We start from the raw sequence: 455,633 nt of genomic DNA, 5'->3' as shown, positions 1-455,633 counted from the left end.
TGGGGCTGGAGCTGCTGTCGCTGTCGTCGTACGCGCTGGTCGCGTTGAACCGCGATGCGAAACTGCCGCCGGAGGCGGCGATCAAGTACTTCGTGCTGGGTGCGCTGGCCTCGGGTATGCTGCTGTACGGCATGTCGATGGTCTACGGCGCTTCCGGCATGGGCGGCACGCCGAGCCTGGATCTGGCACAGCTGCACAACGTGATGAGCTACACCACGGCGCCGACCCTGCTGCTGTTCGGCCTGATCTTCATGATCGTCGGCATCGGCTTCAAGCTGGGCGCCGCGCCGTTCCACATGTGGATCCCCGACGTCTACCAGGGTGCGCCGACCCCGGTCACCACCTTCATCGCGTCGGGTTCGAAGTTGGCTGCGTTCGGCATGGCCTATCGCCTGCTCGACTCCGGCATGGGCGACCTGTCGCAGCACTGGCAGCTGATGCTGGCCGTGCTGGCGGTGGCTTCGCTGGCGATCGGCAACCTGGTCGCGATCGTGCAGACCAACCTCAAGCGCATGCTGGCGTATTCGACCATCTCGCACATGGGCTACCTGCTGCTCGGCCTTTCCGCCGCTGGTCCGGAAGGCTATGCCGCCGCGATGTTCTACGCGATCTGCTACGCGCTAATGGGCGTGGCCGCGTTCGGCGTGATGCTGGCGCTGACCCGGGCGGGCTTCGAGTGCGAGGAAATCGCCGACCTGAAGGGGCTGAACCAGAAGTCGCCGTGGATGGCGTTCCTGATGCTGCTGGCGATGTTCTCGCTGGCCGGCGTGCCGCCGCTGTTCGGTTTCTGGGCCAAGGTGCTGGTGCTGGAGGCGGCGATCCACGCGGACATGCTGTGGCTGGCCATCGTCGGCATCGTGTTTGCGATCATCGGTCTGTACTACTACCTGTACGTGGTCAAGGTGATGTATTTCGACAAGCCGGTCGAGGGCAGCGTGCTGCAGGTGCAGTCGGACCGGCCGCTGCGCGTGGTGCTGTCGCTGAATGCGTTGTCGCTGCTGGTGCTGGGTTTGTACTGGGGGCCGCTGCTGGGCTGGTGCCGGCGCGCGTTCGGGCTGTGAGTCACTGCCCGGCGCCGAATGCCTTCGATCGAGACTTGCAAGAAACCGGCCACCTAGGTAAACTCTTCGGACTCTGATGCGGGGTGGAGCAGTCTGGCAGCTCGTCGGGCTCATAACCCGAAGGTCGCAGGTTCGAATCCTGCCCCCGCTACCAGATCTTTCTTGATGCAAGAAAGCCTCCTCGTGAGGCTTTTTTGTTGGGCGCACGGATGCGTCGTGCCTGGCTGCCGTTGGCGGCCACGGGCGCCGGAAAGAGCTGCACGAGGAGGAACATCGGCGAGATAGGGAAATGGGCCGTTGGAGCCCATTTTTTGTTTCTGCCGTTCTGAAAGAGTGATCTGGGAAGGTTACCCATGGATACACAGGCACTGGCACAACGCTTCAGCGAGGTACTGGCCGATCTGGGTCTGGAATGCCTTGGCGTGGAGTTCACCCCGTCGCACGGGCAGAGTACCCTGCGCGTCTACCTGGACCTGCTGGACAAGGAAACCGGCGACGGCGAGCGTCGCGAGGTCGGCATCGAGGATTGCGAAACCGCCAGTCGCGAGCTGTCCGCCTTGCTGGACGTGGAGGATCCGATCCCCGGCCATTACGTGCTGGAAGTTTCCTCGCCGGGACTGGATCGACCGCTGTTCACCGCCGCACAGTTTGCGCGGGCCAGCGGGCAGGAAGTGAAATTGCTGCTGAAGGCGCCGCTGGAAGGTCGCCGTCGTCTGCGCGGCAAGCTGGTTTCGGCGGAAAGCGGGCACATCGTGCTGGAAGCCGAAGGCAAGACATTCGAATTCGATCACGCGCTGGTGGAAAGTGCGCGTGTGGTGCCGGACTGGGTGGCGCTTGGTTATGCGCCGCAGCCCAAGCGCGGTAGCAAGACGCCCGGCAAGAAGTAATCAGTGCGGCCATTATGGTCGCGTTCCAAATTTTGTGTTCAGGGATGAACGCAACAATTTAACCATCGGTATCCGGACGGGATACTTACGGAGTTGCTGCAATGAGCAAAGAACTTTTGCTGGTCGTCGATGCGGTTGCCAATGAAAAAGGTGTCCCGCTGGAAGTGATTTTCGAAGCGATGGAGGCCGCGCTGGCCTCGGCCGCGAAGAAGCGCTATCCGGACGAGGAACCCGACATCCGCGTGTCGATCGACCACAACACCGGCGAATACGAGACATTCCGTCGCTGGGAGATCATCGCCGATGACGGCGAGATGGAATCGCCGTCCTACCAGCTGCGCCTGATGGACGCGCTGGACGAGCGCGCCGACGCCGAGGTGGGCGAGTACATTGAGCAGCAGGTCGAGAATGCCGAGTTCGGCCGCATCGCCGCGCAGGCCGCCAAGCAGGTGATCGTGCAGCGCGTACGCGAAGCCGAACGCCAGCAGGTGGTCGACGCGTTCGCCGATCGCGTGGGCGAGCTGGTCACCGGTATCGTCAAGCGCGTCGAGCGCGGCAACATCTATCTGGACCTGGGCAGCAACGCCGAGGCGTTCATCCCGCGCGACAAGACGATTCCGCGCGAATCGGCCCGCGTCGGCGACCGCGTGCGCGGCTACCTGTACGAAGTGCGTTCCGAGGCCCGCGGCCCGCAGCTGTTCGTGTCGCGCGCTGCGCCGGAATTCATGATCGAGCTGTTCAAGCTGGAAGTGCCGGAAGTCGGCCAGGGCCTGGTCGAGATCAAGGGCTGCGCCCGCGACCCGGGCGACCGCGCCAAGATCGCCGTGCTGGCCCACGACAGCCGCACCGATCCGATCGGCGCTTGCATCGGCATGCGCGGTTCGCGCGTGCAGGCGGTCTCCAACGACCTCAACGGCGAGCGCGTCGACATCATCCTGTGGCACGAGAACCAGGCGCAGTTCGTCATCAATGCGATGGCGCCGGCCGAAGTGCAGTCCATCATCATGGACGAGGAAAAGCACTCGATGGACATTGCGGTGGCCGAGGACAAGCTGTCCCAGGCGATCGGGCGCGGTGGCCAGAACGTGCGCCTGGCCAGCAAGCTCACCGGCTGGCAGCTCAACGTGATGACCCAGGACCAGGTCACCGCGAAGAGCGAATCCGAACAGGAAGCCGCGCGCCAGCTGTTCATGGACAGGCTGGAAGTGGATCAGGAGATCGCAGTCATCCTGGTGCAGGAAGGCTTCTCCAGTGTCGAGGAAATCGCCTACGTGCCCAGCGCCGAGCTGCTGGCGGTGGAGGGCTTCGACGAAGACATCGTCGAGGAGCTGCGCGCCCGCGCCCGCGATGCGCTGCTGACCGAGGCACTGGCGGTGGAGGAAGGCGTCGACGAACATCAGCCTTCCGAAGAGCTGATGGCGCTGGACGGCATGGACGAGGCGACGGCCTATGCACTGGCCGCTCGTGCGGTGACTACGGTCGATGACCTGGCCGACCTGGCGGTGGACGAACTGATCGATATCGAAGGCATGGACGAAGAGCGTGCCGCTGCACTGATCATGGCCGCACGTGCGCCGATGATCGCGCGGCTGGAGAAAGGCGGCTAACCGCGGACGGCGGCACCCTGGAAGGGTGTGCCGAGAAAGGCTTCCGGGAAGCCTTTCACCACGGATGGAGGTGGCGGCGTGAATGACGCCGCACAAGATGATAAGCGCGGGAACGGCGGAGCAAAGAACACGATGTCGGACGTCACGATCAAACAACTCGCCCAGGTACTGGGCATGCCGGTCGACAAGCTGCTGACGCAGCTTGGCGAGGCGGGCATGAAATTCTCCGACCAGGAGCAGGCCATCAGCAGCACCGAGAAGGTGAAGCTGCTTGGCTTCCTGCGCCGTACGCACGGCAAGAGCGAGACCACTGCCGAGGTCGAGGACAGTGCGCCACGCCAGATCACCTTGAAGCGCCGCACGGTCGGCGAACTGAAGGTGGCCGCGCCGGGTGGCCGCGGCGCCACGGGCACGGCCAAGACGGTCAATGTCGAGGTGCGCGCCAAGCGCACCTACGTCAAGCGCAGTGTGATCGCCGAGGAAGCCAGCGCCGAGCCCGAGCGCGAGGACGCCGTGCGCAAGCTGCAGGAATCGCAGCAGCAGCGCGAGCAGGAAGAGCGCGAGCGGGTCGAGGCCGAGCAGCGCCGCCAGACGGAAGCGCAGCAGCGCGCCCTGGACGAACAGCAGCGCAAGCTCGAGAAGGCGCAGCGCGAGGTCGAAGCGACCAGCGCAGCCGAGCCGGTTGCGGCAGCGCATGTCGAGACGGCGCCGGAACCGGCCGCCGAAGCGGCGCCCGTGGCTGCCGCCGACGATGCGGGGGCCGTCCAGCGCATGGATCAGCGCGACCTTGGCATGATCCTGCCGCGCATTCATGAGCCGCGCAAACGCGAAAAACTGGTCAAGCCGGCAGCGGCCCCCGCTCCGGTGGTGGCCGCCCCGGCGGCCCGTGCCGCGGTGGCCGGCAGCACGGCCGCTCCAGCCGCCGCTGGCGACGCCAGCCGCGGCAAGCCCAAGCATCCCCGTGAACGCAACGAGAGTGCCGGTGGCAAGGAAGACCGCGACAGCGCCGCCAGCAAACGTTTCGCCGGTGGCCAGATGCACCTGAGCGAGGCCGATCGGGCCCGCCGTTCTTCCAGCAGCAAGCGTGGCAAGCCGAGCCGCAGTGGCGGGCGCGAATTGTCGCGTGGTGGCAGCAGCGCGCCGACCGGCCCGCATGGCTTCTCGCGGCCTACTGCGCCGGTCGTGCGCGAAGTGGTGGTGGGCGATACCAACGTCGTCGCCGAGCTGGCGCAGAAGATGGCGGTCAAGGGTTCCGAGGTGGTCAAGGCGCTGTTCAAGATGGGCGTGATGGCGACCATCAACCAGACCGTCGACCACGACACCGCGGTGCTGGTGGTCGAGGAACTCGGCCACACCCCGGTGGCGGACAACCAGAACAACGCCGAGGAGACGCTGGCGGCGCACACCCAGAACATCGAACTGGAGGGCGAGAAGGTCACGCGTCCGCCGGTGGTGACGATCATGGGCCACGTCGACCACGGCAAGACCTCGCTGCTCGACTACATCCGGCGTACCAAGGTCGCCTCCGGCGAAGCCGGCGGCATCACCCAGCATATCGGCGCGTACCACGTGGAAACCTCCAAGGGCGTGGTCACGTTCCTGGATACGCCTGGCCACGCGGCGTTCACCTCGATGCGTGCCCGTGGCGCGCAGTCGACCGATATCGTGATCCTGGTGGTGGCCGCCGATGACGGCGTGATGCCGCAGACGGTGGAAGCGGTGAAGCATGCGCGCGCCGCCAAGGTGCCGCTGATCGTTGCGGTCAACAAGATGGACAAGGACGGCGCCAACCCGGACAACGTCAAGCAGGGTCTGGTGCAGTACGAAGTGGTACCGGAAGATTGGGGCGGCGACGTCCAGTTCATCCCGGTATCGGCCAAGACCGGCGCGGGCATCGAGGATCTGCTCGATGCGATCTCGGTGCAGGCCGAAGTGATGGAACTCAAGGCCGTCGTCGACGGTCGCGCTTCCGGCGTGGTGATCGAATCCAGCCTGGACCGCGGCCGTGGCCCGGTGGCCACTGTGCTGGTGCAGCAGGGCACGCTGCGCAAGGGCGACTTCGTGGTCTGCGGCGTCGAGTACGGTCGCATGCGCGCATTGATCGACGAAACCGGCAAGCAGGTGACCGAAGCCGGTCCGTCGATTCCGGTGCAGGTGCTCGGCCTGTCCGGCGTGCCGGAAACCGGCGACGATTTCGTCTGCGTCGAGGACGAGCGTCTGGCTCGCGAGGTGGCCCAGGAGCGTGAGCTCAAGCGGCGCGAAACGCGCATGGTCAGCAAGAGTAACCGGCTCGAGGACATCATTGCCAAGATGGGTCAGGGCGTGGAGCAGCAGACGCTCAACATCCTGGTCAAGGGCGATGTGCAGGGTTCGGTGGAGGCACTGCGCGAGTCGCTGACCCAGATCGGCAACGAGCGGGTCCGCGTCAATGTGGTCTCGTCCGGCGTCGGCGGCATCAACGAATCCGACGCCACCCTGGCGGCGGCCTCGAAGGCGCTGGTGATCGGCTTCAACGTGCGTGCCGATGCCTCGGCGCGCAAGGTGATCGAGACCAACGGCCTGGACGTGCGCTACTTCTCGATCATCTACGACGTGATCGACCAGGTGACCCAGGCGGCCACCGGCCTGCTCGGCATGGAAGTGCGCGAGGACATCATCGGCACCGCCGAGGTCCGCGACGTGTTCCGCAGCTCGAAGTTCGGCGCCGTGGCCGGTTGCATGGTCACCGAAGGCGTGGTCAAGCGCAGCAAGCCGATCCGCGTGCTGCGCGACCACGTGGTGATCTTCGAAGGCGAGCTGGAATCGCTGCGCCGCTTCAAGGACCTCGTCGACGAAGTGCGCAACGGCATGGAATGCGGCATCGCCGTGAAGCAGTACAACGACGTCAAGCCGGGCGACCAGATCGAGTGCTTCGAACGCACCGAAGTGGCGCGGACGTTGTAACGCTTTGCGTACAACGCCCGGGAATCGGGAGTGGGGAGTCGGGAATCGCAAAGCCTTTCCCGCTCCGCCCGGTTCTCGCGGCATTTCGATCGTTCGCGGCTTTGTGCTTTTACCATTCCCCATTCTCCATTTCCGATTCCCGGCTTCATCTATGCCTTCCCGTGATTTCAAACGTACTGACCGCATCGGTGCCGAGCTGCGCCGCGAGCTTGGCTTGCTGGTGCATGCGGCGGTGCGCGATCACGGTCTGCCGTCTGTCAGCGTGTCGGACGTGGAGATCACCCGTGACCTGGATTGGGCTACGGTGTGGGTTACTGCGTTGATGCCCGAGCAGGGGCTTCCCGCAGTGAAGGCGTTGAACGAGATGGGCCACGAGATCCGCCATGCGCTGGCGCACAGCGGCATGCGCATGCGCCGGGTGCCGGAGTTGAAGTTCAAGTACGACGACTCGGTCGACAAGGGCGAGCGCATCGAATCGTTGCTGCGCCAGCAGGCGCGCGACCTGACGCCGCCGGACGGCGACAAGCAGGATTGAACCGCAAGCCTTGGGCGCCACCGAGCCGATGAATCGCCTGCCGCGCATCCAGTTCCGTGATCTGCACGGCATCGTGTTGCTCGACAAGCCACCGGGCCTGAGTTCCAACCAGGCACTGCAGGCCGTGCGCCAGTTGCTGCGCGCGTCCAAGGGCGGCCATACCGGGGCGCTCGATCCGCTGGCCACCGGCCTGCTGCCGCTGTGTTTCGGCGAGGCGACCAAGCTGGCCGGCAGCCTGCTGGGCGCGCGCAAGGCTTACCTGGCCGAATGCCGGCTCGGCATCAGCACCGATACCGCCGACAGCGAGGGCGTAGTCGTTCAGCAACGCCCGGTGCCGAAGCTCGACGATGCAGCGATCGAGGCGGCGCTGGCCAAATTGCGCGGCCGCATCCTGCAGGTGCCGCCGATGTATTCCGCGCTGAAGCAGGGCGGCGAACGGCTGTATGCCAAGGCGCGCCGTGGCGAGACCGTGGCGGTGCCGCCGCGCGAGGTGGAGGTGTACCGGCTCGAACTGCTGGCGCGCGACGGCGACACGCTGCAGTTGCTGGTGGAATGCGGCTCCGGCACCTATGTCCGCTCGCTGGCGGTGGATCTGGGCGAGGATCTCGGTTGCGGCGCCCACCTGACCGCGCTGCGCCGGATCTGGGTGGAGCCGTTCCGCGAGCCGCAGATGGTGACTCTGGAACAGCTGCAGCAAGCGGCGGAGCAGGGTGACGAAGCCCTGCTGGCGTGGTTGCTGCCGGTATCGGCCGGGTTGTCCGATCTTCCGGTATTGCGGCTCGATGAGACGCAAAGCATGGCCATTTCACGCGGCCAGCAGATTGACTTGCCGGGCTTGCGGGAGGCAGGGCGCTGCGCGGCGTATGCCAGCGATGGCGCGTTGCTGGCGCTGCTGGAACCGGATGCCGAAGGGCGCGCGCGCATCCTGCGCGGCTTCAACCTGCCGCCGGACTGACCGATTTGCCCGGAACGCCGTTCCGCTCTTGTTGAAACACCGCTCCCATCAGTAGAATAGACAAGTTATTTCAAAGCTTTCATTCAACTAGGCGAAGCTTGCGCTTGCGTCATCACGATGATGCAAGCGCAAGCTTCGCATCGCCTTTCAAGGAAACGTATACCTCATGTCTCTTACCGCAGAACAAACCGGCAAGATCATCGCTGATTTCGGTCGCGTGCCGAACGACACCGGTTCGACCGAAGTCCAGGTGGCGCTGCTGTCCGCCCGCATCGACCATCTCACCGGCCACTTCAAGGAACACAAGCAGGATCACCATTCCCGCCGTGGCCTGCTGAAGCTGGTCAACCAGCGCAAGCGCCTGCTCAGCTATCTGAAGGATCGCGATCTTGCGCGTTACCAGACCCTGATCGAACGCCTCGGCCTGCGTCGGTAATTCGCGTGCGTTCATCCGTGAACGCAAAGATCAAGAGGCGCCCATCCGTGGGCGCACTTCTCAATCAGAGCAGGAATTAAGCACGTGGCAAAAGTAACCAAGTCATTCCAGTACGGTAACCACGAAGTCACACTGGAGACGGGCGAAATTGCCCGCCAGGCGTCCGGTGCGGTCATGGCCAGCATGGGCGGCACCGTGGTGCTGGTCACCGCGGTGGCTGCGACCAAGCAGAAGGAAGGTCAGGATTTCTTCCCGCTCACCGTCGATTACGTCGAGAAGTTCTACTCCGCCGGCCGCATCCCGGGCGGCTTCTTCAAGCGCGAAGGCCGTCCGACCGAGAAAGAGACGCTGACCTCGCGCCTGATCGATCGCCCGGTGCGCCCGCTGTTCCCGGACGACTTCAAGAACGAAGTGCAGGTCATCGCCCAGGTCGTCTCGCTGAACCCCGAGGTTGACGGCGACATCGTCGCGTTGCTTGGCGCCTCTGCCGCGCTGAGCCTGGCCGGTATCCCGTTCAAGGGTCCGATCGGCGCTGCCCGCGTCGGTTATGCCAACGGCAAGTACCTGCTGAACCCGACGGCCACCGAGCTGAAGACCTCCCAGCTGGACCTGGTCGTCGCCGGTACCGCCGGTGCCGTGCTGATGGTGGAATCCGAAGCGCAGCTGCTGTCCGAGGACGTGATGCTCGGCGCGGTGATGTTCGGTCACCAGCAGATGCAGACCGCGATCCGCGCGATCGCCGAGCTGGCTGCCGAAGCCGCCAAGCCGTCGTGGGACTGGCAGGCGCCGGCCCACAACGAGTCGCTGGTCGCTGCACTCAAGGGCGCCGTCGGCAACAAGCTGGCCGAAGCTTTCTCGGTGCGCGACAAGCTGCAGCGCCGCGACGCGATCGCCGCGATCAAGGCCGACGTGATCGACTCGCTCAAGGCGCAGGCCGAAGCCAACGGCTGGTCGTCCGGCGAGCTGTCCAAGGAATTCGGCGAGCTCGAATACCACACCATGCGCGACAGCGTGCTGAAGACCAAGGTGCGCATCGACGGCCGCCAGCTGGACGACGTGCGCGCGATCACCGCCCGTGTCGGCGTGCTGCCGCGTACGCATGGCTCCGCGCTGTTCACCCGCGGCGAGACGCAGGCGCTGGTCGTCGTCACGCTGGGCACCACGCGCGACGCGCAGATCATCGACGCGCCCGGTGGCGAGTCGAAGGATCCGTTCCTGTTTCACTACAACTTCCCGCCGTTCTCGGTGGGCGAGGCCGGCCGTTTCGGCGCGCCGAAGCGTCGCGAGATCGGCCACGGCCGCCTCGCCAAGCGCGGCGTGCAGGCGGTGAAGCCGACGATCGAGGAATTCCCGTACGTGCTGCGCGTGGTCTCGGAGATCACCGAGTCCAACGGCTCCTCGTCGATGGCTTCGGTGTGCGGCTCCTCGCTGGCGATGATGGATGCCGGTGTGCCGCTGAAGGCGCCGGTGGCCGGTATCGCGATGGGCTTGGTCAAGGAAGGCAACGACTTTGTGGTGCTGTCCGACATCCTGGGCGACGAGGATCACCTCGGCGACATGGATTTCAAGGTGGCCGGTAGCGCCGACGGCATCTCCGCGCTGCAGATGGACATCAAGATCGACGGCATCACCGAGGAGATCATGAAGGTGGCGCTGGCGCAGGCCAAGCGCGGCCGCCTGCACATCCTCGGCGAAATGAACAAGGCGCTGTCCACGGCCCGCTCGGAAATGAGCGAGTACGCCCCGCGCCTGATCACCATCAAGATCCACCCGGACAAGATCCGCGAAGTGATCGGCAAGGGCGGCGCCACGATCCGCTCGATCACCGAAGAGACCGGCACCACGATCGACATCAATGACGACGGCACCATCATCATCGGTTCGGTCAATCGCGAGGCGGGCGAAGCGGCGAAGAAGCGCATCGAGCAGATCACTTCTGACGTCGAGCCGGGCCGCATCTACGAGGGCAAGGTCGCCAAGCTGATGGACTTCGGCGCGTTCGTCACGATCATGCCGGGCAAGGATGGTCTGGTGCACGTGTCGCAGATCTCCGACGAGCGCGTCGAGAAGGTTTCCGACAAGCTGAAGGAAGGCGATATCGTCAAGGTCAAGGTGCTGGAAGTCGACAAGCAGGGCCGCATCCGCCTGTCGATGAAGGCCGTGACCGAAGAAGAGCGCGCCAGCGTCTGAGTTTTGGGACAAGGCGATTCCACAAGGCCCGGCCCATGCCGGGCCTTGTGCGTTCCGGCGCCGGTGATTTTGTGCAACGTGCTTTTGCTAGGATGGATGAACCTTGCACGAGGATGCACCGATGGCCGACCCGGCGAATGATTTCATCAGGGATTACCAGGCGCTGGCACAGCAGTCGTGGGATGCCTGGACGCGCCAGTTCCAGCAGCAACCCGCGGCGAATCCGTTCGCGCCGCCACCGGCGCCAGCCGCGGGCAACGACACGCTGGAACGCACGCTGGCCGGCCTGAAGGGATATTTCGACTGGATGCAGGCGGCCGCCGCTGGCGGCGCAGCCCAGCAGCCGACCGCCGACTGGCGCCAGCAGTTGCAGCAGATGTTCGGCGGCGCCAACCAGCCGTTTGCGCAGGCGTTCGGCGGGATCGACAGTGCCGGTGCGGAAGGCTTCGCGCGGCAATGGCAGTCCTGGTTGCAGGCGACCCAGCACAGCGGTTTCGGCGACCTGCCGGGCACGCACGGGCCGACGCCGGCGTTCGGCCTGAACCGCGAGCAGCAGATGCAGCAGCAGGCCCTGGCCACGGCGTTGCTGGAGTCGATGCAGGCATCCGCGCGCTATCAGGAACTGATCCAGCGCGCCAACACGCAGGGCATGCAGCGCCTGCAGGACAAGCTGGCCCAGCATGCCGAACCGGGCCGCCAGATCGATTCGCTGAAGGGGTTGTACGACCTGTGGGTGGACGCCTCGGAGGAAGCGTATGCCGAGATCGCGCTGTCCGACGAGTTCCGCGAGGTCTACGGCGAGATGGTCAACACGCAGATGCGCGTGCGCCAGTTGCAGCAACAGCAGACCGAACAGCTTTGCCAGCAGCTGGGCGTGCCGACGCGCGGCGAAGTGTCGAGCCTCGGCGAACGGCTGCAGGCCCTGCGCCGCGAATTCCGCGCCAGCCGGGCCGGTGCACCCGCCGATCGTGCCGACGAGATCATGGCGTTGCGCCGCGAGCTGACGGCCCTGAAACGCCAGATCAGCAGTGGTGCGGCAGCGACACCTGCGGCGAAGAAAGCCACCCCGGCGAAGCCACCGACTTCGGCGGTAAAGAAGTCCGTTTCGAAAGCCCCGGCAAAAGTGGCCCGCACGGCGGTGGCCAGCAAGACCAAGCTTGTGGCCGCATCCAAATCCCGCCCCAGTCCGCGCAAGCGCAAGTAAGGAGACTCCGCCATGTACACGCCATTGCGCATCGATCCGACCAAGGCCCTGGGCGACATCGCCACGTTCCAGCGCAAGCTCGCTGCGGGCATGGGCCATCTGCGCAGCATGCGCGAGCCCGAGTATGCGAATACTCCACGCGAACTGGTCTACAGCGAAGACAAGTTGAAGGTGTGGCATTTCACCGGCCACGGCAAGACCACCGCGAAAACCCCGCTACTGATTGTCTACGCGCTGGTCAACACGGTATGGATGACCGACCTGCAGGCCGACCGCTCGATGGTGCGCAACCTGCTGGAGCAGGGCGAGGACGTCTATCTGATCGACTGGGGCTACCCCGACGGTGCCGATCGCTGGTTGACGCTGGACGATTACATCAACGGTTATCTCGACCGTTGCGTCGATGCCGTGCGCGCGCGTCACGAACTCGATGCGATCAACCTGCTTGGCATCTGCCAGGGCGGCGCGTTCTCGCTGTGCTACACCGCGCTGCACGCGGACAAGGTCAAGAACCTGATCACCATGGTCACGCCGGTGGATTTCCACACGCCGGACAACATGCTGTCGAGCTGGTGTCGCAACATGGACGTGGACCTGTTCGTCGACACCATGGGCAATATCCCCGCCGGGCTGATGAACTACGTCTACCTCACGTTGAAGCCGGTGCGGCTGAACCAGCAGAAGTACATCGGCATGGTCGACATCCTCGACAACCCGACCGAGCTGGAGAACTTCCTGCGCATGGAGCGCTGGATCTTCGATTCGCCGGATCAGGCCGGCGAAGCGTTCCGCCAGTTCATCAAGGATTTCTACCAGGGCAACAAGCTGGTCAAGGGCACGCTCGAAATCGGTGGCCGGCCGGTGGACCTGGGCATGATCACCCAGCCGGTGTTGAACATCTTCGCCGAGCAGGATCACCTGGTGCCGCCGGATGCGTCGCGCGCCCTGGGCAAGCATGTCGGCACCACCGACTACACCCAGCTCGCGTTCAAGGGCGGCCACATCGGCATCTACGTATCCGGCCGCGCCCAGCGTGAGGTGCCGCCGGCGATCCATCAGTGGCTGCGCCAGCGCGGGTGAATCGCGTGCCAGCGGGCGATCGCCTGTCGTGCGAAATGCACGCACGACAGGCGATAATGAACGAATGACCGCATCCGCCGAAACCCACGATTCCATCCGCGCCGTGCAGTGGCAGGGCGATCACCTGCGCCTGCTCGATCAGCGCCTGCTGCCTGGCGAAGAACGCTGGATCGATTGCCGCGACGCGGCCCAGGTGACCCAGGCGATCCGTGATCTGGCCGTGCGCGGCGCGCCGGCAATCGGTATTGCCGCGGCATGGGGCGTGGCGATGGCTGCGCAGCAAGGCGCACCACTGGAGCCGGTGCTGGCGATGCTACGCGCAGCGCGGCCCACCGCGGTGAACCTGATGTGGGCGCTGGACCGGATGAAGAAGCGCATCGCCGCCGGCGCCGACGCCGATGCGCTGTTGCGTGAAGCGCAGGCGATCCAGGACGAAGACCTGGCCGCGAACCGCCGCATGGGCGAGCTGGGCGCCGCGTTGATCGCCCCCGGCTCGGGCGTGCTGACTCACTGCAACACCGGCTCGCTGGCCACCGCCGGCTATGGCACCGCGCTGGGCGTGATCCGCGCCGGTGTGGCGGCGGAACGCATCGCGCGGGTCTACGCCGGCGAGACCCGGCCATGGCAGCAAGGCGCCCGGTTGACCATGTGGGAACTGGTGCGCGACGGCATTCCGGCCCAGCTGATCGCCGACTCCGCCGCGGCGCACCTGATGAAATCCGGTGCCGTGCAATGGGTGATCGTGGGCGCCGACCGCATCGCCGCGAACGGCGACACCGCAAACAAGATCGGCACCTACCAGCTGGCGATCGCGGCGAAGTATCACGGCGTGAAGTTCATGGTGGTGGCGCCGTCCTCCACCGTCGACATGGCCACCGGCAGCGGCGAGGAAATCGAGATCGAGTTGCGCGACCCGGCCGAGCTGCTCAGCACCGCCGGCCACCGCACCGTGGTCGAAGGCGCACAGGCATGGAACCCGGTGTTCGACGTGGCGCCGGCGGAATTGATCGACGCGATCGTTACCGAGCGCGGCGTGATCGAGCGGCCGAACAGCATCGCGATGCAGGTGATGTTCGGATGCTGAAGTTGTCGCGCGAGGTCGCGTTGTTGCGGCCGATGGCGCGTTTGGCCTGCTGGTCGACGCCATCGTCGTGTGGGTTCTGGTGAACTTTCCGAGCCTGCACCGGTGGCCTTCGCTGGCCGCGGCGACCGGTTCGGCGATCGCCGCGCTGGTCAATTTTTCGACAGCCCGCGGAATGCTTTTCAAGCGTTCCGGGACGGCGGTGTAAGTTATTGATTTTCAATAGTTAAATCCTGTCTTTTTGATACCGTTCGTGATACACTCCTCGGGTTGATTTCGGGTCGCTTGCGTACGCGCTTGAGGCGCGGCGCCAGCGCCCTTTTTTCGTTATCAGGGAAGCCGATCAATGGCAGAACTCGCCAAAGAAATCATTCGCGTCAACATCGAAGACGAGATGCGCCAGAGCTATCTCGATTACGCCATGAGCGTGATCGTGGGCCGGGCCCTCCCGGATGTCCGCGATGGCCTGAAACCCGTGCATCGCCGCGTATTGTTCGCGATGAACGAACTCGGCAACGTGTGGAACAAGCCGTACAAGAAATCGGCCCGCGTGGTCGGTGACGTGATCGGTAAGTACCATCCGCACGGCGACCAGTCGGTGTACGACGCGATCGTGCGCATGGCGCAACCGTTTTCGCTGCGCTACATGCTGGTCGACGGCCAGGGCAACTTCGGCTCGGTCGATGGCGACAGCGCCGCCGCGATGCGATACACCGAGGTGCGCATGTCGCGCCTCACCCACGAGATGCTGGCCGATATCGACAAGGAAACCGTCGACTTCGGTTTCAACTACGACGAAAGCGAGCGCGAACCGCTGGTGCTTCCCGCCCGCGTGCCGAGTCTGCTGATCAACGGCTCCGCCGGCATCGCGGTGGGCATGGCCACCAACATCCCGCCGCACAATCTCAACGAGGTGGTTGCGGCGACGATGGCGTTGATCGACGAGCCGTCGCTGTCGATCGACGACCTGATGCACTACATCCCGGGGCCGGATTTTCCGACCTACGGCATCATCAACGGCTCGTCCGGCATCATCGAGGCGTACCGCACCGGCCGCGGCCGCATCCTGGTGCGCGCGAAGGCCGAGGTCGAGACCGAGAAGAACGGTCGCGAGACGATCATCGTCCACGAGTTGCCGTACCAGGTGAACAAGGCGCGGTTGATCGAGAAGATCGCCGAGCTCGTCAAGGAAAAGAAGCTCGAAGGCATCAGTGAACTGCGCGACGAGTCCGACAAGGACGGCATGCGCATCGTCATCGAGATCCGCAAGGATGCGATGGGCGACGTGGTGCTGAACAACCTGTTCCAGCAGACCCAGATGCAGGTGACCTTCGGCATCAACATGGTCGCCTTGCTGGACGGCCAGCCGCGCCTGCTGAACCTAAAGGACATTCTCGAAGCGTTCATCCGCCATCGGCGCGAGGTGGTTACCCGTCGCACCATTTTCGAGCTGCGCAAGGCACGTGCCCGCGCGCATATCCTCGAAGGCCTGACCGTGGCGCTGGCCAACATCGACGAGATGATCGAGCTGATCAAGACCTCGGCGTCGCCGGCCGAGGCGCGCGAGCGCATGACGGCGCGGCGCTGGGAAGCCGGTCTGGTGCGTGCCTTGCTTTCGGCCACCGGCGCGGCGGCGTCGCGGCCGGAGGAGATGGATCCGCGCGACGGCCTGAAAGACGACGGCTACCAGCTGTCCGAAGCGCAGGCGCTGGAAATTCTGGCGATGCGCCTGCATCGCCTGACCGGACTGGAGCAGGAAAAGCTTTCCGACGAATACAAGCTGATCCTGGAAACCATCCGCGGTCTGATCGAGATCCTGGAAAACCCCGATCGCCTGCTCGAAGTGATTCGTGGCGAGCTGGAAGCGGTCAAGGCCGAATTCGGCGATGCCCGTCGCACCGAAATCCAGCATTCGCAGGAGGACCTCAACGTCCTCGACCTGATCGCGCCGGAAGACATGGTGGTGACCCTGTCGCACACCGGCTACGTCAAGCGCCAGCCGGCCAGCACCTACCGTTCGCAGAAACGCGGAGGCAAGGGCCGCTCGGCGTCTGCGTTGAAGGACGAAGACGTCGTCGAGCAGCTGTGGGTGGTCAACACGCACGACACCCTGCTCACCTTCACCAGCACCGGTCGCGTCTACTGGCTCAAGGTTTACCAGATCCCGGAATCCGGTCCGGGCGCGCGCGGCAAGCCGATCATCAACCTGTTGCCGCTGGGCGAGGGTGAGAAGGTGCAGGCGGTGCTGCCGGTGCGCGAATACACCGATGATCGCTTCGTGTTCTTCGCGACGAGGCAAGGCACGGTCAAGAAGACCCCGCTGACCGAGTTCGCGTTCCAGCTGCAGAAGGGCAAGCTGGCGATCAAGCTGCATGACGGCGACGCGCTGGTCAACGTCGAAATGACCGACGGCAACAGCGATATCCTGATGTTCGCCTCCAACGGCAAGGTCAATCGTTTCGACGAGAACACCGTGCGCTCGATGGGCCGTACCGCCGCCGGTGTGCGCGGCATGAAGCTGGCCAAGGACGCCCATGTGGTATCGCTGATCGTGGCTGCCGAGGGCGACATCCTCACCGCGACCGAGCGTGGCTACGGCAAGCGCACCCAGCTGGTCGAGTTCACCAAGAAGGGCCGCGGTACCCAGGGCGTGATCGGCATCCAGTGCTCCGAGCGCAATGGCGCACTGGTCGGCGCCGTGCAGGTCACCGAGGCGCACGAGCTGATGCTGATCTCCGACCAGGGCACCCTGGTGCGTACCCGCGTGGCGGAAGTCTCGCAGCTCGGCCGCAACACCCAGGGCGTCACCCTGATCCGCCTGCCCGCCGACGAAACGCTGGTCAGCGTGATGCGGCTGGATGCGGAAGAGGACAATGGCGAGGGTGCCGAAGTCGTCGACGCCGATGCTCCGGCCGGTGACACTGGTTCCAGTGACGTCGAGCCGACAGTTACCGACGAATGAGCTTGGTGCAGTCCTGAATCGAAAAACCCAGGCGATGCCGGGGTTTTTTGTTGCCGGATCCAGGCCCGCCTCAGTGGGCGATTGCCGCCAGCATTGCCTCCGCGCTGGAAACCCGCAGCTCGCCGGGTGCCTCCACCTGCAGCAGGCGAACCACGCCATCTTCCGCATACAGCGCGAAACGGCGGGTGCGCAGGCCCATGCCGAAGGCGGTGCCGTCCAGTTCCAGTCCCAGTGCGCGGGTGAAGCTGGCGTTGCCGTCGGCGAGCATCAGCAGGCCCGCGGGGACCTGCTGCGAAGCAGCCCAGGCCTGCATCACGTAACCGTCGTTGACGGCCAGGCACATCACGCTGATGCCACGTTGCTGGAACTCGGCGAAGTGCGCCGAGTAGCCGGGCAGGTGCTTGTTCGAGCAAGTCGGGGTGAACGCGCCGGGCACGCCGAACAGCAGCGCCTTTCGTCCGGCGAACAAGACGGCGGACTGGGCCGGGCGGATGTCGCCGTCGATGACCTGGATGGTGGTATCGGGAATCGTGTCGCCAGGCTGGATGCTCATGCGGGTCTCGGGGAGAGGGAGAACCCCATCATGCTAATCGCGCGGCGGCGGACTGTCGCCTTGAATCGTTCGCCGCAGCACCTATTTTCTGGATCGGGCGGTGAGCGAGGCAACGGTTCGAGCCGGCAGCGGGTCAAGAAGACACCGGCGACGCCGCGACGCATTACCATCGATACCTGTTGCCGAGTCGGGTGCAGTTGCTGCCCGCGGCGGAGTCGATTTGCCGCGGGTTCTGTGTGAGCCGGGGAGTGTTCGTGGAATTCAAAGACTATTACGAGATATTGGGTGTGAAGCCCGATGCGAGCGAGGCCGAGATCAAGACGGCGTATCGCAAGCTGGCGCGCAAATATCACCCGGACAAGAACAAGGAAGCCGGCGCCGAGGAGAAGTTCAAGGCGGTCAACGAGGCCAACGAAGTGCTCAAGGACGCCGAGAAGCGGCGTTCGTATGATCAGTTGCGCGCCGGTGGCTACCGGCAGGGCGAGCAGTTCCGCCCGCCGCCGGGCTGGCAGGGGCAGCAGGGTTTCGGCGGCGGCGACGATGGCGACTTCAGCGATTTCTTCGAGAGTCTGTTCGGCCGCGGTGCCGCCGGCGGCCATCGGGGGCAGCCGCGGCCGCGTCGCGGTCACGACGTGCAGGCCTCGGTGCAGATTGACCTGCAGACCGCGTTCGACGGCGGCCGCACGCGGCTGTCGATGCACGACCCGGCCGGCAGCGAGCGCGTGCTGGAAGTGAAGATCCCGGCAGGGATCCAGCCGGGACAGGTGATCCGCCTGTCCGGCCAGGGTCGGAGCGGCATGGCCGGCGGGCCGAACGGCGACCTGCTGCTGGAAGTGGGTATCCGCGACGATGCGCGTTTCCGTCTGGACGGCCGCAACGTGGTGCACGTGCTGCCGATCGCCCCGTGGGAGGCTGCGCTGGGAGCCACCGTGCCGGTGCCGACCCTGGCTGGCACGGTCGATCTGCGCATTCCGGCCGGTTCGCAGTCGGGCCGCAAGCTGCGCCTGAAGGGGCGGGGCATGCCCGGCGCGAATCCGGGCGACCAATTGGTGGAACTGTCGATCCGCGCGCCGGCGGCCGACAACGACGAACAGCGTGCCGCCTACGAGGCGCTGCGCGAGGAGTTCGCGGACTTTGATCCGCGTCGCTGAGTCGCGCGGTCGGTGCAAATGAAAACGGCGCCTGCGGGCGCCGTTTTTCGCGAAGCTGGATCGTCAACGATCAGCCCGGCAGGAATTCCTGCAGCGCCTTGAGCAGTTCCTCTTCCTTGATCGGCTTCGTCACGTAGGCCTTGGCGCCCTGGCGCATGCCCCAGACTTTGTCGGTCTCCTGATCCTTGGTGGTCACCAGGATGATCGGGATATGCGCGGTCTCGGCGTTCTTGCTGATCGTGCGGGTAGCCTGGAAGCCGTTGAGGTTGGGCATGACCACGTCCATCAGGATCAGGTCGGGCTTTTCCGCCTTGGCCACTTCCACGCCAGCGGCGCCGTCTTCGGCGGAAAGGGTTTCATGCCCGAGTTTTTCGACGATCCGCTTGATGCCAAGCAGTTGTGACGGGGAGTCGTCGACGATCAGGATGCGTGCCATAAGCTAAAAGTCCCCTGCGAGTTTCGTTGATTCTAAGCCGTGGTGATGGTACTTCCAAGCGCGGTTTCGTCAAACCGCGCCCGCGATGCGCACCAGGGTGCGCCCGAACGAGTCGCCAGCGAGCATACGCGCAAATACGCCGGGCAGTTCATCGAGACCCGCTTCGCGGGTGACGATGCGATCCAGATGCTGCGGTTTCCAGTCGCTGGCGAGGTGCTGCCAGATCCTGTCGCGGAGGTCGCGGGCGGTGCCGGCCGAGGCGACCCCGAGCAGGCTCACGCCGCGGATGATGAACGGCATCACCGTACTGTCGAAGGCGATGCCGCCGGCATTGCCGCAGATCGCCACGTTGCCGTACGGACTGGTCAGCGGCAGCAGGCCGCTGAGCATGCTGCCGCCGACGCTGTCCAGCGCGCCGCCGAAGCGGGCCGAATCCATCGGCTTGCCGCTGAAGGCGAGCTGGTGGCGGTCGATGCATTCGCCGGCGCCAAGCTCGCGCAGAAAATCGAAATGCCCGGCCTTGCCGCTGATCGCATGCACTTCGTAGCCGGCGCGGCTGAAGATGTCGATCGCCAGCATGCCGACGCCGCCGCTGGCGCCGGTCACCGCAATCGGCCCCAGTGCCGGCGTCTGCCGGTTGTCTTGCATGCGCAGCAGCGCCAGCGCAGCGGTGAAGCCGGCGGTGCCGATGATCATGCTCTCGCGCAGGCTCAAGCCGGGCGGTAGCGGAATCGCCCAGCGCGCATCGAGGCGCGCGTATTCGCCGTAGCCGCCGTCGCGCGTCTCGGAGAGGCCGCTGCCGGTGCACAGCACCGCGTCGCCTTCCTTGAATGCGGGATCGGTCGAGGCGACCACGTGGCCGGCCACGTCGATGCCGCCGTTGAGCGGGTAGGTGCGCAGGATCCGGCCCTTGCCGGTGCCGGCCAGCGCGTCCTTGTAGTTGACCGAGGAGTACGCAACCTTGACCAGCACCTCGCCGGGCGACAGCGCGCCGGTGTCCATGCTCTCGACGCCGGCGCGGTGGCCGGTGTCGTCGTGGTGGATGCGGAAAGCGCGAAAGGCGGTCATGTCGATGTCCCGTGGCGGTTGTTCAGGCGCTGACGCTGCTGGTGTCGATCCACTTGGGGATGTAACTGCCCTGGTAGACCTGCATCCAGTCGAACAGCGCGGTCATGTCGTCGCCGAACCAGATGCTGTCGCGTTGCTCGGCGCGCACGAAGTTCTCGTCGACCATGTGCTCCATCATCGTGCGCAGGTCGCGGTAGTAGCCGCGCACGTCGAGGAAGGCGCAGGGATAGCGGTGCAGGCCCAGTTGTGCCCAGGTCAGCATCTCGAACATCTCGTCCATCGTGCCGAAGCCGCCGGGCAGGGCGACGAACGCGTCGGACAGCTCGTACATGCGCGTCTTGCGCTGGTGCATGGTCTCGACGACCACCAGTTCGCTCAGGCCGGGATGGGCCACTTCAAGTTCCACCAGCTGGCGAGGAATCACCCCGATGACCCTGCCGCCGCCGGCGAGCACCGCGTCGGCCACCACGCCCATCAGGCCGACCTTGCCGCCGCCGTAGACCAGCGCGATGCCGCGTCGGGCCATTTCCGTACCGAAGGCGCGTGCCTGCTCGGCGTACTCGGGATGTCGGCCGCTGCTGGAGCCGCAGTAGACACAGATGGCAGTGGGTTGGGGCATGAGGGCTGCCTTGGTGACTACGCGGAAACGTCAATGGTCGTCATTCCCGCGAAAGCGGGAATCCATCTTGACCTTGTCGTGCGGGCACAGTGGATTCCCGCTTTCGCGGGAATGACGGCTGAGTGGCAACACAAGTGGGCTGCTGTCGAGCGAAGCCCCTGGATCCCGGAACCAACATGCATCAATAGTGTTGTCCGGGATGAGTGCATCCTGCGCTCAATTGCCCTTGTGGATGGCGCGCTTGTCGACCGACAACGCGGCCTCGTGCACGGCTTCGGAGAGGGTCGGGTGGGCGTGGACGATGCGCGCCAGATCCTCGGACGAGCCCTTGAACTCCATCGCCACCACGCACTCGGCGATCAGCTCGGAGACGCCCGGGCCGACCATGTGCACGCCGAGAATGCGATCGGTTTCCGCGTGGGCGAGCATCTTCACCTGGCCGACCGCCTCGTTCATCGCGACGGCGCGACCGATCGCGGCGAACGGGAAGCTGCCGACCTTGTACGGGATGCCGGCGTCCTTCAATTCCTTTTCGGTCTTGCCGGCCCAGGCGATTTCCGGCTCGGTGTAGATCACCCACGGGATGGTGTCGTAGTTGACGTGGCCGGCCTTGCCGGCGATCCACTCGGCCACTGCGACGCCTTCCTCGGAACCCTTGTGCGCCAGCATCGGGCCGCGCACGGCGTCGCCGATCGCCCACACGCCGTCGACGCCGGTGTGGTTGTGCTCGTCCACCGCGATGCGGCCGCGCTCGTCCAGCTTCACGCCGGTGTCGTCGGCCAGCAGGCCGGCGGTATAGGCACGGCGGCCCACGGCGACCAGCAGCTTGTCGACGACGAGCTTCTGCTCGCCGTCCTTGTCGGTGTAGGTGAGGTGCACGCCGTCCTTCTTCACCTCGGCCTTGTTGAGCTTGGCGTTGAGCTTGATGGTCAGGCCCTGCTTGGCGAATTCCCTGGCGGCGACCTTGGCCACGTCGGCATCGGCGACCGAGAGGAACTCCGGCAGCGCCTCGATGATGGTGACGTCGGCGCCGAGGCGCTTCCACACGCTGCCCAGCTCCAGACCGATCACGCCGGCGCCGATCACGCCGAGGCGCTTCGGCACTTCGGTGAAGTCCAGCGCGCCGGCGTTGTCGACGATCGCCTTGCCGTCGAACTTGGCGAACGGCAACTCGATCGGCACCGAGCCGGAGGCGAGGATCACGTTGGTGGCGCTGATCGTCTGCTTGGCGCCGTCTGCCCCGGTGATCTCGACGTTGTTTTCTTTGAGCAATTTGCCGGTACCGAAGTACGGCGTGACCTTGTTCGCCTTGAACAGCTGCGCCACGCCGCCGGTGAACTGCTTGACGATCTTGTCCTTGCGGCCGACGAAGGTGGACACGTCGATCTTCGCGTTGTCGGCGGTGATGCCATGCACGCCGAAGTTGTGCGTGAGGTTGTGGAATTGGCGCGAGGAGTCGAGCAGCGCCTTGGACGGGATGCAGCCCACGTTGAGGCAGGTGCCGCCGAGCGCCTGCTTGCCGTCCTTGCCGGCGAACGCGTCGACGCAGGCGGTCTTCAAGCCCAGCTGTGCGGCGCGGATCGCAGCCACATAGCCGGCCGGGCCGGCGCCGATGACGATGACATCGAATTTTGATTGTTCGCTCATTGCATTCACTCACGGGATTCGGGATTGGGGATTCGGGATTCGTAAGAGCTAAAGGCGATCGGCGCCGAGGCGAGTCCCGAATGTCGCGCGGGACCCGGGCGGGGTGGGGATTCGAAAGGGCGCCAGGTGCGCGCTTTTCCGAATCCCGAATCCCAAATCCCGAATCCCGGATGTTGCTCGGCCTTACAGGCCGAGCAACATCCTCTGCGGATTCTCCAGCTGGTTCTTGATATCCACCAGGAACAGCACTGCGTCCTTGCCGTCGATGATGCGGTGGTCGTAGCTGATCGCGATGTACATCATCGGCGCGGCGATGATCTGGCCGTTCTCGACGATGGCGCGTTCCTTGATCGTGTGCATGCCCAGGATGGCGCTCTGCGGCGGATTGACGATCGGGGTGGACAGCAACGAACCGAAGGTGCCGCCGTTGGTGATGGTGAACGTGCCGCCCTGCAGGTCGTCCAGCGACAGCTTGTTCGCGCGCGCCTTGGTGGCGTAGTCGGCGATGCCCTTCTCGACATCGGCGAAGCTCATGTCCTGCACGTCGCGCAGCACCGGCGTGACCAGGCCCTTGTCGGTGGACACGGCGATCGAGATGTCCTGGTAGCCGTGGTAGATCACGTCGTTGCCGTCGACCGACGCGTTGACGAACGGGTAGCGCTTCAGCGCTTCGGCGGCGGCCTTGACGAAGAAGCTCATGAAGCCGAGCTTGACGCCGTGTTCCTTCTGGAACGCGTCGCCGAGTGCCTTGCGCATCTTCACCACTTCGCTCAGGTTCACTTCGTTGAACGAGGTGAGCATGGCGATCGAGTTCTTCGACTGCATCAGGCGCTCGGCGATGCGTGCGCGCATGCGGGTCATCGGCACGCGCTCTTCCGGACGCGAGCCCGGGGTCGGCTTCGCCGCCGGTGCGGCGGCGGCAGGGGCCGCCGTGCCACCCTTGCCGTAGTTGACCAGGTCTTCCTTGGTCACGCGGCCGTCGCGACCGGTGCCGGCGACCTTGGACGGGTCGATCTTCTCTTCGGTGGCCACGCGCAGGCCGGCCGGGGAAAGACCCTCGGCGCCCTTGGCGGCAGCCGTCGGCGCGGCCGGCGCGGGAGCGGCAGCCGCCGGTGCCGGCGCGGCAGCTGCGGGAGCCGGCGCGGCGGCAACAGCGCCTTCCTCGATGATCGCGATGATCTGCTCGCTGTTCACCGTGTCGCCGACCTGGTGGCGGATTTCCTTCAGCACGCCGTCGACCGGCGAGGGCACTTCCAGCACCACCTTGTCGGTTTCGAGGTCGACCAGGTTCTCGTCGCGCTTCACCGCGTCGCCGGCCTGCTTGTGCCAGCTGGCGATGGTGGCGTCGGAGACGGACTCGGGCAGGACGGGGACTTTGAGTTCGATGGACATGCGTGATCCTTGGGTCTTTATTCTGCGGAGTGGTCGGTGCCGACCGGCGTGCTGAGCGCCTGTTCGACGAGTGCTGCCTGTTCGGCGACGTGGGTGTTGTGGTGACCGGCGGCCGGTGCCGGCGAGCGTGCGCGCCCTGCGTACGAGAGACTGTGCTTGGCTCCGATGCAGGCCTGCAGGTGGTGGCGGATCTGGAACCAGGCGCCCTGGTTCATCGGTTCTTCCTGGCACCAGATCACTTCCTTGGCGGAAGGATACTTGTCCAGTTCGGCGCTGACTTCGGTGCGCGGGAACGGATACAGCTGCTCGACGCGCACGATCGCCACGTCGGCCAGCCCGCGCTTGTCGGCTTCCTCCAGCAGGTCGTAGTAGACCTTGCCGGAGCACAGCACGACGCGCTTGACCTTCTTCGCGGCCAGCTCGCGATGCTCGCCGATCACCAGCTGGAAGCTGCCGTTGGCCAGTTCGTCCAGCGTGGACACCGCCAGCTTGTGGCGCAGCAGCGACTTCGGCGTCATCACGATCAGCGGCTTGCGCGCGGCACGCAGCATCTGCCGCCGGATCATGTGGAAATCCTGCGCCGGCGTGGTCGGCACGCAGACCTGCATGTTGTCCATCGCGCACAGCTGCAGGAAGCGTTCGAGGCGCGCGGAGGAATGCTCCGGGCCCTGGCCTTCGTAGCCGTGCGGCAACAACAGCACCAGGCCGCACAGGCGGTTCCACTTCGCTTCACCGGAGCTGATGAACTGGTCGATCACCACCTGCGCGCCGTTGGCGAAGTCGCCGAACTGGGCTTCCCAGATGTTGAGCGTGTCGGGGTCGGTAGTGGAGTGGCCGTACTCGAACGCCATCACCGCTTCTTCGCTGAGCAGCGAGTCGATCACTTCGACGTCGGCACCATCACGAATGTTTGCCAGCGGCAGGTAGGTGTGGCCGTCCTTCTGGTCATGTAGTACCGCATGGCGGTGGAAGAACGTGCCGCGGCCGGAATCCTGGCCGACCAGGCGCATGTCGAAACCGCCCTCGACCAGGGTGGCGTAGGCGAGGTTTTCGGCGAAGCCCCAGTCGGCCGGCAGTTCGCCCGCGGCCATCTTGCGGCGGTCGTCGTAGATCTTCGCCACGCGCGCCTGCAGGGTGATGTCGGCCGGCAGGGCGAGGATCTGGCTGGAGAGTTTCTGCAGCTTCTGCTTCGGCACCGTGGTGTCGGTCGGCATGGACAGCTTGCCGCCGAGGAAACGGGCCCAGTCGACGTGGCCGTCGCGAACCGGCGCGGCGTCCAGCTCGGTCATCGGCGCGCCGGCTTCCAGGCGGTCGCGGTAGGCCTCGAACTGCTTCTGCGCATCGCCGTCGGCCAGCACGCCTTCCTTCACCAGCTGCTGCTGGTACAGGTCGCGCGCGGTCGGGCGCTTGCGGATGATCTGGTACATCACCGGTTGCGTGGCGGCCGGCTCGTCGGCCTCGTTGTGGCCGTGGCGGCGGTAGCAGACCAGGTCGATCACCACGTCCTTGCGGAACGTCTTGCGGAATTCGTAGGCAAGCCGGGTCACCAGGATCACCGCTTCCGGGTCGTCGCCGTTCACGTGCAGCACCGGCGCGTTGACCATCTTGGCCAGGTCGGTGCAGTACATGGTGGAACGGGCGTCCTGCGGATTGGAGGTGGTGAAGCCGACCTGGTTGTTGATCACGATGTGCAGGCTGCCGCCGATCTTGAAGCCGCGCGCCTGCGACATGTTGAACAGTTCCATGTTCACGCCCTGGCCGGCCAGCGCCGCGTCGCCGTGGATCAGCACGGCCATCGACTGCGTGTGCATGGTGTCGCGGCGGCGGGTCTGGCGCGCATGCACCGAACCGGTCACCACCGGGTTGACGATCTCCAGGTGCGACGGGTTGAACGCCAGCGCCACGTGCACGCCGCCCTTGGGCGTCTTGACGTCGGCGGAAAAGCCCATGTGGTACTTCACGTCGCCGGAGTGGGCCGGGTCGTCGGGGTGCTCGAACTTGCCCTCGAACTCGTCGAACAAAGTCTTCGGCGGCTTGCCCAGGATGTTGACCAGCACGTTGAGGCGGCCGCGATGGGCCATGCCGATCACCAGTTCCTTGATGCCATTGTCGCCGGCGGCGCGCACCACGTCGTCGAGCATCGGGATCAGGCTGTCGCCGCCTTCCAGCGAGAAGCGCTTCTGGCCGACGTATTTCGTGTGCAGGTAGCGCTCCAGGCCCTCGGCGGCGGTGAGGCCGTCCAGCACGCGTTGCTTGCCGGCCTTGTCCAGGCCGCTCTGGCCGCTGGCCTGCTCGAGTCGGCTGTAGATCCAGTTGCGCTGCTCGTGGTTGCTGATGTGCATGAACTCGGCGCCGATCGTGCTGGCGTAGGTCTTCTGCAGGCGGGCCAGCAGGTCGCGCAGTTTCAAGCGCTGGCCGCTGCCGGCGTAGTTGCCGGTGTCGAATTCGGTGTCGAGGTCGGCGTCGGAAAGGCCGTGGAAGGCGAGGCCGAGATCCGGTGCCGGCATCTTCTCGGCCAGGCCGAGCGGATCGAGCTCGGCGGCAAGGTGGCCGCGCGAGCGGTAGGCGGTGAGCAGGCGCAGCACGCCGGCCTGCTTGCGCGCGTGCTCGTCGCTCATCGGCACGCTGGCGACGCCGTTGTGGCGCTGCTTTTGTGCGGCCTCGATGCGCGCAATGGCCGCGGTATGGGAGACGTCTCCCGACTCGCGGCCCTTGAAGGATGCAAAGTAGTTGGCCCATTCGGCGGGCACCGCCGAGGCATCGGCTAGCCAGGCGTCGTAGAGCGATTCGACGTAATCGGCGTTGTCGCCAGCGAGTTGGGAGGAGTCGAAGAACTCGCGGATCAGGTTTGTAGTCACGTCACCACCGGCAGGGAAAGGATGCTTGCAGCCATCCGTGTGACCTTTGAAGTCGCGGTTCCCGGTCGGTTTTCAAGCCCGACAGGCCGCTTGTACGGATGACTGGGGAGAATCCCGACGATTATAGCCTTTGCCTGCTGCGACGCGGCAACCTGCGAGCCGTCTGGAATGGTCTGTCGGTGGGCATTTCAGACGATGGTCTAACGAGCATTTCGTCGCAGGCAACGGTTTCATGCGCTTTGTCGCGGGCATGGGCAGCCAGGCAGGCGAAAACTCCGGGCCAGCTGCGGTTCAGTCGGCTCAGATGCCCAGCGCCTGCAGCTCGCTGGCCGGTTCGGCGCGTTCCCATACTTCGTCGAAGTGCTGCTGCAGCGGTGCCTGGCTGGCGCGGTCGTGGCGGGCGGCGCGGCCTTGCGCGCGATCGGCCTCGGGCAGGAACAGGTAACCGCCGGCGTCGTTGAGCAGGTAGGCCGAGATGTAGGCCAGGTCGGCTTCCTCCACCGGTGTGCGGATCTGGATCGCACTGGACAGGCGCTGCGCCAGCGCGACCAGCCGATGGTCGCTGCGCAGCGCGGCGGCCGGGTCGTGCAGCAGGATGCGGATCTGCGCGCCGCGGCCGGAGATCGCGATGCGCCGCAGTTCGGCCAGTTCTTCCGCGCTGGCGTAGACATCGTTGCCCAGCAACGGCAGGTAGATGGACAGCCGGTGCCGCGCGTCGCGCAGCAGTTGCAGACGCGCTTCGGCAGTCTCGCCGCGCGTGCCGGCGGGCAGTGCGCCGATGTCGCGCAGCGGTTCTGCTTCGTCGGTATCCGCGGGCAGGGCCAGGCGCATCGCCCGGTGCGGCAGGCCGGCGTCCTCGAACTCCTCGCCGTACGCGACGAAATCCTCGCGCTCGTAGAAACCGATGGCGCTGACCTGGGCGTCCAGCGCCACTTCCGGCCAGCCTTGCGCGCGGGCGCGGGCGACCAGTTCGCGCAGCAACGCCACGCCGACGCCGCGACCGCGCCACTCCTGCAGCACGGCCATGCGGCCGATCTTGTGTGCGGGCGTGAGCCGGCCGCAACCGATCGGCCGGCCGGCGTCGTCGCGTGCCAGCACGTGCCAGCAATCCCCATCGAGCCCGTCGCGCTCGCGCTGCTCGGGCACGCCTTGTTCCTGGATGAACACGCTGCCGCGCAGGTCGAGCAGGGCGCTGCGCTGGTTCTCGCGTGACCAGTCGGCGATCTCGATGTGGAAGTCCTGCAGCTTCATCGGCGTCGGCGCGATTTGCGTGGCAGCAGATGGCCGTCGTTGACCAAGGCCAACAACAGATGGCGTTCGACCGCGTCGAGCATGCCGTCGACGGTGAGCGCACGCTGCTCGCACAACTGCTGCGCCAGCGCGGGCGTGGCGGGGTAGGCGTGGCCGCTGACGTACAGCGTGCAGGCGGACTTGCCGCGGCTCCAGGCCAACCGCGACCAGGGGTGGCGCAGCAACTGCGCGCCGGCGTCGAGCTGCTTGGCCAGCGCGGCCTCGTCCAGCGGCTTTTCCAGCGGCGCCGGTGCCTGCGCGTTGCGGTAGCGCGTGATGAAGCGGCCGAACCAGTCGCGCAGCATGTCGTCGCGCAGGGCGGCGGCGAATGGCAGCGCATCCTTCAGGCGTTCGATCGCGGCGCGGTCGATCTCGCCGGTGGCGGTGGCCGGCTTGAGGTCCGGATCGGCGTAGCGCAATTCTTCCGGCAGGTGCTCGGCGATGAAGTCGGCCAGGTCGCCGGTCAGCTCGGCCTGCGACGGTGCGCGCATGCCGATCGAGAACGTCATGCACGGCCCACCGAACGCCACGCCGTCGTGCGGCACGCCCGGCGGCAGGTACAGCATGTCGCCCGGTTCGAGCAGCCATTCGTGGGTCGATTCGAAGTGCACCAGCTGCTTGAGTTCCACGTCGTGGCGGAACGCCTTCGGCGCCAGCGGGTCGTCGCTGATCGCCCAGTGGCGCGACCCCAAGCCCTGCAGCAGGAACACGTCGTACTGGTCGACGTGGGCGCCGACACCGCCGCCGGGCTCGGCGTAGGAGACCATCACGTCGTCCACGCGCCAGCTCGGCAGGAAGCCGAAATGCTGCAGCAGGCCGGCGACGTCCGCGTCCCACTTGTCGACATCCTGCACCAGCAGGGTCCAGTTGCTGTCCGGGGTCTTGGCGAAGTCGGCCTCGCTCAGCGGGCCGGAGTTGACGTGCCAACGGTCGCGCTTCTCGTCGTGCACGATCAGCCGAGCCAGCGCGGCCGGTTCGCAGGCCAGGCCGGCCAGGTCGTCCGGCTGCAGCGGCGGCTGGAAGTCGGGGAAGGCGTTGCGGATCAGCAGTGGGCGCTTCTGCCAGTAGTCGCGCAGGAAACGGGCGGGCGACATGCCCAGCGGCTGCTTCGCGGAGCCACGGACTTCGATCGGAAAGGGGGCTGGCTTGGTCATTCGCGCATTGTAGCGGCGACCGGCATGGCTTCTGACGGAAATCTTCACCTGGGCGGGAGCATGATCGCGCGACGGTTTTTTCCCCAGCCTGCCGGAGCACTCCCATGATCTACGACAGCATCCTCGACACCATTGGCAACACGCCGATCATCCGGCTCCACCGCCTCGCCCCGAAGCACGTCGAACTCTACGTGAAGGTGGAGGCGTTCAACCCGGCCGGCTCGGTGAAGGACCGGCTCGCCCTGGCGATCATCCTGGACGCCGAGCAGCGCGGTACGTTGAAGCCCGGTCAGACCGTGATCGAAGCCACCTCGGGCAACACCGGCGTGGCGCTGGCTGCGATCTGCGCGGCGCGCGGCTATCCGTTCGTGGCGGTGATGGCCGATACCTTCTCGATCGAGCGGCGCAAGCTGATCCGCGCCTACGGCGGCAAGGTCGTGCTCACGCCCGGCGCCGCGCGCGGCAGCGGCATGGTGGCGAAGGCGGTGGAGCTGGCGCAGAAACACGGCTGGTTCTTCACCAACCAGTTCGAGAACCCCGCCAACCCGGCGTATCACCGGCAGACCACCGCGCCGGAAATCCTGCGCGACTTCGCCGGCCGCCGGCTGGATTATTTCGTTACCGGCTGGGGCACCGGCGGCACGCTGACCGGCGTGGGCGAGGTGCTGAAAGTGGCGCGTCCGAACGTGCAGATCATCGCCACCGAACCGACCGGTGCGGCGCTGCTCTCCGGCAAGGAATGGCAGCCGCACAAGATCCAGGGCTGGACCCCGGACTTCGTGCCGGCCGTGCTCAACCGCAAGGTGGTCGACCGGATCGTGCTGGTCGACGACGTACTGGCCCGCGACACCTCGCGCGAACTGGCGCAGCAGGAAGGCATCTTCACCGGCATCTCCTCCGGCGCCACCCTGGCCGCCGCCGTGCAGGTGGCAGCCGATGCGCCGCCGGGCTCGGTGCTGCTGGCGATGCTGCCGGACACGGGAGAACGTTACTTGTCGACGTTCCTGTTCGAGGGCGTCAACGAGGGCTCGGACGAAGTCTGAGCGCGGTCACGGGCCGGTCGCCCGAGGTTGCCGGCGGCCGCCGGCGATCGTTCCGCGTGTGGCGGCGGGCGCGCGCTTCGACGCGCCTGCTTTCCATTCCGCGATCAGCTTGCAGCCCACGCTGGCCAGCGCCTGGATCGCCGGCAGCAGCTCGCGGCCGAGCGGCGTGAGCGCGTACTCGGCCGACGGCGGCGAAGTATCCAGCACGCGCCGCGTCACCAGCCCGCGCGATTCCAGCTCGCGCAGCCGCGCGCTCAACACGCGCGCGGAGATGCGCGGGATGTCGTGGCGCAGTTCACCGAAGCGGCGCGGTTCGGCGCTCAGGTACCAGACCACGTTCGGCGCCCACGCGCCGCGCAGCAGCGCCAGGCTTTCGGTGAGCGGGCAGGCCGGCGGTGCGGCGACCTTGCTCTTGCGTACGGGCAGGCCCATCGGAGTTCCTTCGGGGGAGTTCGGTAACCGAGCGGATACTACATTTTTCCGCTAACCGATGGTTAGGTGGTATCCATGAGTAACCATGATGGCTAGCATGCCGTCATCGTCCCGGTACGCAGGCTTGCGCCGCCGCGACGGTGATTCTTCCCCACGTCCCCATCACGGAGAAAACGCATGAAGCTTTATTACTCGCCGGGCGCCTGCTCGCTGTCGCCGCACATCGTGGCGCTGGAAGCCGGCATCGCGCTGCCGCTGGAAAAAGTCGACGGCAAGGCCAAGCGCACCGAAGGCGGCGCGGATTTCTGGCAGATCAACCCGAAAGGCTACGTGCCGGTGCTGGCGCTGGACAACGGCGAACTGCTGACCGAAGGCCCGGCGATCGTGCAGTACCTGGCCGACCTCAAGCCCGAGAGCGGCCTGGCCCCCGCCAACGGCACGCTGGCGCGCTACCGCCTGCAGGAGATGCTGGGCTACATCAACTCCGAGATCCACAAGACCTACAGCCCGCTGTTCAAACCGGATACCCCGGAGCCCACCCGCGCCGAGCGCAAGGCATACCTGCTCAAGCGCTACCAATTGATCGAAGACGTGCTGGCGAAGCAGCCGTGGCTGCTCGGCGACCATTTCACCGCAGCCGACGCCTACCTGTTCACCGTCACCAACTGGGCGAAGCACGTCGATCTGAACCTGTCCGGCTTCCCGGCGTTGCTGGCTTTCCAGAAGCGCGTGGCCGAGCGGCCGGCGGTGCAGAAGGCGATGCAGGCAGAAGGGCTGATCAAAGCGGCCGCTTGACCGGTCGCCGCTCAAACGCAAACGGCCGGCATCGCGAGATGCCGGCCGTTCGCGTTTGGTGGGATGTGCAGGAGGGGCTTCGCGAAGAGAGTTGGCTTCACTTTCGGCGCAAGCCTTTCATCATGGAGTAAGTGAACCTGCCCCCGTTTTTGCTCGACTAAATCGATTATACGCCCTCCGCCATACAGAGACTTTCGTAACTTTTCCTTGCATCAACATTCTTCTCGAATACGTACCCAAGGTATTCTTCCACATAATCGTCGGAGGTGGCGTGCTTTTCCGCATCGAGCTGGATGGCGTACCGAAAGGATGAGTAGTACGGGTGGAGTGTGAGTAGGCCGACACCGAACCGGCTGCATACAGAAATTATCTCTTCTAGACCTACAACTTCTTCGCCTTTGGCCCATTCAAGGACGACATATGCCTCATGAGCGAATCGGCGCTGCGATGCTGCTTCAAAGACGGATTCAACGTTCCATCGCTTCCATTGCTTGAGTTCGTACGTGGTAAGGATCACACGGTGCGTCTTAAGGATCGGAAATTTTCTCACCGATATTTTGGTGACATCCGGGTTTGACCACTTGCCACTCTTCCGCAATCCGCTCGTGTCAATGACAAGCGCTGCTTCTTCGTTTTCGGCTGCCTCGGCATCCAAGATAGCGACAAACGGCGTGTAGAGGGCTTTCTCGTTTTCGACGGACGACACGGCGTCTGGAAGCGTCTTCTCCTTCATGCCGCGAGCAGTGATTTGGACGCCGCCGCCCTGGCCTCTCACCTTTTCGATCAGCTTCTCATCCAGCAACTCCTGCTTAATCTTGGCGTACCGGTCGTCGGAAAGCTTGAGCGTCGAGCGGACGTTTCGATTCGATGAGCGGCTTTGTTCTTGCAATAGCCAAATGAGACGATCTTTATCGGCTGGACGGGTCAAGGTGCCTCCTGTTGAGCTGCCGTGTAACGCTTGAATTAAGCCGTGCCGCGAAACGGCTTTGGCTAGGATGAATTGTTTTTTCCCTATGCGAGATCAGCGAGTCGTCTCGCCAAGCGCTCTCTTAGTTCTTGCAAACCCTCGCCATTGTTCAAGTAGGAGATATAGCGCAAGTGTCTCAGATCAAATGGCACGTCATGCTCTGACTGAGTTAGCAGTAAGACCTCTCGGCCCAAGGCGTGTGCTATCCCGATCTCGTAGAAGACATTTGGATTTCGCCCCGTACAGTCGCATATGACAACCTTGGCACGATCTATTAGGTTAACTATGTCTTGGATGATTGCCGGATTTTCCCAAATTTCATCGGCGCGTCGGCAGCGCATTCCCGAGTCCTCTGCCGCACCTTGGATTGACGCATAGACACCTGAGAACAAGGTATCAAAGGGCATCATCACAGAAACGAGGACATCTTCGGTTACTTCCGGATCATTGATTGTAAATACGCGTGGCCTAGAGCGAGTGGGTTGCGCGTGTCTGAGTAGAGTCCTAAAAAGGTCAGCCTCCTTCACCGCCCAATGTGTGCGGGAAAGCTCGCCGTTACTGATGCCGAGCTCTAGGCCGATCTCTTGAAGCTTCATGTTAGAGATTGGTGGAACCAGAGGATCCACCGAGAACTGGAATTCGTAACTACGCCCGGAAAGACGAATGTGCGATATGAGGCCAACTCGCGCAAATTGTTGCTGATTCGGGTGAGTCTCCTCGGCGAATAGAACTGGTAGTTTAATAGCGCGCTGGAGATCGATGCGACCATCAGTACCACGCAGCTCTTCATCGACAGCGGCATCCGCAAACTCAAATACTCGGCTCGCGAGCATTTCGCCACGAGGCTCCAGCCAACCGCCTATGTTTACGAGGAAATTAAACATTTAGAGGGCTCTCAGAGAGGTATGGCGCTTATTAGATCCCAGATTGAAGCATATATACATTGGGGGTCGATGTCCCCGTTTTTTGCGTCGAAAAGAAAAACTCAGTACAGACAGTGGCTTTGCGCGTGGATGAGCGGTCGAGAAAAGAGTAAAAAGCCTTGTGTGTATTGCGAGGATAGGGATAATAAGCCTTATCCCCCCCCACAGACGGGGTCAGGTTCACTTACTGCTGCCGGGAGCCTCGAAAAATCCTAGAACGTCCGTCATTCCAGTTTTTGCTGGGATGACGAGGCTGAAGTGTGGTTATTCGAGGCGACCCACGAGGTGGCTGGGTGTCCGACAGACAATCGCGCTCAGATGCCCTTCGCGAGCCCCTCGGCCAGGCCGATATAGCCGCCTGGCGTCAGTTCCAGCAAGCGCTGCTTCGCATCCGCTGGCAGGTCAAGCCCGCCGATGAACTCGCGCATCGAGTCCTTCGTGATGCCGTGCCCGCGAGTTAGCGCCTTGAGCTGTTCGTATGGCTCGGGCAGGCCGTAGCGGCGCATGACGGTCTGCACGGCTTCGGCCAGCACTTCCCAACTGGCGTCGAGATCGGCGGCGATGCGGTCGGCGTTGACGGTGAGTTTGCCCAGGCCTTTCTTCAGCGATTCCAGCGCGACCAGGGTGTGGCCGAAGGCGGTGCCCAGTGCGCGCAGCACGGTGGAGTCGGTGAGGTCGCGCTGCCAGCGGCTGATCGGCAGCTTCTCGGCGAAGTGGCCGAGCAGGGCGTTGGCGAGGCCGAAGTTGCCTTCGGCATTCTCGAAGTCGATCGGGTTGACCTTGTGCGGCATGGTCGAGGAACCGACTTCGCCGGCCTTCAGCGTCTGCTTGAAGTAGCCCAGCGAGATGTAGCCCCAGATGTCGCGGGCCAGGTCGATCAGGATGATGTTGGCGCGGCGCACGGCGTCGCAGTATTCGGCCACGCCGTCGTGCGGCTCGATCTGGGTGGTATAGGCGTTGAAGTCGAGGCCGAGGCTTTCCACGAAGCGCTGCGAGAACGCGCGCCAGTCGATTTCCGGATAGGTGATGGCGTGGGCGTTGTAGTTGCCCACCGCGCCGTTGATCTTGCCGGAGATTTCCACGGCGGCGAGCTGCCGGCGCTGGCGTTCCAGCCGCGCCACCACGTTGGCGATTTCCTTGCCCAGCGTGCTGGGTGAGGCGGTCTGGCCATGCGTGCGCGAGAGCAGCGGCAGCGCGGCGTTGGTGTGTGCGATCTCGCGCAGTTTGGCGATCACCGCGTCCAGCTGCGGCAGCAGCACCTGGCTGCGCGCGTCGCGCAGCATCAGCGCGTAGGACAGGTTGTTGATGTCCTCGCTGGTGCAGGCGAAGTGCACGAATTCCTTGGCCTGGGCCAGGCTGGCGTCGGCGCCGATCTTCTCCTTGATGAAGTACTCGACCGCTTTCACGTCGTGATTGGTGGTGGCCTCGATTGCCTTGATCCGCTCGCCGTCGGCGACACTGAAACTGTCCGCGATGGCTTTCAGGGTGGCGACCTGGCCCGCGCCGAACGCCGGCAGTTCGGCGATCTGCGGGTCGGCGGCCAGCGCCAGCAGCCATGCGATCTCCACCTGCACGCGGCGATGCATCAGGCCGAACTCGCTGAAGATCGGGCGCAGCGCTTCGACCTTGCTGGCGTAGCGGCCGTCCAGCGGCGACAGGGCGGTGAGGGCGTGGGAGGACATCGAGGTTTCCGGCAGGGCAGGGAAACGCGCATTCTACAACGGGTGCGCTGACTGTCGGCCCGGTCTTGGTGGGCACGAACCCTTGATATGGCGCGAATCGCGCCTATCGTGGTGGAGATATTTCCTCCGACTCCAAGGATCGAGCATGACCACGTTCCGCATCGAACACGACAGCATGGGCGAGTTGAAAGTCCCCGCTGACGCGCTGTATGGCGCGCAGACCCAGCGCGCGATCGACAACTTCCCGATTTCCGGCCTGCACCTGCCGCGCCCGTTCATCCGCGCGCTGGGACTGATCAAGGCCGCCGCGGCCGAGGTCAATCTGGCGATGGGGCACCTGAAGAAGAACCAGGCTGCGGCGATCCGCAAGGCGGCGCTGGCGGTGGCGGACGGCCAGTACGACGCGCAGTTCCCGATCGACATCTTCCAGACCGGTTCGGGCACCAGCACCAACATGAATGCGAATGAGGTGATCGCGCACCTGGCGGTGGCGGCCGGTGCGAAGGTGCATCCGAACGACCACGTCAATTACGGGCAGAGTTCGAACGACGTGATTCCCACGGCGATCCATGTCAGCGCCACGCTCACCACCAGCGAGCAGCTGCTGCCGGCGTTGAAGCATTTGAAGAAAGCCATCGACAAGCGCGCGCGTGAGTTGAAGAACACGCCGAAGACCGGCCGCACCCACTTGATGGACGCGATGCCGATCACCTTCGGGCAGGAACTGTCCGGCTGGTCGGCGCAGATCGGTTCCGCCATCGAGCGCATCGAGGATGCCTTGAAGCGCATGCGCCGGCTGCCGCAAGGCGGCACCGCGGTGGGCACCGGCATCAACGCCGATCCGAAATTCGGCCCGGCGATGGCGGCGCAGTTGAAGAAGCTGACCGGGGTGAAGTTCGAGTCGGCGCAAAACTATTTCGAGGGCATGGCCGCGCAGGATGCGGCGGTGGAGCTGTCCGGCCAGTTGAAGACGCTGGCGGTGGGGTTGATGAAGATCGCCAACGATCTGCGCTGGATGAATTCCGGCCCGCTGGCCGGCCTGGGCGAGATCGAACTGCCCGCCCTGCAACCGGGCTCGTCGATCATGCCGGGCAAGGTCAATCCGGTGATTCCCGAAGCCGTGGCGATGGTCGCCGCGCAGGTGATCGGCAACGACGCCTCGATCACCATCGCCGGCCAGTCCGGCAACTTCCAGCTCAACGTGATGCTGCCACTGATCGCGCACAACCTGCTGCAGTCGATCGGTATTCTCGCCAATGTCAGCGTGCTGCTGGCCGACAAGTCCATCGCCGGCTTCAAGGTCAACAAGGCGCGGGTAAACCAGGCGCTGGCGATGAACCCGATCCTGGTCACCGCACTGAACCCGGTGATCGGCTACGAGAAGGGCGCGGCCACCGCCAAGCTGGCATACAAGCAGCATCGGCCGATCATGGAGGTGGCGCTGGAGACCACCGGACTGTCGAAGGACGAACTGAAGAAGCTGCTCGACCCGATGGCGCTGACCAGGGGCGGTATTCACGGCTGACCCCGAACGACGTCCCGTAGGAGCCCGCTCGCGGGCGATGCTGTTGTTGCTTTGATGTCTGGGAGAACTAGAGCAACAGCGTCGTCCGCGAGCGGGCTCCTACATCGGGATCAATCGGAGAACACGGCGAAGCCTTTCTTGCCGTCCTTGTCCTTCATGTCCTTGCCGCAGTCGTCGACGTCCTTCTGCTCCATCGTTGCGTAGGGCCTGAACTCGGGCATTGCCGCGGCCAGTTTCTGCTGTGAGGACAACAGACCGGGCATCCGCAGGCACAGCTTGGCGGCAGCGGCCTGGATCTTGTCGGTTTGCGGCTTGATGGCTGCTTCGATGTCCTTGTCGCTTTTGCCGGTGAGCGCACCCCATACCCCCGCCTTGGCCGCGCTGAGGCCCAGATCGGCGCCTTGTGCGCCGATATCCATGCCGGCTTCGGCGATACCGAGGATCTGCTGGCGGTAGTCCAGCAGCAGGGTCTGTTGCGCCGGTGTGGCCGCCACCTTCTTGCCCGCGATCAGCAAGTCGCCCTGCGGGGTGATCTCGGCCTTGGGGCGCGAGTCTTTGTCGTCGCGTTGGCTATCGTTGATGTGAACGCTGTTCACGTCGATGTTCTTGGTGGCCAGCTCCTGCTTGGCCTCCTGCATCGCCTTGCGGATTTCTCCGGAAATTGCCGACGAGGAGGTTTTCTCGCCGGCGTCCTTTATCGCCTGTGCCGTGTTGTCGGCGACACCCGGCTGGGAGTCGGTCTGTCCGGACTGGCCGCAAGCGGCCAGCGACAGCAGCAGGACCAGGGCGAGCGCGCTGAAAGTGATGGGCTTCATGGGTGTGCTCCTTTCTCGAATTCGACCGGAAGTCAGCTGTCGTCGCGCCAGCGGCGGAACCAGATGGCGCCGGCGAGCAGGCCCAGGCCGATCACCACGCCGATCCACAGGTTGGCGGATGCCAGCAACTGGTAGGTGTTGCCCAGGTCCATGAAATCCATGCCCGGGTTGCCGGCGACGCTGTGCGCGATATTGCCGTTGTGACCGAACACGCTGCCGGTGCCGGGGAACACGCTGAGCAGGCCGCGCTGCACGATGTTCTTCCAGAACCAGGTGGTCGGCAGGTCGAACAATCCCATGATGCCGAACCAGCTGACCAGCAGGCCGGTGGCCACCGGCAACGCCACGGCCCACAGGAAGGGCTTGTTGCGTGCCCAGGCCGAGCAGAGCAGCAGCCAGCCCACCGAGGGCAGCGCCCACAGCACATACAGCGGGATGTAGCCGATCAGGTTGAACATGACGCGGAACGGGTGGGCCAGCACCAGCAACTGCCATACGTTCACGCCGTGGAAGGACAGCGTGAGCGCCAGGATCAGCAACTGCAGCATGCCTACAATGATGCCCGTGGCCACAGCGACGATCGGCGCGAGTACGGTGGCACTGACGACCTTGGACAGCACGGTGCTGGTGTCGGAGATCGGCAGGGATTTCCAGAACAGGATGCTGCGGTCGCGGCGATCGTCGTACAGCGCGCCAAGACAATAGAAGAACACCACGAAGCCCAGTACGGCGATCAACAGACCCATTGCCGAGTACATCGCCACGTCCAGGGCAAACCCGACCTGGCTCAGATCGCCGGCGTCCATGTCGGCGATGACGCGCCGCAGGCCGCCGCTGGCGCCGAAGTTGATGCCGTGGCGGGCGCCGACGACTTCGGCGGCGATGATGCCCATGATGTTCAGCAGCAGGAACACGCCGCCGGTGATGATCGGCGCCCAGAAAAAGCCGCCCCGGTGCTCCCAGAATTCGCGCTTCACCAGCCAGTACATGGTTTTCCAAGCGGGGGTTTTCATGCGTAGGTTCCCTTCATGGTGGCGACGAACAGGTCGCTGATGGAGGGTCGGCGGGTTTCGCCCAGCTGCTCCAGCGTCGCGCGGTTCGCGCCGTCAAACAGAAAAATGCTCTTGCCGAAGACCTGGCGTTCGTCGAGTGGTTTCAGTGCCCGGGCCGCGTCGGCCTTGTCGGCACCCACCATCACCTCGATGAAGCGTTCGCCGACCGCGTCCATGTCGGCATCCAGCACGATCCTGCCGTCGCGGATGAACATCAGGTCGGTGAGGATGTGCTCGACTTCCTCCACCTGGTGCGTGGTGACGATGATCGTCTTGTTCTCGTCGAAGTAGTCTTCCAGCAGGTGCTGGTAGAACTGCTTGCGGTAGAGGATGTCCAGGCCCAGGGTGGGTTCGTCCAGGATCAGCAGCTTGGCGTCGATCGCCATCACCAGCGCCAGGTGCAACTGCACGATCATGCCCTTGGACATTTGCCGCACGCGCTGGTCGGGTTGCAGCTTGGTGCGCGCCAGGAACGCCTCGCACTTGGCGCGATCGAAGCGCGGGTGCACGTTGGCGACGAAATCCACCGCCTGGCGCACCTTGATCCAGCGCGGCAGCACGGCCACGTCGGCGATGAAGCACACCTCGCCCATCAGCTTGTCGCGCTGCTTGCGCGGGTCGAAGCCCAGCACGTTCAGCTCGCCGGTGAAGTCGGTGAGGCCCAGGATCGCCTTCAGCGCGGTGGTCTTGCCGGCACCGTTGGGGCCGATCAGGCCGACGATGCGGCCGGGTTCGATCCGGAAACTGGCGTTGTCCAGTGCCAGCGCCGACTTGTATCGCTTGGTCAGGCCACTGGCCGTGATCACCGCGCTCATGATTTCTCCTCCTTGTCGGTGCCGGTTTCGCGCATCAGCGTCTTGATATCCAGTCCCAGCCGCTGCAGTCGTGCGAACAGCACCGGCCACTCTTCGCGCAGGAACCGCTCGCGTTCGGATTTCAGCAGCGCTTCGCGAGCGCCTTCGATGACGAACATGCCCAGACCCCTCCGTTTCTCCACCAGTTGTTCGTCGACCAGTTCCTGGTACGCCTTCGACACGGTCAGCGGATTGATTTGGTAGTCCGCAGCCACCTGGCGTACCGACGGCAGCGGGTCGCCCTCGTTCAAGGCGCCGTCCAGGATCATCGCCACCACGCGTTGCTGCAGCTGGCGATAGATCGGGACGCTGTCGTTCCAGGTAATGGTCATGTTTTATTCCTTGCTGATGCGACCGAACTTGTTGCCAAACGAATAGTAGGGCATGGCCAGCTGCGACCCGAGCAGGCTGAACTGCTCCGTGTTGCTGGCGCCGTCCAGGTGCCCGATGGCCGGGATCGTGGCGATGCCCACGGTGCCGATGTCGTTCAGCAGGGCAGCGGTGCGCATTTCGGCAGCGCTGGGACGAACCTGGACCGGGGCCAGGTCGATGACACGGATGGTGCTGGTCTTGCTGGCCGGGGCCGGCTGGCTGACGACGTTGTAGTTGACGGCGCTCAGGCTGGCGAAGGTAAACAGGACGGCGGCGACGCTGGCGATCAGGTTCTGCGCTTTCATGACGGGCCTCCTTAGTGACCTCGTTGAGTGGTGTTGTAGTGAACTATAACACTAAACTTCGAGTCGTCAATAGGCGAAACGCGATTTCGCAACATGACTGATGGCCTATATGGCCAGGCGGCTGCCTGGTAGCCGCTGTTGCATGCTGCCTCCGGGTCAGCGGTGGCTCGGCCACGCCGCTGACCGGCGGCCTCCCGCGGCCTTCGACGAACATGGTTCAATGCGCCGATATCAGTTACGCGGAGGCATGCATGGATCTCGAATTGCTCGACCGGGTCGTGGTGGTCACCGGCGCCAGCAAGGGCATCGGCCTGGCCTGTGCGATCGCGTTTGCACGCGAAGGGGCGAAGGTGATCGGTGTTTCGCGCGACCCGGCGAACCTGCATGCCGCGCAGCAGCAGCTCGAGTCGCTTGGCTTGGCGATGGCCGTGCAGCCGGCCGATCTGAAAGACAGCGTGGCGGCACAACAGGTGATGCAGCGCATCGAACGCGATCACGGCCCGGTCGACGTGCTGGTCAACTGCGCCGGGGCCGCGCGCCGTGCGCCGCCGGACGAACTCGATGCGGCGGCCGTGCTGGCGGCGATCCAGGCGAAGTACCTCAGCTACATGCACGCGATCGACCCGGTGATCCGCCGCATGGGCGCGCGCGGCCGCGGCAGCATCGTCAACGTGATCGGGCAGGGCGGACGCCAGGCCAACCCGCAGCACATCGGCGGCGGCGCCGCGAACGCCGCGTTGATGCTGGCCACCGTGGGTTATGCGAATGCCTATGCCGGCAAGGGCGTGCGGGTGAATGCGATCAACCCCGGCATCACCCGCACCGGTCGGGTCGACGAGGGTCTGGATGCCGCAGTCCGCGCCAGCGGGCGACCGCGTGAGGAACTGCTGGCCGCACAACTCGGCGGCATCCCGCTGGGCCGCATGGCCGAACCGGCGGAGATCGCCGACGTGGCGGTATTCCTGGCTTCGGCCCGCGCCAGCTATGTCACCGGCGCGATCATCCCGATGGACGGCGGCAAGACCTCGACGATCTGATCAGCAGCACAAAGGCCGGCTTCGCAGCCGGCCTTTGCGGTCTCCAAATATTGCGCGGTCAATCCTTGGCGGTATACACCTGCTTCCCGCCAACCCAGGTCTGCAGCACCTTGGTGTCCCAGATCTTGCTGGGCGGGTCCTTGAAGATATCGTGGTCGACCAGGATGAAGTCGGCCCACTTGCCCGGCTCCAGCGTGCCCAGGGTCTTTTCCGCATGCTCGGCGTAAGCCGCGTCGAGGGTGAACGCGCGCAGCGCCTCGGCCGGCGTCATGTCCTGGTCCGGGTACCAGCCGCCCGGCGGCTGGCCGGCGTGATCCTCGCGGGTGATCGCCGAGTACAAGCCGTAGAACGGGTTCGGCGATTCCACCGGGAAATCCGAGCCGCCGGCGACGATCGTGCCCTGCTTGAGGAAGCGCTGCCAGGCGTAGGCACCCTTGATCCGCTCATGGCCGATGCGGTCTTCCGCCATGTTCATGTCGGAGGTGGCGTGGGTCGGCTGCATCGAGGCGATCAGTTGCAGCGGCACGAAGCGCGGGATGTCCTTGAGCGAGACGATCTGCGCATGCTCGACGCGGTTGCGCAACGCGATGCCGTTGGGGTGGGCCTTGTAGGCCGCCGCGTAGCTGTCCAGCACCTCGCGGTTGGCGTGGTCGCCGATCGCATGGACGCCTACCTGGTAGCCCTTGCCCAGCGCCTTGCCGATGTCCGCAGTCAGTTCGGCAGGCTTCAGGAACAGCAGGCCACGGTTGTGCGGGTCGTCGGAGTAGGGCGCGAGCATCGCCGCGCCACGGCTGCCCAGCGCGCCGTCGGCGAACAGCTTGACCGCGCGCACCGTGAGAAAGTCGTTGCCGTAGCCGATCAGCGGGCCGTTCTTGCTGATCGTGTCGAAGTCGTCGCCGGTGCCCAGGATCATCGCGTAGATGCGCGCAGTCAGCTTGTGCTGGTCGGCGTACTGCCGATACAGCTCGTAGTTGGCCAGATCGATGCCGGCATCGCCGACGCCGGTGAGGCCGACGCTGGCCATCTCGGCCAGCGCGGTATCCAGCGCGGCGACCTTTTGCTGCGGGGTCGGCGGCGGCACCTTCGCGTTGATCAGCGCGGTGGCACCGTCGACGAAGACGCCGGCAGGGTTGCCGTTGCCGTCGCGTTCGATGCGCCCGCCGCTGGGATCCTTGCTGGCCTTGCTGACCCCGGCCAGCTTGATCGCGGTGCTGTTGGCCCAGCCGGCGTGGCCGTCGACGCGGCTCAGCCAGACCGGGCGGTCGGCGACCGCGCTATCGAGTTCCTTCGCGGTGGGAAAGCGGCCGAGCTTCCAGATTTCCTGGTTCCAGCCGCTGCCAAGGATCCACTTCGCCTCGGGGTGCGCCGCGGCATACACCTTCACCTTTGCCAGCGCCTCGTCCAGCGACTGTGTGCCGGCAAGGTCGACGCTGTTGCGTGCGTAGCCGAGTTCCAGCACGTGGCCGTGGGCGTCGATCAGGCCGGGCAGCAGGGTGTGGCCGTGGCCGTCGATCACCTTGGCGTCGCCGGCGCGGCTGGTCAGTTCGGCACGGCTGCCGGTGGCGACCACCTTGCCCTGGTCGACCAGCAGCGCCTGGAAATGCTGCAGCTTACCGTGGCTGTCCAGCGTGTAGCCGTTGACGTTGTCGACCAGCAGGTCGGCGGCCTGCACGGCCGGCGCCAGCGCCAGCAGGGCGAGCAGGGACAGACGTAGCGAGCATTTCATGCGCGGATTCCTGTAACGGATGAATCCGCAGTGTGTCGGCATGCGCGCGGTTTTTCCACCGTGGCGGTCACGGCTCGCCTGTAGCACGAGAAAAACGCCCTCTTCAGCAGGAAGAGGGCGTTCGCCTGGCGGCAGGGTGGATCAGGCGGCCTTGGCGACCAGCGTCCCGATCGTGCTGCGCGCGGACTTCAGCGCCGCCGCTTTCTGCTCGTCGCCGATCGCGATGCCTTCGGCGCGCACGAACTCGACGTTGTCGATGCCGATGAAGGCAAATGCCGTGCGCAGGTAGGGCTCCTGGAAGTCCATCGCCGCGGCCGCCGAGTCCTTGCCGTAGAAGCCGCCGCGGCTGGAGGCGACGATCACCCGCTTGCCGCCGGCCAGGCCTTCGGGGCCGTTCGCCGTATAGCGGAAGGTCTTGCCGGCAACCAGGATGCGGTCGAGCCACGCCTTGAGCTGGCTGGAGATGGCGAAGTTGTACATCGGCGCGCCGATCACCACCACGTCGGCGGCAAGGAACTCTTCCAGCATCTCGGTACCCAGCACGGCGGCGGGGTCGCTGGCGTCGGCTACCGGGGTCCAGTGCGGCAGCGGTTGTGCGGCCAGGTCGTGATAGTGGATGGCGAGGTTGGGCGTAGCGCGCTTCAGCTCGGCTACGATGTCGGCGGTCAGCTGGCGCGAGACCGAATAACCACCCAGCGCGCTGGAATCGATATGCAAGAGTTTCATGGAAAGTTTCCTGGTCAGGCCATTGATTGGCGATGGAATCAGGATATATTTGGAACAATGCGTCGATAAGATGGCAGTTGTCGAACTTATCGTTCTTTAATGGAAACGATCATGACAGTATTGGGCGGTGCCCTGCAGGACCTCAACGACCTGTACTTCTTTGCCGCCGTGGTCGAACACGGCGGTTTTTCTGCAGCTGGACGCGCGTTGGGCGTACCGAAGTCGCGCCTGAGCAAGCGCGTGGCCCAGCTGGAGGAACGCCTCGGCGTGCGGCTGCTGCAGCGGACTACAAGACGCTTCGTGGTGACCGAGGTCGGCGAGCGCTTTTACGCGCATTGCCGCGCCGTGCTGGAAGAGGCGCAGGCAGCGCAGGACGCGGTGGACGAATTGCGCGCCGAGCCGCGCGGCGTGGTGCGGCTGAGCTGCCCGGTGTCGCTGACGCAGACGGTGCTGGCGTACGTGCTGCCGGATTTCCTCGCGCTGTACCCGAAGATGCAGGTGCGCGTGCTGTCCAGCGACCGCCGGGTCGACGTGATCGGCGAGGGTTACGATCTGGCGATCCGCGTGCGCAGCAAGCTGGATACGGATGCGAACCTGGTGATCCGCACGTTCGGCCAGTCGCGTACCAAGCTGGTGGCCAGCCCCGCCTTGCTGAAAGCCCAGGGCCGTCCGGCCACGCCGGAGGAACTGGCCAAACTGCCGGCGCTGTCGATGCGCGAGCACGAAGGCGCGCAAGTGTGGGAACTGATCGGTGCGAACGGCGAGCAGACCAGTGTGGAAGTGCATGCGCGCCTGATCACCGGCGACTTCGCGGTACTGCTGGAGGCGGCCCGCCGCGGCATGGGCGTGGCGTTGCTGCCGGAATTCGTCTGCGCGCCGGCGATCACCCGCGGCGAGCTTGAGGTGGTGCTGCCGGAGTGGAGCGTGCCCGAGGGCACCATGCACTTCGTCTATCCCAGCCGGCGCGGCATGCTGCCGGGCGTACGCGCGCTGGTCGACTTCCTGGCCGAGCGGCTGCCGGCAACGACCTTGCTGAAGCATGAGCAGTGCAAGCAGCGCCCGCTGGACGAACTTCCGCCGACGTGATGCACACGATGGCCCCGATGCAGTACGCTGCCGGGTTTACGGACATTTATACGGCCAAACGATGATCGCTACCAAACTTCCCAAGGTCGGTACCACCATCTTCAGCGTGATGAGCCAGCTGGCGCTGGAGCACAAGGCGGTGAATCTGGGTCAGGGCTTCCCCGATTTCGAACCGCCGCAGGGGCTGCGCGATGCGCTGAACCGCGCCATGAACGAAGGCCGCAACCAGTACGCGCCGATGCACGGCATCGCCACCCTGCGCGAGCAGATCGCGCTGAAGACCGAGCGGCTGTACGGCCGCAAGCTCAACGTCGATACCGACATCACGCTCACCTCCGGCGCTACCGAGGCGATCTTCGCGGCGATTGCCGCGACGGTGCGCGCGGGCGAGGAGGTGATCGTGTTCGACCCGGCCTACGACTGCTACGAGCCGGCGATCGAGCTGCAGGGTGCGCGCGCAGTGCATATCTCGCTGACCGTGCCGGCGTTCGCGATCGACTGGCAGCGTGTGCGCGACGCGGTGACGCCGAAGACGCGCATGATCATGATCAACACCCCGCACAATCCGTCCGGCGCCGTGCTGTCCGCGGCCGACCTGGAAGAGCTGGCGACGATCGTGCGCGACACCGGCATCGTGGTGCTGTCCGACGAAGTGTACGAACACATCGTCTATGACGGCGCGCAGCACGAGAGCGTGCTGCGCCACCCGGAACTGGCCGAGCGCAGCATCGTGATCTCCTCGTTCGGCAAGACTTACCACTGCACCGGCTGGAAGGTCGGTTACGCGGTGGCGCCGGCCGCATTGAGCGCGGAGTTCCGCAAGGTGCACCAGTACCTCACGTTCTGCACCTTCCATCCGGCGCAGGTGGCGTTTGCCGAATTCATGGCCAGCACGCCGCAGCACTACCTGGAGCTGCCGGCGTTCTACCAGGCCAAGCGCGACCGCTTCCGCGCGCTGCTGGCACCGTCGCGCTTCAAGCTGCTCGACGTGCCGGGCGGTTACTTCCAACTGGTGGACTATTCGGCCATCCGCGACGAGGACGACCTGGCCTTCAGCAAGTGGCTGGTCGAGCACGGCGGCGTGGCAGCGATTCCGCTGACGCCGTTCTACGAAGGCGCACCGGGCACGCGTCTGTTGCGACTGTGCTTTGCCAAGAGCGACGCCACGATGGAATCGGCGGCGGAGCGGTTATGCCAGCTGTGATCATGCAACCACTGAAGGTTTCGCTGGTGCAGGGCGCCACCCGCTGGCACGACGCGCCGGCGAACTGCGACTACTACGGCGCGCTGGTGCGCCAGGCGCTCGGCAGCGATCTGATCGTGCTGCCGGAGACCTTCCTGTCCGGCTTCAGCAACGACACCCACGCCAGCGCCGAGACCATGGATGGCGAAGGCGTGGCCTGGCTGCGCGCGCTGGCGGTCGAGGTGGGCGCGGTGATCTGCGGCAGCCTGGCGATCCGCGAGAACGGCGTCGTCTACAACCGTCTGCTGTGGGTACGGCCGGACGGCAGTTTCGAGCAGTACGACAAGCGCCACCTGTTCCGCATGGCCGGCGAACACACCCGCTACGGTGGCGGCAGCGCACGCCTGGTAGTGGAGCTGAAGGGTTGGCGCATCCTGCCGCAGGTCTGCTACGACCTGCGCTTCCCGGTGTGGCTGCGCAATCGTCGCATGGCTTCGGCGAACGGCGGCATGGATTACGACCTGGCGCTGTTCGTGGCGAACTGGCCGGCGCCACGCCGGCAACCCTGGCGCACGCTGCTGCGCGCGCGGGCGATCGAGAACCTCGGCTACGTGGTCGGGGTGAACCGGGTCGGTGTGGACGGCAACGAGATTCCCTATGCCGGCGACAGCGCGGTGATCGATCCGGTCGGCGAGTCGCTGGTGGAACTCGGCACGCAGGAGCAGGTGGTAACGGTCACGCTGGATCCGGCACCGCTGCTGGCGCATCGCGAACGTTTCCCGGCATGGATGGATGCCGACGCGTTCTCGCTCGACCCGGGCTGATCCACGCTTCATCGTGGGCAACAAAAAGCCGCCTCATGGGCGGCTTTTTGTCGGGGAACCCACGCCGGCTCAGAGGATCGCCAGCACCGCTTCCGGCGGACGGCCGAGCGCGGCCTTGCCGTTGGCCACGACGATCGGACGTTCGATCAGCTTCGGATGCGCCACCATCGCGGCGATCAATGCCGCGCCGTCGAGTGCAGGGTCATCCAGACCGAGTGCCTGGTATTCCGCTTCGCCGGTGCGCAGCAACTCCCGTGGCGTCATGCCCAGCTGCTTCAGCAGCACGGCCAGTTCGGCCGCGCTCGGCGGGTTGTCGAGATAGTTGATCACCTCGACTTCGCCGCCGTGTTCCTCCAGCAGCGCCAGCGTGGCGCGCGACTTGGAGCAGCGATTGTTGTGGTAGATGCGCACCATCGGTCAGTTGCCTCGATCCGTCGTGCCGAGCGAGGCTCAGCGATTGCCCGAACGATTGCCACCGCGACCCGGCGGACGTCCGCCGGCAGGACCGCCGTGACCTTGTGGCCGTGCACCGCTGTGCGAGCGGTTGCCGCCCTGGCCCTGCGGTCGGCCGGCACCTTGCGGACGATTGCCGCCCTGGCCTTGCGGTCGCGCACCGCCCGTGCCCTGGGGTCGGGCGTTGCCGTGTGCGGGATTTCCCTGCGCACGATTGCCCTGGCCCTGGCCTTGCGGACGACCGCCATGTGCCGGACGAGCGCCCTGCGCACGGTTGCCGGTACCGCCGGCAGCGCCGCGTGATTCGCTGCCGAAGCTGCTGTACGGATTGCCACCAGCCGAACGACCCTCACCACCGGTGCGGGCACCGAACGGCTTGCCGCCGGCCGGCCGGCGATTGCCTGCGGCACCGCCGCGCGGCGCGCCGGGACGAGCGCTGCCGTCGCGGTTTTCACCGGCGAACCAGGTGCGCACCGACGGCAGCTCCTGGCCCGGGGCGACACGACGACCTCTACCGCCACTTGCGCCGCGTTCGGGGCGGGCCAGGTTGCCATTGACTTCCTTGCCGTCGCGACGCGGCGGCTTGCGGCCGCGGGTGGGTTCTTCGCGGATGCGGTCGTAGGCGCGTATTTCACGCGCCTCGTCCTGGCCGCCGGTCCAGGCGGTGCTGCTGCCGCGCTCGGGGCGGTATTCGGTGACGCTGCGGTTGGCGCGACGCTGGTGCAGCACCGGGCTCAGCGTCAGCACCGGTTGCGGCACGCCGAGGCCGGTGGTCTGGCGCAGCTGCTTGACGCTTTCCGCATCGAGCGCTTCGCACTCGCCGCGGCGCAGGTTGCGCGGCAGCTCGATCTTGCCGTAGCGGATGCGCTTGAGGCGGCTGACCAGGAAACCCTGCGAGTCCCACAGGCGGCGCACTTCGCGGTTGCGGCCTTCGCGGATGACCACGCGGAACCAGCTGTGGCTGCCGCCGCGGCTGATCACGGCGATCTCGTCGAAGCGGGCGGGGCCGTCGTCCAGCTCCACGCCGGCCTTCAGCTTTTCGATGATCTCGTCCGGCACTTCGCCGTGCACGCGGCACAGGTATTCGCGCTCGAGGCCGCTCTTCGGGTGCATCAGCGCGTTGGCCAGTTCGCCGTCGGTGGTCAGCAGCAGCAGGCCGGTGGTGTTGATGTCGAGCCGGCCCACGGCGACCCAGCGCGCACCCTTCAGGCGCGGCAGCTGTTCGAACACGGTGGGGCGGCCTTCCGGGTCGTCGCGGGTGGTCAGCACGCCTTCGGGCTTGTGATAGACCAGCACTTCGGTGTCGTCGCGGCTGTCGGTGGCGACGACGAACTGCTTGCCGTCCATCACCACGCGGTCGCCGGCCTTCACGCTCATGCCGATTTCGGCGGGCGCGCCGTTCAGTTCGACTTCGCCGGACTGGATGCGTTGTTCGAGCATGCGGCGCGAGCCGAGACCGGCGTTGGCCAGCACCTTGTGCAGGCGCTCTTCCAGCGCAGGTGCGTCGGTGTCGATGCGCGGTTCGCGCTTCAGGGATAAAACGGATTTTTGCGGCGCAGTCATGCGCGGTACTCCTCGGGATCTTGCTCGGCGGTGTCGGGTTCGACGTCCGCGGCGGGGTTCGCTGCCTCGTCGGCAGTGGTTGTCAGGGTCTCGACGGGCAGGCTCGGATCAGAGTCTGCATCGTCGGATTCGGATGTGATGACCGGCGCGTCGGCGACGGTCGCGATGTGGCTGTCGTCGGCATCGGCGGATGCCTGGTGTTCGATGTCGCTGCGGTCGGTTTCCGCGTCGACTGGGCCGTTCTCCTCCGGTATTTCCTCGTCCGGATCGATCGGCAGGTCGCGCACGATGCGGGCGGGCAGGGGATCCGGTTCGAAGCGCAGTTGCGGGTCTTCCATGTCGCGGATTTCCGATAGCGGCGGCAACTGGTCCAGCGATTTCAGGTTGAAGTAGTCGAGGAAGGCGCGGGTGGTGCCGAACAGCGCCGGCTTGCCGGGCATGTCGCGGTAGCCGACCACGCGGATCCACTCGCGCTCCTCCATCGTCTTGATGATGTTGGAGGACACCACCACGCCGCGGATCTGCTCGATCTCGGGGCGGGTGATCGGCTGGCGGTAGGCAATCAACGCCAGCGTCTCCAGCAGTGCGCGCGAATAGCGGCTGGGCCGCTCGGTCCACATCCGCGAGATCCACGGGTGCACGTCCTGGCGCACCTGATAGCGGAAGCCGGAGGCCACTTCCTTCAGCTCGATGCCGCGGCCGTCGCAGTCCCCGGCCAGCGCCTCGAGCGCCTTGGCGATCTGCTCGCGGTTGACGTCGTCGGCCTCGTTGAACAGGTCGCCCAGCTGCTGCACGGTCATCGGCTGGGTGGAGGCCAGCAGGGCGGCCTCGATGATGGGTTTGAGTTGCTCGATCTGCATAACCTTGGGTTCGGATGCCGGTTTGATCGGTACCGCTCAGTGGATGTCGTTCATTCGCCGGACGATTCGATCAGTGCCGATTCGCCCGCTTGTGCGTCGTCCGCCGGTGCGTCGACGAGTTCTTCGGCGTGGCTCACCTTCGCCTTTACGTATATCGGCGCCAGTGGCTCTTCCTGGACGATCTCGACCAGCATTTCCTTGGCCAGCTCCAGCATTGCCAGGAATGTCACCACGATGCCGAGGCGACCTTCCGTGGGATCGAACAGGCTCTCGAAGCGGTGGAAGCTGCTGTCGTCGAGCCGGCTCAGCAGTTCGCCCATGCGCTGGCGCACGCTGAGCGCCTCGCGCTTGATCGCGTGATGCCCGAACAGTTCGGCCCGGTGCATCACGTCCTTCAGCGCCAGCAGCAGTTCGGTCAGCTCCAGCGGCGGCGGCAACTTGATCACGTTGCGTTCGCCCACGTCGGCATGCACCACCACGCTGTCGCGTTCCTGCCGCGGCAGGGCCTCGATATCCTCGGCCGCCCGCTTGAACCGCTCGTATTCCTGCAAGCGCCGTACCAGTTCGGCACGGGGATCCTCTTCCAGCCCTTCCTCGACCGGCGGCCGCGGCAGCAGCAACCGCGACTTGATCTCGGCCAGGATCGCGGCCATCAGCAGGTATTCGGCGGCCAGCTCCAGCCGCATCACGTCCCGCATCAACTCGATGTAGGTCATGTACTGCCGGGTGATCTCGGCGACCGGGATATCCAGGATGTCCAGGTTCTGCCGGCGGATCAGGTACAGCAGCAGGTCCAGCGGACCCTCGAACGATTCCAGGATGACCTCGAGCGCGTCCGGCGGGATGTACAGATCCTGCGGCATCTGCAGCATCGGCTGGCCGCGCACGATGGCCAGCGGCATTTCCTGCTGTTGAGGTACCGACGCAAACGCGTCCTGCGGTGCGGTGACCGGGCTCTGTGGCTCGACGGGCTCAGTGCTCATCAATGCATGTCATGGGGCCGTCTTCAGCGGCTGGCAGTGCGTTCAACATGATCGGAATCATTCACATGCCGATACGGCATGGGATGTCCGTGCTCGGAATACGGCGGTGAGGCGGTATTCCCGGGGGTACTGCGTTCTTCACACTTGTTCGGTCGAGGCGCGGCGGACGCCATCGTCACGACGGGCATGACGAAGCCACTCGATGGTGGTTCGGTCAGGCGGGTCGCCAGCAACCATCGCGCGCCAACTGCGGGTTGTCAGCCACGGCAGGGACGCCAAGCAGAGAGGGCGGGAAGCGGCGCCATCGGCTGTTCACTGGTCGGTTCGAGAGCGATCGAATGGATGCCAAGGGGTGCCGGAAGTGCTCGGCAAACATCTCCATGGCGCCACGCGTTGACCAAGAGTAGCGGTTAGCCGGTGCCAAGTCCAGCACGTGGCGCCCCTCGTTGTCGCCGTTTGCGGGACGCCGGCCACGTGCGTTTGTCGGTTTCGCAGCGGTATCTCCGACAGGCACAATACGCGGATTGCGCCCGGAGAAACGGATGCGTCGGGATGCGGCAAGGGCGGCATGTGACCTAATGCGTCGGAATGGGTCAAGCCCGCGTCAGCGTCGCGTTCATCGACAGCGAACGAGGCGCCGGGCGCTGGCGTCCACCCGGCGTGGTGACGGCGCGGCCTTGCGGGTCCGGACCGAGTGGACGATGACGTGGTTTGCGAGGATCAGGATCGGCGCTCGGTGGAGTATAAAGCCCTGGCTGGCACGGTGGTTGCTTGAGATGCCGTTGACAATCCCGACCGGCCGCCGCGCAGCGGTGTTGTCGGCGAAGGATGCGGCGAAGGCTTTCAGGATGATGTCGGATACAGCGCCCTTGCCGACGGCAGGCGCAAGCGCAAACGGATGGTGGAACTGATGGCGATCGACAAAAGCGGACAGGATGACGGTGCACCGGAGCAGTTGCGTCCGGCGCGCATGCAGATCGAGACGACGGTGCTGATGAGCGGCAACGGCGAGTCGCATCCGACCGAGCTGGTCGATATCTCGGCTACCGGTGCGTTGCTGCGCCGCCCGTTGGGTTGGTCGGGCAGTGTCGGGCAGAGTTGGGTGCTCGACATGATCTTCGGGAACAACCTGCATATCCACCTCGAAGCTGTGGTGGCGCGCATCTCCGATCACCACATCGGTTTTTCGTACAGCCGCATTCCCGAGGACAAGCAGGTGCCGCTGTGGAACCTGCTGGGCGGCTACGCCGATATCCTGGAGTACTGGAAGGACGGCTGAGTGAAACGCCGCTGCCGCACATGAAAACGCCCGCGTCATGCGGGCGTTTTCCGTTTCGACGGGAATATCGGGCGCAGGCTCAGACAGACGGTTTCTTCTCGTCGCGCAATTCGCGGCGCAGGATCTTGCCCACGTTGCTCTTCGGCAGGCTGTCGCGGAACTCGATCAGCTTGGGTCGCTTGTAGCCGGTGAGGTTCTCGCGGCAGAACTGCTTGAGTGCTTCCTCGGTAAGGTTCGGGTCCTTGCGCACCACGAACAGCTTCACCACTTCGCCGGAATGCTCGTCGGGCACACCTACCGCGGCCACTTCGAGCACGCCCGGGTGTTCCATCACCGCGTCCTCGACCTCGTTCGGATAGACGTTGAAACCGGACACCAGGATCATGTCCTTCTTGCGGTCGACGATGTAGAAGTAGCCTTTCTCGTCCATCTTCGCGATGTCGCCGGTGTGCAGCCAGCCATCGGCGCCAAGCACCTTGGCGGTCTCGTCCGGGCGGTTCCAGTAGCCCTTCATCACCTGCGGGCCATGCACCATCAGTTCGCCGACTTCGCCGACCGGCAGCGGCTGGCCATCCTCCGACCAGATCGCCACGTTGGTGGACGGTACCGGCAAGCCGATCGAGCCGTTGTATTCCTTCAGGTCGAGCGGATTGATGCAGACCGCCGGCGAGGTTTCGGTGAGGCCGTAGGCCTCGGCCAGGGTGCAGCCGGTGACCTTCTTCCAGCGTTCGGCTACGGCACGCTGCACCGCCATGCCACCGCCCAGGCTCAGATGCAGCCGTGAGAAATCAAGCTCGGCAAAGCCGGGTGTGTTGAGCAGGCCGTTGAACAGTGTGTTGACGCCGGTGAATGCAGTGAATCCGGATTTTTTCAGCTCCTTGACGAAGCCGGGCATGTCGCGTGGATTGGTGATCAGCCAGTTGAGGCCGCCCAGGCGCATGAACACCAGGCCGTTCGCGGTCAGCGAGAAGATGTGATACAGCGGCAGCGCGGTGATGATCACCTCTTCGCCGGGCTTGACCAGGTCGGTGCCGATCCAGGCGGCGGCCTGCAGCATGTTCGCCACCATGTTGCCGTGGGTCAGCATCGCGCCCTTGGCCACGCCGGTGGTGCCGCCGGTGTATTGCAGGAACGCGATGTCGTCGTGGGTCAGCGTCACCGGCTGCAGCGGATGCGCCGCGCCGCGCGCCAGCGCGTCGCGGAAGCGCACGGCCTGCGGCAGGTCGTACGCGGGCACCATCTTCTTCACGTGCTTCAGCACGAAGTTGATCAGCGCGCCCTTGGGGAAGCCAAGCAGGTCACCGATGCCGGTGGTGATGACGTGCTGCACCTCGGTCTCGGCGACCACGTGCTGCAGGGTGCCGGCGAAGTTGTCCAGCACCACGATCGCCTTGGCGCCCGAGTCTTCCAGCTGATGCTTGAGTTCGCGCGCGGTGTACATCGGGTTGGTGTTGACCACCACCAGGCCGGCCCGCAGCGCGCCGAACAGGGCGATCGGGTACTGCAATACGTTCGGCATCATGATCGCGATGCGATCGCCCTTGCCGAGCTTGAGCACGCCGGTGAGGTAGCCAGCGAACTGGCGGCTCATCTCGTCGATCTGGCCGTAGCTGAGCTGACGGCCGAAACTGGCAAACGCCGGGCGGTCGCGGAAGCTGGCGAACGCTTCCTCCAGCACCGCCGGCACCGAGGCATACTGACTGACGTCGACCTGCTCCGGCACGCCGGCTGGATAGTTCTCCAGCCACGGACGTTCATTGCTCATGCTTTGGGTTCCCTGTTTGTCGATGACCACGAGTCGGATGGTGGAATCAGGATGGCGGTAGCATCCATCATGGACCATGCGCCAGTGGATTGGAGCATACGCCCGCGTATAGCGGCAAGCCGCACTGCAGCGAGTTCCGTCGATGATTGCACCGAGAAAAATCACCTGCGCGTTGGTCGCTCTCACGCTGTTCGCACTGGCGCTATCGGCCTGCCGGCGCACGCCGGACGAAGAGCAGGTGCGCGCAGCCATCGCGTCGGTCGCGCAGGCCGCCGAAGCGGGTTCGGCCGGCGATGTGGGTGCCCCGCTGAGCGAGGACTTCGACGGCAATGCCGGCCAGCTGGATCGACGCGGATTGACCGGCATGGTCAGGCTGCTGTCGCTGCGCAGCGAGCACGTCGGCGTGACCATGGGACCGGTGTCGATCGAGCCTCGCGGCGAACGGATGGTGGCGACCTTCACGGTCACGCTGACCAGCGGCGGCCGCCTGTTGCCCGATCAGCTGGGCCTGTACCAGGTCGAATCGGCGTGGCGCAAGGAAGATGGCGAATGGCGCTGCTATACGGCCAGCTGGAAGCATTCGCTGTAGCGATCCGCTGAGTGAGGCGCCCATGCAAAACCGCCCCGGAATCCGGGGCGGTTTTTACTGCTATGGAGTCACGCCGAAATTCAGGCGGCCTTTTTGCCGGCCAGCTGACGCAGCACGTACTGCAGGATGCCGCCGTGACGGAAGAACTCGCGTTCCTTCGGCGTCAGCAGCATCACGTTCACGCTGAACTGCTTCTTGCTGCCGTCGGCAGCGGTGGCGGTGACGGTGGCGCTCCTCGAATTGCCGTTGTCGAGGCCGGTGATGTCGAACGTCTCGTTGCCGGTCAGGCCCAGCGACTTTGCATTCTCGCCATCCTTGAAGGTGCACGGCAGCACGCCCATGCCGACCAGGTTGGAGCGGTGGATGCGCTCGAAGCTTTCGGCGATCACCGCCTTGATGCCCAGCAGCAGGGTGCCCTTGGCAGCCCAGTCACGCGAGGAACCGGTGCCGTATTCCTTGCCGGCGAGAACCACCAGCGGGGTCTTCTCTTCCTTGTACTTCATCGCCGCGTCGTAGATCGACATCTGTTCGCCGCTGGGGATGTGGCGGGTGAAGCCGCCTTCCACGCCGTCCAGCAGCTGGTTCTTGATGCGGATGTTGGCGAACGTGCCGCGCACCATCACGTCGTCGTTGCCGCGGCGCGAGCCGTAGGAGTTGAAGTCGATCGGCTGCACGCCGCGCGAGATCAGGAAACGCCCGGCCGGGGAATCCTTCTTGATCGCGCCGGCCGGCGAGATGTGGTCGGTGGTGATCGAGTCGCCGAACAGGCCCAGGCAACGCGCGGCGTGGATGTCCTCGACCGCGGTCAGCGCCATGGTCATGCCGTCGAAGTAGGGCGGGTTCTTGATGTAGGTGGAGGCTTCGTCCCACGCGTACAGATCGCCGTCGGGCGAGGCGATCGAGCTCCAGCGCTCGTCGCCCTTGAACACGTCGGCATAGTTCTTGCGGAACATGTCCGAGGTGACCGCGCCCGCCATCAGGTCGCTGATTTCCCGGTTGGTCGGCCAGATGTCCTTGAGGAAGACGTCCTTGCCGTCGGCGCCCTTGCCCAGTGGGTCGGTGCTCAGGTTCACGTCGAGCGAGCCGGCCAGTGCATAAGCGACCACCAGCGGCGGCGAGGCCAGGTAGTTCATCTTCACTTCGGCGTGCACGCGGCCCTCGAAGTTGCGGTTGCCGGAGATCACCGCGCCGACGGTGAGGTCGCCGTCGCTGATCGCCTTGCTGATTTCCTGCGGCAGCGGGCCGGAGTTGCCGATGCAGGTGGTGCAGCCGTAGCCGACCAGGAAGAAGCCGAGCTTGTCCAGTTCGGTGAGCAGGCCGGTCTTTTCCAGATAGTCGGTGACCACCTTGGAGCCTGGTGCCAGCGAGGTCTTCACCCACGGCTTGGACTTCAGGCCCTTGGCGGCGGCCTTCTTCGCCAGCAGGCCGGCGGCCAGCATCACTGCCGGGTTCGAGGTGTTGGTGCACGAGGTGATCGCGGCGATGACCACGGAACCGTCATGGACATCGAACTCCTCGCCGTTGCGCAGCACGTGCTGGCCGGGCGATTTCGCACTCTTCTCGCGGCCGACGGCGGTGCCGCCGCCCTCGTTGGCGAAACGCGCCTCGGCACCGTTGCGGTTGACCGTGGTGGCGCCGAGATTCTCGTGGAAATTCTGCTGCACGTCGGTGAGCAGCACGCGATCCTGCGGGCGCTTCGGGCCGGCCATCGACGGCTTCACGTCGGCCAGGTCCAGCGCCAGCGTGGCGGTGAATTCGGCGTGCACGCTGTTTTCGTCGTGCCACAGGCCCTGCGCCTTGGCGTACGCCTCGACCAGTGCGACCTGGTCGTCGCTGCGGCCGGACAGGCGCAGATAGCGCAGCGATTCCGCATCGATCGGGAAGATGCCACAGGTGGCGCCGTATTCCGGTGCCATGTTGCCGATGGTGGCGCGGTCGGCCAGCGGCAGATGCTGCAGGCCTGGGCCGAAGAACTCGACGAACTTGCCGACCACGCCCTGCTTGCGCAGCATCTGGGTGACGGTGAGCACGAGGTCGGTGGCGGTGGCGCCTTCCGGCAGGCGGCCGGACAGCTTGAAGCCGACCACCTGCGGAATCAGCATGGAGGAGGGCTGGCCGAGCATGGCCGCCTCGGCCTCGATGCCGCCCACGCCCCAGCCCAGCACGCCCAGGCCGTTGATCATGGTGGTGTGCGAGTCGGTGCCGAACACGGTATCCGGGTAGGCCCACAGCTGACCGTCGACTTCGCTGCCCATGACCACGCGGGCCAGGTGCTCCAGGTTCACCTGGTGCACGATGCCGGTGCGCGGCGGCACCACCTTGAAGTCGGCCAGGGCTTTCTGGCCCCAGCGCAGGAAGCTGTAGCGGGCCTGATTGCGCCGGAACTCGATCTCGACGTTCTTTTCCAGTGCATCCTCGCTGCCGAACACGTCCACCTGGACCGAGTGGTCGATGACCAGCTCCGCCGGCGAAAGCGGGTTGATCAAGGTGGGGTCGCCGCCCAGGGCCTTCATCGCGTCGCGCATCGCGGCCAGGTCGACCACGCAGGGCACACCGGTGAAGTCCTGCAGCAGCACGCGCGCCGGCATGAAGGCGATTTCGGTATCCGGCTCCTTCTTCGCGTCCCAGGTGGCGACCGCTTCGATTTCCTTCGCGGTGACGTCGATGCCGTCTTCGTGGCGCAGCAGGTTTTCCAGCAGGATCTTCATCGAGTACGGCAGCCGCTTCAGGTCGAAGCGCTGGCCCAGCTTGGTCAGGCTGGCAAAGGCGTATTTCTTGCCGTTGACCTCGAGGGTGTCGCGTACGGAAAAGGTGTCTTTCATGGTGCTGCTCCTGGCTGATCCTGCGGCTGGGATGATCGAACGATGGCGATGGGGAGGTCGCCGGCCCGGCAAAAACGCAATTATCGCCCAAACCCTGCGCGGTCGCGAACCGGTTTGCCGTCGGGAGGGCGGTGTGCACGGCTTGCGGGCGTCTGTCGGGTTGCGCGCCGGCGGGTACACTGCGCCAACGCTCGCGGCCGACAACACCGCACAGGATGGGCCCGATGACCACCGCACGCAAACGCCTTTGATGACATGCAGCATTCGATGATTTCGATGGGCCTGGCCGCCGTTTCGCTGCGCGATCTCGCGCTGGTGCAGGCGGTGCATCGCCACGGCAGTTTCAACAGCGCGGCGCGGGCGATGCACATCAGCCCGTCCGGGTTGTCGCACCAGGTGCAGAAGGTCGAGCAGGCACTGGGCGCGCCGCTGTTCGAACGTGGCGGCCGGAAGATCGTGCCGACCGCCGGCGGCCAGCGGTTGCTGCAGCAGATCGACGCGGTGCTGGCTTCGGCCGAACACTTGCAACAAGTCGCCCGCGCCGGCGAAGTCGCCTTCGGCGGCGAGCTGCGGCTGGGCGTGCCGGCTTCGCTGGGGCCGTACCTGTTGCCGCACCTGATCGCGCCGTTTCCGCAGCATTTTCCGGGCGCGCGGCTGGGCATTTCCGAGGGCAAACCGCGCGGCCTGTTGCGCCGCTTGAGCGAAGGCGAACTGGATGCGGTGCTGGCGCCGCCGGCCGCGGCGGTCAGCGGTATCGCCTTGCGCCCGCTGTTCTTCGAGCCGTGGGAACTGATGCTGCGCGCCGATCATCCGCTGGCCGGCCGAGACAGCATCGCGCTGGACCAGCTTGATCCGGCCGAGGCCACGCTGATGGCCGAGAGCCATGCCGACGGCCTGCAGGGCGAAGGCAACGAGCACGGCCACGTGCAGGACGTCAGCCTGGAAAGCCTGGCCGCCCTGGTCAGCCTGCGCGGCGGCTACGCGCTGGTGCCGGCGCTGGCGCATGAGCGGCTGGCCTCGATGCCGAACGTTGCGCTGGCCAGGCTGAAAGGACCGGCGTCGGGCCGCGAGATCGCGCTGTACTGGCGCGACGCCTCGCCCTGGCACGACGACCTGCAGGCGTTCGCCGAACTGCTGCGCAAGCTGGTGCGGCAGCGGCCGGGATTGCGCGTGATGGGCGCGAAAGCGAAGGCCGCGTCGGCCTGACAACAGAAAGCCGCCTTGCGGCGGCCTTCCGGTCAATCACGTGGAACGACGACTCAACCGCGCGAGGCGCGCTTGCGGTCGTTCTCGGTGAGGTGCTTCTTGCGCAGGCGGATTTCCTTCGGGGTGATCTCGACCAGCTCGTCGTCGTCGATGAAGTCCAGTGCCTGTTCCAGGGTGAACTTGATTGCCGGAGTCAGCTGGATCGCATCGTCCTTGCCCGAGGCGCGCATGTTGGTCAGCGGCTTGGGCTTGATCACGTTGACGGTGAGGTCGTTGTCCTTGGCGTGGATGCCGACCAGCTGGCCTTCATACACGTTGTCGCCTTCGGCGGCGAACAGCTTGCCGCGATCCTGCAGCGGCCCGAGCGAGTAGGCCGGGGTGGTGCCACCAGCATTCGCGATCATCACGCCGTTGAGGCGCTTGGCGATCTGGCCTTCTTCCTTCGGACCGTAGTGGTCGAATACGTGGAACAGCAGGCCCGAGCCCTGGGTCAGGGTCTTGAACTGGTTCTGGAAGCCGATCAGGCCACGCGCCGGGATCTCGTAGTCCAGCCGCACGCGTCCCTTGCCGTCGGACTCCATGTTCTTCAGCTGGCCCTTGCGCACGCCGAGCCTTTCCATCACGGCGCCCTGGTGGACTTCCTCCACGTCGACCACCAGTTGCTCGATCGGCTCCATCTTCTGGCCGTCGATCTCCTTGATGATCACTTCCGCACGCGACACGGCCAGCTCGTAGCCTTCGCGACGCATGTTCTCGATCAGCACCGACAGATGCAGCTCGCCGCGGCCGGAGACCAGGAACTTGTCGGCGTCGGAACCTTCCTCGACCTTCAGTGCCACGTTGTGCACCTGCTCGCGATCCAGTCGCTCACGCAGCTGACGGCTGGTCAGGAACTTGCCGCCGGAAAGATCCTTGTTGCCGGCGAACGGCGAGTTGTTGACCTGGAAGGTCATCGAGATGGTTGGTTCGTCCACGGTCAGCGCGGGCAACGCCTCAGGCGTATCCAGCGCGCAGACGGTGTCGGAGATGGTCAGGTCGGCGATACCCGAGATCGCGACGATGTCGCCGGCCTCGGCGCTGTCCTCCTCGATCCGCTCCAGGCCCAGGAAGCCCAGCACCTGCAGCACCTTGCCCTGGCGCTTCTTGCCTTCGCGATCGATGATCGCGACCGGCATGTTCTTCCGCAAGACGCCGCGCTGGATGCGGCCGATGCCGATCACGCCGACGAAGTTGTTGTAGTCGAGCTGGCTGATGCGCATCTGGAACGGGCCGTCCGGATCGACATCAGGCTTGCTGACGTGCTGCATGATCGCTTCGTACAACGGGGTCATGTCGCCATCGCGCACATCGTCGTTGAGGCCGGCGTAGCCGTTCAGCGCCGAGGCGTAGACGATCGGGAAATCCATCTGCTCCGGGGTGGCGCCCAGGCGATCGAACAGATCCCACACCTGCTCGACGACCCACTCGGGACGGGCGCCGGGGCGGTCGACCTTGTTGATCACCACGATCGGCTTGAAGCCCATCGCGAACGCCTTCTGGGTCACGAAGCGGGTCTGCGGCATCGGGCCGTCCATCGCGTCGACCAGGATCAGCACCGAGTCGACCATCGACAGCACGCGCTCCACCTCGCCGCCGAAGTCGGCGTGTCCCGGGGTGTCGACGATGTTGATGCGGTTGCCGCGCCAGGTGATCGCGGTGTTCTTGGCCAGGATGGTGATGCCGCGTTCCTTTTCCTGGTCGTTCGAGTCCATCACGCGCTCGGCCAGCACGGTGCGCTCGTTGAGCGTGCCGGACTGCTTGAGCAGGCAATCGACGAGGGTGGTCTTGCCGTGATCGACGTGGGCGACGATGGCGATGTTGCGCAATTTTTCGATGGACATGGGATCGACTCGGGCGGCTCGATGGCCGTCACGCAGGTTTTTGAAGGACGAATTGACCGATTATACGGACTTGCGTGACAACTTGCCCGTCATTTCGATCACCCGTTCATCCGGCCTCACGGCCGCGGTCTGCGGGATGCCGTCGGCGCGGCTACACCACGCCGAGGAAATAGTACGCCGCGATCACCACCAGCACCGCCAGGGTCTTGATCACGGTGATCGCGAAGATGTCCCTGTAGGACTGCCGGTGGGTCAGTCCGGTCACCGCCAGCAGGGTGATCACCGCGCCGTTGTGCGGCAGCGTGTCCATGCCGCCGGAGGCCATCGCGGCGACCCGGTGCAGCACTTCCATCGGGATGCCGGCGGCGTTCGCGTTGGCGATGAAGGTCTCGGCCATCGCGCCCAGGGCGATGCTCATGCCGCCGGAGGCCGAGCCGGTGATGCCGGCCAGCGCGGTGACGGTGACCGCCTCGTTGAGCAGCGGATTCGGAATCGTGTGCAGCGCATCGGCGACCAGCTTGAAGCCGGGCAGGGCGGCGATCACCGCGCCGAAACCGTATTCCGAAGCGGTATTCATCGAGGCCAGCAGCGCACCGCCGACCGCGGCCTGGCTGCCGGCGGCCAGCTGCCGGGTCACCGCACGCCAGGCGAACACCAGCACGCACAGGATGCCGACCAGCAGCGCGCCCTCGACCGCCCAGATCGCCGCGACCTTGGATACTTCCTGCACCACCGGCTTGGCGTTGCCGACCACGCTGGGCAGGAACGACTGGGTTTCGCCGTACACACGCGGGATCAGGTCGGTGAACAGCTTGTTGCACGCGCCGACCAGCACCAGCGGCAGCAGCGCGATCAATGGATGCGGCAAGCTCGCGGCTTCGAACGGTGCCGGTTCGTTGAGCAGGTTGTCGCCATAGCCTTCGCCGGCCGCGGCGGCCTTGCGCCGTCGATGGTCGAGGTAGGCCAGTCCGGCGATCAGGATGAACACGCCGCCGATCGTGCCCAGCCAGGGCGCAGCCCAGGTGTCGGTGCCGAAGAACGACGTGGGGATGATGTTCTGGATCTGCGGCGTGCCCGGCAGCGAATCCATGGTGAAGGTGAACGCGCCCAGCGCGATGGTGCCGGGGATCAGCCGCTTCGGGATGTCGGACTGGCGGAACAGTTCGGCGGCGAACGGGTACACCGCGAACACCACCACGAACAGCGACACGCCGCCGTAGGTCAGCAGCGCGCACACCAGCACGATCGACAGGATCGCCCGGCTGCGCCCGACCAGGCCGATGGTGGCCGCCACGATGGATTTGGAAAACCCGGACAGCTCGATCAGCTTGCCGAACACCGCGCCCAGCATGAACACCGGGAAGTACAGCTTGAGGAAGCCGACCATCTTGTCCATGAACAGGCCGGTGAACATCGGCGCCACCAGCGACGGCTCGGTCAGCAGCACCGCGCCCAGCGCGGCGATCGGCGCGAACAGGATCACGCTGTAGCCGCGATAGGCCGCGAACATCAGGAAGCACAGTGCAGCCAGCACGATCAGAAACGCCATCCGTGAATCTCCCCGCCACGACTTGGCGTCGAGTATCCCGGACGCGCCATGCCGGCGGCACTGTACGAAGGTACAAGTGCCGCCGGCGCACGGCGCCGCCTACTCTCCCCTCATCAGCATTCGCGCGAGCGATGCATTCACTGCAAGGGGACGTCATGAAACGCACGCATCTGAGTTCGGCGATCGGTCTGGTTCTGGGGCTGGCCTTCATCGTGCCGCTGCACGCACAGCAGGCGAACGAGAACGCCGGCGCCAAGCCGACGGCAGCGAAACAGGCCGAGGCCAAGCAGCTGGAGGAAGTGACGGTCAGTGCGCGGCGTCGCGACGAATCGCTGGAGAAGGTGCCGGTCGCGATCACCGCGTTCAGCGGCGAGGACATGAAGGACTTGCAGGCGAACAGCGTCGACGGCCTGCAGGGCGCAGTGCCGAACATGAACATCGTGCAGGGCCGCGGCTCGTCCTCGGCGGTGAACATCTTCATCCGCGGCATCGGCCAGCCGGATGCGCTGCAGACCTTCGACCCGGGCGTGGGCATGTACGTCGACGACGTCTATTACTCGCGCATCCAGGGCGGATTGATCAGCCTGTTCGACGTCGAGCGCGTCGAGGTGCTGCGCGGCCCGCAAGGTACGCTGTACGGCAAGAACTCCACCGGCGGTGCGGTCAAGGTGGTGACGAAGAACCCGGGCGAGAGCACCGAGGGTTCGGTCGAGGCCGGTTTCGGCAACTACGGCCGGCGCGAGGGCAAGTTCTATCTCGGCGGTCCGCTGGGCGGCGCGTGGTCGGCCTCGATCGCCGGCGGGGTGACCAAGACCGACGGCTACGTCACCGATCCGTCCACCGGCCACAAGTACAACGACGGGGACAGCAAGTCCGTGCGCGGCAAGCTGCGCTACCACCCGTCGGAGAACTTCGACGCGGTGCTCAGCCTCGACTACACCAAGCAGGACACCGGCTTGACCCTGGGCCAGCCGGTCTCCGTGCTGAAACGCACCGACCTGGTGTTCGGTTCGGTGCCGCTGTACACCCCCGATCCGGACCAGAAGTACGACTTCAAGACGCGCACCTCGTTCGATCCGGACAAGGGCCAGCGGCTCGAGCACAAGGGCGCCGCGCTGAACCTCGGCTGGAAGCTGTCCGACCAGTGGAGCCTCAAGAGCATCAGCGCGTTCCGCAAGCTCGACAGCCATTCCTATATCGACATCGACGCCTCGCAGTTCGAACTGGGCGACGTGCTGGTCGATTTCCACCAGAAGCAGGCGAGCCAGGAACTGCAGCTGCAGTACGACAACGGCAGCAACCTGCAGGCGGTCTACGGCCTGTACTGGCTGCGCGAGACCGTGCCGTCGCATCAGGAGGCCTATGCCAGCGACCTGTTCGCCCTCGCCGGCACGCCGATCACCTTCCTGCGCACCATCGACGACGACCTCACCACCACCACCTACGCCGGCTTCGCGCACGTGAACTGGGAGTTCGTGCCGAGCTGGACGCTGGCCGCCGGCGTGCGCTACAGCAGCGACCACAAGGACTACGACCGCACCACCAGCACGTTCTGGGGCGCGCCGTTCAGTGCGATCAACGAGACCGTGGCGTTCAGCGCGAACAAGCGCTGGAATGCGTGGACACCCACGCTCAGCCTGCAGAAGCAGCTCGATCCGCAGACCATGCTCTACGCCTCGGCCAGCCGCGGCTTCAAGTCCGGCGGCTTCAACGGCCGCGCCAACACTGCCGCCGAAACGAAGAGCGCCGAATACAACCCCGAGTACGTGTGGACCTACGAGCTGGGCATGAAGTGGCGCTCGGCCGACAACAAGCTGCAGGCGAACCTGGCCGCGTTCCACAGCGACTACACCGACTTCCAGGCACGCGTGTCGGAAGTGCAGAACCCTGGCGCGATCACCCCGACCTTCGCGTTCCCGGTGATCAACGCCGCCAAGCTGAAGATGGACGGCATCGAGTTCGAGGGCGCCGCCGTGCTCGGGCAGGGCACCCGATTGTCGGCCCAGGTCGGCTACATGGACGCGCGCTACGCCAAGTTCGTCGACCACCGGCTCGATCCCAGCGATCCGCTGTACAACCCCGAGTTGCACAAGCACGTGCCGTTCTCGCCGACCTGGACGTCGCGGGTTGCGGCCACGCAGGCCTTCAACCTGGGCGACGGCAGCGCGATCACCATCGGCGCGGACTGGTCGTACCGCAGCGAGACCTGGCTCAGCGTGGACAACTACGACGCGCTGAGCCAGAAGGCCTACTCGGTGACCGGCCTGTTCGGCATCTACGACTCCGCCGACGGCCACTGGCAGTTCCGCACCGGCGTGCGCAACCTCGGCGACAAGGTCTACAAGACCGACGGCCAGGAATTCTCCAGCGTAGGCAACATCCGCACGGCGTATTACGGCATGCCGCGCAACTGGTACGCCAACGTGCGCTACAACTTCTGACGCACGGCTTCTGCCGGGTGGATAGTGCCCACCCGGCATGACGCCTGGACTGGAATGACCAAACGGAGCGGACCGATGAACACCCGATGGGTAACCCGCCTGCTGTGGCTGGCCCTGCTGGCCAGCGCCGGCAGCGCCTGCGCGAAAGACGCCGGTTCGAACCTGCCCGGCTTGAAAATCGATCCGGCGCGTACCGCCGTGGTCGGCCTCTCGTCCGGCGCATACATGGCTGCGCAGATGCAATTGGCGTATCCGGAACTGTTCCCGAATGCGGCCCTGGTCGCCGGCGGCCCGTACGGCTGCGCCGGCGGCAAGCTGCCGGTTGCCCTGGGCAGTTGCATGAAGGGCACGCCCGCGCCGGATGTCGGCGCGCTGGTGGCCAGCGCCACGAAGCGTTCCGCAGCCGGCGAAATCGGCGCGTTGAAGGACCTGGCACACGCCCGCGTCTATCTGCTGCATGGCAAGGACGATGCATTGGTCGCGCCAGCGGTGGCTGAGGCCGGCGCGCATTTTTATGAGCAACTGCGCGATGGCACGCCGGGCCTGAAGAACATGCAGGTGCATGACGACGGCCAGCGCGCATTCGCGCACAACCTGCCGGTGGCCGGCAGCGGCGACGACTGCGACAAGTCGGTGGCGCCGTATCTCGGTCACTGCGGCTTCGACGCCGCCGGCGAGATCTTCGCGCAGATGTTCGGCAAGCCGGCGCGTGCGGCGACCCAGGCACGCGGCGAGCTGCGCACGTTCGACCAGAACGCATTGCGCCCCGGTGGCGCCGATGCCTTCATGGCCGACACCGGCTACGTCTACCTGCCGCCGGACTGCCTTGCGGGCAAGTCGTGCGGCGTGGTGGTCGCGTTCCACGGCTGCAAGCAGAACGTCGACGCGGTAGGCAAGGCCTTCGTCGAAGACGCCGGCTTCAATCGCTGGGCCGACGTCTACGACGTGGCGGTGCTATATCCTCAGACCCGCGCAAGTTTCGCGCCCTTGAATCCGCAAGCATGCTGGGACTGGTGGGGATATTCCGGAGCCGACTACGACAGCCGCCACGGCGTGCAGTTGCGCTGGGTGGTGAACGCGGTTCGTGCGCTGGGGTTGCCAGTAGGGCATTGATGGCTGCTTCTGCTGCTCCCCCTGCGTGCAGGGGGAGATCGGGAGGGGGTTGTCCGAGCTTGCGCAAAGATCAAAAGCACCCCACCGCAACCCTCCCCTGCGAGCAGGGGAGGGAGTACAGCTGCCCATGGAGCCCGGCGTGCTGAGTGCCAGCGTCATCGCGTTTGCTGCCTTGTGCTGGCTCGCCCTGCTGTTCGGCGTGGCCCTGCTCGGCGAGCGTCGCCCGCAGCTGTTCGAAAAGCGCTGGGCGATCGTGTATGCGCTGTCGCTGGCGATCCACTGCACTTCGTGGACGTTCTACGGCACGGTGACCCAGGCCAGCCGTTCGGGCTGGTGGCTGCCGCCGACGTTTGTCGGGGCGATCCTGATGTACCTGTTCGCGCTGAAGTTTCTCGGCCGGTTGGTGCAGCTGGTGCGCGAGTACAACGCCGGTTCGCTGGCCGACCTGATCGCGGTGCGGCTGGGGCGGCATTCCGGGCTGGCGGCGCTGGTCACCGCGGTGGTGGTGATCGGCATCGTGCCGTACATCGCGCTGCAGCTGAAGGCGGTGGCGATGAGCTACGGCATCCTCAGCCACGGCCAATTGGCCGAGTCCAACCCGTGGCAGGACAGCGCGCTGTACGTGGCGTTGCTGATGGCGCTGTTCGCGATGCTGTTCGGCACGCGGCGCGCGTCGACGATGGCGCACAACCGCGGGCTGGTGCTGGCGATGGCGTTCGAGTCGCTGTTCAAGCTCGGCGCGATGCTGGCGCTGGGCACGCTGCTGTTCACTGCCTTGCCGACAGGCTTGCCGAGCCACGTTCCGCCGCCGCCGGACAGCGGCGGTTTCCCCGCGCTGATCCTGCTCGGCGCGCTGGCGATGTTCACCATGCCGCACCAGTTCTACGCGGGCATCGTGGAGTGCCGCGACGACGGACAGCTGCGCACCGCGCGCTGGCTGTTCCCGTTGTACCTGCTGCTGATCTCGCTGCCGATCCTGCCGCTGGCGCGGTTGGGCGATGCATGGCTGGGGTCGAGCGGGGTGTCGTCGGACATGTACGTGCTGGCGTTGCCGCTGGCGCGCGGCGAGCATGGCCTGGCGCTGATCGCGTTTCTCGGTGGCCTGAGCGCGGCCACCAGCATGGTGGTGATCGCTACGCTGGCGTTGAGCCTGATGGTGGTCAACCACTTCATCGCGCCGTTGCGCGTGCGCGCCGGCTGGGGGCGCGACGAGCACGGCGACCTGCGCGGTGAACTGCTGAACCACCGGCGCGTGGCGATCCTGGTGCTGATCCTGCTGGCGTGGGCGTACAGCCGCGTGCTGGCGCGCAACGAGGTGCTGGCCGATATCGGTGCGATCTCGTTCTCCGCGCTGGCCGGGCTCACGCCGGCGCTGCTGGCGGCGGTGTACCGGCCGCAGCTGGGTTCGCGTGCGGTGATGGCCGGGCTCGCCGCCGGCACCCTGGTGTGGATCTACGCGGTGCTGCCGACCCTGTTGCCGGTTGCACCGGCATGGCTGCACGGCGGTCCGTTCGGTCTGCATTGGCTGGCACCGGATGGCCTGCTCGGGCTGGGCAACTGGAACCGGCTGGGCCGTGCCGTGGTGGTGAGCCTGCTGGTGAATATCGTGGTGATGCTCGCGGTGGCTGGTTCCCGTTTCGGCAGGGCGGTACGCGCGGTCAGCGTGGGTGATGTCGGCCTGGTCGAGCTGCGCGCGCTGGCGATGCGCTTCCTGCCGTCGGAACGGGTCGAGCACCTGTTTGCCAGCGCACCTGCTGCGGGGCTCGCCGGCAGTGCGCGCGTGGCCGAGGTCGAACACGAACTGGCTGCGGTGATCGGCGCCGCCTCGGCGCGACTGCTGCTGGAAGTGGTGCATCGGCAGGGCCGCGACGATCTGGACACCGTGGTGGCGATCGTCGGCGAGGCGGCGCAGGACCTGCGCTTCAACCAGCGCGTGCTGGAGGCGGCGCTGGAGAACATGAGCCAGGGCATCTGCGTGGTCGACGCCGAACTGCACCTGGTCGCCTGGAATACGCCGTACGCACAGCTGTTCGACTACCCGCCCGAGCTGCTGCAGGTAGGCCGCCCGGTCGCCGAGCTGACCCGCCACAACATCGACGCCGGCATGCTCGGTCCCGGCGAAGCAGAGCAACGCGTACAGCGCCGGCTGGCGCACATGCGCGCCGGCACGCGGCATCTGTCCGAACGGCGCTTCCCCGACGGCACCATCGTCGAGATTCGCGGCAACCCCATGCCCGGCGGCGGCTTCGTGGCCACCTTCACTGACGTCACTGCGTTCCGTCAGGCCGAGGCGGCGCTGAAGCGTGTCAACGAGACGCTGGAACTTCGCGTGGAAGAACGCACCCGCGAACTCGCCGCGGCCTCGGCCGAAGCGCAGGCCGCGAACGAGGCTAAGAGCCGTTTCCTCGCTGCGGTCACCCACGACCTGATGCAGCCGCTGCACGCGGCGCAGCTGTTCGCCCATGCGCTCACCGAACGTGGCGGCGAAGTCACCACTGTGCAGCATCTCAACGGCGCGCTGGCCGCCACCGAAGGCCTGCTCACCGGCCTGCTCGACGTGGCCCGGCTCGAAGGCGGCCGTCTGCATCCGCAGCCGCGCGCGTTTGCGCTAGCCGAGGTACTCGATCCGCTGGCCGCCGAATTCCGCGCGATCGCGCTCGACCGCGGCGTGCGGCTGGACGTGGTTGGCACGCGTGCCTGGGTGCACTCCGATCCGCAGCTGCTGCGCCGCGTGCTGCAGAACTTTCTGTCCAACGCGTTGCGCTACGCCGAACATGGCCGCGTGCTGCTGGGCGTGCGCCGGCATGGCGATCGTTTGCGCGTGGAAGTGTGGGACAGCGGTCCCGGCATCGCGCCGGAGGAACAGCAACTGATCTTCCAGGAATTTCGCCGCGGCAGCGCCGCGGGCGGGCAGGGGCTCGGACTGGGCTTGTCCATCGCGCAGCGCATGGCTGACCTGCTCGGACATCCGCTCGGGCTGCGCTCGTGGCCGGGTCACGGCAGCGTGTTCGACCTCAGCGTGCCGATGGCGCGCGCTGCGATACGGCTGCCACCCGTCGCCGATGCGCAGCAGTCGCTATCGGCAGGTCGTGCACTCGTACTGGACAACGAACCGGCCGCACTCGCCGCGCTCAGCAACCTGCTGACCAGCTGGGGCTGGCACGTGCATGCCGCGCGCAATGCCGAACAGGCGCTGGCGGCACCATGGCGGCCGGATCTGCATATCCTCGATTTTCACTTGGACGGTGGCGACACCGGTTTTGATGTCTGGCAGCAGCTGCGCGAACTGCATGCCGATGTGCCGACCGTAATGCTTACGGCGGACCGCGATGGGGAGTTGCGGCAGCGGTTGCTCGATGCGGGTGTGGGAGTGCTGTACAAGCCGTTGAAACCGTTGGCGTTGAGGCAGGTGTTGCAGCGGGTGACGGCGGGCGCGATAAAAGCGTGATGCGAATTATCTAAGCCATGTGTGCCAAATTTCTCACCACATCTCCAATTAGGTTGGAGCTCTGCATAATCCGTTTTTTTCAGAAACAGCGGATCCGGCTTACAACTACCTGCTGATTTGTCGCCATGCGCTAAAGGGGGAAGGTCAATGGATGCAGAGTCTCTGCGAATGATCTTAGAGCGTTGCCATTTGTCGCGAAGACACAATGATCGAATGAAATCCCTTATGCCAACGGGCGAGGCTCCCTCTTTGCGCGCAACCTTTGCAAGGTGTGCGATAGACTTGGCGCTTGAGCACCACTCAGCTCTTGTTCGCCTGGTGGAGGCTGGGGAATACGGAACTGGCGGAGCACTGTTGCGGCCAGTGCTCGAGGCGTCCACAGCAGGTTACTGGTTCGTCTACGTCGCCACCTGCAGTGAAATTCAAGCACTCCCGACGACGTCAGTCGATAGCCCTGAGGCAGACATCCCGGGACTTGGGGATATGCTCAAATCACTCATTCCCACCTTCCCAGATATTCAGAAGATGTCTGACGGTCTGAAGACAGGGGGAACAGCCAAGTGGCTCCACAAATACACGCATGGCGGCACACCTCAGCTAACTCGACGAGTGAATGGGGGTTGGACGGAAAGCGAAGTCATATTGACTCTGATCCGGGGCGACATGTTTTCGAACTTGGTTGCGTGTCTGGAAACTGTGATAGCTCCCAATGCTCCCCTTGCGAAGTACGGATTTAGCTATCGGGACGAACTCGCGTTCGAGCTGCAGACGACGTTTGGGACAGACCCTATTCCGCAACAGCCGCACAGCCTTCCCGTCGCGCCGCTACTTGAGGAAGGTTGTGGCTCCTCGTTTGCGTGAATACGACTGGACCAGTCGCGGAAGCTGCCCTCTAAACGTCCGTCTTCGTGGCGTCTGATCCGCTCAACCAACCCGCGCCGGCTCCCCTAGATCCAACGACCGCAACAACATCCCCGCCTGCGTCCGATTCCGCACCCTGAGCTTCTCGAAGATCGCCGTGACATGCGCCTTCACTGTGCGCTCCTGGATCGACAGGCGATCGGCGATTTGTTTGTTCAATAGACCTTCGGCGAGCAAGGCGAGCACTCGGGATTGCTGTTCGGTGAGGCGGGCCAGGCGGCTGGCGAGATCGGTATCGGCGGGGTCGGCGGGCAGGGCAGCGACGGCGTCGGCGAGGCCGGGCGGCAGCCAGCTGCCGCAGTCGAGCACGCTGCAGATCGCTGCGCCGATCTCGGCTGGACTGGCGCTCTTGGGGATGAAGCCGGCGGCGCCGTGATCGAGCACGCGGCGCACGATGCGCGGTTCGTCGTGGGCCGACACCACCAGCACGGCCACGCCGGGATGCTGGCCGCGCAACGCGGCGAGGCCGGACAGGCCTTGGCTGCCGGGCATGTGCAGGTCGAGCAGGACCAGGTCGGTATCCGGCTCGGCGGCCAGCGCGTCGAGTACGCCGGGCAGATTCGCGGCTTCGCGCACCACGCAGCCGGGCAGGCTTTCGCTGGCCGCCAGGCGCAGCGCGGCGCGGAACAGCGGGTGGTCGTCGGCGATCAGCAGGCTCGTCATTCTGTTGAAGTTAGCGGGCCACGGCGGCTACGTCGAGTTCGGCACATGGACTTTCGTACGATGGCGGCCGGCGATGCGCTTGTTATGGTGACCCGATGAAGAAATCCGCCCGCATTTCGCTACCGCTGTTCTTGTCCGCGCTGGTATCCGTCATGCTGTCGGCCTGTGTCGGCAACATGACGAGGAAGGACTCTGCCATGCATGAAGTCGATTACGGCGAAGTGCGAGTGACCGGGCATCGCGGTCACGATGATTTGTTGAGCGCGGGTCTTGGCCTGATGGGCCTGGCCGGTTTGCCGTCGCCGTTCGCCCATCCACTGGATCCCGGTGCGGAGGAGCTGCGCCGGCGCGCGATCCAGACCAGTTGGAAGGGCATCGCCGACCTCGGTCCGCTCGGCGGCTACGGCACGGTGTACGGCGGCGTGCCGAACGTGCCGGGCCGCGAATATCAGGCCTTTGCGCGCATTCCCGGCGCCCGTTCGCCGCATCGTGTGCTGCTGCAACTGCCCGACAACTTCGACAGGCAGAGACGTTGCCTGGTGGTGACGGCCTCGTCCGGCTCGCGCGGCATCTATGGCGCGATCGCGCTTGCGGGCGCCTGGGGTTTGCCGCATGGCTGCGCGGTGGCGTACACCGACAAGGGCACCGGTGCCGGTTATTTCGACTACGCCGACGACAGCGGCGCGGCATTGGACGGCCGCCGCGCGAGACGCGGCGGGGCGGAACTGGAATTCCAGCCGCCGCCGGCTTCGCCTGCCGCGGGCATCGCGATCAAGCATGTGCATTCGGGCGACAACCCGGAAGCCGACTGGGGCCGGCACGTGATCCAGGCGGCGCAGTTCGGGCTGGCCATGCTCGATCGCGCGTTCCCCGCCGAGGCGCCGTTCACGCCACAGAACACGAAGGTCATCGCTGTCGGCATCTCCAATGGCGGCGGCGCCGTACTGCAGGCGGTGGGACTGGATCAGGAACATTTCTTCGCCGGCGTGGTGGCGCTGGAACCGAACGTGCACGTGCAGGATCGTGGCCGCGCGCTGTACGACTACGCCACCGAGGCGGCGATCTGGTTGCCATGCGCGCTGAGCGCCGACTATTTCGCCACGGTTCCGCTGGCGCGCGGACCGCGCAACGTGCCGCTGCCGACATGGCCGATCCGCTGTGCCAGCCTGCGCGCACAGGGCAAGCTCGGCGGCAACACCGTGGCCGTGCAGGCGGAGCAGGCACGACAATACCTGCACGCGCGGGGCTGGACCGACGAGGCGATGAGTACGGCCGCCAGCACGACCGCGTTCGACCTGTGGCGGGTGATCGCCGCGGGCTACGCCTCGGCCTACCTGCGCCGCGGCGCCACCGACATGCCGTGCAGCTTTCACTACGCGGCGGTCGGCGTGGGCGGATTGCCGGGCGTGGCCGATCCCGTCACACGGGCGGCCTGGTGGGCGGATGGTTCGGGCATTCCGCCCGGCAACGGCATCGGCCTGTTCGGCGGCATGAATGTCTCGGTCGACCCCACCCTGCTCGGCAGCGAATGCCTGCGCGCACTGTGGACCGGCGACGACCACGAAGCGCAAGCCTTGCATGCTTCGGTGGCCGCCACCGCGGCGCGGCTGCCGCGCAAGGACCTGCCGCTGTGGGTGTTGCACGGCGCCGGCGACGGCCTGCTGCCTACGGCGTTCAGTTCCGAGCCGTACGTGGCGTGGCTGCGCGACGAAGGGCGCCGGCCGATCTACTGGAAGGTGCCGCGTGCGCAGCACTTCGATGCGTTCCTTGCGCTGCCCGGTTTCGGCGAGCATCACGTGCCGCTGCTGCCGTATGGCTACGCGGCGCTGGACCGGTTGTGGGCGCATCTGTATGAAGGCGCTGCATGGCCGGTCGAGATGCCGACGCCAGCGACGCAGCCACGCGGTGCGGGGGCACTGGATCGCAGCATGCTGGGCCTGCCATAGAATCTAGCCTCACCGTTCGCCCTGAGCGTAGGCCCAGCGGGCCGAAGTCGAAGGGCCGCCCTTCGACTTCCTCGTTCCTCAAAGCTGCGGCCATCCATGGCCGCTCCCCACGTACGCTGCGCTACGCTCAGGGCGAACGGTAGTTGAAGACGCGGCTCGGCGCGAAAACCATGGTCGCTGCTTCATCAAGCTCGCTGGGTTATTCTTGACAGCCTTCGTGCCCGTGTCGTGGCGCGGAGCAGCTTTCAAACCCAAGGATTTGCGATGACCATCAACGTCACCTTCACCACCAACCGCGGCCCGATCCACCTGCGCCTGCATGAAGACAAGGCACCGGTGACGGTCGCCAGCTTCGTCAATCTGGCCCGGCGCGGCTACTACGATGGGCTGTCGTTCCATCGCGTGATCGCCGACTTCATGGTCCAGGGCGGCTGCCCCGAGGGCAGCGGTCGCGGCGGCCCGGGCTACAAGTTCGAGGACGAGTTCAATCCGTCGCTGCGCCACGACAAGCCGGGTGTGCTGTCGATGGCGAATGCGGGTCCGCGCACGAATGGCAGCCAGTTCTTCATCACCCACGGCCCTACGCCGTGGCTGGACGGCAAGCACAGCGTGTTCGGCGAAGTGGTCGATGCGGCCGACATGGACGTGGTCAACGCGATCCAGCAGGGCGACACGATCGAGAAGGTCAGCGTGGACGGCGACGTCGATGCGCTGCTGGCGGCGCAATCCGACCGTGTGGCGGAATGGAACGCGGTGCTCGACCAGCGCGGCTGAGTCTGGCGCCTTCGGATCACAGGAAACCGCCGGTCGGCAGCCGGCGGTTTTTTTGTGGCATTTCCCGGCTGGTCTTCACGAAGCGTTGTCATGGCGAATTTCGAGGCGGCTTATGATCGGCGGGCTGCACATTCGATCCATCACCTTCCAGGGAGAACGACGATGTCATTCCTCAACGATTTGCTCGGTGGCCAGGGACAACAGGGAGCGCAGGCGGGTACCGGTTCGCTGATTGCCGTCGCGGGGCAGCTGATCGAGAAAGCGGGTGGGGTGCAGGGTCTGGTCAGCATGCTGCAGCAGCATGGGCTGGGCGGCGCGGTGCAGTCGTGGGTCGGCACGGGCGCGAACCAGCCGGTGTCGGGCGACCAGTTGGGCCAGGCGCTGCAGGGCGGCGGCCTGGGTTCGCTGGTGCAGGAAGCCGCAGGCAAGCTGGGTGTGGACCCGAATGTCCTGCTGGGCGGGCTGTCGAAGGTGCTGCCGCGTGCGGTCGACCATGTGACGCCGGATGGACAGGTGCCGGCGCAGGGGCAGGGTGGTGGTTTTGACCTGGGCATGCTCGAAGGGCTGGCCGGCAAGCTGCTCGGTTGAAGACTGTCCCGGTGGAGCGGGGCTCCACCGGGACGGCGGTCAGGCCGACTTGCGCTTGACCAGGTGATACAGCAGCAACAACACGACCGCGCCGATCACCGATGCGATGAAACCGGCGGATTGCCCTTCCTGGTACCAGCCGAATACGTTCTGGCCGACCCAGGTCGCCAGCAGCGAACCGGCGATGCCGATGATGGCAGTGATGATGAAGCCACCCGGGTCCTTGCCCGGCATCAGCAGCTTGGCCACCAGGCCGACGACCAGTCCGATCACGAATACCCAAAGCCAGTGCATGCGGATCTCCTTCGCAGGTGAGGTCTCACGGTACCCGTCGCGCGGGCGCGCCCATCATGCCCGGATCGTGTCGCTGTGGCGTGTAGAGCCGGCAGCCAGCGCCGGGTCCGGGCGGCGTGATAAAATGGGCGCCTTTGCTTCCTCCCCCGCGTGAGATACCCATGCCCCAGCTCGCCCAGCGTGTCGGCCGCGCCAAACCCAGCGCGATCATGGTAATTGCCGAGAAGGCGAAGCAGCTCAAGGCTGCCGGCCGCGACATCATCAGCTTCTCCATCGGTGTACCGAACTTCCTGCCCGGCGAGCATGTGTATGCCGCCGCGCGCGAGTCGCTGTCGCACGACTCCGGCCAGTACGGCAGCAACCGCGGCGCCGAGGTGTTGCTGGATGCGTTCCTCAAGCACATCGAGGCGCTGGGCTTCTCCGGCTACGGCCGGATGAACCTGTCGATCGGCATCGGCGCCAAGCACGTGTTGTACAACCTGGCCGAAGCGCTGCTGGACGAGGGCGACGAGATCTGTTTCGCCGCGCCGTACTGGACCACCTACCGCGACATCGCCGACATCATGGGCGCGAAGGTCAACGTGATGCATTGCGGGCCGGAGCAGAACTACAAGCTCACCCCGACCCAGCTCGATGCGGCGCTGGCGCGCAAGCCGAGGGTGTTCCTGTTCAACAACCCGTCCAATCCCACCGGCATGGTCTACACCGCCGGGGAGATCGCCGCACTGGCCGACGTGCTGGTGAGGCATCCGGATACCTGGGTGATCACCGACGACATCTACAACTCGATGGTGTTCGACGGCATCGGCTACCACAACTTCGTGTTCGCCAGGCCCGAGCTGCGCGATCGGGTGGTCTTCGTCGACTCGGTGTCCAAGACCTACGGCATGCCGGGCTGGCGCGTGGGCCTGATTGCCGGCCCCGAGCTGGTGGCCAAGGCGGTGACCACGCTCAACTCCAACCACATCAGCAGCCTGCCGGAAGTGATCACCGCGGCGGCGGTGGCGGCGTTCAGCGGCCCGCAGGACGTCCCGCGCGCCAGGTGCGCGGAGTTCGCCGGCAAGCGCGACATCGTGGTTGCCGCGCTCGGCGCGATTCCCGGCGTGGCCTGTCCGCGGCCGCAGGGCGCGTTCTATGCGTTCCCCGACATTTCCGTGGCGTTCGGCAAGAGCCATCACGGCACGAAGATCAACAACGATGTGGAGTTCTGCGCCGCGCTGCTGGAAGCCAAGGGCGTGGCCTGCGTGCCCGGTTCCGCATTCGGCGAGCCGCGCGCGATGCGCATTTCCTACACCTGCCCGATCGCCCAACTGCAGCCGGGCCTGGCGCGCATCGCCGAGTTCTTCGCCGAGCTGAGCTGACTATTTTCCCTGCGGAGCGCCCCGTGCGCGCCGCATAAATGAACACCCAAGAAGGAGTCATCGTCCATGAAAGCCCCCGTTCGAGTTGCCGTCACCGGCGCCGCCGGCCAGATCGGTTATGCCTTGCTGTTCCGCATCGCCGCCGGCGACATGCTGGGCCCGGATCAGCCGGTGATCCTTCACCTGCTGGAAATCACCCCGGCACTGCCGTCGCTGCAGGGTGTGGTGATGGAGCTGAACGACTGCGCGTTCCCGACCCTGGCCGGCGTGGTCGCCACCGACGACGCGAACGTCGCGTTCAAGGACGTCGACTACGCGCTGCTGGTCGGTGCCCGCCCGCGCGGTCCGGGCATGGAGCGCAAGGACCTGCTGGAGGCGAACGGCGCGATCTTCGGCCCGCAGGGCAAGGCGCTGAACGCGCATGCCAAGCGTGACGTGAAGGTGCTGGTGGTTGGCAACCCGGCCAACACCAATGCCCTGATCGCCCAGCAGAACGCGCCGGACCTGGACCCGAAGTGCTTCACCGCGATGGTCCGCCTCGACCACAACCGCGCGCTGTCGCAGCTGGCCGAGAAGACCGGCAGCCACACCACCGACATCAAGAAGATGACGATCTGGGGCAACCACAGTTCGACCCAGTACCCGGACATCCATCACGCCACCGTCAACGGCAAGGCGGCGATGTCGCTGATCGACCAGGCCTGGTACGAGAGCGACTTCATCCCGACCGTGCAGCAGCGCGGCGCAGCGATCATCAAGGCGCGCGGCGCCTCGTCGGCGGCTTCGGCGGCCTCGGCCGCGATCGACCACATGCGCTACTGGGCGCGGGGCACCGCTGAAGGTGACTGGGTCTCGATGGGCATCCCGTCCGACGGTTCGTATGGCATCAAGCCGGGCGTGATCTACGGTTACCCGGTCACCGTGAAGAACGGCAAGTACGAGATCGTGCAGGGCCTGGCGGTCAGTGACTTTTCGCGCGCCCGCATGGACGCCACCGACAAGGAATTGCGCGAAGAGCGCGCCGGCGTCGAGCACCTGTTCGCCAAGTGACGCCAGGAAGGCGTCATCCCGTGCAGTACGGGGGTGCACGTTGATACGGGATCCAGCGACTCGAAACAGGCCGGCCTTGCCGGCCTGTTTTCATTCGGACGTACGCCGAAAGTCGAGTGCCCGCTGCACCGTGTCTGGTCTAGGCTTGATCCGTCTCCAAGCCTGATGGAATACGTATGCGCTACGAGGAGTTCTACCGGCAGTCGATCGACGAGCCGGAGCAGTTCTGGGCCGAGCAGGCGCGGCTGATCCACTGGCATACGCCGCCGCAGCAGGTCCTCGACCAGTCGAATCCGCCGTTCCGGCGCTGGTTCGTCGGCGGCACCACCAACCTTTGCTACAACGCGGTTGATCGCCATCTCGCCGAGCGCGCGGAGCAACTGGCGCTGGTGGCGATTTCCAGCGAGACCGGCATCACCCGCGAGTTCACCTACCGTCAGCTGCACCGCGAGGTGAACGCGTTCGCCGCGGTATTGCAGTCGCTGGGCGTGGGCAAGGGCGACCGCGTGGTGATCTACCTGCCGAACATCGCCGAGGCGGTGTTCGCCATGCTGGCCTGCGCACGCATCGGCGCGATCCACTCGGTGGTGTTCGGCGGTTTTGCCTCGCACAACCTGGCGTTGCGCATTGACGATGCGCAGCCGAAGCTGCTGATCGCCGCCGATGCCGGCATGCGCGGCGGCAAGGTGATTCCGTACAAGCCGCTGGTCGACGCGGCGCTGGACGAGGCCTCGGCGCCGCCGCCGCACGTGCTGATCGTCGATCGCAAACTCGATCCGCAGATGACCTGCATGGCCGGCCGCGACCTCGACTACGCCGAACTGCGCGTGCAGTACGAGGGCGCCGAGGTACCGGTGACCTGGCTGGAGTCGAATGAGCCGAGCTATCTGCTGTACACCTCCGGCACGACCGGCAAGCCGAAGGGGGTGCAGCGCGACGTGGGCGGTTACGCGGTGGCGATGGCGCTGTCGATCCGCTACGTGTTCGACATCGCGCCGGGGCAGGTGATGTTCGCCACCTCGGACGTGGGTTGGGCGGTGGGGCATTCCTACAATGTCTACGGCCCGCTGATCGGCGGCGCCACTTCCTTGCTGTACGAAGGGCTGCCGACGCGGCCGGATGCGGGCATCTGGTGGCGGCTGTGCGAGCAGTACGGCGTGCGCGCGATGTTCTCCTCGCCCACGGCGATCCGCGTGCTGAAGAAGCAGGACGAGAGCTGGCTGAAGAAGTACGACCTGTCGAAACTGAAGTGGCTGTTCCTCGCCGGCGAGCCGCTGGACGAGCCGACCGCGCAGTGGATCACCGACGCGCTCGGCGTGCCGGTGATCGACAACTACTGGCAGACCGAGACCGGCTGGCCGGCGATCACCCTGATGCCGGGGCTGGAGCTGAAGCCGGTGAAATTCGGCTCGCCCGGCCTGCCGGCGCCGGGTTACCGGATGAAGGTGATCGACGAGAACACCGGCAAGGAAGTCGCGGCCGGGACCAAGGGCGTGCTGGTATTCCAGCCGCCGCTGCCGCCGGGCTGCCTGACCACCGTGTGGCGCGACGACGACCGCTACGTGCACAGCTACTTCAGCCACTTCACGGAGCTGTTGTACAGCTCGCTGGACTGGGCGGTTCGCGACGAGGACGGCTACACGTTCGTGCTTGGCCGCACCGACGACGTGATCAACGTGTCCGGTCACCGCCTGGGCACGCGCGAGATCGAGGAGTCGGTGGCCAGCCACCCGGCGGTGGCCGAGGTGGCGGTGATCGGCGTGAAGGACGAGCTGAGGGGGCAGGTGCCGATCGTGTTCGCCACGCTGAAGCAGGACGCCGGTGACGGTGTCGGCGCGGTGGCGCGGGCGATGCAGCAGTGCGTGGTCGATCAGCTTGGCGGCGTGGCGAAACCGTCACGTGTCTACGTGGTGAGTGCCTTGCCGAAGACCCGTTCCGGCAAGCTGCTGCGCCGCTCGCTGCAGGCGCTGGCGGAGCAGCGCGATCCGGGGGACTTGTCCACGCTGGACGACCCGGGTGCGCTGGACGATATCCGCCGTGCGCTGGAGCGCGGGCCCGATCAGGGCAGTTGAAGGGAGCCATCAGGCAAACGGGGCGGCCGAAGCCGTCCCGTTTGTTTTCTGCCCGGATGATCTCCGGCGGTCAGGCAGCCACGGCTTCCTTTGCCGTCTTCGCGGCCACCACCGGGCTGCGGATCAGGTGGTCGAACGCGCTCAGCGCGGCGGTGGAACCGGCCCCCATCGCGATCACGATCTGCTTGTACGGCACCGTGGTGGCGTCGCCGGCGGCGAATACGCCGGGCAGCGAGGTCTGGCCGCGTTCGTCGATCACGATTTCGCCGCGTGGCGACAGTTCCAGCGTGCCCTTCAGCCACTCAGTGTTCGGCAGCAGGCCGATCTGCACGAAGATGCCTTCCAGTTCGAGGCTGTGCATCACGCCGTCGACGCGGTCCTTGTAGACCAGGCCGGTGACCTTCTGGCCGTCGCCCAGCACTTCGGTACTCTGCGCACTGACGATGATGTCGACGTTGGGCAGGCTGCGCAGCTTGCGTTGCAGGACGTCGTCCGCACGCAGCTTGCCGTCGAACTCGACCAGGGTGACGTGGCTGACGATGCCGGCCAGGTCGATCGCCGCTTCGACGCCGGAGTTGCCGCCGCCGATCACTACCACACGCTTGCCCTTGAACAGCGGGCCGTCGCAGTGCGGGCAATAGGCCACGCCCTTGTTGCGGTACGCGTCTTCGCCGGGCACGCCCATCTGCCGCCAGCGTGCGCCGGTGGAAAGGATCACGGTCTTCGACTTCAGCGTGGCGCCGTTCGCCAGTTCGATTTCGATCAAGCCGCCCGGCTCGCTGGCTGGCACCAGTTTCTCGGCGCGCTGCAGGTTCATGATGTCGACGTCGTATTCCTTGACGTGCTGCTCCAGCGCCGCGCCCATCTTCGGGCCGTCGGTGGCGCTGACCGAGATGAAGTTCTCGATCGACATGGTGTCCAGCACCTGGCCGCCGAAACGCTCGGCCGCCACGCCGGTACGGATGCCCTTGCGTGCGGCGTAGATCGCCGCGGCTGCGCCGGCCGGGCCGCCACCGACCACGAGCACGTCGAACGCGCCCTTGGCCTGGATCTTTTCCGCTACGCGGGCGCTGGCGCCGGTGTCGATCTTCGCCAGGATCTGCTCCAGGCTCATGCGGCCCTGGTCGAACACTTCACCGTTGAGGTAGACGGTGGGCACCGACATCACCTGGCGTGCCTCGACCTCGTCCTGGTACAGCGCGCCGTCGATGGCGACGTGCTGGATCTTCGGGTTCAGCACGCTCATCAGGTTCAGCGCCTGCACCACGTCGGGGCAGTTCTGGCAGGACAGCGAGAAATAGGTCTCGAAACGGAACACGCCGTCTGGAGCGGGACCATCGAGGTTCTTCACTTGCTCGATCACGTCCGCCGCGGTCTTGGACGGATGTCCACCGACCTGCAGCAGGGCGAGCACGAGCGAGGTGAATTCATGGCCCAGCGGAATGCCGGCGAAGTGCACGCCGATGTCGCTGCCGACGCGATTGATCGCGAACGAGGGCTTGCGCGCATCGTCGTCGCGGCGCACCAGGGCGATCTGGCCGGACAGCGCGGCGATTTCCTCGAGCAGTTCGTTCAGTTCGGCGGACTTGGCGCTGTCGTCCAGGGACGCAACGATCTCGATCGGCTGCGTGACCTTTTCCAGATAGGCCTTCAACTGGGTTTTGAGATGGGCATCCAACATGACGGACTCCGTGGGTTTCTTCGGGGCGTGCGTGGCGAGCACCCGGGCGGACCCGGGCGTCGACGTTGCACTGATACTTTGGTAGAGCGGACCCGGAAGAACTCCGGGTCCGTGGCGCTTTCGCGCGGGGCTGATCAGATCGAAACGATCAGATCTTGCCGACCAGGTCCAGCGACGGCGCCAGGGTCTTCTCGCCTTCCTTCCACTTGGCCGGGCAGACTTCGCCCGGATGGGCGGCGACGTACTGCGCGGCCTTCACCTTGCGCAACAGTTCCTTGGCGTCACGACCAATGCCGCCGGCCGTGATCTCGACGATCTGGATCTTGCCCGCCGGATCGATCACGAAGGTGCCGCGATCGGCGATGCCGGCGTCTTCGATCAACACGTCGAAGTTGCGCGAGATCGCATGGGTCGGATCGCCGACCATCGTGTAGTTGATCTTCTTCACCGCATCGGAGGTGTCGTGCCAAGCCTTGTGCGCGAAATGGGTGTCGGTGGAGACCGAGTAGATCTCGACGCCCAGCTTCTGGAATTCGGCGTAATTGTCAGCCAGGTCCTCCAGCTCCGTCGGGCAGACGAAGGTGAAGTCGGCGGGGTAGAAGAACACGACGGACCACTTGCCCTTCAGGTCGGCGTCGGTGACTTCGATGAACTGGCCGGCCTTGAGGGCCTGGGCCTTGAACGGTTTCACTTCGGTATTGATCAGGGACATCTTGGCTTGCTTCCCGTGGTGGTTGAAGGATGAAACAGATGTTACGGCTCCCGATGTGATAAATCTAATTGATTGTCGACATCGGTTCGATTGGTTGTAGCTATCACCTAATTATTCACATGTAAGGTCAGGCGGGGCAGCTTCAAGCCCCACCGGTCGGCACATCGTGTGCGAGGAGTTACGGCGCCGCGAGGCGGTCGCGCAACTGGTGGTCGACCACTGTGGCGGTGACGATGTCGCTGCCCACGTTCACCGTGGTGCGCATCATGTCGAGGATGCGGTCGACGCCGATGACGATGCCGATGCCCTCCGGCGGAATGCCGAACGTCGCCAGCAGGCCGGCAATCATCGGCAGCGAGCCGCCCGGGATGCCGGCCACGGCGACCGCGCTGAGCACCGACAGCAACATCAGGATGGCCTGGTGGCTCAGGGTCAGTTCCACGCCGAACGCCTGCGCCACGAACAGCACCACGCAGCCTTCGAACAACGCGGTGCCGCTCATGTTCATGGTCGCGCCGAGCGGAAGCACGAAGCCGGCCGTACTGGGCGAGAGTTTCAGCTCGTCGTGCGCCACCGCCAGCGAGGCGGGCAGGCAGGCATTGCTGGAACTGGTCGAGAACGCGGTGATCAGCAGCGGCCGGATCTGCCGGAAATAGGGTAGCGGCGAGCGTCCGGCCAGAAAGCGCAGCCACAACGACATCGTGCCGAACAGGTGCAGCGCCAGCGCCACAGTGCAGCCGACCACGAACACCGATAGTGCCAGCAGCACGTCCACGCCGACCTTGACGATCACGCTGTAGATCATCGCCGGTACCGCATAGGGAGCCAGCTCCAGCGCGAAGCCGACGATCTTCGTCATCAGGTCGGTGATCGTGTCCAGCGCGGCCTGCACCCGCTTGCGTTCCTTCTCCCTGAGCTGGGTGGCGGCCGCACCGACCAGGATCGCGAACAGGATCAGCGGCAGCACGTCGCCCAGCGTGTCGCGGCTGGGACCGGCCACGGCGCCGACCAGGTTGCGCGGCATGAACATCTCCACCAGCGTGCCGAAGCTCATGCTGGGCTGGGCCGCCTTCTTGTCGATCGACTGCTGCGCACGGCTGCCGTATTCCTGCATCAACTGGATGCGCGCCTGTTCGTCCAGGTGGTGGCCCGGCTGCACCGTGTTCATCATCACCAGGCCGATCGCCACCGCGATGCCCATGTTGAGGAAGAACAGCAGGAAGGTCCGCCCGGCCAACGGACCGAGCCGATCCAGTCGGCCGAGCTGGGCCACGCCGGAGGCCAGCGAGGTGAACACCAGCGGGATCACCACGAAGAACAGCATGCGCAGGAAGATCTGCCCGAGCGGGTCGAACACCGCACCGGAGATTTTCTGCATCAGCGCCAGCGTGGGTGGGTGCAGTTGGCCGATGCCCAGCGTGGCCACGGCCGCGACCACGCCGATCACCAGGCCCCAGAGGATGCGTTTTGCGAGAGGAGTCGATGTGCTCATGGGGGTTGAATGTACGGGGCTGCGGCGGATTCGTCACGCAAGAGTTTTCGGACCGCCATGGAGCCCGTCGGGATGCGCTTTTGCGGCCGCGGCACGGGTGCCAAAAGGTCCAATCCCGGCAGCGGGCCGACGTAGGCTAAAATAGACGTTTTGACGGAGGCGACATGACACAGCCAGCATCCCCGGGCGCACGTTTCCGCGCGGAACTTGCCGCCGAGCAGCCGTTGCAGATCATGGGCGCAATCACCGCCTACGCCGGCCTGATGGCCAAACGCGTCGGCTACAAGGCGCTGTACCTGTCCGGCGGCGGCGTGGCCGCCAACTCACTGGGGATACCGGACCTCGGCATCAGCACGATGGAGGATGTGCTTACCGACGCACGCCGCATCGTCGACGCCACCGGGCTGCCGCTACTGGTCGATATCGACACCGGCTGGGGTGGGGCGTTCAACATCGCGCGCACGATCCGCTCGTTCGAGCGTGTCGGCGTGGCCGCGGTGCACATGGAGGACCAGGTCGGCCAGAAGCGCTGTGGTCACCGCCCCGGCAAGGAAGTGGTGCCGAAGGAGGAGATGGTCGACCGCGTCAAGGCAGCGGTGGATGCGCGGACCGACCCGGGCTTCGTGATCATGGCGCGCACCGATGCGGCCGCCGTGGAAGGCATCGACGCGGCGATCGAGCGCGCCTGCGCCTATGTCGAGGCCGGTGCCGACATGATCTTCCCCGAGGCGATGAAGACGCTGGCGGATTACCGCAAATTCAAGGCAGCGGTGAAGGTGCCGATCCTCGCCAACCTCACCGAGTTCGGCTCCACGCCGTTCTTCACCACCGACGAATTGCGCGAGGCCGGTGTGGACATCGCGCTGTACTGCTGCGGCGCCTATCGTGCGATGAACAAGGCCGCGCTCAATTTCTACGAAATCGTGCGCCGCGAAGGCACGCAGAAGAACATCATCGACACCTTGCAGACGCGCGAGGAGTTGTACGACTTCCTCGGTTACCACGCCTACGAGGACAAGCTCGACACGCTGTTCTCGAAGCAAAACTGACCACCCACCTTGTCATCGTGCAGGAGCCTGCTTGCGGACTCCTGCCAAGAAAAAAACCTGCACCCTGGAGATTTCCGATGAGCGAGCAAGTCCTTCCCAAGGCCAAGAAGTCCGTCGCCTTGTCCGGCGTGGCCGCGGGCAATACCGCGCTGTGCACGGTCGGCCGCAGTGGCAACGACCTGCACTACCGCGGCTATGACATCCACGACCTGGCCGCCAAGGGCTGCTTCGAGGAGGTGGCCTACCTGCTGGTGCACGGTGTGCTGCCGACCTGGACCGAGCTGAACAACTACCGCTCGCGGCTGAAGCGCCTGCGCGGCCTGCCGGCACCGGTGAAGGCTGCGATGGAACTGCTGCCGGCCGCCACCCACCCGATGGACGTGTTGCGCACCGGCTGCTCGGTGCTGGGCACCGTGCTGCCGGAGAAGGACGACCACAACGTCACCGGTGCGCGCGACATCGCCGACCGGCTGATGGCCAGCTTCGGCTCGATGCTGCTGTACTGGTACCATTTCAGCCACAACGGCAAGCGCATCGAGACGCAGACCGACGACGACTCGATCGCCGCGCACTTCCTGCACCTGCTGCACGGCAAAAAGCCGAGCGACCTGCACGCGCAGGCGCTGGACAAGTCGCTGGTGCTGTACGCCGAGCACGAGTTCAACGCCTCGACCTTCGCCGCCCGCGTCATCGCCGGCACCGGTTCGGACATCTACTCGGCGATCACCGGCGCGATCGGTGCGTTGCGTGGCCCGAAGCACGGCGGCGCGAACGAGGTGGCGATGGAGATCATCGCGCGTTACCGCAACGCCAATGATGCGGAAGCCGATATCCGTGCCCGCGTCGAGCGCAAGGAAATCATCATCGGCTTCGGCCACCCGGTTTATACCGTGTCCGACCCGCGCAACGAGATCATCAAGGAAGTCTCGCGCAAGCTGTGCACCGACGGCGGCAACCCGACTCTGTTCGACGTCTCCGAGCGGATCGAGAAGGTGATGGGCGAGGTCAAGAAGATGTTCCCGAACCTCGACTGGTTCTCCGCCAGCGCGTACCACATGATGGGCGTGCCCACCGCGATGTTCACGCCACTGTTCGTGATCGCGCGGACCTCCGGCTGGAGCGCGCACGTGATCGAGCAACGCGAGGACGGCAAGATCATCCGCCCCAGCGCGAACTACACCGGTCCGGAAGACCAGGCCTACGTGCCGATCGACAAGCGCTAGGCAGACGTTTTCCGATACGAAAAGGGAGCCGCGCGGCCCCCTTTTCGTATCGGCGAGGTGAAAATTGCTTGAACCGGAACTGACTCGCCGACCGGTCGCTTTCGGCCCCGATATGCGGGAGGCTCTCCCGCCGTATCACTTCTGTTACAGGGTGTAAGCATCTTGTTTCCGTCCGGGTTCGTGTCGCCGGCCGAGCTGCCATGCGGTTTGCCGGACTGACAGCGACGAGACGTGTTGCAGGGGCGAATCGGTTGCCGGCTTCATATGCATGAACCGACCTGCAGTTCACCGGCAGGCTTGTTCGCCAGAGGGCTGATTTTTCGCGGGATCGCGCCGGCCCGCATGACGCTACCCCGATGGCTTGGAAATTGCCTTGAGGGGTTTGCTACAAAGCAGGCAAAAACAGGGGGTCACCGCATTGTTCGGGAGAACACACATGCGAAAGACTCTTCTAATGACAGCGATATGCATTGGCTTGGGATTCACGCTTCCCGCTTTGGCCGACGACACCCAGACCGGCGCAGCCGGAGCGACGGCCCAACGACATTCCGTTGCGGTGCAGATTCAAGCCACTGACAGTTCGACCGACAGCTCCACCCATTCGCGTCAGCGCAACAACAACGGCGATGCCTACGCCAATGGACAGGGCAGCTCGGCCGCCAACAACGGCGGCACGGCGAGTTCGTCGATAGCGTCCTCGTTCAACACCAACAAGGCGATCGCGATCAGTCGCCTCGATGGTGTGGTGACCGACATCCGCGCGCATGACATCGGCAACGTCGCGCGGAATACCGGCAACGCCAATGGCGGCGAGGGCGGTTACGGCGGCGACGGCTACGGCGGCCGCGGCTATGGCGGTCGGGGCGGCTCGGGCGGTGACGGCGGAAATGCCCGTTCGCGCAGCGGTTACGCCGGTGGATCGGGCGCCGACAGCGGTTATGTCGGTGCGCTCAGCGGCGCGGAAGGCGGCGATTCGAACGGCGACAACTATGCCGATGCGCGGGCCCGCTCGCGCGGGGCGGCCAGCACCGGAGGAACGGCGACTGGCGGCAATGGCACCTGGGCCGGTGGAGCGGGCACCAGTGGTGCAGCGACCGCAGGCAGCGGCGCGGCGACCTCGACCGGCGGCGCCAGCGGCGCGGCCGACAGCGCGGGCGGCACGGGCGGAGCCGGTGGCAGCGGCGCGTCCGGGACTGGTGGTGATGGCCTCGCCGGTGCCGGCGGCACCGGTGGCGCGGGCGGGTCGAATACGGTGGATGCCGGCACGTTCGACATGTCCAACCACATGGAAGGCGCGGCCGCGGCTGCGGCAGGCGTCACGGTCATGGCGCAGAACAGCGGCGTCGGCTCGCTGATCCAGCAGAGCGTGAACGTCCAGGCCAACCTCAACGTTGGTCCATGACTGAAGCCTCGCACGGTGGGGCGCCGGGCGCTCCGCCGTGCTTCCCAAGCAGAGTGTCCCGGATGCCGATGCGATCGGCATCCGCGGATGCCCCGTCGTACGCGGTCGTCACGGAGACAGGAGACAGCATCATGCGAACAGTCAATCTCATGTCGTGGTCCGCGATGCTGTTGCTTGGCGCGGTGACGTGGAATGCGGCGGCGACGCAGCCGGCGCCGCAGTCCCCGGCAACCGCCGTGGCGACGGCTTCCGCTCAGCCTGGGTGGCTTGACGGATGGGGCCACAGCGCGGACAGCAGGACCCTGGCGATGTCCAGTGGCGGCAACGAAGTCAGCGAGACCATCGTCTTGAACGGCACGGTGGCGAACAACACCGTCGACCATGTGGTGACCGGAGCGAACGTGATCGGCAACGGCGCCTTCAACGGCGCCGCCGGGGTGCCGATGGTGATCCAGAACACCGGCAACGGCGTGCTGATCCAGAACGCCACCATCCTCAACGTGCAGTTCCAGCCATGACGAGCCGGTTGCGCCATGTGTGCTGGCTGGCCCCGGCGTTCGTCGCCGGGCTGCTGGCTTCGGCGCCGCTGGCGGCATCGTCGGTCGCGCTGCCTGGCGTGCAGGGCGGCAGTTACGGCCTGCATCTCACCAGCCTGAAAGAAATCCGCTACCGCAACACGATCCGCCAGAAATACGATTTCAGCTGCGGCTCGGCAGCCGTGGCAACCCTGCTCACCTACCAGTACGGTTACCCGGTGGACGAGCAGCAGGCGTTTGCGCAGATGTACGCGCACGGCAACCAGCCGAAGATCAACCGGGAAGGTTTCTCGTTGCTCGACATCAAGCGTTTCCTGCAGGCCAACGGTTTCGAAGCCGACGGTTTCCAGGTGTCGCTGGACAAGCTGCAGGAGGAAGGGCTGCCTGCCATCGTGCTGATCGACGAAAAGGGTTATCACCATTTCGTGGTGATCAAGGGCATGCGTGCGGGCCGCGTCCTGCTTGGCGACCCAGCCCGCGGCACGCGTTCGATTCCGCGCGCGCAGTTCGAGGCGGCGTGGAAGAACCGCCTGGTGTTCGTGGTCCACAACCGGCGTGCCCTGGCGATATTCAACAGCCGCGACGACTGGCGCGCGGCGCCGATGGCACCCATCCATTCCGTCATCGACCGTACCGGCCTGGGCAACATCACGCTGCCCAAGCGTGGTCCGGGGGACATCTGAGTGCCGCCATGAATTCTGTCCGGATCAAGTTTCCCTGCTTCCACGCGCTGGCCGGCCTGGCGCTGATGCTCGGCGCTGCCCATGCGCAGGAGTCGCCGACAGCGCCGACGCACTGGCCGGCTGCCGTGAGCGGGCAGCGCCTCGATGCGATCCGCGGCGGGTTCGACTTCGGCAACGGGTTGCTGGCGTCCTTCGGCATCGAGCGCGCGGTCTACATCAACGGCAACCTGGTCGCCAGCAGCAGCGTGCAGGTGCCGGACATCGGCCGGATGACGCCCGACCAAGCCATCGCCCTGGCTGCCGCCACGGGCACGCTCAACGTGATCCAGAACGGCGCGGGCAACAGCGTCGATACATCTGCGTTCAACCGGGTGACGGCTGCGACGGTGATCCAGAACAGCCTCGACAACCAGGACATCCGCAGCCTGACCACGATCGATGCCGCGGTGAACAGTCAGCTCGCTTTCCGCGATCTGAACCTGCAGCAAAGCCTGCAGGCCGGCCTGATCGGATCGCTAGGGCATTGACCCGGACATGACGGAACCCGGCCTGCGCCGCCGTCGAGCACTCTTCGACCAGCGAGGAAACATGATGTCCCGCAAATCGTGGCGAAACAGGTGCTCGACCGGTTGCGCGGGATTGCTGCTGCTCGGCGGAGTGGCCAGCGCGCAGGATCCGTCGTCACCCGCGGTGCCACCGTCGACCGGCTCGGGCGAACTGTCGGCGGTGCTCCGGCAGAGCATGCACGAGCAGAATGCGCGCATCGCCGAAATGCGCAGCCAACTCGCCGCCCAGAACGCGCAGATCGAAGCCATGAAGCGCGAGCTTGCCTCGCAGCAGGCGGATTACCGCGCCTTGCGGCGAGCGGTCGGGCTGGACACGCTCGATCAACAGCGGGCCGGCAACATCCGCGCGGGCGGTCCGGGCGCCAGTGCGCTGCCGATGCCGGCTGGCGACGCGACCACCGATGCCGCCGGACAGACGCCGGATCGCCCGGTGGGGCAGGCGCCCGAGCGTGATGAGCGGCCGCCGGCGGTGGCGCCGATCTTCAACCAGCCGGGCGTGCTGACTCCGCGTGGCAAGCTGGTGGTGGAGCCTTCCTATCAATTCGGCTACTCGTCGGCGGACCGGGTTGCGCTGATCGGCTACACGGTGATCCCGGCGATCCTGATCGGCCTGATCGACGCGCGCCAGGTCAAGACGACCACGCAAACCGGCGCGGTCGCGCTGCGCTACGGACTCAGCAACCGGCTGGAGATGGAGCTGCGAATACCGTATGTCTACGGCCACACCGACACGATCAGCCGGGAGATCTTCACCGGCAGCGCCACCGACAAGGTGTTCACTTCCAGTGGCCACGGCATCGGCGACATCGAGGCCACCGCCCGTTACCAGCTCAACGACGGCGGCGCGGACCGGCCGTATTACGTGGGCTGGTTGCGCTTCAAGTCGCGCACCGGCAGGGATCCGTTCGAAGTCACCACCGATTGCGTCAACCGCTGCGTGCAGAACGCGACCGGCACCGGGCTGCCGCTGCAGCTGCCGACCGGTTCGGGTTTCTATTCGCTGCAGCCTGGCGTGACCTGGTTGTACCCGTCCGACCCGGTGGTGTTCTTCGGCAATCTCAGTTACCTGCACAACTTCCCGCGCCACAACGTCAGCCGCACCGTGCTGCTCGGCGGCAAGGAGCCGCTGGGCACGGTGCGGGTGGGCGACATTGCCGATGTCAGCATCGGCATGGGGCTGGCCTTGAACGACAAGGCGTCGATCAGCATCGGCTACGACCAGAGTTTCGTCGGCATCACCAAGCAGAACGGCAAGACCGTACCCGGATCGGCCAAGAGCGTGCTGGGCACCTTGCTGATCGGCGGCTCCTATCGCTTCAGCGACAAGCGCAGCATGAACTTCACGCTCGGCGTGGGGGTGACCCGCGACACGCCCGACGCCACCGTGACGGTCAGGATGCCGATGACGTACTGAGAGCGGTGCCCGCGCCGTGGTGTCAGTGCGACCGGCAGCGTCTCAGCTGGCGGACAGCTTCAGGCGCTGCCGTCGCCGCTGCACCAGCCAGCCGCCGCCGCAGATGCCGATCACCGCCATCACGTCCAGACCGTACTTCGCCCAGCTGTGCGCATCGAACCAGCCGCTCAGCAGGTGGTCGTGGGCGATCATGCGCCCGGCCGTGATCGCGATCGCAGCGGCGCCGATGTACATGATGATGGGGAAACGGTCGATCAGTTTCAGGATCAGGGTCGAGCCCCAGACCACCAGCGGCACGCTGATCAGCAGGCCCAGGATGACCAGAAGCAGGTGCCCCTTCGACGCGCCGGCGATGGCCAGCACGTTGTCCAGGCCCATCAGCGCGTCGGCGGCGATGATCGTGCGCAGCGCGCTCCAGAACGTGTTGCCGGCCTTGATGTTGGGGCCTTCGTCGTCGCCGTGGTTCAGCAGTTTCCAGGCGATCGGCAGCAGCAACACGCCACCGGCCAGCATCAACCCGGGCAGCTTGAGCAAGTAGACGACGACGGCGGTGAGCGCAAAGCGAACCGCGACGGCACCGAACGTGCCCCAGAACACTGCCTTCTTCTGCAGTTCCTTGGGCAGGCGGCTGGCGGCCATGGCGATGACGATGGCGTTGTCGCCAGCCAGTACGAGATCGAGCAGGATGATGGCCAGCAGGCCGGAGAGAAAGTCGGGACCAAATTCCATGCAGGTTTCCATGCGCGTCTGAGAATGCAGTGGGCACGGACGCGCGCGGCCCGTGGCCACCGCAAAAGTCTCGTTCGCAAGGCAACTGCCGGATGACCGGAGCGAGGACTCGCTCGTGTTGACGATCACCGCACCGGGGCAGGCGAACCTGCCGCGGGAACTACTCCCTTTTGGGTGAGCGGGGATTGTCGGCGGGCGGCATGGTCGCGGTCAAGCGACGCACACGGCATCCTTGCCGTCGCAGTCGGCTAAAATGGCGGTTTCCCCTGCCGCGAGATTCCGTCATGAGTGCGCACGACATCCGTTCCGCCGTCCGTCCCGATCCCGACCAGCCGCTGCTCGACATCGCCGACTACGTCGTCGACTACCAGATCGATTCGAAGGAGGCCTACGACACCGCGCGCTACATGCTGCTGGATTCGCTCGGCACCGCCATGCTGGCGATGAAGTTTCCCGAGTGCGTGAAACATCTCGGCCCGCTGGTGCCAGGCGCCACGCTGCCAGGCGGCGCGCGCGTGCCGGGTACCAGTCATGAACTGGATCCGGTGCAGGCCGCGTTCGCCATCGGCACGCAGATCCGCTGGCTCGATTTCAACGACACCTGGCTGGCGGCCGAGTGGGGCCACCCGTCGGACAACCTCGGCAGCATCCTGGCGGTGGGCGATTACCTCAGCCGCAAGGCGGAGCGCGAAGGTGGCCAGCCGCTGACCGTGCGCGACGTGCTGGGCCATGCGATCAAGGCGCACGAGATCCAGGGTTGCTATGCGCTGCTGAACAGTTTCAACCGGGTCGGCCAGGACCACGTGATTCTGGTGCGGCTGGCGTCCACCGCCGTGGCCACCGCGATGCTCGGCGGCAGCAAGGAGCAGATCACCACTGCCGTGTCGCACAGCTGGATCGACAACGGCGCGTTGCGCACCTATCGCCACGCGCCGAACACCGGCCCGCGCAAGAGCTGGGCCGCCGGCGATGCCTGCCGCCGCGCGGTGACTCATGCGATCAATGCGGTGTATCGCGGTGTGGTCGGCTATCCGTCGGCGTTGTCGGCGAAGACCTGGGGTTTCTACGACGTGGCGTTCAAGGGCAAGCCGTTCGAGTTCGAACGTCCGTTCGGCAGCTACGTGATGGAAAACGTCCTCTTCAAGATCAGCTACCCGGCCGAATTCCACGCGCAGACCGCGGTGGAGTGCGCGATGAAGCTGCATGGCGAAGTTGCAGGCAAGCTCGACCAGGTCGAGAAGATCGTCATCGAGACGCAGGAAGCCGGCTGCCGCATCATCGACAAGACCGGCCCGCTGGCGAACTACGCCGACCGCGATCACTGCATCCAGTACATGGTGGCGGTGCCGCTGATCTTCGGTCGGCTGGTGGCCAGCGACTACAACGACGACATCGCCGCCGATCCCCGCATCGACGCGCTGCGCGACAAGATGACGGTTGTCGAGAATCCGCAGTTCACGCGCGATTACTTCGACCCCGCCAAGCGCTATATCGGCAATTCGGTGCAGGTGTTCTTCAAGGACGGCAGCAGCAGCGAAAAGGTTTCGATCGATTATCCGATCGGCCATCGCAAACGTCGCGCCGAAGGTATTCCGGTGCTGTTGCAGAAGTTCGAAGCAGCCATGCGCGGCCATCTGCCGGCGCATCAGGTCAGGGCGATCATGGCTGCGACGAAGGATCCGGCGCAGTTGGACGCGATGCCTCTGCATCACTTCCTGGGGCTCTTCACATTGTAAAGACGATGTGAGTAGGAAATTAAGGCAGGGACGGAAGCCGCTGTGGAGGCTGCGGCCCTGCCAACCGCTTGTCGTTCAACCAATGGACAAACGTGAGGGCCGCATGTACCAGGTCAGCACGAATCCGGAGGATTCCATTGTGCGCAAAGCTAATGAACTTTCCTGAACGAAGCCTCACCAGCAAATGGTTTCATTGTTGTTGAAGCGCCTCCTGCTTAACGATTTTGCTACAATCCCCGCCGCTTGTCGCATAAACGCCAAGCAGGGGCTGTAAAAGCTCTGAATGACGTAGTTCAGTTCTGCCGCGCGATTTTCCGGTTGGGGTTGAACGGACGCGAAACCTAATAAATGAGGAGACACCTGATGAAACGTAAGGGCTTGTATTTTCTGATAGCGCTGGCCCTGGGCGGCGTAGGTGCCGTTCATGCGCAGGACACCACCACTGCTCCCGCCGATACCGCAACCTCGGATATGGCCACCCCGTCCTATGACGGTCGCTGGTATATCGCGCCGACCGTGGGTGGTTATTACAACGACACCGACCGCAATACCAATAGCCGTCAGTTCTATTACGGCTTGGGCGTGGGTCGCTTCATTTCGTCGAATGCGTCGCTTGATTTGTTCATCGATCGCACCAAGCGCGATACCGACGCTGGTGGTAGCTGGGCCAACAATAATGTCGGTGCGGCGGTGCGTTTCTATGCGGGTGACTGGAACGCCTGGCGTCCGTACCTGCTGGCTGGCGTGATGGGCAGCAACCATCACAGCCGTGGCGACAGCGGCTGGTCCCCGGCGGCCGAGCTGGGCGGCGGCGTCTCCAAGACGATCACCGACAGCTCCGACGTGCGTATCGAAGCCGGTTACCGTTACGACTGGGACAACAAGACCCAGCCGGAAGTGGACGGCTATGGCGACTGGTTCCTGGGCTTCAGCATCGTGTCGCGCTTCGGCGCTCCGGCGGCTGCTCCGGCCCCGGTTGCGGCGACTCCGCCGCCGGCTGATTGCTCGACGATGGACAGCGACGGCGACAGCGTCAACGATTGCGACGACAAGTGCCCGGGCACGGCTGCCGGCACGATCGTCGGTCCGGACGGCTGCCCGCAGAAGGTCGTGATCGACCTGCGCGGCGTGAACTTCAAGTACGATCGCCCGAAAAAGGGCGAGACCGACATCTCGAAGTCACTGGCCGAGCCGAGTGCCGATTCGATCGCGGTGCTGAACCAGGCCATCGACACCTTGCAGCGTTACCCGCAGGTGCACGTGACGGTTGCCGGTTTCACCGACTCGAAGGGTACCGACGAGTACAACCAGAGCCTGTCCGAGCGTCGCGCTTCGATCGTCTACAACTACCTGACCAGCCATGGCATCGATGCCAGCCGTCTGGAAGGCCCGATCGGTCACGGCGAGAGCAACCCGATCGGCGACAACGAGACCGACGCCGGTCGCGCGCAGAACCGTCGTACGGAACTGCAGGTTCAGCAGTAATCGAACCGCGACAACGCAGTAATGAAAAAACCCGGCTTCGGCCGGGTTTTTTTTGCTCGTCGACGACCGATGCCGTGATGAGTCTTCTTGTAGCACGGCGGCTTCGGCCTATACGCTAGCGTGATGCCCCGCCCGCCTTCTTCTCGCCCCGCCCATTCCGCTGCATCCGCGCAACCACCACGGCATGGGCTGGCGCGCGTGCTGTCCAAGCTTGGAGCCTGCTCGCGCAGCCAGGCCGAGCAGTGGATTCGCGCTGGTCGCGTCAGCCTGGATGGACGCGTGGTCCGCGATCCGTATCACCCGGTCTTGATCGACCGGCAGCAGATCGCCGTCGATGGCCATCCGGTGAAGCCGGCCGAATGCGTCTATGTCGCCTTCAACAAGCCGCGGGGGCTCGTGGTCAGCGCGTCCGACGAGCACGGCCGCGCGACGGTCTACACCGCGCTGGCGGCTGCCGGCCTGCCGTGGCTGGGTCCGGTCGGTCGGCTGGACAAGGCCAGCGAAGGCCTGTTGCTGTTAAGCAATGACACTACCTGGGCGGCTGGCATCACCGACCCGGCTACGCACCTGGACAAGACTTACCACGTACAGGTATCCGGCCAGCCGGATGTTGCAGTGCTGGCCGCGATGCGGACGGGTATCGACGATGCCGGCGACCTGCTGAGGGCGCGCCGGGCCACGCTGCTGCGTGCGGGCGAGAAGAATGCCTGGCTTGAGGTAGTGCTGGACGAAGGCCGCAACCGGCATATCCGCCGGCTGCTGGCTGCTCTGGGTTTCGACGTGCTGCGGCTGATCCGGGTATCTGTCGGATCGCTTGCGCTGGGCGAACTGGCGAAAGGGCAGTGGCGACAGCTGAGTGCGGACGAAGTGGATGCGCTCGATACCCGCAAAGGCTGAGTGCCGTCAGCCGCCGATCACGCCCAGCTTCCGACCCACCTTGGTGAACGCGGCGATCGCCCGGTCGAGGTGCTCGCGGGTATGCGCCGCGCTCATCTGTGTGCGGATGCGCGCCTGGCCCTGCGGCACCACGGGGTAGAAGAAACCGGTGACGTAGATGCCTTCCTCCAGCAGGGCGGTGGCCATCGCCTGCGCCTTCGGCGCGTCGTAGATCATCACCGGCACGATCGGGTGCACGCCCGGCTTGATGTCGAAGCCGGCAGCGGTCATCCGCTCGCGGAAGTAGTGGGTGTTTTCCTTGAGCCTGTCGCGCAGGTCGCCGGCGCTGGCCAGCATGTCGAACACCTTGATCGCGGCGGCGACCACGTGCGGCGGCAGCGAGTTGGAGAACAGGTAGGGGCGCGAGCGCTGGCGCAGCAGCTCGATCACTTCCTTGCGGCCGGTGGTGAAGCCGCCCAGCGCGCCGCCAAGCGCCTTGCCCAGCGTGCCGGTGAAGATGTCGATCTTGTCCATCACGCCGTTGACCTCGGCCGAACCGCGGCCGCTGTCGCCGAGGAAGCCGGTGCAGTGGCACTCGTCGATGTGCACCATCGCGTTGTATTTCGCGGCCAGTGCGGTGATCTGGTCGAGCTTGGCGATGAAGCCGTCCATCGAGAACGCGCCATCGCTGCTGATCAGCTTGGTGCGCGCGCCGGCGGCGTCGGCCGCCTGCAGCTGCTTCTCCAGGTCGGCCATGTCGCTGTTGGCGTAGCGGAAACGCTTGGCCTTGCACAGGCGGATGCCGTCGATGATCGAGGCGTGGTTCAACGCGTCGGAGATCACCGCGTCTTCCTCGCCCAGCAGCGGTTCGAACAGGCCGCCGTTGGCGTCGAAACAGGCGGCGTAGAGGATGGTGTCTTCGGTGCCGAAGAACGCGGCGATCTTCGCTTCCAGTTGCTTGTGCAGATCCTGCGTGCCGCAGATGAAGCGCACGCTGGCCATGCCGAAGCCGTGCGTATCCAGCGCGTCCTTGGCGGCCTGGATCACCTCGGGATGATCGGCCAGGCCCAGGTAGTTGTTGGCGCAGAAGTTCAGCACCCTGCGGCCGCCTTCCAGCTCGATCTCGGCGGACTGCGGCGAGGTGATGATGCGCTCGGCCTTGAACAGGCCTTGTTCGCGGATGGCGTCGAGTTCGCTGGCGTAGCGCGCCTTGGCTGAGTAGCTCATGGGGAGATTCCGGCGGTGGGCAAAGCGCCATTGTAGGACGCCAGCCGATCGCTGCGCATGCGCACGCGTTATGCAGCGATCAGTGCAGGCCGAAATCCGCGCGCGTGCTCTTGCCCTTGTCGTTGATGCCCGAGGCGTCGAGCTTGGGCGGCTTGATCGCGATTCGCTTGTCGTCCAGCTTGCCGTGCAGCCAATCCTGTACGGCGGCAGCGCGGCGCTCGGCCAGTGCACGCATCGCGGCGGCGTCCGCGTTCACGTGGGTTTCCAGCAGGCTGCGCATTTCGTCCGGTTCCAGCGACTTGCTGAGGCCGAGGGCGTTCTTCGGTTTTTCGAAGTCGGCGTGCCGGTACGCGCGTCGCAGATAGCGCTCGTGTTCATCCGGCGTCACGGTTACTTCAGCCAGCGTCGTCGCCGAGGCGTCCGCGGCGATCTTGTCGCCCGATTCCTTGGTCAGCTTTTCGCGGCGGATCTGGTCGTCCACCGTCACCTTGCGCAGGCCCGCTTCGTCCAGCGACGGGTCCACCCGGCCGCTGATGTCCAGGGTGAGCGCGGGCTTGCGGCCCAGCATCTGCACGATCTGGCCGAGGCGGTCCTTGGCGGGTCCATCCAGCACGGCCGAGCCCGGCGCGAATTCGACGTAGCCGAGATCCTCGTGGCCGCCGCCAAACGCGGAAGCGAGCAGACGGAACGGCGCAGTGGCCGCCTTGGCGATGAGGTTGCCGAACGCGCGCATGATCATGCCGCCGAGGCTGAACTGCGGATCGTCCAGCGAGCCGGACACCGGCACGTTCACGTCGATATTGCCCTCGGTATCCTTCAGCAGGGCCACCGCCAGCTTCACCGGCAGGTGCGACACGCCAGGGCCGTCCATGCGCTCGCCGAAGGTGAGCTGGGTGATGAAGATGTGGTTGTCGGCGTTGAGCTTGCCCTGGTCCAGCAAGTAGTGCACGTCGGCGGTCAGCTTGCCCTTGGTGATGGGGTAGCCGGTGTACTTGCCGGAGTAAGTGCTGAGCCGGGTCAGCTCGACGTCGGTCGCCTTGCCCTTGATGTCGAGGAAGGCCACCGGCAGCAGCGGGTTGATGCTGCCGCTGATGTCCACCGGCGAGGCATCGTCCAGCTTGGCCTGCGCCACCAGTTCGGCAGGCGGTTCGCCGGCGGTGGTGCCGAACGCGCCGATCCTGCCGGTGAGGCTGGTGAGGTTGGCGGTGTAGTTGGGCTTGATGAAGTTGTCGGTGTAGTTGAGCTGGCCATTGGCCAGGGTGACCTCGCCGATATGGATGTCCGCGGCGGGTGCCGTGGGTGCGCTGGACACCGGCTGCGGCGCCGCCGGTGCGTTGTTCGCGGCGCGGGTCACCGATACCGGCGCCTGCTCGCCGTTGGCGATCACATCGGACAGGTTCAGACGTCCGTTGCTGTTGACGATGACGCGCGCGTAGAACGCATCCAGCACCAAGCCGCCCAGATGCACGCGCGGCGTGCCGTTGCCGTAGCGCAGGTCGATGCGCGAGCCGCTCAGCGAGCGCCAGCGCATGAAGTCGTCGCCGGTGAGCTTGTCCTGCATGCGCACGCGCTCGAACGCGGCGTTGCCCGCGTAGTCGAAGCGGGGTTCGGACCGGCGGCCGTCGTAGTGCAGCTTGCCGTCGCTGCTGAGGCGGGCGCTGGTGACATCCACGTTCAGCGGCACGCTGGCGTAGGGTACGAAGCCGGCGATGTCCAGCCGTTTGGTGGTCAGCTGCAGGTCGGCCACCGTGGGCAGCGGCTGCAGCGTGCCGGCGGTGGCGAAGCTGCCTTTGCCGATACGGCCTTCCAGCTTGACCCGACTCGACCGATCGAGCTTGTCGCTGAGCTCGTCGATGCTGCCGTTGAGTGCGTCGATGAGCAGAGATGTCGGCTTGGCGCTCTCGATGCTGCGATCGGTGAGGCGCAGCGAACCCTGTTCGAGGCCGAGGTGGGCGATGCTCCAACGCCAGGCCGGGCCTTCGTCATGGCTGGCAGGCGCGGCGTGCTTGCCGGCGAACAGGCTGGTCAGGTTGATCCGGTCGTCGCGCTCCCGCACGGCGTCGACCTGCAGACCGTGCGCAGTGACCTTGTCCAGTTGCGCGTTGCGGGTAGCCAGGTCGAGGCGGGTGATGCCGGCATCCAGCTTGCGCCAGGCCACCGGTGCGGGCAGCCCCTTGGCCTGCGGTTCCAGCGCGAAGTCGCTGATGCCGAGTTGGGCCGGCTCGATGTGCAGGTTGAATGCCTTGCCCCAGTCCAGGCGCAGCTGGCCGCTGGCATCGAGCTTGCCTTTGGCGATGCGTGTTGCGGTGGCGGAGGCGGCCAGTGCCTGCAGCGGCACGAGTGCCACCTGTTTCAGTTCGAGTGCACCGGCATAGTGGCTGGCGGCGAGATCGACCGCGCCGCGCACGTTGAGGTTGCCACCGGCGAGCTGGCTGGCCAGATCGAGTTTGGCGGGCGGCCCGGCGAGTGTGCCCAAGCCGAGCAGGCTGCCGTGCAGCTGGGTCAACTGCAGCTTGGCCTGATTGGCGTCGGTGTAGCTGAGTGTGCTGTTCTGCAGCGTGAGCACGGCGATACGCAGATCGGTCGGCGGCGTCTTGTCATCGGCCTTGGTCGGAGGCGGCATGAGCGAATCGAAGTTGCTGTGGCCGCCGGCATGCTGTGTGTAGAACAGCGCGGCACGTTCCAGCTTCATCGCGCCGAGGTGGTAGCGCGAGGCCAGCGGCTGCACGTCGGTCAGTTCGATGTCGCCGTGTCCCAGCCTGGCGATGGTCTCGCCACGGTTGCTGTCGAGCGCGAAGTCGTCCAGTTGCAGGTTGCCGGTGAGCTGCAGCTGCGGCGTCGGCTGCGTCTGCACGAAGTGCAGGGACAGCTTGCCGCTGAGCAGGCCCTTGGGAATCGCCACCGGCATCGCCGTCGGCACGTAGGCGAGGTAACGCGGCAGGTCGAGCCGGTCGAGCTGGAAGCCGATGGTCGATTCGCGATTGCTGGCGAATGGTTTGGTCTGGCCGTCGATGCGCAACGGGCTGCCGTCGACCGTCATGGCCAGCAGCGGCTGCACGAAGATGTCGGTGGAGCTGGGCAGGTTGGCCAGGAACGGGATGCCCAGTTCGAGCTTCTCGACGTGGTGCTGCGCGCCCAGCAGGCGGTCGTCGAAGCGGATGTCGCCGCCGTGGACGCTGATGTTGGAGAGCGAGAAACGCGCCGGCTGATTGTCCGCCGGCGAGGGCTTCGCGGTGAAGCGCTCGATCAGGTCGGTGAAGTTGAACCGCTGGTCCTTGCCCCGCGTGATGGCAATCCGCGGCTGATCGAGCCGCAGTTCGTCCAGCACCGGCGCCAGGCGGAACAGCGAGCCCCACGACGCGTTGAGCGTGAGCTGGTCGATGTCGACGAACGGGGTCTTGCCGTCCGTATCGGGCAGGTGCAGTTGGCGAATCCGCAGGTTCAGCGTGAACGGATTGAAGCGCACCTGGCCGAGGCTCAGCGGCCGTCCCAGCATTTCCGCGGAGTGGTTCTGCAGGTAGTTGCGCAGCAGCGGCGGGGCAGCAAGGAAGCCGAGCAGGGCGTAGATCAGCAACACGGCGGCGGCGATCGCGGCGAAGCGGCGGGCGCGGGGCGAATGGCTCAGCGTCTGCGCATGCGTGCGTGCGGAACCCCAGGCTGCACGCAAGGACACGCGCAGCCGCGACAAGCTCGACCCGGACATACCGACTCCCTGGAAATGCTGAATGGCTTGGTTTGGCCCGCTTCACCCAGGCCGTTAACGGAATCTACCGCGACTGGGCTTAACGCGGGAACACCGCCCGCGACCTTCAGGCAGGCTGCGAGCGATCAGGGTCAGTGGTTCGGGTTCGTGCAGCGACTGGCCGCTGTCCCGTGGCTCAATGCCAGGAACAGACGACCTTGCCGCAGGTGCCGGCGTCCATCAGGTCGAAGCCCTTCTGGAAGTCGTCGATGTGGATCTGGTGGGTCAGCACCTTCTGCAGCGGGAAGCCGGTCAGCACCATCTGGGTCATCTTGTACCAGGTCTCGTACATGCGCCGGCCGTAGATGCCCTGCAGGGTGAGGCCCTTGAAGATCACCCGGTCCCAGTCGATGCCGGCGCCCTTGGGCTGGATGCCGAGCAGGGCGATCTTGCCGCCGTGGTACATGCAGTCGAGCATGTCGTTGAACGCGCGCGGGTTGCCGCTCATTTCCAGGCCCACGTCGAAGCCCTCCATGTGCAGGTCCTTCATCACGTCCTTGAGCGACTGGTTGGTGACGTTGACCACGCGGGTGGCGCCCATGTCGGCGGCCAGTTTCAGGCGATAGTCGTTGACGTCGGTGACCACCACGTTGCGCGCACCCACGTGCTTGGCGATGCCGGCGGCGATGATGCCGATCGGGCCGGCGCCGGTGATCAGCACGTCTTCGCCGATCATGTCGAATTCCAGCGCGCAGTGCGCGGCGTTGCCGTACGGGTCGAAGAACGCGGCCAGCTCGGACGGGATCTGGTCCGGGATCGGCCACAGGTTCGAGGCCGGCATGGTCATGTACTCGGCGAACGCGCCGTTGCGGTTCACGCCGATGCCGATCGTGTTCGGGCACAGGTGTTGGCGGCCGGCACGGCAGTTGCGGCAATGGCCGCAGACGATGTGCCCTTCGGCCGAGACGCGGTCGCCGATCTTGTAGCCGGTCACGCCCGGGCCGATCTCGGCGATGCGGCCGACGAACTCGTGGCCGATGGTGAGGCCCGGCTTGATCGTGCGCTGGCTCCACTCGTCCCACTTGTAGATGTGCAGGTCGGTGCCGCAGATCGCGGTCTTCTCGATCTTGATCAGCACCTCGTTCGGGCCGACCTGCGGCAGCGGCACTTCTTCCATCCAGATGCCCTGTTCGGGCTTGCGCTTGACCAGGGCTTTCATCGTCTGCGGCATGGGGAATCCATCAGTTGGCCCGCGAAGCGGGCGGGGAAACGGCAATTATAGAGCGTGGTCGCGGGTGGCGGCTTTCAGGCCGGCATCTTGCCGGGGGCGCCTCGGCAAACTATGGTCGCAAGTTTATGCGATTGCTCACGAGGGCGGTTTCGATGCGATTGAAAAGGATGCTGTGGTCCACCGCGGTGGCGATGTCGCTGAGCCCCTTGGCACAGGCGGACGAGGGCATGTGGATGCCGTCGCAACTGCCGTCGATCGGCCAGCCGTTGAAGGCCGCCGGCTATCAGGGCGATCCTGCCGCGCTGGCCGACCTGACCCGGCCGCCGCTCAGCGCGGTGGTCAAGGTCGGTGGCGCCACCGGAGCCTTCGTCAGCGACCAGGGTCTGGTGCTGACCAACCACCACGTCGCCTTCGGTGTGATCCAGTACAACAGCAACGCCCAGCGCAACCTGATCGAGCAGGGCTACGTGGCGGCCAATCGCGGCGAGGAGTTGCCGGCCAATCCGGACTTCCGCCTGCGCGTCACGGTCGGCTTCGACCAGGTTACCGACCAGGTGCTGGCCCACGCCCGCGGCAAGACCGGCCGCGCCTACTATGACGCGGTGGATGCGGCGAGCAAGGCGCTGGTCGCCGCCTGCGAACGCGAAGCCGGTATGCGTTGCAGCGTCGCCAACATGTTCTACGGCCGCGATTTCTACCTGGTGAAGCAGCTGGAGCTGCGCGACGTGCGGCTGGTCTACGCGCCGCCGCGCGCGATCGGCAACTACGGCGACGAAGTGGACAACTTCATGTGGCCGCGCCACAGCGGCGACTTCACCGTGCTGCGCGCCTACGTCGGGCCGGACGGCAAGCCGGCGGACTATGCGAAGGACAACAAACCCTACACGCCGCCCGCGCACCTGCAGATCGCCCGCGAAGGCGTCAACGCCGGCGACTTCGTGATGCTGGCCGGCTATCCCGGTACCACCTACCGCCATCGCAGCGCCGCCGAGTTCGCCGACCAGGTGCAGTGGCGCCTGCCTGCGGCGGTGGCGGCGATGAAGCAGCTGCAGGACGTGATCGAGGACGCCGGCACGGCGGATGCGCAGGCGAAGATCCGCTACGCGTCGCAGTTGCAGTCGCTGAAGAACGGCATCAAACGCTACAGCGGCGAGCTGGAAGGCCTGCAGCGCAGCGATGCAGTCGCCGTGCGGCAAAAGGACGAAGCGGCGATGCTGGCCTGGCTGGACAAACAGGGCACGGCGAAGGCACTGCGCCCGCAGATCGACGCGGCGATGGCGTCGATCGCCGACGGCAACGCCACCCGCGAGCGCGATCTCCTGCTCGGCCTGATCCAGTCGCAGACCCAGCTGATGCGCTCGGCACTGCGCCTGCAGCGGCTGGCGCACGAGCGCGCGAAGCCCGACGCCGAGCGCGAGAACGGCTACCAGCAGCGTGACGAGGAATTGATCGCCGGCGGCCTGCGCCAGGTCCAGCGCCGCTACGATCCGGCCGTCGAGAAGCGCCTGCTGACGGCGCTGCTGATCCGCTATCAGCAACTGCCCGCCGCGCAGCACGTGGCGGAGTTCGATGCCGCGTTCGGCCGCACCCCGGCCGAGCTGGCGGCCACGCTGGATCGCGTCTACACCGCCACGAAGTTGGGCGACGAGGCGCAGCGTCTGCGCTGGATGGATGCCGACGCGGCGGCGCTGGCCGCGGCCGACGACAGCCTGCTGCAGCTGGCCGCGAAGCTGCAGCCCGCGCTGCTGCGCATCGACGACGAACGCAAGGCGCGCGACGGCGAGCTGCTGCGGCTGCGTCCGGCCTACATGCAGGCGCTGATCGCCTATCGCGAACAGCAGGGCCGCGCGGTGTATCCGGACGCGAACTCCACCCTGCGCGTGAGCTACGGCAAGGTCACCCCGCTGAAGGCACGCGACGCGGTGGGCTACGAGCCGCTGACCAGCACCGCCGGCATCGTCGAAAAGAACACCGGCATCGCGCCGTTCGATGCGCCGAAGCCGCTGCTGGACGCGATCGCCAAAGCCGACTACGCCGGCTACCTGGACCCAAAGTCCGGCAGCATGCCGGTGAACTTCCTCAGCAACCTCGACACCACCGGCGGCAACTCCGGCTCGCCGGTGCTGAATGCGAAGGGCGAGCTGGTCGGCCTCAACTTCGACAGCAACTGGGAAGCGGTCAGCGCCAGCTGGATGTTCGACCCGCGCTACAAGCGCGCGATCCACGTCGACATGCGCTACATGCGCTGGTTGATGGACAAGGTCTATCCGGCGCCGCAGTTGCTGAAGGAATTGGGCGTGCCGGCGCGCTGAATGTCGCAGGCATGACTTGCGGCATATGCCGCGGCCGTCCGGGTCGGGCATAAGTCGCAAGTTATTGCGTCATCCTTTTGCCCGCTTTCGCGGGCAGATTTTTCATCAGGAGATTCCCGTGCGTCGTCTATTGCTCGCTGCCGCCGTATCCATCGGCCTCATCTCGTCCGCCCATGCCGTCGAAGGCATGTGGCAGCCCGCCCAGTTGCCGGGCATCGCTGCCACGCTGCAGCAGCACGGCCTGAAGCTCGACCCGAAGACGCTGACCGACCTCACCGCCTATCCGATGGGCGCGATCGTCAGCCTGGGCGGTTGCACCGCCTCGTTCGTTTCGCCGGAAGGCCTGGTGGTGAGCAACCACCACTGCGTCTACGGCGCGCTGCAGCTGAACTCCACGCCGGAAAACAACCTGATCGAGAAGGGCTTCCTGGCGAAGACCCAGGCGGATGAGCTCTCTGCCGGCCCGTCCTCGCGCATCTTCGTCACCGAGGAAATCCGCGACGTCACCAAGGCGATCACCGCCAAGCTCAATGACGGCATGAGCGGCGCCGAGCGCTACAAGGCGATCGAGCTGGCGATCAAGGAGCAGGTCAAGGCCTGCGAGAGCGAAGGCTACCGCTGCGACGTCTACACCTTTCACGGTGGCTACAGCTACCAGCTGATCAGGCAACTGGAGATCAAGGACGTGCGCCTGGTCTACGCGCCGCCGGGGTCGATCGGCAAGTTCGGCGGCGACGTCGACAACTGGATGTGGCCGCGCCACACCGGCGACTTCGGCTACCTGCGTGCCTACGTCTCGAAGGACGGCAAGTCGGCCGCCTTCTCGAAGGACAACGTGCCGTATCAGCCCAAGCACGTGCTCAAGGTGAACCCGCAGGGCGTGGAGGCGGGCGACTACGTGATGGTGGTCGGCTACCCGGGCCGCACCAACCGCTACCGCCTCGCCGACGAAGTGCAGAGTTCGATCGACTGGGTTTACCCGACCCAGATCAAGGTGTACGAAGACACGCTGAACATCATCAACACCGCCGGCAAGGCCGATCCCAAGGTGGCGGTGAAGTACGCCAGCATGGTCGCCGGCCTGAACAACTACCTGAAGAACTTCGGCGGCCAGCTTGAAGGCCTGCATCGCGCCGATGCGGTGAACGTGAAGCGGGCGCAGGAAGCCCAGCTGGAGGCTTGGCTGAAGCAGCAGGGCGGCGCCGAGAACACCGCGCTGGCGGCCGACGTCGGCAAGCTGCGCCAGCAGATCGCCGCCAACCAGGCCACGCGCGAACGCGACCTGGCCATCGGCCTGGTAACGCGCGCGTCGCTGTTCAGCACGGCGGTGCGCCTGACCCATCTGGCAAAGGAGCGGCCGAAGGCCGATCTCGCGCGCGATGCCGGCTACCAGCAGCGCGACTGGGTGCGCATCGAGGGTGGCTTGAAGCAGATGGACCGCCGCTTTGATCCGGGCGTCGACCAGCAGTTCATGGTCTACGGCCTCAAGCGTTACGTGGCGTTGCCGCAGGCGCAGCGTCTGTCCGCGCTGGACGCCTGGCTCGGTGGCGCGAAGACCGAGGCCCAGTTGAAGCAAAAGGTCGCCGCGCTGTACGCCGGCAGCAAGCTCGGCAACGCTGACGAGCGCCTGAAGTGGTTCAACGCCGACAGCAAGGCGATCGACGCCAGCAGCGACAGCATGCTCAAGCTCGCCCGCGCGGTGCAGCCGCAGCTGAAGACGCTGGAAGACGCATCCGATGCCCGCGACGGCGAGATGAGCAAGCTGCGCCCGCGCTACATGCAGGCGATGATTGCGTGGAAGGATTCGCAGAAGCTGCCGGTCTACCCGGACGCGAACAGCTCGCTGCGCGTCACCTTCGGCAACGTGCAGGGCGTGGCGCCGCGGGACGGCGTCAGCTACGCACCGTTCACCACCGCGCAGGGCATTGTCGAGAAGGACACCGGCGTCGAGCCGTTCAATTCGCCGAAGGCCGAACTGGCCGCGATCAAGGCGAAGGCGTTCGACGGCTATGCCTCACCGAAGCTGGGCACGCTGCCGGTCAACTTCCTGGCCGACCTGGACATCACCGGCGGCAACTCCGGCTCGCCGGCGATGGACGCGAACGGCCAGCTGGTCGGGCTGGCGTTCGACGGCAACTGGGAGTCGGTCAGCGGCGACTGGCTGTTCAACCCGCAGCTCAACCGCTCGATCCAGGTCGACGTGCGCTACATGCTGTGGGTGATGCACCACCTCGACCACGCCGACAACCTGCTGAAGGAAATGGGCGTGCCGGCGAAGTAAGCCGCTCGTTCGCGCAAGCACCAGGGCCCGCGTCATCGACGCGGGCTCTGGTGCATCTGCCGTTCAGAACATCCGCTCGCGCAGCGAACGGTAGACCAGCGCGAAGACGACGCTGATCACGATGCAGACGACATACCAGAACTCGTGGTTGTCCTTGTGCCAGAGCGGTGCGTACACGGCGATTCTCCCTCGGCCATTCCCCATGCCCTGGCTGAAGCAACGGCAATGCCAAAGACGCGGGCATCGTGACGAGTGGCTGCCGGCTTCATCCATGGCGGCAGAACCGGTGCGCCGCGCGGCGCAACCTGTAGCAGCTGTGATACAGCGTGTATCGAGGTGAAACGGCATCGCTCTGCTTACAATGTGCGCATGCCCGTCGACTGCCGCCCCCTCGCCATCTTCCTGATGGGCCCCACCGCCTCCGGCAAGACCGCGCTGGCATGCGAGCTGAGCGAGCGGTTTCCACTGGATCTGGTCAGCGTCGATTCGGCGCTGGTCTACCGCGGCATGGACATCGGCACGGCGAAACCCGACCCGGCGACGCTGGCGCGCTACCCACATGCGCTGGTCGACATCCGCGATCCCGGCCAGCCGTATTCGGCGGCGGATTTCTGCGCCGATGCGCTACCGGTGATGCAGCGGATCGGCGCGTGGGGCAGGGTGCCGCTGCTGGTCGGCGGCACCGGGTTGTACTTTCGCGCGTTGCAGCAGGGGCTGTCCGATCTGCCGGAAGCCGACCCGGCCACCCGCGTGCGACTGGCCGCCGAAGCGCAGCAACTGGGCTGGCCGGCCATGCATGCGCGACTGGCGAGCCTCGATCCGGCCGCTGCCAGCCGGATCGGCTGCAACGACGTGCAACGCCTGCAGCGCGCACTGGAGGTGATCGAACTGACCGGCCGGCCGCTGTCCGAATTGCAGCGCGGCAGGACAGCGGCGCATTTTCCGTGGCGGGTGCTCAAGCTGGCGCTGCTGCCGACCGATCGGCGCGTGCTGCACGAGCGCATCGCCCGACGTTTCGACGCGATGCTGGCGGAGGGTTTTCTGGACGAGGTGCGCGCGCTGCGGACACGCGGCGACCTGCACGCCGACCTGCCGGCGATTCGTGCGGTCGGCTACCGGCAGGCGTGGGAACACCTGGACGGCCTGACCGATCCGGCCGAGTTCCGCGACCGCGCCATCTACGCCACCCGCCAGCTGGCCAAGCGGCAGATCACCTGGCTGCGCAGCGACTACGGCACCCGTCTGTTCGATCCGGATCAGCCCGATCTGGCCACCCGTGCCGCGGCGGCGGTACAGCTGTTTCTGGACGGCCCGGGCGGGCCAGCGTTGCCAGCGTGACCCAGTGCACTTGCACGGCGCAAAAATCTTCTTTCATCAAGTATTTGAAAGCAGCTAACATCCCAGCATGTTGGACCGGGGCGCCGTCGGCGTTTTTTCTCCGGTCTGTCCGTGGCAAGGGGAGAACAAGAAATGTCCAAGGGGCAGTCGTTGCAGGATCCGTTTCTGAATGCATTGCGGCGCGAACGCGTGCCGGTAGCCATCTATCTGGTCAACGGCATCAAATTGCAGGGGACGGTCGAGTCGTTCGACCAGTTTGTGGTGTTGCTGCGCAACCAGGTGAGCCAGATGGTCTACAAGCACGCCATCTCCACTGTGGTGCCGAGCCGCAACGTACGTATCGGCAATGGCCACGACGGCCATGAAGGCCACGACCATCCATCCGACGCGCCGGCCACATCCGCCGACGCGGACGCTTGATAGCGGAGCGGTCCGCCCGCATGAAGTGGGTCTGCTCCTGAGGATCACACCCACTAGTGTTCGATAGACAAAAGAAAGGCGACCGCGCCGTCCTGGTTCTGCCGCACTCCCGCGGCGAAGGCGATACCGCGCGTCGCGCCGAGGAATTCGCCGAGCTGGTGAAGTCCGCCGGGGCCGAGGTGCTTGGCGTGATCAGCGCCCGCGTCGAAGATCCCAACCCGCGCTACTACATCGGCACCGGCAAGGCGAACGAGGTGGCCGAAGCGGCGCGTGCGCTGGAGGCCGACCTGGTGCTGGTCGACCACGTGCTGACCCCGGTGCAGGAACGCAACCTTGAGAAACACCTGGGCATCCGCGTGGTCGACCGCGCCGGCCTGATCCTGGACATCTTCGCCCAGCGCGCCCGTTCGCATGAAGGCAAACTGGAAGTGGAGCTGGCCCAGTTGAAGCACTTGGCCACCCGGCTGGTGCGCGGCTGGACCCATCTGGACGCCCAGCGTGGCGGCGCCATCGGCAACCGCGGTCCCGGCGAAACCCAGCTGGAAACCGACCGTCGCCTGCTCGGCGAGCGGGTCAAGATGCTCACCAAGCGGCTGGAAAAGGTACAGACCCAGCGTGGCCAGCAACGCCGCGCGCGGCTGCGCAACACGGTGCCGCGCGTGGCCCTGGTCGGCTACACCAACGCCGGCAAGTCGACCTTGTTCAATGCGCTGACCACCGGCGACGTCTACGCCGCCGACCTGCTGTTCGCCACGCTGGATCCCACCGTACGCAAGCTGGACGATCTCAGCTGCGGCCCGGCCGTGCTGGCCGATACCGTCGGCTTCATCCGCGAGCTGCCGCATGACCTGGTCGCCGCGTTCCGCGCCACCCTGGCCGAGGCGCGTGATGCCGACCTCTTGCTGCATATCAGCGACGCTGCCGACGAGGAGCGCGATCGCCTGCATCGCGTGGTCGACAAGGTGCTGGAGGAAATCGAAGCCGGCGACGTGCCGCAGCTGCACGTGATGAACAAGATCGACCTGGCCGGCGCCGAGCCGCGGATCGAACGCGACGGCGCCGGCAAACCGGTGCGGGTGTGGCTGTCCGCCGCCACCGGTGCCGGGCTGGGCCTGCTGCGCCAGGCGCTGGGCGAGCTGCTCGGCGGCGAGCGGGTGCAGTCGGAGCTGCAGTTGCCGTTGTCGGCTGGGCGCCTGCATGCGCGGTTGAAGGCGGCCGGTGCGATCACCGGCGAGACGGTGGACGAACACGGCTGGCAGCTGCGCATCGACGCGCCGCGCAGCGTGATCGCCCCGATCAGCGGCGGCGACCCGACCGAGACCCAGTTGCTGCGTCAACTGCTGGCTGTGGCGGAATGACGCCAGCACACCACGCGCGGCGCCAGCCGCGCTCTGCTAGAATCCCCGGTGTTTGCGCGGCCCCGAAAGACGGCTGGCGCGGCACTCCGACAGCTTTGGCTGAATCTCATGTGTAACCCGGTGCAACGCGTGTTCCGGCCGTGGTTGCCGGCCTCCCGACGGCCCCTAGGAGACTGACTCGTGGCATGGAATGAACCCGGCAACAACGGGCAACGTGATCCGTGGAACAGGAATCGCCAGGGCGGCAAGTCGCCGCTGGACGATCTGCTCAACAACGCCAGGAAGCGCCTGGGCAAGATGGGGCAGGGCCCCGGCAGCATTCTCACCGGCGTGGCGGTGGTGCTGGCGGTCGGCCTGCTGTTCAGCAGCTACACCATCATCGGCGCGCGCCAGGCCGGCGTGGTGCTGCGCTTCGGCGAGTTCTCGCGTACCTTGCCGTCGGGCTTCCACCTGAAGCTGCCGCAGCCGATCGAGTCGGTCACCAAGGTCGAGGCCACGCGGATCCGCTCGGTCACCGACAAGGTGGCGATGCTGACCAAGGACGAGAACATCATCACGATCGACTTCACCGTGCAGTACCAGGTGGACGATTCGCGCAAGTACCTGTTCTCGCTGAACGACCCGGACGGCACCATCGGCGCCGCCGCCGAAGCCGCCGTGCGCTCGGTGATCGGCAGCAGCGACATGGACCAGATCCTGTCCGCCGCCGGTGCCAGCCTGGTCGCCCAGGCGCAGGAAACCCTGCAGAAAACGCTGGACACCTATGACTCCGGCCTGCGCGTCACCGAGGTCAGCTTCCAGAACGTGGCGCCGCCGAACGAGGTGAAGGACGCGTTCGACGACGTCAACAACGCCCGCGAAGACAAGCAGAGCATCGAAAACGCCGCCCTGGCCTACGCCAGCAAGGTGGTGCCGGTGGCACGCGGCGATGCCGCGCGCATCGCCGCCGAGGCAGCCGGCTACAAGGCCGAGCGCGTCGCCCGGGCCACCGGTGACGCCGCCCGCTTCGAACTGCTGCTGAAGCAGTACAAGGCCGCGCCGGAAGTGACCCGCAAGCGGCTGTGGCTGGAAACGATGGAACAGGTGATGGCGAAGAACCCCAAGGTGATCGACGGCTCCAACGGCCGTAACATCATCAACCTGCCGGCACTGCAGGGCTCGCCGACCGCGGTGCAGCCTGACGCGGGCACGACCGGCGCGGTGGTGTCGCCGCCGACCGGCAATGCGGCCGACAAGGGGGCGCAGCCATGATGAAGATCGGTTCCATCGTCGTCGCAATCCTGGCGGTCCTGCTTGGCCTCAACAGCATGTTCGTGGTCAGCGAAGGGCACAGCGCGCTGCTGCTGCAGTTCGGCCGCATCGTGCGCACCGACTACCAGCCGGGCCTGCACTTCAAGCTGCCGGTGATGCAGCAGGTGATGCACTTCGACAAGCGCATCCTGTCGCTGGACGCGCCGCCGGAGCGCTATTTCACCTCCGAGAAGAAGAGCGTCAACGTCGACTTCTACGTGAAGTGGCGCGTCGCCGACAACGCCGCGTACTACCGCGCCACCGGCGGCGACCAGCTGCAGGCGGCACAGCGGCTGACCCCGATCGTGAAGGACGCGCTGCGCTTCGAGTTCAATGCGCGCACCTTGCCCGACCTGATCTCCGGCGGGCGCAAGGACATCACCGAACGCGTGCGTGCGCAGACCGACGCCTCGGCGCGCAAGAACCTCGGCATCGCCGTGGTCGACGTGCGCATCAAGCGCATCGACCTGCCGAACGAGGTCAGCGAATCGGTGTACAAGCGCATGCGCGCCGAGCGCCTGCAACTGGCCAACGAACTGCGCTTCACCGGCCAGGAATCGGCCGAGACGATCCAGGCCGACGCCGACCGCCAGGGCCAGGTGCTGCGCGCCGATGCCCAGCGCGACGCGGCCAAGGTGAAGGGTGAGGGCGACGCGGAAGCCGCCGCCATCTACGCGCAGGCGTACACCCAGGACCCTGAGTTCTTCACGTTCTATCGCAGCCTGGCCGCGTACCGTACTTCGTTCGAGGATGGCAAGGGCGTGCTGATCATGAAGCCCGACGACGAGTTCCTGCGCTACTTCGAACAGCCCGCGCAGAAACGCTGAGTCGAACCTCGATGCACCAGCTGGCTGCCGCGTTATGCCTGATGCTGGTGATCGAGGGCCTGCTGTTGTTCGCGGCGCCGCGAGGCTGGCAGGCGATGGTGCGCGAGGCGCTGAAGCTGCCGCCGCGCAGCTTGCGGCTGTTCGGCGCCGGTGCGATGGCGGTCGGTCTGGTGCTGTTGCAGTTTTTTCATTGATACGTGTGGTCCCGCCGACGGGACGCCACAAACCTGAGCGAGAACATCTCGGAGTAATGCAGCATGGGCAAGTCAGTAGTCATTCTGGGTGCGCAGTGGGGCGACGAGGGCAAGGGCAAGATCGTCGACTTGCTGACCGAGCGGGTCAGCGCCGTGGCGCGCTTCCAGGGCGGCCACAACGCCGGCCACACCCTGGTGATCAAGGGCAAGAAGACCGTGCTGCACCTGATTCCCTCGGGCATCCTGCGCGAAGACGCGCTGTGCCTGATCGGCAACGGCGTGGTGCTGTCGCCGGCCGCGCTGATGACCGAAATCGCCGAGCTCGAAGCGAACGGCGTCGAGGTGCGTTCGCGCGTCAAGATCAGCCCGGCCACGCCGCTGATCATGCCGTATCACATCGCGGTGGATAAGGCGCGCGAGATCGCCGCCGGCGGCAAGGCGATCGGCACCACCGGCCGCGGCATCGGCCCGGCCTACGAAGACAAGGTCGCCCGCCGCAGCGTGCGCGTGGCCGACCTGATGTACCCGCACGAGCTGCCGGCGCTGCTGAAGACCGCCGTCGAGTACCACAACTTCATCCTCACCCAGTGGCTGAAGGCCGAACCGGTCGACTACGACGCCGTGCTGAAGGACGCGCTGGCCTGGGGCGAGTACATCCGTCCGCTGGTCGACGACGTCGCCACCATCCTGCACGACGTGCGCCGCGACGGTGGCAACATCCTGTACGAAGGCGCGCAGGGCGCGCTGCTCGACATCGACCACGGCACCTATCCGTACGTCACCTCATCCAACACCACGATCGGCGGCGCGCTCGCCGGCACCGGCGTGGGCGTGGGCGACATCGACTACGTGCTGGGCATCTGCAAGGCCTACGCCACCCGCGTCGGCAGCGGTCCGTTCCCGACCGAGCTTCACGACGACATGGGCGAGCTGCTGCGCAAGAAGGGCAACGAGTTCGGCGCCAGCACCGGCCGCCCGCGCCGTTGCGGCTGGATCGACCTGGTTGCGCTCAAGCGTGCCACCCAGATCAACGGCATCAACGGCCTGGCCATCACCAAGCTCGACGTGCTCGACGGCCTGGACACGGTCAAGGTCTGCATCGCCTACGAATACCGGGGCAAGCGCCGCGAACTGGCGCCGCTCGACGCGGACGGCTGGGACGAGTGCAAGCCGGTCTACCTGGAGTTCCCCGGCTGGCAGGAATCCACCGCCGGCATCCGCGACTGGAACCAGCTGCCGCCCGCCGCGCGTGCCTACCTGCGTGCGGTCGAGGAACTCTCCGGCTGCCGCCTGGCCCTGGTCGCCACCGGCGCGGACCGCGACGACACCATCGTGCTGGACGATCCGTTCGCCTGATCGCTGTCACACCGTTGCGTCGCGCCGACAGACCCCGCCATGCGGGGTCTGTCCGTTTCGGGCGATGGGTCGGTTTCCCGCTACCCCGCGGCGTCGGCTTCGCTGCGCCCGCCGCGCTCGCCCACCGGCAGGCTGAGCGTTTCCTTGACCTCTTCCATCACGATGTAGCTTTTCGAATCGCGCACGTTCGGCAAGGTCAACAAGGTGTTGCCGAGCAGCTTGCGGTACGAGGCCATGCCCGAGATGCGCGCCTTGATCAGGTAGTCGAACGCGCCCGAGACGAGGTGGCACTCCAGCACGTTGGGCAGGCGCAGCGCGGCGTTGCGGAATTCCTCGAAGATGTTGCCCGACTTGTACGCCAGGCTGATCTCCACGAACACCAGCAGGCCGGCGCCGACCATGTGCGGGTCGAGTCGCGCGTGGTAGCCGGTGATCACGCCGTCGCGTTCCAGCCGGCGCACGCGCTCGGTGCACGGCGTGGTGGACAGGCCAACCCGCTCGCCCAGCTCGGTGAACGAGATCCGCCCCTCGTCCTGCAACACCCGGAGAATTTTCCGGTCGATTTTGTCGAATTCCCGCTTCTTTACCGCCATGGGCTCACCAGCGATTGCCAATCTTGCAGTGATTTTACCCGTCAATATGGCAAAAGACAGAAAATAAGATTGGTCGACCGTTCCTATACTTGTCGGGATCATTCCTGCGGCTGGCCCGCAGGCCAACCGGCGGAAGGGGAGCGAGATGCGGGTATTGATATTGGGCAGCGGCGTGATCGGAACGTGCAGCGCGTGGTATCTGGCGCGCGCCGGTTTCGAAGTGACCGTGGTGGATCGCGAAAGCGCGCCGGCACGTGAAACCAGCTACGCCAACGCCGGCCAGATCTCGCCCGGCTACGCCTCGCCATGGGCCGCCCCCGGCGTGCCGCTGAAGGCGCTGAAGTGGTTGTTCATGCGCCACGCACCGCTGGCGATCCGCCCCGGCCTCGACCCGCAGCAATACCTGTGGCTGCTGCAGATGCTGCGCAACTGCACCGCCAACCGTTATGCGATCAACAAGGCGCGCATGGTGCGCCTGTCCGAATACAGCCGCGACTGCATGGACGAATTGCGCGCCGAAACCGGGCTGGATTACGAAGGCCGCCAGCTCGGCACCGTGCAGCTGTTCCGCACCCAGGCACAGCTGGACGACGCGGCCAAGGACATCGCCGTGCTCAAGCAGTACGGCGTGCCGTACGAGCTGCTCGACCGCGCCGGCATCGTGCGGGTGGAGCCGGCGCTGGCCGGAGTGGTCGACCAGCTCAGCGGCGCGCTGCGCCTGCCGAACGACCAGACCGGCGACTGCGAACTGTTCACCCGCCGGCTCGCCGCGCGGGCACAGGAGGCCGGCGTCGAGTTCCGCTTCGGCGCCACCGTGGAAAAACTCGAACACGACGGCAGCCGCCTCACCGGCGTGCGCATCGATGGCCGGGTCGAACGCGCCGACCGCTACGTGCTGGCGCTGGGCAGCTATTCCCCGCAGCTGCTGGCGCCGCTGGGCATGCGCCTGCCGGTGTACCCGCTGAAGGGTTATTCGCTGACCCTGCCGATCACCGATCCGGCGATGGCGCCCACCTCGACCATCCTCGACGAAACCTACAAGGTGGCGGTGACCCGCTTCGACCAGCGCATCCGCGTCGGCGGCATGGCCGAGGTATCCGGCTTCGACCTGTCGCTGTCGCCGCGCCGCCGCGCCACCCTGGAAAAAGTGGTCAGCGACTTGTACCCGCATGGCGGCGACCTGAGCCGTTCCACCTTCTGGACCGGCCTGCGCCCGGCCACTCCGGACGGCACGCCGGTGGTCGGCGCCACCCGGCTGGACAACCTCTACCTCAACACCGGCCACGGCACCCTGGGCTGGACCATGGCCTGCGGTTCCGGCCGCTACCTGGCCGACCTGATCGCGGGGCGCAAACCGCAGATCAGCAGCGAGGGCCTGGACATCTCGCGCTACAGTACGCGCCCCACCGCGGGAGTCCATGCCTGATGCGCCCGGCACGTGCCTTGATCGACCTGGCCGCACTGCGCCACAACTACCGCCTGGCTCGCGAGCTGGGCGGACGCAAGGCACTGGCCGTGGTCAAGGCCGACGCCTACGGTCACGGTGCCGTGCGCTGCGCGCAGGCACTGGAAAGCGAAGCTGATGGTTTCGCGGTGGCCTGCATCGAGGAAGCATTGGAACTGCGCGAGGCCGGCATCCGCGCCCCGATCCTGCTGCTGGAAGGCTTCTTCGAAGCCGACGAACTGGCACTGATCGACGCCCACGACCTGTGGTGCGTAGTGCAAGCCGAGTGGCAGATCGACGCGATCGAACGCGCACGCCCATCCAAGCCGTTTACCCTCTGGCTGAAGCTCGATTCGGGCATGCACCGGCTCGGCCTGGCTGCGGCGGACTACCGCGCCAGCCTGCAACGCTTGCAGGCCATGCCGCACGTGTGCGAGGTGGTGGCGATGACCCACTTCGCCCGCGCCGACGAACTCGACTGCACCCGCACCGACGAGCAGCGCGCGCTGTTCCACCAGGTGTGCGATGAGCTGCACTTGCCCACCAGCCTCGGCAATTCCCCCGCGCTGCTCGGTTGGCCCAGCGCGCAAGGCGAGTGGGCGCGGCCGGGCCTGATGCTGTACGGCGCTACGCCATTCAATGGCCCACATCCGGTCGCCGACCGCCTGCGCCCGGTGATGACGGTGGAGTCGAAGGTGATTGGCGTGCGCGAGCTGGCAGCAGGCGAACCGATCGGTTACGGCGCCCGCTTCATCACCCAACGCCCCAGCCGCATCGGCGTCGTCGCGATGGGCTACGCCGACGGCTACCCGCAATTCGCCCCCAACGGTACCCCGGTCGCCATCGACGGCCGGCCCGGCGAACTGGTCGGCCGCGTGTCGATGGACATGCTCACCGTCGACCTCACCGACCACCCCGCCGCCGGCCTCGGCAGCCGCGTCGAACTGTGGGGCGGGCAGGTACCGATCAGCGAACTGGCGACGCACTGCGACAGCAGCGCGTACCAGCTGCTGTGCGGACTGAAGCGCGTGCCGCGTAGCTACGTTGGCGAGTGAGTTACTTCCCCCCGTAAGCGGGGGCGTGAGTAGAGCTTCTGATCTTCAGAACGGAAGGAGCCCCCACTTGCGGGGGCTCCTGGTTTCTACGGTGCTGCTGGCTTAGTGCTGCTGCGCGTTCGCGCTGGCGCCGGCATCGCCGTCGGCTTGCGCGGAGGTGGAGATGCCGTTGCGGGCCGAGCCGTGGGCACCGGCCTGGCCATTGGCCTGGCCCCCGGCGTTGGCAGCGCCGCGGGTGCCGGAGGTCGAGTTGGCGTTGGCGTTGGTGTTGCCGTTGGCTGCGCCGGAACCCGACACATCGATCGTCTTGTCTCCTGCGCCGCGCACAGCATGGGACGTCGACGGCAGCAGGCCGCCAGGTTGCGGGCTCGCGGTGTTGCCCGACGGCTGGCTTGCGCCGCTTGCGCCGCTGGCGCCGGCCGAGGTTGCCTGCGACGCGCTGCCGGTGGCGTCCGAGCCGAGCGAGCCGGCGGTTTGCGCCGACTGCGTGCCGCTGGCGGTGGCTTGGCGGGCTGCGCTCAGGCCGGCCGTGGCCGAGCCGTCGGCCGCACCTTCCGCGTTCGCGGATGCATTGCCGGCCGCGCCCTGCGCGCGGTTCAGTGCGCCCTGGGCGCCGCGTTTGGCCGTCGAGACGGCTGAACGCGACTGGTCGGCGACCTGGCCTGCGGCGCCGGTCACGGCATGGCGCGTGCCGGAGGTATCGGCTGCGCCGGCGGCGGACGAGCCCAGTTGCCCCGCGCCGTCCAGCGCAGCGTTGTTGTTGCCGGCGCTGGCGCCGGCCGCACCGGTGAGGCCGGCGGCGGCGTCAGCGGCGGCCTGGCCGTTCACCTGACGGGTGGCTCGCGCGGCGGTGTCCGTCGCCGAAGCGGCGGTCGCGGCGGCGCGCTGGCGCAGGCGCTCCGCGCGTCGCGCGGCCGTCCGCTGGTTGATGTCGGGTGCATGCAGGTTGCCCATGCCGCGTGCGGAGCCGCCGATCTGGCCGCCCACCTGGCCCATCGTGGAATGGATCGGGCCGTTCATCCCGCCGGTGAGGCCGCCGGTGAGGCCGCCGCCACCCAGGATCTGGGCGTGCGCCGGGACCATCGCGGCCAGCGCCAGGGCGCCGGCGAACAGGACGATGTTGAGGGACTTGTTGTTGAGGGTCGTGTTTCGCATGGGGGGACCTCCTGCCGGCGGCGGATCCGCGGCTTCCAAGGTCCTGTACGTCCGCGCCGGGAAGATCCTTCCATGCCGGCAGGCGGTGGTCGGGTTTTGTTCAGATTCAGGGCGACAGCAAGCCGTCGCCGTAGCGCGGGTCGCGGCCCGGGCGGCCGAGGTCGCGCGCTTCGCCGGCCAGATGCTGCTGTACCTGGGCCGCGGCGCCTTCGCGCGGCGCGTCCAGCAAGCCGGCGGCTTTGCGCGCCACGATCGGCGCCGCGAACGAGGTGCCGCGCAGCGCGTCGCTGCCGCTGCCGCTGCCGACCACGCCGGACGCGCAGAAGTCCACCTGGTCGCCACTGCCGGCTTCGGGCAGCACGCGATCATGCGCGTCGACGCCGCTGACGCCGATCACGTCCGGGTACGCCGCCGGGAACAGCGGTGGCGCCGCGGGCCCGTCGTTGCCGACGGCGCTGAGCAGCACGTGGCCGCGCGCGATCATCGCCTGCACCGCGCGCGCGAGCACCGGGTTGTCGGGCCCGACCAGGCTGATGTTGATCACCGCCACGCGCTCGCGCGCCATCCACGCGAGCGCATCCACGAGATTCGATGTGGCGCCGCCAACCGCGTCGCCGCACCACAGGTCGGCGGCGTACAGCGTGTCCGGATCGCCATCGACGAGGCGCGCGGCGACCGCGGTGCCGTGCCGCGAAGGATTCGGCGTGCTGCAGCCGTGACGTTCGATGTGCGTGCGTGCCAGCGCGGGATCGGTCGGGTCGACGCCGCCATCGACCAGTCCCACGCGTCGCGCTGCTGCGCCGGACGATGGAGTCGCCGAGCTTGCTGTGCGGGCCAGGTCGCCATGGCCTGCCGGCAGGTAGAGGTGCTGGTAGGTGAAAGTCGCGTCCGGTGCGGCACGCTGCAACGCGCGCATGGCTCGGGCCGTGCTGCGATGGCGGCTGTCGTGCAGCACCACGAAATCCAGCCCCAGCGTCGCGTCTGCCGGCGTCGCGCGATCCACGCTGAAACCCAGCGCCCGCACCGCATCGCGTTGCGCATCCGACAGGCCCATGGCGAGAAATTCGCCGCGCAGGATCGGCGCGCCATGGGGATCGACATCGACGCGGCGGGGTTCGCTGCGTCGCAGCGCGTCGATCTGCAATTTTCGGGTGAGAGCCAGCGATCCGCGCAACAGGTCGTCCACGCTGCGCAAGGGCGTGGCGGGAATCACGCGTGGCAGGCCCACGCCGGGTACCTGCACGTTCGGCAGGCCCTGCACCGGCCCCAGTACCTGCGCCCGCGCCGGCGTCGCGCCGACCACGGCCAGCGCGATGGCCAGCAACGGAACGAGCAGGGCGGACGGGCGGCGCAGGGACATGATCGACGACCTCGGGAGCAACGGAGCCGGATGCTAGCATTGGTCCGCTTTACGCCCTCGAACTGCGTCGATGCGCACGAGGGAAGGAATCCTCCCCTCCGGACGTAATGGAAGGTGATGCGTGAATTCGAGCGACGCCGTACGCGAAGGACTGATCCCGCTGTTGCCGCGCCTGCGCCGTCTGGCGCGGGCGCTGGCAGGGCAGGTCGCCGACGCCGACGACCTGGTGCAGATCGTGCTGGAACGCGCGTTGGCCCGGGCCGCGCAGTGGCGGCCGGACGCCGCGCTGGACAAGTGGGTGTTCGCGATTGCGCGCAACGCCTGGCGTGACGAATTGCGCGCGCGCGGCCGGTCGCAACACCTGTTCGCGCCCGAGGAAGCCGGCGAGATGACCGCCGACCGCGCCAGCGCACAGCCCGCGCAGCAGCTGGAACTGGCGATGGCGCTGGCGGCGTTGCCGCCGGACCATCGCGAAGTGGTGGCCCTGGTGCTGGTCGAGGGCATGTCATACGGCGAGGCCGCCGAGCTGCTGGAGGTACCGGTGGGAACCGTCACCAGCCGCCTGGCCCGCGCCCGCGCCACCTTGCAGGCCCATCTTGGGAAAGACGCATGAACCTGATCGACGACGACACCTTGCAGGCTTACGTGGACGGCGAACTCGACGCGCCGAGTGCGGCGCGGGTCGACGCCGCGCTGGCGCACGACGCCGTGCTCGCCCGCCGCGTGCAGCAGGCGCGCGACGTGCGCGCGCAGCTACGCGCCGTGTTCGATCCGGTGCTCGATGAACCGGTGCCGGCGCGTTTGTCCGCCTTGCTGCAGCCGCAATCCGCGCAGGCAGCGACACCGGCCGCGCCGCGCGTGCTACCTGTGGATGGGGGTGGCATCGGCACGACTCGACGTCGCGCGACCCGTCGCTGGTTTGTGCCGGGCGCCGCGCTGGCCGCATCGGTGGCGCTGCTCGCCGTGGCTTTGTGGTGGTGGCAGCCCGGCGGCGATCTGGTACGCATGCAGGGCGGCCAATCATTCGCCGCGGGCGCCTTGACCCACGCGCTCGACGAGACGCTGGCGAGCGAACCGAAGGTGAATGCCCCGGTCGCCATCGGCCTGAGTTTCCGCAGTACCGACGGGCGCATCTGCCGCACTTTCGTGCTGCGCTCGCCGCCGGCGCGAGCCGGCCTTGCCTGCCACGAGAGTGCGGGCTGGGCGCTGCCCGTGCTCAGTGCAGTGACCCCGTCGGAAGGTGGCGGCGAACTGCGCCAGGCGGCGAGTGCCTTGCCGCCCGCGGTGCAGGCCGCGGTCGACGCGCGTCTGCGCGGCAATGTGTTCGATGCGCAACAGGAGCGCGCGGCGCGCGACGCCGGCTGGCGCTAGGCGCGCGACGTGTCGTCACGCGTCGTCCCTGCGGTCGTGACGGACAACGAGTCCTGAGCAGGACGTTGACTCGCACTTCGCATCGGCGCCGCTACCGTCAGGGCAAACGGCCCGATACGCCGGGGTTGCCAGGAGGAACCGTCCCATGTCCGATGAAAATGCGAAGACGCCGGCCGACTACATTGTCGATACGGTGGCGCAGCTGAAGGAGATGCGGCATTACTCGAAGAACAATGTGGAAGCGCTGACGGCGGCGTGGCTGCTGTTCGACGGCGAATTGTCCAAGCTCAAGCAGGCGGACAAGCTCGCCGACCTGATGGACCGCCAGGGACAACTGCACGAGGCGCTGGAGACGGTGATCGCCGATCTGGAAGAGGTGCTGGCGAAGATGCAGCCGGAACCGGAAGCGTAATTCGCCGCACGGCATCCGGTGGCGCAGCACGTGGAAACCGTGGAGCAGGCCAGCCAGGCGTTCGACGCGATCGCCTGTGGCAGGGGTGAGGCGGATTTCAGCATGCATGAGGCGTGCTTGCCCGCTTCGGCGGCGAGGAGTTCGTGCTGGTGCTGCCGGAAACCGACGAGGCCGCCGCAGGCAAACTGGCCGAACGCTGCCGCGACCTGATCCTGGCCGAACGGATCCCGCACGAACCCTCCCCGATCGGCCCCGTGCTGACGATCAGCCTCGGTGTGTGCACCGTCACCCCAAGCCACGGCGACGAGCTGCTGCCATTCATCGATGCGGCGGACAAGCGGCTGTACCAGGCCAAGCAGCAAGGCCGCGTCTATATGCCGCCACTTTGTCGCCACTTCGTTCCAGAGCCGAGACAGCTGTTCTTGTTGATCGAGCGTGTACGGCATCCGGCCGGAGCGTATGCTGCGCCCGTGTTTCGTAGCCTTCACAACGGACGAGGGAGATACGGTCATGGCGACACTGCTGCTGGTCAAGGGGACTTCCGGGAAAGATGTGGCGGCGCTGCGCAAGCGCCTGGCTGCGGCGCTTGGTGGCGACGCCAGCGATTTCCCGGGGTTGGCGACGGGGGATGGCTTCGATGCGCTGGTCGATGCGGCGGCACGCTGCTGGCAGGCCGGCATCGGCATGGTGGCGGATGGGGTGATCGGGCCCTGTTGCCAGGGCCTGCTCGATATGGCGTCGCCGCAGGCGATGGAGGTGCCGCTCACGGTGGATGCAGTGCAGCGTCTGTTCCCGGCGACCAAGAAGTCCAACATCGTGCGCTACCTGCCGTATGTCGCGGCGGCACTCGGCGCGGCGGGCCTGCATGATCGTACGATGATCTGCGCTGCGCTGGGCACGATCCGCGCAGAGAGCGAGGGCTTCGTGCCGATCGCCGAGTTTCCCTCGCACTTCAACACCACGCCGGGACTGCCGGCGTTCAGCGCGTATGACGGACGCAAGTCGTTGGGCAATACGCAGCCCGGCGATGGCATGCGTTATCGCGGGCGCGGTTTCGTGCAGCTGACTGGGCGGGCGAATTACCACACGTATGCGGCACTCATCGGTGTCGACATCGAAGACTTTCCGGACCTGGCCAATGCCCCCGAAGTGGCGGCGGTGCTGCTGGCGCTGTTCCTGTCCCACGCTGCCGAGCGGATGCGTACGGCACTGGCAGTGAACAATTACGCGGCCGCGCGCAAGCTGGTCAACGGCGGCAGCTACGGGCTGGACAGTTTCCGCAGCGTGTTCACGCTTGCCGCGTCGGTATGGCCGGCGGCCGCTCGCGGCATCCGTGCTGGGGCGACCCGCAGGGGCGCGGCGGTCGCGCCGCCGGCCACGGCGACGAAGCTCGATGCCAGCAAGGATCCGGCCGACCTGCGTGACCGCGCCTATCAGCCGCCGCCGGTCAGTCTGCCGGACCGTTACCCGACCGATGAGCAGATCGGCGAGTTTCTTCCCGCTTACACCAGGGCCGGACTGATCCTCGACCAGGGACAGGAGGGCGCGTGCACGGGCTTCGGCCTGGCCTGTGTAGTCAACTATCTGCGCTGGCGCAAGGGCATGATGCCGGCCGGTCTGGCTTCGATCAGTCCGCGCATGCTCTACAACTTCGCGCGCCGCTACGACGAATACGCGGGCGAGAACTACGAGGGTTCGAGCTGCCGCGGTGCGCTGAAGGGCTGGTACCACCATGGCGTGTGCATGGAGGCCGACTGGCCGTATCGCGGGGAGGACTCGCGGCCGCCGAAGTTCGGTTACGCCACCCGCGCCAGCGCCAATACGCTAGGTGTGTACTACCGCATCGATCTCAAGGCGATCAGCGATCTGCAGGCGGCCATTCACGAGGTCGGGGCGATCTATGTGTCGGCGAACACGCACCAGGGTTGGCAGGATGTGCCGCGCGTACGCAGGAAACTGGTCGGGCACGACGCCTTGCCGGTGATCGCCTTCGACGGCAAGCCCTCGCTGGATGACGGCCATGCGTTTGCACTGGTCGGCTTCAATACCGAAGGCTTCGTGGTGCAAAATTCCTGGGGCAAGGATTGGGGCTGCGGCGGCTTCGCCGTGCTGACCTACGCCGACTGGCTGGCCAACGGCATGGACGCATGGGTGGCGGCGATGGGCGTATCGGGCGTGGTGCTCGGCCAACTCGCGGCAGGCAGCAGGAGCGGCAGCGGTCGTGCCGGCGCCAATCGCAGCCTGTGGTGGGACGAGGCCACCGCCTACGAGCACAGCGTGGTGCTCGGCAACGATGGTCGGGTGACGCGTTACCTCACCCAGGACGAGATGAGTCGCTCGCTGCTGTTCCAAGCCTGCACGCTGCCGGACCAGTGGTTCCGCGAGCAGAAGGCGGCGACCAAGCGACTGGTGATCTATGCCCACGGCGGACTCAACAGCGAGGCATCGGCGATTGAACGCGCACGGGCGATGGGGCGGTATTTCATCGGCAACGGCTGCTACCCGCTGTTCATGGTCTGGAAGACCGGCATGCTCGAATCGATCGGCGATATCTTCGCCGACAGGTTCCGGCGCGAGCCGCCACGTGCCGGCGGCATCCGCGAGAAGATCAGCGATGCGACCGACATGCTGGTCGAACGGACCATCGGCCGTCCGCTGGCGCGCCCGATCTGGAGCGAAATGAAGGAAAACGCCGAGGCCGCGAGCCTGCCCACGCGAGGCGGCGACCTGCTGGTGACGGCACTGCAGAACCTTGCTAAGACCTGGGGCGACCAGCTGGAGATCCACCTGATCGGCCATTCGGCCGGTTCGATTTTCCACGGCTATCTGGTCGACCTGCTGGCCGCGCGCGGGCTGGCCGCGCAAACCGCATCCGTGCACCTGTATGCACCGGCGTGTACGGTGCAGTTCGCCAACCGTCATTACGCCCCGCATGAGGCGCTGATGCAGAGGCTCTACCTGGGCATCCTGTCCGACCGCAACGAGCGCGACGACAACACCGCGGCGGTCTATCGCAAGTCGCTGCTGTACCTGGTGTCCAACGCACTGGAACTGGACGTGCGCACGCCGATCCTGGGACTGGCCAACGTGATGGATCCTGCCTACAAGGGCTGGGATGGCTCGTCGAGCACCGGCGAAGCGCTGGGCAACTGGCGCCAGATCGCGAAGCAGGCCGGGCTGGACAAACGCACCGAGGTCATCGAGGCCGGCAAGGTCTTCACCTGTCGGCCGGATATCACGATCGATGCCGGGCACGGCAGTTTCGACAACAACGTTGACGTGCTGGGCCGTACCCTGGAGCGCATCACCGGGGGCAAGCTGGCGTTGCCGGTGGACGACCTGCGCGGGTTCTAGTCAGCGGGACGCAACGGCTCGTCACGACGCACACGAAAAGGCCCCGCAGCGCGGGGCCTTTTCGCACAGGACAACCGGACGGTCGCGGCTTATGCCTCGGCTTCCTCCTTGTACGCATCCACCGGGATGCAGGCGCACATGATGTGCTTGTCGCCGTAGACGTTGTCGACGCGGGCGACCGGCGGCCAGTACTTCTGCAGCTTCAGGCTGGCCAGCGGGAAGGCGGCCAGTTCGCGCGGGTAGGCGTGGGTCCACTCGCTGGCGCTGACCATGGTGGCGGTGTGCGGGGCGTTCTTCAGCGGGTTGTCCTCGCGGTCCAGCTTGCCTTCCTCGATCGCGCGGATCTCGTCGCGGATCTGGATCATGGCGTCGATGAAGCGGTCCAGCTCGGCCTGCGATTCGCTCTCGGTCGGTTCGACCATCAAGGTGCCGGACACCGGGAAGCTCAGCGTCGGCGCGTGGAAGCCGAAGTCGATCAACCGCTTCGCCACGTCCTCGGCGCCGATGCCGGTGGTGTCCTTGAGCGGGCGCAGGTCGAGGATGCACTCGTGCGCCACCAGCCCGTTGCGGCCGGTGTACAGGGTGGGGTAGTGCGCTTCGAGCCGTTTGGCGATGTAGTTGGCGTTGAGCAAGGCCACTTGCGTTGCCTTGCGCAGACCCTGCTGGCCCATCATGGTGATGTACATCCACGAGATCGGCAGGATGCTGGCGCTGCCGAAGCTGGCCGCCGAAACCATGCCGACCGGGCTTTCCTCGCCGAGCCTGCGCGGCAGGAACGGGGCCAAGTGCGACTTCACCGCGCACGGGCCGACGCCCGGGCCGCCGCCGCCGTGCGGAATGCAGAAGGTCTTGTGCAGGTTCAGGTGCGACACGTCCGAGCCCCACTTGCCGGGCTTGGCCACGCCGACCAGCGCGTTCATGTTGGCGCCGTCGGTATACACCTGGCCGCCGTGCTGGTGGACGATGTCGCAGATCGCCACGATGTCTTCCTCGAACACGCCATGCGTGGACGGGTAGGTGATCATCAGCGCGGCGAGGCGGTCGGAATGTTTCTCCGCAGCGCGGCGGATGTCGTCCACATCGACGTTGCCGTTGCCGTCGCACTTGGTCACCACCACGGTCATGCCGCACAGGTGCGCGGAGGCCGGGTTGGTGCCGTGGGCGGATTCGGGAATCAGGCAGATGTCGCGGTGGTCTTCGCCGCGCGAGCGGTGATAGGCGCGGATCGCCAGCAGGCCGGCGTACTCGCCCTGCGCGCCGGAGTTCGGCTGCAGGCTCACCGCGTCGTAGCCGGTGCATTCGACCAGCATCGCTTCCAGGCCGTCGATCAATTCCTTGTAGCCCTGCGCCTGCGTGGCCGGGGCCAGCGGGTGGATGTTGGCGAACTCCGGCCAGGTGACCGGGATCATCTCGGCGGTGGCATTGAGCTTCATGGTGCAGCTGCCCAGCGGGATCATCGTGCGATCCATCGCCAGGTCCTTGTCGGCCAGCGCGCGCATGTAGCGCAGCAGTTCGTGCTCGCTGTGGTGGGTGTTGAACACCGGGTGAGAGAGGAAGGTGCTCTGGCGCAGCAACGTGCGTGGCAGCGCGTCGTGGACTTCGGCATCGAGCGCGTCGATGTTGACCTCGGCACCGAACAAGCCCGCCAGTGCGACGACATCGGCGCGGGTGGTGGTCTCGTCCAGGCTGATGCCGAGGCTGCTGGCGTCCAGTTCGCGCAGGTTGATGCCGGCAGCGCGAGCCTTGGCATGGACCGCGGCGGCGTCGATACCGGTGATGTGCAACGTATCGAAGAAATCGCCGCCCACCTTCACGCCGGCCCGACGCAGCGCGACGGTCAGGATCACGGCGAGGCGATGCGTGCGGCGCGCGATGCGGGTGAGGCCTTCCGGACCGTGGTAGACGGCGTACATGCTCGCCATCACCGCCAGCAGCACCTGCGCGGTGCAGATGTTGGAGGTGGCCTTCTCGCGGCGGATGTGTTGTTCGCGCGTCTGCAGGGTGAGGCGGTAGGCGGCCTTGCCTTCGGTGTCGATCGACACGCCGATCAGGCGGCCCGGCATCGAACGCTTGTACGTGTCGCGGCAGGCCATGAACGCGGCGTGCGGGCCGCCGAAGCCGAACGGCACGCCGAAGCGCTGCGAGTTGCCCACCACGATGTCGGCGCCCCATTCGCCGGGTGCGGCGATCAGGGTCAGCGCGAGCAGGTCGGTGGCGACCGCAACTAGGCCGCCGCGCGCGTGCACGGCGTCGGCGATCGCCTGGTAATCGTTGATGCTGCCGAAGGTGTCCGGGTACTGCAGCAGCACGCCGAACGCCTCGGTGCCGGCCGCATCGCTGTCGGCACCGACCACCAGCTCGATGCCCAGCGGTTCGGCGCGCGTGCGCACCACTTCCAGCGTCTGCGGGTGCACGCCGTTCGACACGAAGAACACGTTCGACTTCGACTTGCACGAGCGCTTGGCCAGGGTCATCGCCTCGGCCGCGGCGGTGGCTTCGTCCAGTAGCGAGGCGTTGGCGATCTCCATCCCGGTGAGGTCGGCGCACATCGTCTGGAAGTTGATCAGCGCCTCCATGCGGCCTTGCGAAATTTCCGCCTGGTACGGCGTGTACGCGGTGTACCAGGCCGGGTTCTCCAGGATGTTGCGCAGGATGACGTTCGGCGTGAGGGTGCCGTAGTAGCCCTGGCCGATGAAGCTGCGGAACACCTGGTTGCGGTCGGCGATCGTGCGGATCTTGGCCAGCGCTTCCTCTTCGGTGATCGCCTCCGGCAACGCCAGCGGGGCGGCGGACTTGATCGAGCCGGGGACGATGGCGTCGGTCATCGACTCCAGCGAATCGTGGCCGATCACGCGCAGCATCTGCGCGATCTCGGCGTCGTCCGGACCGATGTGGCGTTCGATGAACGCGCCGTGGTGTTCGAGGTCGCGCAGGGAAGCAGTGGGGTTGTGGCTCATGAGTGGGCATCCGAAGACTCGCGTGCCGTGCCGCACGCGGGGCGCCCCTCTGTCCTTTTGCCTGAGAGTTTGGAAGCGCGATGGCTGCGCTTCGTGCCCCTTCGGCGCCGGATTCAACCGGTCTCTCCAGAGTGTTCGCACATGATGGTATGGGAGCCTGAGCGATTACGGGCGTTGCGTCTTCGGCAGCGGCACATGCCCGGTCAAGGGCCGCCCGCTTCTCCCACCATGCGTTTACCGCGGCGATTATACAGGGCGCGCGGCGCGTGTTGCGGCCCGCCGGGGTGCGGTTCAGAAACCTCCCGCGCTATGCTCGGACGCCCCATCCCCCGACCCGCCGGAGCTCCCATGATCCGTATCGGCGAAATCGACCACGTGGTGTTGCGCGCCATCGACATCGCGGCCATGCGACGCTTCTACTGCGAGGTGCTCGGCTGCCGCGAGGAACGCCGGCAGGACGAGATCGGCCTGGTGCAACTGCGTGCCGGCGCCTCGCTGATCGACCTGGTATCCATCGACGGCAAGCTGGGCCGCCACGGCGGCGCCGCGCCGGGCAGGGAAGGCCACAACATGGATCACCTGTGCCTGCGCGTGGAGGGTTACGACGAGGCGGCGATCCTGGCGCACCTGAAGGCGCATGGCGTGCGCATCGGCGAGCTGGGCGTGCGCTACGGTGCGCAGGGCGAAGGCCCGTCGATCTATCTGTACGACCCGCAGGGCAACATGATCGAGCTGAAGGGGCCGGCAGCCGCCTGAAAAGCCGACGGGCACTGCCCACCGGCCTTCCTGACTTCAATCAAACCCGGAAAAGACGAAGGCCGCCTTTGAGAGGCGGCCTTCGTTTACAATTGGTGCCCAGGAGAGGACTCGAACCTCCACGGAGTTGCCCCCGCTAGCACCTGAAGCTAGTGCGTCTACCAATTCCGCCACCTGGGCAGGTGTCACGTCGCTCGGTGAGCTGCGTGAGCCGCGTAATTTAGGCATCTGCCGGCGGCTTGTCAACACTTTTCACATCCATTCGCTGCGACGTGGCATTCTCCGCGGCGCAAACATCACAAGGACCTTGAGTGACCAGAAAAACTCCCCCTCGTTCCGGCAATCCCCAGGACTCGCATTCCGCAAAGAAGCCCGCCAAGCGGGCGCCGCGGGCTGCCGCCACACCGGACAAGCGCAACAAGGCTGCCGCAGGCGCCGTGCGCGACCCTTATGCCAATCGCGAGGCGCAGCGTTATGCGCGCCCGATTCCCAGCCGCGAAGCGATCCTCGGCCTGCTTGAGCAGCGCGGCGAATTGCTGACCGAGGCGCGTATCGCCGAGGCGCTGGATATCCACGATGAAACCGACCTCGAGGCGCTGCGCAAGCGGCTCGCCGCGATGGTGCGCGACGGCCAGCTGCTGCTGGGCCGGCGCGGCGGCTACGCGCCGACGCAGAAACTCGACCTGATCGCCGGCGTGGTGCTGGCCAACGCCGAGGGCTACGGTTTCCTGCGTCCGGACGAGGGCGGCGACGACCTGTACCTGTCGCCGCAGCAGATGCGCGCGGTGATGCACGGCGACCGCGTGCTGGCCAGCGTGGTCGGCATCGACCGGCGCGGCCGCCGGCAGGGTGCGATCGCCGAAGTGTTGCAGCGGCGTTCGCCGCGGCTGGTCGGCCGGGTAGTGATCGACAACGGCGTGACCCTGGTGACGCCGGACGACCGCCGCCTGAACCAGGACGTGATGATCAAGCCCGGCCAGGAGCAGGGCGCGCGCTCCGGCCAGATCGTGGTGGCCGAGATCACCGACCCGCCGACCTCGCAGCGCGGTCCGATCGGCGAGATCCGCGCGGTGCTGGGCGAACGCCTGCAGCCGTCGCTGGTGGTGGAGATGGCGATCGCCAGCCACGACCTGCCGCACGAATGGCCGGCCGAGGTGCTGCGCGATGCGGCGCAGGTGGAATCGGTGGTGACCGCCGCCGAGCGCGAGGGCCGTACCGATATCCGCCAGTTGCCGCTGGTGACCATCGACGGCGCCGACGCGCGCGACTTCGACGACGCGGTGTATGCCGAGCCGAAGCGTGGCGGCGGCTGGCGCCTGATCGTGGCGATCGCCGACGTCTCGCACTACGTGCAGACCGGCAACGCGCTGGATCGCGAGGCGCACGAGCGCAGCACTTCGACCTACTTCCCGGGCTTCGTGGTGCCGATGCTGCCGGAGACCTTGTCCAACGGCATCTGCTCGCTGAACCCGAACGTCGAGCGGCTGTGCATGGTGTGCGACATGCTGGTCGACGCCGAAGGCAACGTGGCCAAGTCGAAGTTCTACGACGCGGTGATGCTGTCGCACGCGCGGCTCACCTACGACAAGGTGTGGCAGGCGGTCGGCCTGCGCGAGAAGGATGCGCGCCACGAGGTGGCCGACGTGCTGCCGCAGCTGGAGAACCTGCACGCGCTGTACAAGGCGATGGCGGCGCAGCGCAAGCGCCGCGGCGCGATCGACTTCGAGACGCCGGAGGTGAAATTCCGCCTCGACCAGACCGGCGGCGTCGAGTCGATGGGCGCCACCGAGCGCAACGACGCGCACAAGCTGATCGAGGAATGCATGATCGCCGCCAACGTGCAGGCGGCGCTGTTCCTGGAGAAGAAGAAAATCCCCGCGCTGTTCCGTGCGCACGAGCCGCCGCCGGCGGAGAAGTACGAGGACCTGCAGCAGTTCCTGCGCGAGTTCAAGCTGCGCATGCCGCCGGTCGAGGAAGTGACGCCGGCGGATTTCGCCGAAATCCTGCGCATGGTGCACGACCGCCCCGAGCGCGAGCTGATCCAGAACGTGCTGCTGCGCTCGCAGAGCATGGCCGCCTACCAGCCCGACAACCGCGGCCACTTCGGCCTGTCGCTGCAGGCGTATGCACACTTCACCTCGCCGATCCGCCGTTATCCGGACCTGCTGGTGCATCGCGCGATCCGTTTTGCGCTGACCGGCCGCAAGCCGACCGACTACACCTACACGCCCGCCGAAATGGCGGCGATGGCGATCCACTGCTCGCAGCGCGAGCGCCGTGCCGAGGAAGCCGAGCGCGACGTGGACGAGCGCTTCAAGTGCGCGTGGATGGAAAAGCACATCGGCAGCGAGTTCGACGGCGTGGTCACCGGGGTCACCTCGTTCGGCCTGTTCGTGGAACTGGACGAGTCGAAGGTGTCCGGCCTGGTGCACATCAGCCAGCTGGTCAACGACTACTACCACTTCGACGCGATCCGCAAACTGCTGAAGGGCGAGCGCACCGGCGCGCAGTTCCGCCTCGGCGACCACGTGCGCATCCAGGTGCTGCGCGCCAGCCTGGAGGATCGCAAGATCGACTTCCGCCTGGTTTCCCCGCGAACATCGGCCCCGGCGCCGGCGGGCAGCGGCAAGGCGTATGACTATGCCGCCGCGGGCGAGCGCTATTCGCTGCCGAAGAAGGCCGCCGCCACGACCAAGGCACCGGGCATGTTCGGCCGCGCCGCCAAGGCGATCGGCCGTGCCTTCGGCCGCAAGGAGGCCGAGGTCGCCGTGCCGGCACCGGCCCCGCGCAAGGCCGCGGTGAGCGATAATCCGCCGCCGCGTGCACAGCAGCCGGCGGCAACGCGCCAGCATGCCGGCGGGCAGCAGCAGGGCCGCAGGGTCGAGCCGTCGTCCGGCCGTGGCCCGCGCAAGGACGGTTCCGCCAAACGCGGGCCGGCCCCGGCTGCCGCTCCGCAAGCACCGAAGAAGCACGGCGGTCGCAAACCGAAACCGAAAGGCAAGCCATGAGTGAGAGCTGGATCGTCGGGATCAACCCGGTCGAAGGTGCGCTGAGCAACGACGCCGAGCGCGTGCGCGAAGTGCTGGTCGAGAACGGCCAGCGCAATGCCCGCGTGCTGGATCTGGCCGAGCGCGCGAAGAAGCTGAATATCCCGGTGCAGCATCGCCCGCGCGACGAGCTGGACAAGCTGGCCGGCGAGGCGCGCCACCAGGGCGTGGCGGCGCGTTACGAAGCCGCACCGGCGGCGCATGAGAGCGACCTGGCCGCTCTGCTGGAGCGCGACGGCAGCGACACCCTGGTGCTGGTGCTCGATGGCGTCACCGATCCGCACAATCTCGGCGCCTGCCTGCGCAGCGCGGCGGCGGCGAAAGTCACCGCGGTGATCGTGCCGAAGGACCGCGCGGTCGGGCTGACCCCGGTGGTGCGCCGCGCTTCGGCCGGCGGCGCCGACCGGGTGCCGCTGATCGCGGTGACCAACCTGGCGCGCACGCTGCGCGAATTGAAAGACGCTGGCGTGTGGATCACCGGCCTGGCCGGCGACACCGACACCACCGTCTACGGCGTCGACTTCAGGGGCCCGGTGGCGCTGGTGCTGGGCAGCGAAGGCGAGGGCCTGCGCCGGCTTACCCGCGAGCTGTGCGATTTCGTGGCGAAGATCCCGATGCCGGGCACGATGGAAAGCCTCAACGTCTCCGTCGCCACCGGCGTGGTGCTGTTCGAGGCGCTGCGCCAGCGGAGCGCGAAACGATGAGCTTCTTCTGGTACGACTGGGCCGGTTACCTCGGCGTGGCGCTGGTGCTGCTGGCGTTTTTCCTGCTGCAGGAGCGCAAGCTGCAAGGCAGTGGGCTGGTCTACCAGCTGATGAACATCCTGGGTGCGATCGGCGTGATGCTGTCGCTGGGTTTCGGCAGCTTCAACCTGTCGGCGTTCATCATGCAGGTGGCTTGGCTGCTGATCGGCAGCTACGGCATCGTGCGCGGCATCAAGCGCCGCCGCGAGACACGCGAGCTGCCGTAATTGTTCGCTGGTGCGGGGACGACCCTGCGCGCACTTTCCCATCGCGGGGACGGCCCTGCAGCAAACCGAGGAACGTCGTCATGGCGTGGATCTATCTGCTGCTGGCCGGCCTGTTCGAAGTGGTCTGGGCGATCGGCCTCAAGTACACCGATGGCTTCAGCCGACTCTGGCCCAGCGTCGGCACGCTGGCGGCGATGGCGGTCAGCATCGTGTTGCTGGCGATGGCGGTGAAAACGCTGCCGATCGGTACCGCGTATGCGATCTGGACCGGCATCGGCGCGATCGGCGCGGTGGCACTGGGCATCGTGCTGTTCGGCGACCCGGCCACATTGCCGCGGCTGCTGTGCGTTGCGCTGATCCTGGTGGGGATCGTCGGCCTCAAGCTCACCGCAAGCTAGCAACGCCTACTCGCCGAGCTTGGTGATTTCCGGGCTCGAGGTGAGATCGCGTTTGCTGCGCTGCTTGTCCAACTGCTCGCCGGTGACCTGGAACCACACGTTCTCGGCGATGTTGGTGGCATGGTCGCCGATGCGCTCGATGTTCTTGGCCATGAACAGCAGGTGGGTGCACGGGGTGATGTTGCGTGGGTCTTCCATCATGTAGGTGAGCAGCTGGCGGAAGTAGCCGGTATAGGCCTCGTCCAGCACCACGTCGTCCTTCCACACCTGGTAGGCACGTTCGGCATCGCGGTCGCGGTAGGCCGCCAGCACTCCGCGCACTTCGCCGGCGGCGAGCGCGGCCAGCTGGTGCAGGCCGCCGACCGGCGCCACCGGCGCCACCATCGACAGCGGGATCGAGCGCTTCGCCACGTTGGCGGCGTAGTCGCCGATGCGTTCGATGTCCGAGGCGATGCGCAGTGCGGCATACACATTGCGCAGGTCGCCGGCCATCGGCGCGCGCAGCGCCAGCAGGCGCACCACGTCGTGGCCGATTTCCTGCTCCAGCTGGTCGATCGCGTCGTCGTTGCCGACCACGCGCTGGGCGGCGCGCTCGTCGCGGCGTTCGAGCACGTCGATGGCCGCTTCCAGCTGGGTCACCGACAGCTCGCCCATGCGCACGATTTCGCCGGTGAGCCGGGTCAGTTCGCTGTCGTAACTCTTGATGATGTGGTCGGTGCCGGTGTTCATGTGCTGCCTCGATGTGTTCTTTAAGCTTTCGATGTCGTCATTCCCGCGAAAGCGGGAATCCATTCTGACTTTGACCTTTGCATGCGGCGTTCACAGTAAGAGCAAGATGGATTCCCGCTTGACCAGCTTCGCTGTTGAGAAGCGCCTCGCGGGAATGACGGCGTAAGGGTCTGCAGCTTTTCCCGAGTCCCGAGTCTGGCCCTATCCAAACCTTCCGGTGATGTAATCCTCGGTCTGCTTCTTGCCCGGCTTGGTGAAGATCTTCTCGGTCTGGTCGAACTCGATCATCTCGCCCAGGTACATGAAGGCGGTGAGGTCGGAGACGCGCGCCGCCTGCTGCATGTTGTGGGTGACGATGACGATGGTGAACTGGCTTTTCAACTCTTCCACCAATTGCTCGATGCGGCCGGTGGCGATCGGGTCGAGCGCCGAGGTCGGTTCGTCCAGCAACAGCACGTCGGGCTTCAGCGCGATCGCGCGGGCGATGCACAGGCGCTGCTGCTGGCCGCCGGAAAGGCCGAGCGCGTTCTGCTTGAGCTTGTCCTTCACCTCGTCCCACAGCGCGGCGCTGCGCAGCGCCTGCTCCACGCGGCCTTCCATGTCCGTCTTCGACAGTTTCTCGTGGTGGCGGATGCCGTAGGCAACGTTCTCGAAGATCGTCATCGGGAACGGCACCGGCTTCTGGAACACCATGCCGACCTTGCTGCGCAAGCGGTTCATCGAATAGCCGGGGTCGAGAATGTTCTCGCCGTCCAGTTCGATCGAGCCCTTCGCCTCGAGTTTCGGGTAGATCGCGTAGATGCGGTTGAAGATGCGCAGCAGGGTCGACTTGCCGCAGCCGGACGGGCCGATGATCGCGGTGACCTGCTTCTCCGGGATGTCCATGCTGATGCCTTTCAGCGCCTGGAAACCGTTGTAGTAGAAGTGCAGGTCGCGTACGACGAGCTTGGGGGCGACAGCCGCCGCTGCCGCCACCGGTGTCGGGTTCGTGGCGAGGGCGGAATCAGTCATGGGACACCTTGGTGCGGGAAAGGATCAGGCGGGAGGCCAGGCTCAGCAGCAGCACGAACATGGTAATCACGAACGCGCCGGCCCAGGCCAGGGCGTGCATCGCGTCGCCCGGATCGTTGGCGTACTGGTAGATGATCTGCGGCAGGCTGGACATCTTGTCCATCGGGTTGATCGCCATGTAGTTGTTGCCGAACGCGGTGAACAGCAGCGGTGCGGTCTCGCCGCTGATCCGCGCCAGCGCCAGCAGCACGCCGGTGATGATGCCCGAGCGCGCGGCGCGAATCAGGATCTGCAGGGTCAGCTTCCACTGCGGCACGCCGAGCGACAGCGCCGCCTCGCGCAGCGTGGACGGCACCAGCCGCAGCATCTCGTCGGTGGTGCGCACGATCACCGGCAGCGCGATCAGCGCCAGCGCCACGCCGCCGGCGAAACCGGAGAACGTGGTGGAGCCGTGGGTGAGTGCGGTGCTCGGCAGCACGATGATGGTGTACACGAACAGGCCCATCACGATCGACGGCGCCGACAGCAGGATGTCGTTGAGGAAGCGGATCGATTCGCCCAGCCGGGTGCGGTTCGCGTACTCGGCCAGCCAGGTGCCGGCCAGCACGCCGATCGGCGTGGCGATGCCGATGCCGATGAAGTTGATCACCAGGCTGCCGACCATGGAGTTGAGCAGGCCGCCATCCTCGCCGTAGGCGGTGACCTTGGTGAACAGCTTCAGGTCCAGCGCACTGATGCCCTGGCGCAGGGTTTCCCACAGGATCCAGGCCAGGAACGCCAGGCCGATCAGGGTGGCCAGCGTGCTCAGCACCATCGCCAGCGCGTTGGTGATGCGGCGGCGCAGGTAGGGCGAGTTCATCAGCGGCCCTCCTTGCTGGCCAGCCGGCGCAACATCAATCGCGCGATCAGCAGCACGATGAAGGTGACCACGAACAGCAGGAACGCCAGCGCCATCAGCGCGGATTTCTGCAGGCCGGCCGCCTCGCTGAACTGGTTCGCGATGGTCGAGGCGATCGAGGTGCCGGGATCGAGCAGCGAGGCCGACAGGTGCATCGCGTTGCCCAGCACGAAGGTCACCGCCATGGTCTCGCCCAGCGCGCGGCCGAGGCCGAGGAAGATGCCGCCGATCACCGCCGAGCGGGTGTACGGCAGCACGATGTCCCACGACACTTCCCAGGTGCTGGAGCCCAGCGCATAGGCCGACTCCTTCAGCCGGGTCGGCACGGTCTGGAACACCTCGCGCATCACCGAGGAGATGAACGGGATCACCATGATCGCCAGCACGATGCCGGCGACCAGGATGCTGGCGCCGAACGGATAGTCGCTGCCGAACAGCTTGCCCACGAACGGCACGTGTTCGGCTACCCACGACAGCTTGCCGTCGTCGGGCTTGTTGCCGAGGTTGCTGGTCAACCACGGCTTGATGTGATCGGCAAAGAACGGGGCGAAGATGAACAAGCCCCACATGCCGTAGATGATCGAAGGGATGCCGGCCAGCAGCTCGATCGCCGAGGCGACCGGCGTGCGCAGCCAGGCGGGTGCCACTTCGGAAAGATAGACCGCGATGCCGAAACTGATCGGCACCGCGATCAGCAGCGCGATGAACGAGGTGATCACCGTGCCGTAGACCGGCACCAGGGCACCGTAGACATCATTGCCCGGGTCCCATTCCGAGCTGACCAGGAAGTGCCAGCCGAACGTGCCGAAGGCGTCGCGGCCGCCCCACAGCGTGGCACCGGCGGCACCGAGCAGGGACGCCAGTACGATCAGCGCGCAGCCCTTCAACAGCCAGCGGAACAGCCGCTCGTGGCGTGCATCGCGACGGCTGCGCTGTTCCAGGATGTCGGTGGTTGAAATGGCCGTGTCGATCGCTGGCATGGTGGTCCAGTGGTGCGGGATGGAAACTCGCGCTCCCCCGCCGACCGGGCCGGCGGGGGAGTGCGCTTTACTGCATCAGTGCTTGAACTCGGACGCCCAGTACGCCTCGATCTGGCTGACCAGCGTCGCCGGCAGCGGCACGTAATCCAGCTCGCTGGCGGCCTGCTGGCCCTGCTCCAGGGCGGACTTGAAGAAGTCGAACGCGACCTTGCTGTTGCCGGCATTCTTCGGCGTCTTGTACATGATCACCCAGGTGGTGGCGGTGATCGGCCACGCCTGGTCGCCCGGTGCATTGGTCATGATCAGGTTGAAGTCCTTGGCGCTGGCCCAGTCGGCCGTCGCGGCGGCGGCGGCGAAGCTGGCGGCGGTCGGCGAGACGACGTTGCCGGCGGCGTTCTTCAGGTCGACCCAGCTGATCTTGTTCTTCACCGCGTAGGCGTATTCGACGTAACCGATCGAGCCCTTGATCTGGCGCACGTACTGCGACACGCCTTCGTTGCCCTTGCCGCCCACGCCGGTCGGCCATTCCACGGCGGTGCCGAACTTCACCTTGGTCGCCCACTCGTTGCTGACCTTGGACAGGTAGTTGGTGAAGTTGAACGAGGTGCCCGAACCGTCCGAGCGATGCACCACGGTGATCTTGCCGGCCGGCAGGGTCAGGCCGGCGTTCAGCGCGGCGATCTTCGGGTCGTTCCAGTGGGTGATCTTGCCCAGGAAGATGTCGGCGAGGGTGGTGCCGTCCAGCTTGATCTGGCCCGCCTGCACGCCGGCGATGTTGACCACCGGCACGATGCCGCCGACCACGATCGGGAACTGGCCCAGGCCGTACTTCTGCAGGTCCTCGACCTTCATCGGCGCGTCGGAGGCGCCGAAGTCGATGGTGCCTTCCTTGATCTGCGCGATACCCGCGCCGGAACCGACCGACTGGTAGTTGAGGTGGTGGCCGGTCTTCTCCGCGTACGCGGCCGACCACTTGGACATGACCGGGTAGACGAAGCTGGAGCCGGCGCCGGTGATGTCGGTGGCGTGCGCGGCCACACCGAAGGTCGAGGCCACGGCAAGCGTGGCGACGGCGGCGAAGCGAAGCGGGAGTTTGTTGATGGTCAACACGGTAGCTCCTTGGAGGAAAGTCGGATGCGACCCCGCCATTTCAGGCTTTTCGTGTTGCCATTGGATGAAATGAATGTTGCAACCGTATGACAGGCTGTCATATGGCCGCTTCGCGGCAGTGCCTGCGCCCTGCTGCGTCGCGGGATCAGGCCGCGTCGAGCCCGCTGTGGGCCTGCTCGAACAGCTCCAGCTGGCGCCAGCGGTTGACCACGCTGCAGAACAGTTCGGCGGTGCGCTCGGCGTCATACACCGCCGAATGCGCCTCGCGGCTGTCGAACGTATGGCCGGCGGCCAGCACCGCCTTGCTCAGCACGGTCTGGCCGTAGGCGAGGCCGCCGAAGCTGACCGTATCGAAACAGCTGAACGGGTGGAAGGGGTTGCGCTTGTGGCCGCAGCGGCGCACCGCCTGGTTCAGAAAGCCAAGGTCAAACGCGGCGTTGTGGCCGACCAGGATCGCCCGCTGGCAGCCGGCCTCGTGCACCGCCTCGCGCACTGCCTGGAAGATATGGTCCAGCGCCTGCCGCTCGGCCAGCGCGCCGCGCAGCGGGTTGGTCGGGTCGATGCCGGTGATCTCCAGCGAGCGCGGGTCCAGGTTCGCGCCGGGGAACGGTTCCACATGCGTGGACACGGTGGGCTGCAACTTCAGGTAGCCGCCTTCGTCCATCGTCAGCGGCACCGCGGCGATTTCCAGCAGGGCGTCATGTTCGGCATCGAAGCCGCCGGTTTCCACGTCGACCACCACGGGCAGGAAGCCGCGAAACCGCTCGGCCATGCGCGGCGCGGCGCTGTTGCTGAGAATATCCATCGGCGAAGCATATCAGCCGCTCCGCGCGGCGAGAGGTGCGACACTTTCCGCGGCTTCGCGGCGCTGTCTTGAATATGTCATCAAAGCTGCACCCAACCGTAAAAATCCCCCGGCAGAATTGTTAACCAATCGCTAGCCAGCCATCGGATCGACGGGGCGATCGAGATGCTTTCCATCCACTTGCGGAGAATCACATGCGTTCCAAATTGATTGCGGTGGCGATTGCCGCCGGCCTTGGCCTGACCAGTTTCGCCGCCTCCGCGGCGCCGGCACAGAACAGGACAGCCGCCGCCAGCAGCAGCGAAGTCGAGCAGCTGAAGGCACAACTGGCCGCGCTGCAGGCCAAGGTGGAGGAACTGGAGCAGCGTACCGACGCACAGTCCGACATCAACGTCAGCACCGGCCAGGCGGTGGAGAAGGCCACCAACGTGACCACGGCCAGCGACAAGAAGCTCGCCGCGCTGGAGAAGGCGGTCAACAACACCACGCTGTCGGGCAAGATGTTCTTCGACTTCACCAGCATCGACGACAAGAACAGCGACAAGGGCAAGAGCGACAAATCCGGCTTCGGCCTGGACGTGAAGCGCTTCTACCTCGGCGTCGACCACAAGTTCAACGACATCTGGTCGGCCAACCTCACCACCGACTTCAACTACTCCAGCAGCGACGGCCAGACCAGCCTGTTCGTCAAGAAGGCGTACGTGCAGGGCAAGTTCGACGACGCCGCGGTGTTCCGCGTCGGTTCGTCCGACATGCCGTGGATTCCGTTCGCCGAGAAGTACTACGGCTTCCGCTACGTCGAGAACACCATCACCGACCGCCTGAAGTACGGCAACTCGGCCGACTGGGGCCTGCATCTGGCCGGCGACATCGGCGCCGGCAAGTCGCTCAACTATGCGGTGTCGGTGGTCAACGGCAACGGTTACAAGAACCCGGGCCGCAGCAAGGGCGTGGACTTCGAGGGCCGCGTGGGCTTCGTGCCGTTCGAGAACATGGTGGTGGCGGTCGGCGGCTACAGCGGCCATCGCGGTCAGGAGACCGAGAACATCGACGCGGCGCACACCGCCGAGCGCGGCGACTTCATGCTCGCCTACGCCAGCAAGGCCTTCCGCCTCGGTGCCGAGTACTTCACCGCGAAAAACTGGAACAACGTGCTCAGCCCGCTCGCCGACAAGGCCGACGGTTATTCGCTGTGGGGCAGTGTGGCGGTGGCCGACAACGTGAATCTGTTCGCCCGCTACGACAGCGCCAAGCTCAGCAAGAGCCTGGATCGCGATGCCAAGGACACCTATTACAACGCCGGCGTCGAGTACCAGGTGACCAAGGGCTTCAAGCTGGCCGGCGTGTGGAAGCACGGCAAGGTCGACAAGTCGGTCGCCACGCCGGTACCGCCGCACGTACAGAACAACAAGACGAACGAGATCGGCGTGTTCGGCGAAGTGTCATTCTGATGCAATCTGCAGGCGGCAACATGCTGCCTGTACGGAACGGGTGACAGACGGTCTATCGCAACGGAGTTCCACCCATGGATGGAAAACGGCGGGCATGAAGCCCGCCGTTTGCTTTTCCGCGAACCGGAAAGACCGCCGTCAGCGATTGTCCAGCGTGGCTCCGGTCAGCAGGCCGCGGGCCAGCATGCTGCACTGGCGCCGGTACAGCAGCAGCTGCCACTGGCGCCCGCCGATCTGCCGCCACAGCACCGCCGAGCGCACGGCGGCGAGCAGGTTGCTGCGCACTTTTTCCACCACGGCGGTCTGCTGCAGCTGCTGCGGGTTGCCGCTGACCATCACGCGCGGCTTGAGGATCGACAAGGTGGACGCGTAGACCTCGGCCAGCCGGCTGTTGACCTGGCTGGAATCCTGGCCGAAATGCTCGACCTGCCGCTGCGCGGCAACGATGCCCTGCTGCAGTTTTTCCAGCAGGTCCGTGCGCGCCGACAGGCTTCGTTCCAGCCGCATCACGGTCACCGTCATGCGCGTCACCGACATGTCGGGGGTACTTTCGTCCAACTGTGCGATCAGCGTGCGCAGGCCGAGCCGCACGTTCGAGATGTTGCCGTACACGCCGACCACCGAAGGCGCATCGATGCGGAACACGCTGGCCACGCTGGCTTCCATCGCGGCCTCGTCGCAGCGCCCTTCGTTGGCCAGCTGCTGCGCCAGCGCACAAGCCTGGAACAGGCCGGCGAGGGCGAGCACGCGTTCTTCGGTCATGGAAAAAGTTTCAAACACGGGATGCCGATTCTCTTGCTGGGGATGTGGATGATGGGGCGAGTGCCGGCAGCAGGCCGCCGTACGGTGCATCGGTGGCGGCGATCACCGCGCCGCCGAGGCAGACTTCGCCATCGTAGAGGACCACCGACTGCCCGGGGGTAACCGCACGTTGGGGTTCGTCGAAGCGTACCTCAAGGCCGGTATCGGTCACGCCGACCTCACAGGCCTGGTCGGTCTGGCGATAGCGGGTACGCGCGGTACAGCGGAAGTGGGCGGAGGGCGCGGCGCCATCGACCCAGGTAGGTGTTTCCGACTGCAGTCGCTGCGAGTACAGCCAGTGGTTCTCGCCGCCCTGGGCGACGTACAGCACGTTCGCCGCCACGTCCTTGCCGACCACGTACCAGGCCTCGCCGCTGGCGCCGTGGCGGCCGCCGATGCCCAGCCCGTTGCGCTGGCCCAGGGTGTAGTACATCGCGCCCTGGTGTTCGCCGATCAGTTCGCCGTCCGGCGTGCGTATCTCGCCGGGGCGAGCCGGAATGTATTGCGACAGGAAGCCGCGGAAATCGCGTTCGCCGATGAAGCAGATGCCGGTGGAGTCCTTTTTCGCATGGGTCGGTAGGGCCGCCGCGCGGGCCATCTCGCGCACGCGCGGCTTCTCGATTCCGCCCAGCGGGAACAGCGTGGCGGCCAGTTGCTGCTGGCCCAACGCGTGCAGAAAGTAGCTCTGGTCTTTGGCTGTGTCCACCGCGCGCAGCAGCCGATGGCGGCCGTCCACACAGTCGACGCGGGCATAGTGGCCGGTGGCGATCCTGTCGGCGCCCAGGGCGTGGGCCTCGTCGAGGAAGGTCTTGAACTTGATCTCGCGATTGCACAACACGTCGGGGTTCGGCGTGCGCCCGGCGCGGTATTCGGCGAGGAAGTGCTCGAACACGCCGTCCCAGTATTCGGCGGCGAAGTTGCGCGCGTGGAACGGGATGCCGAGCCGGCCGCACACGGCCACGGCGTCCTTGCGGTCGGCGTCGGTGGTGCAGGGACCGCTGCGGTCGTCCTCTTCCCAGTTCTGCATGAACAGGCCTTCGACCTCGTAGCCGGCCTGTTGCAGCAGCAGCGCGGCGACCGAGGAGTCGACGCCACCGGAAATGCCGAGCATCACCTTCACGAGGCGCCGCCTTCGGGCAGACGACTCAGGGTCTCCAGCGGCAGCCGCTGGCCGCCCAGCCACAGGTCGATGCTCTGCAGGATCATCGGGCTGCGCAGGCGATCGCCCAGCGCGGCGATCTCGGCCCGGGTCAGCCACAAGGCGCGGCGGATGTCGGTGTCCAGCGGTCGGTCCGGATCGTGGCTGAGCGCACGGGCGGCGAAGCTGAAACGGATCACCGCGTCGCCGTGCTCGGTACTGCGCCACTGGTGCACGCCGATCAGGTGCTGCAGTTCCACCGTCCAGCCGGTTTCCTCCAGCGTTTCGCGCAAGGCCGCCGCGGTGAGGCTTTCACCGTCGTCCAGGTGACCGGCCGGCTGGTTGTAGGCAAGCCGGCCGTTGACTTCTTCCTCGACCATCAGATACCGCTCGCCATCGGCCACCACGCAGGCGACGGTGACGTGCGGGCGCCAGATCTCGGCGGGGGTGATGGAAGCGGTCATGGCGGTGCGGGCGGGGACTGGAAAAGCAGCCATTGTGCCATCACCTCCCTTGTCACACCGCTGCGGGGTGGAAGCGGCACCGCGGCGTATACTTCGAACCAGAGATCACACCCCAAGAAACCATGGCCCACGAACCCGAACATGAGCAAGACAGCGGCCGCGGCCTGGCGCTGGAAACCGCGAAGCCCGAGGTGGCGCGACCACCGCTGTTCCAGGTGCTGCTGTTGAACGATGATTTCACCCCGATGGACTTCGTGGTCGAAGTGTTGCGCACTTTCTTCAACCTGGACCAGGAGCAGGCGGTACAGGTGATGCTGCACGTACACACCCGCGGGCGCGGCGTGTGCGGCGTTTTTACCCGCGAAGTGGCCGAAACCAAGGTAACCCACGTCAACGAATATTCACGTTCCCATCAGCACCCGTTGTTGTGCACTATGGAAAAGCTCTGAGCGACCCCATTTTGTGCCCATTGCGGCGTTGAAGGCCGCTCACAATGCAAAGCGGAGACGATCCGAATGTTCAGCAAGGATCTGGAAGTCACCATCGGCCATTGCTACAAGCAGGCCCGCGAACAACGCCATGAATTCATGACGGTGGAGCACCTGCTGCTGGCGCTGACCGAAAACCAGTCGGCGCTGGGCGCCTTGCGCGCCTGCGGCGTGGACCTGCCGCGGCTGTCGGCCGACCTGGAACGCATCATCAACGAGACCGTGCCGGTGCTGCCGCCCGGCGACGAGCGCGACACGCAGCCCACGCTGGGCTTCCAGCGCGTGCTGCAGCGCGCGGTGTATCACGTGCAATCCTCCGGCCGGAAGGAGGTCACCGGCGCGAACGTGCTGGTGGCGATCTTCGGCGAGAAGGATTCGCACGCGGTGTACTTCATGCACCAGCAGGAAATCACTCGGCTCGACGTGGTCAACTACATCTCGCACGGCATCGCCAAGATCGGCGACGAGCCGGCCGCCGGCGTATCCGGCGGCGAGCGCGAAGGCGAAGAGGGCGGCGAGCCGAAGGGCAACCCGCTGCACGAGTTCGCCAGCAACCTCAACGAGCTGGCGCTGGAAGGCAAGATCGATCCGCTGATCGGCCGCGCCGACGAGATCGAGCGCACCATCCAGGTGCTGTGCCGCCGGCGCAAGAACAATCCGCTGTACGTGGGCGAGGCGGGCGTGGGCAAGACCGCGCTGGCCGAAGGCCTGGCCAAGCGCATCGTCGATGGCGAGGTGCCCGAGGTGCTGGAAGACGCCACGATCTGGTCGCTGGACCTGGGTGCGCTGGTGGCGGGCACCAAGTACCGCGGCGATTTCGAGAAGCGCCTGAAGGGCGTGATCGCCCAACTGAAGAAGCAGCCCGGCGCGATCCTGTTCATCGACGAGATCCACACCATCATCGGCGCCGGCTCGGCCTCGGGCGGCACCATGGACGCGTCGAACCTGATCAAGCCGATGCTCGCTTCCGGCGAACTGCGCTGCATCGGTTCGACCACGTTCCAGGAATACCGAGGCGTGTTCGAGAAGGACCGCGCGCTGGCCCGCCGTTTCCAGAAGATCGACGTGGTCGAGCCGACCGTGGCCGACAGCATCGAGATCCTCAAGGGCCTGCGCTCGCGCTTCGAGGAACACCACCACGTGGCGTATACCAACGAGGCGCTGAAGGCGGCGGTGGACCTGTCGGTGAAACACATCCCCGACCGGCTGCTGCCGGACAAGGCGATCGACGTGATCGACGAGGCGGGCGCGCGCCAGCGGCTGCTGCCGCTGGATCAGCGCACCGGCAAGGTCGATGTGAGCGAAGTCGAGTACATCGTGGCCAAGATGGCGCGGATCCCGGCCAAGCAGGTCTCCGCGTCGGATCGCGACGTGCTGCGCAATCTCGAACGCAATCTCAAGATGGTGGTGTTCGGCCAGGACCCCGCGATCGAGGCGCTGGCCGCGTCGATCAAGATGGCCCGCTCGGGCCTGGCTGATCCGTCCAAGCCGATCGGCTGCTTCCTGCTCGCCGGTCCGACCGGCGTGGGCAAGACCGAGGTGACCAAGCAGCTGGCGATGCAGCTCGGCATCGAGATGATCCGCTTCGACATGTCCGAGTACATGGAAAGCCACTCGGTGTCGCGGCTGGTCGGCGCCCCCCCGGGCTACGTCGGTTTCGACCAGGGCGGCCTGCTGACCGAGGCGGTCACCAAGCATCCGCACGCGGTGCTGCTGCTGGACGAGATCGAGAAGGCGCATCCGGACGTGTTCAACATCCTGCTGCAGGTGATGGACCGCGGCGTGCTGACCGACACCAACGGCCGCGAGGCGAACTTCAAGAACGTGGTGGTGGTGATGACCACCAATGCGGGCGCGGCGATTGCCGCACGGCGCAGCATGGGCTTCGTCGAGCAGAAGCACGAATCGGACGCGATGGAAGTGATCCGCCGCATCTTCACGCCGGAGTTCCGCAACCGGCTGGACGCGATCATCCAGTTCGCCGCGCTCGACTTCGAGCACATCCTGCGCGTGGTCGACAAGTTCCTGATCGAGCTGGAAAGCCAGCTGACCGAGAAGCGGGTGAGCCTGGACGTGGACGCCGATGCCCGCCGCTGGCTGGCCGAGCACGGCTTCGACCCGCAGATGGGCGCACGGCCGATGGCGCGGGTGATCCAGGAGAAGGTGAAGCGCGCGCTGGCCGACGAGCTGCTGTTCGGCAAGCTGGCCGATGGTGGCGTGGTCCACCTGAGCGTGCTGGATGGCGAGCTGAAGGTCGACTGCAAGGCGGCCGAGAAGCTGCCGGCCGTGGTCGAATAAGCCGAACACCGGGCAAAGCAAAGGCGGCGCATTGCGCCGCCTTTGTCATGTCTGGCACCACCATCCCGTGTGTGGAGCGCTGCGCGCAGGCGCAACAGCCTCCAACGCCGCCGCACTTACTTCATGCGGTACGTGATGCGTCCCTTGCTCAGGTCGTACGGGGTCATTTCGATCTTGACCTTGTCGCCGGTAAGGATGCGGATGTAGTGCTTGCGCATGCGGCCGGAGATGTGGGCGATGATCACGTGCCCGTTCTCCAGTTGCACACGAAACATGGTGTTCGGCAAGGTCTCCTGGACCGTGCCTTCCATTTCGATGACGTCGTCTTTGGCCATGTGTTCCGGGGTTCACGCGCAGCCGTCATGGCTGCGTAAGCCGACGATTATGCCACGGATGGGCGTTTGGTTAAAGAATCATCAACGCGGGTCCGGCCAGCTTGCGGTCAGGCGAAATGCTCGTCCAGCTTGCGCCGGATTTCCTGCTCGACGATGCCTTTCAGCGGCGTCAGCATCAGGCCCAGCTCGGCCTTGACCTGGATCGCGTCGCTGCCGACGGCGATCGAGCCACTGACGCCGGGACGGGAAAACAGCAAGGTGTCGTCCTGCCAGCGCCCGTTCATGCCGAATTTTTCGTGCATGCGTGCGGCCACCTGGTCGACCACGGCGCGGGCTTCGGCGATCGACAACTGGTGCGGGCGGCGGATATCGATCTTGGGCATGGCGGGTTCCGGGCTGAAAGCCTCATCTTAATGCCATGTGGCTGCATGCTAGAGTTTCGTGGTCCATCGACCGGTTCATTCATGCGTATCGAATTTCCCAATGCGGCCCGTGAGGATTTCCATTGGACGCAGGCGCAGTTGCGTATCGGCAGCGCGCCCGACAACGACCTGGTGCTGGCCGCCAGCCAGGCGGCGCCACAGCATCTGCGGATCCAGCAGGATCGCCGCGGTTGGGTGCTGCAGGTGCTGCCATCGGCCGACCGCATCCACGTCAATGCGCGGCCGGTGCGCGAACGCGCTTTGCTGCGCGCCGGCGACGTGGTCAGCGTGGGCGACTGTCGCCTGCTGCTGCGCGCCGATGAGGACCCGGCCCAACGCCCGCCGCTGAACGTGCCCGAACAGGGCCGCTGCACGGTGGCTTTGCGCGCCGTGGCCGGCCCGTTGTCCGGGCGGGTACTGCCGCTGCAGGACAGCCTGACGTTCGGTCCGCACGGCGACTGCCCGCTGGAACTGCCGCAGGGCGGCATCGTGGCGCTGCGAATCTTCTGGGAGGACGGCCAGCTGCGGCTGGAAACCACCGAGTCGTGCGAACGCCACCCGCTGCGGGTCAACGGCGTGGCGGTGCAGAAACTGGCCTTGCAACCCGGCGACCAGCTTGGCGTGGCGATGCACCGCTTCGTGGTCGACGGGCCGGGCATGGAGCCGGAGCCGGAGATCGTGATGGCCGAACCGTTGCCGCAACAGCTGCCGGAAGACACCGCCGGTCCGAGCGGCGAAGTGTGGTGGCTGATCGTCACTGCCGCCGTGCTGGCTCTGGGCATCGCACTGGTGCTGCTGATCCGGTTCTGAGGACACGCGCTGAGGACGCGCGTTGAGGGTTGACCGCGCCATGCTGCGCCGCGCCATAATGCGCGGAATACCTTCGACAGGACGCAGGCGCACGTGAGCAGAGTCTGGAATTTCAGCGCCGGCCCGGCGGCGCTGCCGCAGGCGGTACTCGAACGCGCCCAGCGCGAGATGCTGGACTGGAACGGCAGCGGCGCCTCGGTGATGGAGCAGTCCCACCGCGGCAAACGCTTCATCGCGATGGCTGCCCAGGCCGAAGCCGACCTGCGCGAACTGATGCAGATCCCGGCCGACTACGCCGTGCTGTTCCTGCAGGGCGGCGCCACCCAGCACTTCGCGCAGATTCCGATGAACCTGGCCGGCGAGGGCGACAGCGCCGACTACATCGTCAGTGGGCACTGGAGCGCGAAGGCAGCCAGCGAAGCCAAACCCTATGTGCGGGTGAACGTGGCGGCCAGCAGCGAGGCGGCCGATTACCTGAAGCTGCCGCCACACGACAGCTGGCAGCTCGATCCGAACGCCGCCTACGTGCATTACACGCCGAACGAGACGATCCACGGCGTGGAGTTTCACGGGGTGCCCGAAGCCGGCGCGGCGCCGCTGGTGGCGGACATGTCCTCGAACATCCTGTCCGAGCCGCTGGACGTCGGCCGCTTCGGGCTGATCTACGCGGGTGCGCAGAAGAACATCGGTCCGTCCGGCCTGGTGCTGATGATCATTCGCCGCGACCTGCTGCAGCGGGCCGGTCGGCCGATGGCGCGGATCTTCCGCTACGCCGAGCACGCCGCCGCCGACTCGATGCTCAACACGCCGAACACCTGGGGCTGGTACGTGGCCGGGCTGACCTTCCAGTGGCTCAAGGCGCAGGGCGGGCTGGGCGCGATGGCCGAGCGCAACCGGGCCAAGGCCGAGCTGCTGTATCGGGCCATCGACGGCTCCGGCGGCTATTACCGCAATCCGATCGAACCGTCCGCGCGCTCGCGCATGAATGTGCGCTTCACCCTGCACGACGCTGCGCTGGACGCCGCGTTCCTGCAGGAGTCCGAGGCGACCGGCCTGCTTGCGCTGAAGGGCCACAAGGCGCTCGGCGGCATGCGTGCCTCGCTGTACAACGCGGTGCCGCCGGAAGCCGTCGAGGCGCTGGTGGCGTTCATGCGGGATTTCGCGCAGCGGCACGGCTAACCGGGCCATGCTGGAATTTTTCAGGCAAGATGCCGCTTCATCATTTGGACTTCTATCCATCCAGGCGGCTAACGCATGACCGATCCGAAAACACCGTTGAGCGAGATGCGCGAACGCATCGACAGCATCGACCGGCAGATCCAGCAGCTGATTTCCGAACGCGCGAACCACGCGCGGACGGTGGCGAAGGTGAAGGGGGAGGGGCTTTCCGCGATCGACTATTACCGTCCCGAGCGCGAGGCCCACGTGCTGCGCATGGTGGTGGATCGCAACGAGGGCCCGCTATCCGACGCCGAGATGGTGCGGCTGTTCCGCGAGATCATGTCGTCCTGCCTGGCCCAGGAGGATCCGCTGAAGATCGGCTTCCTTGGGCCGGAAGGCACCTTCAGCGAACAGGCCGTGCGCAAGCATTTCGGCCACGCCGCCTACGGCCTGCCGCTGGGCAGCATCGAGGAAGTGTTCCAGGAGGTCGCCGCCGGTCATGCCGACTTCGGCGTGGTGCCGGTGGAGAACTCCGGCCAGGGCATGATTCAGGTCACCCTGGACATGTTCCTCACTTCCGAGGCCACCATCTGCGGTGAGGTGGAGTTGCGCGTGCACCAGTGCCTGCATTCGCTGACCGGCCAGCTGGAGGACGTGCGCCGCGTCTACGCGCACGCGCAGTCGCTGCAGCAGTGCAAGACCTGGCTGCGCATCAACCTGCCCGAGGTGGAATGCATCGCGGTAGGCAGCAATGCCGAAGCCGCCCGGCTGGCCCGACACGCCGATGACGCAGCGGCGATCGCCGGCGAGACGGCGGGCAAGGTCTACGGCCTGAAGACCGTGGCCAAGGGCATCGAGGATCGCGCCGACAACACCACGCGTTTCCTGGTGATCGGCCGTTCGCTGTTCCCGCCCTCGGGCAACGACCGCACCTCGCTGCTGATCACCGTGAACGACAAGCCGGGTGCGCTGTACGACGTGCTCAGCCCGTTCGCGAAGCACGGCATAAGCCTGAACCGCATCGAATCGCGGCCGGCGCATACCGGCAAGTGGCAGTACGCGTTCTTCATCGACGTCTCCGGCCATATCGACGGCGATGCGTTGCAGGCCGCGGTGCACGATATCGGCGCATCGGCCGCCACCATCCGCGTGCTGGGCTCTTACCCGGTGGCCTTGCCTTGAACGTTCGCCTGGACTGGAGCAGCCGGCCGGGTCGGCCGCTGCACGGCAGTGTGCGCGTGCCCGGCGACAAGTCGGTCTCGCATCGCGCGCTGATGCTGGCCGCGATCGCCGAGGGAGCGTCGCGCATTCGCGGCTTCCTTGAAGGCGAGGACACCCGCGCCACCGCCGCCGTGCTGGCGCAGCTCGGCGTGCGCATCGACACGCCGTCGGCCGGCGAGCGCGTGGTGCATGGCGTGGGCCTGCACGGCCTGCGCGGCGCGGCGCAATCGCTGGATTGCGGCAACGCCGGCACCGGCATGCGCCTGCTGACCGGCTTGCTGGCCGGGCAGGCGTTCGACAGTACCCTGGTCGGCGACGCCTCGCTGTCGAAGCGGCCGATGCGCCGGGTGACCGATCCACTGGCCCTGATGGGCGCGCGCATCGGCACGCACGACGGCCTGCCGCCGCTGCACGTGCATGGCGGCCAGCCGTTGCAAGGCATCCGCTACGAACTGCCGGTGGCCAGCGCGCAGGTGAAGTCCGCGTTGCTGCTGGCCGGCCTGTACGCCGCCGGTGAAACCGAGGTCATCGAACCGCATCCGACCCGCGACTACACCGAGCGCATGCTGGCCGCGTTCGGCTGGCCGATCGCGTTCGCGCCGGGCCGCGCGAAACTTGCCGGCGGCCATGCGCTGCGCGCCACCGACGTCGAGGTGCCAGCGGACTTTTCTTCCGCCGCGTTCTTCCTGGTCGCCGCCAGCATCGTGCCGGGCTCCGAATTGCACCTGCCGGCAGTGGGCCTCAACCCGCGCCGTACCGGCCTGCTGCAGGCGCTGCGCCTGATGGGGGCGGACATCACGGTCGAGCACGAGCGCGAGGCCGGTGGCGAGCCGGTCGGCGATCTCGTGGTGCGCCACGCGCCGCTGCGCGGCGTCGAGCTGCCCGAGGCGCTGGTGCCGGACATGATCGACGAGTTCCCGGCGCTGTTCATCGCCGCCGCGGTGGCCAGCGGCACGACGGTGATTCGCGGTGCGGCCGAATTGCGGGTGAAGGAATCCGACCGCATCGCCACGATGGCCAGCGGCTTGCGCACGCTCGGCGCGGCGATCGAGGAAACGCCGGATGGCGCGGTCATCCACGGCGGCCGGCTCGGCGGCGGCACGGTGGAGAGCCACCTCGACCATCGCATCGCGATGAGTTTCGCGGTGGCCGGGCTGGTCGCCACCGGGCCGGTACGGATCAATGACTGCGGCCATGTCGCCACGTCGTTTCCCGGTTTTCTGGAACTGGCCAACGGCTGCGGCTTCGCGCTGCGCGGCGCGGGCTGAACTGTCCGCGCCGTACATGTATCGTTGCGGCAAGGCTTGCCTCCCGGTTGAAGATCGTCCTCATGTCCAACGTCGTACCGCCATTCATCGTCGCCATTCCCGCCCGTTACGGCTCGACCCGCCTGCCGGCCAAGCCGCTGCGCGAGATCGACGGCGTGCCGATGGTGGTGCGGGTGGCGCAGCGCGCCCTGCAGGCCGGCGCCAGCCAGGTGGTGGTGGCGGTGGACGACCGGCGCATCGCCGACGCACTGGCCGGGCAGGATGGCGTGGACGTCTGCATGACCCGCAGCGATCACGCCTCGGGCAGCGACCGCCTGGCCGAGTGCGCGCAGCACTACGGCTGGGCCGACGACAGCATCGTGGTGAATCTGCAGGGCGACGAACCGTTTGCGCCCGCCGCCGGCATCCGCGCAGTGGCGCAGGCGCTGGAAGGCGACGACGCGCCGATGGCGACCCTGGCCACGCCGATCATCGACGCCGAGGAATTGTTCGACCCGAACGTGGTGAAGCTGGTGCGTGCCGCCGACGGCCGCGCGCTGTACTTCAGCCGGGCGCCGTTGCCGTGGGCGCGCGATGCGTTCGCCGTCGACCATAACGCGCTGCCATCCGGCTCGCCGTTTCTGCGGCATATCGGCATTTATGCGTACCGGGCCGGTTTTCTGGACCGCTACAGCCGCCTGCCGCGCACGCCGCTGGAACAGACCGAATCGCTGGAGCAGTTGCGCGTACTGGAGCACGGCCACGCGATCGCGGTGCGGCTGACCCCGGAGCCGTTTCCGCCAGGCATCGACACCGAGGCCGACCTGGAACGCGCGGAGCTGTGGTTGCGCACGCGGCATTGAGCCACCATCTGCATGGGACATCGCCACTAGAATGATCCCATGCAGTCCGCACAACCGCCCCCCTTCGACGGCAAGGCCTTCGTCCGTACGCTGACTTCCTCGCCCGGCGTCTATCGTCATTTCGACGCGGCTGGCGAGTTGCTCTACGTGGGCAAGGCCGGCAATCTCAAGAAGCGTGTCGGCAGCTATTTCCTGAAGCCGCGGATGGAGCCGCGCATTGCGGCGATGGTGGCGCAGATCGCCCGCGTCGAGATCACCGTGACGCGCACCGAGGGCGAGGCGCTGCTGCTGGAATCGCAGCTGATCAAGTCGCTCAAGCCGCGCTACAACATCCTGCTGCGCGACGACAAGAGCTATCCGTACATCTACCTGTCCGGCGGCGAGGACTACCCGCGACTGGCCTTCCATCGAGGCGCGAAGAACCTGCCGGGACGCTATTTCGGACCGTACCCGAGCACCTACGCGGTACGCGAAAGCCTCAGCCTGATGCAGAAGCTGTTCAAGGTGCGCCAGTGCGAGGACAGCTACTTCCGCAACCGCACGCGGCCCTGCCTGCAGTACCAGATCGGCCGCTGCAGCGCGCCCTGCGTGGGACTGATCAGCGTGGAGGATTACCGCAGCGACGTGCGCCACGCCGAGATGTTCCTGGAAGGGCGCAGCAACGCGGTGATCGACGAGCTGGCCGAGGCGATGGAACAGGCCAGCAAGGCGCTGCAGTTCGAGCGCGCGGCGAAGCTGCGCGACCAGGTGGCTGCGCTGCGCCAACTGCAGGCGCAGCACCACGTGCAGGGCGCCAGCGCAGACATGGACGTGATCGCCTGCCGCATCGAGGCGGGCATGGCCTGCGTCAGCGTGCTGTTCTTCCGCAACGGCATCAGCCTCGGCACGCGCGATTTCTTCCCGCGCCTGCCGCTGGATGCCGAGCCGGCCGACGTGCTGACCCAGTTCATCGCGCAGTACTACCTGGACCGGCCGGTGCCGCGCGAGTTGATCCTCGGCGAGGCGCTGGCCGATCGGGACATCCTGGCCGAATTGCTGAGCCAGCACGCCGGTCATGCGATCGAACTGAAATCCAGTGTGCGCGGCGAACGCGCGCAGTTCCTGCAGATGGCCGAGCGCAACGCGCAGGCCTCGCTGACCGCGCGGCTGGCCAGCCGGCAGACCCTGGGCACGCGTTTCGACGACCTGCAGAAGGTGCTCGATCTGGCGGCGCCGCCGCGGCGCATCGAGTGCTTCGACATCAGCCACACGATGGGCGAGCTGACCGTCGCCTCGTGCGTGGTGTTCGGGCCGGAGGGTCCGGAGAAATCGCACTACCGCCGCTTCAACATCACCGGGATCACTCCCGGCGACGACTACGCGGCGATGCATCAGGCGCTGACCCGGCGTTTCCGCAAGGTGGCCGAAGGCGAGGGCGCGCGCCCCGACATCCTGTTGATCGACGGCGGCAGCGGCCAGGTGGCGCAGGCGCTGGACGTGCTGAAGGAGCTCGGCGTCGGCGGCATCGAGGTGGTCGGCGTGGCGAAGGGTCCGGGCCGGCGTGCCGGCGAGGAGACCCTGGTGCTGGCGCGGCTTGAATCAGGGAACCCTGGGCGCGAACTGCATCCGGGCTCGTCGTCGCCGGCCTTGCACCTGGTCGCGGCGGTACGCGACGAGGCGCATCGCTTCGCGATCAGCGGCCATCGCAAACGGCGCGAGAAGGCGCGCGAGCGCAGCGTGCTGGAAGACGTGCCGGGCATCGGTGCGCGCCGTCGTTCGGCGCTGCTGAAGGCGTTCGGCGGCCTGCAGGGCGTGGAAGGCGCGGGCGTCGAGGAACTGATGCAGGTGAAGGGCATCGACCGCGGCCTGGCCGAGCGCATCTACGCCAGCCTGCATGGTTGAACGTCGGCGAACATCTTCACTCGGCAGTGGCGTGCCGGCATGCGAAACTGCAGCAAACCATCGAGACGAATCATGCACATCAACCTGCCGACCTGGCTGACCCTCTTTCGCGTTGCCCTGCTGCCGGTCATGGTGGTGGCGTTCTACCTGCCGTTCCCGGGCCACAACATCACCGCGGCGATCGTCTTTCTGCTGGCGGCGTTCACCGACTGGCTGGACGGCTACCTGGCCCGACGCATGAACCTCACCTCGGCGTTCGGCGCGTTCCTCGATCCGGTGGCCGACAAGCTGATGGTCGCGGTGACCTTGTTCCTGCTGGTCGAGTCGCATCGCGGTGGCTGGCCCGGCATCCTGATGGCGGTGACCGCGGCGGTGATCGTGGGGCGCGAGATCAGCGTGTCGGCGCTGCGCGAGTGGATGGCCGAGATCGGCATGCGCGCCACCGTCAAGGTCGCCTTCATCGGCAAGCTGAAGACGGTGATGCAGATGGTCGCGCTGGTGGTGCTGATCGTGCAGCACGAGAAGGCTGCCGAAGCGCTGCGGCTGTACCACATCGGCGAGGCCCTGCTGGTGATCGCCGGCGTGCTCACGATCTGGTCCGGCCTGTACTACCTGCGCGCGGCCTGGCCGATCCTGAGCGGCGACATGCCGGGGCAGTCATCTGCCGATGCCGACGATGGCGATATCTGAGCGTCGGGGCACCGGTTGATCGATGTGGGCTTGACGATCCGCATCCACGTATTAGAATGCGCGGCTCCGATGCGGGAATAGCTCAGTTGGTAGAGCACGACCTTGCCAAGGTCGGGGTCGCGAGTTCGAGTCTCGTTTCCCGCTCCAGTTTGCAGACAAGGCCCCGATTCGTTCGGGGCCTTGTTGTTTTCAGCGGTCTGCAGGGCCGGGGCAGGGCGCTGGAATCCGGATCGAAAAGCGCTGTCGCAGCTATTCACAAATGACTCCGTTCTGCTATGATTCGCGGCTCCGATGCGGGAATAGCTCAGTTGGTAGAGCACGACCTTGCCAAGGTCGGGGTCGCGAGTTCGAGTCTCGTTTCCCGCTCCAGTTTTCAAGCAGAACCTCGGCCTACCGGGGTTTTGTTTTTTAGAGTCAACCTGCGATCATCATGGTCGCGCTTCACGAAGCAATGGCCTGGTGGCAGAGTGGTCATGCAGCGGACTGCAAATCCGCGTACGCCGGTTCGATTCCGACCTAGGCCTCCATTGCGCAACCGGCTGCCAGCCAGCCCCGAAAACCCGCCGACGGCGGGTTTTTTGTGTATCTAGAAATCGGAGATGGCGGCGGTATCGGCGACAGGCTTGGCCGTTGCCTGCCGAGTCAGCCAGCGCTGGAAATCGGCGGCGGTCAGCGGCAGGCAGATGAAGTAGCCCTGCACGATGTCGCAGCCGAGCGTCTCCAGCATGATTCTCTGTTGCCGGGTCTCGACGCCTTCGGCGATCGTGGTCATGCCAAGGCGTCGGCCGATATCGACGATGAAACCTGCCAGCGGATCGGCGATGGCCGGCTGCAGCGCATTGATGAAGGTGCGGTCGATCTTCAGCTCGTCCAGCGGCAATTGCTGCAGGTAGGCCAGCGACGAGTAGCCGGTGCCGAAATCGTCCAGCGCCAGCCGGAAGCCGATGGCGGAAAGCTGGCGCAGCGTGTGCAGCGCCGTATCGAAGTCGTTGAGCAGGGCGCTCTCGGTCAACTCGAGGGTCAGCGCGGATGGCTCGATGCCGGCAGCCTTCACCTGTGCTTCGATGTTCGGCACGAACTGCGGGTGGGCGATCTGCCAGGGGCTGACGTTGACCGCGATGCGTCCACCGAAGTCCACGCCGAGCCGGCGCCACTCACGGACGTGGTTGCAGACCTCGGCGATCACCCACGCGCCCAGGGCATGGATCAGGCCGGTTTCCTCGGCCACCGGGATGAAGGTGGCCGGCGACACTTCGCCCAGCCTGGGGTGCTTCCAGCGCAGCAAGGCCTCGGCGCCCATCGGTTTTCCGCGCATGTCGACCTGCGGCTGGAAGCGTAACGAGAATTCCTGCCGCTCCAGTGCCGTGCGCAGGCCGCGTTCCAGTTCCAGGCGGGCGTCCGCGTCGCGCTGCATATGCGGCAGGAACAGCCGTGCCGCGTTGCGCCCGGCGGATTTGGCGCGGTACAGCGCGATGTCGGCGCAGCGGATGATGTCGGCTGCCCCCGCATCCAGGTTCGGGAATACCGTCACGCCGATGCTCGCCCCGATGCCCAGCACCCGGCTGTCGATCGCCAGCGGTGTCGCCAGCCGTTCAAGCATGCGCTCGGCGACCTGCATGGCCCGCGCGGCCGCGGTGTCGGCATCGTCGTCGAGGGTGCCGAGCAGCACCACGAATTCGTCGCCGCCGAGCCGGGCCACGGTGGATGCGCTGGGTGCCGCGGCGAGCAGGTTGTCGGCGATGGTTTCCAGCACCCGGTCGCCGGCGTGATGGCCGAGCGAATCGTTGATGGTCTTGAAGTTGTCCAGGTCGATCATCAGCACGGCGCCATACTGGCCGGACTGCACCGCATCGGCGAGCAGGTCGGCCAGGATGTACAGCGCGCGCAGGCGATTGGGCAAGCCGGTCAGGGCATCGTGGTAGGCGGCATGGCGCAGGTCGAGTTCGGCTTCGCGGCGGATCTCGGCCTCGGCGCGGAGCTCGCTGGCGGTGCGCTCGAGTTGCAGTGCGTGCGAGTGCATCTGGCCGGCCAGCAGCAGGCTCATCAGCAGCACGAATGACAGGAACGCGAAGGCGTCGATCGACGGGTAGGGCTTGTCCAGCGTGTTGACCACGATGGCGCCCCACAGCAAGGCCAGGGACTGGATCAGCAGGCAGATGCCGAGCATGGCGCCGCGCAGGCGCTGCCCGTCGCGATACTGCCGCGCCGCGCGATACAGCGCCCACAGGAAGACGGCATAGCTGAGCCCGCGGAATACATGGCCCCATGCCGAGCGCGTGCCTTCGAGGGTGTACAGCGCTTCCCCCCACGGCAACATCGTCGGAGCGGCTTCGTGCAGGGTGGTATCGAGCATGCTGTACGGCGACTGCAGGTTGATCCAGAACAGCCACAGCGACAGCACGCACACGGCCCCGAGCAGGTAGCGGTTGACCGGTCTGCCGGTGTAGCCGCCGACAAACAGCATCAGCGCGGGGAGTGCGAGCACGGCCGCTGCGCACAGGATGCGCAACGCGAGAATCGCCAGGGCCGGGCTGTCGGCAGCGTCCATCACGGCGTTCGAGAAGGCCAGCGTGGCGATGCACAGACACAGCACGGCAAAGGCCAGATGCGTGGGGTCGCGCCGCTGGCGCACACCGATCACCAGGAACTGGATGCCTGCCCCGAATGCCACGGCTGCCGTCGCCAGCAGGGCCGCGGTGAAGTAGCCGAAGTTGAGGTGGTTTGCCACATCCTGCATCCGCCATCCTCTCCCACGGCATCCCGAGCTGTGCGCCACGTGGCCGATAGCGTACGCCAAGCCTCGCGAAATAGCGGGTGCCGCCGGTTGTCTTGCTGAAGATTCTGCGACCGGAAAACAATTTTTGTTGCCCGACCCGTTGGCGGCACCGCTGAATTCCCCTACATTCAGCGTGCCGTGAGGCAATACATACAATCCATCACCACGTAGACGAGGGGGAAATTCATGGCAAAGACGCAGAAAGCAACGGCCAAGAGCAAGCCGGCACCCAAGGCCAAGGCCGCATCGGCTGCACCCAAGCCGATCAAGGAAGTCCTGAACAAGTCCAGCCTGGTAGCGCACATCGTGGAAGCCAGCGGCGTGGTCGCCAAAGACGTTCGCGCCGTGCTCGCCGCGCTGGAAGGCGCGGTCGCCGGTTCCGTGCACAAGAAAGGCGCCGGTTCGTTCCAGTTACCCGGCCTGTTGAAGATCACCGCGGTGAGCGTGCCGGCCAAGCCGAAGCGCAAGGGCATCAACCCGTTCACCAAGGAAGAGCAGTGGTTCGCGGCCAAGCCGGCATCGGTCAAGGTCAAGATCCGTCCGCTGAAGAAGCTGAAGGACGCGGCGGCCTGATCCAGGCCAAGCGTCATCGTGGAGTGCGGCGACACTCGCCGCACTCCATCGTTTGATCGAGCATCAAGCGGTTATTGGTGCCCGGGGCGGGGATCGAACCCGCATGGCCGCGAGGCCGAGGGATTTTAAGTCCCTTGCGTATACCAGTTTCGCCACCCGGGCCGGGTATCGAAGCGCGTTTGCAGGGAGCCTGCAGGCGGCGCGCATCGTAGCATGCGCCTTGCGGCCGCTCGGCACGCAGCCGTGGTCAGAACAGACTCTTGAAGATGTGGATGCCGGCGCTGTACTCGCCGATGATCGTGCCCACGCTCACGAGAAAGAAATTCAGCAAGGTGCGCGCGACGCGGTTCTTCCACCAGCCGCTCCAGTGCACGATGTCGTCGCGCAAGGTGTCGAAGTCGATCACCCGCGGGCGGCGCACCCAGGCTTCGGCCATCGCGCTGATGCCGCCGGCCGGGATACCAGGACGGAACGGCTTGATCGGTGCGGCGATGAAGGCGGCGAGGATGCTGAGCGGATGGGCTCCGGCGGCCAGGGCGCCGAGCGCGGCGAAACCGCCGGTGAACAGTACCCAGTCGCGCAACGCCTGCGTGCCCAGCGCGGTGTTCTGGTGGAACGCCCAGGCGATCGCGGCGAATACCAGCAGCACCAGGGCGGCGGCCAACCATTTCGGCCAGCGGGCCTTGGGCGGTGTGGCAGCCAGTTCGGCGATCTTGCCGGCGGGGTCGTCCTGCTGTTCGCGTAGCAGCGTGCACAACCCCTTGAGGTGGCCGGCGCCGATCACCACCAGCACGCGGCGATTTTCCACCGTGGTCGGACGGGCGGCTTCCTCGCGCAGGCGCGCGGCCATGAACGCATCGCGTTCGCCGATCAGGCTTTCGTAAAGCGGCTTCGAGCCGCTGGCGAATTCGCTGAACGCGCTTTCCAGCAGGTCGCCCTGTTTCAGTTTCTCGATTTCGCCCTGGTCGATGTCCTCGCGGTCGAACACGCTGGCCAGCAGGCCGCCGAGCAGACCGAAGCGCTGCCAGAAACCCACGCTGCGCCAGGCGCGCTTGAGCGTCGTGCCAACTTCGCGATCGATCAGCCACAGCGGCAGGCCGCGTTGCTCGGCGCCGTCCATCGCCGCCTTCATCTCGGCGCCGGGCTGGATGCCGGACTGGTCGGCCAGGCGCTTCTGGAACGTCGACAGCACCAGGCTGGCGGCGACCATGCCGGCCTTGCCCTGGCGGATTACCTTGAACAGGTCCAACTGCTTGAACGCTTCCGGATCGCGCATGCTCTGCGCGCGGCTGTCGCACAGTTCCACCGCCACGGCGTCGAAGTGTTCGCTTGCCAGCAGGGCATCGACCGCTTCCATGCTGCTGCGCGAGACGTGCGCGGTACCCAGCACCACGTATTCCACGCCGTCGCGCTGCACGCGCTCGATCGGCTGGCCCTGCAGGGCGGCAGGCAACGCGGTGATTTCGGTTTCGGGAACACTCATGCGATCAGCAGGCCGGTCGAGGGAGAAATCCAAGCATGGGGACGACGGCCATGCGGAACAAGCAAAGGGGCGAGGCTTCAGTCACGGAAGCGCTTGAGCAGGTCGGCGTACGCGTCGATGCGGCGGTCGCGCAGGAACGGCCAGATCCGCCGCACGTGCTCGCTGCGTGCCAGGTCGACCTCGGCCAGCAGCAATTCGCGTGCATCGGTGCCGGCCTGGGCCAGGAATTCGCCTTGCGGACCGGCGACGAAACTCGAACCCCAGAACTGGATGCCGGCGCCGACGCCGCTCGGATCGGCTTCGAAACCGGTGCGGTTGCACGAGAGCAGCGGCAAGCCATTGGCCACGGCGTGGCCGCGCTGCACGGTGATCCACGCGTCGCGCTGGCGATCCTTCTCGGCCTGCTCGTCGTTCGGGTCCCAGCCGATCGCGGTGGGGTAGAGCAGCAGTTCGGCGCCGGCCAGCGCCATCAGGCGCGCCGCTTCCGGATACCACTGATCCCAGCACACCAGCACGCCAAGCCTGCCGACCGAGGTGTCGATCGGCTCGAAGCCGAGGTCGCCCGGGGTGAAGTAGAACTTTTCGTAGAACGCCGGATCGTCCGGGATGTGCATCTTGCGGTAGGTGCCGGCGATGGCCGCCGAGCGGTCGAACACCACCGCGGTGTTGTGGTACAGGCCGGCGGCGCGGCGCTCGAACAGCGAGGCGACCACGACCAGCTTCAACTCCTCGGCCAGCCTGCCGATGCGCACAGTGCCCGGACCGGGAATGCTCTCGGCCTGGTCGAAAATCTCCACCGATTCGTGCTGGCAGAAGTATGGGCCGTTGTGCAATTCCTGCAGCAGCACCAGTTCGGCACCGGCGGCCGCGGCTTCGCGCAGGCCGGCTTCGATCGCGTCGAGGTTGGCGTCGCGACTGCCGCGGTCGGTTTCCTGCAGCAGCGCGACCTTGAGGGTCTTGCGGGTCATCGGCGTGAATCCTCGGCGTGTCGCCAGGCGTAGACCGTACAGTTTAGCCGATGCGGCTCAGGCCAGCCCGGCGGGCAACTGCATGGTGATGCAGTGCAGGCTGCCGTTCTGCCAGATCAGCGGGCGACACGGCACCTGCACCACATCGCGGCCCGGGTGCGCACTGCCGATGATGCGCGCGGCTTCGTCGTCAGCCTTGTCGCCGTAGGCGGGTACCAGCACGGCGCCGTTGACGATCAGGTAGTTCGCATAGGACGCGGCAAGCCGGCGGCCTTCGTCGAGAATGGGTTTGGCCCATGGCAGCGGGTGCAACTGATAGGGGTTGCCATCGACCGTGCGCAGCGCGGCCAGCTCGGCAGCCATCCGCTGCAGTTCGTCGTAGTGCGGGTCGCCGGGAGCGTCGCAAGCCTGGAACACGATGCGCTCACCCGGGGCGAAGCGGGCGAGGGTGTCGATGTGCGCGTCGGTGTCGTCGCCTTCGAGGTAGCCGTAGTCCAGCCACAGCACGCGCTCGGCGTGCAGGCTGTCGCGCAGGATCGCGCTCATCTCCTCGCGCGACTGTTCCGGATGCCGCTGCACCAGGCAGCGCCAGGTGGTAAGCACGCTGCCTTCGCCGTCGCTTTCGATGCCGCCGCCTTCCAGAGCCCAGTCGATGCGCTTGTGCGCGGCCTGGCCGAACACGCCGGCGTCGACCAGACCGGCGACCAGCGCATCGTCCTGCTCGGCACCGAACTTGCCACCCCAGCCGGTGAAGCGGAAGTCAGTGAGCTGGAAGCCTTTTGCGCCGCCCATCAGGGTGATCGGGCCGGAGTCGCGCAGCCAGGTGTCGTCGTACGGCAGTTCGACGAAGCGGATCTTCGCGAGATCCACGCCGGCGTCACGCAGTTGCGATTGCGCATGGGCGTTCAGCGCGGCATCGGCCACCACGATGATCAGCCGCTGGAACCGTGTCACCGCCGTGGCCAGTGCCACGTAGGTGGTTTCCACCGCGGCCAGGCGTTCGGCCCAGTCGGTACCGGCATGCGGCCAGGCGATCAGCACGGCGGCCTGCGGTTCCCATTCCGCCGGCAGGCGCAAGGAGTGGTCGGTCATGCTGGCTGTCTCGTCGGGGTGAGGGCCGTAAATTGTACGACGCGAAGGCTGCGCACACGAAGACGCGGCCCGTGTCGCCACGGGCCGCGTCGGTGGGAAGTCAGCTCAGTTGACGGCCGCCGGATCGGTGTTGTTGCCGGCCGGCGTGTTCAGCACCGCGTGGATCACGTGGCTGTGCTCGAAATACACGATGAACTCCGGGTACTCCCAGCGGTTGATCTGCGGGTGCTTCTTGGTATCGCCGCCGCGCGGCGAGAGCTTGCGCTGCGGCGCGCCCCAGGTCTTTTCGACCTGGGTCATGCTCAGCCCGCGCTGGGGCAGGTTCATGCCCTTTTCCTGCTGCACACGGTGGATCAGCAGGCTGTCGCCGTGCTCCGTCCGCGCTTGCGCCGCGTTGGCCAGCTGAGGCGCGGCCAGGCCGGCGGCAGCGGCCAGCATGATGACGATCGGCAAACTGCTCGTGAACTTGACCATGGCTCCCCTCTCCATATAAGGCTGTATGCGGCGTCGTTGTAGCAGAACCGCTTGTGCTGCGCCATGCCGATGGCCGCCGATTGCGATGGGTTCGGCATTCGTCATGGCACGGCAGCATCGGCCGGTTCGTCGAGAATAGCGCCATCGCCGCTATCATGGGCGGCTGCGGGCGATTGCCTGCCCAGTTCCGACCCAGGTTTTGCATGATTTCCTTTCGACATTTCGCCTTGCGCCGCGGTAGCCGGCTGCTGCTTTCCGACATCGACCTGGTGATTCAGAGCGGTTGGCGGCTGGGCGTGATCGGTCGCAACGGCTGCGGTAAATCCAGCCTGTTCGCGGCTTTGCAGGGCAGCCTGGAGAGCGATGCTGGCGATCTCGATATGCCGGCCAAGCTGCGGCTGGCCTCGGTATCACAGGAAACCCCGGCGCTGCCGGACGCGGCGATCGACTACGTGCTGGGCGGTGACGAGGAACTGGCCGCCGCCATGCGCGACGAGGCCGACGCCGGCGATCGCGGCGACATGGAGGCGATGGCGAAAGCGCATCACCGCATCGAGGAACTGAACGGCTACGACGGCCGCGCCCGCGCCGGACGGTTGCTGCACGGCCTGGGTTTCCCGCCGGAAACGCACGAGCGCGCGGTGAAGGAATTCTCCGGCGGCTGGCGCGGACGGCTGAACCTGGCGCGTGCGCTGATGTGTCCGTCCGACCTGCTGCTGCTGGATGAACCGACCAACCATCTCGACCTCGACGCCGTGCTGTGGCTGGAAGAGTGGCTGCGCCGCTACCAGGGCACCTTGCTGATCATCTCGCACGACCGCGAATTCCTCGACGGCGTGATCACCCACACGCTGCACCTCAACGACGGCAAGGCCAAGCTCTATACCGGCAACTACAGTGCGTTCGAACGCCTGCGCGCCGAGCAGTTGCGCCAGCAGCAGATTTCGCACGAACGCGAACAGGCCGAGCGGGCGCACCTGCAGTCTTTCGTCGATCGCTTCAAGGCCAAGGCTAGCAAGGCCAAGCAGGCGCAGTCGCGGATGAAGCGGCTGGAGAAGCTGGCCGGCACCGAGGCGGTGCGCGCCGAGCGGCCCTTCAGCTTCCAGTTCCCCGTGCCCGGGCGACTGCCCGATTCGATGTTGCAACTGGAGGACATCACCGCCGGTTACCTGGCCGATCCGTCCACGCATGCGGACGAAGTGGCGAACATCGTGCTCGCCGACGTGCGCTTCAGCATCGAGGCCGGCGAACGGATCGGCCTGCTCGGCCCGAACGGCGCTGGCAAATCCACCTTGGTCAAGACCCTGGTTGGCGAACTCGAACCGTTCAGCGGCGAGCGCAAAGGTCACAAAGACCTGAAGATCGGCTACTTCGCCCAGCACACGGTGGAAAGCCTGCGCGAAGGCGCCAGCCCGCTCGACCATCTGCAGGACAAGGCGCCCGGCGTGGCCAACCAGGTGATGCGCGATTTCCTGGGCACCTGGAATTTCGCCGGCGACCGCGCGTTCGAGTCGGTCGATGGTTTCTCCGGCGGCGAGCGTGCGCGTCTGGCGCTGGCGCTGATCGCGTGGGACAAGCCGAACCTGCTGCTGCTCGACGAGCCGACCAACCATCTCGACCTGGACATGCGCGAGGCGCTGGCCGATGCGCTGGCCGACTTCGACGGCGCGCTGGTGCTGGTCTCGCACGACCGCCACTTGCTCGGCATGGTCTGCGACAGCTTCTGGCGCGTCGCCGACGGCGTGGTGGAAAGCTTCGACGGCGACCTGGACGACTACGCGCGCTGGCTGAAAACGCGCGGCGCCGCCAGCAAGAAGGCGGCGAAGACCGGCGCGGCGGCCAAGCCGGTGGTGGTCAAGGTAGTGCCGGAAACCACGCCCGAGGAACGTCGCCGCCAGGCGGCCGCCCAGCGCGAGAACGAGAAGTCCGCGCGCCAGCGGGTGAAGAAGGTCGAGACCCGCACCGCCATGATCGACACCGAACTGGCCACGCTGGAGACGCAGCTGGCCGACCCCGCCACCTACAACGGCCCGACCAGCGAGATGATGCGGCTAAGCCAGCGCCAGACCGAACTGCGCCGCGAGAAGGAAGCGCTGGAAACCGAGTGGCTGGCCCTGGTCGAACAACTGGAGGCCTAGACATGCCGACGCCGGAGCAATCGTTGCAACTGTGGCTGCCCGCGCTGGCGCATTTCGAGCCAACCCATCCGCTGCGCGAATGGCTGCCCCGTGCCGATCGTTTGCCGGATGGCGGCGTCGGCTACCTGGGCGGCCTCGGCGATCACTTCCCCGGCGTCGACGCGGGCGTACCCGCGGCGGCGATCACCCGCGAGTTTATCGCCGGCGATGCGGCGGATGGCACCTGGCTGTCGGCCGATCCGGCCTGGGTGCAGCCCGACATGAACGGCGTGCGCCTGCTCGCCTGTGGCCAGATGCAGCTGGGCATGGACGAGGCGCAGGCATTGGCCGAACCACTGCGACCCGTGTTCGACGAGGCCGGCATGCAACTGGAGATTTCCACCCCGGATCACTGGCACCTGCGCCTGCCGGGCGACACATCGTTGCCCGGTTTCGCCGCGCCCGAGCAGGCACTGGGCGAGGACCTGGCGCAGCATCTGCCGCAGGGCCCGGAAGGGCGCCGCTGGCGGGTCTTGCTCAACGACGTCCAGGTGCTGCTGCACCAGCATCCGCTGAATGCCCGGCGGCAGGCGCGTGGGCAGTCACCGGTCAACAGCCTGTGGCTGTGGGGTGGCGGTCGCCTGCCGGATGCGTTGCCCGGCAACGTGCCGGGCGTAGTCAGCGACGATCTGCTGCTGCGCGCGCTGGCCGCACGCGCTGGTGTCGCCCAACAGTCGCGCACGGCCGATGCCATCGTCGCCAGCGCGGCGGGCTGGCTGATCGACCTGCAGGATCTGCCGGCGCACGAGGTCGCCTCGCGCTGGTGGCCGACGTTGTTGCCGCTGCTTGGCCGCCAATCCGTCGTGCTGCACTTCGCCAGCGGCGAACGCTGGCGGCACCAGCCGTGGCACCGCTGGCGCTTCTGGCGCGGGGCGGGGCGTTGAGCGTGCTGCAACTGCGCCGGCGCGAAAGCAAGGGCGTGCCGCACGGCTGGCCGGACTCGGTGCATCCGGTGCTGCAACAGATTTACGCTGCGCGCGGCGTGCTGGAACCGGGCCAGGTCGAACACCGGCTGGCGCGGATGCTGTCGCCGCAGTTGCTGGGCGGCATGGCGCAGGCGGTCGAGCTGCTGGTCGAGGCGATTCGCGACGATTGGTCGATCCTGATCGCCGGCGACTACGACTGCGACGGCGCCACCGGCACCGCCGTGGCCGTGCGCGGGCTGCGCCTGCTTGGTGCGAAGCGGGTCGGCTACGCCATCCCGAACCGCTTCGCGCACGGCTACGGCCTGAGTCCGGCTTTTGTCGCGTCGCTGCAGCCGACGCCGCAGCTGATCGTCACCGTCGACAACGGCGTGGCCAGCATCGCCGGCGTGGCCGCGGCGAAGGCGCGCGGCATCCGGGTGATCGTCACCGACCACCACCTGCCCGGCGAGCAGTTGCCGGCCTGCGATGCGATGGTCAATCCGAACCTGGCCGGCGACCCGTTCCCGAGCAAGATGCTGGCCGGCGTGGGCGTGATGTTCTACCTGCTGCTGGCCTTGCGTGCGCGGATGTACGAAGAGGGTGCATTTGGCGAAACGAAGCCGGATCTGTCGTCGTTGCTCGACCTGGTCGCTTTGGGCACGGTGGCCGACCTGGTGCCGCTGGATTTCAACAATCGCGTGCTGGTCGAGGCTGGCCTGCAGCGCATGCGCAGCGGCCGTGCCTGCGCCGGCATCACGGCGCTGGTCGAGGTCGGCAAACGCAGTGTGGCGACGCTGTGTTCCAGCGACCTCGGTTTCGCCGTCGGGCCGCGGCTGAATGCGGCGGGGCGGCTGGAAGACATGCGCTTGGGCGTGGAATGCCTGCTTAGCGACGACGTGGCGCAGGCGCGCCGCTACGCCGAGCAACTCGACGCGATCAACCGCGAGCGCCGCGACCTGCAGGCGTCGATGGTGGCCGAGGCCGAAGTGATGGCCGCCGGCCTGGGCCACATCGACGCGGTCGGCGTGGCGTTGTATGAGCCGTCGTGGCACGCCGGCGTGGTCGGCCTGGTCGCCTCGAAACTGAAGGAGCGGCTGCACCGCCCGGTGATCGCGTTTGCCCCCGCCGGCGAAGACGACACCGAACATCTGCGCGGCTCGGCGCGCTCGATTCCCGGCTTCCACATCCGCGATGCGCTGGCCGCGATCGACGCGCGCCAGCCCGGCCTGATCGAGCGTTTCGGCGGCCACGCGATGGCTGCGGGGCTGAGCTTGAAGACCAGCGACTATGCGCGCTTCGCCACCGCCTTCGACGCGGTCGCGCGCGAGCTGATCGACGCCGAACGCCTGCAGGCCGTGCTGTACACCGATGGCGAGTTGCCGCCCGGCGCCGCCACGCTGGCGCTGGCCCGCCAGCTGCGCGGGGCCGGACCGTGGGGACAGGCGTTCCCCGAGCCGCTGTTCGACAACCTTTTCGAGTGCGCCGGCTGGAAGCTGATGGGCGAGCGCCATCTGCGCCTGCAACTGCGCGACCCGCGCGATGGTGCGCTGCATGACGCGGTGATGTTCAACGCCTATCACGGCCAGCCGCCGCCGGCGCGGCTGCGCGCGGCCTACGAGCTGGCCATCAACGACTGGCAGGGTCGCGAGGCGCCACGCTTGCTATTGCGGCATATCGAACCGGGCTGATTCCACTTGCGTGTTTTTCACGTGACCTGATCCAGACTGGCGTCCACCTCGCTCATGGAGAACGCCCGTGATCGCACTGATCGAAGGACTGCCGCCCGGTACGCTGGGTTTCCGTGCCCATGGCCACGTGACGGCGGAAGATTACAAGAACATCATCGTGCCGGATGTCGAGGCGGCGTTCGCGCTCAACCGCAAGTTGCGCCTGCTGTACGTCACGGCCGACGACTTCACCGGCTTCGACCCCGGCGCGGTGTGGGACGACGCCAAGCTGGGCATGCGCCATCTCAGCGGTTGGGATCGTGTCGCGCTGGTCACCGACGTGCACTGGCTGCGCGGCACGGCGGTCGCCTTCAGTTTCGCCATCCCGGCCCAGTTCCGCCTGTTCCACGGCGCGGAAATCGAGGAAGCCACCCGCTGGATCACGGCCCCGGACGACAGCTGATGCGCCCGACGGGGTGTTCGCGGCACTTGCCAAGGCCAGGTCGATCTGTTCAAGTCGGCTCATGCATCCCGTCGCCGCCAGCTGCCTGAACCTCACCGCGCTTTCCGCGCGGGGCTTCGTGCTGGCCGGCAACAACAATAATCGCGCGAACAATAACGCCAACCGTTGGCGGGCCCGCGCGTAGCAGCAAGTTTCCATTGAATACGCGAAAGAGGCCCGCCTAGTGCGGGCCTCTTTCGTTTTGGGTCTCAACCGAGGAACTTTCAACATGTGTTCGATTTTCGGAATATTCGACCTGCAGCCGGGTGACGACCTGGCGGCGCTGCGCCGGCAGGCGCTGGAACTGTCGCAGCGCCAGCGCCACCGCGGGCCGGACTGGAGCGGGGTGTTCGTCGACGCCGGGGTGATCCTGGTGCACGAGCGCCTGGCCATCGTCGACCCGGCCTCGGGCGCGCAGCCGCTGCGTTCGCGCGACGGCGCATTGGCGCTGGCGGTGAACGGCGAGATCTACAACCACCGCGAACTGCGTGTGGCCAGCGACTACGACTTCACCACCGGCTCGGATTGCGAGGTGATCAACGCGCTGTACCGCGAGCACGGCGGCGATTTCGTGGACAAGCTCAACGGCATCTTCGCGTTCGCATTGTGGGACGGCGAGGCGCAGCGTTACCTGATCGCGCGCGACCCGATCGGCGTCTGCCCGCTGTACTGGGGCCACGATGCGCAAGGCCGCCTGTGCGTGGCGTCGGAGATGAAGGCGCTGGTCGGCGTGTGCGCCGACGTGGCGGCGTTCCCGCCGGGCCATGTCTACGACAGCGCCAGCGGCGAGCTGCGCAGCTACTACGCCAGACCATGGCGCGACTACGCCGCCACGCGCGGCCATGACGTGGCTGCACCGGCCTTGCGCAAGGCGTTCGAGCAGGCCGTGCATCGCCAGCTGATGACCGACGTGCCGTATGGCGTATTGCTTTCCGGTGGGCTGGATTCGTCGCTGGTCGCCGCCTGCGCCGCGCAGTTCGCGCGCGAGCGGGTCGAGGACGACGACCGCAGCGAGGCGTGGTGGCCGCGGCTGCATTCGTTCGCGATCGGGCTGGACGGCTCGCCCGACCTGGCCGCGGCGCAGGTCGCCGCCGACGCGCTGGGCACCGTGCATCACGGCTTCGTCTACACGTTCTGGGAGGGCCTGGACGCGCTGCCCGAGGTGATCCGGCATATCGAAACCTACGACGTCACCACCATCCGTGCCGCCACGCCGATGTACCTGCTGGCGCGGCGGATCAAGGCGATGGGCGTGAAGATGGTGCTGTCGGGCGAGGGTTCGGACGAGATCTTCGGCGGCTACCTGTACTTCCACAAGGCACCGTCGGCCGAGGCCTTCCACGAGGAGACCGTGCGCAAGCTCGACGCGCTGCACAGCTACGACTGCCTGCGCGCGAACAAGGCGATGATGGCGTGGGGCGTGGAGGCGCGTGTGCCGTTCCTCGACCTGGAGTTCATCGACGTGGCGATGGGCCTGGATGCGAAGTACAAGATGGCGGGGCAGGGGCGCATCGAGAAGGCGGTGCTGCGCGAGGCGTTCGACGGCGCGCTGCCGGATGCGATCCTGTGGCGGCAGAAGGAGCAGTTCAGCGACGGCGTCGGCTACGGCTGGATCGACGGGCTGAAGGCGCACGCGGAGCAGGCGGTCAGCGACCGCGAGTTCGCTGCGGCCGCGGCGCGCTACCCGTTCAACACGCCGGCAACCAAGGAGGCGTACTTCTACCGGCGCATCTTCGAACGGCACTTCCCGGGCGAGGCCTGCGCGGCGACGGTGCCCGGCGGCAAGTCGATCGCCTGTTCATCGCCGGCGGCGCTGGCGTGGGATCCGGCGTTTGCGAACGCGGCCGATCCGTCCGGGCGGGCGGTCAAGGGGGTGCATCAGCAGGCGCTGGCCTGAACGGCGGCGCGACCATTCGCACCCCGTAGAGCGGGCCCTGCCCGCCGCCGCACGTACCAGAAGCTGGCGGGCAGTGCCCGCCCCACGATCCCGAAGTTCCCTTGCAACGGTCAGCGTCCGTGCGGGAGCGTCTGTTATTCTAGGCAGCTTGCATCCAGCGCTGACATCACCATGATCGAGACCAATCCCATCCTTGCGCAGATCGCCGACATCCGTGGGCGCGTCGAGTCGCTTAGGGGGTACCTTTGACTACGCTACAAAAAGCGAACGTCTGGAAGAAGTAACCCGCGAACTGGAAAGCCCCACCGTGTGGGACGATCCGGCCCGTGCGCAGGAACTGGGCCGCGAACGCGCCCGCCTGCATACCATCGTCCACGGCATCGACACGCTGACCGCCGGCCTCACCGATGCCGGCGACCTGCTGGAGATGGCGATCGCCGATGGCGACGACGAGACCGCCCATTCGGTGGTCGACGACCTGGCCAAGCTCGATGCGCAGGTGAGCAAGCTGGAATTCCAGCGCATGTTCTCCGGCAAGATGGACGCGATGAACGCGTTCGTCGACATCCAGGCCGGTGCCGGCGGCACCGAGGCGCAGGACTGGGCCGAAATGCTGTTGCGCATGTACCTGCACTGGTGCGAATCGCGCGGCTGGAAGACCGAGTTGATGGAAGTCAGCGGCGGCGACGTGGCCGGCATCAAGTCAGCCACGTTCCGCGTCGAGGGCGATTACGCCTACGGCTGGCTGAAGACCGAGATCGGCGTGCACCGGTTGGTGCGCAAGTCGCCATTCGATTCGGACAACCGCCGGCATACCAGCTTCACCTCGGTGTTCGTGTCACCGGAAGTTGATGACGACATCGACATCGACATCAACCCGGCCGACCTGCGTACCGACGTCTACCGTTCCTCCGGCGCGGGCGGCCAGCACGTCAACAAGACCGAATCGGCAGTGCGCATCACCCACATCCCAACCAACACCGTGGTGGCCTGCCAGACCGGTCGCAGCCAGCACGCCAACCGCGCCACCGCGATGAAGATGCTGGCGGCGAAGTTGTACGAGCTGGAAGTGCAGAAGCGCAACGTCGAGCGCGACGCGCTGGAAGCGACCAAGTCGGATATCGGCTGGGGCAGCCAGATCCGCAACTACGTGCTGGACCAGAGCCGCATCAAGGATCTGCGCACCGGCATCGAGCGTTCGGACACCCAGAAGGTGCTGGACGGAGATCTCGACGAGTTCATCGAGGCGAGCCTGAAATCCGGCCTCGAGGCCGGTTCCAAACGCGTCGATGCGTGACGCCCGATTCCTTTCGCTCCGCTCACTGACGAGGTGGCCCGCATGAACAGCAAGAAGATCTGTGCAATCCTGATCGCCTCTGCCGCGCTGGCTGCGTTCGGCGCGGCAGCACAGTCGCAGCAAGGCAGCGCCGGCCAGGGCATCAAGCAGGATGCCAAGGCCGTCGGCCACGGCGTTGCCGACGGCGCCCGTGATGTCGGCCACGCGACCAAGCACGTCGCCAAGAAGGTCGGCCACGGTGCCAAGGAGGCCGGCACCGGCATCGGCCACGGCGCGAAGAAAGCCGGCGTCGCCGTCGGCCACGGTGCGCGCGAAGGCTGGGATGCGACGAAGCATGCGGTCAAGCAGGTGTTCGGCAAGGACGATTGACGCGCGATGCCGTCGCGGCGAGACACTGGTACACATCAGTCTGGCAATCAGATGACAGACAAAGAGGCGCCCGCCGACCGGCGCGAGCGCAGGCAGCAATGGAATCCCCATGAGTGAAACGACCGACACCCTCCCCATCGACGAGAACAAGCCCGACGACAATCGGCTGATCGCCGAGCGCCGCGAGAAACTGAAGGCGCTGCGAGGGCAGGGCATCGCGTTTCCGAACGACTTCAAGGTCGACAGCTTCGCCGGCGATTTGCAGGCCGAGTTTGCCGACAAGGACGTGCACACGGCCGAAGTCGTCGAGGTCGCGGCGCGCCGGGTGAAGATGGCCGGGCGCATCGTGCTGAAGCGCGTGCAGGGCAAGGTCAGCTTCGTGCAGCTGCAGGATTTCAGCGGGCGCATCCAGCTGTTCATCCACCAGGGCACCGTCGGCGAGACCTACGAGGCGTTCAAGGGCTGGGACGTGGGCGACATCGTGGGCGCCGAAGGCGTGCTGATGCGCACCAAGACCGGCGAGCTTTCCGTCCGGGTCGACAACCTACGTCTGCTGACCAAGAGCCTGCGCCCGCTGCCGGACAAGTTCCACGGCCTGGCCGACGTGGAGCAGCGTTATCGCCAGCGCTACGTCGACCTGATCGTCACCGAGGAAGCGCGGCGCACCTTCATGCTGCGCTCGAAGATCATCGGCACCATGCGCCAGTGGCTGGAAGCGCCCACGCGCCGCTTCATGGAAGTGGAGACGCCGATGATGCACATCATCCCCGGCGGCGCCACGGCCAAGCCGTTCATCACCCATCACAACGCGCTGGATCTGGACCTGTACCTGCGCGTGGCGCCAGAGCTTTACCTCAAACGTCTGGTCGTCGGCGGCTTCGACCGCGTCTACGAGATCAACCGCAACTTCCGCAACGAGGGCGTGTCGACCCGGCACAACCCCGAGTTCACCATGCTGGAGTTGTACCAGGCCTACGCCACCTATCACGAGATCATGGATCTCACCGAGGCGGTGATCCGCGATACCGCGCAGGCCGTGCTGGGCACCACGCAGCTGGAATGGGACGGCGCCGCGATCGACGTCGGCCCGGCGTTCCGCCGCTGGCGCATGGAAGACGCGGTGCTGGAACACAACCCGGGGATCAAACGCGAGGAACTGCGCGATCGCGAGGCGATGGCCGCGCACGCGAAGCGTCTCGGCGCACAGGTCAAGCCCGGCTACGGTTGGGGCAAGCTGCTGCTGGAAATTTTCGAGCACACCGTCGAACACACCCTGATCCAGCCCACCTTCATCACCGACCACCCGGTCGAGGTGTCGCCGCTGGCGCGCGAGAGCGATACCGACAAGGGCATCACCGACCGCTTCGAGCTGTTCGTCAACGGCAAGGAACTGGCGAATGGTTTTTCCGAGTTGAACGACCCGGAAGACCAGGCCGCGCGCTTCCAGGCCCAGGTCGACGCCAAGGATGCCGGCGATGACGAGGCGATGCACTTCGACGCCGATTACATCCGCGCGCTGGAAGTGGGCTTGCCGCCCACCGGCGGCCTCGGCATCGGCATCGACCGGCTGGTGATGCTGCTGACCGGTTCGGCCTCGATTCGCGACGTGCTGCTGTTCCCCTATATGCGTCCCGAAGCCTGAATCCGGCAGATGTGGAAACAAAGGCCTGTATATGATGCAGGCCTTTGTGCTTTCAGGATGGCATGCGACGGATACGTCGCCGTAGCAACAGGATCTGCAACAGGTTCACGCTGGTCGAGCCGGCCCAATACAGGCCGAGCCCTGCAGCAAGGTGCCACACCAAGACGAACGAGATCACTACCGGCAGAAGCTGTAGCAGGGTTCGTGTCTGTTCCGGCATCGCCGGATTGAGCAACATCGCCGCAAGGCTCAGTGCAGCGACAATCACGGCCAGCCACAGGTCCGGTCGGGCCAGCTTGGGTATCCACAGGAACGCCCCGGCACCTGCCACACTTTGCCGGATCGCTGCATATATACCGGCACCGATGGGTGCCTGCACGACGGCGACGCGCAAGCTGCTGCCTAAACCAGCAGTCACGCCATGCTCGCGGTATAGCGCCTGTGTTGCGCTGGCATAGGCTGCTGGATCCTTGGCATGACGTTCACGCAGGCGTTCCAGTTTTGGTTTCAGTGCGGCCATCTGCCGTTGTCGATGCCACCCCTGTTCGGCGACCTTCAGCGTCATCGGCAACAACATGAGACGTACGAACATCGCCAACGCGATAATGGCCAACCCGAAGCTGCCATCAAGCATTTGTGCCAGTTGCGCCAGCAAAGCGGAAATCCCCTCGACAAACATCGACCAGATAGCCATTACTCTCCCCTCGGATCATCGGTGATGAACCATACAAATGGGAATGTCCATGAGCATTTCAAGCAGAATGATCACATGACCGATGACACAGTCGGTTAAAATCACGGATTGCCTCGCAGGGAATTTCTATGTGGTACGCGATCATCGGCACCGATAACCCCGACTCGCTGGAAGCGCGCAAGTCCGCGCGCCCGGCCCATCTGGCCCGCCTGCAGCAGTTGCAGAACGAAGGCCGCATGTTGCTGGCCGGTCCGTTCCCTGCGATCGACGCGGAAGATCCGGGCCCGGCCGGTTTCAGCGGCAGCCTGATCGTGGCGGAGTTCCCCTCGCTGGCCGAGGCGGAAAGTTGGGCCAAGGCCGACCCGTATGTCGCCGCCGGCGTCTACCGCGAGACCACGGTCAAGCCGTTCCGCAAAGTGCTGCCGTGACCGCGGGGCAGCCCGTCATTGCGCAGATCCGCGAACGCCTGCAAGCCGCATTCGCGCCGGCCGAACTGGACGTGCTGGACGAAGGCCACAAGCACGCCGGTCATGCGGGGGAGGGCAAAGGGCACTACCACGTGCGCATCGTCAGCGCCGCTTTCGCCGGTCAGTTGCCGATCAAGCGCCATCGGATGATCTATGCGGCGCTGGACGGATTGATGGATCGTGGCATCCATGCCTTGTCGATTGATGCAAAAGATAAATAATAACAATTAGATAGTTACTATTATTGAAGTGCTACCTCATGTCGACGCGCATTGCAGCTCCGCCCCGCGTTTGGCACAGTGACCCGTCGCCCGGCTCTGTGGGCGTTACCCGATGACCCATTGATGACCGCATGCGCCTGACCACGATCAAACTCGCCGGTTTCAAGTCCTTCGTGGACCCGACCACCCTGCACCTGCCGAGCAACATGATCGGCGTCGTCGGCCCGAACGGTTGCGGCAAATCCAACATCATCGACGCGATCCGCTGGGTGATGGGCGAGAGCGCGGCCAGCCGCCTGCGCGGCGATTCGCTGACCGACGTGATCTTCTCCGGTTCCAACACGCGCAAGCCGGTGGGGCAGGCCACGGTCGAGCTGATCTTCGACAACGCTGACGGTTCCATCCAGGGCGAGTACGGCCAGTACGCGGAGATCTCGGTGAAGCGTCAGGTCACCCGCGACGGCCAGTCCGCCTACTTCCTCAACGGCGCACGCTGCCGCCGGCGCGACATCACCGACCTGTTTCTCGGCACCGGCCTGGGGCCGCGCAGCTACTCGATCATCGAGCAGGGCATGATCAGCCAGATCATCGAGGCGCACCCGGAAGAACTGCGCACGCACCTGGAGGAGGCTGCCGGCATCTCCAAGTACAAGGAGCGCCGCAAGGAAACCGAGAGCCGCATCAAGGCCACCCGCGAAAACCTCGACCGCGTGCGCGACGTGCGCGACGAGGTCGACAAACAGCTCGAACACCTGAACCGCCAGGCCCGCGCGGCCGAGCGCTGGAAAGCGCTGAAGGAAGAGCAGACGCGCAAGGAAGCCGAGTTGCGCGCGCTCGAATACCGTGGCCTGAAAAGCCAGCACGATGGCGAAGGTGCCGGCCTGTCCGCTGCCGAAATCGAGATCGAGAAACAGCTCGCCGACCAGCGCCAGATCGAGGCACAGCTGGAAAGCGTGCGCGAACACCACACCGACGCCAGCGAACACCTGAATGCCGTGCAGGCCGAGGTGTACAAGGTCGGCGCCGAGATCGCCCGGGTCGAGCAGCAGGTTCGCTACAACAAGGAAACCGCCGATCGCCTGCAGCGCGCCCACGGCGACGCCGAGCGCGAGCATGCCGAACTGGCCGAGCACATCGCCACCGACCGCGAACAGGGCGAGGCGCTGCGCCTGGCCTTGGCCGAGGGCGAACCGAAACTCGAAGCCCTGCAGCAGTTGCAGGACGACACCGGCGAAGCCCAGCGCAGCACCGAGGCGAAGCTGGCCGACTGGCAACAACGTTGGGACAGCCACACCCGCAATGCCGGCGAATCCAACCGCGCGGCCGAGGTGGAACGCACCAAGCTCAATTATCTCGACCGCCAGGCGATCGACCTGTCGCGCCGGCGCGAGGCGCTGGAAACCGAGCAGAAGGCCACCGACGTGGCCGCGCTGGATGCCACCGGCCAGCAGTTGATCGACGAACATGACACCCAGCGCGAACGCGTGGAAACCCTGGGCGGCCTGCTCGACCAGCACAAGTCCAGTCACGCGAAGGTGCTGGAAGAAGAACGTCAGGTGCAGTCGACGCTGAACGAGGCACGCCAGCAGCTGCAGGCGGCGCGCGGCCGGCACGCCTCGCTGGAAGCACTGCAGCACGCCGCGCTGGGTCAGGAAGAAAGCGCCGCCAGCAGCTGGCTGGCCCGGCTGGGGCTGGACCGCTCGCGCCGTCTCGGTGAATCGCTGCAGGTCGAAGCCGGCTGGGAAACCGCGGTGGAAACCGCGCTGAGTGGCTTCCTCGACAGCGTGCTGGTGGATGGTTCGCATGCACTCGCCGCCGAATTCAACGCACTCGAAAACGCCGACGTGGCGCTGCTCGATGCCGCCGACGGCGGCGCCAACACCGCCGGCACGCTGGCTGCCCATGTGCGCGGGCCGGCCGCGGCGCTGGCGATCCTCGGTCATGTGCTCACCGCCGAGTCGCTGGACGAAGCGCATCAACGCGTGGCCGCGCTGTCGGCACTGGCGCCGTACCAGTCGGTGATCACCCGCAGCGGCGAATGGCTGGGGCCGGGCTGGGCGCGCGTGCGCCGCGCGCAGGGCAGCCAGGTCGGCGTGCTGGCGCGCGAGCGCGAGCTGCGCCTGCTGATCGAGCAGATCGCCATGCTGGAGGCGCAGCTGGAGGACGCCAGCGAGCGGCTCGACGCGCTGCGTACCAGCAAGTTCGAGGCCGAGCGCGCGCGCGACGACGCGCAGCGCGAGCTGTACAACGCGCATCGCCGCCAATCCGAACTGGCCGGCCAGCTGCAAAGCCATCGCGGCAAGCTGGAAACCGCCCGCGCCCGCGCCGAGAAGGTCACCGGCGAGCTGGCCGATCTGGCCACGCAGATCGACGAACTGCAGAACCAGACCCGCGAGGCGCGTGCCCGTTTGGACGAGTCGGTCGGCCTGATGGGCGACCAGGAAGATCAGCGCCGCGAGCTGGAGAACGAGCGCCGCACGCTGCTCGAAGCGCGCGAAGAGGCGCGCATGAATGCGCGCGAGGCCGCCGAGCAATCGCATTCGCTGGCCTTGGCGCTGGAGTCGAAGCGCTCTTCGCTGAGCTCGCTGGAACAGGCGCTCGGTCGCATGGACGCCCAGCTGCGCCAGATCGAGGCGCGTCGCAACGAAATCACCGAACAGCTCGCCGCCGGCTCCGACCCGATCGCCGAACTCGAAGCCGAGCGTCAGGCGTACCTGGATCAGCGCCTGCTGGTCGACAAGCAACTGGTCGAGGCACGCCGCGCACTGGAAGATTGCGACGTCGAATTTCGCAAGCTCGAACAGCAGCGGCATCTGGCGGAGCAGGGGCTGGCCAGCTTGCGCGAGGGCCTGTCCGAGAAGCGTCTCGCCGCCCAGGCGCTGCAGCTGCGCGCCGAACAGCTGGCCGAGGCGATCGCCGCCTCCGGCCTCGAACTGGAAACTCTGCTGGCCGAACTGGCCGACGACATCGACGCCAACCAGTGGCGTCAGCAGCTCAGCGACATTGGCCAGAAGATCGCACGGATCGAGCCAGTGAACCTGGCCGCGATCCAGGAACATGCCGAGCAGAGCGAGCGCAAGACCTACCTGGACAACCAGTTGGCCGACCTGGTCAGTGCGATGGAAACATTGGAAGGCGCGATCAAGAAGATCGACCGCGAGACCCGCCAGCGCTTCAAGGAAACCTTCGACAAGGTCAACGCCGGCGTGCAGGAACTGTTCCCGCGCCTGTTCGGCGGTGGTCATGCCTATCTGGAACTGACCGGCGACGACCTGCTCAACACCGGCGTGTCGATCATGGCGCGGCCGCCGGGCAAGCGCGTGTCCAACATCACCTTGCTGTCCGGCGGCGAGAAGGCGCTGACCGCAGTGGCACTGGTGTTCGCGATCTTCAGCCTCAATCCTGCGCCGTTCTGCCTGCTCGACGAGGTGGACGCGCCGCTGGACGAAGCGAACGTGGGACGTTTCTCCAGCATGGTGCGCGAGATGAGCGAAAAGGTGCAGTTCATCTTCATCAGCCACAACAAGGCCACCATGGAAGCGGCCACCCAGCTGTGCGGCGTGACCATGCGCGAGCCGGGCGTGTCGCGGCTGGTGCAGGTGGATCTGGCCGAAGCGGCTAAACTGGCAGGAGCTGCCTGAGGACCCCATGATGACGCTGCAACCCGTGCTTGCCCTTGCCTGGAATCCTGCCGTCGGCATTCCGCTGCTGATCGTCGGCGTGATCGTATTGGCGCTGATCTGGCTGTTCGGTCAGCCCAAGAAGGAGCAGGGCAGGCGCCGGGTCGTGTCGGACCAGCACGCGGGCGAGCGTCGCGAACCGACCCTGGGCGAGCCGGGTGACGAACCGGTCGCGGGTGATCCGTTCATGGGGGGCGCGCAGCCGCAGCAGGGCGAACTCGAGATCGGCCTGCGCGAGGAGCTCGAACGGCTGGGTGCCACGTTGTCCGGCGAACGCGCCAAGACTTCCATGCCGATCGCGCCCAAGGCCAAGCCCAGGCAGCAGCCCAAGCTGGCCGATCATGTCGCCTCGATCATCGATGCCTTGCGCGCACCCAGCTCCAGCGAGCCAGCGCCGCAAGACGTCTCACCTGTCGCGGAGGAAACTCCTGCGCCAGCGGCCGCAACGGCAGCCAGTGCGCCGCAGCGTTCCGATCTAGGCCGGCGTCCGCCCCAGTTGCCGGTGGAGCGCATCGTCACGTTGTTCGTGGTGGCCCGCGACGGAGGGCGTTTCCATGGCCCGGACCTGGTCGTGGCTACCGAGAAGGCCGGTCTGGAATTCGGCGACATGGGCATCTACCACCGCCTGGTCGACGGCAAGCGCGAGCTGGGGCCGATCTTCAGCGTCGCCAACATGCTCAAACCCGGCAATTTCGACCTGGCCCGGCTGGACGCCTTGCGCACGCCCGGCGTGAGTTTCTTCATGACCCTGCCGGCGCCGTTGCCCGCGCTGGACGCCTGGGACGCCATGCTGCCCACGGCGCAGCGTCTGGCCGAATTGCTGGACGGTCAGGTGCTCGATGAAGAGCGCAACGCGCTCGGGCGCCAGCGCATCGCCCACATCCGCGACCAGTTGCGCGGCTGGGATCGCGACCACGAAGGCAAGGAAATCATCTTCGGCCGCTGAGCCTTCCTGCGCTGGCTTGCTGCCATCAGCCTGCGGTGTGGCGACGGGGCAATTTCCAGTCAGGCCGGATGAAGTGGCAGGTGTAACCGTCGGGGTAGTGTTCGAGGTAATCCTGGTGCTCGGGCTCGGCCTCCCAGAAATCGCCGGCAGGCGCCATCTCGGTCACCACCTTGCCCGGCCACAGGCCCGAGGCGTCCACGTCGGCGAGGGTGTCCTCCGCGATTCGCTTCTGCTCCTCCGACGCGTAGAAGATTGCCGAACGATACGAACTGCCGCGGTCGTTGCCCTGGCGATTCAACGTGGACGGGTCGTGGATCTGGAAGAAGAATTCCAGCAGCGTGCGGTAGCTGATCCGCGCAGGATCGAACACGATCTCGATCGCCTCGGCATGGCTGCCGTGGTTGCGATAAGTTGCATTCGGCACGTCGCCGCCGCTGTAGCCGACCCGGGTCGAGACAACGCCGTCCTGGCGGCGGATCAGGTCCTGCATGCCCCAGAAGCAGCCGCCAGCCAGGACGGCGCGTTCGGTCGTCATCGCACGTTCTCCACCTGGTCCAGATAGGCGCCGTAGCCCTCGGCTTCCATGTCGTTGCGATGGACGAAGCGCAACGAGGCCGAGTTGATGCAGTAGCGCAATCCGCCGCGATCGGCCGGGCCATCGGGAAAAACGTGGCCGAGGTGGCTGTCGCCGTGCACCGAGCGTACTTCGGTGCGAATCATGCCGTGCGTGGCGTCGCGCCGTTCGTTGACGTGGGCTGGCTCGATCGGCTTGGTGAAGCTCGGCCAGCCGCAGCCCGATTCGAATTTGTCGGACGAGGCGAACAGCGGCTCACCCGACACGACGTCGACATAGATGCCCGGCTGCTTGTTGTGCAAGTATTCGCCGGTTCCGGGGCGTTCCGTGCCGCTCTGCTGGGTTACCCGATACTGCTCAGGGCTGAGGCGCGACAACACATCGGGGTTCCTGGTGTAGCGGGACATGTCGGGCCTCCTTCGGTTCGTTTCAGTCTGGATGAAGATGGCTGTCGCCGCGCCCAAATCAAGCCCGGCATACGATGAGCAGCGCAAGGGGAAAGAAGCGGGCGGTTCAAAGCGTTTTGCGGTCGTACGCCTCGCGGAACAGGCGGGCCTGCTCGCAGGTTTGCCACCAGACCCGCATGTCACGTTCGCGGTAGGTCCGCCCGGCGGGTGCATGCAGACCAAGGCGATTGATCGTCCAGCCGGCCCATTCATCGGACAATGCACCTAGGTCGCCACAACACAACAGGCGCAGCAGCCGTACGGCGGACCATGGCACGCGGTGGCGGCCGGTTTCCCAATGCCGCACTGTATGCGGCGAAACTCCGAGGTACGCAGCGCAGGCCTTGCGGCTCAAGGCGCAACTGTGGCGCAATTCAAGAAAGTCCGCGGGGGAGACGTACCAGCGGCGTACGGGGTGGTGTTTGGTTTTGTTCATGAGCTTCTATAATTTCGCATAATGTATATTATGTAAAATTACCAAACCCATCGGTATTTTTACTACAGAATCAGTGACTTACCGGCTTGTTGTGGGTCCTCAATTGGACCCGATGTGTGATAACGCGTCGTTATGGTCAAATAAAGCGCCAGGTCGGTGAAGGCGTAGCGCCCCGTAGATTTGCATTCAACGTCCCGCTGTGCGGCCCACCCTCTGCACCTGCTTGATCTGCCGCAGCCAGTCGTAGCCGTCTTGCGGCTGCAGGCTGGCACTGGCGGCCATGTTGCGAGGCGCCGTGGCCCGATGTGCGGCGCGGGTGCCTTTGAACCGGCTACGCGAGTGTTGCAGCAAGCTGTGGAGATGGCGTTTCATTCTGGTAGCCCTCGACGGCGGATGGTGAATGGGATTGACCGGACCGACCAGCCTGGGTCACGCAACGCATGCCGGTCTGTTTGCGTGATAACAGGATCGGGGCTGTGAAGCCGCAGATAAACAGCATTCGGGCGATCGCTCCGTTTCCGTATGGGAACAGTGCCGGCCGTGGCTGATTGTTCACCCATGGAAACTTACTGGCCATCAGTCAGGGGTTTTGCCGGGGATGGCCGATGCCCATGTAGCCGCTCATCGCCTATTCGAGCGGGTGCCGGACCATGGGCAAATCACTATTCGCGCTGCTGCTTTTCGCTTTCAACCTGGCCGCGATCGCGCCATCGAGCGCTCGCGCGGCCACGCTGTACGGTGGCGGCTACGTCAGTGTCGGTGTGCCGGACCTGGAACAGGCTGTGGCGTTTTTCCAGGATGTTCTGGATTGCCGTCTGATTGGTCCGGAATCCGCGGTGGCCGAGGCCTCATCGGACGACGTACCGGCGTCTCGCCTGCTGTCCTGCGATGCTGGCTCGGTCATCGAGCTGTTTGACAACCGCGGCATCTCCCCTTCCCCCGCATCGGGTCGGGCCGAGCGGCCGCTGCAGTTCGTTTCGGACGATGTGCAGCACGCCAGCGAATGGCTGCGGCATATGGGCGTCAACGTCAGCGGATCGCCGCACCGGCTGACGTCCGGTCCGCTGGCCGGACGCATGGTGCTTGATTTCGTGTCGCCGTGGGGGCTGCGGTTGCAACTGCTCGGCAGCGATGCCAGTGCGCCTGCCGGCGGATCCCTGGCCACGGTCGACGGCGGCTGACCGCTCAGCGTCGGGCGCGGAAGAACTCGCGCAACATGCCGGCAGACTCCTCGGCGAGCAGGCCGCCGACCACGTCGATGCGGTGGTTGTGGCGGGCATCGACCAGGGTGTCGAACACGCTGCCGGCGGCGCCGGTCTTGGGGTCGGCGGCGGCGTAGACCACGCGGCCAAGGCGGGCATGGATCATCGCCATCGCGCACATCGAACACGGCTCTAGCGTGACGTACAGCGTGCCGCCGGACAGGCGGTGGTTGGCCAGTTTCTCGCCAGCCGCGCGCATGGCCATGATTTCGGCATGGGCGGTTGGATCATGCAGGGTGATGTTGCGGTTCCAGCCCAGTCCGACGATCTCGCCGTCCTGCACCAGCACGGCCCCCACTGGCACCTCGCCCTCGGCGTCGCGGGCGTGCGCCGCCAGCTGCAGCGCACGCTGCATGTACTGCACGTCGGCAGTTGAGAATGTACTTGAAGTTCCGGTTATTTCGTCAGTCATTTCAATATATTGTCGCTTGAATGTGAGAAAGCCGGCAAATTGCCGGCCTTCCCTTTCGCGCGCAAGTCACTGATTTCCTTATTCCCACTCGATCGTGGCGGGTGGCTTGCCACTGATGTCATAGACAACGCGAGAAACACCGCGTAACTCATTGATAATTCTGTTTGAAACCTTGCCAAGGAACTCGTACGGCAAGCGTGCCCACTGTGCGGTCATGAAGTCGATGGTCTCCACCGCGCGCAATGCGATCACCCATTCGTAGGCGCGTGCGTCGCCGACCACGCCGACCGACTTCACCGGCAGGAACACCGCGAACGCCTGGCTGGTCTTGTCGTACAGGTCGGCCTTGCGCAGTTCGTCGATGAAGATCGCGTCGGCTTGGGCCAGCAGTTCGGCGTATTCGCGCTTCACCTCGCCCAGGATGCGCACGCCCAGGCCGGGGCCGGGGAACGGATGGCGGTAGACCATCGCCCGCGGCAGGCCGAGTTCCACGCCGATCCGGCGCACCTCGTCCTTGAACAGCTCGCGCAGTGGCTCGACCAGCTTCAGTTTCATGTGCGCCGGCAGGCCGCCGACGTTGTGATGGCTCTTGATGACGTGGGCCTTGCCGGTCTTGCTGCCGGCGGACTCGATCACGTCGGGGTAGATCGTGCCCTGTGCCAGCCACTTCACCTTGCTGCCGTCGGCGGTGATCTTGCCTGACTCCTCGTCGAAGATCTCCACGAACAGGCCACCGATGATCTTGCGCTTGGCTTCCGGATCGGCCACGCCTTCAAGCGCCTTGAAGTAACGATCGGCCGCGTTGACGCGGATCACCTTGACGCCCATGCCATGCTCATCGGAAGCGGCGGCCATGGTGGCCATCACCTGGTCGCCTTCCTGCCAGCGCAGCAGGCCGGTGTCGACAAACACGCAGGTCAGCCGATCGCCGATCGCCTTGTGCAGCAACGCGGCAACCACCGACGAATCGACGCCGCCGGACAGGCCCAGCAGCACGTGGTCGTCGCCGACCTGGGCGCGCACGCGGGCGATCTGGTCGTCGATGATGTTCGCCGCTGTCCACAGCGTCTTGCAGCCGCAGATCTCGGTGATGAAACGCTTCAACAGCGCCCCGCCCTGCTTCGTGTGCGTCACTTCCGGGTGGAACTGCACGCCGTACCAGCGCCTGGCCTCGTTCTCCATCACCGCGACCGGGATGCGATCGGTCGCGCCGGTGACCACGAAGCCCGGCGGCGCTTTCGACACGTGGTCGCCGTGGCTCATCCATACATCCAGCTTGCGCTCGCCCGGATGATCGCTGAGGCCGTCGAACAGGCGGCTCGGCGCCACGATGTCCACGCTGGCATGGCCGAACTCGCGTGCGTCCGCCGCTTCCGTGGCACCACCGAGCTGGGCGGCCAGGGTCTGCATGCCATAACAGATGCCGAGGATCGGCAGGCCGGAGTCGAACACCTGCTGCGGGGCCTTCGGCGCGCCTGAAAGCGTGGTGGATTCCGGGCCGCCGGAGAGAATGAAACCCTTCGCGCCGAAGGCGGCGATCTCGGCCGGGTCGTGATCCCACGCCCATATTTCGCAGTACACGCCAAGCTCGCGCACGCGCCGCGCGATCAGCTGGGTGTATTGCGCACCGAAGTCGAGGATCAGGATCTTGTCGTCGTGAAGCCGGGATTGGGGATTCGTGATTCGTGATTCGGTCATGGCTGCGCTGCGCGTAGGGAATGGTGAATCAGGAATCGGGTGGGGCTCGGCATGCGGCTTTTCCGAATCCCGAATCCCCAATCCCGAATCCCGTACTCAGGAATTCAGCCGGTAATTCGGCGCTTCCTTGGTGATCTGGATGTCGTGCGGGTGCGCTTCGGTGACACCGGCGGAAGTTACCCTCACGAATTGCGCCTTGTGCCGCACGTCCTCGATGGTGGCCGCGCCCAGGTAACCCATCGACGCGCGCAGGCCACCGATCAGCTGGTGGATGATGTTGCGCAGCGGGCCGCGGTACGGCACGCGGCCCTCGATGCCCTCGGGCACCAGCTTGTCGGCGTCCGCCTCGTCCTGGAAGTAGCGATCCTTGGAGCCGAGCTGCATGGCGCCGATCGAGCCCATGCCGCGGTAGCTCTTGTAGGAGCGGCCCTGGAACAGTTCGACTTCACCGGGAGATTCTTCGGTGCCGGCGAACATCGAGCCGAGCATCACGGTGGACGCACCAGCAGCCAGTGCTTTCGGGATGTCGCCGGAGTAGCGGATGCCGCCATCGGCGATCAGTGGAATCTCGTCCTTCAGCGCGGTGGCGACCAGGTCGATCGCGGTGATCTGCGGCACGCCGACGCCGGCCACCACGCGGGTGGTGCAGATCGAGCCGGGGCCCACACCGACCTTGACCGCGTCCACGCCCACGTCGAGCAGCGCACGCGCCGCTTCGCCGGTGACGATGTTGCCGGCGATCACCTGCACCTGCGGGTAGTGTTTCTTGACCCAGCCGGCGCGTTCGATCACGCCCTGCGAATGGCCGTGCGCGGTATCCACCACCAGCACGTCGACGCCGGCATCGACCAGCGCGGCCACGCGCTGCTCGGTATCGCCGCCGACACCGACGGCAGCACCGACCAGCAAGGCCTCGTGGTGATCCTTCGCGGCATGCGGGTTGTCGCGCGCCTTCTGGATGTCCTTGACGGTGATCAGCCCGCGCAACTGGAAGGCCTCGTTGACCACCAGTACTTTTTCGATGCGGTACTTGTGCAGCAGCTGCAGCACCTCGTCTTGGCTGGCGCCTTCCTGCACCGTCACCAGCTTGTCCTGGCGGGTCATGATGTTGCGCACCGGGTCGTCGTGCTTGCGCTCGAAGCGCAGGTCGCGGCTGGTGACGATGCCGACCAGCTTGCTGCCGTCGACTACCGGTACGCCGGAGATGTTGTGCGCGTGGGTCAGCCGCAGCACTTCACGGATCGAGGTGTCCGGACCCACGGTGATCGGGCTGCGGATCACGCCGGCCTCGAACTTTTTCACCAGGCGCACTTCGGCTGCCTGCTGCTCGGCCGTCATGTTCTTGTGGATGATGCCGATGCCGCCGTTCTGCGCCATGGTGATGGCGAGTCGGGCTTCGGTCACGGTGTCCATCGCGGCGGACACGATCGGGATGTTCAGGCGCAGGTCGCGGGTGAACCGCGTTGACGTGTTCACATCGCGCGGCAACACGATGGAATGGCCCGGAACAAGGTAGACGTCGTCGTAGGTCAGGGCCTCGGCGAGGATGCGCATGCGAAAAGTCCCGCTGCAAAGAGGAGATTATACGCGCCTCGCCGGGATGCTCGCCAGCTGTGCGGCTGAACACCGCGGCTCTCCACGATGGGTCAGGCGACCCGGTGCGGCGTGGTGTGCGCCTCGGCCGCTTCCAGCGTGTTCTCCATCAGCGTGGCCACCGTCATCGGGCCGACGCCGCCGGGCACCGGAGTGATCCAGCTGGCGCGTTCGGCGGCCGGTGCGAATTCCACGTCGCCGACCAGGCGGCCGTCGTCGAGCCGGTTGATGCCCACGTCGATCACCACGGCGCCGGGCTTGATCCACTCGCCTTTCACCAGCCCGGCCTTGCCCACGGCGACGATCACGATGTCGGCCTGGCGCACGAAGGCTTCCAGGTCGTGGGTGAAGCGATGGCAGCTGGTGGTGGTGCAGCCGGCGATCATCAGCTCCAGCACCAGCGGACGGCCTACATGGTTGGACACGCCGACCACCACCGCGTGCTGGCCGCGCACCGGGCGATCGGTATGCCCGAGCAGGGTCATCACGCCCTTGGGCGTGCACGGGCGCAGGCCGAAACGGCGCAAGGCCAGGCGCCCCACGTTGATCGCCTGGAAACCGTCGACGTCCTTGTTCGGGTCGATGCGATCGACAAGGGCGTCCTCGTCGATATGTTCCGGCAGCGGCGACTGCACCAGGATGCCATGCACGTCCGGGTCGGCGTTGAGCCGGTCGATCAGGGCGAACAGTTCTTCCTGGGTGGTGTCGGGCGGCAGGTCATAACCGAACGAGCGGAAACCCACCTGCTGGCAGGCCTTGCGCTTGTTGCGCACGTAGACCGTCGAGGCCGCATCGCTGCCTACCAGCACCACCGCCAGTCCCGGCACGGGCAGCCCTTGCGCCACCCTCGCGGCGACGCGCAGGCCGACACGCTCCAGCAGTTCCTGTGCGATGCGTTTGCCGTCGAGGATGCGTGCGCTCATGTTGATGCCTGACTGTAGAGTCGATCATTATCGGGGCTCGGCCTGATGCGCACAAACGGCAGACCCCATGAGCGCGGACTCGACAATCCCGACCACGCTGGAACTGGCTGATGGCCGGCTGCACCTGCGGCCTTGGCAGGATGGTGATACCACTGCCCTGCTCGGCGCTGTACGCGAATCGACAGGCAGCGTGGGTCGCTGGCTGCCATGGTGTCACGCCGGTTACGGCCTGGACGACGCCAGAGCCTGGGTGATGTATTGCCAGGCAGGATGGCGCTCGGGCGAGCACTTTGCATTCCCGGTTTTCGACGCGGTCTCGGGCGAACTGCTCGGCAGTGTGGGTCTTTCCCGGCGCAACCGGCTCCGCCGCAGCGCCAACATGGGTTACTGGGTGCGCCAGTCACGTCACGGGCAAGGTGTGGCGGCAGCGGCTGCCACCCTGGTGGCGCGCTTCGGTTTCGAGCGGCTGGGACTGACTCGGATCGAGATCGTCGTTCTGCCCGACAACCAGCCGAGTCGGCGCACGGCCGAAAAGATCGGTGCACGGTTCGAGGCGATCGAACGTCAACGCCTGTGGGTGGGCGAACAGCCACGCGATGCAGCGGTGTACGCCCTGATTCAGCAGGATCCGGATTGACCGGGAATCACCTTGCTGCAGCCGGCGGTGTGTCGCCAGAAGCCCGCAGGCGCAGTCAGCGCGTGCGCTTGATCAGGTCGCTGACCCGGCGCCTGGCCTTGTGCTGCTGTTCCTTGGTCAGCACCTTTTTACGCCCGGCGTACGGGTTCTCGCCCTCGCGGAAGGTAATCCGGACCGGCGTGCCTTCCAGCTTGTAGCGCTTGCGGAAGAAATTCTCCAGATAGCGCTGGTACGCCGGTGCGATGTGCTTGGTGCGGGTGCCGTGGATCACGATGGTCGGCGGGTTGGTGCCGCCCGGATGCGCGAAGCGCAGCTTCGGCGCGTGACCGTTCACCAGTGGCGGCTGGTAGCTCTCGTACGCCTTCTCCAGCGTCTTGGTGAGGTCGGAAGACACCAGCACCTTGGTCGCCGACGCATGCGCGCGCACCACTGCGCGCATCAGCTCGCGCAGGCCCGAGCCGTGCAGTGCAGAGATCTGCACCTGCTTCGCCCAATCGACGAACACCAGCCGGCGATCCAGCGCGCGGCGGCATTCGTCGCGCTGGTACGAGTCCATGTCGTCCCACTTGTTGATCGCGATCACCAGCGCCCTGCCCTCGTCCATCGCATAACCGATCAGGGTGAGGTCCTGGTCGGCCAGGTTTTCGCGGGCGTCGATCATCACCACCACGACTTGGGCGGCGGCGATCGACTGCAGCGTCTTGATGACGCTGAATTTCTCGACGGCTTCCTCGACCCGCGCCTTGCGCCGGATGCCGGCGGTGTCGATCAGCGTGTAGCGCTTGCCGTCGCGTTCCAGCGGCACCCGGATCGGGTCGCGGGTGGTGCCGGCGACGTCGGAGACGATCAGCCGTTCCTCGCCCAGCAGACGATTGATCAGGGTCGACTTGCCGGCGTTCGGACGGCCGACGATGGCCACCCGGATGCTGCCGTCCTCGCCTTCCGCCTCGGTGGTGCTTTCCTCGTCGGTCGGCAACAGGGGCAGGATCAGCTGGATCAGATCGCCCGTGCCGCGATTGTGCGCGGCAGACAACGGCAGGATCTTGCCGACGCCGAAGGCGGAAAATTCTGCCAGCACGGCTTCCTCTTCCAGCCCGTCGGTCTTGTTGACCGCGGCAATGATGGTCTTGCCGCTGCGGCGCAGCTCGCCCAGGATCACGTAGTCCTGCGGCAACAGACCTTCGCGTGCATCGACCACGAACACCAATACGTTCGCTTCCTCGATCGCCAGGCGCACCTGCTTCGCGGTCAGCACGTCCATGGCTTCCTCGACCCCGGACAAACCACCGGTGTCGACCACCACGAACGGCCGCTCGCCCGTGCGGCAGACGCCATAGTGGCGATCGCGGGTAACGCCCGGCATATCAGCCACCAGGGCGTCGCGGCTGCGCGTCAGCACATTGAAAAGGGTCGATTTACCGACATTCGGACGACCAACCAGTGCGACGACGGGCAGCATGATGAGTACTTCGTTCCAGCGATCAGTGCGAAGACAGACGGTAGGCGCCGATACGGCCCTCGACGTCCTCGACGTAAACGATGTCGCCCACCACCAGTGGCTGGGCGCGGATCGCCTTCTTCGACAGCCGCTCGCGGGCGGCCAGCGCGCCGTCACCGGTCTGCAGCCAGTGCACGTAACCTTCCAGGTCGCCGACCACGACGTAGTCGCCCTGCACGGCCGGACCGCTGAGCCAACGGTACTTCAGCGCGTCGTTCTTCCACATGTCGGCGCCGCCATTCTTGTCGAATGCCCACACCACCGATTCGTCGCTGACGCCAAAGACCGCATTGGCGCTGACCGCCAGCGATTCGAAGCTGGAGAATGGATGCGTCCACAGCGGACGGCCGCTGGGGCCGTCGACCGCCGCCAGGTTGCCGTGGTAAGCGGTGCCGTAGAGCGTGCTGCCGTCCAGCAGGATCGCGCCGTCGGCGTCGTTCAGGCGATCGATTTCGGTGCGGCCTTCGCCGCCGGCCAGTTTCTGTTCCCACAACTTCGTGCCGTTGTCCTGGCGCAATGCGACGAGCTTGCCGTCGTCGCTGCCGAAGAACAGTACGCCGTTGGCGGCCAGCATCGGGCCATTGCCGCGCAGGCTGAGCAGCGGCACGCTGCCCTGGTCGTAGACCCAGCGACGCTGGCCGGTTGCTGCGTCCAGTGCGTAGACGCGACCGTCGCCGGTACGTACCACGACCAGGTCGCCGACGATCACCGGCGACGCCAGCACTTCGCCGCTTACCTCGACATCCCAGCGCGGGCTGCCGTCTTTCGCATTCACGGCATAGACGTGGCCATCCAGCGTGCCGACGGCGAGTAGGTCGCCACTGACCGCCGGGCCGCCGGCGTACTGGGCGTCCTTGCGCTTCTTGTCGCCCCAGCCGAACCAGCCATGGGTGCGCGAACTCTTCGACCACAGGCTCTTGCCGCTGCCGGCATCGATCGCGACCAGCTTGCCGTCCGTGCTGGCGGCATAGAGCACGCCGTCGACCACGGCCGGGCGCAGACGCGCGCCGCTGGTGCCGGCACCCTCACCTACGCTGGTGCGCCACAGACGGGTGACCTGCGCGGTAGGCTTGAAATCCTTGACCAGCGGGGTCGGCGGCTGGACGTTTTCCTTCTTGAACGAATGGCAACCGGCAAGGGTCACCAGTGAAGCCAGCGTGATCAGTAAAAATCTTTTCATGCACCCTGCTTCCCGGCCACGGCCAAATCATCGAGTTTCATCTGCAAGGCGCCGCGTTGCGGCGCTTCCTTGCCCAGCGTCGACAAGGCCGCCTGATAGGCCTTGCGTGCTTCGTCCGGGCGTCCAAGCTTGACCAGCACATCACCGCGGAGTTCCTGCGCCAGCCCCTGATAGCTGTCGGCCGGGATGCGATCGAGCGTGGCCAGCGCCTCCTTGCCGTTGTCGCGGGCCAGTTCCACCTGCGCGATGCGCAGCAGCGTCAACGACTTCAACGCCGGGGCGGTGGCATGGCTCTCGGCCCACTTCAGCGATGCCTCGGCCTTGTCCAGCTGTTTGGCCTGCACCTGCTGCCTGGCGCGGTCACTGACGGCGAACACGGTGAACGGCGACTTCGCGTAATCCTTCATCAACTGGTCGGTCAGCTGCGTGGCGGTATCCGGCTTGCCGGACGCCTGCGCGATCTGCATCTGCTGGTAGAGCTGGGAGGCCTGGCCTTCATTGCGGGCCTGATGGTTGCGCCATTGCTGCCAACCGAAAATGCCGACCAGGCCAATCACGATGCCGGCGATGATCGACACGCCGTTGTCGCGCAGCCATTTCTGGACCAGCTCGCTCTGTTCGTACTTGTCGTATTCTTCAAATGCCATGCAATCACCATTCAAAAGGCCGCGCGCCCGCAGACGCGTGCACAGGCCGGTGCGGTAAATAAAGGGAAAAGCCGGTCACGCCCGCTCGTTGCCGGGCGGACCAAGTGGGCAAGCATAACCGAAATGGGCCGCTCGCAGCGGCCCCAAATGGCGATCAGAAGCTGGTTGCGGAGGCCGTGCCGTCCTGCATCTGCATGCGGAAACGCGCCACGTTGGCGCGCCGGAAATCGTCCATGCCGATCGACTTGCCATCGATGCTGACCTGCGCGCCGCTGGCGTTGCCGATGCGCACATCCAGCGGCTGATCGCTGTGATAGGTCTTGTTGCTGCCGGCTGAAAGCAGGCCGTATTCCAGACGCGTGCCATCGGCCTGGATGACTTCGACCCAACTGGCTGCGGAGAGGCTGAGGCTCAGGCTGTGATCGCCGGTACCGGTATCCGCGACCGGTGCGAGCGGCTTGGCCGGCGACAGGTTGGCGCTTTCCAGGTTCGGGAATGGCGCCATCGAGGCCAGCAGCGGCTGGTCCTGTTCCTGCGGCGGCGTTGCCTTCGGCGGGGCCAGCGGGATCAGTTCGCCGGCGTGGCTGTCGGCAGCGACGGCGTGGGTAGCGGGCGCTTCCAGCTGGGCCACCGGGGCGGCGTCCAGCGGGGCGAGATGGCTGAGGTCGCGATCCAGCGTGCCGCGCACGCCCAGCCAGATCATCGGCACCACGATCACCGCGGTCAGCACGACGTAGGTGGCAGCGGTGGCGTAACGGTCCAGCAGGAAGCGCGAATGCGAGATGCCACCGGTGGCTACCAGCGGCGCTTCGATCTGCCTGATGCGATCGAGCTCGACCTGGATCGATGCCTCGTTGATGCCCAGGTGGCGGGCGTACTTGTTGATGTAGCTGCCCAGGTAGATCTTGGAGTCGATGCCGTCGTACTGGTCGCGTTCGAGTTGGCGCAGCACCCGGGCAGGCAATTTCAGCGTATGCGCGCAGGCTTCCAGATCCAGGCCCTGGGCTTCACGCGCTGCATGCAGACGACTGCCGAAACTTACCGTGTGAGGGTTTGTCGACGACACATCCATGTTGGGCAAATTGATACCGAACAACCCGGGCTCGCTTGAATCCTGTCCGGTCGGCTGAGGCTGCATGGAGGTCATGGGCTGGCAGTTGTGTCTAGGGCGTGCGCCTGCTCCGAGTCCGGGAACTGGCTGAGCAATCGCTTGCTGTAAGTGAGGGCACCTTCCGGGTTGCCCAGACGGGTTTCGATATCGTGGCCTAGCTTGAGCGACGCGGCAGTCGACTGGCCCAGCGCATCGAACCGCTGGATGAAAGCCCTGGCGCGAAATGCATCCTTATTCAGATAAAGCGTATTCGCAAGCTGGAAGAGTGCCTCCGCATTCTTGGGATTTCTTGCGATGGCGTCACGAAAACTCGCTTCGGCCCCGGTAACATCGTTGGCGCGCAGCTGGCAGACGCCGGCATTGGTCAGCGCCACGTCGGGGCTCTGGTAGAACGGGTCGGCGACGGCTTTCTGGAAATACTGGTTCGCCTCGGCGATCTTCCCGGTGTGGCACAGGAAGACGCCGAGATTGTTGTTCGGCGCGCCCTTGGCCGGTTCCAGCGCCACCGCCTTGCGGTAATGCTGCTCGGCTTCGGGCAGCTTGTTGATGCGCTCGTACAGCACCGCGATCACGGTGTGCGCCGGTGCGTAGCTGGGGTCGAACTGCAGCGCCTTGGTCAGTTTTTCCAGCGCCGTCTGCAGGTCGCCGGAAGCCATGTAGTGCTGGCCCAGTTCGGTATGGACCCGGGCGGCATCCTCGGCCAGGTCCGCCTTGCTGGACTGCGGCATGCTCTTGCCCAGCGAACTGCTGTCGGTGCGCGTGGTGATGCAGCCGGCCAGCGGCAACAGCAGGCAGAAGATCAATACCCGGTCAAATCGCATGCAATGTCCCCTCGTCCTGCCGCTTGCGTATGTCGGCGCTGCGCCGGGTGCGATCGGTGACCTGTCCGGCCAGCTGGCCGCAGGCGGCATCGATGTCGTCGCCGCGGGTACGCCGCAACATGGTCAGCACCCCGGCATTCAGCAGCTGTGTCTGGAATGCGTGGATGTCGTCGGCGTCGGAGCGCTTGAACTGAGTGCCCGGGAAAGGGTTGAACGGGATCAGGTTGACCTTGCACGTCGGCAGCTTGCGCATCAGCTTGATCAGCTGGCGGGCGTGCTCGGGCTGGTCGTTGATCCCCTTCATCAAGGTGTATTCGAAGGTAATCGAGGTACGCGGCTTGCGTGCGATCCAGCGCTGGCAGGCGGCCAGCAGCTCGGCGATCGGGTAGCGCTTGTTGATCGGCATCAGCTCGGTGCGCAGATCGTCGTTGGCCGCATGCAGCGAGACCGCCAGCGACACGTCGATGGCGTCCGACAGCTGGTCGATCAACGGCACCATGCCGGCAGTGGACAGGGTGACGCGCTTGGCCGCCAGGCCGAAGCCCAGGTCGTCGCGCATCAGGCGCATCGCCTTCAGCACGTTGTCGAAATTCGCCAGCGGCTCGCCCATGCCCATCATCACCACGTTGGTGATGCGGCGGTTCTGGTGGGTGACGTTGCCCAGGTACTTCGCCGCCACCCACACCTGGCCGATGATCTCGGCGGTGGACAGGTTGCGGTTGAAGCCCTGTGCGCCGGTCGAGCAGAAACTGCAGTTCAGCGCGCAACCGATCTGCGAGGACACGCACAAAGTGCCGCGGGTCGGTTCGGGGATGTACACCGTCTCGATCGCGTTGCCGCTGTCCATGCCGAGTAGCCACTTGTGCGTGCCATCGGTGGCCACCTTGTCCAGCAGCGTCTTCGGCGCGCCGATGTAACAGGCCTCGGTGAGCTTGGCGCGCAGCGCCTTGCCCACGTCGGTCATGTTCTCGAAGTTGTCTTCCAGGTCGTGGTAGATCCACTTCATCACCTGCTCGGCGCGATACGGCTTCTCGCCGATCTGCGTGAAGAAATCACGCAGACCCTGACGATCGAAATCGAGCAGGTTGACCTTGGCGGAACTGGCGACAACTGGGTTCACGAATAATTACCTGGACAAAACTTCTGTCGCAGCGAAGAAATAGGCAATCTCCACCTTGGCGGTTTCGACCGCATCGGAACCGTGCACGGCATTGGCATCGATGGAGTCGGCGAAGTCGGCGCGGATCGTGCCCGGCGCGGCTTCCTTCGGATTGGTGGCGCCCATCAGGTCGCGATGGGCCAGCACGGCGTTCTCGCCTTCCAGCGCGCTGATCATCACTGGGCCGGAGATCATGAACTCGACCAGCGCCTTGAAGAACGGGCGCTCGCGATGCACGGCATAGAAGCCTTCGGCTTCCTGGCGCGACAGCTGCTTCATGCGCGCGGCCACGATCTTCAGGCCGGCCTTCTCGAAACGTGCATAGATTTCACCGATGACGTTCTTGGCAACGGCGTCGGGCTTGATGATGGAAAGAGTGCGCTCCAGCGCCATACGGGTCTGCTCCGGAAAAAACGGATGGATAGGGAAAGGGGTCATGGCCGGCCCCCAGGCCGGCGGAATCGGCTAATTCCGACAAGGATTGCGGATTTAGCCCACGAAAGTTTGACAGATTCTAACTCATACGCAAGTAACCGGACATTTGCAACAAACGATCGTTTGACGGCCCCGGAGCTGTCCGCGTATGCTCAAACGATCGTTTGAACCGGCCTGCGGCCGATGGATGGTTCCGCCCGTGAACAGCTCCGGCTCGACCAAGGAACGGATACTCGGTGCCGCCGAGCTCCTGTTCGCGCAACGTGGCTTCGATGGCGCCTCGTTGCGCCAGCTGACGACCGCCGCCGGGGTGAACCTGGCCGCCGTCAACTACCACTTCGGCTCCAAGGACAAACTGGTCGAGGAAGTGTTCCGGCGCCGGCTGGACGCGTTGAATGAACGCCGACTAGCGGCGCTCGCCAAGATCGCCGGCGCCCCGGAAACCACCCTCGAGAACCTGCTGGAAGCATTCATCCGCCCCGCCCTGGACCTGTCGCACGACGACAGCGGCGCCTTGTTCATGCGCGTGCTGGCGCGGGCGTTCGCCGAGCACGACGACACCCTGCGCCAGTTCCTGTCCGCGAACTACGGCCACGTGATGCGCCAGTTCACCGCCGAATTCGCCCGCCTGCTGCCGCAGCTGAGCAAGGAAGAGCTGTACTGGCGTATCGACCTGGTCACCGGCGCGCTGACCCATGCGATGTCCGGCTTCGGCATGATCCAGCGCAAAAGCGACGTCAGCGAGCACACCCATCGCGAACAGACCGCCCAGCATCTGATCCGCTTCGCCGTCGCCGGGCTCAGCCATCCCTGACCTACCTGTCCCACCTTTTTTGCATCCTCGGAGAAGCCAATGACCGCTGCATCCTCACCCACATCAGCGCTGCGCATCCGCAAGGCCGCCGTGCTGGGCGCCGGTGTCATGGGCGCGCAGATCGCCGCGCACCTGACCAATGCCGGCGTCGAAACCGTACTGTTCGACCTGCCCGCCAAGGAAGGCCCGAAGAGCAGCATCGCGCTGAAAGCCATCGCCAACCTGGCCAAGCTGTCGCCTGCCCCGCTGGCCGACAAGAATCTCGCCGCCGCGATCATCCCGGCCAACTATGACGACGACCTCGACCACCTGAAGGACGTCGACCTGGTGATCGAGGCGATCGCCGAGCGGATGGACTGGAAGCTCGACCTGTACAAGAAGATCGCCGGCCACCTGTCGAAGACGGCAATCATTGCCTCCAACACTTCGGGCCTGTCGATCAACGGCCTCGCCGAGGCGCTGCCGGAAGACATGCGCCATCGCTTCTCGGGCGTGCACTTCTTCAACCCGCCGCGCTACATGCACCTGGTCGAACTGATCCCGACCCGACTCACCGACAGGAACGTGCTGGATGGCCTCGAAGCTTTCCTCACCACCACCGTCGGCAAGGGCGTGGTGATCGCCAAGGACACCCCGAACTTCATCGGCAATCGCATCGGCGTGTTCTCGATGCTGGCCACCATGCACCACACCGAGCAGTTCAAGCTCGGCTTCGACACCGTCGACGCGCTGACCGGCCCGGCCGTGGGCCGCCCGAAAAGCGCCACCTACCGGACCGCCGACGTGGTTGGCCTGGACACCATGGCGCACGTCATCAAGACCATGGCCGATACGCTGCCCGACGACCCGTGGCATGAGTATTTCAAGGCGCCGGTGTGGCTCGCCGGCCTGATCGAAAAGGGCGCGCTGGGCCAGAAGAACGGCAACGGCTTCTACAAGAAGGCCGGCAAGGACATCGTGGTGCTTGATCCGGCGGCAAAGGATTACCGTGCCTCCGAGCAGAAGCCATCCGACGAAGTCGCGGCGATCCTCGCGATCAAGGACCCGGCCGAGAAGTTCGGCAAGCTGCGCGCGTCGAGCGATCTACAGGCCCAGTTCCTGTGGGCGACCTTCCGCGACCTGTTCCACTACACCGCCTACCACCTGGCCGACATCGCCGACACTGCGCGCGACGTCGACTTCGCGATCCGTTGGGGCTACGGCTGGAAGCTCGGTCCGTTCGAGACCTGGCAGGCCGCGGGCTGGCAACAGGTGGCCGGCTGGATCAACGAAGACATCGCCGCCGGCAAGGCGATGAGCAAGGCGCCGCTGCCGGCATGGGTCACCGATGGCCGTAAAGGCGTCCATGGCAAGGACGGTTCGTACTCGGCCAGCGCCAACGCCGACAAGCCGCGTTCGCAGCACCCTGTCTATAAGCGTCAGCTGTTCCCCGATCCGTTGATCGGCGAGAAATTCGACCAGGGCACCACGGTGTGGGAGAACGATGGCGTGCGCCTGTGGACGCTGGGCGACGACGGCATTGGCATCCTCTCGTTCAAGACCAAGATGAACACGGTCAACGACTTCGTGCTCGACGGCGTGCAGCACGCGATCAGGCTGGCCGAAGAGAAGCTGAAGGCCGTGGTGATCTGGCAGACCGGCGAGCCGTTCTCCGCCGGTGCGGATCTCAAGGGTGCACTGGGCTTGCTGCAGGCCGGCAAGTTCGACGACTTCGAGAAGATGGTGGCCAACTTCCAGCGCACCAGCATGGCGATCAAGCACTCGCTGGTGCCGGTGGTGGCCGCGGTACGCGGCATGGCGTTCGGCGGCGGCTGCGAGTTCCAGATGCATTCGGCGCGCACCGTGGCGGCACTGGAAAGCTATATCGGCTTGGTCGAGGCCGGCGTCGGCCTGTTGCCGGCCGGTGGTGGCCTGCACGAGCTGGTAGTGCGCGCGGCGAAAGCGAACCCGACCGACCCGTTCGAGGAATTGAAGAAGGTGTTCGAAACCGTGGCGATGGCCAAGGTCTCGCCCAGCGCGATCGAAGCGAAGAACATGGGCCTGCTGCGCGACAGCGACGTGGTCGTGTTCAACGCCTACGAGCTGCTCTACGTGGCCAAGCAAGTTGCCAACGGTCTGGCCGAAAGCGGCTACCGCCCGCCGCTGCCGGCGCGTGCGATCCCGGTCGCCGGCGACGTCGGTACCGCCACCTTCCGCGCCTCGCTGGCCAACCTGCAAGCCGGCTACTTCGCTTCCGAGCACGACGTGGACATCGCCTCGCGCATCGCCGACACCTTGTGCGGCGGTGTGATCGAACGCGGTTCGACGGTCGATGAGGAATGGTTGCTGGCGCTGGAACGCAAGCACTTCGTGGAACTGGCGAAGACCGAAAAAACCCAGGCCCGCATCGCCCACACCATGAGCACCGGCAAACCGCTGAGGAACTGAAGGGTCGTCACCCCAGCGCAAGCTGGGGTCCAGCGACTTCGATCCACGACAACGACACTGGATCCCAGCTTGCGCTGGGATGACGATCAAAAAACTGAAGACGCGTCGCTGCTTCACGCGCGACGCCACGGAGCAAATCCCATGACCAAGCAAGTGCAAGACGCCTACATCGTCGCCGCCACCCGCACCCCGGTCGGCAAGGCGCCGCGCGGCGTGTTCCGCCACACCCGGCCGGACGACATGCTCGCCCACGTGATCCGCGCTGTGATGGCGCAGGCGCCGGGCGTCGACCCGCGGCAGATCGGCGACGTCATCATCGGCTGCGCCATGCCCGAGGCCGAACAAGGCATGAACGTGGCGCGCATCGGCCTGTTGCTGGCCGGCCTGCCCGACACCGTGCCCGGCGTCACTGTCAACCGCTTCTGCTCGTCCGGCCTGCAGTCGGTGGCGATGGCGGCCGACCGCATCCGCCTCGGCGAGGAAGACCTGATGCTCGCCGGCGGCACCGAGAGCATGAGCATGGTGCCGATGATGGGCCACAAGGTCGCGATGAACCCGGCGATCTTCAACGACGAGAACATCGGCATCGCCTACGGCATGGGCATCACCGCCGAGAACGTGGCGAAGCGGTGGAAGGTCAGCCGCGAGCAGCAGGATGCGTTCTCGGTGGAAAGCCATCGCCGCGCGCTCGCCGCCCAGGCCGCCGGCGAGTTCAAGGACGAGATCACCCCGTTCCAGCTCGACGACCACTACCCCGACCTGGCCAGCCGCGGCATCAAGACCGACAGCCGCAGCATCGACATGGATGAAGGCCCGCGCGCCGGTACCACCGCCGAAGTGCTGGCCAAGCTGAAAACCGTGTTCCGCAACGGCCAGTTCGGCGGCAGCGTCACCGCCGGCAACTCCTCGCAGATGTCCGACGGCGCCGGCGCCGTGCTGCTGGCCAGCGAGAAGGCGATCAAGCAGTACAACCTGCAGCCGCTGGCCCGCTTCGTCGGCTTCTCCGTCGCCGGCGTGCCGCCGGAAGTGATGGGCATCGGCCCGAAGGAAGCGATCCCGAAAGCGCTGCGCCAGACCGGCATCAGCCAGGACCAGTTGGACTGGATCGAGCTCAACGAAGCGTTCGCCGCCCAGGCGCTGGCCGTCATCGGCGACCTCGGCCTCGACCCGGGCAAGGTCAACCCGCTCGGCGGTGCCATCGCGCTGGGCCATCCGCTCGGCGCCACCGGCGCCGTGCGCATCGCCACGCTCGTGCACGGCATGCGCCGGCGCAAGCAGAAGTACGGCATGGTGACCATGTGCATCGGCACCGGCATGGGCGCGGCGGGTATCTTCGAGGCGCTCTGATTCTTCGCTCGTCATGTCGGCGAAAGCTGGCATCCAGCGTCTTTCGCCGAAACAACAACGGCGCCGTATCGCTACGGCGCCGTTGTTGTTTCCACTGAAGCGAGGCTACGCAGGTTGCGGTGAGCAACGTGAGCCCCATAACCCGCCCAGCGCGGTGCCTCGTTGGGGTTCGCTTCGCTCACCCTGACCTGGCGATCGCGTTACGGCTTGCTCGCAAGCTGTGCGCACTGGCCCTGGACGCAATTGAAGTCGACCTTGATGCCGCGGCCCACGACGACCGGCACGTTCAGATGCTTGACGACGGAATGACCGTCCTCTTCCAGCGTCACCGTGTAAACACCAACCGGCAGCGGGCCGATGCTGTAACGACCTTTGGCATCTGCCTGAGCCTCGCGCTGGAGTCCGGTCGTCGTGCTGTGCGCGGTAATGGTGTCGCCCGCCGGGGCTTTTCCGAAGACATTGCCCGCGGTGGCCTGTGCGTAGACCGCGGCGGATCCCGCCGCGCCACACACGCCGATGACAGCCGCCATCGCCAGGCTTCGCATGAAGAAGCCGCGGCGGTGCCGGGGGCGGTTGCTTGAGAGGGAGTTGTTGTTCATGGGATCTCCTGATTCCGTTTGATAACGACTGTGGGGACATGAGCCCGCCAAACCGTTTGGCAGTCCGCATGGGGAGTTCTGGACGGTTTTGCCTGCCTGCCGGGCCTGGGGATGGCCACCTGGAGCAGGCATCGTTTCGCTCTCCGTCCTCGGCCATCGGGTGAGTCACCGGATGGTCGGGCGCAGGCTACGTCGGCGTCAGGTATCCCTCGAAGGGTCAGAGGTCATTGGAGGTCGGAAGTCATGGGCCAACGTATTCGTTGGCGACCACCGCACACGCGCTTCTTCCCGCGGCAACCAAGCCGCGCGTGAACAGGCTCAGCCCTTCTTCGGTGACGGTTTGACCGGCCAGGGCGCAGCGCGCCAGCAGGCGTTGTAGAAATCCTTGATGGCGTGCCGGGCGGGATAGAGCATGAAGGTGGCGCCGTAGCGGAACGCGCTGCGCCTGCCGCCGACCCAGGCACCGATGGATCGCGACGAAAGCAGGCTTCCCAACTCGGTGGGCGGATAAGGCCGGGTTATCACGACAGCGCTATCGACGACGCGGGCCGCACCGCGCGGCTCGACCAGCACTTCCTGGCGGTCGACTTCGAAATACGATCGCGTTTCGTGCGCCACGATCTGCCTGGCACGGGTTGCGCCCACCAGATCGTACGCGGTCAGCGTCACGCTGCCCGGCTTGCATTGCAGGACGAGCCGATGGCTGCCGTCGCGATCGTCCTGCTGAAGTTCCAGGAAAGGCGCGGGCGGCAGAAGCCAGCTTTTCGTCTTGAGAGGGAGTCGGCCATTGTTGGCCAGGCCGGCGACGGTCATCTGATCCGCGGTCAGCCAGATCGGCGAATCGACTGGCGACGTCGGCACCGGTGCGAGCGCTTCGAGATCGATGCCCATGTTCTTCAGATACGCATCCGCCTCACCGCTCGTCAACTGGATCGGCGTGTTGCCCGCAGCCTGCTGACGACTCAGGCCGATGCGATCACTGCCCGTGGGAGCCCACCGGTAGAGGCCGCCGAAGTAGGCATAGGCACAGGCTCCGCTGCAGACGGCCGCCTTGATGCCCCGATACCCGGCACGGCCTTTGCGTCGCGGCGTTCCAAGGTGCGTCGTCATCGAGCCGGCGCGGAACAGCCGCCCCAGCGCCATGCCGGCAGCCAGGTCGCCCTGCGCGGAATTCAGATAGATATCGGACCCGGGCGGGATCTTCCCCGACTTCACCAGCGCCTCGAAGCGCGTCGGCGCGTCGGCGTCGATCACGCCATACAGATAAACCTGCGGCGCGCCGGCCATCGTTACCGTCATGCGGTCGTCGTTGACCTGGATGGCCATCCGCTGCGGGATTGCTTTCCCGCCGCTACGTACCGTGCTGCCGTGGGCAGGCACCGTGCCTGCCAAACCTGCGCAGATGAGCAGCAACAAACCCCAACATGCAGTGTGGGAACGCGATCTGCTCCAGCAGGCAGTGTTTTCGGATTTGCCGTATCGCACTACTACTCCCACGGTTCAAACGGTGAAGTTTTAGGGTCTCAAGATGTCCTGCAGGTGAACACGGGTCGTGGCTTGGCGAAACCCCGCACTCCTCGTCATTCCCGCGAGGCAGCGCTCAGGCAAGCGCCATCCGTGTCAGGTTCATGGGTTCGCCCCTGCTTTCGCAGCATCGGCCTCCTCCAACAACCTGCCCAGCGCTGCGCCCAGCGCAAGATCGTCCAGCGCTCCGAAGTGCTGTTCGCGCAGCCGCCCCTGCGCATCGATCAGCATGAGCGTGGGCGTGCCTTGCATAGCGTAGGCGCGCATCGTCAGCGGCAGCGGGTCGCCATCGGCGTGCGCGTCCACGCCGACGGGGAACGCATAGCGGTATTCGTACAGAAACGCTTCCAGCGCCAGTGGCCCTTGCGCCTCGTGGTGCTCGAACACCGTATGCAGCCCGATCACCGCCACACGATCGGCAGGGAAAGTCTGCCGCACGCGCTGCATCTGCGGCAGCGCTTGCATCGCGCAACCCGGACACAGCATCTGAAAAGCATGCGCAACGACCACGCGTCCACGCAGGTCGGCCAGGGTCAGCGGCGCACTGTTGAACCAGCGCGACATCTGCCACGGTGGCGCAAGCTGCCCTGTTGTCATGGTCTGCCTCCCGGAATGGAATGGTCCGAAGTTTGTGCGTTCTGCGGGCGGTTCACAAACGCGGGCGGTATGCGTGGCGCAGAACGACGCGATCAGAACTCCGTCCTCCGCGCCTTGGATGCGGCTCGGGAAAACAGGAACGGCGCCGTAGCGATACGGCGCCGCTCTTTAATCTTGGTCGAGCGAAATCGCGGCGTAAGCTAGATGCCGTCTGCAGCAGGCAGCGTCAGCTCGGCCCGCTGTTCGGCATCGGCCGTGTTCCAGCGGCGCATGTAGTCGAGCTTCTTCTCGCGGATGTCCGCGGCGTGCTCGCGGTACCATGCTTCGGCGGCTGGCGTGACGTTGACCCAGGCGGTCTTGTCCATCCACTCGCGGAAATCGGACGACTGCACGCTGTACTTCGCACCGGCCTGGTTGTGGATCGGCAACAGCGAGAAGCGCGCCTTCCACACGCCCATGCGCGGACTGACCAGTGCGTAGTAGGTCTTGCCCGCGTCCAGATGCGCGACCATGAAGTCCGCGTTCTCGGCGATCACCATGAACAAGTGCTCCCCCGGTTCGGCCTGGTAGGCGATCTTGGTCTTGCTCGACACGATGCCGATGAACTTGTCTTCCTTGTCACTGGTGTCATACACCGACGACTGGATCGCCCCGCCGAGCGACGACGGCCGCATGAACACCACCAATGCCTTGCCCGGCTCAGGCATCGGCGCCGAGCCGCCCGACTTCACCATCAACGACGACTGGCAGCCGGTCAGACCGGCCAGCAGCAGGATTGCCAAACTCCATTGGATCAAACGCATAGTTTCTCTCCTTGTGATTTGCACGACTAAGACAAAATGTTTCTATAAGTGACTCTGAGATGGCCCGAGTTTGACGGACACCTTTGATTCCTAAGATCCGACAGACCCTGCAACGCATCGCTGTTCGCGTGGGGTCTGGTCGATGGGCAATGCCGGAAAGGATCGCCGCATGAGCCTCTCAGATTTTCGGCGGTGGTTGCGATTCGAATCGCTCTGGAAGGCGATTGGCCATGTTCGCCATCTGCAGCGGCAGGAGGTGTTTTTCTGCATACGACATCGCTGCGCGAAATTCAATGCTGCAGCTGTGCGTGTAGTCCAAGGCGGCCACAATGTGTGCGTCAAACGTTTCCTGCTCGCGCTGCCTCTTGGTTTCGTATTCGGCATCAAGGTGGGTAACGGCATCCGTGGGACGTGGCCCATCCACACCGATCATCCGAGTTCTTGTCTGCACGGCGAATGCCGCAACGGCGCGAAGCGAGTGAATTACCGTCGGCAGGTTGTAACCGAACATCTCGGGCAAGTCGCAAAAGTCGGCCGGCGAGTATTTCGTCAACGGCGTTTCGAACGCCGGCGCCAAACTGGCAAGCGCCAATCCGTGGTGTCGCAGCTTTTCCGGATTTTCTTGAATCCCTCGGTAGTGACCTTCAACGAGATCAAAAAGCGCCACCAATCTGGCGATCTCTGGCAGCAGCATGCTGAGGGCAACTCGCCCGCGAATCGTCCGTTCTCGACGTCGGCGAAAGGTCTCGTTCAGGCCAAACCAAAGGGCCACGAGTGTGGCAACGGCCGTTGCCACGGCTCCCACCGCGTTCCAGTCAATCGAGTTACATGCCATGCGTGAAATCCCTGTCCTGTTTAGTGCACCGATGGTGCGCGGGTCTCTATCTCTCGTCGTAAAGCTCTTGGGCCCGCGACATACCTATCTCGTGGCTCACCTTCTGTGCTTCCACTTGATCACTGTAAATCTCTTGCGTCTCGCCATCGGCGACCAAAAGCAGGCCGCCATTCGTTGCGGCCAACTCACGGTCAGGTCGGTGAATAGTCCATTTACCACGCCATTCGCCGTCTTCCGAAACTCCATCGGAAAACACAACCAAGTGACCAACGGTTCCTGTCGTGACTGAGCGCCCCATTTTTATTCAGTGGGAAAATAGAAAAATAAGAGGCTAGGTTCATTTACCCGCTTCCTGCTGCACCCGAAACACCCGCCTCACCTCCGGATCCAGCACATCCACCTGCCGCTTCTGCTGAAACATCGCCCGCTCCCCTGCCCCGAGCTGGCAATTTCGCGACAACGTATCCGCGTCTTCTGACGTCGCCGCCATCACGTCCTGCACGTTGACGACAACGCTCAGCGTGTCGCCCAGCGGTTCCAGGGCGAGGCAGACGTTGTCGATCATTGCCATGCTGCGGTATTGGCCGCCGCCGACCATCACCAGCAGGTTGGCGTTGTCGATCCAGACGGCGGACTGCACGCCTTGCAGCGGGCGCACGGCGGCGCGGGCGGCTTCGTGGTCGATGCGGCGGGACGGGTCGACCAGACGCATGTCGCGCATCATGTTTTTGTGCATCGCGTTGACGTGCGCCTGCATGGCGTGCTGGTCGCCGCTCAGGCCCGCAACCTCGACGCCGGCGAGATGGCCGGCGGTGATTAGCGGGTTCGTGCCCTGGCCGGCCTGTTGCGGTCGGCGTGTGGTGGTTGTCGCTTCACCGTCTGCCTTGCTACAGCCTGTAGCGGCGACGCAGGTGATGGCGGCGGCGATCAGCCAGCGCTGCATGGTCATCCATTCCCCCCGAAATACCGGCCGAGCATAGCGCAGCGAAAACGTGATGGCACACGCGCTTTGCCGGCCACACCCGATGCTTTCCGCTGCGCAGTCGGTACGCGGGATCGCATCGGCGGTTCCCACGGCCTCTTGCGCGGGGCGCGGAACGCCATCGTCGTGTGTTTTTGCCCGGGCGTCGGACGAAAGAACTTCGGCGTTGCCCTTCCCTGCTCCGGCGTCGGGGCTTTTTGCTCCGGCGTCGAGCAAAAAAGCCTCAGCGCTGCAGTTCCGCAGCTCCATCGACGGACAAAAAAACCTCGCGTGTCGAATCCGGAGCTTCGGTGCCGGAGCAAAACGCTCCGTGACTGGAGCTCGCCGGTCGGTGCGTGAAGCAGAAAGCCTCGCCCGCGAGATTCTGTCAGTGATCGCGCACCTTCTTTTCGCGCTGCACTCGCTGCGCGTTGTGGTTCGGCAGGCCGTGGTGGCGGTGGTGCTCGCGGCGCTCTCTCGTGGAGCGTGCGGCGTTGGCGGCTTCGCGTCTGGCCCGCCGCGTGACGTTCACCACGATCCGGGTTTCGACGCTGCTGATGCGCTGCTTCGATGACAACGCTCGCGTTGCCGTTCCTGTCGATACGAAGGCCGTTCGCCCTGAACCTGTCGAAGGATGGACGGCCGACACCGATACCGTCCATGGTTCGACAGGCTCACCACGAACGGTATCCGGGAAAGCGTTCGCATCCTTGTAGTGATCCTTGAACTGTTTCGGCGGCCGCGTGCAGTGTGCGACGGCGTTGCGTGCCGAAGACAAACGATGGTGCGATGTTGCCCATGCACGCCCGCATCACGCCGTCTCGTGCGTACTGCCCTCCGTTGCACCCACATCCCTCCCCACATGATCGCGATGAATGCACCAGGGCAGACCCTGGCGTTCTTCGCATCATGCTTCGCCCGACACCAGGCCTTCACGCTCGCACGAGTCACCGAAACACGCGTGCGACGGCATCCGTCGGACATGCCATTCCATCCGGTCATGCAGAAAACCATCTGCACGGGAACATCGCCGATTCGGCGGTGAGAGATATCGAGTGCATGGTTCCACACGTTTACCTCCGGGGTGATACGCCAAACGGGGACTGACGAGCGTTTCGAGCACCTGCTGACCCAGTGGGCCAGGCACCGCCGCAAGCTTTGTTCGTCCACCCTCTAGGACATTCCCCGTGAAAAAAAACCTACTGATTCCCCTCCTTGGCACGACCATGCTGGCCTGGCTGCCGATGACCGTGGCCCGTGAAGTCGTCGTGCTGCCCGGCGTGGTCAGCCCGGTCGGCGTGGCCAGCGGCGTCGATACGCAAGGCCCCGGTCTGCTGACTGTCGGCAACCAGGACATCAACACCGGCAATGACCCCGGCGGCGCGATCACCACTGACGCGGCCAATACGGCGAGCATCCTGTTCACCGGCAGCTCCACGGTAACCGGCTTCGTCGGCGCGACCGGCAACACCTTCCTCAATATTTCCGCCGGCACCAACGCCAATACGGTCAGCTTCAACGGCCCGGTCTACGCGACCACGTTCTCGTTGGCCGGCACCGGCACGGTCAATTTCAACGGCGGCTTTACCAGCAACACGGGCTCGACGATGGATTTTGCCGGCGACGGCTTCATCAATGTCGCCGCGGGCCAGACCGTCAAGGCCGCCATCACCAATACGGCGGGCGCCGGTACCGGCACGTTGACGCTGCAGGCCGACAGCATTCTGGATGGTGCCGTGGGTGCCGCCAGCGGGCTCAAGCAGATCAACGTGGTCGGCGGCAATGCACTGATCACCGGCCAAGCGAATGCCGCGGCCTACACGCTCGATACCAACACGCTCAATGTGGCAGGCGCCTTCAAGATTCCGGTGGCCGGCACCATCAACACCACGATCTTCAGCCCATCGCTATACGGCAAGATCGTGCCGGTCGGCGCGGCCACCATCGGCAACGCGCTGCAGGTCAACGTGACCGTCACCGGGCCGATCCCGGTGGGCAGCATTTTCAACATCGTCGATGCCACCAGCGGCACCAATGGCAGCACGGTGACCGCGACCAGCAACACCACGCGCTACCTGTTCTCGGCGGCGCCGACCACGAACGGCCAGGTGCAGATCATTGCGACGCAGATTCCGTTGGCGGAGGTGGTGGCCCCGGTAAGCAATCCCACGGCCCCGGTGATTGCGCCGATCGTCGACGCGCTGCCGTTGACGCCAGCCACCGTGCCGCTGCTGACGGCGATCACGCTGCTGCCGGATGCCGCCAGCGTAGCCGACGCGTTGGCGCAGCTCCAGCCAGGTGCCGTCAGCCTGGCCTCGCCGCAGGCGAGCTACCGCGTCACCCAGCAGTTCCAGGGGCTGTGGGCCGAGCATATGGACGCCATCCAGCCGGCGTGCGACCAGCGCGACCCAACCGATGAGCGGAACCGGTCGCGCCGGGATGACGCCGCGGCATGCCAGTCCGACAAGCGCCGTCCACAAGTGTGGGGCGCGGCGTTCGGCTATGCAGGCACGCAGCGCGGCAGGCAGGGCTACGAGGGCTATACCGACAACAGCCAGGGCGCGATGCTCGGTGTGGATTTCCCGCTGAGCCAGGCGACCACGGCCGGTGTCGGCGTCAGGTACGCCCGCTCCACGCTCGACGGCCTCGACTCGGCCAGCCGCGGCCATATCCGTTCCTACCAGGCCACCGCCTATCTGGGTTATGCGCCGGGACCGTGGTTCGCCCATGCGGCGCTGGTCTATGGACTGGATGATTATTCCAGCTCGCGCCGGGTCGCGTTCCCGGGGATCGACGAGACGGCGCGCGCCGACTACAGCGGTCATCAGTACACCGCGTTCGGTGCTACCGGGTATCACTTCTACGTGGGCGATGGACGCAGCGTGATCACGCCGACCGCCACCGTGCAGTACACGCGCATGAACATGCCCGGCTACCGCGAGTTCGGCGGCAACTCGGTCAATCTGGCGGTCGATGCGCAGACGTACCATTTCCTGCAGTCCGGCGTGGGCATGAAATTCTCCCGCGACCTGGCCACCTCCGGCGACCTGACCGTGCGCCCCGAGGTGCATGCCAACTGGCTGCATTCGTTCAGCGGCCGCAGCGTGAGCGAGACCGCGCAGTTCGCCAGCGGCGGGCCGTCGTTCACCGCCACCGGGGTCAAGCCGGGCCGCGATCTGGCCGAGCTGGGCGCGGGCCTGCTGATCGCCGGTGGCAACCGTTGGTCGCTGGCCGGCACCTACGACTACCAGTTCAATCGCAGCTACAAGGCAGGCCAGGTCATGGTGAAGTTCGCCGTGGCGCTGTGAGGGCAACGCCTGCCCGGAGTGGCAGGCGTTGACGGGTTGACGCGGCGCACGCACGGGTCCGGTCCGGCGTGCGCCGGCTGGGTTCGGCGAACGACATTTCCTTCCGTTCGTCCTGAGCTTGTCGAAGAAAGATGGATGGAAGGAGCGTGGGGTGTTGGGCCGGCATCTCGGCAGTGCCTTTCGACAGGCTCAGGGTGAACGCGGTTTGTGGCTCAGGGCGAACGAGTTCGGGCCGGTCGCGTCGCGTTCACGACAGTCTGCGCAGAGTAATGGTCAATCCACCGGCGTCGCGGTCAGGCCGGAGTGGCTCGCGGGTTACAGCAGACAGGCGGTGTGGACATGCGGCGCTTCATGACGACGGTTGCACTGGCGGCACTGGGTCTGGCGCTGGGTGCCTGCTCGCCGCCGGCGGCGGTGATCAAGCCGTCGTCGAAGGCATTGCCACCGACCATGGCCACGGCAGGCGCGCGCTACGTGCACGCCGAAGTGAAGCAGCACCAGGACAAGTCCGGCTTCCGTCTGCTCACGCGCAGCACCAACGCACTGATGAGCCGGGTGGCGCTGGCCGACCACGCGCAGCACGCGCTCGACCTGCAGTACTACATCTTCGACAACGACGCGACCGGGCGGCTGGTGGCGCAGCGGCTGCTGGCGGCGGCGGATCGCGGCGTGCGCGTGCGCCTGCTGGTGGACGACATCAATGCGGGCGAGGCGATCGACATGTTCGACGCGCTGGATACCCACCCGAACATCGAGGTGCGGCTGTTCAATCCGTTTGCCACGAAAAAACCATCCCTCTTCTCCAGAGCCACCCAGTTCCTGCTGGATGCGCACCGGCTCAACCGCCGCATGCACAACAAGTCGTTCATCGTGGACGGCAACGTCGCCATTGTCGGCGGCCGCAATATCGGCGACGCCTATTTCGATGCCGGCGACAGCACCAATTTCCGCGACCTCGACCTGATCGCGATCGGGCCGGTGGTGAAGCAGGCGTCGCAAGCGTTCGACGACTACTGGAATTGCGACGCCGCTTATCCGGTGAAAGCCTTCAGCGGCAAGCATGCCGACCACTACGACCTGGCCAAGCTGCGGGTGGACCTGGCGCACGACGCGCGCGTGTTCGCGCAGTCGGACTATGCGCAGGCGACGCTGGACGAGCTGCCCCACGGTGCTTCCGCCGACCGCCCGGGCAAGTGGTTCTGGGGGCCGGCCAGCCTGGTCGCCGACCAGCCGGAAAAAATCGACGCCGGACACGACCAGCCGCAGCTGCGCATCGGTCCGGACATCAAGGCGCTGACCGACGGCGCGCAGCACGAACTGCTGCTGATTTCGCCGTACTTCATTCCGGGCGACCGAGGCACGCAATATCTCACCACACTCGCGGCGCGCGGCGTCACGGTGAAAGTGCTGACCAACTCGCTCGCCTCCAACGACGAGCCGGCGGTGTACTCGGGCTATTCGCGCTACCGCCGTGCGCTGCTCGAAGGTGGCGTGCAGCTGTACGAACTGCGTCCCGCTGCCGGCGTGGCCCAACCCGCCACCGCGGGTGGCACCTCGTCCGGAGTGAGCCTGCATGCGAAGGCGATCGTGGTGGACCGACAGCAGGTGTTCATCGGCTCGATGAACATGGATGCCCGTTCGAAACTGCTGAACACCGAGATGGGCCTCATTGTCGATTGCCCGCCGCTGGCTGCGGCGGTGACCCAGTTCTTCGACACAGCCACGATGCCCGCCAGTGCCTACCACGTGACGCTGAAGACGGACGGCGGCGCCATGCAATGGCAGGCCAGCGACAACGGCAAACCGGTGAGCTACGACCGCGACCCCGACGCCACCACCCAGCGTCGCATCGAAGTGCAGATGCTCAAGCTGCTGCCGCTGGAAAGCCTGCTCTAGGGCCGCCGAATGAAAGGACCCTGCCCCATGCTTCCCGCAACACGCCACCCTCTCGACCGACCCGTCCCCGCGTGCCTGCTCAGGGTGCTGCTGGCATGGCTGCTGTTCGCCCTGCTGCTGACGCCCGCACTCGCCCAGCAACCCGTGTCGTCGCCACCGACCGAACAACAGAAAATCGACTACCTGATCACCACGGTCGCCATGCTGCACGGCGCCAGTTTCATCCGCAACGGCAGTGCTTACGACGCGGAGCACGCGGCCGCGCACATGCGCCTGAAGCTGCGCTTCGCCGGCAGCCGGGTGAAAACCGTGGACGACTTCATCGTCTATTGCGCCACCGGCTCGTCGGTATCCGGAACCCGCTACACCATCCGCTTCGCCGATGGCCACAACATCGACGCCGCCACGTTCCTGCGCGGCAAGCTGGCCGTCTTTCGCACTCCGTGAACCCGGACCCTTCCGTTCGTCCTGAGCTTGTCGAAGGATGATCGGAAAGAGCGCGCGGTGTCTGTAGTTGCCGGGCGGATCAAGCCGCCGGGGATGCGAGCACGGGTTCAGGGAGCGAATACGCAGTTGTGCATCCGGTAGTTGCATCGGCAACCGGATGGATCAGGGATGGAGCGACTGCACGTTCAGCCGAACGTGGCGTAGACCGGTTCGGCCGGGACCAGACGGGCACCGGGACGCCGGCCGTCCACGAAGGTGTGCAGGCGGCCGCCGACCACGGCAACTACCGGGCGTCCCAACAGGCGCATCGCGGGGGATGCGGTCGGCGACATCGACAGGCCGATCTGGTGTTCGGCGCGCATCCGGGCCGTCTTGGCGGCGAACCAGGCCTTGGGGCCGGCCAGCAAGGTGCACGAGGCGGATTCCGCCTGGCGCGAGCTCTCGATGGTCTGGCGCAGATGGGCCAGGTGGTGCTCGTTGAAGGCTTCGCTCAAGGCGGCGGATTCGAACGGCGACGCGACGTATTCGTCCAGCAGGCTGCCCAGCGCGGCAGCCACGCGCAGCGCGATCCGGCGGTTCGCGCCTTCCATGTGCGAGGCACCGGCCGACAATTGCCAGACGCCATCGAGGGCGCCGACCAGGGCGCGGTACTCCGCCTGGTTGAGCGGACGCCGTTCCAGCGGGGTGTGGCGGCGGTCGACCAGCCACGTCTGGTCGAGCGTCGACAAGGCATGCGAGCGCTGCGCGACGCGGGCGCGCGCTTCCTTCATCGGCAGGTCGTCGGTGGCGGCCAGCCGCAGTGAAAGCGCTTCCTGGGTCAGCGGCTGCGCGCGCGCCGTGCCGTCGGCGCGGTACCAGCGTCGATATTCCAGCGTGGCCGGATGGAACATGGCCTGCGGCGGCCGTACCGTGGCGCGAGCCTCGGCGGCGTAGTCGAGCGAGGGAGCCATCGGCCGCAGGCCGGCGGCGCGGGCAGCGAATACGCGGCTGAGCAGGACCTCGGCGGCGATCAGGTGCTGGTGGCAGGTCGCCCAGCGGTCGTTGTCGTCGACCACCGGAAAATAGACGAAGCGGATGCGGATCTTGCAGCCGGCCGGGTTGAATCGGGTGGTGGTTTTCGCGCCATGGCAACCCTGCCCGGCGATCCGGCGTCCGATCGGCAAGGCGCGGTGCGCGGTAGGCAGGTCGCCCAGCAGGGCGTCGATGGATGGAACGGAGACAGCGAAAGGCTTAGCCGTTACGGCTTCTTGCACACGCACGCTTGCGGTTATCGACACACTCACAAAACAACCTTCGTCGCTGTGGGCGGTCACGACGCTCAACTCTGCCAGCGCCTCGCCCTGCCCGGGTCCTCATGCCATCCCGCCTGGATGGCCACGCTGTCACTTTTGCATCACCCGTGCCATGAAAGTGTGCGCCGGCGCCCAATAATTGAACTTCGAGTCTGCTTGGAGCGGGCCGCACGATCAGGGCAGCTGGCCCCCGTTTCCCGAAATCCGGCCAGAAAGCAGGCAAAATAGGCGGCTGGCGGTGCGCATGGTGGTGCCCTGCCCCTTACTTGAACAACGGAAGACCCTCTTGACGATCACGCCCGCACCCACGCCCCTGCCCGACAACGCGGATACCGCGCTGCTGGAGCGCCTGCGCACCGCGGCGGCACTGCTGGAATCGGTGGCGGCCGACCGCCAGTTGCTGGACCAGCTGCCGGCAGACGACCGCCAGCGCCTGCATCAGGCGGTGGCGCAGGTCTACCACCCCGACCCGGTGGCACGCCGGGTCAAGCTGAAGGCGGCCGAGAAAGCGCGCCATGCGAACAAGATCGAGACCGAGGAAACCGTGCTGAACCAGACCGGCATCCGCGCGCTGCGGCGTAAGCCGGTGTTCACCACGCCGAACGTGTTCGCGCCCGAAGGTTTCCTGCCGCACGACGTCCCGCCGGAGGTCGACGCCGCGCAGCCGCGCGAGTCGATCGAACCGAAGCACTGCTACGTGTGCAAGCAGAAGTACACGGCCATCCATTTCTTCTACGACCAGCTGTGCCCCGGTTGTGCCGCGTTCAACTACGCCAAGCGTGGCGAACTGGCCGACCTGTGCGGCCGCGTGGCGCTGCTCACCGGCGGCCGTGTGAAGATCGGCTACCAGGCCGGGCTGAAGCTGCTGCGCGCCGGTGCCGAACTGATCGTTACCACGCGTTTCCCGCGCGACTCGGCGGCGCGCTACGCGGCCGAACCGGACTTCGCCGAATGGGGCCACCGCCTGCAAGTCTACGGCCTCGACCTGCGCCACACGCCCAGCGTCGAGGCGTTCTGCCAGGAACTGGTGGCCACCCGGCCGCGGCTGGACTTCATCATCAACAACGCCTGCCAGACCGTGCGCCGCCCGCCGGATTTCTACGCGCACATGATGGAAGGCGAGACCGCTGCGCTGCACGACCTGCCCGAGCACGTGCGCCAACTGGTCGGCCATTACGAAGGCCTGCGTGGCGCGAACCTCCTGCCCGAGACTGGTGCGACGGCGCTGGCCGGCCGCGCTTCCGACCTGCCCGGGCTGAGCCGCGCCGCCGAGCTGTCGCAATTGCCGCTGCTGCCGGAAGAGCTGCTGGCGCAGAGCCACCTGTTTCCCGAAGGCCGGCTGGACCAGGACCTGCAGCAGATCGACCTGCGCCAGCGCAATTCGTGGCGGTTGCTGATGGCCGAAGTGCCGTCGGTGGAGTTGCTGGAGGTGCAATTGGTGAATGCGATCGCGCCGTTCATCATCAACGCGCGGCTGAAGCCGCTGATGCTGCGCACGCCCGAACGCGACAAGCACATCGTCAACGTGTCGGCGATGGAGGGTCAGTTCTACCGCAACTTCAAGACCACCCGCCACCCGCACACCAACATGGCCAAGGCCGCGCTGAACATGATGACGCGCACCTCGGCCACCGATTACCACAACGACGGCATCCACATGAACAGCGTCGACACCGGCTGGGTGACCGACGAAGACCCCGCCGAGCTGGCCGCGAAGAAGGTGCTGGCAGAACGCTTCCACCCGCCGCTGGACATCGTCGACGGCGCCGCGCGCATCGTCGATCCGATCATCCACGGCATCAACACCGGCGAGCACGTGTGGGGCCAGTTCCTGAAGGATTACCGGCCCACCGACTGGTGAGTCGGCCACTGGCGCGGAAACGACGACAATCCGTTTCCTTCGCGCCCGTTTCAGACGGCGCTGCGTAGCCTTATGTTGTACCCAGGCGCCAGCCTGGCGCGATGAACATGAGGAGCACCACCGTGATTGAACGCAGACCCTTCGACAGCCTGGGCGGAGCCGATCACGGCTGGCTCAAGGCCAAGCATCATTTCTCGTTCGCCGGCTACAACGACCCCGGCCGCATGGGCTGGGGCGCGCTGCGCGTGTGGAACGACGACACCATTGCTCCGCAAACGGGCTTTCCGCCGCATCCGCACGCGGACATGGAAATCATCACCTACGTGCGCGAAGGTGCGATCAGCCACAAGGACAGCCTCGGCAATGCGGGCCGCACCGAGGCCGGCGACGTGCAGGTGATGAGCGCAGGCAGCGGCATCACCCACGCCGAGTACAACTTGGAGAACGAGAGCACGCGCATCTTCCAGATCTGGATCATCCCCGACGGTCACGGCGAACCGCCAGCGTGGGGCGCCCGTCCGTTTCCGAAAGGCGAGCGCTCGGGTCGCTTCGTAGCCCTGGCCAGCGGCTTCAAGGAAGACACCGAGGCACTGCCGCTGCGCACCGACGCGCGCGTGCTGGGCGCGACGCTCAAGGCCGGCGAAAGCACCGAGTACCCGTTGGCCCCCGGCCGCTACGCCTACCTGGTGCCGGCCACCGGCGCGGTGGAACTGAACGGCGTGAAGCTGGACGCCCGCGACGGCGCGGCGATCCGTGACGAGGCGACGCTGAAAGTGATCGCGCTGGAAGATGCGGAACTGGTGCTGGTGGACGTCAGGAGCGCCCATGGGCGCTCCTGCCGGTGAACCAGTTCGAATTCGACCGCAAGACCCGGGGTGCCGCGGCGGTTGCTGATCCGTAGATTGAGCCTTGCGCGATAATCTGACGGAAGGAACAACCATGAAGACCCTCGATAAACATGCCGAGCTTGCCGCCATCACCCTGGCCGACCCGCGCTGGGCCGCGCTGCAGGCGCGCGACGCGCGTGCCGACGGCAGCTTCTTCTATTCGGTGAAAACCACCGGCGTGTACTGCCGCCCGTCCTGCGCGGCGCGCCCGGCGCGGCCCGAGAACGTGGCGTTCCACGCCACCGCGGCCGACGCGGAACGCGCCGGTTTTCGCCCGTGCAAGCGTTGCAAGCCCAATCAGCCGTCGCTGGCGGAACAGCACGCGGCGATGGTCACCGCCGCCTGCCGGCTGATCGAGCAGGCCGAGACGGCGCCCACGCTTGAACAACTGGCGCAGCCGACCGGGCTCAGCCCGTTCCACTTCCACCGCGTGTTCAAGGCCGTCACCGGCGTGACCCCGAAGCAGTACGCCACGGCGCACCGCAGCCGGCGCGTGCGCAACGAGCTGGAGCGCGGCGCTTCGGTGACCGAGGCGATCTTCGACGCCGGCTACAACGCCAGCAGCCGTTTCTACGAAACCGCCAACCAGGTGCTGGGCATGACGCCTTCCAGCTATCGCGCCGGCGGCGCCGACAGCGAGATCCGCTTTGCCATCGGCGAGTGCTCGCTGGGTGCGATCCTGGTGGCGCAGAGCGAACGCGGCGTGTGCGCAATCCTGCTCGGCGACGATCCGGACGCGCTGGCGCGCGACCTGCAGGATCGCTTCCCCAAGGCCAGGCTGCTCGGCGGCGACCGCGACTACGAGCGACTGGTGGCGCAGGTGGTCGGCTTCATCGAGGCGCCGGCGATCGGCCTGGACCTGCCGCTGGACGTGCGCGGCACCGCGTTCCAGCAGCGCGTGTGGCGGGCGTTGCGCGAGATCCCGGCCGGCAGCACCGCCAGCTACAGCGAGATCGCGCGGCGCATCGGTTCGCCCAAGGCCACGCGGGCGGTGGCGCAGGCTTGTGCCACCAACATGCTGGCGGTCGCGATTCCGTGCCACCGCGTGGTGCGCAACGACGGCGGCCTGTCCGGCTATCGCTGGGGCGTGCAGCGCAAGCGCGCGCTGCTGGAGCGCGAGGCAAAGGCATGAATGCGCGCTTGCACCCTGCCCCCGAAACCGACCCGCGGCTGCAGGTGTACAACTGGGCCGGTATCGCCGACGAACTCGACGCGCACGGCTGCGCGATGCTGGAAGCCCTGCTGTCGCCGCAGGAGTGCGCGGCGCTGGCCAGCCTGTACGCGGACGATGGACGGTTTCGCAGCCGCGTGGTGATGGGCCGCCACGGTTTTGGCCGTGGCGAATACCGCTACTTCAACTATCCGCTGCCCGAGCTGGTGGCCGAGCTGCGCGGCGCGATCTACCCGCAACTGGTGCCGATCGCGAACCGCTGGAACGCGTCGATAGGACTGGCCGTGCGCTACCCCGCCACGCATGCCGAATTCATCGCCAGCTGCCACGCCGCCGGCCAGCGGCGTCCCACCCCGTTGCTGCTGCAGTACGGTGCGGGCGACTACAACTGCCTGCACCAGGATCTGTACGGCGAACACGTATTCCCGCTGCAGCTGGCGATCCTGTTGTCCGAGCCGGGACGCGATTTCAGCGGCGGCGAGTTCGTGCTGACCGAGCAGCGCCCGCGCATGCAGTCGCGCGCCGACGTGGTGCCGCTGCGCCAGGGCGATGCGGTGGTGTTCGCGGTACACCAGCGTCCGGTGCAAGGTACGCGCGGCAGCTACCGGGTGAATATGCGCCACGGCGTCAGCCGCGTGCGCAGCGGCCATCGCCACACGCTCGGCATCATCTTTCACGACGCCACATGATCACCACCGACCTGTTCGCTGCCGCTCCTGCTCCTGTCCGTCGGGACGAGCCATTGTGCGAGGGCGCGATGGTGCTGCGCGGGTTTGCGCTGGCGGATGAGGCGGCGTTGCTGCAGGCGCTCGACGCGATCGTGGCGCGGGCGCCGTTCCGCCATCTGGTCACGCCCGGCGGTTTCCGCATGTCGGTGGCCATGACCAATGCGGGACCGCTGGGCTGGGTCAGCGATCGCCGCGGTTACCGCTACGATCCGATCGACCCGGACAGCGGCAAGCCATGGCCGCCGATGCCAGCGGCCTTCCTGCACCTGGCGGCTACCACCGCAGCGCACGCCGGTTTCGCCGGCTTCGTGCCGGATGCCTGCCTGGTCAACCGCTACGAGGCGGGTACCCGGCTGAGCCTGCATCAGGACCGCGATGAGCACGACCTGGGTCAGCCGATCGTGTCGGTCTCGCTGGGCATTCCGGTGGTGTTCCTGTTCGGCGGCTTGCAGCGCTCGGACTACCCGCAACGCGTGCCGCTGGCACATGGCGACGTGGTCGTGTGGGGCGGCCCGGCGCGGCTGCGCTATCACGGCGTGCTGCCGCTGAAGCCGAACCATCACGCTGCGTTGGGCGATTGCCGCATCAACCTCACGTTCCGGCGGGCTGGCTAACGCCAGCCGGATGGAACTTCGATATCTGTCCGCGTCCGCGGACGAAGTGTCCGCGGACAGTGCTTTGGCGATCGCGCAAGGCGGTGCATCAGGCATCATCCGTTGGCATGACTCGTGCTGACGTCATTCGGGATAGTCATCCGGGACATCCGGCTTGGCCACGAAAAAATCCGCTGTCGCGGACTTCGGACATCAGGCAGCACTTCGGGGGAAAGGCGATGCCATGGTGACCTATTATCTTCGGCTGGCCCTGGTCAGCTTCCGTCGCAACCCCATGCTCACTGCCTTGATGGTGGTCGCCATCGGGCTGGGCGTGGCGATGACCATGACCGCCTACACCATCCTGTATGTGATGGCCCGCGACCCGATTCCGCAGAAATCGAGTCAGCTCTACGCCGTGCAACTCGACAACGGCGGTCCGCGCAGCCGCAAGGCGGGCGACGACGAGCCGCCCACCCAGCTCACCTATCGGGACGCGATGGCGCTGCTGGCCGCGCATGAGGCACGCCATCAGGTGGCCATGTATCAGGTGTCGGCGACGGTGATTCCGGCGGATCGCAGCCTGAAGCCTTTCTCCATCGCCGCACGGGCGACGTCGCCGGACTTTTTCAGGATGTTCGACGTGCCGATGCGCTACGGGCATGCCTGGGATGCGTCCGACGGCGCCAGGGGCGCTGCACTGGTCGTCTTGAGCAAGTCGCTCAACGAGCGCCTCTTCGGCGGCGCCGACAGCGTGGGGAAATCGGTGTATCTGAACGATGCCAGCTACCGGGTGGTCGGCGTTATCGACACGTGGGACCCGAAGCCGCGCTACTACGACGTCATCAACGGACAGGACTTCGAGGAAGGCGAAGATGCGTTTCTTCCGCTCACGCTGACCATCGGCAAGCAGATGTCCACTTCCGAATATGAGTTCTGCGACGCCGGCCCCCGCGGCGAAACCTTTGATGACCTGATCCGCTCGGAGTGCGTGTGGCTGCAGTTCTGGGCCGAACTGCCCACGTCGGCAGAGGCTGAGGCGTATCGGCGCTTCCTGACGAATTACGCACGCGACCAAACACAGGCCGGCCGGTTTGCCTGGAAGCCGAACGTGCGCCTGCGCAACGTGCGCGACTGGCTGGTGGCGCAGAAAGTCGTGCCCAACGATGCCAGGCTCTCGGTGCTCGTCGCCTTCAGCTTTTTCGTCGTCTGCCTCGTCGGCGCGCTGGGGCTGATGCTCGCCAAGTCGCTCGAGCGCGCGGGCGAGTTCGGCCTGCGCCGCGCGCTGGGCGCCAGCGGCCGCAACATCTTCGCGCAGGCCATCATCGAGTCCGGCGTCATCGGGTTGCTCGGCGGCGTGTTCGGGTTGTCCCTCACCGTACTGGCGCTGTGGGCACTGCGCACCCTGTTCCCGGTCGGCATGGGGCGGATCGCCAGCATGGATGCCTCGCTGTTGGCGATCACGCTGGCGCTGGCGACAGGCGCGACCCTTGTCGCCGGGTTCTATCCGGCATGGCGGGCCATGCGGATCGCGCCGGCGCTGCAATTGAAGGTCGGTTAGCACTTGCGAATCTTGCGTAGCTGTAGCGCACCCCACCATCCGGACACCGAGAGATGAGCATGGAAGTAGCACCGATCCTGGCGGCACTGAGGCGAAGCAAGATCGGCGCCTTGCTGGTGGTGATACAGGTCGCCCTGACCTTGGCGATCATCAGCAACGTGATCTCCATCGTCGGTGAGCGCACGGCCTTGCTGAGCCGTCCCACCGGGACGGACGAGCACAACCTGTTCGCGATCGGTTTCCGGCTCACCAGCGGCAGCGGGAGCAAGGCGGCACTGGACACGGACCTGAGCCGCGTGCGCGCCGTTCCCGGCGTGGTCGATGCGGTGGCAACCAACACCTACCCCTTGCGGGGCAGCGGCTGGAGCGAAGGCGTCAGCCTGCTTCCCGATGCCAGCAACCAGCGGGACCAGAGCGCCCAGACCGCCGTTTACGCGATGGATCAGCACGGCATCGGCACGCTGGGCCTGCACCTGCTGGCGGGACGCAATTTCACGGCCGAAGACGTGCTGCAGGGCAATTTCAATGCGGGGCCCATGCCGGGTGTGGCCATCGTCAGCCGGACGCTGGCCCGGCAACTGTTTCCCCGGGAGGAAGCCCTGGGCAAGTCGATCTATCTGTCATCGGATGCGGGCAAGCCGGTCGCCATCATCGGCGTGGTGGAACGTCTGCAGTCGCCGGCTGCGGCCGGCACCATCGACAAGGCGGTGAGCGAAAACTCGATCATCGTCCCGATTGCCAGTGCCGGCCCGGGCGGCCTGCTCATGGTGCGCGTCACGCCCGGTTCGCTCGACGCCACGATGCCGGAGGTGAAGAAGGCGCTGATCGCGTCGAATCCGCAGCGGATCTTCGGGCGACTGCGGCCGCTCGACGAAATCCGCAGCACCGCCTATGAGAAAGATCGCTCCATGGCCATCGCGCTGGGTATCGTGTGCTGCGTCCTGGTGCTGGTCACCGCCCTGGGCATCGTGGGCCTGACCAGCTTCTGGGTGGCGCGGCGAAAGCGGCAGATCGGCATTCGCCGTGCTCTCGGTGCGACACGCGCGGCCATCGTGCGCTACTTCCTGATCGAGAACGCGCTGCTCTGTCTGGCCGGCGTCCTGTTCGGCATGGTTGTCGCGCGCGGCTTGAACATCTGGCTGTGGAGTCATTACGGGGTGGGACGATTGCCGGCGTGGGAGCTGCTTCTGTGCGCGCTCATCGTGATCCTGCTCGGACAGGGCGCCGCCGTGTTCCCTTCCCTGCGCGCTGTGAAGGTCGAGCCGACGCAGGCGTTGCGCTCGGTGTAGTTCATGCAAACCACTGGAACATCAATGCCTGAGTGCCGATGTGCAGTCCGCGACCCACGGGAGCGATGCCGCCGATGAAAAACCGTGAGCCATCCCGGGCAGCGTATGCCGGAGCATCGGCGTTCCTGACCTCGATCGATGCCGACTGGGCGCGTCTGGTTGCGCAGATTGGCCCCTGTGGCCACGAACCGAAACCGGCGCGCGAGCCGTACGAGGCACTGGTGCGCGCGGTGGCCTACCAGCAGCTGCACGTGAAGGCTGGTGACGCGATCCTGGCGCGGCTGCTGGCTTTGCATCCGCGGCAGGCGTTTCCGTCGCCGGCGCAATTGCTCGATGCCGACTTCGACAGCATGCGTGCCTGTGGTTTTTCGGCGCGCAAGATCGAGACGATCCGCGGCATCGCCGCGGCCACGCTGGATGGTGTGGTGCCGGATCTGGTTACGGCCTTGGCGTTGCCGGACGAGGTACTGATCGCCCGGCTCAGCGCGCTGAAAGGGATCGGCCGCTGGACCGTGGAGATGTTCCTGATCTACAGCCTGGATCGGCCCGACATCCTGCCGGCAGACGACTTCGGCGTACGCGAGGGCCACCGCCTGCTGAAGTCGCTGGAAACCGCGCCGTCAGCGAAGACGATGGCGGCGATCGGCGAAGCATGGAGCCCGCATCGCACCGCTGCCGCCTGGTACCTGTGGCGCGTGCCGCGGCCGGCGAAAGTGGCTAGGCGGACGGCGGACTGACGCCGAGTCGATGCCCGTACACCAGCTTCCCGCCGAGCCAGCCGGCTACGCCCAGGCACAGGAAGCCCAGCACGCTCAGCCCGATTGCCAGCAGCCCGGGTTCGATCAATTCGGTGCCGTGCAGGCGCAGGAACAGGCTGACCACATAGCAGGTCAGCGCGCTCATCACCATGATCATGTGCCGATTGACGTCCTTGATCGCCGGATTGTCCTCGGCGACCTTGGCCAGCTCGAGAAAGCCGGCCAGCATGGCGGGGATCGAGAAGCCGACCCCCGCCATCAGCAATACGCCGGCAAGGCGCCACGCCGGTTCACCCCATACCGGGCTGGCAAGATCCGCCGCCGTGGCCAGCGACCAGCAGGCAATCGGGAAGTGGACCAGCGCGGGATGGAGTGGATGGCGCATGGCGATACCTCAGCCCAGCAGCAGGCTCAGCAGGGTGAGGAAACCGGCCACCGCGACACCGGCGTGCACGAACACCACAGCCTTCGGCGCGATCTGCTTGCGCAGGTGGAACGAGGCGAGGAAGAAGCCGCCCAGCGCCGCAACCACCAGCAGACCCAGCGCCGCGGTGAGCCGCCCCGGCGCCGCACCCTGCAGCACCACGAGGATCAGCAGCACCAGACCACTGGCACCAAGCAGCGCGTGCAGCACCGAGATCGCCCACGGCGCCAGCTTGCCGCGCAACACGCTGGAAGCCAGCACCAGTCCGCCAATGGCGGCAATCGCAAAAACCAGAATCGCATAGAGCAGCATATCGTTCCCCCTGAGTCACGCGTTGATGAAGTGAGTAACAACTGATCGGATGCGGCAGCGCGCCCCAAGGTTCCCCAGCGCTGCGACGACCCATGCAGGATGCACCTTTCAGGCAGCCATTGCGACCATGGTCCGGGTGTCCGTCCCGCAGTGACTTGCTACCCTCGCCGGATCGTCCGGTTCGCGAGGCAGGCATGGCAAGCACCCACGGCATCCACACCATCGACACCGGCTTCGTGCGGCCGCAGTTCGACGCGGCCTACCTGGTCGTGGAGAACGACCGCGGCGCCTTCATCGACTGCGGCACGAACTTCGCCGTGCCGCGCATGCTGGCGGCGCTGGACGAGGCGGGAATCGCCGCTGCCGCGGTGGACTGGCTGATCCTCACCCACGTGCACCTGGACCATGCCGGCGGCGCCGGCGAATTGATCGCGCGGCTGCCGAACGCGCAGCTGGTAGTGCATCCGCGCGGCGCGCGCCACATGATCGATCCCTCGGTGCTGTGGGCCGGCGCCAGCGCGGTGTATGGCGAGGCGGTGATGGAGCAGACCTACGGCCGGCTGCGCCCGATTCCTGCCGAGCGCGTCATCGAGGCGCCGGACGGGCACGTGGTGGAACTGGCTGGCAGGCCGCTGCTGTGCATCGACACGCCCGGCCACGCGAAGCACCACCTTACTGTGTACGACGAGCGCGCCAACGTGTGCTTCACCGGCGACGTGTTCGGCTTGTCGTATCGCGATTTCGACACCGCGAACGGCCCGTTCATCCTGCCTACCACCTCGCCGGTGCAGTTCGATCCGCCAGCGCTGCATGCGTCGATCGAGCGGCTGGTCGCCCTGAAACCCGACGCGATGTACCTCACCCACTACGGCCGGGTGGAGAGCGTCGAACGATTGGCCGCCGACCTGCATGCGCAGATCGACGCGATGGTGGATCTCGCCCGCGCCGCGCACGGCAAGCCCGACCGGCATGCCGTGCTGATGGAGTCGCTGACCGATCTCTACGCGACCCGTGCCGCGGCCCACGGCTGGCGCCACGGACGCGACGCCTTGCGCCAGCTGCTGGGCATGGATATCGAGTTGAATGCGCAGGGGCTGGAGGTCTGGCTGGATCGCTGATCGACCGGCATCGGCTCACTTGCCCGTTGCGCGCGCCTCCTGCTGCTCCTTCGCCAGGCGTTCCTCGAAGCGCGGCTGCGCCGCCGCGGCATAGGCGCGACAGGCGCCGGTGTCGACCAGGGCATCGGGCGAATGCTTGCGATCGCGCGCGGCGATCTTCTGCATGAAGCCGCTGACCTCGGGGTGCGGAGTGATCAGGATGTCGCACGGCAAGCCGGCGACCGTTGCGAAGGACCGGCGGAAACTCGCGACCCGTGCCGGGTCGTCGCTGTAGCGGAAGCCATCGTGGCCGAGTGCGGTGAGGCTGTCGACGTAAGCCAGCGACAGGCAGCGTTTCTTTTCGCAGGAGCGCCAGGTCCATGACGTGCTGCCTGGCGTGTGGCCGGGCGTGTAGTGCGCCGTGATGGCGATCGACCCCACCTGCACGGCAGCGCCATCGGCGACCACCTCGACCGGCGCGACCGCCGGATAGCGTGGCGCCATGCCGAATTGCGGGTCGTCCGGATCATGGCCGCCCGAATGCAGCTCCTTCGCGCCGGCCGCGCTTGCCGCTACCGTGGCGCCGCTGTCGTGCGCCAGCCTGGCGATCGCCCCGGCGTGGTCGGAGTGGGCGTGCGAGTTGAGGATCAGCTTGATGTCGCGCAGGCGGAAACCGAGCGCGCGGATGTTCGCCTCGATCTGCGCCGCATTGCCTTCCAGCGTGCCGTCGATCAGCACGTGGCCCTGCGGCGAAGTGATCAGGATCGCGCTCAGTCCCTGCGTGCCCACGTACCAGCTGTTGCCGTAGATGCGGAACGGCTGCTGCGGCTGGCTCCAGGCGGCATTGTTCGCGTGCGCCATACCTGCCGCGAACAGGGCGGCGCCAATCCACAGCGTGCGGATGAAGGGGTTCATGCGGGGCTCCATGGCGGAAACGAAGTCGTCATGGTGGCCGGCGCTGGCGAACATATGCTGGCGCGTTGCTGGCAAATCGCGGGCAACGCGCGGCCGGCTCAGGCCAACCGGGTGCCGTTCGGTACCGGGCGCTCGATCGCGGTGACCACCACGCCATCGTCGGTGGGAAAGCCGGTCAGCAGGAACTGCGAGCGGAACGGGCCGATCTGCTTTTCCGGAAAGTTGATCACGCCCACGATCTGTCGGCCGAGCAAGTCCTCTGCCCGGTATAGCGCGGCGATCTGCGCGCTGGTCTTCTTCTCGCCGTAGGGTCCGAAATCCGCCCACACTTTCCATGCCGGCTTGCGTGCCTCAGGGAATGGCTCGACCCTGGTCACCGTGCCGGCGACGATCAGGACTTTCTCGAAATCGGCCCAGCTGATTTCCGGGTGATTCGTTGCACTCATCCTTCCAACCTCGTTTTCAGACAGTCGCGGCTTTGCTGCCACCAGTAGCTGGCCTGCGCCGCAAGATAACCGAATGGGCGGTGGGTGCTGCCCAAGCCGTAGTCGGCGAACTGCTTCCAGCGGTCGTCGCCCTCGGCGATCGCCGCCGCCAGCAACTCGCCGGCGGCGCAGGTCGGCGCCAAGCCGTGGCCGCCGAAGGCCTGGGCCCACCACAGGCCGTCGCCGTCGCCGCCGATCTGCGGCATCTGATGCCGCGCGTAGCTCATCAGGCCCGACCAGGCATGCTCGATGCGCACGCCTTTCAGTTGCGGGAATACCCGCAGCAGGTCCCTCGTCAGCAGGCGCTGCACTCCGCGTGGCGAGCGGTTGAGCACCGAGATGCGCCCGCCCCACAGCAGCCGCGTATCCGGCAGCGCGCGGTAGTAGTCGAACGCGAAGCGGCTGTCGTAGATCGCTGCGCGGGTGTGCAGGCACTCGTCCAGGCGAGCGCCGAGCGGCTCGGTCACCATCACGTAGGTGGCGATCGGCAGGATCGCCCGATCGATCGGCTTCTGCAGGCCAGCCAGGTAACCGCCGCAGGCCAGCACTACCTGATCGGCCAGCAGTTCGCCTTGCGCGGTGCGCAGGCGCCATTGCAGACCCTCGCGCGCGAGGCTGCGCACGCCGCTGTTCTCGTGGATGCGCACGCCCTGCCCGGCTGCCGCCGCGGCCAGGCCAATCGCATAGTTGAGCGGGTGCAGGTGCAACGCGTCGCGCTCGTACAGGCCATCGTGATAGCGCTCGCTGCGGATGCGCGCGCGCAGTTCGGTTTCGGGCAGCCACTGCCACTGCACGCCGTAATGTTCGGCCAGCAGTTGCTGGCGCTGGCGCAGCACGGCGGGGTCGCGGAACCAGTTGGCCCAGATCACGCCTTCGTCGACCGCATCGCAGGTGATTGCGTGGTCGGCGATGCGCCGGCGGATCCGCCCGACCGCTTCGGTGGTGAGCTTGAACAGCGCCTGCGCGCGTGCCTCGCCCAGTTGGTCGAGCAGTGATTGCTCGCCCAGCGAGTAGCCGGCAAAGACGAAGCCGCCGTTGCGGCCGGACGCGCCGAAACCGACCTGCTCGCGTTCCAGCAGCACCACGTCGCGCACGCCGCGCTCGGCCAGCCCGAGCGCCGTGTTCAAGCCGGCAAAGCCGCCACCGATGACGGCAACACGCGCGTGCGCGCTGCCCTGAAGTGGCGTCCAGGCCGCGTACGGCGTGGCCGTGGCGCGGTAGTAGGAGGTGGGCGAGGATGGATTCATGCTGCAGCGATGGCCGACGCCGATGTCCGTAACCGGGCAAGCATATCGCTCAAACCCGGACGTTGACGCGAACGTGGTTCAAAGCTGGCCGAGGAAGGCACGCACGGTGGGCGCGAGCTTCGGGTCCTGCATGGCCATGTGCATGGTGGCGCGCACCAGGCCGGCCTTGTTGCCGCAATCGAAACGGATGCCTTCGAAACGATAGGCCAGCACCTTGCCCTGCTCTTTCAGCAGCGCCTCGATCGCATCGGTGAGCTGGATCTCGCCGCCGGCGCCCGGCGTGGTCTGTTCCAGCAGCTGGAAGATACGGCCGGGCAGCACGTAACGCCCGACCACGGCCAGGTTCGACGGCGCATCGGCCGGCTTGGGCTTCTCGACCATGTAGCGGATCAGGGCACTGCGGTCGTCGACCGGCGTGGCGTCGACGATGCCGTATTTGTCGGTGTCGCTGTGCGGCACTTCCTCCACCGCGATCACGCCGGCCTGCTGCGCATCGGCGAGCTCGGCCATCTGCCGCAGCGCACCCTTGCCGGCGCCTGCTCCCATCTGGCCGTTCCAGATCAGGTCATCCGGCAGGATCACGCCGAACGGCTCGTCGCCGACCACCGGCTTCGCGCACAGCACCGCATGCCCCAGGCCGAGTGCCTCGGGCTGGGTCACGAAGATCGCCCGCACGTGCCGCGGCAAGGTGCCCTGCACCAGCGCCAGCAGTTCGGCCTTGCCCTTTTCCTGCAGCTTCGACTCCAGCTCGTAGGCCTTGTCGAAGTAGTCGGCGATCGCGTGCTTGTAGCGGTTGGTGACGAAGATCAGCGTGTCGGCACCTGCGTCCACCGCCTCGTCGACGGCGTACTGGATCAGCGGCTTGTCGAGAACCGGCAGCATTTCCTTGGCGACCACCTTGGTCGCCGGCAGGAAGCGCGTGCCGAGTCCGGCCACGGGAAACACCACTTTGCGCAGGGGCTTGCTCACTCATTGATCTCCGGGTTGGCGCGACGGATCGACACCACGTTGTCCGGCTGTGCCGATTCGCTCCAGCGGAACGAGGGCAGCAGGCTGGACACGCAGCGTCGAAGTTCTTCTTCATTGAAAACGTCGGCCGCCTCGGCAGCCTTGTGCAGCAACGCTTGCAACAGTTCCCACGACACTTCGCGATGTTGTGCCAGGAAGATCTTGGCGTGCGCGGTGGCGCTGTAGTTCTCCAGCGGATGGAACAGCTCCTCGAACAGCTTTTCACCCGCACGCAGGCCGGTGTACACGATCGGGATTTCGCTGCCGGGCTTCTTTCCGGCGAGACGGATCATCTGCTCGGCCAGGTCGCGGATCTTCACCGGCTCGCCCATGTCGAGCGCGAAGATCTCGCCGCCCTTGCCGATGCTCGCGGTCTGCAGGATCAGCTGGCAGGCCTCGGGGATCGTCATGAAGTAGCGCGATATTTCCGGGTGCGTCACGGTAACCGGACCACCTTCGCGGATCTGCCGGCGGAACAGCGGCACCACCGAGCCGGCCGAATCCAGCACGTTGCCGAAGCGTACCGTCATGAAACGGGTATCGGCGTGCGCGTTGAGGTTCTGGCAGTAGATCTCGGCGACGCGCTTGCAGGCGCCCATCACGCTGGTCGGATTGACCGCCTTGTCGGTGGAGATCAGCACGAAGCACTCGACCCCGACTTCGCGGGCCGCATCGGCCACCGTGCGCGTGCCCAGCACGTTGTTGCGGAACGCCGCGCGCAATTGCCCCTGCAGCATCGGCACGTGCTTGTAGGCCGCCGCATGGAACACTACCTGCGGCTGCGCATCCGCGAATGCTTTCTGCATCGCGGTATGGTCGCCGCAATTGGCGAGGATGCCGTCAAGGATCAATTCGGGAAACTGCGCACGCAGTTCCTGGCTGATCCGGTACAGGTTGAATTCGCTCTGTTCGACCACGGTGAGCGACTGCGCGCCCAGCCGGGCGACCTGCCGGCACAGTTCCGAACCGATCGAACCGCCGCCGCCGGTGATCAGCACTCGGCGCCCGCTGAGGGTTTCGCGGATCGCGGTCCAGTCCAGTTCCACCGCGTCACGGCCGAGCAGGTCCTCGATCGCCACTTCCTTGATCTGGTTGAACTGGGCGCGGCCGGCCACCACGTCCTCCAGCCGCGGCACCGTCCGGTACGGCAGGTCGGTGGCGTCGCACAGCGATACCACCCGCCGCATTTCGGCCGTCGATGCGCCCGGCAGCGCGATCAGCAGCATGTCGACCGCCACTTCGCGGGCCACCTCGGGTAATTCGTCGAAGCGTCCCAGTACCGGGTGACCGTTGATGCTGGCGCCGCGCAGGCTGGGCTTGTCGTCGACGAAGCCGACCACGGCGTAGCGGTTGTCGCGACGCAGGTCGCGCGCGAGTACTTCGCCGGCACGATCCGCGCCCACGATCAGGACCCGCTTCGCGGTCTGGTTCTGCAGCAGGTCGCTGCGGCTGTCCTTCCAGTAACGGTAGGCCAGCCGCGGGCCGCCGAGCAGCGTGGCGAGCAGCAGCGGATAGAGCACCAGCACCGCACGCGGCACACCCTCGAGCCGGTCGTACAGGAACAGCGATACGCCGATGAGCAACGAGCCGATCACCACGGCACGCACGATGTTCCACAGGTCCGGCAGGCTGGCGAAACGCCAGACACTCTTGTACAGCCCGGTCCAGCGGAAGATCAGCCCCTGCACCAGCAGCACGATCGGGAACTCCAGCGACTGGAAGCTGACCAGCTCGTCCGGCCTCAGCGTGTAACGCAACAGTTTGGCGATCCACCAGGCGAACACGGCCATGGCCAGATCGTGCAGCACGACGGCAATACGCGGATGGATGAAGCCGACAAGCTTACGCAGCGACATGGGGTGTCCTGGGCAGAGGGCGTCGCAGGCAGCGACGTTTCAGCGCCAGCCATGCGACTGCCGCTCCAAGATAGACGGTTATGGTAATCGGCAGCGCCATTCGCAGATGACTCCAGGCCAACCAGGCCAACGGCGCCGCGATCAGCAGATTCCAGCCCAGATAGGCGGCACCTGTCCGTGCGTGCGTTCCCCCGCGGCGCACCAGCCACTGATACAGGTGTTCGCGGTGTGCAGTGTACCAGCGCCGTCCGCGCCACATGCGGGTCAGCAGGGTCAGGCTGGCATCGACCACGAACGTCGACGACAGGATCAGTGCAGGCCATAGCAGGGCATGCTCGACGCGCCACAACATCGCGCTGAACGCAAAGATCAGCAGGCCGATGCTGCCACTGCCGACGTCGCCCATGAAGATCCGTGCCGGTGGCCGGTTGAACCACCAGAAGCCCAGCGCCGATGCGGCAAGGACCGCCGCCGCCATGGCCAGCGTGGGCTGCGCCGCCGCCCATGCCAGCAAGGCCAGACCTGCGCCGACGAAAATCGCCTGCTGTGCCAGCAAGCCGTCGATGCCGTCCATGAAATTGTGCAGGTTGATGCTCCAGGCGCCGCCGATCAGCAACAGCGGCAACCACCACCATGACAAGCCGGTAGCCAGCAGGCTCAGCGAAAACAGGCCGACCGCCAGCAACTGGACAGCCAGCCGCGGCAGTACCGGCAACGAGCGGTGATCGTCCCACCAGCCAGCCAGCGCCACCAGCAGGAGCGCGGCGAACAGACCGGCAATCACGCTTGTCGGCCATGCCGCCGGCAAACCCGACAGCACGCCAGGCAGGCAGACCAGCATCGCCACGACGATGCCGATGCCGCCGCCGCGCGGGGTCGGCAGGCGGTGCGAACGGCGTTGTCCGGGCTGGTCCAGCATGCCGCGCCGGTGCGCATAGCCGATCGCGCCGCGCGCCAGCAGCAAGGTGATCGACAAGCTGGCCAGCAACCATCCCATGGTCAGATACATGCTCCGCTCACTCGCTGGCGACACCGTGGATCGGTCGGATCGTACTCCAGCTCTTGCAGCTGGGGCATTGCCAGTGATGCGCCTTGGCGCCGAAGCCGCAACGGCTGCAGCGATACATCGCCTGGCCCTCCAGCAACTTGCGGGTCAGGTCGCGCAGGATCAGGAAATTCTCGCGCGCCTCGCCCTCGATCTTGTCCATGGTGGCGTCGATCAGCGCCATCAGCCCGCGCACCGACGGACGCTGGCGCAACTGCGCCGTCAGGAAATCGATCGCCGCCCGCTCGCCGTCGCGCTGCCGGTACAGATGAGTCAACGCCAGCACCGGCGAGATGCCGTGGTAGCGCCCCAGCATGTCGTGCAGGAAACCTTCGGCGCGTTCCATCTGCTGCGAACGGGCGTAGCTGTTGAGCAGCGGCGGCAGGATATCCGGGGTAAACGCGATATCGGCCTTGATCGCCGCCTCGTAGGCCGTCACCGCTTCGACGTGCTGGCCGTCTTCGGATTGCAGGCGGCCGGTCAGCATGAAGGCGCGTACGCAATCGGGCTGGCATTCGAACGCCTGGCGCAGGTAGTCGCGCGCTTCGGCGCGGGCGCCATGCTGGCGCGAGCGGTCGGCCAGTTCGCAATAGAACTGGGCGATCATCGGCGCTTCGTCCTCGCCGGTCATCACCTCCAGCCGGCGCGCATGCTCGATCGCCTTGTGCCAGTCGCGTTCGTGCTGATAGATCGCGATCAGGTGGCGCAGCGCCGATGGCGCGTGCGCGTCCATCGCCACCAGGTCGGAGAACAGCGCCTCGGCGCGATCCAGCAGGCCGGCGCGCATGTAGTCCTCGCCCAGTTCCAGCAGGGCCACCGTCTTCATCGCGTCGGTCAGGCCCGGCCGCGAGACCAGGTGCTGGTGCAGCCGGATCGCCCGGTCCACCTCGCCGCGGCGACGGAACAGGTTGCCCAGCGCCAGGTGCGTCTCGACCGTGTCGCGGTTGTATTCGGCCAGCTTGAGGAAGACCTCGATCGCCTTGTCCTGCTCCTCGTTGAGCAGGTAGTTCAGGCCGCGGAAGTAGTCCGAGGACAGCTCGCTGACTTCGGCCCCGGACCGGCGCGCGCCGATCTGGCGGGAGGCCCACCAGCCCAGGACGAACGCGACTGGTACCAGCGGAGCCAGCACATACAGGAGATTCATGGCTTGGCCGGCAGCTTCTTGTCCGCACGCAGTTGTCGGCGGCGCTGGCGCATGCTCACGCCCAGCCAGGCGGTAAGCCCGCCCAGCAACCAGCCGATCACCAGGGCGACCAGCAAGGCAGCGCCCTTGGGCAATCGTACCTGGGCGAACGCAAGGTCGTAGCCGACCAGATCGGCATTGAGCGCGCCCAGCACGGTGCCGGCGGCGATGAAGATCACGAGGACGATGATGGCGAGCAGTCGCATGGCCAAGACTTTACCCGATTGCTCGTGACAGGCACAGGCAGTGCGGGCGATCCATGCGGCAACGATTCATGACGGCCTTGCGGCCATCGCGGATGGCGCGCAATAAAAAGGCAGGACCGACTTGCGTCGCCTGCCTTCGATCGGCTTTTCTGCATATCAACCGACTTGTCAGGCGGTTTTCTGTTCCAGGTCCTGGTTGACGCGTTCGCGCAGTTCCTTGCCCGGTTTGAAGTGCGGGACGTGCTTGCCGGGCAGTGCCACGGCTTCACCCGTCTTGGGGTTGCGCCCCATGCGCGGCGGTCGATAGTGCAGCGCGAAGCTGCCGAAACCGCGCACTTCGATGCGTTCGCCATGAGCCAGGGCATGGCTCATCTGCTCGATGACGCTCTTCACGGCCATCTCGACGTCGGCAAACGCAAGGTGGGTCTGGCGCCTGGCCAGCGCCTCGATCAATTCGGATTTAGTCATGGGCCCCAATGTCCGTGACATGAAACAGCGGGGCGGCGATATGCCGCCCCGCGTCAGGCTGATGCAGGTGATCAGTCGGCCTTGTTGAACTGCTCCTTGAGCAGCGCACCAAGCTTGGTCGTGCCGCTGGCAGCGGACGAGTAATCCACCGACGTGTCGGGCACATCTTCCTCGTCCTTCGCGCGGATCGAGAGCGCCAGCTGGCGACCCTTGCGATCCATGCCGGTGAACTTGGCTTCGACCTTGTCGCCCACCTTCAGGTGCAAGGTGGCATCGTCGATACGCTCCTTGGCGATGTCGTTGGCACGCAGGTAGCCCTCGACGCCTTCGCCCAGATCGATCACGGCGCCCTTCGCATCGACTTCCTTGACCGTGCCGTTGACGATGCTGCCGCGCGGATTCGCCGCCATGAACTGGCCGAACGGATCCTGCTCCATCTGCTTGATGCCGAGCGAGATGCGTTCGCGCTCCGGGTCCACCGCCAGCACCACGGCCTCGATCTCGTCGCCCTTCTTGAAGTTGCGCACCAGGTCTTCACCGGACATCTGCCAGGAGATGTCGGACAGGTGCACCAGGCCGTCGATGCCGCCGTCCAGGCCGATGAACACGCCGAAATCGGTGATCGACTTGATCTGGCCGGAGACCTTGTCGCCCTTCTTGTGCATCGCGGCGAACGCTTCCCACGGATTGGAGCGCGTCTGCTTGATGCCCAGCGAGATGCGGCGACGCTCCTCGTCCACGTCCAGCACGGTCACTTCGGTCTCGTCACCGACCTGCACCACCTTGGCCGGGTTGACGTTCTTGTTGGTCCAGTCCATCTCGGACACGTGCACCAGGCCTTCCACGCCCGGCTCGATCTCGACGAAGCAGCCGTAATCGGTGACGTTGGAGACCTTGCCGAACAGGCGGCTGCCGACCGGGTAGCGGCGGGCGATGGCGACCCACGGGTCGTCGCCCAGCTGCTTCAGGCCCAGCGAAACGCGGTTGCGCTCCTTGTCGTACTTCAGCACGCGCACGTCCAGTTCGTCGCCGACGTTGACGACTTCGGACGGATGACGCACGCGCTTCCACGCCATGTCGGTGATGTGCAGCAGGCCGTCGATACCGCCCAGGTCCACGAACGCGCCGTAGTCGGTGAGATTCTTGACCGTACCCTTGACCACCGCACCTTCGGTCAGGCGCTCAAGCAGCTTCTCGCGCTCCTCGGAGAACTCGGTCTCGACGACGGCGCGGCGGCTGACCACCACGTTGTTGCGCTTGCGGTCCAGCTTGATGATCTTGAACTCGAGTTCCTTGCCCTCGAGGTAGACCGGGTCGCGCACCGGGCGCACATCGACCAGCGAGCCCGGCAGGAATGCGCGGACATCCTTGATGTCGACGGTGAAACCGCCCTTGACCTTGCCGGAAATCATGCCGACGATGGTCTCTTCCTTGTCGAACGCCTGCTCCAGGTCGTCCCACACCATCGAGCGCTTGGCCTTCTCGCGCGACAGCTTGGTTTCACCGAAACCGTCTTCCAAAGCTTCGAGGGCTACCTTCACCTCGTCGCCTACCTGCACCTCCAGCACGCCGTCCTCGCTCTTGAACTGCTCGATCGGGACGATGCCTTCGCTCTTCAGGCCGGCATTGATCACGACGACGTCATTGCGGATTTCCACAACGATGCCGGTGACGATGGCGCCGGGCTTCAGCTTGGAGATAGCCTGTTGGCTCTGTTCAAACAGTTCGGCAAAACTTTCAGTCATGTTGATTCCATAGTGGGAAAAGACCGTGATCCGTTGCGCCTGGTTGGGTGTTGCGCACGAACTTTCCGGTCCACCGGTTGAGGGTGTCTTCGGGTGGTTCCACGGAACCGACCGTCGTCACCGTTGGCCAAAACCCCCTGCCGCGGCAGGGGCACAGAAACCGTCGCGCAATCCGGTCAGGGCTGCACGACGGCAAGTACTTTCGCGACGACCTCGTCGATGCCCATCCCGGTGGTATCCACCAGCACGGCATCCTCGGCAGGCTTGAGCGGCGCAACCGCCCGCGATGCATCGCGGCTGTCACGCGCCTCAATTTCTCGCTGAAGGCCGGCAAGTGTAACGCTGAGCCCCTTTTCCTTCAACTGCTTATAGCGCCTTTTCGCCCGCTCGGCGGCGCTCGCGGTGAGGAAAACCTTGTGCGCCGCGTCCGGGAAGATCACCGTGCCCATGTCGCGCCCGTCGGCGACCAGGCCGGGCGCCTTGCGGAAGCCCAACTGCAGCGCCACCAGGGCCTCGCGCACCGAGGGCATCGAGGCGATCGCCGAAGCCGCGGCACCGGCGGTTTCGGTGCGCAATTCGTCGGTGGCGTCGTGCCCGTTGACGATCACCCGGGTCTCGCCGCCGTCGCTGGCCGCGCGGAAATGGATCTTCGTGCCCTGCGCGCAGCGGGTCACCGCCTCGACGTCCGACAGGTCCAGTCCGGCCATGCCCGCGGCGTAGCCCACGGCGCGGTACAGCGCACCGGAATCCAGCAACCGCCACCCCAGCCGTTCGGCCACCAGTGCGCTGATGGTGCCCTTGCCCGATCCCGATGGCCCGTCGATGGTGAGTACGGGAACGGCGGGAGCATGGCTCATGACAGGATCCTGGCTGAATGGCGAAAGCGGAGGAGTTTACCGCGTTGACCCCATCGGGGACGCGTGCTATCTAGCCGGTCTCCTTGTCCGCAAGCCATGTCCGATCCGCCTTATGACCGACCTTCGCCGCGAGTTCGACCAGGCTGCCAAGGACATCCAGCGATTGGCCAAGCGCCCCGACAACGACACCTTGCTGAAGCTCTACGCGCTCTACAAGCAGGGCTCGGAAGGCGACCTGAAACGCGCCCAGCCCGGCTTCTTCGACTTCGTCGGCACCGCCAAGCACGAGGCCTGGGCGCAGTTGAACGGCGTCCCCGAAGAGGAAGCCATGCGCCGCTACATCGTGCTGGTGCACCAGTTGCTGACCTGACCCCGGCCGCCGTATCGCATACGGCGCTTGCTTTCAGGTACCGAACACCGGCACATTCATACGATCGTTTGAGTCTCGTGTGGATCGCATGGATTACCCGAACCTGTTCGCCCCGCTCGATCTGGGCCACGTCACCCTGCCCAATCGCATCCTGATGGGCTCGATGCACACCGGGCTGGAGGACAAGGCCAGCGACTACGACAAGCTGGCCGCGTATTTCGCCGAACGCGCCCGCGGCGGCGTCGGGTTGATGGTCACCGGAGGCATCTCGCCCAGCATCCAGGGCTGGCTGAAGCCGTTCGGCGGACGGCTCACCCTGCCCTGGCACAAGCCGCGCCATCGCAAGCTCACCCGCGCCGTGCATGCCGAGGGCGGGCGCATCTGCATGCAGATCCTGCACGCCGGTCGCTACGGCTATCACCCGCTGTCGGTGGCGCCGTCGAAGATCAAGTCGCCGATCACCCCGTTCACCCCGCGAGCGCTGTCCGCACGCGGCGTGGAGCGCACCATCGGCGATTTCGTGCATTGCGCAAGGTTGGCGCAGGACGCCGGCTACGACGGCGTCGAGGTGATGGGCTCGGAAGGCTATCTGATCAACGAATTCATCGCTGCCCGCACCAACCGGCGCAACGACGCCTGGGGCGGCGACGCGGCCCGGCGCATGCGCTTTCCGGTCGAGATCGTGCGCCGCACGCGCGAGGCCGTGGGTCGCGACTTCATCATCATCTACCGGCTGTCGATGCTCGACCTGGTCGAGGGCGGCCAGGATTGGAGCGAGATCGCGACCCTGGCCAAGGCGGTCGAGGCAGCTGGCGCCAGCATCATCAACACCGGCATCGGCTGGCATGAAGCGCGCATTCCGACCATCGTCACCAGTGTGCCGCGTGGCGGCTTCGCCTGGGTCACGCAAAAGCTCAAGGGCGAGGTGGCGATCCCGTTGGTCGCCACCAACCGGATCAACATGCCGGATGTGGCCGAACGCATCCTGGCCGGCGGCGAGGCCGACATGGTCTCGATGGCACGTCCGCTGCTGGCCGATCCTGCCTGGGCGAACAAGGCGAAGGCCGGCCGCAGCGAACGCATCAACACCTGCATCGCCTGCAACCAGGCCTGCCTCGACCACGTGTTCCAGAACAAGCGCGCCAGTTGCCTGGTCAACCCGCAGGCCTGTCACGAGACCGAGCTGAAGATCGAGCCGACCAGCGTGCGCAAGCGCGTCGCCGTGATCGGCGCAGGGCCGGCCGGCATGGCCTGTGCCAGTACGCTGGGTGAGCGCGGCCATGCGGTGACCCTGATCGATCAGGCCAACGAGATCGGCGGCCAGTTCAACTACGCCAAGCAGATTCCGGGCAAGGAAGAATTCCACGAAACGCTGCGCTACTACCGTCATCGACTGGCGGACACCGGCGTCGACGTTCAGCTCGGCCGGGCCGCGGATGCCGCCTCGCTGCACGCCAGTGGCTATGACGAGGTGGTGATCGCCACCGGCATCACGCCGCGGCAGGTGAGCTTTCCGGGCAGCGACGATCCGCGTGTGCTGAGCTATCTCGATGTGCTGGCGCGGCACCGGCCGGTGGGCGCCAGGGTGGCGATCATCGGCGCCGGCGGCATCGGTTTCGACGTGGCCGAGTTCCTGGTCGAACCCCCGCCCTCGCCCACCACCGACGTGACCCGTTGGACCCGCGAATGGGGCGTGGATATGCAGCTGCGGCAACGCAGCGGCCTACAGCCGCCACAGCCGGAAGCGCCGGCGCGGCAGGTGTGGCTGCTCCAGCGCAGCGAAGGCCGCCCCGGCGCACGGCTCAACAAGACCACCGGCTGGGTGCACCGGGCCACGCTCAAGGCCAAGCGGGTGACCATGCTGGGCAAGGTCGGCTACGAGCGTTTCGACGACCAGGGCCTGCACGTCAGCGTCGACGGAAAACCGCAGGTTCTGCCGGTCGACAACGTGGTGGTGTGTGCGGGCCAGGAGCCAAATCGCCGACTCGCCGACGAACTGATCGCCGCCGGCATGAAGGTGCACGTGATCGGCGGCGCCGACGTGGCTACCGAGCTGGATGCCAAACGTGCGATCGCCCAGGGCACCCGGCTGGCCAGCGAAATCTAGTCCCGACACACTGACCCGACACCGCCGCCGTCAGGCGGCGGTGTCGGCCGTGAAAAAGAAAGCGCCCCGCAGGGGAGACGCATCGACATGGGTTCAGGGGGGGAGTTGAACCAGATGCCGTATTTAGCGTCGCTGCGGGGCGAGGGCCGCCGCCACTAGGGGGGAGGGGAAGTGGCGGGACGAGAGTGATTTTATGATCGACGCAATAAAGTATCTAATATATATTTAGCGCCACATTAATTCGAAATAGCTATATGTTTGATCTTCGCCAGTTGCGCTATTTCGTGGCCGTCGCCGAGGAGCTCAGCTTCACCCGGGCGGCGCTGCGCCTGCACCTTTCCCAGCCGCCGCTGTCGCAGCAGATCCAGGCGCTGGAACAGGACCTGGGCGTGCGCCTGCTGGAACGCACCAAGCGCAGCGTGGCGCTGACCGAGCCCGGCCGGATTTTCCTGGAGCAGGCCCGGCAGATCCTGGCCAAGGTCGACGAGGCACGCAGCCAGGTAGTGGCTGCCGCGGCGGGCTATAGCGGCCAGCTGCGACTGGCCTATACCGTCTCGGTCTCGTTCCATCCGGCCATGCCGCAGGCCCTGCTGCGTTTTGGCCAGATCGCGCCCAACGTGCGCCTGCAACTCAGCGAGATGTACACCGAACCGCAGTTCGCCGCCCTGCTCGCCGGCCAGATCGACGTCGGCTTTGTCCGTGACGAACCGGTGCACGCACAAGATGCCCGCGGCTTGCGGTTCAGCGTGATCGACCGTGAACCCCTGCTGCTCGCCCTGCCCGCCGGCCATCCGATGGCCGGCCGCGACAGCTTGCGCCTGGCCGAGGTGGCCGGCGATGCCTTCGTGTCGCAACCGCGCGAACTCGCCGCAACGCTCTATGACCGCTTGGTGGAACTGGCGACGCGGGCCGGTTTCCAGCCCTCGATCACCCAGCACGCGCAACAGATCAATGGCTTGCTGGCCCTGGTTGCCGCCGGCTTGGGGCTGGCCCTGGTGCCGGCCAGCATGCGTACCGTGCGCCTGGCCGGGGTCTGCTACGTGCCGCTGGAAGACGCTGGCGCCTACCTGCTGTTGGCCGTGGCTTGCAGGGCCGACGACCATGCCCCGGCCTTGCAGCAATTTCTGGCCACGGTGGCAGAAGCGACCGCGGCACCTGGCTTGTGACAAGTCATTGGAGTCGTTATACTTGCGTGCTTACATTTTCGTTTAGTGTCAGGAGCTGGCCGTGAAGGTGCTTAACTCTTTGAAGTCCGCCAAGGCGCGGCATCGCGACTGCAAGATTGTGCGCCGTCGCGGCAAGGTGTTCGTGATCTGCAAGAGCAACCCGCGTTTCAAGGCTCGTCAGCGCTGAGTCCAGCCTGCCGATGCCATGAGAAAGGCCGCGCAAGCGGCCTTTTTTGTGGGTGTCCGTCAAGGCCCCGGTGGCGATGCCCCGGGGCCCTCGATTGCCGTCATGCGTAACGGACGTCGATGATTTCATAGTGCTTGACGCCGTTCGGCGCGGTGAACTCGAAGCTGTCGCCGGCGCTCTTGCCGATCAGGGCACGCGCGATCGGCGAAGACACCGCGATCAATCGCTGCTTGATGTCCGCTTCCAGGTCGCCGACGATCTGGTAGGTCACCGCCACGCCGGAGTCCTCGTCCTCCAGGTCCACGGTGGCGCCGAACACCACGCGATTGCCCGGCTTCAGCTGGGCGACATCGATCACCTCGGCGGTCGACAGCAAGGCCTCCAGTTGGGCAATGCGGCCCTCGGTGAAACTCTGCAGTTCGCGCGCGGCGTGGTATTCCGCGTTCTCCTTGAGGTCACCGTGCGCGCGCGCCTCGGCAATCGCCGCGATGATGCGCGGGCGGTCGGCGGACTTCAGTCGTTCCAGTTCCGCGCGCAGACGCTCGGAGCCGATCTTGGTGATGGGGGGGCGACTCATGCGCTGAGCTCCTTGTGCAGTTCCTGCAGGCTGTGCACTTCGCCATCGCCGTGGAAATCCAGCGAATGCACGAGCGCACGGGCGCCTGCCACGGTAGTGGAATACGTGACGCGATGCTGCAGCGCCTCGCGCCGGATCGAGAACGAATCGGCGATGGCCTGCTTGCCCTCGGTGGTGTTGACGATATAGACGATCTCGCCGTTCTTGATCAGATCGACGATGTGCGGGCGGCCTTCGAGCACCTTGTTGATCCGCTCGCAGACCACGCCATGCTCGGCAAGGTAGCTAGCGGTGCCGGAGGTCGCCACCACGTTGAAACCGCGCGCAATGATTTCCCTGGCCACCGGCAGCAGGCGGTCCTTGTCGCCGTCGCGCACCGACAGGAATGCTTTGCCGATCGTCGGTACCTTGATCCCGGCCGCCTCATGGCCACGCGCGAACGCGGCACCGAAGCTGCGGCCCACGCCCATCACTTCACCGGTCGAACGCATCTCGGGCCCGAGGATCGGGTCGACGTTCTGGAACTTCAGGAACGGGAAGATCGCTTCCTTCACCGAGTAGTACGCCGGGATCACCTCGCGCGTCGCGTTCAGGCTGACCAGCGAACGGCCGGCCATCACGCGCGCGGCGATCTTGGCCAGCGGCACGCCGGTGGCCTTGGACACGAACGGTACCGTGCGCGAAGCGCGCGGGTTCACTTCCAGGATGAACACCGTGTCGCCCTGGATCGCGAACTGCGTGTTCATCAGGCCGATCACCTTCAGTTCCTTCGCCATCGCAGTGGCCTGGCGGCGCATCTCGTCCTGGATTTCCGCGCTCAGCGAATACGGCGGCAGCGAACAGGACGAGTCGCCCGAGTGCACGCCGGCCTCCTCGATGTGCTCCATGATGCCGCCGATCAGCACGGTGCCCTCGGCGTCGGCGATCACGTCCACGTCGACCTCGACCGCATGGTCGAGGAAACGGTCCAGCAGCACGGGCGAATCGTTCGACACCTTCACCGCATCGCGGATGTAGCGCGACAGGTCGGCGTCGTCATGCACCACTTCCATCGCCCGGCCGCCGAGCACGTAGCTCGGCCGCACCACCAGCGGATAACCGATCTCGCGGGCCAGCGCCAGCGCCTCGTCGGCGTTGCGCGCAGTGCGGTTCGGCGGCTGCTTCAGGCCGATCTTCTCGATCATGTGCTGGAAGCGCTCGCGGTCCTCGGCCAGGTCGATCGAGTCGGGGCTGGTGCCGATGATCGGTACGCCGGCGGCTTCCAGCGCGCGCGCCAGCTTCAGCGGGGTTTGCCCGCCGTACTGCACGATCACGCCCTTCGGCTTCTCGACGTGGACGATCTCCAGCACGTCCTCCAGCGTCAGCGGCTCGAAGTACAACCGGTCGGAGGTGTCGTAGTCGGTCGACACCGTCTCCGGGTTGCAGTTGACCATGATGGTTTCGTAGCCGTCCTCGCGCAGCGCCAGCGACGCGTGCACGCAGCAGTAATCGAACTCGATGCCCTGCCCGATCCGGTTCGGACCGCCGCCGAGCACAATGATCTTGTCGCGATCAGTTGGATTCGCCTCGCATTCTTCCTCGTAGGTCGAGTACATGTAGGCCGTGCTGGTGGCAAACTCGGCCGCGCAGGAATCCACCCGCTTGTACACCGGGCGCACACCGAGCGTATGACGCAGATGGCGCATCGAGGCTTCGTCGGTGTTGAGCAGCTCGGCCAGACGCGCATCGGCGAAACCGAGCCGCTTGAGTTCACGCACGCGCGGCTCGTCGAGCGCGGTGATGCCCTGCGCCACCACCTCCGCTTCGGTCAGCACGATGTCCTCGAACGCGGCGAGGAACCATGGATCGACGCGGCTGAGGCTGTGCACTTCTTCCAGCGACAGGCCGGCACGGAATGCATCGGCCAGGTGGAATACGCGATCCGGGCGCGGCTCGCGCAGCTCGCGCTTGAGCGAAGCCAGGCCGTCCGCCGTGCTGATGTCCAACCCGGTCGGATTGAGCCCGGTCTTGCCGATTTCCAGTCCGCGCAGCGCCTTCTGCAGCGACTCGTGGAAGCTGCGGCCGATCGCCATCACCTCGCCCACCGACTTCATCTGGGTGGTCAGGCGCGCATCGGCGGCCGGGAACTTCTCGAACGCAAAACGCGGGATCTTGGTGACCACGTAGTCGATCGACGGCTCGAACGACGCCGGCGTCAGGCCGCCGGTGATGTCGTTCTTCAGTTCGTCCAGCGTGTAGCCGACCGCCAGTTTCGCGGCGATCTTGGCGATCGGGAACCCGGTCGCCTTCGACGCCAGCGCGGACGAACGCGACACGCGCGGATTCATCTCGATCACCACCACGCGGCCGTCCTCGGCGTTGATGCCGAACTGCACGTTGGAGCCGCCGGTGTCCACACCGATCTTGCGCAGCACCGCGATCGAGGCGTCGCGCAGACGCTGGTATTCCTTGTCGGTGAGGGTCTGTGCCGGCGCCACGGTGATCGAGTCGCCGGTGTGCACGCCCATCGGATCGAGGTTCTCGATCGAGCACACGATGATGCAGTTGTCCGCAGTGTCGCGGACCACTTCCATCTCGAACTCCTTCCAGCCGAGCACGGATTCCTCGACCAGCACTTCGCTCGTCGGTGAAAGCTCCAGGCCGCGCTTGACGATCTCTTCGAATTCCTCGCGGTTGTAGGCGATGCCACCACCGGAACCGCCGAGCGTGAAACTGGGCCGGATGACGGTCGGAAAACCGACCTTGGCCTGTGTTACCAAAGCCTGCTCGAAGGTGCGCGCGATTTCGGCCTTCGGGCATTCCAACCCGATCTCGCCCATTGCCACGCGGAACAGCTCGCGGTCCTCGGCCATGCGAATGGCTTCACGCTTGGCGCCGATCAGCTCGACGTTGTACTTCTCCAGCACGCCGTGGTCGGCCAGGTCGAGTGCGCAGTTCAGGCCGGTCTGGCCGCCCATCGTGGGCAGCACCGCGTCCGGGCGCTCCTTCGCGATGATGCGTTCCACCGTCTGCCAGTTGATCGGCTCGATGTACACCGCGTCGGCGGTGTCGGGGTCGGTCATGATCGTGGCCGGGTTGGAGTTCACCAGGATCACCCGGTAACCCTCTTCCTTCAGCGCCTTGCATGCCTGCGCACCGGAGTAGTCGAACTCGCAGGCCTGGCCGATCACGATCGGGCCGGCGCCGATGATGAGGATGCTCTTGATATCGGTACGCTTAGGCATGCGTGCGGGCCTCCTGTATCAGTGCGGCGAAACGTTTGAACAGATAGCCGATGTCGAGCGGGCCGGGGCTCGCTTCGGGATGGCCCTGGAAGCAGAACGCCGGGCGATCGGTCAGCGCGAAACCCTGCAGTGAACCGTCGAACAGCGAGGTGTGCGTGATCCGCACGTTCGCCGGCAACGTGGCCGGGTCGACCGCAAAGCCGTGATTCTGCGAGGTGATCAGCACGCGGCCGTCGTCCAGGTCCTTGACCGGGTGATTCGCACCGTGATGGCCGAACTTCATCTTCAGCGTCTTGCCGCCCAGCGCCAGGCCCATCAATTGGTGGCCAAGGCAGATGCCGAACAGCGGGATCTTCGCGTCGAGGAATTGCCTGGTTGCCGCGATGGCGTAATCGCAAGCCGCCGGATCGCCGGGGCCGTTGGACAGAAACACGCCGTCGGGCTGCATCGCCAGCACGTCGGCGGCAGGCGTCTGCGCCGGCACCACGGTAACCTCGCAGCCCTGTTCGGCGAGCAGGCGCAGGATGTTGAGCTTGGTGCCGTAGTCGTAGGCCACCACCTTGAAGCGCATCGCGGGCTGATTGAATGCGGTGCGGTCGAGGTCGTACACGCCCTGGTTCCACACATACGGTTTGGCGGTGCTGACCACCTTGGCCAGGTCCATCCCGTTCAGGCCGGGGAAGGCGCGCGCCTTGACCAGCGCAGCGTCGGCATCGACCTGTTCGCCCGCCATGATGCAGCCGGCCAGCGCGCCCTTGTCGCGCAGGATGCGGGTCAATCGCCGCGTATCGATGCCGGCAATGGCGACGGTGCCATGACGCTTGAGATAGTCGGGCAGGCTTTCGGTGCTGCGCCAGCTGCTGGCGCGGCGCGGCACATCGCGCACGATCAGGCCGGCAGCATGCACGGCGGTGGACTCGACATCCTCGGCGTTGATGCCGGTGTTGCCGATGTGCGGATAGGTCAGCGTGACGATCTGGCGCGAGTAGGAAGGATCGGTGAGGATCTCCTGGTAACCGGTCATGGCGGTGTTGAAAACCACCTCGCCAACGGTTTCGCCGGTAGCGCCGACGGCATGACCACGAAACACGCTGCCGTCTTCGAGGGCCAGCAGGGCAGGAATAGGCATACGGTAACCGCCTTTTGGATGCAGCAAAGTCCGCAAGCCGCACGATTGCTGGCTTGTGGAGCTTGGAAGGGAAAGGATCTGGGCGGGTGGAAATGATAAGCGGCGACGCCGTTTCTGTCCACCTCACGGAACATGAATCTTGCGATTTCTCGCCCATATCCGTCGATCGGTCGGCGCTACACTAGGCCACATTTTGCCGGAGTCCGATGTCCCATGAGTGCTGCTGTCCTGCTCGATCCCGCCCGCCTCGATCGCCCGGATACCATGGTGCAGCAGCAGCCCTTTCCGTTCATGGTCGCGCATGGCCAGTTGCCGAACGAAGTGCGCGGCGACCTGGACCGCGATTTCCCGCGCTATGCCAGCGCCGGTTTCTTTCCCTACGATCCGGCCGATTGTGGGCCGAGCGTCAATACGCTGATCGAGAACATGACGTCGCCGGCGTTTGCCCGTGCCGTCGGCCAGCGGCTGGGCATCGACGATCTCGGCCAGTACCCGACCCTGGTGACCCTGTGCCGCCTGCTCAACAAGCGCCACGGCACCATCCATACCGACAGCAAATCCAAGGTGGCGACCGCGCTGATCTACCTGAATGCGCGATGGCCGGATACCAGCGACGGCTGCCTGCGTTTTCTGCACAAGATCGACGACATCGACAGCATCGTGGCCCCGGAGCTGGCGCCGCTCTACGGCGAGTTCGCCGTATTCAAGCGTTGCGAGAATTCCTTCCACGGCCACCTGCCTTACGAAGGTGAGCGGCGGGTGATCCAGGTCGCCTGGCTGACCAGCGAAGAAGAGAAGCTGCGCAAGACGAAACGCGGAAACTTCTCGCGCGTGTTCAAGAAATTGTTTGGCAGCCTCGACACCAAGCTGGGCGCGGGCCGCGATCGCAACGCCTCGCACCGCGACTGAGTCTGTCCGGCAGCGCCGGTTCGTTCCACTGGTCCATGACTTGCTGTGCCGTCTCAGCGCAGCGAAGTGATCACGTCGTCCAGCTGCCACTGCCCCGGAGCATGGCCCGCCAGCCAATGCGCCGCGTGCAAGGCGCCACGCGCGAAGATCGAACGGTCGGTGGCGCGATGCACGAGCTCCAGCCGTTCGCCCTGCCCGATCAGCATGGCGGTGTGCTCGCCCACGATGTCGCCGCCGCGCACTACGGCGAAACCGATGCTGCCTTCGACCCGTTCGCCGGGGCGACCTTCACGGCTGTAAACCGCCGCTGTTTCGAGCGTGGTGTTGCGCGCCGTCGCCGCCGCCTGGCCGAGCGCCAGCGCGGTGCCGGAGGGCGCGTCCTGCTTGCGGCCGTGATGTGCCTCGACGATTTCCAGGTCCCAGTCCGGCAGGGCCGCTGCGGCTTCGCGCAGCAGGCGCGTCAGCACCGCCACGCCGAGGCTGAAGTTGGCGGCGCGCAGAATGGCGATGCGCTGACCGGCATCGGCCAACCGCGCTTCCAGCGCAGCGTCCACGCCGGTGGTGCCGCTGACCAGGGCCGTGTCGTGCGCCAGGCAGTGATCGAGCGCCAGCGCCAGCGCGGCCGGGCCGCTGAAGTCGACGATGACGTCGATCGGCGGCGCTTGCGTCCAGTCGTGCGCATACCGCAGGGAACTCGCCGCAGCAGCAGATACCGGCTGGCCATCGTGGACCGAACCCGGCGCCACCACCGCATGCACCAGTTCGAAGCGGGCGTCTTCGCCGAGCAGATCCAGCAGCGCGTGGCCCATGCGGCCGGAGGCGCCGCTGAGGGCGAGGCGAAGGGGGCGGGTCATCGGCGGCGCACTCCAGTGGTCGGTCCGTACATGCTAGCGGGGGCGATGAAGCTTACGCGGTGACTTTCGACCAGAATTTCTTCACGCCGTCGACCCAACCCTTCGCGCGCGGGGTGTGCTTGCCGGCGTCGCTGCTGTCGAAGGTGGCTTCCAGCGATTCCAGCAGCTCGCGCTGCTGCTTGGTCAATCGTACCGGCGTCTCCACCACCACGCGGCAGATCAGGTCGCCGTGGTGGCGGCTGCGCACCGATTTCACGCCACGGCCGCGCAGGCGGAACTGGGTGCCGGTCTGCGTTTCCGGCGGAATGCTGACCGGCACTTCGCCTTCCAGCGTCGGCACCGGCAGCTCGGCGCCCAGCGCCGCCTGTGAAAAGCGGATCGGCAACTCGCAATACAGGTCGTTGCCGTCGCGCTGGAAGATCGCGTGCTCGCGCACGTGCACTTCCACATACAGGTCGCCGGCCGGCGCTCCGGATGGGCCGGCCTCGCCCTGCCCGGTCAGGCGAATGCGATCGCCGTTGTCGACACCCTCGGGGATCTGCACCGACAGCGTGCGGGTTTCCTCGAGGCGGCCTTCACCGTGGCATTTCCTGCACGGCTTCTCGATCGCCTGGCCGCTGCCGCCACAGTGCGGGCAGGCCTGCTGGATCGAGAAGATGCCGTTCTGCATGCGCACCTGGCCGTGGCCGTTGCAGGTCTTGCACTTGCTGACCTTGCCGTCCTCCGAGCCGCTGCCGTTGCAGTGATGGCAGTTGACCTGGGTGGGCACCTCGATCTGCCGGCTGACGCCGAACACGGCTTCCTCTAGGTCCAGTTCCATGATGTAGCGCAGATCGGCGCCGCGCCGCGGACGACCGCGCCCGCCACCACTGCGGCCGAAAATGTCGCCGAAAATGTCGCCGAAGATGTCACCGACGTCGCCGAAACCGGCGCCGCCGCGGCCGCCCATGCCGTTCTCGAAGGCAGCGTGGCCGTGCTGGTCGTACATCGCGCGTTTCGAGGCATCGGACAGTACTTCGTAGGCCTCCTTGGCCTCCTTGAACTTGTCCTGTGCCGTGGGATCGTCCGGGCAGCGGTCCGGGTGGTATTTCATCGCCAGCCGGCGGAAGGATTTCTTCAGTTCGGCTTCGCCGACGCTGCGCTCGACGCCCAGCACCTCGTAGTAGTCACGCTTGCTCATTCATGCATCCACACTGCTTGCCACGCCCCTGCCCCGCATTCAACAAACAGCCCGCGCGGGGAGGATTCCTGGCGCGGGCTGGTCAATCGGCCGTGCCGATGACGGTGCCGATTATTGCTTGTCGCCCTTCACTTCAGTGAATTCGGCGTCGACCACGTCGTCCGGCTGGGCCGAACCGCCCGGTGCGGATTGTGCGCCGGCATCGGCCGGGCCACCACCCTGCGCAGCGGCGTAAAGCGCCTGTGCCACCTGTTCCAGTTTCTCGACCTTGGCTTCGATCGCAGCCTTGTCGTCGCCGTCCTTGACCTTCTCCAGATCGGACAACGCGCCCTCGATGCTGCTGAGCTGATCGGCCGGCACCTTGCCGCCGTGTTCCTTCAGCGCGCTGCGGGTGGCGTGCACCAGCTGGTCGGCCTTGTTGCGCGTGGCGACCAGTTCGTGGAACTTCTTGTCCTCTTCCTTGTTCGCCTCGGCGTCGGCGACCATCCGCTGGATCTCTTCCTCGGACAGGCCCGAGCCGGCCTTGATCTCGATCTTCTGTTCCTTGCCGGTCTTCTTGTCCTTGGCTGACACGTGCAGGATGCCGTTCGCGTCGATGTCGAAGGTGACTTCGATCTGCGGCATGCCGCGTGGCGCCGGGTCGATGCCCTGCAGGTCGAACTTGCCCAGCGACTTGTTCGCGCTGGCACGCTCGCGCTCGCCCTGCAGCACGTGCACGGTCACCGCGGTCTGGTTGTCGTCGGCGGTGGAGAAGGTCTGCGAGGCCTTGGTCGGCACCGTGGTGTTCTTCTCGATCAGCTTGGTCATCACGCCGCCCATCGTCTCGATGCCGAGCGACAGCGGGGTGACGTCGAGCAGCAGCACGTCCTTGACCGAACCGCCGAGCACGCCGCCCTGGATCGCCGCGCCGACGGCGACGGCTTCGTCCGGGTTGACGTCCTTGCGCGGCTCCTTGCCGAAGAAGTCCTTCACCGCTTCCTGCACCTTCGGCATGCGGGTCTGGCCGCCGACCAGGATCACGTCGTCGATGTCGGATACGCGCAGGCCGGCGTCATTCAACGCGGTGCGGCACGGCTCGATGGTGCGCTTGATCAGGTCTTCCACCAGCGCCTCGAGCTTGGCCCGGGTCAGCTTGATGTTCAGATGCTTCGGGCCGGATGCATCGGCCGTCACGTACGGCAGGTTCACGTCGGTCTGGTGGTTCGAGGACAGCTCGATCTTGGCGCGCTCGGCGGCATCCTTCAGGCGCTGCAGCGCGAGCGGGTCCTTGCGCAGGTCGATGCCCTGCTCTTTCTGGAATTCCTCGACCAGGTAGTCGATGACGCGCATGTCGAAGTCTTCGCCGCCAAGGAAGGTGTCGCCGTTGGTGGCCAGCACCTCGAACTGCTTCTCGCCGTCGACTTCGGCGATCTCGATGATCGACACGTCGAAAGTGCCGCCGCCCAAGTCGTACACCGCGATCTTGCGGTCGCCGCCCTTCTTGTCCAGGCCGTAGGCCAGTGCGGCCGCAGTCGGTTCGTTGATGATGCGCTTGACGTCGAGGCCGGCGATCTTGCCCGCATCCTTGGTCGCCTGGCGCTGGCTGTCGTTGAAGTAAGCCGGCACGGTGATCACCGCTTCGGTGATCGTCTCGCCGAGATAGTCCTCGGCGGTCTTCTTCATCTTCATCAGCACTTTCGCGGCGATTTCCTGCGGCGCCATCTTCTTGCCGTCGGAGGTCTGCACCCAGGCGTCGCCGTTGTCGTGCGCGATGATGCCGTAAGGCACGATGTGCAGATCTTTCTGTACTTCCTTGTCGGTGAACTTGCGGCCGATCAGGCGCTTCACCGCATAGAAGGTGTTCTTCGGGTTGGTCACGCCCTGGCGCTTGGCCGAGGCGCCCACCAGCACTTCGCCGTCCTTGGTGAAGGCGACGATGGAGGGCGTGGTGCGGTCGCCTTCCGAATTTTCGATGACCTTGGTCGTGCTGCCGTCCATCACGGACACGCAGGAGTTGGTTGTGCCCAGGTCGATACCGATGATCTTGCCCATGCGTATGCTCTCCAAATCTATTTGCGGCCCCCGCGGCCGCGCTGGTTTTCAGATGGGGGTCTGCCTTGGTGATTCAATGCCGGCAAGGCCCCGGATGCGATTTCGTGGTGTTCGCCGCCGCGCCGTTCAGCTGGGCGCAGGCGACGACGACGCTCAGTCCTTCGCCACCGCGACCAGCGCGGGGCGCAGCAGGCGATCGTTCAGCACATAACCTTTCTGCAGCACGCTGACCACGGTGCCCGGCGCCTGGCCCGGCGCCTCGACCATGCTCACCGCGTGGTGGCGTTCCGGATCGAGCGGCTGACCCAGCGGGTCGACCTGCGCCATGCCATGGTTCTCGGCCACCTTCAGCAGCGCCTTCAGGGTCAGGCCGAGGCCTTCGCGCATCGAGGCGAGGTCGCCGCCCTCGATCGCCAGGCCACTCTCCAACCCGTCGTAGACGGGCAGCAATTCGCTCAGCAGTTTCTCGTTGGCGAAGCGACGGGCCTGTTCCAAGTCACGATGCAGGCGGCGGCGCTGGTTCTCCAGCTCCGCGTGTTCACGCAATACCGTCTCGCGCAACTCGGCATTGCTTGCTTCCAGCTCGGCCACGCGTGCCTGCAGGCTCTCCAGCTCAGTGGTCGTCGACTCGGCGGGCTGGGCCTGGGTCGGCGCCTCACCCGGCGACTGCGGATCGTTGTTCTGCATGCTCACTCCAAACGATTGTCGTGGCCGGCACGGATGCCGACCGTCAAAATTTGCGAGAAACCCCGCCTCCCGCTGCGGTTATAGGGTCGTGGCGGCGCGATTCAAGGCATCGCTGAGCAATCCGGCGGTGGCCTGCACCACCGGGATCACCCGCTCGTAGGCCATCCGGGTCGGGCCGATCACGCCGACCGCACCGAGCACGCGCCCCTGCGCGCCGTAGCTGGCAGTAACCACGCTGCAGCCGTCGAGGGCGGTGAAGCCGGATTCCTCGCCGATGAACAGGCGCACGCCCGGCGCCCGGGCGCACACTTCCATCAGCTGCAGCAATTCATTCTTCTGCTGGAACGCCTCGAACAGCTCGCGCAGGCGCTGCATGTCGGCCAGCTCGGAGTAGCCCATCAGGTTGGTCTGTCCGCTGACCAGCACGTCCGGACCGCTGGAGCCATTCGCCGGCGGCGCGAACGAGGCGGTGGCCAGTTCCATCGTGCTGGCCAGCAGCTGGTTCAGCTCACTGCCGGTCTTGCGTACTTCGGCCAGCAGGTGGGCGCGGATGTCGTCCACGCGCAGGCCGGCGAAGTGACTGTTCAGGTAGTTCGCAGCCTGCTCCAGCTCGCGGCCGTCGAGCGGCCGGGCCAGTTGCACGATGCGGTTCTGCACCTGGTTGTCGCTGAACACCAGGATCACCAGCACCCGTGCATCCGGCAAGGCCACGAAATCGATATGCCGCAGCGGAAAGTCGGCCTGACGAGGCACCGTGACCACCCCGGCGAAATGGGTCATCGCCGACAGCAGGGTGGAGACATTGCCGAGCAGGTCGCGCGTGGTGGTCGGTCCCGGTGGCAGCTCGCGCTGCAGGCGGGCCATTTCCGCGCGAGGCAGCGGCTGCAGCTCGATCAGGCTGTCGACGAACAGGCGCAGGCCGCGAGGTGTCGGTACGCGCCCCGCCGAGGTGTGCGGCGAGGCGACCAGGCCGGCATCTTCGAGATCGGCCATGATGTTGCGGATCGTCGCCGGGCTCACGTCCAGGCCGGACGAACGCGACAACGTGCGCGAGCCCACCGGCTCGCCGTCGACCAGGTACTGGGCGATCAGCGTGCGCAACAGGCTGCGCGCGCGTGAGTCGAGGTCGTGGCCATGCGGGTTGATCATGCTGTTGTAGCAATCCTTGAGACCCGACAGAAATAAGGTCTGCGCGCGCGGCTTGCAAGTGGAACGTATCCAGGAGCCATCCGGCTGCCGCTACAATCCCACCACCCCATCATCAACCTGCCCATGCTCACTTCGCTCTACGTCCGTCATTTTGCCGTCGTCGAAGCCGCCGAGGTTGCGTTCGGCCCGGGCCTGACCGTGGTCAGCGGCGAAACCGGCGCCGGCAAGTCGCTGCTGGTCGACGCGCTGATGTTGCTGGCCGGCGCCCGCGCCGACAGCGGCATGGTGCGCGCCGGCAGCGATCGCGCCGAACTGGCGGCCGAGTTCGACCTGGCCGACCTGCCCGCGGCCCGCGACTGGCTGCAGCGCGAAGAACTGGATGAAGACGGCGGCTGCCAGTTGCGCCGGGTGATCCGCACCGAAGGCAGCTCCAAGGCCTGGATCAACGGCCGCCCCGCGAACGCCCGCCAACTGGGCGAACTGGCCGCGCTGCTGGTCGAGATCCACGGCCAGCACGAGCATCAGGCGTTGTTGTCGCGGTCGCACCAGCTGGCCCTGCTGGACGCCTACGCCGGTCACGACGACTTGCTGGAGCAGGTGCGCAGCAGCGCCGTGCAGTGGCGCGAACTGGGCGCGCGCATGCGCAAGCTCAGTGGTGGCGATGATCGCGACCGGCGCATCGAGCTGCTGCGCCATGAAATCGGCGAACTGGAAAAATGGGCGCTGCCGCCCGCCGAACTGGAAGAACTCGAGGCGAACCACAAGCGCCTCGCCAACGCCGGGCGCCTGGCCGAAGGCACCGCCGGCGTGGTCGAACTGCTCGATGGCGACAGCGAATTTGCGTTGCGCCGCGCACTCGGCCGGGCGCACGCCGAACTCGGCAAGCTGGCCGCGCTCGACGGCAAGCTGACCCCGCTGCTGGAATTGCTGGACAACGCCGGCATCGAACTCGGTGAAGCCGCTGACGGCCTGGCACGCTATGCGCAGGACGTCGACCTCGACCCGGAACGCTACACCGAGGTCGACAATCACTTGGCTCGCCTGCACGAGCTGTCGCGCCGGCATCGGCTGCCGGTGGCCGAGCTGCACGACCGGCTGGCCGCTCTGCATGCCGAACTGACCGAACTCGAAGGTGCCGGTGACGCACTGGAACAGTTGGCGGCACAACGCCAGCGGCTGCAAGACGATTACGCCAGCGCGGCAGCCCGGCTCAGCGACGCGCGCACGACAGCCGCCGCCAGGCTCGGCGACGAGGTCAGCGTGTTGATGGCCGAACTGGGCATGGCCGGCGGCTTGTTGCGCGCCGAACTGGAACCGGCTGCCGGCGGCGAACCGGATCCGCAAGGGTTGGAACGCTGCGAACTGCTGGTAAGCGCCAACCCCGGCCAGCCGCCGCGCCCGCTGCGCAAGGTCGCCTCCGGCGGCGAACTGGCCCGTATCAGCCTGGCGATCGAAGTCGCCACCCTGGGCAAAGACACCGTCGGCAGCATGATCTTCGACGAGGTCGACACCGGCATCGGCGGCGCCGTCGCCGAAGTGGTCGGACAAAAACTGCGCGCGCTGGGCGCACAGCGCCAGGTGCTGTGCGTCACCCACCTGCCGCAGGTGGCCGCCCAGGGCCATGCGCACCTGCGGGTCAGCAAGCACAGCGACGGCGACTCCACCCGCACGCAGATCGAAAGGCTCGATGCCGCTGGCCGCCGCGACGAGCTGGCACGCATGCTAGGTGGCGTCGAGATCACCCGCGAGACGCGGGCTCATGCGAAGCAGATGCTGGAGCGGGCGCAGACCGCCTGATGCGGCGCCCCGGCGTTACCCGGCCGGCGGCAGCATCCCGCGTTCGGTCGCCATCCGGTACAGGTCCAGTTCCGAACCTGCGCCCAGCTTGCCCATCAGGCTGGCGCGGTGGATGTAGACCGTCTTCTGGCCGATCCCCAGTTCCGCCGCCACCTGCTTCGGGGCGCGGCCGCCGGCCAGCAGCAGGAACACCTCGCGTTCGCGCGTGGTCAGCCGGTTGATCGGGTCCAGCGCCGCATTCGGCCGGTCGGCCCGGCGCTGGCGCAAATCCGAACTGAGAAAGCACTCGCCCTGCATCACCGCGCGCAGGCCGGCCACCAGTTCCTCCGGCGCCACGCCCTTGGTGACGTAACCGCTGGCGCCGCGGCGCAGTGCCTCGGACACGTACGGCTCGCCATCGTGCATGCTCAATACCACGATGTGGGTTTGCGAGTGGACGCTGAGCAGATGTTCGATCAGCGGCAGCCCGCTGCCGTCAGGCAAGGACAGATCCAGCGCGACCAGGTCGGGACGCCAGTGACTGACCGCCTCGACCGCATCGTCGGCGCTGCGGCACTCGGCTACCACGTCGAGATCCGACTCCATCTCGATCAGCCGCTTGAAGCCCTCGCGAACGATGGCATGGTCATCGACCAGAACAATGCTGTACATCCCGCTACTTTACACAGGGACTTCACGGTTGTGCACACCCGGCTTGCCGGCGACAAGGCCGGCCACCACGCTGCTGTGCGCATGTAACATCCGCGCATGCGCCTGAAACCCCTACGCCTGCCCGACTCCGGCCCCTTGCTGGCTGCCGGCTACTTGCTGTTGTGGCTGCTGTTGTGGCTGACCGTGCAGCCGTACTGGATGCTGCCGTATGGCCTGCGTTTCGGTGCCCTGTTGCTCACCCCGGTACGCTACTGGGGCTGGCTGCTTGGGGCCGAACTGGTCGCCACCGCCGGCATCAGCGTGACCCATGGCCTGCCGCTGGGTTGGTTCGGTTTCGCCGTCGACGAATTGCCCGAGCCGCTGGTGATGGCTGCCGGCCTGTGGCTGCTGCGGCGGTTCAACCTGCACGCCAGCCTGCACAGCCCGCAGGAGGTGACCCGCCTGCTGCTTTCGGTGGTGCTGGTGGTGACCGCAACCACCGCCGTCGATGCAGCGCTGCTGGCGCTGGTCAGCACGCCGAGTTCGCCCGAATTGATGATCCGCGTACTCGGCGAGGAACTGCTCAGCCATTACCTCGGCATCCTGCTGATCGTGCCGCTGATGATCATGCTGTTGCGTACCCGGATCGAGCAACGCGCCCTGGCCAGCTTGTTCATGGATGGGCTGCTGGTGATGTTGCCTTCCATGACGATCCTGCTGGTGCTGTCCGAGCAAGCCGCGCCGCAACCGCAATTCGCCCGTGTACTGTCGTTGGCGCCGGTGTTGTTCTTCGCGTTCCGCCACGGCTGGCGCGGCGCCAGCCTGGCCATGCTGATCACCAGCCTCGGCATGACCCTGGTCGACCAGCACCTGGGACATGCCCCGTCGAACGCCGCGGCCTACCTGTTTCTGGCGGTGGCCGGCACCGGCGCGCTGATGCTGGGGTCGGCCACCGACGCGTTGCGCCGAAGCAGCGAGCGGGTCGCCGAGCAGAACGTCTATCTGGGCGCGGTCAACCGCCGGCTGGACCAGTTGGCTCATCAATTGCGCGACGCCGCCCGCGGCAACCTGCAGGCGGACGAGAACCAGCGCCGACACCTGGCTGCCGAACTGCACGACGAACTGGGCCAGAACATCACCGCGATCCAGACCCACGTGAAACTGGCCCAGGCGCGCCTGCACCAGGCCGGCATGGAAGACATCAGCACCTCGATCAACACCATCCTGGCGCATATGCGGCGCGCCCTGCACCGCCTGCTGGACGACCTGCGCCCCGCCGTGCTGGATGAGTTCGGATTGCTGCGCGCCCTCGACGAAGGCCCGATCCGCGATCTGCTGAACACTGCAGGGATGGCCTACCGCACTGAGTTGCACGGCGACCCGCGCCTGCTGGACGACGACACTCGCACCGCGATCTACCGGCTGGTGCAGGAAAGCGCGACCAATGCCGTCAAACACGCCAAGGCCAGCGAGTTCAGGCTGCGCCTGCGCATTGGCGAACGCCAGGGCATCGCGGTGGCCTTGCTCGACCTGCGCGATGACGGCGCCGGTCTGCCCAGCCGACTGCCGCGGGGCGGTCGCGGCCTGCAAGGCATGCGCGACCGGGTCACCTCGCTCGGCGGGCAATTCCGCCTGCGCCCCGCCCCGGCCGGTGTCCACCTGCGAATTTTGCTGCGCGGCAACAACCATCCTTCCGAAAGCAACCGGCAGAACTAGGAATTTTTCCGATACCGGAAACGTGAAGCCCTCGTTAGGATCCTTCCATCGATGTGGGGGAGCCACCATCGCAAGATGGTGGATCAGAGTCACCGTGGGGACGGGGGCTCTGAAACAACGGCAGGATGCCGTTTCGCCGCTACCTGGCGAGAGTCAAAGGCAACAGCGAGCCATTCGCATTGCCGGCCGACAGGTAGGGGAGCAGCCGCGGGCGGACAGGAGTCCTCCTCGCGGCTTTTTTATGCCCGCTTTTCACCGCCAGGCATTCCGGGCACACTCAAAACAGTGGCGACTCTTCAGCCTTTGCGAGGGGCGCGCTGCTTCGGCCGCACGTACAGCACCAAGCTGTGGTCCTCGATCACGTAGCCGTGCTTGGCCGCAATCTCGTGCTGCAGGCGCTCGATCTCCTCGCTGACGAACTCAATCACTTTCCCGCTGTCCACATCGATCATGTGATCGTGATGTTTGCCGCGGTCGAGTTCGTAGACAGCCTGACCACCTTCGAAATTGTGCTTGACGATGATGCCTGCCGCCTCGAACTGGGTCAGCACGCGGTACACCGTGGCCAGGCCGATGTCTTCCTGGTGGGCAAGCAGTTTCTTGTAGACGTCTTCGGCGGTGAGATGCTGTACGCCCTCCTCGTCGAAGATTTGCAGGATGCGCATGCGCGGATGGGTCACCTTGAGGCCAACCCTGCGCAGCTCTTTGGTTTCCTGTTCCATGACCCACCCCCGCACACGGCGTTTCCGAGCCGGTAGTGTATCATCCGACACCTTCATGATCCGGACGCAACACGCATGCAAAAGCTGATTATCCTGCTGGTTTTCGCCATGCTGGCGCTCTCCATGGCCGGCTGCCATATCGTCTACAAACCCGACGTGCAGCAAGGCAACCTGCTCGACAAGAAAACGGTAGATCAGCTCAAGCCCGGCCTGACCAAACACCAGGTACTGGTGCTGATGGGAACCCCCTCGGTGAGCACGCCGTTCGACCAGAGTCGTTGGGACTACGTGTCGACCCTGTCGCACCGTGGTGGCGCCATGAAAGTGCGCACGTTCACTCTGACCTTCAACAACGACACGCTGGTGCGCACCGAGGGCGATTTCTTTGCGCAGGATGCCCAGCAGTTGGTCAAGGACAGCAAGAAGTACAACGCCGGCTATCCGGTCAATGAGACCCAAGGCGACAAGAGCACGTCGCCGGACGACAAGAAGAACGACGGCGGCTTCGGCCAGGGCAGCAACCCGCAGGGCGGCAACCCGGGCAGCAACGACGGCCATTGATCGGGGCGGTTCCTCCGGCCCGGTCGGCTTTCAGCGGGCGCGCCGACGGCGAGCCTCCATCGGATCAAGCAGCAGCGGTCGGTAGATTTCGATCCGGTCGCCTTCCCGCACGAGACGGTCCGGCGCCACTTTTCGCGCGAAAATGCCGAGGCGAGCTGGATCGATCACCCCGTCCGGAAGCATGGCGACGATTCCCGAGGCATCGATGGCCTGCATCACCGTGCTGCCATCGGCGAGCTCGACCCGGCGCTGGATCGGTTGCTCCGTCCCTGCGTAAACCACTTCGACGCGGATCGTGCCCTCAGCCATAGACACGCTCGGCTTCGCGGCAGAAATCATCCACCATGCGCCCGGCCAGCCCCTGGAAACCCAGCTTCAGCGCGCTGCCACCGAGCCGGCCGGCGTAATCGAAATCCAGCGCAAACGCGACCTTGCAGCCGGCATCGCCGAGGGCGATGAAATCCCACACGCCTTCAAGGCTGCGGAACGGGCCGTCGACCAGATCCATCCGCAGGCGCCGCGGCGGATCGATCGTGTTGCGCGTGGTGAAGCTCTGGTGGAACCCGGCAAACTTGAGATCCAGCCGCGCCACCAGCACATCCTCCTTGCGCTCGATGACCTCGGCAGCGGCACACCAGGAGAAGCGCTTTGGGTATGCTTCAACTTCATTGACCAGGTCGAACATCTGCGCTGGCGAATACTTCACCAGTGCGCTGCGACGAATTTCGATCACGGCAACCCTCGATGGTTTTTGCATTCATCCCTGAATGCGAGGATCAAGAAGCAGCCATCCATGGCTGCACTTTTCAATGAGTCCGTTCCCAACGGGACAGGGCCGACCACAGGGCGACGCGCCCGAGTTTAACGGACATGGCCAAGGCAAAAGACAAGGACACCAAGGGCGGCGGCACCATCGCGCTCAACAAGCGTGCGCGCTTCGAGTACCACATCGACCAGCGTTTCGAAGCTGGCGTGGCGCTGCAGGGCTGGGAGCTGAAAGCGTTGCGCGCGGGGCGGATCAACTTCGGCGACAGCTACGCGGTCGTCCTGAAGAACGAGATCTTCCTGGTCGGCGCATCGATCCCGCCACTGATCAGCGCCTCCACCCACGTCATCGCCGAGGACCGGCGTACCCGCAAGCTGCTGCTGCATCGCAAGGAGATCGACCAGCTGGTCGGCGCCGTCGAGCGCAAGGGCTACACCCTGGTACCCACCGCGATGTACTGGAAAGGCAACAAGGTGAAGGTCGAGATCGGCCTCGCCCGCGGCAAGCAGGAACACGACAAGCGCGACACCGAAAAACAGCGCGACTGGCAGATCGAGAAACAGCGCACCATGCGTTCGCACAATCGCGCCGCCTGAACCCGCTACGACAAAACCACAAAAAAACCCCCGATCGCTCGGGGGTTTTGCATTGGGGTGGCGTCTATTGAATTGATCGCCGCAAGCCTTGTGCTGCAATGGTTTCGAGATCCGATGATTCCGAGATGCCCCCAAAGTTGCCCCCAGCGCATGCTCGCTGCCTGCAGATCACGCCACAGCTGAAGCCTCGAAGGTTCGCGCGTGCGCGTGTACGCGCGCGATGCTGGCGGGATGGGTGCTCATAACCCCCGTTCTCCCCTTTGGGGATGACAAAACTCGCTTGCCGCAGCAGGTAGCCGCTCATGCCTGCGCTGCCTTTCGCCGCTTGCCGGGGCGTTTGGTGGATGCCGATTGCAGCCCCGTGAGCTTGTTGTACAGCTCGAACAGGTAGGCGACGCGGGTAGCGTCATCCTTCCCGCTGCGATAGCTGTAGGCAGCGTCTACGGCCTTGTCTAACGCTCGGTGAGCGTCCTGCAGATCGGTGGGCATGCTATCGGGATCGTACAGATCGGCGAGCGTGGCGCCCGGGTGAGCAGCCCGTGCGGTCAGCACTGCTTGCGCAGCCTGAGCCACCGCAACGCGCTTTTCCTCGGGTACGCCCTGCGGCCAAGGAAAGTTGTTGTAGACGATATGGACGGAATAGCGATAGCGGCTTTCCAACCTTCCCGCGACCGTTCGCATCCACGCGTTATGCATCGTGCTCGACAGAATGCCAAATTGGTATGCCGTGGCATGCGGCACAATGAAAAGCAAATCACTGGCAAGCGTGTCAGGTTTGAAATAGCCAACTGGAATCAAGTTTCGCCGTTCTGAGGATACCTTTGGAATGACTAGGTACTCTTGATCCGGCATGAATTCGACATGGAACCGGCGCGGAGTGTCGGCCAGCTTGCGGGTGGGCGCGCTCTTGCTGGCGTTGCGCAGACGCCGCACCGCGGCTACCCGTTCCATAGCCAGTGGCAGCGCCTTCAAGGCAGCCGGTTCGGCATCGCCCAACCACAAGCACCAGCGCTCGTAACCGTTCAAGAACTCATCACCTCCCAACCAGCGCCGAAAGTACGGTTGCGCTCCCGGCTCACGCTGCAGAAACTCCGCCATTTCCTCTGGCGTAAAAAGGTAGTGCCCGCCGTCAATTGGCTTGTTGCCGATACCCATCGCCGGCACCTCACAAAGCGGTTTGCCGCGTCGCTGCAGCACCACGTCCGGCGCGTCGGTCAGATACGGATTGATGTTCTTTGCCGCTACCGCAGTCGGCTCGCCTTTGATGCCATCGCTGTAGACGTACAGCGTGCGTTTGGCGGGTTTCTGCAGACCAAATCCGACAATGACGCAATGAACCGCCGCAACACCCTTGCCTTCGTTGCTCCATTGAAAGGTGCGATGTGCAAAGCGGATCGTGATGCCATGCCCCAGCAACCACGGCCACAGCACGCCGGGCTGTTCGCCTTGCGTGAGGCTATTGGTCGACACAAAGGCAACGTCTACCGCGGGGCTTTGCGCGATGTAGGCAGCGGCCTTCACGTACCACGCGGCCACGTAATCCAGCAGGCCGCCGTTATTGAGCGGAGCGAAGATCGGAGCCACGTCGGCGCGTTGTCCGTCGCTCATGTACTTGGCGCCAATGAAGGGCGGATTGCCCAGCACATAGCTGCACTGTGATGGCACCAGTACGGTACGCCAGTCGGTTTGCAAGGCATTGGCGCAAACAATGGTCGGCGCCGTCACCAGCGGCACGGTCGGGCGCGTGGTGCCGAAGCGTTCGGCCGCTTCCAGGTTCATCTGGTGATCGGTGATCCACAGCGCCACGCGAGCAATGTGTGCCGCCGCATCGTCAATTTCGATCCCGTAGAACTGGTGCACGTTCACCCGGCACAGGGTGGACACGTCCAGCACGCCGCGCTGTTCGCCCCACAGCTCGGCAATCACTTCCATTTCCAGCCGGCGCAGGTCGCGGAAGGCAATCACAAGAAAATTACCGCAGCCACAAGCGGGATCGAAAAAGGTCAGCGTGGGCAGCTTGTCGTACAGGGCCCGTAGGGTGGCCTTGGTGCGCTTGGGCGCGTGCAGCTCTGCACGCAGATCATCCATGCACAACGGATTGATGACGCGCAGAATGTTCCGCTCGCTGGTGTAGTGCGCGCCCAGTTCGCGCCGCGTAGCTTGTCGCTTGTCGGTCGGGTGCTGTTGCTCCAGCACACCTTGGAACATGGCACCGAAGATCGCCGGAGAAATACCACTCCAGTCCAGCTCCGCACTTTCCAGCAGCAGCTGGCGCAGTTCGTGGTTGAAAGCGGGGATGCGCGATTGTTCCGCAAACAGGCTGCCGTTGATGTACTCGAACGCGGCAAGATCTTCGTCCAAGCTGTACTGGCGTACATCGCGCGAGGTGTTGAGTACCTGAAACAGCTCCGCCAGCATGGCGCCCAGGTCTTTGCCATCCTCGCGACTGCGCTGCACCAGCCGGGTGAACTGTCCGTTTTCGCCAAAAATGCCGGTGTCATCGGCAAAGAAGCAAAACAGCAGCCGAGTCATGAACACTTCCAGATCGTGCCCGATGAAACGCACGTCCAGCAATGCTTGATGCAGCTTGGAAACCTGATAGGCCGCCTTGCGGTCGATCTTGGATTCCTCGGCAATGTCGCCTGCCGTATCCTCCACCAGAAACGCGAACCAGTCGGCCCGCTTGGGCAGTTCCTTCAAGGTGCATTCGTGGGTGACGTCGGTGCGCAGGTCGGTCAGACGGAACCGAGCAAAGTCCGAAGTGATGATGTAACGCGGCCGCTCGGCATCCTTCAGCGCCATGAAGTATTCGCTGGCCTGCGCGAACGCGGCATTCAAGTCCTTGCCCCGGCTCTTGTGCTCCACGATCAGCTTGCCGGGGATGAAGCTGTCGATGAAGCCGCGCCCGCCGCCCAGCTTGGACACAGCCTTTTCGTAGATCGTCGCGGACTCGGGACGGATGCCGAAGCACTCGTAGAAGCGCGCCCAGAATAGCTTGGCGTCGGCGTTCTCGCGGACGGTGTGCTGCCATTCTTTGGCGAAGGCGGAAAGGCGGCGGCGAATCTCGTTCCTTGTCGTTGCGACCATGCTTGCGTGTGCCTGTCGTGGATGGCTCGATTATGCGTGCTGGAGCGCGCGGGGCAAACTGCAGACGATCAAGGGCCGCACCGCCAGCACACATGCTGCTTGGTAGATATATAAAAAGGTGTACGGATTCCGTAGCAGCAGCAGGAGCGGAAATAGGCATTTTAGGTACGGATGCCGTAGCTAACCAGCTGGCGCTTTCGGCGCTTAGGTACGGATTCCGTAGCGACTGTGACGGAATCCGTACTGGCCTTCCTGTTTTTCTTTGGGCGCTTGAAAGGCGTCGCGGGAGCATCGCGCCAGCTGCACGGCGCAACAGTCGTTGCCGCGCAATCCAGCTTGCCGCCGCATTCGTCGATCGCGTGCCAAGTCAGGGCATAGAGGCTGGCGGCATGCAAGCCACCTTGCCGAGTCTGCACGATCAATCCGTAGTGCCGCAGCTCGCGCAGCGCATAGTTGACGGTTTCCGGGCTTGTCCATCCCTTGGGCTTCAGCATCGACATGGACGCGCACAAATCGCCGTTGTTGCTGCCTCGATACTGCCGTGCCAGGTCGCATAGCAGCTTGATAGCGGAGCCGCCGCACGCACGCCAGTTCGGGCCATCTTGCACGGCATGCGGTATCAAGGTGAAGCCCCCTTGGACTTTGCGGCCTTTGTGCTTTGCTCTATCCCGCGGCTTCATCGTCGACTCCAGACGGAGTGCGGGATCATGCTGATACTTGCTCGATCAGCGCGCGAATATCTTCAACTCGCCACGCCGTGATGCGCTCGCCCAGCTTCACGGGCTGCGGGTAGCGGCCGGCTTTGACGCCAGCCCACCACGTCGACCGGCAAACGGGGAAGATGGCGGGGATAGCCGGCGCGGTATCAGTGGCGGGCTTGCCGACTATCTGCGGCAAGCGCAGGTAGCCGGTTTCGGGGAGTGGTGAACGTGCTTGCATGGTGCCGTCCCTTGTTGGCCGTAAATGGCTGGACGGTCTTGGATGTTATGCATCAGGGGCGGGATGAATAGCGGGGCAAGTTATGAAAACCGGCCCCATGCGCAGGGAGAACCTACCCCACTCCTCCGGGGTAGGTTAGCCGCCGGGCGTTTTCGGTGCGCCGCCAGACGGCAGCCAATTCGCCACTGTGGCAATGCGTTCGCGCGCGTTCGCAGATAGCTCCGGCTTGTTCGATTCCAGCCATGTGGCGAGGGCTGCTTTCGGTGAGCGTCGAGCAGTCGCACCCGGGTCACCGTGTACTGCGTTGAACGCCTCGATAGCGGCGCGCAGCTCGGCTGGATAGTGCGCGATTGCTGGTGCTGGCGTTGCCGCGCTCTTCACGCCGCGCCATGGATGGCGAAAGCCTTTCACCTCGCACCACTTTGCCAAGTCGATCACTTCAATCGTTGAATTTTCGGATAGGTGCCTGCCAAGTAAATCTGATTGGCTAACAGCGACTTCACCGGCGTCGCCGTAGCCGCTGTCAGTGTCCCAGATCAAGACCTGAAGCCCTCGAAGTCGTTGCATGCATAAGGCTTGCTCGATGAGCCTTGCCATATTTTGGGCTTCGCTAGGTAGAACACGATTGCCAACATACCGGGACCCGGGATCTATACGAGACAGCAGACACGCCGCCTCCTTGATCGTCACGTATTCGGCATGTCGCCAAACATCCCAGCCGTCTGGTTGCAGCTCTTCCCATTCTTCGAGCGGATCACCCATCGCGCACACCTTCAGCGCCCTTCAAAAGGTGCCGCGCCAGCCGGGGAAGGTGCCCGGTTTTCGGGGATCAGCCTAGGCGCGGCGTTCAACGGTTGTCGATCAGCTTGCCTTGCGCGTCATCGGCACGACGTTGCCGCCAGTCTTCAATGTGTCCAGATAGTCCGCCCAGCCGGCCATCATCTTGCGACGTTCGGCTAGATGCGCAGTGCGGTTGTACGCGCGCCCGTTCGGGTCTTTCACCGCATGCGCCAGCTGGTGCTCGATGTAGTCGGGCCGGAAGTGCAGCACTTCATCCAGCACCGTGCGCGCCATTGCCCGGAATCCGTGGCCGCTCATTTCATCGGTGGCGTAGCCCATGCGGCGCAGTGCCGATAACACCGCGTTATTGCTCATGGGCCGTTGCGGACTACGTGCGCTGGGGAACACGTAGCGCCCGCGTCCGGTCAGTGCATGAATCTCGCGCAGGATCGCCACGGCTTGTGGTGCAAGCGGAACTAGATGCGGCTCGCGCATCTTCATTTTCTCGGCGGGGATGTTCCACTGCGCAGCATCCAGGTCGAACTCCGCCCACTCGGCCTGCCGCAGCTCGCCGGGGCGCACGAATACCAGCGGTGCCAGCCGTAGGGCGCACTTCGTCACCAGCGAGCCGTTATAGGCGTCCATCGCGCGCAGCAGGCCACCGATAGCAACCGGGTCAACGATGGCGGCCAGATGGGTTTGCTTGACCGGCGGCAATGCTCCGCGCAGATCAGCGGCCGGGTTACGTTCGGCGCGGCCGGTGGCGATGGCATAGCGCAACACCTGCCCGCAATTCTGCAACACGCGGTGCGCGGACTCGACGGCGCCACGGTCGACAATGCGATTCACGGTCGCCAGCAGTTCCATTGCCGTAACGTCAGCAATCGGTCGGCTGCCCAGCCACGGGAATACATCATTCTCCAGCCGCAGCATGATCCGGCTGGCATGCAGCTCGACCCATGTTGCCGATTGCTTGGCATGCCACTCGCGCGCAACCACTTCAAAGCTGTTCGCCGCACGATCATCGCCGGCAGCTTTGACGGCCTTGCGCTGTTCGCCCGGATCGACTTCAGCGGCCAGCAACTTGCGGGCGGCGTCGCGCTTATCGCGGGCATCGGCTAGGCCAGTGTCGGGATAGGTGCCGAGAGACAGACGTTTCTCCTTGCCCCCAAACCGGTACTTCAAACGCCACCACTTGCCCCCAGCCGGCGAGACTTCCAAGTACAGCCCGCCACCATCAAATAGACGCTGTGTCTTGTCGGTTGGCTTGGCCTTGCGGATAGTGACGTCGGAAAGTGTCATGGGGGCAACCCTTGCACAGATAAGTGCTGTTGCCCCCGATGTTGCCCCCAGTTGCCCCCGGATTGCAATGGATCAGCTTGGACGGTATCAGGCACAAAAAAGGCCGGAACCGTTGCTGTTGCTAGGGTTACCGGCCTTCGTTGGACTGCGTTGGAGCTTGTAATGGTGGAGGTGGCGGGAGTCGAACCCGCGTCCGAAGGCGTTAAATGCCCGGATCTACATGCTTAGCTCACCGTTCGATCTCGTTCCGCGACAAGCACGATGGGCGAAGCGCACCGCGGAACCAGCCTGATTGATTTAGCCTAGAACCGCCAGGCGGCAGCGTTCGGCGATCTCATGATAATGACCCTACACCGACGAGCATGAGCACAAGCGGGTTCGGGGCTTACGCCTTAAGCGGCGAGAGCGTAGTTGTCGTCGTTGGCAACTATGAGTTTGCTGCTGGATTAACGAGGAAAGCTGCCCCCTCGGCATGCACCAAGTCATCTCACTACCCCCGTCGAAGCCAGGACACCCCCGGGGAAAACGATATGACCACACCAGTATATGGGGGCAATGGTCGCCACAGCAATGTCGCCCGATGCAGTCAGCGCGAAAACAGCGACGCTGGATGCACACTGCGCAAACATTGATCATTCTTGAGCGCGGTGTTGTTCACGCGTTGAAGCAACGTCTATACTTGGTGGCTTACATGACCCTGTACCCGTCGCACTCGTGGGAATGATCTCGATGACTCGATTGCAATTGCTTGGCCTGGCCGTGGCCACTGCCCTCTTCGCCGCCACCAGCGTTCATGCTGAAGGCGACAAGGCTGCCGGACGCAAACTCATTTATACGTGCGCTGGTTGCCATGGGGTACCTGGCTACACCAACGCCTATCCGCAGTACCCGGTGCCGAAGATCGCTGGCCAGAACGAGCAGTACATCGTCAATGCGCTGCAGGGTTACCAGAGCGGCGACCGCAAGCACCCGACCATGGATGCGCAGGCACAGAGCCTGTCCGCGACGGACATCCAGAACATTGCCGCCTATCTTTCCAGCCTCGCCAAGTAAGTTGCCAAGGACTTTCCGCATGAAACGTGCGATTACCCTGCTTTCATTCGGCGCCATCCTGGCGTTCGCCTCCACCCAGTTGCTTGCCACCGGCAACGCCGAGAACGGCAAGCAGAAAGCGGCCACCTGCTTCGCCTGCCATGGTGTCGACGGCAATTCGATCGACCCGCAGTACCCGCGCCTCGCCGGCCAGTACAACCTGTACCTGCAGCATGTGCTGCACGAGTACAAGGACGGCCAGCGCAACAACCCGATCATGAAGGGTATGGTGGCCACCCTGTCCGACCAGGACATCGAGGACGTCGCCACGTACTTCTCCAGCCTGCCGAGCAAGCTCGATACGCTGAAAGGCCACATCAGCGGCGACAAGTAAACCTGCTGCCGCGTTGCAGGAAAACAAAGGCCCGCTTCGGCGGGCCTTTGTCTTTGCGCGATCCGGGCCTGGCTCAGGCGATCGCCGACTTGCCTTCGGCCTTGCTGTAGTAAGGCTTTTCGCCGACGGCGTGGTCGGTGGCGTCGCGTACCGCAGTGATTTCCGGCACCCGCTCGCGCAAGGTCTTTTCCACGCCCTGCTTCAACGTCACGTCGACCATGCCGCAGCCATGGCAGCCGCCACCGAACTGCAGCAGCACCACACCGTCGGCGTCGATCTCCAGCAGGCTGACCCGGCCGCCGTGCGAAGCCAGCTTCGGGTTGATCTCCGCCTCCAGCACGTAGCGCACCCGCTCGATCAAGCCTGCTTCTGCACCCGGTACGTTGCCCTTGATCTTCGGCGCGCGGATGTTCAGTTGGCCGCCGGTGGCATTCGGCTCGAAGTCGATGCTGGCGTGGTCCAGCCAGCTGGCGCTGTCGCCGTCGACATGGAAGTCGAAGCCGGCGCACTCGATCGTCCACTCGCCGCCGGCCAGGTCCGCGGGTTCGCAGAATTCCAGCTCGCAGTTCGCCGCTGGCGTACCCGGCGAGGTCACCCGCAGACGGATGCCCAGCCCGTCGATGCCCTGCTGTGAGAGAAGCCGCAGAAAGTGTTGCTGCGCGCGTTCCGAAATGTCGATCATGCCTGCTCCAGTGTCACCAAACGGGCGCCCGTAAACTTTACCGGCGATACAGCACCATTTTAGTCCTGTTTCAAGTTCCATGCGCGCTTTGACATTTGCGTGCACAACTTCGACGCTTCGCATCCCCAAGACTTTCAGCCCTGACGGAGATCCCCATGAACGCGAACGACCTGGCCACCCGGCACTGCCAACCGCGCAAGGGCAAGGAGCACGCGCTGGGCAGCGCACAAGTGGCCGAGCTGCTGCAGCTGCTGCCGTCGGGCTGGCAACTGCGCGGTGACGGCGCGGCCATCGTCAAGGACTTCGGGTTTGCCGACTTCCATCACACGCTGGGCTTCATCAACGCGGTGGGCTTCATGGCCAACCAGGAGGACCACCACCCGGATCTCGAAGCCGGCTACGGCCACTGCCAGGTGTTGTGGTCGACCCACGATGTCGGTGGGCTGTCGCTGAACGACTTCATCTGCGCCGCGCGGGTCGAGGCCTTGCTGGCGCGCTGATCAGAAGTCGGTACGCGATTTTTCCTTCATCCACAGCAGCCGCTTGCCTTTCACCGACAACACGTCGAGGAAATCCTTCAGATCGTCCGGCAACGGTGCGGAAAAGCTGTAGGAGCGCCCGTCCAGGTCGAAGCTCATGTGCGAGGCGTGCAGGAACATGCGGCTCAGACCCATCTCGCGGAAGCGCTTATTCATCTCGCGATCGCCGTATTTCGGGTCGCCAGCCAGTGGATGGCCAATGTGTGCCGCATGCACGCGGATCTGATGGGTGCGGCCGGTACCCAGCGTGGCCTGCATCAGGCGGGCGCTGGGGTATTGTTCCATTTCACGGAAAAACGTCAGTGACGGCTTGCCGTTGTCGGCCACCCGTACCATCCGTTCGCCGCCCTGCATGACCGATTTCAGCAACGGCGCGTTGACGTCGAACTTCGCCTTGGACGGGTGACCGAGCATCAGGCACAGGTATTGTTTGGTGACTTCGCCGGCGCGGATCGCCGCCTGCAAACCGGTCAGCCCGGCCCGGGTGCGGGCAAACACCAGCACGCCGCTGGTATCGCGATCGAGCCGATGCACCAGTTCCAGGTGTTCCTGCGGCCGGGCCGTGCGCAGCAGCTCGATCGCGCCATGGCTGACCCCGCTGCCGCCGTGGCTCGCCACGCCGGCGGGTTTGTCGATGACCAGGAAGTGCTTGTCCTCGAAAATGATCGAATCGGCCACGGATGCCACCAGGCCGCTGGCCGGCGCACGTCCCTCTGGCCGTTCCGCCACCCGCACGGGCGGAATACGCAGCGTATCACCGTCAGCGAGACGAGTATCCGGCTTGGCCCGCTTGCCGTTCACGCGCACCTGGCCGGTACGCAAAAGCCGATAAATCATGCTCTTGGGTACACCCTTGAGCAGGGTCACCAGCGCATTGTCGATGCGCTGGCCGTCCCGCTCGGGGCCGATCGCGACTTGACGTACACCGTGAGGTGCGTCAGGGGAAGTTGCCGTCTGCATTGAAAAAAACCTGCTTAAATAGGATACTCGGCGGGCGCTACATTCTGCCCATCGAAGTCTGGACCGGGTCGAGTGCCCGCCCGTAACGTCGGCGAGGATTGCTCCGATTGCCTTCTGGCTACCGGTGGCGACTCCCTTTCATCGTAACGGTTTGGGCCGCTGTTTGTCCGATGCCATTGCGGGATCGGGGCGGCAGGCGCAGCTGACCGAATCATCCCGACGCCGGAAACGGTGCCGTTTTTTTTGCCGCTTAACCGCAGCGGCGCGATCCCCGGCAGGCCGCCATTGTGGCGCCACCGTGGCGCGCGACGCGCGGCCAAGCCGAGGATTACCACCATGAAACGTATGTTGATCAACGCGACTCAGCGTGAAGAGTTGCGCGTGGCCATTGTCGACGGCCAAAACCTGTACGACCTGGACATTGAAATCCCTTCGCGGGAACAGAAAAAGTCCAATATTTACAAGGGTCGAATCACTCGAGTTGAGGCTTCACTCGAAGCCTGCTTCGTCGAGTACGGCGCCGAACGCCACGGCTTCCTGCCGCTGAAGGAAATCTCCCGCGATTACTTCACCGCAGGCCTGGACCCGCACAAGGCGAACATCCGCGAGCTGATCAAGGAAGGCCAGGAAGTCGTCGTTCAGGTGGAAAAGGAGGAGCGCGGCAACAAGGGCGCTGCCCTGACCACGTTCATCAGCCTGGCCGGCCGCTACATGGTGCTGATGCCGAACAACCCGAAGGCCGGTGGCGTCTCGCGCCGGATCGAGGGCGAGGACCGGCAGGCGCTGAAGGAAGCACTCGACCACGTTACCGTACCGGATGACGTCGGCCTGATCGTGCGCACCGCCGGTCTCGGCCGCGACGCCGAAGAGCTGCAGTGGGACCTGGACTACCTGCTGCAGCTGTGGAAATCGATCTCCGAAGCGGCCAACAAGCAGAAGGCGCCGTTCCTGATCTATCAGGAGTCGAAGCTGTTCATCCGCGCCCTGCGCGACTACCTGCGCAGCGACATCGGCGAGATCCTGATCGACGACGAGCCGCTGTACAACGACGCGCGCGACTTCATGCAGCAGGTGATGCCGAACGCGCTGCGCAAGCTCAAGCTGTACCGCGACGACACCCCGTTGTTCACCCGCTACCAGATCGAGACGCAGATCGAGAGCGCGTTCGACCGCCAGGTGCGTCTGCCGTCGGGTGGTTCGATCGTGATCGACCAGACCGAAGCGCTGACCGCGATCGACGTCAACTCGTCCAAGGCGACCAAGGGCAGCGACATCGAGGAAACGGCGTTCAACACCAATTGCGAGGCCGCGGTGGAAATCGCCCGCCAGGCACGCATCCGCGATGCCGGCGGCCTGCTGGTGATCGACTTCATCGACATGGACAGCCCGAAGCACCAGCGTGAGGTGGAAGATCGCCTGAAAGACGCGCTGAAACTGGATCGCGCCCGCGTGCAGATCGGCCGCATCTCGCGCTTCGGCCTGCTCGAGATGTCGCGCCAGCGGCTGCGCCCGAGTCTCGGTGAGGCGACCCAGATCACCTGCCCGCGCTGCGAAGGCCACGGCCACATCCGCGGTGTGGAATCGCTGTCGCTGTCGACCCTGCGCCTGATCGAAGAACATGCGATGAAGGACAACACCGGCCAGGTGCTGGTGCAGGCGCCGAGCAGCGTCGCCAACTTCCTGCTCAACGAGAAGCGTGCCAGCGTGGTCGAGATCGAACTGCGCCACAAGGTGCACGTGATGATCGTCGCCGACGAGAAGCTGGAAACCCCGCATATCGAGATCCAGCGCATCCGCGAAGCGGACATGGGCGAGCACAGCAAGCCCAGCTACGAGCGCCTGACCACGGTGGAAACCGCCGAGCTGCCGAAGATGGGCCAGGCCCTGGGCAGCGGCGAACAGCCTGCGGTGAGCGGCATCGTGCCGTCCAGCCCGGCCCCGGTGCGCGAGGAAATCGCCACTCCGGTCGCTGCTGCGCAGCCCGTCGCGCGCCGTCAGCCTGCCGCTGCCCCGGTGGCCCGTACCGCACCGACCGGCGGTGTCATTTCGCGCCTGCTGGGCTGGTTCCGCAGCGCGGAAGCGGCTGCCCCGGCGTCGGGGCCAAAGCACGCCGACAACAACAACGACGGCGGCAACCGCAATCGCCGTGACGAGCGCGGCAACCGCGGCGGCAACACCGCGAATGCCTCGTCGTCGCGCCAGCCGCGGCGCGAAACGATGCAGCAGCCGAAATCTGCTGCCCAGCAGCAGGCGCGCAGCAACCGCCAGCGCAACAACGAGGCGCAGTCGCGTCCGTCGCAGCAGGCCCAGGTGCAGACCGTCAAGGCGGAGCGTCAGCCCAAGCCCGCCGCAGGCGAAAACAACCAGGCACGGGCCGAACGCAAACCGAACCCGCAGCAGCAGCCGAGGGCCGAGCGGCAGCCTCGTACCACCAACGATGAACGCCCCGCCGCCGCTCCGCTGGATGACGCGGCCAAGGAAGCCGAGTTGCTGCTCACGCCGCTGGCCGAGTCGACCGCGCCGGAGTCCGCCGACAACGCAGCGGATACCGAAGGCAGCCAGTCACGCCGTCGCCGGGGCCGTCGCGGTGGCCGCCGCCGGCGCCGTCATGACGAGACCGGCGCGAGCGGTACGGACGTCGACAGCGAGCAGGCACAGGCGCTCGATGACGAAGATCGCGACGAAGAAACCACCGCTGTTCCGGCAACGGGCATCCCGGCAGTACGCAGCGAGCAACCGTCGCGTGAATCGTTGCCCACGGCCGCCGTTGCGGCCGACAACAACGCGACCGACGATGCCATCCAGGCAGTTGCTCCCCAGGTTCGTCAGCCGATTGCCGCGCAGCCAGTCGAAAAGCCCGTCGCCGCCCCGGTCGACAACCAGTCCAAGCCGGTCGTTACGCCAGCGCCAGCGACGCTCAGTGCCGCGCCGCCCGCCACGGCATTCAACCTGCCTACCCTGCCGCCGATTCCGAATCCGGTGCAGTCTGCAGCGGCAACGACCTCAGCTGAGCAGGACACCGTCAGGATCACTCCGGCGGCCGCCCACGCGCCGATTTCGTCTGCGCCTGTTGCCGCGGCCGGTGTGGATGCTCCCGCTGCCAAGGCCGAAGCCGCTCCCGTGGCACCGGCTGTCATCACCACGATTGCCGCGCTTCCGACGACGGTCAGTCGGCCGACTCACGATGCGGAGCAGTTGACAACGATGCGACCGGCCCCGGCTCCGACGGGCTCGACAGTCGCGGCTCCCGTGACTGTCGCTCCGGCTACGCCAACAACCTCGGCGGTCCATCAGGACGGCCATCCGGTCAGTGTGACGGCGCCAGCACTCACGGCCAGCGCTTCTGAAAAGCCGACGGCAGCCAATCCCATAGCCTCGCTACCACTGCCAAAGCAAGGCGACTTGCTGACCCAGCCGGTCCATGCTCACCCGGCGAAGCCGGCGATGCCGGTGGACGAGGAAAGCAAACCCGCGTCGCCGCTGTCGCACGACGAGCCCGACGCACACCAGGGTGACTCGCACGGCTGAGTCGTCGCAACATTGCGTCATCCAACGAAAAACCGGACGCGAGTCCGGTTTTTCGTTGGGGCGAGTCACGACGCGGCGATGCAATCGTCGCGTCAGTTTCCGACGTGGTGGTTTGGCGTGTCGATCAGTCCGTGCACCGTCATCAGATGGGCCAGGCTGAGCACATGATCCACGCGCAGCTTCTCCATCAGACGCTGCTTGTAGGTGGATACGGTTTTTGGACTCAGGTTGAGCTGTTCGCCGATGATCGTCAGCGGCTTGCCGCGAACCAGCATCATCGCTACCTCGAGTTCGCGGCTGGACAGTACGTCGAATGGCGAGGCGCTGCCGTCGAGGGTGGCCAGTGCAAGCTGCTGCGCGACTGCCGGGGCAAGATAACGACGGCCACCGGCCACCTGGCGCACGGCAGACACCAGCTCGCCGGCGCTGCAGCCCTTGGTCAGGTAGCCGAGCGCGCCAGCATCGAGCAGGCGCTTGGGGAAACGTGCGTCATCGACCACCGTCACGATGACGACATGCGTGGACATTTTCGAGCGGCACACGCGTTCGGTGAGTTCGATCCCACTCATGCCGGGCATGTGCACGTCGACCAGGGCGATGTCCGGCGCCAGCGTCCGGATCAGCTGCAGGCCATCTTCGGCACTGCCCGCTTCGCCGCTGACACTGATGTCCGGCTGTTGCTGCAAGATCATTCGAAAGCCGGTGCGAACCAGCTCGTGATCATCCACCAGGACCACATTGATCACTTGACGCCCTCCTTGGTTGGGCTGCATGAAATTAGGCCGCACGGCGCCTCATTGCAAGCAGTTCGGTACTTCCGTTGCATGGCGCGAGAACCGGCTGCAGCGTACCGTCGGCGGCGGCACGCGGGTACGGTGGCGCGGCATCATGGCGCGATATGGACCCCAGGTCGAAAGATGCTCAGGCGGCCAGCGCGGCGGCCGCGTTGCTTTTGCTTTCGTCGCCATCATCGGCATAGCGCGCCAGCACGATCGCGGAAATCGGCCCCGGCATTTCCACCCGGACCTGGCGCCCGAGGCGCTGATGCTCGTCGCGAGCCATTTCCCGGGCAAGCTTGATCGCCGCCCCCAGCTGCAGGTCACTGAACAGCGTGGTCCGACAGCGGCAGACACGCCAGTCGCCCGCGGCCGATTGCTCCAGCGAAATCGTCACCATGACACCCACTCCCCTTCCGGTGAGGAACCTGGCAGCGACACGACCGATCGGTCATCCGGTGCCTTTATCGTCTGGGCGTAATGTGTCACGGCCGCAAGGCCCGATATGTCGGCCGCCACCCACACTCGTTGTGCGGGAAGCACCGTGCAACTGCCCCGCTGGCTGCCCGATGTTCAGAAGGTTCGAGTCCCCTCTTGGGCCCCATAGCGAGCCCAACGAGGCTGGATGCCACGACGCAAACAAAAAAACCGCCAACTGGCGGTTTTCCTGTCTGCTGCGGCTTCGGCGATTGCTCACTGAAACCCTGTATTGGTGCCCAAGAGGGGACTCGAACCCCTACGACTTGCGTCGCTACCACCTCAAGGTAGTGCGTCTACCAGTTCCGCCACCTGGGCAGGTGTGTTGCTTAGTGCTTGGCCGGCGGCTTGGTGGCTGCCGGCACCTCGCCCTGACTCTGGGTCGGGGCGGGGGTTGCCGCTGGCGCAGCGGCCGGAACGGCGTTGTTGTTTGCAGCGGGAACCGCCGACGGTACTTCCGAGCCACCCGCCGGTGCGGCCGGAGTTGCCTTGCCGGCAGCCGGCTTGTCGGCGAGCGCGCCCATCACGCCCAGATCTTCCGTATTGGTGTGCGGCACACCGTTGCCATGCAGGTAGATGCCCATGCCAAGGCTGAGCAGGAAGAACAGGCCCGCAAGCACGCCAGTGGCACGTGTCAGGAACGTGGACGAACCACGCGCACCGAACACCGTGGCCGATGCGCCGCCGCCGAAGCCCGAGCCGGCATCGGCGCCAGCGCCGTTCTGCAGCAGGATCAGCACGATCATCGCCGCAGCGATCAGAATGTAAAACACGCTGAAAATGACGAACATAAGGTTTCTATTGAGCCTGTAGCGCCTGATGCGCCGCGGCGCAGATTCCAAGGAAGTCGGATGCGGTCAGAGAGGCACCGCCGATCAGCCCTCCGTCCACGTCCGCCTGCGCGAACAATTCCGCGGCATTGGCCGCCTTGACGCTGCCGCCGTAAAGCAGTCGGGTCAGACGGGCAATCATAACATCTTCCTTTTCCAGTTGGCTACGAATGAAGGCGTGCACTTGCTGTGCCTGCTCCGGGCTGGCGGTGTGGCCGGTGCCGATCGCCCAGACCGGCTCGTAGGCGATTACCGCCGTGTCGAAACTGGCCACGCCATTGAGCGCCAGCACGGCCTGCAGCTGCCGTGCGATGACCGCTTCGGTTTCATCGGCTTTACGCTGTTCCAGGGTCTCGCCCACGCACAGGATCGGCGTCAGGCCGCCGGCGCGGGCCGCAGCGAACTTGCGCGCGACCAGTTCGTCGCCTTCGCCGTGATACTGGCGGCGCTCGGAATGGCCGACCAGCACCCAGCGCGCGCCGATATCCGCCAGCATGGCGGCGGAGACTTCGCCGGTATACGCGCCCTGCCCCTCATGCTCGCTGACGTCCTGTGCGCCCAGGCCCAGGCCGGAATCGGCATGCTGCCAGGCCAGTTCGGCCACGTACGGAAACGGCGGGAATACGGCCACGTCGATATCGTCCGGCATGCCGGCGGCGATGTCGTTCACCAGGGCCTTGGCCATCGAACGGCTGCCGTGCATTTTCCAGTTGCCGGCGACGAATTTCTTGCGCATGTGCTGCTTCCGTTGCGGTCAAACCGCAAGCTTACCGACGCCCCCGGATATGGGCAAACCCGCACTGCCCACTGGCGCCAATCGGCCGGCCCGGTCAAGAATGACGATTTGCCACACGGAACGCCGCATGTCGCCTCCCCGCCCGCTCAGCCTGATCACCGGCGCCTCGTCCGGCATCGGCGCCGCGTTTGCCCGGCAACTTGCCGCACTCGGCCACGACCTGGTGCTGACCGCGCGCCGCGCCGACCGGCTGGAAGCTCTCGCCGCTGAACTCCGCGGACAACATGCCGTCCAGGTCACCGTGTTGCCGCACGACCTCGCTGACCCGGCCACGCCACAGGCGCTGTGCGATGCACTGGAACAGCGTGGCCTGCAGGTGGACTGGCTGATCAACAACGCCGGTTACGGCGTACCCGGCACCTTCGTCGCCAACGACTGGGCGACCCATGCAGACTTCCTGCAGGTACTGCTGACCGCGCCCACCGAACTGGCGTGGCGGTTGCTGCCCGGCATGCGCCAGCGCGGTCATGGCCGCATCATCAACGTCGCCTCGCTCGCCGGGCATGTCCCCGGTCCGGCCGGGCACACCTTGTATGCCGCCAGCAAGGCCTACCTGATCAAGTTCTCGCAGTCGCTGGCGCTGGAAAATCACGCGGCCGGGGTGCACGTCTGCGCACTCTGCCCCGGCTTCACCTGGTCGGAATTCCACGACGTCACCCGCACCCGCGACAAGATGGACAAACTGCCCGGCTTCATGTGGCTGAGCGCGGAAGAGGTGGTGCACCAGGGCATCGCGGCGGTCGAACGCGGCGACGCCGTGTACATCCCGGGCCGGGTCAACCGCACCATCAAGGCCGTCATCCAGTTGCTGCCGGACCGGCTGGCCATGTGGCTTTCCGCGCGGGAGTCGAAACGCTACCGGAATACCCAGATCTAGCTTCGCGGATTTGCGTCGTCAGCTACCGTTCTCCCGCACATCATCGGTCTTCGTCGAATGTCCCTGTTCCCTACCCAGATGCGCCCGTTGCCTTATCGCAAGCCCGTCGAAGGTCGCGATTACTGGGTGGTCGACGGCGTGCTGCCGAATGCCGACGAGGTACGCGCGCGCTGCCTGGCCAAGACCGACTGGGAAATGGGTTATCCGTACACCGGCGAAGTATGGCCGGGCATGCGCGCCATGCCCGCTTTGCTCGATGAAGAGCTGGCCGCACTGGATGCGCAGGTGTGCCGGCTGACCGGCGCGAAGAAAGTCTGGGTCGAGCAGACCGAGACCGGCATCCGGCTCAACCACAATTGCGTGCAGGTGGTCGGTTCGGTCGAAGGCGCGGTCAAGCCGCATACCGACTCATCGAACCTGTGTCGCTACGCCGCCGTGCTGTATCTCAACCCCGGCGTGCCGGAGCAGTGCGGTACCAGTTTCTTCCGCCAGCGCATGCCCGGCGGCCAGCTCGGCGGCAATATCGTGCTGCCGCCATATCGCAACTTGGCCGAGGCGCTGGGCAACCGCTTCGTGCAGCCGAACTCGTTTGTCGAGGACGTGCGCGTGGCGCATCGCTACAACCGGCTGCTGGTCTACAAGGCCAACCTGATCCACAGCGCCAGCGCGTACTGGGGACTGGAAACGGCGGCCAAGCGCATGACCGCCGTGTTCTTCTGGATGGCTTGATCGGTGCTCCGGATTCGCGGCTCTTCCGATTCCCGAATCCCCATTCCCGATTCCCGGCTAAATCAGCTTGATCTCGCGCAACCGCTGCAGCAGGTATTCGTGCGAGGTGATCGAGGCGTCGTAGCGACGCGGGTTGTCCGGTGTGATGCACGAGTCGAGCGGGTCCAGCACCACGTCCGGATTCGGGTGCAGGAAGAACGGCACCGAATAGCGCGGCTTGCGCGCGTTCTCGTTCTTCGGGTTGACCACCCGGTGCGTGGTGGACGGATACACGTGGTTGGAGAGCCGCTGCAGCATGTCGCCGATGTTCACCACGATCGCATCGCCCTCGGTGGTGATCGGCAGCCACTCGCCCTCGCGGGTGAGCACTTCCAGCCCTTCCGCGCTGGCGCCGACCAGCAAGGTGATGAAGTTGATGTCTTCGTGTGCACCGGCGCGAACGTTCGGAATGTTGTCCTGGGTGATCGGCGGATAGTGGATCGGGCGCAGGATCGAGTTGCCGACGTCGGTCCTGTCCTCGAAGAGGTTTTCCGGCTCGCCGATGTGCAAGGCCAGCGCGCGCAGCACGCGCGTGCCGAGCTGGTCCAGCGCCTCGTACAGGCCGTAGCCGTACTGCTTGAAGTCCGGCACTTCGCTCGGCCAGATGTTCGGCGGCATCACGTCGGCGAACTTCGAATCACGCGGGATCTCGCGGCCGACATGCCAGAACTCCTTGAGGTCGGCGTACTGGCTGTCCTTGGCGGTCTCCACCTTGAACGGCGTATAGCCGCGCGCGCCGCCGCTGCCGGCGAGGTGGTACTTCATCTTGGTTTCGGTCGGCAGCGCGAAGAAGCGTTGGAACACGTCGTAGGAGCCGTCGATCAGTTCGCGCGGAATGCCGTGACCGCTGATGCAGCAGAAGCCGAATTCACGGTAAGCCGCACCGATCTCGGCGACGAAGGCGTCGCGATCGGTGTCGTAGCGGCGGATGTCGAGGGTGGGAACATTCTTCATGGCTGTAGTCACCAGGTTAGGCGTGCGGTCGATTCATCCGCCACCGCAAGGGCGGGGCACGTCGGGCCAGTCCATGGCGACCCAATACCACTACAGGTTCACGAGCGTTCGGCTGCGGATTTTACAATCCCGGCGAGCCTCTCTGCCAACTGCTGCACTTCCACCGCATCGGCCCCCTCGATGGTGACGCGCACCAGCGGTTCGGTGCCGGAGGCGCGCAGCACCACCCGGCCGCGGCCGTGCAGGATCTGCTCCGCCTCGGCCAGAGCCTGTTTTACCTCGCTGCTCGCCAGTGCCTCGCGTGCGCCGGCGGCACGCACGTTGAGCATTACCTGCGGCATCTTCTGCAGGCCCTGCCGTGCTGCGGCCAGGTCCACGCCGGAGCGCGCCAGCGCTTCCAACACGGCCAGCGCGACGACGATGCCGTCGCCGGTGGTGGCACGGTCCAGGCACAGGACGTGGCCGGACGTTTCGCCGCCGAGCACGCCGCCATGTTCCTTCAGCTGCTGCAGTACGTAGCGGTCGCCCACGTTCGCGCGGATCAGCGGCACCCCGAACTCGGCCAGTGCGAGCTGCAGGCCGTAGTTGCTCATCAGGGTGCCGACCACCGGTCCCTTCAACATTCCCTGCGCGTGCCAGCTGCGCGCCAGCACATAGAGGATGTCGTCGCCGTCGGCCAGTACGCCATGCCGGTCGACCAGCTGTACGCGATCGCCATCGCCGTCGAACGCGATGCCGATGTCGGCACCGTGCGCCAGCACCGCCTGTTGCAGGGTCTGCGGATAGGTCGAGCCGACTTCGCGGTTGATGTTGAAGCCATCCGGCTTGTCGCCGATCGCGATCACCTCGGCGCCCAGTTCGGCAAACACTTTCGGCGCCACCTGGTAGGTCGCGCCATGCGCGCAATCCAGCACCAGCTTGAGCCCGTGCAGGCTGAAATCCTCGGCCACGGTGCTCTTGCAGTACTCCGCATAACGGGCCACCGCATCGTCGATCCGGCGGGCCCTGCCGAGCCGCTCGGACGGCACCGTGACGAACTCGGCGTCGATCTCCCGCTCGATCGCCAGCTCGACCTCGTCGGACAGTTTCTCGCCGTTGGCGGAGAAGAACTTGATGCCGTTGTCGTGATGCGGGTTGTGCGAGGCACTGATCACGATGCCGGTCTGTGCGCGCATGGAGCGAGTCAGGTACGCCACCGCCGGCGTCGGCATCGGGCCGAGCAGGCCCACGTCGGCACCGGCGGCGACCAGGCCAGCCTCCAGCGCGGCCTCGAACATGTAGCCCGAAATGCGGGTGTCCTTGCCGATCAGCACATTCGGCCGCTCCTTGCCGTCGCGCGCCAGCACGCTGCCGGCGGCGCGACCCAGCCGCAACATGAAGTCCGCGCTGATCGGCCATTGCCCGACCGGGCCGCGAATGCCGTCCGTACCGAAATATTTGCGCTGGGTCATCGTGTCCATCATCCCGAAAGGTTTTTTTCCGTCCCTGCCGCTGTTTCGCCCGGTCGATCAGTCGTCGTCGGGCCAGCGCGGTGCGTTGGATTTTTCCTCACGCCGCGGCACCGTGTCGAGCGCATGCACCGCCTGCCATACCGCCAGCGCATCCACGGTGGCGGCGACGTCATGCACACGCACCATGCGGGCGCCGCGCTGAACCGCGATCAACGCGGCCGCGGCCGAGCCGGCGGCGCGTTCGGCCGGCTCGCTGCGGCCGGTCAGCGTGCCGATCATCGACTTGCGCGACAGCCCGGCGTATACGCCGCTACCGAGGTTGGCGAAACGCTCCAGCGCGCACAGCAGCGCGAGGTTGTGTTCCAGCGTCTTGCCGAAACCGAAGCCGACGTCGACCATCACTTTGCGCCGGTCGATCCCAGCCAGTTCGCAGGCGAACAGCCGGTCGGTGAGGAACCGGTGCACCTCGCCGACCACGTCGTCGTAATGCGGCTCGGCCTGCATGCTGCGCGGCTCGCCCTGCATGTGCATCAGGCACACCGGCACGCCCAGTGTGGCCGCGGCTTCCATCGCGCCGTCGCGGCGCAGCGCGTACACGTCGTTGATCATGCCGGCGCCGGCGGCCACCGCCGCGCGCATCACTTCCGGCTTGGAGGTGTCGATCGCGATCGGCAGCGTGGTGCGCGCAATCAGCTGTTCGATCACCGGCAGCACCCGGCGCAGTTCTTCCTCGGCCGGCACGTCGGCCGCGCCGGGACGAGTCGATTCGCCGCCGACGTCGAGCATGTCGGCGCCCTCTTCCGCCATGCGCAAGCCATGCGCCACGGCCGCCTCCACACTGTCGTGCGTGCCGCCATCGGAAAACGAATCGGGGGTGACGTTGAGAATGCCGACCACCCGCGCGCGGTCGAGCCGCAACGGCCGCCCGGCGCAATCCAGCACCGGCGCAAACAGATCGTTCGACATGCTCATGGCCTCGTCAGTTTCCGGAAACGGCGCCGCACTCAGGCTTCGATCCTGCCGCCCAGTTCGCCCATGTAGCGGCGATAGTGACGCAGTTCGGCGATGGAGTCGCGGATATCCGACAGTGCGGTATGCGCCGATTCCTTGCCGACGCTCTTGGCGATCTCCGGCGCCCAGCGCCGGGCCAGCTCCTTGAGCGTGGAGACGTCCAGGTTGCGGTAGTGGAAATAGCGTTCCAGCCGCGGCATCTGTCGGTGCAGGAAGCGGCGGTCCTGGCAGATCGAGTTGCCGCACATCGGCGACTTGCCCGGTGGCACCCATGCGCGCAGGAAATCCACCGTGGCCTGCTCGGCCATCGCGTGGTCGGTTTCCGAAATCAGTACCTGTCGCCACAGGCCCGACTTGTGATGCTGGTTGGTATTCCAGTTGTCCATCGACTCCAGCCGGTCGATTTCGTGGCGCATGGCGAACACCGGCCCTTCGGCCAGCAGGTTCAGGTCTTTGTCGGTGACCACCGTGGCGATCTCCAGAATCGAGTCGTTGTCGGTGTCGAGGCCGGTCATCTCCAGATCGATCCAGATCAGGTTGTCTTCGTGTACTTGGCTCATGGGCTCTCCTTGTGGGGCGGAGTTTATCAGCCCCATGCCGGCCCGGCTTTCGGCCATGCGATCATGGCCCGATGCAGACCTTCTTCTGGCACGACTACGAGACCTCCGGTGCCGACCCGCGGCGCGACCGGCCGCTGCAGTTCGCCGGCATCCGCACCACCCTCGAACTGGAAGTCATCGGCGAACCGGTGATGTTCTACGGCAAGCCGTCGCTGGAGATGCCGCCCCACCCCGACGCCTGCCTGATCACCGGCATCACCCCGCAACAGGCCGAACGCGAAGGAGTCAGCGAGGCCGAATTCGCCGCCCGCGTGCACGAACAGCTGGCGGCGCCGGGCACCTGCGGGGTGGGCTACAACTCGCTGCGCTTCGACGACGAGTTCACCCGGCAGATGCTGTACCGCAACTTCTACGAGCCGTACGGCCGCGAGTGGGAAAACGGCAACTCGCGCTGGGACCTGATCGACCTGGTGCGCATGTGCCAGGCGCTGCGGCCCGAAGGCATCGTCTGGCCGCTCCGCGAGGACGGCTCGCCCAGCTTCAAGCTGGAACACCTGGCCAGCGCGAACCGGCTCAAGCAGGAACGCGCCCACGACGCACTGTCCGACGTCTACGCGCTGATCGACCTGGCCCGGCTGATCCGCGTGCGTCAGCCGCGGCTGTGGGACTGGTACTACGGCCTGCGCCGCAAGCAGAAAGTGTTCGAGCTGCTCGACGTGGTGAACATGACGCCGGTGGTGCACGTCTCTTCGCGCTATCCGGCCAGCCGCCATTGCCTGGCCGTGATCGCGCCGCTGGCGCCGCACCCGAGCCGCCCCGGCGAAGTGATCGTGTACGACCTCGCCACCGACCCGGCCACATGGCTGGCACTGGACGAGGACGAGATCGCCGACCGCATCTTCACCGCGCGCGCCGATCTGCCCGAGGACGTCGAGCGCATCCCGCTGCGCACCGTGCGCGCAAACCACGCGCCGGCGCTGGCGCCGCTGTCGGTGCTGCAGGGCGTGGACCTGGGTCGCCTGCAGCTGGACCTGGCCCGCTGCCAGGCCCATCGCGACACGCTGCATGCCGTCGATGGACTCGCCGAGAAACTGCGCCGCGTGTTCCAGCGCGCCGCCGAACTGCCGCCGCCGGAAGACCCCGAGCTGGCCTTGTACGGCGGCGGCTTCCTGCCCGATGCCGACAAGCGCCTGCTGGCCCAGGTCCGTGCCACTCCGCCGAAGGAGCTGGGCACGCGCGCGTTCCCGTTCCGTGATCCGCGCTATGCGGAGCTGCTGTTCCGCTACCGCGCGCGCAACTGGCCCGAGACGCTGGACGCCGACGAACATGTGCGCTGGGAAAGCTTCCGCCAGGCGCGCCTCACCCGCCACACGCCACTGACCGGGCTCACCCTCGACGACTATTTCGCCCGCCTCGGCGAACTGCGCCACGATCCGCAGGCGCAGGACAAGCTGGCCCTGCTCGACCTGCTGCAGGCCTGGGGCGAACAACTCGCTGCCAGCCTCGAACCCCTCTGATCCAACCCACCCGATTCGCCATTCAGACCCGCCATGTCCCAGAGCTATTTCACCCCCGCCACCTTCCGCTTCCTGCGCGCGGTCGAGCGCAACAACAATCGCGAATGGTTCCACGCGCACAAGGACGACTACGAACGCCACGTGCGCGAGCCGTTCCTGCAACTGATCACCGACCTGCAGGCACCGCTGGCGAAGATCAGCGCGCATTACCGCGCCGACCCGCGCAAGAACGGCGGCTCGCTGTACCGCATCTACCGCGACACCCGCTACTCCAACAACAAGCTGCCGTACAAGTCGTGGCAGGGTTCGCGTTTCTTCCACCAGCGCCGGCACGAGATCCAGGCGCCGGGGTTCTACCTGCACATCGAACCCGGCGAATGCTTCGCCGGCGGCGGCATGTGGCATCCGGAACCGGATGCGCTGAAGCACATCCGCGAATTCCTGGTCGACAACCCGGCCGCATGGAAACGCGCCACGCAGAGCAAGACGTTCCGCGAGCACCTGCAACTGGGCGGCGAATCGCTGGTGCGTCCGCCGCGCGGCTACGACCCAGCGCACGAGTTGATCGAAGATCTCAAGCGCAAAGACTTCGTCGCCACCACCACGTTCAGCGAGGCGCTGGCCTGCTCCGGCGAGCTGCTGCCGTGGACGGTGGCCACGTTCAAGCAGGTTGCGCCGCTGGTCGACTACCTGTGCGCAGCGCAGGAACTGGAGTTCTAGGCAGGAACCGCCGCGCGCCGTGCGGTCAACAGCCAGGCCGCGACGGCGATCCCGATCACGGCGGTGAACGCCACGTAGTGCGCTGGCGCGAGCACGCCGAACCACTTCACCAGCAGGCCGATCAGCGGCGGCGTCAATCCGCCGAACAGCGCATAGGCGATGTTGTACGAGAACGACAGGCCGGAAAACCGCACCGCCGGCGGAAACGCCACCACCATCAGCGCCGGTACCACGCCGACCACGCCCACGGCGAAACCCGCCAGCGCGTACAGCGCGATGAAATGCGCGGCACCGGCCTGCAGGTCGAAGTACAACGCGTAGCTGCATGCCAGCAGCCCGATCGCGCCGGCCAGCAACGTCCGTGCGTAACCGATGCGATCGGCCAGCCAGCCGTAGAAAAGGCAACCGAGCGCCAGCGCGAACGAGGCCACGCTGTTGCCGAAGAACGCGCGCGCCGGTGCGACGTGGAACACCGACTGCACCAGCGTCGGCGTCATCAGAATCAGCACCACGATCGCCGCGGTGAGCATCCAGGTCACCAGCATCGACAGCAGCACGCTGGGCAGGTGCCGTTCGAACACTCGCCGCAGCGGCAGCCCCGAGGCCAGCTCCTTGCGCGCATGCATCGCCTCGAACACCGGCGTCTCGCTGAGCCAGCGGCGCAGCCACACCGCGAAGAAACCGAACACGCCGCCGGCCAGGAACGGCAGCCGCCAGCCGTGGTCGAGCACCTCGGCCGGCGTCATCCGGCTGTTGATCGCCGCGGCCACCAGCGAGCCGATCAGGATGCCCACGGTGAGTCCCGAGGTGAGACTGGCGCAGGCAAAACCGATCCGCTTCGGCGGCACATGCTCGGCCACGAACACCCACGCGCCCGGCACCTCGCCGCCCACCGCGATGCCCTGTACCACCCGCAGCAACAGCAACAACAACGGCGCCAGCATGCCGATCTGCGCGTACACCGGCAGCAGGCCGATGGCCAGGGTCGGCACCGCCATCAGGAACACGCTGAGGGTGAACATCCGCTTGCGCCCCAGCTTGTCGCCGTAATGCGCCATCACGATGCCGCCCAGCGGCCGCGCCAGATAACCCGCCGCGAAGATGCCGAACACCTGCAACTGGGCCAGCCACGGCGCGGTGTCGGGCGGAAAGAACAGATGGCTCAGCGGGATCGCGAAGAACACGAACACCACGAAATCGTAGAACTCCAGCGCACCGCCCAGCGCGGACAGCAGCAGGGTTTTCACGTCGCGCCGGCGCAAACGATCGGACGGAAAGTTGTCAACCAGAGGGAGCTGCATCGCGTGGGCATTCCTGCCATGACAAGCGCGCAACCTTAGCAGTCGCGCATGCCGCCGCCATTGTGCGGTTGCGTCAAGACGCTGACGTATGGCGCTGCTAGAGTCCATACCGTGCCGCACGGTCTGGGGGGATCAGGCGACACATCCTGACGATGCCTCGCCGGCATCACCCGAAGTCGACCTGCCTGCAGCACAGGGGGTTTGGCGTACCTGTGGCTGCAACCGGGCCGGCTCTACCCGCGGCGCTTCGCCGCTTCCAAGGGGAGAGACCCACGTGCGACGTACAACATTGATGTTGTCACTGGCCCTGGCCTGCACCACGGCCCAGGCCGCCACTACCGGCGTGGCGCTGGTCCACGGCACCGGCAGCCAGACCGACGCCTACAACGACTACTGGCAGGCCGCCATGGTCGAGGGTGTGCGCAACGGCCTGACCGACCGCAGCAACCTGCTGGTGGTCAATTGCGATTTCAACCAGTACATGTGGGACGACCGTGCTGCCGGCTGCCTGGCCGGCCAGCTCACCAGCTTCATCCAGAACCGCCATATCGATCGCCTGATCGTGGTCACCCACTCCAACGGCGGCAACGTGATGCGCTGGATCCTGTCCAACCCGACCTGGGATGCGCGCTACCCGGCCATCATCAGCCGCATCGCCAAGGTCGACGCGCTCGCGCCGTCCAGCGCCGGCACGCCGCTGGCCGACGCGGTGATCGCCGGCAACGTGTTCGAATCCGCGCTGGGCTGGCTGCTCGGCTACAAGACCGATGCGGTGCGCCAGCAGCAGGTCGGCTGGATGGCCGTCTACAACCAGCAGTATCTGCTCGGCACGGGCGGGCGACCGGCGCTGCCGGTGCCGTTCCGCGCCGTGGTCGGCACCGACGTGGTGTCCGGCTTCTGGAGCAGCCAGGCCTACTGCGGCGGTTATTCGCAAAGCGTGGGGCTGGAGATCACCCAGAACTGGCTGAGCAGCTGCTCGGACGGTTTCATCGAATGCTCCAGCGCGTCCGCCGCCGGCACGGTGTGGTTCCGCGACACGCAGAAAACCGGCGGCTCCGTACTGAACCACAACCAGAGCCGGCGCGCCTGCTTCGGTCTCGAATCCATTCTCGCCAACGACATCGGGGGATGATCGCCATGAAGCCAGGGATTCTTGCAAGCGCCTTGTTGGCGACCTGCCTCGCCGTGCCGGCCATGGCCGGTACCCACGTGCTGCTGCCGCCGCAACAAAACGACATGGTGCCCACCGTGTTGCAGGCACGCGACGCCACCGCGCGCCTCCCGACCGCGACTTCAGCGACGCCGCGGGTGCACGTGGAGCGAACCCCGCTCAGCGTGAGCTGGCCGCTGCCGCACGACGCCGCACTGCAGCCGCAGCCGCCACCGTTCGCGCGCAGCAGTCGCGAATACTGGCGCGACGTCTCGGCCAGCGAACTGCAGCAGGGCCTGAAGCTGCCGTTGAGCGCGCCCGGCGCGATCATCCGGCTCAGTCCCGGCAACGCGACGGTCGGCAAACTGGACCCGGCCGGCGTGCATCTGCAACTGGGCCGCCAGTCGTTGAGCGCGAACGCCGCCAGCAGCCAGGTCGCCGATGCCGCCGCCCTGCATGCAGCCGGCATGGACGTGCCGGCCGCGTCGATGGTGATGCAGCTCAAACCCGAACTCGGCAGCGGCGTCGTCACCTTGCAGGTGCCGGCGGCCAGCGGCCGCTACGTGGTGCACGTCTACGAGCCGCAGAGCCCGTTCACCGTCACCGCGAAGGCCGATCGCGACGACTTGCTGCTGGGCCGCGACGTGCATGTGCGCGTCGCGTTGCAGGAGCAGGACCGCGACATGCCGCTGAGTTCGGTCGGCGGCCTGCTGCGCGCACCGGACGGCAGCAGTACGCCGCTGAGCTTCCGTCGCCAGGCCGACGGCAGCTTCACCGTCGATGTCCGCCCGCGCAGCATCCCGAACACGCCGGGGCTGTGGGAAGTGCACAGCTTCACCGTGGGCAGGGACGATGCCGGCAACGAGATCCGCCGCGACACCACCACCGTGTTCGCCGCGGCCGCACCGGTGGCCCGCTTCAGCGGACTGGCCAGCACGGCTCGCGCCGCCGACCGGGGCATCGACATCACGCTCGGGGTAACGGCACGAGACGCCAGCCGCTATGCGGTCTCCGCCGTGCTGTACGGACGCGGTGCCGATGGTTCGATGGTACCGGCCGCGTTCGCGCAGTCGGCGGCGTGGCTCTCGCCCGGCAACGGCCAGCTCACCTTGCACTACGACCCGGCGAGTCTTCAGGGTGTCGGTGCACCGTATGAACTGCGCGACTTGCGCCTGCAGGACCAGCCCGCGGTGGGGTTGCTGGAACGCCGTGCGCGGGCGATGAGTTTCATCGCCCCGTAACCGCCTCTGGAAAGTCCGCAGTGATACGCACCGCGACCCCGCCCAACGGCGGGGTCGTCGGTTTCAGGCTGCCGGATCAGGCTTCGGAAAACGGATAGGCCAACACGTCGGCGATCGCGTCGGTGTCGGCCAGGCACATCAGCAGGCGCTCCACGCCGAGCGCCACACCGGCGCAGTCGGGCATCGCGTCGAGCACGCCGAGCAGGCGTTCGTCGAGCGGGATCTCGCGCAGGCCGCGCGCGCGGCGCACTGCGTTGTCGCGCTCGAAACGTGCGCGCTGTTCCACTGCATCGTTCAATTCGTGATAGCCGTTGGCCAGCTCGTAGCGGCTCAGGTATAGCTCGAAGCGTTCGGCCAGCGGCGGCTCGCCGGGACGGATCTTCGCCAGTGCGCACTGGCTGGCCGGATAGTCGTGGATCACCGTGATGCGATCGCGCGGAAACGCCGGTTGCAGCTTGTGCGTGATCAGCAGGTCGAGCCAGTCGTCATGGCCGAGACCATCCGGGCCGATGCCGTACTCGGCCAGCGGCGCACGCAGCTCGTCGATCGTGGCGTGCGCCGGGTCGATGCCCAGCCCGTCGAGGAACAGTTGCCGGTAACTCGTCACCACCACCTCGGCGCGCCGCCCCAGCATCGCCAGCGCCGCCTCGACCAGCGCGACGGTTTCCCGCATCAACCGGCGATGGTCCCAGCCGACCCGGTACCACTCCAGCATGGTGAATTCGGGATTGTGCCGCCCGCCCGCCTCGCCATTGCGGAACACCCGGCCCAGCTCGTAGCAGTCGCCGATGCCGGCCGCGAGCAGCCGCTTCAGCGGGTACTCCGGCGAGGTGCGCAGCCAGCGCTCGCGTGCGCCGGCGTCGACATGGCCACTGAAGCGCGTACTGAAACTCTCGATGTTCGGCTCGGTATTGCCGGCCGCCGACAGGATCGGCGTCTCCACTTCCAGCACGTTGCGATCAGCGAAAAACGCGCGCAGCAGCGCGTAGAGCCGCGCGCGAAGTTGCAGGGCGGCGAGTGGTTCGACGCCCATCAACCGGCCTCGTGCTCGCCGAGCAGGGCGAGCAGCTGCGCCTCGTCCCACACCGGCACACCCAGCTCCTGTGCCTTGTCCAGCTTGGAGCCGGTGGCTTCGCCGGCGATCACCGCGCTGGTCTTCTTCGACACCGAACCGGAGATCTTGGCGCCCAGCGCTTCCAGTCGATCCTTCGCCTCGTCGCGGCTGAGCGAAGCCAGCGTACCGGTGAGCACGAAGGTCTGTCCTTCCAGCGGTGCTGCCGCTGCCCTGGCCGTGTGCGGAATCGCTTCAAGCAGGCGCTGCATCGCGGCCTCGGCCTTGCGCAGCTCGGCCAATGCCGCCGGATCGGCGAGATGGTTTTGCAGGCTGGTCGCCGCCGCCTGCGGCACGCCGGCGGTGATCCAGTGTGCCGACCCACCGGCCAGCAACAGATCGAGCGTGGGGAAATGTTGCGCCAGCAGCTTGCAGCTCTTCGGACCGAGCTTGTTGATGTTGGCCATGCCCAGCAATACGCCGAGGTTCAGGCGTTCGCGCAGCAGTGGCGACGGCGCGCCCTCGTCGCTGAACGTGATGCCGGCTGCGAGCAGCGCGTCGACCACCCGCTCGTTGCCCGCTTGAGCGAAGAAGCCGGCGATCGAGGTGGCCACCTCGCTGCCGATATCCGGCAGCACGCGCAGTACCATCGCCGGCGTGCTGCGCACGAAGTCGAGCCGACCGAGCCACGCCGCCAGCGTCTTCGCCGTGCTCTCGCCGATGTGCATGATGCCGAGCGCATACAGGAAGCGCGCCAGCGTGGTGTGCTTGCTGGCCTCGATCCCAGCCACCAGGTTTTCCGCCCACTTGGTCGCCACCTTGCCGGCCTTCACCGTCTCCGGCGTAGTTCCGTCACGCTCGTCGATGCGGCGTTTCATGTCGACGAAATCGTCCACACCCAGGCCATACAGGTCGGCCGGCGAATGCACGATGTCGAGCTCCACCAGCGCTTCGGCGAAGCGTTCGCCCAGGCCCTCGATGTCCATCGCGCGACGCGAGGCGAAGTGGATCAGCGCCTCCTTGCGTTGCGCGGCACAGATCAGTCCGCCGGAGCAGCGCCACGCAGCGGCGCCTTCCTCGCGCAGCAGTTCGGAGCCGCACACCGGGCAGTGCGTGGGCATCGTCCATGGCACGGTACCGGCCGGGCGCAAATCTTCGACCACACGCACCACTTCCGGAATCACGTCGCCGGCGCGGCGCACGATCACCGTGTCGCCCACGCGCGCGTCCAGGCGTGCGACCTGGTCCGCGTTGTGCAGCGTGGCGTAGGTCACCGTCACCCCGGCCACCTGCACCGGCTCCATCCGCGCGCGCGGGGTGGCGGCGCCGGTACGGCCGATCTGCACCTCGATGCCGAGCAGTTGCGTGGTCTGTTCCTGCGCCGGGAACTTGTGCGCGATCGCCCAGCGCGGCGCGCGCGAGACGAAACCCATCTCGCGCTGGCCAGCGTAATCGTCCAGCTTGTAGACCACGCCATCGATGTCGTACGGCAGGCTGTCGCGCTTGGCGCCGATGCGCTGGAAGTACGCGATCAGGCCGTCGAAGCCGCGCGCGATACCCACCTCCGGCGAGACCGGGAGGCCCCACTCGCGCAGCTGCCGCAGCGTGGCCGAATGGGTCGGCGGCAGCTCGCCGCCCTCGACCACGCCGATCGCGTAGGCGAAGAAACTCAGGCGCCGCTTCGCGGTGATCGCCGGGTCGAGCTGGCGCAGCGAACCGGCCGCGCCGTTGCGCGGGTTCGCCAGCGGCTTCTCGCCGTGCTGGCGGGCGTAGTCGTTGAACGCCTCGAAATCCTTGTGCAGCATGATCACTTCGCCGCGCACTTCCAGTACGTCGGGCCAGCCCTTGCCGCGCAATTTCAGCGGGATCGCGCGCACCGTGCGCAGGTTCGCGGTCACGTCCTCGCCGGTCTCGCCGTCGCCGCGGGTAGCGCCCTGCACGAATGCGCCGTGCTCGTAGCGCAGGCTGATCGCCAGGCCGTCGAGCTTCGGTTCCACCGAGAAAACAGGTTCAGTCCGTTTCGTCGTCTGCTCGATGCGGCGCTCGAATTCGGCCACTTCGTGAAAGCGTTCGCGATCCGACTCACCGTCCTGCTCGAACGCATTGCCCAGCGACAGCATCGGGATCGCGTGGCGCACCTCGGCAAAGCCGCCGTGCGCCCGTGCGCCGACCTTGCGGGTCGGCGAATCGGGCGAGGCCAATGCGGGGTGTTCGGCTTCCAGCGCCTCGAGTTCGCGCATCAGCCGGTCGTACTCGGCGTCGGTGATGTCCGGGTCGTCGAGTACGTGGTAGCGGTAGTTGGCCTGCTCGATCTGCGCCCGCAGCGCTGCGGCGCGGGCGACAGTCTCGGCCGGGGCCGGGCGTTCGGTCATGCGGGTCTCCTTCGGATCTCCCCGCAGTTTAACGACACCGGTGTGCGATGGGACTTCAGCGGTGGAAGTGCCCCGCCGCTTCCGGCTGGTAGGCGATCTCCAGCACCTTCAGGCGACGCTTGCGGCCGTCCGGCGTAGGCCAGTCGATCTGCTGGTCGCGCGCCAGCCCGAGCAGCGCGCTGCCCACCGGCGCCAGGATCGACACCGTGCCGTGCGCACCGGCGGCCGCCGGGTACACCAGGGTCAGGGTCAGCTTTTCGCCGTTGCTTTCGTCCTCGAAGGTGACGGTGGAGTTCATCGTCACGATGTGCTGCGGCATCGCCGCCGGCTCGACCACGTCGGCGCGATCCAGCTCCGCGCGCAGCGCATCGAGCTTGTCGGCCTCGGCGGCCGGCAGGCGCTCCAGCAACGCTTCGATGCGCTCCAGGTCGATGCGGGAAACAGTGATCGGTGGCTTGCTCATGACTTTTCCTGATACTCGCGGCTCCTGCCGCACAAAAGCACACGCCGGAACGAAGACGCCCCGGCGCGTGTGGTAGTAGATGGCCGTCGTACCTATCTGGGCATGACTGGCAGATGAAACAAGGCCACTGTGCTGATACTGCCGGCGAAAATCAAGCTGTCATAACAGTTACCATGCCGAAAATGCCTCCCCAGACTGCCGCGGACACCCACGCCGTCGCCTCCGACGCCCCCGTGCCAGCGGCGGATGCGGCCGATTGGCGCGAAATTTCCACGCGCGAGCGTTTCCGCGGATTGCTGTGGCTGGTGGCCGCCGCCTTCTTCATGCAATCGCTGGATTCCACCGTGGTCAACACCGCGGTGCCGGCGATGGCCGATGCGCTCGCGGTCACCCCGCTGGGCATGCGCACCGCACTGACCAGCTACGTGCTGACTCTGGCGATCCTGATCCCGGCCAGCCCGTGGCTGTGCGACCGCTTCGGCACGCGGCGGGTGTTCGGCGCGGCGATCGTGGTGTTCGGCCTGGGCTCGCTGCTGTGCGGCGTGGCGCAGACGCTGCCGCAACTGGTCGCCGCGCGCGTGGTGCAAGGCATCGGCGGCGCCGCACTGATGCCGGTGGGCCGCTACGTGCTGGTACGCAGCATCGACAAGCGCGAGTTCGTGCGGGCGATGAGCACGGTGGCCACGTTCGGCCTGCTCGGCTCGGTACTCGGCCCCCTGCTGGGCGGCGCGATCGTCGAGTTCACCTCGTGGCGGCTGATCTTCCTGATCAACGTGCCGGTGGCGATCGCCGGCCTGTGGATGAACAAGCGCGACATGCCCGACTACCGGCTCGACCGCGCGAACCGCTTCGACCTGTCCGGCTTCCTGTTGTTCGGCGCCGCCTCGGCCCTGCTGCTCACCGCCTCGGAACTGGCTGGCAGTGCGCCGGTGCCGTGGCTGCGGATGGGCCTGTGCGCCTTGGTCGCCATGCTGCTGGGCACGGTCTACGTGTGGCACAGTCGGCGCACCCCGCATCCGGTGGCCGACCTGCAATTGCTGCGCGTGCGCAGCGTGTGGGTATCGCTGGCCGGCGGGCTGTTCACCCGGCTCGGCATCTCCGGCATGTTCCTGCTGCTGGTGCTGTTCCTGCAGGTCGGCTGCGGCTGGTCGCCGCTGATGGCCGGCCTGATGATGGTGCCGCAGGCGCTGGGCTCGATCATCGCGAAGTGGGCGGTCAACCGCGCCCTGGTGCACTACGGCTACCGCCGCCTGCTGCTGGGCAACACGCTGATCGTGGCCGCGCTGCTGGCGGCATTCGCCCTGCTCGGCCCGGGCTCGCCGGTGTGGGTGATCGCGTTGCTGACGTTCGCCTACGGTGCCTTTGCCGGCCTGCAATACACCACGATGAACACGCTGATCTACACCGACCTCGACATCAAGCATGCCTCGATGGCCTCGTCGATGGCCTCGACCGTGCAATACCTGGCGATGAGTTTCGGCATCGCGCTGTCCACCTTGCTGATGGAAGCGATGCTGCAAGGCCACGCCCACGAAGATTACGTGGTGGCATTCCGCTGGACGATGATCATGCTGGCGGCGATCACCGCGGTGGCCAGCCGCGTGTTCAGCCGCTTGCGGCACGATCGCCCGTTGCCCGGCGCTGCATGACGCCGGAGGCTGCATGTAGCATGCAGTCTTTGTCGAAAGTCCGGGCATACGCCGCATGCATCACGCCAGCGAGATCCTGTTCACCCTGTTCGTCGTGTTCGTCGCCGCCCAGATCGGCGGCGAGATCGCGCAACGGCTGAAGCTGCCCGGCGTGGTCGGCGAGATCGCCGCCGGCTGCGCGATCGGCCCCTCGCTGCTGGGCTGGATCACCCCGGAGCAGATCGCCACCGGCACCCCGCTCGACGTGCTGGCCGAGATCGGCGTGATCCTGCTGCTGTTCGCGGTGGGCCTGGAAACACGGCTGGAAGATCTGAAGAAGGTCGGCAAGGTGGCGTTCGTGGTCGGCGTGGTCGGCGTGCTGGTGCCGTTCGGCATGGGCAGCGTGTGGGCCCACGGCAACGGCTTCGACTGGGACCGCTCGCTGTTCGTCGCGGCCGCGTTCGTGGCCACCTCGGCCGGCATCACCGCGCGCGTACTGCAGGAGCTGAATGCGCTGCAGCGCATCGAGAGCAAGGTGATCCTGGGCGCCGCGGTGATCGATGACATCCTCGCCATGCTGCTGCTCGGCGTAGTGGTGTCGCTGCAGGGCGGCGGCAGCATCAACGCCTCGCACCTGCTGGTGGTGCTGGCCGGCGCGGTCGGCTTCATCGCGGTGATCGGCTGGGGCGGTGCGCGCATCATGCGCTGGAACTCCAGCTGGCTGGACAGGCCGCTGGGTCCGCATTCGCCGCTGATGATCGTGCTGGCGCTGTGCCTGGGCCTGGCCTGGCTGTCCACCCAGTTCGGCCTGGCCGCCATCATCGGCGCGTTCCTGGCCGGCATGATCGCCTCGGAAACCCGCCAGCAGCACACCCTGGAAAAACAGACCCAGCCGCTGCTGGCCCTGCTCACGCCATTCTTCTTCGTGGTCACCGGCAGCAAGGTCGACCTGCACGAGCTGGCCAGCGCGGACGCCCTGCTGATGCTGGCCGTGGTCACCGCGATCGCGATCGTCTCCAAGTTCATCGGTGGCTGGCTGGGCTCGCTGTCGCTGGGCCGGCGCAGCGCCACCATCATCGGCTTCGGCATGGTGCCGCGCGGCGAAGTGGGCATCGTGGTCGCCACCCTGGGCCTCGCCGCCGGCGTGTTCGACAACCGCATCTACGCGATCATCGTGGCGATGTCGCTGCTCACCGCAATGGTGACGCCGCCGGTGCTGGCGTGGCTGCTGAAGCGATCCGGCAACGGGGAAACTGCCGTGGTGGTGCCGGACGTGAAAGGCTGAGGGGGTTCGGCTTGCCCGGCACCGCACAAAGTGTAGGCAACGACCAGCAGCGTAGGCCACGCAACCCAACGTCAACCATCGAACCTCGCCGCAGTCCTCGCAGCCATCGACCACGCCCGAAAATTTCGGGTGGCCCTTAACGGGTCAGAGTGAGTGCCCCGAATGGGGTGCTTGCGGTGGAGAGAATCCGATTCGGCCCACTCCCAGTCATCGCAAGCCCGTGCCGCTTCGCAGCACGGGTGGCGCTCTTCAGAATTGAGTTCGCCATTGCCCATGTTTCTGACCGACGAGCAGGCCCCGCCGACCGCCATCTCCCCGGGCGTGCCCGGGGAGATGAGCTTGCAGGCGACGGCCGTCAGAAGTTGGCTGTCGCGCGCACGTACCAGAAGGCGCCGTTGAAACCGAACGGCGAGGTGAGCGCGTACTTGGCGCCCAGGAACTGCAGCGTGGCGTTTTGCTCCTTGCCCGGGTAGGTGTTGAAGACGTTGTTGCCTCCGACAGCCACCGAGAAGGCGTCGCTGAATTTGTAGCGTGCCTCCAGGTCGAGCAGCGTCTTGCCGCTGTAGTGATTCACGTCGTCCGGCGGGTTGTTGCTGCCGAACAAACCGACCGTGGTGCTCCAGCCGTCGTAATGGTTGATCCGGGCGATGGCGTCGAACCGGTGCAGCCCGTAGTCGAAGCTGAGCACCGACCGGCTCTTGGGCACCTGGTGCTCAAGGTCGTACACGAAATCGTTGTTGAGCGTGTTCGGTTTGACCTCGACCACGTCCTGCGTATTGCGGTTGTAGCGGAAGTCGATGTTGAGCCTGCCGTTGCCCAGTTGGTGCAGCGTGTCGACCACGAAGTCGATGCCGTGGATACGGGAGCCGAACGCATTGCCGAAATAGCTGGCGGCGCTGCCGAGCAGCAGTTGCGCGTTCGGGTAGCCGCCGGCGGCGAGCTGGTCGACGGTGGCCTGGGTCACCGTCTTGCTGACCAGGCCGATGCGGTTGTCGATCTTGATCCGGTAATAGTCCAGGGTCGTCGTGACGTTGTCGGCCGGCGTCCACACGGCGCCGACGGACAAGCTCTTCGACGTCTCGGTCTGCAGCGGTGCCGAGCCGAGCGCGCGTGCCACCGGGTTGTTCACCGGATAGGTGCCGCTGGGGATCAGGCCACCCTGGGCGTTCGCCGTGGTGGTGATGTTCAGCGTGTTGGCCTGGCCCGGGGTCGGCGTACGGAAGCCGGTGTTGTAGGTACCGCGCAGCGCGAACGTGTCGGTGAACGCATAGCGGCTGGAAAGCTTGTACACCACCTTGGAGCCGTAGCCGTTCGCACGCTCGTAGCGCACCGCCGCCGCGCCCGACCATTTGTCGTTGAGGTTCGTCTCGGCGTCGAAGTAGGCGGAGTCGCTGTTCTGGGTGAACCGGCCGGCCGCGTTGGTCGGAAAGCCCTGGAAGGCGTCCGAGCCCACACCGAACACCGACGCGGTCGGCCCCACCTCGATCGAACCGGCGTCGCCCTGATGGATGATGTAGGTTTCCTGGCGCCACTGCGCGCCGAAGGCGAGCGTGAGCGGCGAGTTGTCGAACGAGCGGACGAAGTCCGCGCCGGCGCCCTGCTCCCGCTGGGTCAGCTTGCCGGGGCGGAAGTTTGTGGGCGAAAGGTCGCCCAGGCTCGGGTTGATCGAACCCTGCAGCCGATAGTCGACCTCGTTGCTGCCGGTGCGATAGTGCGCATCCCACTGGAAGTTGCTCTGCCCGCCGCCGCGCACGCCGCCGACCAGCTGGTGGTCGGCGATGTCGGCGCCGAACAGCGGGCTGTAGCCGCCGGGAAACTGCGTGTAGATCGGGTTGAGCAGCATCCAGCCGCTCGGACTCGCCGCGTTGGCCGTCAAGTAGTGTGCCGGGTCGCCGCCACCGGCGACGATGCTGTCCACCAACGACTGCGGCGCATCCGCCGGCACCAGGCTGCCGTTGGCGTAGCTGACCAGCGTCGAGCGGCCGGCGATGCCGTATTGCGACGGCAGGACCGGGTTGCGGTAGAAGAAGCTGGACAGGACTTTCTTGTCCATGAAGTTGCCGTAGCCGTAAAGCTGCACGTCGCCGGCCAGCGGCAGGCCCGCGTTGACGAAGAGCTTGTTCGCCTTGGTTTGCGGATCGCCCCAGCGCTGGCCGAAACCGTCGTACGGCACCTGGTTGGTACCCACCACCGCCGCGACAGCCGCCGCGTTTTGCTGCGGGACACCGCGTGAAGTGGGCTCGGTGGTTTCGCGCTCGGCGCTCACATGCACGAAGCCGTCGGCTCCGAGCGGGAACCCTGCGTCGGCGTCGTAGCGCCGCAGGTCGCCGTCGCCTTTGCCGTATCCGCCCCATTCCGCGCTGACCGTCGCACCCTTGGGGGCCTTCTTGAGGATGACGTTGATCACGCCGGCGATCGCATCCGATCCGTACAACACCGAAGCGCCGTCGCGCAGTACCTCGACGCGCTCGATCGCGTTGGACGGGAACACCGAAAAATCGACCGCCTGCGCACCCTGGTTGAAGGTGCCGAGCGGATCGATCTGCAGGTTGACCAGCGCCGAACGATGGAAGCGCACGCCGTCGACCAGCACCAGGGTCTGGTCGGGCGACAGGTTGCGCAACGACACCGGCCGCACGAACGACGTGCCGTCGGCGATGGGAAAGCGCTGGGTGGTCAGCGACGGCACAATATTGGTCAGCGTGTCGGTCAAATCCGCCGACGGCTGGTTCGCGATCTGGCTGCCGCTGAACGCGTCGATCGGCGAGATGGATTCGGTCGGCGACAGGCCGGCCCGGTGCGTGCCGGTCACCACAACCTGCTGCAGGTTGGTGATCGCTTTGTCCTTCGCCGCATCCTTCTGTCCCTGCGTCTTGGTCGCCTGGCTGGCCGTGGCTTGCCCGCTGTCCGACGCTCCCGGATCCTGCGCCTGCGCCGAACACGCGAACAGCGTGGCGGCGGCAAGCGCCGCACGCACCGCACGCGAAAGCACTACGTTGACACCTGCATGGTTGGGCATCTTCTCTCCCCTCTAGTTGGCCTTGTATCCCCCTCGGGCAACCTACTCCGACCTTTTTCGCCAAAAAAGCCTCTTGTTGGAATTGCGTGCGTGAAATCACCTTGCTGGCGACCGACGGCCTCTGCGGCACGCCATCAGCCGCACCGCCGATCGTTTTGACCGGGCGGCGTATCGGCGCCGATGGAATTTCAGTCGGCGCCGAGTAGTCGCGCATCCCCGCCAAGTATCGAAATGTCCCCGCCGACCGGATTGCAGTCGACGCCGGGTATCGGGACATCCCCATCGACGGCATTTCAGTCGGCATCGAGTGGCGGATATCCTCGCCGGGGTATCCAGACATCCACCTCGAGTATCCGAATGCCCCCGCCGAGTGAAATTTGGTCGGCGCCGGGTCGCTGGATATCCACGCCGGGAGGATTTCAGTTGGCGGGGATTGTTGGGGTATCGGCGTCGATAGGGGGCGCTGACATTCCTCCGATAGTGCGGATCTGAAGAATTGGAGCCAGGCAAGTGGCGCTGACCCGGTTAGCTTTCGCGATTCGAAGCCCTTGCGAACTGTATCCGATCAGATACAATCTGATGACATGCCCTACATCGTCCAGCTCTCGGAAGAGTTCACTGTCTGGCACAAGAGCTTGCGCGACCTGAAAGCGCGCATCGCCATCGCACGTCGTCTTGATCGCGCCGCCACCGGCAATCTGGGTGATGTGAAACCCGTTGGCGAGGGCGTCTCTGAAATGCGAATCGACGTCGGCCCCGGTTACCGCGCCTACTTCACGTTGCGGGGCAACGCCATCGTTATTCTGTTATGCGGCGGCGACAAGAAAACCCAGCGGCGCGATATCAAGCACGCCGCTCAGCTTGCAAAGGAGGTCTGACATGGCCCTTCAACTTACGACCTTCGATGTTGTCGACTACCTGGACAACGAGGAAGCCATTGCTGAGTATCTATCTCAGGTGATGGCCGATGGCGACGACGACGAGCTCCTTCGGGCCCTTGGGCACGTGGCCAAAGCCCGCGGCATGTCGCAACTTGCCAAGGATGCTGGAGTCGGCCGCGAGAGCCTCTACAAGGCGCTGAAGCCAGGCGCAACACCCGGATACGCCACAGTGGGGAAAGTGGTGCGCGCACTCGGGTTTCGGATGGCGGTGAAACCGATAGCCAAGCAGAAGGCCGCGGCAGCAGCCAAGAAGCCAGCGAAGCCAAAGACGTCAGTCGCAGTTACTGCCACCAAGAAAGCGAAGAGCGCCGCGGCTGGAGCCGGACGCTTGAAAGGAACACGCGCGCGAGCGTAGGTTCGGCGCTCCACCGCAGGAAGGAGCAGGGAATATGCAGACTGGCCACGCAACACCCACCGAGATCACCCGCGTCATCATCGTCGCGCTGCTCTCAGGTAAAAATAATGGATGAAGTGGCGCTCAGAGTGAGCGCATTAACTGCCTCCTGTTTGCTCATTGACAACGCGCCCTGCACTTCGCGGGGCGTTTTCTTGGCGAGCGCACTAGCGTCACCGATGACGCATCCCTGGACTTGGACAGCGGCAGAAGCCCCGAGGGACATTGGCTGGGGGGCATGAACCATCCGCAGTTGCCAGTTGCAATGCGTTTTGAAGCAGCGAAATCTTCACCAAAATGACACCATCTGGAACAGACTGCCCGGATTGCGGCTGTAAGGCGTTTCAGCTGACTGCCGATCAAGTAGAGGGGACCGCGTGGAAGAACTTCTCATCAGATCCGAAGCGTTTGCTGCGCACCTTGACGAACTTATCGACGGCGCTGGCTCTTGGCTTGAAATCCAACCACGGCGCACTGTGCTGAGCGCGTTAACAGCCGCTGTTTCGTTGGAACATGCGGCAGCAATTCGCCTGACCATCGATGCTGGAAAACCCAACTCAGCAACCGCACTCACGAGGCTTCAATATGAAGCACTGTTACGCAGTGTCTGGCTCCTTTTCATTGCGAATGAGGAGCAGCTCGACAAATTGGCATCCCCACTCTCCGCCGCCTCGCAACAGGCGGCCAAGAACATGCCTGGCATTGCTGAAATCTTGCGGGCGTTAGAGAAGTCTTCGGTGCCCGATGAACTTAAACGGCTTTTGAGCTGCTTTTATCAAGCTTCGGCACCTGCTCTGAATTCGTTCGTTCACGGCGGCATTCATCCGTTGCAGCGTTCGGCCGCTGGATACCCGGTTGAATTGGCCAGGCAGGTCGTCAAACAATCGAACATGCTTCTGCACACGACCTACCGGCTACTGGCTCACATGATTGGATCGGCTGAATTGATGAAGCAGACGACGGATGCCCGTCGTCTCTACGAAGATTGTCTGAGTTTCAAGGCGGTCGAGGCCACCGAGACCAGCTCTAAAAGATGAGACCGATAGCCACCGCAAGAAGGCGAACATGTTCAATGAAACGACGGCCGCAACCGGGCGACCGCTCCATTGGGTGGCGATCTTCGAGCGTGGCTGGTGCAGGCGCTGCCGCATGAAACCGCGCCACGAGTGAACCGGCGGCCGCGGCTACGGCCGTGTGCCAACTAAGCGGGTCAGAGTCACTTACTTAGTGACTGCCGCAGCGTGACCAGTGGGATTGTTCGGCTCATCCTGAGCCTCACCCCTTCGCGCTGCGCGCTACGGGGCCAGCCTGCGGCTGTCCAAATTCGTTCCGGACGAATTTGTCGAACCGGTGGGTTCTCATCCCCGTCGTCACCACTAGAAACGCAAAACGCCCCACTCGGGGGCGTTTTGCGTTTCTGGCGGAGAGAGTGGGATTCGAACCCACGGTAGTGTTACCACTACGGCAGTTTTCAAGACTGCTGCCTTAAACCACTCGGCCATCTCTCCGTAAGCTTTTGTCTGCGGCAAGGCGCGCGTTGCGCGCCACTACGGCAGTTTTGTTCCGGGCATCCTGCCCTCCACCCCTTCGGGGCCAGCGGCTGCGCCGCTGTCCGCTTCGGCATCCTGCCTACGCGTCAAGACTGCTGCCTTAAACCGCTCGGCCATCTCTCCATAACTATCGCCGGCGAATTGGGTTGCCAGCAGGCGTGGAAGTCTATCAGGAACCCTGCGGTGGACGATCGCTGGGGCCCTTCTTCGACAACGCCACCAGACACCCCGCCAGGATTCCCACCGGGATCAACGCGCCCAGCAGCGGCAGCAGCAGTATCGGTTCGCGCACGACCATCGGCACCAGTTGGGTGGCGCTGGCGAAGGCGACGATGGCCAGGCGCCAGCGGCGGCTGTGGCGGGCGAGCCAGAAGCTGGCGAGGACCAACGCCAGTGCGACCACGGACAGGTCGAGGTCGAGCGTGGGCAGGCGCCACACGCTCTCGAAGCCGAGCCGCATGCCGATCACCGTGGCCAGTACCGCCAGCAGGAAGAAGCTGGTGTAGAACTCCACCTTGCCCCAGCTGCCGCGTGCGGGTGCCGGTGTGTTCATGCGATGCGGTCCAGGCCGGCCATGTACGGGCGCAGCGCTGCGGGCACGTCGATCGAGCCGTCGGCGTTCTGGTAGTTCTCCATCACCGCGATCAGGGTGCGGCCGATGGCGAGGCCGGAGCCGTTGAGCGTGTGCACGAGTTCGGGCTTGCCGGTGTCGGCGTTGCGCACGCGGGCCTGCAGGCGACGGGCCTGGAAGTCTTCGCAGTTGGAGCAACTGGAGATCTCGCGGTAGGTCTGCTGGCTGGGCAGCCACACTTCGAGGTCGTAGGTCTTGACCGCGGTGAAGCCCATGTCGCCGCTGCACAACAGCATTTTGCGATACGGCAAACCGAGTTTCTGCAGCACCTTCTCGGCGTGGCCGACCATTTCCTCCAGTTGCGCATGCGACTGCTCGGCGCGGGCGATCTGCACCATCTCGACTTTCTCGAACTGGTGCTGGCGGATCATGCCGCGGGTGTCGCGGCCGTAGCTGCCGGCCTCGGCACGGAAGCACAGCGTGTGCGCGGTCATGCGCAGCGGCAGCGCGTCGGCGTCCTGGATGGTGTCGCGCACCAGGTTGGTCAGCGAGACTTCGGCGGTGGGGATCAGGTAGCGCTTTGTTTCGCCGACGTCGGTGGCGAACAGGTCGTCCTCGAATTTCGGCAGCTGGCCGGTGCCCTGCATGCTGTCGGCGTTGACGATCACCGGCACGTTGCATTCGAGGTAGCCGTGCTCGCCGGTGTGCAGGTCGAGCATGAACTGACCGAGCGCGCGATGCAGGTGGGCGAGCTGACCGCGCAGCACGGTGAAGCGCGCGCCGGACAGCTTGGCGCCGGCGTCGCCGTCGAGCCAGCCGTGGGGTTCACCCAGTTCGACGTGATCCTTCACTTCGAAGGCGAAATCGCGCGGCGTGCCCCAGCGGCCGACTTCGACGTTGTCGTGCTCGTCCTTGCCGACCGGCACGGATTCGTGCGGAATATTGGGAATGCCCAGCGCGATCTCGGCGAGCTTCGCCTGCGCGTCGGCCAGTGCCAGCTCGTTGGCCTTGAGCTTGTCGCCGATGCCGGCGACCTCGGCCATCAGCGGCGCCACATCCTCACCTTTCGCCTTGGCCTGGCCGATCGCCTTGGAACGCGTGTTGCGCAGGTTCTGCAGTTCCTGCGTCTCCATCGCCAGCTGCTTGCGGCGGCTCTCCAGCGACTCGACCAGGGACACGTCGAGCGTGTAGCCGCGGGTTTCGGCGAGGCGTGCGGCGGTTTCGGCGAGGCGCGAGCGCAGCAGGGCGGGATCCAGCATGATCAAAGTCCAGGTGAAGGCTTGAACCGTGAATTATCGCTGTCGGGTGGTGGTGGCCGCAATGCAAGTCTTGGTTGGCGTGGGGGACTTCACCCCTCCCCAGCCCTCCCCTGCTGCACGCAGGGGAGGGAGCAAGGCAACTCAGCGCGCCAGCTTGCGTTCGCTGCGGCCCAGCCACCAGGCCATCGCGGCGCCGGCGAGCAGCCAGCCGACGAGTTGCTCGACCAGTGCGGCGAGAGTGAAGTCGAGCGGGAAGCGATACCAGTTCCAGTACGGCACCATCGTGCACAGCCAGGTGAATACCGCCGCCACCGCGGCCAGTGCCACGCGTCGCCGGAAACCCAGCCCGGCCAGCCCCAGCATGAAGGCCAGTGCCAGCGCGGCGAGCGTGTCAGACGCCCACTGCCGGCCGATCTGCGGCCCCATCTGCATCATGTCCTCGCCTTGCGGCAGGTAGACCACGAAGGCATACGGCGACGTCGCCGCCTTTTCCGAGTACGCCTTGAGCACCGCCTCGTCGCCCATCTTTTTCGGATCCAGCGATGGCAGGATGTAGATGCCGGGCTGGTTGCCGAGTCCTTCATGCAAGCTGCTCAACACGACGTTTTCGTTGGCCGGCAGATGGATGCCCGTATCGCCCAGCCCCAGCGCCATGTGCGCCGCCACGCCCCACACGAACATCACGATGCCGCCGATCAGACCTGCCACAAGTACGCGCATGATTCACCCTCCCCGGTTGATGCGGCGAATCTATGTCGGGCACCGGGGCGGCGGCAAGGGCGCGCGCAGCAGTCGGCGTTACTCGCCGCGGGCCTTGGCGCGGGCAGCGCGCAGGGCCAGCAGTTTTTCGCGCAGTTGCAGTTCCAGGCCGCGCTCGACCGGCTCGTAGAACACGCTGCCGGCCAGTTCGTCGGGCAGGCATTGCTGGTCCAGCGCGATGCCGCCTTCGGCGTCGTGGTCGTACTGGTAGCCCTTGCCGTAGCCGAGGCCTTTCATCAATTTCGTCGGCGCGTTGCGCAGGTGCATCGGCACTTCCAGCGTGCCGCCGTTGCGCACCGCGTCGCGGGCCTTGTTGTAGGCCATGTAGGCGGCGTTGCTCTTGGGCGAGATGGCCAGCCAGATCGCCAGCTGGGCCAGGCCCAGTTCGCCTTCGGGGCTGCCCAGGCGCTCGTAGGTATCCCACGCGTCCAGCGCCATGCGCCAGGCACGCGGCTCGGCCAGGCCGACGTCTTCCACCGCCATGCGGGTCATGCGCCGGGCCAGGTACAGCGGGTCGACGCCGCCGTCGAGCATGCGGCACAGCCAGTACACCGCGGCGTCGGGGTCGGACGAGCGCACGGATTTGTGCAGCGCCGAGATCTGGTCGTAGAACTGCTCGCCCTGCTTGTCGAAGCGGCGCGTGCGGTCGGCCAGCACCTGGGTCAACGTGGTTTCGTCGATACGCCCGTCGTCGGCCAGCTCGGCGGCGATTTCCAGCAAGGTCAGCCCGCGGCGCACGTCACCATCGGCGGCCTGGGCGATCGAGTCCAGCGATTCGTCGGAGACCTGCAACTGCAATTCGCCCAGACCGCGTTCACTGTCGGCCAGCGCACGCTTCAGCGCGGCAATGATGTCGTCGATGGAAACCGGTTCCAGCACGTGCACGCGGCAGCGCGACAGCAGCGCGGAGTTCAGCTCGAACGAGGGGTTCTCGGTGGTGGCGCCGATGAAGATGATCACGCCGCGCTCGATGTGCGGCAGGAAGGCATCCTGCTGGGTCTTGTTGAAGCGGTGCACCTCGTCGACGAACAGCACGGTGCGCCGGCCCTGCGCGAAGTTCACCTCGGCCTCGGCCAGCGCCTTGCGCACGTCCGGCAGGCCGGACAGCACGGCCGAGATCGCGCGGAAATCCGCGTCGGCGTAACGCGCCACCAGCAGCGCCAGCGTGGTCTTGCCGCAGCCGGGCGGTCCCCACAGCACCATCGAATGGATCTTGCCAGCCTCCAGCGCGCGGCGCAGCGCCTTGTCCGGACCGACCAGCCGCTGCTGGCCGACGATTTCATCGAGGCTGCGCGGGCGCATGCGCTCGGCAAGCGGCTTGAGCGCGTCGGGTTCGGCGAACAGGCCTGGGCTGGCGGGGGAATTCAGGCGTGGCATCGGGCCATGATAGGACATTGCCTGACCACGGGCCGGGTGCCGGAAACCTGGCAAAATGCGGCTAAGATGTCCACACATCGCGGCCCTTGCCCGCACGGGTAAGGCAGGGGCTGGGCTGGATGAAGTCGAGTACGGGGGATTCTTGCATGCGAACGGTCCTACGGGCAGGCGCGATTCGCGCGTGCCCGCCATGCAGCTTGCGCAACCCGTGAGCCAAGCGGGCGGCCCGTTGCGCTGGACGACGACCCTGGCCGGGTTGCTGTGCCTGTTGATGGCGTTCGCCCCGGCCCGGGCCAGCGGTACTGATCCCTGGTCGCCGTTCGATGCACCGTGGTTCACCACCCTGGACATCGCCGAAGGCATACCGCATTCCACCACCACGGCGGTCGTGCAGGATCGCAGCGGGGTGATCTGGATCGGCACCATCGGCGGGCTGGTTCGCTACGACGGCTATCGGATCGAGCTGCTGGGCACCCGCAGCAACAGCGGCCCCGGCCTGCCCGACAACTACGTGCGCTCGCTGTATGCGTTGCCCGACGGCGGCTTACTGATCGGCACCAATGCCGGGGGGCTGGTCCGCTTCGACCCCACCGACAACAGTTTCAAGGTTTATCCGGTAGGGCCGAACGGACTGTCGGATCACAAGATCTACGCGATCGGCGACGATCGCGCGGGCGGCGTCTGGGTGGCTACCGAGGGTGGGCTCGATCACCTGGACCTGGCCAGCGGCGCGATTCGCCGGATCGACACCGGCGCAGCGACGGTGGCGCGCAATTTCAGTGTGCTGCAGGACCGCGACGGCAATGTCTGGCTGGGCAACAACAACGGCCTGTTCGTGCGCCGCGCGGGCACCGATACGTTCGTGCGCGAAGCGTCCACCGACCCGGCAGCCGGCAACGTGCTCGGCGACCAGGTCTGGAGCATCCTGCAGGATCGCGCGGGGCGGTTGTGGGTTGGCAGTGTGCAGGCCGGCGTGGCCTGGCGCGATGCCGACGGCAACTGGCATGGCGTGCCAGGCTTCAGCGGCTACGCCAACGGCGCGCGCCATCCCACCGTGCGCGACATGCTGGAAGTGGCTGACGGCAAGGTATGGATCGCCACCGATGGCAACGGCGTCATCGAGTACACGCCAGGCAATCCCGCCAGCCGCACGATCGCCCATGATCCCGCGGTGCACTCGTCGCTGCCCGGCGACTCGGTGCGCTCGCTGTTGCTCGATCACGCCGGCAACCTGTGGGCAGCCACCGACCTGGGTGTGGCGCGCACCCATCAGGGCATCCACACGGCGTTTTCGCTGCTGCCCTCGCCGCTGGACCCGAACGCGCTGAGTACGTCCAACGTGCGCGCGATCTTCGTCGACACCCGCGGCCGCATCTGGCTCGGCCTCGGCGCCGGGCATATCGACATCATCGACCTGAAGGCCGGGCGCATGAGTCACCTGCGCCTGGCCGGCAGTCAGATTCAGCGCGGCGTGCACAGCATCACCGAAGCATCCGATGGCTCGATCCTGATCGGCACCCAGGGCCTGGCCCGGGTCGACCCGGACACCCTGGCGATCGAAAACTCGATCCTGCCCGAGTTGCACGACAAGCCCGTGCTGGGCCTGAAGCCGGACGGCGAGCGGGTGGTGATCGGCACCTACGACGGCATCTATCGCTACGACCCGCGCACGCACGCGCTGGAGCACCTGAGCCATCGACACGGCGATCCGACCAGCCTGGCCAGCAACACGGTGCGCGAGATCGTGCGCGTGGGCAGCGAGTGGTGGTATGCCACCAGCCGCGGCATCAGCATCGCGCGCGGCAGCAGCCTGCCGGCCAGTTTCACCAACCTGCTGCACCGTCGCGGCGACGCCACCAGCCTGCCGCAGGACTACATCAGCTCACTGATGCCTGCTGCGGATGGGCGGGTGTGGGCGAGCACGCTGGGCGGGCTCAGCGTGCTGCATCATCAGGACAACGGAGCCTGGAGCGCGCGGACGATCGGCACCGACGACGGCCTGTCCAGCGACAACATCAACACCGTGCTGGCCGACGACCACGGGCAGATCTGGGCCAGCCTGTCCAACGGCGTGGCACGGATCGACAGCCACACGCTGGCAGTGGCCAATCTGGGCGCCCGCGATGGCCTGCACATCGCCAGTTACGTCAGCATCGCCGCCGCGCGTGCACCCAGCGGCGAACTGCTGTTCGGCGGCCAGGCCGGACTGACCGTGATCCGCCCGCATTGGCAACCACCGGCGACGGCGCTGGCGCCGCTCGCCATCACCCGCGCCGAGATCAACGGTGTGCTGGTGCCCTTCGGCAAGCTGCCCGCCGATGGCGGCACCATCAAGATCGACGGCGACACCCACAACCTGCGCCTGAACTTCGCCCTGCTCGACTACCAGGCGCCGATGGAGACGACGTACCGGTACCGCCTGGAAGGTTTCGACCACGGCTGGACCGATATCCCCAGGGGCAGCACGCCCAGTGCCAACTACACCAACCTGCCCCACGGCAGCTACACCCTGCATGTGGTCGCCACTACCCAGGGCCTGCAGTCGCAGAAGACCGAAACCCGACTGAAGGTGGTGGTCAGCCCGTACTGGCATGAAACCACGCGTGCCCGGATCGCCGCCGCCGTCCTGCTGCTTCTGCTGATCGGCCTGCTGGTGCATCTGCGCACGCTCTACCTGCGGCATCAGGCGCTTCGCCTGCAACGCGAGATCGACGAACACACGCGCGCCCTGCTGGCCGCCAACCACCGGCTGGACGAACTGGCCAGCACCGACGGGCTCACCGGCGTCTACAACCGCCGGCGTTTCATGGAACTGGTGCGCAACCTCTGCGAACAGTCGCCCGAGGGACTCGCCTGCATGGCGCTGTTCGACCTCGATCGCTTCAAGCTGATCAACGACACGTACGGCCACCAGGTCGGCGACACGGTGATCTGCCAGGCGGTCGAGGCGATCACGCGGCATTGCCGGCACACCGACCTGATCGGTCGCTACGGCGGCGAGGAATTCGTGCTGTGCCTGCCCGACACGAACCTGCAGCAGGCGCACGAGACCATCGAACGCATTCGCGTGGAACTGGCCGGCATGACCCTGATCCACGACGGCTCCGCGGTGATGGTGACGGCAAGTATCGGCATTGCGCAGCGGCAGCCGCGTGAACCGTTCGAGTCGTGGCTGTCGCGTACCGACAAGGCGCTATACCAGGCCAAGCGCAACGGCCGCAACTGCTGCGCGCTGGCCGACTGAGCCGCGCAGCGGTCAACCCGCGTCGGCGTCGATTCCGCGTATCAGCGTGAACTGCCGATAGACGCCGTAGCCCACGCCGCACAGGCCGGTGAGCACGGCCGGGATCAGCAGGGTGCGCTCGCCAAGCACGCGGAACAGCAACGCACCGACCGCGCTGCCGCAGGTGAAGGTGCTGACCACCAGCAGGCAGACGCGGATGCGCAAGGTATCCACTTCCAGTCCGCGCAGACGCTGGCCGATGTAGATGCCCAGGTCGGTGAACATGCCCGAAACATGGGTGGTGCGGAACACCATGCCGCTGTAGGTGCTGGCCATGCCGTTCTGCAGCCCGGCCGCCATCGCGGCCAGGTCCAGGCCGTACGAGCTGCCGGCGTCCAGCAGCGGCACCGCGGCAAACAGCAGCAACGATTCCAGCACCAGCGCCACCCCGTAGCGCCGGCCGAGTTTCAGCGTGTGCTGCTGCACGATCAGGCCGCTGAGCAAGGCCCCCATCACGAACGCGCCGATCGACAGCAACCAGTGCCACGTCTCGCCGCCGTCGCCAGTACCCACCGCGATGCCGAGCAGGCTGGTGGATCCGGTCAGGTTGGTGATCGACTGGTGGCGAAAGCCCATGTAGCCGGCGGCGTTGACCATGCCGGCGATGAAGGCGAGGATGCCGCCGCCGATCCACGCCCAACGCGGCAACCTGCGCAGCACGGTCATGGGCGCATCAGTCCTTGAGCGGCTGCACGTCGATCACCGGCGCATCGCCGATCACGTCGGCGCCCTTCGGCGGCACGAAGTTGAAGGTGGCCGGTGGAATCGGCGCGTTGCGCTGCCAGCCGGAGAAGCGGATGTCGGTGGTGGAACCGAGCTGGTCGCGGAAGGTCATGCGGGCCAGGCCGTTCGCGTCGAAGCCGAGGTCGGCGTAGTCGAACTGCGGGTCCTTCGCGGTGGAGCTGAGCCGCAGCCAGGCCAGGCCATCATGCTCGCCCTGCTCGACCACCTTGAAGTTCTTGTCCATCTGCTTGAGGTCGGTCAGCACGGTGAGCGGGCTGTGCGCTTCCTCGGTGCTCTGCACGCGCACGGTGACTTGTTCGAGCTCGGGGTCGTACATCCACACCCGGCTGCCGTCGGCGACGATGGTCTGCTGGTACGGCGCCAGCGTGTCCCAGCGGAACTGGCGCGGCGCCTGCAGCGCCAGCGTGCCGGAGCTGTTCTTGCTGGCGTGGCCGTTGATGTCGGTGAGGGTCTGGCTGAAGTGGCCGGTGAGCGAATGCAGGCCGGTGGCGAACGCGTCCAGTCGGGCGCGCGCGGAGCCGCCGGCGGCCTGCGCCACGGCGTTCAGCGACAGCGTCAGCACGACGGCGGACAGGACGAGCATGAAGCGTTTCATCGGATTCCCCGGAACGTGATGATGGCGGTGGATTGTGGACAGTGCCGGCTTAACGGATCGGTAGGAGCCCGCCCTGCCAGGCCGGCTTCAGTTCTTCGGCGGGGGCGGCGCCAGCACTTCGCGGTTGCCGTTGTGCTGCGGGGCGCTGACCACGCCGTCCTGTTCCATTTGTTCGACCAGCCGCGCGGCGCGGTTGTAGCCGATGCGCAGGTGCCGCTGCACGCCGGAGATCGAGGCGCGCCGGGTCTGCGTGACGATCGCCACGGCCTTGTCGTACAGCTGGGTGTCGGCGTCGCCGCCCTCTTCGCCTTCCTGCGGCAGGCCGGAGTCGTTGATGAACTTGCCGTCGCTGGTCGGTTGCGCCTCTTCCAGCACGCCCTCGATGTAGTTCGGCGCGCCCTGCGATTTCAGCCAGGCGACCACGTGATGTACTTCATGGTCGTCGACGAAGGCGCCGTGCACGCGTTCCGGCGTGGCGGTGCCCGGCGGCAGGTACAGCATGTCGCCGTAGCCGAGCAGGGTCTCTGCCCCGGACTGATCAAGAATCGTGCGCGAGTCGATCTTGCTGGAAACCTGGAACGCGATGCGGGTCGGGATGTTCGCCTTGATCAGGCCGGTGATCACGTCCACCGACGGGCGCTGGGTGGCCAGGATCAGGTGCACGCCGGCGGCGCGCGCCTTCTGCGCCAGGCGGGCGATCAGCTCCTCCACCTTCTTGCCGACGATCATCATCATGTCGGCGAATTCGTCGATGAACACCACGATGTACGGCAGCGGCTCCAGCGGTTCGGCGGCGAGGTTCGGCATCTCCGGGTTCGGCCGGAACAGCGGGTCCAGCAACGGCTGGCCGGCGTTCTCGGCGTCCTTCACCTTCTTGTTGAAGCCGGCCAGGTTGCGCACGCCGACCGCGGCCATCAGCTTGTAGCGGCGCTCCATCTCGGCCACGCACCAGCGCAGTGCGTTGGCCGCTTCCTTCATGTCGGTGACCACCGGCGCCAGCAGGTGCGGGATACCCTCGTACACCGAGAGCTCCAGCATCTTCGGGTCGATCATGATCATCCGCACGTCTTTCGCGCTGGCCTTGTACAGCAGGCTCAACACCATCGCGTTGACCGCCACCGACTTGCCCGAGCCGGTGGTGCCGGCCACCAGCAGGTGCGGCATCTTGGCCAGGTCGACCACCACCGGCTTGCCGCCGATGTCCTTGCCCAGCGCCAGCGCCAGCGGCGATTTTTGCTGGTCGTACTTGTCCGAACGCAGGATCTCCGACAGATACACGATCTGCTTGTGGGTGTTGGGGATCTCCAGCCCGATCACGTTCTTGCCGGGGATCACGTCGACCACGCGCACGCTGACCACCGACAGGCCGCGCGCGATGTCCTTGTCCAGGCTGGACACCTGCGAACCGCGGATGCCCGGCGCCGGCTCCATTTCGAAGCGGGTGATCACCGGGCCCGGATAGGCGCCGACCACCTTCACGTCGATCTTGAAATCCTTCAGCTTGAACTCGACCTGGCGCGAGAGCACTTCGAGGGTTTCCTCGGAATAGCCCGGGCCCTGCGGCGGCGCCTCGTCCAGCAGCGACAGTGGCGGCAGTTCGCCCGGCGTGGCGGCACCGACGAACAACGGAATCTGGGTTTCCAGCCGGGCCCGCTCGCTCTTGGTCACCGGCGCGGGCGGCGCCTCGATGCGTACCGGTTCGCGCTTGGCCTGGCGCACCGCGTCGGCCTTCTTGACCACCTCGCGCTCGGTGCGCGCCTGTCGCGCGGCCAGCGCCTGCGGCGCCTCGCGCAGCTTGCCCTTGAGCCAGTCGAGCAGTTTCAGCACGCCATGTCCGGTCAGGTCCATCACCTTGAACCAGGACAGCCCGGTAGCCAGGGTCACCGCGATCAGGAACAAGGCCAGCAGCAGCAGCGGCGCGCCCTTGGCGCCGAACGCGCTGAGCAGGGCATCGCCGACCCACACGCCGATGATGCCGCCCACACCCTGGGGCAGCACCGGCTCGTCATGGAAATTGAGATACAGCAGCGCCGGGCCGGTGATGAAGAAGAACACGAAGCCGATCAGGCGCAGCGCCGGCTCCCACGGATGCACCACCTGCTCGCCGCGCTGGCGCAACACCTGCACGCCCAGCAACAGCAGCAGCAGCGGAAAGCAGTAGGCGACCAGGCCGAAGATCCAGCGCAGCAGGTCGGCGATGTAGGCGCCGACGGTGCCGCCGAAATTGCGTGCGTGTTCCAGCTGGCCGGCGTTCGTCCAGCTGGGGTCGTGCGGGTTGTAGCTGAACAGGCACACCAGCAGGTACAGCGCCAGCGGCAGCAGCAGCAGGGCACCGGCTTCACGCAGCCGGCGCTTCAGCTCCTCGCTGAGACCTTCCTTCGGTTGTTGCCTGACGTTCGTGCTGCGCGCCACTCTGGGTGCCCCCTTCCTGCCTGCCAAGGGTTAGAGCATACCTTGCAGCGCGGGATGCACCAGCTTGCCGCCGTCGACATTGATGCCACTGCCCAGCGGGGCGAACTGGCGCCACTCGTCGCCCGCGGCGAGGCGCTGCACGTAGGGCAGGATCGCGGCGGAAATCGCCAGCGACGACGTCTGCGGCACCGCGCCCGGCATGTTGGTCACGCAGAAGTGGGTGATGCCGTGCACGTCGTAGGTGGGCTTCTCCCAGGTGGTCGGCTTCGAGGTCTCGAAGCAGCCGCCCTGGTCGATCGCGATGTCCACCAGCACGCTGCCCGGCTCCATCGTCCTGACCATCGCCTCGCTGACCACGTGCGGCGCCCGGGCGCTGGGGATCAGCACCGCGCCGACCACGATGTCGGCGTCGCGCACTTCCTCGGCCACCGACGACTCGTAGGCATACAGCGCGGTGACGTTCGAGCCCATCGCCATCATCTCGGCCAGGCGGTCCTGGCGCTTGTCGAACACCACCACGTTGGCGCCGGCCGCGGCGGCCAGTGCGGCGGCGTTGCCACCGGCGGCACCGGCGCCGAGCACCACCACCTTGCCGCGCGGGGTGGAGGCCATGCCGCCGAGCAGCTTGCCCTTGCCGCCCTGCGGCCGATGCAGCAGCGTGGTGCCGATCTGGATGGCGATGCGGCCGGCGATCACCGACATCGGCAACAGCAGCGGCAGCGCGCCGTTCTCGGTCACCGACTCGAACGCCACGCCGGTCAGGCCGATGTCGAGAAGACTCCTGCTCAACTCGGGTTCGGCAGCCAGGTGCAGGTAGCAGAACAACAGGTGATGTTTCTTCAGCAGGGCCAGGTCGCCGGCGACCGGCTCCTTCACCTTGACGATCAACTCGCCGGCCTCGTACAGCGCGGCGGCGTCCGGCACGACCCGGATGCCTTCCTTGACGTAAGCCTCGTCGGCAAAGCCGCTTTTCAGGCCGGCACCGGACTGGACGAACACGTCGTGGCCGCGACGCACCAGGTCGGCGGCCGCGGCGGGAATGAGGGCAACGCGACCTTCCAGGGTCTTGGTTTCGGAGGGAATGCCGATGCGCATGGAGAAGGAATCCTGTGGGAGGGTGAATCCATCGTGCAATCGCCGCGGCAGGATCACCGATCTGCCGATGCCTTGAATCGGTGCCGCATATTCCCCATTCTTCGGGGGTCGTGCGCTCCGTCGTCACCGCCCGATGCGGCCCCAAGGGAAACCGCCGCAGGGGGTGGAGCGAACAACCACTCAAGTCACCAGAAAACCCAAGGATTATAACCATGAGCGTTGCCCCCAAACACAGCCGCCTGCTGATCCTCGGCTCCGGCCCCGCCGGCTACACCGCTGCGGTGTATGCGGCTCGCGCCAACCTCAAGCCGACCATGATCACCGGCCTGCAGCAGGGCGGCCAGCTGATGACCACCACCGACGTGGACAACTGGCCCGGCGACGTCGAGGGCCTGCAGGGTCCGGCGCTGATGCAGCGCATGGCCGAGCACGCCGAGCGCTTCCACACCGAGATGATCTTCGACCACATCCACACGGCGGACCTGAAGCAGCGCCCGTTCCGGCTCAAGGGCGACTCCGGCGAGTACACCTGCGACGCGCTGATCATCACCACCGGCGCCACCGCCAAGTACCTCGGCATCGAAAGCGAGGAGAAGTACAAGGGCAAGGGCGTGTCCGCCTGCGCCACCTGCGACGGCTTCTTCTTCCGCGACCAGGACGTGGTGGTGATTGGCGGCGGCAACACCGCGGTCGAGGAGGCGCTGTACCTGGCCAACATCGGCCGCAAGGTCTACCTGGTGCACCGCCGCGACAAGCTGCGCGCCGAGAAGATCATGCAGGACAAGCTGTTCGAGAAAGCCGCCGCCGGCAAGATCGAGCTGGTCTGGAACCACAGCATCGACGAAGTGCTCGGCGACGATACCGGCGTCACCGGCGTGCGCGTGAAGGACGTCAACTCCGGCGCCACCCGCGACATCGCGGCCACCGGTTTCTTCGTGGCGATCGGTCACACGCCGAACACTGGCATCTTCGAAGGCCAGCTCGACATGCACGACGGCTACATCAGGATCCACAGCGGCCAGAGCGGCATGGCCACGATGACCTCGATTCCCGGCGTGTTCGCCGCCGGCGACGTGGCCGACCACATTTACCGCCAGGCCGTCACCTCGGCCGGCTTCGGCTGCATGGCCGCACTGGACGCCGAACGCTGGCTGGATCAGCAGACCCCGGCCAATTGACCGATGCAGGAGCCCGCTGGCGGGCTTCTGCAGGCCATACCATGCACGAGATCCGTTTCCATGCCGCGATCGCCGAACTGCCTGCCGCGGCGTGGGACGCCTTGCGCCCCGACGCCAATCCGTTCGTGTCGCACGCATTCCTGGACGCGCTGGAACGCAGCGGCTGCATCCGCCCCGACTGGGGCTGGCAGGCGCATCACCTGGGCCTGTACGAAGACGGCCGCCTGCTCGCCGCCGCGCCGCTGTACCTGAAGGGCAACTCGCACGGCGAGTTCGTGTTCGACTGGAGCTGGGCCAGCGCGTGGCAGCGCGCCGGCGGCGAGTACTACCCGAAGCTGCTCAACGGCGTGCCCTACTCGCCCGTACCTGGGCCGCGCCTGCTCGCCGGCAGCGGCGAGCGCACGCCACAACTGCAGCGTGCGCTGGTCGATGCCATGCGCGACGAAGCCGCGCGGCTCGGCCTGTCGTCGGTGCATGCGAATTTCCTGCAACCCGCCGAACTGGCTGCATTCGACGACGACTGGCTCATCCGCTCGGATGTGCAGTTCCACTGGCACAACCACGGTTACCGCCACTTCCCGGATTTCCTCGCCGCGCTCAACCACAAGAAGCGCAAGAACATCCTGCGCGAACGCCGCCAGGTGGCGGCGAGCGGACTGGCCATCGAGTGGCGCAGCGGCGACACGCTCAATGACGCCGAGTGGCAGTGCGTGCATGCGCTGTACGAAGCCACCTTCGACATGAAGGGCAACCACGCCGCGCTGACCGCCGCGTTCTTCCGCCGGCTCGGCACGCTGGGATCGACCGCGCAGCTCGCACTGGCCCGCGACGGCGCAGCCATCGTGGCGATGGCGCTGTTCGTGCAGGGCGGCAACGTGCTGTACGGCCGCTACTGGGGCGCGGCGGCGGACGTGCCCGGCCTGCATTTCGAGCTGTGCTACTACCGCGGCATCGAGCACGCGATCGCACACCGGCTGGATCGCTTCGAGCCCGGCGCGCAGGGCGAGCACAAGCTTGCGCGCGGGTTCCTGCCGGTGCGCACACACTCGCGCCACTACCTGGCGAACCCGGATTTCCGTGCCGCGGTGGCGATGGCGCTTGCCAGCGAGGCCGAAGCGGTCGACGCTTACGCCGCCGGGCTGCGAAGCCACAGCCCTTATGCCGATCACGGCAAGGTCGAACGATGAACCGGCTGCCACTGCTGGATTCCGAACTCTGGGACCGCTTCCCCGACCCCCGCCAGGCGCTGGCCGAGCCGAACGGCCTGCTCGCGTTCGGCGGCGACCTGTCGCCACGGCGACTGCTGGCCGCGTACAGCCTCGGCATCTTCCCGTGGTTCGGTGAGCACGAGCCGATCCTGTGGTGGTCGCCCGACCCGCGTTGCGTGTTCCGTACCGAAACCCCGCGGATCAACCGCAGCCTGCGCCGCCAGCTCAAGGGCAAGTCGTGGCGGCTGACCGTCGACCACGCATTCGACCAGGTCATCCATGCCTGCGCCGCGCCGCGCGCCAACGACGCCGGCACCTGGCTGGTGCCGGCGATGATCGACGCCTACGTGCAGCTGCATCGGGACGGCCACGCGCACAGCGTGGAAGTGTGGGACGGCGAACGCCTGGTCGGTGGCATCTACGGCGTGGCGATCGGCCGGCTGTTCTGCGGCGAGTCGATGTTCAGTGTCGAGAGCGGCGGCTCGAAGCTCGCCCTGGCTGCGCTGGCGCGCTTGCTGCGCGACATGGACTTCCCGCTGATCGACACCCAGGTCAGCAACCCGCATACGCTCGGCCTGGGCGCGATCGAGCTGCCCCGCGCGGAATTCCTGCGCCAGGCCACCCGGCTCGGCCAATTGCCCGGGCTGGTCGGCAGCTGGGCCGCCTTCACGCCGCGGCTGATCCAGCCCTGCGCCGGTGACTGACCTCAGCGACCGAGCGCCTTGAGTCCGTCGTAGTTCTCCAGGAACAGCGCCACCAGGCCGGGATCGAGCTGGCTGCCGGCAACTTCGCGCAGGTAATCCAGCACCTCGGGCTCCGGCCACGCCGGCTTGTACACGCGCGCCGTGATCAACGCGTCCCACACGTCGACCACGCTGAAGATGCGCGCGGCCAGTGGAATCGCCTCGCCGCGCAAACCCTGCGGATAACCGCCACCATCCCAGCGCTCGTGATGGCTGTGCGGGATCTCGCCGGCATCGCGCAGGAAGTCCACCCGCTGCAGCAGCTCGTAGCCGAGCTGCGGGTGGCGGCGCATCACCGTCATTTCCTCGTCGTCCAGCTTGCCCGGCTTGATCAGCACCGCATCGGGCAAGGCCAGCTTGCCGATGTCGTGCAGCAAGGCGCCGAAGGTCAGGTTGCGCAACGCCTCGCCCTGCACGCCAGCCAGGCGGGCCAGGCCGGTGGCCATGCGCATCACCCGGTCGGAATGGTCGCCGGTCTCGCGGTGGCGGATATCCATCGCCGAGACCAGCACGCGCAAGGCCTGGGTATGCCCGTCCAGCAGTCTCCGGTTGGCCGCCTGCAGACGGCGCAGGTCACGGCCGATCATCCAGTACAACAACGCACCCGTGCTGACCACGAACAGCCAGCCCTTGACGCTTTGCAGGAAGGTCAACTCGGCCTGACCGTGCACCAGGGCGTCCAGCGCCCGATCGGACAGCCAGATCCACAACGCGGACAGCAGCACGTAGAGCAGGACAGTACGGGACTGAGGGCTGATTCTCACGACGGCTCCCCGGCGAGATCATCCCGCCCACGACATGCACGCCACGCCTCTTGCGGGCAGGTGGAAGTATGAGTCAGCGCCTGCGGCGGCGGTGTGACGGTGGCCTCAGCCCGTTCGCGCCGCATACTTGCGCGCCACGTAGTCGTCGAGGATGCCCACGAACTCGTTGGCGATATTGTCGCCGCGAAGGGTCATCGCCTTCTCGCCGTCGATGAACACGGGTGCCGCCGGCGCCTCGCCGTTGCCCGGCAGCGAGATGCCGATGTTGGCGTGCTTGGATTCGCCCGGGCCGTTGACGATGCAGCCCATCACCGCCAGGGTGAGGTTCTCCACGCCGTCGTACTTCACCCGCCACAGCGGCATCTGCTCGCGCACGTGTTCCTGCACGGTCTTGGCCAGTTCCTGGAAGAACTCGCTGGTGGTGCGTCCGCAACCCGGGCAGGCGGTGACCAGCGGGGTGAACGAGCGCAGGCCCATGGTCTGCAGCAGTTCCTGCGCCACGATCACCTCGCCGGTGCGCGACGCGCCCGGCTCGGGGGTGAGCGAGATGCGGATGGTGTCGCCGATGCCTTCCTGCAGCAGCACCGCCAGCGCGGCGCTGGACGCGGTGATGCCCTTGGAACCCATGCCGGCTTCGGTCAGACCCAGGTGCAGCGCGTAGTCGCAGCGCGTGGCCAGGTCGCGGTACACCGCGATCAGTTCCTGCACACCGGAGACCTTGCACGACAGGATGATGCGGTCGCGCGCCAGGCCGATCTTCTCGGCCAGCGCGGCCGAGTCCAGCGCCGAGCGGATCAGCGCCTCGCGCGCCACGTGCGAGGCATCCCACGGGTCGGCGCGGCGGGCGTTCTCGTCCATCAGCGCGGTAACCATGCCCTGGTCCAGCGAGCCCCAGTTCGCGCCGATGCGCACCGGCTTGGCGTAGCGCAGCGCCTTCTCGATGATCGACGCGAACTGGCTTTCATGCTTCTTGCCGAAGCCGACATTGCCGGGATTGATGCGGTACTTCGCCAGCGCTTCAGCACAGGCCGGTTCGCGTTCCAGCAACTGGTGTCCGTTGTAATGGAAGTCGCCGATGATCGGCACGTCCACGCCCATCATCGCCAGTCGCTCGGCAATGCGCGGCACCGCGGCGGCGGCGGCCGGCGTGTTGACCGTGATGCGCACCAGCTCGGAGCCGGCGCGGGCCAGCTCGGCGATCTGTTTGGCGGTGCTGGCCGGGTCCTCGGTATCGGTATTGGTCATCGACTGCACCACCACCGGCGCACCGCCGCCGACCTTCACCTTGCCGATCTGCACGGCCACGCTGGGCCGGCGCAATGCCGGCTCGGCCGGGCGCGGTTTCTGTGTAGCAATCTCACTCATGGAATCAACCGGGATGACAGGTCGCGATGGTTCGCGGCGATAGTGCCAAGGATACCCGATCAGGCCTGTCGCCCTGTGGCAAATCGGCGCACGCTGGCGGCCGATCGGTTGCACATGGCCGTCCAGCGTCATCGGCACAGGGGCGGATTGCCGCAGCAACTTGATCGGAGTCAATGCGGCACCGCATGCTTCGCCTAAGATTGTCCAGATATCCAGCCGGGGAACCCCATGCCGAATACCGAGTATTACAACGACAAGGTCGTGCGCCAGTTCCTGCTGGCCGCGGCGGTCTGGGGCATCATCGGCATGTCGGTCGGCGTCTACGTCGCCGCCGAGTTGATGTGGCCGGCACTCAATTTCGAGATCCCCTGGCTGACCTTCAGCCGGCTTCGCCCCGACCACACCTTCGGCGTGATCTTCGCGTTCGGCGGCTCGGCGCTGATGGGCACCTGCTACTACGTGGTGCAGCGCACCGGCCACGCGCGACTGGCGTTCAAGAAACTGGCCGCGTTCACGTTCTGGGGCTGGCAATTGGTCTGCGTGCTGGCGATGGTGTCCATGCCGCTGGGCATGACCCAGAGCAAGGAGTACGCCGAGCCGGAATGGATCATCGACATCCTGATCGCGATCGTCTGGGTGAGCTTCGGCGTGGTGTTCTTCGGCAGCCTGGCGCGCCGGCGCATCAAGCACATCTACGTGGCGAACTGGTACTACGGCGCGTTCATCATCGCGGTGGGCCTGCTGCACATCGTCAACAACCTCGCCCTGCCGGTGTCGCTGCTCAAGTCCTACCCGATCTACTCGGGCGTGGTCGATGCGATGGTGCAGTGGTGGTACGGCCACAACGCGGTGGCGTTTTTCCTCACTGCCGGCTTCCTCGGCATGATGTATTACTTCGTGCCGCGGCAGGCGCAGCAGCCGCTGTGGAGCTACCGTTTCTCGATCGTCAATTTCTGGGCGCTGATCTCGGTCTACATGTGGGCCGGCGCGCACCACCTGATGTACACCGCCCTGCCCGACTGGGTGCAGTCGGTCGGCATGGCGTTCTCGCTGGTGCTGCTGATGCCCAGCCTGGGTTCGGCGGCGAACGGCCTGCTCACGTTCAACGGTTCGTGGTGGCGACTGAAGACCGACCCCGCCGCGAAGTTCATGGTGATGTCGCTGGTGTTCTACGCGGCATCCACCTTCGAAGGCTCGATGATGGCGATCAAGACGGTGAACTCGCTGTCGCACTACACCGACTGGACCATCGCTCACGTGCACTCCGGCTCGCTGGGCTGGGTGGCGATGATCACCATCGGCTCGCTCTACGCGATGGCGCCGCGCGCGCTGGGCCGCCCGGAGATGTATTCGCACAAGGGCATGGAAGTGCATTTCTGGCTGCACATCATGGGCACCCTGCTGTACGTGGGCGCGATGTGGACCGCCGGCGTCACCGAGGGCCTGATGTGGCGCGCCACCAATCCGGACGGCGCACTCACCTACGGCTTCCTGGACAGCCTGATCGCGATCAAGCCGATGTACCTGATCCGCTGGCTGGGTGGCGTGCTGATCCTGTCGGGCATGTGGGTCATGGCCTGGAACCTGTGGCATACCGCGGCGGATGCGCGCGCGCGCCTGATCAAGCCGATCCCGGTGCCGATCCCCGAGCCCGTGCCGCATCAGGTTCCGGCACCGCTGCCCGCCGGCGTCAGCTGATGCGCTCGTCCACGATCGCCACTCCGGTCAACTTCCTGTTTCGTGGGCGCAACCCGGCCCCGCAAATCCAAAGGCGGCCATCCATGGCCGCACTCTTCAAGTAGAGCTCATACCATGGCCTACAAGCATTTCGAAGCAATCGAGAAACACGCCGGCCTGCTCGCGATCGGCATCGCGATCATGGTCTCGCTGGGCGGCCTGGCCGAGATCACCCCGCTGTTCGTCGAGGCGCACAAGCTGGAGGCGCCGCCCGGCGTGCACCCGTACGACCCGCTGCGGCTGGCCGGCAAGGACGTCTACGTGCGCGAGGGCTGCTACCTGTGCCACTCGCAGATGATCCGCGCGCTGCGTTTCGAGACCGAGCGCTACGGCCACTTCTCGACCGCCGCCGAATCGGTCTACGACCGGCCGTTCCAGTGGGGCTCCAAGCGCACCGGCCCGGACTTGGCCCGCGTCGGCGGCAAGTATTCCGACGACTGGCAGCGCATGCACCTGCTGGACCCGCGCCAGGTGGTGCCGGAGTCGAACATGCCGGCCTACCCGTGGCTGGCCGGAAAGAAACTCGACGCCGCCGACATCCAGGCGCGCATGCGCACCCTGCGCAAGCTGGGCGACCCGTACAGCGACGCGGACATCGCCGGCGCGCCGGCCGCGGTGGAAGGCAAGACCGAGATGGATGCGCTGGTCGCGTACCTGCAGGGCCTGGGCATCAAGAACGAACCTGACGCCACAAGTGTGCCGGCCAGCACGGGAGGCGCGCCATGACTCCGATGAATCCGATCTGGGGCCACATCGCCGGCGTGTTCATCCTGCTGATGATGTTCACCTTTCTCGGTATCTGGTTCTGGGCGTGGCGCAAGTACCACAAACCCACGTTCAACCGCATGGCACGCCTGCCCATGGAAGACGAGCCTGAAGTCGAACCCGACACGAAGGAGAACTGCCCATGAGCACGGGATGGTCGTTGTGGGTGATGTTCCTGGTGGTGCTGAACATGGGCATCACGTTCTTCCTGTACCTGTGGGGTCCGCGCGCGAAGATCCCCACCCTGCCCGACGGCACCAGCGGCCACGTCTGGGCTCACGGCGTGCTGCGCGAAGGCGTGCGCAAGCTGCCACTGTGGTGGGTGCTGTTCTCCGGCGCCATGTTCGTGATCGGCTTCGTCTACCTGGCGCTGTTCCCCGGCTTCGGCAGCTTCAAGGGCCTGCTCGGCTGGACCTCGCATGGCGAGCTGGCGCACAACGTGGCCGTCAACGAAGCCACGCTCGCGCCGCTGATGGAGCGCTTCAAGCTGTATCCCGTCGAGCAGCTGGCCAGTGACCCCGCCGCGCAGCAGATGGGCAAGGTGCTGTTCGAGGACAACTGCGCCGCCTGCCACCAGCGCAGCGCGAAGGGCAATGTTGCGCTCGGCGCACCCGACCTCAGCGATGGCGACTGGCTCTACGGCGGCAGCGGCAGCGACATCACCACTTCGATCCATGACGGACGCAGCGGCGTGATGCCGCCGTGGGCGAGCCTGGGCGCGGACAACGTGAAGAACCTCGCGCAGTACGTGCTGAGCCTGTCCGGCGCGCCGCACGACGCGGCCAAGGCCGCTGCCGGCCAGCCGCTGTTCGCTACCTGCGCGGCCTGCCACGGCGCCGACGGCAAGGGCAACCCGGCGCTGGGCGCACCGAACCTCACCGACAAGGTGTGGTTGCACGGCAGCAGCGTGGCCGACATCGAGAAGAGCATCGGCGAGGGCCGCCAGGGCCACATGCCGGCGTGGAGCCCGCGTCTGTCCGACGAGCAGATCCGCGTGGTCGCGGCCTACGTCTACCACCTGTCGCACCCTGCCGATGAAAGCAGGCAATGACATAGCCGCCCACACGGCATCGGCCTGGTATCGCCAGCCGGTGCTGTGGCTGGGCGTGTTGATCTTCGCGGCTTCGCTGGCCGGCTGCGTGTGGATGATCGCGCTCGGCGCGAGCCACGCCGACACGCCGCTGGATACCTCGCACACGGTATTTGGCGTACCGGTCAGCGCGCACAGCAGCGCCGGCCCGCCGCCTCGCCCGTCGACTGATCCGCCGCGATGAACACCTACGCGGCGTGGGCCCATCCGCAACTCGCCGCGCAGGTATTGCGCCCGCGCCGCGACGGTTGCAGCGAAATCGCACTGCGGGTCGAGTCGCTGAACGACGCACGCCAGGTGCTGTGGCTGGAACAGCGCATTCGCGCCCTGCCCGGCGTGCGGCGTGTCGCCATCGATCGCCCGGCGCAGCGCGTGCGGGTGGTGTGGGACGCGCAACGCACCTCGCTGCCCAGCCTGCTCGACAACTTCGCCGCCGCGAACTGCCCGGCGCAGCCGCTGCAGCACGACAGCATCGACGACGCCCGCGCGCACGAGCAGCACGACGCGCTGAAGCGCCTGCTGGTCGCCGGCATGTGCTCGATGCAGGTGATGACGTACGCCTTCGTGATCTACATCGGCGTGGTCGACTTCGTCGACTTCAGCACGCGCAACCTGTTCCGCTGGCTGGGCCTGCTGACCACCTTGCCGGTGGTGTTCTACTCGGCGCAGCCGTTCTTCGGCGGTGCCGTGCGCGAACTGGGTGAACGCCGGCTCGGCATCAACCTGCCGGTGGCGCTGGCGGTGGCGCTGGTGTTCCTGGCCAGCACGTTCAACACGCTACGCGGCAGCGGCGAGATCTATTTCGACTCGGTGACCATGTTCGTGTTCCTGCTGCTCGGCGGGCGCTACGTGGAACTGCGTTCGCGCCACCGCAGCGGCGCGCTCGGCGACGCGGCGATCGATGCCACGCCGCTGCTGGCGCAGCGACGCCGCGCCGACGGCGAGCTGGAAACGGTGGCCGCGATCGCCCTGCTGCCCGGCGACCGCGTGCATATCGCCGAAGGCGGCACCGTGCCGGCGGATGGCGTGCTGGAAAGCGCCGGCGTGCGGGTGGATGAGGCATTGCTGTCGGGCGAATCGCATCCGCTGCGGCGCGAGCGTGGCGAGCGGCTGATCGCCGGCAGCGTGCTGCTGTCCGGACCCGCCGAATTGCGCGTGGAGCACAGCGGCGCCACCACCACGGTGGCGCGGCTGGGCGCCCTGGCCACCCGCGCACGGCAGGCACGTTCGCTGATCGCCGCCAGCGATCGCGAGATCGGCCGCTTCGTCGCCCGCGTGCTGATACTCACCGTGCTCACCGCGCTGGGCTGGCTGCTAGTCGATCCATCGCGCGCATTCGAGGCCGCGGTGGCCGTGCTGGTGGTGGCCTGCCCCTGCGCGTTCGCGCTGACCCGCCCGGCCACGCTGAGCCGTGCGCTCGGCGTGCTGGCCGGCCGCGGCGTGCTGGTTACCGACGGCGCGGCGCTGACCGCATTGGCGCGGGTCGACTACGCGCTGTTCGACAAGACCGGCACGCTGACCATGCCGCAGCTGGACCGCCGCGCGGTCGAACCCCTGCGCGGCGACACATCCGAGCAGGTGCTTCAACTGGCCGCCGCGCTGGCCCACGAAAGCTCGCACCCGCTGGCCCGCGCCCTCGCCGACGCGGCCCGCCAGCAGGCGCCGCCGCTGCACGCACAGTCGGTGCAGGTGCATGCCGGTGCCGGCATCAGCGGCGAGGTCGATGGCCGCGAGCTGCGCCTGGGCCGCGCCGATTTCGCACTGGCTCCAGGCAGCCCGCCGGTTTCATCCGGGATAGCCGATGCACTGCTGCTGGCCGATACGCAAGGCGCGATCGCGGCGTTCCATCTCGACGAACAACCCCGCGTCGATGCCCGTCGCACACTCGACGCGCTGCGTGCCGACGGCATCGCCGCCATGATCGCCAGCGGCGACAACGCTACCCGCGTCGCCGCGCTTGCCGCCCGCCTCGGCATCGACGACTGGCATGCGCGGCAGTCGCCTGCCGACAAGCTCGAACGGCTGCAGGCGGCGCGAGCGAGCGGCCGCACCACCCTGGCCGTGGGCGACGGCAGCAACGACGCCCCGGTGCTGGCCGGCGCCGACGTTTCCGCGGCGCTGGCGTCGGGCACCGAGCTGGCCCAGGCGCACGCCGACCTGTTGTTGCTGGATGGACGTCTGGACGGCCTGGTCGATGCCCGTACGATCGCCCGCCAGGTGCAACAGGTGATGGCGCAGAGCCGGCGCTGGGCCTTGCTGTACAACCTGTGCGCGGTGCCGTTTGCCGCGTTCGGCTTCGTGCCGCCGTGGCTGGCCGGCATCGGCATGTCGCTGAGCTCGCTGCTGGTGGTGCTGAACGCGCTGCGCGTCGGCGGCGATGCGGTGCCTGACCGCTCCGACGCCTCCGGTCCGGCAGCCCGCCCACGCGAGCTGCGCGCATGAACATTCTGCTGGTGCTGATTCCGGTCACCCTGCTGGTGGTGATCGTCGCGGTGTGGCTGTTCTTCTGGGCGGTCAACCACCAGCAGTTCGACGACCTGGACAGCCCGTCGGTGCTGCCGTTGATGGACGATCCGGCGCCGGCAGAACCTGCCCCCGAGTCGCCCGACGAAACCGACCGCTCCACGCAGTAGCCCGCGAGCGGCCGCTACGGTTTCCGGCGCAAGGCGGCCTGCAGCAAGCGCTGCTGCAGGCGGTCGGCCAGTCTCGTAGGCGCATCCAGCCCCATTCGCGCCAGGGCTTCGGCCTCGCCCGGCACCGCTTCCCCAGGCCGGCAGAATGCGCGCAGCAGACGCAGCTTGCCGCGCCGGTTGCCGGTGGCGGCCTTCAGCCACTCCAGCGCCGGCAGTAGGCGCTGCTCGACTTCGGTGAAATCGCTGCCGAACGGAAACTTCGGCAGCAGGCCTTTGTGCTGGAACGGCGCCAATATCTCGTGCAGGTGGTCGGGATGATGGCGGCGCCAGGCTTCCGGTATCGCGAAATCGGCAGCCAGCTTGCCGTGGGCCTTCGCCTGCGCACACAGCGCGTCGAGGAAGCGCGCGTCGGCGATCGCCAGCATCGCCTCGATGCACTCGCTGTCGCTCTTGCCGCGCAGGTCGGCGACGCCGTACTCGGTGATCACGATGTCGCGCAGGTGACGCGGAATGGTGGTCTGGCCGTAGTTCCAGCGGATGTTGCTCTCGATCCCGCCGCGGCTGTTGCGCGTGGCGCGCAGCAGCAGCACCGAGCGGCCGTCCGGCAATTCGTGCGCCATCGCCACGAAGTTGTACTGGCCGCCGACGCCGCTGACCACGGCGCCGTCCTCCAGCGTGTCGGACACCGCCGCGCCGAGCAGGGTCATCATCATGCAGGTATTGAAGAAACGCGCGCCGCGCCGCTGCAGCGTCGCCAGCAATTGGTGGTTGCCGTACAACTGGTTGACGTTGGAAACCTGGCACATGTCGATCGCATCCGGATCGGCCGCTTCGGTGGCATCCAGCCATGCGTACAGTTCGCGCGAACCCAGGAAGAACGCACCGCGCAGGTAATGCCCGCCCGGCGTGGCCGGGTTCAACCGGCCGGCGACCGCAGCGCGTTCCAGCGCCAGGTTGTCCCAGCTGCGCCGTTTCAGGATGCCGCCGCGCTGCAGGTGCATGAAGCCATCCATCACCATCTCGCTGGCGCCGTACAGGCCGGCCTCGAACGGAGCCAGGCCGCCTACCTGGCCGGCCAGCGCGTGCGTGGCGCCGGCAGGGTCCAGCGCCACCAGCGCGCGGCGCCACGGGGTGTTGTCCTGCTGGCGCAGCAGCAGCGCCTTGACCAACGCGTCGGACAGCGCGCCGATGCCGATCTGCAGGCAGCCACCGTCCTTGACCAGCGCGCTGGCGTGCAGGCCCAGCGCGTATTCGGCCAGACCCACCGGCGAGCGCGGCAGCACGAACAGCGGCGGCGACGCGTCCGGACGCAGTTCCACATCGAAATACGCCTCCGCCACTTCGGCATTGCCGCTCAGGTACGGCAGGTCCGGATGCACCACCGCCACGCACATCGGCCGCGGCCGGCCGGCCAGCTGCACTTGGCGCAGGAAATCCATGGTCAGGTCGGGGTTGCACGACAGGCTGTAGTGCACGCCGTCCGGTCCTTCGCGGCGCGCCACCAGTTGCACCAGCAGGTTGATGTCCTGCACCGCCAGGTCGCGCGCCACGTGGGTGTAGTTCTGGCTGATGTAGCTGCGCTGGGCGCTGGCCGAACGCAGCAACGCGCCGGACTGCAGGTAGAACTCGTGCACCTCGACGTTCGCGGGCAGCGCATCGCGCGCCTGGTCCAGCGCGTACTGCGGGTCGACCGCATCGGCGCCGAAGTGGCGCTCGAGGAACGGCCCGAGGAAACGCTGCTCCAGCCCCGGCGCCGGCTGCGGCCGGGTCAGCGACAGCGCGGTATACAGGCGCATCGAACGCCCGCTGTCGGCGGCAACCAGCCGATACAGCGCGTTGAGCAACCCGTGCGGTTTGCCCAGGCCCAGCGGCGCGGCGACGCGCAAGTGCGGGCCGAGTCTGTCCGCGAGATAGCCCGCGCAGGCATCGGTGTCAACGTAGCGGTGCTCGATCGACATGCGCCGGATGATGCCAGAAGCCCCGGCATGACGGCGTGCGCACAAGCCATCGCCTACACTCGACCGATGCCCACGCCATTGATCCCCACCACCCCCAGCCGCCTGCTGGCGGAACAGGCCCTGAGCCGCACCGCCGGCGCCCCGCTGCTCAACGGCAACGCGGTCGAACTGCTGATCGACGCGGCCGCGCACTACGCCGCCTGGCTGGCCGCGATCCGCGGCGCGCGGCAGCGCGTGCTGCTGGAGAACTACATCATCCGCGACGACGAAATCGGCCGCGCCTTCCGCGATGCCCTGGTCGAACGTGCGCAGGCGGGCGTGTTCGTCGCGGTGGTGGCCGACTGGTTCGGTTGCCTCGGCCAGTCGCGCGGCGCGTTCTGGGCGCCGCTGCGTGCGGCCGGCGGCGAGGTGCGGGTATTCAATCCGCCGCAGCTGGGCCAGCCCTTCGGCTGGATCAGCCGCGACCACCGCAAGCTGCTGGTGGTCGACGGCAGCCTCGGCTTCCTGTCCGGCGTGTGCATCAGCGCGAAGTGGCTGGGCAACCCAGCGCGCGGTATTCCGCCCTGGCGCGACACCGGCGTGGCGCTGCGCGGCCCGGCCGTGGCCGAGCTGGAGGCCGCATTCGCGCAAAGCTGGGGCGAGACCGGCACCGCGCTGCGGCCGTTTTCGGCCATGCCGGAACCGGCCGTGCCGGCCGGCGACGTGGCGCTGCGGCTGATCGCCACCCAGCCGACCACCGCCGGCATGTACCGGCTCGACCAACTGATCGCCGCGATGGCGCGCAAGACGCTGTGGCTCACCGACGCCTACTTCGTGGGCCTCGCGCCGTACGTGCAGGCACTGGTGGCGGCAGCGCGCGACGGCGTGGACGTGCGCCTGCTGGTACCCGGCAGCAGCGACATCCCGGTGGTGGCCGGCATGTCGCGTTCGGGTTACCGCCCCTTGCTGAAAGCCGGCATCCGCGTGTTCGAATGGAACGGCTCGATGCTGCACGCGAAGACCGCGGTAGCCGACGGCCAGTGGGCGCGGGTCGGTTCGTCCAACCTCAACATCGCCAGCTGGCTCGGCAACCGCGAACTCGACGTGGCGGTCGAGGACGCCGGCTTCGCCGGCCAGCTCGCCGCGCAATACGAAAAGGACCTGGGCAACGCCACCGAGATCGTGCTGGCTTCGCGTCGACGCCGGCACGGCAACGGCAGCCGCGAAAAAGTGCGCAGCAGCGAAACGCGACCGCCGCGGGTGCGCCACGCCGGCGGCAGCTCCGGCCGCGCCGCTGCCGGCGCCTTGCGCATCGCCAACAGCGTCGGCGCCGCACTGGCCAATCGCCGCGTGCTGGGCGACACCAGTAGCGGCCCGCTAGTGATCGGCACCTTGGCGCTTGCCGTGCTGGCGGTGATCGCGTTCCTGTGGCCGGCGTGGATCGGCTGGCCGTTCGGCGCCATCGCCGCCTGGTTCGCGTTGAACCTGGGCATCCGCAGCTGGCGCGTACGCAAACGCCGCTGGCGCGAACTGCGTGACGCAAGCGACGACTGAAGCGCCCGCTTTCGTCACTTGACAACTTTCATGCGCTTCCGGCCTCAAGCGGATGTTTTCTCACAACTTGATACTGCCCGCATGCTAGGCTCGCGCCCCTATGCCAGAGCCGTTCGACAACGCCACGCCACGCCACGTCCTCACCCCCAGCCTGCTCAACCGGCTGGTGCGCGACTTGCTGGGCGACGCGCTGCCGCAGGTGTGGATCGAGGGTGAGCTGTCGAACGTGGCCAAGCCCGCCTCCGGGCATCTGTACTTCACCCTGAAGGACAGCGGCGCCCAGGTGCGCTGCGCGATGTTCAAGATGAAGGCTTCCGCGTTGCGCTTCCGCCCGGTCGACGGCATGCAGGTGCTGCTGCGTGCCAAGGTCGGCCTGTACGAGCCGCGCGGCGAGTTCCAGCTGGTCGCCGAATACATGGAGCCGGCCGGCGAAGGCGCGTTGCAGCGCGAGTTCGAGCAGCTCAAGGCCCGGCTCGACGCCGAAGGCCTGTTCGATCCGGCGCGCAAGCGCGCGCTGCCCCGTTACGCGCGGCGCATCGGCGTGATCACCTCGGCCACCGGCGCGGCGATCCGCGACGTGCTGAGCGTGCTGGCCCGACGCTGGCCGCTGGCCGACGTCGAGGTGCTGCCGGTGCCGGTGCAGGGCCGCGAGGCGCCGCCGGCGATCGTGGCGATGCTGCGCAAGGCGTCGGCCAGCGCGCGCTACGACGTACTGCTGCTGACCCGCGGCGGCGGTTCGCTGGAAGACCTGTGGGCGTTCAACGAGGAAGCGGTGGCGCGGGCGATCCACGCCAGCGCAGTGCCGGTGGTTTCCGCGGTCGGCCACGAGATCGACTTCAGCATCGCCGACTTCGTCGCCGACCTGCGCGCGCCCACGCCGTCGGCCGCCGCCGAATTGCTGGTGCCCGACGCGGTGGCGATCGGCCGCCACCTGCGGCAGCTGCAACAGCGCCTGGTCACCTTGCAGCAACGCCAGTTGCAGGCGCAGTCGCAACGCGTCGACCACCTGCTGGCGCGACTGCAGGCGCAGCGGCCACAAGCCCGATTGCAGCGCGACCGCGAACGGTTGCAGCACCTGCAACGCCGCCTGACCGTCGTGTTGCGCGAACAAAGCCAGCAGCGTCACACGCGGCTGGAACGCCTGCACGCACGCCTGCTGGCACAGCACCCGCGCGCGCGAATGCCACTGCTGGCACGCCGGCTGGTCGAGCAGGACCAGCGCCTGCGCCGCGCGATCACGCACATCCTCGAACGCCGGCAGACGACACTGCGCCACGCCGGTCATGCGCTGCACGCAGTCAGCCCGCTGGCCACGCTCGAGCGCGGCTACGCGATCCTGTTCGGCGCGGATGGCCAGGTGTTGCGCTCGGCGCAGAACGTCGCCGTCGACACGCGATTGCGCGCCCGGCTCGCCGATGGCGAACTGCCGCTGCGAGTCAGCGGCGACGACTGAGTGGCTCACGTCCACTGAACGCAGCGTGCCTTTATGCTGGTGCAATCCGCTCCAGGACGAAGGCCATGCTCAGGAAAACCTACCCCTACTACCTCGCCAACCAGCCGCAGACGTCGAAGGACATGCTCGACGTGCGCGACAAGTACAGCGGCCAGCTGGCCACCCGCGTCGCCGTGCCGGACGCGAAGGCCACCGAGAAGGCGATCGTCGCCGCGGTGAAGGCGGCGAAGCCGATGCGCGAGTACAAGCCGTGGGCGCGCCAGGCGGTGCTGCAGCATTGCGCGCAGCGCTTCGCCGAGCGCCGCGACGAGCTGGCCGAGGCGCTGTGCATCGAAGCCGGCAAGCCGATCAAGGATGCGGCCGGCGAGGTGACCCGGCTGATCGAGACCTTCCGCATCGCCGCCGAGGAGGCCGTTCGCATCAACGGCGAGACGATCAACCTGGAACTGGCCAGCCGTCTGGACGGCTATCACGGTTACACGAAACGTGTGCCGCTGGGGCCGGTATCGTTCATCACCCCGTTCAACTTTCCGCTGAACCTGGTGGCACACAAGGTGGCGCCGGCGATCGCCGCCGGCTGCCCGTTCGTGCTTAAGCCGTCGGAGAAGACCCCGATCGGCGCGCTGATCATCGGCGAGGTACTGGCCGAGACCGACCTGCCGAAAGGCGCGTTCTCGATCCTCACCCTGGACGGCGCGCATGCTGGTCCGTTGGTCGAGGACACGCGCTTCAAGCTGCTCTCGTTCACCGGCGGCCAGATCGGCTGGGACCTGAAGGCCCGTGCCGGGCACAAGAAGGTGACGCTGGAACTGGGCGGCAATGCCGCGTGCATCGTCGACGCCGACCAGGATCCGAAACTCGACCGCGTGGTCGAACGGCTGATCTTCGGCGCGTTCTACCAGTCCGGCCAGAGCTGCATCGGCGTGCAGCGCATTTACGCGCATGCCGACATCTACGACGCGCTGAAGCGCAAGCTGGTCGCCGCCACGAAGAAACTCAAGGCCGGCGATCCGAAAGACAAGAGCGTGTTCCTCGGCCCGATGATCGACGAGGCTGCTGCCGAACGCCTGCACGGCTGGATCCTGGACGCGAAGAAAGCTGGCGGCAGGATCCTCTGCGGCGGCAAGCGCAACGGCAACATGCTCGACGCCACCCTGATGGAAGACGTGCCCGCCGACGCCAGGGCTAACCGCATGGAGGCATTCGGCCCGTTCGCCCTGCTCGCCCCGTTCCGGCGGTTTGACGAGGCGATCGCGATGGTCAACGACTCCGACTACGGCCTGCAGGCCGGCATCTTCACCGACAGTCTCGACCACGCGATGCGCGCGTGGAACGAACTGGAACAGGGCGGCGTGATCGTCAACGACATCCCCAGCTTCCGCGTGGACAACATGCCGTACGGCGGCGTGAAGCTGTCCGGCCTGGGCCGCGAGGGCGTGCGCTACGCGATCGAGGACATGAGCGAGATCCGCCTGATGGTGATGCGCGAATCGTGATCAGAGCGCACCGGCGCGCGTCGCCTGCACGTTCCAGCCCATCGCGTTGTACACGCGATAGCGCGCGATGCCGGCGTACTCGTGCAAGGCCAGGTCGGCCATCGCGAAGTTGTACGACAGCGGCAGCCAGGACAGCACGCCGTCGACGTAGTCGGCGCGCACCGGCACGACGTGGATGCCGAAGTGCGCGAAGTACAGCATGCCACGGCGCAGGTGATAACCGGACGACACCAGCAGCACATGGTCGGCGCCGTAGGTCTTCAACAACGGTCCGCTGAATTGCGCGTTCTTCCAGGTATTCATGCTGTGCGATTCCAGCAGCAGGTCGGCGGCATCCACGCCGAGCCGTTGCAGGTCGCCGGCATAAATCCCCGCTTCCGGCTGGCCGAGCCCGCGCGCATCGCCGCCGCTCACCTCGACCTTGCACTCGCGCCCGGCCCGCCGGCACTCGCGGTACAGCTCCGCGGCCTTGCTGATGCGCCCGTACGCAAACAGGCTCGCCTCGATCTTGCCGCTGCCGGCCACGCGCACGCTGCCGGCGCCCAGCAGCACGATCGCATTGCGCTGACCCCAGCTGATCGGCGCGGTGGTTGCGTAGCCTGATTGCAGCCGCGCCAGCAGCCAGATCGGCAACGGCCCGCAACCGACCGCCAGCAGCAGGATCAGTGCCAACGCCAGCAGCACGCGGCTGCAGCGGCGCCGTTTCAGCAGCGCCAGCACGGTGGCCAGCACGATCAGGATCAACAACACGTTCGCGGTCATGGACAGGCCAGTGGAAGATGGCGGGATGCTGGTGCCATTATGCCGACGTGCCGCATGGGCAGGATCACCACGCATCACGGGCCGACCGCCGCGCGGATTCTTGTCGGACTGGGCCATTGCACGGGAGCTGAGCCATGACCACCCTCGTCTTCGTCCACGGCTGGAGCGTCACCAACACCTCGACCTACGGCCAGCTGCCGCAGCAGCTGCAACAGCAGGCGGCCGCCGCCGGCCTCACGCTGAGCCTGGCCGACATCTGGCTGTCCGAATACGTGAGCTTCGACGATGCAGTGACCATGTCCGACCTGGTGCGCGCATTCGACCACGCACTGCGCGACCTGCACCTGCTCGACGCCAGCTTCGCCTGCGTCACCCACTCCACCGGCGGCCCGGTGTTGCGCGAATGGCTGCGTGCGCAACGCGACAAGCCGGCCACGCACAGCACGATCCGGCTCAGCCACCTGGTGATGCTGGCGCCGGCGAATTTCGGCTCGGCGCTGGCGCAGCTCGGCAAGGGCATGCTCGGCCGGTTGAAATCGTGGTTCGCCGGTGTCGATCCCGGCCAGCGCATCCTCGACTGGCTGGAACTGGGCAGCGCCGAATCGCTGTCGCTCAACCTCGATTACATCCATAGCGACGACCCGGTGAAGCGCGGGCAATTCCTGTTCGTGCTGACCGGCGACCGTCCCGACCGCAAGCTGTACGACCACCTCAACAGCTACACCGGCGAAGACGGTTCCGATGGCGTGGTGCGCATCGCCGCCGCCAACCTCAACGCCCACCACGCCGTGCTGTCGCCGCAGGCCAATGCCCGCGGCGACACCGACACGCTGGCGCTCAACCTGAGCCGAAGCCCGCGCTGTGCATTCAAGCTGATCGCCGACGCGGCCCATTCCGGCGACGAGCACGGCATCATGGCCAGTGCCGCGCCGGCCACCGTGCAGGCGATCCTGCGCTGCCTGCAGATACGCAGCGCCAGCGACTATGAGGGCCTCTGCGACACCTTCGAGCGCGAAAACGCCGCGCGCGACGCGGACAAGGTGGAACTGGAGCCGGCCGGCCCGTTCGCCCCGCGCGTGCACATCCACGACCCACGCAGCCTGCTGATCGTGCGGCTCACCGACGAGGCGGGCGAACCGCTGACCGGCGCCGGCTTCCTGTTCACCGCCGGCGTGCAGGCCAGTGCCGACCTGCTGCCGGCCGGCTTCCTGCTCGACCGCCAGGCCAATTCGAAACAGCGCACCACCATCTCGCTGTTCCTCGACCACAGCCTGCTCGCCGGCGACGCCCGCGTGGCCGACCCGCGCAACAGCCGCAAGACGCTGCGTCCCGCCGTCGACAGCCACCGCCCCTACGGCGCCAGCGTGCAACCGATGGACCTCAGCGGCCTGGTCCACCACGCGCTGGCGAGAAGCGCCACCAGCGACGACCTGTTCGCCATGCTCGGCCCGCACCAGACCACCGTGCTCGACGTGGTGCTGCCACGCAAGATCCACGAAGGCGTGTTCCGCCTGACCCAGACGCTGACGCCGCAGGATTTCAGCAGGCCGGTGGCGGGTCCCGTGATCGGCTGACTGGGTCCGTACGGGACAAGGCGCGCGGACCGGCGCGTTTGCGGCAAGCGAGCTCGCACCTGCCCGAGCGGATAGCCAACGCAAGCTGACCGACCCCGCCGGCCCGTCGCGTGGAAAGGTCCATATCGGAGATACTGCGCACCCCGGTCCGCACCGCGTCAAGGCGGTTTCGGGACCAACGCAGATCCACGCCCCGTGGCGTTCGCCGACCCGACCCTGGCATGCAAAAGAAACCGATCTTCTTCGACCCCACCGGCCGGCGGGCCAGTCGTGTCTCGCGGCTGGCGCTGGCCGCCGCGGTAATCAGCACGCTGTTCGTGGTGGCGTGCGCGGCCAGCCTGTTCGTGTGGCCCAGCATGGCCGGCCTGCACATCGGCGAACACGGCCGGACCCGGCACGCGCTGGCCGGGGTGAAAGCGGCCGCGCCGGAACTGCTGAAATCGGCGGCAAAGCTGGCCGCGGAAGTACGCGCGCGACAGAAGCTGCTGCACGCTCCGCGCACGCATGCCAGCAAGGCCGCTTCCACGCACATGCCACCGCCCTCGCTGGACAAGCCGGCCGGCCGGCCGCTGGCGATCGGCTTCTACGTCAACTGGGACGACAGCAGCTACCCGTCGCTGAAACGCGCGCTGCCCACGCTGGACTGGGTGATCCCGACCTGGATGAGCGTGAGCGGTCCCGACATGACGCTGCACACCAGCATCGACGCCAAGGCGCTGAACCTGATCCGCACGCAGAAGCCGTCCACCCCGATCCTGCCGTTGCTGCAGAACGCGGCGAACGGCGCCTGGGACGGTGCCGGCCTGGCACGCCTGCTGGCCGATCCCGCGATGCGGCAGGCACGCATCGCGCAGATCGTCGCCTTCCTTTCCGCCAACCGCTTCCAGGGCGTGACGATCGACTTCGAGGAAATCCCCGCGAGCGCGCAGCCGAACCTCAAGGCGTTTCTGTCCGAACTCAACGATGCGTTCGATCCGCACGGCTGGGGCATCGTGCTGTCGGTGCCGTTCGACGACGCCGACTGGGACTACGCCGGCTATGCCGACATCGTCGACTTCGAACTGCTGATGGCCTACGACCAGCACTGGGCCGGCAAGGACGCCGGCAGCATCGCCGGCCAGGACTGGTTCGAGAGCACGCTCGACAAGCGCATGAAGGTGCTCGACCCGGACCAGGTCATCGTGGCGATCGGCAGCTACGGCTACGACTGGTCGCACGGCCAGAACGCCGAGACGCTGACCTTCCAGGACGCGATGGATCGCGCCAGCGATGCGCAAACCGACATCGCATTCGACCCGGACACGCAGAACCCGCACTTCTCCTACAGCGAGGACGACGGCAGCACGCACCAGGTCTGGTTCCTCGACGGCGCCACCGCCTATAACCAGATCCACGCTGCCGACGACTACAAACCCTACGGCTACGCATTGTGGCGATTGGGCTCGGAAGACCCGTCGATCTGGTCGGTGCTCGGTCGCAACTACGGTGCGGCAGCACCGGACCAGCTGCGCACGATCGGCCAAGGCCAGGACATCGACATCGAGGGCCAGGGCGAAGTGCTGGAAATCACCGCCGAACCGTCGCCCGGCGCGCGCACCGTCGAGCTGGACAAGGACGATGGCAGCATCGACGACGAAAGCTACACCGCCCTGCCCAGCTCCTACGTGATCCAGCGCGCCGGCACCCTGCCGCACAAGATCGCGCTGACCTTCGACGACGGCCCCGATCCGGAGTGGACGCCGCAGATCCTCGACATTCTCAAGGCCAAGCACGTGCCGGCCACATTCTTCATCGTCGGCGCGAACGCCGAGATGTCGCCCAAGCTGGTGCAGCGGGAAGTCGCCGAAGGCCACGACGTCGGCAACCACACCTTCACCCACCCGAATCTCGGCGACAGTCCGCCCGGCATCGTGTCACTGGAGCTCAACGCCACCCAGCGCCTGTTCGAGGCGCTCACCGGGCGCTCGATGCGGCTGTTCCGCGCACCCTACTTCGGCGACGCCGAACCGACCACCGCCGACGAGCTGGTGCCGATCGGGATCGCGCAGAAGATGGGCTACATCTCGGTCGGCCTGCACATCGACGCCGAAGACTGGCAACGGCCCGGCGTGGACCAGATCGTCGACAACGTGCTGACCCAGGTCGCCGCCAGCAACCCGGAGCGTACCGGCCAGGTGGTGCTGCTGCACGATGCGGGCGGCGAACGCTCGCAGACGGTGGCCGCGCTGCCGCGCATCATCGACGGCCTGCGCGCGCAGGGCTACGACTTCGTCACCGTCTCGACGCTGGCCGGCCTCAGCCGCGAACAGGCGATGCCGCCACTGGCGCCCGGTTCGCTGTCGCAATGGGCCGACCGCTCGGTCTTCCTCGCGCTGGGCTGGTTCGGCCACTTCATCCGCTGGCTGCTGGCCGCGGCCATCACGCTGGGCGTGGCCCGGCTGCTGCTGCTCGGCGGCCTCGCCCTGTTCAACCGGGTGCAGGAACGTCGGCGCGCGATGCCGGTCCTGCCGGATGATCCGCCGCTGGTCTCGGTACTGATCCCCGCCTACAACGAGGAGAAGGTGATCGCCAGTTCGATCCGCCACATCCTCAAAAGCCGCTACGCGAACCTCGAAGTCATCGTCGTCGACGACGGCTCGATCGATGCCACCTCGGCGGTGGTGCGCCAGCACTACGCGCACGAGCCGCGCGTGCGGCTGATCACCATCCCCAACGGCGGCAAGGCGCACGCGGTCAATACCGCGCTGCGCGAATCGAACGGCGCGGTGGTGGTGGCGCTGGATGCCGACACCCAGTTCGAACGGGACACCATCCCGCGGCTGGTGCGCTGGTTCGCCGACCCGAAGGTCGGCGCCGTAGCCGGCAACGCGAAAGTCGGCAACCGCATCAACCTGATCACCTTGTGGCAGGCGCTGGAATACATCACCGCGCAAAATCTCGAGCGCCGCGCGCTGGCCGCGCTGGGCGCAATCACCGTGGTGCCCGGTGCCGTCGGCGCCTGGCGGCGCGAAGCGCTGGAACGGCTCGGCGGCTTCCCGTCCGACACGCTGGCGGAAGACCAGGACCTCACCATCGCCGTGCAGAAGGCCGGCTACCACACCCTGTTCGACGCCGAGGCGATCGCCTGGACCGAAGCGCCGGACACCGCCCGCGGCCTCGCCCGCCAGCGCTTCCGCTGGGCCTACGGCACCCTGCAATGCCTGTGGAAGCACCGCGACGCCACTTTCAACCCGCGCCACGGCGCGCTCGGCATGGTGGCGCTGCCGCAGGTGTGGCTGTTCCAGATCCTGTTCTCGGTGGTGTCGCCGCTGGTCGACCTGGTGCTGGTCTGGCAGATCGTCGCCACCAGCCTCGACTACCTGCAGCACCGCGGCCAGTTCGACGACACCAACCTGCTCAGGATGCTGGCGTTCTACGCCGCCTTCATGGCAGTCGACCTCGGCGCCTCGGCACTCGCCTTCGCGATGGAGAAGAAGGAAAAGTGGAGCCTGCTGTGGTGGCTGGTGCTGCAACGCTTCGGCTACCGCCAGCTGATGTACTACGTGGTGGTGCGTTCGGTCTGGACGGCCATCCGCGGCCCGTCGGTAGGCTGGGGCAAGCAGGAGCGCAAGGCGACGGTCAATACGGCGGATGAAATCATGCATTGACGCTTCCGCCGCTCATGGCCTGAGACAGCATTCCGCCAAGGTGTTGGCATCCGTCCCACGCTGGACAGCTCTTGACCACCCCGTCACCATGGCGTCCATGAATCTTTCGTTCGATCTGTTCGACCACTCCGAAAGGGCGCCTGAAATTGAGGCGGCCATTTCGTACATGGCCGGACATGGCGAGACAGACCGAGGCGCCATTTTCACACGCCCGGAAGTGGTCGATGCGATTCTTGACCTTGCCGGCTATCGAGCGGACCGCCCACTGCATCGATTGCGCTTGCTGGAACCTTCGTTTGGCGCGGGTGACTTTCTGCTCCGTGCCGCACAGCGCCTGTGGTCAGCCTTCGAGCGCGGCGGTGGTTCACCCGCGACAGCCGTGGAAAGTCTGCGCAATGCCATTACTGCGGTGGAACTGCATCAGACGACATTCGACCTGACTAGCCAGCGGCTCGTTGATCAGCTCACACGGCAAGGTCTTTGCCCGCACGATGCAGATGCCTTGTGCGCGTCGTGGTTGATTCGCGACGATTTTCTGCTGACGCCACTGGACGGATCGTTCGACTTTGTCGTCGGCAATCCGCCCTATGTCCGCCAGGAGCGGATTCCCGCTGCGCTACTGAACGAATACCGGCGCCGTTTCCGCACACTCTACGACCGGGCCGATTTGTACATACCGTTTTTCGAGCGCGCCCTGGACTTGCTCAGTGACGACGGGGTACTCGGCTATATCTGCGCCAACCGCTGGCTCAAGAATCGTTATGGTGGCCCACTTCGGGAAAAGGTCACAAATGGCTACTGGCTGAAATATTTCATCGATATGGAGGCTACCGATGCCTTCCATTCGGAAGTCATCGCCTATCCCGCCATCACCATTTTTCAGCGCGCAACGGCGGAACCCGCAACTCGACAGACCACCCGTGCCACTGAGGCCGGCGCTGCCCAATCGCTGCCCGTGATGGTCGAGGCCCTGCTTGGATCTCCCTGTTTCGACGGCGTCGCAGAGTTCAAGCTGGATAGTGTGGGCTCCGCTCCGCTGCTGCTCGATGACATTCCCCGGCTCGTGCTGCTGCGTCGCATGGAGCGCGAATTGCCCACGCTTGAACAAGCCGGTTGCAAGGTCGGCATTGGCGTGGCAACCGGCTGCGACCGCGTTTTCATCGATGCCATGGATGCCCTGCCGGTCGAACCGGAGCGCAAGCTTCCACTTGTCATGGCGCGTGACCTCGTGGACGGCCATATCCGGTGGGGTGGCAAGGCGGTGTTGAATCCGTTCGATGAATCGGGGCAGCTGATTCCGCTCGAATCATTCCCACGCTTCAAGCGTTACCTCAATGCGCATCGCGACAGCGTGGCAGGGCGTCATGTCGCACAACGCAATCCCGACGGATGGTATCGCACGATCGATCGCATCCAGCCGGGTCTGCTGGAAACTCCCAAACTGCTGGTGCCTGACATCAAGGGCGAAGGTGTCTTCATCATGGATGAGGGGCGCTACTACCCGCACCACAATCTCTACTTCATCACCTCAGGCGAATGGGATCTGCGGGCACTCCAGACTGTACTTCGCTCATCGCTGACGCTGATGGTCGTTGCAACTTATTGCACGCGCATGGCCGGAGGCTTTCTGCGGTTCCAGGCGCAGTATCTGCGCAGGATCCGCCTTCCCCACTGGCGCAACGTCGACGAGCACATGCGCGAACGCTTGATTGCTGCAGCCACAACGAAGACCCAGGATGAAGTCGACACGCCGGTATTCGAATTGTATGGATTGAGCACCGCCGAAGCACTGCGAACACGTCAAATCGCTGACTCTGCACGCGTTGGAAAGGGGTTGCTCCAGTGACCATCAGTCTGCTTCCGCCGTCGTTCGACGAACTCACCCGCCAGGCGGTTCATACCTTCTGGCATTCGCGCAACAGCGGTACCGTCAATGCGACGCACGAAGGCGGTCGCGCAGCGGTCGTTGGCGGCAAGAACATGGATGGCTTCATCGAAGTCGTGCGTGCGGTCGTGACGCACTGCGGCCTAGTTGCCGATACCGTGCATGTACGCAAGTCCAAGATAGTTCTTCCCGGCTTCTTTCGCGCAACCAAGAGCTGGGATGTACTGGTCGTCCACGAAAAGAGGCTGCTTGGCGTTTTCGAGTTCAAGTCGCAAGTCGGCTCGTTCGGAAACAACTTCAACAACCGCAGCGAAGAAGTCATCGGCTCGGCTGCCGATCTTTGGGTGGCACATCACCATGGCGCCTATGGCGGCGTGCCCAGAAGCCGGAACGAAGTGCGGGAATACTCGCCAGCACTGTTGAACCCGGTGATCCAGTCGGATCCGCGCCCTCCATTTCTGGCGTGGCTGATGCTGCTCGAAGAATGCGATGCCTCCATGCGATCCGTACGCTGCGATGAACCGCACTTTGCCGTATTCGAGGAGTTTCACGACGCTTCATACGCGCGCAGGTATCAGATTCTCTGCGAGCGGCTCGTCGAGCGCCAGCTCTACAGTGCAGCAGCGCTGGAGCTGACTCCCACTGGCAAGGACAATCACCGGGCACTTTCACCTGCGACGAGCATCCGGAACATGTTTTCGGAGTTTGCGGGTCGCATCCTCGCTGCCGTGCAAGGCGCATAGCGCCACCGCAGCTATCGTCCAGTTCCGGCGCCGCCACACATCACCTTCGCGATGGATAAGGTAAGAAGGGATGGAGCTGAGTTTTGGCTACCGCCAGCTGATGTACTACGTGGTGGTGCACTCAGTATGGAAGTTCAGTTCGCCAGCGGCTCGGCCAGCATCGGCCGGCGCACGCTCAACGCCGTGCCCGCCGCCGCCACGATGATCGTCACGATGGCCAGCCACTGCAGCAGGCTGAGCCGTTCGCCCAGCAACGCCACGCCGGCCACCGCCGCGATGGCCGGCTCCAGGCTCAGCAAGGTGCTGAACGTGCGCGCCGGCAACCGGGTCAGCGCGACCATCTCCAGCGAATACGGCAGCGCCGAGCTGAGCACCGCCACGCCCAGCGCATACGGCAACAACGCTGGCGACAGCAGTGCACTGCCGGCATGCGCGATACCGAACGGAATCGCCAGCAACGCGCCGATCGACGTGCCCAGCGTCACCGCGTCCGCGCCGTGAGCCGCTCCCGCCTTCTTTCCCAACACGATGTACAACGCCCAGCCCACGCCGGCAGCCAGCGCATACATCACGCCCACCGGATCGAGTGCGTGCATCTGCCCGCGCAGCGGCAGCAACAGGGCCAGCCCGGCCACCACCAGCGCGATCCAGACGAAGTCGAGCCACCGGCGCGAACCGAACAGCGCCAGCGCCAGCGGCCCGGTGAATTCCAGCGCCACCGCGATGCCCAGCGGAATCGTGCGCAGCGACATGTAGAACACCAGGTTCATCGCCCCCATGGAGAGGCCATATCCCCACAGCGCGCGCCAGTCGCGTTCGCCGACCGACCGGCGCCACGGCCGCCGCCACAGCAGCAGGATCAGTGCGCTAAGCCCCAGCCGATAGGCCGTGGCACCCTGCGCGCCGACCTGCGGGAACAAGTGCTTGGCCAGCGACGCGCCGCACTGGTACGAGACCATGCTGATCAACAGCATGCCGATCGCGAACACGAGCGGAGCAACGGTGGAGCGTGGCGACATGAGCGCAGCCATGGCGGAAGACCCTGCCCATGATGCTCGCAGACCCCGGCGAAACCCACCATGCGGGCCGTCTCGTTGCCGTCATTGCTGACAGCGCCTGACAGCAGTGTGCGGCGCGACCAGCCCTCTCATTCAGTCGGCGCTTCAGTGGTGGTGCACTTGGTCCGAACGGCCATTCGCGGACCAGCGGCGATCTGGGTCGGCGGGAGCGCAAGGCGACGATGAACCCGCGGGGCGAAACGCCGCACTGACACTCGTCGCCTGGTTGGGGAGCGCAGAGAAGTTCTCATCGACAGGCATGCAAGCGAAAGGTGTTCGCACAAAAAAGCCCTTGTCAGGCAAGGGCCTTTTCAACACGGTTCAACATTGCTGTCCCCGTAAAAACCGACAATCCCTCACCACTCAAAAAAATCAAAAAAAGCATCACCGTCGATGCACCAAAGGTAACGCCAACATCAATGCAGTTTGGGGGGGCAAACACACTCTCGCGCATCCCGAAGCAGCCACTATTTCAGGATCAATTCCCGCGTCAGTTCGCTACCCAGCAGTTCGCGCATCGACTCCCGGTCCGCGCTGGCCTTGTCCCGGCTGTCCACGGGGCCCAGCACCTTGGTCGAGATCGCATCGGCCTCGTCGGTCCGATCGAGCGCAGCCATGTTCGGGAAGGCGATCGTCAGGATCAGGTCGGCATCCTGTGGTGCCCGCGGCTGCGAACGGTAAACGGCGTAGCCGATGATCAAGCCCGCCTTCTTCATCGCTTCCATGTTGGCCTTGTAAGGCCCGTCCAGATATTTCATGTAATTGTTGAACTGCCCGGGCTTGATCTTGATGAAGCTGACTTGCAAGACATGGCCTTCCTTGTACGGCTTCGCGTCCTGCGCAAACACCGACCCCATCACTGCGAACATCAACACTGACACCAGAAGCATCGTGATACGTTTCACAGCCCACCTCCTTGCCGACCCTGCATGGATATGCAGTGCTGGCGGACGCTACGCCCAGCCTTCACAAGCGTCAATCAATCCGTTTGCCAAAGCATGCATCGCGCCAAACGAGAGGTATCCGGCGCTCGTACGGCTCAGCCGCCGCTGCGCACCCGCATCGTCAATCCCTTCAGAAAATTCCGCAGCAGCTGGTCGCCGCACAGCTTGAAGTTCTTGTGGTCGGGTTGGCGGAACAGCGCGCTGAGCTCCGGCTTGGAGACCGGGAAGCCGGCGCTTTCGAGGATCTCGTGCATGTCGACGTCCTTCAGCTCGAACGCCACACGCAGCTTCTTCAGCACCACGTTGTTGGTAACGCGCTTCTCCGGCGGGCGCGGCGGGCGGCTTTCGTCCTTGCTGCGGCGGTGAAACACCAGGCCATCGAGGAAGACGGCCAGTACCTTGTTGCTGCATTCGGCGTAGCCGGGGTCATCGTCCTTCTTCAGGAACGCCTGCACGTCTTCCTTCCCGACCGGAGCCGACGGATCCGCCAGATGGATGATGTCGACCACCCTGCCGTCGCTGAGATCGAGCATGTAGCGGATGGCGCGCAGTACGTCGTTGTTGATCATGTCGTTCCGGTGGGTCTCGCTGAGGGCGCCATGTTACCGCGCGACGATTAACCCCGTTTGTGGCATGCCTGCGTTTCATCTTCCACAACCGGAGGAGAACCGCCCCATGAACGTGAAAGCCCTGTTGCGTACCCTGCTGCTGGCCCTGCTGGTGATCCTGGCCGGCTGCGGCGTCTCGAAGAAACCCGTCGCGAACATGCCGGTGACGGACGATGCGGCACCGGCCAGCCCGCGGCTTGTCAAACCCGCGGCACCAGCCGACGAGGTGACGAACGAGGCGGCCGCGCCGATGCCGACGAGCCTGCCGCCGCCGGCGCCGCCGATGCAGCCCGCCCCCGCGATGCAGCGCACGATGGCGAGCAAGGGCGTGCTCGCCAACGCCTACCTGGTACGCCCGATGACGATGCCGCCGATGCAGTCGATGCCCGGCGACATCAACACCGAGAACTACACCCATCGCGACAGCAACCCGGTGCAGCTGGTGAGCGAGCAACCGGTGTCCACCTTCAGCATCGACGTCGACACCGGTTCGTACACCAACGTGCGACGCATGCTGAGCGCGGGCCAGCTGCCGCCGGCCGATGCGGTGCGCACCGAGGAGTTCATCAACTACTTCGACTACGGCTACACTCCGCCGGCCGATCGCGAACAGCCGTTCAGCGTCACCACCGAACTGGCCCCGGCGCCGTGGAACGCGCAGAGGCAACTACTATTGATCGGCATCCAGGGCTATCGCGTGCCGGCCGCGGAGATTCCCGCGTCGAACCTGGTGTTCCTGATCGACACCTCCGGTTCGATGAACGAACCGGACAAGCTGCCGCTGCTCAAGGCCTCGCTGAAACAGCTGGTGCGCGAGCTGCGCAAGCAGGATCGCGTGGCGATCGTCACCTACGCCGGCTATGCCGGCGTCACCCTGCCCTCCACCGCGGGCGACAAGCACGCCACCATCGCCGCGGCGATCGACAGCCTCGGCGCGGACGGCTCCACCAACGGCGGCGCCGGCATCGAGCTGGCCTACGCGCAGGCCGAGCAGGGTTTCATCAAGGGCGGCGTGAATCGGGTGATCCTGGCCACCGACGGCGACTTCAACGTGGGCACGGTCAGCCAGGAAGCGTTGAAGACCATGATCGAGGATCACCGCAAGAGCGGCGTGGCGCTGACCACGCTGGGCTTCGGCGAAGGCAACTACAACGACGCGATGGCGGTGATGCTGGCCGACGTGGGCAACGGCAGCCACCACTACATCGACAGCCTGCAGGAAGGCCGCCGCGTGCTGGTCGACGAGATGTCCGCCACGCTGTTGACGATCGCGAAGGACGTGAAGATCCAGGTCGAGTTCAACCCCGCGCAAGTGCAGGAATACCGTCTGATCGGCTACGAAAAGCGCCTGCTCAAGCGCGAGGATTTCAACAACGACCAGGTCGACGCTGGCGAGATCGGCGCGGGCGCCAACGTCACCGCGATCTACGAGATCACCCCGAAAGGTTCGGCGGCCGCGCGCGTCGACCCGCTGCGCTACGGCAACTCATCCGTATCGGCCAGAAGCGGCAACGAACTGGCCTTCCTGCGCCTGCGCTACAAGCTGCCGGGACAGTCGGACAGCCAGCTGATCGAACGGCCGATCGCCGCCCAGGTCGAAGCACAGGCCAGCGAACGCCTGCGCTACGCCGCCGCCGTGGCCGCCTTCGCCGATGCCCTGCGCGGCGGCAAGTACCTGGACGGCTACGGCTACGCACAGATCGTGCAGCTCGCCAGCGGCGCACGCGGCGACGACGCCAGCGGCTACCGCGCCGGCTTCGTGCAACTGGTGAAGCTGGCCGACGGACTGGCCACGCACGGCCATGACGACGCCAGCGACACCGCCGCGCGTTGAGGTTTCCGGCCTTGCGGCACCGGCGGTGGTTATGGGTGGCCACGCCACGGCCCCCTTCCCCAGCCACGGCCGCGCCGCAGGGCCGGAACGTGCAAGAGCCCCCCTCCCCAACCCTCCCCTGCAAGCAGGAGAGGGAGGAAGGCAAAGACAGGCGGACGCGGCCAGCTTCCACAACCTACCCGCTACCCGACGATTTGCCTTACCCTCGCACCCCATGGATGCCGCGGTCGATCCCGATGCGATGCTGATGCTTGCCTACGCACGCGGCGACTTGGCTGCGTTCGAGGCGCTGTATGTGCGCCATCGCGGCATGCTGTACCGGTTCCTGCTGCGCAGCGTGCGCGACCCGCATCGCACCGACGAGCTGTTCCAGGAAACCTGGAGCCGGGTGATCAGCGCGCGGACGCGCTACCAGCCGCAGCCACAGGCGAAGTTCAGCACCTGGCTGCTGCAGATCGCGCACAACCTGATGATCGACAGCGTGCGCCGCCAGCGACCGATGGCCGACGGCGACGAAGCCGACACCGCACTGGCCAATGTCGCCACGCCGGAACGGGATCAACCGGATCACGCCCTGTCCGAGTTCGAGCGCCGGCGCAGCCTGCAGCGCGCGATCGAGCAATTGCCGGACGAACAACGCACGGCGGTGCTGTTGCGGCTGGAACAGGAACTGAGCCTGGAGGAGATCGCCGCGGTGACCGGCGCCGGCCGCGAAACGGTGAAGTCGCGCCTGCGCTATGCCATGACCCGTCTACGCGAAGTGCTGTCCGAATGACCACCTCATTGCCACCACAGGATCCACGCGAGCCGGACGAGGCACTGCCCGGCGAAGCCGAGCTGGCCGCGCTGTATCGCCAGCTGCCGCAGAATGAGCCCGGCCCGGCGCTGGACGCGGCCGTGCTGCGCGCCGCCGCGCAGGCGCTGGAAACGGATGGGGCGGCGCAGCACACGACCGCGATCGAGCGCCGCAAGGCGCCGCGCGAACCCGGCGACTGGGTGCATCCGAAGCCGGTCCTCGCACCGTCCGCCGGGTCGGCTGGAAAACCCCGGTCACGCTGGCTGATCGGCTTGAGCAGTGCGGCCGCCCTCGTGCTCGCCGCCGGGCTCGCCTGGCGTATGCACGACTTGCCCCAGACCGAATCCGCGCCGGTAGCGAGCGATAGTGTCGCGCCGGCGCAGGCCGAGGCAGCGCACGCGCCCATGCCACTCGCCCCGGTGCTTGCACCGCCGAAGCAACCACCGCCACGGATCATCGCGGCAGCACCTCCCGCGTCCATGGCGGCCAAGTCACGCCAGGCCGTGGCCGACAAGCAGGCCGCAGCGGTCTCTCGCAATGAGCAGTTGGCAGGCACGCCACCCCGTGCCCCGGCCGGCGTGATCAGGCAAGCCAGCAACGAGGTCACCGCCAACGCGGCCAGACCCGTGGTGGCTGAAGCTGCAGCCGGCGCGCCGTCCATGCAGGCCACGATGGCTGCCGCACCGGCGCCGGTCGCGGCAAGAGTCGACGCCGACACCACGACGAACGCCAGCGATACGCCGACGCAGGAACTGGACAAGATCCGGCAACTGTTCGCGCAAGGCCACGACGACGAGGCACAGCAACGACTGGCCGCGTTCCAGCACGCACATCCGCAATGGAAGCTGCCGCCGGAGCTGCAGGCGAAACTGCGCAAGCCATGAGCGAAACGCTGTCCACCCTGGCCCAGCCGTGTCGCCATCAGGAAGAGATCAGGAAAAGCCGCTTCCTCGCGCTGGCCGCCCCGGTCGAGTCCACCGAACAAGCGCTGGCCTTCGTGCGCGAGGTGGGTGACCCCACCGCCACGCACAACTGCTGGGCCTGGCGCATCGGCCAGGACTACCGCTTCAACGATGACGGCGAACCCGGCGGCACCGCCGGCCGCCCGATCCTGCAGGCGATCGAGGGCCAGGCGATGGACCGCATCGCGGTGGTGGTGACGCGCTGGTTCGGCGGCATCAAGCTGGGCGCCGGCGGCCTGGTGCGCGCCTACGGCGGCACCGCGGCGGAATGCCTGCGCCGTGCCGAGCGCGTGCCGATCGTGGCGATGGCGCGGCTGGGCCTGCGCTGCGACTTCGCCGAACTGGCCCTGCTCAAGGCCCGTCTGAAAGACCTGCAAGCCGAGGTCGAGCACGAGGTATTCGGCGCCGACGGCGTGGAACTGCAACTGCGCCTGCCGGACAGCCGGGTCGCCGAAGCATGCCTGCGGATCAGCGACATAAGCCGCGGCCGCAGCGAGGCGCGGCGGCTAGATTGAGCCTCCATCGCACAACCGCGGATTGAATCGGCGGCAACCCGCCCCACCTTGAACGGATCGCCCGTGCGCGGGCCGCGTCCATCCTTGATCCGCCTGCGAGAGCCCATGAGCGACGCCGCCACCGACACCTCCCGTCCCGTCCGCCGCATCGGCGCGCTGCGCGAACTCTGGCCGTTCCTGAAGCCGCACCGCGCGCTCGCGCTCGGCTGGCTGCTGTTCCTGGCGCTGTCCTCCGGCGCCTCGCTGGCGCTGCCGATGGCGTTCCGCCACATCATCGACCAGGGCTTCGGGCATTCCAGCCAGGCGGTGATCAACCAGACCTTCATCGTGCTGTTCGGCGTGGCGCTGGTGCTGGCCTTCGCCACCGCCGCGCGCTACTTCTGCATCACCCTGCTGAGCGAACGCGCGCTCGCTTCGCTGCGGCAGACGCTGTACGCGCACGTGATCCGCCTCGACGTGGGCTTCTTCGAGAAGAGCCGCGTGGGCGAGCTGCTGTCGCGGCTGAGCGCCGACACCGAGGTGGTGCAGGCGCTGATCGGCTCGGGCGTGTCGGTGGCGCTGCGCAGTGTGGTGATGCTGATCGGCGCCAGCGCCATGATGGTGTGGACCGCGCCGTCGCTGGCCGGCCTCACCGCGCTGGTGATCCCGGCAGTGATGCTGCCGATCCTGCTGTTCGGCCGCCGCGTGCAGAAGCTGTCGCGCGCCAGCCAGGACCGCCTTGCCGACGCCGCCGCGATCGCCAATGAAACCCTGAACGCCTCCACCGCGGTGAAGGCGTACGCGCGCGAGCGCATCGAAAGCACCCGCTACGGCAGCGCGATCGCCCGCGCCCTGGCCACCGCGCGCCGGCGCATCGGCATGCGCTCGCTGCTGACCATGGCCGTGATCGTGCTGGTGTTCGGCGCGATCACCCTGGTGCTGTGGGCCGGCGCACGCCACGTGCTGGCCGGCACCCTGGGCGCCGGCGTGCTGGGCCAGTTCGTGCTGTACGCGGTGTTCGCCGCCGGCTCGGTGGCCGGACTGTCCGAAGTGTGGGGCGACGTGTTGCGTGCGGCCGGCGCGATGGAGCGCATCGGCGAACTGCTCGGCGAACGCGCCGACATCGTCGACCCGGCGCAGCCGCAGGCGCTGCCGCAACCGATGCGCGGCGAGCTGCGCTTCGACGGCGTCACCTTCCACTACCCCACCCGCCCCGACGCGGCGGCGCTGCACGACTTCACCCTGACGGTCCGCCCCGGCGAAACGGTGGCCCTGGTCGGCCCGTCCGGCGCCGGCAAGAGCACGGTGTTCGCCCTGCTTCTGCGCTTCTACGATCCGCAGAGCGGCAGCATCAGCGTCGACGGCATCGACCTGCGCGCCACCACCCTGGCCGGCCTGCGCGGCGCGATCGCGCTGGTGCCGCAGGAGACCGTGATCTTCGCCGGCAGCGCCGCGGACAACATCCGCTTCGGCCGCCAGGACGCCGGCGACGACGAGGTGCGCGAGGCCGCCCGCGCCGCCGAGGCGCACGAGTTCATCAGCGCGCTGGACCAGGGCTACGACGCCGAACTGGGCGAGCGCGGCGTGCGCCTGTCCGGCGGCCAGCGCCAGCGCATCGCGATCGCCCGCGCGATCCTGCGCGATGCACCGCTGTTGTTGCTGGACGAGGCCACCTCGTCACTCGATGCGCAATCGGAGGCCGCCATCCAGCAGGCACTGGCGCGGCTGGAACAAGGCCGCACCACCTTGGTGATCGCCCACCGCCTCGCCACCGTGCAGCGCGCCGACCGCATCGTGGTGATGGACGGCGGCCGCATCGTGGCGCAGGGCACGCATGAAAGTCTGCTGGCCGAGGGCGGGCTGTATGCGGAGCTGGCGCGGCTGCAGTTTGTGGCTTGAGGGCCTTGCTCCTCCCTGCCTGTCCCAAAGGGGCTTCCTTCGGTCGCAGGGAGCCCTTCAGGCGAGGGGGTGAAGCTTTTTGACTTGACGAAGAGCACCCCTCCCCAGCCCTCCCCTGCTGCGCAGGAGAGGGAGTAAAGCTAAAGCCGCACCTCCCAGCTTCGGCGAAGTGGCTTAGCCGGCGAGCGTCGCGTTGTCGATGACGAAGCGGTACTTCACGTCGCTCTTCACCATGCGGTCGTAGGCCTCGTCGATCTTCTGTGCCGGGATCATTTCGATGTCGGCGACGATGCCCTTGTCCGCGCAGAAATCCAGCATCTCCTGGGTCTCGGCGATGCCGCCGATCAGCGAGCCGGCGATCGCGCGGCGCTTGAAGATCAGGTTGGCGACACTCGGCGACGGGTGCGGATGCTCCGGTACACCGACCAGCACCATGGTGCCATCGCGCTTGAGCAGGCCGGTGAAGGCATCCAGCGAATGGCTGGCGGCCACGGTATTGAGGATGAAGTCGAAGCTGTTGGCATGCACCTTCATCTCGCTCTCACTGCGCGAGACCACCACTTCGTCCGCGCCGAGATCCAGCGCCGCCTGGCGCTTGCCTTCCGACGTGGTGAACGCCACCACGTGCGCGCCCATCGCGTGCGCGATCTTCACGCCCATGTGGCCCAGCCCGCCGATGCCGACCACGCCGACCTTCTTGCCCGGGCCGGCATGCCAGTGCCGCAGCGGCGAGTACGTGGTGATGCCCGCGCACAGCAGCGGCGCGACCGCGGCGAGCTGCGATTCGGGGTGGCGGATCTTCAGCACGAATTTCCGGTCCACCACGATGCGCTGCGAATAGCCGCCCAGCGTGTGCCCGGGTGCGTCCGCCGTCGGGCCGTTGTAGGTGCCGACGAAGCCGTTCTCGCAATACTGCTCCAGCCCCTCGTCGCACGCCGCGCAATGCTGGCAGCTGCCGACCAGGCAGCCCACGCCCACGGTATCGCCGACCTTGAAGCCGGCCACGGCGTTGCCCACGGCGCTGACGTGGCCGACGATCTCGTGGCCAGGCACGCAGGGATACAGCGTGCCGCCCCATTCGGAGCGCACGGTATGCAGGTCGGAATGGCAGACGCCGCAGTAGGCGATGTCGATCTGCACGTCCTGCGCGCCGGGCGCGCGGCGTTCGATGTCGAGGGGCTGCAGCGGTTTGTCGGCGGCGTGCGCGCCGTAGGCTTTGGTGGTCATGGAGTTTTCCTTGCCGGGGGATGGTTGAACGGAATCAGGGTATGGGGCCTACAAGGTATTCCTCATCGATCACCTTCTCCATCCACTCGACCACCTTGCCGTCCTTCGCTTCCTGGATGGCGATGTGGGTCATCGCCGTGGTCGGCGTGGCGCCGTGCCAGTGCCGGTGGTTCGACGGGCAGCCGATGATGTCGCCGGCGCTGATCTCGACGATCGGGCCGCCTTCGCACTGAGTCCAGCCCTTGCCCGCCGTGACGATCAGCGTCTGCCCGAGCGGATGGGTATGCCAGGCGCTGCGCGCGCCCGGCTCGAACGTCACGCTGGCACCGGCCACGCGCGACTCACCGCCGCGCTGGAACTGCCAGTCGATGCGGACGTTGCCAGTGAAGTGCTCGGCACGCCCCTTGACGGAGGCTTGCGAGCCGTTGCGGATGATCTCCATGGTCGTGCTCCTGTGGGTGAATGGGAAAATATGTGGAGCTTTTCGAGACGCCCTCACATCGGACAATCCGGTCCGAAGCGCCTGCAGGAGCGGGTTCACTTGCCCGCGCGTGCCGCCAGGTGCGCCGGATACCGGTCGCCCTGCACCCGGATCTGTGCCAGCGACTCGGCGATCTGCCGCAGGTCGTCGGCACTCAACTCGATATCCGCGGCGCCGATGTTCTCCTTCAGCCGATGCAGCTTGGTCGTACCCGGAATCGGCACGATCCACGGCTGCTGCGCCAGCAGCCACGCCAACGCGATCTGTGCCGGCGTCGCCTGCATGCCGGCGGCGATGCGGCCGAGCAGATCGACCAAGGCCTGGTTCGCCTTGCGCGCTTCCGGCGTAAAGCGCGGCACGATGTTGCGGAAATCGTCCTTGGCAAAGGACGTGTCCGCGTCGATCTTGCCGGTGAGGAAACCCTTGCCGAGCGGACTGAACGGCACGAAGCCGATGCCCAACTCCTCGCAGGTCGGCAGCACGTCCTTTTCCGGCTCGCGCCACCACAGCGAATACTCGCTTTGCAGCGTCGCGACCGGCTGCACCGCGTGCGCAAGGCGGATCGACTGCATGCCGGCTTCGGAGAGGCCGAAGTGCTTCACCTTGCCTTCGTCGATCAGCTCCCTGACGGTGCCGGCCACGTCCTCCATCGGCACGTTCGGATCGACGCGGTGCTGGTAGAACAGGTCGATGCGATCGGTCTTCAACCGCTTGAGCGCAGCCTCGGCCACCTCGCGGATGCGTGTCGGCCGGCTGTCCATGCCGGCCGACACATTGCCGTCCTTGAAGCCGAACTTGGTCGCGATCACCACCTGGTCGCGGATCGGCGCCAGCGCCTCGCCGACCAGTTCCTCGTTGGTGAACGGGCCATAGGCTTCGGCGGTGTCGAAGAACGTCACGCCGCTCGCGAAGGCGTCACGGATCAGTGCGATCGCATCCTGTTTGCCCAGGCCGGGGCCGTAGCCGTAGTTCAGGCCCATGCAACCGAAGCCGAGGGCGGAGACGATAAGGCCATTGCGGCCGAGGGTGCGCGTTTGCATCACGTTGCTCCTGTAGAGGACCTCGAAGCTCCCCTGACGTCATTCCAGCGAACGCTGGAATCCACAGTGCCTTGTGAGGCATTGGAGTCACTGGATCCCAGCGTTCGCTGGGATGACGAGCTTGGAACAGGGCTGTTCGAGGCGCCCTGCGGGGAATGGGACATGCGTAGTCTGAACGCGCAGGCTTGTCTTGATTAGACCCCATAATTCGAATGCACTTATGATCGATACTCATCAATCGGCCACCGCCTCATGGCACGCGAGAACTACAACGACCTGCAGGCCTTTCTCGCCGTGGCACGCGAGCACAGCTTCACCCGTGCCGCCGCGCAGCTCGGCGTATCGCCATCGGCGCTCAGCCATACCATCCGTGCCCTGGAAGCCCGCCTCGGCCTGCGCCTGCTGACCCGTAGCACGCGAAGCGTGGCGCCCACCGAAGCGGGCGAACGCTTGTTCAACACGTTGACGCCGAACTTCGCGGACATCGACACGGCCCTCGCCAACCTGAGCGAATTGCGCGACAAGCCCAGCGGCACCCTGCGCATCACCACCGGCGAACATGCCGCCAGCACCATCCTGTGGCCGGTGCTGCGCAAGCTGCTGCCGGACTACCCGGACATCCGCGTCGAGGTGATCAGCGATTCCAGCCTCACCGACATCGTGGCCGAGCGCTTCGACGCCGGCATCCGCCTCGGTGAGCAGGTGGCCAGGGACATGATCGCCGTGCCGATCGGCCCGCCGATGCGCATGGCCGTGGTCGGCTCACCGGACTACCTGGCATCGCGCCCCAAGGTCAAGACACCGCGCGACCTCACCGGCCACGACTGCATCAACATCCGCTTCCTCACCCATGGCGGCCTGTACGCCTGGGAGTTCGAGAAGAACGGCCACCCCTTGAACGTGCGCGTGGAAGGGCGACTGATCTTCAACAACACCCGCCACATTCTCACCGCCGCGCTCGACGGCTTCGGCCTGGCCTGCGTGCCCGAGGACATGGTTCAGGCGGAGATCGCCAACGGTCGGCTGCAACGCGTGCTCGCCGACTGGTGTCCACCCTTCCCCGGCTACCACCTCTACTACCCGAGCCGGCGGCAGCCTTCGCCCGCGTTCTCGTTGCTGGTGGAGGCGCTGCGGAAACGGGGCTGAGATTCGATGTCGGCACACGCGACTCAGTGCGTCGACGACTTCCGCTCCGCATCCACCGCACGCTTGACGGCGGCCACGAACGCACGCCGCGCGGCGACCAGCTCGCTGGATGTCGCATGCGGCCATGCGCCCACCTGGGCGATCACCAACTGGCGCGCGGGGTCGACGTAGACCATCTGCCCGAAGATGCCGATCGCGGCATAGCTGCCGTCGGTATCCGTCCACCACAGATAACCGTAGCCGCGGTCGGGATCATCGACGCTTTCCTGGCGGCGAAGCGCGCCGTCCAGCCACGCCTTGGCGATCACCGGCTTACCCGCGATGCGCCCGCCGTCGAGCATAAACTGTCCCAGCCGTGCGTAGTCGCCCAGCGTGGCCGACAAGCCGCTGCCGCCGGTGTCGCTGCCATCGCACTCGTCCTTGATCCAGTACGCATCGGCGGCCATGCCGTACGGCTGCCAGATCGTCTGCGAGAGATACGCCGCCAGCGAACGGTGCGTGGCCCGCTGCACCAGGATGCCGAGCAGGTCGGTTTCCGCGGTGTTGTAGTTGAAGTGCGTTCCGGCGGGCCATTGCCGCGGCTGTTTCTTCAGGTACGACAGCACATGCGCCTGGCCGTCGACGCAGGCACCGAGATACATCTGCGCCACGTCCGACTTCGCGTCGGCGTAGTCCTCGTTCCAGTGCACGCCGGAGGTCATCGTCAGCAACTGCTGCACCGTGACTTCGGCGTAGGCGCTGTCGCGCAACTCCGGAATGTACGTGCCCAGCGTGTCGTCCAGGCCGTGGATGTCACCCCGCTGCAGCGCAATGCCGAGCAAGGCGGAGGTCACCGACTTCGCCACCGAGAACGACTCCCAGCGCTGCTCCGGCCCGAAGCCCAGCGCATAACGCTGCAGGCGGATGCGCCCGTGCTGCAGCACCATCACGCCGGCGAGGTGGTGCTGGTCCATGTAGCTGACGAGCAACGTTGAGCCACCCTGCTCCGGCAGCACCAGCGGTTTGCCCTGCGGCAACGCGCGCACATGCGTACCGTGTGCCGCGCGGTTGCTGGGAAACCGTTCGTACATCTTCCGGAACTGCGCCTCGCGCTGCGCCTGCGGCCAGAACAGCACGGCCTCGCGTTGCTGGCCGATGGTTGGTACGCCCGGTTCGCGGGCCGCCAGCGGGAGCGAGATGGTCAGGCACAGTGAAGCAACAAGCAGACGGATAGCGATGTTTGAACACATGGAGGAGCGTGCCGAAGCAGTGGCGGAACCGCCATGTTACCGGTCAATACCGGAAGCGTCCCTGACACCTCCGTTGATCCAGAAACCTCACCCCCGACGACGTCATTCCCGCGAGCAAAAAGCGGTTATTCGAGATCCCCTTAGTCGCAAGTGAAATCATCGCCGCGGAGCGGATGGCAGAAATCGGACCAGCCGTAAACACGCCAGTAATCGATCAACCCAAGATCGATCACGATTTTCTTGAACCCCGGCAATTTGCGCACATCGCGCAGCATGGGTTGCCACAACAGGGCCGTGTCACCCATGTCCGGCGCAGCTTTGGCCAGCAGTTCGAGTGCCAGTTCCGGCTGGCGGCAGTACGCCGCCCACCAGATCAGCATGTTGCTCCGGTCAGGTGCGGCGGCGGCGCGACGAAGCTTGCCCGCCGCGTTGAAGTACGTGAACCGCAGCCCTGCCTTCACCCGAAAGTCACGCGCGCTTTCACGCCGTCGTTCTGAACACGGTGGTCCCATGCTGGCTGCATGAGTCGGTGCGGAATGTCACCCGCAAGCCCGCACTCTTTTGAACGGTGCCTGCGCAAGCTGGCGGCACGATTCGTTTCAGCACCCAAGGAGTTCCCCATGATCAAGCGCGTACTTCCCCTGTTGATCGGACTGTCGCTTTGCAGTGTGGCCCTCGCACAGGATCTGCCTGCCACCGCACAGTCGGCTACAACGACCACCCAGACCACCACCACGATTTCCACCTGGACCACCCAACCGCCGACTGGCGCATTGAGCGAAGAGGCCATCAAAACCGCGATCGCCAACGCCGGCTACAAAGAGGTCAAGGGCCTGAAGTTCAAGGACGGCGTATGGCGCAGCAAGGCCCGCGGCGGCAACAAGCAATGGGGCGAGCTCGCCGTGGGACCGGTGAACGGCAAGGTCTACGTCAACGGCGCACCGTCCAAGCTCAACAAGGACGAGGTTACGGCCAAACTGGCTACAGCCGGCTACCAGAACGTCCATGACGTGGAGTACGGGCACGGCCTGTGGAGCGCCGACGCCAGGACCAGGAGCGGCAGTGACGTCGACCTGCTGGTCGATCCGGACGACGGCAGCGTGGTGGCCAAGTCGCGCGATTGATTCGCTGCGTCTGCCAGGGTCACAGAAGCCCGGCGCGTCGCTCGCGTCGGGCTTCCTCGTTCGATGGCCGTGGACGGGCGGATGTGAAATGGGCGCGCGTGATGACCTCGAGAACGACGCCGGTTTGCTTTCCATCTCCAACAGGCGAAGAAAGCGTGGCGCACCAGAAATCGTCGCTGACGCCACCATCTCCATGGAAGATCCCATGGATGGGAAACCACGCTCACTTGACCTTGACGACGACCTTGCCCTTCGCGCGGCCCGCTTCAATGTACGCAAGAGCCTCGTTGGCCGACTCGAACGGAAAGACACGATCGATCACCGGGCGGATGGCCCCGGCCTCGATGAGCCGGGTGATCTCGCGCAGCTGGTGTCCATTGGCCAACATGAAGAGGAACGAGTACTTCAGATCGCGACGGGCCGCTTTTTTCCTGACCCCGGCACTCAGCAGGCGGACGATGAGGCTCACGAACCACGGCGCTCCGATGGCTTTTGCGAAGGCGGGATCGGGAGGTCCGGAAATCGAGATGAGTGCTCCGCCGGGTTTCAACACGCGCAGGGATTTCTGCAGCGCTGCCGCATCCTGGCTATGCAGGACCACATCGTAGTCCTGCAGAACCTTCTCGAAATCGTCCTTCTTGTAATCGACGACGAGGTCCGCGCCGAGGCTCTTCACCAGGCCGGTGTTGGCACTGCTCGTGGTGGTGGCTACCGTGGCTCCGATATGCCTGGCCAGTTGAATGGCGAAGGTGCCGACGCCGCCCGACCCCGCCTGGATGAAAATCTTCTGCCCTCTCTGCAGATGGGCTCGTTCAACCAAAGCCTGCCAGACAGTCAAGCCGACCAGCGGGATCGACGCCGCTTCTTCCATGGTGAGGTTCCCGGGCTTGGGCGCGACATCGTTTTCATTCACGGCGATGAACTGCGCAAACGTGCCGATGCGGCGATCGGGCACTCGCGAATAGACTTCGTCGCCCACGTTGAATTGCCGAACCAGCGATCCAATCCGAGTCACGACGCCAGCCACGTCATGACCCAGCACAAGCGGCATGCGGTAAGGCAGGATCAGCTTGAACTCGCCGCTTTTGATCTTGGAATCCAGCACGTTCAAACCTGCGGCATGCACCTCGATCAGCACATCGTCGTCACGAAGCTCGGGCTCCGGCATGTCGCCAAGCCGCATCGGGTCCTTCTTGCTGTACCGGTCAACGATGAATGCCTTCATGCTGCTTGCTCTCTCGTGGATGCATCGGGTGAGGCCAGTTGCCGCCTGCGCCGCTTGCCGATGCGACGGTCACCGGACTTCTCGATCGAACGGCAATCCTCCGGCGCCGCATGTATTGAACACCCGGCACGTGCAACATGTCGTCCCTGAGTTGGCTCAACCTGGACCGCCACGCCATCCGCTTTCCTGGAACCCAGTCTATCGGCCCGCAGCGGGAATCATCCCGATGGTGCCCAACCATGTCTCGGCCAAGGCAGGCCAGCGCGTGACCGGGTTCGAGGTCGGCCGCACCCCGAACGCATGCCCGCCATGCGCGTACAGGTGCATCTCCACCGGTGCGCCGGCGTCCTTCAGGGCGGTGTAGTAGACCAGCGTCTGATCCACACCGTCCACGTTGTCGTCTTCTGCCTGCACCAGAAACGTCGGCGGTGTGTCGCGGGAGACCGGAACATTGGGGTTCAACTTGCCGTCATTCATCGCCAGATGTCCCGGATAGATGGGCATGGCGAAATCCGGACGGGCACTTTCCTTGTCGGCAGCGTCCACGGGTGCATACAAGCGCCGCGCGAAGTTCGTGCTGATCTCCGCCACCAGATAGCCACCCGCCGAAAAGCCGAGCACGCCAATCTTGTGCGGATCGATGTGCCACTCCGCGGCGTGATGGCGCACCAGCCGCATCGTCCGCTGGGCGTCCTGCAATGACGGCACCGACAGCTCGCGGCTGTGCGGGCGGCAATCGCATTGCCAGACATAAGGAATGCTCGGAACGCGATACTTCAACAGCACACAGGTGATGCCTCTGGCTGTCAGCCAGTCGCAGCTTTCGGTGCCTTCGAGATCCATGGCCAGGATATGGAAACCGCCGCCCGGAAACACCACGACCGCCGCTCCCGTGTTCTTTCCCTTGGGCGCATAGACCGTCATCGTGGGCCTGGTCACATTGGTCACCGCGGTGACCGGCTTGCCGGCCAACAACTTGTCGCTCACCTTCGCCGTTTCCGGACCGGGAACTTGTTGTGCGTCAGGCGCCGCTCCCGGCCAGATCGGCATTTGAGCGTTTCCAGCCGCGGGTCGCCAAACCGCCGTCGCTGCATGCGCGCTTGCGCACGCGGCCAGCAGGCATAGGGCAATCGTCCAAAGCTTCATGACGTTCCTCCGTGTTGGCGCTCGCCAAGGTTGTGCGATCAAGACAGGTAATCGGATGCTGCGCGCCGCATCGGGCCTGTCGCAGCCGTTTCCGTGAATTTCTTCGGGCAAGCGCGCCAATGTCATCATGGGCCGGAGCCGTGTCGATCCCGACAAGCCCCTTGAGCACTGCGGAGATTCCCGTGAACGCAACGATGGATTTCGCCGACTACGAAGTCGGCTACGACATCCCCGCCCTGCCGGGCATGGACGAGGCGGAGATCCAGACGCCCTGCCGGATCCTCGATCTCGACGCGCTGGAGCGCAACATCATCAAGATGGGTACATGGCGGTACGAGTCGAGGAGGTTCCGGAAGGCTCAGGATTTCTTCGAGGCAGCGATCAAGGCGTGGCCGAGATGGCGATCGAAAAACCGCGCCATCACCGCATACGCTGCCTTCGATTCGGGCAATTCCGGATCGGCGAAAAAACGGTGCCACATGCCGTCCCAGACATGCAGTTCAGTCGGCACGCCGGCCTGGGTCAGGAGGTCTTCGGTACGCAGCACCGCACTCAATTCCTCGTCGCGCGTCCCGGAAATCAACAGGGTCGGCGGAAATTTCGCCAGCACTGCAGGTGAGCGGCCGGGGAGGACCAACGGATTGTCCATATCGATGCCGTGGAAATACGGCAGTGCATTCAAATCCATTGACGATTCAAGCGGCACCGGCCGGGCATTGAGCAGCGAGGCGACATAGGCCGAGTCGCCGCCAAACCCGACCACGCCCGCGCAGAAGATGCCGATCGCGCCGGGTGCGGGCAACTTCTTGCTCGCAAACCAGGCCACCGATTCGGCCGTCAGTGCGCCGCCCGCCGAGCAGCCGTACAAGCCGATATCCTGCGGCTTGTACCGCTTGAGCAGCTCGCGGTAGACCTTCTCCACGTCCTCGCTCGCCGCGGGAAACGTGTGCTCGGGTCCCATTCGGTAATCCACGCTGATCACCGTGATCTTCGACAGGCTCGCGACCGGGATCGACTCGACCAGGCCACCGTTGCCGGCGCCAAAGAGAAAGCCGCCCCAGTGCAAGTTGATCAACACGCGTTGCGTGTCCGTTTTCACATTCGCGGCAGTGACGATATCGACCGGTACACCACCGATCCTCAATGCCTCGATCCGGACCGGATAGAGCTTTTTCATGCGCTCAACGCGACTGGAATCGATCTTGTCGTAATACGCGCGGGTAGCCTCGACCGGGCCATCAAAGTCAGGCGCGTTGCGGTCCTCGACCAACATCTCCTGGAAACGCTTGAGCGCTTCTTTCGAGGCGTAGACCGAAAATGGAAAACGCGCACCGAGCGTAGTGATCGCACCATCCGCCGCGACCTCGGGCGCGACGTGCTGCGGCTTGGCGTCCTGGGCCACAGCGCTGACGGCGAACAACACGCCCGCCAAAACGAAACTTGCCAGATATTTCGTAAGCATGGTTCAGCCCTCGCGAGGCGTGTACATGAAAGAAAACGGCGGTCAGAGTCTGAGGTTTCCGGAACGGGTGGTCAGCGGCAATCGTCTTCGCGTTGGCATCGCACCGCCAGCACGGTAACAGTATCGCGGTTCGCATGACTGCACCGGTCTCTCGTTCCGGGCCACGCCCGCCGATCACCTCACCCTGGCAAGCGGTTAGGATACTTTTCTCCCCACAAAGCCGTATGCGCCATGAGCGACGTCCTTACCCTCCATGAGTTCAACGATGATCTCGCGGTGCACTTCCGGGACATCAATGCGGAATGGATCCATGCCATGTTCCGCCTCGAAGCAACCGACCGGGATGTACTGGAGAACCCGCGAGCGAGGATCATCGACGCCGGTGGCGTCATTCTCTTTGTCGAGGCAAGCGGGCTTGGGATCGTCGGTGCATGCGCCCTTCAGAAGACAGGAGCTACCAGCTACGAGCTCACCAAGATGGGTGTGCGCGAGTCGGCACGCGGCATGAAGGCCGGGGAGTTTCTACTCTCCGCGATCATCGACCGGGCAAGCTCGCTGGGAGCCGAGCCGCTGTACCTGCTCACCAACGCCAAATGCGCCGCTGCCATTCACCTGTACGAGAAGCTCGGCTTCCAGCACGATGCGGAAATCATGGCCCGGTATGGCGCACGCTATGAAAGGTGCGACGTAGCCATGCGTTACCACGCGGAAGCCTTGCGGTAAGCAACCTCGCCCCGATGACGTCATTCCCGCGAAAGCGGGAATCCATTTTGACTTTGCGTAACAGCAACTTGGATGACCAGCTTCGCTGTTGTGGAGCGTTTCCCGCTTTCGCGGGAATGACGAGCAAAAGGCGGTTATTCGAGATTCCCGGTAGGCAACCTCATGGCTGCCAGCCCTGGTCTGCATTCCGCCGTCGAGAGCGCTCTTTCGCGAATAAAAACTGCATGGTTTGAAACCCGCGCAGCGCGCCACCGCCCCGGCCGGCGCTCGTAAAACGCTTCAACCACGCCGCGCAGGCAAGAACCGGCTGTTGCGCAGCAGCCCTGCCGAGACCAGCGATACCAGCACGCCGACCGGGAAGATCTCCGCGAATACCATCGGCAGGCGGAACAGCGGGTTCGCGTACTGGACCTTGAACGCCGCCATGTCGGCGCTCAGCTTCGCCAACGCCTCGGCGCTCGCGCCCTTCGCCTGCTCGCTCGCGATGATCGCGTCCGAATAGGAAGTGGCGAAATCCATGTGCGTGATCGCCTGCACCGCTTCCCACGCGGCCACGTAAAAGATCCCGGCGATGAAACTCACTCCCAGCCCGACCCCGAACGCCGGCCAGAACCCGATCACCCCGCCCCGGTCCACGTCGCGGTGCCGCTTGATCCCCACGAACACCGCGCTCAGTGCGATCAGCATGGTCGTGTAGCCGATCAGCATGCCGTACTTCAGCGGTGGCATCCCCGAGAACGCGGTGAAGGTGACGAGCTCGAAGCCGCCGACGACCAGGCCCGCGATCACGCCGTATTTCAGGATGGTGCGCAACATGGTGTGACTCCTTACCTGCTTGTCTTGATCAAACACGGCCCAAGCTGTCGAGCACCGCCAGCGCGGCAAGCGGCTCGATGAAACGGATCCGCCAAATTGTCCCTGACACGAATGGCACTTACTTAAGCGCAAAGCTCCGGTTTCCGTCATTCCCGCGAAAGCGGGAATCCAGTGACTTCAGGCTGCCAGAGGCGCTGGATCCCCGCTTTCGCTGGGATGACGAGCTTAAGTAAGCGCCATTCGTCCCTGACACCTTTTCCCGATCCATCAAATTGTCCCCGACACCTTTTCCCCCGGCCACGCAACATCACTCCCGATCAGGCACCAGGGCCAGTCGATAGCCGAGCGCTTTCGCCACCTTCATGGTGTTGGCGAGACTGGGGTTGCCTTCACCCGACAACGCCTTGTACAGCCCGGCTCGGGTCATGCCGGCAGCCTCGGCCAGCTGGCTCATGTTGCGTGCGCGCGCCACCGTGCCGAGGGCTTTCAGCATGAACACGGGATCGTTGGGCGCTTCCTCCGCGCAAGCTTCGAGGTAAGCGGCGATGTCCGCCTCGGTCTTGAGGTGGTCGGCACTGTCGTAACGGGAAAAAGTCTCGCGCACGCCTTTCATGATCCACGCTCCCACTCGTCTGCAATGCGCTGGGCTGTCTTGATGTCGATACGCTGGGTGCGCCTGTCGCCACCTGCCAGCACCACCACGAGCACCGCACCGCGCTGCATGAAGTACACCCGATAACCGGGTCCGTAGTCGATCCGCAGATCGCTGACTCCGCCGCCTACCGGCTTGACGTCGCCCAAGTTTCCGTCGGCGATGCGATCAAGCCGCGCCGCGATCCGTGCCTTGGCGCGGGCATCGCGCAGGCTACCGAACAGGCATCGAACGTCGCGGATTTGACCAGTTCAAACACGGACAAAGTGTAAACTGTGGTTTTCACATGATCAAGCCACCACGAGCTATCGCAGTCACCCCCGAAAAAAAGCCCCGCGATGCGGGGCTCTTCACTTCATGCAGCATGTCGGGCGGAAACTCGCGGCGATCAGGCTGCCGCGGGTTGGGCTGGCGCGTCGGGCGTCGACGGCGGGCGCGGGCCGCGGGCGAAGCGGGTGGCGAGCATCTTGCGCAGGTCATCCACGCCCTGCCCCTTGCCGGTGACCTTGAGCACCGCGTAACCCTCCAGCGCATTGGTCATCAGGTCGCTGCCCACGGCCATCTGCGTGTCGTCGCCGCGCTGGCTCAACTTGGAAAGCCGCGCCAGGCGCGGGCGCAGCGCATCCAGCGTGGCCAGGTCGCGACGGTAGGCCGCCAGGTCGAAGTTGGCCGGCAGGATGGCAAGGTTCTCGCCGAACACCGCATCCGCCTTGCGGCAGAACGCCTCGGACTTGTCGCCCATCTTGGTGAGCCCCTGACGCTGATCCGGCGTCAGCGCCAGCAGACCGGCGAAACCGGCCTCCAGCGCGGCAAGGGCGGCGTCGATGGCGGCGAGCGTATCGGCGGTGAAATCGAGATCGACCAGATTCTGGGTCATGTGAACATACTTCCCTGGTAACGCCGGCCGATTGCCGGCCCGCGCAGCCTACTGGCCCGCAGCGCCCAGCCGTGTGGCTCCGAACCTCACGCGCCTGTCGGAATAATCCGAAATACTCCGCGGAATGCACGGACACAACGGGAAACGCCCCACTCGCCACTCCGCTACTTCCGCTCGCGACGTTCTCCACCCTCGCCTGCCACCGTCAGGACTCCGTCCGCAACGGTTTCCCCTTCGTGCGCAGCCCTGCGACCTTCGTTCGCAACCGATTCATCTATGCCTGCAAGCGAAAAACTCCGAAGCGCAAAGTTGAAAGCCTTGGAGTGCAAGGGTCCTCGACGGCGAGCGCGAGGGTCAAACGGTCGCCCGCGACTGAAAAACCCTCGCGACTAATTCCGAAAGCGTCGCGCGGGGTGCTTCGAACATTGTCGTTGCGAGGTCGCGAGGGTCGGGCGCGAAAGTCTGAGGGTTGGACACAAAGCAGGAAACCTTGCGTGCAACGGTCTGGGCGTTGCGCGCAAGGCTTGGGAGGCTCGGGCTTGGGAGTTTTGGGGTTGCGGGTGAGTCTGTGGACCCTAGTTGCTGAGTCAGCGACCGGGACGCTGGACTCACCTGGAATTGTCCCTGACAACTTTTTCCGCTGACAACTTCCTGATGGTCGAGACCAAGATCCTACGCTTCACCGACGAGCGATCACCCCTCCAACCGCCGTGCGATCAAGCGCATTCAAGATAAGTGAACCTGCCCCGTTCCCTGTTTTCCACGAGCAGCCGAATGAAGAACGTTAGGTGACGGCGGTCTCGTGAAAGAGCCAATGTTTAAACAAAAACAGTTCGCCCGCGAACTGCTTGGCTTTGGCATCCTTGACAGTGCTGGGCACTCCCTTGTTCTCGGCCGAAATAAATTGTCCGTCACGGAGGCGAAACGTGTATTCGAGATCCCAATCCCACAAGTCCACCTGGCCATCCCAGTAGTTGCGGAAAACCATTAGGCTTTCTGGAGAAGGGATGGCTTGGTAAAAAAATGCATTGTCGCGCATGTTGATGAGAGAACTGAGCATCTGCTTAGCTCGGTCCGTAGGGTCGAGGAGGATAAAGTCCTCGATCAGACCTACCAGCCGATCGGCAGCAATGATGGCCCGCTGCATCGATGGGAAGCTGATACACCCGCTGCACTTCGGGCAGACCGTCGTGTCCGAAGTGGGTATAGTGTGTTGACACTGAGGGCAACCTGACACCTCAGGCAGGGTGAGCAGCCAGTCGACACCCTCCTCTACGATCAACTTGCGCTGTTGTTCGAGATAGACCAACCAGCCTTGACTTTTCATGCGCTGGACTGCCTTGACATCAAGGTCCTCAGCAAATTCTTCGAACTCTTCGCCGCGTTTTATGCGCAAGGCAATCGAGACAACTAGATTCATTTCCAACAATGGATGCGTAAGCAACGTTGCGACAGCGATCTCGTGATCTGTGTTGGGCAAGAAGCCACATGAAGGGCATCCACTGGCAAAGGTCCTGTGAAGCCGGCCACATGCTTGACACGCGTAGAACCGGCAGACGTCCAGGGTCTGCCCGCCATCAGCCGGTGGCCCGAATTTCGTCTCCTCAATTAGTTGCCTGAGACGCTGTTTCACCTCGGCTGGGGCGCCGTCAGCCAGAACGCGTACTGCACGCTCCAGTGCGGCAACCGCACGAGGACGCGAGCCTAGATCAGTGAGGGCATCGATTAAGGTGAGGGTGTCTCCGCTAATTGTCGTCGTCGTTTCCAGCAGCGGAACAGAAAGGGCGATCACACGCTTACGAATGCTGTAGAAATCTTCTACCTGGTTGATGCGCCGATAGTTGTTAGCTTGAATCATGAGATTGACGACTTCCGCAAGCACCTGAGATGTCGCGGTTGACGAAGGTATATGCGATGGCATGCATTAATCTCCCGTGGTGTCACCTGTCGGCGAGCAGTCTGAGCGCATCCGTAAATGACGCAGGCCTCTGACGGGGATCAAGCGCCGTACATTGAGCAATGAAGTCACCCAGCGAGCCTCCTATTTGATTGGCAACCTTGGCTGCAGCACTGTTCAAAGCAGTCAACCCATGCTCATTGAAACCATGTTTGCGAATAAGGTCTGTCACAAAGGCTCCCACTACGAGCTCACTGGCGACGAGTCCTAAGGAGTAAAGGTCTGAGGCCGCTGTTATGGGCCATTCGGGATCGAAGCGTTCTGGCCCCATATAACCTGGCGTGCCTGCGGCGCTGGTAAAAGTGGCTGAAGCGTTACCCATGCCTGCGGTCGTGGCACGCGCGCTGGCGAGCCGAGAAATACCCCAGTCGGCAACCTTCACGTTAGTCGGGCTATTAAGCCATAGGATATTTTGTGGTTTGATATCCAAGTGGTAGATGCCCAACTCGCCAAGGGCAAACTCAAGAGCAAATAGAATGTCCCGCACGATGCCCATAGCGACAGTTGGCTCAAAGGACTTCTTGGTAATGACCTCGTAAAGCGACCCGTCCATGCGGGGCATAACAGCGGCGAGGTGCCAGTTGAGATAGTCGATCGCCAGCAGCGGCGTAATCCGAGGGTGGCATAGACCAAGCCAGTTCGTGAGTTCGTTGACAACCAACTTTTCTGAAATGTCAATGTGGAAGGTCTTGACCGCCACGCGTGCCTCGAAACGGGGATCTTTGGGCGGATCCTGGCGCGACAATAGCCACACATCGCCCATACCGCCAAATAGAGTGGTGTCAATCGCGTAACCGTCACCACCTAACCGTGCATCTACGCGCGCTCGTGTAGTCGAACTCATGCCGGCACGCTCTGCATGTCGTCACTCAACCGTCGCCCTTGTGCGTCATAAGCCACTCGTTTAGGAGTCATCATCAGACGCATATCGGGACTGAACGAGTGCCATAAGCGCCCAATACAGCCCGGGTGAACGAAGCCAGTATTGACTGGCCGCCCTGAAAGATCCGCCGTAATTGAAGGTAGTGCCAAGACATCTTGGCTCCCGCACGTCAGGCAACGTGGGTCGTTATGACGCGATGTCTGCAATACGATAGTCTGCGCGAGAGTGCGCTCGATTTTATTCAAACTTTCGATGTCACTGCGTGGCCGTCGAAAGAGTACCCGGAGCCGATCCTTCAGCTCGCTCTCGCTCGCCAAGCGCCTATTACGGCTGTCCTGGAGTTCCTGCTCTAGCTTTGCAGGATCCAAGTCCTCGATAGCAGCAGTACCTTGGCATTGATGGCACCAACCCAACTCCTTTTGAACAGGTAGTTCGACACCAGTGGAAAGCACGTAGACTGGTCGACCGATGAGAAAGGCATTGCCAGGGAAGCTAGCCATACAACGGTCACATTCCAGCAAGCTTGGCGCAAAGGACACTTGGCGACCCTCCTCTGTGACCATTACGAATTACAAGCTGTTAGTATCAGGCTATGCAGGGTAGCGCGCCATCGATGGCCCGGATCATAGCAGCGCCACACGCCACCCGATCACTGCAGAAATCGATAGATCATTGCACACGCCATGCGTTGATCTGATTCAAGAAGAAGTCATCTTGCCCATAGCCCGAGACCGAGAAGCAAGTGCAGCGTGTGCAGCTCGCGCGATGTAATCGGACTGATTTAATGATGCCGCCATCAGCGCGAGTTCAGGTTTGCTGCGATCACTACCATTAACTTGTTCAAGCTCATTCACAGACATTGTAGCGACGACAGATCCAAGCTCTTGCCCAGTTAGCTCGTTCAAGTAATCGATTTTTTCGCTGTCCATAATACGACCCCCTGATTTCGAAGATCTCAAGCCTATCACCTGATTGACTCACCCCTCCAAACAATCAAATCGCCGATCCGCCTCCACCTCCGCCTCATAGTCCACATCCGCCCGATCAAACCCGAACAGCTGCAGGAACTCGTGCTTGTACCCCGCGTAGTCGGTGATCTGCTTGAGGTTTTCGGTGGTGACGGTGGGCCAGATCGTCTTGCAGGGGATCTGCACGTCGTCGCGCAGTTCCCAATCGTCTAGCCGCAACCGGCCTTCATCGTCGGTGGGTGCGGGGACGCCGTCGGCGCGGTAGAGGCGGTCGTGGAACAGGCGGTTGGCCTGCTCGATCGGGTTTTCGTGGATGCCCTTCTCCTTCATGATCTTGAAGGCGATGGAGACATACAGCGGAATCACCGGGATGGCGGCGCTGGCCTGGGTGACGACGGACTTCATCACGCCGACGTAGGCGTCGAGGCCGGGGTGGCGGCTGCGCAATTGCTTCGCGGTGTTGTCCAGGTGCTGCTTGGCCCGGCCCAGGGTGCCGTGCCAGTACATCGGCCAGGTGATCTCGGTGCCGATGTAGCTGTAGGCGACGGTCTTGGCGTGTTCGGCCAGCACGCCGGCGGCGCTCAGCGCGTCGATCCACAGCGCCCAGTCCTCGCCGCCCATGACGGTGACGGTGTCCTTGATTTCCTGCTCGGTGGCCGGCTCGACGGTGGCCTCGATCACGGTGTCCTTGTTGGTGTCGACCGAAGTGTTGTGGAACGGCTCGCCGATGGTCTTGAGCGCCGAGCGCACCACTTCGCCGGTGTCCGGCAGCTTGCGCACGGGCGAGGCCAGCGAATAGACCACCAGGTCGATCGGGCCGCCCATCTCGTTCTTGATGATCTCGATCGCGCGGGCGCGGGTTTCGTTGGCGAACGCGTCGGCGTTGATCGACTTGCTGTACAGGCCTGCGGCTTTGGCCGCCTTGTCGAACGCGGCGGAGTTGTACCAGCCGGCGGTGCCGGTTTTCTCGTGGCTGCTGGGCTTCTCGAAGAACACGCCGAGCGTGGCCGCGCCGTAGCCGAACGCGGCGGTGATGCGCGAGGCCAGGCCGTAGCCGGTGGACGCGCCGATCACCAGCACGCGCTTCGGCCCCTTGGTTTTATCGTGGCCGGCGGCCTGGGTGACCTCGATCTGGTCGAGCACGTTGTGTTCGCAACCGACCGGGTGGGCGGTGATGCAGATGAATCCGCGGACTTTGGGCTTGATGATCACTCGGGTGGCTCCTGCTGCTGTTCGGCAATTCGCCATCTTAACCAAGCTGGGGGGCCATGCGCTGCCGTAGGGAGTGTCGCGGGGTTCGTTCCTTGTTCGTCATCCCGGCGAAGGCCGGGATCGCAGTTGCTGTTGCGAAGGGGCGTGTGGATGACTGGTTTCTTTGTCGAAGTGCGATTCCGGCCTTCGCCGGAATGACGATGTGGGAGGTTTTTGCTCGTCATCCCTGCGAAGGCAGGGATCGCATGTCGCTGTTGCGAAATGTCTAAGGGGTGACCGGCTTTGTCGTTGAAGAGCTGAAGTGCGATGACCAGCTTTGCTCCGAAGGCGTCCGCCTTGAACGAATGACTGGCCCGCATGACCTCGTGCTTGATCTACGTGGATCACTCCTGTGCCGGCGTGGCGCTCATGTGGAAGAGGCCCCAGCCATGGCCGTCCGGGTCGACAAAGCTGTGCGAGTACATGAAGCCCAGATCTTCCGGCTTGTCGTAGGTCGAACCGCCCGCGGCGAGCGCCTTGGCCACGAGACCATCTACCTCGTCGCGACTCTCGCAATGGAGGTTGAGCAAAACTTCGACGGCCTTGCTCGTGTCGCAGATGGCTTGGGGCGTGAAGTCACGAAACCTGGCATGCGTAGCCAACATCACGAAAATCGTGTCGCTGACGACGATGCACGCGCCAGAGTCATCGCCGAACTGCGGGTTCCGTGAAAAGCCGAGTGCTTCGAAGAAGGCCACAGACTTCGGGAGGTCGGCGACCGGGAGGTTGACGAATATTTGTTTGCTCACGGTTTTCTCCTGTGTGTCGGTGGGTGTGTGGATATTCGCTGGAACCTAAAGCTGGAGTTGAGCGGCGTAGACGTCCACTTTGAACGAGCGATTAGGCGCCAAGCAGGCGTACTGGTTATTGAGAGCGATCATCTTTGCTTTCACCTAGAACCCACCGCTGCCAACTTGGAGGTAGCGCGGCAAGTTGCCCCAGTTTGAACGCCCCCGGTTCTGCGCGATGCTTCCAACCACGCCAAAGAACCACAAAAGAACCCACTACAAGGAATGCCAACCAAATTAGGGCAAACGCAATGTCTAGTGCTCGCCAATGAGTAGCGGCGGCTAGACCAATGGCGGTGACACAGATGAAGAACCACACGAAGGCACTGGGGCGACCCCAGGACACGGGCTTTTGCTGGTCATTTTTCATAGCCACTCCATGAAGCCTTACGCCAAGTAGATTTCGATATGAAGTCTAATCTCTGCAGCCTGTCTCGGAAGATCAAATTCCCTTGTGGACTTCGTTCTCAAAGAACCCACGGCCTGGCTTCCTTGTTGCAGCCTGAACCTGCCACTCCATCTCGCAGCAAGTCAGGGTGAAGCAGCCGCGGCATTCAACGCCGCGACAATGCCTCGTATCCGCTCGACATCGCTGCGCAACTCCCCACCCTGCATATCCTTCAGCAACTCCGGTTGCCACTGCATGTCGGACGGATGCTGCCGTTTTGCCGACGCATGGAATTCGTTGGCGCCGGTGGCGGCGGCCAGCGCCGCGATGTTCTGTGCGGTGACACCGGCGCCGGGCATGACTGCAAGACGGCCTGCGGCCTGCGCCACGAGATCGCGGATCAGCGCGGCGCCATCCACGGCGCTGGCCTGCGTGCCCGAGGTCAGCACGCGTTCGCAGCCGAGCGCGACGATAGCCTCCAGCGTACGCGCGGGGTCGCGGCTGAGGTCGAAGGCGCGATGGAAGGTCACGCCCAGCGCTCCTGCCGCAGCGATCAGGGCGCGGCAGCGCGGCATGTCGACCTCGCCATTCGCATCGAGCACGCCGAGCACCACGCCGTCGCAGCCCAGCGTCACGCAGGTTTCGATGTCGCGCTGCATGACCTCGCATTCCAGCTCGCTGTAGAGGAAGTCGCCGGCGCGCGGGCGGATCAGCACGTACAGCGGGACGCGCAGGCGTTCGCGGGTCAGCGCGATCTGCGCGTGCGACGGCGTGAGGCCGCCCAGTTCCAGCGCCGTGCAGAGTTCGACCCGCCCCGCTCCACCCTCTTGCGCGGCCAGCGCGGAGGCGACCGAGTTGGCGGCGATTTCCAGGATCATGAATAACTCGTCGTGTAGACGCTTTGCGAGGGGATCAGGGCGTCCTGCTTTTTCGCATCGCACACGGCATAGGAGAAGCCATGCTGGATGGCGTAGGCGCCGACCTCGCCGTCGCGGTTCATGGCGAGGAAGCCGACCTGCAGGGTCTTGGAAGCTTCGCGGCGCTTCTTGACGATGCGCATCACCGCTTCCTTGCAGGCCTCGTGCGGCGAGCGGCCCTGGCGCATCAGTTCGACCACCAGGAAGCTGCCGGCGTTGCGGATCACTTCCTCGCCGACGCCAGTGGAGGTGGCGCCGCCGACCTCGCCGTCCACGTACAGGCCGGCGCCGATGATCGGGCTGTCGCCGACGCGGCCGCGCATCTTCCACGCCATGCCGCTGGTGGTGCAGGCGCCGGCCAGCTTGCCATGCGCATCCAGTGCCAGCATGCCGATGGTGTCGTGGTTGTTCGCACCGCCGGGCATGCCGGGGGCGCCGCCCTTGCCGTAGTCGTGCACTTCGCTGTTGATCGAGGGTTTGTACTGCGCCGTCTTCAGCCATTCGTGCCAGGCCTGCTCGGCTTCGGGCGTGAGCAGGTCCTGCTTCTTGAAGCCCTGCTCCAGCGCGAACTGCAGTGCGCCTTCGCCGACCAGCAGCACGTGCGGCGTGCGTTCCATCACCCGCCGCGCCACCGAGATCGGATGTTCGATATGTTCGAGCGCGGCCACCGCGCCGCAACTGCCGTCGGCGTCCATGATGCTGGCGTCGAGGGTGACGTGGCCGTCGCGATCGGGATAGCCGCCTTTGCCGACGCTGTGGTTCTTCAGGTCCGACTCCGGCACCTGCACGCCGAACTCGACCGCGTCCAGCGCATGGCCGCCCTTGCCGAGGATGGTCCACGCCGCCCGGTTCGCCGCCACGCCGAAGTCCCAGGTCGAGACCACCCGCACGGTCGCCGTCGCCGGCGTCCGCGGCGCGGGTCCGGCAACCAGCTTGCCGCTTCGGTTTAACGGTCCGGCGGCCAGCTTGCCGCCCCAGGCCAGCATCGAGGCCGACGCTCCCAGCACGGATGCCTTGAGGAACTGCCTGCGGTCAGTCATCACGTTCTCCCGTCATGAAAAGCAAAAACCCCGCACAGGATGCGGGGTTTCGTTCTTGCTGTGCAACGTATGCCTGGCGAATCAGGCGGCCACTTCGACCGCCGATGCCTGGGCGCCCTTCGGGCCCTGGGTCACTTCGAACTGTACGCGCTGACCTTCCTGCAGGCTGCGGAAGCCCTTGGAATTGATCGCGGAAAAATGGACGAATACGTCCGCACTGCCATCCTCGGGCGCGATGAACCCGAACCCCTTGGCATCGTTGAACCACTTGACCGTACCAAAACTCATTGCGAGAACCTCTGGATACATGGAGTGAGTGCGCCAGGATCTGCGCTGAACCACTGTTCTCCCCTCGGTTCGTCACCCTGGCCCGGGAAAAGTATCAATATGTGAAGGCCGAGTGCAATACGAAATTATCCGGGCAGTTCGCAGACTCGCGGCGGCGTTCAGCTTTTCAGCAGCGCGGCAAGGATGCGCGGTACCTCGGCGGTGGCCGCCGCCAGATGCGCGAAGATTTCCTCGATGCTGATTTCCGCCTCGTCGCCGCAGCCGGCAGCGAAGTTCGCCACCAGCGCCAGGCAGGCGTACTCCAGCCCCAGTTCGCGCGCCAGCACCGCCTCGGGCATGCCGGTCATGCCGACCAGGTCGCAGCCGTCGCGTTTCATCCGCGCGATCTCGGCGCGGGTTTCCAGCCGCGGTCCCTGCGTGGCGCCGTAGCAGCCGCCGCCGATCACCTCGACGTTCACCGCGCGCGCCGCCGCCAGCAGTTGCAGGCGCAGCGATTCGGTATACGGCTCGCTGAAGTCGATGTGCTTCACCTCGGCACCCTCGACATCGCAGTAGCTGGTGTAGCGGCCGTGGGTGTAGTCGATCAGCTGGTCGGGCACCACGATCACCCGCGGCCCCATGTCGCCGCGAATGCCGCCCACCGCGTTGACCCCGATCACCCGGCGCGCGCCCAGGCTGTGCAGCGCCCACAGGTTCGCGCGGTAGTTCACCCGGTGCGGCGGCAACGTGTGGCTCTCGCCATGGCGGGCCAGGAACGCCACCCGCTTGCCGGCGAAATCGCCGAGCACGACGTCACCCGAAGCCGCGCCGTACGGCGTATCCACCGCCTGCCGCGTGGCGTTTTCCAGGCCCGGGAAGTTGTACAGGCCGCTGCCGCCGATGACGGCGAGGTCGATGGTGGCGTGGTCGGGATGAGGCATCGTGGTGATCCATGGGCAGGCTGAAGCTAACGGCATGAGTCGCCGGCTTTGCTCCCTCCCCTGCATCGCAGGGGAGGGTTGGGGAGGGGTGGCTCTTTGTCAGGAGGTCAAAAGCCAGTCGAGAGCTTTACCCCCTCCCAACCTCCCCCTGCAAGCAGGGGGAGGAGCAAAGTGCCGGCTCCGTATTATCAAGCCTCGTCTTTCAACGCATAGATCGCTGGCAGGTTGCGGCCCTGCTCGTAATAGTCCAGGCCGTAGCCGAACACGTAGCGGTCCGGCAATTCGACGCCGTTGAAATCGGAGGCGATGCCTTCGACCAGGCGGTCATGCCGCTTGGTGCACAGGCTGGCGATCAGCACGCGCTTGGCGCCGCGCCGGTAGCAGTCCTCGCGCACCGCCTTCAGCGTGTGGCCTTCGTCGAGGATGTCGTCGACCAGCAGCACCACGCGATCGACCAGCGACACCGCCGGTTCGCGCAACCAGTGCAGGTCGCTGCCGGAGGTGGCGCCGCGGTAGCGGGTGGCGTGCACGTAGTCGAATTCCAGGTCGGTGCGGATCGCCAGCGCCAGTTGCCCGGCAAAGATCAGCGCGCCGTTCATCACGGGGAGGAACACCGCACGCTCGCCGTCCAGCGCGGCGTCGATCTTCCGGCCCATGTCGGCGATCACGCTTTCCAGCGTGCTGCGTTCGTACAGCAGCTCGGCCTGCGCCAGCGCATCGGCCAGGAGTGGGGTTGGAGTATTCATGCGGTTCCTTGGTCGGCGTTCAGTGCCGTGATGCGCGCGACGAAACGCTCGCGCTGCGGATTGTTGGTGAGGCCGTCCCAGCTGGAGCCCAGCGAGCCGCGCATGGCGGCCAGCTGCGGCGGCATCGGCGCGGCGTCACCCGGCATCGCGGCGATCGCCTCGTCCACCACCTCGGGGAAGCAGGCCAGCACCAGGTCGCAGCCGGCATCCAGGTGCGCGCGCACGCGCTCGCCCACGCTGCCGGCCGCACCGGCGGCGGCCATGCTGATGTCGTCGCTGATCACGGCGCCGGCGAAACCGAGTTCGCCGCGCAGGATCTGTTCGATCCACCGCTTCGAGTAACCGGCCGGCTGGCTGTCCACCGCTGGATAGGTGACGTGCGCCATCATCACCGCCTCGACCCGCGCCTCGATGCATTCGGCGAACGGCAGCAGGTCGTCGCGGCGGATCTCGTCCAGGCTGCGCGGGTCGATCGCCTGCGCCTTGTGCGTGTCGGTGGCGACCGAGCCATGTCCGGGGAAGTGTTTGAGTACCGCCGCCATGCCGCCCAGGTGCATGCCGCGCACGTAGGCCTGGCCCAGTTCGGCAGCCACCGCCGGATCGGCGTGGAACGCGCGCAGGCCGATCGCGGCATTGCCGCGGGCCAGGTCCACCACCGGCGCGAAACTGAAATCGACGCCGCTGGCGCGCAACTCGCTGGCCATCACCCAGGCGTGCTCCTCGGCCAGGCGGATCGCCTCGTCGGGGTCGCGCCGATACACCGCGCCGATCGCCGCCAGCGGCGGCAGGCGGGTGAAGCCGTCGCGGAAGCGCTGCACCGGGCCGCCTTCCTGGTCGACCGCGATCAGCACGTCGTCGCCGCCGACGTCGCGGATCGCCTCGCACAGCGCGATCAGCTGCTCGCGCGACTGATAGTTGCGTGCAAACAGCAGCACCCCGGCCACGCCCGGCGCGGTGAGCCAGCGCTTCTCGTGCTCGGCCAGTTCCAGCGCGGCCACGCCGATCATCAACATGCGGCATCCTCGGCAGCGCGCTCCGCCGGCGACCATTGCCGGTACGGATGCGCGATCAGGTTCACGTTGTAGTAGCGCGCCAGCGCGCTCACTTCGCGGCCCAGCCACGGCGGCCGCGGGAACGGCGCATCGACCGCGGGCAGCTCGACCTCGGCGACGATCAGCCCGCGGTTGTCGCCTTCGAATTCGTCGACCTCGAACAGCACGCCGTCGACCCGCACATGGTGGCGCGTCTTCTCCAGCACGCCGTCGCACAACGTGGCCAGCAGGTTCCTGGCGTCGTCGACCGGGATCGGGTACTCGAACTCGGCCCGCTCGATGCCGAGGCGAGCCGCCTTGATGTTGAGCCACGCCTGCGCACCGGCAAGCCGGGCACGAACGGAGGCGCGCGCCGTACCGTCGCGCAACGCCTGCGCGCCGACCAGATAACCCTGCGCGATCGGCTCGCTGCGTTCGATGCCGGTGCGCCAGCCATCGTTGGCCAACAGGAATTTCCTTTCGATCTCTATCGCCATCTCATCGCTCGAACAGCGCGATCGATTCGACGTGCGAGGTGTGCGGGAACATGTCCATCACCCCGGCCGAAGCCAGCCTGAAACCGTGCTGGTTGACCAGGATGCCGGCGTCGCGCGCCAGCGAGGCGGGATGGCAGGAGACGTAGACGATGCGGCGGGTCTGCTTGTGCGGCAGGTAGGCGAGCACCTGGTCCGCGCCGGCGCGCGGCGGATCGAGCAGCAGCTTGTCCCACGGCGCGCGCGCCCAGTCGGCGGTGCGCTGGTCCTCGAACAGGTTCGCCACATGGAAGCGTGCGTTCGCGATGCCGTTGCGTGCGGCGTTCTGCGCGGCGCGCTCGACCAGGCCGTGCTCGCCTTCCACGCCTGCGACTTCGGCCACGCGGCGGGCGATCGGCAGGGTGAAGTTGCCGAGGCCGCAGAACAGGTCCAGCACGCGGTCGGTCGGCTGCGGGTCGAGCAGTTCCAGCGCACGCGCCATCATCAGCTGGTTCATGCCGGCGTTGACCTGCACGAAGTCGAGCGGCTGGAACTCCAGCTCGACGTCCTCGAAGCGCGCGTCGCCACCGCCGATGCGGAACGCCAGCCGCGGGTTCTCCGGCCACAGCGGATGCACGCTGCTGGTGCCGCCCGGCTGCAGGTAGATCGCCAGAGCGTGCTGCTGGCCGAACGCGGTCAGCGCGGCCAGGTCGCGTTCGCTCAGCGGCTGCATGTGGCGGAACACCAGCGCCATCAGGTCGTCGCCGGCGGCAAACTCGATCTGCGGGATGTCGTTGATCGCATCCATGCCGCTGAGCAGGTCGGCAAGCAGGCCGACCTTGGGGCCGAGCGCCGGGTGCATCACCTCGCACTGCTGGATCTCGGTGACGAAGCGCGGGTTCTGCTCCTCGCGGAAACCCACCAGTACGCGCCCCTTCTTGGCCACGTTGCGCACCGACAGCCGACCCTTGCGCCGGTAACCCCATGGCTCGGCGGTGAGCGGCGGCAGCCATGTCTGCGGCGCGACCTTGCCGATGCGCTCGAAATTCTCCGCCAGCACGCGCTGCTTGGCGGCGATTTGCGAGGCGGCGTCCAGGTGCTGCAGCGAGCAGCCGCTGCACTGCGAAAAATGCTGGCAGCGCGGCTCCACCCGGTGCGCCGAGCGGGTGATCAGCTCGACGACTTCGGCTTCGTCGAAGTGGCGATGGCGCTTGCGCAGGCGGGCCAGCACATGTTCGCCCAGCAGCGCGCCGCTGACGAACACGGCCTTGCCGTCGACCCGGGCCACGCCTCGGCCATCATGGCCGAGGTCGGTGATGTGGGCTTCGAAAGGTGTCGACGGAACGGAGTTGGATCGGGACATGGTGCCTAAACGGATGGGGCCATGCTGGCTGGCCCCCGATTATCCCAGATCGGCCCGGATGGCGCCTGCGACCTACTTCTTCTGCCAGGCGCCGGATGCATCCTGGTAATACCAGCCCGCGCGCGCCTTCTCGATCCAGGTCTTGGCGAAGGTGGTGCGGATCTGCGCTTCCCACTCCGGGTGGTTGTTGGCGTTGGCGATTTCGCGATACAGCGCGGTGCGGTCGCGGTTCTCGTCGGCCACCGTGGCATTCGCCTGCGCGCGCTGGCTCAGCGGCACCTTGGCGGCGTCGCGCATGGCCACCATGCCGTCGCGCGTGAAGCCCACCGCGCCGCTGTCGAGCAGGTCGCCCAGCGCGCCCTGGAAGCGGCCCTGCATGCGGCCGCGGATCGCCTCGGTGGCGGCGGTCTGGATGCGGATGTTCGGCGTGTCGGCGGCGTAAGCGGCCGGAACCAGCAGGTCGAGCAGCATCGCCGACGGCTGGCCGTCGTCCTTGGTCACCGGCTTCTGCACCTTCGGTGCCGGAGCGGCAGGCGTCGCCTCGTCCAGCACGTTTCCGATGAACTGGTCGGCGGCCTTCTGCGCGGCCGCCTCGGGGAAGTACACGTTGATGGTGACGCAGCCGACCAGCGCCACGGCCAGCGAAGTCAGGATGACATAGACGAGCTTGCGCATGACGAACTCCTGTAGTCGAAAGGGTGAAGAGCCGGCAACCCGCGCTCCGCTCAGCGGATTTGCGGCGTCTCTCCGTGGATCGCGTCCTGCAGGCGCCGCACCAGGGTCGGCCAATCCACCTGGGTCTGGTGGCCGATCACCTGCAACCGCGGCAAACCACTGCCTTCGACGATAGTGTAGCCGCCGTCGGTAGTCTCCAGACCGCTCATCTGGCAAAGCGTGCCTTGCAGCGTGCAATTGAGGCCGATGCGTTTGTAGCCGAAGGTCTTGAACAGTTTCAGCATGGCGCCTTGCAGGCCTGCGACAATGCCGCCGCCACCGACCGCGGTGAGGTTGTTCACCGCGCGCTGGCTGATCCGGCCGCCATTGCCCGCGAGCAGGCTGGCCTTGAACGCGACCGGGCTCCAGTTGACCAGGCGCAGGTCGTCGATCGAACCATCCAGCGGGCCGGTGATGCCGCCGAAGTCGAACACGCTGGTGATCGCGGCCAGGTCCAGTTGCTTCAGGGCAATGTCGCCATTCAGTACCGGCGTGGCGCCGAACGGCTGCTGCAGCGAGAGCCGGGTGATGTCGACGAAACCGCCGAACAGGCTCGCCGACAAGCCGCCGGCCAGTTCGAAACGGTCGTCGACCCAGCGCAACGACGGCACAGCGCCGCCGAGCGTGCCGGGAAACGCCGGCCAGCCCATCGCCTGGCTGAAGGCGGCCATGTCGACGCCGGTCAGCGCCAGCGAGGCCGCCAGCCGTTGCCCCTGGGCTGCCGCCGGACGCCAGTCCAACTGGCCAATGCGCAACTGGCCCTGCAGGACCGGTACCAGCAGCGGCTGCTGCAGGCTGAGCATGCCGGCACGGCTCTGCCACTGCGACTGGGCAGCGCCGTTCGCTATCCGGTAGAACTGCAGCTTGCGCCAGCCCAGGGTCGTGGCCGGCCGCTCGCCATCGATCGCCCAGTCCAGCCCGCCTTGCAGGCCGTCGATCGCCAACCGGCCGTCCGCATCGGCCAGGTTCAGCCCGTCGGTATCGAACGCGAAACCGTGCGGACCGTCCGCGCGCAGGTCCAGACTGCCGTTCAGTTCGCCGGCGATGCGCATGTCGTGCAGGCCCAGCGTGCTCAGCCAGGCTTCGCCGTAGCGCTGGTAGGCCGCCGGGAAATTCGCGTGCAGGTGGTCCAGCCGCAAGGTCTTCAGCGTGCCCTTCGCGTCGAAGGCCAGCGCGCCGTCGAGCTGCAGCGCATCGGCGTCGTTCAGCCGCAGGCGGCTCAATTCGAACGCGCCGTTCTGCGCATTCGCATGCAGGGCCAGCTGGACCGGATGGTCCGGCAGCTTCGCGTAGATCGGCCCCAGCAGCAGTTCGCCGCCACGCAGGCTGGCGTCCAGGTCGATTCGCGCCGGACCGGTGGTGGTATCGAGGCTGAAGCGCCCGTTGCCGTCCAGCCCCTGCCCCGCCAGGGTGCCGCTGGGGGTGTCGAAGCCCAGGTTGCCGAGGGTGAACTGTCCGGACGATTGCAGGCCCGGATCGCGCAGGTCCAGCGCCAGTTCGGCATCCAGCCGGCCGCTGGTGGGACGCCCCGACCACACCGTGCCGAGCAGACCCTGCAGCCAGCCGACGGGAAGGTTGTCCAGGCTGATCTGCGCGTGGGTGGGCTGGTCCAGCGGCAGCGCGGTGCTGGCGTGCGCCTTGCCCTGCAGGATATCGATCTGCAAGGTGTTGGCGGCCTCGCTGAGCAGGATGTTCACGTGGGCGTCGCTGAGGGCGCCGCCCGGCGCGCCAGCCAGGCGCACGTTGCCGTCGAGGATCCAGCGCAGGCGGGCGTCCCGCTGCAGGTTGCCGTCGAGGGTCAGGCCCAGCCGCCGCCAGCCCATCGCTGCAATGTCGGCCTGCGCGGCGCTCAGTTGCAGCCGAAGCCCGCCGGCGGCATCCTCGCCGAGGCGCAGGGTTACCGCCTGCAGGTGCACGCCGGGAACGCTGATCGACTTCGCCGTGAGCAGCACCTCCGCCCGCGCAGGCAGCACCCAGCCGATCCCCAGCAGCAGGCAGCAACACAGCAACAAGTGGCTTGAAGTCGGACGCATGTCAGGCCATTCTGCCAAATCAAGATGAACGATATGGATTTCGTCATGAACAGCCCGCTCGCCAATGCAGATTTCGCCCCAACCCACGCCAGCCGTGCCCGGGTTCTGGTGGCCGACGACGACCCCGGCAGCTGCCGTTTCCTGTGCGACGGGCTGGACTCGATGGGCGCCCAGGCGGAAGCCTGCATGGATGGCGCGACGGCCCTGCAACGGGCGCGCACCGAACCCTTCGACCTGCTGCTGCTGGATTGCCGCATGCCCGGCGCCGGCGCGCTGCAAGTGCTGACCGCGCTGCGCGAGGACGCGCTGGCGTGCTCGATGGACAGCATCGCGGTAGCCACCACGGCCGAGCTGGAACCGCGCGACCGCCAGTCGCTGCTCGATGCCGGCTTCAGCGAGATCCTGTTGAAACCCTGCGGGCTGGCCGAACTGCGGCGTGTATTGGCGCTGGTGCAACCGGACCGCCACGACGCCTGCGTGCTGGACGACCAGGCCGCATTGACCACCACCGGCGACGCCACCACCATGCGCGCGTTGCGCCTGCTGCTGCGCGAGGAGCTGGCCCTGCTGCTGCAGGAGCTGGAGGCCCTGAGCCGCGACCACGCCGGCTTCAGCGAACGCCTGCACCGGCTGCGCTCATCCTGCGGATTCTGCGGAGCGACCGCGCTGTCGACGCAGACCGTGCTGCTGCAACAGCAGCTGCTGCAACGAGGCGCCACGCCGGCCGCGTTGGCGCGCTTCCGCAAGGCCCTGCTGGCGACGCTGCAGGCGCTGGACAGCTAGTCGGCTGTTTTCGGGCGACCCGAAACCGCCATCGCCAGCACCCGCCAGGCGCGCAGCTCGCCGCCGCCCAGATGGAAGCGGATCACCTCGCGCATCATGTCGCGCAGCGACTTCAGGCCGCTGTTGTCGGGCATCCGGTCCTGCCCCAACGCCAGCAGGTCGCTGCCGCGCAGCGCATGCGGGCTGTTGGCGGCGCAGCGCACGGCGCCCTGCTCGACCCGGTAGCGGTAGGACGCCTCCGCTTCGAGCGGCTCGCCGGAATCCGCCTCGTGTTGCAGCTGCAGGCCGTAGCCGATCACTTCCAGCAGGTCGCGCTCGAAGCGGCGCAGGCTCCACGCCAGCGATTCGCCCGCGGCCAGCCGCGCCAGGGTCCGGGCGTAGGCATCGAACAGTCGCGGGTAGGGATCCTGTCGGCCGGTCAGGCGTACCACCAGCTCGTTGAGATACAGCCCGGCCAGGCCGGCGTCGCCAGGCAGGCGCGTCGACGTGCCCACCGCTTCGACCGCGGTCAGCGTGGCCATCTCGCCGCGCAGCAGCAGGTCCATCGTCAACGGCTGGAACGGTTCCAACTGCGCCCGTCGCAAACGCGCCCGCTCGCCGCGCACACCGCGCGCCACCACTCCGAGCCGACCATGTTCGCGGGTCAGGCATTCGAGCAGCAGCGACGTCTCGCGATACGCGCGCGCGTGCAGGACATAGGCGGGTTGCTGTTCGATGCGCATGGCTTGATAGCCGGGATTCGAGATTGGGGATTCGGGATTCGCAAGAGCGCCCCAGGCTTCAGGCTTTTACGAATCCCGAATCCCCAATCCCGAATCCCGACCTTAATCCGTATAGCCGAACTTCTTCAGCATGTTCTCGTCGTCGACCCAGCCTTCGCGCACCTTCACCCACAGCTTCAGGAACACCTTGCGCTCGAACATGCGCTCCATGTGGCGTCGCGCGCTCGTGCCGATGGCCTTGAGCTGGGCGCCGCCGTTGCCGATCACGATGGCCTTCTGGCCGGCGCGCTCGACCCAGATGATCGCGTGGATTTCGGCAATACCGTCGGGGCGATCGTTGAACTGCTCGATCTCCACCGTGGTCGCGTAAGGCAGCTCCTGGTCGAGCCGCAGCATCAGCTGTTCGCGCACCATCTCGGCGGCGAGGAAACGTTCGCTGCGGTCGGTGACCTCGTCTTCGCCGAACACCGGCGGCTGCACCGGCAGGCGCTTGAGAATCGCCTGCTCCAGTTCCTTCAGGCCCTGCTCCTTGAGCGCGCTGACGTAGTGGATCTCGTCGTAGTTGTGCTTGGCCACCAGGTCGGCCACGAACGGCAGCATCACCGTCTTGTCCTTGTTGAGGTCGACCTTGTTGATCACCAGCAGGCGCGGCGACGACTGTTCGACCAGAGCGGCGTACAGCGCCTCGTCCTCGTCGGTGAAGCGGCCGGCCTCGATCACCTGCACCACCAGATCGACGTCGCTGATCGCCGAACGCGCAGCGCGGTTCAGGCTGCGGTTCATCGCGCGCTTGGCGCCGCGATGCAGGCCCGGCGTGTCGACGTACATGATCTGCCCGGCCTCGCTGGTGTTGATGCCGAGGATGCGGTGGCGGGTGGTCTGCGGCCGCGGGCTGATGATCGACAGGCGGAAACCGATCAGCGCATTGAGCAGGGTCGACTTGCCCACGTTCGGGCGTCCGGCCAGCGCGACCGTGCCGCAGCGGAAATTCTCATGCGGCAAGGTGCCGCCGGCGGGGTCCAGTTCGTGGTTCATGACGTTAGAGCCTGTTTATGATCTCCAAGTACCCCGCGCCGGGAGCTGTTTGCGCGCAGGCCAAGGAAGAGCGAAGGAGTGGACGTCCGTCCACGACCGAGTGATGACGCCGGCATGCGGGCAAACAGACCCGGCCCCCGAATTGATAGGTGCTGGGGTTGCCATCGAGTGGCCGCCATGCGGCAGCGCGCGGCTTGACCTGCCAGCCAGGCAGGTGCTGCGCCACGCACTACCAGCTGACGGCCACTCGATGACAACGCGGGGTGCTTGGAGATCATAAACAGGCTCTAAGGTGCTCGACGAGTCGGATGGCAAGTGTAGTGCTTCGCCGGAAAGGCAGGCCGGTCGGCCACGCCGCGGCTCCGCCAGGCCGGCGGCAGCTTCGGCGGAAACGGGAAATCAGGGGGTGCGCTGCTGCTCCAGCAGCTGGTTCAGCACGATTTCGGCGGCGTCCTGCTCGGCGGCGCGGCGGTTGCCGGCATGGGCCTCGACGGTGAACGCCATCGGCTCGCTGATCGTGCAGCTGATGTCGAAGGTCTTGGCGTGATCCTCGCCGTGGCTGGCGACCAGTTCGTACTGCGGCAGCGGCAGGCCCTTGGCCTGCAGCCATTCCTGCAACCGCGTCTTGGCGTCCTTGGAGGAACGGCGCAAGCCGGCGATGCGCTCGGCGAACAGCCCGCGTACGGTCTCGCGGCAGGCGTCGAAGCCGCCATCCAGGTACACCGCGGCGACCATCGCCTCGAACGCGTCGGCCAGGATCGAATCACGCCGGAAGCCGCCGCTCTTCAACTCGCCGGGGCCGAGCTTCAGCCCGTCGCCCAGGTCCAGCTCGCGCGCCACCACCGCCAGGGCCAGGCCATTCACCAGCTGCGCCCGCAACCGCGACAGTTCGCCTTCGCTGGCCTTGGGATGCACCTCGTACAGCATCTCGGCGACGATCGCGCCGAGCAGCGCATCGCCGAGAAACTCCAGTCGCTCGTTATTAGGCTTGCCGATGCTGCGGTGGGTCAGCGCCAGCTGCGCCAGCGCAGGGTCGCGAAAACGGTAGTTCAGTTCCAAAAGTTACTCGCCCACGTTGCCCTGCAGCTGCACGCTCTTGTCGAAGTGCAGCAGGAAGTCGATGTTGTACATGAACGGAATCTGCTTGTCGTAGGCCACGCGCAGCTGGTTGGCGCCGCCGCTGTTGCGCACGATGGTGATGTTCGCCGGCTTGATGGTGGCGTCGTCGACGTACTGGAAGCCCATCTTGAACATCAGGCCGCGGCGGATCTCGTCCAGCGACTTGCCGTTGGTGCCTTCGGTGGCGACCTGGTTCATCGCCTTCACCACGCCCATGTACTCCGAGTACGACGGCAGCAACTTCATGCCCATGTAGGCCAGGAAGGCCACGATGGCCATGATGACCAGGAACCCGATCAGGGTGACGCCCGACTGCTTCGATTTCATAGTCCCCTCGCTATGCCGCCTGTCTGGCGTGCCTTTCTGTGGATGGTGATCCGGGTCTGGCGGTCTCGCCGCCCCGCGCCGGCGTGCCGATTATGCCTGCGGATTCTCGCACTGTTGGCGGCCGGGCGTGCGCGACGGTTCGATCCCGTCACGCTTTCGCCAACCGGACCTGCCGTGCCGGCGATCTCAATGGATCACCGTGCCGATCCGCGAGAAGTCCACCCCGCCGGTGCCCCAACCCTTCCAGCTCATCCAGATCAGGAAGGCCTTGCCGGCCAGGTTCTGTTCCGGCATGCAGCCCCACCAGCGGCTGTCCAGGCTGTCGTAGCGGTTGTCGCCCATCACCAGGTAGCAGCCCGGCGGTACCTTCGAAGGCACCCGATCGTTCGGAATCGAATTCGGCGTGGTGTAGGCCGGCATCCGCGCGATCATGTGGCTGACCTTGCCCAGGTGCTCGGTCCAGACCGTGGCGCCCATGTTCAGCATGACCTGGTCCACGCTGCGCTGCGGATTGCCCACGTACGGGCCGATCTCGTCGGCCGCCACGCGCTGGCCGTTAACCCACAGCTCGGCGCCGTGCACCTCGATGCTGTCGCCGGGCAGGCCGATCACCCGCTTGATCCAGTTCTGCGACGGCACCGGCGCCTGCGGATCGTTGCAGCTCATGTCGCCGCTGCGCACCAGCTTGCCGCCGTCCTGGCACAGGTAGCCGGGGAAGCGGAACACCACCACGTCGCCGCGCTGCGGCTCGCCGAGGTCGACCAGCTTGTTGTTGAACGCCGGCATGCGCAGGCCGTAGGCGAACTTGTTGACCAGGATGAAATCGCCCACGTCCAGGGTCGGCATCATCGAGCCGGACGGGATGCGAAAAGGCTCGGCCACGAACGAGCGCAGCAGCAGCACCACCAGCACCACCGGGAACAGCGAGCGGGCCCAGTCCACCGGCATCGGGTCGCGGTATTCCTCGCCAGCGGCATCCAGGCGCACCTTGCGCTTCTTGTACAGGAACAGCCGATCCAGGCCCCACACCACGCCGAACAGCACGGTGAGGCTTAGCAAAATCGCCGAGAAATCAAATTCCATGTGGGGCTCCTGATGGAGCCGGGATTCGGGATTGGGGATTTGGGATTCGAAAGGGCGGCTTTGCGCTCCGAATCCCAAATCCCCAATCCCGAATCCCGGCCTGACTATTTATCTACTTTCAGCACGGCCAGGAAGGCTTCCTGGGGGATCTCCACACGACCGACTTGCTTCATGCGCTTCTTGCCTTCCTTCTGCTTCTCCAGCAACTTCTTCTTGCGGCTGACGTCGCCGCCGTAGCATTTGGCCAGCACGTTCTTGCGCAGCGCCTTCACGGTGGAGCGCGCGATGACCTGCGCGCCGATCGCAGCCTGGATCGCCACGTCGAACTGCTGGCGCGGAATCAGGTCCTTCATGCGCTCGACCAGGTCGCGGCCGCGGCGGTCGGCGTGGCTGCGGTGCACGATCAGGCTCAGCGCATCGACCCGCTCGCCATTGATCAGCACGTCGGTACGCACGAACGGGCCGGCCTCGAAGCGGTCGAAGTGATAGTCCATCGAGGCGTAGCCACGCGAGACCGATTTCAGCCGGTCGAAGAAGTCCATCACCACTTCGGCCAGCGGCATTTCATAACTGATCTGCACCTGGGTCGCCAGGTATTGGATCGAGCGCTGCACGCCGCGCTTTTCCTCGCACAGGGTGATCACGTTGCCGATGTAATCCGGCGGCGTGAGGATGTTGGCGATGATGATCGGCTCACGGATTTCCTGCACCAGGCTGGAGTTCGTCGGCAGCTTGGCCGGGTTGTCCAGCATCAGGATCGAGCCGTCGGTCTTGAGCACCTCGTACACCACGGTGGGCGCGGTGGTGATCAGGTTCAGGTCGTATTCGCGCTCCAGCCGTTCCTGCACGATTTCCATGTGCAGCATGCCGAGGAAGCCGCAACGGAAGCCGAAACCCATCGCTTCGGACGACTCCGGCTCGAAGAACAGCGCGGCATCGTTGAGGCGCAGCTTGTCCAGCGCCTCGCGCATCGCCGGGAAGTCGTCGGACGACACCGGGAACAGGCCGGCGAACACACGCGGCTGCATGGTCTGGAAACCGGGCAGCGCCTTGTCGGCGGGCTTGCCGGCGTGGGTCAGCGTGTCGCCGACCGGCGCGCCGTGGACGTCCTTGATCGAGGCGTTGATCCAGCCCACTTCGCCGGCGCCCAGCTTGGCCGTCTTCTTGCGCTTGGGCGTGAACACGCCGACGTCGTCCACCTCGTGGGTGCGCCCGGTGGACATCACCAGCAGCTTGTCGCCGGGCTTGATCTCGCCCTGCATCACGCGCACCAGCGACACCACGCCCAGGTAATTGTCGAACCAGGAATCGATGATCAGCGCCTGCAGCCGATCGGTGTCACGCGGCTTCGGCGGCGGGATGCGCGCGACGATCGCCTCCAGCACCTCGACCACGTTGAGGCCGGTCTTGGCGCTGATCGCCACCGCGTCGGTGGCGTCGATGCCGATCACCGCCTCGATCTCGCCCTTCACCTTCTCGATGTCGGCGGTGGGCAGGTCGATCTTGTTCAGCACCGGCACCACTTCCAGGCCCATCTCCACGGCGGTGTAGCAGTTGGCGACGGACTGCGCCTCGACGCCCTGGGCGGCATCCACCACCAGCAGCGCGCCTTCGCAGGCGGCCAGCGAGCGGCTGACTTCGTAGGAGAAGTCGACATGGCCGGGCGTGTCGATAAAGTTGAGCTGGTAGGTCTTGCCGTCGCGCGCGGTGTACGGCAGCGACACCGACTGCGCCTTGATGGTGATGCCGCGCTCGCGCTCGATCGGATTGTTGTCCAGCACCTGCGCCTCCATCTCGCGGTCGGCCAGGCCGCCGCAGATCTGGATGATGCGGTCGGCCAAGGTCGACTTGCCGTGATCGATATGGGCAATGATGGAGAAGTTGCGGATCAATTCCATGGAGCGCAGGCGGCCTGTCGGGCTTGAGTCTTGCCGCCACACACCATGCGTGACAGCGCGTCGCCGTGAGCGACGCTAACCCGGCATTATCGCATGGAACCCGCCGCCGCCATGCACGAACTCGCGCGACGCAGGCGCCACCCGGCAAGGGTGAACGCCTGCGCCGTTTTCCCGCCAACCGTGCGCCACGACCGGCTTACTTGTCATCCGGAACCGTCAGACCGACGAAGTTGCTCTGATCGCCACGGCGCACCAGCAACAGCACCGTGCTGCCGGCCTTCACGCCCTTCGTCGCCGCCTCGAACTCGGCCACGCTGCCGATCTTCTGCTGGTTGACCATGGTGATCACGTCGCCGGCGCGCAAGCCGGCCTGCGCCGCCACCGGGCCGGTGATGTCGCCGATCACCACGCCCTGCCCCGGCTTCAGCCCCAGTTGCTTACGGGTGTCGCTGTCGATCGACTGCACGGTCAGGCCCAGCGCGGCCGAACCGCTGCGGCTCGACGGGGGCATGGCACCCTGGTTGTTCACCGCACTCTTGTCGCGCGAGGCTTCGCTGATGGTGACATCCAGCGTCTGCTTCTTGCCGTTGCGCAGGATCTCCACCGGCACCTTGCTGCCCGGCTTGGTCATGCCCACCAGCGGCGGCAGGTCCGCCGCCTGCTGCAGGGGCTGCCCGTTGTAAGCCAGGATGATGTCGCCGGGCTGGATGCCGGCCTTCGCCGCACCGCTGTCGGGACTGACGTCGACCACGGCGGCACCCGCGCCATTCTCCAGATGGAAGGCTTTGACGATGTCGTCGTCGACCGGCTGCATGGTCACGCCAAGCATGCCGCGCGAGACGTAGCCCTTGCTCTTGAGCTGCTGCACGGCGTTCATCGCCACGTCGATCGGGATCGAGAACGACACACCGAGGTAGTCGCCGGTGTTGGAATAGATCTGCGAATTGATGCCGACCACGCGGCCCTGCAAGTCGAACAACGGACCGCCGGAATTGCCGCGATTGATCGGCACGTCGGTCTGGATGAACGAGGTATACGGCTGGTCGCGCTGGCCCAGGTTGCGGCCCACCGCGCTGACGATGCCCTGGGTCACGGTGTAGTCGAAACCGAACGGCGAACCGATCGCCAGCACCCACTGGCCCGGCTTCAGGCTGCGCGAATCGCCGATGCTCACCGCCGGCAGGTTGCCGCCGGCGTCGACCTTGAGCAGGGCGATGTCGTAGGTCGGATCGGTGCCGATCACCTTGGCAGTCAGCGTGCGCCGGTCCTGCAGGCGCACGGTCACCTTGTCGGCGTGATCGACCACGTGGTTGTTGGTGAGAATGTAGCCATCATTGGAAATGATGAAGCCCGAGCCCAGCGAGGTCCGCTTCTGCTCCTGCGGCGACGGCATCATCGGCATGCCGAAGAAGCGCCGCAGGATCTCCGTCTGCGGGTCGTCCGGCATGCCCTGGCCGGGCGTCATCTGCCCGCGCATGCTGCGGCTGTCGTCCTGCCGCTCGCCGTTGTAGCGAGCTTCGACATGCACCACGGCCGGCGCGTTCTTCTGCACGATCCCGGTGAAATCCGGCAGCGCCGCCACGGTCGGCGTCTGCGCCTGCAGCGCACCGGTGCCGGCGATGCCCAGCAGCGCACAGCACGCCAGACTGCGCAAGATGGAATGACTCATGACTCCTCCTTGGTTGATTTCGGCCGGTAGGCTTCGGGCGGATTGTCGACTCGGGTCGCTGCGTGGGCGGGTCCGCACATGCGCCGCCCGCCGGCCCGTGCGACGGACCGACAGAGGGCAAAACAGCGAGGACGAGCCGCGGACAATCACACGCGGTTCGTCTTATTGCGCGACGGCGGAAGCCCGGCGCGAGATATCCGGCGCAGTCTGCTGCTCCGGCTCGAGCAGCAGCAGGTAGCTGCCGTCGTTGTTGTCGAGCGTCCGGTAACGCGGCATCGACGGATAGCCCGACAGACGCCGCGCATACGCCGGCTGGCTCTGCCCAAACGACGCGCCGAAAGTAGCCGAGGCCTGCTGGCTGAGCAGTCCGGCGGAATTGCCGCTCAGCCATGGCGGCACGGCGGCCGGAGCGGCCGGCTTATTCGCCGGCGCAGCGGTGGCGACCGCATTGGCCTGCTGGGTGGTCGAGGCGGTCAGGCGCTCGGCATCGCCGGTCGGCTGACCGATCATCAGGGCAGCGGCGGCCACGCTGGCGGCGATCGCACCGCCGGTGGACCAGCGCAGCCAGTGGTTGCGTCGGGAAGCTGCAGCGGCCGGCTTCGACTCCTGCTCGATCGCCAGCATCACCCGCGCGGCGAAACCGGGTTCCGCCATCGGCGACAGCTCTCGACGCAGGCTGTCGCGGGCGATGTGGTAACCGGTCCAGGCCTGCTGCAGCGAGGCGTCGTGATCGAGCCGGCGCAGCAGGAAACGCAGCTGCTCCTTCGACAATTCGCCATCGATGCCGGCGGAAAGATTTTCCCGGATGTCCTGATTCATGCCTGCCTGATTCATGTCTGATCCTCAGCGGTCCGACAACAGGGGCCGCAGTTTCTCGTCAATCGCTTCGCGTGCCCGGAAGATGCGCGAACGCACCGTACCGATCGGGCAGCCCATCGCTTCGGCGATTTCATCGTAGCTGAGGCCATCCACCTCGCGCAGCGTGATGGCTGTCCGCAGCTCTTCGGGCAACGATTGGACAGTGGAAAACACGGATTGTTCAATTTCCTGGCGCATCAGCTCGCGCTCGGGCGTGGCGCTGTCGTGCATGCGCTCGGCGCCGGCCATGAACTCGGCGTCATCGGCGTCGATGTCGCCGGAAGGCGGGCGCCGACCCATCGCCACCAGGTGGTTCTTGGCGGTGTTCACCGCGATCTTGTACAGCCAAGTGTAGAACGCGCTGTCGCCGCGGAACGAGCCGATCGCCCGCCACGCGCGGATGAACGATTCCTGCGCGATGTCCTCGCACTCGGCGTGGCTCCTCACATAACGCGAGACCAGCCCGATCACCTTGTGCTGGTACTTGCGCACCAGCAGGTCGAAGGCCCGCTTGTCCCCCTGCTGGACCCGCTCGACCAGCGCGCGATCCAGTTCATTTTCGCCCATCCGGGCCGTATCCGTCGTCAATGCCGTCTTCCGCTGCGGGAGCTTGTTTTGAACTGAACGCGGCGCTCAGACCACAGTCCGGCGCCTGAGTTCAGCATGCACTTAGGTATCGCCTCCACCATAACGCACGGCCTGTTGGCTGGTTGTCATGTCGGGCCAGGCGCCCCTGAACCCGTGACGGGTCGGGATCAGTTATGGGGACGCCCGCCACCGGCTCAAGCCGGCTCGGCTACCCGCCCCTCCAGCAGACGCTGCCGTTCGGACAGCAGCTTGTCGAAGCTGACCGGCTGCAGTGGACGACAGAACAGGTAGCCCTGCAATTCGTCGCAGTCGTGCTGGCGCAGGAACTGCAGGTGTTGCTCGATCTCCACGCCCTCCGCCACCACGGCCCGTTTCAGCCGGTGCGCCATCTCGATGGTGGCGCGCACGATCGCCTCGTCGTCGGGGTCCACCCCGATGTTGCGCACGAAGCTCTGGTCGATCTTGATGCGGTCGGCCGGCAGCCGGCGCAGGTAGTCCAGCGAAGCCGCACCGGTGCCGAAATCGTCGATCGCGATGTGGCAGCCCAGCCTGTGCAGCGCGTGCAGGTTCTCGACCAGGTTCGGCGCTTCCTTGATGCTGATGCTCTCGGTGATCTCCATCTCCAGCAAGGTGGGATCCAGCCCGGTTTCGCGCAGCACCGTCGCCACGGTGTCCAGCAACTGCGGCTCCATCAGCTGCACCGCGGACAGGTTCACGCCCAGACGCAGACGCAGGCCGTAGCGCTGCTCCCATTCCTTCGCCTGGCGGCACGCGGTGCGCATCACCCATTCGCCGATCGAGACGATCAGGCCGGTCTCCTCGGCCAACGGGATGAACACCGCCGGGCTGATCATGCCCAGCTCGGGGTGCTCCCAGCGCACCAGCGCCTCCATGCCCACGATGTCCTCGGTCTCGGTGTTGACCTGCGGCTGGTAGACCACGCGCAGTTCGCCATTGCCCTCGGCATGGCGCAGGCGCGTCTTCAGCGCCATGCCGTGCTGCTGGGCGTACTCCGGGCTCACCTCGTAGATCTGGAAGGTATTGCGGCCTTGGTGTTTGGCCGCGTACATCGCCTCGTCGGCATGCTTGAGCAGGGTCTGCGCGTCGCCGGCGTCGTCGGGGAAGAAGCTCAGGCCCATCGACGCGGTCACCTGCAGCTCGGTGCCGTCCTCGAGGTACAGCGGCGTTTCCATCACCTGCACGATCTTCTCGGCCACGCGCAGCACGTCGTCGTTCTTCACGATGTGGCGCAGCACGATGGTGAACTCGTCGCCGGCGTAGCGCGCCACCGTATCGGAGGCGCGAATGCTGCCGCACAGGCGCTGGGTGACCGTGCGCAGCACCTGGTCGCCGGCGGCATGGCCGTAGGTGTCGTTGATCGCCTTGAAGCGGTCCAGGTCGACGAACAGCACGGCGAAGCACTCGCCGTTGCGGGTCGCCTCGCGAATGATCGTGTCCAGCCGGTCGTTGAACAGCAGCCGGTTCGGCAGGCCGGTCAATGCGTCGACCAGACCCTCGGCGCGGCCCTGCTCACGGGTGCGGCCCAGTTCCAGCATCTGCGCGAAACGGGCCGCGGCGCAGCGCAGCACCGGTTCGATGATGCCCATCTCGCCGAAGCCGCGGCGGCTGCCGGCCAGCATCGCGCCAAGCACGGTGTGGCGTTCGTCGTACAGCGGCAGGCCGGCAAAACCGGCCAGGTCGAGCTGCTGCAGCAACGGGTCGATCGACGCCAGCCGCTTCGCGTCGGTGCGGTACAGGATCGGCTTGCCGCCCAGTACCAGCTGCAGCGAGCTCTGCAGTTGCGCCGGCGGCCATTGCGGGTCTTCGCCACTCCACAACTGCAGCATCTGGGTCGGCGCGTCGGCGCCGTCCTGGCGCGCCGACCAGACGGCGAGATAATCCAGGCCCAGTTCGTCGAACAGCAGGCGGCCGGATGCGGTCTGCGCGTCGACCCCGCTGGTCGAGGCGAAGATGCGCGACAGCAGCGACAACGCGGCCTCGGCCCGCAGGTCGGCGCGATCGCTGCGGAACATCAGCGCCAGTGCCTCGTGCCCGCCATGCCGGATGCGCCGCACGCTGGCCTGTCCGGTGTCGGCGCCCTGCACCGACTTGCGCTGGCAGGGATACCAGTTGCGATTGGCCTCGGCCAGCACCTGGCTGATCGCGATGCCCTCGAAACGCAGCACGTCGGCCAGCGGCAACCCTTCCCATTGACTGGCATGCATGCGGCTGTGCCTGGCCACCGTGGGGCTGACTTCGAGCAGGCGGCCGCTCTGTGCGTCGGCGATCAGCCACTCGCTGTCGCCTTCCTCGAATACGTAGCGGTAATCCTCATGCGCGCCGCTGTCCGGTGCGGCAACCACCTTGCGCGGGCGTTGGCCGCTGCCGGCTTGCGAGCGCCGCCAGCGCGGCACCAGTTCGCTGCCGATCTGGGCGGCGGAAAGCCAGTCGGCGATTCCGGCCGGCAGGTCGGCGGGGCCGAGCGTGGCCTCCTCGGCCAGTACCACGATCAGCGGCGTGTCGGCGCCGCCGGGCAAGCGGCGCACCTGCTCGCAACTGGCGCGCGCCTGCTGCTCATCGCCGGCCAGCACCACCACGATCAGCTGCAGCGGAGGCAGCGATGCGCGCCCTTCCAGCAGGATCGCCGCGTGCGATACGTCGCGTGCGCTGTGGATCTGCGGGTAGCCCGCCTGGTCGAGCGCATCGAACAGGCTGCGGCGCAATTCGCGCTGGGCTGCGATCACCAGGATGCCGGAATTCATCTGCGTGCCCGCCTCAAACCAGCCACCGGCCATCGCGCAGGCGCAGGCGCCGCGGCTGGCTGTCCTCGCTGCCCAGGTGCACCGCCAGCTCGCCCAGGTGTTCGGCCAGCGCCACCGGTGCGTCGATCAGCACCACCCGGCGCAGATGCCCCTTGGGCGCGCGGGCAAGCTGGCGCAGCAAGGTGGCGTCCATCGCCGACAACGGCAGCTCCAGCCCGAGCAGGAAATACACGCCGAAATGCATGCTTTGCTGCATGTAGCGCAGCGCGTTGCCCAGGCGCTGGCAGTCCGGCACGCGCACATGCGCGTCGCGCAGGCTGCCCAAGCCGGTATCGGGTTGCCACAGATACACCGCCTGCCCGGTATGCCGGGCAATCGCGCGGAACTGGTCGATCAGGGCGTGGACGTCCTTGCTGTCCAGCACCACGAGGCCGCTCGGGGCCGCCAGGATCCGCTCGAAAATCTCGGTGCCGGCTTGCGGTGGAACGGAGGCCATTGCTGAAGTCATTGCGTCCCCGTCCTGCTGCGTCGGCGGTGGTGCACTGTGTGAAGTCGGCCCGCCCGCGACTGACCGGGGAGTGACCGGACGATATCCGGCCGTTGCCAGGCCATCGAACCGCGGTGGATCGTTCCATTGTCCCGTACAAGCAGCCCGTGCCGTAAAGCTGGCCGTGCACTTGTTGCCCCGCCAACCAGCCTCGGCCGGCGGTATCCCGACGAAGGCCCGATTTCACACCGGCACCGCCGCACGGTCAAGCAGTTGCGTCACATCTCGCAATCAAGGCGACGGAACGGTATGGTTCAGGCCTCCGCCACCACGTCTGTACTCCCATGTTCGAAGGATTGCGTTTCAACCACTGGAAGACCAGCGAAGGCGACGATGGCGTTGTCACGCTGACCCTCGACCGCGCCGGCAGCAGCGTCAATGCGATCTCCCGTGCGGTGCTGGACGAACTCGAGCAGATCGTCGAGCGGCTGGCGATCGAGAAGCCGGCCGGCGTCATTCTCCACTCGGCCAAGTCCTCGGGGTTCGCCGTGGGTGCCGACGTCAAGGAATTCATCGAGTACGCGAAGCACGATACCGTGCTGGAGAACATCGAGCATGGCCAGCGTGTCTACGAGGCGCTGGCGCGGCTGCCTTGCCCCACCGTGGCCGCCGTGCACGGCGCCTGCATGGGCGGCGGTACCGAGCTGATCCTGGCCTGCCGCCAGCGCATCGCCGCCGACGATGACAAGACCCGGATCGCGCTGCCCGAAGTGATGCTGGGCATCCACCCCGGCTGGGGCGGCACCGCGCGCCTGCCGCGCCTGATCGGCGCCACCGAGGCGCTGCCGCTGATGCTGACCGGCAAGTCGCTGTCGGCGAAACGCGCGCTGGGCCTGGGCGTGGTCGATCGGCTGGCCCGCCCCGACGAACTGCTGGTCGAGGCGCGGCTGCTGCTGCGCCACGCTGCGCCACGCCCGTTCGCGCGGCGCGCCAAGGCCTGGGCCAGCAATACCTGGCTGGCGCGGCAGATCCTGGCGCCGATGGTGTTCAAGCAGACCGCCGCGAAGGTACGCAAGGAGCATTATCCGGCCCCGTTCGCGATGATCGACGTATGGAAGCGCGGCGGCTCCGGCATCCAGCAGCGGCTGAAGATCGAGGCACGCTCGGTGGCGAAGCTGGCGAAGACGCCGACCGCACAGAACCTGATCCGCATCTTCTTCCTGCAGGAACGGCTGAAGGGCCAAGGCGGCGGCACTGACCCGGCGATCAAGCACGTCCACGTGGTCGGCGCCGGCGTGATGGGTGGCGACATCGCCGCGTGGGCCGCGTTCAAGGGTTTTGAGGTGACCTTGCAGGACCGCGAGATGAAATTCATCCAGCCCGCGCTGGACCGCGCCCGAGCGCTGTACGAGAAGAAGCTGAAGGCGCCGGAAAAAGTCGAAGCCGCCATGCGGCGCCTGCGCGCGGACGTCGAGGGCAACGGCGTGGCCACGGCCGACCTAGCGATCGAGGCGATCTATGAGAACGCCCGCGCGAAGGAAGCGCTGTACGCCGGCATCGAACCACGATTCCAGGCCGGCGGGATCCTCGCCAGCAATACCTCCAGCATCCCGCTGGACGAGTTGCGCAAGAATCTTGCCGCGCCGCAGCGTTTCCTCGGCCTGCATTTCTTCAACCCGGTGGCGCAGATGCCGCTGGTCGAGGTAGTGCGCCACGACCGGCTCGACCCGGCAATCGAGAAGCGCGCGCTGGCGTTCTGCAAGGCGATCGGCAAGCTGCCGGTGGCGGTCAAGGGCACCCCGGGCTTCCTGGTCAACCGCATCCTGATGCCGTACTTGCTCGAAGCGATGCGCCTGTACAGCGAAGGCGTGCCCGGCCCGGTGCTGGATCGCGAGGCGAAGAAATTCGGCATGCCGATGGGCCCGATCGAACTGGCCGACACCGTGGGCCTGGACGTCTGCGCCTCGGTCGGCAAGGAGCTGGCGCCGTTCCTGGGACTGGAAGTGCCGCCGGGGCTCGACGCCAAACTCGAAGCCGGCAAGCGCGGCAAGAAAGACGGCCAGGGCCTGTACGTGTGGCAGGACGGCAAGCCGCAGAAACCCGAAGTCGACAAGGACTACGTGACGCCACCGGACCTGCAGGAACGCATGATCCTGCCGATGGTCAACGAGGCGATTGCCTGCCTCGCCGACGGCGTGGTCGACGACGCCGACCTGCTCGACGCCGGCGTGATCTTCGGCACCGGCTTCGCGCCGTTCCGCGGCGGCCCGATTCAGTACGCGCGCAGCGAAGGCGCCGACAAGCTCAAGGCCAGACTCGAACAATTGGCGCAACGCTACGGCGACCGGTTCAAGCCGAAGAACGGCTGGGATCATCCGGCGCTGGCGCAAAGTGGTTTCGAGTTGCCGGCCGCATCCGTCAACTGATCGGTTTCGCGATTACCAACATGAAAACGCCCGGCATGGCCGGGCGTTTTCGTTGACGCAGATCGGCATCACCACATCAAGTCGTCGGGCACGCCGTCATCGCCCACGCCAGTGGCAGCCGGATCGACCAGCAGCGCCAGCTGATGCGGGTCGATGTCACGCACCTGCTCGGCGATCTCGCGGCTGACCAGGAGATAGCGACCGCCCTGCTGCACCACGCCCAGTTCGCCGGCGTTGAGTGCCGACAGCTGTGCGGCATCCACGTGCACGCGGCGGATCTTGCCGCCGTATTCGAAATTGCGCGGCTGGTCGGCGTCGGCCTTGTTCAACGCCTTGCCGTCGAGCAACTGCTGGATCTTCTGCTTGCGCTCGCGCCGCAACCTGGCCTGTTCGGCGGCCTCCCGCTCGACCCGCTGGCGTTCGCGGGCTTCGGTTTGCGCGCGCAACGCATACGCCTTGGCCAGGTCGATGTCCTGCTGGCTCTGCCCTGATGGTCGTGCGGCGTGTGACGCGGCGTGTGGCTTGCCGCCCTTGCGCGCGGGCTTGCCGGACGGCGGCGGGATCGGGCGCTTCGGCTCGCGCGCCCGGTCCTGTTGAACCTGTTTGACGATGCCGCTCTTGAGCAGCTGATCGCGCAGGGAATCGGCCATGCGGGTATTCCGTGATCGGTGGGCTGGGTGGGTTCGGATCAATAATGCGGCGGCGGCGGTTCGTTGTGCGGATCGTCGCCTTGCGCGATGCGCATCGACGCCATCTCGCCGCGCAGGTCGCGCAGCGCGCGCTCCAGCGCGGCAATCCGCTGCGACTGGTCGGCATCCGCCGTGGTCAGCGCCTGCACGGCCTCGTCGATGAAGGTCAGCTTGACCTCCATCTCGTCGAGCCGCCGGGCAAGCGCGTCGTTTGAGTTGTTCATCGCGACGCCTGCAGGCTGCGGCCGCGGCCGATGCCGTAATAGGCCAGGCCCGCTTCCTCCACCACGGCCGGGTCGTACAGGTTGCGCCCGTCGAAGATCGCCGGCACGGCCAGCGCGGCGTGAATGGCCCGGAAATCCGGGCTGCGGAACGCCTTCCATTCGGTGACCACCGCCAGCACGTCGGCGCCTTGCAGGGCATCCATGGCGTGCTCGCACAGCACCAGGTCGTCACGATCGCCATACAGCCGCTGCGCTTCTTCGCGCGCTTCCGGATCGAACGCGCGCACCTTCGCACCGGCATCCCACAGCAACTCCATCAGGCGCCGGCTGGAAGCCTCACGCATGTCGTCGGTATTCGGCTTGAACGCCAGCCCCCACAACGCCACCGTCCTGCCGGCCAGCTTGCCGTCGAGATGGCGCGAAATCAGTTCGAACAGCTTGCTCTTCTGCTGCCGGTTGACCGCCTCGACCGCACCGAGCAGGCGCGCCTCGTAGCCTTGGGCGTGCGCAATGCGCTCCAGCGCCTGCACGTCCTTGGGGAAGCACGAGCCTCCGTAACCGGCACCCGGATAGATGAAGCTGTAACCGATGCGCGGGTCCGAGCCGATGCCCTGGCGTACCAGCTCCACGTCGGCGCCCACCCGCTCGGCGATGTTCGCGATCTCGTTCATGAAACTGATCTTGGTCGCCAGCATCGCGTTGGCGGCGTACTTGGTCAGCTCGGCCGAGCGTTCGTCCATCACCACCATGCGGTCGTGATTGCGGTTGAACGGCGCATACAGCTTGCGCAGCAACGTCACCGCGCGCTCGCTGGAAGCACCCACGATGATGCGATCGGGGCGCAGGCAGTCTTCCACCGCCGCGCCTTCCTTCAGGAACTCCGGGTTCGACACCACGTCGAACTCCACCGTGACCTGGCGCGCTGCCAGCTCGGCCGCGACGGCCTCGCGCACGCGATCGGCGGTACCCACCGGCACGGTCGACTTGTTCACCACCACGGCGTAGCGGTCCAGGTGCCGGCCGATCGTCCTGGCCACCTTCTGCACGTACTGCAGGTCGGCACTGCCGTCCTCGTCCGGCGGCGTGCCGACAGCGATGAAGATCAGCTCGCCATGCGCGATCGCCGGTGCCGCCTCGGTGGTGAAGTCGAGCCGGCCGCCGGCGTGATTGCGCTGCACGATCGACTCCAGCCCCGGCTCGTAGATCGGAATCTCGCCGCGCTTCAGCCGCTCGACCTTGGCCGCGTCGATGTCGACGCAGAGCACGTGGTTGCCCATCTCGGCCAAGCAGGCACCGGTGACCAGGCCGACGTAGCCAGTACCGAAAATTGTGACCTTCATCATCGTCGCGACATTCCTTGAAAGCGTGAGCCGTCCATTCTAACCGCGCACCACGCGCAGCATGGCATCTGCCCCGCTCAAAAGCAGAAGGGCGCGAATCGCTTCGCGCCCCTCCGGCTTGCCACGGTCGTTAAACCGTGTCGATCCTGATTACTTGCCGCCAGGAGCAGCGGCGCCAGCCGGCGTCGGGCCGGTCTTGACCAGGGTCACGTCGAAAAGCAGCGTGGCATTCGGCGGCATCGGCGGCTGCGGCTCGGCACCGTAGGCCAGCGCCGCCGGGATGAACAGCTTGTAATGACCGCCCACCTGCATCAGCTGCAGGCCTTCGCGGAAGCCCGGGATCACGCCGGCCAGCGGAATCTTGGCCGCGCCCGGCGGATTGTGCTTGGCGGAGGCATCGAACACCTGGCCATCGACAAAGGTACCGGTGTAGTTGATCTCGACGGTATCGTTCGGACCCGGACGGGCACCCGTACCCTGGCTGACCACCTGGTACTGCAGGCCCGACGCGGTCGTCTTCACGCCCGGCGCGGTCTTGTTCTTGGCCAGGAAGGCGTCGCCTTCAGCCTTGTTCTTGGCCGCCAGCTTGGTCATCTCGGCCTGGTACTTGGCCTGGATTTTGGCCATGAAGGCCTCGTGCACCTGCTTGGCTTCGGCTTCGCTCATGGTCGGCTTCTGGCCGGACAACGCCGCCTTCACCGCATTCGCCACGGCATTCGGATCCAGCTCATCGCGCATGATCGGCGGGACCTGGGAAGCAATCTCCCAACCCACAACATAGCTGGCCTTCGCCTTGTCGACGGTACCGGCAGCGCCGGCGGTCTGAGCGGCGACGCCGGCCGTCATGCCCAGCGCAACGGCCATCGCGACCGCCGTCAGCGTGGGACGCAGAAAGTGCTTCATTCGTAACTCCCTCATGTATGGATATGCCGGCGTTGCCGGCCGGGCCCCCCCGATGGAGGCAGGCCTCGCATTGTGCGGTGCTTGTCCGGTCTTGGCAACGATTCGGGGTTCAGACCGTCAGTCGGGATAAAGGTTCACGCCACTGCCGGCCGGACTCGCCGATCAGCCCGCGCCACCCCCGGAAGGGCCCGGCTTCTCCAGGGTCTCCTTCAGCGCCGCCTGCAGGCGCGCATGCATCTTGACCAGGCCACGCCACAACACCACCGCCAGCACCACGCCCAGCACGACCAGGGACAGCGCGATGCCGCGCGGCGGCAGGATCGCCGAACTGAGCGCGCTCACCAGCAACGCCAGCGCAAGCAGCGTCGCCAGCGGGATGACCCTGGCCAGCACGTTGCGGATAGCCTGGGTATATGAACCGGCAAACCGCTCGCGTATGCCGATCTCCGCCAGCAACATGCCCAGCGCCTCGGCCTTGCGGTAAACCGCGATCAGCATCGGCAGGGACAGGAACAACGCGCCGGCCCAGATCAGCGTATGGCGCAGGTCCCGATCGATGCCGAGCATCGAGAACCAGCTCCAGTTGTGCGCATTGATATAGGCACCGATGACGAACAGCGCCACCACCAGCAGGACGTTGATGCCGATATGCCACAGCAGGCGCCGGAACATGGCGGCTATCGCCGCGTTTTCGTTGACCGGCTTGAGATTTTCCAGCCACCCGCTGTAGCTGGTCGCCAGCAATCTCAATGAACGCGGCGTCACCCGGCGCAGGCCGTTCGCCAACCCGTCGGCCGAACGATTCATGTATGGCGAGGCGGCCATGCACAGTACCGAGACCGCCACCGCAATCGGATAGATGAAATCGCTGATCACCCCAAGCGAAAGTCCGAGCGTGGCGATGACGAAGGAGAACTCGCCGATCTGCGCCATGCCCAGCCCCGAACGCAGCGCCGTACGCGCGTCGTGCCCGACCACGAAGATACCCAGGCTGCACGCCAGCGTCTTGCCGACGATGACGACCGCCGCGATAAGCAGCGCCGGCAGTGCGTACTGCGGCAACATCGCCGGATCGATCTTCAGACCGATCGCCACGAAGAACAGCGCCGCGAACATGTCGCGCAGCGGTTCCACCAGGTGCAGCACGCGCCCCACGCTGCGCGACTCGGCCACCACCGCGCCCGCCAGGAAGGCGCCCAGCGCCACGCTGAAACCCATCCAGGCCGCGAACAGGCTGGCGCCGAAACAGATGCCGAGCACGCTGACCAGCAGCGTTTCGTCGCGGTCGAAACCCGCCACGTAATCCACCAGCCGCGGCAGCAACAGCAGGCCCAGGATCATCCCGACGATCACGAACAGGCCCAGGTGGCCGACCAGCGCGAACGCGGTCTCCGCCTGTACCGAGCCGCCGATCGCCACCGCCGTGAGCAAGGTCAGCATGACGATGGCCAGCATGTCCTCGGCCACCAGCAGCCCTACTACCAGTTGGGCAAACCGTTGATGCCGCTGCCCGCCCTCCGCCAGCGTGCGGGTGGCCACCATTGTGGACGAGAGCGAGATGATCGCGCCAAGGAAGAGCGCGTCCATGCCGGTCCAGCCGAACAAACCGCCGATGCCGTAGCCGATCCACAGCATCAGCCCGACTTCGGCCACGGCCACAGCCAGCACACCGATGCCGACCTCGCGCAGCTTGCGCACGCTGAATTCGAGGCCCAGCGTGAACATCAGCAGCACCACGCCGAGATTGGAGATGTCGTCGATCGTGCGCGGATCGCCGACCAGCACACCCGGCGTGTGCGGCCCGATCAGCACGCCGGCCAGGATGTAGCCCAGCAGCACCGGCTGCCGCATCCGCTGGAACAGGATCGTGGTGGCGCCCGCCACGATCATCACCACGGCAAGGTCGCGAATGAAGCCGATTTCGTGCATTCGTCAATTCTTCAAAACGACGCGAGTCGCTGCAGCTTAAACGAAGCACGGCGGTACTCGGCCGGCCGTCGAACAAGGCGATCGACGGCGGACGATTCCTTCGCCGGGATGCTGAAAAAAAGCTTGACGGATATGTGGCCCGCACCTATTCTTCTCGGCTTCCAGCGGCGGGGCCATAGCTCAGCTGGGAGAGCGCCTGCATGGCATGCAGGAGGTCGGCGGTTCGATCCCGCCTGGCTCCACCAACTTAATCCGTCCCCATCGTCTAGAGGCCTAGGACATCACCCTTTCACGGTGGCGACCGGGGTTCGAATCCCCGTGGGGACGCCAAGTTGGCTCGCACAAGCTGGAAACTGTTGCAAATGCGGAGTGGTAGTTCAGTTGGTTAGAATGCTGGCCTGTCACGCCGGAGGTCGCGGGTTCGAGTCCCGTCCACTCCGCCACTATTCAAACAAAAAGCCCGCCTTGCGCGGGCTTTTTGCTGTGATGTATTTGTGCGCTCATCCATGTGCGCAAAGATCAAGAAGCAGCCATCCATGGCTGCACTTGCTGTACTTGTGCGCTCATCCCTGAGCGCGAAAAAGTCAAAAGGCGGCCGTCCCTGGCCGCACTTTCAAACGAGGCCGCCGCTTTCTGATTGTCCCGTTTGCGGCTCCAGCGTGCCGATGGAATGCCCCTGCTCCGCCAGGTACTCCAGCCAGCGTGACAGGAATCCGTTCATGCGCAAGCGGTGCTGGAACACGGTGTGTGCCGGCGAGAACGGTCCCAGCACCTGCCACAGGTGCCGGCCGGGATGGCAGTGCAGGGCCTCGGCCACATGCGCGTCGGTATACATGCGCAACTGCGCCGACGGCGCGCGCTGGCCGGTGTGCGCGTCGACGAAATCGTAGGTGAGTTCCAGTTCCAGCGTGTACGGGTGGCACTCCTGCACGTGCAGATGCACGTCGAGCCCGTCGCCCGCGTCGGAAACATACCGGCCCGGCGCCAGCTGCTGCGGCGCGAACAGCCGCGTCAGCCGGTGGTAGTTTTCCGCATACAACCCCATCAGGAACTCGAAGCGTCCGGGCAGCAGGCTGTTGCGGTTGTCCAGTACGACGCTCATGGCGGGCGCGCAAACTCCAGGTGGCAATCAGAACATGGTCCGCTCGATACCGAAGCGGTCGAAGATCTTGCTGGCGATTTCCTCGATCGACACGTGCGTGGTGTTGAGACTGGGAATGCTGGCCTGGCGCATCAACCGGTCGGCCTGTTCCAGTTCCCAGCGGCATTGCTTCAACGTGGCATAGCGGCTGCCGGCGCGACGTTGTTCGCGGATCTGCGCCAGCCGCAGCGGGTCGATGGTCAGTCCGTACAACCGATCCCGGTACGGCCGCAGGCGTGCGGGCAGTTCGAGTTTCTCGAGGTCTTCGTCGGTCAGCGGATAGTTGGCGGCGCTGACGCCGTAATGCAAGGCCATGTAAAGACAGGTCGGCGTCTTGCCGGAGCGCGACACGCCGACCAGGATCAGGTCGGCCTCGGCATAGTCCACGTCGATGCCGTCGTCATGCGAGAGCGCGTAGTTGGTCGCATTAATGCGCGCCTCGTACTTGTCGAAATCGACCAGACCATGCGAACGGTTGACCGCACCGGAACGCTTGGTCCTCAGTTCGTCCTCCAGCGGACCGATGAACGGCGCGAATACATCCAGCATCAATGCGCCGCTGGCGGCCACGATGTCGCACAGTGCACGGTCGGCCATGGTGTTGACCACGATCGGCCGCTGTCCGCTTTGCGCGTACTTGGTCTTGATCCGCAGCGCGGCGGTTTCCGCCTTGTGCGCGTTGTCGGTGAACGGCAACCGATGCTTGTCGAACTTCACGCCTTCGAACTGCGCCAGGATGCTGTTGCCGATCGTCTCCGCAGTGATACCAGTGGAGTCGGAGATGAAAAAAACCGTTCGCTGCATACAGGGTCCTGATCGCGGGGAAGCATTTGTCGGCACCTTAGCGCAAGCATGAAATCCACCGCCAGCTGACTGGTATGCCGTTGGAATGACATCTTCCGGCATTGGTCTTCTTGTGCCGCGCACCATCCGCAGCGGACAATACCAGTTCTTTGCAACCCGCTTCGGGCCTTCGTGCCGCGCCCATTCCACTTACCGCAGAGCTTCCCTAAGGAGACACCCTTGAACGACCTGGTGCTTTGGCTCGACCAACTGCGCATGACCGACCTGGGCAAGGTCGGCGGCAAGAATGCCTCCCTCGGCGAGATGATCGGCAACCTCGCCAAGCTCGGCGTCTCCGTGCCCGGCGGCTTCGCGACCACGGCCAGCGCGTTCCAGCAGTACCTGGAAAAGAGCGGCCTGGCCAAGCGCATCCAGGACCGGCTGGCCACACTCGACGTCGACGACGTCGACACCCTGGTGGCGGCCGGCAAAGAGATTCGCGGCTGGATCGTCGACACCGCCCTGCCTGCCGAGCTCGAACAGGCGATCCGCACCGCGTACATCAAGTTGTGCAAGGACGCTGGCGCCGACGACATCGCCGTCGCCGTGCGTTCCTCGGCGACTGCCGAGGATCTGCCCGACGCTTCGTTCGCCGGCCAGCAGGAAACCTTCCTCAACGTGGTCGGCATCGACGACGTGCTGCACAAGGTGAAGGAAGTCTTCGCCTCGCTGTACAACGACCGCGCCATTGCTTATCGAGTGCACCAGGGCTTCAAGCACGAGGACGTGTTCCTCTCCGCCGGCGTGCAGCTGATGGTGCGCTCGGACGTGGGCGCCGCCGGCGTGCTGTTCACGCTGGACACCGAGTCGGGCTTCCGCGACGTGGTGTTCGTCACCGGCTCGTACGGCCTCGGCGAGATGGTCGTGCAGGGTGCGGTCAACCCGGACGAGTTCTACGTGTTCAAGCCGACCCTGCGCGACGGCAAGCCGGCCGTCCTGCGCCGCAATCTCGGTGCCAAGCAGCTGCGCATGGTGTATTCCAGCGCGCCAGGCGAACGGGTCAGAACCGAAGACACCCCGGTCGAACTGCGCAACAAATTCTGCATCGGCGACGAAGACGTGCAGGAGCTCGCCCGCCAGTCGCTGATCATCGAAAAGCATTACGGCCGCCCGATGGACATCGAGTGGGCGAAGGACGGCCACACCGGCAAGCTGTACATCGTGCAGGCGCGCCCGGAAACCGTGAAGTCGCGTTCGCACGCGACCCAGCTTGAGCGCTTCCACCTCAGCGAGAAAGGCAAGGTGCTGGCCGAAGGACGTTCGATCGGCCAGAAGATCGGCGCCGGCAAGGCGCGCGTGATCCGCTCGTTGAGCGACATGAACAAGGTGCAGGTCGGCGACGTGCTGATCGCGGACATGACCGACCCCGACTGGGAGCCGGTGATGAAGCGCGCCTCGGCGATCGTCACCAACCGTGGCGGCCGCACCTGCCACGCGGCGATCATCGCACGCGAACTGGGCGTGCCGGCGGTGGTCGGCACCGGCAACGCGCTGGAGCTGATCCCCGATGGCGCCGACGTCACCGTGTCCTGCGCCGAAGGCGACACCGGCACGATCTACGAAGGCATCCTGAAGTTCGAACGCATCACCGCCGACTTGGGCGCCATGCCCGAAGCGCCGCTGAAGATCATGATGAACGTGGCCAACCCCGAGCGCGCGTTCGATTTCGGCATGCTGCCGAACGCCGGCATCGGCCTGGCCCGACTGGAGATGATCATCGCCAGCCACATCGGCGTGCATCCGAAGGCGCTGCTGGAATACGCCAAGCAGGACGCCGAAACCAAGGCGAAGATCGACGAGCGCATCGCCGGCTACGCTGGTCCGGTCGAGTTCTACGTCGACCGTCTGGCCGAAGGCATCGCCACCATCGCCGCCTCGGTCTACCCGAAGCCGGTGATCGTGCGCCTGTCCGACTTCAAGTCGAACGAATACGCCGGCCTGCTCGGTGGCTCGCGCTACGAGCCGCATGAAGAGAACCCGATGATCGGTTTCCGCGGCGCCAGCCGCTACGTCGATCCCAGCTTCGCCGAGGCGTTCGGACTGGAGTGCAAGGCAGTCAAGCGCGTACGCGAAGTGATGGGCCTCTCCAACGTATGGGTGATGATCCCGTTCGTGCGCACGCTCGGCGAAGGCCGCAAGGTGATCGAGGTGCTGGCGAAGAACGGCCTCAAGCAGGGCGAGCACGACCTCAAGGTCATCATGATGTGCGAGGTGCCGTCGAATGCCCTGATGGCGGACGAATTCCTCGACATCTTCGACGGCTTCTCGATCGGCTCCAACGACCTCACCCAGCTCACCCTGGGCCTCGACCGCGACTCCAGCATCGTCGCCAGCCTGTTCGATGAACGCGACCCGGCGGTGAAGAAGCTGCTGGCGATGGCGATCAAGACCGCCCGCGCCAAGGGCAAATACATCGGCATCTGCGGCCAGGGCCCCAGCGACCATCCCGACCTGGCCGAATGGCTGATGGAACAGGGCATCGAGTCGGTATCGTTGAACCCGGATACGGTCGTCGACACCTGGTTGCGGCTGGCGAAGAAGAAGGCCAGCCGAAGCATCTGATCGCCGCTGGGCACGCGCATCCATACTGCAGCGCAACAAAATGGCCGGAATCATCCGGCCTTTTTGTTGCGTAGGCCTGGCGAAAATCGGCACAAGATCACCCCAGCCCGCTGCCCGGCAAGGCTTGTCGGCGGCCCTGCTCGTTCGCGACACCCCGGCGTTCACCTATCTTGCACCGCAGCTTGCCCGTTCCCGTGGTCGCCAGTAGCGTTCATACACGTGTTTCAATCTATTATTTGAAGCATCTGTCATGCGCCACTTTCGACGTACGCCATGGGGACGTATTTTTGAGTCCAACGCAACGCACCAATCACAGCGATACCCGCAAGCGGCTGCTCGAAGCCACCGAGTGGCTGTTCATCGAGAGCGGCTACGAAGCGATGTCGTTGCGACATATCACGGCGCGGGCGGGCGCGAACCTGGCGGCGGTGAACTATCACTTCGGCAGCAAGGAAGCGCTGGTGCAGGAGTTGCTGTCGCTGCGCCTGGACCGGCTCAACCGCGAACGGCTGCAACTGCTCAGCGCCTGCGAGCAACAACGTCCCGAAGAACTGGATGCCGCCGTCGTGCTGGCCATGCTGTTTGTGCCGGCGTTCCGGCTCAGCCACGGCGGCACGTCGGGCCCGGCCTTCATGCGCCTGCTCGGACGGGTCTACAGCGACCCCTCGCCGTTCATCCGCGGCTACCTGCAGGAACATTACCGGTCGATTTCCGGGCGCTTCTTCGAGGCGTTCGCGCGCGCCTTGCCGGCACTGCCGCGCAGTGAACTCGGCTTGCGCCTGCATTTCGCGCTGAAGGCCCTTTCCGGCATGCTGGCCGGCGAAGACATGCAGCAGCTGACCGCCAGCATCAGCAAGGGCGAGACCATCAACGATGCCGAGTTGCTGGCGCGGCTGATCTCGCTGATCTCTCCCATCCTCACCGCACCGTTCGGCAGCCCGGAACAGATCAAGGTGATCGAGCAGGTGCTGCAACTGGACGACAGCACCGCCAACGCCAGCATCGAGCCGACTTCCGAACCGGACCATGGACGCCACGACACGCCGGCCGCCCAGCATTGGATCCGGGAAGGGAGCCCGGTCTCCTGAGCATGCACCACCGTCCCACCCTTGCCACCTGCTACCCCCGACGTTCCATTACAAAACCAAGAACCCACCTATCTGCGGGCGTACTTTGTCCCCAGGCTGCCGTTACAGGAGAACCCTCGTGAACCGTCAAACCTTGCACCGCTTTACCCGTCTTGGCACCCAGGCCAGCCTCGCCCTGGCGGTTGCCGCCGCACTGACCCTGCCGCTGAGCGCCGAAGCCGGCTCGTTCAAGCTCCCCACCGACAACGCGGCCGGCTGGGCGCGTGCCAACGCGGGCGGCTCGCTGTTCGCCAACGATCCCACCGCCGTCTACAACAACCCGGCCGCGATGGCCTTCTTCGACGGCCCGGTGCTCCAGCTGACCGGTACGGCCATTCGCCCGAGCGCCAAGTTCGAGGGCGAGTTCCGCGACCAGCAGGGCAACCCGACCACCGGCAACAACCCGGACGGTTTCGGCAAGTTCATTCCGTTCCCGAACATGGCGTTCGCCGCACCGGTCAACGACCACCTTGTGCTGGGTGCCAGCGTCACCGTCCCCTACGGCCTCGTCAGCGAATACAACCCGACGTGGCAGGGTCGCTACTTCGGCACCAAGACCAGCGTGCAGTCGATCGCGATGAGCTTCTCGGCCGGTTTCAAGGTCAACGACCAGTTCTCGATCGGCGTAGGCATCCTCGGCCAGCGCACCAAGGCGCAGCTGAACACCATGCTTGACCCGTACGGCTCGGCCGCCGGCCTGATCGGCGCTCCGATCCTGGGTGCGCCGCAGAGTGGCGACGTGCAGCTCAACGTGGACGTGAAGAAGAAGTTCGCGTTCGGCTACTTCGCCGGTTTCGAGTTCAAGCCGACCGCGCAGGACAGCATCGGCTTCAGCTACCACTCGAAGATCAAGCAGACGCTGAGCGGTAACTACGCGATGTACGGCAGCCAGGCCAGCAAAGACCTTATCGCCCTGGCCCCGATAGCCTTCCCGAACGCGGGCCTCCCCGCGCTCAACCCGGATGGCGACAAGGCCAGCGCCGTGTTCAACATGCCGGCCTTCGCCAACCTGGACTGGCTGCACGCGTTCAATGACCGCTTCAGCCTCGCCGCCAGCGTGAAATGGACCGACTGGTCCGACTTCAAGAAACTCACCCTGACCTCGAATGGCGAGACCCTGGTCAGCCTGCCCCAGGGCTACAAAGACGCCTGGGTCTACTCGATCGGCGGCGACTACAAGCTGAACTCGCAGTGGACCCTGCGCGCCGGTGTCGGCTACGACGAAACCCCGTCCAACATCATCAGCCGCGACCCGCGCATCCCCGACGGCTCCCGTCGCCTGCTGGGCATGGGCGTGGGCTACCAGGCCACCGACCATCTGGCAATCGACTTCGGCTACCAGCACCAGTTCGTCAGCGACGCACGGGTCAAGCTGACCAACCAGCCGGCCCTGGGTTACGGCACCATGGACGGCAAGTTCAAGGACCACGGCGACGTGCTCAGCTTCACGGGTACTTACCGGTTCTGAGCGACTTGCCATACGGATGAAGCACAAGGGCCGCGAAAGCGGCCCTTGTTTTTCGCAGAGGCGCAAACCCGCCGATCGGATTCAGCAGGAGCGCACGATCAGCACCGTGATGTTGTCGTCGCCGCCACTGTCGAGGGCGCTCAGCAGCAGCTGATCCACGCACTCCTGGGCAGCCAGGTCGGTGCGCGCCATCGTGCGCGCGATCGAGGCGTCGCTGACGCCTTCGGTCAGGCCGTCGCTGCACAGCAGGAAGCCCATACCCGATTCCAGTTGGCCACGCGCCATGCCGATGTGCAGTTGCTCGATGGCGGTCACGCCCAGCGCCTGGGTCAGCACGTTGCGCTGCGGATGCTGGGCGGCCTGCGCCGGGTCGAGCTGGCCGGCCTCGACCAGCGCCTGCACCAGCGAGTGGTCGTGGCTGATCTGCCGCAGCTCCTTCTTCCACAGGTAGATCCGGCTGTCGCCCACCCAGGCGACCTCGTAACCGTCGCCGATGATCCGCAGCACGGCGATGGTGGTGCCCATCGGCAACACGTCGAAGCTGTGTCGGGTGTGCGCAAGCAACCGCTTGGCAGCACCGTGCACCGCCTCGATCAGGCTGCGCCCCCGGCCGACCAGATCGACCACGGCATCCCGCACCAGTGCCGACGCCACCTCGCCATGCTGGTGCCCGCCCATGCCGTCGGCCACCAGAAACAGGCCGAGCGAGGCATCGGCGTAATAAGTGTCCTCATTGCGCGTGCGGCGCAGGCCGACATGCGTTCCGTGTCCGAATTCGATCATGGGTTTTCAGTTGATGCGAGCCACTGCAGCATGCCGGAAGACCCTGTTGTTGTCACGGCAAGTTCGCTCGCGTATGATTCCCGGCTCGCATGCGCCACCATGCAGCACACCGGAGAGGTGGCAGAGTGGTCGAATGTACCTGACTCGAAATCAGGCGTACGTGTAAGCGTACCGTGGGTTCGAATCCCACCCTCTCCGCCAGAAAAGCAAAACGCCCCCGTGTGGGGCGTTTTGCTTTTCTGGTGGTGACGGCTGGGTGAGAACCCACCGGTTCGACAAATTCGCCAGGAGCGAATTTGGACAGCCGCAGGCTGGCCCCGCAGCGCAAAGCGCGGAGGGGTTCGGCCCAAGGATGAGCCGAACAATCCCACCCGCACCCCGTGGACGCTGCGCACCGCACTACCAAAGCTCACCCCAACCGCCGCCACACGCTCTCCCCATCCCCACTGCTCTTATCCAACGTGTCCAGCCGTTGCTCATGCTGCGACAGCTCGTCCGCCGAGGCACGCAGCACACGTGGCCGCGCATGCAATACCACCGGCGCCGTCACCACCACATCGCGCTTTTCGGCAGATCCCTCGAAGCCGAGGTCGAACGCCACCTGCCCCGAGGTCATCGCCAGATAAACGTCGGCCAGCAGTTGGGCGTCGATCAAACCGCCATGCAAGCCGCGTCGCGAGTTGTCCACGCCCAGCCGTTTGCACAGGGCGTCGAGGCTGTTGCGCTGGCCGGGGTAGCGCTCGCGCGCCATCGCCAGGGTATCCAGCACGCTGCAACGGTCGCCGATCCGGCCCGCGTCGTCGCCCAGTCGGGCCAGTTCGGCATCGAGGAAGCCGATGTCGAAACTGGCGTTGTGGATGACCAGTTCAGCGCCGTCGATGAAGGCCAGGAACTCATCCACCACCTCGGCAAAATGCGGCTTGTCGAGCAGGAACTCGTCCTCGATGCCGGTGACCAGCCGGGCGCCCTCGTCGATCGCCCGATCCGGATTCAGATAGGTCTGGTAGTGCCGGCCGGTAAGCCGGCGCTCGACCAACTCGACGCAGGCGATTTCCACCAATCGATGCCCCTGACGCACTTCCAGGCCGGTGGTTTCGGTATCGAGAACGATCTGCCTCATGCCCTGCCCTTCATCAGCTCGGCCTGTTCGCGCGCAGCCTGGTCGACCCGCTCGTTTTCAATGTGGCCGTTGTGGCCCTTCACCCACTTCCAGCGCACCTGATGGGCGCTGACCGCATCGGACAGGCGCTGCCACAGGTCCTGGTTCTTGACTGGCTTCTTGTCCGCGGTGCGCCAACCGTTCGCACGCCATTTCGGCACCCATTGTTCGATGCCCTGCATCACGTAGCGCGAGTCGGTGGTGAGAGTCACCTGGCACGGCCGCTTCAACGCCTCCAGTGCACCGATCGCCGCCATCAGCTCCATCCGGTTGTTGGTGGTAGCCGGCTCACCGCCAGCCACCATGCGTTCGCTGCCCTTTGCCCGCAGCAGGGCGGCCCAGCCGCCCGGACCCGGGTTGCCCAGGCAGGCCCCGTCGGTAAATGCATCCACTTCGCTCATCGTTGCTCACGTATTCCATCGAAAATCACAAGGCCGAACTGCGCCGGGTACCCGGCGACAGTCGACCGTTTGCCGGCACGTGCACCGGCGCCGGCCTGAGCCGCAGCGGTGTGGCCAAGTGCCGGCGCTTGCGTGCAACCAGCAGGTAGCCGCCACCGAAGGCACCGACAAGGGTTCGCCTCGTCGCAGTCAGACCGGGCCACGCACTGCCTACCCGCTGCACCTGCTCGATCACCAGTCCGGCCAGCTCGAGTCGACGCCGGAGCCGCCACGGCATCTGCAGTGCCGGCGACTTGCCGCGCGCACGCCAGTAGAACCACGGCGACCAACCGCCGAACGGGTGCACGCCGGTCAACGCAAGCACGCCACCGGGTGCGAGCACGCGGATGGCTTCGTCGAGCAGGGTCGCCGGTAGCGGCGCCACTTCCAGTGCATGCCGCAGCAACACCAACTCAAACGCGTCGTCGATGAATGGCAGTGGTTCATCCGCCGCGGCCTGCAGGTCGCCCCGGTAGCGACCGTTCTCCAGGTGCAACGTGGTCCAGCAGCCAAGCATCGGCAATGCCGGTGGCGCATCGTCGAGGGACGCGCCCAACAGCAGCGCATGGGTGCCGAAACAGCGTTGCAGTTCCGGCTTCAGCGCGCGCGTCTGTTCATCCAGCAAGCGGCGCAGCGGCGCACTGGCGTAGATGTCGTCATCGCGTTGTGGCATGCAACCGGTCCGGTCTTTCATCTGTGCCCAGAGTGTAACGGCTGACGACATCCGGCAGCAGGTCGCAGGCGAGTCGGAACTGCCGCACGCTGCTGAACAGTCCCCCGACTGGTTAACGTTCTACTAACGAGCCGGCAGCAACGTCAATTTATAGTCGACCGCCTCATGCGCGCCCCGGATGGCTGCGTCTGTCGTTCCACAGGTAAAACACCCGGTCCGCCGGATGTTCCTCAAACGCAGCGGAGCCCATCTTGCACCTCATACCGTTACCGGCGCTGGCCGACAACTACATCTGGCTGCTGCATGACGACGACGGCAACGCCATCGTGGTCGACCCGGGTGACGCCGCAGTCGTCGAACAGGCGCTGGCCGCGCGCCGGCTGCGGCTGTGCGCGATCCTGCTGACCCATCACCACCACGATCACATCGGTGGCGTAGCGGCCCTGCGCGCACGCCACGACGTGCCGGTCTACGCGCCCATCGACGAACGCATCGGCGAGGCCACCGAGCGCGTGCGCGACGGTGACCGGGTCGAACTGGCCGCACCGGCCGTGCGCTTCGAGGTGATTGCGATCCCGGGCCATACGCTCAGCCATGTCGCCTACGTTGGGGCCGGTCTGCTGTTGTGCGGCGACACCTTGTTCAGCCTGGGCTGCGGTCGCCTGTTCGAAGGCACGCCGGCGCAGATGCTCGCCTCGCTGGATCGTCTGTCGCAGTTGCCGGGGGAAACCCTGGTTTGCGGTGGGCATGAGTACACCGAAGCGAACGGGCGTTTTGCGCACACCATCGAGCCGGCCAATCCCGAACTGCAGCAGCGGTTGCAGGAAGTCGCCGCACTGCGCGAACGCCTCCAGCCCACCTTGCCGGTACCGCTCGCCCGCGAGCTGGCGACCAACCCGTTCCTGCGGACCGACACCGATGCCGTCGTCGCATGGTGCCGGCAGCAGGGCAGCGGCATCGACCGGGCCGCCCGCTTCGCCGCCGTGCGCAGCGCCAAGGACGGGTTCCGCGGATGAGGCAGCACATTCGACTCCTGCCGTTGCTCTTGTCGCTCGCGCTGGCTGCTTGTGCCGGGGTGCCCCCACAGATAGCGCAGCGACCGAGCGGTGAAACCACGCCGGCAACAACGGCTACGCCCGAGACCGCTCCGCCGACCAGCGAACCACCCGCGCCATCGCCAGGAACCGACGTCTGGGATCGGCTGCGCAGCAGCTTTGCCATGCCGGGTTGTGACGCCGACCCTGCGGTGCTGGCCTGGGCCAAGCGCTATACACGCCACCCACAGCAGTTCGAAAGCCAACTGCAGGCCGTATTGCCGCACCTGGTCTATGTGCAACAGGTGGCCGACCGCTACGACGTTGCAGGCGAATTCGTGCTGCTGCCCTGGGTGGAAAGCCATTTCCGGCCGGTGCCTGCCCGCAAACAGCGGCCGGCCGGCATGTGGCAGATCATGCCGGTAACTGCCGGCGCCATGGGGTTGCGCGTCGACGGTCACTACGACGGCCGTCTCGATGGTCCCGCTGCCACCCATGCCGTGATGAAACTGCTCGAGCAGTATCACGACCAGTTCCACGACTGGCGGGTGGCCGACTACGCCTACAACGCCGGCGAGTTCGCGATACGCAGGATCATCCGGACGCACGGCAAGCCGGCGGAGCAGCCGGCCATTCCCCACTGGCCGGTGCGCAAGGTGACCCGCGAGCATCTGACCAAGCTGCTGGCGATAGCCTGCGTGGTGCGCGAGCCGGAGCGCTTCAATGTCAGCCTGCCCACGCTGCCGAGCGAGCAACACCTGGTGCAGACCGAGATACCTCATTCGATGCCGATCGCACGGGCGGCCGACCATGCCGGCATGTCGATCGAGGCACTGAAACACCTCAACCCGGCGTTTCGCAGCAACATGATCGACGCCAACGCCGCCTCGTACCTGATCCTGCCCGCCGGGCATGCCCGCCAGTTCCGCGATGCCCTGCTGGCACACGCCAGCAACACCCACGGCGACGGCTTCCTCGACGGCGTGGACACCAACGCAACAGCCGGCCTGGCGCCGGACGAGAAGGTGGCGCGAAAGACCCACATCGTGAAGCGCGGCGAAAGCCTGTGGCAGATCGCCCGCAATTACTCGGTCAACGTCAACCAGTTGCAGCGCTGGAACCGTTTGGACGGCCATACGCTGAAGCCCGGCCAGGCGCTGATGGTGAGCGCACCGAACTAGGAATGCCCTGATCTACGCCGGTGCCGGGCGTTCGCTACCTGGCGTTCGCCTTCACCCCAAAGAAACCCACCGGCCGGCCCAATCAAGCCTCCGGCCGCTTACCGGCATCGCAATGCTTCCCGTGTTCCGACCTTGCCGCAAATATCGCCGGCGGAACCGCCCATGCCGATGCCGGCCACGACATCCCGGTATGACCGGCACCTGAGAGACTCATCTGCCACAGACGAAGCGGGGCGGCCACTGGCCGCCCCGCTTCACCGCGACATCGACTGCACGAGTCAGCCTGTGCGCTTACAGTCGCTGCTCGTTGATCTTGATCTCGGCCTTCGCCTTGAGCTGGTCGATCAACTCGCGTGTCGCTTCGTAGCCATAGGCCTGAGCCATCTGCTGGCGCAGCGATTCACGCTGTTCCGGCAACACCTTGGACAAGTCGCCGTCCTGCACCTTGTCCACGGCCAGCAGCGCATAGGTGCCATCCAGCATGTCCACGGCGGCGAACTGCGGCTTGTCCGCCGCCGGATGCGGCAGCAGGAACGCCTGGGTCAGCAGCGCCGCCGGCATCTGCGCCTGCCGGATCGCCTCGTTCACGGTGGTGACGCTGGCACCCAGCGACTTCGCCACATCTTCCATCGCCTCGCCCTTGTGCAGGCGCGCCAGTGCCTCGTCGGCCTGCTTCTTCTCGACGGCAGCGGCGCGCTCGTCGAGGATCTTCTGCTGCACGTCGGCCCGAACTTCCGCGAGCGGCTTGGCAACCGCCGGCACATGCTGGTCGACATGGATCACCACCGAGTGGTTGTTGCCCAGGTCGATCAGGCCGGAATTGTTGCCCTGAACCAGCACGTCGTCACTGAACGCCGCGGCGACCAGCTTGGGATTCGCGGCCATGCCTTCGCCGCCTTCGCGCGAAAACAGTGGCGTCGTCTTGATCGGCAGCTTCAATGCAACCGAGGCCGGCTCCAGCGAAGTCGGATTCTGATAAGTGCTGTCGGACATCTTGCCCGCGACTTCGTTGTACGTGCGATCGCGCTCGGCCGTCGTCGCCTCCTTGACCAGCTGGTCGCGCACTTCCTCGAACGGCTTGGATTCGCCACTGCGGATATCACGCAGCCAGATGATGTGGTAACCATCGGACGACAGCACCGGCTTGGAGATCTGGCCCTTCTGCATCGCAAACAGGGCCGAATCGAAGGCCTCGTTGGTCACGCCTTTTTCCAGCCAGCCCAGCTCGCCGCCGAGGCGACGCGAGCCCAGGTCCTGCGAGTCCTGTTCGGCCAGTTTGGCGAAGTCGGCAGGGTTGGCTTCCGCCGCGATCTTCTCGGCCTTGGCCAGGGCCGCCTTCTGCTGTTCCGGCGTGGCGTTGGCCGGCACGTTGATCAGGATATGCGAAACGAGCCGCTGCTCCGGCTGCACGAAGCGCTGCTTCTCGCTCGCGTAGCGCTTCCTCAGCTCGTCATCGCTCGGCTCGGCAGCCAGCGGCAGATCGGCGCCGACGACCTCAACGTATTTCACCGAAACCTTCTCGGGGTTCATGTAGTCGGCCTGGTGCGACTTGTACCAGGTTTCGATTTCGGCATCGCTGACCGTGTTGTTGTCCAGCGTGGGACGTGGCAACTGGAAGTAGCGCAGGTCGCGGCGCTGGCTCAGCAGCTTCAGGAAACGGTCGAGCTGGGCGTCGCTGGCGATGGTGCTGTCGTTGATCGCCGAGGGCAGCAGCTGGATGGCCAATGACGAGCGGATCTCGTTCTCGAACATCTCCGGCGTCTTGTACTGGCTGGTGAGCCACGCGCGGTAGCTGGTTCCGTCGAACTGGCCGTTGACCTGGAAGGCAGGGATCGCCGAAATGTAGTCGCGCATCGCCAGGTCCGACACCCGCAGGCCCCAGTCCGCATTGGCCTGCAGCAGCAACTGCTCGTCGATCATCCCGTCCAGGATGCGCAGCTTCGTCTCGTTCTTCTCGAAAACGCTGGAATCGAAGTGCTCGCCCTGTTGTTCGGCTGCCTGCTGCCGCAACTGGTTCACTCGATCCTGGAAGGCGCGCTGGTCGATTTCGTGCTTGCCGACCTTCGCCACGAAGGCATCGTCGTGCGACATGAAGTAACTCTCCATGCCGAACAGCGACATTGCGAAAACGCAAACGCCAAGAAGGATGATGGACGGCCATCCGTGCATCTTGTTACGCATTGCCTGCAGCATTGAAATCTTCCCGCAAGATGGTGAAAGCGCGTGGCGCGCGGATGGCACAAACCGCCGTGCTGGCGCGCGTCCGTCCGCTCGACATGTTGCACGGACACGCACCGCTTAAATGACAAGGGCGCCACACGGGCGCCCTTGCGAACTGTGGCGGAGTGGACGGGACTCGAACCCGCGACCTCCGGCGTGACAGGCCAGCATTCTAACCGACTGAACTACCACTCCGCATTTTTCTGGTGGGTGCTGTAGGGATCGAACCTACGACCACCGCCTTGTAAGGGCGACGCTCTACCGCTGAGCTAAGCACCCGAAACCAAGCGTTAGCCGCTTAGTTTAGGGCATCCTTGAGGGTCTTGCCAGCCTTGAAGGCAGGCACCTTCGAGGCCTTGATCTTGATCGCTTCGTTGGTACGCGGGTTACGGCCGGTACGGGCAGCGCGCTTGCGCACAGTGAACGTACCGAAGCCCACCACCGAGACGTCCTCGCCTTTCTTCAACGACTTCTGCACGGTCTCGAAAAAGGCTTCGAGGGCACGACCGGCGTCGGCCTTGGTCAGCTCGGCCTTCTCGGCGATGGCATTGATCAGATCGGTTTTATTCATTGAAAAACTCCCTTATTCGGATTTCGTCAGTGCGGCCAGTCCGGAGACGAGACAGCACCGGCATGGATGGTTGGCTCTTGCCAGGGCCGTAACGCAACCCCGCATCGCTGCGCTGACGTACAACGCCGGGACTGCGGTATCGCCTTTATACCAGTGCCTTGCCGGAATCCGCAACACAAGCCACAGCAACGTTTCCGGAAGATCCGCGACTTGCGGAACCGCTTGCAAAACGAACGCCAGGAGACTATGCGAAAACTTCGCCGACCGGCGGCGAAAAAACAGAAAATGCCCTGCCGGAGCAGGGCATTCCGGACGGAAGCCGGCAGGAAGGCGAACCGATCGAATCAGTGCGTCAGCGAGTGCCCTTCCGTCGGCTCACCGGCCACCGCGGCAGGAGCCGCATCCTTGGCCGGGTTCGGCTGCAGCGGGCGCTCCAGCGCGATATCCAGCACCTCGTCGATCCAGCGCACCGGATGGATCTCCAGCGACGAGGTGATGTTGGTCGGCATGTCGACAAGATCCTTCTTGTTGTCCTCCGGGATGATCACCGTGGTGATCCCGCCGCGATGCGCCGCCAGCAGTTTTTCCTTGAGGCCGCCGATCGGCAGCACACGACCGCGCAAGGTGATCTCGCCGGTCATCGCCACTTCGGAACGCACCGGCACCTTGGTCAACACGGAGACCAGCGCCGTGCACATGGCAATGCCTGCGCTGGGACCGTCCTTCGGCGTGGCGCCTTCCGGCACGTGGATGTGCATGTCCAGTTTCTGGTGAAAGTCCGGGTCGATGCCCAACTGATCGACGCGCGCACGCACGACAGACAGCGCGGCCTGGATCGATTCCTTCATGACGTCGCCAAGCTGGCCGGTATTCACCAGGCGGCCCTTGCCCGGCACGACCGAGGCTTCGATGCTGAGCAGCTCGCCGCCGACCTGCGTCCAGGCCAGCCCGGTAACCAGGCCGATTTCGTTCTGCAGTTCCTTGCGGCCGAAATCGAACCGGCGCACGCCCAGGTACTGATCGAGGTTGGCCGAATCCACCTTGACCTTGCCGGCAGTGGCCTTCGCCTTGCCCTTGACCGCCTTCGCGGGCGACGCCTTCGCCTTGGCTTTCTTCACCTGGCCCAGGGTCAGTTCCTTGACCACCTTGCGGCAGATCTTGGAAATCTCGCGCTCCAGGTTGCGCACGCCCGACTCGCGCGTGTAGTAACGCACGATGTCACGCAATGCGTCTTCGGCGATGCTGAGCTCCTCCGGCTTCAGGCCATTCGCCTTGAGCTGCTTCGACAGCAGGTACTTCTGTGCGATGCCGAGCTTCTCGTCCTCGGTGTAGCCGGGGATGCGGATGACTTCCATGCGGTCGAGCAGCGGACCGGGGATGTTCAGCGAATTCGCTGTGGCGATCCACATCACCTCGGACAGATCCAGATCGACCTCGAGGTAGTGATCGTTGAACGCGTGGTTCTGCTCCGGATCGAGCACCTCCAGCAGCGCCGACGACGGGTCGCCGCGGAAGTCCATCGACATCTTGTCGATCTCGTCCAGCACGAACAGCGGGTTCTTGGTCCCGACCTTGTTGATGTTCTGCACGATGCGCCCGGGCATCGAGCCGATATAGGTGCGCCGATGGCCGCGGATCTCGGCCTCGTCGCGCACGCCACCGAGACTCATGCGCACGAATTTCCGGTTGGTCGCCTTAGCGATCGACTGCCCCAGCGAGGTCTTGCCCACGCCGGGCGGACCGACCAGGCACAGGATCGGCCCCTTCATCACCGATACGCGCTGCTGCACGGCGAGGTATTCGAGGATGCGGTCCTTGACCTTCTCCAGGCCGAAGTGATCGGCGTCGAGCACTTCCTGCGCCAGCTGCAGATCCTTGCGCACCTTGCTGCGCTTCTTCCACGGCACGCCGACCAGCCAGTCGAGGTAGTTGCGCACCACGGTGGCCTCGGCCGACATCGGCGACATCTGCTTGAGCTTGCTGAACTCCTGCCGCGCCTTGGTCAGCACGGCCTTGGGCATGCCGGAGCCCTCGATCTTCTTCTGCAGTTCCTCGACCTCGTTCGGGCCATCCCCGCTGTCGCCGAGCTCCTTCTGGATCGCCTTCATCTGCTCGTTGAGGTAGTACTCGCGCTGGCTCTTCTCCATCTGCGACTTGACCCGGCCGCGGATACGCTTCTCCACTTGCTGCAGGTCCATCTCGCCGTCGACCAGGCCGATCAGCAGCTCCAGCCGCTGACCGACGTCGGCGGTCTCCAGCACCTTCTGCTTGTCGGCCATGCGCACGGACAAATGCGCAGCGATGGAATCGGCCACGCGCGACGGGTCGTCGATGCCGGACAGGCTCGCCAGCACTTCCGGCGGCAGCTTGCGGCTCTGCTTGACCAGCTGTTCGAACAGCGAGATCAGCGTGCGCGAGACCACGTCGAGCTCACGTTCCTTCGCGTTGTAGACCGGCTCAATCACGCGCGAACGGGCGGTCAGCATGCCGTCTGCTTCCTTGAAATCCTCGACCGCCACGCGTGACTGGCCCTCGACCAGCACCTTGACCGTGCCATCGGGCAATTTCAGCAGCTGCAGCACACCGGCCAGCGTGCCGACCTGGTGCAGATCGGCAATTTCCGGGTCGTCGATATCCGGACTTTTCTGCGCGATCAGCAGGATCTGCCGCTCGCCTTCCATCGCGCGCTCCAGCGCACGCATGGACTTGTCGCGACCGACAAACAACGGGATGACCATGTGCGGATAAACCACCACGTCGCGCAACGGCAACACCGGCAGAACGTCCAGCGCAGCAGGAAGGGGGGCGTTCTTGGCCATGAAAGAGGGGTCCCTCGGATTCGGATCTGGTTTCGTCCCGACACTGCGCCGGGCCTGTCAACTCGTCAAGTGGAGGCGACCGGAAGCCTACTCAAGGCAGGCGGGTCGCCAAAAACAGAACGGCCCCGGCGAAATCACCGGAGCCGTCGTCGCCGCAGATGGAACCGAAAGGTCAGGCAGCGTCGCTGCCATCACTGGCGACCCGCTGCTGCAGGTTGCCGCGATAGATCAGATAGGGCTCGGCCTGACCTTCGATCACGGCGTCGTCCACCACCACCTTGCTGACATGCTCCAGCGAGGGCAGCTCGTACATCGTATCCAGCAGCACCTGTTCCAGGATGGTGCGCAAGCCGCGGGCGCCGGTCTTGCGCTTGAGCGCCTTGCGGGCGATCGCCTGCAGCGCCTCGGGGCGAAATTCCAGTTCCACCTCCTCCATCTCGAACAGCTTCTTGAACTGCTTGGTGACCGCGTTCTTCGGCTCGGTGAGAATCTTCACCAGCGCCGCCTCGTCCAGTTCGTCCAGCGTGGCCACCACCGGCAGGCGTCCGACGAATTCCGGGATCAGGCCGAAGCGCACCAGATCGGCGGGCTCCACGTCGGCCAGCACCTTGCCCAGGTTCTCGGTGCGCTCCTTGCTGCGCACCTCGGCGGAAAAGCCGATGCTGGTGTTCTCGGAACGCTGCTGGATGACCTTTTCCAGACCGGCAAACGCGCCGCCGCAGATGAACAGGATGTTCTTGGTGTCGACCTGCAGGAATTCCTGCTGCGGATGCTTGCGCCCGCCCTGCGGCGGCACCGAGGCCAGAGTGCCCTCGATCAGCTTCAGCAACGCCTGCTGCACGCCTTCACCGGACACGTCGCGGGTGATCGACGGGTTCTCGCTCTTGCGCGAGATCTTGTCGATCTCGTCGATGTAGACGATGCCCGACTGCGCCTTCTCGACGTCGTAGTCGCACTTCTGCAAGAGCTTCTGGATGATGTTCTCGACATCCTCGCCCACGTAACCGGCCTCGGTCAGCGTGGTGGCGTCGGCGATCGTGAACGGCACGTTGAGCAGGCGCGCCAGCGTTTCGGCCAGCAGCGTCTTGCCCGAGCCAGTCGGACCGATTAGCAGGATGTTGGACTTGCCCAGCTCGATGTCGTCGCTCTTCTGGCGCGACTCGATTCGCTTGTAATGGTTGTACACCGCTACCGCCAGCGCCTTCTTGGCGCGGGTCTGGCCCACCACGTATTGATCCAGCGATTCGCGGATCTCGCGCGGCTTCGGCAACTGGGTGCGCCCGGAGGCGGCCTTTTCTTCCAGTTCCTCGCGGATGATGTCGTTGCACAACTCCACGCACTCGTCGCAGATGAACACGGACGGACCCGCGATCAGCTTGCGCACTTCATGCTGGCTCTTGCCGCAGAAAGAGCAATAGAGAATCTTGCCGCTGTCGCTGGAACGCCCCTGCCGGTCGTCGCTCATACTCTCGATCCCGCTGGTAAATCTGGATGCGTCGCGAGAATAACACAGGGCTCCGCGTCTGCCTGCAGACACGGAGCCCATCTCGCGACTCTGGGGTAAAACCTGGAAATCAGGCCGATTTCACCGTCTCGCCGGCGCGCTTGTCGAGCACCTCGTCGATCAGGCCGTAGGCCTTCGCGTCGTTCGGGCTCATGAAGCGATCGCGCTCCATGTCCAGCTCGATCTTCTCGACCGACTGGCCGGTGTGTTCGGCATACAACTTGTTCAAGCGCTCACGGATATACAGGATCTCGCGCGCCTGGATCTCGATGTCGGTGGCCTGGCCCTGCGCACCGCCGGAAGGCTGGTGGATCATGATCCGCGAGTTCGGCAAGGCAAAACGCTTGCCCTTGGCGCCCGCCATCAACAGGAACGAACCCATGCTGCAGGCCTGCCCGATGCACATCGTGCTGACGTTCGGCTTGATGAACTGCATGGTGTCGTAGATCGCCAGGCCGGCGGTGACCGCGCCACCCGGGCTGTTGATGTAGAAGTGGATGTCCTTGTCCGGATTCTCCGACTCCAGGAACAGCATTTGCGCAACGATCACGTTGGCAACCTGATCGTTGACTTCGCCGACCAGGAAGATCACCCGCTCCTTCAACAGGCGCGAGTAGATGTCGTAGGAGCGCTCGCCGCGAGCCGTCTGCTCGACGACCATCGGTATCAAATTGAGGTTCTGGATCGGATCCATGGCCATGTTTGCAGCTCTCCGGTTGATGGGCCTGGCGGACAGCTCAGGCGTTGGCTGGTCGCATCACGTCGTCGAAGCTCAGGTCCAGCTGGGCGGTCTTGGCATGTTCCGCCACCCACTCGGCCACCTGGTCTTCCATCACGCGATTCTGCAACCCGGACATCAACTGGGGGTCGCCGTTGTAGAGTTCAATGACCTTTTCCGGCTCTTCATAGGTCGAAGCAATCGCGGCAAGCTGTTCAGCCACGCGCTTGCGATCGATCTTGATCTCCTGCTTGCGGGCGATCTCGCCCATCAGCAGGCCGGCGATCACCCGCTGGCGCGCGATCGGCATGGCGGCCTCGATCAACTGCGGCGGCGGTTGCTGGCCCTGCGGCACGCTGCCGGTAGCCATGTTGCGCGCCTCCGACTGCACCATCAGCTTCGGCACATCCAGCTCGGCGTGGACGGCAGACAGCTTCTCGGCAACCTCGGACTTCAGACGCGCCATCAGCGCGGCCTTCAGCTCACGCTCGAGGTTCGCGCGGACTTCCTTGCGGAACGCCTCCAGATCGCCGTCCGCGATGCCGAACAACTTGGCGAACTCGGCGTCGACCTCGGGCAGCTTCGGCTCCTGCACCTTGAGGATGCTGAAGCTGACCTTGGCGCTCTTGCCGGCCAGCTGCGTGTTGCGGAAATCTTCCGGGAAGGCGATCTCGGTCTCGAAGCTGTCACTCGCCTTGCGGCCGGTCAACGCCTCGTCCAGCGCCTTGAACAAGGTGCCTGAGCCCAGCACGCTGCCGGCACGCTCCAGGCCCTCGGCCGGGAAGCGATAGTCGCCGGCTTCGGCCGAGTACTCGAACATCACGAAGTCGCCCTCGGCCGAGGCACGATCCACCTCGTCGAAGCTGCGGCGCTGCTGGCGCAGGGTCTCCAGCATCTTGTCGATGTCGGCATCGGTCACCACCGCCACCGGGCGGTTGATCTCGAGCGCGGCCACGTCGACCGCCGGGAACTCCGGCATGATCTCGAACGTTGCGGTATACGCGATTTCACCGTTTTCCGGCCGTCCGGTGGTGTCGATCGCCGGGTTCGCGATCGGCTGCAGCTTTTCCTGCGCCACCGCCTCGCGCAGCGTGCTGCCGATCAGGTCGGACAGCACTTCGCCACGGACCTGGTCGCCGAAACGCTGCTTGATCACCGTCGTCGGCACCTTGCCCGGGCGAAAACCCTTCAGGCGAACCGTGCGGCCCATTTCCGCAATGCGCGCGCTTACCTGCGTCTCGAACCGCTCCGCGGGAAATTTCACCGTGAGCTTGCGCTCGAGCGTGCCGATGTTCTCAACCGAAACCTGCATGACGTCTCCTGGTACTACCTGATGTTGTGGGCCTGCCACAGGCGCCATGGCGGCCGTGCCGCCCGAAAAACAAAGAAATCAGCGGGGCATGGTGCGAAAGGGGGGACTCGAACCCCCACGGGGTTAACCGCCAGAACCTAAATCTGGTGCGTCTACCAATTCCGCCACTCTCGCCTTGCCACTCTCGACAGACGCACGTAACTACCGGATTTTTAAAGCGATTATCACCTGCCGAAACCACCCGGCAAGCGCCTCGCCCCCTGCGGCCACGCCCGTCGTCTAAGTCGATGATTCCCTTATACGAAAGCGGGCCATTTTACGGTTGCACGGCCTTGCAGCACAAGCGCTGGGGCGACGTCGAACCACGCCATCGCTGACCTGCTCCGCCTTCGTTCCGACGGCGCAAAGCAAAACGCCGATCGCAGGCGATCGGCGTTTTGTCGATTGGTGGGCCGTGAAGGATTCGAACCTTCGACCAATTGATTAAGAGTCAACTGCTCTACCAACTGAGCTAACGGCCCAGGAAACCTGGGTTTGAAACTGGGGTGGATGATGGGATTCGAACCCACGACAACCGGAATCACAATCCGGGACTCTAACCAGCTGAGCTACATCCACCATCGACCTGATACTGGTGCGCCAGACAGGACTCGAACCTGCAACCGTCGGCTTAGAAGGCCGATGCTCTATCCGGTTGAGCTACAGGCGCAGTCACTGCAGGTAGAACGTGTCGCTGGTCGGGGTAGAGGGATTCGAACCCCCGACTTTTGCGTCCCAAACGCAACGCTCTACCAGACTGAGCTATACCCCGCTTTCGAACCACCGGCCATGCCGCCACCGGAGCCTTGAAATGTTACGGGTGCCGCCTCGCTCAGTCAATCCGTATCGAAGCACACCTTGTGTTCTTGAACCAACGTCTTCGCCGGAAATCCTGCAGGTTTCCCGTTGAAAACAAAACGGGGTGCAAGCACCCCGCCTCGCAGAATAAAAATGGTGCGCCCGGAGAGATTCGAACTCCCGACCACCTAGTTCGTAGCCAGGTACTCTATCCAACTGAGCTACGGGCGCACTAAAAACCTTTTTCCTCACCGCCGGGATGTCTGGGCATCGAGACGGTGAAGCAAGAAGCGGAATTATTCAGACTCCGCCCGCTTGCGTCAACCCTTTTCGTAAAATTTCTTCAACCGAATTTTTCACGCCCGACAAATACGGCTTGCGGCACGACACTCCCGCAAACACCACGTGCACGCATGGCGACACGGTCGCCCGCGCATACGCAAAGAGGGCGGCCAGTGACCGCCCTCTTCCGTTGCGACAGTATGGCCGTCCAAACCGCGATCAACTTTCCAGGCCGGTCCGGCTCTGCGGCGCAGGGTCGCCGACCTTGCCGACGGTCGAACCGGTATCGCTCTTCGGCGGCGGTGGCGGTGGTGTGGCTCCGGTCGAGGCGTTCTTCGTCCAGTCGGCAGGCGGCCCGGGTACGCGACCGGCCATGATGTCGTCGATCTGGTGCGCGTCGATCGTCTCGTACTGCAGCAAGGCTTCGGCCATGGCATGCAGCTTGTCGAGATTCGCAGTCAGCAATTCCTTGCTGCGCGCATAGGCGCGGTCGAGGATGCCGCGCACCACTTCGTCGATCTTGCCCGCGGTCTCGTTGGAAATGCTCTTGTGCTGGGTCACCGAACGGCCCAGAAACACCTCGTCCTCGTCCTCGCCGTAGGTGATCGGGCCGAGCTCGTCGGACAGACCCCACTTGGTCGCCATGTTGCGCGCCATCTTGGTGGCCCGCTCGATGTCGTTCGACGCACCGGTGGTGACCTTGTCGGCACCGAAAATCAGCTCCTCGGCCACCCGACCGCCGTACAACGAGCACAGTTGCGACTGGATCGCCACGCGGTTGATGCTGTACTTGTCGCCCTCGGGCAGGTACATGGTGACGCCCAGCGCACGACCCCGCGGGATGATCGTGACCTTGTAGACCGGGTCGTGCTCGGGCACCAGCCGGCCGACGATGGCGTGGCCGGCCTCGTGATAGGCGGTGAGCTTCTTCTCGTCCTCGCTCATCGCCATCGAGCGACGCTCGGTACCCATCAGGATCTTGTCGCGCGCCTTGTCCAGGTGGCTCATGCGCACTTCGCGCGCGTTTTCGCGCGCGGCGAACAACGCCGCCTCGTTGACCAGGTTGGCCAGGTCGGCGCCGGAGAAGCCGGGCGTGCCGCGCGCAATGGTCATCGCGTTGACGTCGCTGGCGGTCGGCACCTTGCGCATGTGCACCTTGAGGATCTGCTCGCGACCGCGCACGTCGGGCAGACCCACCACGACCTGGCGGTCGAAGCGGCCCGGGCGCAGCAGGGCCGGATCCAGCACGTCGGGACGGTTGGTCGCGGCGATCACGATGATGCCTTCGGTACCCTCGAAGCCGTCCATCTCGACCAGCAGCTGGTTCAGCGTCTGCTCGCGTTCGTCATGACCGCCGCCCAGGCCGGCGCCGCGGTGGCGGCCGACCGCGTCGATCTCGTCGATGAAGATGATGCACGGCGCATGCTTCTTGGCCTGCTCGAACATGTCGCGCACGCGACTGGCGCCGACGCCGACGAACATCTCGACGAAATCGGAACCGGAGATCGCGAAGAACGGCACCTTGGCCTCGCCGGCGATCGCTTTCGCCAGCAGGGTCTTGCCGGTGCCCGGCGGGCCGACCATCAGCACGCCGCGCGGAATCTTGCCGCCCAGCTTCTGAAAACGGCCCGGATCGCGCAGGAACTCGACCAGTTCGCCGACCTCCTCCTTCGCCTCGTCGCAACCGGCGACGTCGCTGAAGTTGACCTTGATCTGATCCTCGCCCTGCAGCTTGGCGCGCGAACGGCCGAAGCTCATCGCGCCGCGCCCGCCGCCGCCGGACTGCATCTGGCGCATGAACCAGATGAACACGCCCACGATCAGCAGCACCGGCAACCAGCTGATCAGCAAACCGATCAGCGAGAAGCCCTCGGACGGATCCTGACGGACTTCGACGCCCTTGTCCTGCATCTGCTTGACCACCTCGTTGGTGGAGAAGCCGAGCATCGGGGCAACCGTGCGGAATGCGCTGCCGTCCTTCAGCTTGCCGCTGATGGTGGCCGGCTGGTCGGCACTGATCGTGGCGGTGGCGACGTTGCCGTTGTCGACACTCTGCACGAACGAGCTGTAAGGCAGGTCGGACGAGGCCGCGCCACGCGGATTGAAGCTCTGGAACACGGTGAACAGGACCACCGCGATGATCACCCAGAGCAACACATTTTTCGCTGTTTCATTCATGCACGGTTCTCGCCGGTGACGCCGGTGGCGGGTTTGCGGCCCACCGCCAGCGCATATACCTCACGCGAACGTGCGCGCGAGGCCTTGGGTTTACGCATCGTTACGCGGGTGAAGTCCGCGCGCAAGCTGCGCAAGTAATCGTCGAAGCCGACTCCCTGGAACAACTTGATCAGGAATGCGCCGCCCGGCTTGAGCCACTGCCGACTGAAATCCAGCGCCAACTCGGCCAGATCCATGGCCCGGATCTGGTCGGCCAGTGCCACACCACTCATATTGGGGGCCATATCGGACAGTACAAGATCCACCCTGAGCCCTTCCAGCCGCGACTCCAACTCGCGCAGCACCGATTCCTCGCGGAAGTCGCCCTCCAGGAAGTCCACGCCGGCGATGCTCTGCATCGGCAGGATGTCCAGCGCGAACACCTTGCCGCTGTCGCCCAGCCGGTTGCGCACCAGCTGCGACCAGCTGCCCGGCGCCGCGCCGAGGTCGACCACGTTGATGCCCGGCTTCAGCAGGTGATCGCGCTCGATCAGTTCCTCCAGCTTGTACACCGCACGCGAACGCAAGCCCTCGGCCTGGGCTTTCTTCACATATTCGTCATTGAAGTGTTCACGCAGCCAGACTGCGCTGCTCTTGCTGCGGGCCATGTCGTCACAGTCGTCGATTGGGGAACGGGATGGCGCATGATACCCTTTGCCGTTCATTTACCGCGAATCGAGCACCAGCGCATGGCCCTTTCCTCCTCGCAGATCCGCTACCTGCGCAGCCTCGCCCATGATCTGAGCCCGGTGGTCCTGCTTGGCAACAAGGGGGCCACCGAAGCCGTGGTCAAGGAACTGGACCAGGCGTTGGGCATCCATGAACTGGTCAAGGTGAAGTTGTCCGGTGGCGACAAGGACGAACGGCAGGCGCAAATCGACGTGCTGACCTCGGGCACCGCGGCCGAAAAGATCCACCAGATCGGCCATGTCGTCGTGCTGTTCCGCCGCAACGCCGACGAGCCGAAGATCGCCCTGCCACGCTGATGGACCTGTCGCTCGAACGTCCCGAAGGCTATCTCTACGTGCGCCGCGTCGGCGCGCGTGGGGTCACCCTGATCGATCGCGAGCTCACCAGCAGTTTCCTGCTCGCGCCCGATCGGGCGATCGAGAACTGGCCGATCACCGCCGCCGGCACACTGGATGCCAGCCACGTCGAGGCCCTGCTGGCGCTGCAACCCGAACTGGTGATCCTGGGCACCGGCGAGCGCCAGGTGTTTCCGGCTGCCGCCTTCATCGCCGGTTTCCTGCGCAAGGGCATCGGCATCGAAGTGATGGACAACGCCGCCGCCGCACGCACCTACAACCTGCTGGCTGGTGAAGGGCGCCGGGTCGTCGCCGGATTCATCCTGCCGCCGGCCTGATCCTCGACGCGGCACGATTCCGGTCAATCCACGCCGCCATCAACGCGGCGGCAGATAGCCCAGCGGGTCGACCGGATTGCCGTCCTTGCGGATCTGGAATTCCAGCTCGTTGCGGGTGCTGCCGGTCGAACCCATCTCGGCGATCTGCTGACCGCCACTGACCCGTTGGCCTTCCTTGACCAGGCGCTTGCGGTTGTGACCATAAGCGGACAGGAAGCTGTCGTTGTGCTTGATGATCACCAGCTCGCCGTAGCCGACCAGGCCATTGCCGCTGTACACCACCACACCATCGGCGGCAGCGCGCACCGGGTCACCGGACTTGCCCGCGATCTCGATGCCGGGAATCGCGTCGCCACTCTGGAAACGGCCAGCCAGGCTGCCATCGGCCGGCCAGCGCCATTGCACGCCGCTGACCGCACGTGACGCACCCGCTGCCACCGGCGCCGGTGGCGGCATGGTCGCCGGCACGGCAGCCGGCATGCCCGCTACCGGCACTACCGTCGTGGTCGTCGCCGCGACGGCCGGCACGGCAGGCTTGGCCGCTGGTGGCAGGCTGGCCGAGGATGCAGCCGGCACGTTCGTCGCGGCGGTGGCCGCAGATGGATTGGTCGGCGGCGGCGTAGTCGGCGCTGCAACCGGCTCGAATACCGGTGCTGATGACGTCGAGGGTGCCGACGCCACGGACGCGCCGCCGGCACGGCTCGGCGCGGCAGCCACCGGTGCGGCGGCGCCCTTCGTCGGCGGTGAAAGGGTCAGCCGCTGTCCCGGCCAGATCGTGTACGGCGCGGCCACTCCGTTCCACTGCGCCAGATCACGGAAGTCCACGCCCTTGCGGAACGCGATCGAGTACAGCGTGTCGCCCTTCGTCACCGCGTAGCTGCCGCCGGGAATCGGTGTGCGGGCCGGTACCGCCACGCCGGTGGCGGGGCGGTGGTCGTAATAGCCGCCGGCTGCCGGTTCCACCACGACCGAGCTGCGCATGGTGCCGCAGGCGGCAAGCAGCAAGGTCACGGCCAGAGTTGCGCACCACTGAAGATATCGATCCATGCGCACCAGCATACCGAGGCGGGCAGTCTTTTTCATGCGACGTCGCTCCCCCGGACAGCGCCGCTCAATGCAGCCAGAACCACCACACCAGCAGCAGGGCCAGCGCGACCAGCGCGGCCCAGCCGATCCATTCGACGTACTTGTGCAGAATCCGCTCGGCGCGCTCGCCGAACAGGCGAATCAACAACGCCAGCAACCACACACGCTTGCCGCGGCCGAGCCCGATGCAGGCCAGGAACGGCAGGATCGGCACGCCGATGATGCCGCAGGCCCAGGTGACGAACTTCATCGGCACCACCGGCTGCAACGCAGCCAGGATCAGCACGCCGTACATGCCCCAGTGATGCTCGACCATCTGCCTGCTCAAGGTCGCCACGCCCTGCTCGATCGGTGCCAGCAAGTGCAGCGTGTCGAGTACCGGCCGCAGCGCATGGAACGCCCAATGCCCCAGCACGTAGCCCACCAGCGCGCCCAGCAGCGAGAACAGCAGGCTGATGTTCGCGAAGAAGAACGCCTTGTGCCGCTTGCCCAGCATCATCGGCGCCAGCATCACTTCCGGCGGAATCGGGAAGATGAACGACTCGACGAAACTCAGCCCGGACAGGTAATACAGCGCCCTTGGCTCGCGTGCCCAGGCTAGCGCACGCGCATAAAGTGCCCCGAACAGACGCATCAGCCGATCCCGCCCAGCAGCGGCACGAAACTGACCGCGCCCAGTTCCTCCTGGATGAAATCGCCCTGGCCGTCGCCGCGCATGCGGATCAGCGTCTGCCGGCTGGGCGAGCCGACCGGCGCCACCAGCACGCCGGTGGGGCTGAGCTGGTCGAGGATGCGGGTGGGAATGGTGTCGCCGGCGGCGGTGAGGATGATCGCGTCGAACGGCGCCTCGTCCGGCCAGCCGAGTTTGCCGTCGTCGTAGCGCGAACGCAGGTTGGTCAGGCCGAGTTGGCGGAAGCGCCGGCGCGCCTGGCGCAGCAGGGCCTCGATCCGTTCCACCGTGAACACCTGCGGCACCAGCGCGGCCAGCACCGCCGCCTGGTAACCGGAGCCGGTGCCGATCTCCAGCACCTTCTGCGGCATGCCGAATTCCAGCAGCGCCTCGGTCATGCGCGCCACCACCCATGGTTGCGAGATGGTCTGGCCGTGGCCGATCGGCAGCGCGTCGTTCTCATAGGCGCGCGAATGCAGCGCCTGGTCGATGAAGTGATGGCGCGGCAGGTTGCGGATCACCTCGATCACGCGCAGATCGCGGATGCCGCCGTCCTTCAGAGTCGCCGCAAGGCGATCGCGTGCGCGTTGCGAGGTCATCCCCTCGCCCTTCAAGTCCGCGGCAGGCAATGGATACATGGTCATGGCTCAGGCCGCCTCGTCGTCGTTGGTCCGGCTCACCGCCATCGCGTCACTCAACGGCTGCATCCAGCTGCTGACCTTCTCCAGCGCCTGGAACCGGGTCAGGTCGACATGGATCGGCGTGACGGAAACAAAGCCGCGCCGCACGGCATTGAAATCGGTGCCGGGGCCGGCATCGTCCACCTCGCCGGCCGGACCGATCCACCAGATCGGCCGCCCGCGCGGATCGGTCTGCGCGATGCACGGCGCGGAGCGGTGACGCCGCCCCAGCCGGGTGACCTCGAAGCCTTCGATCTGTGCCCACGGCCGATCCGGCACGTTGACGTTGAGGATGGTGTCGGCCGGCAGCGGATCGACCAGCAGGCGCTGCATCAGCAGCAGAACCGCTTTCGCCGCCGAGTCGTAATGCATGCCCTTGTGGTCATGGCTGACCAGCGACACCGCGATCGCCGGCAATCCCAGGAAACGCCCTTCCATCGCCGCCGACACCGTGCCGGAATAGATCACGTCGTCGCCGAGGTTCGCCGAGTTGTTGATGCCGGACACGACCATGTCGGGCTCTTCGTCCAGCAACCCGGCCAGCGCCAGGTGCACGCAATCGGTCGGCGTACCGGCGACTCGATAGAAGCCGTTGCCCATCGGCAGCACACGCAACGGCGCATCGAGCGTGAGCGAATTGCTGGCGCCGGAACGATCGCGATCAGGCGCCACCACCGTCACCTGGGCCACTTCACCGAGGCGCTCGGCAAGCACGCGGATGCCAGGTGCATCCACGCCATCGTCGTTACTGACCAGAACTCGCATGATGCTCCGTCGAAAGCTGACTGCGGGCGCGCCCTTCGTCTCACGACAGCGCGCCTTTCACTCCCTGAAGTCTACCGGAGCGTGCCGCCGGTTTCACGCCGATCATGCGCCGTTCGCGCCCATTCGCCGCGGATCCGCGGCATTGGTTAGCATGGATGGATGAAGCGCCGCGCACCCGCACCGATCAACGACGACGACAGCCGCCTGTTCCGCGAGGCGATCGGTGACGTGCGCCCGCTCGCTCCGACGCCGCCGCCACCGGCATCCGCGAAACCCGCACCGCACCCGCACATGCTTGAAGCGGACGAAGCCGCGGTGCCCGGCGAATTGCTGGACATGGCGTTCGACCCGGCCCTGCTTGAGGTGGGCGAGGAGCTGGGTTACCTGCGCGACGGCTACCCGCCGAAGCTGCTGCGCCAGCTCAAGCGCGGCCAGTTCAGCGTGCAGGACGACCTCGACCTGCACCAGATGAACGCCGCCGCAGCGCAGGCCAGCATCGTCGCCTTCCTGGCCGAGGCGAAACAGCATGGCCTGCGCTGCGTGCGCATCGTGCACGGCAAGGGCCTGCGCTCGAAAGCCGCCGGGCCGGTGCTGAAAGGCCTTACCGACCGCATGCTGCGTCGGCGCGATGACGTGATCGCGTTTGCTTCGGCGCGACCGGCGCTCGGCGGCACCGGCGCGGTGGTCGTTCTGCTCAAGGGCTGACTACGCGATCGAGGCCAGTTCGCGCACGACCACCGTGGCGTACGCGCCGGCCGGCAACTCGAACGACAGTTCCAGCGCGTCGTCGCCCTGCCAGTGCCAGCGCAGGTCCTTCGGCAGCAACCGCAGCGGGCGGCGTTCCTGATCCATCCGTGCCGCCGCCAGGCCGGCGGCCAAGTCGTCGTTCGCCGCGCCGACTTCGCGCTCCAGCGCGCCCGCCTCGCCCTGGCTCGGCGGCTCGCCCTGCCCCCACAACGGGCCGGACGGATGGATGTCGGCGCGGGCCAGCCGCTCAGCCAGCAGCCCGGTGAACGGTTCCGGCCCGAACCACGAGCGCGAGCCGGCCAGCGACCAGATCTCGCCATCCAGCGGGCTGTCCCAGGCGCCGCGTTCGACCCGTGCCGCCAGCACGCTGTTGAAGATCTGCGAGCGTGCCGCCGACAGCAGGAACGACCGCTTGTCGCGATCCACCCGGCGCCCGCCGAACATCGCCCGTGCCTGCGCCACGTTGCCGCCCTCGCGGCCGAAGCGCTGCTCGCCGTAGTAATTCGGCACCCCGCGCGCGGCGATTTGCGTCAGCACCTGCTCGGCCGCCTCGCGATTACCCTGTACTTCGCGCAGCACCAGCACGAAACGGTTGCCGCGCAACGCGCCGCGTTTGAGCTTGCGCGAATGCCGCGTCGCCGCCAGCACCTTCACTTCCGCGTGCGGAAACGCCGACCAGTCCGGGTCGGGCTTGCCGGCCAGTTGCACCGAGAACGTCTGCCGGGTCACCGCGTGGCGATCCTTCATGCCCGCATAGCCGACTGCGACCTGCGGCACGCCGGCGAATTTCGCCAGCTCGCGCGCGACCCAGTCGGTATTCGCGCCGCGCTTTTCCACCCACAGCAAGGCGTGCTCGCCGGCACCGTCGGCGTCGTAGCCGAGAATCTCCTCGACCTGGAAATCCTCCGGCGTGCTGCGCAACCGCGCCTGCAGCGGTGGGGCGCCGTAGGCCCATGGCAGCGGGGCCTGGGCAAGTTCGGATTCGGACATGGCACTCCACCGGTCGCGCCGGCACTCGGGTCAGGCCGGCATCACATCAGAAAGATGGTGGCCAGGCCAAGGAAGATGAAGAAACCGCCGCTGTCGGTCATCGCGGTGATCAGTACGCTGGAGCCCAGCGCCGGGTCGCGGCCGAACTTCGTCATCAGCACCGGGATGCCGACGCCGGCGAACGCCGCCAGCAGCAGGTTCAGCGTCATCGCGGCGGTCATCACCAGGCCCAGCGAGACGCTGTCGTACAGCAGCCACGCCACGATGCCGATCACGCCACCCCAGACCAGCCCGTTCAGCAGCGACACGGTCAGCTCCTTGCGCCACAGCCGCTTCGCGCTTTCGGCGGTGATCTGGTTCAGCGCCAGCGCGCGCACGATCATGGTGATGGTCTGGTTGCCGGAGTTGCCGCCGATGCCGGCCACGATCGGCATCAGCGCCGCCAGCGCCACCAGCCGTTCGATCGAGCCCTCGAACAGGCCGATCACGCGCGAGGCGATGAAGGCGGTGACCAGGTTGATCGCCAGCCACGACCAACGGTTCTTCAGCGAGGCCCAGACCGAGGCGAAGATGTCCTCCTCCTCGCGCAGGCCGCCGCGGCTGAGCGCTTCGCTCTCGCCTTCCTCGCGGATCACGTCGACCATCGCGTCGATGGTGATGCGCCCGATCAGGTGGCCGCGCTCGTCGACCACCGGCGCGGTCACCAGGTCGTAGCGCTCGAACGCCTGCGCCACGTCGTATGCGTCGTCGGTGGGGTGGAAGGTATTGACGTCCGGCGCCATCACCGCGCTGACCATCTTCTCCGGCGAATTCACCAGCAGCCAGTGCAGCGGCAATACGCCGGTGAGCAGGTTGTCCTGGTTGATCACGAACAGCTTGTCGGTCTGCGCCGGCAGCTCGTCCCAGCGGCGCAGGTAGCGCAGCACCACTTCCAGGCTCACGTCCTCGCGGATGGTGACCATCTCGAAGTCCATCAGAGCGCCGACCTGGTCGTCCTCGTAGGACAGCGCCGACTGCACCTGCTCGCGCTGCTGCGTGTCCAGGCTCGCCATCAGCTCCGGCAGCATCGCGGTCGGCAGGTCCTCGACCAAGTCGGCCAGCTCGTCCGCGTCCAGCGGCTCGACCGCGGCGAGGATCTCGTGGCGGTCCATGTCCGCGATCAGCGATTCGCGCACTGCGTCGGACACTTCCAGCAGGATCTCGCCGTCGCGGTCGGCCTTGACCAGCTGCCAGACCGCCAGGCGATCGTCCAGCGGCAGCGATTCGAGGATGAACGCGATGTCGGCCGGATGCAGCTCGTCCAGCTGCCGGCGCAATTCGGCCTGCGATTCGGCCGGCAGCGGGCTCTCGTCGTCGTGCCGGCGCAGCACCTCGACGATGGCTTCGAGCTGGTCGTGCAGCCGGCTGGCGGCGCTGCGGGCCTCTACTTCGCTCACGCGCGCTCCAGCAGGACGCACGCCTGCGCGGCGATCCCCTCGCCCCGGCCGCAGAAGCCGAGTTTCTCGGTGGTGGTGGCCTTGACGCTGATGCGGCCGATCTCGCTGTCCAAGTCGGCGGCGAGATTCTCGCGCATCGCCTGCGCATGCGGACCGACCTTCGGCGCCTCGCCGATCACGGTGATGTCGGCATTGCCCAGCGCGTAGCCGTGCTGCGCCATCAGCATCGCCGCGTGGCGCAGGAACTGGCGGCTGTCGGCATCGCGCCAGCGCTCGTCCGTGGGTGGAAAATGCTGGCCGATGTCGCCCAGCGCCAGTGCGCCGAAGATCGCGTCGCACAGCGCATGGATCACCACGTCGCCGTCCGAATGCGCCACCACGCCGCGGCGATGCGGCACGCGCACGCCGCCCAAGGTGACGTGGTCGCCCTCGCCGAATGCATGCACGTCGAAACCCTGGCCTATGCGCATCATGCTGTCCTTGAAAGCAGGAACTCGGCCAGCGCGAAATCCGCTGCCGTGGTTACCTTGATGTTGTCCTCGGCGCCCTCGACCAGCAACGGCGCGAAGCCGGCCTGCTCCATCGCCATCGCCTCGTCGCTGACGTTCACGCCGCGCCGTGCCGCGTCGCGCAGCGCCGCCGCCAGTTGACCACGCCGGAACATTTGCGGCGTGAAGGCACGCCAACGCAGGTCGCGCGACTCGGTCAGCTCGCTGCGGCCGGCCGTATTCGCCCGCTTCAGCGCGTCGCGCAGCGGCGCGCCCAGCAGGCCGCCGTCCGCCGCGCCGGCCAGTTCGATCAACTTGCCGATATCGGCCAGCCGCACGCATGGTCGCGCGGCGTCGTGCACCAGCACGAAATCGCCTGCACCCACCGACGCGGGCAACGCGTCGATCCCGGCCAGCACCGAATCGCTGCGCTCGGCCCCGCCGATCGCGGTCAGCACCGGCTTGCCGTAGAGCGTGTCGATGCCGGACCAGTGCGCATCGCCAGCAGCCAGCGTTACCAGCAGGCCGCCGATCCGCGGATGCGCGGCGAGCCGTTCCAGCGTGTGTGCGATCAGCGGCCGCCCGGCCAGCGGCAGGTATTGTTTCGGGCAATCACCGCCGACCCGGGTGCCGCGCCCTGCGGCCGGCACCACGCACCACAGCGTCGGCGCGCTCATGGCGATCCGGCAGGCGTGGCGGGTGGCGGTGGCGGCAACGAGCTGCCGGCGCGGGCCGGTTGCTCGACCACCTGGTAGAACACTTCGCCCGGCTTGATCAGCCCCAGTTCGGTGCGCGCCCGCGCCTCGACCGCCTGGTCGCCATGCTTGAGGTCCAGCACGTCGGCGCCGACCGCCTGGTTGCGCTGCAACAGCTTCGCGTTCTCGTCGGTCTGTTTCTTCACCGCCACGCGCAAGCTGTCCACCTCGTGCATGCTGCCGCTGCCGGTCCACAGCTTCAGCTGCAGTCCGATCAGCAGCAGGATCAGAACCAGGGCGATCCAGCGCAGCATGGGTGGCCGTTCAGCCCGGCAGGCGGGTCAGGTTCGGGAAGGCGTTGCGACCGGCGTAGCGCGCGGCCGAACCCAGCGCCTCCTCGATGCGCAGCAGCTGGTTGTACTTCGCCACGCGGTCGCTGCGGCACAGCGAGCCGGTCTTGATCTGGGTCGCCGTGGTGGCCACCGCGATGTCGGCGATGGTGGTGTCTTCGGTTTCGCCGGAGCGATGCGAGATCACCGCCGAATACTTCGCCGCGTCGGCCATCGCGATCGCTTCCAGCGTCTCGGACAGCGTGCCGATCTGGTTCACCTTGATCAGGATCGAGTTCGCGATCTTCTTCTCGATGCCCTCGCGGAAGATCGCCGGGTTGGTCACGAACAGGTCGTCGCCGACCACCTGGATGCGATCGCCGATCGCATCGGTGAGCAGCTTCCAGCCATCCCAGTCGCCTTCGGCCATGCCGTCCTCGATGGTGACGATCGGGTACTGCTTCGCCCAGCCGGCGAGCAGGTCGACGAACTGCGCCGAGCTGTACTGCTTGCCTTCACCGGCGAGGTCGTACTTGCCGTTCTTGTAGAACTCCGAACTGGCCGCGTCGAGGCCGAGCAGGATTTCGCTGCCGACCTTGTAGCCGGTCTTGCCGATCGCCTCCAGGATGGTGTCGATCGCCTCGACGTTCGAGCGCAGATTCGGCGCGAAGCCGCCCTCGTCGCCCACCGCGGTGCTGAGACCACGGCCGTGCAGCACGCTCTTCAGCGCATGGAAGATCTCCGCGCCGGCACGCAGCGCCTCGGCGAAGCTCGGCATGCCGACCGGCAGTATCATGAACTCCTGCACATCGACGTTGTTGTCCGCATGTGCGCCGCCGTTAATGATGTTCATCATCGGCACCGGCAACTGCCCTACAGAAGGCGTCGTAAAGCGTTCCCGCCCGTCCCTAACGTGGAACTGAAACTGCGACGACTGCAGATACTTCCATAGCGGCTCACCCATGGAAGCAGCTGTAGCGTGAGCAGCAGCCATCGACACACCGAGCAGCGCGTTCGCACCGAGCTTGCCCTTGTTCGGCGTGCCGTCCAGCGCGATCAATTTCGCATCCAGGCCTTGCTGGTCGGCCGCATCGAAACCCTTCAGCGCATCGGCAATCGTGGTGTTGACGTTCGCCACCGCGTTCTTCACGCCCTTGCCGCCGTAGCGCGACTTGTCGCCGTCGCGCAGTTCGACCGCCTCGCGCGAACCGGTGGACGCGCCGCTGGGCACCGCGGCGCGGCCGAAGCCGCCGCCGGCCAGGGTGACTTCGGCTTCCAGCGTGGGATTGCCGCGCGAGTCGAGGATTTCACGGGCGTGGATGCGGGTGATCTGGGTGCTCATGCGGTGTCCGTCTGCCTGGGTGGTGAATGAGTTGGAACGGGCGCATCGCTGCGCCCGGGTGTTTCAGGAAACATCCTGCTCCAGGAAGCGGTGCCGCTTGGTCACGGCATCCAGCTCCAGCAGGATTTCCAGCAGCGCCTCCATCTTGCCCAGCGGCCACGCGTTCGGGCCATCGCTGAGCGCCTTGCTGGGGTCGGGATGCGTCTCGGCGAACAGGCCGGCCACGCCGACCGCCACCGCGGCGCGCGCCAGTACCGGCACGAATTCGCGCTGGCCACCTGACGTGGCGCCCTGCCCGCCCGGCAACTGCACCGAATGGGTGGCGTCGAACACGACCGGGCAGTTCGTATCGCGCATCACGCTCAGCGAGCGCATGTCCGACACCAGGTTGTTGTAGCCGAAGCTGGCGCCGCGCTCGCACACCATGATGTCGTCGTTGCCGACGGCCTTGGCCTTGGCCACCACGTGCTTCATGTCCCACGGCGCCAGGAACTGGCCCTTCTTGATGTTCACCGGCTTGCCGGCGCGCGCCACCTTCTGGATGAAGTCGGTCTGCCGGCACAGGAACGCCGGCGTCTGCAGCACGTCGACCACCGACGCCACCTCGTCCATCGGCGTGTATTCGTGCACGTCGGTGAGCACCGGCACGCCGATCTGCCGCTTCACTTCGCCCAGGATGCGCAGCCCCTCTTCCAGCCCCGGCCCGCGGAAGCTCTCGCCGGAGGAGCGGTTCGCCTTGTCGAAGCTGGACTTGAAGATGAAGTGGATGCCGAGCCGCCCGGTGATTTCCTTCAGCGTGCCGGCAGTGTCCAGCTGCAGTTGTTCGGACTCCACCACGCACGGGCCGGCGATCAGGAACAGCGGCTGATCCAGCCCGATATCGAAGCCGCACAGCTTCATGCCACGTGCTCCCTGGCCAGCTTCTCGCCACCGCGCACGGCCTTGAACTCGCGCGCGGCGTGTACGAAACCGATGAACAGCGGGTGGCCGTCGCGTGGGGTCGAGGTGAATTCCGGATGCGCCTGGCAGCCGAGGAACCACGGATGCTGCTGCCGCGGCAACTCGACGATCTCCACCAGCAGGTCGTCCATCGACTTGCCGGAGATCACCAGGCCCAGGTCCTCGAACGGCTGGCGGTAGCGGTTGTTGAATTCGTAGCGATGGCGATGGCGCTCGCGCACCACGTCCTGGCCGTACAGTTCGCGCGCCAGCGTGCCGGCCTTGAGGCGGCATTCCTGCGCGCCCAGGCGCATGGTGCCGCCGAGGTCGGAACGGTCGCTGCGCTGCTCGACTTCGCCGCTGGCGGTGGTCCACTCGGTGATCAGGCCGATCACCGGGTTCGGCGTGTTGCGGTCGTTCTCGCTGGAATCGGCGTCGGCCAGGCCGGCAACGTGGCGGGCGAAATCGATCACCGCCGCGTGCATGCCGTAGCAGATGCCGAAATACGGCACGCCATGCTCACGCGCATATTTCGCGGCGAGGATCTTGCCCTCGAAACCGCGCTTGCCGAAACCGCCAGGCACCAGGATCGCGTCGGCCTTGCCGAGCACCTTGGCGGCGCCTTCGGCCTCGACCTGTTCGGAGTCGATCCAGTCCAGGTTCACCCGCGTCTGCTGCTTGATGCCGCCGTGGCGCAATGCCTCGCCCAGCGACTTGTAGGCATCCTTGTGCTCGACGTACTTGCCGACGATGGCAACGGTGATCTCGTCCTTCGGATGCTCCACCGCGTCGACCGTGCGCTGCCACGCGGACAGGTCCGCGGGCTTGGCATCGAGGCCGAGCTTCTTCACCACGATGTCGTCCAGGCCCTGCTGGTGCAGCCACAACGGCTGCTTGTAGATGACGTCCACGTCGACGGCACTGATCACGGCATTTTCGGGCACGTTGGTGAACAGCGCGATCTTGCGCCGCTCGCCCTCGGGCAGGGCCTGCTCGCAGCGGCACAGCAGGATATCCGGCTGGATGCCGATCGAGCGCAGTTCCTTCACCGAATGCTGGGTCGGCTTGGTCTTCAGTTCGCCGGCGGCCTTGATGAACGGCACCAGGGTCAGGTGCATGAACACCACCTTCTCCGGGCCGTGCTCGATGCGCAGCTGGCGGATCGCTTCCAGGAACGGCAGCGATTCGATGTCGCCCACGGTGCCGCCGATCTCCACCAGCGCCACGTCGAAGCCGCGGGTGGCCTCGTGGATGCAGTGCTTGATCTCGTCGGTGATGTGCGGGATCACCTGCACGGTAGCGCCAAGATAATCGCCGCGGCGCTCCTTGCGGATCACGCTCTCGTAGATCTTGCCGGTGGTGATCGAATTCTTGCCGGTCAGGCGGGTGCGCACGAAGCGCTCGTAGTGGCCAAGGTCGAGGTCGGTCTCGGCGCCGTCGTCGGTCACGTAGACCTCGCCGTGCTGGAACGGACTCATCGTGCCCGGATCCACATTGATATAGGGATCGAGCTTCATCATGGTGACCGAAAGGCCGCGCGCTTCGAGAATGGAAGCGAGCGACGCCGCAGCAATGCCCTTGCCAAGCGAGGACACCACACCGCCGGTGACGAAAATCAGGGGGGTCATGGAAAGCAGCCGTGCTGGAAATTGGCATTTTAGCTGCAGAAGCGTTCCACTGCGAGATGGCAACGCAGAATTCGTCGCGATTGGTTCATCTCCGGCTCCTCTGCGCGGATGAAACAGCCCCGGGCCGCCTGCTAGCATGACCGGATGAACAACCCCATCCCCGCCCGTCTCGCCGCTCTGCGAGCGGCCATGCAGCAGCACGGCGTCGCCGCGGTGCTGGTTCCCAGTGCCGATCCGCACCTGTCCGAATACCTGCCGGCCCACTGGGCCGCGCGCGAATGGCTGTCCGGCTTCACCGGTTCGGCCGGCACCCTGATCGTCAGCCGCGAGCAGGCCGGGCTGTGGACCGATTCGCGCTATTTCTCGCAGGCCGAGCAGCAGCTGGCCGGCAGCGGCATCAGCCTGATGAAGCTGCGCGTGCCGCACACGCCCGAGCATCTCGAGTGGCTGCAGCAGCATCTGCACGAGGGCGACGTGCTGGCCGTGGCCGGCGACAGCGTGGCCGTGACCACTCAGCGTCAGATCGAGCGCCGGCTTGCCGACAGCGGTGCCACGGTGCGCACCGACCTGGATCTGCCCGGTGCGACCTGGGCGGACCGCCCGGCCCTGCCGCAGGCGCCGGTGATCGAGCATGACCTGGCTTGGGCCTGCATTCCGCGCGCCGACAAGCTGGTCCGCCTGCGCAAGGCGATGCACCGGCTCGGCGCCACCCATCACTTGCTGTCCAGCCTCGACGACATCGCCTGGCTGACCAACCTGCGCGGCAGCGACGTGGAGTGCAATCCGGTGTTCCTGGCCCACCTGCTGGTGCAGGCAGAGCAGCGCGCCACGCTGTTCGTCGGTCGCGCCAAGCTCGGCGATGCGCTGGTCGCGAAACTGGCCGCCGACGGCATCGCCATCGCCGACTACGCCTCGATCACCTCGACCCTGCAGGAGCTGGGCGCGAACGACCGCCTGCTGCTGGACAGTGGCCGGGTGGTCAGCGCGATCGCCGCGGCGATCCCGTCAGGCGTGACCCAAATCGAGGCAGCCAATCCGAGCACCGCCTTCAAGGCGGTCAAGAGCGCCGCCGAACTCGACCATATCCGCGACGTGATGCGCCGCGACGGCGCCGCCTTGGTGCGCGGCTTCCGCCGGCTGGAACAGCGCCTCGCCGCCGGCATGACGGTGACCGAGCTCGACGTCGACACCCTGCTGCACGAAGAACGCTCGGCGCAGCCCGGCTGGGTCGGCGAAAGCTTCGCCACCATCGCCGGCTACCAGGCGAACGGCGCGCTGCCGCACTACCGCGCCACGCCGGAATCGCACAGCACGCTGCAGGCGAAGGGCCTGTTGCTGATCGATTCGGGCGGCCAGTACCTCGGTGGCACCACCGATATCACCCGCGTGCTGGCGCTGGGCGAGACCACGGCGGAACAACGTCGCGACGCCACCCTGGTGCTGAAAGGCATGATCGGGTTGTCGCGCGCACGCTTTCCGAAGGGTGCCAGCGGCCCGCAGCTGGATGCGCTGGCGCGCGCGCCGCTGTGGGCTTCGGGCATGGATTACGGCCACGGCACCGGCCACGGCGTGGGCTACTTCCTCAACGTGCACGAGGGTCCACAGTCGATTCGCCCGCCGGTCGCCGGCGGCGCACTGGTGGCGCTGGAGCCGGGCATGATCAGCTCGATCGAACCGGGCCTGTACAAGCCCGGCCGGCACGGCATCCGCCACGAGAACCTGGCCGTGGTGGTCGAGGCCGACCGCACCGAGTTCGGCGAATTCCTCGCCTTCGAGACGCTGACGATGTGTCCGTTCGACCGCCGTGCGCTGGAGCCGGGCCTGCTCAACCCGGAGGAACGCGCCTGGCTGGACGACTACCACGCCAGCGTGCGCGCCGCGCTCAGCCCGCTGCTGGACGAAGCCGACCTGGAGTGGCTGCACCGGCACTGCGCGCCGCTGTAGGCAACAACTTCACTGGAAGTGCGTCGCGTCCACGTCGGCGGCGGTGGCTTGCATGAAGTACTCGTGCAGGTATTTCTCGCCTTCGTCGCAGAACACGGTGACCACGGTCTTCAGCTCCGGGAAGTTCTGCCGGATGCGCTTGGCGGCCAGCAGATGCGCGCCGGAACTCGGCCCGCAGAACAATCCGTACGTGCGCGCCAGCCGTTTCATTTCGGCCACGGCATTGGTGCTGGACACACTCAGCACCTCGTTCACCAGCCCCGCGTGGCGCTGGAAGATGCCCGGCACGAAGCCGTCCGAAATGCCCTCGATGGTATGCGCGGCAATCTCGCCGCACAGGATCGTGCACGACTCGGACGGCTCCATCGCGAACAGCCGCACGTCCGGATTGACCGCGCGGAACGCCTGGCCCACGCCGATCAGCGTGCCGCCGGTGCCGACACCCAGCACCAGCGCATCGGGCGTGCGGCCCGGCGGCAGCTGGGCGAGGATTTCCGGGCCGAGGATCAGCCGGTTCTCCTCCACGTTCCACTCCGACTCGAACTGGCTCGGCGCGAAATAGTTCGGTTGCTGGCCCAGCTCCTTCGCCCGTTTCAGTGCCTCGTTGACGTGGAAGTTGCCGCAGAACAGCACTTCCGCGCCGTAGGCCCGCGAGATCGCCACGCGCTCGCTGGACATGCCCTCGGGCATCACCACCAGCATGCGGTAACCCTTCACTGCCGCCACCATCGACAGCGCGTTGCCGGTGTTGCCGCTGGTCGCCTCCACGATAGTGTCGCCGGGCTTCAGCAGGCCTTCGTGTTCCGCCCGCTCGATCATGTACTTCGCAATACGTGCCTTGATCGAACCGGAGGGGTTGAGAAACTCGACCTTGGCGTAGACGCCCTCGACCTCCAGCAGCGGGGTGTCGCCCACCGCGTCGAGGATGCTGTCCGATACCGCGGCAAAGCGCGCGGCCATTTCAGGCTGCCTCGTGCGCGTGCTGCATCACGTCCAGCGCCAGTGTGGAATGCGCGTACGCACCGCCCGCGCGCATCTCGGCAGCGACCCAGATCGCTTCCATGATCTGCTGCTCGCTGGCCCCCTGCTTCAAGGCTTCGGCGGTGTGGCCCTTGATGCAGTATGGGCATTGGGTGACGTGCGCCACCGCCACCGCGATCAACTGCTTGGTGACGTTCGGCAGCGCGCCATCGGCAAACACCGCGGCGCTGAACGCCTTGAACGCCTTCAGCGGCTCCGGCGCCAGTTCACGGCGCTTGTGCGCCAGCTCTGCGGTGGCCTGCGGGTAGATGGATGTATCCATGACATGACTCCTCGTTGATCCTTGTTGATAAACCCTTCATGGCATCCGCTTACAGCGGCTGCGGTGCCACACCCTGCACCCAGCTCGGCGGATCGCTGGCGGGAAAACTCTGTGCAAGCTCCTCGTCGATGAGCCTTTCGCGCTCGATCCGGAGTTCGCGCGATCTCCGCGCAGCCGCGGTTTCCACGGTGGCGCTTCCCGATCCGGCGGAATCCGTTCCGGCAGGGGAACGAAACGGGAAACGATGCGAAACAGGCAGTGACATGGCGGTACCTCCTGATGCCAACGAACAACGAAACGGCGTACCGGTTGGCCGCATGCCCAATCACAAACCCAGGTTGTTGTGTTCCAGCACGCGCTCGGCGCGATAACTCGACCGCACCAGCGGCCCGGCGACCGCTTCCAGAAAACCCTTGCTCAGCGCCAGTTCGCGGTAGTGCCGGAACTCGTCCGGGGTGACGAAGCGCTGCACCGGCAGGTGATGCGGGCTGGGCCGCATGTACTGGCCCAGCGTAACGACGTCGACGTGGGCGCCGCGTATATCGTCCAGCGTGTGCTCGACCTCCGCGTCGGTCTCGCCCAGGCCCAGCATCAGGCTGGTCTTGGTCAGCGTTTTCGGCGCGTGCCGCTTGGCGAAGGCCAGCACGCCGAGCGTCTGCGCATAACCGGCGCGCGGATCGCGCACGGGATGGGTCAGCCGTTCCACCGTCTCGATGTTTTGCGCGTAGGTGACCAGGCCGGCGTCGAGCACGGTGGCAACCGCCGTGAGATCGCCGGCGAAGTCCGGGGTCAGCGCTTCCACTGCGGTCTGCGGCGAGCGCTGGTGAATCGCCTGCACGCAGGCGGCGTAGTGCGCCGCACCGCCGTCGGCCAGGTCATCGCGATCGACCGAGGTCAGCACCACATACTTCAGCCCCATCAGCGCCACCGCGTCGGCGACCTGCAGCGGTTCCAGCGGATCGAGCCAGCCGTTCGGGTTGCCGGTGCTGACCGAGCAGAACTTGCACGCGCGCGTGCATACCGAGCCCATCAGCATCAGCGTGGCGGTGCCGCGGCCCCAGCACTCGGCGATGTTCGGGCACTTCGATTCGGCGCATACCGTATTCAGCTTGTGGCTGCGCACGATCTCGTGCACTGCCTCGTACTGCGCGCCGCCCGGCAGCTTGACCCGCAGCCACGGCGGCTTGCGATCGACATCCGGCACGCCGGTGGCGGCGTTCGGACGAATGCCGCCCTTGACCGCACGGGTGCCTTGCGGGCTGACGTATTTGCTGCCGTCGGGAACGGGTTCGCTGCTGGACATGAGGTGCACGGCGTGGAGGACTCCATGCAGTCTCCCGCGACACCCGCCCGGGCGCCCTGATGCATATCAAGACGCCCGGGCGGCCCGTGCGCGGCGTGCCGGCTCAGCCGCGCTTCGGCGGCACCAGCTTCAGCCGTGCTGCCGGTACCAGTGGCTGGTTCGGACACAGCAGGTGCTGCACTTCCTCGGGCCGCAACGGATAGGAGTACAGGTAGCCCTGCCCCTCGACACAGCCGCTGCGCAGCAGGAAATCATGCTGTGCCTCGGTCTCGATGCCTTCGGCAATCGTGGTCAGGCCGAGGCTTTTCGCCATCGCCAGCATCGCCTCGGTGATCGCCGCGTCGTTGGTATCGCCCGGCAGGCCGGTGACGAAGGAGCGGTCGATCTTCAGGTAGGCCACCGCCGGCAGCTTGAGATAGGCCATCGAGGAGTAGCCGGTGCCGAAATCGTCGATCGCCACTTCGATGCCCAGCGTGTGCAGGGTCTGCATGGTGCGCTCGATGTCGTCGCCCAGACGCAGCATCGCGCTCTCGGTGATCTCCAGCAGCAGGCGGTTCGCCGCCAGGTGCCGCGACTGCAGGGCCCGGCTGACCCCGTCGACGAAGGCCGGGTGGCCGAACCAGCGCGCCGAAATGTTCACCGCCACACGGATCGGCGGCACGCCGGCCAGGTCCCAGGCCTGGATCTGCGCGCAGGTGGCCTGCATCACCCATTCGTCGATGCGGCGGATCAGGCCCAGGCCTTCCGCCACCGGAATGAATTCGGCCGGCAGCACTTCGCCGCGCTCCGGGTGCTGCCAGCGCACCAGCGCCTCCACCGCCACGATGCGGCCGGTGCGCAGTTCCACGCTGGGCTGGAACACCAGATGGAATTCGTTGCGCGCCAGCGCCTGGCGCAGCTCGGTGGCCAGTTGCAGGCGCCGGCGGGTATCGGCGTGCATCATCGGCGTATAGAAGCGGAACGCATTGCGCTCCTCGGTCTTCGCCGCATACATCGCCGCGTCGGCATTCGCGATCAGTGCCGCCGCGTTGTCGCCGTCCAGCGGATAGCTGGCCACGCCGATGCTCGCGCTCAGCACGATCTCGTAATCGTCCACCAGCAGCGGCTCGGACAAGGTCCCGAGCAGACGGCTGACGATCGCCCGCGCGTCCTCGCGCAGGATCAGCCGCGGGATCAGCACGGTGAACTCGTCGCCGCCGATGCGCCCGGCCACGTCGCCCTCGGACAGCTGCCGGCGGATCCGCTCCGCCACCTTCATCAGCAGGCGGTCGCCGATCGCATGGCTGTAGCTGTCGTTGACGATCTTGAAGGCATCCAGGTCGATGAACAGCACCACCACGGCCAGCCGCTCGCGTTCGGCCACCGTGATCGCCGCGGCGCAGTACCGCTCGAACTCCGCCCGGTTGGCCAGGCCGGTCAGCGGGTCGTGCCGCGCCATGTACTCCAGCCGGTGCTGGTTCGCCTTCGCCTCATGGATGTCGGTGAGCACGGCGACGTAGTAGGCCACCTGGCCTTCGGCGTCGCGAATCGCGCTGATGCTCAGGTGCTCGGGATAGCTGCTGCCATCGCTGCGGGTGCTCAGGACTTCGCCCATCCAGTTGTGGCCGGCGGTGACACTGTCCCAGATCGACTGCGGCAACGGCTTGCCATCGGGCAGGCAGCGACTCTCATCGAGGCGCTTGCCATGCAGCGACTGGCTGGTGAAGCCGGTCAGTTCGGTATGCGCGGCATTGGTCGAGATCACCCGCCGCCCGGCGTCGGCGATGATCACGCCTTCGGCGATATTGGCCAGCGCCTCGGCGGCGATCCGGCGTTCCCGCTCCATCGCCACCCTCTCGGAGATGTCGCGGATGATCGCCTGGCGCACCGGCTGGTTGCCCCAATTGGCCAGGCTGGTCTGCGTTTCCACCGGACGCGCATGGCCATCCGCACCCAGCAGCGCATTGGTGGCGGCCCGCCCGGCCTGCTGCCCCGCCATGGATTGCACGAACAGGTGCACGAAACGGTCGCCGACAAGCTCGTCCGCGCGGCGCCCGGTCCACGCCGCGGCGGTGCGGTTGACGTCCAGGATCCGCCCGCTGGCCTCGTCGACCATTACGATCGCGTCGGCCGCGCTGTCGAACAGCAGGCGGTAGCGCTCCTCGGTGCCGCGGATGCTTTCCAGGATGCGGCGCGCCATGCGCAGCCACAGCAGCGCGGCGATCAGGAACGCGCCCAGCACGCCCCAGAACAGCAGTTCGCCCAGCCACACCGCACCCTTCACGATCTCGATCGAGAACAGCTCCGTGCGCGGCGCCATGTAGGCATTGAGCGCCTTGATCCGATCGCGCTGCCGCTTGATCTCGGCTTCCGTCGGCCCGCCTGCGCGGTGCGCTGCACGCAGCTCGCTCGCAATCGTGCCGAGTTCGGCGATCGAGGTATCGGTGGAGCGCCAGGCCGCAAGTGCCTCGCGCATGTGCGGAGTGCCGGAGAAATGCTGCAGCATGAAGGTCATGCCCGGCTGTGCCGCCGGCATGATGTTGCCGCGTTCGAATACCCGGGTGATGCTTGCCTTGCTGAAGTCGCCGGAGATGATCGCGTCGCGCCCCCAGCGATCGGCTTCGAGCAAGCCGTAATTGTCCTGGAAACCGGCCAGGTCGGCGATGTCGCCATTGAGCGCGTAATTGTCCAGGTCGATCACGGCCTGTTTCTGCGCCTTGGACCAGACACTCTCGCTGTTGAGAAAACCAGCGAGAGTGACCTGGACCTGCAGCACGCCCCAGGTCAGCGCCATGATCAACGCGATCGCCACCGCCAGCGCATAGGCCAGCGGCAGCAGGCGCCGTGTCAGAGGTTTCTGCAAACTGTTGCCGGTGAAATGCATCGTCTGCCCATTCGGTTGATGATGCAGCTCGCTTCCATGGATACAGTCTGCTCCAACATTACCTCAAGCTGCGGCTTCTTTCGCCATCCACAAATCGCGGCACGACCGGATGCACCGGTCACCAAGCAGGATCATGCTCATGTAGCTCCGCTTGATGCACTCGGCCAGATGCGCCACGTCATCGGCCGAGGGTGTCTCGCCCATCAGGGTACACACTATATCCAATGCCTCCCATGGGTGAACGTCGTCGTAGGCGGCGTGCAGGTGCAGCCAGCGCAGGCTGGACGCCCGGATCGCCGGATCGAAGCTGTCGCGGTACTTCGCGCTGTCGTAGATCAGCTGCGACCACTCGCCGGTGACCCCCTCGATCGCATAGTTGGTGGCCACCATGCCGGCCGCCAAGGTGCCGCGTGCGCTGATGTCCTCGCACCAGCGGGTGAGGCCGTCGGTGCCGTGCGGGGGCACGCCGTGCAGCAGGTCGTCGCGCGGCACACCGGCACCCTCGGCCCAGTTGAGCCAGTACTCGGCATGGTTCTGCTCGACCCGGATATTGCGCACCAGCCAGCGCCGGGCCTTGTCGTCGCCCGGGCTGCGGCCATAACGGGTCTTCAGCAGGTTCAGCGCCATGAAGCTGGGGAACCGTTCGATGAACGGCCACAAGCCCATCATGAAGTTGCGGGTGGACTCATGGTCCAGCTGCAGCGCGGTCATCATGCGCCAGATGTCGTGGTCCAGGACGCGCTGCTTGGTGGCCGCGCAATCGGCCACCATGTCCTGCGCCCACTGCGGGTAGCTGCTCAGTTCGGTCAGGGGGCCGGTACGCTCGAAAAGGGTATTCATTTGATTCACCTCGGTCGTCAATGGAGCTGCAGTCGACTGCAGCGCTGATGGCCGGCAGGCAGTGCAAAGCCTCCCGTACCGGCCGTGATCCGGCATCGCGGGCGATGCCGAAATTCCTTGATGCATAGTCATTGTGGTGGCGGCTCCTGTCGCACAGGCCATGCCCCGGGGCGTACGCGGCGTACGCCGGCTCGCCTGTTTTGTGGCGCCCCCAGTTCGCCTCGACCGGATGATGGACGGCCAATCCGGCCCGCCCTGTTCACATGTCGTGCACGGGAAGAAGAAAATGCTGGCCGTGACAACTCGGGGAAAACCTGCGCAGACCATGGCCCGATTCCGGCACCGGCGGGCAACTGTGCCCCTGTCACCACCGGATACTCGCCCACACACCATCGAAGGGAAAGCTCCATGAGCACTGCTGCCCAGCCATTGACCCCGGAGGACCCCGAACTGTCGCCCTGGTGGCTGCGCACGGTGCTGATCGTGATGGTGCTGGGTTTCGCCGGGTTGCTCACGATTACCTCGCTGGCTTATCGCAATGCTCCACCCATCCCGGCCCAGGTGGTGGACGCGCAGGGCAACCGCCTGTTCAGCGGCGACGACATCAGCGAGGGCCAGGCAGTCTTCCTGAAATACGGGTTGATGGACAACGGCAGCATCTGGGGCCACGGCGCCTACCTCGGGCCGGATTACTCGGCCGAGGCGCTGCACCGTATCGGCGAAGACACCGCGGCGGCGATCGCACAACAGCAATACCGGCAACCGCTGTCAGCGCTGACTCCCGGCCAGCGCGCGGCGGTGCGCGCGGAAACGGCTGTCGAATTGAAGACCAACCGCTACGACGCCGCCAGTGGCACCTTGCAGCTGACCGCGCCGGAAACCGCAGCCTATCGCCAGCAGGTCTCTTACTGGACCGACTATTTCCTGCATCCGGAGCGTAACGGCGGGCTCAAGGCGGGGCTGATCACCGACCCCACCGAGCTGCACCAGTTCAGCGCGTTCGTGAGCTGGGCCGCCTGGGCTTCGGTGGCGAACCGCCCCGGCGAAAACTACTCGTACACCAACAATTTTCCGTACGACCCCGACGTCGGCAACATCGCGGTGCCGGGTGCGCTGCTGTGGAGCGCGCTGAGCCTGATCGTGCTGCTGGCCGGCATCGCCGTGGTACTGCTGATGTTCGGCAAGTTCGACTACCTCGGCTGGATCAGCCGCGGCCAGCACATCCACCCGCACCTGCTGCCGGGCGCGGCCAGTCCCGGCCAGCGTGCGCTGGTGAAGTTCTTCGTGGCGGTGGCGCTGCTGTTCCTGATGCAGACCCTGGTCGGCGGCGCGGTGGCGCATTACCGCGCCGATCCGGGCAGCTTCTATGGCTTCCAGCTGGAAACGATCTTCCCCAGCAACCTGATGCGCACCTGGCATCTGCAGACGGCCATCTTCTGGATCGCCACCGCCTATGTCGCCGCCGCGCTGTTCCTGGGCCGCACGCTGCGCAACGACGAGCCACGCTGGTTCGCCCCGTCGGTGCACCTGCTGTTCGGCGCGTTCGTGCTGGTGATCGGCGGCAGCCTGCTCGGCGAATGGCTGGGCATTTCGCAGATGCTCGGCAAGTGGTGGTTCTGGCTGGGCAACCAGGGCTGGGAGTTCCTCGAACTGGGCCGGATCTGGCAGTTCCTGCTGGTGATCGGCCTGCTGGCGTGGTTCGCCATGCTGTGGCTGCTGGTGCGGTCGCGCACGCTGGCCAACCCGGAATCGAAACCACTGGTGAAGATGTTCCTGTTCGCCGCGGTGGCGATCCCGGTGTTCTACATCCCGGCGCTGTTCTTCGGCGCGAAGACCAACTACACCGTGGTCGATACCTGGCGCTTCTGGATCATCCATCTGTGGGTCGAGGGCTTCTTCGAATTCTTCGCCACCACGGTGGTGGCGCTGACCTTCTACCAGCTGGGCCTGACCCGCCGCAATGTAGCGCTGCGGGTGATCTACCTCGACGGCATCCTGTACTTCCTCGGCGGCCTGATCGGCACCGGCCATCACTGGTATTTCACCGGCCAGACCAGCGTCAACATGGCGATGTCGGCGATGGTCTCGGTACTGGAGGTGGTGCCGCTGACCCTGCTCACGCTGGATGCGTGGGATTTCGTGCACACCACCCGCGGCCAATGCGACATCTGCGGCAAGTCGCTCGCGATACCGCACAAGTGGACGTTCTACTTCCTGATCGCGGTGGGCGTGTGGAACTTCGTCGGCGCCGGCATCTTCGGTTTCCTGATCAACCTGCCGATCGTCAGCTACTACGAAGTCGGCACCCAGCTCACGCCGAACCACGGCCACGCCGCGATGATGGGCGTGTTCGGCATGCTGGCGCTGGCGCTGATGGTGTTCACGCTGCGCCAGACCAGCAGCGACGAGCGCTGGGCCGGCATGGAGAAATACGTCAGGGTCGGCTTCTGGGGCACCAACGTCGGCCTCGCCATGATGGTGGTGTTCAGCCTGTTTCCCAGTGGCGTGTTGCAGGTATGGGACGTGGTGCAGCACGGCTACTGGCACGCCCGCTCGCTCGATTTCATCGGCAGCCCGCGCTCGCACCTGATCGAGTGGATGCGCCTGCCCGGCGACCTGGTCTTCATCATCTTCGGCGCGATCCCGCTGACCATCGCGGCAATCAAGGGCTGGCTGGGAATACACCGACAAGCCGGCTGACCCCGCGGGCCCGCACACCTCGCACGCCGGCGGCTATTTTGCCGTCGGCGCCTCCGCGGCGGCCTCGTGCATGTAGGTCGGCGTACTCGCATACGGCGCCGGCACGTCCCACATGCGCGCGGCGTACCACACGGCCCAAGCCACCACGAACAGGCACATCACCCACACCCACACCGGGATCTGCGAACGCGCCTCGGCGCGGCGCGGGTCGAACGGATCGTCGGCGCTGAACGCGTCGATGGTGAAGCGCACCTTGCCGCGGCGCACCGAGTTCGGCCGCAGGCCCGAGACCGTGATGCCCGGGCCGTTGTGCACCACGAACGGAATCTCCTCGACACCCTCGCGCCCGTTCTGGCCCTCGGCGCGGATCACCAACCGATGCGCGCCGTCCTCCATGCTTTGCGTATCGAGCGTGATGTCGGTCGGCAGCTCGCGGTCGATGATCGGCTGCGGACTGCCATCCAGATACACCCGCACATGCGGCTTGGCCACGCCCGCTTTCTCCGCACCTGCTGCAATATCTACGGTCATTTCTCGCTCAGCGGTCATCGCGCAGCACCGCGTATTTGGGGTGGCGGCGATCGGTCTCGCCCGGACGCAGCAGCATCCAGAACATCGCCACGAAACACGCCACGGTAATCGCCCCGGCAATGCCAATGATGGCGACATTGCCCCAGAACGGACCGATCAGATGATGATGCATGGCGACCTCCGCCGGATCTGTACTGACTTCATTCGGCCGGGCTTCGTCCGCATCGGGTCCACCCGGACCGACCTCATTTCGCTGCTGCCCGTGCGGTCACCACCTGCCCCGGCGTGACCGGTTTGCCGTGATTGCCCCACGAGCTGCGTTCGTAATCGATGATGTCGGCGATCTCCGCGTCGCCGAGCGTATCGGCGAACGGGGGCATCGCGCTGCTGTACACCACGCCACCCACCTTCGTATTGCTCAGTCCATGCAGCACGACATCGATGTGCTTGCCCGCGTCATCATCGTTGACGGCGGCATTGCCCTTGAGCGGTGGAAACGCGCCCGGCAGACCTTCGCCATCGGCCTGATGACAGGCGGCGCAGTGGGCGGTGAAGAGTGCCGCACCCCTGGCCGCATCGTAGCCGGCCGCCGGGGTTGCCGCGGCCGTTGCCGGCGCGCTGCTGGCCGAACCCGTTGTCACCGGACCGGCCACGCCGGCCATCGCCTGCCCGCCCATCGCCATGTCCGCCTCCGACAAGGCCGGCTGCTTCAGCGAAGCCAGGTAGGCAATCAAGGCTTCCGCCTTGCGCGTCGGCACCACCACGCCTTGCGCCGGCGCATACGCCTTCGGCAGCGGCACCGGCGCCACCCCGACCGGTGCCCTGGCAACCACGTCGAACAACCAGTTGAACGACGGCATGATCGACTCGGGCACCACCGCACGCGGGTTGTACAGGTGGATGTATTGCCACACCGCGCTGGGCTGGCGCACGCCGATGTTGGTCAGGTCCGGCCCGGTGCGTTCGGAACCCAGCAGTTCCGGCGTCTGGTACTTGAAATCGCCGGCCATGGAGGGACGGCCAAATACCTTGTCCTGCCCCAGCGGGCGCACCTGTTGCGTGTGGCAATAGCTGCAACCGTTGGCCACATAAACATCGCGGCCCTCGGCCTGCAGCGCGGTCAGCGGTTGCACGCCCTGGCCGGCCGGTGTCTTCGACAATTCGATCCCCGGCAACACACCCATCATCAACGCGAGACACGCGTAGACCAGGGTCGAGCCACCGGCAACCAGCAGCAACTTGTTCATGCCACCGCCTCCTTGCCATGCAAGGCTTGCAGCGGCTGTGCTTCGACACCCTGCCCGTAGCACATGCGCCAGACGTTCCACGCAAACACGATATGGCTGAGGAACATCAACGAGCCGCCCACGCCGCGCCAGACGTAATAGCTCTGCATGTCGACCACCGACTGGATGAACGGCAGGCCATGGATCCAGTCCAACCCCTGGATGGTGCCTCCGATCGACAACGAAATGACGTAGATGAAACTGCCCACCAGCGCCATCCAGAAGTGCATCGCCAAGCCCAGCGTGCCGGCATGCTTGCCGGTGGCCAGCGGCAGCAGCGCGTAGACGCCGCCCCACACCGCGAACGCCACGAAGCCGTACATGGTCAGGTGCGAATGGCCGACCGTGAAATTGGTCAGATGCCACACTTCCTGCAGCGAGCGGAACGCTTCCAGCGTGCCCTGGGTGGAGCCGGTCAGGTAGCCCATCACGCCGACGAAGATGAACATCAGCGGGTACGAATGCACCATGTCGCGGGTGCGCCCGCGCATGGTCAGCAGGTAGTTCGCGCTGCCGCCCCACACCGGCACCAGCATCGCCACGCTGAACACGATCGCGGTGGTCTGCAGCCACCACGGCAGCGGACTGAACAGGAAGTGGTGCGAACCGATGATCGGGTAGAACAGCAGGTTGGTCCAGAACGCGAACACGCCCAGCGCATAGGAGTAGATCGGCCGGCTCAGCAGCTTCGGCAACGCGTAATAGAAGATGCCCAGCGCCAGCGGCGTGAACCACATGCCGACCGCGTTGTGCATGTAGAAGCCGGACACGGCGACCTGACCCAGCCCGTACTGATACCACGGCAGGACCGCCACCACCGCGATGATGCAGGTCCACAACGTGCCGCCGATGATGTACCAGTTGGACAGATAGATGTCCTCGCTGGTGCGCCGCGCGACTGTGCCGATCAGGTTCCATGCGGTGACCACCAGGGCGGCCAGGAAAATCAGCCGGATCGGCCACGGCCATTCACGGTATTCCAGGTCGCCATCGTTGTAGCCTATATCCAGCGCGATGGTGCCGGCCACCGCGGCCAGGTTGAACAACGCCAGTCCGATCCACGCCAGCTTCGCGCTGTACAACCGCGTGCCGCTGCTGCGCGCGGCGACGTAATAACCCAGCCCGACCAGCACGATGCTGGCGAAACCGTAGAACGTGGCGTTGGCGTGGATCGGCCGCAGCCGCCCAAACGTCAACCAGGCACCGGAACCAAATTCCGGCGCGCCGAACTTGAACGCCAGCAACAGGCCCACGCCGGTGGCAAACAGCAGCCAGAGTGTGGCACTTACTATGTAGGCACTGAATACCGCGACCAGTGCGCGGTCGTCCTGATCGCCCGCTACGGAATGATGCGCCGTGACGCCTGTCTGCATCGCCTCGCCCTTCGGTTGGTAGGTGCGGCGTCCACCCGGGCGTCGTTGCCGTGTCACCGTACAACCGACCATCTGCCGCGGCCTTGATCCGGATCAGGGCAAGGCGCATCCCGATGCCATAAGCGTCGTGGCGCGTGCCGTCAACGCCTGCGGCATGCCGCGGAGGGCCGGCAATTGACAACCATCTCGGCCGTTTGTATTTTACCAATCGTTAAATTAACTACAAAGTTTCCGGACATGTCGACCGACCCGCTCAGCGCCACGTTCGCCGCTCTCGCCGACCCGACCCGCCGCGCCATCCTGGCCCGCCTCGCCTCGGGCCAGGCCTCGGTCACCGAACTGGCGCAGCCGTTCGACGTCACCCTGCCGGCGATCACCAAGCACCTGAAAGTGCTCGAACGCGCCGGCCTGGTCGCGCGCAGCCGCGAGGCGCAGTGGAGGCCGTGCCGGCTGCAGCCGCAGCCGCTGCGCGAGGTGGCCGACTGGGTACAGCAGTACCGCACGATGTGGGAACAGCGCCTCGACCGGCTGGAGGACTATCTGCGCGCACTCCACTTCGCCGACGCGACACCAGCCGCGGCCACAAAGAAAAAAACCGCCTCGCGCCCATCACGCGCGCGCAAACCCGGGAGGTAACCCCAGCATGACTTCATCCGATTTCGACACCGGACCGCTGGCCCAGGTCGATTGCCGACGCGACGCCGACGGCTGGACCCTGGTCTTCGTGCGCGAGTTGCCGCAACCGCCCGAACGCGTATGGGACGTGCTCACCGACCCCACCCACTTGCGCGCCTGGTCGCCGTATACCGCGAACCGCAACCTCGGCGAGGTCGGCGACGCCAGCCTGAGCATGCTCGACAGCGAGCAGCCCGACATCCCCACCACGGTGACCCGCGCCGAGCCGCCGCGCGTGCTGGAATACAGCTGGCAGCTGGAACAGTTCGGCCGCAGTGTGCTGCGCTGGGAACTGGAGCCGAGTGCGGGTGGCACGCGGCTGACCCTGCGCCAGACCATTCGCGACCGCGACTGGATCCCCAAGGTCGCCGCCGGCTGGCACCTGTGCCTGTTCGTGGCCGAACGCCTGCTGCAGGGCCGGCCGATCGCGCCGATCATCGGCGAGACCGCGCTGACCCATGGCTGGGCCGGATTGCGCGACGCCTACGCAGCGGAGTTGCACATCGCCGACAAAGACTCGCCGCACGATCACTGAACGGCACGCACCCGGTGACTCATCCCGAATCACCGGTGCTGGCCGGCATCACCCACGGGAGAACGCTCATGAGCTACGTCGATGGTTTCGTGGTACCCGTTCCGCAGCAGAACCTGGCGGCTTACCGCACGATGGCCCGCAAGGCAGGCAAGGTCTGGCGCGAGCATGGTGCGCTGGCATACGTCGAGTGCGTCGCCGACGACGTCCACCCGGGCAAGCTCACCTCGTTCCCGCAGGCGGTGAAGCTGAAGGATGGCGAGGTGGTGGTGTTCTCGTGGATCGTCTACCGCTCGCGCAAGGATCGCGACCGCATCAACAAGCTGGTGATGGCCGACCCGCGGCTGGCCTCGATGATGGATCCGAAAGCGCTGCCGTTCGATGGCAAGCGGATGTTCTTCGGCGGCTTCAAGACGATCGTCGAGCTGTAGCGGTCATCGGCCAAGCGCGCTGATGTCCGCCGCTTCCAGCACCGGTTTCGGCGCTCCGTGCCGGGCCACCGACAGCACTGCACGGCCTACGATTTCGGTGCTCAGCACGGTGCCCGGCATCAACGCGCGCAACAGCGGCAGCAGCGGCCGGCTCAGTGTGTAGAACCAGCGGTACGCATCCGTCTTCGAGCGGATGCCGTGCAGCGGCTGGATGATGCCGGGGCGGAATACGCAGACCGCCTTGAACGGCAGCCGCTGCAGCGCGTTCTCCAACCGCCCGCGCACCCGTTTCCACATGGTCGTGCTGGTTTCGCTGCTGTCCGCGCCGGCGCCGGACACGTAGACGAAGCACATCGACGGGTTGAGCCGGGCCAGCGTCTGCGCCACCGCCAGGGTGAGGTCGTGGGTGAGCCGGGTGTACCCGGCCTCCGTCATGCCGGACGAGGCCGCGCCGATGCAAAAGAAGCCGGCGTCGAAACCAGTCAACTGCGCCTCGATCGCGCTGCAGTCGAACAGGTCCGCATGTACCAGTTCACGCAACTTCGGATCCTGCTGTCCGGTCGGCGTGCGGCCCAGCGTCACCACCTCGGCCACGTCATCGGCCAGCAGACATTCGCGCAACACACCTTGCCCCACCATGCCGGTGGCGCCGAGCAGCAGCACCTTCATCCTCAACCTCCTTTCAATCGAGTGAACCCGTCCGCGCTCCACGCTTCGCTACCCACGCCATGGTGCACGAAGAACAGGCCGGCCGGATCGTACTTCTGCTTCACTGCCGCCAGCTTCGGATAATTCGAACCCCAGAACGACGTCGACCAGTCGCGCTCGAAGTAGTCGCTTTCCGATACATACGACCCCGCGCCCGGCGCCGCGCGCCGCAGCGCGTCGATCGCCTTGCCGATGGCCTCGGCGCGATCCCGCGCACGTGCAAGATCCGGCGTCGGCCCCGGCATGCCGGGAAAGGCCGGCGGGCCATCGCCGGCGATGATCGCCAGCGCGAACGCGTCCAGCACCTGCGGGTTCATCGCGGTGTCCTTCGCTGCGGCAATCTCGGGCGTAGCGGCGCCGGCCAGTCCCTTGTTGAAATGAAAGCCCACGCCCCAGTGGCGCGTGCAGGCGAACAAGGCGTCAGCCAGCTGCGCCTGCCGCTCCTTGTGCAACAGCGACGCCGGCAGCCACGCCGACTTGAAGCCGTGGATGAACCAGCCCACCTGGCCCCGATCGCCTGCCCACAGCACGTGATTCCGCGGCGCGCCGGGGCGGTCGTCGTCGATCATGACTCCGGGCGCGTGTTGCCGGAAGAACTCGGCATCCCAGAAATGTCGGGCCGGCAGCGCCAGTACCTGGAAAGGTTTCTCGAAGGAATACGCCTTGCGCGCGCGAACCCAGTCGAGCAACGGCGCCCAGGTCTGTTCGGCCTGCTGCTGGCTCAGGCCCTGGAACACCATGTCGACATGCACGGTGTTGTCCGACCCGAAGCTGATCTGTTCGCCCCAGTGCGGGTTGAACAGCGCACCCTGGTAGAAGTCGATCACCTGCGCGATCAGGGCACGGTACGCCGCATCCGACGAGGCCTTGATCGCGCCGAACGCCCCGCCGAAGAACTCCGGCAGCTCACGCGTACGCAAGGTCAGCCGGGTGACCACGCCCAAGCTGCCGCCACCGCCACCCTTGATCGCCCAGAACAGGTCCGAGTGGGTGCAGGCGTTGGCGATGCGCACCTGGCCGTCGGCAGTGACGATCTCCGCTTCCAGCAGGCCCGCCGCCGCGGTGCCGTAGTGCTTCGAAAAACTGCCGAAGCCGCCGCTCTGCACCAGCCCGGCCACGCCAACTGTGGTGCAGCCGCCGCCCTGCACGTAGCGGCCGCCGCGGGTGGTCACCGCGTCGTAGGCGTCGATCCACATTGCGCCGGCACCCACCGTCACTGCCGGCTGCGGCGCCTGCGTGCCGGCGCAGCCTTGCCCCACGAAGGCGTCGTGCAAGGTGACGTCGTTCATGTGCCGCGTCCACACCAGCAATGAATCCGGCGCGCCGGAGGTGCCCTGGTAACTGTGCCCGCCGCCCTTCACCACTAGACGCAGGCGGTGCTCGCGCGCGAAATTCACCGCCGCGACCACATCTGCCGTACTTTCGGCGGCGACCGCGTACACGCTCGGCTGCGAGGTCCAGGCGTCGACCCAGCCGCTGGTCTGGGTCAGCGCCGGCTGGTCGCCTAGATAAAACGGATTGCCCAGGTGTTTCAGCGCCTCGTCGCAGGCGGCGCCTGCCGGCGTCGAGCTGCAGCTGGCGAAGGGCGATTCCAGCTTGAGCAACCGACCGCCCACGTCGCGCTTCAACTGGTCCCAGCGGGCTGCGGAAGGCCACGCCGGATCGCCGGGGCGCACCCGCGAGCGGAATCGCGCAGGCGCCGCATCGGCCGCCCAGGCCGTGGCCAGGCCGCCGGAAAGGATGGGCAGCAGCGGAATCGCCATCGCGGCTTTCAGCAGGTCTCTTCGTTTCATCGGGTCATCCTTCCGGGGTTCGCCTTGGAAGCCGCCACGATGGGACGCACCCGCCCCACACGCCAGCCACCAGTGATGAATCGCGCCGTACCGGTGACCAGTCGCAGCAGGACGGGACGGATCGTTGCCGCCTCAGCCCGCAGACTTGCCGGCAGCCATGCCGACCAGCTTCGCGATGGTGTTCATGTTGCGCGCGGTGCCCGCCTTCGCGGCCGGGATCTTCAGCCGCGAACCGGCCATGCCCTCGCCGTAGTGCACGTAGATCTCGCACCGCCCCAGCGCCAGCCGTTCGCCATCGACGCCGGTGACGTCCTGCAGCGCCGTCGCCGCTGGCGGCGCATCCAGGAAGATCGCCACCGTGCGGTTCCCTGCCGCCTCCGGAAACGGGTTGGCCGCCAGCACCGCGGCCATCTCGGCCGCCGTGCGCACCATCACGCCGACCGGCTTTCCGGCGTATTCCTGCAGCCGCTGCTCCAGCGCCTGCTTCACCGCCTTCTCGGCGAGCCGGCTGCCGAACACCACGTTGCCGCTGGCGATGTACGTGCGCACGTCCGCAAAGCCGGCCGCCTCGCACAACGCCTTGAGCTCGCTCATCGGCAGCTTGCCGGTACCGCCCACGTTGACGGCGCGCAGCAGCGCCACATAGCTGGTCATGACCGTCGCCGCGACTGACAGGGAAGCCGTCAGTCTCACGGTCGCCACCGGCTTGTTCAAGTGCCGGGGCGCGAGCCGCCCCGATGCGTTTCACGCCGCCGCGCTGCGCACGTCAGTCGTGGTGCTCGCGCAGCTGCGGGGGCGTTCCGGCGCGCTCCAGTCCGCCCCGTTCGAGCCAGCGGCGGGTATCCGCCTTGGCGCGGGCGATCAGCACGGCAGCCGCGGAGTAGTCGTATGGCGACGTGTCGAGCGGGCACAGGCTCGGCACGATGCGCAGTTCCACCGCACTGCCGGCAAAACGGTCGGCGTCGTACACCAGTTGGCGCGCCACCAGCAGGCTGAGCGCGTGCATGGCGCGCGCGATCGCGCCCGACGGCGCCCGTTCGAGCGCGCAGGCAAACCCGGTGGGCAGCACGATCACGCGCGTAGCGCCCAGACCGATCGCCGCCGAGATCGGCGTGTTGTTGGCCACGCCACCGTCGATCAACCAGCGCCCGCCGATCCGCACCGGCGGATACACGCCCGGAATGGCGGCGCTGGCCAGCACGGCATCGACCACCGGACCGGCGGACAACAGCGTTTCCTGCCCGGTCAGCATGTCCGACGCCACCAGGTGGACCGGCAGGGCCGCGTCCTCCAGGCGCCGATAAGGCAGATGGCGTTCGAGCAGACGGCGCAGGCCGGACGAATCCACCAGATGGTCGCGCCGTCGCAGCAAGCCGAACACGCTGCCCAGGTTGAACGGAAACACCTCGCGCCGTTTCAGCGCGCACCAGATTCGTTCCAGCTCGCGGGCGCCGGCCATGCTCGGATCACCGGCGAAATACGCCGCGTTGATCGCACCGGCGGAGGCGCCCACCAGGAACGCCGGCGTCTCGCCCCAGTCGAGCAGCGCCTGCAGCATGCCTACCTCGATCGCGCCGAGGCTGCCGCCACCGGCCAGCACAAAGGCGGTGCGTCGTGCCGCGACGTCAACGACGGGGATTGTCTTTGCCATGTCAGTTACCTGCACGAACCGATACCGCGGCGCGCCCGATCATCTGATGCGCACCGCGACGGCAGGTTCCTGGCACTGTCCGCGAAATGATCGCCGGCGCTACTGCGATCCGCTGCGCGATGGCGCCGCCGTGCAGTCGCGGTCGCAAAGAAACCAGGCGGCCGCATTCGGATAATCCACCGTCATGCTGAAGTGATCCAGCACATTGGCGCCGATCGCGCCTTCGGGCGGCTCGTCCATGATGCTGGCCATCATGCCGAGGAAAGCCTGGTCCGGCCGTTCGGTGAACCACACCGGCCCCACCGTCCAGCCGGCGATCTCCAGCGTCGGCACTTCGATCAGGCGCGCCTTGAAGCGTGGCGCGAGCAGGTCGTCGCCCTCCTCCACCACGGTCCATTCGGGATGCGCCTTGTGCCAGCGCTCCAGCATGCCGGTGGTGATGTAGCTGGCGACGCCGAAGCCGTGCACCGTTTTCGTCCCGCTGGCGCGCTTGCCCCTGGCGGTGGGGTGCGCGGTGGCACCGGTATCCAGCAGCATGTTCAACGGCTTGCCGTCGACGCGCACCACGATGCGTGGAAAGTGCTGCACCACCTTGCCGCCGTCGTCACTCTGGAAGCCCAGCGGCGCGCGATGGGCGGCAGGATCGGCCTGCCAGTCGGAAGCCTCGGCGATTAGCCGGCGCTGCGGATAGTCGAACGTCCATACCCGGTTGCCCAGGTAAGCCGCACCGAGCTGTCCATCCTCGGAAAACGGCTGCGGGTTCACCGCCAGCTTGCCCGGGCACGGGCCCGCCGCGATGGGAAGTTCCTGCCCGGGTTTGTAGGCAGGCGGCGTCGCCACGGTCAGCGATTCGCCGCCGACCGCGCACGTTCCGGTTTGCAGCCCCAACCGCTGCGCGGCCTTGGCCGACAGCCAGTACATCCCCGCGACGCCGCCACCGCCGGTATCCACCAGCAGGCGCAGCGACGACCCGCTCGTCGTCTGCGGCGTCGCGTAGAAATGCCCGGCTTCGTAGTGCGTGGGAATCGTCTGCGCCGGGGTGGTCCCGGCGAGCGCCAGTGCGGCCATCCATATCGTGATCATCATGATCCTCCTGTGCCGCCGCCATCCTACGTCGCGCCGCAACGCCTGCCATGTGTCGATCGACATCCCACCGCCCGCACCTGCCGTCACTCCATCAGCCCGCCGGCGTACTCGGCACCAGCACCATCCACGCCACGCCGAAACGGTCGACCAGCATGCCGAAGCTGGAAGCAAAGAAGGTCGGCATCAATGGCTGCTGCACCTGGCCACCGGCGGCAAGGGCGTCGAACAGGCGTTTCGCCGCGGTGTCGTCGTCGGCGGAAAGCGCCAGCGAAAAACCCTTGAACTCGGGATGCCCGCCGCTGAAACCGTCCGATACCAGGACCTGGGTCGAACCGATCTGCAGGCAAGCGTGCATCACCTTGTCCGCCGGCGGCTGGGTGCCGTCGGGGCACTGGGCGGAGCCTTCCGGGCCATCGCCGTAACGCATCAGCATGACCACCTCGGCACCGATCGCCTGGCGGTAGAACGTGATGGCCTCTTCGCAACGGCCGTCGAAGAACAGGTAAGGTTGGGTTTCCATGGCGTGACCTCGTCGTCGGGTGAGCAAAACGGAGCCGCACAGCGGCTCACTGGCATACGACGAACGGGCCGGCCGCCAATCGACACCCGCACTCCGGCTTTGCAAGCGCGGCCCAGTGGTGGTCAACTCCACGAAACATGGCGGCACCGACGACTACCAGGGGGATAACCGGCTGATGCATACACGCACCTCGAACAACCCGTGCCCGCGAGCACGTCACCCGCACCTGTCGCGCCTGCTGCTGGCCACGGCGCTGCTCACATTCAGCCTGGTCGCCACGGCGCAGAGCGCCCCGCCCGAACAGGCGCGCTGGCAGTACCAGGCGCAGGCGGTCACGATTACCCGCGACGACTGGGGCATTGCCCACGTGCACGGCCGCACCGACGCCGACGCGGTGTTCGGCATGGCCTACGCCCAGGCCGAGGACGACTTCAACCGGGTCGAGACGAACTACCTCAACTCGCTGGGCCGGCTCGCCGAGACCGAGGGCGAATCGGTGGTCTGGCAGGACCTGCGGCAGAAACTGTTCATCGACCCGGTCGAGCTGAAGGCGCTGTACGCAAAGAGCCCTGCCTGGCTGCAGGCGTTGATGAACAGTTGGGCCGACGGGCTGAACTACTACCTGGCCACGCATCCGCACGTGCATCCGCGCGTCATCAAGCACTTCGAACCGTGGATGGCACTCAGCTTCAGCGAGGGCAGCATCGGCGGCGACATCGAGCGCGTCTCGCTCGAACAGCTCGCCGCTTTCTACGGCAAGGATCAAGCGAAATTCACCGGCGTGGAAACTCCGTCCAGCTGGGTCGAGCCGACCGGCTCGAACGGTTTCGCGATTGCGCCGAAGCTCAGCGCCGACGGCCACGCGCTGTTGTGGATCAACCCGCACACCTCGTTCTTCTTCCGCTCCGAGCTGCAGATGTCCAGCGACGCGGGGCTGGACGCCTACGGCGCGGTGACCTGGGGCCAGTTCTTCATCTACCAGGGTTTCAACCACCATATCGGCTGGATGCACACCTCCACCGGCGCCGACGTGGTCGACGAATTCGCCGAGACCATCGTGCACAAGGGCGACAAGCTGTTCTACCGCTACGGCAAGGAACTGCGGCCGGTCACCACGCGCACGATCCGCGTGCCGTACCGGGCGAAGGACGGCTCGATGGCCACGCGCAGCTTCGACGCGCACTTCACCCACCACGGCCCGATCGTGCGCGCGGCCGACGGCAAATGGATCGCCATCGCGCTGATGAACAAGCCGCTGGAAGCGCTCGAGCAGAGCTGGCTGCGCACCAAGGCCAGCGACTACGCCAGCTACATGAAAGTCGCCGAGCTCAAGGCCAATTCCTCGAACAACACCATCTTCGCCGACGACAAGGGCGAGATCGCGTATATGCACCCGCAGTTCATCCCGAAGCGCGACAACCGCTTCGACTACACCAAACCGGTCGACGGCAGCGACCCGGCCACCGACTGGAAAGGCCTGCACGCGCTCGACGAGGCGCCGCACCTGCTCAACCCGCCGAACGGCTGGATCATGAACACCAACAACTGGCCGTACTCCGCCGCCGGCAAGTTCAGCCCGCGGCAGGCGGACTACCCGCGCTACATGGACACCTTCGGCGAAAACCCGCGCGGCATCCACGCCACCCGCGTGCTGGATGGCGTGCACGATTTCAGCAAGGCCTCGCTGATCACCGCCGCGTTCGACTCCTTCCTGCCGGCGTTCTCGCGGCTGGTGCCGGTGCTGGTCCACGACTACGACATGCTGCCCGACAACGACCCGCTGAAGCCGCGCCTGGCCGGCCAGATCGCCTTGCTGCGCAGCTGGGACTACCGCTGGGGCGTCGCCTCGATGCCGACCTCGCTGGCGGTGTTCTGGGGCGACACGCTGTGGGATCGCGTACACGCCGAAGCCGAGTCCGAAGATCAGTCCGTATACGACTACATGGCCGGCGACGCCGGTGCGAAGGCGCGCCTGAGCGCGCTGGTCGAAGCCTCCGACCGGCTGGAAAAGGATTTCGGCAGCTGGGGCGTGCCGTGGGGCGAGATCAACCGCTTCCAGCGCAACGACGGCGCCATCGTGCAAAAGTTCGACGACGCCAAGCCGAGCATCCCGGTGCCGTTCGTGTCGTCACGCTGGGGTTCGCTGGCCTCGTTCGGCGCGCACCGCTGGCCCGGCACGAAGCGCTACTACGGCACCGGCGGCAACAGCTTCGTCGCCGTGGTCGAGTTCGGCCCGAAGGTCAGCGCCCGCGCGATCACCGCCGGCGGCGAAAGCGGCCACCCGGACTCGAAGCACTTCAACGACGAGGCCGAGCGTTACACCACCGGCAACCTGCGCACGGTGTACTTCTGGCCGGAACAACTGGAAGGCCATACCGAGCGGGTCTACCACCCGGGGTCGTAACGGGCGGCGGACGGCCCGGGGATGCGCTGAACGGATCAGGGCATCCCTAGCCGTCCGCCTTCGCCGCACCCTTCAACAGACCCAGCCGCACCAGGCTTTCGGCGGTGGCGACGACGGCCTCCTGCGGCGAGCGCGGCGACCAGCCCAGCACGCGCCGGGCCTTGGCGCTGCTGGCGTTCTTGCGCGTGCCCAGCTCGGGCAGGATCTGCCTGACCGCCGGGTCGCGCAGCGCCGCCAGGCGCACCAGCCAGTTGGGCAGCTGCCGCGTGGGCACCTTGCGCGCCGACGCGCCCAGTTGCTGCCGCAACGTCGCGGCGATCTCGCGTATCCACATGAAGTCGCCGGCGACGGCGAGGAAGCGCTCGCCGCGGGCACCCGGGTCGGTCATCGCGCGCAGGTGCAGGTCGGCCACGTCGCGTACGTCGACCACGCCGAAACACAGCTGCGGGCAACCGGGCATGGCGCCATCCATCAGCCGCTGCACCAGCAGGATCGAGGTGGAGTAGTCCGGCCCCAACACCGGCCCGAACACGCCCACCGGGTTGACCACCGAAAGCTCCAGCGCGCCGCCCTCGTGTGCGATGAAATCCCACGCGGCACGCTCGGCCAGGGTCTTGGACTTGATGTAAGGCAGCACGCCCTCGCCATCGACATCCGTCCAGCTCGTCTCGTCGAACGGCGCCGGCTGCGGCGCGTGGCCGTAACCGACCGCCGCGAACGAGGACGTCAGCACCACGCGCCTGACGCCAGCGTCGCGCGCGGCACGCAGCACGCGCAACGCACCCTCGCGCGCGGGCACGATCAGCTCGTCCTCGTGCTTCGGGATGTCCGGCGGAAACGGCGAAGCCACGTGCAGCACGTAGTCGCAGCCGACCACCGCCTCCGCCCAGCCTGCATCGCGCTGCAGATCGGCTTCGACGAAGGACAGTCGCTCGCCCGGCTCGGCCCCGCCCTGCTTCAGCATCGCGCGCACCACGCCTTCGCGCCCAAGGCTGCGCACCGTGGTGCGCACCCGATGCCCCGCAGCCAGCAACTGCAGGATGCAGTGACTGCCGATGAAACCCGACCCACCCGTGACCAGAACCGTGCTCATGTCGATCTCCCGAAGTTGTTTCGTTGCTGCACGACCGCGGCCTCAGCCGCGGCCGGGAATCTTCAACCCGCGTCGCACGGCCGGACGCGCCAACCCGCGTTCGAGCCAGCCGACGACGTTGGCGAAGCTGTCGTAGTCGACCAGCTCGCGCGCCTCGTAGAACGTGATCAGATTGTCCACCCAGCCGAGCGTGGCGATGTCGGCGATGGTGTAGTCGTCGCCCATCAGCCAGCGGCGGCCTTCCAGCCGATCGTCGAGCACGCCGAGCAGGCGCTTCGATTCATTGACGTAGCGCTGGAGCGGGCGCTTGTCCTCGTACGCCTTGCCGGCGAACTTGTTGAAGAAGCCGACCTGGCCGAACATCGGCCCGATCGACGCCATCTGGAAGAACACCCACTGGATCGTCTCCCAACGCCGTGTCGGCTCGGTCGGGATGAACTGTCCGGTTTTGTCCGCCAGGTACAGCAGGATCGCGCCCGACTCGAACAATGCCAGCGGCGCGCCGCCGGGACCGTGCGGATCGATGATTGCGGGAATCTTGCCGTTCGGGTTGAGCGCGAGGAACTCCGGCGTGTGGCTCTCGTCCTGCATGATGTCGACCAGGTGCGGCTCGTACGGCAGCCCGGTCTCCTCCAGCAGGATCGACACCTTCACGCCGTTCGGCGTGTTCAGCGAATACAGCTGGATGCGTTCGGGATGCTGCGCAGGCCAGCGCAGGCTAACGGGGAAGTCGGACAACCGGGTCACATGGCACTCCTGCAGTAGGGGATCACCGCAAGGTGGGTGCTTGCCCCGGCCGGTTCAACCGTGGAGCTTCGAGTGGCGCGCCGACCGCTTCCTTCCGGCGTCTTTACCAGGTGGCTTTCAGTGCACGCTCGATCTCTTCCAGCGGCGCTCGGAACAGCGATTTGTTGAGTTCCTCCACCATCCGCTTGGCGGTCTCCTCATGCAGCAAGGGGCGCATCTGCCCCAGCGTCTGCGGGTCGGCCACCAACACCAGGTGGGCAAACTCGTTCTTCAGCGCGGCGGCATTCAGGCGTTGCGCCAGCTGCTTGGCGAAGGTGGCTTCATCCATCTCCGCCATGCTGCGCTCGGGTGGTTGACGCCCGGCCGGGCCGTCATGGGCAAGATCCTTCGGCCCCACCAGTTTCACCTGTTCAAGCGATACGTTGAGGCCCTTGCCGACGTTGCGCAGAAGCCGCGCGCCGGTGCCGTCGGCCACCACGACCCATGCGCCAGTGGGAATCTTCTTCATCGGGATCTCCTCGGGTTGCCGGCGCCTCGAACAGCGATACGCCACGCCGCCAAGGCTAGCCTCGGAGGCGTGATGCCGATGGAAAGCCGGGCCTTGGGCAAGGGCTTGCGGCGGCACGCCAACACCCGGGCTAGCGCGCCGTCAGCACCTGCTGCAGGCGATCGGACGCGCCCGGGACGCGTTCGAGGTGCGGATGACGCACGCCGCCGTGGTAGTCGATCCGCTGCGTGGTGAAGCTGTCGCCCTGGCGCAGCAGCAGCTCGACCGGCGGCTTCGCGGTTTTCGCAGCGCTCAGCGCGTTCCGCAACCGCTCGGCGCTGTACGCGCTGCCGTCGACCGCCAGCACGCGCATGTCGCGCGCCAACCCGGCCTTGAATGCGGGGCTGTCCCACAGCACCTCGTCGATCCGGCCGTCCGCACGGGCGATTTTCAGCCCCAGCGAAAAACGGAAATCGTCGTAACCGTCCGCATCTTCGGCCGCCGTGATCGCGGCATTCGGTTCCGCGGTGTAGACCAGCCGCCAGCCGTTGCGCGCCAGGCCGTCGAGCGGGGCCGGCGTCGCGTCGAGACGCTCATGCAGAAAGGCCGCCCAGTCGAACGGCTGCACCGCATTCAATCCCGCCACCACGTCGTCGAAGCCATAGGTCGCCACCTGCACGCGGCCCTGCGAGCCGCCGAAGAAGCGCTGCGCAAAATCGTCCAGCGAGCGCTTGCCGTGCGACAGCTCGCGCAGCTTGCCATCCACGTCCAGCCACAGCAGTGCGCCCTCGCCGTAGAAATCGTAGGCACGCTGCCAGCTTTCCCAGGCCTGCGGCGCGTCGTTGAAGTCGATGATGCCCTGGCTCACCGTGTCCTGCAGGCTGCGCCAGTCGCGGCCGCGCCGCTGCGTCTGCGTCGCCACCAGTTCGGCCAGCACCGCATGTGCCTGCTTTTCGTCCAGCAAACCCGAGCGCGCGGCCAGCACCAGCGCCCAGTAGTTGGTCTGGCCCTCGTACAGCCACAGCAAATCGTCGTGCATCGGGGTGTTGAAGTGCGGCGTCCACGACGGCGCCGGGCGCCGGTACTTGCCGTTCCACGCATGCGAGTACTCGTGCGGCAACAGGTCGTTGCCGATGAACGGCGCGCTGCCGCGCAGGTAGCCGGGGTACGTGCCGTTCTCGCTGGACTGGTGGTGTTCCAGCCCGATTCCGCTGAACACGTCCGACAGCGCCAGCAGGAAATCGTAATGCGCGAACGGGCGCATGCCGAATACCCGGTCGGCCTGGCGCACCAGCGCGCGGTGCGCGTCGAGCATCGCCGGCGTGGCGTCGAGCTGTTCCGGCGTATCGGCGACCACGTCGAGGTGCACCGGCTGCCGCGCGCCGGGATCGAGGTCGTAGCGCTTGAACCAGCGGCCCGCGTACAACGGCGAGTCCACCAGATCGACCAGCGCCACCGGCGCGAAATGCACACTGTCGCCCTCGCGCGAAACGACCTCCAGCGCGCTGCCGAACTGCCATCCGGCCGGCAGGATCAGGCTTGGCGCGAACCTGATCCGGCGCGCGTCGAAGCCGGCCGGATACAGCAGCACGCGATGCCACTGCAGCGACAGCAGCGCCGGCGTCATCGCCACCCGGCCCTGCGCGTCGGAGGTGGGCGACAGGTACTGGAACGCGATGTCCAGCGCGTCCACGCCGGCCGGCACGTCAAGATGGAACGCGTACATGTCCACCGCGTCGCGCCGCCACGCGATGCGTGCGCCGTTGCCGCTGATGGTGAGCCCGGCGAGCTGGTTGATCGGCCCGGTCGGCGCATGGTTGCCGGGGATCCACTGCGGATACCACAGCGTCAGCGGCCCCGGCCGCACCGGAATGCGTTCGTGCACACGCTGGATGCGCCGCGACACGTCGCTGGCGTCGACCGCCAGCGTGATCGTGCCCGGCCAGTCGGCGTCGGCCACCGACGCGGCTGATGCCAGCCCACCATCGTCACGCGCCAACACCGGCGACGGCAGCCACAGGCTGCAGGCCAGCACCACGACCCATCCCATACGAACCATGCCGGATCCCCTGAAGTGGCGAGTGAACCGACATCCTACGACAGCAGCGGCGCGACCCGTACCCCGCCTTGCCGAACGCGCGTCACCCCGCCCGCCGCATGCAGCGCTGCCAACGCTCGTCGACACGTTTCGCGAACCACGCGGTGGTGAGCTTGCGGGTGATCTTCGGGCTTTTCAGCGTGATGCCCGGCAACACCGCGCGCGGCAGCGGTTTGCCTTCCATCTGCTCGGCCAATGCGAATACGCGGGCATAGAGTTTCGTGTCCGCGAAATCCTGGCGCTCGCCCTGCCCCAGTGCGCGGTGGATCGCCGAGTCGCCCATGTCGAGCCGCGTGCCCAGCGAACGCACCGCCAGTTCGGTCGCGCCGGGCGGATCGCCGAAGCCGGCATCGGGCGACACCAGGTCGCCATCCAGCGCCAGCGGAATGCCCGATGCCGCGCTCACCGCGTTCTGGAACGCGGCGTTGCGGCTGGCGTACCAACCCGCGTTGAAGTCGGCGAAGCGGTAGAGCGGCTGCGGATAATCCGCCGGATAACCCAGCAAATGCGCGATGCCGAAGTATATGCCGCCGCGCCGGCTGAACACCTCGTCGCGAATCGAGCGCCGCAGCGGATACGGATAGCCCTGCGCATGCGCTTCGGCGAACGCGATGCTGACCTGCATCGGCCCGCCGGTGTGCACGGGGTTGAGGCCGCCGAACAGGCGCTTGCCCAGCGGCACCATGCCGATGAAATCCTGGAAGATCGCGCTCAGCTGCTGCTCGGTGCGCGCCGCCGCCAGCCGCTCGCTGTAACGCCGGCCATCCGGCGACTTCAGCCACAGCGCCGCGTCCACCACGAATCCCGGTACATGCTTCGCGGCGGCACGGCGGTCGATCTCCTGCCGTGCGATCTTCGCCAGCCCAGGCACCACCGGATCGACCTTGAAGCCGGATTCCTGCTGGGCCACGGCCAGCACCGCGCACAAGTTCGCGGTGGTCGGTGCGATACCCTGCGCCGCGAACGCAGCCTGGATGCCGGTGGCCCAGCCTTCGCGGTCGCTCGCGTCGGCCGGCATCAGCCGCACGATCTCGGCGCGCACCTGCGCCGGGCTGCGCGGCGGTGCTTCCTGGGTGCGCTGGGAAGCACAGCCGCCCAGCAACAGAACGGTCGTCAGCAACGCGACGCAACGGTGGCGCACGACTCGCCCTTTCGCCGAGGAAGCGACCACCCTTATGCCCGACACAGCGACCAGAACCCGATGTCGCGCCGGTGGCGGTAGCCGAGCTGTTCGTACAGCTGCTTCGCGCGATGGTTCTGATGGCTCACGTGCAGGAATGGCAGGCGGCCGCGCTCGAGGTTGTCGTTCGACAGCAGCGCCAGCAGGCGCCGCGCGTAGCCGCGACCGTTGAAGTCGGGATGCGTGCAGACCGCGCTGATCTCCTGCTGCGCGTCGGTGCCCAGCCGCTCGCCGATCATCGCCGCCAGCCGGCCGTCCTGGTAGATGCCG

401 protein-coding genes, 20 tRNA genes, 1 other RNA gene, 1 pseudogene and 1 riboswitch (2 of these 424 cut by a window edge) are annotated in these 455,633 nt (G+C 66.0%); of the genes and pseudogenes, 180 read left to right on the top strand and 243 right to left on the bottom strand.

The window, feature by feature from the left end:
• The 14 genes from nuoN to gyrA form a co-directional block, all read left to right on the top strand.
• Positions 1 to 1,061 carry the 3' portion of an NADH-quinone oxidoreductase subunit NuoN gene (nuoN, locus tag ASG75_RS04265; protein WP_056386018.1) on the top strand. The gene continues 394 nt to the left of window position 1, outside the view, so only the last 1,061 of its 1,455 coding nucleotides appear in the window; the start codon falls outside the window, past its left edge; it ends in the stop codon at positions 1,059 to 1,061.
• Between the two features lie 77 nt (positions 1,062 to 1,138).
• Positions 1,139 to 1,215 (top strand) — tRNA-Met (locus tag ASG75_RS04260).
• A 199-nt stretch (positions 1,216 to 1,414) separates the two neighbouring features.
• Complete coding sequence (rimP, locus tag ASG75_RS04255; RefSeq protein WP_056386016.1) at positions 1,415 to 1,948, top strand: ribosome maturation factor RimP; 534 nt, start codon at positions 1,415 to 1,417, stop codon at positions 1,946 to 1,948.
• A 101-nt stretch (positions 1,949 to 2,049) separates the two neighbouring features.
• A complete protein-coding gene (gene nusA / locus ASG75_RS04250; RefSeq protein WP_056386014.1) occupies positions 2,050 to 3,555 on the top strand; it encodes a transcription termination factor NusA in 1,506 nt (501 codons plus the stop codon).
• A 132-nt stretch (positions 3,556 to 3,687) separates the two neighbouring features.
• On the top strand, positions 3,688 to 6,498 hold the full coding sequence (gene infB, locus ASG75_RS04245) for a translation initiation factor IF-2 (RefSeq protein WP_056386012.1): 2,811 nt from the start codon (positions 3,688 to 3,690) through the stop codon (positions 6,496 to 6,498).
• Between the two features lie 151 nt (positions 6,499 to 6,649).
• On the top strand, positions 6,650 to 7,033 hold the full coding sequence (rbfA, locus tag ASG75_RS04240) for a 30S ribosome-binding factor RbfA (protein WP_056386010.1): 384 nt from the start codon (positions 6,650 to 6,652) through the stop codon (positions 7,031 to 7,033).
• Between the two features lie 28 nt (positions 7,034 to 7,061).
• Positions 7,062 to 7,988, top strand: coding sequence for a tRNA pseudouridine(55) synthase TruB (gene truB / locus ASG75_RS04235; RefSeq protein ID WP_056387016.1), 927 nt, complete (start codon positions 7,062 to 7,064; stop codon positions 7,986 to 7,988).
• Between the two features lie 166 nt (positions 7,989 to 8,154).
• Positions 8,155 to 8,424 carry a 30S ribosomal protein S15 gene (gene rpsO / locus ASG75_RS04230; protein ID WP_007513234.1) on the top strand — a complete coding sequence of 90 codons (270 nt, stop codon included), beginning with the start codon at positions 8,155 to 8,157 and terminating at the stop codon, positions 8,422 to 8,424.
• Between the two features lie 84 nt (positions 8,425 to 8,508).
• Positions 8,509 to 10,614, top strand: a complete 2,106-nt coding sequence (gene pnp / locus ASG75_RS04225) for a polyribonucleotide nucleotidyltransferase (protein ID WP_056386007.1) — start codon at positions 8,509 to 8,511, stop codon at positions 10,612 to 10,614.
• A gap of 121 nt (positions 10,615 to 10,735) precedes the next feature.
• A complete protein-coding gene (locus tag ASG75_RS04220) occupies positions 10,736 to 11,818 on the top strand; it encodes a poly(R)-hydroxyalkanoic acid synthase subunit PhaE (protein WP_056386006.1) in 1,083 nt (360 codons plus the stop codon).
• Between the two features lie 12 nt (positions 11,819 to 11,830).
• On the top strand, positions 11,831 to 12,898 hold the full coding sequence (locus tag ASG75_RS04215) for a class III poly(R)-hydroxyalkanoic acid synthase subunit PhaC (protein ID WP_056386004.1): 1,068 nt from the start codon (positions 11,831 to 11,833) through the stop codon (positions 12,896 to 12,898).
• A gap of 64 nt (positions 12,899 to 12,962) precedes the next feature.
• Positions 12,963 to 13,982 carry an S-methyl-5-thioribose-1-phosphate isomerase gene (mtnA, locus tag ASG75_RS04210; RefSeq protein WP_056386002.1) on the top strand — a complete coding sequence of 340 codons (1,020 nt, stop codon included), beginning with the start codon at positions 12,963 to 12,965 and terminating at the stop codon, positions 13,980 to 13,982.
• 46 nt (positions 13,983 to 14,028) lie between these two features.
• A complete protein-coding gene (locus ASG75_RS16750) occupies positions 14,029 to 14,187 on the top strand; it encodes a hypothetical protein (RefSeq protein ID WP_157616911.1) in 159 nt (52 codons plus the stop codon).
• Positions 14,188 to 14,325: 138 nt separating this feature from the next.
• Positions 14,326 to 16,941, top strand: a complete 2,616-nt coding sequence (gene gyrA, locus ASG75_RS04205; RefSeq protein WP_056386001.1) for a DNA gyrase subunit A — start codon at positions 14,326 to 14,328, stop codon at positions 16,939 to 16,941.
• A gap of 70 nt (positions 16,942 to 17,011) precedes the next feature.
• Here gyrA and ASG75_RS04200 read toward each other — a convergent pair whose 3' ends face one another.
• On the bottom strand, positions 17,012 to 17,494 hold the full coding sequence (locus ASG75_RS04200; protein WP_056385999.1) for a peroxiredoxin: 483 nt from the start codon (positions 17,492 to 17,494) through the stop codon (positions 17,012 to 17,014).
• A gap of 254 nt (positions 17,495 to 17,748) precedes the next feature.
• On the opposite strand from ASG75_RS04200, the gene ASG75_RS04195 reads away from it, so the two are divergent.
• On the top strand, positions 17,749 to 18,645 hold the full coding sequence (locus tag ASG75_RS04195) for a DnaJ C-terminal domain-containing protein (protein WP_056387015.1): 897 nt from the start codon (positions 17,749 to 17,751) through the stop codon (positions 18,643 to 18,645).
• A 70-nt stretch (positions 18,646 to 18,715) separates the two neighbouring features.
• On the opposite strand, the gene pilH is transcribed toward ASG75_RS04195, so the two are convergent.
• The 8 genes from pilH to ASG75_RS04155 all read right to left on the bottom strand — a co-directional run bounded on the left by pilH (position 18,716) and on the right by ASG75_RS04155 (position 29,109).
• On the bottom strand, positions 18,716 to 19,081 hold the full coding sequence (gene pilH, locus ASG75_RS04190) for a twitching motility response regulator PilH (protein ID WP_056385998.1): 366 nt from the start codon (positions 19,079 to 19,081) through the stop codon (positions 18,716 to 18,718).
• A 69-nt stretch (positions 19,082 to 19,150) separates the two neighbouring features.
• On the bottom strand, positions 19,151 to 20,149 hold the full coding sequence (locus ASG75_RS04185) for a YhdH/YhfP family quinone oxidoreductase (protein ID WP_056385997.1): 999 nt from the start codon (positions 20,147 to 20,149) through the stop codon (positions 19,151 to 19,153).
• A gap of 22 nt (positions 20,150 to 20,171) precedes the next feature.
• Positions 20,172 to 20,768: a TIGR00730 family Rossman fold protein gene (locus ASG75_RS04180; protein WP_056385996.1), complete on the bottom strand. Its 597-nt coding sequence runs from the start codon at positions 20,766 to 20,768 to the stop codon at positions 20,172 to 20,174.
• A gap of 216 nt (positions 20,769 to 20,984) precedes the next feature.
• Positions 20,985 to 22,415 carry a dihydrolipoyl dehydrogenase gene (gene lpdA, locus ASG75_RS04175; RefSeq protein ID WP_056385994.1) on the bottom strand — a complete coding sequence of 477 codons (1,431 nt, stop codon included), beginning with the start codon at positions 22,413 to 22,415 and terminating at the stop codon, positions 20,985 to 20,987.
• 183 nt (positions 22,416 to 22,598) lie between these two features.
• Entirely contained in the window at positions 22,599 to 23,807 is a 1,209-nt protein-coding gene (gene odhB / locus ASG75_RS04170; protein WP_056385993.1) for a 2-oxoglutarate dehydrogenase complex dihydrolipoyllysine-residue succinyltransferase, read from the bottom strand.
• A 17-nt stretch (positions 23,808 to 23,824) separates the two neighbouring features.
• Positions 23,825 to 26,665 carry a 2-oxoglutarate dehydrogenase E1 component gene (locus ASG75_RS04165; protein ID WP_056385991.1) on the bottom strand — a complete coding sequence of 947 codons (2,841 nt, stop codon included), beginning with the start codon at positions 26,663 to 26,665 and terminating at the stop codon, positions 23,825 to 23,827.
• Positions 26,666 to 26,965: 300 nt separating this feature from the next.
• Positions 26,966 to 27,916, bottom strand: coding sequence for a GNAT family N-acetyltransferase (locus tag ASG75_RS04160; protein WP_056385983.1), 951 nt, complete (start codon positions 27,914 to 27,916; stop codon positions 26,966 to 26,968).
• On the bottom strand, positions 27,913 to 29,109 hold the full coding sequence (locus tag ASG75_RS04155) for a cupin domain-containing protein (RefSeq protein ID WP_056385981.1): 1,197 nt from the start codon (positions 29,107 to 29,109) through the stop codon (positions 27,913 to 27,915). The genes ASG75_RS04160 and ASG75_RS04155 overlap by 4 nt, the downstream gene beginning before the upstream one ends.
• Before the next feature lie 104 nt (positions 29,110 to 29,213).
• On the opposite strand from ASG75_RS04155, the gene cysK reads away from it, so the two are divergent.
• Positions 29,214 to 30,152, top strand: a complete 939-nt coding sequence (gene cysK, locus ASG75_RS04150; protein ID WP_056385979.1) for a cysteine synthase A — start codon at positions 29,214 to 29,216, stop codon at positions 30,150 to 30,152.
• A 6-nt stretch (positions 30,153 to 30,158) separates the two neighbouring features.
• Here the strand turns inward: cysK and ASG75_RS04145 are convergent, their stop codons facing one another.
• Positions 30,159 to 30,584, bottom strand: a complete 426-nt coding sequence (locus ASG75_RS04145) for a helix-turn-helix domain-containing protein (RefSeq protein ID WP_056385977.1) — start codon at positions 30,582 to 30,584, stop codon at positions 30,159 to 30,161.
• A 177-nt stretch (positions 30,585 to 30,761) separates the two neighbouring features.
• On the opposite strand from ASG75_RS04145, the gene gstA reads away from it, so the two are divergent.
• Positions 30,762 to 31,379 carry a glutathione transferase GstA gene (gene gstA, locus ASG75_RS04140; protein ID WP_056385975.1) on the top strand — a complete coding sequence of 206 codons (618 nt, stop codon included), beginning with the start codon at positions 30,762 to 30,764 and terminating at the stop codon, positions 31,377 to 31,379.
• 166 nt (positions 31,380 to 31,545) lie between these two features.
• On the opposite strand, the gene ASG75_RS04135 is transcribed toward gstA, so the two are convergent.
• From ASG75_RS04135 to purB, 3 genes are all read right to left on the bottom strand, one after another.
• Complete coding sequence (locus ASG75_RS04135; protein ID WP_157616891.1) at positions 31,546 to 32,307, bottom strand: hypothetical protein; 762 nt, start codon at positions 32,305 to 32,307, stop codon at positions 31,546 to 31,548.
• 83 nt (positions 32,308 to 32,390) lie between these two features.
• Positions 32,391 to 33,230: a hypothetical protein gene (locus tag ASG75_RS16570; protein ID WP_082547488.1), complete on the bottom strand. Its 840-nt coding sequence runs from the start codon at positions 33,228 to 33,230 to the stop codon at positions 32,391 to 32,393.
• A gap of 353 nt (positions 33,231 to 33,583) precedes the next feature.
• The gene (purB, locus tag ASG75_RS04130) at positions 33,584 to 34,951 is read right to left on the bottom strand and encodes an adenylosuccinate lyase (RefSeq protein ID WP_056385970.1); all 1,368 of its coding nucleotides are present in this window, start codon (positions 34,949 to 34,951) and stop codon (positions 33,584 to 33,586) included.
• Positions 34,952 to 35,096: 145 nt separating this feature from the next.
• Between purB and ASG75_RS04125 the strand changes: the two genes are divergently transcribed.
• The gene (locus ASG75_RS04125) at positions 35,097 to 36,476 is read left to right on the top strand and encodes a class II fumarate hydratase (RefSeq protein WP_056385968.1); all 1,380 of its coding nucleotides are present in this window, start codon (positions 35,097 to 35,099) and stop codon (positions 36,474 to 36,476) included.
• 110 nt (positions 36,477 to 36,586) lie between these two features.
• On the opposite strand, the gene ASG75_RS04120 is transcribed toward ASG75_RS04125, so the two are convergent.
• From ASG75_RS04120 to ASG75_RS04100, 5 genes are read right to left on the bottom strand one after another with little or no spacing between them, the layout of a single operon-like run.
• The gene (locus ASG75_RS04120) at positions 36,587 to 37,291 is read right to left on the bottom strand and encodes a hypothetical protein (RefSeq protein WP_056385962.1); all 705 of its coding nucleotides are present in this window, start codon (positions 37,289 to 37,291) and stop codon (positions 36,587 to 36,589) included.
• 32 nt (positions 37,292 to 37,323) lie between these two features.
• Positions 37,324 to 38,304, bottom strand: a complete 981-nt coding sequence (locus tag ASG75_RS04115) for a hypothetical protein (RefSeq protein WP_056385960.1) — start codon at positions 38,302 to 38,304, stop codon at positions 37,324 to 37,326.
• Positions 38,301 to 39,158, bottom strand: coding sequence for an ABC transporter ATP-binding protein (locus ASG75_RS04110; RefSeq protein WP_056385958.1), 858 nt, complete (start codon positions 39,156 to 39,158; stop codon positions 38,301 to 38,303). The genes ASG75_RS04115 and ASG75_RS04110 overlap by 4 nt, the downstream gene beginning before the upstream one ends.
• The gene (locus ASG75_RS04105) at positions 39,155 to 39,529 is read right to left on the bottom strand and encodes a GntR family transcriptional regulator (RefSeq protein ID WP_056385956.1); all 375 of its coding nucleotides are present in this window, start codon (positions 39,527 to 39,529) and stop codon (positions 39,155 to 39,157) included. Before ASG75_RS04105 ends, ASG75_RS04110 begins: the two co-directional genes overlap by 4 nt.
• 3 nt (positions 39,530 to 39,532) lie before the next feature.
• Entirely contained in the window at positions 39,533 to 39,874 is a 342-nt protein-coding gene (locus tag ASG75_RS04100; protein WP_056385954.1) for a hypothetical protein, read from the bottom strand.
• A gap of 212 nt (positions 39,875 to 40,086) precedes the next feature.
• On the opposite strand from ASG75_RS04100, the gene ASG75_RS04095 reads away from it, so the two are divergent.
• Positions 40,087 to 40,911 (top strand): SDR family oxidoreductase, encoded by an 825-nt coding sequence (locus tag ASG75_RS04095; RefSeq protein WP_157616890.1) that lies wholly within the window; start codon positions 40,087 to 40,089, stop codon positions 40,909 to 40,911.
• Between the two features lie 58 nt (positions 40,912 to 40,969).
• Here the strand turns inward: ASG75_RS04095 and ASG75_RS04090 are convergent, their stop codons facing one another.
• Complete coding sequence (locus tag ASG75_RS04090; protein WP_056385948.1) at positions 40,970 to 42,637, bottom strand: amidohydrolase; 1,668 nt, start codon at positions 42,635 to 42,637, stop codon at positions 40,970 to 40,972.
• Positions 42,638 to 42,778: 141 nt separating this feature from the next.
• Complete coding sequence (locus ASG75_RS04085; RefSeq protein ID WP_056385946.1) at positions 42,779 to 43,363, bottom strand: FMN-dependent NADH-azoreductase; 585 nt, start codon at positions 43,361 to 43,363, stop codon at positions 42,779 to 42,781.
• Between the two features lie 111 nt (positions 43,364 to 43,474).
• Here ASG75_RS04085 and ASG75_RS04080 point away from each other — a divergent pair, with 111 nt between their 5' ends.
• The 3 genes from ASG75_RS04080 (at position 43,475) to ASG75_RS04070 (ending at position 46,456) form a co-directional block, all read left to right on the top strand.
• Complete coding sequence (locus ASG75_RS04080; RefSeq protein ID WP_056387013.1) at positions 43,475 to 44,449, top strand: LysR substrate-binding domain-containing protein; 975 nt, start codon at positions 43,475 to 43,477, stop codon at positions 44,447 to 44,449.
• Between the two features lie 61 nt (positions 44,450 to 44,510).
• Positions 44,511 to 45,653 carry a pyridoxal phosphate-dependent aminotransferase gene (locus ASG75_RS04075; RefSeq protein WP_056385944.1) on the top strand — a complete coding sequence of 381 codons (1,143 nt, stop codon included), beginning with the start codon at positions 44,511 to 44,513 and terminating at the stop codon, positions 45,651 to 45,653.
• Positions 45,641 to 46,456, top strand: coding sequence for an amidohydrolase (locus tag ASG75_RS04070; RefSeq protein ID WP_056385942.1), 816 nt, complete (start codon positions 45,641 to 45,643; stop codon positions 46,454 to 46,456). Before ASG75_RS04075 ends, ASG75_RS04070 begins: the two co-directional genes overlap by 13 nt.
• Positions 46,457 to 46,525: 69 nt before the next feature.
• Here the strand turns inward: ASG75_RS04070 and arsC are convergent, their stop codons facing one another.
• Genes arsC through ASG75_RS04050 form a run of 4 tightly spaced genes read right to left on the bottom strand, consistent with a single transcriptional unit; the run spans position 46,526 to position 50,315 of the window.
• A complete protein-coding gene (gene arsC / locus ASG75_RS04065) occupies positions 46,526 to 46,870 on the bottom strand; it encodes an arsenate reductase (glutaredoxin) (protein ID WP_056385940.1) in 345 nt (114 codons plus the stop codon).
• A 36-nt stretch (positions 46,871 to 46,906) separates the two neighbouring features.
• The gene (locus ASG75_RS04060; RefSeq protein ID WP_056385938.1) at positions 46,907 to 48,472 is read right to left on the bottom strand and encodes a pseudouridine synthase; all 1,566 of its coding nucleotides are present in this window, start codon (positions 48,470 to 48,472) and stop codon (positions 46,907 to 46,909) included.
• Positions 48,469 to 49,332 (bottom strand): SMC-Scp complex subunit ScpB, encoded by an 864-nt coding sequence (gene scpB, locus ASG75_RS04055; RefSeq protein WP_056385936.1) that lies wholly within the window; start codon positions 49,330 to 49,332, stop codon positions 48,469 to 48,471. The genes ASG75_RS04060 and scpB overlap by 4 nt, the downstream gene beginning before the upstream one ends.
• 50 nt (positions 49,333 to 49,382) lie before the next feature.
• Positions 49,383 to 50,315 carry a ScpA family protein gene (locus ASG75_RS04050; RefSeq protein WP_056385934.1) on the bottom strand — a complete coding sequence of 311 codons (933 nt, stop codon included), beginning with the start codon at positions 50,313 to 50,315 and terminating at the stop codon, positions 49,383 to 49,385.
• 910 nt (positions 50,316 to 51,225) lie between these two features.
• Between ASG75_RS04050 and ASG75_RS04045 the strand changes: the two genes are divergently transcribed.
• Positions 51,226 to 51,594, top strand: coding sequence for a PilZ domain-containing protein (locus ASG75_RS04045; RefSeq protein WP_056387011.1), 369 nt, complete (start codon positions 51,226 to 51,228; stop codon positions 51,592 to 51,594).
• A gap of 79 nt (positions 51,595 to 51,673) precedes the next feature.
• Here the strand turns inward: ASG75_RS04045 and ASG75_RS04040 are convergent, their stop codons facing one another.
• Positions 51,674 to 53,359, bottom strand: coding sequence for a long-chain-fatty-acid--CoA ligase (locus ASG75_RS04040; RefSeq protein ID WP_056385932.1), 1,686 nt, complete (start codon positions 53,357 to 53,359; stop codon positions 51,674 to 51,676).
• A gap of 142 nt (positions 53,360 to 53,501) precedes the next feature.
• Between ASG75_RS04040 and ASG75_RS04035 the strand changes: the two genes are divergently transcribed.
• A complete protein-coding gene (locus ASG75_RS04035; RefSeq protein ID WP_056385930.1) occupies positions 53,502 to 53,948 on the top strand; it encodes a hypothetical protein in 447 nt (148 codons plus the stop codon).
• Between the two features lie 80 nt (positions 53,949 to 54,028).
• Here the strand turns inward: ASG75_RS04035 and acnA are convergent, their stop codons facing one another.
• Positions 54,029 to 56,770 (bottom strand): aconitate hydratase AcnA, encoded by a 2,742-nt coding sequence (acnA, locus tag ASG75_RS04030; protein WP_056385928.1) that lies wholly within the window; start codon positions 56,768 to 56,770, stop codon positions 54,029 to 54,031.
• A gap of 255 nt (positions 56,771 to 57,025) precedes the next feature.
• Here acnA and ASG75_RS04025 point away from each other — a divergent pair, with 255 nt between their 5' ends.
• On the top strand, positions 57,026 to 57,976 hold the full coding sequence (locus ASG75_RS04025) for a LysR family transcriptional regulator (protein WP_056385926.1): 951 nt from the start codon (positions 57,026 to 57,028) through the stop codon (positions 57,974 to 57,976).
• A 53-nt stretch (positions 57,977 to 58,029) separates the two neighbouring features.
• On the opposite strand, the gene typA is transcribed toward ASG75_RS04025, so the two are convergent.
• Positions 58,030 to 59,856, bottom strand: coding sequence for a translational GTPase TypA (typA, locus tag ASG75_RS04020; protein WP_056385924.1), 1,827 nt, complete (start codon positions 59,854 to 59,856; stop codon positions 58,030 to 58,032).
• Between the two features lie 151 nt (positions 59,857 to 60,007).
• On the bottom strand, positions 60,008 to 61,405 hold the full coding sequence (locus ASG75_RS04015; RefSeq protein ID WP_056385922.1) for a GntP family permease: 1,398 nt from the start codon (positions 61,403 to 61,405) through the stop codon (positions 60,008 to 60,010).
• 155 nt (positions 61,406 to 61,560) lie between these two features.
• Here ASG75_RS04015 and ASG75_RS04010 point away from each other — a divergent pair, with 155 nt between their 5' ends.
• The 4 genes from ASG75_RS04010 to ASG75_RS16200 all read left to right on the top strand — a co-directional run bounded on the left by ASG75_RS04010 (position 61,561) and on the right by ASG75_RS16200 (position 69,268).
• A complete protein-coding gene (locus ASG75_RS04010; RefSeq protein WP_056385919.1) occupies positions 61,561 to 63,846 on the top strand; it encodes a TonB-dependent receptor in 2,286 nt (761 codons plus the stop codon).
• Between the two features lie 75 nt (positions 63,847 to 63,921).
• The gene (locus ASG75_RS04005) at positions 63,922 to 64,959 is read left to right on the top strand and encodes a PHB depolymerase family esterase (RefSeq protein ID WP_056385917.1); all 1,038 of its coding nucleotides are present in this window, start codon (positions 63,922 to 63,924) and stop codon (positions 64,957 to 64,959) included.
• Positions 64,960 to 65,098: 139 nt separating this feature from the next.
• A complete protein-coding gene (locus ASG75_RS04000; protein WP_056387010.1) occupies positions 65,099 to 68,407 on the top strand; it encodes a PAS-domain containing protein in 3,309 nt (1,102 codons plus the stop codon).
• Between the two features lie 282 nt (positions 68,408 to 68,689).
• On the top strand, positions 68,690 to 69,268 hold the full coding sequence (locus ASG75_RS16200; protein WP_157616889.1) for a hypothetical protein: 579 nt from the start codon (positions 68,690 to 68,692) through the stop codon (positions 69,266 to 69,268).
• A gap of 63 nt (positions 69,269 to 69,331) precedes the next feature.
• On the opposite strand, the gene ASG75_RS03995 is transcribed toward ASG75_RS16200, so the two are convergent.
• Positions 69,332 to 69,991, bottom strand: a complete 660-nt coding sequence (locus ASG75_RS03995) for a response regulator transcription factor (RefSeq protein WP_056385915.1) — start codon at positions 69,989 to 69,991, stop codon at positions 69,332 to 69,334.
• A 152-nt stretch (positions 69,992 to 70,143) separates the two neighbouring features.
• Here ASG75_RS03995 and ASG75_RS03990 point away from each other — a divergent pair, with 152 nt between their 5' ends.
• The 3 genes from ASG75_RS03990 to ASG75_RS03980 all read left to right on the top strand — a co-directional run bounded on the left by ASG75_RS03990 (position 70,144) and on the right by ASG75_RS03980 (position 73,299).
• Positions 70,144 to 71,937, top strand: coding sequence for a 3-hydroxybutyrate oligomer hydrolase family protein (locus ASG75_RS03990; RefSeq protein ID WP_082547517.1), 1,794 nt, complete (start codon positions 70,144 to 70,146; stop codon positions 71,935 to 71,937).
• 264 nt (positions 71,938 to 72,201) lie between these two features.
• Entirely contained in the window at positions 72,202 to 72,711 is a 510-nt protein-coding gene (locus tag ASG75_RS03985) for a peptidylprolyl isomerase (protein ID WP_056385911.1), read from the top strand.
• A 162-nt stretch (positions 72,712 to 72,873) separates the two neighbouring features.
• Complete coding sequence (locus tag ASG75_RS03980) at positions 72,874 to 73,299, top strand: YidB family protein (protein WP_056385909.1); 426 nt, start codon at positions 72,874 to 72,876, stop codon at positions 73,297 to 73,299.
• A gap of 39 nt (positions 73,300 to 73,338) precedes the next feature.
• On the opposite strand, the gene ASG75_RS03975 is transcribed toward ASG75_RS03980, so the two are convergent.
• Entirely contained in the window at positions 73,339 to 73,593 is a 255-nt protein-coding gene (locus ASG75_RS03975) for a GlsB/YeaQ/YmgE family stress response membrane protein (RefSeq protein ID WP_056385907.1), read from the bottom strand.
• A 161-nt stretch (positions 73,594 to 73,754) separates the two neighbouring features.
• Between ASG75_RS03975 and ASG75_RS03970 the strand changes: the two genes are divergently transcribed.
• The 3 genes from ASG75_RS03970 to prpE all read left to right on the top strand — a co-directional run bounded on the left by ASG75_RS03970 (position 73,755) and on the right by prpE (position 78,076).
• Positions 73,755 to 74,954, top strand: a complete 1,200-nt coding sequence (locus tag ASG75_RS03970; RefSeq protein ID WP_056385905.1) for an aminotransferase class I/II-fold pyridoxal phosphate-dependent enzyme — start codon at positions 73,755 to 73,757, stop codon at positions 74,952 to 74,954.
• 66 nt (positions 74,955 to 75,020) lie between these two features.
• On the top strand, positions 75,021 to 76,004 hold the full coding sequence (locus ASG75_RS03965) for a malate dehydrogenase (RefSeq protein WP_056385903.1): 984 nt from the start codon (positions 75,021 to 75,023) through the stop codon (positions 76,002 to 76,004).
• Between the two features lie 176 nt (positions 76,005 to 76,180).
• Entirely contained in the window at positions 76,181 to 78,076 is a 1,896-nt protein-coding gene (gene prpE, locus ASG75_RS03960; RefSeq protein WP_056385901.1) for a propionate--CoA ligase, read from the top strand.
• Between the two features lie 70 nt (positions 78,077 to 78,146).
• Here prpE and ahpF read toward each other — a convergent pair whose 3' ends face one another.
• From ahpF to ASG75_RS03945, 3 genes are all read right to left on the bottom strand, one after another.
• On the bottom strand, positions 78,147 to 79,757 hold the full coding sequence (gene ahpF / locus ASG75_RS03955) for an alkyl hydroperoxide reductase subunit F (protein ID WP_056385898.1): 1,611 nt from the start codon (positions 79,755 to 79,757) through the stop codon (positions 78,147 to 78,149).
• A 148-nt stretch (positions 79,758 to 79,905) separates the two neighbouring features.
• On the bottom strand, positions 79,906 to 80,469 hold the full coding sequence (gene ahpC, locus ASG75_RS03950) for an alkyl hydroperoxide reductase subunit C (protein ID WP_056385896.1): 564 nt from the start codon (positions 80,467 to 80,469) through the stop codon (positions 79,906 to 79,908).
• 178 nt (positions 80,470 to 80,647) lie between these two features.
• Positions 80,648 to 81,961 carry a dicarboxylate/amino acid:cation symporter gene (locus tag ASG75_RS03945; RefSeq protein ID WP_082547487.1) on the bottom strand — a complete coding sequence of 438 codons (1,314 nt, stop codon included), beginning with the start codon at positions 81,959 to 81,961 and terminating at the stop codon, positions 80,648 to 80,650.
• A gap of 164 nt (positions 81,962 to 82,125) precedes the next feature.
• Here ASG75_RS03945 and prpB point away from each other — a divergent pair, with 164 nt between their 5' ends.
• The 7 genes from prpB (at position 82,126) to ASG75_RS03910 (ending at position 88,834) form a co-directional block, all read left to right on the top strand.
• Positions 82,126 to 83,010 (top strand): methylisocitrate lyase, encoded by an 885-nt coding sequence (gene prpB, locus ASG75_RS03940; RefSeq protein ID WP_056385892.1) that lies wholly within the window; start codon positions 82,126 to 82,128, stop codon positions 83,008 to 83,010.
• Positions 83,011 to 83,087: 77 nt separating this feature from the next.
• A complete protein-coding gene (gene prpC, locus ASG75_RS03935; RefSeq protein ID WP_056385890.1) occupies positions 83,088 to 84,233 on the top strand; it encodes a 2-methylcitrate synthase in 1,146 nt (381 codons plus the stop codon).
• A 436-nt stretch (positions 84,234 to 84,669) separates the two neighbouring features.
• The gene (locus ASG75_RS03930) at positions 84,670 to 85,635 is read left to right on the top strand and encodes a hypothetical protein (RefSeq protein WP_082547486.1); all 966 of its coding nucleotides are present in this window, start codon (positions 84,670 to 84,672) and stop codon (positions 85,633 to 85,635) included.
• 131 nt (positions 85,636 to 85,766) lie between these two features.
• Positions 85,767 to 86,153 carry a hypothetical protein gene (locus ASG75_RS16605; RefSeq protein ID WP_235580142.1) on the top strand — a complete coding sequence of 129 codons (387 nt, stop codon included), beginning with the start codon at positions 85,767 to 85,769 and terminating at the stop codon, positions 86,151 to 86,153.
• Positions 86,150 to 86,854 (top strand): C39 family peptidase, encoded by a 705-nt coding sequence (locus ASG75_RS03920; protein WP_056385887.1) that lies wholly within the window; start codon positions 86,150 to 86,152, stop codon positions 86,852 to 86,854. Before ASG75_RS16605 ends, ASG75_RS03920 begins: the two co-directional genes overlap by 4 nt.
• An 8-nt stretch (positions 86,855 to 86,862) precedes the next feature.
• Positions 86,863 to 87,381, top strand: a complete 519-nt coding sequence (locus tag ASG75_RS03915) for a hypothetical protein (protein WP_056385885.1) — start codon at positions 86,863 to 86,865, stop codon at positions 87,379 to 87,381.
• A 64-nt stretch (positions 87,382 to 87,445) separates the two neighbouring features.
• Positions 87,446 to 88,834 carry an acetate kinase gene (locus ASG75_RS03910; protein ID WP_056387005.1) on the top strand — a complete coding sequence of 463 codons (1,389 nt, stop codon included), beginning with the start codon at positions 87,446 to 87,448 and terminating at the stop codon, positions 88,832 to 88,834.
• A gap of 42 nt (positions 88,835 to 88,876) precedes the next feature.
• Here the strand turns inward: ASG75_RS03910 and ASG75_RS03905 are convergent, their stop codons facing one another.
• The gene (locus ASG75_RS03905) at positions 88,877 to 89,563 is read right to left on the bottom strand and encodes a TerC family protein (RefSeq protein ID WP_056387003.1); all 687 of its coding nucleotides are present in this window, start codon (positions 89,561 to 89,563) and stop codon (positions 88,877 to 88,879) included.
• A gap of 284 nt (positions 89,564 to 89,847) precedes the next feature.
• Here ASG75_RS03905 and ASG75_RS03900 point away from each other — a divergent pair, with 284 nt between their 5' ends.
• The 3 genes from ASG75_RS03900 to ASG75_RS03890 all read left to right on the top strand — a co-directional run bounded on the left by ASG75_RS03900 (position 89,848) and on the right by ASG75_RS03890 (position 93,681).
• Positions 89,848 to 91,299, top strand: coding sequence for a bifunctional 2-methylcitrate dehydratase/aconitate hydratase (locus ASG75_RS03900; RefSeq protein WP_056385884.1), 1,452 nt, complete (start codon positions 89,848 to 89,850; stop codon positions 91,297 to 91,299).
• Between the two features lie 363 nt (positions 91,300 to 91,662).
• Positions 91,663 to 92,784 carry an OmpA family protein gene (locus tag ASG75_RS03895; RefSeq protein WP_056385882.1) on the top strand — a complete coding sequence of 374 codons (1,122 nt, stop codon included), beginning with the start codon at positions 91,663 to 91,665 and terminating at the stop codon, positions 92,782 to 92,784.
• Positions 92,785 to 92,907: 123 nt separating this feature from the next.
• Positions 92,908 to 93,681, top strand: coding sequence for a pseudouridine synthase (locus tag ASG75_RS03890; RefSeq protein WP_056385880.1), 774 nt, complete (start codon positions 92,908 to 92,910; stop codon positions 93,679 to 93,681).
• 6 nt (positions 93,682 to 93,687) lie between these two features.
• On the opposite strand, the gene kbl is transcribed toward ASG75_RS03890, so the two are convergent.
• The 3 genes from kbl to tdh form a co-directional block, all read right to left on the bottom strand.
• Positions 93,688 to 94,887 (bottom strand): glycine C-acetyltransferase, encoded by a 1,200-nt coding sequence (gene kbl / locus ASG75_RS03885; protein ID WP_056385878.1) that lies wholly within the window; start codon positions 94,885 to 94,887, stop codon positions 93,688 to 93,690.
• 79 nt (positions 94,888 to 94,966) lie between these two features.
• On the bottom strand, positions 94,967 to 98,590 hold the full coding sequence (locus ASG75_RS03880) for a DUF748 domain-containing protein (protein WP_056385875.1): 3,624 nt from the start codon (positions 98,588 to 98,590) through the stop codon (positions 94,967 to 94,969).
• Positions 98,591 to 98,765: 175 nt separating this feature from the next.
• A complete protein-coding gene (tdh, locus tag ASG75_RS03875) occupies positions 98,766 to 99,800 on the bottom strand; it encodes an L-threonine 3-dehydrogenase (protein WP_200935589.1) in 1,035 nt (344 codons plus the stop codon).
• Positions 99,801 to 99,952: 152 nt separating this feature from the next.
• Between tdh and ASG75_RS03870 the strand changes: the two genes are divergently transcribed.
• From ASG75_RS03870 to ASG75_RS03830, 9 genes are all read left to right on the top strand, one after another.
• Positions 99,953 to 102,112, top strand: coding sequence for a S46 family peptidase (locus tag ASG75_RS03870; RefSeq protein ID WP_082547484.1), 2,160 nt, complete (start codon positions 99,953 to 99,955; stop codon positions 102,110 to 102,112).
• 118 nt (positions 102,113 to 102,230) lie between these two features.
• Positions 102,231 to 104,393, top strand: a complete 2,163-nt coding sequence (locus tag ASG75_RS03865; RefSeq protein WP_056385871.1) for a S46 family peptidase — start codon at positions 102,231 to 102,233, stop codon at positions 104,391 to 104,393.
• A gap of 369 nt (positions 104,394 to 104,762) precedes the next feature.
• Positions 104,763 to 105,731, top strand: coding sequence for a tRNA (adenosine(37)-N6)-dimethylallyltransferase MiaA (gene miaA, locus ASG75_RS03860; protein ID WP_056385869.1), 969 nt, complete (start codon positions 104,763 to 104,765; stop codon positions 105,729 to 105,731).
• Positions 105,732 to 105,863: 132 nt separating this feature from the next.
• Entirely contained in the window at positions 105,864 to 106,151 is a 288-nt protein-coding gene (hfq, locus tag ASG75_RS03855) for an RNA chaperone Hfq (RefSeq protein WP_056385867.1), read from the top strand.
• Between the two features lie 56 nt (positions 106,152 to 106,207).
• Complete coding sequence (gene hflX / locus ASG75_RS03850) at positions 106,208 to 107,509, top strand: ribosome rescue GTPase HflX (protein WP_056385865.1); 1,302 nt, start codon at positions 106,208 to 106,210, stop codon at positions 107,507 to 107,509.
• Between the two features lie 180 nt (positions 107,510 to 107,689).
• Positions 107,690 to 108,760: an FtsH protease activity modulator HflK gene (gene hflK / locus ASG75_RS03845; protein ID WP_056385863.1), complete on the top strand. Its 1,071-nt coding sequence runs from the start codon at positions 107,690 to 107,692 to the stop codon at positions 108,758 to 108,760.
• Positions 108,760 to 109,626 carry a protease modulator HflC gene (hflC, locus tag ASG75_RS03840; protein WP_056387000.1) on the top strand — a complete coding sequence of 289 codons (867 nt, stop codon included), beginning with the start codon at positions 108,760 to 108,762 and terminating at the stop codon, positions 109,624 to 109,626. Before hflK ends, hflC begins: the two co-directional genes overlap by 1 nt.
• Positions 109,623 to 109,820, top strand: coding sequence for a DUF2065 domain-containing protein (locus ASG75_RS03835; protein WP_235580160.1), 198 nt, complete (start codon positions 109,623 to 109,625; stop codon positions 109,818 to 109,820). Before hflC ends, ASG75_RS03835 begins: the two co-directional genes overlap by 4 nt.
• A gap of 63 nt (positions 109,821 to 109,883) precedes the next feature.
• Entirely contained in the window at positions 109,884 to 111,176 is a 1,293-nt protein-coding gene (locus ASG75_RS03830; protein WP_056385859.1) for an adenylosuccinate synthase, read from the top strand.
• Between the two features lie 80 nt (positions 111,177 to 111,256).
• Here the strand turns inward: ASG75_RS03830 and ASG75_RS03825 are convergent, their stop codons facing one another.
• Positions 111,257 to 111,769 (bottom strand): winged helix-turn-helix transcriptional regulator, encoded by a 513-nt coding sequence (locus ASG75_RS03825; RefSeq protein ID WP_056385857.1) that lies wholly within the window; start codon positions 111,767 to 111,769, stop codon positions 111,257 to 111,259.
• A gap of 145 nt (positions 111,770 to 111,914) precedes the next feature.
• On the opposite strand from ASG75_RS03825, the gene ASG75_RS03820 reads away from it, so the two are divergent.
• Both ASG75_RS03820 and alr read left to right on the top strand, forming a co-directional pair.
• The gene (locus tag ASG75_RS03820) at positions 111,915 to 113,195 is read left to right on the top strand and encodes a D-amino acid dehydrogenase (RefSeq protein ID WP_056385855.1); all 1,281 of its coding nucleotides are present in this window, start codon (positions 111,915 to 111,917) and stop codon (positions 113,193 to 113,195) included.
• A complete protein-coding gene (gene alr, locus ASG75_RS03815; RefSeq protein WP_056385853.1) occupies positions 113,195 to 114,268 on the top strand; it encodes an alanine racemase in 1,074 nt (357 codons plus the stop codon). The genes ASG75_RS03820 and alr overlap by 1 nt, the downstream gene beginning before the upstream one ends.
• A gap of 102 nt (positions 114,269 to 114,370) precedes the next feature.
• Here the strand turns inward: alr and ASG75_RS03810 are convergent, their stop codons facing one another.
• Both ASG75_RS03810 and ASG75_RS03805 read right to left on the bottom strand, forming a co-directional pair.
• Positions 114,371 to 115,423: a hypothetical protein gene (locus tag ASG75_RS03810; RefSeq protein ID WP_056385851.1), complete on the bottom strand. Its 1,053-nt coding sequence runs from the start codon at positions 115,421 to 115,423 to the stop codon at positions 114,371 to 114,373.
• 106 nt (positions 115,424 to 115,529) lie between these two features.
• A complete protein-coding gene (locus ASG75_RS03805; protein WP_056385849.1) occupies positions 115,530 to 116,783 on the bottom strand; it encodes a S8 family serine peptidase in 1,254 nt (417 codons plus the stop codon).
• Between the two features lie 121 nt (positions 116,784 to 116,904).
• Here ASG75_RS03805 and ASG75_RS03800 point away from each other — a divergent pair, with 121 nt between their 5' ends.
• From ASG75_RS03800 to ASG75_RS03785, 5 genes and pseudogenes are all read left to right on the top strand, one after another.
• Positions 116,905 to 117,396 carry an RNA polymerase sigma factor gene (locus ASG75_RS03800; RefSeq protein ID WP_056385847.1) on the top strand — a complete coding sequence of 164 codons (492 nt, stop codon included), beginning with the start codon at positions 116,905 to 116,907 and terminating at the stop codon, positions 117,394 to 117,396.
• On the top strand, positions 117,393 to 118,154 hold the full coding sequence (locus tag ASG75_RS03795) for a hypothetical protein (protein WP_056385845.1): 762 nt from the start codon (positions 117,393 to 117,395) through the stop codon (positions 118,152 to 118,154). Before ASG75_RS03800 ends, ASG75_RS03795 begins: the two co-directional genes overlap by 4 nt.
• Before the next feature lie 145 nt (positions 118,155 to 118,299).
• Entirely contained in the window at positions 118,300 to 118,566 is a 267-nt protein-coding gene (locus tag ASG75_RS03790; protein ID WP_056385843.1) for a hypothetical protein, read from the top strand.
• Positions 118,567 to 118,679: 113 nt separating this feature from the next.
• Positions 118,680 to 118,874, top strand: a pseudogene (locus tag ASG75_RS16600) (diguanylate cyclase); the annotation flags it as partial.
• A 202-nt stretch (positions 118,875 to 119,076) separates the two neighbouring features.
• On the top strand, positions 119,077 to 121,920 hold the full coding sequence (locus tag ASG75_RS03785) for a C1 family peptidase (protein ID WP_056385841.1): 2,844 nt from the start codon (positions 119,077 to 119,079) through the stop codon (positions 121,918 to 121,920).
• A gap of 89 nt (positions 121,921 to 122,009) precedes the next feature.
• Here ASG75_RS03785 and gcvP read toward each other — a convergent pair whose 3' ends face one another.
• The gene (gcvP, locus tag ASG75_RS03780) at positions 122,010 to 124,877 is read right to left on the bottom strand and encodes an aminomethyl-transferring glycine dehydrogenase (protein WP_056385839.1); all 2,868 of its coding nucleotides are present in this window, start codon (positions 124,875 to 124,877) and stop codon (positions 122,010 to 122,012) included.
• A gap of 39 nt (positions 124,878 to 124,916) precedes the next feature.
• Positions 124,917 to 125,017, bottom strand: a riboswitch (glycine riboswitch).
• Positions 125,018 to 125,225: 208 nt separating this feature from the next.
• Between gcvP and ASG75_RS03775 the strand changes: the two genes are divergently transcribed.
• Positions 125,226 to 125,633, top strand: coding sequence for a VOC family protein (locus ASG75_RS03775; RefSeq protein ID WP_056385837.1), 408 nt, complete (start codon positions 125,226 to 125,228; stop codon positions 125,631 to 125,633).
• A gap of 93 nt (positions 125,634 to 125,726) precedes the next feature.
• On the opposite strand, the gene ASG75_RS03770 is transcribed toward ASG75_RS03775, so the two are convergent.
• Positions 125,727 to 125,813: transfer RNA gene (locus ASG75_RS03770), tRNA-Leu, on the bottom strand.
• Positions 125,814 to 126,070: 257 nt separating this feature from the next.
• Between ASG75_RS03770 and rnr the strand changes: the two genes are divergently transcribed.
• The 4 genes from rnr (at position 126,071) to sugE (ending at position 130,048) form a co-directional block, all read left to right on the top strand.
• Positions 126,071 to 128,641: a ribonuclease R gene (gene rnr, locus ASG75_RS03765; protein WP_056385835.1), complete on the top strand. Its 2,571-nt coding sequence runs from the start codon at positions 126,071 to 126,073 to the stop codon at positions 128,639 to 128,641.
• Positions 128,638 to 129,384: a 23S rRNA (guanosine(2251)-2'-O)-methyltransferase RlmB gene (gene rlmB, locus ASG75_RS03760; RefSeq protein WP_056385832.1), complete on the top strand. Its 747-nt coding sequence runs from the start codon at positions 128,638 to 128,640 to the stop codon at positions 129,382 to 129,384. The genes rnr and rlmB overlap by 4 nt, the downstream gene beginning before the upstream one ends.
• Complete coding sequence (locus ASG75_RS03755; protein WP_056385830.1) at positions 129,381 to 129,650, top strand: hypothetical protein; 270 nt, start codon at positions 129,381 to 129,383, stop codon at positions 129,648 to 129,650. The genes rlmB and ASG75_RS03755 overlap by 4 nt, the downstream gene beginning before the upstream one ends.
• Positions 129,651 to 129,730: 80 nt before the next feature.
• The gene (sugE, locus tag ASG75_RS03750; protein WP_056385828.1) at positions 129,731 to 130,048 is read left to right on the top strand and encodes a quaternary ammonium compound efflux SMR transporter SugE; all 318 of its coding nucleotides are present in this window, start codon (positions 129,731 to 129,733) and stop codon (positions 130,046 to 130,048) included.
• 6 nt (positions 130,049 to 130,054) lie between these two features.
• On the opposite strand, the gene phoU is transcribed toward sugE, so the two are convergent.
• From phoU to rnt, 6 genes are all read right to left on the bottom strand, one after another.
• Positions 130,055 to 130,777, bottom strand: coding sequence for a phosphate signaling complex protein PhoU (gene phoU, locus ASG75_RS03745; RefSeq protein ID WP_056385826.1), 723 nt, complete (start codon positions 130,775 to 130,777; stop codon positions 130,055 to 130,057).
• A gap of 201 nt (positions 130,778 to 130,978) precedes the next feature.
• On the bottom strand, positions 130,979 to 131,788 hold the full coding sequence (pstB, locus tag ASG75_RS03740; RefSeq protein ID WP_056385824.1) for a phosphate ABC transporter ATP-binding protein PstB: 810 nt from the start codon (positions 131,786 to 131,788) through the stop codon (positions 130,979 to 130,981).
• The gene (pstA, locus tag ASG75_RS03735) at positions 131,781 to 132,647 is read right to left on the bottom strand and encodes a phosphate ABC transporter permease PstA (RefSeq protein WP_056385823.1); all 867 of its coding nucleotides are present in this window, start codon (positions 132,645 to 132,647) and stop codon (positions 131,781 to 131,783) included. The genes pstB and pstA overlap by 8 nt, the downstream gene beginning before the upstream one ends.
• Complete coding sequence (gene pstC, locus ASG75_RS03730) at positions 132,647 to 133,666, bottom strand: phosphate ABC transporter permease subunit PstC (RefSeq protein ID WP_056385820.1); 1,020 nt, start codon at positions 133,664 to 133,666, stop codon at positions 132,647 to 132,649. Before pstC ends, pstA begins: the two co-directional genes overlap by 1 nt.
• Before the next feature lie 75 nt (positions 133,667 to 133,741).
• Entirely contained in the window at positions 133,742 to 134,773 is a 1,032-nt protein-coding gene (gene pstS / locus ASG75_RS03725; RefSeq protein ID WP_200935622.1) for a phosphate ABC transporter substrate-binding protein PstS, read from the bottom strand.
• Positions 134,774 to 134,921: 148 nt separating this feature from the next.
• Complete coding sequence (gene rnt / locus ASG75_RS03720) at positions 134,922 to 135,581, bottom strand: ribonuclease T (RefSeq protein WP_056385816.1); 660 nt, start codon at positions 135,579 to 135,581, stop codon at positions 134,922 to 134,924.
• A gap of 194 nt (positions 135,582 to 135,775) precedes the next feature.
• Here rnt and ASG75_RS03715 point away from each other — a divergent pair, with 194 nt between their 5' ends.
• On the top strand, positions 135,776 to 137,032 hold the full coding sequence (locus ASG75_RS03715; protein WP_056385814.1) for a porin: 1,257 nt from the start codon (positions 135,776 to 135,778) through the stop codon (positions 137,030 to 137,032).
• Positions 137,033 to 137,170: 138 nt separating this feature from the next.
• On the opposite strand, the gene hflD is transcribed toward ASG75_RS03715, so the two are convergent.
• From hflD to ASG75_RS03700, 3 genes are read right to left on the bottom strand one after another with little or no spacing between them, the layout of a single operon-like run.
• On the bottom strand, positions 137,171 to 137,794 hold the full coding sequence (gene hflD / locus ASG75_RS03710; protein WP_056385813.1) for a high frequency lysogenization protein HflD: 624 nt from the start codon (positions 137,792 to 137,794) through the stop codon (positions 137,171 to 137,173).
• Positions 137,795 to 137,804: 10 nt separating this feature from the next.
• Positions 137,805 to 138,953, bottom strand: a complete 1,149-nt coding sequence (gene mnmA, locus ASG75_RS03705; protein ID WP_056385811.1) for a tRNA 2-thiouridine(34) synthase MnmA — start codon at positions 138,951 to 138,953, stop codon at positions 137,805 to 137,807.
• Positions 138,950 to 139,435 carry an NUDIX hydrolase gene (locus tag ASG75_RS03700; RefSeq protein ID WP_056385809.1) on the bottom strand — a complete coding sequence of 162 codons (486 nt, stop codon included), beginning with the start codon at positions 139,433 to 139,435 and terminating at the stop codon, positions 138,950 to 138,952. The genes mnmA and ASG75_RS03700 overlap by 4 nt, the downstream gene beginning before the upstream one ends.
• Before the next feature lie 122 nt (positions 139,436 to 139,557).
• Here ASG75_RS03700 and clpS point away from each other — a divergent pair, with 122 nt between their 5' ends.
• Both clpS and clpA read left to right on the top strand, forming a co-directional pair.
• Positions 139,558 to 139,884 carry an ATP-dependent Clp protease adapter ClpS gene (clpS, locus tag ASG75_RS03695; RefSeq protein WP_056385807.1) on the top strand — a complete coding sequence of 109 codons (327 nt, stop codon included), beginning with the start codon at positions 139,558 to 139,560 and terminating at the stop codon, positions 139,882 to 139,884.
• A 66-nt stretch (positions 139,885 to 139,950) separates the two neighbouring features.
• A complete protein-coding gene (gene clpA / locus ASG75_RS03690; protein WP_056385805.1) occupies positions 139,951 to 142,221 on the top strand; it encodes an ATP-dependent Clp protease ATP-binding subunit ClpA in 2,271 nt (756 codons plus the stop codon).
• A gap of 116 nt (positions 142,222 to 142,337) precedes the next feature.
• Here the strand turns inward: clpA and infA are convergent, their stop codons facing one another.
• Together infA and ASG75_RS03680 are read right to left on the bottom strand one after the other, a co-directional pair.
• Complete coding sequence (gene infA, locus ASG75_RS03685; RefSeq protein ID WP_007508585.1) at positions 142,338 to 142,556, bottom strand: translation initiation factor IF-1; 219 nt, start codon at positions 142,554 to 142,556, stop codon at positions 142,338 to 142,340.
• A 107-nt stretch (positions 142,557 to 142,663) separates the two neighbouring features.
• Positions 142,664 to 142,939 (bottom strand): polyhydroxyalkanoic acid system family protein, encoded by a 276-nt coding sequence (locus ASG75_RS03680; RefSeq protein ID WP_056385803.1) that lies wholly within the window; start codon positions 142,937 to 142,939, stop codon positions 142,664 to 142,666.
• Between the two features lie 81 nt (positions 142,940 to 143,020).
• On the opposite strand from ASG75_RS03680, the gene ASG75_RS03675 reads away from it, so the two are divergent.
• The 10 genes from ASG75_RS03675 to ASG75_RS03630 all read left to right on the top strand — a co-directional run bounded on the left by ASG75_RS03675 (position 143,021) and on the right by ASG75_RS03630 (position 151,378).
• Positions 143,021 to 143,788, top strand: a complete 768-nt coding sequence (locus ASG75_RS03675) for an FHA domain-containing protein (RefSeq protein ID WP_056385801.1) — start codon at positions 143,021 to 143,023, stop codon at positions 143,786 to 143,788.
• Positions 143,789 to 143,881: 93 nt separating this feature from the next.
• A complete protein-coding gene (serC, locus tag ASG75_RS03670; protein WP_056385799.1) occupies positions 143,882 to 144,967 on the top strand; it encodes a 3-phosphoserine/phosphohydroxythreonine transaminase in 1,086 nt (361 codons plus the stop codon).
• Positions 144,968 to 145,042: 75 nt separating this feature from the next.
• Positions 145,043 to 146,131 carry a prephenate dehydratase gene (gene pheA / locus ASG75_RS03665; protein ID WP_056385797.1) on the top strand — a complete coding sequence of 363 codons (1,089 nt, stop codon included), beginning with the start codon at positions 145,043 to 145,045 and terminating at the stop codon, positions 146,129 to 146,131.
• Positions 146,128 to 147,438: a 3-phosphoshikimate 1-carboxyvinyltransferase gene (aroA, locus tag ASG75_RS03660; RefSeq protein WP_056385795.1), complete on the top strand. Its 1,311-nt coding sequence runs from the start codon at positions 146,128 to 146,130 to the stop codon at positions 147,436 to 147,438. Before pheA ends, aroA begins: the two co-directional genes overlap by 4 nt.
• A gap of 62 nt (positions 147,439 to 147,500) precedes the next feature.
• A complete protein-coding gene (kdsB, locus tag ASG75_RS03655; protein ID WP_056386998.1) occupies positions 147,501 to 148,280 on the top strand; it encodes a 3-deoxy-manno-octulosonate cytidylyltransferase in 780 nt (259 codons plus the stop codon).
• Positions 148,281 to 148,319: 39 nt separating this feature from the next.
• Positions 148,320 to 150,161 carry an excinuclease ABC subunit UvrC gene (gene uvrC / locus ASG75_RS03650; protein ID WP_056385794.1) on the top strand — a complete coding sequence of 614 codons (1,842 nt, stop codon included), beginning with the start codon at positions 148,320 to 148,322 and terminating at the stop codon, positions 150,159 to 150,161.
• A gap of 72 nt (positions 150,162 to 150,233) precedes the next feature.
• Positions 150,234 to 150,851, top strand: coding sequence for a CDP-diacylglycerol--glycerol-3-phosphate 3-phosphatidyltransferase (gene pgsA, locus ASG75_RS03645; protein ID WP_056385791.1), 618 nt, complete (start codon positions 150,234 to 150,236; stop codon positions 150,849 to 150,851).
• Positions 150,852 to 150,922: 71 nt separating this feature from the next.
• A tRNA-Gly gene (locus tag ASG75_RS03640) sits at positions 150,923 to 150,998 on the top strand.
• A 146-nt stretch (positions 150,999 to 151,144) separates the two neighbouring features.
• Positions 151,145 to 151,220, top strand: a tRNA-Gly gene (locus tag ASG75_RS03635).
• A gap of 84 nt (positions 151,221 to 151,304) precedes the next feature.
• A tRNA-Cys gene (locus ASG75_RS03630) sits at positions 151,305 to 151,378 on the top strand.
• Positions 151,379 to 151,437: 59 nt separating this feature from the next.
• Here ASG75_RS03630 and ASG75_RS03625 read toward each other — a convergent pair.
• Positions 151,438 to 153,588, bottom strand: coding sequence for an EAL domain-containing protein (locus ASG75_RS03625; RefSeq protein ID WP_056385789.1), 2,151 nt, complete (start codon positions 153,586 to 153,588; stop codon positions 151,438 to 151,440).
• Between the two features lie 225 nt (positions 153,589 to 153,813).
• Here ASG75_RS03625 and ASG75_RS03620 point away from each other — a divergent pair, with 225 nt between their 5' ends.
• A complete protein-coding gene (locus tag ASG75_RS03620) occupies positions 153,814 to 154,200 on the top strand; it encodes an HU family DNA-binding protein (RefSeq protein ID WP_056385787.1) in 387 nt (128 codons plus the stop codon).
• Positions 154,201 to 154,275: 75 nt separating this feature from the next.
• On the opposite strand, the gene ASG75_RS03615 is transcribed toward ASG75_RS03620, so the two are convergent.
• From ASG75_RS03615 to ASG75_RS03595, 5 genes are all read right to left on the bottom strand, one after another.
• A tRNA-Leu gene (locus ASG75_RS03615) sits at positions 154,276 to 154,362 on the bottom strand.
• A gap of 85 nt (positions 154,363 to 154,447) precedes the next feature.
• Positions 154,448 to 155,683 carry a TraB/GumN family protein gene (locus ASG75_RS03610; RefSeq protein WP_056385785.1) on the bottom strand — a complete coding sequence of 412 codons (1,236 nt, stop codon included), beginning with the start codon at positions 155,681 to 155,683 and terminating at the stop codon, positions 154,448 to 154,450.
• A 77-nt stretch (positions 155,684 to 155,760) separates the two neighbouring features.
• Complete coding sequence (locus ASG75_RS03605) at positions 155,761 to 156,651, bottom strand: carbon-nitrogen hydrolase (RefSeq protein WP_056385783.1); 891 nt, start codon at positions 156,649 to 156,651, stop codon at positions 155,761 to 155,763.
• A gap of 57 nt (positions 156,652 to 156,708) precedes the next feature.
• Positions 156,709 to 157,743 carry an agmatine deiminase family protein gene (locus tag ASG75_RS03600; RefSeq protein WP_056385781.1) on the bottom strand — a complete coding sequence of 345 codons (1,035 nt, stop codon included), beginning with the start codon at positions 157,741 to 157,743 and terminating at the stop codon, positions 156,709 to 156,711.
• A 105-nt stretch (positions 157,744 to 157,848) separates the two neighbouring features.
• Positions 157,849 to 158,217, bottom strand: a complete 369-nt coding sequence (locus ASG75_RS03595) for a hypothetical protein (protein ID WP_056385779.1) — start codon at positions 158,215 to 158,217, stop codon at positions 157,849 to 157,851.
• Between the two features lie 203 nt (positions 158,218 to 158,420).
• On the opposite strand from ASG75_RS03595, the gene ASG75_RS03590 reads away from it, so the two are divergent.
• The 8 genes from ASG75_RS03590 (at position 158,421) to lysS (ending at position 168,673) form a co-directional block, all read left to right on the top strand.
• A complete protein-coding gene (locus tag ASG75_RS03590; protein ID WP_056385777.1) occupies positions 158,421 to 160,355 on the top strand; it encodes an ATP-binding cassette domain-containing protein in 1,935 nt (644 codons plus the stop codon).
• A gap of 2 nt (positions 160,356 to 160,357) precedes the next feature.
• Positions 160,358 to 161,278 carry a hypothetical protein gene (locus ASG75_RS03585; protein WP_056385775.1) on the top strand — a complete coding sequence of 307 codons (921 nt, stop codon included), beginning with the start codon at positions 160,358 to 160,360 and terminating at the stop codon, positions 161,276 to 161,278.
• Entirely contained in the window at positions 161,275 to 162,987 is a 1,713-nt protein-coding gene (gene recJ / locus ASG75_RS03580; protein ID WP_056386996.1) for a single-stranded-DNA-specific exonuclease RecJ, read from the top strand. Before ASG75_RS03585 ends, recJ begins: the two co-directional genes overlap by 4 nt.
• 67 nt (positions 162,988 to 163,054) lie before the next feature.
• The gene (locus ASG75_RS03575) at positions 163,055 to 163,429 is read left to right on the top strand and encodes an STAS/SEC14 domain-containing protein (RefSeq protein WP_056385773.1); all 375 of its coding nucleotides are present in this window, start codon (positions 163,055 to 163,057) and stop codon (positions 163,427 to 163,429) included.
• A 268-nt stretch (positions 163,430 to 163,697) separates the two neighbouring features.
• A complete protein-coding gene (asnB, locus tag ASG75_RS03570) occupies positions 163,698 to 165,365 on the top strand; it encodes an asparagine synthase B (RefSeq protein ID WP_056385771.1) in 1,668 nt (555 codons plus the stop codon).
• A gap of 171 nt (positions 165,366 to 165,536) precedes the next feature.
• Positions 165,537 to 166,662, top strand: a protein-coding gene (gene prfB / locus ASG75_RS03565; RefSeq protein WP_157616887.1) for a peptide chain release factor 2 whose coding sequence is annotated in 2 segments (ribosomal slippage) — positions 165,537 to 165,611 and positions 165,613 to 166,662 — 1,125 coding nt in all. Because the reading frame shifts where the segments join, the coding sequence is not laid out codon by codon here.
• Between the two features lie 42 nt (positions 166,663 to 166,704).
• The gene (locus ASG75_RS03560) at positions 166,705 to 167,031 is read left to right on the top strand and encodes a hypothetical protein (protein WP_056385770.1); all 327 of its coding nucleotides are present in this window, start codon (positions 166,705 to 166,707) and stop codon (positions 167,029 to 167,031) included.
• A gap of 109 nt (positions 167,032 to 167,140) precedes the next feature.
• Complete coding sequence (gene lysS, locus ASG75_RS03555; RefSeq protein ID WP_056385768.1) at positions 167,141 to 168,673, top strand: lysine--tRNA ligase; 1,533 nt, start codon at positions 167,141 to 167,143, stop codon at positions 168,671 to 168,673.
• A gap of 52 nt (positions 168,674 to 168,725) precedes the next feature.
• Here lysS and yidC read toward each other — a convergent pair whose 3' ends face one another.
• Entirely contained in the window at positions 168,726 to 169,367 is a 642-nt protein-coding gene (gene yidC / locus ASG75_RS03550) for a membrane protein insertase YidC (RefSeq protein ID WP_056385766.1), read from the bottom strand.
• A 128-nt stretch (positions 169,368 to 169,495) separates the two neighbouring features.
• Between yidC and ASG75_RS03545 the strand changes: the two genes are divergently transcribed.
• From ASG75_RS03545 to zipA, 4 genes are all read left to right on the top strand, one after another.
• Positions 169,496 to 169,795, top strand: coding sequence for a YciI family protein (locus ASG75_RS03545; RefSeq protein WP_056385764.1), 300 nt, complete (start codon positions 169,496 to 169,498; stop codon positions 169,793 to 169,795).
• The gene (locus ASG75_RS03540; protein ID WP_056385762.1) at positions 169,792 to 170,055 is read left to right on the top strand and encodes a BolA family protein; all 264 of its coding nucleotides are present in this window, start codon (positions 169,792 to 169,794) and stop codon (positions 170,053 to 170,055) included. The genes ASG75_RS03545 and ASG75_RS03540 overlap by 4 nt, the downstream gene beginning before the upstream one ends.
• A 131-nt stretch (positions 170,056 to 170,186) precedes the next feature.
• A complete protein-coding gene (gene smc / locus ASG75_RS03535; RefSeq protein WP_056385760.1) occupies positions 170,187 to 173,696 on the top strand; it encodes a chromosome segregation protein SMC in 3,510 nt (1,169 codons plus the stop codon).
• A 10-nt stretch (positions 173,697 to 173,706) separates the two neighbouring features.
• Positions 173,707 to 174,681, top strand: coding sequence for a cell division protein ZipA (zipA, locus tag ASG75_RS03530; RefSeq protein WP_056386991.1), 975 nt, complete (start codon positions 173,707 to 173,709; stop codon positions 174,679 to 174,681).
• A 25-nt stretch (positions 174,682 to 174,706) separates the two neighbouring features.
• On the opposite strand, the gene msrA is transcribed toward zipA, so the two are convergent.
• From msrA to ASG75_RS15870, 3 genes are all read right to left on the bottom strand, one after another.
• Positions 174,707 to 175,216, bottom strand: a complete 510-nt coding sequence (gene msrA / locus ASG75_RS03525) for a peptide-methionine (S)-S-oxide reductase MsrA (protein ID WP_056385758.1) — start codon at positions 175,214 to 175,216, stop codon at positions 174,707 to 174,709.
• A complete protein-coding gene (gene msrB, locus ASG75_RS03520) occupies positions 175,213 to 175,662 on the bottom strand; it encodes a peptide-methionine (R)-S-oxide reductase MsrB (protein WP_056385756.1) in 450 nt (149 codons plus the stop codon). The genes msrA and msrB overlap by 4 nt, the downstream gene beginning before the upstream one ends.
• 106 nt (positions 175,663 to 175,768) lie before the next feature.
• A complete protein-coding gene (locus ASG75_RS15870) occupies positions 175,769 to 176,137 on the bottom strand; it encodes a helix-turn-helix domain-containing protein (protein WP_082547482.1) in 369 nt (122 codons plus the stop codon).
• A gap of 650 nt (positions 176,138 to 176,787) precedes the next feature.
• Between ASG75_RS15870 and ASG75_RS03510 the strand changes: the two genes are divergently transcribed.
• The gene (locus ASG75_RS03510) at positions 176,788 to 177,318 is read left to right on the top strand and encodes a VOC family protein (RefSeq protein WP_056385753.1); all 531 of its coding nucleotides are present in this window, start codon (positions 176,788 to 176,790) and stop codon (positions 177,316 to 177,318) included.
• Between the two features lie 4 nt (positions 177,319 to 177,322).
• Here the strand turns inward: ASG75_RS03510 and tadA are convergent, their stop codons facing one another.
• From tadA to folD, 4 genes are all read right to left on the bottom strand, one after another.
• Positions 177,323 to 177,811: a tRNA adenosine(34) deaminase TadA gene (gene tadA, locus ASG75_RS03505; RefSeq protein WP_056385751.1), complete on the bottom strand. Its 489-nt coding sequence runs from the start codon at positions 177,809 to 177,811 to the stop codon at positions 177,323 to 177,325.
• 78 nt (positions 177,812 to 177,889) lie between these two features.
• Entirely contained in the window at positions 177,890 to 179,509 is a 1,620-nt protein-coding gene (guaA, locus tag ASG75_RS03500; RefSeq protein ID WP_056385749.1) for a glutamine-hydrolyzing GMP synthase, read from the bottom strand.
• A gap of 96 nt (positions 179,510 to 179,605) precedes the next feature.
• The gene (guaB, locus tag ASG75_RS03495) at positions 179,606 to 181,063 is read right to left on the bottom strand and encodes an IMP dehydrogenase (protein ID WP_056385747.1); all 1,458 of its coding nucleotides are present in this window, start codon (positions 181,061 to 181,063) and stop codon (positions 179,606 to 179,608) included.
• Positions 181,064 to 181,155: 92 nt separating this feature from the next.
• A complete protein-coding gene (gene folD, locus ASG75_RS03490) occupies positions 181,156 to 182,025 on the bottom strand; it encodes a bifunctional methylenetetrahydrofolate dehydrogenase/methenyltetrahydrofolate cyclohydrolase FolD (RefSeq protein ID WP_056385745.1) in 870 nt (289 codons plus the stop codon).
• A gap of 67 nt (positions 182,026 to 182,092) precedes the next feature.
• On the opposite strand from folD, the gene ASG75_RS03485 reads away from it, so the two are divergent.
• Entirely contained in the window at positions 182,093 to 182,662 is a 570-nt protein-coding gene (locus ASG75_RS03485; RefSeq protein WP_056385742.1) for a GNAT family protein, read from the top strand.
• Positions 182,663 to 182,717: 55 nt separating this feature from the next.
• Here the strand turns inward: ASG75_RS03485 and der are convergent, their stop codons facing one another.
• From der to ndk, 7 genes are all read right to left on the bottom strand, one after another.
• Positions 182,718 to 184,121 (bottom strand): ribosome biogenesis GTPase Der, encoded by a 1,404-nt coding sequence (gene der, locus ASG75_RS03480; RefSeq protein WP_056385740.1) that lies wholly within the window; start codon positions 184,119 to 184,121, stop codon positions 182,718 to 182,720.
• 22 nt (positions 184,122 to 184,143) lie between these two features.
• On the bottom strand, positions 184,144 to 185,340 hold the full coding sequence (gene bamB, locus ASG75_RS03475) for an outer membrane protein assembly factor BamB (protein ID WP_056385738.1): 1,197 nt from the start codon (positions 185,338 to 185,340) through the stop codon (positions 184,144 to 184,146).
• The gene (locus tag ASG75_RS03470) at positions 185,337 to 185,987 is read right to left on the bottom strand and encodes a tetratricopeptide repeat protein (RefSeq protein WP_056385736.1); all 651 of its coding nucleotides are present in this window, start codon (positions 185,985 to 185,987) and stop codon (positions 185,337 to 185,339) included. The genes bamB and ASG75_RS03470 overlap by 4 nt, the downstream gene beginning before the upstream one ends.
• Positions 185,988 to 186,141: 154 nt before the next feature.
• Complete coding sequence (locus ASG75_RS03465; protein ID WP_082547481.1) at positions 186,142 to 187,134, bottom strand: helix-turn-helix domain-containing protein; 993 nt, start codon at positions 187,132 to 187,134, stop codon at positions 186,142 to 186,144.
• Positions 187,131 to 187,919 (bottom strand): type IV pilus biogenesis/stability protein PilW, encoded by a 789-nt coding sequence (pilW, locus tag ASG75_RS03460; RefSeq protein WP_056385732.1) that lies wholly within the window; start codon positions 187,917 to 187,919, stop codon positions 187,131 to 187,133. The genes ASG75_RS03465 and pilW overlap by 4 nt, the downstream gene beginning before the upstream one ends.
• Positions 187,909 to 189,039, bottom strand: a complete 1,131-nt coding sequence (rlmN, locus tag ASG75_RS03455) for a 23S rRNA (adenine(2503)-C(2))-methyltransferase RlmN (protein WP_056385730.1) — start codon at positions 189,037 to 189,039, stop codon at positions 187,909 to 187,911. The genes pilW and rlmN overlap by 11 nt, the downstream gene beginning before the upstream one ends.
• Positions 189,040 to 189,045: 6 nt before the next feature.
• Entirely contained in the window at positions 189,046 to 189,471 is a 426-nt protein-coding gene (gene ndk, locus ASG75_RS03450; RefSeq protein WP_056385728.1) for a nucleoside-diphosphate kinase, read from the bottom strand.
• Positions 189,472 to 189,700: 229 nt separating this feature from the next.
• Here ndk and ASG75_RS03445 point away from each other — a divergent pair, with 229 nt between their 5' ends.
• The 3 genes from ASG75_RS03445 (at position 189,701) to ASG75_RS03435 (ending at position 194,101) form a co-directional block, all read left to right on the top strand.
• Positions 189,701 to 190,327, top strand: a complete 627-nt coding sequence (locus ASG75_RS03445; protein WP_056385726.1) for a TetR/AcrR family transcriptional regulator — start codon at positions 189,701 to 189,703, stop codon at positions 190,325 to 190,327.
• A gap of 39 nt (positions 190,328 to 190,366) precedes the next feature.
• Complete coding sequence (locus ASG75_RS03440; RefSeq protein WP_056385724.1) at positions 190,367 to 192,754, top strand: 3-hydroxyacyl-CoA dehydrogenase/enoyl-CoA hydratase family protein; 2,388 nt, start codon at positions 190,367 to 190,369, stop codon at positions 192,752 to 192,754.
• 141 nt (positions 192,755 to 192,895) lie between these two features.
• Positions 192,896 to 194,101, top strand: coding sequence for an acetyl-CoA C-acyltransferase (locus ASG75_RS03435; protein WP_056385722.1), 1,206 nt, complete (start codon positions 192,896 to 192,898; stop codon positions 194,099 to 194,101).
• A gap of 200 nt (positions 194,102 to 194,301) precedes the next feature.
• Here the strand turns inward: ASG75_RS03435 and ASG75_RS03430 are convergent, their stop codons facing one another.
• From ASG75_RS03430 to ASG75_RS03405, 6 genes are all read right to left on the bottom strand, one after another.
• Positions 194,302 to 194,700, bottom strand: a complete 399-nt coding sequence (locus tag ASG75_RS03430; protein ID WP_235580141.1) for a carboxypeptidase-like regulatory domain-containing protein — start codon at positions 194,698 to 194,700, stop codon at positions 194,302 to 194,304.
• Positions 194,701 to 195,018: 318 nt separating this feature from the next.
• On the bottom strand, positions 195,019 to 196,026 hold the full coding sequence (locus ASG75_RS03425) for a hypothetical protein (RefSeq protein ID WP_056385720.1): 1,008 nt from the start codon (positions 196,024 to 196,026) through the stop codon (positions 195,019 to 195,021).
• Between the two features lie 300 nt (positions 196,027 to 196,326).
• Entirely contained in the window at positions 196,327 to 196,821 is a 495-nt protein-coding gene (locus ASG75_RS03420) for a redoxin domain-containing protein (protein ID WP_056385718.1), read from the bottom strand.
• Between the two features lie 200 nt (positions 196,822 to 197,021).
• Entirely contained in the window at positions 197,022 to 197,624 is a 603-nt protein-coding gene (locus tag ASG75_RS03415) for a hypothetical protein (protein WP_056385716.1), read from the bottom strand.
• A gap of 178 nt (positions 197,625 to 197,802) precedes the next feature.
• Complete coding sequence (locus tag ASG75_RS03410; RefSeq protein ID WP_157616886.1) at positions 197,803 to 198,459, bottom strand: hypothetical protein; 657 nt, start codon at positions 198,457 to 198,459, stop codon at positions 197,803 to 197,805.
• A gap of 337 nt (positions 198,460 to 198,796) precedes the next feature.
• Entirely contained in the window at positions 198,797 to 199,690 is an 894-nt protein-coding gene (locus tag ASG75_RS03405; RefSeq protein ID WP_235580140.1) for a hypothetical protein, read from the bottom strand.
• 82 nt (positions 199,691 to 199,772) lie between these two features.
• On the opposite strand from ASG75_RS03405, the gene ASG75_RS16195 reads away from it, so the two are divergent.
• From ASG75_RS16195 to ASG75_RS03385, 4 genes are all read left to right on the top strand, one after another.
• On the top strand, positions 199,773 to 199,994 hold the full coding sequence (locus ASG75_RS16195; RefSeq protein ID WP_157616885.1) for a hypothetical protein: 222 nt from the start codon (positions 199,773 to 199,775) through the stop codon (positions 199,992 to 199,994).
• A gap of 613 nt (positions 199,995 to 200,607) precedes the next feature.
• Positions 200,608 to 202,728 (top strand): autotransporter outer membrane beta-barrel domain-containing protein, encoded by a 2,121-nt coding sequence (locus ASG75_RS03395; protein ID WP_157616884.1) that lies wholly within the window; start codon positions 200,608 to 200,610, stop codon positions 202,726 to 202,728.
• A gap of 351 nt (positions 202,729 to 203,079) precedes the next feature.
• Positions 203,080 to 204,624, top strand: coding sequence for a phospholipase D family protein (locus ASG75_RS03390; protein ID WP_235580139.1), 1,545 nt, complete (start codon positions 203,080 to 203,082; stop codon positions 204,622 to 204,624).
• Between the two features lie 27 nt (positions 204,625 to 204,651).
• Positions 204,652 to 205,071 (top strand): DUF5329 family protein, encoded by a 420-nt coding sequence (locus ASG75_RS03385; RefSeq protein ID WP_056385704.1) that lies wholly within the window; start codon positions 204,652 to 204,654, stop codon positions 205,069 to 205,071.
• Positions 205,072 to 205,256: 185 nt separating this feature from the next.
• On the opposite strand, the gene ASG75_RS03380 is transcribed toward ASG75_RS03385, so the two are convergent.
• The gene (locus ASG75_RS03380) at positions 205,257 to 206,234 is read right to left on the bottom strand and encodes a hypothetical protein (RefSeq protein WP_235580138.1); all 978 of its coding nucleotides are present in this window, start codon (positions 206,232 to 206,234) and stop codon (positions 205,257 to 205,259) included.
• A gap of 373 nt (positions 206,235 to 206,607) precedes the next feature.
• Between ASG75_RS03380 and ASG75_RS03375 the strand changes: the two genes are divergently transcribed.
• The 8 genes from ASG75_RS03375 to ASG75_RS03340 all read left to right on the top strand — a co-directional run bounded on the left by ASG75_RS03375 (position 206,608) and on the right by ASG75_RS03340 (position 215,190).
• On the top strand, positions 206,608 to 208,224 hold the full coding sequence (locus tag ASG75_RS03375; protein WP_157616883.1) for an SDR family oxidoreductase: 1,617 nt from the start codon (positions 206,608 to 206,610) through the stop codon (positions 208,222 to 208,224).
• A gap of 122 nt (positions 208,225 to 208,346) precedes the next feature.
• Positions 208,347 to 209,069 carry a pirin family protein gene (locus ASG75_RS03370; protein ID WP_056386986.1) on the top strand — a complete coding sequence of 241 codons (723 nt, stop codon included), beginning with the start codon at positions 208,347 to 208,349 and terminating at the stop codon, positions 209,067 to 209,069.
• 94 nt (positions 209,070 to 209,163) lie between these two features.
• Positions 209,164 to 210,243, top strand: a complete 1,080-nt coding sequence (gene ada, locus ASG75_RS03365; RefSeq protein WP_056385699.1) for a bifunctional DNA-binding transcriptional regulator/O6-methylguanine-DNA methyltransferase Ada — start codon at positions 209,164 to 209,166, stop codon at positions 210,241 to 210,243.
• Positions 210,240 to 210,971, top strand: a complete 732-nt coding sequence (locus tag ASG75_RS03360) for a 2OG-Fe(II) oxygenase (RefSeq protein ID WP_056385696.1) — start codon at positions 210,240 to 210,242, stop codon at positions 210,969 to 210,971. Before ada ends, ASG75_RS03360 begins: the two co-directional genes overlap by 4 nt.
• Positions 210,968 to 211,624, top strand: a complete 657-nt coding sequence (gene alkB, locus ASG75_RS03355) for a DNA oxidative demethylase AlkB (RefSeq protein WP_056385694.1) — start codon at positions 210,968 to 210,970, stop codon at positions 211,622 to 211,624. The genes ASG75_RS03360 and alkB overlap by 4 nt, the downstream gene beginning before the upstream one ends.
• Positions 211,625 to 211,847: 223 nt before the next feature.
• Positions 211,848 to 213,164: an ABC transporter permease gene (locus tag ASG75_RS03350; protein ID WP_056385692.1), complete on the top strand. Its 1,317-nt coding sequence runs from the start codon at positions 211,848 to 211,850 to the stop codon at positions 213,162 to 213,164.
• A 53-nt stretch (positions 213,165 to 213,217) separates the two neighbouring features.
• A complete protein-coding gene (locus ASG75_RS03345) occupies positions 213,218 to 214,453 on the top strand; it encodes an FtsX-like permease family protein (RefSeq protein WP_056385690.1) in 1,236 nt (411 codons plus the stop codon).
• Between the two features lie 74 nt (positions 214,454 to 214,527).
• A complete protein-coding gene (locus tag ASG75_RS03340; protein ID WP_056385688.1) occupies positions 214,528 to 215,190 on the top strand; it encodes a DNA-3-methyladenine glycosylase in 663 nt (220 codons plus the stop codon).
• On the opposite strand, the gene ASG75_RS03335 is transcribed toward ASG75_RS03340, so the two are convergent.
• On the bottom strand, positions 215,171 to 215,596 hold the full coding sequence (locus ASG75_RS03335; protein WP_056385686.1) for a DUF2231 domain-containing protein: 426 nt from the start codon (positions 215,594 to 215,596) through the stop codon (positions 215,171 to 215,173). The two genes, ASG75_RS03340 and ASG75_RS03335, sit on opposite strands and share 20 nt — an antisense overlap.
• 9 nt (positions 215,597 to 215,605) lie before the next feature.
• On the bottom strand, positions 215,606 to 215,947 hold the full coding sequence (locus tag ASG75_RS03330; protein WP_056385684.1) for a hypothetical protein: 342 nt from the start codon (positions 215,945 to 215,947) through the stop codon (positions 215,606 to 215,608).
• A gap of 194 nt (positions 215,948 to 216,141) precedes the next feature.
• On the opposite strand from ASG75_RS03330, the gene ASG75_RS03325 reads away from it, so the two are divergent.
• Complete coding sequence (locus ASG75_RS03325) at positions 216,142 to 217,065, top strand: MBL fold metallo-hydrolase (protein ID WP_056385682.1); 924 nt, start codon at positions 216,142 to 216,144, stop codon at positions 217,063 to 217,065.
• Positions 217,066 to 217,080: 15 nt separating this feature from the next.
• Here the strand turns inward: ASG75_RS03325 and bla are convergent, their stop codons facing one another.
• The 11 genes from bla to cmk form a co-directional block, all read right to left on the bottom strand.
• Complete coding sequence (gene bla / locus ASG75_RS03320; protein WP_056386984.1) at positions 217,081 to 217,959, bottom strand: subclass B3 metallo-beta-lactamase; 879 nt, start codon at positions 217,957 to 217,959, stop codon at positions 217,081 to 217,083.
• A gap of 98 nt (positions 217,960 to 218,057) precedes the next feature.
• Complete coding sequence (locus tag ASG75_RS03315) at positions 218,058 to 218,405, bottom strand: tRNA-binding protein (protein WP_056385680.1); 348 nt, start codon at positions 218,403 to 218,405, stop codon at positions 218,058 to 218,060.
• Positions 218,402 to 219,691: an FAD-binding oxidoreductase gene (locus tag ASG75_RS03310; RefSeq protein ID WP_056385678.1), complete on the bottom strand. Its 1,290-nt coding sequence runs from the start codon at positions 219,689 to 219,691 to the stop codon at positions 218,402 to 218,404. The genes ASG75_RS03315 and ASG75_RS03310 overlap by 4 nt, the downstream gene beginning before the upstream one ends.
• Positions 219,692 to 219,769: 78 nt before the next feature.
• Positions 219,770 to 220,660, bottom strand: a complete 891-nt coding sequence (galU, locus tag ASG75_RS03305; RefSeq protein WP_056385676.1) for a UTP--glucose-1-phosphate uridylyltransferase GalU — start codon at positions 220,658 to 220,660, stop codon at positions 219,770 to 219,772.
• Positions 220,657 to 222,555: a nucleoside-diphosphate sugar epimerase/dehydratase gene (locus ASG75_RS03300; protein ID WP_056385675.1), complete on the bottom strand. Its 1,899-nt coding sequence runs from the start codon at positions 222,553 to 222,555 to the stop codon at positions 220,657 to 220,659. The genes galU and ASG75_RS03300 overlap by 4 nt, the downstream gene beginning before the upstream one ends.
• A complete protein-coding gene (locus tag ASG75_RS03295) occupies positions 222,542 to 223,564 on the bottom strand; it encodes a glycosyl transferase family 4 (protein ID WP_056385672.1) in 1,023 nt (340 codons plus the stop codon). The genes ASG75_RS03300 and ASG75_RS03295 overlap by 14 nt, the downstream gene beginning before the upstream one ends.
• Before the next feature lie 7 nt (positions 223,565 to 223,571).
• Positions 223,572 to 224,744 carry a lipopolysaccharide assembly protein LapB gene (lapB, locus tag ASG75_RS03290; RefSeq protein WP_056385670.1) on the bottom strand — a complete coding sequence of 391 codons (1,173 nt, stop codon included), beginning with the start codon at positions 224,742 to 224,744 and terminating at the stop codon, positions 223,572 to 223,574.
• Positions 224,741 to 224,989, bottom strand: a complete 249-nt coding sequence (locus ASG75_RS03285; RefSeq protein WP_056385668.1) for a LapA family protein — start codon at positions 224,987 to 224,989, stop codon at positions 224,741 to 224,743. The genes lapB and ASG75_RS03285 overlap by 4 nt, the downstream gene beginning before the upstream one ends.
• Before the next feature lie 168 nt (positions 224,990 to 225,157).
• On the bottom strand, positions 225,158 to 225,457 hold the full coding sequence (locus tag ASG75_RS03280; protein ID WP_008436224.1) for an integration host factor subunit beta: 300 nt from the start codon (positions 225,455 to 225,457) through the stop codon (positions 225,158 to 225,160).
• A 71-nt stretch (positions 225,458 to 225,528) separates the two neighbouring features.
• Positions 225,529 to 227,202, bottom strand: a complete 1,674-nt coding sequence (gene rpsA, locus ASG75_RS03275) for a 30S ribosomal protein S1 (RefSeq protein ID WP_056385666.1) — start codon at positions 227,200 to 227,202, stop codon at positions 225,529 to 225,531.
• A gap of 176 nt (positions 227,203 to 227,378) precedes the next feature.
• Entirely contained in the window at positions 227,379 to 228,059 is a 681-nt protein-coding gene (gene cmk / locus ASG75_RS03270) for a (d)CMP kinase (RefSeq protein WP_082547480.1), read from the bottom strand.
• Positions 228,060 to 228,171: 112 nt separating this feature from the next.
• Between cmk and ASG75_RS03265 the strand changes: the two genes are divergently transcribed.
• From ASG75_RS03265 to ykgO, 4 genes are all read left to right on the top strand, one after another.
• The gene (locus ASG75_RS03265; RefSeq protein ID WP_056385664.1) at positions 228,172 to 228,429 is read left to right on the top strand and encodes an acyl-CoA-binding protein; all 258 of its coding nucleotides are present in this window, start codon (positions 228,172 to 228,174) and stop codon (positions 228,427 to 228,429) included.
• 88 nt (positions 228,430 to 228,517) lie between these two features.
• The gene (locus tag ASG75_RS03260) at positions 228,518 to 230,536 is read left to right on the top strand and encodes an NADPH-dependent 2,4-dienoyl-CoA reductase (protein WP_056385662.1); all 2,019 of its coding nucleotides are present in this window, start codon (positions 228,518 to 228,520) and stop codon (positions 230,534 to 230,536) included.
• A gap of 254 nt (positions 230,537 to 230,790) precedes the next feature.
• Positions 230,791 to 231,702 (top strand): LysR substrate-binding domain-containing protein, encoded by a 912-nt coding sequence (locus ASG75_RS03255; protein WP_056385661.1) that lies wholly within the window; start codon positions 230,791 to 230,793, stop codon positions 231,700 to 231,702.
• A gap of 61 nt (positions 231,703 to 231,763) precedes the next feature.
• Positions 231,764 to 231,889 carry a type B 50S ribosomal protein L36 gene (ykgO, locus tag ASG75_RS03250; protein WP_007080705.1) on the top strand — a complete coding sequence of 42 codons (126 nt, stop codon included), beginning with the start codon at positions 231,764 to 231,766 and terminating at the stop codon, positions 231,887 to 231,889.
• A gap of 100 nt (positions 231,890 to 231,989) precedes the next feature.
• On the opposite strand, the gene greA is transcribed toward ykgO, so the two are convergent.
• The 3 genes from greA to carA are packed head-to-tail and all read right to left on the bottom strand — an operon-like array spanning position 231,990 to position 236,819.
• Positions 231,990 to 232,466, bottom strand: coding sequence for a transcription elongation factor GreA (gene greA / locus ASG75_RS03245; RefSeq protein WP_056385659.1), 477 nt, complete (start codon positions 232,464 to 232,466; stop codon positions 231,990 to 231,992).
• Positions 232,463 to 235,690, bottom strand: coding sequence for a carbamoyl-phosphate synthase large subunit (gene carB, locus ASG75_RS03240; protein WP_056385657.1), 3,228 nt, complete (start codon positions 235,688 to 235,690; stop codon positions 232,463 to 232,465). The genes greA and carB overlap by 4 nt, the downstream gene beginning before the upstream one ends.
• Complete coding sequence (gene carA, locus ASG75_RS03235) at positions 235,683 to 236,819, bottom strand: glutamine-hydrolyzing carbamoyl-phosphate synthase small subunit (RefSeq protein WP_056385655.1); 1,137 nt, start codon at positions 236,817 to 236,819, stop codon at positions 235,683 to 235,685. Before carA ends, carB begins: the two co-directional genes overlap by 8 nt.
• Positions 236,820 to 237,032: 213 nt before the next feature.
• Here carA and ASG75_RS03230 point away from each other — a divergent pair, with 213 nt between their 5' ends.
• A complete protein-coding gene (locus ASG75_RS03230; RefSeq protein ID WP_056385653.1) occupies positions 237,033 to 237,728 on the top strand; it encodes a 2OG-Fe(II) oxygenase in 696 nt (231 codons plus the stop codon).
• 53 nt (positions 237,729 to 237,781) lie between these two features.
• Here the strand turns inward: ASG75_RS03230 and dapB are convergent, their stop codons facing one another.
• The 5 genes from dapB to hrcA all read right to left on the bottom strand — a co-directional run bounded on the left by dapB (position 237,782) and on the right by hrcA (position 243,629).
• A complete protein-coding gene (gene dapB / locus ASG75_RS03225) occupies positions 237,782 to 238,582 on the bottom strand; it encodes a 4-hydroxy-tetrahydrodipicolinate reductase (protein WP_056385651.1) in 801 nt (266 codons plus the stop codon).
• 52 nt (positions 238,583 to 238,634) lie between these two features.
• Positions 238,635 to 239,762: a molecular chaperone DnaJ gene (dnaJ, locus tag ASG75_RS03220; RefSeq protein ID WP_056385649.1), complete on the bottom strand. Its 1,128-nt coding sequence runs from the start codon at positions 239,760 to 239,762 to the stop codon at positions 238,635 to 238,637.
• Between the two features lie 111 nt (positions 239,763 to 239,873).
• Positions 239,874 to 241,793, bottom strand: coding sequence for a molecular chaperone DnaK (dnaK, locus tag ASG75_RS03215; protein ID WP_056385647.1), 1,920 nt, complete (start codon positions 241,791 to 241,793; stop codon positions 239,874 to 239,876).
• Positions 241,794 to 241,946: 153 nt separating this feature from the next.
• Positions 241,947 to 242,480 carry a nucleotide exchange factor GrpE gene (grpE, locus tag ASG75_RS03210; RefSeq protein ID WP_056385645.1) on the bottom strand — a complete coding sequence of 178 codons (534 nt, stop codon included), beginning with the start codon at positions 242,478 to 242,480 and terminating at the stop codon, positions 241,947 to 241,949.
• Positions 242,481 to 242,558: 78 nt separating this feature from the next.
• Positions 242,559 to 243,629, bottom strand: a complete 1,071-nt coding sequence (gene hrcA, locus ASG75_RS03205; protein ID WP_056385643.1) for a heat-inducible transcriptional repressor HrcA — start codon at positions 243,627 to 243,629, stop codon at positions 242,559 to 242,561.
• A gap of 123 nt (positions 243,630 to 243,752) precedes the next feature.
• Here hrcA and recN point away from each other — a divergent pair, with 123 nt between their 5' ends.
• On the top strand, positions 243,753 to 245,426 hold the full coding sequence (recN, locus tag ASG75_RS03200; protein WP_056385641.1) for a DNA repair protein RecN: 1,674 nt from the start codon (positions 243,753 to 243,755) through the stop codon (positions 245,424 to 245,426).
• Positions 245,427 to 245,441: 15 nt separating this feature from the next.
• On the opposite strand, the gene ASG75_RS03195 is transcribed toward recN, so the two are convergent.
• Positions 245,442 to 246,077, bottom strand: coding sequence for a response regulator transcription factor (locus ASG75_RS03195; protein ID WP_056385640.1), 636 nt, complete (start codon positions 246,075 to 246,077; stop codon positions 245,442 to 245,444).
• 96 nt (positions 246,078 to 246,173) lie between these two features.
• Here ASG75_RS03195 and ASG75_RS03190 point away from each other — a divergent pair, with 96 nt between their 5' ends.
• Entirely contained in the window at positions 246,174 to 247,772 is a 1,599-nt protein-coding gene (locus tag ASG75_RS03190) for an MASE1 domain-containing protein (RefSeq protein WP_056385638.1), read from the top strand.
• A 296-nt stretch (positions 247,773 to 248,068) separates the two neighbouring features.
• On the opposite strand, the gene fur is transcribed toward ASG75_RS03190, so the two are convergent.
• A complete protein-coding gene (gene fur / locus ASG75_RS03185) occupies positions 248,069 to 248,494 on the bottom strand; it encodes a ferric iron uptake transcriptional regulator (protein WP_056385637.1) in 426 nt (141 codons plus the stop codon).
• A gap of 75 nt (positions 248,495 to 248,569) precedes the next feature.
• On the opposite strand from fur, the gene bamE reads away from it, so the two are divergent.
• Positions 248,570 to 249,055: an outer membrane protein assembly factor BamE gene (gene bamE, locus ASG75_RS03180; RefSeq protein ID WP_056385635.1), complete on the top strand. Its 486-nt coding sequence runs from the start codon at positions 248,570 to 248,572 to the stop codon at positions 249,053 to 249,055.
• Positions 249,056 to 249,085: 30 nt separating this feature from the next.
• Here bamE and ASG75_RS03175 read toward each other — a convergent pair whose 3' ends face one another.
• The gene (locus ASG75_RS03175; RefSeq protein WP_056385633.1) at positions 249,086 to 249,364 is read right to left on the bottom strand and encodes an RnfH family protein; all 279 of its coding nucleotides are present in this window, start codon (positions 249,362 to 249,364) and stop codon (positions 249,086 to 249,088) included.
• Complete coding sequence (locus ASG75_RS03170) at positions 249,357 to 249,788, bottom strand: type II toxin-antitoxin system RatA family toxin (RefSeq protein WP_082547479.1); 432 nt, start codon at positions 249,786 to 249,788, stop codon at positions 249,357 to 249,359. The genes ASG75_RS03175 and ASG75_RS03170 overlap by 8 nt, the downstream gene beginning before the upstream one ends.
• A 137-nt stretch (positions 249,789 to 249,925) precedes the next feature.
• Here ASG75_RS03170 and smpB point away from each other — a divergent pair, with 137 nt between their 5' ends.
• Positions 249,926 to 250,417, top strand: coding sequence for an SsrA-binding protein SmpB (smpB, locus tag ASG75_RS03165; RefSeq protein WP_056385628.1), 492 nt, complete (start codon positions 249,926 to 249,928; stop codon positions 250,415 to 250,417).
• A 300-nt stretch (positions 250,418 to 250,717) separates the two neighbouring features.
• On the opposite strand, the gene ASG75_RS03160 is transcribed toward smpB, so the two are convergent.
• From ASG75_RS03160 to ssrA, 6 genes are all read right to left on the bottom strand, one after another.
• Entirely contained in the window at positions 250,718 to 253,504 is a 2,787-nt protein-coding gene (locus tag ASG75_RS03160; RefSeq protein WP_056385626.1) for a DNA methyltransferase, read from the bottom strand.
• Positions 253,505 to 253,665: 161 nt separating this feature from the next.
• The gene (locus ASG75_RS15865; protein ID WP_200935587.1) at positions 253,666 to 254,184 is read right to left on the bottom strand and encodes a hypothetical protein; all 519 of its coding nucleotides are present in this window, start codon (positions 254,182 to 254,184) and stop codon (positions 253,666 to 253,668) included.
• 25 nt (positions 254,185 to 254,209) lie between these two features.
• Complete coding sequence (locus tag ASG75_RS15860) at positions 254,210 to 254,443, bottom strand: AlpA family phage regulatory protein (protein ID WP_082547478.1); 234 nt, start codon at positions 254,441 to 254,443, stop codon at positions 254,210 to 254,212.
• 135 nt (positions 254,444 to 254,578) lie between these two features.
• Complete coding sequence (locus ASG75_RS16190) at positions 254,579 to 255,205, bottom strand: hypothetical protein (protein ID WP_157616882.1); 627 nt, start codon at positions 255,203 to 255,205, stop codon at positions 254,579 to 254,581.
• Between the two features lie 99 nt (positions 255,206 to 255,304).
• Complete coding sequence (locus tag ASG75_RS03155; RefSeq protein ID WP_056385624.1) at positions 255,305 to 256,525, bottom strand: integrase arm-type DNA-binding domain-containing protein; 1,221 nt, start codon at positions 256,523 to 256,525, stop codon at positions 255,305 to 255,307.
• Between the two features lie 163 nt (positions 256,526 to 256,688).
• Positions 256,689 to 257,043: a transfer-messenger RNA gene (gene ssrA / locus ASG75_RS15855) on the bottom strand.
• 211 nt (positions 257,044 to 257,254) lie between these two features.
• Between ssrA and ASG75_RS03150 the strand changes: the two genes are divergently transcribed.
• Both ASG75_RS03150 and ASG75_RS03145 read left to right on the top strand, forming a co-directional pair.
• The gene (locus tag ASG75_RS03150; RefSeq protein ID WP_056386981.1) at positions 257,255 to 257,578 is read left to right on the top strand and encodes a cytochrome c; all 324 of its coding nucleotides are present in this window, start codon (positions 257,255 to 257,257) and stop codon (positions 257,576 to 257,578) included.
• 19 nt (positions 257,579 to 257,597) lie between these two features.
• Positions 257,598 to 257,951 (top strand): cytochrome c, encoded by a 354-nt coding sequence (locus tag ASG75_RS03145; RefSeq protein ID WP_056385622.1) that lies wholly within the window; start codon positions 257,598 to 257,600, stop codon positions 257,949 to 257,951.
• Between the two features lie 73 nt (positions 257,952 to 258,024).
• On the opposite strand, the gene ASG75_RS03140 is transcribed toward ASG75_RS03145, so the two are convergent.
• Complete coding sequence (locus ASG75_RS03140) at positions 258,025 to 258,633, bottom strand: NfuA family Fe-S biogenesis protein (RefSeq protein ID WP_056385621.1); 609 nt, start codon at positions 258,631 to 258,633, stop codon at positions 258,025 to 258,027.
• Positions 258,634 to 258,788: 155 nt separating this feature from the next.
• Here ASG75_RS03140 and ASG75_RS03135 point away from each other — a divergent pair, with 155 nt between their 5' ends.
• A complete protein-coding gene (locus ASG75_RS03135; RefSeq protein WP_056385620.1) occupies positions 258,789 to 259,133 on the top strand; it encodes a 4a-hydroxytetrahydrobiopterin dehydratase in 345 nt (114 codons plus the stop codon).
• Here ASG75_RS03135 and ASG75_RS03130 read toward each other — a convergent pair whose 3' ends face one another.
• A complete protein-coding gene (locus tag ASG75_RS03130; RefSeq protein WP_200935585.1) occupies positions 259,134 to 260,132 on the bottom strand; it encodes an RluA family pseudouridine synthase in 999 nt (332 codons plus the stop codon).
• Between the two features lie 336 nt (positions 260,133 to 260,468).
• Between ASG75_RS03130 and ASG75_RS03125 the strand changes: the two genes are divergently transcribed.
• Positions 260,469 to 263,660 (top strand): Rne/Rng family ribonuclease, encoded by a 3,192-nt coding sequence (locus ASG75_RS03125; RefSeq protein ID WP_056385616.1) that lies wholly within the window; start codon positions 260,469 to 260,471, stop codon positions 263,658 to 263,660.
• 92 nt (positions 263,661 to 263,752) lie between these two features.
• On the opposite strand, the gene ASG75_RS03120 is transcribed toward ASG75_RS03125, so the two are convergent.
• From ASG75_RS03120 to tpiA, 5 genes are all read right to left on the bottom strand, one after another.
• Entirely contained in the window at positions 263,753 to 264,406 is a 654-nt protein-coding gene (locus ASG75_RS03120; protein WP_056385614.1) for a response regulator, read from the bottom strand.
• Between the two features lie 175 nt (positions 264,407 to 264,581).
• Positions 264,582 to 264,836, bottom strand: a complete 255-nt coding sequence (locus tag ASG75_RS03115) for a hypothetical protein (RefSeq protein WP_056385612.1) — start codon at positions 264,834 to 264,836, stop codon at positions 264,582 to 264,584.
• Positions 264,837 to 265,146: 310 nt separating this feature from the next.
• Positions 265,147 to 265,231 (bottom strand) — tRNA-Leu (locus ASG75_RS03110).
• Positions 265,232 to 265,242: 11 nt separating this feature from the next.
• Positions 265,243 to 265,704, bottom strand: coding sequence for a preprotein translocase subunit SecG (secG, locus tag ASG75_RS03105; protein ID WP_056385611.1), 462 nt, complete (start codon positions 265,702 to 265,704; stop codon positions 265,243 to 265,245).
• A gap of 7 nt (positions 265,705 to 265,711) precedes the next feature.
• Complete coding sequence (gene tpiA / locus ASG75_RS03100) at positions 265,712 to 266,479, bottom strand: triose-phosphate isomerase (RefSeq protein WP_056385609.1); 768 nt, start codon at positions 266,477 to 266,479, stop codon at positions 265,712 to 265,714.
• A 127-nt stretch (positions 266,480 to 266,606) separates the two neighbouring features.
• Between tpiA and ASG75_RS03095 the strand changes: the two genes are divergently transcribed.
• Positions 266,607 to 267,416, top strand: coding sequence for an SDR family oxidoreductase (locus ASG75_RS03095; RefSeq protein WP_056385607.1), 810 nt, complete (start codon positions 266,607 to 266,609; stop codon positions 267,414 to 267,416).
• A gap of 57 nt (positions 267,417 to 267,473) precedes the next feature.
• A complete protein-coding gene (locus tag ASG75_RS03090; RefSeq protein WP_056385603.1) occupies positions 267,474 to 268,145 on the top strand; it encodes a DUF6445 family protein in 672 nt (223 codons plus the stop codon).
• Positions 268,146 to 268,202: 57 nt separating this feature from the next.
• Here the strand turns inward: ASG75_RS03090 and ASG75_RS03085 are convergent, their stop codons facing one another.
• From ASG75_RS03085 to orn, 4 genes are all read right to left on the bottom strand, one after another.
• The gene (locus ASG75_RS03085) at positions 268,203 to 269,138 is read right to left on the bottom strand and encodes a 2-oxoglutarate and iron-dependent oxygenase domain-containing protein (RefSeq protein ID WP_056385601.1); all 936 of its coding nucleotides are present in this window, start codon (positions 269,136 to 269,138) and stop codon (positions 268,203 to 268,205) included.
• A 98-nt stretch (positions 269,139 to 269,236) separates the two neighbouring features.
• Complete coding sequence (gene glmM / locus ASG75_RS03080) at positions 269,237 to 270,589, bottom strand: phosphoglucosamine mutase (protein WP_056386979.1); 1,353 nt, start codon at positions 270,587 to 270,589, stop codon at positions 269,237 to 269,239.
• A gap of 57 nt (positions 270,590 to 270,646) precedes the next feature.
• On the bottom strand, positions 270,647 to 271,561 hold the full coding sequence (gene folP, locus ASG75_RS03075) for a dihydropteroate synthase (RefSeq protein WP_056385599.1): 915 nt from the start codon (positions 271,559 to 271,561) through the stop codon (positions 270,647 to 270,649).
• 32 nt (positions 271,562 to 271,593) lie between these two features.
• A complete protein-coding gene (orn, locus tag ASG75_RS03070; protein WP_056385597.1) occupies positions 271,594 to 272,160 on the bottom strand; it encodes an oligoribonuclease in 567 nt (188 codons plus the stop codon).
• Positions 272,161 to 272,231: 71 nt separating this feature from the next.
• Here orn and sbcB point away from each other — a divergent pair, with 71 nt between their 5' ends.
• Positions 272,232 to 273,677, top strand: a complete 1,446-nt coding sequence (gene sbcB / locus ASG75_RS03065; protein WP_056385595.1) for an exodeoxyribonuclease I — start codon at positions 272,232 to 272,234, stop codon at positions 273,675 to 273,677.
• Positions 273,678 to 273,710: 33 nt separating this feature from the next.
• Complete coding sequence (locus ASG75_RS03060; protein ID WP_056385593.1) at positions 273,711 to 274,397, top strand: DUF2461 domain-containing protein; 687 nt, start codon at positions 273,711 to 273,713, stop codon at positions 274,395 to 274,397.
• Here ASG75_RS03060 and ASG75_RS03055 read toward each other — a convergent pair.
• Entirely contained in the window at positions 274,394 to 275,698 is a 1,305-nt protein-coding gene (locus tag ASG75_RS03055) for an MFS transporter (RefSeq protein ID WP_056385591.1), read from the bottom strand. The two genes, ASG75_RS03060 and ASG75_RS03055, sit on opposite strands and share 4 nt — an antisense overlap.
• A 292-nt stretch (positions 275,699 to 275,990) precedes the next feature.
• On the opposite strand from ASG75_RS03055, the gene ASG75_RS03050 reads away from it, so the two are divergent.
• Complete coding sequence (locus tag ASG75_RS03050) at positions 275,991 to 276,830, top strand: hypothetical protein (protein ID WP_056385589.1); 840 nt, start codon at positions 275,991 to 275,993, stop codon at positions 276,828 to 276,830.
• A 5-nt stretch (positions 276,831 to 276,835) separates the two neighbouring features.
• Positions 276,836 to 278,089: a DUF4785 domain-containing protein gene (locus tag ASG75_RS03045; protein WP_235580137.1), complete on the top strand. Its 1,254-nt coding sequence runs from the start codon at positions 276,836 to 276,838 to the stop codon at positions 278,087 to 278,089.
• 76 nt (positions 278,090 to 278,165) lie between these two features.
• Here the strand turns inward: ASG75_RS03045 and epmA are convergent, their stop codons facing one another.
• Genes epmA through rnk form a run of 3 tightly spaced genes read right to left on the bottom strand, consistent with a single transcriptional unit; the run spans position 278,166 to position 281,975 of the window.
• On the bottom strand, positions 278,166 to 279,122 hold the full coding sequence (gene epmA / locus ASG75_RS03040; protein ID WP_056385585.1) for an EF-P lysine aminoacylase EpmA: 957 nt from the start codon (positions 279,120 to 279,122) through the stop codon (positions 278,166 to 278,168).
• Positions 279,122 to 281,512 (bottom strand): NAD-dependent DNA ligase LigA, encoded by a 2,391-nt coding sequence (gene ligA / locus ASG75_RS03035; RefSeq protein ID WP_056385583.1) that lies wholly within the window; start codon positions 281,510 to 281,512, stop codon positions 279,122 to 279,124. Before ligA ends, epmA begins: the two co-directional genes overlap by 1 nt.
• 55 nt (positions 281,513 to 281,567) lie before the next feature.
• Positions 281,568 to 281,975: a nucleoside diphosphate kinase regulator gene (rnk, locus tag ASG75_RS03030; RefSeq protein ID WP_056385581.1), complete on the bottom strand. Its 408-nt coding sequence runs from the start codon at positions 281,973 to 281,975 to the stop codon at positions 281,568 to 281,570.
• Between the two features lie 173 nt (positions 281,976 to 282,148).
• Between rnk and ASG75_RS03025 the strand changes: the two genes are divergently transcribed.
• Together ASG75_RS03025 and ASG75_RS03020 are read left to right on the top strand one after the other, a co-directional pair.
• Positions 282,149 to 283,624 carry an MFS transporter gene (locus ASG75_RS03025; RefSeq protein WP_082547477.1) on the top strand — a complete coding sequence of 492 codons (1,476 nt, stop codon included), beginning with the start codon at positions 282,149 to 282,151 and terminating at the stop codon, positions 283,622 to 283,624.
• Between the two features lie 55 nt (positions 283,625 to 283,679).
• Positions 283,680 to 284,888 carry a cation:proton antiporter gene (locus ASG75_RS03020; protein WP_056385579.1) on the top strand — a complete coding sequence of 403 codons (1,209 nt, stop codon included), beginning with the start codon at positions 283,680 to 283,682 and terminating at the stop codon, positions 284,886 to 284,888.
• Positions 284,889 to 285,243: 355 nt separating this feature from the next.
• Here the strand turns inward: ASG75_RS03020 and ASG75_RS03015 are convergent, their stop codons facing one another.
• Entirely contained in the window at positions 285,244 to 287,907 is a 2,664-nt protein-coding gene (locus ASG75_RS03015; RefSeq protein WP_056385577.1) for a TonB-dependent receptor, read from the bottom strand.
• A 584-nt stretch (positions 287,908 to 288,491) separates the two neighbouring features.
• On the opposite strand from ASG75_RS03015, the gene ASG75_RS03010 reads away from it, so the two are divergent.
• The 3 genes from ASG75_RS03010 (at position 288,492) to ASG75_RS16185 (ending at position 290,279) form a co-directional block, all read left to right on the top strand.
• The gene (locus ASG75_RS03010; RefSeq protein ID WP_056385575.1) at positions 288,492 to 288,785 is read left to right on the top strand and encodes a type II toxin-antitoxin system RelE/ParE family toxin; all 294 of its coding nucleotides are present in this window, start codon (positions 288,492 to 288,494) and stop codon (positions 288,783 to 288,785) included.
• Between the two features lies 1 nt (position 288,786).
• Entirely contained in the window at positions 288,787 to 289,203 is a 417-nt protein-coding gene (locus tag ASG75_RS03005; RefSeq protein ID WP_082547476.1) for an addiction module antidote protein, read from the top strand.
• Positions 289,204 to 289,619: 416 nt separating this feature from the next.
• On the top strand, positions 289,620 to 290,279 hold the full coding sequence (locus ASG75_RS16185) for a hypothetical protein (protein WP_157616881.1): 660 nt from the start codon (positions 289,620 to 289,622) through the stop codon (positions 290,277 to 290,279).
• 381 nt (positions 290,280 to 290,660) lie between these two features.
• On the opposite strand, the gene ASG75_RS03000 is transcribed toward ASG75_RS16185, so the two are convergent.
• The 5 genes from ASG75_RS03000 to ASG75_RS02980 all read right to left on the bottom strand — a co-directional run bounded on the left by ASG75_RS03000 (position 290,661) and on the right by ASG75_RS02980 (position 294,758).
• Positions 290,661 to 290,750, bottom strand: a tRNA-Ser gene (locus ASG75_RS03000).
• 211 nt (positions 290,751 to 290,961) lie between these two features.
• Positions 290,962 to 291,345: a hypothetical protein gene (locus ASG75_RS02995; RefSeq protein WP_056385573.1), complete on the bottom strand. Its 384-nt coding sequence runs from the start codon at positions 291,343 to 291,345 to the stop codon at positions 290,962 to 290,964.
• Complete coding sequence (gene serS, locus ASG75_RS02990; protein ID WP_056386976.1) at positions 291,342 to 292,622, bottom strand: serine--tRNA ligase; 1,281 nt, start codon at positions 292,620 to 292,622, stop codon at positions 291,342 to 291,344. The genes ASG75_RS02995 and serS overlap by 4 nt, the downstream gene beginning before the upstream one ends.
• A 141-nt stretch (positions 292,623 to 292,763) precedes the next feature.
• Positions 292,764 to 293,342 (bottom strand): hypothetical protein, encoded by a 579-nt coding sequence (locus ASG75_RS02985; protein WP_056385571.1) that lies wholly within the window; start codon positions 293,340 to 293,342, stop codon positions 292,764 to 292,766.
• A 78-nt stretch (positions 293,343 to 293,420) separates the two neighbouring features.
• Positions 293,421 to 294,758 carry a replication-associated recombination protein A gene (locus tag ASG75_RS02980; RefSeq protein WP_056386974.1) on the bottom strand — a complete coding sequence of 446 codons (1,338 nt, stop codon included), beginning with the start codon at positions 294,756 to 294,758 and terminating at the stop codon, positions 293,421 to 293,423.
• 208 nt (positions 294,759 to 294,966) lie between these two features.
• Here ASG75_RS02980 and ASG75_RS02975 point away from each other — a divergent pair, with 208 nt between their 5' ends.
• On the top strand, positions 294,967 to 298,002 hold the full coding sequence (locus ASG75_RS02975; protein ID WP_235580136.1) for a ligand-binding sensor domain-containing diguanylate cyclase: 3,036 nt from the start codon (positions 294,967 to 294,969) through the stop codon (positions 298,000 to 298,002).
• A 12-nt stretch (positions 298,003 to 298,014) separates the two neighbouring features.
• Here the strand turns inward: ASG75_RS02975 and ASG75_RS02970 are convergent, their stop codons facing one another.
• From ASG75_RS02970 to ald, 4 genes are all read right to left on the bottom strand, one after another.
• On the bottom strand, positions 298,015 to 298,707 hold the full coding sequence (locus ASG75_RS02970; protein ID WP_056385567.1) for a YoaK family protein: 693 nt from the start codon (positions 298,705 to 298,707) through the stop codon (positions 298,015 to 298,017).
• Positions 298,708 to 298,714: 7 nt separating this feature from the next.
• On the bottom strand, positions 298,715 to 299,380 hold the full coding sequence (lolA, locus tag ASG75_RS02965) for an outer membrane lipoprotein chaperone LolA (RefSeq protein ID WP_056385565.1): 666 nt from the start codon (positions 299,378 to 299,380) through the stop codon (positions 298,715 to 298,717).
• Between the two features lie 87 nt (positions 299,381 to 299,467).
• Positions 299,468 to 301,738, bottom strand: coding sequence for a DNA translocase FtsK (locus ASG75_RS02960; RefSeq protein WP_235580159.1), 2,271 nt, complete (start codon positions 301,736 to 301,738; stop codon positions 299,468 to 299,470).
• Between the two features lie 84 nt (positions 301,739 to 301,822).
• Positions 301,823 to 302,887 carry an alanine dehydrogenase gene (gene ald, locus ASG75_RS02955; protein WP_056385561.1) on the bottom strand — a complete coding sequence of 355 codons (1,065 nt, stop codon included), beginning with the start codon at positions 302,885 to 302,887 and terminating at the stop codon, positions 301,823 to 301,825.
• A gap of 212 nt (positions 302,888 to 303,099) precedes the next feature.
• Here ald and trxB point away from each other — a divergent pair, with 212 nt between their 5' ends.
• Genes trxB through aat form a run of 3 tightly spaced genes read left to right on the top strand, consistent with a single transcriptional unit; the run spans position 303,100 to position 305,977 of the window.
• A complete protein-coding gene (gene trxB, locus ASG75_RS02950; protein WP_056385559.1) occupies positions 303,100 to 304,065 on the top strand; it encodes a thioredoxin-disulfide reductase in 966 nt (321 codons plus the stop codon).
• A 41-nt stretch (positions 304,066 to 304,106) separates the two neighbouring features.
• Positions 304,107 to 305,252: a GNAT family N-acetyltransferase gene (locus tag ASG75_RS02945; RefSeq protein WP_056385557.1), complete on the top strand. Its 1,146-nt coding sequence runs from the start codon at positions 304,107 to 304,109 to the stop codon at positions 305,250 to 305,252.
• Positions 305,249 to 305,977 carry a leucyl/phenylalanyl-tRNA--protein transferase gene (aat, locus tag ASG75_RS02940; protein ID WP_056385554.1) on the top strand — a complete coding sequence of 243 codons (729 nt, stop codon included), beginning with the start codon at positions 305,249 to 305,251 and terminating at the stop codon, positions 305,975 to 305,977. The genes ASG75_RS02945 and aat overlap by 4 nt, the downstream gene beginning before the upstream one ends.
• A 2-nt stretch (positions 305,978 to 305,979) precedes the next feature.
• Here the strand turns inward: aat and ASG75_RS02935 are convergent, their stop codons facing one another.
• Both ASG75_RS02935 and ispG read right to left on the bottom strand, forming a co-directional pair.
• Positions 305,980 to 306,780, bottom strand: a complete 801-nt coding sequence (locus tag ASG75_RS02935; RefSeq protein WP_056385553.1) for an HD domain-containing phosphohydrolase — start codon at positions 306,778 to 306,780, stop codon at positions 305,980 to 305,982.
• Between the two features lie 105 nt (positions 306,781 to 306,885).
• Positions 306,886 to 308,145 (bottom strand): flavodoxin-dependent (E)-4-hydroxy-3-methylbut-2-enyl-diphosphate synthase, encoded by a 1,260-nt coding sequence (ispG, locus tag ASG75_RS02930; protein ID WP_056385551.1) that lies wholly within the window; start codon positions 308,143 to 308,145, stop codon positions 306,886 to 306,888.
• Positions 308,146 to 308,373: 228 nt separating this feature from the next.
• Between ispG and ccoN the strand changes: the two genes are divergently transcribed.
• The 7 genes from ccoN to ccoS all read left to right on the top strand — a co-directional run bounded on the left by ccoN (position 308,374) and on the right by ccoS (position 314,370).
• A complete protein-coding gene (ccoN, locus tag ASG75_RS02925; protein WP_056385548.1) occupies positions 308,374 to 309,843 on the top strand; it encodes a cytochrome-c oxidase, cbb3-type subunit I in 1,470 nt (489 codons plus the stop codon).
• Positions 309,844 to 309,957: 114 nt separating this feature from the next.
• Positions 309,958 to 310,608, top strand: a complete 651-nt coding sequence (gene ccoO, locus ASG75_RS02920) for a cytochrome-c oxidase, cbb3-type subunit II (protein ID WP_056385546.1) — start codon at positions 309,958 to 309,960, stop codon at positions 310,606 to 310,608.
• Entirely contained in the window at positions 310,605 to 310,793 is a 189-nt protein-coding gene (locus ASG75_RS02915) for a cbb3-type cytochrome c oxidase subunit 3 (protein WP_056385543.1), read from the top strand. The genes ccoO and ASG75_RS02915 overlap by 4 nt, the downstream gene beginning before the upstream one ends.
• Entirely contained in the window at positions 310,790 to 311,698 is a 909-nt protein-coding gene (gene ccoP, locus ASG75_RS02910) for a cytochrome-c oxidase, cbb3-type subunit III (RefSeq protein WP_056385542.1), read from the top strand. Before ASG75_RS02915 ends, ccoP begins: the two co-directional genes overlap by 4 nt.
• On the top strand, positions 311,682 to 311,921 hold the full coding sequence (locus tag ASG75_RS02905) for a hypothetical protein (protein ID WP_056385539.1): 240 nt from the start codon (positions 311,682 to 311,684) through the stop codon (positions 311,919 to 311,921). The genes ccoP and ASG75_RS02905 overlap by 17 nt, the downstream gene beginning before the upstream one ends.
• Positions 311,918 to 314,179 carry a heavy metal translocating P-type ATPase gene (locus ASG75_RS02900; RefSeq protein WP_056385537.1) on the top strand — a complete coding sequence of 754 codons (2,262 nt, stop codon included), beginning with the start codon at positions 311,918 to 311,920 and terminating at the stop codon, positions 314,177 to 314,179. The genes ASG75_RS02905 and ASG75_RS02900 overlap by 4 nt, the downstream gene beginning before the upstream one ends.
• Positions 314,176 to 314,370, top strand: a complete 195-nt coding sequence (ccoS, locus tag ASG75_RS02895) for a cbb3-type cytochrome oxidase assembly protein CcoS (protein WP_056385535.1) — start codon at positions 314,176 to 314,178, stop codon at positions 314,368 to 314,370. Before ASG75_RS02900 ends, ccoS begins: the two co-directional genes overlap by 4 nt.
• Positions 314,371 to 314,384: 14 nt before the next feature.
• Here ccoS and ASG75_RS02890 read toward each other — a convergent pair whose 3' ends face one another.
• Complete coding sequence (locus ASG75_RS02890) at positions 314,385 to 316,328, bottom strand: acetyl-CoA hydrolase/transferase C-terminal domain-containing protein (RefSeq protein ID WP_200935583.1); 1,944 nt, start codon at positions 316,326 to 316,328, stop codon at positions 314,385 to 314,387.
• 66 nt (positions 316,329 to 316,394) lie between these two features.
• Between ASG75_RS02890 and ASG75_RS02885 the strand changes: the two genes are divergently transcribed.
• The 3 genes from ASG75_RS02885 to ASG75_RS02875 all read left to right on the top strand — a co-directional run bounded on the left by ASG75_RS02885 (position 316,395) and on the right by ASG75_RS02875 (position 320,810).
• On the top strand, positions 316,395 to 317,861 hold the full coding sequence (locus ASG75_RS02885) for a phospholipase D-like domain-containing protein (RefSeq protein ID WP_056385534.1): 1,467 nt from the start codon (positions 316,395 to 316,397) through the stop codon (positions 317,859 to 317,861).
• A gap of 100 nt (positions 317,862 to 317,961) precedes the next feature.
• A complete protein-coding gene (gene xseA / locus ASG75_RS02880; RefSeq protein WP_056385532.1) occupies positions 317,962 to 319,314 on the top strand; it encodes an exodeoxyribonuclease VII large subunit in 1,353 nt (450 codons plus the stop codon).
• 65 nt (positions 319,315 to 319,379) lie between these two features.
• Positions 319,380 to 320,810 carry an aldehyde dehydrogenase family protein gene (locus tag ASG75_RS02875; protein ID WP_056385530.1) on the top strand — a complete coding sequence of 477 codons (1,431 nt, stop codon included), beginning with the start codon at positions 319,380 to 319,382 and terminating at the stop codon, positions 320,808 to 320,810.
• Here the strand turns inward: ASG75_RS02875 and ASG75_RS02870 are convergent, their stop codons facing one another.
• Positions 320,811 to 321,572, bottom strand: coding sequence for a YdcF family protein (locus ASG75_RS02870; RefSeq protein ID WP_056385528.1), 762 nt, complete (start codon positions 321,570 to 321,572; stop codon positions 320,811 to 320,813).
• A gap of 134 nt (positions 321,573 to 321,706) precedes the next feature.
• Here ASG75_RS02870 and ASG75_RS02865 point away from each other — a divergent pair, with 134 nt between their 5' ends.
• The 4 genes from ASG75_RS02865 to ASG75_RS02850 all read left to right on the top strand — a co-directional run bounded on the left by ASG75_RS02865 (position 321,707) and on the right by ASG75_RS02850 (position 329,421).
• A complete protein-coding gene (locus ASG75_RS02865) occupies positions 321,707 to 323,146 on the top strand; it encodes a hypothetical protein (RefSeq protein ID WP_056385526.1) in 1,440 nt (479 codons plus the stop codon).
• A gap of 221 nt (positions 323,147 to 323,367) precedes the next feature.
• A complete protein-coding gene (locus ASG75_RS02860; protein ID WP_056385524.1) occupies positions 323,368 to 326,793 on the top strand; it encodes a glycosyltransferase in 3,426 nt (1,141 codons plus the stop codon).
• A 97-nt stretch (positions 326,794 to 326,890) separates the two neighbouring features.
• On the top strand, positions 326,891 to 328,639 hold the full coding sequence (locus ASG75_RS02855; protein WP_056386970.1) for an Eco57I restriction-modification methylase domain-containing protein: 1,749 nt from the start codon (positions 326,891 to 326,893) through the stop codon (positions 328,637 to 328,639).
• On the top strand, positions 328,636 to 329,421 hold the full coding sequence (locus ASG75_RS02850) for a PaeR7I family type II restriction endonuclease (protein WP_056385521.1): 786 nt from the start codon (positions 328,636 to 328,638) through the stop codon (positions 329,419 to 329,421). Before ASG75_RS02855 ends, ASG75_RS02850 begins: the two co-directional genes overlap by 4 nt.
• 134 nt (positions 329,422 to 329,555) lie before the next feature.
• Here ASG75_RS02850 and ASG75_RS02845 read toward each other — a convergent pair whose 3' ends face one another.
• From ASG75_RS02845 to ASG75_RS02835, 3 genes are all read right to left on the bottom strand, one after another.
• Positions 329,556 to 330,440: an EamA family transporter gene (locus ASG75_RS02845; protein WP_056386969.1), complete on the bottom strand. Its 885-nt coding sequence runs from the start codon at positions 330,438 to 330,440 to the stop codon at positions 329,556 to 329,558.
• 506 nt (positions 330,441 to 330,946) lie between these two features.
• Positions 330,947 to 331,384 (bottom strand): hypothetical protein, encoded by a 438-nt coding sequence (locus ASG75_RS02840; RefSeq protein WP_056385520.1) that lies wholly within the window; start codon positions 331,382 to 331,384, stop codon positions 330,947 to 330,949.
• Between the two features lie 134 nt (positions 331,385 to 331,518).
• A complete protein-coding gene (locus ASG75_RS02835; protein ID WP_056385518.1) occupies positions 331,519 to 331,992 on the bottom strand; it encodes a DUF1456 family protein in 474 nt (157 codons plus the stop codon).
• Between the two features lie 106 nt (positions 331,993 to 332,098).
• Between ASG75_RS02835 and ASG75_RS02830 the strand changes: the two genes are divergently transcribed.
• The 5 genes from ASG75_RS02830 (at position 332,099) to ASG75_RS02810 (ending at position 338,016) form a co-directional block, all read left to right on the top strand.
• A complete protein-coding gene (locus ASG75_RS02830; protein ID WP_056385515.1) occupies positions 332,099 to 333,865 on the top strand; it encodes a VWA domain-containing protein in 1,767 nt (588 codons plus the stop codon).
• 214 nt (positions 333,866 to 334,079) lie between these two features.
• Positions 334,080 to 334,640 (top strand): RNA polymerase sigma factor, encoded by a 561-nt coding sequence (locus ASG75_RS02825; RefSeq protein WP_056385513.1) that lies wholly within the window; start codon positions 334,080 to 334,082, stop codon positions 334,638 to 334,640.
• Complete coding sequence (locus ASG75_RS02820; protein ID WP_056385511.1) at positions 334,637 to 335,545, top strand: hypothetical protein; 909 nt, start codon at positions 334,637 to 334,639, stop codon at positions 335,543 to 335,545. Before ASG75_RS02825 ends, ASG75_RS02820 begins: the two co-directional genes overlap by 4 nt.
• A complete protein-coding gene (locus ASG75_RS02815; protein WP_056385509.1) occupies positions 335,542 to 336,138 on the top strand; it encodes a YigZ family protein in 597 nt (198 codons plus the stop codon). The genes ASG75_RS02820 and ASG75_RS02815 overlap by 4 nt, the downstream gene beginning before the upstream one ends.
• Before the next feature lie 105 nt (positions 336,139 to 336,243).
• The gene (locus ASG75_RS02810; RefSeq protein WP_056385506.1) at positions 336,244 to 338,016 is read left to right on the top strand and encodes an ABC transporter transmembrane domain-containing protein; all 1,773 of its coding nucleotides are present in this window, start codon (positions 336,244 to 336,246) and stop codon (positions 338,014 to 338,016) included.
• A gap of 174 nt (positions 338,017 to 338,190) precedes the next feature.
• On the opposite strand, the gene ASG75_RS02805 is transcribed toward ASG75_RS02810, so the two are convergent.
• From ASG75_RS02805 to ASG75_RS02795, 3 genes are all read right to left on the bottom strand, one after another.
• A complete protein-coding gene (locus ASG75_RS02805; protein ID WP_056385503.1) occupies positions 338,191 to 339,243 on the bottom strand; it encodes an NAD(P)-dependent alcohol dehydrogenase in 1,053 nt (350 codons plus the stop codon).
• A gap of 34 nt (positions 339,244 to 339,277) precedes the next feature.
• Positions 339,278 to 339,685, bottom strand: coding sequence for a cupin domain-containing protein (locus ASG75_RS02800; RefSeq protein ID WP_056385502.1), 408 nt, complete (start codon positions 339,683 to 339,685; stop codon positions 339,278 to 339,280).
• A gap of 95 nt (positions 339,686 to 339,780) precedes the next feature.
• Positions 339,781 to 340,764, bottom strand: coding sequence for an aldo/keto reductase (locus ASG75_RS02795; RefSeq protein WP_056385499.1), 984 nt, complete (start codon positions 340,762 to 340,764; stop codon positions 339,781 to 339,783).
• A gap of 252 nt (positions 340,765 to 341,016) precedes the next feature.
• On the opposite strand from ASG75_RS02795, the gene ASG75_RS02790 reads away from it, so the two are divergent.
• Entirely contained in the window at positions 341,017 to 341,910 is an 894-nt protein-coding gene (locus tag ASG75_RS02790) for a LysR family transcriptional regulator (RefSeq protein ID WP_056385497.1), read from the top strand.
• 23 nt (positions 341,911 to 341,933) lie between these two features.
• Here the strand turns inward: ASG75_RS02790 and ASG75_RS02785 are convergent, their stop codons facing one another.
• Entirely contained in the window at positions 341,934 to 343,139 is a 1,206-nt protein-coding gene (locus ASG75_RS02785; RefSeq protein ID WP_056385495.1) for a serine hydrolase, read from the bottom strand.
• Between the two features lie 140 nt (positions 343,140 to 343,279).
• Positions 343,280 to 343,600 (bottom strand): hypothetical protein, encoded by a 321-nt coding sequence (locus ASG75_RS02780; RefSeq protein WP_056385493.1) that lies wholly within the window; start codon positions 343,598 to 343,600, stop codon positions 343,280 to 343,282.
• Between the two features lie 159 nt (positions 343,601 to 343,759).
• On the opposite strand from ASG75_RS02780, the gene ASG75_RS02775 reads away from it, so the two are divergent.
• Positions 343,760 to 344,263, top strand: coding sequence for a PepSY domain-containing protein (locus ASG75_RS02775; RefSeq protein ID WP_056385491.1), 504 nt, complete (start codon positions 343,760 to 343,762; stop codon positions 344,261 to 344,263).
• Positions 344,264 to 344,486: 223 nt separating this feature from the next.
• Here ASG75_RS02775 and ASG75_RS02770 read toward each other — a convergent pair whose 3' ends face one another.
• From ASG75_RS02770 to ASG75_RS02760, 3 genes are all read right to left on the bottom strand, one after another.
• Positions 344,487 to 345,488 (bottom strand): NADP-dependent oxidoreductase, encoded by a 1,002-nt coding sequence (locus ASG75_RS02770; RefSeq protein ID WP_056385489.1) that lies wholly within the window; start codon positions 345,486 to 345,488, stop codon positions 344,487 to 344,489.
• Between the two features lie 198 nt (positions 345,489 to 345,686).
• Complete coding sequence (locus ASG75_RS02765) at positions 345,687 to 346,634, bottom strand: alpha/beta hydrolase (RefSeq protein ID WP_056385487.1); 948 nt, start codon at positions 346,632 to 346,634, stop codon at positions 345,687 to 345,689.
• Positions 346,635 to 346,992: 358 nt separating this feature from the next.
• Positions 346,993 to 348,096 (bottom strand): alpha/beta hydrolase, encoded by a 1,104-nt coding sequence (locus tag ASG75_RS02760; protein WP_056385485.1) that lies wholly within the window; start codon positions 348,094 to 348,096, stop codon positions 346,993 to 346,995.
• A 231-nt stretch (positions 348,097 to 348,327) separates the two neighbouring features.
• On the opposite strand from ASG75_RS02760, the gene ASG75_RS02755 reads away from it, so the two are divergent.
• Positions 348,328 to 348,819, top strand: coding sequence for a GNAT family N-acetyltransferase (locus ASG75_RS02755; RefSeq protein ID WP_056385484.1), 492 nt, complete (start codon positions 348,328 to 348,330; stop codon positions 348,817 to 348,819).
• 279 nt (positions 348,820 to 349,098) lie between these two features.
• Here ASG75_RS02755 and ASG75_RS02750 read toward each other — a convergent pair whose 3' ends face one another.
• From ASG75_RS02750 to ASG75_RS02665, 19 genes are all read right to left on the bottom strand, one after another.
• Positions 349,099 to 349,632: a DUF4199 domain-containing protein gene (locus ASG75_RS02750; RefSeq protein ID WP_200935581.1), complete on the bottom strand. Its 534-nt coding sequence runs from the start codon at positions 349,630 to 349,632 to the stop codon at positions 349,099 to 349,101.
• Between the two features lie 310 nt (positions 349,633 to 349,942).
• Positions 349,943 to 350,248, bottom strand: a complete 306-nt coding sequence (locus ASG75_RS02745; protein ID WP_056385481.1) for an addiction module antidote protein — start codon at positions 350,246 to 350,248, stop codon at positions 349,943 to 349,945.
• On the bottom strand, positions 350,245 to 350,529 hold the full coding sequence (locus ASG75_RS02740; RefSeq protein WP_235580158.1) for a type II toxin-antitoxin system RelE/ParE family toxin: 285 nt from the start codon (positions 350,527 to 350,529) through the stop codon (positions 350,245 to 350,247). Before ASG75_RS02740 ends, ASG75_RS02745 begins: the two co-directional genes overlap by 4 nt.
• Positions 350,530 to 350,675: 146 nt before the next feature.
• Positions 350,676 to 351,164 carry a hypothetical protein gene (locus ASG75_RS02735; RefSeq protein ID WP_056385477.1) on the bottom strand — a complete coding sequence of 163 codons (489 nt, stop codon included), beginning with the start codon at positions 351,162 to 351,164 and terminating at the stop codon, positions 350,676 to 350,678.
• A gap of 784 nt (positions 351,165 to 351,948) precedes the next feature.
• Positions 351,949 to 353,085 carry a hypothetical protein gene (locus tag ASG75_RS16175; protein ID WP_157616880.1) on the bottom strand — a complete coding sequence of 379 codons (1,137 nt, stop codon included), beginning with the start codon at positions 353,083 to 353,085 and terminating at the stop codon, positions 351,949 to 351,951.
• Positions 353,086 to 353,104: 19 nt separating this feature from the next.
• Positions 353,105 to 353,965: a serine/threonine-protein kinase gene (locus ASG75_RS02725; RefSeq protein WP_082547473.1), complete on the bottom strand. Its 861-nt coding sequence runs from the start codon at positions 353,963 to 353,965 to the stop codon at positions 353,105 to 353,107.
• A 737-nt stretch (positions 353,966 to 354,702) separates the two neighbouring features.
• A complete protein-coding gene (locus tag ASG75_RS16170; RefSeq protein WP_157616879.1) occupies positions 354,703 to 354,933 on the bottom strand; it encodes a hypothetical protein in 231 nt (76 codons plus the stop codon).
• Positions 354,934 to 354,981: 48 nt separating this feature from the next.
• Complete coding sequence (gene fabV, locus ASG75_RS02720; RefSeq protein ID WP_056385471.1) at positions 354,982 to 356,184, bottom strand: enoyl-ACP reductase FabV; 1,203 nt, start codon at positions 356,182 to 356,184, stop codon at positions 354,982 to 354,984.
• A gap of 383 nt (positions 356,185 to 356,567) precedes the next feature.
• Positions 356,568 to 356,972, bottom strand: coding sequence for a VOC family protein (locus ASG75_RS02715; RefSeq protein ID WP_056385469.1), 405 nt, complete (start codon positions 356,970 to 356,972; stop codon positions 356,568 to 356,570).
• 570 nt (positions 356,973 to 357,542) lie between these two features.
• On the bottom strand, positions 357,543 to 358,277 hold the full coding sequence (locus tag ASG75_RS02710; RefSeq protein WP_056385468.1) for a copper homeostasis protein CutC: 735 nt from the start codon (positions 358,275 to 358,277) through the stop codon (positions 357,543 to 357,545).
• The gene (locus tag ASG75_RS02705) at positions 358,274 to 359,356 is read right to left on the bottom strand and encodes a N(4)-(beta-N-acetylglucosaminyl)-L-asparaginase (protein WP_056385466.1); all 1,083 of its coding nucleotides are present in this window, start codon (positions 359,354 to 359,356) and stop codon (positions 358,274 to 358,276) included. Before ASG75_RS02705 ends, ASG75_RS02710 begins: the two co-directional genes overlap by 4 nt.
• Positions 359,357 to 359,437: 81 nt before the next feature.
• The gene (locus ASG75_RS02700) at positions 359,438 to 359,644 is read right to left on the bottom strand and encodes a cold-shock protein (RefSeq protein WP_056385464.1); all 207 of its coding nucleotides are present in this window, start codon (positions 359,642 to 359,644) and stop codon (positions 359,438 to 359,440) included.
• Positions 359,645 to 359,802: 158 nt separating this feature from the next.
• Entirely contained in the window at positions 359,803 to 360,564 is a 762-nt protein-coding gene (locus ASG75_RS02695; RefSeq protein WP_056385463.1) for an S-methyl-5'-thioinosine phosphorylase, read from the bottom strand.
• 188 nt (positions 360,565 to 360,752) lie between these two features.
• Entirely contained in the window at positions 360,753 to 361,310 is a 558-nt protein-coding gene (locus ASG75_RS02690; RefSeq protein ID WP_056385461.1) for a hypoxanthine-guanine phosphoribosyltransferase, read from the bottom strand.
• Complete coding sequence (nagZ, locus tag ASG75_RS02685) at positions 361,307 to 362,323, bottom strand: beta-N-acetylhexosaminidase (RefSeq protein WP_056385459.1); 1,017 nt, start codon at positions 362,321 to 362,323, stop codon at positions 361,307 to 361,309. The genes ASG75_RS02690 and nagZ overlap by 4 nt, the downstream gene beginning before the upstream one ends.
• Positions 362,317 to 362,838, bottom strand: coding sequence for a CYTH domain-containing protein (locus ASG75_RS02680; RefSeq protein ID WP_056385457.1), 522 nt, complete (start codon positions 362,836 to 362,838; stop codon positions 362,317 to 362,319). The genes nagZ and ASG75_RS02680 overlap by 7 nt, the downstream gene beginning before the upstream one ends.
• Position 362,839: 1 nt before the next feature.
• Positions 362,840 to 364,177 (bottom strand): 23S rRNA (uracil(1939)-C(5))-methyltransferase RlmD, encoded by a 1,338-nt coding sequence (gene rlmD / locus ASG75_RS02675; protein WP_056385454.1) that lies wholly within the window; start codon positions 364,175 to 364,177, stop codon positions 362,840 to 362,842.
• Positions 364,178 to 364,249: 72 nt separating this feature from the next.
• Positions 364,250 to 364,852, bottom strand: coding sequence for a YdbL family protein (locus ASG75_RS02670; RefSeq protein WP_056385453.1), 603 nt, complete (start codon positions 364,850 to 364,852; stop codon positions 364,250 to 364,252).
• Between the two features lie 50 nt (positions 364,853 to 364,902).
• Positions 364,903 to 366,924, bottom strand: a complete 2,022-nt coding sequence (locus ASG75_RS02665; protein WP_056385451.1) for a hypothetical protein — start codon at positions 366,922 to 366,924, stop codon at positions 364,903 to 364,905.
• 45 nt (positions 366,925 to 366,969) lie between these two features.
• Between ASG75_RS02665 and ASG75_RS02660 the strand changes: the two genes are divergently transcribed.
• Positions 366,970 to 367,707 (top strand): response regulator, encoded by a 738-nt coding sequence (locus ASG75_RS02660; protein ID WP_327213297.1) that lies wholly within the window; start codon positions 366,970 to 366,972, stop codon positions 367,705 to 367,707.
• On the opposite strand, the gene recO is transcribed toward ASG75_RS02660, so the two are convergent.
• From recO to ASG75_RS02605, 11 genes are all read right to left on the bottom strand, one after another.
• On the bottom strand, positions 367,704 to 368,429 hold the full coding sequence (gene recO / locus ASG75_RS02655; protein WP_056385449.1) for a DNA repair protein RecO: 726 nt from the start codon (positions 368,427 to 368,429) through the stop codon (positions 367,704 to 367,706). The genes ASG75_RS02660 and recO overlap by 4 nt on opposite strands.
• Positions 368,430 to 368,531: 102 nt before the next feature.
• Positions 368,532 to 369,464, bottom strand: coding sequence for a GTPase Era (gene era / locus ASG75_RS02650; protein WP_056385447.1), 933 nt, complete (start codon positions 369,462 to 369,464; stop codon positions 368,532 to 368,534).
• 399 nt (positions 369,465 to 369,863) lie between these two features.
• The gene (gene rnc / locus ASG75_RS02645) at positions 369,864 to 370,523 is read right to left on the bottom strand and encodes a ribonuclease III (RefSeq protein WP_056385445.1); all 660 of its coding nucleotides are present in this window, start codon (positions 370,521 to 370,523) and stop codon (positions 369,864 to 369,866) included.
• A gap of 3 nt (positions 370,524 to 370,526) precedes the next feature.
• A complete protein-coding gene (locus ASG75_RS02640) occupies positions 370,527 to 370,910 on the bottom strand; it encodes a DUF4845 domain-containing protein (RefSeq protein ID WP_056385443.1) in 384 nt (127 codons plus the stop codon).
• Between the two features lie 186 nt (positions 370,911 to 371,096).
• Entirely contained in the window at positions 371,097 to 371,993 is an 897-nt protein-coding gene (gene lepB, locus ASG75_RS02635; RefSeq protein ID WP_056385441.1) for a signal peptidase I, read from the bottom strand.
• Between the two features lie 104 nt (positions 371,994 to 372,097).
• Positions 372,098 to 373,891: a translation elongation factor 4 gene (gene lepA / locus ASG75_RS02630; protein ID WP_056385439.1), complete on the bottom strand. Its 1,794-nt coding sequence runs from the start codon at positions 373,889 to 373,891 to the stop codon at positions 372,098 to 372,100.
• Positions 373,892 to 374,087: 196 nt separating this feature from the next.
• Complete coding sequence (locus tag ASG75_RS02625; RefSeq protein WP_056385437.1) at positions 374,088 to 375,560, bottom strand: DegQ family serine endoprotease; 1,473 nt, start codon at positions 375,558 to 375,560, stop codon at positions 374,088 to 374,090.
• A gap of 162 nt (positions 375,561 to 375,722) precedes the next feature.
• Complete coding sequence (locus ASG75_RS02620) at positions 375,723 to 376,394, bottom strand: sigma-E factor negative regulatory protein (protein WP_056385435.1); 672 nt, start codon at positions 376,392 to 376,394, stop codon at positions 375,723 to 375,725.
• 9 nt (positions 376,395 to 376,403) lie between these two features.
• Positions 376,404 to 376,985, bottom strand: a complete 582-nt coding sequence (gene rpoE, locus ASG75_RS02615) for an RNA polymerase sigma factor RpoE (RefSeq protein WP_200935579.1) — start codon at positions 376,983 to 376,985, stop codon at positions 376,404 to 376,406.
• Between the two features lie 215 nt (positions 376,986 to 377,200).
• Entirely contained in the window at positions 377,201 to 379,768 is a 2,568-nt protein-coding gene (locus ASG75_RS02610; protein WP_056385432.1) for a bifunctional diguanylate cyclase/phosphodiesterase, read from the bottom strand.
• Positions 379,769 to 379,781: 13 nt separating this feature from the next.
• Positions 379,782 to 380,276 (bottom strand): hypothetical protein, encoded by a 495-nt coding sequence (locus ASG75_RS02605; RefSeq protein WP_056385430.1) that lies wholly within the window; start codon positions 380,274 to 380,276, stop codon positions 379,782 to 379,784.
• A gap of 323 nt (positions 380,277 to 380,599) precedes the next feature.
• Here ASG75_RS02605 and ASG75_RS02600 point away from each other — a divergent pair, with 323 nt between their 5' ends.
• Positions 380,600 to 382,681, top strand: a complete 2,082-nt coding sequence (locus ASG75_RS02600; RefSeq protein ID WP_056385428.1) for a 3-hydroxyacyl-CoA dehydrogenase NAD-binding domain-containing protein — start codon at positions 380,600 to 380,602, stop codon at positions 382,679 to 382,681.
• Positions 382,682 to 382,749: 68 nt separating this feature from the next.
• Here the strand turns inward: ASG75_RS02600 and ASG75_RS02595 are convergent, their stop codons facing one another.
• The 5 genes from ASG75_RS02595 to ASG75_RS02575 form a co-directional block, all read right to left on the bottom strand.
• Entirely contained in the window at positions 382,750 to 383,331 is a 582-nt protein-coding gene (locus ASG75_RS02595) for a DUF2058 family protein (RefSeq protein ID WP_056385426.1), read from the bottom strand.
• A 38-nt stretch (positions 383,332 to 383,369) separates the two neighbouring features.
• Complete coding sequence (locus ASG75_RS02590; protein ID WP_056385423.1) at positions 383,370 to 383,594, bottom strand: SlyX family protein; 225 nt, start codon at positions 383,592 to 383,594, stop codon at positions 383,370 to 383,372.
• On the bottom strand, positions 383,591 to 384,934 hold the full coding sequence (locus tag ASG75_RS02585) for a UDP-glucose/GDP-mannose dehydrogenase family protein (RefSeq protein WP_056386963.1): 1,344 nt from the start codon (positions 384,932 to 384,934) through the stop codon (positions 383,591 to 383,593). Before ASG75_RS02585 ends, ASG75_RS02590 begins: the two co-directional genes overlap by 4 nt.
• A gap of 150 nt (positions 384,935 to 385,084) precedes the next feature.
• The gene (locus tag ASG75_RS02580) at positions 385,085 to 385,837 is read right to left on the bottom strand and encodes an FKBP-type peptidyl-prolyl cis-trans isomerase (RefSeq protein WP_056385421.1); all 753 of its coding nucleotides are present in this window, start codon (positions 385,835 to 385,837) and stop codon (positions 385,085 to 385,087) included.
• Between the two features lie 162 nt (positions 385,838 to 385,999).
• Positions 386,000 to 387,766, bottom strand: a complete 1,767-nt coding sequence (locus tag ASG75_RS02575; RefSeq protein WP_056385419.1) for a cation:proton antiporter — start codon at positions 387,764 to 387,766, stop codon at positions 386,000 to 386,002.
• 169 nt (positions 387,767 to 387,935) lie between these two features.
• Here ASG75_RS02575 and ASG75_RS02570 point away from each other — a divergent pair.
• The 3 genes from ASG75_RS02570 to ASG75_RS02560 all read left to right on the top strand — a co-directional run bounded on the left by ASG75_RS02570 (position 387,936) and on the right by ASG75_RS02560 (position 388,209).
• A tRNA-Ala gene (locus ASG75_RS02570) sits at positions 387,936 to 388,011 on the top strand.
• Positions 388,012 to 388,020: 9 nt separating this feature from the next.
• Positions 388,021 to 388,096 (top strand) — tRNA-Glu (locus ASG75_RS02565).
• Between the two features lie 36 nt (positions 388,097 to 388,132).
• A tRNA-Asp gene (locus tag ASG75_RS02560) sits at positions 388,133 to 388,209 on the top strand.
• 170 nt (positions 388,210 to 388,379) lie between these two features.
• On the opposite strand, the gene ASG75_RS02555 is transcribed toward ASG75_RS02560, so the two are convergent.
• A complete protein-coding gene (locus tag ASG75_RS02555) occupies positions 388,380 to 388,868 on the bottom strand; it encodes a DUF1249 domain-containing protein (protein WP_056385417.1) in 489 nt (162 codons plus the stop codon).
• Positions 388,869 to 388,895: 27 nt separating this feature from the next.
• Entirely contained in the window at positions 388,896 to 389,711 is an 816-nt protein-coding gene (locus tag ASG75_RS02550) for a pyruvate, water dikinase regulatory protein (RefSeq protein ID WP_056385414.1), read from the bottom strand.
• A gap of 219 nt (positions 389,712 to 389,930) precedes the next feature.
• Between ASG75_RS02550 and ppsA the strand changes: the two genes are divergently transcribed.
• From ppsA to ASG75_RS02535, 3 genes are all read left to right on the top strand, one after another.
• Complete coding sequence (gene ppsA / locus ASG75_RS02545) at positions 389,931 to 392,312, top strand: phosphoenolpyruvate synthase (RefSeq protein ID WP_056385412.1); 2,382 nt, start codon at positions 389,931 to 389,933, stop codon at positions 392,310 to 392,312.
• A gap of 287 nt (positions 392,313 to 392,599) precedes the next feature.
• Positions 392,600 to 393,400, top strand: coding sequence for a TetR/AcrR family transcriptional regulator (locus ASG75_RS02540; protein WP_056385410.1), 801 nt, complete (start codon positions 392,600 to 392,602; stop codon positions 393,398 to 393,400).
• Between the two features lie 118 nt (positions 393,401 to 393,518).
• The gene (locus ASG75_RS02535) at positions 393,519 to 394,907 is read left to right on the top strand and encodes an outer membrane protein transport protein (protein ID WP_056385408.1); all 1,389 of its coding nucleotides are present in this window, start codon (positions 393,519 to 393,521) and stop codon (positions 394,905 to 394,907) included.
• Positions 394,908 to 394,988: 81 nt separating this feature from the next.
• On the opposite strand, the gene ASG75_RS02530 is transcribed toward ASG75_RS02535, so the two are convergent.
• The gene (locus ASG75_RS02530; RefSeq protein WP_056385406.1) at positions 394,989 to 395,690 is read right to left on the bottom strand and encodes a protein phosphatase 2C domain-containing protein; all 702 of its coding nucleotides are present in this window, start codon (positions 395,688 to 395,690) and stop codon (positions 394,989 to 394,991) included.
• Positions 395,691 to 395,801: 111 nt separating this feature from the next.
• Between ASG75_RS02530 and ASG75_RS02525 the strand changes: the two genes are divergently transcribed.
• Positions 395,802 to 395,891, top strand: a tRNA-Ser gene (locus ASG75_RS02525).
• 208 nt (positions 395,892 to 396,099) lie between these two features.
• Here ASG75_RS02525 and dnaQ read toward each other — a convergent pair.
• The 3 genes from dnaQ to ASG75_RS02510 are packed head-to-tail and all read right to left on the bottom strand — an operon-like array spanning position 396,100 to position 397,962.
• Positions 396,100 to 396,810, bottom strand: coding sequence for a DNA polymerase III subunit epsilon (gene dnaQ, locus ASG75_RS02520; RefSeq protein ID WP_056385404.1), 711 nt, complete (start codon positions 396,808 to 396,810; stop codon positions 396,100 to 396,102).
• Complete coding sequence (gene rnhA, locus ASG75_RS02515) at positions 396,807 to 397,250, bottom strand: ribonuclease HI (protein ID WP_056385401.1); 444 nt, start codon at positions 397,248 to 397,250, stop codon at positions 396,807 to 396,809. The genes dnaQ and rnhA overlap by 4 nt, the downstream gene beginning before the upstream one ends.
• 25 nt (positions 397,251 to 397,275) lie before the next feature.
• Entirely contained in the window at positions 397,276 to 397,962 is a 687-nt protein-coding gene (locus ASG75_RS02510) for a methyltransferase domain-containing protein (protein ID WP_200935577.1), read from the bottom strand.
• Positions 397,963 to 398,213: 251 nt separating this feature from the next.
• Between ASG75_RS02510 and gloB the strand changes: the two genes are divergently transcribed.
• Together gloB and ASG75_RS02500 are read left to right on the top strand one after the other, a co-directional pair.
• On the top strand, positions 398,214 to 398,978 hold the full coding sequence (gloB, locus tag ASG75_RS02505) for a hydroxyacylglutathione hydrolase (protein WP_056385396.1): 765 nt from the start codon (positions 398,214 to 398,216) through the stop codon (positions 398,976 to 398,978).
• A 203-nt stretch (positions 398,979 to 399,181) separates the two neighbouring features.
• Positions 399,182 to 400,177, top strand: a complete 996-nt coding sequence (locus ASG75_RS02500; RefSeq protein ID WP_056385394.1) for a transglycosylase SLT domain-containing protein — start codon at positions 399,182 to 399,184, stop codon at positions 400,175 to 400,177.
• Between the two features lie 291 nt (positions 400,178 to 400,468).
• Here the strand turns inward: ASG75_RS02500 and ASG75_RS02495 are convergent, their stop codons facing one another.
• The 16 genes from ASG75_RS02495 to rlmE form a co-directional block, all read right to left on the bottom strand.
• The gene (locus ASG75_RS02495; RefSeq protein ID WP_056385392.1) at positions 400,469 to 402,370 is read right to left on the bottom strand and encodes a SurA N-terminal domain-containing protein; all 1,902 of its coding nucleotides are present in this window, start codon (positions 402,368 to 402,370) and stop codon (positions 400,469 to 400,471) included.
• A 145-nt stretch (positions 402,371 to 402,515) separates the two neighbouring features.
• Positions 402,516 to 402,592, bottom strand: a tRNA-Asp gene (locus tag ASG75_RS02490).
• A 9-nt stretch (positions 402,593 to 402,601) separates the two neighbouring features.
• Positions 402,602 to 402,676, bottom strand: a tRNA-Val gene (locus ASG75_RS02485).
• 19 nt (positions 402,677 to 402,695) lie between these two features.
• Positions 402,696 to 402,968 (bottom strand): HU family DNA-binding protein, encoded by a 273-nt coding sequence (locus ASG75_RS02480; protein ID WP_007511239.1) that lies wholly within the window; start codon positions 402,966 to 402,968, stop codon positions 402,696 to 402,698.
• 344 nt (positions 402,969 to 403,312) lie between these two features.
• On the bottom strand, positions 403,313 to 405,787 hold the full coding sequence (gene lon / locus ASG75_RS02475; RefSeq protein WP_056385390.1) for an endopeptidase La: 2,475 nt from the start codon (positions 405,785 to 405,787) through the stop codon (positions 403,313 to 403,315).
• 172 nt (positions 405,788 to 405,959) lie between these two features.
• Positions 405,960 to 407,252 carry an ATP-dependent Clp protease ATP-binding subunit ClpX gene (gene clpX / locus ASG75_RS02470; RefSeq protein ID WP_056385389.1) on the bottom strand — a complete coding sequence of 431 codons (1,293 nt, stop codon included), beginning with the start codon at positions 407,250 to 407,252 and terminating at the stop codon, positions 405,960 to 405,962.
• Between the two features lie 109 nt (positions 407,253 to 407,361).
• Positions 407,362 to 407,991 (bottom strand): ATP-dependent Clp endopeptidase proteolytic subunit ClpP, encoded by a 630-nt coding sequence (clpP, locus tag ASG75_RS02465; protein WP_056385387.1) that lies wholly within the window; start codon positions 407,989 to 407,991, stop codon positions 407,362 to 407,364.
• Positions 407,992 to 408,028: 37 nt separating this feature from the next.
• On the bottom strand, positions 408,029 to 409,321 hold the full coding sequence (gene tig, locus ASG75_RS02460) for a trigger factor (RefSeq protein ID WP_056385384.1): 1,293 nt from the start codon (positions 409,319 to 409,321) through the stop codon (positions 408,029 to 408,031).
• Between the two features lie 89 nt (positions 409,322 to 409,410).
• A tRNA-Leu gene (locus ASG75_RS02455) sits at positions 409,411 to 409,495 on the bottom strand.
• Between the two features lie 271 nt (positions 409,496 to 409,766).
• Positions 409,767 to 409,842, bottom strand: a tRNA-Lys gene (locus ASG75_RS02450).
• A 20-nt stretch (positions 409,843 to 409,862) separates the two neighbouring features.
• A tRNA-His gene (locus ASG75_RS02445) sits at positions 409,863 to 409,939 on the bottom strand.
• Positions 409,940 to 409,953: 14 nt separating this feature from the next.
• Positions 409,954 to 410,030 (bottom strand) — tRNA-Arg (locus ASG75_RS02440).
• A gap of 25 nt (positions 410,031 to 410,055) precedes the next feature.
• A tRNA-Pro gene (locus ASG75_RS02435) sits at positions 410,056 to 410,132 on the bottom strand.
• 180 nt (positions 410,133 to 410,312) lie between these two features.
• Positions 410,313 to 410,389 (bottom strand) — tRNA-Arg (locus ASG75_RS02430).
• A 270-nt stretch (positions 410,390 to 410,659) separates the two neighbouring features.
• Positions 410,660 to 412,618: an ATP-dependent zinc metalloprotease FtsH gene (ftsH, locus tag ASG75_RS02425; protein WP_200935576.1), complete on the bottom strand. Its 1,959-nt coding sequence runs from the start codon at positions 412,616 to 412,618 to the stop codon at positions 410,660 to 410,662.
• On the bottom strand, positions 412,615 to 413,265 hold the full coding sequence (gene rlmE, locus ASG75_RS02420) for a 23S rRNA (uridine(2552)-2'-O)-methyltransferase RlmE (RefSeq protein ID WP_056385382.1): 651 nt from the start codon (positions 413,263 to 413,265) through the stop codon (positions 412,615 to 412,617). Before rlmE ends, ftsH begins: the two co-directional genes overlap by 4 nt.
• A gap of 81 nt (positions 413,266 to 413,346) precedes the next feature.
• On the opposite strand from rlmE, the gene yhbY reads away from it, so the two are divergent.
• Together yhbY and ASG75_RS02410 are read left to right on the top strand one after the other, a co-directional pair.
• Entirely contained in the window at positions 413,347 to 413,643 is a 297-nt protein-coding gene (yhbY, locus tag ASG75_RS02415; protein WP_056385379.1) for a ribosome assembly RNA-binding protein YhbY, read from the top strand.
• The gene (locus tag ASG75_RS02410; protein WP_056385377.1) at positions 413,643 to 414,020 is read left to right on the top strand and encodes an Mth938-like domain-containing protein; all 378 of its coding nucleotides are present in this window, start codon (positions 413,643 to 413,645) and stop codon (positions 414,018 to 414,020) included. The genes yhbY and ASG75_RS02410 overlap by 1 nt, the downstream gene beginning before the upstream one ends.
• A gap of 39 nt (positions 414,021 to 414,059) precedes the next feature.
• On the opposite strand, the gene ASG75_RS02405 is transcribed toward ASG75_RS02410, so the two are convergent.
• The 4 genes from ASG75_RS02405 to surE are packed head-to-tail and all read right to left on the bottom strand — an operon-like array spanning position 414,060 to position 417,221.
• Positions 414,060 to 415,079 (bottom strand): peptidoglycan DD-metalloendopeptidase family protein, encoded by a 1,020-nt coding sequence (locus ASG75_RS02405; protein WP_056385375.1) that lies wholly within the window; start codon positions 415,077 to 415,079, stop codon positions 414,060 to 414,062.
• Positions 415,080 to 415,131: 52 nt separating this feature from the next.
• Positions 415,132 to 415,740 carry a VTT domain-containing protein gene (locus ASG75_RS02400; protein WP_056385374.1) on the bottom strand — a complete coding sequence of 203 codons (609 nt, stop codon included), beginning with the start codon at positions 415,738 to 415,740 and terminating at the stop codon, positions 415,132 to 415,134.
• Positions 415,740 to 416,420 carry a protein-L-isoaspartate(D-aspartate) O-methyltransferase gene (locus ASG75_RS02395; RefSeq protein WP_056385372.1) on the bottom strand — a complete coding sequence of 227 codons (681 nt, stop codon included), beginning with the start codon at positions 416,418 to 416,420 and terminating at the stop codon, positions 415,740 to 415,742. Before ASG75_RS02395 ends, ASG75_RS02400 begins: the two co-directional genes overlap by 1 nt.
• Positions 416,421 to 416,423: 3 nt before the next feature.
• Positions 416,424 to 417,221, bottom strand: coding sequence for a 5'/3'-nucleotidase SurE (surE, locus tag ASG75_RS02390; RefSeq protein WP_056385370.1), 798 nt, complete (start codon positions 417,219 to 417,221; stop codon positions 416,424 to 416,426).
• A 159-nt stretch (positions 417,222 to 417,380) separates the two neighbouring features.
• Here surE and ASG75_RS02385 point away from each other — a divergent pair, with 159 nt between their 5' ends.
• Positions 417,381 to 417,926 (top strand): Smr/MutS family protein, encoded by a 546-nt coding sequence (locus tag ASG75_RS02385; protein ID WP_056385368.1) that lies wholly within the window; start codon positions 417,381 to 417,383, stop codon positions 417,924 to 417,926.
• On the opposite strand, the gene truD is transcribed toward ASG75_RS02385, so the two are convergent.
• The 8 genes from truD to ASG75_RS02345 all read right to left on the bottom strand — a co-directional run bounded on the left by truD (position 417,927) and on the right by ASG75_RS02345 (position 425,815).
• Positions 417,927 to 418,958 carry a tRNA pseudouridine(13) synthase TruD gene (truD, locus tag ASG75_RS02380; RefSeq protein WP_056385366.1) on the bottom strand — a complete coding sequence of 344 codons (1,032 nt, stop codon included), beginning with the start codon at positions 418,956 to 418,958 and terminating at the stop codon, positions 417,927 to 417,929.
• 41 nt (positions 418,959 to 418,999) lie between these two features.
• Positions 419,000 to 420,394, bottom strand: coding sequence for a magnesium transporter (mgtE, locus tag ASG75_RS02375; RefSeq protein ID WP_056385364.1), 1,395 nt, complete (start codon positions 420,392 to 420,394; stop codon positions 419,000 to 419,002).
• The gene (gene ispF / locus ASG75_RS02370) at positions 420,391 to 420,864 is read right to left on the bottom strand and encodes a 2-C-methyl-D-erythritol 2,4-cyclodiphosphate synthase (protein WP_056385362.1); all 474 of its coding nucleotides are present in this window, start codon (positions 420,862 to 420,864) and stop codon (positions 420,391 to 420,393) included. Before ispF ends, mgtE begins: the two co-directional genes overlap by 4 nt.
• Positions 420,864 to 421,559: a 2-C-methyl-D-erythritol 4-phosphate cytidylyltransferase gene (ispD, locus tag ASG75_RS02365; RefSeq protein WP_056385360.1), complete on the bottom strand. Its 696-nt coding sequence runs from the start codon at positions 421,557 to 421,559 to the stop codon at positions 420,864 to 420,866. Before ispD ends, ispF begins: the two co-directional genes overlap by 1 nt.
• The gene (gene ftsB / locus ASG75_RS02360; RefSeq protein WP_056385358.1) at positions 421,556 to 421,891 is read right to left on the bottom strand and encodes a cell division protein FtsB; all 336 of its coding nucleotides are present in this window, start codon (positions 421,889 to 421,891) and stop codon (positions 421,556 to 421,558) included. Before ftsB ends, ispD begins: the two co-directional genes overlap by 4 nt.
• Before the next feature lie 10 nt (positions 421,892 to 421,901).
• On the bottom strand, positions 421,902 to 423,248 hold the full coding sequence (gene eno / locus ASG75_RS02355) for a phosphopyruvate hydratase (protein WP_056385357.1): 1,347 nt from the start codon (positions 423,246 to 423,248) through the stop codon (positions 421,902 to 421,904).
• Positions 423,249 to 423,311: 63 nt separating this feature from the next.
• Entirely contained in the window at positions 423,312 to 424,148 is an 837-nt protein-coding gene (gene kdsA, locus ASG75_RS02350; protein ID WP_056385355.1) for a 3-deoxy-8-phosphooctulonate synthase, read from the bottom strand.
• The gene (locus tag ASG75_RS02345; RefSeq protein ID WP_056385353.1) at positions 424,145 to 425,815 is read right to left on the bottom strand and encodes a CTP synthase; all 1,671 of its coding nucleotides are present in this window, start codon (positions 425,813 to 425,815) and stop codon (positions 424,145 to 424,147) included. The genes kdsA and ASG75_RS02345 overlap by 4 nt, the downstream gene beginning before the upstream one ends.
• A gap of 144 nt (positions 425,816 to 425,959) precedes the next feature.
• On the opposite strand from ASG75_RS02345, the gene ASG75_RS02340 reads away from it, so the two are divergent.
• Positions 425,960 to 427,759, top strand: coding sequence for an aminopeptidase P family protein (locus ASG75_RS02340; protein ID WP_056385351.1), 1,800 nt, complete (start codon positions 425,960 to 425,962; stop codon positions 427,757 to 427,759).
• Positions 427,760 to 427,768: 9 nt separating this feature from the next.
• Here ASG75_RS02340 and ASG75_RS02335 read toward each other — a convergent pair whose 3' ends face one another.
• From ASG75_RS02335 to ASG75_RS02310, 6 genes are all read right to left on the bottom strand, one after another.
• Positions 427,769 to 428,719: a cysteine synthase family protein gene (locus tag ASG75_RS02335; RefSeq protein ID WP_056385349.1), complete on the bottom strand. Its 951-nt coding sequence runs from the start codon at positions 428,717 to 428,719 to the stop codon at positions 427,769 to 427,771.
• A gap of 1 nt (position 428,720) precedes the next feature.
• Positions 428,721 to 429,062, bottom strand: a complete 342-nt coding sequence (locus tag ASG75_RS02330) for a carboxymuconolactone decarboxylase family protein (RefSeq protein WP_056385347.1) — start codon at positions 429,060 to 429,062, stop codon at positions 428,721 to 428,723.
• 49 nt (positions 429,063 to 429,111) lie between these two features.
• Complete coding sequence (locus ASG75_RS02325) at positions 429,112 to 429,327, bottom strand: hypothetical protein (protein WP_056385346.1); 216 nt, start codon at positions 429,325 to 429,327, stop codon at positions 429,112 to 429,114.
• Between the two features lie 60 nt (positions 429,328 to 429,387).
• A complete protein-coding gene (gene lipA, locus ASG75_RS02320) occupies positions 429,388 to 430,365 on the bottom strand; it encodes a lipoyl synthase (protein ID WP_056385344.1) in 978 nt (325 codons plus the stop codon).
• A 103-nt stretch (positions 430,366 to 430,468) separates the two neighbouring features.
• A complete protein-coding gene (locus ASG75_RS02315; protein ID WP_056385341.1) occupies positions 430,469 to 433,228 on the bottom strand; it encodes an EAL domain-containing protein in 2,760 nt (919 codons plus the stop codon).
• A gap of 63 nt (positions 433,229 to 433,291) precedes the next feature.
• Positions 433,292 to 434,068, bottom strand: a complete 777-nt coding sequence (locus ASG75_RS02310; protein WP_056385339.1) for an iron-containing redox enzyme family protein — start codon at positions 434,066 to 434,068, stop codon at positions 433,292 to 433,294.
• A gap of 408 nt (positions 434,069 to 434,476) precedes the next feature.
• Between ASG75_RS02310 and ASG75_RS02305 the strand changes: the two genes are divergently transcribed.
• A complete protein-coding gene (locus ASG75_RS02305) occupies positions 434,477 to 436,768 on the top strand; it encodes a nitric-oxide reductase large subunit (RefSeq protein WP_056385337.1) in 2,292 nt (763 codons plus the stop codon).
• 33 nt (positions 436,769 to 436,801) lie between these two features.
• On the opposite strand, the gene ASG75_RS02300 is transcribed toward ASG75_RS02305, so the two are convergent.
• The 4 genes from ASG75_RS02300 to ASG75_RS02290 all read right to left on the bottom strand — a co-directional run bounded on the left by ASG75_RS02300 (position 436,802) and on the right by ASG75_RS02290 (position 439,958).
• The gene (locus ASG75_RS02300) at positions 436,802 to 437,260 is read right to left on the bottom strand and encodes a hypothetical protein (protein WP_056385335.1); all 459 of its coding nucleotides are present in this window, start codon (positions 437,258 to 437,260) and stop codon (positions 436,802 to 436,804) included.
• Positions 437,261 to 437,306: 46 nt separating this feature from the next.
• A complete protein-coding gene (locus ASG75_RS16165; protein ID WP_157616878.1) occupies positions 437,307 to 437,471 on the bottom strand; it encodes a hypothetical protein in 165 nt (54 codons plus the stop codon).
• Between the two features lie 73 nt (positions 437,472 to 437,544).
• Entirely contained in the window at positions 437,545 to 438,546 is a 1,002-nt protein-coding gene (locus ASG75_RS02295; protein ID WP_056385333.1) for a cbb3-type cytochrome c oxidase subunit II, read from the bottom strand.
• Entirely contained in the window at positions 438,543 to 439,958 is a 1,416-nt protein-coding gene (locus ASG75_RS02290; protein WP_056386962.1) for a cbb3-type cytochrome c oxidase subunit I, read from the bottom strand. Before ASG75_RS02290 ends, ASG75_RS02295 begins: the two co-directional genes overlap by 4 nt.
• A gap of 237 nt (positions 439,959 to 440,195) precedes the next feature.
• On the opposite strand from ASG75_RS02290, the gene ASG75_RS02285 reads away from it, so the two are divergent.
• The 3 genes from ASG75_RS02285 (at position 440,196) to ASG75_RS02275 (ending at position 441,596) form a co-directional block, all read left to right on the top strand.
• The gene (locus ASG75_RS02285; RefSeq protein WP_056385331.1) at positions 440,196 to 440,594 is read left to right on the top strand and encodes a metalloregulator ArsR/SmtB family transcription factor; all 399 of its coding nucleotides are present in this window, start codon (positions 440,196 to 440,198) and stop codon (positions 440,592 to 440,594) included.
• Positions 440,595 to 440,601: 7 nt separating this feature from the next.
• Positions 440,602 to 441,168, top strand: a complete 567-nt coding sequence (locus tag ASG75_RS02280; RefSeq protein WP_056385329.1) for an SRPBCC family protein — start codon at positions 440,602 to 440,604, stop codon at positions 441,166 to 441,168.
• A 68-nt stretch (positions 441,169 to 441,236) separates the two neighbouring features.
• The gene (locus ASG75_RS02275) at positions 441,237 to 441,596 is read left to right on the top strand and encodes a DUF1428 domain-containing protein (protein WP_056385327.1); all 360 of its coding nucleotides are present in this window, start codon (positions 441,237 to 441,239) and stop codon (positions 441,594 to 441,596) included.
• A 3-nt stretch (positions 441,597 to 441,599) separates the two neighbouring features.
• Here the strand turns inward: ASG75_RS02275 and ASG75_RS02270 are convergent, their stop codons facing one another.
• From ASG75_RS02270 to ASG75_RS02245, 6 genes are all read right to left on the bottom strand, one after another.
• On the bottom strand, positions 441,600 to 442,265 hold the full coding sequence (locus ASG75_RS02270) for an NAD(P)H-binding protein (protein WP_056385325.1): 666 nt from the start codon (positions 442,263 to 442,265) through the stop codon (positions 441,600 to 441,602).
• A 2-nt stretch (positions 442,266 to 442,267) separates the two neighbouring features.
• A complete protein-coding gene (locus ASG75_RS02265; protein WP_056385322.1) occupies positions 442,268 to 444,097 on the bottom strand; it encodes an FAD-binding oxidoreductase in 1,830 nt (609 codons plus the stop codon).
• Positions 444,098 to 444,229: 132 nt separating this feature from the next.
• Positions 444,230 to 444,751 (bottom strand): DUF1697 domain-containing protein, encoded by a 522-nt coding sequence (locus tag ASG75_RS02260; protein WP_056385320.1) that lies wholly within the window; start codon positions 444,749 to 444,751, stop codon positions 444,230 to 444,232.
• A 112-nt stretch (positions 444,752 to 444,863) separates the two neighbouring features.
• Positions 444,864 to 445,748, bottom strand: a complete 885-nt coding sequence (locus tag ASG75_RS02255) for a patatin-like phospholipase family protein (RefSeq protein ID WP_056385318.1) — start codon at positions 445,746 to 445,748, stop codon at positions 444,864 to 444,866.
• A 99-nt stretch (positions 445,749 to 445,847) separates the two neighbouring features.
• Positions 445,848 to 446,834 carry a hypothetical protein gene (locus tag ASG75_RS02250; protein WP_235580135.1) on the bottom strand — a complete coding sequence of 329 codons (987 nt, stop codon included), beginning with the start codon at positions 446,832 to 446,834 and terminating at the stop codon, positions 445,848 to 445,850.
• Between the two features lie 91 nt (positions 446,835 to 446,925).
• Positions 446,926 to 447,354 (bottom strand): VOC family protein, encoded by a 429-nt coding sequence (locus ASG75_RS02245; protein ID WP_056385316.1) that lies wholly within the window; start codon positions 447,352 to 447,354, stop codon positions 446,926 to 446,928.
• A 175-nt stretch (positions 447,355 to 447,529) separates the two neighbouring features.
• Between ASG75_RS02245 and ASG75_RS02240 the strand changes: the two genes are divergently transcribed.
• Positions 447,530 to 449,758, top strand: a complete 2,229-nt coding sequence (locus ASG75_RS02240; protein WP_056386958.1) for a penicillin acylase family protein — start codon at positions 447,530 to 447,532, stop codon at positions 449,756 to 449,758.
• Between the two features lie 46 nt (positions 449,759 to 449,804).
• On the opposite strand, the gene ASG75_RS02235 is transcribed toward ASG75_RS02240, so the two are convergent.
• The 6 genes from ASG75_RS02235 to ASG75_RS02210 form a co-directional block, all read right to left on the bottom strand.
• A complete protein-coding gene (locus ASG75_RS02235; RefSeq protein WP_056385315.1) occupies positions 449,805 to 450,851 on the bottom strand; it encodes an aldehyde reductase in 1,047 nt (348 codons plus the stop codon).
• Positions 450,852 to 450,893: 42 nt separating this feature from the next.
• Complete coding sequence (locus ASG75_RS02230; RefSeq protein ID WP_056385313.1) at positions 450,894 to 451,598, bottom strand: glutathione S-transferase N-terminal domain-containing protein; 705 nt, start codon at positions 451,596 to 451,598, stop codon at positions 450,894 to 450,896.
• A gap of 103 nt (positions 451,599 to 451,701) precedes the next feature.
• Entirely contained in the window at positions 451,702 to 452,106 is a 405-nt protein-coding gene (locus ASG75_RS02225) for a host attachment family protein (protein WP_056385310.1), read from the bottom strand.
• Positions 452,107 to 452,236: 130 nt separating this feature from the next.
• Positions 452,237 to 454,144 carry a peptidase M61 gene (locus ASG75_RS02220; protein WP_235580133.1) on the bottom strand — a complete coding sequence of 636 codons (1,908 nt, stop codon included), beginning with the start codon at positions 454,142 to 454,144 and terminating at the stop codon, positions 452,237 to 452,239.
• A gap of 82 nt (positions 454,145 to 454,226) precedes the next feature.
• Positions 454,227 to 455,324: a DUF1615 domain-containing protein gene (locus tag ASG75_RS02215; RefSeq protein ID WP_056385308.1), complete on the bottom strand. Its 1,098-nt coding sequence runs from the start codon at positions 455,322 to 455,324 to the stop codon at positions 454,227 to 454,229.
• Between the two features lie 32 nt (positions 455,325 to 455,356).
• Positions 455,357 to 455,633, bottom strand: the 3' portion of a protein-coding gene (locus tag ASG75_RS02210; RefSeq protein WP_056385306.1) for a GNAT family N-acetyltransferase. Its footprint extends 401 nt past the window's final position; 277 of the gene's 678 nt are visible here — the last part of the coding sequence; the start codon falls outside the window, past its right edge — the gene reads right to left on this strand; the stop codon is at positions 455,357 to 455,359.

The organism is Rhodanobacter sp. Soil772 (genome assembly GCF_001428385.1).
Taxonomy (GTDB): domain Bacteria; phylum Pseudomonadota; class Gammaproteobacteria; order Xanthomonadales; family Rhodanobacteraceae; genus Rhodanobacter.
The sequence above is the reverse complement of the archived record's forward strand: the minus strand, read 5'-3'. Positions and strand labels throughout refer to the sequence as shown.

What these genes read in the sequence shown, in the direction of transcription:
- bamE (WP_056385635.1), top strand. Translation starts at nt 248,570, where the DNA reads ATGCAAAAGCTGATTATCCTGCTGGTTTTCGCCATGCTGGCGCTCTCC.
- ASG75_RS03675 (WP_056385801.1), top strand. Translation starts at nt 143,021, where the DNA reads ATGCGTATCGAATTTCCCAATGCGGCCCGTGAGGATTTCCATTGGACG.
- ASG75_RS02550 (WP_056385414.1), bottom strand. Translation starts at nt 389,711, where the DNA reads ATGCAGCGAACGGTTTTTTTCATCTCCGACTCCACTGGTATCACTGCG.
- ASG75_RS02900 (WP_056385537.1), top strand. Translation starts at nt 311,918, where the DNA reads ATGAACACCTACGCGGCGTGGGCCCATCCGCAACTCGCCGCGCAGGTA.
- ASG75_RS03795 (WP_056385845.1), top strand. Translation starts at nt 117,393, where the DNA reads ATGAACCTGATCGACGACGACACCTTGCAGGCTTACGTGGACGGCGAA.
- ASG75_RS02220 (WP_235580133.1), bottom strand. Translation starts at nt 454,144, where the DNA reads ATGGTTCGTATGGGATGGGTCGTGGTGCTGGCCTGCAGCCTGTGGCTG.
- ndk (WP_056385728.1), bottom strand. Translation starts at nt 189,471, where the DNA reads ATGGCGCTGGAGCGCACTCTTTCCATCATCAAGCCCGACGCCGTTGCC.
- ASG75_RS03600 (WP_056385781.1), bottom strand. Translation starts at nt 157,743, where the DNA reads ATGACCGACCACTCCTTGCGCCTGCCGGCGGAATGGGAACCGCAGGCC.
- scpB (WP_056385936.1), bottom strand. Translation starts at nt 49,332, where the DNA reads ATGCAGATCGAGCAACTCAAACCCATCATCGAGGCCGCCCTGCTGGCC.
- ASG75_RS03785 (WP_056385841.1), top strand. Translation starts at nt 119,077, where the DNA reads ATGGCGACACTGCTGCTGGTCAAGGGGACTTCCGGGAAAGATGTGGCG.
- ftsH (WP_200935576.1), bottom strand. Translation starts at nt 412,618, where the DNA reads ATGAATGAAACAGCGAAAAATGTGTTGCTCTGGGTGATCATCGCGGTG.
- ASG75_RS02245 (WP_056385316.1), bottom strand. Translation starts at nt 447,354, where the DNA reads ATGGAAACCCAACCTTACCTGTTCTTCGACGGCCGTTGCGAAGAGGCC.
- ASG75_RS04025 (WP_056385926.1), top strand. Translation starts at nt 57,026, where the DNA reads ATGCAGCATTCGATGATTTCGATGGGCCTGGCCGCCGTTTCGCTGCGC.
- ASG75_RS03020 (WP_056385579.1), top strand. Translation starts at nt 283,680, where the DNA reads ATGCATCACGCCAGCGAGATCCTGTTCACCCTGTTCGTCGTGTTCGTC.
- ASG75_RS02700 (WP_056385464.1), bottom strand. Translation starts at nt 359,644, where the DNA reads ATGAGTTTTGGTACGGTCAAGTGGTTCAACGATGCCAAGGGGTTCGGG.
- ASG75_RS03585 (WP_056385775.1), top strand. Translation starts at nt 160,358, where the DNA reads ATGCCGACGCCGGAGCAATCGTTGCAACTGTGGCTGCCCGCGCTGGCG.
- ASG75_RS02875 (WP_056385530.1), top strand. Translation starts at nt 319,380, where the DNA reads ATGCTCAGGAAAACCTACCCCTACTACCTCGCCAACCAGCCGCAGACG.
- ASG75_RS02625 (WP_056385437.1), bottom strand. Translation starts at nt 375,560, where the DNA reads ATGAGTCATTCCATCTTGCGCAGTCTGGCGTGCTGTGCGCTGCTGGGC.
- der (WP_056385740.1), bottom strand. Translation starts at nt 184,121, where the DNA reads ATGCTGCCCGTCGTCGCACTGGTTGGTCGTCCGAATGTCGGTAAATCG.
- ASG75_RS02985 (WP_056385571.1), bottom strand. Translation starts at nt 293,342, where the DNA reads ATGCGCGTACTTGTGGCAGGTCTGATCGGCGGCATCGTGATGTTCGTG.
- tig (WP_056385384.1), bottom strand. Translation starts at nt 409,321, where the DNA reads ATGCAGGTTTCGGTTGAGAACATCGGCACGCTCGAGCGCAAGCTCACG.
- ASG75_RS02285 (WP_056385331.1), top strand. Translation starts at nt 440,196, where the DNA reads ATGTCGACCGACCCGCTCAGCGCCACGTTCGCCGCTCTCGCCGACCCG.
- ASG75_RS02790 (WP_056385497.1), top strand. Translation starts at nt 341,017, where the DNA reads ATGGCACGCGAGAACTACAACGACCTGCAGGCCTTTCTCGCCGTGGCA.
- ASG75_RS03435 (WP_056385722.1), top strand. Translation starts at nt 192,896, where the DNA reads ATGACCAAGCAAGTGCAAGACGCCTACATCGTCGCCGCCACCCGCACC.
- ASG75_RS02310 (WP_056385339.1), bottom strand. Translation starts at nt 434,068, where the DNA reads ATGAATACCCTTTTCGAGCGTACCGGCCCCCTGACCGAACTGAGCAGC.
- pheA (WP_056385797.1), top strand. Translation starts at nt 145,043, where the DNA reads ATGACCGATCCGAAAACACCGTTGAGCGAGATGCGCGAACGCATCGAC.
- ASG75_RS02265 (WP_056385322.1), bottom strand. Translation starts at nt 444,097, where the DNA reads ATGAAACGAAGAGACCTGCTGAAAGCCGCGATGGCGATTCCGCTGCTG.
- ASG75_RS03340 (WP_056385688.1), top strand. Translation starts at nt 214,528, where the DNA reads ATGAAAAACCGTGAGCCATCCCGGGCAGCGTATGCCGGAGCATCGGCG.
- xseA (WP_056385532.1), top strand. Translation starts at nt 317,962, where the DNA reads ATGCCAGAGCCGTTCGACAACGCCACGCCACGCCACGTCCTCACCCCC.
- folD (WP_056385745.1), bottom strand. Translation starts at nt 182,025, where the DNA reads ATGAGCGCACGCATCCTCGACGGCAAACGCATCGCACAGGAACTGCTG.
- lysS (WP_056385768.1), top strand. Translation starts at nt 167,141, where the DNA reads ATGAGTGAAACGACCGACACCCTCCCCATCGACGAGAACAAGCCCGAC.
- ASG75_RS02405 (WP_056385375.1), bottom strand. Translation starts at nt 415,079, where the DNA reads ATGCTGGTGCGCATGGATCGATATCTTCAGTGGTGCGCAACTCTGGCC.
- ASG75_RS04160 (WP_056385983.1), bottom strand. Translation starts at nt 27,916, where the DNA reads ATGAAGCTGCAGGACTTCCACATCGAGATCGCCGACTGGTCACGCGAG.
- ASG75_RS03970 (WP_056385905.1), top strand. Translation starts at nt 73,755, where the DNA reads ATGCCCCAGCTCGCCCAGCGTGTCGGCCGCGCCAAACCCAGCGCGATC.
- ASG75_RS02315 (WP_056385341.1), bottom strand. Translation starts at nt 433,228, where the DNA reads ATGCATTTCACCGGCAACAGTTTGCAGAAACCTCTGACACGGCGCCTG.
- ASG75_RS03325 (WP_056385682.1), top strand. Translation starts at nt 216,142, where the DNA reads ATGGCAAGCACCCACGGCATCCACACCATCGACACCGGCTTCGTGCGG.
- fur (WP_056385637.1), bottom strand. Translation starts at nt 248,494, where the DNA reads ATGGAACAGGAAACCAAAGAGCTGCGCAGGGTTGGCCTCAAGGTGACC.
- ASG75_RS03010 (WP_056385575.1), top strand. Translation starts at nt 288,492, where the DNA reads ATGCCCTACATCGTCCAGCTCTCGGAAGAGTTCACTGTCTGGCACAAG.
- ASG75_RS02260 (WP_056385320.1), bottom strand. Translation starts at nt 444,751, where the DNA reads ATGACCAGCTATGTGGCGCTGCTGCGCGCCGTCAACGTGGGCGGTACC.
- ASG75_RS02885 (WP_056385534.1), top strand. Translation starts at nt 316,395, where the DNA reads ATGCCCACGCCATTGATCCCCACCACCCCCAGCCGCCTGCTGGCGGAA.
- truD (WP_056385366.1), bottom strand. Translation starts at nt 418,958, where the DNA reads ATGTCCGAATCCGAACTTGCCCAGGCCCCGCTGCCATGGGCCTACGGC.
- ASG75_RS02640 (WP_056385443.1), bottom strand. Translation starts at nt 370,910, where the DNA reads ATGAAATCGAAGCAGTCGGGCGTCACCCTGATCGGGTTCCTGGTCATC.
- bamB (WP_056385738.1), bottom strand. Translation starts at nt 185,340, where the DNA reads ATGAAAAGATTTTTACTGATCACGCTGGCTTCACTGGTGACCCTTGCC.
- ASG75_RS03175 (WP_056385633.1), bottom strand. Translation starts at nt 249,364, where the DNA reads ATGGCTGAGGGCACGATCCGCGTCGAAGTGGTTTACGCAGGGACGGAG.
- ASG75_RS04050 (WP_056385934.1), bottom strand. Translation starts at nt 50,315, where the DNA reads ATGAGCACTGAGCCCGTCGAGCCACAGAGCCCGGTCACCGCACCGCAG.
- ASG75_RS02705 (WP_056385466.1), bottom strand. Translation starts at nt 359,356, where the DNA reads ATGACTGACCGCAGGCAGTTCCTCAAGGCATCCGTGCTGGGAGCGTCG.
- ASG75_RS02755 (WP_056385484.1), top strand. Translation starts at nt 348,328, where the DNA reads ATGAGCGACGTCCTTACCCTCCATGAGTTCAACGATGATCTCGCGGTG.
- ASG75_RS03230 (WP_056385653.1), top strand. Translation starts at nt 237,033, where the DNA reads ATGAGTGCTGCTGTCCTGCTCGATCCCGCCCGCCTCGATCGCCCGGAT.
- ASG75_RS02830 (WP_056385515.1), top strand. Translation starts at nt 332,099, where the DNA reads ATGAACGTGAAAGCCCTGTTGCGTACCCTGCTGCTGGCCCTGCTGGTG.
- ASG75_RS03680 (WP_056385803.1), bottom strand. Translation starts at nt 142,939, where the DNA reads ATGCCCAAGATCGATATCCGCCGCCCGCACCAGTTGTCGATCGCCGAA.
- ASG75_RS03260 (WP_056385662.1), top strand. Translation starts at nt 228,518, where the DNA reads ATGGATTACCCGAACCTGTTCGCCCCGCTCGATCTGGGCCACGTCACC.
- ASG75_RS02775 (WP_056385491.1), top strand. Translation starts at nt 343,760, where the DNA reads ATGATCAAGCGCGTACTTCCCCTGTTGATCGGACTGTCGCTTTGCAGT.
- ASG75_RS03755 (WP_056385830.1), top strand. Translation starts at nt 129,381, where the DNA reads ATGAGCTTCTTCTGGTACGACTGGGCCGGTTACCTCGGCGTGGCGCTG.
- ASG75_RS02330 (WP_056385347.1), bottom strand. Translation starts at nt 429,062, where the DNA reads ATGGATACATCCATCTACCCGCAGGCCACCGCAGAGCTGGCGCACAAG.
- ASG75_RS03610 (WP_056385785.1), bottom strand. Translation starts at nt 155,683, where the DNA reads ATGAGTGTTCCCGAAACCGAAATCACCGCGTTGCCTGCCGCCCTGCAG.
- ASG75_RS03910 (WP_056387005.1), top strand. Translation starts at nt 87,446, where the DNA reads ATGTCCCGCAAATCGTGGCGAAACAGGTGCTCGACCGGTTGCGCGGGA.
- ASG75_RS04145 (WP_056385977.1), bottom strand. Translation starts at nt 30,584, where the DNA reads ATGGGCCTGCCCGTACGCAAGAGCAAGGTCGCCGCACCGCCGGCCTGC.
- ASG75_RS03045 (WP_235580137.1), top strand. Translation starts at nt 276,836, where the DNA reads ATGAAGCCAGGGATTCTTGCAAGCGCCTTGTTGGCGACCTGCCTCGCC.
- pgsA (WP_056385791.1), top strand. Translation starts at nt 150,234, where the DNA reads ATGCACATCAACCTGCCGACCTGGCTGACCCTCTTTCGCGTTGCCCTG.
- rpsA (WP_056385666.1), bottom strand. Translation starts at nt 227,202, where the DNA reads ATGACTGAAAGTTTTGCCGAACTGTTTGAACAGAGCCAACAGGCTATC.
- rnt (WP_056385816.1), bottom strand. Translation starts at nt 135,581, where the DNA reads ATGGATATTCTCAGCAACAGCGCCGCGCCGCGCATGGCCGAGCGGTTT.
- guaA (WP_056385749.1), bottom strand. Translation starts at nt 179,509, where the DNA reads ATGACCGAATCACGAATCACGAATCCCCAATCCCGGCTTCACGACGAC.
- eno (WP_056385357.1), bottom strand. Translation starts at nt 423,248, where the DNA reads ATGAGCACCCAGATCACCCGCATCCACGCCCGTGAAATCCTCGACTCG.
- gstA (WP_056385975.1), top strand. Translation starts at nt 30,762, where the DNA reads ATGAAGCTTTATTACTCGCCGGGCGCCTGCTCGCTGTCGCCGCACATC.
- carA (WP_056385655.1), bottom strand. Translation starts at nt 236,819, where the DNA reads ATGCCTATTCCTGCCCTGCTGGCCCTCGAAGACGGCAGCGTGTTTCGT.
- ASG75_RS02660 (WP_327213297.1), top strand. Translation starts at nt 366,970, where the DNA reads ATGAACAGCCCGCTCGCCAATGCAGATTTCGCCCCAACCCACGCCAGC.
- tdh (WP_200935589.1), bottom strand. Translation starts at nt 99,800, where the DNA reads ATGCCGCAGACGATGAAAGCCCTGGTCAAGCGCAAGCCCGAACAGGGC.
- odhB (WP_056385993.1), bottom strand. Translation starts at nt 23,807, where the DNA reads ATGTCCATCGAACTCAAAGTCCCCGTCCTGCCCGAGTCCGTCTCCGAC.
- arsC (WP_056385940.1), bottom strand. Translation starts at nt 46,870, where the DNA reads ATGGTGCGCATCTACCACAACAATCGCTGCTCCAAGTCGCGCGCCACG.
- ASG75_RS03005 (WP_082547476.1), top strand. Translation starts at nt 288,787, where the DNA reads ATGGCCCTTCAACTTACGACCTTCGATGTTGTCGACTACCTGGACAAC.
- dnaK (WP_056385647.1), bottom strand. Translation starts at nt 241,793, where the DNA reads ATGGGCAAGATCATCGGTATCGACCTGGGCACAACCAACTCCTGCGTG.
- ASG75_RS03295 (WP_056385672.1), bottom strand. Translation starts at nt 223,564, where the DNA reads ATGTATCTGACCATGGGATGGTTGCTGGCCAGCTTGTCGATCACCTTG.
- ASG75_RS04115 (WP_056385960.1), bottom strand. Translation starts at nt 38,304, where the DNA reads ATGAAAACCCCCGCTTGGAAAACCATGTACTGGCTGGTGAAGCGCGAA.
- smpB (WP_056385628.1), top strand. Translation starts at nt 249,926, where the DNA reads ATGGCCAAGGCAAAAGACAAGGACACCAAGGGCGGCGGCACCATCGCG.
- lapB (WP_056385670.1), bottom strand. Translation starts at nt 224,744, where the DNA reads ATGAATCTCCTGTATGTGCTGGCTCCGCTGGTACCAGTCGCGTTCGTC.
- ASG75_RS03895 (WP_056385882.1), top strand. Translation starts at nt 91,663, where the DNA reads ATGAAACGTAAGGGCTTGTATTTTCTGATAGCGCTGGCCCTGGGCGGC.
- epmA (WP_056385585.1), bottom strand. Translation starts at nt 279,122, where the DNA reads ATGGGCGTCGAACCACTCGCCGCCCTGCAACTTCGCGCGCGGCTCTAC.
- ASG75_RS02680 (WP_056385457.1), bottom strand. Translation starts at nt 362,838, where the DNA reads ATGGCGATAGAGATCGAAAGGAAATTCCTGTTGGCCAACGATGGCTGG.
- hfq (WP_056385867.1), top strand. Translation starts at nt 105,864, where the DNA reads ATGTCCAAGGGGCAGTCGTTGCAGGATCCGTTTCTGAATGCATTGCGG.
- ASG75_RS04060 (WP_056385938.1), bottom strand. Translation starts at nt 48,472, where the DNA reads ATGACTGCGCCGCAAAAATCCGTTTTATCCCTGAAGCGCGAACCGCGC.
- ASG75_RS02605 (WP_056385430.1), bottom strand. Translation starts at nt 380,276, where the DNA reads ATGACTTCAGCAATGGCCTCCGTTCCACCGCAAGCCGGCACCGAGATT.
- ASG75_RS02270 (WP_056385325.1), bottom strand. Translation starts at nt 442,265, where the DNA reads ATGAAGGTGCTGCTGCTCGGCGCCACCGGCATGGTGGGGCAAGGTGTG.
- ASG75_RS03870 (WP_082547484.1), top strand. Translation starts at nt 99,953, where the DNA reads ATGCGATTGAAAAGGATGCTGTGGTCCACCGCGGTGGCGATGTCGCTG.
- ASG75_RS03790 (WP_056385843.1), top strand. Translation starts at nt 118,300, where the DNA reads ATGTCCGATGAAAATGCGAAGACGCCGGCCGACTACATTGTCGATACG.
- ASG75_RS15860 (WP_082547478.1), bottom strand. Translation starts at nt 254,443, where the DNA reads ATGCAAGCACGTTCACCACTCCCCGAAACCGGCTACCTGCGCTTGCCG.
- ASG75_RS02860 (WP_056385524.1), top strand. Translation starts at nt 323,368, where the DNA reads ATGCAAAAGAAACCGATCTTCTTCGACCCCACCGGCCGGCGGGCCAGT.
- ASG75_RS04105 (WP_056385956.1), bottom strand. Translation starts at nt 39,529, where the DNA reads ATGACCATTACCTGGAACGACAGCGTCCCGATCTATCGCCAGCTGCAG.
- ASG75_RS03425 (WP_056385720.1), bottom strand. Translation starts at nt 196,026, where the DNA reads ATGGCCATCCAGGTCAACGACGACCGCATGACGGTAACGATGGCCGGC.
- pstC (WP_056385820.1), bottom strand. Translation starts at nt 133,666, where the DNA reads ATGCCAGCGATCGACACGGCCATTTCAACCACCGACATCCTGGAACAG.
- nagZ (WP_056385459.1), bottom strand. Translation starts at nt 362,323, where the DNA reads ATGTTGATGATCGGCGTGGCCGCGCTGGAACTGGCCGAGCACGAGAAG.
- ASG75_RS02610 (WP_056385432.1), bottom strand. Translation starts at nt 379,768, where the DNA reads ATGAATTCCGGCATCCTGGTGATCGCAGCCCAGCGCGAATTGCGCCGC.
- ccoN (WP_056385548.1), top strand. Translation starts at nt 308,374, where the DNA reads ATGCCGAATACCGAGTATTACAACGACAAGGTCGTGCGCCAGTTCCTG.
- ASG75_RS02980 (WP_056386974.1), bottom strand. Translation starts at nt 294,758, where the DNA reads ATGCCACGCCTGAATTCCCCCGCCAGCCCAGGCCTGTTCGCCGAACCC.
- ASG75_RS03465 (WP_082547481.1), bottom strand. Translation starts at nt 187,134, where the DNA reads ATGACCTCCATGCAGCCTCAGCCGACCGGACAGGATTCAAGCGAGCCC.
- ASG75_RS02280 (WP_056385329.1), top strand. Translation starts at nt 440,602, where the DNA reads ATGACTTCATCCGATTTCGACACCGGACCGCTGGCCCAGGTCGATTGC.
- ASG75_RS04090 (WP_056385948.1), bottom strand. Translation starts at nt 42,637, where the DNA reads ATGAAATGCTCGCTACGTCTGTCCCTGCTCGCCCTGCTGGCGCTGGCG.
- ASG75_RS02805 (WP_056385503.1), bottom strand. Translation starts at nt 339,243, where the DNA reads ATGACCACCAAAGCCTACGGCGCGCACGCCGCCGACAAACCGCTGCAG.
- ASG75_RS03420 (WP_056385718.1), bottom strand. Translation starts at nt 196,821, where the DNA reads ATGACAACAGGGCAGCTTGCGCCACCGTGGCAGATGTCGCGCTGGTTC.
- rimP (WP_056386016.1), top strand. Translation starts at nt 1,415, where the DNA reads ATGGATACACAGGCACTGGCACAACGCTTCAGCGAGGTACTGGCCGAT.
- ASG75_RS04200 (WP_056385999.1), bottom strand. Translation starts at nt 17,494, where the DNA reads ATGAGCATCCAGCCTGGCGACACGATTCCCGATACCACCATCCAGGTC.
- ASG75_RS03350 (WP_056385692.1), top strand. Translation starts at nt 211,848, where the DNA reads ATGGTGACCTATTATCTTCGGCTGGCCCTGGTCAGCTTCCGTCGCAAC.
- prpE (WP_056385901.1), top strand. Translation starts at nt 76,181, where the DNA reads ATGCGCTACGAGGAGTTCTACCGGCAGTCGATCGACGAGCCGGAGCAG.
- sbcB (WP_056385595.1), top strand. Translation starts at nt 272,232, where the DNA reads ATGCAGACCTTCTTCTGGCACGACTACGAGACCTCCGGTGCCGACCCG.
- ASG75_RS02410 (WP_056385377.1), top strand. Translation starts at nt 413,643, where the DNA reads ATGGACCTGTCGCTCGAACGTCCCGAAGGCTATCTCTACGTGCGCCGC.
- truB (WP_056387016.1), top strand. Translation starts at nt 7,062, where the DNA reads ATGAATCGCCTGCCGCGCATCCAGTTCCGTGATCTGCACGGCATCGTG.
- grpE (WP_056385645.1), bottom strand. Translation starts at nt 242,480, where the DNA reads ATGCAGAACAACGATCCGCAGTCGCCGGGTGAGGCGCCGACCCAGGCC.
- ASG75_RS04075 (WP_056385944.1), top strand. Translation starts at nt 44,511, where the DNA reads ATGATCGCTACCAAACTTCCCAAGGTCGGTACCACCATCTTCAGCGTG.
- ASG75_RS03930 (WP_082547486.1), top strand. Translation starts at nt 84,670, where the DNA reads ATGCGAAAGACTCTTCTAATGACAGCGATATGCATTGGCTTGGGATTC.
- ASG75_RS04120 (WP_056385962.1), bottom strand. Translation starts at nt 37,291, where the DNA reads ATGAAGCCCATCACTTTCAGCGCGCTCGCCCTGGTCCTGCTGCTGTCG.
- ASG75_RS16190 (WP_157616882.1), bottom strand. Translation starts at nt 255,205, where the DNA reads ATGGGTGATCCGCTCGAAGAATGGGAAGAGCTGCAACCAGACGGCTGG.
- ccoP (WP_056385542.1), top strand. Translation starts at nt 310,790, where the DNA reads ATGAGCACGGGATGGTCGTTGTGGGTGATGTTCCTGGTGGTGCTGAAC.
- ASG75_RS03920 (WP_056385887.1), top strand. Translation starts at nt 86,150, where the DNA reads ATGACGAGCCGGTTGCGCCATGTGTGCTGGCTGGCCCCGGCGTTCGTC.
- ASG75_RS03265 (WP_056385664.1), top strand. Translation starts at nt 228,172, where the DNA reads ATGACCGACCTTCGCCGCGAGTTCGACCAGGCTGCCAAGGACATCCAG.
- prpB (WP_056385892.1), top strand. Translation starts at nt 82,126, where the DNA reads ATGACACAGCCAGCATCCCCGGGCGCACGTTTCCGCGCGGAACTTGCC.
- ASG75_RS02580 (WP_056385421.1), bottom strand. Translation starts at nt 385,837, where the DNA reads ATGAAGCACTTTCTGCGTCCCACGCTGACGGCGGTCGCGATGGCCGTT.
- ASG75_RS02345 (WP_056385353.1), bottom strand. Translation starts at nt 425,815, where the DNA reads ATGACCCCCCTGATTTTCGTCACCGGCGGTGTGGTGTCCTCGCTTGGC.
- ASG75_RS04180 (WP_056385996.1), bottom strand. Translation starts at nt 20,768, where the DNA reads ATGCCCCAACCCACTGCCATCTGTGTCTACTGCGGCTCCAGCAGCGGC.
- ASG75_RS02295 (WP_056385333.1), bottom strand. Translation starts at nt 438,546, where the DNA reads ATGAACAAGTTGCTGCTGGTTGCCGGTGGCTCGACCCTGGTCTACGCG.
- ASG75_RS03990 (WP_082547517.1), top strand. Translation starts at nt 70,144, where the DNA reads ATGCTGTCGGCCTGTGTCGGCAACATGACGAGGAAGGACTCTGCCATG.
- ASG75_RS03810 (WP_056385851.1), bottom strand. Translation starts at nt 115,423, where the DNA reads ATGCGAAACACGACCCTCAACAACAAGTCCCTCAACATCGTCCTGTTC.
- hflC (WP_056387000.1), top strand. Translation starts at nt 108,760, where the DNA reads ATGAAGATCGGTTCCATCGTCGTCGCAATCCTGGCGGTCCTGCTTGGC.
- ASG75_RS02335 (WP_056385349.1), bottom strand. Translation starts at nt 428,719, where the DNA reads ATGGCCGCGCGCTTTGCCGCGGTATCGGACAGCATCCTCGACGCGGTG.
- ASG75_RS02250 (WP_235580135.1), bottom strand. Translation starts at nt 446,834, where the DNA reads ATGATGATCACGATATGGATGGCCGCACTGGCGCTCGCCGGGACCACC.
- ASG75_RS03050 (WP_056385589.1), top strand. Translation starts at nt 275,991, where the DNA reads ATGTTGTCACTGGCCCTGGCCTGCACCACGGCCCAGGCCGCCACTACC.
- ASG75_RS16605 (WP_235580142.1), top strand. Translation starts at nt 85,767, where the DNA reads ATGCGAACAGTCAATCTCATGTCGTGGTCCGCGATGCTGTTGCTTGGC.
- ASG75_RS02865 (WP_056385526.1), top strand. Translation starts at nt 321,707, where the DNA reads ATGACCACCCTCGTCTTCGTCCACGGCTGGAGCGTCACCAACACCTCG.
- infB (WP_056386012.1), top strand. Translation starts at nt 3,688, where the DNA reads ATGTCGGACGTCACGATCAAACAACTCGCCCAGGTACTGGGCATGCCG.
- alr (WP_056385853.1), top strand. Translation starts at nt 113,195, where the DNA reads ATGCGCCCGGCACGTGCCTTGATCGACCTGGCCGCACTGCGCCACAAC.
- ASG75_RS02845 (WP_056386969.1), bottom strand. Translation starts at nt 330,440, where the DNA reads ATGTCGCCACGCTCCACCGTTGCTCCGCTCGTGTTCGCGATCGGCATG.
- ASG75_RS02970 (WP_056385567.1), bottom strand. Translation starts at nt 298,707, where the DNA reads ATGACCGTGCTGCGCAGGTTGCCGCGTTGGGCGTGGATCGGCGGCGGC.
- ASG75_RS02770 (WP_056385489.1), bottom strand. Translation starts at nt 345,488, where the DNA reads ATGAAGGCATTCATCGTTGACCGGTACAGCAAGAAGGACCCGATGCGG.
- cysK (WP_056385979.1), top strand. Translation starts at nt 29,214, where the DNA reads ATGATCTACGACAGCATCCTCGACACCATTGGCAACACGCCGATCATC.
- ASG75_RS03510 (WP_056385753.1), top strand. Translation starts at nt 176,788, where the DNA reads ATGGGCAAATCACTATTCGCGCTGCTGCTTTTCGCTTTCAACCTGGCC.
- ASG75_RS04010 (WP_056385919.1), top strand. Translation starts at nt 61,561, where the DNA reads ATGAAACGCACGCATCTGAGTTCGGCGATCGGTCTGGTTCTGGGGCTG.
- ASG75_RS03945 (WP_082547487.1), bottom strand. Translation starts at nt 81,961, where the DNA reads ATGAGCACATCGACTCCTCTCGCAAAACGCATCCTCTGGGGCCTGGTG.
- ASG75_RS03715 (WP_056385814.1), top strand. Translation starts at nt 135,776, where the DNA reads ATGCGTTCCAAATTGATTGCGGTGGCGATTGCCGCCGGCCTTGGCCTG.
- msrA (WP_056385758.1), bottom strand. Translation starts at nt 175,216, where the DNA reads ATGACGACCGAACGCGCCGTCCTGGCTGGCGGCTGCTTCTGGGGCATG.
- ahpC (WP_056385896.1), bottom strand. Translation starts at nt 80,469, where the DNA reads ATGTCCCTGATCAATACCGAAGTGAAACCGTTCAAGGCCCAGGCCCTC.
- ispF (WP_056385362.1), bottom strand. Translation starts at nt 420,864, where the DNA reads ATGCGCATAGGCCAGGGTTTCGACGTGCATGCATTCGGCGAGGGCGAC.
- kdsB (WP_056386998.1), top strand. Translation starts at nt 147,501, where the DNA reads ATGTCCAACGTCGTACCGCCATTCATCGTCGCCATTCCCGCCCGTTAC.
- trxB (WP_056385559.1), top strand. Translation starts at nt 303,100, where the DNA reads ATGAGCGTTGCCCCCAAACACAGCCGCCTGCTGATCCTCGGCTCCGGC.
- ASG75_RS02665 (WP_056385451.1), bottom strand. Translation starts at nt 366,924, where the DNA reads ATGCGTCCGACTTCAAGCCACTTGTTGCTGTGTTGCTGCCTGCTGCTG.
- ASG75_RS03880 (WP_056385875.1), bottom strand. Translation starts at nt 98,590, where the DNA reads ATGTCCGGGTCGAGCTTGTCGCGGCTGCGCGTGTCCTTGCGTGCAGCC.
- ASG75_RS03145 (WP_056385622.1), top strand. Translation starts at nt 257,598, where the DNA reads ATGAAACGTGCGATTACCCTGCTTTCATTCGGCGCCATCCTGGCGTTC.
- ASG75_RS02820 (WP_056385511.1), top strand. Translation starts at nt 334,637, where the DNA reads ATGACCACCTCATTGCCACCACAGGATCCACGCGAGCCGGACGAGGCA.
- rnk (WP_056385581.1), bottom strand. Translation starts at nt 281,975, where the DNA reads ATGAGCAAGCCACCGATCACTGTTTCCCGCATCGACCTGGAGCGCATC.
- pilW (WP_056385732.1), bottom strand. Translation starts at nt 187,919, where the DNA reads ATGCGATTTGACCGGGTATTGATCTTCTGCCTGCTGTTGCCGCTGGCC.
- ASG75_RS02575 (WP_056385419.1), bottom strand. Translation starts at nt 387,766, where the DNA reads ATGCACGAAATCGGCTTCATTCGCGACCTTGCCGTGGTGATGATCGTG.
- uvrC (WP_056385794.1), top strand. Translation starts at nt 148,320, where the DNA reads ATGCAGTCCGCACAACCGCCCCCCTTCGACGGCAAGGCCTTCGTCCGT.
- secG (WP_056385611.1), bottom strand. Translation starts at nt 265,704, where the DNA reads ATGTTCGTCATTTTCAGCGTGTTTTACATTCTGATCGCTGCGGCGATG.
- ASG75_RS02870 (WP_056385528.1), bottom strand. Translation starts at nt 321,572, where the DNA reads ATGACCGCGAACGTGTTGTTGATCCTGATCGTGCTGGCCACCGTGCTG.
- ASG75_RS04185 (WP_056385997.1), bottom strand. Translation starts at nt 20,149, where the DNA reads ATGACCGCCTTTCGCGCTTTCCGCATCCACCACGACGACACCGGCCAC.
- typA (WP_056385924.1), bottom strand. Translation starts at nt 59,856, where the DNA reads ATGTCCATCGAAAAATTGCGCAACATCGCCATCGTCGCCCACGTCGAT.
- ASG75_RS02480 (WP_007511239.1), bottom strand. Translation starts at nt 402,968, where the DNA reads ATGAATAAAACCGATCTGATCAATGCCATCGCCGAGAAGGCCGAGCTG.
- ASG75_RS02240 (WP_056386958.1), top strand. Translation starts at nt 447,530, where the DNA reads ATGCATACACGCACCTCGAACAACCCGTGCCCGCGAGCACGTCACCCG.
- ASG75_RS03775 (WP_056385837.1), top strand. Translation starts at nt 125,226, where the DNA reads ATGATCCGTATCGGCGAAATCGACCACGTGGTGTTGCGCGCCATCGAC.
- lepB (WP_056385441.1), bottom strand. Translation starts at nt 371,993, where the DNA reads ATGGAATTTGATTTCTCGGCGATTTTGCTAAGCCTCACCGTGCTGTTC.
- ASG75_RS03115 (WP_056385612.1), bottom strand. Translation starts at nt 264,836, where the DNA reads ATGGTGACGATTTCGCTGGAGCAATCGGCCGCGGGCGACTGGCGTGTC.
- smc (WP_056385760.1), top strand. Translation starts at nt 170,187, where the DNA reads ATGCGCCTGACCACGATCAAACTCGCCGGTTTCAAGTCCTTCGTGGAC.
- alkB (WP_056385694.1), top strand. Translation starts at nt 210,968, where the DNA reads ATGATCACCACCGACCTGTTCGCTGCCGCTCCTGCTCCTGTCCGTCGG.
- ASG75_RS03310 (WP_056385678.1), bottom strand. Translation starts at nt 219,691, where the DNA reads ATGAATCCATCCTCGCCCACCTCCTACTACCGCGCCACGGCCACGCCG.
- ASG75_RS03445 (WP_056385726.1), top strand. Translation starts at nt 189,701, where the DNA reads ATGGTTCCGCCCGTGAACAGCTCCGGCTCGACCAAGGAACGGATACTC.
- ASG75_RS02235 (WP_056385315.1), bottom strand. Translation starts at nt 450,851, where the DNA reads ATGAGCACGGTTCTGGTCACGGGTGGGTCGGGTTTCATCGGCAGTCAC.
- gyrA (WP_056386001.1), top strand. Translation starts at nt 14,326, where the DNA reads ATGGCAGAACTCGCCAAAGAAATCATTCGCGTCAACATCGAAGACGAG.
- ASG75_RS02290 (WP_056386962.1), bottom strand. Translation starts at nt 439,958, where the DNA reads ATGCAGACAGGCGTCACGGCGCATCATTCCGTAGCGGGCGATCAGGAC.
- ASG75_RS03090 (WP_056385603.1), top strand. Translation starts at nt 267,474, where the DNA reads ATGTCCCTGTTCCCTACCCAGATGCGCCCGTTGCCTTATCGCAAGCCC.
- ftsB (WP_056385358.1), bottom strand. Translation starts at nt 421,891, where the DNA reads ATGCTGCGCTGGATCGCCCTGGTTCTGATCCTGCTGCTGATCGGACTG.
- ASG75_RS04100 (WP_056385954.1), bottom strand. Translation starts at nt 39,874, where the DNA reads ATGAAAGCGCAGAACCTGATCGCCAGCGTCGCCGCCGTCCTGTTTACC.
- ASG75_RS03595 (WP_056385779.1), bottom strand. Translation starts at nt 158,217, where the DNA reads ATGGTCAAGTTCACGAGCAGTTTGCCGATCGTCATCATGCTGGCCGCT.
- ASG75_RS04125 (WP_056385968.1), top strand. Translation starts at nt 35,097, where the DNA reads ATGACCACGTTCCGCATCGAACACGACAGCATGGGCGAGTTGAAAGTC.
- phoU (WP_056385826.1), bottom strand. Translation starts at nt 130,777, where the DNA reads ATGAACACCGGCACCGACCACATCATCAAGAGTTACGACAGCGAACTG.
- ASG75_RS03345 (WP_056385690.1), top strand. Translation starts at nt 213,218, where the DNA reads ATGAGCATGGAAGTAGCACCGATCCTGGCGGCACTGAGGCGAAGCAAG.
- ASG75_RS03130 (WP_200935585.1), bottom strand. Translation starts at nt 260,132, where the DNA reads ATGCAGACGGCAACTTCCCCTGACGCACCTCACGGTGTACGTCAAGTC.
- asnB (WP_056385771.1), top strand. Translation starts at nt 163,698, where the DNA reads ATGTGTTCGATTTTCGGAATATTCGACCTGCAGCCGGGTGACGACCTG.
- ASG75_RS03900 (WP_056385884.1), top strand. Translation starts at nt 89,848, where the DNA reads ATGAGTGCGCACGACATCCGTTCCGCCGTCCGTCCCGATCCCGACCAG.
- dnaQ (WP_056385404.1), bottom strand. Translation starts at nt 396,810, where the DNA reads ATGAGGCAGATCGTTCTCGATACCGAAACCACCGGCCTGGAAGTGCGT.
- ASG75_RS04155 (WP_056385981.1), bottom strand. Translation starts at nt 29,109, where the DNA reads ATGACCAAGCCAGCCCCCTTTCCGATCGAAGTCCGTGGCTCCGCGAAG.
- ASG75_RS02600 (WP_056385428.1), top strand. Translation starts at nt 380,600, where the DNA reads ATGTTCGAAGGATTGCGTTTCAACCACTGGAAGACCAGCGAAGGCGAC.
- ASG75_RS02800 (WP_056385502.1), bottom strand. Translation starts at nt 339,685, where the DNA reads ATGGAGATCATCCGCAACGGCTCGCAAGCCTCCGTCAAGGGGCGTGCC.
- rnhA (WP_056385401.1), bottom strand. Translation starts at nt 397,250, where the DNA reads ATGAGCGAAGTGGATGCATTTACCGACGGGGCCTGCCTGGGCAACCCG.
- ASG75_RS04220 (WP_056386006.1), top strand. Translation starts at nt 10,736, where the DNA reads ATGGCCGACCCGGCGAATGATTTCATCAGGGATTACCAGGCGCTGGCA.
- ahpF (WP_056385898.1), bottom strand. Translation starts at nt 79,757, where the DNA reads ATGTTGGATGCCCATCTCAAAACCCAGTTGAAGGCCTATCTGGAAAAG.
- tadA (WP_056385751.1), bottom strand. Translation starts at nt 177,811, where the DNA reads ATGACTGACGAAATAACCGGAACTTCAAGTACATTCTCAACTGCCGAC.
- ASG75_RS02305 (WP_056385337.1), top strand. Translation starts at nt 434,477, where the DNA reads ATGAGCACTGCTGCCCAGCCATTGACCCCGGAGGACCCCGAACTGTCG.
- ASG75_RS04095 (WP_157616890.1), top strand. Translation starts at nt 40,087, where the DNA reads ATGGTTCAATGCGCCGATATCAGTTACGCGGAGGCATGCATGGATCTC.
- ada (WP_056385699.1), top strand. Translation starts at nt 209,164, where the DNA reads ATGAAGACCCTCGATAAACATGCCGAGCTTGCCGCCATCACCCTGGCC.
- ASG75_RS02500 (WP_056385394.1), top strand. Translation starts at nt 399,182, where the DNA reads ATGCCGGGTTGTGACGCCGACCCTGCGGTGCTGGCCTGGGCCAAGCGC.
- ASG75_RS02225 (WP_056385310.1), bottom strand. Translation starts at nt 452,106, where the DNA reads ATGAAGAAGATTCCCACTGGCGCATGGGTCGTGGTGGCCGACGGCACC.
- nusA (WP_056386014.1), top strand. Translation starts at nt 2,050, where the DNA reads ATGAGCAAAGAACTTTTGCTGGTCGTCGATGCGGTTGCCAATGAAAAA.
- recO (WP_056385449.1), bottom strand. Translation starts at nt 368,429, where the DNA reads ATGCGCATCGAACAGCAACCCGCCTATGTCCTGCACGCGCGCGCGTAT.
- ASG75_RS02745 (WP_056385481.1), bottom strand. Translation starts at nt 350,248, where the DNA reads ATGAAAGGCGTGCGCGAGACTTTTTCCCGTTACGACAGTGCCGACCAC.
- ASG75_RS03415 (WP_056385716.1), bottom strand. Translation starts at nt 197,624, where the DNA reads ATGCGTTTGATCCAATGGAGTTTGGCAATCCTGCTGCTGGCCGGTCTG.
- ASG75_RS02255 (WP_056385318.1), bottom strand. Translation starts at nt 445,748, where the DNA reads ATGGCAAAGACAATCCCCGTCGTTGACGTCGCGGCACGACGCACCGCC.
- ASG75_RS02735 (WP_056385477.1), bottom strand. Translation starts at nt 351,164, where the DNA reads ATGACCCAGAATCTGGTCGATCTCGATTTCACCGCCGATACGCTCGCC.
- ASG75_RS16170 (WP_157616879.1), bottom strand. Translation starts at nt 354,933, where the DNA reads ATGGACAGCGAAAAAATCGATTACTTGAACGAGCTAACTGGGCAAGAG.
- ASG75_RS02710 (WP_056385468.1), bottom strand. Translation starts at nt 358,277, where the DNA reads ATGATCCTGGAAATCGCCGCCAACTCGGTCGCCTCCGCGCTGGCCGCG.
- ASG75_RS02495 (WP_056385392.1), bottom strand. Translation starts at nt 402,370, where the DNA reads ATGCTGCAGGCAATGCGTAACAAGATGCACGGATGGCCGTCCATCATC.
- ASG75_RS03015 (WP_056385577.1), bottom strand. Translation starts at nt 287,907, where the DNA reads ATGCCCAACCATGCAGGTGTCAACGTAGTGCTTTCGCGTGCGGTGCGT.
- ASG75_RS02995 (WP_056385573.1), bottom strand. Translation starts at nt 291,345, where the DNA reads ATGAACACACCGGCACCCGCACGCGGCAGCTGGGGCAAGGTGGAGTTC.
- ASG75_RS03085 (WP_056385601.1), bottom strand. Translation starts at nt 269,138, where the DNA reads ATGAAGAATGTTCCCACCCTCGACATCCGCCGCTACGACACCGATCGC.
- ASG75_RS02385 (WP_056385368.1), top strand. Translation starts at nt 417,381, where the DNA reads ATGAAGCGCCGCGCACCCGCACCGATCAACGACGACGACAGCCGCCTG.
- ligA (WP_056385583.1), bottom strand. Translation starts at nt 281,512, where the DNA reads ATGACCGAACGCCCGGCCCCGGCCGAGACTGTCGCCCGCGCCGCAGCG.
- ASG75_RS02725 (WP_082547473.1), bottom strand. Translation starts at nt 353,965, where the DNA reads ATGAGTTCGACTACACGAGCGCGCGTAGATGCACGGTTAGGTGGTGAC.
- ASG75_RS02530 (WP_056385406.1), bottom strand. Translation starts at nt 395,690, where the DNA reads ATGATCGAATTCGGACACGGAACGCATGTCGGCCTGCGCCGCACGCGC.
- ASG75_RS03315 (WP_056385680.1), bottom strand. Translation starts at nt 218,405, where the DNA reads ATGAGTGCAACGAATCACCCGGAAATCAGCTGGGCCGATTTCGAGAAA.
- ASG75_RS03980 (WP_056385909.1), top strand. Translation starts at nt 72,874, where the DNA reads ATGTCATTCCTCAACGATTTGCTCGGTGGCCAGGGACAACAGGGAGCG.
- miaA (WP_056385869.1), top strand. Translation starts at nt 104,763, where the DNA reads ATGCCCGTCGACTGCCGCCCCCTCGCCATCTTCCTGATGGGCCCCACC.
- ASG75_RS03905 (WP_056387003.1), bottom strand. Translation starts at nt 89,563, where the DNA reads ATGGAATTTGGTCCCGACTTTCTCTCCGGCCTGCTGGCCATCATCCTG.
- ASG75_RS03625 (WP_056385789.1), bottom strand. Translation starts at nt 153,588, where the DNA reads ATGCAGGATGTGGCAAACCACCTCAACTTCGGCTACTTCACCGCGGCC.
- ASG75_RS02765 (WP_056385487.1), bottom strand. Translation starts at nt 346,634, where the DNA reads ATGAAGCTTTGGACGATTGCCCTATGCCTGCTGGCCGCGTGCGCAAGC.
- ASG75_RS03335 (WP_056385686.1), bottom strand. Translation starts at nt 215,596, where the DNA reads ATGCGCCATCCACTCCATCCCGCGCTGGTCCACTTCCCGATTGCCTGC.
- ASG75_RS03975 (WP_056385907.1), bottom strand. Translation starts at nt 73,593, where the DNA reads ATGCACTGGCTTTGGGTATTCGTGATCGGACTGGTCGTCGGCCTGGTG.
- clpP (WP_056385387.1), bottom strand. Translation starts at nt 407,991, where the DNA reads ATGGCCATGGATCCGATCCAGAACCTCAATTTGATACCGATGGTCGTC.
- prpC (WP_056385890.1), top strand. Translation starts at nt 83,088, where the DNA reads ATGAGCGAGCAAGTCCTTCCCAAGGCCAAGAAGTCCGTCGCCTTGTCC.
- ASG75_RS02595 (WP_056385426.1), bottom strand. Translation starts at nt 383,331, where the DNA reads ATGGCCGATTCCCTGCGCGATCAGCTGCTCAAGAGCGGCATCGTCAAA.
- ASG75_RS03825 (WP_056385857.1), bottom strand. Translation starts at nt 111,769, where the DNA reads ATGGCGGTAAAGAAGCGGGAATTCGACAAAATCGACCGGAAAATTCTC.
- orn (WP_056385597.1), bottom strand. Translation starts at nt 272,160, where the DNA reads ATGAGCCAAGTACACGAAGACAACCTGATCTGGATCGATCTGGAGATG.
- ASG75_RS03820 (WP_056385855.1), top strand. Translation starts at nt 111,915, where the DNA reads ATGCGGGTATTGATATTGGGCAGCGGCGTGATCGGAACGTGCAGCGCG.
- ASG75_RS02590 (WP_056385423.1), bottom strand. Translation starts at nt 383,594, where the DNA reads ATGAACAACTCAAACGACGCGCTTGCCCGGCGGCTCGACGAGATGGAG.
- surE (WP_056385370.1), bottom strand. Translation starts at nt 417,221, where the DNA reads ATGCGAGTTCTGGTCAGTAACGACGATGGCGTGGATGCACCTGGCATC.
- ASG75_RS03160 (WP_056385626.1), bottom strand. Translation starts at nt 253,504, where the DNA reads ATGGTCGCAACGACAAGGAACGAGATTCGCCGCCGCCTTTCCGCCTTC.
- ASG75_RS03195 (WP_056385640.1), bottom strand. Translation starts at nt 246,077, where the DNA reads ATGTACAGCATTGTTCTGGTCGATGACCATGCCATCGTTCGCGAGGGC.
- ASG75_RS03055 (WP_056385591.1), bottom strand. Translation starts at nt 275,698, where the DNA reads ATGCAGCTCCCTCTGGTTGACAACTTTCCGTCCGATCGTTTGCGCCGG.
- ASG75_RS03060 (WP_056385593.1), top strand. Translation starts at nt 273,711, where the DNA reads ATGTCCCAGAGCTATTTCACCCCCGCCACCTTCCGCTTCCTGCGCGCG.
- ccoO (WP_056385546.1), top strand. Translation starts at nt 309,958, where the DNA reads ATGGCCTACAAGCATTTCGAAGCAATCGAGAAACACGCCGGCCTGCTC.
- rbfA (WP_056386010.1), top strand. Translation starts at nt 6,650, where the DNA reads ATGCCTTCCCGTGATTTCAAACGTACTGACCGCATCGGTGCCGAGCTG.
- ASG75_RS03410 (WP_157616886.1), bottom strand. Translation starts at nt 198,459, where the DNA reads ATGGCATGTAACTCGATTGACTGGAACGCGGTGGGAGCCGTGGCAACG.
- ASG75_RS03280 (WP_008436224.1), bottom strand. Translation starts at nt 225,457, where the DNA reads ATGACTAAATCCGAATTGATCGAGGCGCTGGCCAGGCGCCAGACCCAC.
- rlmD (WP_056385454.1), bottom strand. Translation starts at nt 364,177, where the DNA reads ATGTCCCGATCCAACTCCGTTCCGTCGACACCTTTCGAAGCCCACATC.
- dnaJ (WP_056385649.1), bottom strand. Translation starts at nt 239,762, where the DNA reads ATGAGCAAGCGTGACTACTACGAGGTGCTGGGCGTCGAGCGCAGCGTC.
- ispG (WP_056385551.1), bottom strand. Translation starts at nt 308,145, where the DNA reads ATGAGTGAGATTGCTACACAGAAACCGCGCCCGGCCGAGCCGGCATTG.
- ispD (WP_056385360.1), bottom strand. Translation starts at nt 421,559, where the DNA reads ATGAGCGCGCCGACGCTGTGGTGCGTGGTGCCGGCCGCAGGGCGCGGC.
- ASG75_RS03470 (WP_056385736.1), bottom strand. Translation starts at nt 185,987, where the DNA reads ATGGCATTTGAAGAATACGACAAGTACGAACAGAGCGAGCTGGTCCAG.
- ASG75_RS02915 (WP_056385543.1), top strand. Translation starts at nt 310,605, where the DNA reads ATGACTCCGATGAATCCGATCTGGGGCCACATCGCCGGCGTGTTCATC.
- ASG75_RS04005 (WP_056385917.1), top strand. Translation starts at nt 63,922, where the DNA reads ATGAACACCCGATGGGTAACCCGCCTGCTGTGGCTGGCCCTGCTGGCC.
- ASG75_RS03890 (WP_056385880.1), top strand. Translation starts at nt 92,908, where the DNA reads ATGCCCCGCCCGCCTTCTTCTCGCCCCGCCCATTCCGCTGCATCCGCG.
- ASG75_RS03190 (WP_056385638.1), top strand. Translation starts at nt 246,174, where the DNA reads ATGCGCCTGAAACCCCTACGCCTGCCCGACTCCGGCCCCTTGCTGGCT.
- rpoE (WP_200935579.1), bottom strand. Translation starts at nt 376,985, where the DNA reads ATGGGCGAAAATGAACTGGATCGCGCGCTGGTCGAGCGGGTCCAGCAG.
- ASG75_RS04080 (WP_056387013.1), top strand. Translation starts at nt 43,475, where the DNA reads ATGACAGTATTGGGCGGTGCCCTGCAGGACCTCAACGACCTGTACTTC.
- lolA (WP_056385565.1), bottom strand. Translation starts at nt 299,380, where the DNA reads ATGAAACGCTTCATGCTCGTCCTGTCCGCCGTCGTGCTGACGCTGTCG.
- ccoS (WP_056385535.1), top strand. Translation starts at nt 314,176, where the DNA reads ATGAACATTCTGCTGGTGCTGATTCCGGTCACCCTGCTGGTGGTGATC.
- ASG75_RS03255 (WP_056385661.1), top strand. Translation starts at nt 230,791, where the DNA reads ATGTTTGATCTTCGCCAGTTGCGCTATTTCGTGGCCGTCGCCGAGGAG.
- ASG75_RS04070 (WP_056385942.1), top strand. Translation starts at nt 45,641, where the DNA reads ATGCCAGCTGTGATCATGCAACCACTGAAGGTTTCGCTGGTGCAGGGC.
- purB (WP_056385970.1), bottom strand. Translation starts at nt 34,951, where the DNA reads ATGTCCTCCCACGCCCTCACCGCCCTGTCGCCGCTGGACGGCCGCTAC.
- ASG75_RS02810 (WP_056385506.1), top strand. Translation starts at nt 336,244, where the DNA reads ATGAGCGACGCCGCCACCGACACCTCCCGTCCCGTCCGCCGCATCGGC.
- ASG75_RS15870 (WP_082547482.1), bottom strand. Translation starts at nt 176,137, where the DNA reads ATGAACAAAACCAAACACCACCCCGTACGCCGCTGGTACGTCTCCCCC.
- ASG75_RS02835 (WP_056385518.1), bottom strand. Translation starts at nt 331,992, where the DNA reads ATGATCAACAACGACGTACTGCGCGCCATCCGCTACATGCTCGATCTC.
- ASG75_RS03430 (WP_235580141.1), bottom strand. Translation starts at nt 194,700, where the DNA reads ATGAACAACAACTCCCTCTCAAGCAACCGCCCCCGGCACCGCCGCGGC.
- carB (WP_056385657.1), bottom strand. Translation starts at nt 235,690, where the DNA reads ATGCCTAAGCGTACCGATATCAAGAGCATCCTCATCATCGGCGCCGGC.
- rlmB (WP_056385832.1), top strand. Translation starts at nt 128,638, where the DNA reads ATGAGTGAGAGCTGGATCGTCGGGATCAACCCGGTCGAAGGTGCGCTG.
- rpsO (WP_007513234.1), top strand. Translation starts at nt 8,155, where the DNA reads ATGTCTCTTACCGCAGAACAAACCGGCAAGATCATCGCTGATTTCGGT.
- ASG75_RS02825 (WP_056385513.1), top strand. Translation starts at nt 334,080, where the DNA reads ATGGATGCCGCGGTCGATCCCGATGCGATGCTGATGCTTGCCTACGCA.
- ASG75_RS02620 (WP_056385435.1), bottom strand. Translation starts at nt 376,394, where the DNA reads ATGAATCAGGCAGGCATGAATCAGGACATCCGGGAAAATCTTTCCGCC.
- ASG75_RS03605 (WP_056385783.1), bottom strand. Translation starts at nt 156,651, where the DNA reads ATGACCCGCAAGACCCTCAAGGTCGCGCTGCTGCAGGAAACCGACCGC.
- ASG75_RS02945 (WP_056385557.1), top strand. Translation starts at nt 304,107, where the DNA reads ATGCACGAGATCCGTTTCCATGCCGCGATCGCCGAACTGCCTGCCGCG.
- ASG75_RS03915 (WP_056385885.1), top strand. Translation starts at nt 86,863, where the DNA reads ATGAATTCTGTCCGGATCAAGTTTCCCTGCTTCCACGCGCTGGCCGGC.
- ASG75_RS02400 (WP_056385374.1), bottom strand. Translation starts at nt 415,740, where the DNA reads ATGCGTCTGTTCGGGGCACTTTATGCGCGTGCGCTAGCCTGGGCACGC.
- guaB (WP_056385747.1), bottom strand. Translation starts at nt 181,063, where the DNA reads ATGCGCATCCTCGCCGAGGCCCTGACCTACGACGACGTCTACCTTGTT.
- pilH (WP_056385998.1), bottom strand. Translation starts at nt 19,081, where the DNA reads ATGGCACGCATCCTGATCGTCGACGACTCCCCGTCACAACTGCTTGGC.
- aat (WP_056385554.1), top strand. Translation starts at nt 305,249, where the DNA reads ATGAACCGGCTGCCACTGCTGGATTCCGAACTCTGGGACCGCTTCCCC.
- lepA (WP_056385439.1), bottom strand. Translation starts at nt 373,891, where the DNA reads ATGGAATTGATCCGCAACTTCTCCATCATTGCCCATATCGATCACGGC.
- ASG75_RS03560 (WP_056385770.1), top strand. Translation starts at nt 166,705, where the DNA reads ATGAACAGCAAGAAGATCTGTGCAATCCTGATCGCCTCTGCCGCGCTG.
- ASG75_RS02325 (WP_056385346.1), bottom strand. Translation starts at nt 429,327, where the DNA reads ATGTCACTGCCTGTTTCGCATCGTTTCCCGTTTCGTTCCCCTGCCGGA.
- kbl (WP_056385878.1), bottom strand. Translation starts at nt 94,887, where the DNA reads ATGAGCTACTCAGCCAAGGCGCGCTACGCCAGCGAACTCGACGCCATC.
- zipA (WP_056386991.1), top strand. Translation starts at nt 173,707, where the DNA reads ATGACGCTGCAACCCGTGCTTGCCCTTGCCTGGAATCCTGCCGTCGGC.
- ASG75_RS03700 (WP_056385809.1), bottom strand. Translation starts at nt 139,435, where the DNA reads ATGACCGCTTCCATCACCCCCGCCGAGATCTGGCGCCCGCACGTCACC.
- ASG75_RS03330 (WP_056385684.1), bottom strand. Translation starts at nt 215,947, where the DNA reads ATGCTGCTCTATGCGATTCTGGTTTTTGCGATTGCCGCCATTGGCGGA.
- ASG75_RS03390 (WP_235580139.1), top strand. Translation starts at nt 203,080, where the DNA reads ATGACGACGGTTGCACTGGCGGCACTGGGTCTGGCGCTGGGTGCCTGC.
- ASG75_RS16175 (WP_157616880.1), bottom strand. Translation starts at nt 353,085, where the DNA reads ATGCCATCGCATATACCTTCGTCAACCGCGACATCTCAGGTGCTTGCG.
- yidC (WP_056385766.1), bottom strand. Translation starts at nt 169,367, where the DNA reads ATGGCTATCTGGTCGATGTTTGTCGAGGGGATTTCCGCTTTGCTGGCG.
- ASG75_RS03485 (WP_056385742.1), top strand. Translation starts at nt 182,093, where the DNA reads ATGAGCGCGGACTCGACAATCCCGACCACGCTGGAACTGGCTGATGGC.
- ASG75_RS02890 (WP_200935583.1), bottom strand. Translation starts at nt 316,328, where the DNA reads ATGTCGATCGAGCACCGCTACGTTGACACCGATGCCTGCGCGGGCTAT.
- lpdA (WP_056385994.1), bottom strand. Translation starts at nt 22,415, where the DNA reads ATGAGCGAACAATCAAAATTCGATGTCATCGTCATCGGCGCCGGCCCG.
- mtnA (WP_056386002.1), top strand. Translation starts at nt 12,963, where the DNA reads ATGACCGCATCCGCCGAAACCCACGATTCCATCCGCGCCGTGCAGTGG.
- ASG75_RS03375 (WP_157616883.1), top strand. Translation starts at nt 206,608, where the DNA reads ATGGTGGTGCCCTGCCCCTTACTTGAACAACGGAAGACCCTCTTGACG.
- sugE (WP_056385828.1), top strand. Translation starts at nt 129,731, where the DNA reads ATGGCGTGGATCTATCTGCTGCTGGCCGGCCTGTTCGAAGTGGTCTGG.
- ASG75_RS03590 (WP_056385777.1), top strand. Translation starts at nt 158,421, where the DNA reads ATGATTTCCTTTCGACATTTCGCCTTGCGCCGCGGTAGCCGGCTGCTG.
- ASG75_RS02760 (WP_056385485.1), bottom strand. Translation starts at nt 348,096, where the DNA reads ATGCTTACGAAATATCTGGCAAGTTTCGTTTTGGCGGGCGTGTTGTTC.
- serS (WP_056386976.1), bottom strand. Translation starts at nt 292,622, where the DNA reads ATGCTGGATCCCGCCCTGCTGCGCTCGCGCCTCGCCGAAACCGCCGCA.
- kdsA (WP_056385355.1), bottom strand. Translation starts at nt 424,148, where the DNA reads ATGAAGCTGTGCGGCTTCGATATCGGGCTGGATCAGCCGCTGTTCCTG.
- ASG75_RS03140 (WP_056385621.1), bottom strand. Translation starts at nt 258,633, where the DNA reads ATGATCGACATTTCGGAACGCGCGCAGCAACACTTTCTGCGGCTTCTC.
- ald (WP_056385561.1), bottom strand. Translation starts at nt 302,887, where the DNA reads ATGCGCATCGGCATTCCCTCCGAAACCAAGACCCTGGAAGGTCGCGTT.
- ASG75_RS16570 (WP_082547488.1), bottom strand. Translation starts at nt 33,230, where the DNA reads ATGTTTAATTTCCTCGTAAACATAGGCGGTTGGCTGGAGCCTCGTGGC.
- ASG75_RS04015 (WP_056385922.1), bottom strand. Translation starts at nt 61,405, where the DNA reads ATGGCGTTTCTGATCGTGCTGGCTGCACTGTGCTTCCTGATGTTCGCG.
- ASG75_RS04110 (WP_056385958.1), bottom strand. Translation starts at nt 39,158, where the DNA reads ATGAGCGCGGTGATCACGGCCAGTGGCCTGACCAAGCGATACAAGTCG.
- ASG75_RS04215 (WP_056386004.1), top strand. Translation starts at nt 11,831, where the DNA reads ATGTACACGCCATTGCGCATCGATCCGACCAAGGCCCTGGGCGACATC.
- clpS (WP_056385807.1), top strand. Translation starts at nt 139,558, where the DNA reads ATGGCCCACGAACCCGAACATGAGCAAGACAGCGGCCGCGGCCTGGCG.
- greA (WP_056385659.1), bottom strand. Translation starts at nt 232,466, where the DNA reads ATGAGTCGCCCCCCCATCACCAAGATCGGCTCCGAGCGTCTGCGCGCG.
- pstA (WP_056385823.1), bottom strand. Translation starts at nt 132,647, where the DNA reads ATGAACTCGCCCTACCTGCGCCGCCGCATCACCAACGCGCTGGCGATG.
- clpA (WP_056385805.1), top strand. Translation starts at nt 139,951, where the DNA reads ATGTTCAGCAAGGATCTGGAAGTCACCATCGGCCATTGCTACAAGCAG.
- gcvP (WP_056385839.1), bottom strand. Translation starts at nt 124,877, where the DNA reads ATGAGCCACAACCCCACTGCTTCCCTGCGCGACCTCGAACACCACGGC.
- ASG75_RS02785 (WP_056385495.1), bottom strand. Translation starts at nt 343,139, where the DNA reads ATGTGTTCAAACATCGCTATCCGTCTGCTTGTTGCTTCACTGTGCCTG.
- ASG75_RS02585 (WP_056386963.1), bottom strand. Translation starts at nt 384,934, where the DNA reads ATGAAGGTCACAATTTTCGGTACTGGCTACGTCGGCCTGGTCACCGGT.
- infA (WP_007508585.1), bottom strand. Translation starts at nt 142,556, where the DNA reads ATGGCCAAAGACGACGTCATCGAAATGGAAGGCACGGTCCAGGAGACC.
- ASG75_RS04045 (WP_056387011.1), top strand. Translation starts at nt 51,226, where the DNA reads ATGGCGATCGACAAAAGCGGACAGGATGACGGTGCACCGGAGCAGTTG.
- bla (WP_056386984.1), bottom strand. Translation starts at nt 217,959, where the DNA reads ATGAACCCCTTCATCCGCACGCTGTGGATTGGCGCCGCCCTGTTCGCG.
- ASG75_RS02905 (WP_056385539.1), top strand. Translation starts at nt 311,682, where the DNA reads ATGAAAGCAGGCAATGACATAGCCGCCCACACGGCATCGGCCTGGTAT.
- ASG75_RS03545 (WP_056385764.1), top strand. Translation starts at nt 169,496, where the DNA reads ATGTGGTACGCGATCATCGGCACCGATAACCCCGACTCGCTGGAAGCG.
- ASG75_RS15865 (WP_200935587.1), bottom strand. Translation starts at nt 254,184, where the DNA reads ATGAAGCCGCGGGATAGAGCAAAGCACAAAGGCCGCAAAGTCCAAGGG.
- ASG75_RS03125 (WP_056385616.1), top strand. Translation starts at nt 260,469, where the DNA reads ATGAAACGTATGTTGATCAACGCGACTCAGCGTGAAGAGTTGCGCGTG.
- glmM (WP_056386979.1), bottom strand. Translation starts at nt 270,589, where the DNA reads ATGACCCAGCGCAAATATTTCGGTACGGACGGCATTCGCGGCCCGGTC.
- era (WP_056385447.1), bottom strand. Translation starts at nt 369,464, where the DNA reads ATGAACCACGAACTGGACCCCGCCGGCGGCACCTTGCCGCATGAGAAT.
- ASG75_RS02795 (WP_056385499.1), bottom strand. Translation starts at nt 340,764, where the DNA reads ATGCAAACGCGCACCCTCGGCCGCAATGGCCTTATCGTCTCCGCCCTC.
- ASG75_RS03385 (WP_056385704.1), top strand. Translation starts at nt 204,652, where the DNA reads ATGCTTCCCGCAACACGCCACCCTCTCGACCGACCCGTCCCCGCGTGC.
- ASG75_RS02275 (WP_056385327.1), top strand. Translation starts at nt 441,237, where the DNA reads ATGAGCTACGTCGATGGTTTCGTGGTACCCGTTCCGCAGCAGAACCTG.
- ASG75_RS03095 (WP_056385607.1), top strand. Translation starts at nt 266,607, where the DNA reads ATGTCGCCTCCCCGCCCGCTCAGCCTGATCACCGGCGCCTCGTCCGGC.
- ASG75_RS02555 (WP_056385417.1), bottom strand. Translation starts at nt 388,868, where the DNA reads ATGAGCGTCGTACTGGACAACCGCAACAGCCTGCTGCCCGGACGCTTC.
- ASG75_RS02340 (WP_056385351.1), top strand. Translation starts at nt 425,960, where the DNA reads ATGAACAACCCCATCCCCGCCCGTCTCGCCGCTCTGCGAGCGGCCATG.
- ASG75_RS03965 (WP_056385903.1), top strand. Translation starts at nt 75,021, where the DNA reads ATGAAAGCCCCCGTTCGAGTTGCCGTCACCGGCGCCGCCGGCCAGATC.
- pstB (WP_056385824.1), bottom strand. Translation starts at nt 131,788, where the DNA reads ATGACTGATTCCGCCCTCGCCACGAACCCGACACCGGTGGCGGCAGCG.
- ASG75_RS03025 (WP_082547477.1), top strand. Translation starts at nt 282,149, where the DNA reads ATGCCGAAAATGCCTCCCCAGACTGCCGCGGACACCCACGCCGTCGCC.
- ASG75_RS03620 (WP_056385787.1), top strand. Translation starts at nt 153,814, where the DNA reads ATGGCAAAGACGCAGAAAGCAACGGCCAAGAGCAAGCCGGCACCCAAG.
- lon (WP_056385390.1), bottom strand. Translation starts at nt 405,787, where the DNA reads ATGGCCAAGAACGCCCCCCTTCCTGCTGCGCTGGACGTTCTGCCGGTG.
- tpiA (WP_056385609.1), bottom strand. Translation starts at nt 266,479, where the DNA reads ATGCGCAAGAAATTCGTCGCCGGCAACTGGAAAATGCACGGCAGCCGT.
- ASG75_RS03150 (WP_056386981.1), top strand. Translation starts at nt 257,255, where the DNA reads ATGACTCGATTGCAATTGCTTGGCCTGGCCGTGGCCACTGCCCTCTTC.
- lipA (WP_056385344.1), bottom strand. Translation starts at nt 430,365, where the DNA reads ATGTCCAGCAGCGAACCCGTTCCCGACGGCAGCAAATACGTCAGCCCG.
- ASG75_RS02510 (WP_200935577.1), bottom strand. Translation starts at nt 397,962, where the DNA reads ATGCCACAACGCGATGACGACATCTACGCCAGTGCGCCGCTGCGCCGC.
- ASG75_RS02395 (WP_056385372.1), bottom strand. Translation starts at nt 416,420, where the DNA reads ATGACCATGTATCCATTGCCTGCCGCGGACTTGAAGGGCGAGGGGATG.
- ASG75_RS02670 (WP_056385453.1), bottom strand. Translation starts at nt 364,852, where the DNA reads ATGCGCAAGCTCGTCTATGTCATCCTGACTTCGCTGGCCGTGGCGCTG.
- ASG75_RS16165 (WP_157616878.1), bottom strand. Translation starts at nt 437,471, where the DNA reads ATGCATCATCATCTGATCGGTCCGTTCTGGGGCAATGTCGCCATCATT.
- ASG75_RS03995 (WP_056385915.1), bottom strand. Translation starts at nt 69,991, where the DNA reads ATGACGAGCCTGCTGATCGCCGACGACCACCCGCTGTTCCGCGCCGCG.
- msrB (WP_056385756.1), bottom strand. Translation starts at nt 175,662, where the DNA reads ATGTCCCGCTACACCAGGAACCCCGATGTGTTGTCGCGCCTCAGCCCT.
- ASG75_RS03405 (WP_235580140.1), bottom strand. Translation starts at nt 199,690, where the DNA reads ATGGAGCTGCGGAACTGCAGCGCTGAGGCTTTTTTGCTCGACGCCGGA.
- ASG75_RS04085 (WP_056385946.1), bottom strand. Translation starts at nt 43,363, where the DNA reads ATGAAACTCTTGCATATCGATTCCAGCGCGCTGGGTGGTTATTCGGTC.
- ASG75_RS02855 (WP_056386970.1), top strand. Translation starts at nt 326,891, where the DNA reads ATGAATCTTTCGTTCGATCTGTTCGACCACTCCGAAAGGGCGCCTGAA.
- acnA (WP_056385928.1), bottom strand. Translation starts at nt 56,770, where the DNA reads ATGAAAGACACCTTTTCCGTACGCGACACCCTCGAGGTCAACGGCAAG.
- ASG75_RS03440 (WP_056385724.1), top strand. Translation starts at nt 190,367, where the DNA reads ATGACCGCTGCATCCTCACCCACATCAGCGCTGCGCATCCGCAAGGCC.
- ASG75_RS02690 (WP_056385461.1), bottom strand. Translation starts at nt 361,310, where the DNA reads ATGAATACTCCAACCCCACTCCTGGCCGATGCGCTGGCGCAGGCCGAG.
- ASG75_RS02695 (WP_056385463.1), bottom strand. Translation starts at nt 360,564, where the DNA reads ATGCCTCATCCCGACCACGCCACCATCGACCTCGCCGTCATCGGCGGC.
- cmk (WP_082547480.1), bottom strand. Translation starts at nt 228,059, where the DNA reads ATGAGCCATGCTCCCGCCGTTCCCGTACTCACCATCGACGGGCCATCG.
- yhbY (WP_056385379.1), top strand. Translation starts at nt 413,347, where the DNA reads ATGGCCCTTTCCTCCTCGCAGATCCGCTACCTGCGCAGCCTCGCCCAT.
- hflD (WP_056385813.1), bottom strand. Translation starts at nt 137,794, where the DNA reads ATGACCGAAGAACGCGTGCTCGCCCTCGCCGGCCTGTTCCAGGCTTGT.
- ASG75_RS03985 (WP_056385911.1), top strand. Translation starts at nt 72,202, where the DNA reads ATGACCATCAACGTCACCTTCACCACCAACCGCGGCCCGATCCACCTG.
- rlmE (WP_056385382.1), bottom strand. Translation starts at nt 413,265, where the DNA reads ATGGCCCGCAGCAAGAGCAGCGCAGTCTGGCTGCGTGAACACTTCAAT.
- ASG75_RS03300 (WP_056385675.1), bottom strand. Translation starts at nt 222,555, where the DNA reads ATGTCGCTGCGTAAGCTTGTCGGCTTCATCCATCCGCGTATTGCCGTC.
- ASG75_RS03360 (WP_056385696.1), top strand. Translation starts at nt 210,240, where the DNA reads ATGAATGCGCGCTTGCACCCTGCCCCCGAAACCGACCCGCGGCTGCAG.
- ASG75_RS03135 (WP_056385620.1), top strand. Translation starts at nt 258,789, where the DNA reads ATGAACGCGAACGACCTGGCCACCCGGCACTGCCAACCGCGCAAGGGC.
- ASG75_RS02815 (WP_056385509.1), top strand. Translation starts at nt 335,542, where the DNA reads ATGAGCGAAACGCTGTCCACCCTGGCCCAGCCGTGTCGCCATCAGGAA.
- ASG75_RS04035 (WP_056385930.1), top strand. Translation starts at nt 53,502, where the DNA reads ATGATTGCACCGAGAAAAATCACCTGCGCGTTGGTCGCTCTCACGCTG.
- ASG75_RS03285 (WP_056385668.1), bottom strand. Translation starts at nt 224,989, where the DNA reads ATGCGACTGCTCGCCATCATCGTCCTCGTGATCTTCATCGCCGCCGGC.
- ASG75_RS04040 (WP_056385932.1), bottom strand. Translation starts at nt 53,359, where the DNA reads ATGAGCAATGAACGTCCGTGGCTGGAGAACTATCCAGCCGGCGTGCCG.
- ASG75_RS03155 (WP_056385624.1), bottom strand. Translation starts at nt 256,525, where the DNA reads ATGACACTTTCCGACGTCACTATCCGCAAGGCCAAGCCAACCGACAAG.
- hrcA (WP_056385643.1), bottom strand. Translation starts at nt 243,629, where the DNA reads ATGATCAACCCGCATGGCCACGACCTCGACTCACGCGCGCGCAGCCTG.
- clpX (WP_056385389.1), bottom strand. Translation starts at nt 407,252, where the DNA reads ATGAGCGACGACCGGCAGGGGCGTTCCAGCGACAGCGGCAAGATTCTC.
- recN (WP_056385641.1), top strand. Translation starts at nt 243,753, where the DNA reads ATGCTCACTTCGCTCTACGTCCGTCATTTTGCCGTCGTCGAAGCCGCC.
- ASG75_RS03805 (WP_056385849.1), bottom strand. Translation starts at nt 116,783, where the DNA reads ATGTCCCTGCGCCGCCCGTCCGCCCTGCTCGTTCCGTTGCTGGCCATC.
- dapB (WP_056385651.1), bottom strand. Translation starts at nt 238,582, where the DNA reads ATGACCCGCCCCCTTCGCCTCGCCCTCAGCGGCGCCTCCGGCCGCATG.
- ASG75_RS03830 (WP_056385859.1), top strand. Translation starts at nt 109,884, where the DNA reads ATGGGCAAGTCAGTAGTCATTCTGGGTGCGCAGTGGGGCGACGAGGGC.
- folP (WP_056385599.1), bottom strand. Translation starts at nt 271,561, where the DNA reads ATGAGCATGTCGAACGATCTGTTTGCGCCGGTGCTGGATTGCGCCGGG.